The following is a 457,024-nucleotide window of genomic DNA, read 5'->3' as shown; positions in this document are numbered from 1 at the left end:
AGAACGGCAGTTTGCCATGTGGCTTTTGTAAAAGAAAGTAGTTTTACTCAGTGCCTAGCTTTGCAGTAGCGGCGTTTAATTTATCTAAGTTTTCAAACATGGTGTTAGTGTAATCAACCAGTTTATCTATTTCTTGTTGATCTTGATTTAGCCATTGAATGATACCTGATAGCTGACTTTCTAATCCTAGGGTTTGCGCTTTAGAGTAAGCCGATTTTAGATCATCATTAAAAGGGGCAACAGTTTCGGCAATGGCTTTTTCTGATGCTGGCTTAATTTGTTCATACTCTTTAATGGCAGCAACGGTTTTGCTTTGACGTAAGTCCATTGAGAATGCCACCAGCTGTTCATTCCCTAAACTGAGTTCTTGGGCTTGTTCAAATGCTTTATCTAAATCGCCACTGAAAAAGGTTTTACTGACATCTTGTAACTCTGCCATTAAATCATTTATGGCTTGCTGCTCGTCTTCATTAAGCTCACCGTTTACTGACATCAAGAAAGAGAGCTCACGGGATTCAGAAAATTGCGTACTAAATGATTGTGAATCATCTGTTTTTTGATAGCGACTAGATGATTGCGATTGGTAAGCATCTGCAAAGCTAATACTCACCTCATCACCTTCTGCTGTGGTAAATGTATAATCAGCACTATTGCTTAAACTTACATATTGCGCCTGGCTAACAGTAACGCTTGCAGGTTGTGGGTTAAATAAGTTCTGCTCAAATTTATCGAGGCCACTAAAAATACCCTCTTTTGATTTATCAATACCCTCTTCAAGGTCTTGATTGAATACCCCCATGCCTTTTAGTTCATCCACAGCCTCATCAACACCCGTCTGCACTCCTTTACGTGCCTGGCTAAGTATATCTTGTAGTTTCTCATCATTAGCACCATTGGCTTTGGCTTTATTTACCGAGCTTGTTACAAAGTCTAAAACATTTTTAACGACTTCATTAAAATCAAACAGTGGTTTGTCTTTTTTGGTTTCAGCGACCGGCAAACCTAGTTCTTTTGCCATTTTGTCACCTAATACGGCAGCAGCCAGTTCTTTTCCTCGTTGCTGATAACTAGTTGGTGGCGAGTCTATTTTAGGCTGTGGCATTGCTTGATTAGTATTGTATTTATTAGCATTACTGTTTGGAACAAAACTAAAGTTACCTATTTTCATGAGAAGACTCCTATTTAGACTTACTCTTATATCGGCCAAGTAAGCCTATACTGTAGTAAAATGCTCAAAAAAAGCTCACTATATTTGATCAAAACTAGACAAATACGCTTCGCTCCCTACAATAGCGCCGATAAACAGATCTCAACGATAAGGTTATACCGTTAATGGCAGTTATAAATATAGATACCACGCAGTACGATGCACAATTAAATGAAAAAGAGCAGCGTATTACAGAGCAATTTCAACGTTTCGGTGTAAAACAGTTAGAAGTATTTAGCTCTGAGCCCATTAACTACCGCCAACGTGCAGAATTTAGAGTATGGCACGATGGTGACGATCTGTTTCATATTATGTTTGATCAACAAACAAAAGATAAAATACGTGTTGATACCTTTGACCCTGCAGCTCCTTTAGTAGGTGAAATTATGCAGGTGATGATTGATAATTTAAAAGGCTGCGAAGTACTACGTCGTAAATTATTTCAAATAGATTATTTATCAACCCTCAGTGGTGAAATTTTAGTGAGCTTGCTATATCACAAGCCACTTGATGAACACTGGTTAACTGAGATCAATGCCTTAAAGGAAAAGCTAAGTAGCCAGTACAAAATTGACTTTATTGGCCGTGCACGTAAGCAAAAAGAAAAATTGGGCGATGACTTTGTTACTGAGCGCTTAATGGTGAATGGCCAAGAGCTAATCTATCAACAGGTAGAAAATAGCTTTACTCAGCCTAATGCGAAGGTGAATATTAAAATGTTAGAGTGGGCACAAGAGTTATGTAAACCACTAAACAATGATTTACTAGAGCTGTATTGTGGTAATGGAAACTTTTCTATTGCACTTGCTGGTTCATTTAATAAAGTGCTGGCGACGGAAATATCAAAATCGTCGGTGCATTCAGCGCAATATAATATTGCTCAAAACCAAGTAACTAACTTAGATATTATTCGCATGTCGAGCGAAGAGTTTACTCAGGCAATGAAAGGCGAGCGTACTTTCTCTCGCTTAGATGGCATTGACTTGAGTAGTTACAACTGCCAAACCATCTTAGTCGACCCGCCTAGAGCAGGCATGGACACGCTTACGTGTGACTTAGTGGCTAATTATGAAAATATTATTTATATCTCATGTAACCCAGACACATTAGAGCGTGACCTTGAACACTTAACGCAAACCCATGAGGTTAAGCGCTTTGCAATATTTGATCAGTTCCCTTACACACACCATATTGAATCTGGTGTATTTTTACAGAAAAAATAAAATCTAATACTATAATACCAGCGCCTTGATAAGTGCTGGTATTTGCTCTTCACTAAATACTTTAACTTGATTCTTTACCAATAACTTAGCGGTCAGCCCCATGCCTTTTACTTTCACCCCACTATGGCTTCCATCATAAATTGTATTACGGCCACACGAAGGACTAGACTCTTTTAGTAAAGCAAAGCGAATATTATGCTTATTACAAAGGGCTAATGCTTTATTAGCGCCAGCTTCAAATGCACTTGTTACATCCTCAGCAGTATTTGTAATAACTCGATTTTGCTTTATCTCAGCGGGCGCTCTAGGCACGAGTAAACCACCAGCAATCTCAGGACAAAATACAATTAATCTATTTTGCTTTTGCCACAAATTAAGTTGAGGGTGCAATATTGTTTGTCCTTTACCATCATAACGAACTGGCAAACCTAACAAACAACTTGAGATTAAAATTTTTTCCATAATGAATTTTCTTCTCCAAATAAAAAAGCTCCTTTCGGAGCTTTTTTATTTCACTAAACTACTTATTTATTTGCTAAGTAGTTAATAAGTGCGCTTACATCTTCTGGCGATGAAATGCCTGACTCGCCACCTAAGTTAAGCTTGTATTTACCATTAACGATAAACGTAGGAACGCCACGAAGTGCTCCTTTGCCTTTAAAGTAATCTTGGTCGCGTTTCATTTTAGAGCTAAGTGTACGTACCGAGAAGCTTTCAAATAATTTATCAAACTTGTCGCCATCTACGCCTTGCGCTAAAAATACATCTTTTACATCTGCCAACTCATTAAATCGTGCACGCTTTGCATGGATATGATCAAACATCGCTGAAATAATTTTATCTTTTTGAGGTAGTACTTCAGCTGTAGCTAATGCTTGGCTGATCATGGTTTGATGTTCTGGGTCACGTACACCCACAAAATCTACATGGCTTTTCTTAAACTTTACGTTTTTATCTAGCTTAGGTTTGATCTCGGCCAGCAGTGGTTCCATGTTATTACATGCAGGACAGTAAAAAGAGAAAAACTCTTTTACTTCTGGTTTTCTGGTTGCACGATCAGAGACGACATCGTAATGCACGCCCTCTTCGTAAGTGGCAGCAAAACTGGTTGCAGCTAAAGGGAGTAATACAGCAAGTAACCCTGCTTTAACTAATTTGATCATTATTGTGGTGCTCCAAAAATTATAGTTTTAGTAAAAAGCTAATTAACTCATCAAGTTCTTGTTGGCTCTTGATTGTATTAATATTGATTTTGTATTTGTCATTTACGATAAATGTAGGCACGCCAGTTAATGCACCAAGTTCAGAATATTTATTCTGTTTATCTTGCATGGCACGTTCAGCTGCTATGATAGGCAAACTGGCGATGTCGTTATCAAATGTCGTGTTATCAATTGCATTAAGCTCTAATAACTTTTTAACGTCTTTAATTTCAGTTAATGGCGCACGTTGTATATGAATGCTTTTAAAAATTTGCGCTGTTACCGCTTCAGCTTGACCGTGTTTCTTTGCGATTAAGTAAGCAAAGCTTAAATTACTTTGAGCTTGTGGTGAAACGCCTCCCAAAAAGTTGACATGATTTTTTACAAATTCAGCCCCTTCAGGTAAGTTTTCTGCAATCCCTTTGGCTACCGGCTCAAATTTAAAACAATGTGGGCAATAGAAAGAGAAAAACTCGGTTACATTCGGGGTTTTACTTTTTTCAACATCAATTACAGTGTATTGATTACCCGCTTCAAAGTTAGCAGCTAATGCTGCAAAAGGTAAACATAGGATCAGTAAACTTAGTTTTAATTTTTTAAGCATGAATATCTCGTTATACTTCTTTTTAAATAAAAATATTATGGCAATAATTTTAACGGGGCTTCTTGCAAAGCTGCAAACTGCTCTTTAAGCGCTAAAATTTGTTGCTCCCAGTATTTGTCATCTGCAAACCATGAAAAGTTCCGTACAAAAGCAGGATCACTCCAACGTTTTGCAACCCACCCCATGTAATGAATCATACGCATAGCCCGAAGCGGTTCGATCAGCTTAAGTTGTGAGTGATCAAAATCGCAAAACTCTTCATATGCATTCACTAAAGTGTCTAACTGTAACAGCTGTGTTTGTCGATCGCCACTGAGCATCATCCATAAATCTTGAATTGCAGGACCTTGACGGCTATCGTCTAAATCAACAAACATTAATGCATCTCCTGCCCATAGGATATTACCAGCATGGCAGTCACCATGTAAGCGAATGCCTTCTACATTTTTATATTGCTGTTGAGTTTGAGCAATGACTAAATCTAAAATAGTGTAAAAGGAAGTCTCTAATCCCATAGGGACTAACTTACTTTTTTGTAAATGAACTTTAGCTGTATCTAAATATTCATCACAGGTAACGGTCGGTCTTTGGGTAAAGGGTTTCGTTTTGGCTACTTGATGCATACGACCGATTAAACGCCCGAGCACATCGAGTTGATCTAAATTGTCCACCTCAAATAAACGCCCGCCTACACTTGGGAACAAAGTAAACAAATACCCTTGATGTTCAAACAAGCTTTGCCCATTGTGTTTTATTGGCGCCACCACCGGTACTTCAGCGGCGGCTAGTTCAAAAGCAAAGTCATGCTCTTCTTGAATTTGCGCTTTGCTCCAGCGCTCAGGGCGATAAAACTTAACGACGTAACGCTTTGCACCCTCGGCTACAAATTGATATACCCGATTCTCGTAGCTATTTAGCGCTAACAACCCTGACTCAGCATAAATATCCACGCTTTCTATGGCATCCAAAATAAGATCTGGAGTTAAGTCAATAAAGCTAAATTTACTCATATACTTCTTATATAAAAGAAAAGCGGGAATATCCCGCTTTTTTGTTAATAACAGTGCTCGTTTGCCTTTAATAAAGCGACTTATCGTGCCTTAAAAAAGTTGCTTGGCTGCGATATTTTATTATCGGGCTCGTTTATTGGCGACAACACAAAGTTAAACTCGGTCATTGGCGCTTTTAAATCATAAGGATCCATTACCAGTGATAGCGGTACATTATGCGATTCACCAGCGTTTACTGTAAAGGTAGTATCACCTAAGTATTTATAATTATCTAACCCTGTTACATCAATAGAGAATGTTTGCTCGTATTGTGCTTTGTTAATTACTTTTAAGGTGTAGGTGTTTTCAACTAAACCATTAAAATCGACACGATACAACTGATTACGGTCGCGAATAATATCAAAGTCCATGGTTTTACGCATGGCGATATTAGCAACCAGCGCACCGGTAAGTAAGATTAAAATAACACTGTAACCAATCAGCTTTGGACGCAGCGGATGGGTTTTATTCTCCGGTGTTTCTAAATTACGCTCGGTGGTGTAAGAGATAAGGCCTCGAGGGTAATTCATTTTATCCATTACGCCGTCACAGGCATCAATACAAGCGCCACAGTTTATGCACTCATATTGCAAACCATTACGAATATCAATCCCGGTTGGGCAAACCTGCACACACAAGTTACAGTCAATACAGTCACCTAAACCTAACTCTTTAGGGTCTTGTTTACGAGAACGTGGCCCTCGGTTTTCACCACGAGTTTCATCATAGCTTACAGTAAAGGTGTCTTTATCAAACATTGCTGACTGAAAACGTGAATACGGGCATATATGTAAACACATAATTTCTCGCATCCACCCAGCGTTACCATAAGTACAAATAGTAAATACAATGATACTAACTAAGGCATAACCGCCTACATTAAAGGTAACAAATTCAGGCAGTAGTTCGCGAATAGGCGTGAAGTAACCAACAAACGTTAACGCAGTATATAAAGAAAATAATACCCAACTAGTGTGCTTAGCTGTTTTACGCCAGAACTTGTCAAAATCCATCGGCCGTTGATCTAACTTTTTACGTTGGTTAGCGCTGCCCTCAAACTTTTCTTCAAACCAAATAAAAATGAAGGTCCATACTGTTTGCGGACATGTATAGCCACACCACACTCGACCATAAAAAGTGGTAACCAGAAATAAGGCAAACGCTGCTAGCATAAATATAAATGCAAGAATGGTGAAATCTTGTGGCCACAGGGTTAAGCCAAAAATATTAAATTTTTGCTCCATTAGCTCAAATAAAACAGCTTGTTGACCGTTAAAGTTGATCCATGGCAATAACATAAACGCCAGCATGCCTAAAAAGCCAATACGTTGTCTTAGTAATTGATGGAGTCCTGAAACAGCACGCACATAAATACGGTTGCGTGGGTTAAATCTATCTTCTTGACGGCTCAGATCGGGTTTTTGGATCTTAACCTCTGTTGGTATGTTTTTTACTTTAATTTGCTTATCCATTGAAGTTCCTCAACGCCGCTAGGAAATAAAAATTCAGCAATCTTTTTGTACTTTTCGCCTAAGTGTAGCAACTTACATGCTAAACATAATACGCTTTAGGTCGCACTTGTATACTTTCAGATATTTCAGAAATATCTAATTACTCCTCTTATTATACGCATATTGGCTAAAATTACTGACTAGATTGCTAATAATTTATTCAACTTGTGACTTGCTTTTAAGGTGTATTTTATTACACTTGCCGGCTACTAACGTGTTGTTTGGATCAAGGTTTGTGTATTTATGAAGAAATTTTTTATACTAGTGGTTGTGATCCTAGCATTTTTTACCATTGATCACCCCTTGGTAAAAGAGCCTCGTGAGCGCTTACTCGGTGATGGTATAGGCTTGTTAAGCAGCACAACTAAAGTCGATCGTTTTCCTGTCGCAACCATGACAAGAAACAAAATTAATAAACAGTTAGCACTTTCAAGATCCGAAGAAGACTATATTGATAAAACCTTTACCAATGATGAGTCAGTAAAGTTGTTTGAACTACGCTATTGTCGTCAAGGCGATCTAAACCTTTACTTTTATTCAGAACGTTTAACAACGGTATGTCGCATTATCAAAGAGTCATTAGCGCAAGCGAGAGTGAAATAATGGATTTTTCTGGATTAAATAAAAAAGCAAGTAACTCATTTCACAAGCACCGCACTATGCTTAAGCAGTTGGCACAAGGTAAAACACTTAAATGTGAGCATTGCCAGGGTGTATTAACGTTAAATTTAGCCACCAGCGAACCTGGTAAGGGAGTAATACAGTGCAAACAAGGTTGCACTGATATTGAATTAGAGATTGGCGCTTAAGGCTTTACCTACTTATTCATCCCACCCTTCATCGGTATACAAACCACTATTAAGCGCGACAATTTCTATAAGTTCAGCAAAACCTAACGCAAAGTCGCCCATTAATTCATACTGCTGCGCACACAAATGTAATTCATCGATATTATTTTGCTGTGCAATCTTTGCAATCGTTGGTTTATCTAATGCAAAAAAGCTAAGAGTCGCCTGTGCACTTTCAAGCGCTTGCTTGTATTGAATATCTAGTTGCTCACTCTGGAGTAACTTATGAGTATACGTTTGGCTTGCAGTTAAAAAACCTGCAGACCACTGCTGACAAAACTCACGGTCAAACTCAGCGGGTAACTTATAACCAAGTTCAAATACTTGTTCACTTACTTGATGATGTAATGCCATAAACAAAAACAACATGTCTTCATCAAGGTCATTGGCGGTATTAGGTAGAATTTGCTCTAACCATTGATGTACTTCTAATGGCTCAGGTGAACAAATAGTGCCAAATAAATAACCTTGGCTTTGAATAAGGCTCATAGCGCCGGGCTGGGTAGTTAAAAACTCGCTGAGCAGTTTGGCGTGCTGCTCAGTAAACTGAGGTATTTGCATTAAAACTCTTTTTTATAAAATATTAAAATTTAAGTGGATACCGACCTTGGTTATCTGGTCTACCTAAAAACTTCACCGCGTCATGAACTTCTTTCGGTAAAGTGAGATCAGGTTTAACATATCCCGCTACTTTAAAATCAAAATTGGCTTTTAGTGTAGCATCAGCCTCTAACCCTAATCTATTATTTGGCTCAATAAGTATGGCTACATCGCCCGACTTACAACTTAACTTACCGCTTAAATCGCCTATATTAAACCAGCCAGTTAGCCCTTGCACATCAATATCAGGGCTGGCTATTTCACCTTGTAATGATTGGCAATAAGGAGCGCCTGAAACGTATTCATCGAGCTCTAAAATAACGCGTCCTTTAGCAGTAACCGGTAACGGTAAATCAATGCGCTGCATAGCGCGCTCAACCGTTGAACGCACTACAGTATCAGTTATTCTAAGTTCATCATTTGTGAGAGAATAACTAATATCTGCATACCCAGAAATGTCATCACGTTCGCGAGGATTACCAAAACGTAAGTTAGTATTTACTTGAGCTTTAAAGATTGACCAGCCTGATATATCCCAACGTACATTGTTCAACTGTTCACCTTGAAAGCGAAGCTGCATTATTTGACCTTGCCATAGCGTACCAAAAGTTTGCCCTACCTCTAACTGCGCAGGTAAGTAAGGTTTAGCAAAATTTAAAGCCACTGCAGCGGGCAATTTAATAACGCTAAAAACAAGAAAGCTAATTACAAAAACGATGGATAAAATTATTATTTTTTTCATTAACTACTTCTCTAATACTAAACGGCTAACGCGTACATAACCGGATTTATCATCTTGGCTTAAATCTAAATTTTCTACGCTTAAACCATGCTGATTAACCAGCTCGTCAATCCATTGGATTAATTGATTAAACTCCACTGAGTCGAGTGTTAAACGAAGTGAATTATCATTTGGCTGCATTTTACTAATATTAATGCTGTAACGACCGCGCGTATTATTCACTATTTGGCTGAGGTTTTGATTGCTCACCGCTTGCGCTTTACCTGCTGCTTTAAGTTTAACGATACTGTCGTCTACCCATGCTAGCAATTCTTGTTGTTTTATTTGTGATTGTTGCGCATTTTCTATTGCCGTATTTAAGGGTCTAAATATACCCATTACCAAAACAAAAATAATAAATACACCACCCGCAACCATTATTAACTGCTGCTCTTGTTCTTTTAATGAACCCCAATATTTCATGAACTGCTGTTTCATTGTGCACCTCGCAGTCTAATTTCGCCGACGATATAATCACCATCATTATTTAACGACCCCTGCTCAACAGTCACACCTTGCTGCTCAAGAATGGCTTTAACCTTACCAAAGGTTTGAAAGTCTTTTGCACGAGCACGAATACGTAATTCATTACGGCGCTTATCAAAACGTAAGGTTTGCGGTGTAAATTCGCTCACTTGTGAAAATACACTCACCAGCTTGCTGGTTAAATCTAAAAAGCCAGCATCGCTCGTACCTTGCACTTTATCCAGTGCTCCCTGTATTTGATTTTTAATTAAGTGAGGGCGCACCCGCGTGCCTGGAAAGGCTTTTTGAAATCGCTCTACTACTTGTGATTTAGCTACCTCAAGCTGCGAATTAAGCTGATGTAATTCAACCGCTTTAATAGCCACACTCGATAGCAAAGCAATAACACTAATTATGGTGGCACTTTTCCAGTAACCCCACCATAAAGCCGTTTTCTTTTTAATCGTGTAAGGCCCTTGACGCAAATTAAATTTAAGCTGATCTAACTGCTTAGCAAATAATGCTAACGGCAGCTCATAATCACTGGTTTGCGGATGCAAGGTAAGCGTTTCAGGAAATTGCTCTGCAGGGCTGTAATGTTTTATATCAGGGTTACCTAAAGCCGTTAGATATTCCTTTAACCAGCTGCTTTCAACCGCACCGATATGCCAGTCACCTTTTTTAAATAGCCATTGCTTGTTGAGCTCAATTGCCGCTACACAAGGCTCTTCTGCACTGGGCAATAACAAGCCATCCGGCACTATTTTATGAGCAGTGAGCTGGTGTTGCTCAAACACCTCTAACCAGTGCTCAAACCAATCGCGATTCATTAGCGCAACCCTAATTGCATGCTGCGCTTCAACCATTGTCGGCTCCCCTAGCGCTATATAGATATCGTCTATATCACAGGCAATATCCTCTTCGAGCATATAAGGCAGTGCTTGCTCTAGCTTACGGTTCCATTTAGTTGGCAGTATCACCGTTTTTAATTGCACTTGGTCACATGGTAAAAGTACCACGAGCTCTCGGGTTGATGCTTTTTCAGTTAGTTCACTTAACTGGCTGGCATTTTGTAACTCGCCACTGGCTATTATTTCTTGTTCTTGTGGTGAGTATATTAACCAGTTAAGCAAGTCTTGTTCGGTTTGACCCGTGCGGATCAACAGTATCTCTGTCACTGTACGCCTCCAAATTTTCGCGCCAGTATCGTTACCTCGCCATTGCTGGCATACAGTAATGTGGTCATCGAAAAACGCAAATCAACAAATTTTGCCTGCGTTTGTAATTTAAAATATTCACTTTTTAAACTAAAAAGCTTTTCTACTGCTTTGATATTTTTGCCGCCTTGTTGTTTAACAGACTCAAAAAACTCTTCAATATTATCAAAGCCATTTTCAGGTCGCGCTGCAATTACCGCTTGAGCACCCGAAACACTCAGTTCGTCTATTAGGCCACTGAGCAATAAAGCTTGCTCTTCAGTGACTGTATTAACATTAATTGAAAGTAACGTACTACCTGGGATCACACAGACAAAAGGCAGCACTTTTTCCATAACCAAAGGATTAAACCCTTTAATTAAACGCAGTTCAGACACCGATGCAAATAAGCTATTAGCCGTCATATATGGAAACTGACGAGATAAATACTCCCCCTCTTCGGCACCAGAGCGATAGGTTATACTGTTCTCATCAAGCCAATCAAACACACTGTCGGCCATCCCTTCTTCTGATTCATCACTGGGTAAATCATCTATATTTTCTAAAATAGCAAACAACGCTTTATGTGCTGGGTTAGTTTTATTACCGCTATTTGGGTCTGGCTCAACCCCAAGCGCGTTTAAATTTAAACACGCTTGTAAATCAGTCAACTGGCCGCTTAAAGTGCCGTTCTCAACAGGGTACTTTACATCGCCTTGCTTTGCCCAGGGCTGCGCTAATGTGGTTTTTTCAGGATCGTCTTTTTTACTTTGAATTAAACCTTTAATTGCTAGCTCTTCAGCACCATAGGCATACCATTTCGCTTGTTGCTGACTTTGTAAATTGGTACTTCTTTGTACTTGCACCATTAAATTAGCACTCATTTCAACGGCTAAAATAGCTGCAAGCGCTACAATAAATAACACAATAACCAAAGCCGCGCCGCGCGAAGATTGTTGGTTCATCAAGGCGTACCCCGGCCATTAGGTTGCGACGGGTTAGTCCCCTCAGTTACTGGTTTAGGTAGCTCTTTACCGAGTCCTGGCACTAAAAACACACGCCTGATAGGCTCCGCATCCATTTGCTTTATAGTTACCGCAACGGCTTTAGGTAATGCCTTAATTTGCCAGTCTTCTTGCCACTTACCGCTACCATCTAAAAACTCAAATTTAAGCTCTTCGACTGCGGCTAAAATAACTTGGCTACGAGGCTCCATATTATCGAGTTGATCGACATAAATGCGATATACGCGTTCTAACTTGTCATCAATGACGCGATAACCAACAGCTTGTAACTCTGAGCGAGGGAGTAAGTTAATGGGATTCATCCAACCATCACGTACAAAGGCAATACCATCAAGCTGGCTTTCTAAAATGTAGCGTCCAGCAAGTAAGTATCCCTCTTGAAAATCTCCAGCTTCATTACGCACTTGGCGTTTAGTCATTTGGCTAAAGTCTTGATCCATTAGCCTGAAGGCTGTTTGTAACCCATTTAGTTCAGCAATTTTTTCATCTGATGCTTGTTTAGCTCGCGTTGTGGTATCAAGTATTTGGTGGGTGGCCATAATCACAAACGCCAACACACCTAGTGCCACCATCACTTCTAATAATGTAAAACCGCGCTGCTTCACTTAAAGCTTACCTTTATTTAAGTAAGTGCTTAACTCATAAATTGAATTTTCGTACTTATCATCCGTAAACACATTAATAGTGACTTTTACAAAGCTCTTGTCGGCAGTGGGCACAACATCTTGGCGCCAAAACCATTCAATACCCGCCATCATCTCACTGCCGCGGGTACCATTTTTACCTTGCCATTTTTCGCCTTTCGTTCGTTGTTCTACCAATACATTCTCAGCGACCCATGAGCCATACGTTTGTTCTTCAATACTTGATAAGTGATGAATATGCTCACCGGTTGCTTGCATTGCCGCAATACCCGCCATGGCACAAATACTCAGTGCAACTAAGACTTCTAATAATGTAAACCCGTGGTATTTTTTCATTATTGGGGCTCTCGACGAAAATCGACTGGGGCTGCAAATTTACCTTCAATAAAGTACACCGGCTCTGGCTGATCTTTTAATTCAAGCATGAGCTGAAACGCACTTACATCGGCAGAGGATAAAATAAGCACTTGCGGTACTTTTAACTTTTTAAGCTCTAATAAACTGTCTTCATTGTTACCACTCATTAGCTCACGCCAATTTGACTGCTCTAGTAAGTTATCTTGTGCCCAAGGTAGGTCTTCAAGATTAAGTGTTAATTTAAATTGGGGTTCGATCTCAATTGGCTTAAATAAAGCTTCACGATCAAAGCTAATCCATTTTTCGCCATCAAACACTAAAAATTCAAGCGTATTTTGCTCAACTAAAAGGCCTAATTCTATTTGATTAAGCACCGCAAATTCCGATGCGGCATTAATGGTGGTATGCAGCCTATTTGCTTGCTTGTCTAACGCTTCTTCAGCGCCGCCATCTAAGCTGTATACCACCATTTTGGTGGCAAAGGCGATGATCACCAATACCACTAAAATTTCTATTAAACTAAAACCATAATGCTTTGCACTCAGGTGCTTAGGGCTTACCTGCATGGCAAGCCCCAATGTATTATGTTTAAGTGCATGGTAAAGTTATTGGTCATTACTGCTTATCTTCATCCCAATTACCAATGTCATCTTCGGTGGCTGGTTCGCCATCTGGACCCATCGAAAAGATATCAAATTTACCTATTTCTCCAGGGCTGATTAATTGATAATTATTACCCCATGGATCTTCCGGTAACTTGCTAATAAAGCCACCATCAGGAAAACGCTTTGGAATGGGCTCAATACTGGTTTTAGTAACTAATGCCTCTAAACCTTGCTCTGTACTTGGGTAGCTTTTATTTTTAAGCTTGTACAAACTCATAGCATCTTCTAACTGCTGAATATCTAAATGCGCTTTATCAATAGCCGCTTCTTCTTGCTGGCCCATAATATTAGGTGCCACAATCGACATGATCATCCCGATGATAACCAGTACCACCATGACTTCTAATAAAGAAAAACCTGATTGTTTATTCACGTTATTACCTCGTTATTCTAAAAACACTAAGCAAAAATGATTTGTTTAAATCATTAATATAAAAAATACTTAAAGACCTACGGCCTTGTTCATTGCCATAATTGGCTGCAAAATTGCCATTACTATGAAAAGCACAATCACTGCCATAGAGGCAATCATTGCCGGTTCCAATAATTTTAATGACACATTAACCATACTTTCAAACTCGCGATCTTGATTGTTAGCAGCACGCTCTAACATTTGCTCAAGTTCACCGGACTTTTCACCACTGGCTATCATATGTAGCATCATTGGTGGAAACAACTTAGTTTGCTGTAGTGAAGCACGAAGACTCGCCCCTTCACTGACTCTTTCTGCGGCATCTGCCACTGCTTGCTTTATTTTTTCGTTAACCAACACCCCACCTGAAATACGCATTCCTTCAAGTAGCGGCACTGAGCTTGACGATAAAATACTTAATGTACGGGCAAAGCGCGCCGTGTTAATACCTCTAGCAACCTTACCTATGCCTGGCATATGTAATACTTTTGCATCCCACCAAAACCGTACTTTAGGTTTTTTAAGTGCGTATTTAATTCCAATAGCAATCGCCGTGATCGCTAATAAACTAACAAACCAATAATTTTGTACAAAATGACTACCCGCCATGACCCATTCGGTTGTCCAAGGTAATACTTGTTTGGTTTTTTCAAACGTTTTTAGTATTTTAGGCACCACAGTACCTAATAATACTGAAACAATACCAATAGCGAACACGACCAAAATAATGGGATACACCATCGCTTGCGTAATTTGGCTACGCATGTGTTGGCGTTGCTCGGTGTAATCAGCCAATCTGTTAAGTACTTGATCTAAGTGACCTGACTTTTCACCTGCGGCCACCATTGCACGGTATAAATCGTCAAATACATGCGGAAATTCACTCATCCCATCAGCAAGCGTATACCCTTCCACCACTTTAGAGCGCACAGACATTAACATACGTTTTAGCCGTGGTTTTTCACACTGCTCAGCAACCGCCATCACGGCACCCTCAACGGGTAAGGCTGACTGAATTAGGGTCGCAAGTTGACGTGTAATCAAAGCAAGATCTGACGTTGATATTGTCGGCTTAAATAAAGAGCCTAATAATGGCGCTTTTTGACCTCGAACTTGTTTATCATCTTGAGCAGCTGGCACCACCTCGAGGGGGGTTAGCTTTTGATCGCGTAAAAGTTGGCGAACTTGCTTTGCTGTATCCGCTTCTAAAATTCCTTTTTTTCTTTTCCCCGGCCATCTAATGCACGGTATTCAAACGCCGCCATTGTTAGCCTTCCTCACGGGTTACGCGTAATACTTCTTCAAGCGTTGTTTTACCCGCAAGTACGCGGCTGCAGCCATCTTGACGAATACTTGGGCTGCGTTTACGAATATATTTCTCTACGCTTTGCTCACCTTTACCGCTGTGGATCATTTCACGAATAGTTTCATCAACGACTAATAATTCGTGAATACCTGTACGACCACGATAACCGTTAAAGTTACACTCTTCACACCCTACCGCGCGGTAAATCGTCGGAGCATTATCAAACGGTACGCCGAGTAATTCACATTCACGCTCATCTGCAATATGCCCTTCTTTACAGCTATTGCATAAGGTACGTACTAAGCGCTGTGACAATACGCCGAGTAATGATGACGATAATAAGAATGGCTCAACACCCATATCTTCCATACGGGTAATTGCACCTGAGGCGGTATTGGTATGCAATGTAGACATAACTAAGTGACCAGTCAGCGATGCTTGTACACCAATTTGAGCGGTTTCTAAGTCACGTATTTCACCAACCATAACCACATCAGGATCTTGACGTAAAATAGCGCGTAGGCCACGGGCAAAAGTCATATCAACCTTGGTATTAACCTGTGTTTGGCCAATACCTGGGATTTCATACTCAATGGGATCTTCAACCGTTAAAATATTGCGATCCCGCGAGTTAATTTGGCTCATACCGGCATATAAAGTAGTACTTTTACCAGAGCCTGTAGGGCCTGTAACTAAGATTATACCGTGAGGCTTACTAATTAAATCAGCAAATAGCTCTCGGTTTTTCGCGGTCATGCCTAAATCTTCAAGGTTTAAACGCGCATTGTTTTTATCAAGCAAACGCAATACGACTCGCTCACCAAAGCTCGATGGCATAGTCGATACACGCACATCTACTGCACGCCCTGCAATACGTAAACTAATACGGCCATCTTGCGGTATACGTTTTTCTGCAATATCGAGTTTGGCCATTACTTTAATACGCGATACCAGCAAAGAGGCTAATTTACGATTAGGTTTTAAAACTTCTTTGAGTACGCCATCCACTCGAAAACGAATAACCAGTTCTTGTTCAAACGTTTCAATGTGGATATCAGATGCGCCTTCCTTAATGGCCTCACTCAACATGGCATTAATGAGTTTGATAATAGGCGCGTCGTCATCACCAGCAAGTAAATCTTCAGTTTGAGGAAGCTCATCAGCCAGCGAGAATAAATCAACCTCGTTACCAATGTCTTCCATCATTTGCTGAGTTTCTGAGCTGTCACGTTGATACGATGCTTCTAGTAATAACTCAAATTTATCATCTTCTAGTTGCTCAAGTGTGAAGCCATGTCCTGCAATGCGGCGCACTTCTAGCAATACATCAATATCCAACTCGCCACGGTAGTAAACAACTCGGTTATCCTTATGTTTACTAAGTAACGCACCCACCCGCCTTGCATATGAAAACGGCAAACGCTTTGCAGGCAGCTCAATTAAATCCTCTTGTTCAAGCATTTCATTGTTGTTATGTGCAGCTGGATGAACAACGTCTTGATTAATATCTTCTATCGCATTAGTCATTGTTACGCTCTTGTGCATTTTGTTTGCGTAAATGCTCTTCGTACGTAGGTGGTAACACTAATTCGTCATTCCACTCAGGTAAAATAGGCGTATCAGACATTGGCATTAAGTTAATGCCATCTTCACGCTTTTTAAATTGCTCACCGCGAATAAAGTTATATTTACTAAAGCTGAGCTTATTCATACTAATGCCATCGCGAATAATGGTCGGTCTAATAAACACGATTAGATTACGTTTTCGCTTTGTTGTATTAGTTGACTTAAACAAGTGGCCTAAAATAGGAATGTCGCCTAATAGTGGCACTTTTGAAACGCTCTCTTGTACATCTTCATCAATCAAGCCACCCAATACCACCATACCGCCATCATCGGCCATTACAGTAGTTTTAATTGCGCGCTTGTTCACCGAAATATCGACTGCTGTTGCGCCACTAACACTTGAAACTTCTTGCTCTATGGTCAACTGCACCGCTGAACCATCATTAATTTGAGGGGTTACTTTAAGTTTAATACCCACCTCTTGACGCTCAACCGTTTGAAATGGATTTTCGTTGTTACTACCTGTTTGCGAACCAGTAATGATTGGCACTTCTTGACCAACTAAAATAGATGCTTCTTCGTTATCCATTGTAGTAATAGATGGAGTCGCTAGAATATTCGAATTAGTGTCGGTTGAAACAGCTTGAACAATTGCGCCCCAGTCATTTTTAATTACCCCCATGGCTAAGCCATTAATACCACCGAGTAATGATGCTAGTGGGCCGTAGTCACCTTCAGTTGTTTCATCATATTTGGTGACAGTACCTGATTCAGTACCAATGATATTTTTAGTTACCGTTTTATCACGGGCTTGTTCTGCCGCTACGGCTAACGAACCAACAGGTACTGTTGTACCATTATTAAATTGTAGCATCCCACCTTGCTCTGAAATCCATTGCAGGCCAAAGTTAACGCCATCACCTTCCATGACTTCAATAATAATGGCTTCTACTAATACTTGTGCGCGGCGAATATCTAAACGCTCAATAACCGATTCAAGTGAACGCATCGTATCTGGCTGAGCGGTAATGACGAGTGAGTTAGAATCAGGATGTGCTTCAATACTCGTGTCGTTTCTATTACTACTACGCGCATTGTTGGTTGCTCCGCCTTTTGAATCCTCTGCCAGCGATTTACTCACACCTTGAAGTACTTTGACTAAATCTTCTGCCTTTGCGTAGTTTAGGTAAAATACTTTGGTATTACCTTGGCTTTCAAGTTCGCCGTCGAGACGTTTAATAAGATCAATGGCGCGGGTACGAGCTTGACCTTCACCACTCACAATCACGCTATTAGTTCGGCCATCAGCCACAACTTTAGGAATTAAAAACTCAGGAACGCTGCCCTTGCCACTGTCTTTATAAATATTATCAACTACCGATACCACATCATCAGCTGTTGCATATTTAAGTTTTACAATATCAACGCGCTTATCACCCGCTTGGTCAACAGAGCGAATAATTTCTACCAAACGATTAACAGAGGCTGCGTGTCCTGTTAGCATCATCACGTTAGCGGCATTAAAGTTAGCAACATGACCGCCATCTTTTTGGTCACTAAACTGGCGAACCAAAGGGCCTAACTCTTGTACGCTGACATTTTTAACTCGTACAACCCGAGTGATCATCATATCGCCAGCTGCATCGCTGTCCGTTGTAATTAACGGTACATTGGATTTTTTAGCATCTGAACTTTTTTCTATTTTTATAATGTTGTTATCCATTTCAACAGCTGAATAGCCGTAAACTTCTAATACATTTAAAAAGAATTGATAATAAAGTGCCTCATCCATTAACTCATAACTGCGCACATTAACTTTGCCACGCACGTTAGGATCAATAATGATGGTTTTATTAAGGTTTTTGCCCACAATATTAATAAACTCATTAATATCTGTGCCCTTAAAGTTAGCAGCATATTCAACAGCAGCAACCGACATAGAAAGACTTGCCGCTAAAAAAAGTGCCGCATACTTAGCTAACCCTTTTTTAATTTTTTTGAGGTGTAGCACCTGAACCATTATGTTAAAACTCCAAAGCTAAGTTATTGCAGACTAAAAAGCACATCGATTTGCTCACCATCACGCTCTATGGTGATAGTTGCATCGGTACTATTTCGCAGCTCATTCATTGCTGCCATAGCCTGTTTTAAATCAGTTAATTGATAGCCGTTAATTGCCACGGCCAAATCGTTATTTTGTAATCCCATTTGTTTAAATAATTCAGGCTCTTTACCTGGACTCAAACGGTAACCTATAAGTTCCCCATCATTCATAGCTTGGGCAACACGTATGTAATCAAATAATTTACCAGGCTCTTCTAAAAGCTCTTCGCGGGTTTCTATTAATGCTTCTTTTACTTCAAGGTTGGCGGTTGCATCTATCTGCTCTTCACTTTGCGATGAAGGTGCTAACGGCCCCATCTCAGGCTCATCTCGCGCGGCTAGTACCGGCATAGACACCGTTTTGGTAAAGTCGAGCCCATCAAGCATTAAGGTTTCAAAGCGGCCGCTTACATCTAAAATGACACGGTCTGGGAGTATTTGCGATACCTTTGCACGTGTACCTTGAATAACATCTTCAACTAAGTAACTCGCCTGGCGACCTTGCGATTCAATAATGGCCATCCCCGCTTTATCATCATTACTCACAGCAACAATACCGGTTAAATTTATACTTAAGCGCGTTTCAGGGGCATTATTAATAACTTTGGCTTGGGGGGCAGTATTGGTGTTTTTTGTTACATTTACTTTACCAAATAAAAATTGCCCAATAATCGAATCGACAGACTGGTTATTGCCGCCCGTGACTTGACTAGAGTAGCTACTGGGAGCAAGAGGAGTTGTTACTGGGTGCGGCCATAAAAGCCAAACGAGCTTTGATGACAAAAATGCAATATAAACAATAACTAAAACCATAACTAACACGCTTAATTTAGCGTGTGGCAAACGGTTTAATAGCAGTTTAAATTGTTGAACGTGCTGTTCCATAAGTAGTGTTCTTATTTTAATTTATAGCGAAATCACCCAGCCATAGTACCTTTTCATTTTTCATTCAACAAGCACGCTAATATTAAACTTTGTAAACAGATTAATTTATCTTCCTCATTAGTTACAGAATCAAGCTATAACTTCATGGCATACCTATTTCATGGTAATTTAGCTAATAACCGAATTTACTAGAGATGTTCCATGACAAAGAAAGCTAAACTCAACGACAACTCAGAAAACTCGAGCGAACTTAAAGTCAGGTTAGATAAATGGTTATGGGCTGCTCGATTTTATAAGACGCGAGCAATAGCACGCGAAATGGTACAAGGCGGCAAAGTACATTATAATGGTCAACGTAGTAAGGCCAGCAAAATTGTAGAAATTGGCGCAGTTATAAAGCTAGCCCAAGGCGTTGATGAAAAAACTGTCACAGTATTAAATATACTTGAAAAGCGCCAAAGCGCCCCCATTGCACAGACCTTGTATCAAGAATCTGATGCAAGTATCGCTAAGCGTGAAGAAAATACTATCGCACGCAAAAATAACAGCTTCTTTGCACCTCATCCGGTTAAAAAGCCTGATAAAAAGCAAAGACGCGAACTTTTAAAAATGAAATCAAGTTAGGTATAGCCGCTCATGCAACAAGATTTACTTCATCGCTATTTATTCGACAATCTCGATGTTCGTGGCGAACTCGTACAAATAGACAACGCTTACAATGAAATGATTGCTAAACACAATTACCCAGAGCCCGTTAAAGCATTACTAGGTGAGCTGCTTGTTGCAACCTGTTTATTAACAGCAACATTAAAGTTTGAAGGCGAAATTGCCGTTCAACTACAAGGTGATGGGCCGGTAAAATATGCCGTTATTAACGGTGACGACCAACAAAATATGCGTGGCATAGCACGACTTCAAAGTGAAGTGACAGGGTCAACAGTTAGAGAGCTTATAGGCCAAGGTTACATGGTTATCACTATTACTCCGACGCAAGGGGAGCGTTACCAAGGTATAGTGCCTTTAGAGCATGATACCTTAAGTGAATGTATAGAAAGCTATTTTGAGCAATCTGAACAATTAAAAACGCGCCTTTGGTTTGCAACCGACACCACAGAGGGAAGCGCCAAAGCATGTGGGCTATTTTTACAAGTGCTACCTGTTGATAAACAAAAGTCGATTGAAGATTTTGCTCACTTAGAAGCACTCAGCAATACCATTAAAGATGAAGAGCTATTAGAGCTCGATGCCAATACTATTTTAACGCGTCTTTATCATGAAGATAATCCGCGAGTATTTGATCCTCAACCAATTCAATTTAAATGTGGCTGTAACCGCGAAAAAACGATGACGGCTTTAGTTAATGTTGGCCAACAAGCGCTTTTGGACGATGTTGAAAAAAATGGTGAGATTAAAATTAGCTGCCATTACTGTTTAAAAGATTATGTGTTTAACGAGCAAGATATAAAAAGTATATTTAACTAATCTACTTTTATAAAACACAGCACAAAATAGCCATAATTTTTTATGGCTTTTTTGTGCCTAAAAAATGACACCGGTATCACAAGCTGAGCATTTTTCATGACACCGGTATCATTGAAATTATTCATGTTTTTTCCTTAATTTATATGTTTTTACGGCGTTTATAAGCTCGAATATCCTTAATCCATCTGTTACTATAATTGCAGCTTAAAGGTTACTAAGACCCAGAGCTATCCCGTTCAATCTCACACAATTTAGGTATAAACATGACTTCAAGCGCTACCCGTTTTGTCGATCTAACTGCAGCTGAACTTGTCGAACACGCTATCAGCCGTGGCGAAGGGACTTTAGCCGCCAATGGTGCTTTTGTAGCTAACACTGGTCGTCGTACCGGTCGTTCTCCAAAAGATCGTTTTATTGTTCAAGAATCAAGTACTGAAAATGAAATCCAATGGGGTAATGTAAATCGCCCATTCGATGCAGATAAGTTTGACGCGTTATGGGCACGTGTAGAAGCACATGTGCAAAGCAATGACCACTTTATCTCTCACCTTGAAGTTGGCGCTGATCCAGAGCACTATCTTCCAGTGGTTGTAACAACAGAAACTGCTTGGCACCATATCTTCGCTAAAAACATGTTCATCCAACCAGAATCATACAACAAAGCAGACTTCCCTCAGTGGCAAGTAATGAATGTACCTTCGTTTGTATGTGATCCAGAACGCGATGGTACCAATAGCGATGGCACAGTTATTATTAACTTTGCACAACGTAAGGTGTTACTTGCTGGCATGCGCTACGCGGGTGAAATGAAAAAATCGATGTTCTCTGTGCAAAACTTCCTACTACCAGCGAAAGGTGTATTACCAATGCACTGTTCTGCTAACGTAGGCGAAGCAGGCGATACTGCGTTATTCTTTGGTTTATCTGGTACAGGTAAAACAACGTTATCAGCCGATCCAACTCGCTTCTTAATCGGTGATGACGAGCACGGCTGGGCACCAGGTAGTGTATTTAATATCGAAGGTGGTTGTTACGCTAAATGTATTGACCTTTCTCAGAAAAACGAACCTGTTATCTGGGACGCTATTCGATTCGGTACAATTTTAGAAAATGTCGTACTTGATGAAAATCGCGTTCCTGATTTTAATGATACCAGCCTAACTCAAAATAGCCGTGCAGCTTATCCACTGGAGCATGTTGAAAAACGCAAAGTTGAAAACCGTGCAGGCGAGCCTAAAGCGGTTGTATTCTTAACATGTGATGTAAGTGGTGTCCTTCCTCCAGTATCTGTACTAACCGAAGAAGCTGCAGCTTTCCACTTCTTAAGTGGTTACACTGCAAAAGTAGGCTCTACAGAAATTGGCTCTACCAGTGATATCGAATCTACATTTTCAACCTGTTTTGGCGCACCTTTCTTCCCACGTCCTGCAGGTGTCTACGCAGAACTTCTAATGAAGCGTGTACGCGAGTTCGGCGCTAAAGTTTACCTAGTTAATACAGGCTGGACAGGGGGTCCGTACGGTATTGGTAAGCGTTTCGATATTCCAACAACACGTGCTGTTGTTGACGCAATCGTATCTGGAAAATTAGCTGGTGTTGAAACTCAACACATTGACGTGCTAAATCTAGACGTACCAGTTGCAGTACCAGGCGTTGATAGCAAGCTGCTTAACCCAATTAACACATGGGAAGACAAAGCAAAGTATGCTGAATATGCAGCTAAACTAGCCGCTGATTTCACAGAAAACTTCGCAAAATACGACGTATCTGAAGAAATTAAAAATGCAGGCCCTAAGGTTTAATAATCACCTTTAACCTCATAATTGAAACGCCAGCCTTGAGTTGGCGTTTTTGATCCTACTTGGTTTATTCCACAAATATCATTTCTTTAATATATTCTGCAAAATCATCTAATAGCTAAAATAAAGACCATAGTCACTTTTCAGCCCAACTTAAATGAGTTTTTCTATATGCATACAGCGATCTTATAAGGCCTTAAAAAAACCGTAGCTGATTCGTTTAAACATTATATATTTAGGCTAGCAATATATGCGTACATTAGACTTGATAGCGATGTGAAATACACGCTTCCCCTTCTATATTCAAGATCACACACGACTATGACTTCACCAACAAAGTAGATTAGTATTGTACACAGTCCTAAGTAATCACGTTGGGCTTAATCGCTGAACTCCCTTAGCATTATACTCACCACAGGCCTTTAGTGTGTCATTCCTGCGTACGTAAAAAGCCCGACGATTGCTAATCGGGCTTTCTCAGTTTGGAGCAATGGTAATGTCGTAGACTCAACCCACGCTACAAAGTACAGGTTGACACTGTGCAACTGATAGCTGACGGCTGATAGCTAATATTTTAACTTTCCTACAGACGTAAAAAAGCCCGACTATTTCTAGTCGGGCTTTCTTTAATTTGGAGCCTGGTAATGTCCTACTTTCACATAGCAAATGCTACACTATCATCGGCGCTGTTTCGTTTCACTGCTGAGTTCAGCATGGGGTCAGGTGGGTCCAAAACGCTATTGTCACCAAGCAAATTTGGTGTAAGTTCGATTTAATCGAGCTTACTAAAATTTGGAATTTCTGATAATAAAGAGTAATCAAGTAATCTACTTTAGTTCTATTAACTTCTTCGCTTAAACTATCACATAAAACGCGTTTGGCGTTGTATGGTTAAGCCTCACGGGTAATTAGTACAAGTTAGCTTAATGGCTCACACCACTTCCACATCTTGCCTATCAACGTTGTAGTCTTCAACGGCCCTTCAGAGACTTTAAAAGTCTAGTGAGAACTCATCTCGAGGCCTGCTTCGCGCTTAGATGCTTTCAGCGCTTATCAGTTCCGAACGTAGCTACCGGGCAATGCCATTGGCATGACAACCCGAACACCAGCGGTTCGTTCACTCCGGTCCTCTCGTACTAGGAGCAACCCCTCTCAATTCTCAAACGCCCACGGCAGATAGGGACCGAACTGTCTCACGACGTTCTAAACCCAGCTCGCGTACCACTTTAAATGGCGAACAGCCATACCCTTGGGACCGACTTCAGCCCCAGGATGTGATGAGCCGACATCGAGGTGCCAAACACCGCCGTCGATATGAACTCTTGGGCGGTATCAGCCTGTTATCCCCGGAGTACCTTTTATCCGTTGAGCGATGGCCCTTCCATTCAGAACCACCGGATCACTATGACCTACTTTCGTACCTGCTCGACGTGTCTGTCTCGCAGTTAAGCTGGCTTCTACCATTACACTAACCGTACGATGTCCGACCGTACTTAGCCAACCTTCGTGCTCCTCCGTTACTCTTTGGGAGGAGACCGCCCCAGTCAAACTACCCACCAGGCACTGTCCGTAACCCCGATTCAGGGGCCAACGTTAGAACATCAAAACTACAAGGGTGGTATTTCAAGGACGACTCCACAAAAACTAGCGTCTCTGCTTCTAAGTCTCCCACCTATCCTACACATGTAGGTTCAATGTTCAGTGCCAAGCTGTAGTAAAGGTTCACGGGGTCTTTCCGTCTAGCCGCGGGTACACAGCATCTTCACTGCGATTTCAATTTCACTGAGTCTCGGGTGGAGACAGCGTGGCCATGGTTACACCATTCGTGCAGGTCGGAACTTACCCGACAAGGAATTTCGCTACCTTAGGACCGTTATAGTTACGGCCGCCGTTTACCGGGGCTTCGATCAAGAGCTTCTCCGAAGATAACCCCATCAATTAACCTTCCGGCACCGGGCAGGTGTCACACCGTATACGTCATCTTGCGATTTTGCACAGTGCTGTGTTTTTAATAAACAGTCCCAGCCACCTGGTCACTGCGGCTCCAATCAGCTTAAAGAGCAAGTCTCATCACCAATCGGAGCGTACCTTCTCCCGAAGTTACGGTACGATTTTGCCTAGTTCCTTCACCCGAGTTCTCTCAAGCGCCTTAGTATTCTCTACCTGACCACCTGTGTCGGTTTGGGGTACGATTCGGTATAATCTGAAGCTTAGAGGCTTTTCCTGGAAGTATGGCATCAGCAACTTCATCACCTTGGTGACTCGTCTCGTGTCTCAGCCTAACAGCAACCCGGATTTACCTAAGTCACTAGCCTACACACTTTCACATGGACTACCATCGCCATGCTTGCTTAGCCTGCTCCGTCCCCCCATCGCAATTATACCAAGTACGGAAATATTAATCCGTTTCCCATCGACTACGCCTTTCGGCCTCGCCTTAGGGGTCGACTTACCCTACCCTGATTAACATGGGATAGGAACCCTTGGTCTTCCGGCGTGCGGGTTTTTCACCCGCATTATCGTTACTCATGTCAGCATTCGCACTTCTGATACGTCCAGCATACCTCCCGGTACACCTTCAACCGCTTACAGAACGCTCCCCTACCACTCAAAATAAATTTTGAATCCGCAGCTTCGGTGCATAGTTTAGCCCCGTTACATCTTCCGCGCAGACCGACTCGACCAGTGAGCTATTACGCTTTCTTTAAAGGATGGCTGCTTCTAAGCCAACCTCCTGGCTGTCTGGGCCTTTCCACATCGTTTCCCACTTAACTATGACTTTGGGACCTTAGCTGGCGGTCTGGGTTGTTTCCCTCTTCACGACGGACGTTAGCACCCGCCGTGTGTCTCCCGGATATTACTTTACGGTATTCGGAGTTTGCAAAGGGTTGGTAAGTCGGGATGACCCCCTAGCCTTAACAGTGCTCTACCCCCGTAAGTATTCGTCCGAGGCTCTACCTAAATAGATTTCGGGGAGAACCAGCTATCTCCCGGTTTGATTAGCCTTTCACTCCTAACCACAGGTCATCCCCTAACTTTTCAACGTTAGTGGGTTCGGTCCTCCAGTTGATGTTACTCAACCTTCAACCTGCCCATGGCTAGATCACCGGGTTTCGGGTCTATACCTTGCAACTATTCGCCCAGTTAAGACTCGGTTTCCCTACGGCTACCCTAATCGGTTAACCTCGCTACAAAATATAAGTCGCTGACCCATTATACAAAAGGTACGCAGTCACCCAACAAGTGGGCTCCTACTGCTTGTACGTACACGGTTTCAGGTTCTATTTCACTCCCCTCACAGGGGTTCTTTTCGCCTTTCCCTCACGGTACTGGTTCACTATCGGTCAGTTGGGAGTATTTAGCCTTAGATGATGGTCCACCTATATTCAGTCAAAGTTTCACGTGCTCCGACCTACTCGATTTCACTTAAAATGCGTTTTCATGTACGGGACTATCACCCTGTATCGTGGCACTTTCCAGAGCCTTCCATTAACACATAATAAGCTTAAGGGCTGTTCCGATTTCGCTCGCCGCTACTATCGGAATCTCGGTTGATTTCTTTTCCTACGGGTACTTAGATGTTTCAGTTCTCCGCGTTCGCCTCGTTAACCTATGTATTCAGTTAACGATACCTGCAAGCAGGTGGGTTTCCCCATTCGGAAATCCTAGTCTCAAGTGCTTTTTACTAGCTTGACTAGGCTTATCGCAAGTTAATACGTCCTTCATCGCCTCCAACTGCCAAGGCATCCACCGTGTACGCTTAGTCACTTAACCATACAACCCAAACGGGTCTTTGTTTTGTGACAGTTTAACTTCGCCAGAAGTTAATATTGAATACTAAAGTAGATACCAATTAATCCGAAGATTAAATTGGCACTGAATGATACTGCTATCATTCTTTTTTACTTTTGAAAACTCTGTACAAATAACAGTGTTATTCATACGAATTTTATTATCAGCTTTTCCAAATTTTTAAAGAGCATATTAATTAGTCAACTCAAAGAGCAAACTAACTAACAATCATCTGTGTGGACACTACGAACAAATAAGTTCTAAATCGTATAAGGAGGTGATCCAGCCCCAGGTTCCCCTAGGGCTACCTTGTTACGACTTCACCCCAGTCATGAATCACTCCGTGGTAAACGTCCTCCCGAGGGTTAGACTATCTACTTCTGGAGCAACCCACTCCCATGGTGTGACGGGCGGTGTGTACAAGGCCCGGGAACGTATTCACCGCGTCATTCTGATACGCGATTACTAGCGATTCCGACTTCATGGAGTCGAGTTGCAGACTCCAATCCGGACTACGACGCACTTTAAGTGATTCGCTTACTCTCGCGAGTTCGCAGCACTCTGTATGCGCCATTGTAGCACGTGTGTAGCCCTACACGTAAGGGCCATGATGACTTGACGTCGTCCCCACCTTCCTCCGGTTTATCACCGGCAGTCTCCTTAGAGTTCTCAGCATTACCTGCTAGCAACTAAGGATAGGGGTTGCGCTCGTTGCGGGACTTAACCCAACATCTCACAACCACGAGCTGACGACAGCCATGCAGCACCTGTATCAGAGCTCCCGAAGGCACCAAACCATCTCTGGTAAGTTCTCTGTATGTCAAGTGTAGGTAAGGTTCTTCGCGTTGCATCGAATTAAACCACATGCTCCACCGCTTGTGCGGGCCCCCGTCAATTCATTTGAGTTTTAACCTTGCGGCCGTACTCCCCAGGCGGTCTACTTAATGCGTTAGCTTTGAAAAACAGAACCGAGGTTCCGAGCTTCTAGTAGACATCGTTTACGGCGTGGACTACCAGGGTATCTAATCCTGTTTGCTCCCCACGCTTTCGTACATGAGCGTCAGTGTTGACCCAGGTGGCTGCCTTCGCCATCGGTATTCCTTCAGATCTCTACGCATTTCACCGCTACACCTGAAATTCTACCACCCTCTATCACACTCTAGTTTGCCAGTTCGAAATGCAGTTCCCAGGTTGAGCCCGGGGCTTTCACATCTCGCTTAACAAACCGCCTGCGTACGCTTTACGCCCAGTAATTCCGATTAACGCTCGCACCCTCCGTATTACCGCGGCTGCTGGCACGGAGTTAGCCGGTGCTTCTTCTGTCAGTAACGTCACAGCTAGCAGGTATTAACTACTAACCTTTCCTCCTGACTGAAAGTGCTTTACAACCCGAAGGCCTTCTTCACACACGCGGCATGGCTGCATCAGGCTTGCGCCCATTGTGCAATATTCCCCACTGCTGCCTCCCGTAGGAGTCTGGGCCGTGTCTCAGTCCCAGTGTGGCTGATCATCCTCTCAAACCAGCTAGGGATCGTCGCCTTGGTGAGCCATTACCTCACCAACTAGCTAATCCCACTTGGGCCAATCTAAAGGCGAGAGCCGAAGCCCCCTTTGGTCCGTAGACATTATGCGGTATTAGCAGTCGTTTCCAACTGTTGTCCCCCACCTCAAGGCATGTTCCCAAGCATTACTCACCCGTCCGCCGCTCGTCAGCAAAGTAGCAAGCTACTTTCTGTTACCGCTCGACTTGCATGTGTTAGGCCTGCCGCCAGCGTTCAATCTGAGCCATGATCAAACTCTTCAATTAAAAAGTTTTATGTCTTTCGACAGCTCAATGAATTCTGAATTTATTTAATATCTTTCGATATTGAATTGACTGTGCTGAATAATTACCGAAGTAACTATTCTGTTGGTCACTCAGTTCAATTGAGACTCTAAATTTGTTTGCCTCACTACCTAAGTAGCTTGGCTGTTAGAACTCAATCTGTACGAGTGCCCACACAGATGATTGCTTTATATTGTTAAAGAACGTTGCGATTAAAGCGCTTAACTTTATCTCGCTAGGGCTGCGCATATTACGCTTTCCTATTTTTTTGTCAACACTTAATTTTGTTAAACTTGAAAGTTTTCGAAACTAAGTTTTACTCGACTCACTGAGTAGCTCGTGCCTCGCTATGCGTTGGCGTTCCCCGTCTCAGTGGGGTCGCATTATAGGGAGAATCGATTTTAACGCAAGCGTTTTTAAAGGCTTTTTTGCATTTAATTTTTACCCCAAAGATACCCCACCTAGACACACACGTTACCCACAAAACCCTGTGGATAACCCTGCATTTATCCTCTTTTTAAATGTAGAAAACAAAAAAGCATCTTTAGTTAGATGCTTTTATAAAGGTTCTAATTAGCCGTTAATATAAAATACTATAGAGCTTGCGGCGATATTTAGCGGCTAATGCATCGCCGTCAGGTAAAGAGGCGATTATTGCTAAGAAGTTTGGTTTGGCTTCATCATAGTTAAGATCCTTTTTAAGGATAGTAAAGAGTGCTTCTAATGCCTCTTCTTTCCTTCCCGCTTCATTTAAAAGGTTACTTAGCTGCATTTGCAAATCAAGTTCATTTGGATGTTTAGCGACTTTTTCTTGAAGTTCTTTTATCTGCGGTGAATCGGTTGCCTCTAATGCGGCCTCACATTTTGCCTTAATATTATTAAAGTATGCATCTTGCTCTTTTACATCTATTGTTTCTATTAACGCAGCGGCTTCATCGAGTTTGTGGATTTGTATACATATATCTGCCAGTACTAATTTAATCCTCGCATTTCGACTATCAAGTTCATACGCTTGTTTGGCATAAGTAAACGCGGCATTTAAGTCGCTATTAATCAGTGCTTGCTTAGCCTGCTCTAATAATAAGTCTTGTTGAGCTGGTAAATGTTTAGATAATGCATCACGAACTTGGCTTTCTGTTTGTGCACCCGCTAATACATCAACTGGAGCTGAGTCTTTTAATAACACTAAAGTAGGTAAGGTTTGCAATCCAACTTGTTGGGCAAGTTGAGAGGCAAGTGCCTGCTCTGCATCGCAGTCTAAGTTTGCGACTACTATATAGTTGCTGTATTCAGCAGCTAACTTATCTAAAATAGCTGCTTGGCTAATACACTCTGGGCTTTGTGGAGAAAAAAAGTTAAGTAGTACTAACTTTTGTTGTGATGTTTCACCCAATACTTGCTGAAGGTTTTGTGCGTTAAGACTAACTATATTGCTCATTGAATTATTGCCATGTTCATCTATTTAGGTTTTTATATGGTGATGAAGATAATAATTACAAGTCATCTGTTTAAATCATTTAAATACAATAGAAGGTAGTGAGGGAAATATGAAATTAGCGTATGTAAGTGCATTGTGTTTATTAGTCAGCCCATTATTGAATGCGCAAGCACTTAAGTTGGATCTTGATACCAGCATGCCGGCAATAGAAAAACTTTACTTAGACCTACATCAATCACCTGAATTGTCATATAAGGAAAAGCAAACAGGTAAAAAAATCGCTGAACGACTTCAGAAATTAGGGTTTGACGTAACCGATAATGTAGGTGGCTATGGTGTAGTCGGAATTTACAAAAATGGTCAAGGCCCTACCGTCATGATCAGAACTGATACTGATGGCCTGCCTATAACAGAGCAAACAGGCAAAACTTACGCATCAACTATTACCACAATTAATGATCAAGGTAGTGAAGTTGGCGTTATGCATGGCTGTGGTCATGATATTCATATGAGCTCTTTTATTGGTACTGCTGAGCAATTAATTACGCATAAAAATAAGTGGCAAGGTACTTTAATGATGGTTGCTCAACCCGCTGAAGAAGTAGGCGGTGGTGCAAAAGCAATGCTCAAGGAAGGATTATTTAACAAATACGCTAAACCAGATCATATTATTGCTTTGCATGTAAGCGCTAGCGTTGCTGCGGGTAAAGTGGCAATGAAAAATGAATACACTATGGCCAGTGTTGATTCTGTTGATATTAGTATAAAAGGCAAAGGTGGCCATGGTGCTTACCCGCATACAACTATCGACCCTGTGATCATCGCAGCTCGAACGATACTTGCACTACAAACAATTACTAGTCGTGAGCTTTCTCCACTTGAGCCTTCAGTGATAACGGTGGGTTCCATTCATGGTGGCTCTAAACACAATGTTATTTCTGATGAAGTTAAGTTGCAACTTACGCTACGCAGCTACAATCCAGATATACGTAACGCACAAATAGTGGCAATTAAACGTATTACTGCAGGTATAGCACAAAGTGCAGGCCTCGAGGAATCTCTCTACCCTGTAGTGAAAGTTCATGAAGATGAATCAATTCCATCAACTTACAATAACCCAGTACAAACTAACCTTGTTCGAAACGCTATAAAAAGTGCGATAGGTGATGCAAACGTGCTCGAAACAGAAGCGGTAATGGCCGGTGAAGACTTTGGATTATACGGGCGCACCGACGAAAATATTCCTATCACCTTATTTTGGCTAGGTGGCGTTAACCAACAGCAGTACGCCAAGGCAATAAAAAATAACGAAACACTGCCCTCGTTACATTCAAGTAAATTTGCGCCTGATTATAAAGTAGCACTGCCTACAGGAATAAAGGCAATGAGTAACGCCGCTGTGGCACTATTCAATCAGTAACCTTCAACGCTATATGTAAGCCCTGCGATTAATTTACCGCAGGGCTTTTTTTATAACTCGACTTTTTATACGGCGCTTTTTTTGTACGTTTGGCAAAGCGCTTTTTAGGTGACGTTTTAGGTAACAGTGCAAATGCCTGACTATTGCAGTTCGCCGCTTGACTTACAAAATTAGTTAAATCGGCTAATAAAGGTTGTATAAACTGCTGATAACTCATTGCTTGCTGTGCAATATCACCTAAACTCGACTCCCATTTTGCAGTTAAGTCGGGGCTTGATAATCCCTCTGGTAATACACTAATTAATGCCAGACCTGTTTCAGTTGCTTTAATTGCTTTTCCCTCACGTTTTAAAAAGCGACGTTTAAATAACAGCTCAATAATACCTGCACGCGTTGCTTCTGTACCGAGGCCATCTGTTTCTTTTAATATTTTTTTGATTTGCAGGTCTTTTACATAACGGCTAATTCCCGTCATAGCAGCAAGTAAGGTTGCATCGGTAAAATGAGCCGGAGGAGATGTATGCTTTTGCACCACTTCACCTTTAGTACAAGTAAGTGCCATACCTTTTTCTAAATAAGGCAATGTAGCTTCTTCTTTGAGTTCCGACTTACCCATGAGCAATTTAAAACCTAAGCTTACATCTTGCTTTGCACTTGCTTTAAATAAACCTCCGGCTATGGTTACCTCTACTTTGCTTTCGTTGTAAATGTAGTCGGGATAAAACTGAATTAAATAGTGTCGACTTATTAACTGATAAATTTTTGCTTCATCATTGGCTAAACTCACACTTTTTAACTGTTTAGCTGTCGGCACAATGGCGTGATGAGCGGCCACTTTTGCATCATTAAAACATTTACTACGTTGTTTTGCATTTGCCTCATTTACCAGCTCTACTGACTGCCCACCATTTACGGCTATCGCTTTTAAAATAGCAGGTGCATCTTGGTGATGCTCTCTCGGTAAGTAACGGTTATCTGAGCGTGGGTAGGTAATTAATTTATGACGTTCATATAAAACTTGGCAAATATCGAGTACTTTTTGTGCTGGCATCCCAAAAGCTTTAGCAGCATCTATTTGTAAAGCAGATAAGTTATAAGGAAGCGGCGCGGTTTGTTTTTTTTGCTTTTGCTCAAGCGCTGTTACATTTGCGGGCTGATTAGCAATGCGTGAAGTCACATTTTCGGCTAAGGCTTTATTAAGTACTCTGCCCTCTTCATCTTGATATGGTTCGCACGCTTTACTCGGTATCCACTTAGCAGTAAATGATTGCTGCTCAGGTGTAACAAGATGAGCAAGTACTTCATAAAATGGTTTGGATACAAAATTTGCGATTTCATTATCACGATTTACAACTAAACCTAAAATAGGTGTTTGTACTCGCCCAACCGACAACACATTACCAAAGCCCGCTTTTTGCCCAGCTAGCGTATAAGCTCGCGTTAAATTCATACCAAACAACCAATCAGCACGAGACCGCGCTAAAGCAGATACACTTAAAGGGATAAAATCACGGTTAGCCCGCATAGCGTTGAGTGATTTTTTTACCGCAGTTAAGTTTAAATCACTGATCAATAAGCGTTGAATACTTTGCTTTTTGGTTTGACTAATTTTTGTTTGCTCGATTACTTCATCAACCAGTAGCTGACCCTCACGATCAGGATCGCCAGCATGCACGAGTGTTGTAGCCTGCTTAATTAATTTTTTTAAAATGGTAAGCTGCTTACGGGTTTTTGTTTTAGCTTTTAATTGCCAGTGTTCAGGCACAATAGGTAAATGCTCAAATTGCCATTTTTTAAAACGCTCATCATAGTCATCGGGTTCTGCTTGCTCGAGCAAATGACCTATGCACCAAGACACACAATCACCATTCGCCACTTCAATATAACCATCGTGTTTTTTATGAGGTTTTGGAAGCGCATCTGCAATAGCGCGTCCTAATGAAGGTTTTTCAGCAATATAAAGTTTCATAACCACACCCTAACACTGTTCATATAAACAGTAGTTTAGCATATCAGTTTAAAACTGGGGATATTTTTATAGTTTCTAACTTAAAGCTTTATTTCGCTTATTAACAAAAAGATATAAAAGAGGCAGGTAGCAGACAACAACAGTGGCAATATTTATTAAAGGCATAAATGTTTGATACATCACAGTGCTATAAGATAAATCCCAAAGGTGTCGGTCAACTAAGCGAAATAATTGAAGAATGGGTGCACCAATAACAATAAGCTGCCCAAGTACACATTGCCACAAATGCACTTTATCTTTAAGACCCCAATAAGCAATAAGTGCCATCCAAGTAATATCTGTTAATGCCCATACAAGGTAACGGTATATATAAATACCATCATCAAACGCCATTAAACTTGAGTAGGTCACAGTGCCAAATAAGAAAAAAGCGGCAGTAATAACAACGAACCTAAGAGCTAAATAATCTTTGAGGATAAAGAATATAAAAATAGCCGGACTCAAAATAAGAACCCAGCTTTTGCTTAATATACTTACAAAATACAAAAACCATTCAGGCAAACTAAATAACCTTACTTAACTTTTGTATCTTCATCAGTTCCATCGCCGTTACCAGGCATACTACAATACTTAGTTAACATATTCGCCCCATTACATTTGTTAAGAATGTTGCATTCTATGCTAAAAAAGGTACATAGCCAAGTCATTCTATTTTACATCAATTGGCGCTGACTCTTTTGCCTTGCCTTGTAAAATTGATATTTCTACACGGCGGTTACGTCTTCGATCTTCGCGGGAATCGTTCGGCACTAAGGGCCTAGTTTCTGCACGTCCTACCACCATCATTCTGGTTTTATCAAAACCTGGAACTTTTTGTAATTCACTCGCTACCGCAACTGCGCGTTTAGATGATAAATCCCAGTTATTAATGTAAAGCTCGTTGGAAACCTGAAAATCATCCGTATGACCAGACACCGTAATTTCACCGGGTACATCTTTAAGTAATCGGCCAATATCTTGAATGATAGGTTTAAATTGTGGTTGTAAAAATGCACTCCCCGATGGAAACGAGCCATTTTCTCTAATACGAATTATGATTTGCTGCCCTAAAGATTCAAGCTCAATAGCCCCATCAATAATTTGCTTTTCAAGCTGTTGCGCAATTTTTTTAACTAAGTCATTTATTTGCTCTTGATCAGCAGCAGACACTGCCGTAGCTGCAGCAACTTCCTCTGAGGTACTGCTTGATTCACCACCTCGCTTTTCACCACGTTGCTCTTGACGTCCACCTGCGGAGCTTTCATCTCCCGCCTGAAACTCAAGCATTTGTTGGGTCATTTCAACCGTTTGTTGCTGAATGGTTTCTATAGGAGTTGGCTCAGGTTTACCCGGCGTAAACTCCATAGCAATAACAGATGTCCCTTTTGGAATGTCTTTTACTTCTATTTTATTTTGTACACCAAAAGCAAACTTCATTGAGCCTGCAATTTGTTTAAATTTAAGTACATCCATTTCAGAAAATGCGAGTAAAAGTACGAAAAAGCACATTAATAATGACATTAAATCGGCAAACGTTCCCATCCACGCAGGAAGTCCTGGAGGTGGGCATTTGCACTCTTCATCTGACATAATTATTCCTCAGTATTGACTGCGCGTTTTGATTCAGCTAGATAATTTTTCAAGATCCCTTCAATTACTTTAGGATTTTGCCCGTCTTGAATACCTAATACTGCATCTAAAATTAAGCGCTGATTCATGGCCTCTTCGTCTTTACGCAGTTCAAGTTTTACCTGAATAGGAATGGCTACAACGTTTGCTAAAAACGCACCGTATAATGTGGTTAACAACGCAACCGCCATTGCCGGTCCGATAGCTTTGGGGTCATCCATGTTCGAGAGCATAGCCACTAAGCCTATCAACGTACCGATCATCCCCATTGCAGGTGCAATATCACCTAATGATTTAAATAAGGTTGCCCCCATTTCATGGCGAGTGGTGGTTAACGAAATATCTTTTTGTAATGTTGCACGTACCACATCAGCATCATGTCCATCTACTAGCATATCAACGCCTTTGCGCATAAAAGGATTTGGGATTTCGGCTTCTTCTAAGGCTAAAAACCCGCCTTTTCGAGCAGAGTCAGCTAATTCTACCGCTTTTTCGATTAATGCTTCAGGAGGCTCAATTTTAAACATGAACGCTTTTGCACATACTTTACCAATGCCAAGAAATTGCGACATGGTAAAATTAGATAAAACGATAAAAAGGGAACCACCAAATACAATAACCACAGAAGGGGTATTGTAAAACATAGCGACTTCACCGCTACTACTCATAAACATGGACATGACAATTAAGCCAATTGCGCCAAGGATCCCAATAATGGTTGCTAAATCCACATTCCCTCCAAAGGTTTTATATTTTTTCTTCGCAAGCGTTGTTATTAATTGTTTATCGGCAAGATACTGAAATACTTAAGTGATTTTTATGATAAACGGTAAAATTAAGATTAGTTATATTTTAGATCAACATAGGTAATCAATCTAATTAATCAAAATTAATAATTTTAAAAAATAACGTTGAAACGCAATAAAACCCAATCAACAGCATTTATCTATCAAAAAACAATATCATTCTTTGACCTAGTTTAGCATTCCCCCTAAAATTGGCGTCTAAATTTATTATGTAAGTTGAAAATAAAGATGGCGACTAAAAAACCTGAAAATTTAAGTTTCGAACAAGCACTAGAAGAGTTAACAACAATTGTCAGTGAAATGGAACAAGGTGATTTATCGCTTGAACAGTCTTTAAAGCAATTTGAGCGCGGTATTGCACTTGCGAGCGCATCTTCAGGCAAACTTCAACAAGCTGAGCAAAAGGTGTCGATATTAATGGGTAATGACGAAAAAGCACCGCTTACTCAGTTTGATAACGATATGGAATAATCGTGAGCATAAAAGAACAAATAAAACTCGCTCAAGATGATGTAGCTAATACGCTCAACCTTTATTTTGAACAACCTCTTGAAAGCGACAATACTATAAAAGAAGCCACACATTACAGTGTAATGAATGGTGGTAAAAGACTGCGCCCGTTTTTAGTGTACACCACAGGTAAAATACTCGGTGCTGACAAGCGTGATTTAGATGTACTTGCCGCAGCCATTGAATGTATTCATAGTTATTCATTAGTGCATGACGACTTACCTGCTATGGATGATGATGATTTACGCCGTGGTCGCCCTACATGTCATATTGTATACGGTGAAGCACAAGCGATTTTAGCTGGAGATGCACTGCAAACTTTAGCATTTGAACTTATTGCTAAGCACACATTTAAATGTTCGACTGAAGCACAATTAAAAATGATCGCAGCACTAGCGCATGCATCGGGGTTACAAGGTATGGTTGCCGGACAAGGCCGCGATATTGCAGCAACCGATAAGGTTATTACTGTTGATGAGTTAGAACGCATTCATAAACTTAAAACCGGTGCGCTAATAAATTGTGCGATCACTCTTGGCGCACTGTGCGCTCCTAATACAAGCCAACAAACTTTAGATAACTTATCAACTTTTGGATACGCTATAGGGCTTGCATTTCAAGTTCATGACGATATTTTAGATGTTGAGGGCGATACGCTTACTTTAGGCAAGCCACAAGGGTCAGATATTGCAGCGAATAAAGCGACATACCCCGCTTTATTAGGTATGCTAGGCGCTAAGCAAAAAGCACAAAATTTAATACAACAAGCCCATGAGGCATTAGCTAACATTGACGCAGACACAACAGATTTAGCGGCATTGGCTAACTATTTAATTGAACGTGACCATTAAATACAGCTAAAACGTATTAACTCTTAGTATAAAATTATTACTGAATATTAAGTCGCCTTTTAAACCTCGTTTGTTTTGAGGAGGGTTAATATTAGCGAAGGATATATAAAAAACCATGACACTTGATAGCAGCAAGTATCCATTACTTGATTTGGTGAACGAACCAGCCCACTTGCGAGACTTAGCACAAGATAAGCTTCCTGCATTTAGCCATGAATTGCGTGACTATTTACTCAATTCGGTATCGCAAAGTAGCGGTCATTTAGCGTCTGGTTTAGGAACCGTAGAACTTACCGTTGCACTACATTATGTATACAACACACCCGAAGACCGCTTGGTCTGGGATGTGGGTCATCAAGCTTATCCGCATAAAATACTGACTGGCCGTCGTGATCAAATGCATACCATTCGCCAAAAAGACGGATTACATCCTTTCCCTTTTAGAGATGAAAGTGAATACGACACCTTTAGTGTTGGCCATTCAAGTACCTCAATTTCTGCGGCGTTAGGTATGTCTATTGCTGCACAAAAAGAAGGCAAAGGGCGTAAAACAGTCGCGGTAATAGGCGATGGCGCAATTACTGCTGGTATGGCCTTTGAAGCAATGAACCACCTTGGCGATGTTAAATCAGACATGCTGATCATTTTGAACGATAACGAAATGTCGATATCTGAAAATGTCGGTGCGTTAACCAATCATTTTGCGCGTATTTTATCAGGTAGCTTTTATACCAACATCCGCGAAGGCAGTAAAAAGCTGCTCTCTGGTGTACCGCCGGTAAAAGAGCTTGCCAGCCGTATGGAAGAACACATTAAAGGGATGATGATCCCGGGTACTTTTTTTGAAGAATTAGGTCTAAATTACATTGGCCCAATTGATGGACATGATGTGAATATGTTGGTTGATACGCTGCGCAATATGCGTAACTTAAAAGGCCCACAGCTTTTACATATAAAAACCCAGAAAGGCAAAGGTTACAAGCCTGCCGAAGCCGATCCGATTGGTTATCATGGCGTACCAAAATTTGATCCTGCAACATCAAGCTTACCAAAATCTAAGCCAGGTGCGGCGACTTTCTCAAATGTGTTTGGTGATTGGCTTTGTGACATGGCCAAGCAAGACAGTAAGCTCATGGCAATCACGCCAGCTATGCGTGAAGGTTCAGGCATGGTACGTTTTTCTAAAGAGTATCCAGAACAATACTTTGACGTAGCAATAGCAGAACAACACGCTGTTACTCTTGCTGCAGGTTTTGCTTGTGAGGGCTTAAAGCCCGTTGTGGCTATCTATTCTAGCTTTTTACAGCGCGCGTACGATCAACTAATTCACGACGTTGCACTGCAAAACCTACCGGTATTATTTGCTATAGACCGCGCCGGTATTGTTGGAGCCGATGGTGAAACCCATCAAGGCGCCTACGACTTAAGCTTTATGCGCTGTATACCTAATATGGTCATTATGGCCCCAAGTGATACTAACGAATGCCGTCATATGCTTTATACAGGCTATCAAGCTAATTGTCCTGTTGCTGTTCGTTACCCGCGTGGTAGTGCAGGCTCAGCAGACATTCAAAGCACTATGCAACAACTTGAAATGGGTAAAGCGAATGTAATTAAAAAAGGTACTAAAGTGGCTATATTGTCATTTGGTACCTTGCTTGAAAACGCACAACTTGCCACTGATGAGCTCAATGCCACTCTAGTAAACATGCGATTTATTAAGCCACTTGATACGGCATTAATTGATGAGCTGATTAATGATCACGATATTATTGTAACCCTAGAAGATAACGCGATTGCGGGCGGTGCAGGCTCTGCAGTTAATGAATATTTAGCGAGCATTAAAGCCGATGTAAAAGTGCTTAACTTAGGTATTCCTGATGAATTCATTAAACATGGCACACAACAGCAAATGCACGATGAAATGGGGTTAGGTGAACACGGTATTTTAACTTCAATTAAATCATTTATGAGCTAACACTTATCGTGTTTAATAAAAAAGGAGCCATTGGCTCCTTTTTTATTGCTCATCTATAACCTCTAGCGCATCCATACCTTAATATCGGCTAGACCATTGCTTTGTAACAAACCAATTTGCTGTTCAACATTGGGGTTTTGCTCAAACTCAAATGCATCTAATTGCTCGTCAAAGGTAATATTAGCGACGCCATCGCCGCCGCGTTTTTTAACTTGATGTAATGCTATGTCAGCTAGATTAATTGATGTTTCCCAGCTAATAACTTGCCCACCTAAGAGAGGTAACGGATAGAACGACCACCCGACTGACGCTGTTATATTGGTTGTTTCACCGTTAGGAAGCTGAAACGAATAATCTGTAATTGCTTGGCATAATTCATATACATAGCTGTCGATTAAATTACATTTAAAATCGCGCAATAACAGTAAAAACTCATCACCACTCCAACGGGCAACATAATCAGAACCTTGTGTACGCGAGTTAAGTAATGCCGCTACTTGTTGTAAACAGCTATCTCCAGCAATAGGGCCATAGGCATCGTTAATGCGGCTAAAGTTATCTAAATTAATAATTAACAACACCAACGATTTACCTTGAGCCTGCAATGACTGCGAGTTACGCTGAAAATGCTCGATATCTTTTGGTAGTTGATCAAACAAAAAACGGCGACTTCTCAGCCCTGTTAGCTCATCAGAGTGACTAACAAGTTTAAGCTGAGAGTTTACTTGGTTTAATTTATCGTTTGCTTGGCGAAGCTCAAGGGTTCGCTCAGTAATAAGCCCCTCAAGAACCTGCTGCTTACGTCGCTCTTGAATTTTAAATACCCAAAACACCAAATAAAAGAGCAACACAAAACCACTGGTGATCAGTAATCTAAAATATATAGTTTCACCAAATCGTTCAGGCACCACAAAAGCGTATTCGGCCGATTGCGCTTTGCCCCAATCTTCACCTTGACGTTTTGTCTCTAATTCAAATAAAAACATACCTGCTGGTAAGTTAGTGTAAATTGCTTCTCGGCGGGTATTTGCATAGCGCCAATCATTATCAAGTCCATTGAGTTTATACCTAAACTCTATACTTGCAGGTGCATAATAATCGATAGCGGTATAGGTAAGCGTTACATCACGCTCGTCAGTTTTAAGTACTGGCTTTTTACCTAACGCAGCCGCAGCAAGTTTTCGTGATGGCGTGGTTAAAGTTTCTATAGTTGGTTTAAGTGAACGCAGTCCAAATAATTCTACGTCTTTAGGAATTTCTACAACGCCTTGCAAGCTGGGATACCAAATTGAATTATCCATATCAACCACCGCATCATGGCCTAAACCATTACAGCATTGACTTGCTTTACCATCGAGCTGTCGATCAAATGAAGAGATCACTTCCTCCACTTTTAGGCTTTCAATGTTGGCTTTGAATTGCTCAACTGGCATGCGATAAACCCCTTTCATGGTGCTTACCCAAATGCGTTTTGTAGTATCATCGTACTCAAGACTAAATATAGAACCATATGGCAGCCCATTGGCGGCATCTAATTGCTGCCACTGCCCTTGTCCACTGCGATAAAACAAACCATCGTTAAGCGAGCCAATTAAAATCCCCACGCCTTTAATGTGTAAAATGCTAGTAACGTACGCACTTTCCAAAGTGGTTTGGTCGCCTATTTTTTCTATCCCGCGTTCAGTAAAGTAATACGCCCCTTTACTGGTACCAATCACCCCAAAATTTGGTTTATCTAAAACATAGGTTACAAACTTACTGCCTAAAAAAGCATTGTACGCAAAAGGGTTTAACCCGTTGTAATTTAAACGATATAAGCCTCGCCCAGTGCCCACCCAAAAGCCGCCTTTAGTCGACGTACTAATAGCAAATACAGGATTATCACTTAGCGCACGGGCAGGGAAACTATATAAGGTATTCGACTCGTAGAAAAACAAACCTCTACCAGTGGCAACATAAAGACGATTGCCGTCAAACTGTAAGTCATGTACTGAGGCGTTACCATACTTGGTACTGTTGATGACATTGATAAACGTTTTATCGGCATCGAAATAGCCTACGCCGCTTTTGTTGGCAATCCATAACTTACCATCTGGTGATTTACTAATGGCCATAACCGCTTCGGTCATTTTAGAAATGGCTGAATGGCGCTCTATTCGCCCTTCGTGAGCAAGCCAAAGTCCCTCACTAAAACTCGCTAACCATATATTATTTTCATCATCTCTAAATATATCGGCAAACCAAATACTTTGATCTAATTGACTGGGCTCAACCCATTGCCAATCATCCGACTTCCCTCTGAACAATAAGCGCCCATAAGTCGATACCCACAAGCCACCATTGCCATCACTCATAAACTTATAAACGGCTGAGTTGTTAGCGTTAGGCAGCGGAAATGGGCGTAGCTCATCATCTAAATCTAAAAAGTAAGCGCCTAGCTCAGAAGCAAGATATAAATTGCCATTTAAAAAGGATAAGTCGTGAACAATTGTTTGTGCTAAACGATCAGGCAAGGCCACTTTAGCGGTAAGCTCTAAGCGCAATTTAGAAAAATCAGACGCGCTTTGCGTCAGGCGTAATAAATTACGGTCGTTAACCAGCCAAATTCCCTCTGGTGAGAGCGCCATTTTACTGACTGACCCTACTATTTGGGTGATCGCAGTGGCATTTACGATAGGGCTCGGATTGTTTAGCTGGTCGCGCAGCTCTATCTGGCCTCTGTCTATGTAATAAAGCCCATTAGCTGCTATCCAAATACTGCCTTTAGAGTCTTCAAGAATATCTCTAACAGGGCCTTTAATATTAAACTCTTGTGCGGTTAGCTTTTCTGGGTCTATAACAACTAGGCCGTTTTTCGTGCCTATCCATAATAGTCCTTGGCCATCAATCAGTAATTTATTGATGCCATTGCTCGGTAAAAACAGACTATTTTGAGTGTTGTAATTAGTAAAAGTGTTACCATCAAATCGGCTTAATCCGAATTGCGTACCAAGCCACATGTAGCCTTGGTTATCTTGCACCACACTTTTGAGGGATTGTGAGGGAAGTCCGTCTTTAATGTTCCATTGTTTAACTACGTAATCAGTAATTGAAGCCGTACTTGGCATGGCACACATCAAGAGTACACAAACCAATAAAAATCGCATCATAGTGCTGCCACCTAGTTAAACAAATAATAAATTAAAAGGGTAGTAAACCTACTTTTATCAATGCTTGCAAACAAATAAGCGAAAAAATACCTGCAAGTACATCATCGGCCATAATACCAAACCCACCATGAGCACGTTTATCAAGTATACGAATCGGCCCTGGCTTTGCTATATCAAAAAAGCGAAATAGTAAAAAGCCCACTAATAATGTTTGCCAATTCAGTGCTGCACCAATCATCGTTATATAGTAACCAGCGACTTCATCCCAAACAATAGCGGGGTGGTCATGAACTTGGAGGTCATCAGCTGTTTTTCCACATGCCCAAATACCAAATATACTGATCACCACCGCAAATACAATTTGTAACCATAACGGAAAATGCATGGTAATAAAAATAAACGGTAACGCCGCTAAAGTACCAAATGTACCTGGGGCTTTAGGCGCAAGCCCTGTACCAAAACCCAAACCAAAAAATTGATGTGGGCGTTTTAAATTAAATAATCGGTTTTTATTCAAACCTGCTCCTTGGAAAAGTGCTCAAAGCCTTTGTGCTCAAAAACAAACTTTTCACCTTGGTGTAATAATTCTATATTCCCGTCACCACTTTTGATTTGGCCGATACAGGTTGCTTCTACACCGTATTGGCGCAACTTAATATCGAGCATACTCTTATTACTGTCTGGGACGGTATAAAGTAGTTCATAGTCATCGCCATAGTTGAGTATAAAAGGAAGCTGTTGCTCAAAATCAAGACTCGCTTGCATCGCATCAGAAGTAGGTACATTTTCAATATTGATTGTTGCACTGACCTGTGACAAATCCAAAATGTGACCTAAATCAGCAAGTAAACCGTCTGAAATATCAATAGCTGATGACGCTAAGCCACGCAAAGCTTGTCCGGCGGCCACGCGTGGCGTTGGAAAGTTTAAACATTTATTAATATGCTTTAAATGTTCAGGTGCAACTGGCAAACCTTGTTTTTTTGACTCAATTGCCAAACCAGCATCACCTAGCGGTCCGGTTACAAAAATCCAGTCGCCCACTTTTGCGCCACTTCGACGCAGTGCTTTACCTTCAGGAACCGTGCCTTTTGCACAAATAGTAATACTGAGTGGACCTTGAGTCGTATCGCCACCAATAATTTGTACATTAAAGTACTCAGCAATTTCATGCATGCCGTCAGTCAGCTCTGCAATCCATTGTGGATCGATACTTGGCAACGTGAGTGCAACCGATACCCATGTAGGCTCTGCACCCATGGCAGCTAAATCACTTAAATTTACTGCCAGAGCTCGATGCCCTAATGCGCGAGGAGAGATATCATGAAAAAAATGCACCCCAGCAACTAAGGTATCTGTTGTTACAGCAAGCTGACAGTTTGCTGGTACTGTGACAAGCGCACAGTCGTCTCCAATCCCTAAATTAACATCGCGACGAGTGATACCGCGACCTTTAAAGTAGTGATTAATTAATTCAAATTCCTTCATACACAAAAAAGCCGGCCTATGCCGGCTCTCCTTTTTAACGGTTATTTATAACAACTCACTGAATTAATATGCAGCTTAAGTTGTTATGACTTGCGTAACTGTTTTACAGCTTTATCAAGTACACCGTTTACAAATTTATGGCTATCTTCAGCGCCAAACATTTTCGCTAATTCAATGCTTTCATTGATAGCCACTTTGTAAGGAACATCTTCACGAAATTTAAGCTCGTAGCTGCTTAAACGTAAGATTGCACGTTCAACTTCGTCTAATTCATCAAATGGACGAGTTAAATGAGGCGATACAGCTTCGTCTAGTTGCTTATGATTTACGGCAACTCCACGCGCTAAATCTTTAAAATATTCAACATCAATTTTAGTCACATCGTTTTCGATCAACATTTGTTGTTCGATATCGGCAATTGCATTGCCGCTTAATTGCCATGAATACACGGCTTGAAGTGCTAAGATACGTGCTTTACGTCTTGCTGCTGGTTTCACAAAAATTCCTTAAACTTAAATTTTATCTAACACATTAACCATTTCAAGCGCACCTAAAGCAGCTTCGCCGCCTTTGTTACCCATTTTGGTACCTGCGCGCTCAATTGCTTGCTCAATGCTTTCAGTGGTTAATACGCCAAATGCAACCGGGATATCATACTCAAGCGATACTTGTGCAAGCCCTTTATTTGACTCGCCAGCGACGAGATCAAAGTGAGGCGTGCCCCCTCTGATCACTACACCTAAGGCGATAATTGCATCATATTCTTTTTTTGCTGCAACGCGTTTCGCTGCTAAAGGTAATTCAACCGCACCGGGTACGTAAATCACGGTAATATCGTCTTCTGATACTCCACCAGTACGTTTTAGCTCATCAACAGCACCTGCAAGCAAGCTACTACCAATAAAGTCATTAAAACGAGAAATGACAATGGCAAACTTTTTGCCTGGAGCGTATTTATTACCTTCAATAATTTTCATTTGATAACCCTAAAAATAAGTTTAAGCGATTTCGGTTGCGCAAAAATTGATGCGCATTATACCACATAAATAAAATAATAACCTAGCGCGTAATTATTGTGGCTCTACGTAGTCAACCACTTCTAAATGGAACCCTGATAATGCATGGTATTTTTTAGGTAAACTCATCAAACGCATTTTTTGAATACCTAAATCAGCCAGAATTTGCGAACCCACACCTACGGTGCGCGAAGTACCTTGAAATTTACGTGGCGTCACATTTTCACCCGCATCAGCTGCGGCAAACGCTTTTACTGTGGCTTCTAACTCTTCAGTGCTTTCTTGCTTACCTAAAATAACTAAGGCGCCATTATGCTCAGCAATATAAGCCATTGCTTGCGATAAACCCCAACTACGGTCAGCATTGCGATCAGAGAGTAAAATATCGTTAAAGGTACTTTGTAAATGCACACGTACTAAGGTCGGTTCTTGTTGTTTTATTTCACCTTTAAGCAATGCATAGTGTAACTGCCCATCAATGGTGTCTTTGTATGTCACTAAGTCAAACTCACCATGTTCAGTTGGCAATTTACATTTTGCAACTTGCTCAATTGTGGTTTCGTTTAGGTTGCGGTACTCGATTAAATCAGCAATGGTGCCAATTTTAATATCATGTTGCTTAGCAAATACTTCTAAATCAGGACGACGCGCCATGGTGCCATCTTCATTTAGGATTTCTACAATCACTGATGATGGCTCAAGCCCTGCTAAACGCGCTAAGTCACACCCTGCTTCTGTATGCCCGGCACGTGTTAACACGCCGCCTGGTTGCGCCATAATAGGAAAAATATGACCTGGTTGTACAATATCGCTTGGCACAGCGCCTTTCGCGATGGCAGCTTGAACAGTGCGGGCACGATCCGCTGCAGAAATACCTGTGGTAACCCCTTTTGATGCTTCAATCGACATAGTGAAATTAGTTGAGAATGCGGCACCATTATTTTTTACCATTAATGGTAAATCAAGCTGCGAGCAACGCTCTTGAGTCATCGTTAAACAAATTAGTCCACGGCCATGAGTCGCCATAAAGTTAATCGCTTCTGCACTAATGTGTTCAGCAGCAATAATTAAATCGCCTTCATTTTCTCTGTCTTCATCATCCATTAAAATAACCATTTTACCGGCTTTAATGTCATCAATTATTTCTTGTGCGCTGTTTAAATTCATAAGTTGCTCGTATAAGTTGTCAATGTCGTTATTTTATAAAGCCCGCTTTAGCGAGTAAGCTCATCGAAATATCTGAACCCGTAGGTTGCTCAGCCCCTCTGACTAGGCGCTCTAAATAACGTGCTATTTGGTCGACCTCTAAATTAACTTGGGTACCGACTTGAAAATCAGCTATGGTCGTTTGCCCGCTGGTGTGGGGCACAATCGTCAGTTTAAATTTATTACCTTCAACTGCATTAACCGTCAGGCTAATACCATCAATACAAACCGACCCTTTGTAAGGAATGTATTTCATTAAATTTTCATCGGTGGCTAACCAATATTCTGTTGCTCGCGCATTGGCATTAATTGCTGTGATAGTGGCAATGCCATCTACATGGCCAGACACTAAATGACCACCGAGGCGCGAAACAGGTTGCATCGCCTTTTCTAGATTAACGGTTTGCCCTAATGCGTAATGTGCAAACCCTGTTAAGCTAATCGTTTCATTTGATAAGTCAGCACTAAAGCCGTCAATATGCTTATCAACAACCGTCAGGCAGACACCATTGGTTGCAATACTGTCACCTAACTTAACATCACTCATATCAAGGTTTTTACTTTGGATACGAATAGCTAAATCACCTTGTTTTTTTTGTAATAACGCAATTTTACCTGTCGCTTCAACTATTCCAGTAAACATAGTGCTACTCTTTATATAAAATGATTAATGAGCTTTTTTTAGTGCTGTGATACGTAAATCATCACCGATTGGCACACACTCATTAAAAGTTAAATTAATGGTATTTTGCATACTCATTAACTCTGGGAAATTTAGTAAACTTTTAGCATCGCTGCCCATTAATTTAGGAGCAATGTAAAAAACAAACTCATCAATTAAATCAAGTTCTGTCATTTTACCGGCCAGTGTCGCTCCGGCCTCTAGCCACACATTATTAAACTGCAATTGGGCAAGCGTGTGTAACACGGCCAGTAAATCTACTTTATTATTATTTTCAGGTACTTCAATCTGTTTAACAAAATGAGGCCACTGATGCGATTTATCAACCTTGGTGGTAAATATTATCACCTCACTTTGAATTGAAAATAAGGCAAGATCAGGGGTAAGTCTGTTTTGTGAGTCAATAACAACGCGAACCGGTTGGCGCAGTGGTAAATCAGTTGGTAAAGAATACGGTAACTCTTCTGGGCGCACATTTAATTTTGCATCATCCATTAATACCGTATCGGCACCGGTTAAAATTGCACAGCTTTGTGCTCGGTATAGTTGCACATCTTGGCGCGCTGCGGGGCCAGTTATCCATTTACTTTGCCCGTTTTTAAGCGCCGTTTTACCATCTATACTTGCGGCCATTTTGCAAGTCACAAAGGGTAATCCCTGCTCCATGCGCTTAAAAAACCCAAAGTTTAATGCGCGAGCTTGCGCTTCAAGTAACCCGTAAGCGACTTCTATACCAGCATCCGCTAAAATTTTCAGACCTTTGCCTGCAACTTGCGGGTTGCTGTCAACCATTGCGGCAATCACTTTTTTAACACCGGCTGCTTTTAGCCCTTCAGCACATGGCGGTGTTCGACCATAATGACTGCAAGGCTCAAGTGTTACATAAGCGGTTGCACCTTTGGCATTTTCACCAGCCATAGTCAGTGCGTTTACCTCTGCATGACCTTGACCCGCTAACCGATGAAATCCTTCACCTATTATTTTATTATTTTTTACGAGTACGCAGCCAACATTAGGATTAGGAGTGGTGGTAAAGCGCCCTTTTTTTGCCAGTTCAATAGCGCGAGCCATGTAGCGTTTATCATCCTCTGAAAACGAACTTTGCTTGGTCATTACTATTCCCCTAAGCGGGCTATTTCTTCACCAAATTCGCGTATATCTTCAAACGAGCGATATACAGAGGCAAATCTTACATAGGCCACTTTATCTAACTTTTTAAGTGCTTCCATAATGCACTCACCCACCAAATGGCTAGACACTTCGCGTTCGCCAGTGGCTCGCAGCTGCGATTTAATAATATTAACCACTTCGTCAACTTGTTCAGTGCTTACGGGGCGTTTTTCGAGGGCGCGAGTTAAGCCATTTAGTAACTTATCTTCATTAAACGGTTCGCGGCTGCCATCTTGCTTGATGACCCGTGGCATCACTAATTCAGCCCCTTCAAAGGTGGTAAATCGTTCGTGGCATTCATTACATTCACGACGTCTACGTACTTGGTGTCCCCCACCTACAAGGCGAGAATCAATAACTTTAGTATCTTTGGCGGTGCAAAATGGGCAATGCATAACTGTGTGTTTCCGTTTTAAAAACAAAAAATGGCCGCTATTATAGCGGCCATTATCATAACAAAAATGTGTGCAGTTGTGATCTAAATTACTATTTTACTCTTGGATTAAGCGTAAACAGGTAATTTTGCACAAATTGCTTTCACTTTTTCTTTTACTTGCGCTTGTACTGACTCATCTTCGATGTTGTCTAGTACGTCACAGATCCAGCCCGCTAACTCTTTTGATTCAGCTTCTTTAAAGCCACGACGAGTGATTGCTGGTGAACCAATACGCAAACCAGAAGTAACAAATGGTGAACGAGGATCGTTCGGTACTGAGTTTTTGTTAACCGTGATATTCGCGTTACCTAGGGCAGCATCTGCATCTTTACCTGTGATATCTTTGTCGATTAAATCAAGTAAGAATAAGTGGTTGTCAGTTTTACCCGATACTACTTTGTAGCCGCGCTCTTGTAATACGGCAACCATTGCTTGTGCATTTTTAACAACTTGTGCTTGGTATGTTTTAAACTCAGGTTGAAGTGCTTCTTTAAATGCAACCGCTTTAGCAGCAATAACATGACATAAAGGACCACCTTGGCCACCTGGGAAAACAGCGCTGTTTAGCTTTTTGTAAATTTCTTCATCGCCACACGCAGAGATGATTAAACCACCGCGAGGACCCGCTAATGTTTTGTGTGTTGTGGTTGTTACAACGTGAGCAAATGGCACTGGGCTTGGGTAAACACCCGCAGCAATTAAACCTGCAACGTGCGCCATATCAACAAATAAGTAAGCACCTACTTTGTCTGCAATTTCACGGAACTTAGCCCAATCAACAATACCTGAGTATGCAGAAAAACCAGCAATGATCATTTTTGGTTTGTGCTCAAGTGCTAACGCTTCAACTTGTGCGTAATCAATTTCGCCAGTTTCTTCGTTAAGGCCATACTGAATTGCGTTGTATGTTTTACCAGAGAAGTTAACGTGTGAGCCGTGCGTTAAATGACCACCGTGCGCTAGGCTCATGCCTAATACAGTATCAAGTGGGCTTAAAAGAGCTTGGAAAACAGCAGCATTCGCTTGTGAACCGGCATGAGGCTGTACGTTTGCGTAATCTGTACCAAATAATTCATTTGCGCGGTCAATAGCAAGTTGCTCAACCACGTCTACGTGCTCACAGCCACCGTAGTAACGTTTGCCCGGGTAACCTTCAGCGTATTTGTTAGTCAGCTGAGAACCCTGCGCTTCAAGTACGCGTGGGCTACAGTAGTTTTCAGATGCAATTAACTCAATATGCTCTTCCTGACGTGATGTTTCTTTGCTCATCGCGTCAAATAACTCTGGATCAAAGTCCGAAATATTCATGCTACGTTCTAACATTGGGGTCTCCTGGGCAACGTGTATGGGTATTTTTTAGAGGCTTTATTGTACGCTTAAAACGACGTTTTGCCTACGCTCTTAAGTTGAGGATATTTAAACAGGGATTGAAACTATTTCACAGCATTTTGATGATGATATTTTTTTATAAACTAATAACAATTTTAAATGAATTCTATTTACTACATTTATATAGCTTATGCGTTATGTTTAAAGCGATGCATAAACAAACAAAAAAGCGGCCTAAGCCGCTTTTATTATCTGCCTTTTTTAGGCAAGCTTTTTAAACAACTCTGTACGCAAAATATCATAATCGTTGTGCATATCAGTGGCTAAACACGGTTTTGCTAATGCATCAGCTAACGGCTTTGGCATATCTAATTCAACATTAAGGATATCCTCAACGCTGTCTTTAAATTTGGCCGGATGCGCAGTCGCTAAAAAAATCCCCACAGCATCTGCTGCCTTATTTTCTACAAGACCTTGGTAAGCAATTGCGGTGTGAGGCTCTGCAATATAGCCAAGCTGTTGAATTTTTTTCATCACTGTTTGTGTTTGCTGCTCATCAACACTCACCGAATAAAAGTTATCATAACTAAACCAGTTATTATCTAACATTGATTGCACACGTGGCCAGTTATTAGGTTTACTCACATCCATTGCATTTGAAAGCGATTCAATTGTCGCATTAGGCGTCCAATTTTTATCAAGCATAAAGCGCGGTACTGTGTCGTTTTGGTTTGTAGTCGCACTTAGTTTACCAACTGGCATACCAATAACCGCGCCAATCATAGCCGCACACACATTACCAAAGTTACCACTCGGTACTGAAATATGCGCTGTAGCACGCTTTTCTTTTGGCAGCTGTGCAATGGCTTCAAAGTAATAACACACCTGCGCGACTAAACGGCTAATGTTAATTGAATTTGCTGAGTTTAAACCTAACTTCGATTTTAGCTCTTCATCTAAAAATGATTTTTTAACCAATTCTTGGCAATCATCAAAACTACCCTCAATCGCATAACAGTGAATGTTGTCACCAAGCGTTGTAAATAACTTTTGCTGCGCTAATGAAATTTTACCTTTAGGGTATAAAATAACGACATCAATATTTGGTTTGTTATAAAAAGCATGCGCTACGGCAGCCCCGGTATCACCCGATGTTGCAGTTAAAATAGTGACTTTTTCACCTTGATTAAATTGCGCCAAGCACTCGGCCATAAAACGGCCACCAAAATCTTTAAATGCCAGTGTTGGCCCGTGAAATAACTCTAAGCAATAGGTATTATCTTCAACTTCCACCAGCTTAACCGGAAAGTTAAACGCATTCTTAACCATCTGGGCAACAGTATCACTTGGTAGCTCGTCACCAATAAGGTGCGATAAAATTTTGCCGCTGCGAGTAACAAAGTCCATATCTAGTAATGCATCAACATCACTTAATGGCGCTAACGACTCTGGAAAAAACACACCTTGATTACGCCCTAGTCCTGTTTTTACAGCTTCAACAAACGACACTTTTTGTGAATATTCTTTTAAATTATGTAATTGCATGACTCTTTATCCTATAAAACATTTAATTGACGCGTGCCGTCGTTATCTAATTTACAAATATGGCAAAAGCCTTGTTCGTTGATGTAATTTTCCTCTAGCCACTGCGCGCATTGCTCTGCCGCTTCAAGCGTTTTACATACACTAAACAAGGTCGGCCCTGCGCCTGAAATACTCACAACTTCAGCACCCAGTGCTGGTAAGCTTGCTTTGGCATCACTAAAGCCGCTTATAAGTGGCGCACGGTATGGCTCTGCTATTTCGTCTTTCATAATGCTTAATGCATCATCAAAACGCCCTGTTAACAGTAAGCTACTAAACGCCGATAAACGCTGAGCAAACTCAACCCCGGCATGCATACTTAGCTCTTTTGGTAAAACAGAGCGCGCTTTTGCGGTATTGAGCGAAAAACCCGGAAATGCGGCAACGTAATACCAGCTTTCATCAACAGGTAAAGCAATAGATTTATCAGGAATTAAATCACCGGTTAACTGTAAGCCACCTAAATAACACGGTGTGATGTTATCGTAATGGCGCCCCCCACTTACAACTGCTTCAAAATCTGCCATAAGCTCAATGAGCTCTACTTGGCTTAAATTAGTTTTGGCAAATTTATCCAGTGCTGCAAATGTCGCCACCACAGAGCAGGCACTTGAGCCTAATCCCGAACCAATCGGCAAATTTTTCCTAAGTTCGAGCTTTACCGCAGGCATATCAGGCGCAACATGCGCTCTAAAGTGCACTAAACACTGATACGCTAAATTTTCTTGCGCATCACTAGGTAGCTTATGTGCATAGTCGCCTGTACAAATAAATTCATCACTCGATGCGGCACTAACAACCGCCACATCACCTAATAAACCGCCATCAATGGGCGCAAGTGCGGCGCCCAGCGCATCAAAGCCAACGGCAAAATTACCAATAGACGCCGGAGCATATACTTCAATCATGACTGACTCCTAGCGAGATAATGTTTTTAATATGTCTGCAAATACACCCGCAGCCGTTACTGCAGAGCCAGCCCCATAACCACGAATTACAAACGGACGCGGTTGGTAGTATTGGCTTAAAATAGCCAGCGCATTTTCACCATCACGAATAACATTCAATGCATGTGATGAATCCACCGCTTCGATTCCGACCTTACAGTGACCATTTTTAATTGTGCCTACATAGCGAAGTACTTTACCTTCACTTGCTGCACTTTGAACACGGTCGTTAAAACCAGCATCTAAGCTAGGTAATTTCGCCATAAACTGCTCCACATTGTCACCTTGGGCAAAACCTGGCGGTAAAACCGACTCCACTTCAATATCGCTAAGCTCTAATTTCATACCGGCTTCGCGTGCAATGATCAGTAATTTACGTGCTACGTCAGTTCCCGATAAGTCATCGCGCGGATCGGGCTCTGTAAACCCGCTTTCTTTGGCTTTAATTGTTGCTTCAGAAAGTGATAAACCATCTTCTAGTGCTCCAAACATGTATGAAAGCGAGCCTGATAAAATACCACTAAACTCAAGTAACTCATCACCTGCACCAAACAACGATTGCAAGTTATCGATTACAGGTAAACCTGCACCTACGTTAGTTTCGTATAAAAACTTTCGATTATTTTTATGTGTTGCTGCAATTAAATCTTGGTAATACGTATATGAGCTCGTGGTGGCTTTTTTATTGGCAGCCACAACATGAAAACCTGCATTTAAAAAATCTACATATTGTGCAGCTAAGGCATCTGATGAAGTACAGTCAACTAGCACTGGATTAACTAAATGATTTTGCTTAACAAACTGCTCGACCAGTTTTAAATCAAACGCTTGCTCTGACTGCGCCAGTTTTTGCTGCCAATCATCAAACGCAATCCCCTCACCATCAAGGTGTAATTGACGAGAGTTGGCAACACCATATAGGTTTAATTTAATATTACGCTTTTCAAGCCATGCTTGTTGACGCTCAAGTTGGTTAATTAGCTCTTGGCCGACTAAGCCACAGCCCAATAAAAACACATCAATTGAAGGCACATGAGTAAAGAAGTTTTCATGGCAAATTTTAACCGCGTCATTACATAATTCACCGTCAATAACGGCTGAAATAGCACTTTCTGTTGAATCTTGCGCTATGGCAACAATGTTTACTTGCGCTTGTGCAAGCGATGCAAAAAACTTAGCCGCTAACCCCTTATGGGCACGCATGTTATCACCAACTAACGTTACTATTGCTAAATTACGTTGCACATTTACCGGCTCAATGAGCCCCGCTTTTGACTCTAAGTCAAAGGCTACTTGCAACGCACTTAACGCTAGATTTAAATCGCTTTCATGCACACAAAAGCTAATGCTAAATTCACATGATGACTGGGTAATGAGTACAATTGACACGTTATCATGCGCTAATGCATTAAATACTTTCGATGCCATGCCCACTTTGCCCTTCATACCAGGGCCTGAAACGGTCAACATAGCTAAGTTTTGTAGGCTTGAGAGTGCTTTTACTGGTTCATCAGATACCGTATCGTTACTAATTAGTGAGCCTTGCGCATCTGGGTTATGAGTGTTTTTAATTTCGCATGGCACTCCAGCTTTTGCACACGGTAGGATAGTTTTAGGGTGCAACACTTTAGCGCCAAAATAAGAAAGCTCCATCGCCTCTTTGTAAGATAGGAAATCAACCTTAGTGGCTTTTTTGATATAACGCGGATCGGCGCTGTATACACCATCAACGTCAGTCCATATTTGGCACACTTGCGCCTCTAAACACGCCGCAGCAATCGCCGCCGAGTAGTCAGACCCATTACGACCAAGCGTTGTGAGCTCCCCTTCATCATTACTTGCAGTAAAACCAGGCATAATGTAAACCGTCGCAGGGGATTCTTTTAACACAGCTTGAAAACGTGCCTTACTGGCCACTAAATCCGCTTCTGCGTCTATGTATCCGCCGGTTGAAACAATACAATCTGTTGCTTGTAAATAATGCGCGTTATGATCGGCTAATAGACTTTGCATTAGCGATACGCTAACACGCTCACCAAAACTAATAATGAATGCTCTGACCTGATCAGGGCAGCACTTTATCAGTGCAATACCATCAAGCTTATTTTTAAGTTCGTTAAAGTCAGGCCAGTTTTGAACTGCTCCTTGCTTTTCCTCTACCGCTGCTTTAAGCATGTTGCATCGGCTAGCCAGTGAATGCCATTGTTCGCTAAAGTCATGCCCCTGCTCTGCAGTACTAGCTAAATTAACTAACGAGTCAGTCATGCCACCTGGGGCTGACAGTACTAGTAACATTTCATCTTTTAATTGTGCCTTAGCGAGTGCAGCAACTTGCTCTAAACAGGCAAAATCAGCGAGCGATGAGCCGCCAAATTTTAATACGCGCATTTTTTATGTTTCCTCATTCCATAAAACGAAAAAAGGCCTGTGTTCTAAGTGAACACAGGCCTTTAAATTTGTTGCACCGACCTATGCCACTATCCAGTAAGAATGGTGGTTGTAATAATAATGGTCGTTACAAGACTAAATGTTTTCATAAGCTTAAGACTGCCTTAACACAGGCTATTCTGTCAACCCTAAATTAGAAGATAAAACAGTCTTTTTCATCATGAAATTTATTAATAAATGCCAAACTTATGCAAAACGTCGTTAAGTTGTGCTTTATTAATCGGTTTGTGAATAAAATCGATTGCGCCGAGTTGCGCTACGCGATCTCGCATTTTTTGTTGAATATCTGCAGAAATTACCAATACATAAGTTTCTATTTTATTTGCTTTGACCTGCTCAAGCACTGCAATCCCATCCACTTCAGGCATGGTTAAATCAAGACACAGGAGATCGAAATGCCTTTGACGCAATTGCTCCAACGCCTCTTTACCGTTAGTTGCTTGCTGAATATCGGCATCAATACATTCTTTTAAACAGCGCATTACCTGTTTGCGAGCAACGGTGGAATCATCACAGACTAAAATAGAAAAACGCATCATAATGACTCATTAATTAAACTCATACAAAACACCAAAACCCACTGTAAAATTAGTTGGTTGCCCAATCCGCAACAGTCAAAGTTATAACCAAATTAGCAACGAGCAGATTATTTATTGTAACTTTTATTAACGTTATCAATAAAATGCTTAATTGCACAATACAAATTAGTAAATTAACTATTTTCAAGTAAAAAACAGCCTATCCAAACCAACAGTTTTCAAATAGAAACCCCATGGATATAGAACAGAATGATTGCTTATTTAACAACGCTAAATAGCAATATTATAAAATATATGTTTATTTTTAATCATTTATTAACTAATGTTTATAAGCGTACATTAACAGTTGAATAATTTAAGGAAATATAAGCCTCCCATGCCGCAAAAAAGTCTTTCAACAAAGTTACTCACTCGGGTTTTATCAGTTTATTTTATACTGACCTTTGTGGTGACCTGCGGGCAAATTTTCGCAGAGTACGTCAATACTAAAGATTACATACGCGATGAACTTGGCACATTACAAAAGACCTTTGGTAGAAGTTTAACCAGAGCAATTTGGGAGCTAAATATAAAGCAAACCACCACAACCGCCGAAGGATTACTCGATATACCTATGGTTGAGGGGGTTATTATTCGTGACGATAATGGCGCTATTATTTCTCAATTAGGCCGCGCGCTAAATATTCACAATCTTTACAGCCAGCAACTTGTGCAAGAAGATGTCATGGTAGAGGACACCAAAGCCGGTTTATTTGGCTATACATTCCCACTTATTTTTGAGTTTTCAGGACGAGCAACGCAAGTAGGCGATGTTACTTTATTTTCTAGTCGCGATGTAATTTTTAGTCGCATTATGCTCTCTATCTACTTTTTGATTGGTAATGCCATGATTAAAACAACCTTTTTAATCATCTTATTTTTAATTGCATTTAGAAAGTTACTCACTGAGCCCCTTACTCAATTAACCGAGCAAATTGAATACCTTGAGTTAGAAGAGCTTGATGGTCAACAGGTTAAAATAGTCACCGATGAAAATAACGAGCTTAAAGTAATGGAACGCTCTTTTAACAATCTGATTTCGAAGGTTGTTGAGTATAAAAAAGAGTTAAAACAAACTCAGCATGACCTAATTGAAAGCAATCAAAAACTGGATCAACAAAACTTACAACTTGAACAGGATGTTGCGCGTAAAACATCAAATTTAAGCCAAGCAATGATCGATCTACAGCAACAAAAATATGAACTAGAGCGACAAAAAGCAGTTTTAACAGAGGAAGTCGATTTACGAAAGCAAACCGAACAAGAACTGTTAAGCAAACAAACTCAGCTGCAAAGCTCGCTCGATGAATTAAGCTTTGCGCAAGAGCAACTGGTTGGCTCAGAAAAAATGGCGGTATTAGGCGGCTTAGTGGCGGGGATCACTCATGAAATTAATACCCCTATTGGTATTGGCGTTACTGCCACCTCTTTTTTACAAGAGCGATTAACCGAAATAGAAACTGCGTATAAAAATAAATCATTATCGTCTGCGGCGTTAGAAGGCTTTATTAATGATGCAGCACAAAGCGCTCAACTGCTCTCTCACAACTTAGAACGTGCCTCAGATTTAATAACCAGCTTTAAACAAATTGCGGTAGATCAGGCCAGTGAAGCCCTAAGAACAATTAACTTTAAAGACTACATCAACGAAGTTATACGCTCTTTGCACCCACAAATTAAAAAAACATCTCACAGCATTCGCCTACATTGCCCAGATGATTTAATTATTAACTTACCTGCGGGAGTCATTAGCCAAATATTTACGAACCTAATTATGAACTCATTAGTGCATGGTTTTGAAAATATAAACAGCGGCCAAATCACCATAGATGTGAATACTGATGAAAACGACCTCATCATTAATTATCAAGATAACGGTTTAGGTTTAAAACCGGCTCAACTAAAGCGTTTATTTGACCCTTTTTTTACCACCAAGCGTGATGAGGGTGGCAGCGGCTTAGGTGCCCATATTATTTTTAATCTAGTAAAACAAACGCTTAATGGTAAAATTGAAGTAAGTAGTGAGCCTGGGCAAGGGTTACACTACCGTATTTCGTTCCCTAAAAACATGTCATCTCCCCTGCCACTTTTTAAACTCGATTAAGCTAAATCAGCCGTTTCTAGAAGCGGCTTTTATTGCTATGATTGCACAAATTTTTTAAATGGATCATTCCCCTATGTGGTTTAGTAACCTTATATGCTATCGCTTTAAACAAGACGTTTCATACACACAAGAAGACTTTGATAAGGCATTAGAGCAAGATCTATTTCGTCCTTGTACTGGCCAAGAGTTGGCAACATTTGGTTGGACAAAAGCATTTGGTAAACATGGTGAAACTCTTTCTCATTTCTCGCAAAAAAGTATTTTAGTGTGCGCTAAACGTGAAGAAAAAGTATTACCAGCCTCGGTAATAAATGAGCTGGTAGCAGAAAAAGTTGATCAGATTGAAGCCGAAGAAAATCGCCCAGTAAAGAAAAAAGAAAAAGATGAATTAAAAGAAAACATCTTACACACCTTATTGCCACAAGCATTTAAAAAATCGAGCTTGCAGTTTGCTTTTATAGACCAAGAAAATGGGTGGGTGGTAGTTAATAGTGCAAGCTTTAATAAAGCAGAGGAACTACTTGCTCTATTACGTAAATCATTAGGGACATTACCCGTTGTTCCTGCGTTTGCTAATTATGATTTAGACGTATTTTTAACTGACTGGCTTACTAACTTTAGTACTCCAGAGGGCTTTGCAATTGGATCAGACGCTGAACTTGAAGAAGCTGATGACAGTGGCGCCCAGGTAAAACTTAAAGGCCATGACCTATCGTGTGACGAAGTGAAGTCGCACCTTGAAAGTGGTAAGCGCGTTACTAAGCTTGCCCTTGATTGGCAAGAGCGCGTTAAATTTATGCTACAAAACGATGGCTCAATTAAACGTTTAAGCTATTCAGAAACACTTAAAGAAGAAAATGCCGATATTCCTAAAGAAGATATGGCGGTTAAACTAGATGCTGATTTTATTCTTGCATCTGAAGAAATTAAGCAATTGCTAGAAGAGCTTACACAGGGCTTAGGTGATGCTGACGATTTAGCGTAAAAGCTTTATTAAATAGTATTAAAAATATAAGCACGATATTAATCGTGCTTTTTATTGTTCAAAAACAAGTTATACCAATTGCATTAAATTAGTGATTTATTATAGCGACAAAGAAATAAGTCGATAACAAGGCAAAAATTATGATACATAGTTGTTCTATATAAATAATTTTTAACGCAGGTAGCGGATTATTTAATACGCTAGAATAATCATGTTTTTAATAAAATTGGTATTAACTAAACATTTCTTTTACGTCTTCAACCATATGCAAATACTCTTCACTCTCTAACATTTCTAATGAAGGAAATATGCCTTTATCAATATACGTTTGCAGCGCTGCTGACTTATCAGATACTTGTAAGGTTCCCTCAAGGATTGCACCAACACGAATGAAGTCGATATAACTCACCTCAGCAGTACGATGATTCACATCTGCCCAGTGCTGCGCGACCTCAACAAACACATCAGGAAATTCCCACGCTTTCATGATTGAACCACCAATTTTACCACTTAAACGTTGAATCGCATGGGCTAAAAAGCTGGGGCTTGCAAACACTTCAGGGTGACGCTCTGCTTCAGTTAAAATGGGTAACACCCCAATATTATAAACTAATGAAGCTAATGTAATGGCATCGCGATTTAGCGATGTATGGGTATTTCTTTTTAAGTAAAACTCCATTAATGAAATAGAGTGCGAGGCCACATGCAGCGTTTTATGCCACGCCTTTCCCATGTAGCCTTTTATTAACTCGTTGTTAGATACAAATAACTGCTCCATCGCCATGGCTGTGGCAATATTTTTTATTTGCCTAAGCCCAATACGTGTAACGGCTTGGTGCAAGTTAGACACCTTTACAGCTCGGCCCATAATTGCACTATTTGCGACTTTGATCATCCGCGCCGACAATGCAGGATCATGTGCTATCACATCTGACATTTGCATCAAATTAACATCGGGGTTATCTGCGGCTTGGCGAACCTTAATCGCTACCTCAGGTAACGTAGGCAACACCAGTGTGTCGTTGTTAATTCTGTCGACTAAAATAGTGAGTAAGGCATTTTCTGTAGACATAAAATATCCCTTTGCTTAATGACCTACACTTTACAGCAAGTCTTATATTATTAATTATTTCAAAGCTTAGTAGTATTAAACATATACCTAAAATAGAAAGAATTGTAGATAATTATTGATTATTTACCAGCGGCCCCTCATTAGTGCACTCTAACGTCTAATACTTGCTATTTGCTAGTATGTTTTGCTTTAATGCAAGCATGCTAAGGCACACTAATACTCATTCAGTACCTTAACTTACAGTATACAAGTTATAAAATAGACTTTTTAAAGGCAATATAATGATCTTAAATAAAATTAGCCAAGCAATACTGCTCTCTGGCATCGTTTTTCTTAGTGCCTGTTCTGAGCAAGCACCGTCTTCAAACAATACGCCGCAAAGCTCAGCGCCAACGGCTTCTCAAGCGCCTTCAGGGCCAACACTCGTTAATATTGACCGTCAACGCTTAGACATATACACAGACTTCAGCTTACAAAGCGATTTGTCACACTTATCTGAGAACCAAAAAGCCATGGTTGCCAAGCTTATTGATGCTTCAAAAATTATGGACGATTTATTTTGGAAACAAGCATTTGGTGAAGATAAACAAAGCTTTTTAGCACAATTAGATGATGAAAAAGTACGTCAGTTTGCAGATATAAACTACGGCCCATGGGATCGCTTAAATGGCGATGAAGTATTTTTATCTGGCTACAAAGAAAAGCCGCTTGGGGCAGGTTTTTATCCGGCCGACATCACCAAAGAAGAGCTTAATAACGCTGATGTAAAAGATAAAACAGGGCTTTACTCACTTATTAAACGCGATGAACTAGGTAATTTATACAGCACGCCTTATTCAGAAGAATATGCTGTAGAACTTGCCCAAGCAGCTAAGTTACTTAGAGACGCTAGCAAATTAGCTGACGACAAAGAATTTGCCAACTACCTAAACTTACGAGCTGACGCAATACAAAGCGATGATTTCCAAGCCTCTGACTTTGCTTGGATGGATATGAAAAATAATCCTATCGATGTTGTTATTGGCCCAATTGAAAACTACGAAGACCAATTATTTGGTTACCGTGCTGCCTATGAATCGTATGTACTAATTAAAGATTTAAAATGGAGCGAACGCCTGGCTAAATTTGCTGCCTTTTTACCTGAGCTGCAAAAAGGCTTACCTGTTGATAGCAAGTACAAGCAAGAAGTACCAGGCTCAGATGCTGACTTAAATGCCTACGATGTTGTTTATTATGCTGGGCACTCAAATGCCGGCAGTAAAACCATTGCAATTAACTTACCAAATGATGAGCAAGTACAGCTAGAAAAAGGCACACGTCGCTTACAGCTTAAAAATGCAATGCGAGCGAAGTTTGATAAAATTTTAGTCCCTATCGCAGAGCAGTTAATTGTGCCAGAGCAACGTAAACACATTACCTTTGATGCATTTTTTGCTAACACTATGTTCCATGAAGTAGCTCACGGTTTAGGTATTAAAAATACTATTACCGGCAAAGGTACCGTTCGCCAATCTCTACAAGAGCATGCTAGCGCCTTGGAAGAAGGTAAAGCAGATATTCTTGGTCTGTACATGGTTGAACAGTTACTTAAAAAAGGGGAAATCACTGAAGGAACGTTAGAAGATTACTACACCACCTTTATGGCGGGTATTTTCCGCTCTGTGCGTTTCGGTGCATCAAGTGCACATGGTAAAGCAAACATGATCCGCTTTAACTTTTTTGCTCAAGAAGGTGCCTTCTCTAAAAATGAAGACGGCTTGTATAGCATCAACATGGATAAAATGGGCGACGCTATGGCTAAATTATCGCGCCTTATTTTAACCCTGCAAGGTGACGGTGATTACGAAAAAGTTGATCAACTGATTGCAACTCATGGCGATATTAAAGCGGAACTAGCTAAAGATTTAGAAAAGTTAAGCAAAGCGAACATCCCTGTAGATGTAACCTTCAAACAAGGTAAAGATGTACTTGGCCTTAATTAATATGCGCTAAATTAGCTCACATAAAAAAAGCGTTACACTGTAACGCTTTTTTTATCTAGGGTCTGTTGACCTTTGCGGATTAAAATTTGTTCAAACTAGGGGCGGTTTAATCGCGGCGCGAGGTTTGTAACCTAGTGGGCTAAGTAAAAACCGAGCAAAGCTTCCGCGTCCTGCTCACGCCCCTTACCTACATCCATGTAGGCAACAAAGAGTAAATCGCCCCTAGGCAGAACCCTTCGGGCAGCGCCTGTTTGGCATTGATGCTGCGTTATCGCCTATTTATGGGGAATAACACCACATAGGCTCTGCCTTGCCTAAATACCAAACAGACTGCTGCAAATTCAACCTTGAAAGGTCAACAGACCATAATTACTTATCAGTCTAATTATTTATCACTCATCACTTTACGAACAACCGGCTCAAGGCTTGCCATTCCCCACTGCTTGCCAGTTTCAATTGCAGACTCTATATCTGCACCTTGTTGATGAGCTGAAATAGCCATTAGCGCACCAACACGATTACTGCTCGCACAATGAACAACCACTGACTCACCTTTAAGTTCTTCTAAAAGGCTAGCTAATCGTTTTGCATTGTCGATGTTTACATCTTGTGCACCTGCAATAGGAATTGCGTGATAGCTCATTCCTAAAGAATTGACTAACGCGCCTTCATCCCAGTCTTGCTCATCTGCTGCACGTAAATTAATAACATGCTTAACATTAGCTTGTGACAGTTGCTTAAACTGCTCATCAGTCGGTTGCGCTGCTGAAAAAACTAAGTTGTTATGTGCTGCAAAGTTTTTAATATTAGCGTTATTTACCACATCTATAGCTACTGGCTGCTCGCCCGCTATCACTGCTGACACTGCAATGGCTGCAATAAATACACTTGTACAGAGTTGTTTGATTAATTTCATACTATCCCCTCAAAGTAACTCATTTTGATTTTTAAAAATGCGCTTTTAATTGCTCTATCTGCTCATTAGTATAAGGCACACTCGGAAACTTGCCCCATACCGGCGCAGGCCACGCAATATCTGTTTTAAAACGCGCGATATGATGAATATGTAGTTGTGGCACCATATTACCCAATGCGGCTACATTTAACTTATCAGGATTAAACACCTCCATTAACAAATGACTGAGTTTCGCTGACTCGTGTAAATAAGTAATTTGTTGCTGCTCGGTTAAATCAATAATCTCTTTTAAACCCGCTATTCTGGGGACCAATACAAACCAAGGATATTGGCTGTCGTTTAATAGCAACACCTTACAAAGTGGCCAATCAGCCAGTTCAATACAATCTCTTTTCAGTTCAGGTGCTAAGGTAAATGATGTTTTGCTCATGTTAAAGTCCTTAGATTATTTTACCGCACACTTTATAGCATTTAGTTGCAGTTGAACACGCTTGTGCTTTACCATCGAGATAATTTTATGTAAGTAAAGGCAATCCTGTGTTAAAAAAACTAAAACATCTCTCACTGGCAATTCCCCTACTCGCGGGCGCATTAAGCGCAGAAGCTGAGCCGCTAACGCTTGAGCGTATATTTGATGATCCGAGCTTAGCAGGCAAATCTCCGGTACAACTTAAGTTTTCGCCTGATGGTAGCCGGGTTACCTACTTACAAGGTAAAACCGATGACTATAACCGCTACGATTTATGGGAATATAATTTAAAAGATAATACCAACAGGTTGTTAGTTGATTCGGCGCAGTTATTTTCAGGCCCAGAAAATCTCTCCGATGAAGAAAAAGCACGCCGCGAACGCCAACGTATTTTTGGAAAAGGTATCCTTGAATATAAATGGTCAAAAGATGGGAAAGCACTGTTATTCCCTCTTAATGGCGATCTTTATTACTATGACTTAGATGCTAAAAATAGTAAAAAGCTGACTAACACAGACGCATTTGAAACCGATGCGCGTTTCTCTCCAAAAGGAAATTTCGTATCCTTTATCCGAGAGCAAAACCTATATGCACTAGAGCTGGCTTCAGGTAAAGAAATTCAGTTAAGTAAAGATGGCGGTGGCGTAATTAAAAACGGCATGGCCGAATTTGTGGCGCAAGAAGAAATGAGCCGTATGACCGGTTATTGGTGGGCAAATGATGAATCTAAAATCGCCTTTACTCGCGTTGATGAAAGCCCTGTTCAAGAAGCGATTCGTAACGAAATTTATGCTGATGAAGTAAAACTATTTAACCAGCGTTATCCATTTACTGGCACCAATAATGTTGACATTCAACTTGGGGTGGTAAAGCTTAATGATCAAGCAGTTGACTGGATTGACTTAGGCGACGATAAAGATATTTATATTGCCCGCGCTAAGTGGCTAAACGACAGCAATACGCTCTCTTATCAATGGCAAAACCGCTCGCAACATAACTTAGAACTACGTTTTTACAACACTAAAACAAAACAGCAAACCGTTGCTTTAACTGAAAAAAGTGATACCTGGATCAACTTGCATTTTGACCTTGAATTTTTAAAAGATAAAAAGCATTTTGTATGGGCCTCAGAGCGAGATGGATTTAAGCACCTTTATTTATATCGTAATAACGGCCAACTTATCCGCCAGATTACCGCAGGTGATTGGGTCGTAGATAGCCTAAAAGGGATAGATGAAAAAAATGGCGTTGTTTACTTTGCTGCACGTAAAGATACCCCGCTAGAGAGCCATTTATACAGTGCGCCTTTATTTAAAAAAGGGGCTATGAAGCGCATTACTGAAAAAGGCCAATACCATAATGTCGTTCTAGCGAAAGATAATAAAACTTTCATTGATAATAGCTCATCGGTTAATAAGCCAAATTCAGCTGCACTGCGCAAAATTAATGGTGAGTTTATTACGTGGCTTGAAGAGAATAAGCTTGATGACTCTCACCCACTTACCCCGTATCTAACTGATTTAGCCCAGCCCGAATACGGAACAATTACCGCTGAAGACGGCCAAATTATGCATTACCGTTTATTTAAACCAGCAAATATGGCAAAGGGTAAAAAGCATCCGGTTATTGTCAACGTTTACGGTGGTCCTCATGCTCAGCGAGTAACCAATAGCTGGCGCATTAAAAATTTATATTTTCAATACATGGCGCAACAAGGTTATGTAATTTTTCAACTTGATAACCGAGGCTCTTACAATCGCGGTAAAAAGTTTGAAGATGCGATTTATAAGCACTTAGGCGTTGTAGAAGTGGCGGATCAAATCAAAGGCGTTGAGTTTTTACGTACCCTTGATTACGTAGACCCTGCTCGCATTGGTATTTATGGCCACAGCTACGGTGGTTATATGGCGCTGATGACTATGTTTAAAGCAGGCGATTACTTTAGCGCGGGTGTATCTGGTGCTCCGGTTACCGACTGGGCTCTATACGACACCCATTACACCGAGCGCTATTTGGGTCACCCAGATACTAATGCCCAAGGCTATATCGACAGTGCTGTGTTCCCATACGCTGAAGGCTTAAAAGGCCCATTAATGATTTACCATGGTATGGCCGATGACAACGTATTATTTACCCATGCCACTAAATTGTTTAAACAGCTGCAAGATAACAATCAACAGTTTGAAATGATGACTTACCCGGGCTCAAAACATAGCCTTCGCGGTAAACAAGTTCAAACTCATTTACATCAAACTATTACAAACTTCTTTAACCGTAATTTTAATACAAAGTAACTAAAACTGGGTTAATTATTAGACTAAAGGCTGATGCAAGTATCAGCCTTTTTTTATGCAAATAAGATATATTGAAACGTCAACAAACAATAATAAAATTCACTTTAAGCGTCTGTTAAATAAAAGTCCGGCCTTTTCTCTTTATTGTATTCACGCAAACTAGCTAACAAAGTCAGTATTAAAAATACAATATAAGGAAAATAAAACCGTATTAGCCTATATTTTAACTATGCTTATTTAAGAGAAATAATGCTCTGATACGGGAATAAATTTATGCCAAACCTTCGTCGTTTTACTATATTTCAACGTCTAGCCATTTTGGTAGGGATTGTGATTTTTGGTTTAATTGTATTGAGTATTTCGAGTTTGAGTAATCAATATAAATCGCTTAAAAATGAGCAATATCTAAAAACTAAAAATGTGGTGGAAACTGCATATAGCATCATTACACACTACGCAGCGCTTGAACAAAACCAAACACTCACCCGCGCCCAAGCACAATCTCAAGCGATGGCCTCAATACGCTCATTGCGTTACGATGATACTAACTATTTTTGGATCAACAATTACCAGCCAGCCATGGTGATGCACCCAATTAAACCAGCCCTTGAAGGGAAAGATTTAACGAATAATAAAGACCCTGATGGCACCCCTTTGTTTGTTGAAATGGTTGATGTTGTTAAAAAATCCGGCGAAGGCTATGTGCCTTACAAGTGGCCAAAACCCGGCAGCGACGAACCCGTAGATAAAATTGCGTTTGTGAAAGGTTTTGATCAATGGCAATGGATCATCGGCTCGGGCGTTTACCTTGATACCATAGACAACACCTTTTCGCAGCAACGTACCATTATCGTTATCAATGTTGTGATTATGATCGTCGTTGTCGTACTTTTTAGCTACTTTATTGGTCGCAGTATTTTAACGCCAACTCGATTAGCAGCAGAAATGATGAAAGATATATCTCAAGGTGAAGGAGATTTGACCCGCAGTCTAAATGATAGTGGTAATGATGAAATATCTCAGCTGTCGCGGTCATTTAACTTATTTGTATCCAAAATTAGAGAGTCTTTGGTGCTGGTTGCCAAAAGCGCAAACGATGTCAACGAGCATGCCCATGCAGTCGATGATTCTAGCAAAACCAGCCAATCATTCATTGAACTTCAAAACGACAGCTCAACCCAAGTAGCCGCTGCAATGGAGCAAATGACTCATCAAATTCATGATGTTAGCCGTAATGCCGAAGCTGCTGAGCAAGCCGCAAATGATGCTGCTAGTAATGCATCAACGGGTAAAAATGTGGTGTCTAAAACCATTACCGCCATTGAAACCCTCTCTAGTAATATAGAGACCGTGAGCAAAGTAACCGCCGATCTTGCCAACGAAAGTAATAATATTGGCTCGGTACTTGATGTTATTAGAAGCATTGCTGAACAAACCAACCTCTTAGCGCTAAACGCTGCTATTGAAGCTGCAAGAGCAGGTGAACATGGAAGAGGCTTTGCGGTTGTAGCCGATGAAGTAAGAACACTTGCCAGCCGGACAGGTAAAAGCACTGATGAAATTCAAGCGATGATAGCTAAGCTGCAAGAAGGGGCAAAAGCCGCAGTTGAAGCGGTAAAATCTAGCCAAGAGATTTCTATTTCTACGGTTGAACAAGCCTCCTCGGCAAATACATCACTTGATGAAATAGACAGATTAGTATCGGTGATCACCGATATGAACGGCCAAATTGCCCGTGCCACAGAGCAGCAAACATCAGCCGCAGACGAGGTGAATTTAAGAATTAACGATTTATCACAATCTACAGAGCAATCATTGGGTAACACCAAAGATTTAACTCGCGCTAGCGACAAACTCAAACAAAGCAGTGTTGAGTTATCAAGCGTGGTATCGCGCTTTAAGCTTAGTTAACCTGAACTCCGGATAATAAATATCTTCCACCAATTAAAAAGCCCTGATTTTCAGGGCTTTTTAGGATTATTTATAGGGAGTTATAAACAATAGCGGGCAAATAAACTGCTTACTGACGCTGCAGTTGGTTTACCATGTTGCCAGTCGCCGCCTTCAACGCCACTACCAGCAATATCCATATGTACATAAGGAAGTGGTAAAGTAGATTCACTGCCATGCTTATCTAATCCACCTACCACAGCTAAAAATGCCATAGGAAATTGATGGCCGCGCGCTGTAACAGCAGAAGCCGCATTATTACTAGAAAGCACATCGTCAGCTAAAGTGCGTGGTTTTATAAAATCATAATCTTCACGGCGTGAACGCGACACTTCAGCACCGTCAGCCCATAAATCACCACAATCAGCTAATTGGCGTGAAATATTAGCACTACGCGCGGGCCCATTTTCTACATAAGCACCATATGGTCCCATCGCGCGTGCAGCATGCCCTGTTAAAGTAGCCACTGTAAACAACGTTGGATTTATTTCGTTTTTAGCTAAATCTTTCATTTCGCTAAGTAAATCACCCATAGCTAAACGCCCTTCGGCATCGGTATTACCAATACGAACACGGACACCTTCTCGGCTAGTAATTATTTCATCAGGGACAAAACAATCTGAACCAATGGAGTTGCGTACAACCGCTAAAAAGGCAATCACTTTAACCCCTTTAGGCTGATAATCGGCTACTGCTTTCATAAATCCAGCAACCGAGGCCGCACCGCCTTTATCGCGGCTCATGCCCGCCATAAAACCACCGACTTTTAAATCTGCACCGCCCGTATCATAGACTAAACCTTTACCAACAAACATCAGTGTTCGGGTTACTTCGCCCTCAGGCACGTATTCAAGTTTAACAACGCGTGGATGATGACGCTCTACCGCATACGATGCGCGAGCAACGGTACTTAGCATGGGGTAATGCTTATCAATGGCAGCTAAATCATCAATCACATCAACGCTCACCGCACTGTTTTCAAATAACTCAGTACAATAATCAGCAAAACGTGGGGGGGCCATACGCTCAGGCTCGGTGCCACATAAATCACGTGCAGCATATTGCCCGGCAGCTAACGCATTGACTGCTTTAATTGTTTGCTCATTGGCATCAATTAAGCCTATTTGAGTAATAGGCTCAATACCTTGACCATGAAACTCACGCGCTTCTAGGGGTTGCCATAATGCTTGGCATGCGCCTAAGTAAGCCACTTCAAGAGCATGTTGATAACGGCTATCCGTATTTAAAGCGGGTAAATAAATAGCAGGGTTAACACTACCTGATGCTTTTGCCTCATTAATGGCTAATTTGGCTGCATCAAAATAACGACGAACGTCGTCATAATCTCTGTTTAAAGGGCCTGTTGGCGCTAACACGACACGTTTACCGGCAATCACTAACAAGGTGACTTGATTGCCTATGCGAGAGTCTACTTGGGCTTGGTCTAAAATTGTATCACGCAGTGGCGTATTTGGTAAATGAGAAAAGTCGTTGCTGATAATAATAAGTGCATCATGCGATATACAATCTAGGCTTGCACTTACCGGCTTAGCCAGTACTGCTTTTGGATATGCCATAAAAAAGGATCCTGTTAGAAAACGTAGTCCCTATTATTATTTATTTAGCAATTTATAACCAGTGAACTGCGATAACCTGCATATTTACTGGCAACTTGGAGTTACACGTTTTACACATCTAAAATACTGAGCTGAAAATTATGCTCTGGTTGATTTTTAATACCCACGCCAATTCCTAATAAGCGCACCGGTTGTTGTAATCCACGTTGATAGGCTTTGGCGAGTAACTCTTTAAAAATAGCCTTGTTTAATTGATGCGCAGCCTGATCTGCTGAGGTCACTACAAAATTAGCAAATTTAACTTTAACACTTAATTTATTAATTTTATGTTGTAGTTGCTGTTTATTTAATCGAACCACGAGTTCATCTAACAGTTGCGGTAATTGTTCAAGGCATTCATCTAGGCTGTTTTTGTTGTATTCATAAGTATGTTCCACACTCAATGACTTACGTACCCGCTCGGTGGAAACGCGCCCTATATGCTCACCCATGCACTTTTGATATAACGACACACCAAAATTACCCACATGCTGTTGCATCCAATTAGCCCCTTTTTCGCGCACATCTTGCCCCGTGTATAACCCTTTTAAATTAAGCTTTTCTAGAGTTACTTTACCCACCCCTGGAATTTTACCTAATGGCAATTGGGCTAAAAACGAGTCAACCTGCTCAGGCAATACCACAAATTGCCCATTAGGCTTATTTTCATCACTGGCTATTTTGGCAATAAACTTTATTGGGGCAATACCTGCAGATGCAGTCAGTCCTGTGGTATTAAAAATATCGGTACGAATTTGCTCTGCAATTAACGTTGCACTGCCCTTAAAAGCAGTACTGTGAGTTACATCTAAATATGCTTCATCAAGCGAAAGAGGTTCTACAAGGTCAGTATAGCGGTTAAAAATGGCGCGGATCTGTGTTGATACTTGTTTATAAACAGCCATTCTGCCAGGCACAATAACTAAGTCAGGGCAAAGCTGTTTGGCATGATAGTTAGACATAGCAGAGCGCACCCCATACTCTCTAGCAATATAGTTAGCGGTAGAGAGCACTCCACGGCGACTATTTCCGCCAATTGCCAGCGGTACGCTTGCAAGCTTAGGATTGTCGCGCATTTCTACGGCCGCATAAAAGCAGTCCATATCTTATCATAGGTTACATCCAATATAACTCCACCTTGACAAAAGCCATTAAAGTTCTAAGTTAATTATAAAACAAATGAGATTTATATGATTGAAAGTAAATTAGTAGAAAGCATTCCTTATGGTGGAAGAAAGATTTCAACTTATGCTTTAGTTAATAATGACATCCCTTTAGTTCATCCTTCAGCATTTCTATTGCATACCGCAGTCAATAATTTATTTGGCACGGTCACTACCTACATGAAGGCTTTAAAATCTTTTTATAAAGAAATTATAAGTAAAACTAATTTATCTATCGAGAATATCGAAAGATTAACTGATCAAGAAATGAGTGGATATTTAGTCGGAGTATTACAACGACAAAGAAAGCTGAAGCACAGCTCAATTGAAAATCATATTGCCGTATTAAAAGAGTTCTTTAAATATTTATATCAATCGGGCTTTACCACAAAAGAGATGCTCTTTAGTTACGCCTATGAAAATAACGAATACGAACAAAGCTTTCTTTCAGGTGTTAAAACAGATATGCATGAAGCGTATTTTCATAAGAAGAAGTTTCAGGAGTGTTTATTATGCTATGTAGACTCTCAGTCATCATTCATAAAAAAAAGAAATGAACTAGTTTTGCAATTAGGTTACTACGCTGGATTTAGAGCTTTTGAAGTTGTTCTAGCGGAAAACTTAAATATCGAAACTTTCAGACAATTATTGCCTAAAGTTGATTTTTTTATCCCGAAAGCAATTCACATAAACATTTATGGTAAAGGAAATTCCATCAGAACAACCCCTTTTGAACCTAGCCTAGTCAAATCAATCTATGAATTTATTTGGGGGGAAGCTAAACATATAAATTCAGGCAACATGATTTGTCAAGAGAATGGAAAACTTTTAAAGGATAAGACTTTTGCTTCTAAACTTTTTAGAAAATGTGCTGATAAATATTGTGAAAATACTTCGCTAACTTTAGAGGAGGCTCAGTTATGGAAGCACAGAGGATTCCATAAGCTAAGAAAATGTTTTGCTACAAACTCAGTTACTGCCTGCCGTGACAACGGAGATGATCCTTGGATCTATGTTCCACAGTGGCTAGGTCACAAACGAAAATCAACCACATTTGGCTATATCTATTTTGAAGCACTATTAAATAAGCGTGAAGACGTTCTACATGCACTGTCCTTAGAAGAAACTAAGTATGGTAAAGACTTTAAAAGAAAGTCCGAGAAAGCCTAATGGAAAGTACCCACAAAAATACCAAGTCAGAATTAGCTAGTCTAGCACCCGCTGAAGTCGTTCCAATTAATTATTCTGACTCTGAGGCAACTGTTTACGGTAAAGATGGTAATGGTAACAACGCTATTGTTCAGGTAACCATACCTCCTGCACATATATCTAATCCTCTTCTAAAATTATATATCGGCTACCTTCAGTCACCATTGTTTTTGGGGTTACGCCCAAGTACTAGATACACCAAAGCAATTGAGTTTAGAAATTTTTATAAATATATTGCGGAAAACAAACAATATGAATCATCTGGTTTACCTTACAATATTGTTAATCTGTACTTTATCAAGTTAAAGGGAACGTCAGAAAGAACAAGTTTTTACAACGAAGAAATTATTTTAAGGGTGCCATTAAAACTCTTTAATAAGACAATAGTGGACGGTTTCGATAAAGATAAATTTGCTCATGTATCCCTAGCAAATTACTTAGTATTTTTTCCGAACTTTCCTCCACCACATTCGCTTCCAAAAAAATCAATGGCTGAACTTTTTGGTCAAAAAAACACACCATACTCAGATACAGAATTGATGCAAAGTTTGCGCCTAGGTTGCTGCTTTCTACTAAATAAGCTTTCTGAAATCAGAGAGAAGCTAATGTCGAATAAGCACGTTTTAAAACAAATAAACGCTTTAAAAACGGCTGAGTATGACAATAAACCGTTAATTTTGAACTCTCAATCAAACAACTTTACTGTGGATTACGCACCTCCTAAGCAAATAGATAACTTAAGTTGGGAAATCATTAAAAAAGCTAACCTCCAAATTTATGAGACTATTGTTAACAATGCAGATCCACTTACTCTTGAAATTTTTACATTTAGATCATTTCCTAAAGCGAAATTAAATTCACTTGAAGCAAAACTAACAACCTTGCAGTGGGTGCAAGAATTTAAGAACAATTTGCAAACTACAGCGTCAATTTACAAGAAAAGAACTTATGGAAAAAATAGTTACTTATTACGAAGATTGGATAACATCACACCTAAATTTCTAATATGTCCATCAGATTTTGAAATATATTTAATCCAATGCTTGTTAGCATCTGAATCTATTCAGCGAGAAGGGCTAAATATTCATTTGCTGTCAGACTTTTCAATAAATTTTGAATCTACGCAAATTCAATATAACAAAGGGAGACGAGATAAATCATCAGCAACCCCCATATATACTAGGCAGAACTTACCTTACCAATGTTACACACGATATATAGAACAACGGAAAGTAGCCAAAGAATATAGCTTCGCAGATAGCAATAAAACGCTTGATTATAGTACTGTTACAACTGCTAAAGGGCATATCGGATTTACAGCTAAAAGTCTACATCTGTTTGAATTACTCCTATCAAATGAGTCAGAGGTAACCCGTCAGTATAAAGATGAGCTTGGCTCAGAAGGAGATGCTTTTTTGTGGCTTATCAAACGTATGTGGCAGCACAATCAAATAGCCTACAACGAAACATTAACAAACAGCCGAAATAAAAAGAAATTGAATGAGTTAACTGGTGCATCCAAAAGAGAAAGTAGAGTTATAGGCTTAACACCTGATGCCATAACTATGTCAAGAAAACGCATGGACGACACCGTTACAATTTCAAAAAAGGAAGGACCTGAAACTGCACGTAGCCAAAGCGAACCTGCGGTTCAAGCAGAACTTACCTCTCATTCACTTGCAACAAAACATAATGTTTATGGCAACAGAAGTAACTCAAAAGAAGCTATTGAATCCGAAAGGAATTTTGGTGCACAAGTTGGAGACCTAATGGTTGAAGATGCACTCAAGGTAGGCGAATATCTAAAAGATGTGAAACAAATAAACCTAAGTGAAATCAAAGACCTTTTGGGTCTCACCTCAGGGTATGAAGATATAGAGCAGTTACTAGAAAATGTGGATGCCGAGCTGTGGGGAGGCTTTCAACATAATGGTCAGGTGATTATCGTAATTAGTGATGTTACAGCCATGTTATTAACAGGGTATATAAACCACTTACATGATGAAATACCTCGACTGTTCTTAGACAGCCAGCTTAAAGGTCAATATGCTCAAAAAAAGCTAGCTTATCTTTCTACAATCTTTAACAGTTTTCCACCTGACATACAGCGAGAAGGTAAAAAACTATTGGAAGAATTTGATATCCCTTTTCCTTCGCTAATGTGAGGTAATTAATATGGCTATTTTACAAACTAAACAACCTGTTAAATCAAAGTTGGAACAAAACCATCTTATCAATTGCATAACTGATAAAACGTTTTCTATCTCAGATAGCAACAGCGGAGAAACCTTTTCGCTTAATGTTTCGTTCAAAGGAGCAAATTCAAGGTGGAGAAACTGGGGCAGAGAATACCTTATACAGTGGGCTAACGGTTATACCGACAGCAAACTTCAAACGTTAAGCGCGAGAAAATCTTCGATTGAAATGAAGCGCAACCAAATAGCAAAACTCATAACTTGGGCAACCATTAATAAGCCCGATGCATCATTAGCGTCATGGACAGAAGAAGACGTTTTCAATCTACTAAAAGATATTGTTTTTAATAATATCCAAACACCTGAACGAAAGCTTTCAGATTCATCTTTACAATTTGTAGGAAAAGATACTGTGCTTAAAGCAGCATGGCACATCACTAATTCTGGCAATCTATATCGCAAGGGACTTCTTTCTGACGGATACCTAGGGCCTTCAAATTTTGAAAGCATTTTGTCTGAATTTGAACATGATCTGACATTATTAGAATGTGACTTCAAAGAATGGATAAAAGGCGGCAGTTATGACTCAGTTCCACTTGAGGTAGCTTCACTTCTTTTACTAGAGGCAATGAATACTATTCACTCTGATGAAGCAAAAGCAGTCAGAGCATACTTTAGCGTCCAAAGATCGGCCCTAAAACTTTTTCCTGAATCAGTATTTAAAAAAGGCAACACCATTTTTAATCAAGTTGTGTCTGGTGAGGCGATCAATAAACAATTCATTCAAGCAGCTAAGAGGATTGAGAACTTCCTTGAAGCGGTACAAGCTCAATTTAAATCCCTAAAAGGAAGTAAAGATTTTGATCCAGTAGATTTCGTAATCAACCTAGGAGGCCACAAACAGCTAAATAACAAAGTTAAAGAAATTTATGACGCTTGTAAGATTATATTCTTCTGTCTTACTGGTATCCGAGTCCACGAAATGAAACAAACAGATTCACAGGACTATTATAAGGATGATGATGGCGTATGGCGGTTTAAAACTAAAGAAGATAAAACTCAACAGGGAACCAAACAATTAAGAGCAATAGGCGGACTTGCAGCCGAAGCTGCGGATATTTTATGTGATGTTAGCTATATAACGAAACATGATCGAAAAGATGGTCAGAGCACCTACCTTTTTGGATATTACACTGCAATGAAAACACATTTTGGAGCTGATGAAAAAAGAGTCGTTCATGATGGAGCAGGAGTCTCTAGAGAAAACTTTAGAGATAGATTAATTATATTTTTCAACAAAGTCGTGGATAAATTTGGAGACACAGTCTTGGATGAATACCGTGGAATATATCCACATGCATTTCGTCATTCGTTCGTTGATTTTGTGCTAAGGCGTTTTGATGGAAACATTCATGAAGCGATCAGAAATCACTTCCGACATTGTGTCAATGGTGAATTTACAAATACTTATACTGACTCAAAAGCTCAAGATCAGATTGAATTTGCTGCACAACAGAAGTACATGGCAGAATTAGTATTCGAAATGGTAGGAGAGCACTCTCAAGATTTTACAGGGCCGATAGCATTATTTATTCAAAGAGAAGTCTCTAAATTTGAGTTTGTAACCGAAGAGGATATAGGAGCATATATAAACGAACTTAAGACAGATTTACTACACGTAGTTCCTCATGAGTATGGCTACTGCCTAGTATTAAAAAGCCGACAACATCTTGCAAAGTGCTTAGATAAAAAAACAGGGATTGCAAAAGTACTTAACGGATGTTTTGAACTTTGTTCTGGCTGCCCTAATTCACTTCATAACAAAGCTAGTCATAAAGAAAATATTATTAGAAATGTCATCAGCCATGAGAGTTTTCTAGAAAAATTCCCAATAAAAAACACGCCTCAATCTGAAGTTAGTAAAAAAGTAGTCCAAAATGGCAATAAAATTTTAGCAGAGATGGAAAACTAAATGACTAGTAACATGCTTAACAAACTAAAAAAGATACATCAGTCAGAAAATTTGGAGAGTTACCCAAATTGGGTTTTGGATGGGCCACCAGTAACAAAAAAATTGTATGACGCTACTAATAAAATTTATCATGAGCTTTTAATAAAAATCCAATCTAAAGACATAAAAGGATTAGACTTTTATAACGGTCCAATTGTTAAATCACACATTGCTGAAACAGCCAATGTTTCACCCTCAAACATTCGAGTAGACAGACAAGAAAAGTTATTTACCTATTTAAATGATAAAAATACCGAACTGTTAAAAATAATTAAAAAAGTAGAGCAGCCTAAAAAGAAGAAAAAACGAAAAAATAAAGCAGATTTAGAAAAAGAAAATCATATATTGAAAGCAAAGCTCAAACAATTGGAACAAGATAAATACTGTAATTTTTTCAAGCAGCTAATTGCAAATAAAACACTACAAAAACAAAAAGATCTGGCATTACAAAATGAAAAACTTCTCATTGACCAAGCTAATGATGAAGAAGTAATAAAAAACTTAAGAAATCAAGTTAGCCTTCTTTTTCAACAACTTAATAAAAGATCTGATGCTGATAATTAATGATTTTTTCGTAAAATTATAAAATTCAAATTATTGTCCTATAATGCATAAGTGTTATCTTTTACGTTTTTACGTGCAGCTTATTACCGAGGTAAATAATGACAGTTGATACAACCACTATGCTAGATCAAATAAAAAAGGCGCTTAATAGCAAAATTATTACAGATTGTGAGTTTTCTCATGAACTTATTAATGTTTTAGATGATGGTCGGCATCAAGTTAAGATCAACTGTTTTAATGAGTTTTTAAAAGAAGAGTTAAGTGTGATTATTAACGATGATTGCATTGCTTTATTGCCATTTGGCAATGCCCATGTCGCCAAAATAATGGCTAAAAATAATCGTGGAGAAAGTGTAAAGCTGTTTGGTTATTTTCCAGAAGAAAACTTACGAAGTGAAGATGAACTTAACTATATTGATGGTATCTGCAAAACACTCACCACTGGTGCAACAGAGAAAACTTTTGGAGCTTACGACTAACTAAAAACTATCAAGCAAGACCAGAGTAAGATCATACCACGTATTTTATGAATGGAGATTATTCATCCCTACATACTCCGGTGCTAACAGCGTACGACCTCAGCTAAAAATCGCAGTTGTTTATTTCGATTAATCTAGACATCATGTTTCTTTTGGGAACGGATCATGCTGAAGTAAAAACTCAAGATTAGATCCACCCTTTTGATATGTTTTTAATTCAAATTTTTCTATCATAAGTCATCAAACAAAACGCGAGGGTCGGCTTATGAATACAATAGTTAAAAACTGGCACATTGTTTCTGTATTCGATGGTGATGCATTGATAGGAAAAGTTTTATGGGGGATCTGTGTTGATGACATGACATACCGATTCGCAACTGACGATTACATTAGCACATCCAAAATAGTTGAAATTTTGCCTCAGAACCAGCTAATCAAAACGGCTAGTGGTAACCTTTATCAAGTTCTTGGTGAGGGTCAAAAAACTCATATGCAATTAAAAGACTTTGAACTTCTTCGCATCGGCTTTTCGCCAGAACAGATACGGGCGTTCGTCTCTTTTGGCCCATTAGCTTTGGCACCAAGCGGAATTTCATCAATCAACCACAACTAAGTTGGAGCTAATAATGCCGACAAACAATATTGATTTTCATAATGCTGAATGCTCGGCCTGCCATAAAAAGCATATCGATATTAAAACGGAGATAGTTGCACCGTCACTAGATAGGCCAAACGCTATTCGCAAGAAAATTATTTTTCGATGCGAAGATCACATCGATTGCGATGTTGATGAAATTGAAAAGCTTGTGCTAGTCAAAAAGCGTTTTCAAAATCTAGATGAAAACGACCTTGTTGATGTAGAAACATTTTTTAATCAATTAGACTGTGAATAGATATAGTAGCGTCTCCCTGCTTTGCCATAAATCAAAGAAAGCGAAGCGCCAAACCCAAATGCTAGATAAAAGAGAACCAACACACACTGGTTCCCATTTAAGTTTTTGCTTCCAATTGTAATATGACCAAAGTTGTTCAAATTTTTCAGAACCTAGATAATCGCTCCCAAATCTACAATATAAAACAAACCTAGTTAAATTTTATTCACCCTTTTATTTGTCAAATTCGATTTCTTTACTAAAGTTATTTAACTTAATTAAGTTAAATAACTAATTTGGAGTCGTTTATGGGTAGAGTTGCTGAATATTCAGAAGAGCAAATCATAACTGCTGGCAATTATATTGAATCTATCGGTAAACATGTAACTGCATTTTCAATTCGTGAAAAGCTAGGCGGAGGCAGTCCTGAACGAATAAAAGGGGTTTGGGAGCAACACATTCAAAAACTACAAAATGAGTCTGCAACAAATTATGAAGAAGACAAAATAGAACTTCCTGCTGAAATACAAGACAGCTTAGACAAGAATCTAAAAACTTCAGCCAAGCAAATAGAGAGCATAGCCAAAGAGAGCTTTAAAGTGGCTATGGAGGTAGCCGAGAGCCGGGTTAAATCTGTGATTGAAAAACATGAAGGTAAAATTGCTGAATATGAGCTATCGGAAAAAGAAGCCTTTCAAGCACTCAATCAAAGCGACAATGAAATACAATCACTAGAATCTCAAATAGCCACATTAAAACAGCATAATAATCAGCTTGTTGCAAAAAACTCTAATTTGGCAGGCCAGTTAGAGTCACTAAAAGAACGCATAAAGCAGCTCGAATTAAAAGAGACCGATTATACCAAATTAGTCCACGAAAACGGTGAACTCAAAGGCCAGCTAAAAATATTAGCCCCAAATTAATAACTGTCCACCATAAAATGATATTTAAAAAGCCAGAGAAGAGTATGTAAGTGATAACATTGCTTAATCAACAAATTTTACAAAACCTTCAATTAGCAATAATAAGATATTGCTCAATAAATTTATCCATACCTAGTCGATTGTTCTTAATTATAACCTTCACTTTGCAAACTAGCTTTTCATCATGGCAAGTATTTTAAAGGATAGGAAATTACCGTTACTTCCTAACGGTAATTAGTAGTGTGAAATTATTTAATTTTTTATGATTATTTTCGTAAACGCAAATGTAACAACCAGTCTGATAAATCCAAAAAAAATATACACTTAACCCAATCACGTTCATCTTTATCATTACGCAGTGCTCATTGTGTATTATTTACTTTATAAATCAATAGTTTATATAATAGCATAATTGTAAGAATAATAAGGTTGAAAGATGAAAGAAGACCAATTACATGTTGAATCCTTTGAAGAGCTGAATAGAGAACTCAGATCTTTTCCAGAGCCGGACTACTCACTACAAATGCCCAAAAATGCAAAAGGTTATGCCGTAATTGGCAACTGCAATAGAGCTAGAGAACAGCGTTTAATAAATGAAATAATAAATAAGATCCCACCTTTTAAAAAGGTTTTCATTGTCAACGAGCTGCCACTTCAAGCTTCCCCTGAATTTATTGTAGAGCATTTTAGTAGCCCTATTGAACGAGTTATTACTTTAGACGAAATGACTCAGGTAACAGGTGGCATTATTAATTTGGATTGGACAGTACCTTCGAGTCTCAAAATACTGTTGATGCTTATCAATGCTATGCCTGATGAGTGCGTTGTTTTTTTCGCCACGGGAAGTCATGCAGAACAAGTAAAAGAACGAGTAAGTTTAGTGGCTCATCTTTGCGACAAAATAGTCATTTCATTAGACAAGCAAAATCCAAATTCATTTCGTGCAGGTTGGTTTCTCTCTCATGATCAAGTTATGCAACGAGCGAATTTCGCATTGTGGCAAAAAGTAAATTTGGAAGAAGGTTATCAATATAATTTAACTGTATTGTCCTCTGAACAAATGAGGCAATTGAATGTTGTCTGATCTCTGCTACTTTCAGCAACATGTAGTAGCTTATATTTGATCTTACAGCTTAGGAGAATTAGTTTAGACTCACCTGACAAGCAGCTATGAATTTTCAAGAGACGGTCAAGCTAACTAATTTTTGGACAAAAACAATTTAGGTAATTTTTACGTAACAGCAGTACAGCTTGGTGGGTCTTTCTGACATGAGTTTTTTTTTCAGCGAAGATTACAATTACCCCCTCCTACTTTTATTAGTTAACGTTGGTATTTTTGTTAATCTTTTCATACAGAATGAATTGATGTAATCTGTGCAAATAACCAGTGGTATAGTATATGAAGGGATAACTTATTATGTTGAATGTATTGAAACTTGCTTTTCAAGCTGGTTGTGGGTTGGCTGCACTTGGGGCTGGCCTTTTTACTTTTTGTATAAAGAGTGGTTTCAGTTGGGGATTTTTTCCACTTTGACACCAGAACAAACATATAAAGCTTTTATATATAGCTTAGCATTTTCGTTAGTTACTTTAGTGGTATTAGTTATTGCTCATATAGCTCAAGGCAATAAGTCAAGAGCAAAAGTTTCGGCTGATCACAACTCGATCGCTGTAGATAGTTCAGGAAAAAATAGTAATGTAACAATTAGCAAGGGATAGCAATGCCAATTAATGAAACTTCTGTAAAGGCCAGTAACAGTTCAATTTCTGTATTGAGTAATGGTCAAAATAGTCCAGTAACTATTATCCAGCAAATATCTCACCTACCTTCTATTTTGAACCCTTTATTAGAGAAGATCATAGCGGTATACCAACCACAATTTTTAGACTCTGAGGAACTGCTTGCAAGTCCAGAAGTTGAAGAAAAAATAATATTTAACTCTGTCAAAATACACGCAGATGAAATTAGAGAAAACTGTGGATATATGGCATTGATCGAGCAAGTTCTTGATGATATCGATGATGAAAATCCAAATGCAAAGAAAACTTTTTTATGGGCTGTTCATAAAAAATATATCGCTTGTAAAAAAGAGCTTTTTATAGAACATCAAATAGACCCAACTGATAAAGAAAGTGTAAGACAAATTATTAGTGCCAATGCAGATAAAATTATTGCTCAGGTAGCTAAAAGTATTATAACCACAGCAAATGGGAACCTTAATTTCTCAGTTGAACTAATTGAAGCGGCAAAAGAACTTATAATTTGTTACGGTTTTATAAATTGTAAAATATTGGAGAAGCCAGAGTGATAGTTTCAAGCTTCCAATCACCGAATAAAAGCTTATTTGTCATTGGTGGGAATATCCTTAAAACTATTGGTGAATATCAATTTGATACCATAAACCCAAAGATTCTTTTTCGAAAATATAATGATAGTTACAAGGAAATATCATTTTCGTACTTGATGTTTGGACTTGACTGGTTGTTTATAGCCGGTGTTATTACTTTAACTGAATCTGGCGACATAGCGTTATGCAATTAATAAAGTTTTCTGTATCGAACGGAATTGAGTTGATACGAACAATCACCTTCAAAGATGGTATTAATATAATAACAAATGAAGGTGTTGACGGTAATCAAATAGGAAAAAGTACAGCTTTAAGATCGTTGAATTTTTGCTTAGGTTCTGACGGTGAAAGTATCTGGAGGGATCCAGATAGTAAAAACATTAATGACCATATTTATAATTTGGTAACTAATGGAGGTATGGTTTTTGAATTAATCTTAAAAGTTAATGGTATTGATTATAAAATAAAGAGAACGATTGAGAAAAAGCTAACTAAAAGAGGCGTTAATTTAATACGTTATAGCTGGATAAATGATAAACCGTTTACAGGAATAGATAGTTTTAGGAAGGGTATTGCTGATGTTTTTGGCTATGTCGTAGAAAAGCCTAAATATAATTCAATTAAAAACCGGTTTGTTAGATTAGATAAAACCACAGCAAATAAGACATATCGCTTTCAAAATATCTATACAAAAGATGATGATTATATTTTAATTTATTCCCACTTATTTGGCTTTGAGGGACATAAAGAGTTAACAAAAGAAATCGAGTTAGAACAAGAAAATAAAATATCACAAGCAAGAATCACTTCACTTTTAAGTGATAGAAGTGAACAATATTATTTAGATAAACTTAAGTCAATTGATGATGAAATTGAAATACTTAGGCTTAAGGAGGAGTCGTATGATATTACTGGAATTCAAAATCAAACTATTGAGAAATTAAGGCGACACCGAACCAATATAGCTCGCTATTCTTCTGAAATATCCAACATTGAAACTAAAATACTCTACAACACCAGAACTATAGATAATTACAATGCAAAAATTGAAAATGTAGATGTTGATACTATTAAATCAATTTATGAAGAAGCACTTACACTAATTTCTAATGTCACTAAATCTCTTGAAGAAACAATAGATTTTCACAACTCAGTATTCAAGAAAAAAGCTGAGTATGTTTCCAAACAAGTGGTTACTTTAGATGAGGAGTTAAAATTAAAACAAAAGATTCTTAATCAGGAGCTTATAAAGGAAAAGGAATTAATAAAGTCAATTTCAAACGAAAGTCACCTTAGTGGCTTCATATTAATTGAAAAAGCAATACAAGATAAAAAAGAAGAACGGGGAAAAGCCTCCTTTGTTATAGAAGAAATTGCCGATATTAGAGAACAAATAAAAGCTAACAATAGTAAAATAAAAGGGTTAAAGGTAAAGATAGAAGAGTTCTCTGAAGAGCTTGAGAAAAACTTATTTATATTTAATTCATTTTGTAAATCAATCTCTAAAAAAGTGTTCAAAACCTTTAGTCTTCAACTATCTTCAAGAATTGATAGTAATGGCTGTTTAAAATTTTCTGTCGTAAATGAAGATAAAGTAGCGGGAGATGGTGCACCAAGAGCAGCTTCTATGGCTTTTGATTTAGCTATGGTTGAATATGTAAAGGAAAGCAAAGCTAAATTACCTGAATTCACTATTCAAGATTATCTTGAACCCACAGATGAAGATAAACTATTTGAATTGATTCAAGTTGCAAATAAATTTAAAACACAGACCGTTATTTCAGTATTGAATGATAAGTTGCATCTACTTGATAAAAAGACATTGCAGAAGAATACAGTTCTTGAGCTTTCGCCTACTAATAAGTTTTTTAAGATTTAGTTGCTAAATAAATCTGACATACCTCTAACTTTCTAGATATAGGCGAAACTAATGACGTTAGCACTTCTTTTTACGCTCAATCACGTTTGGCAGTTTAAAAAAAGATCCATCTCCTCTACCGCTATGAAAAAAGCCCCAGCGCTTTTCAGGATCTAGCAAATCAATTTTACAGATATGGTGATCACTAGCTTTCACTTCATCAGAAAACAGGCGAAACCTTAGTTCATCGGTATTGATTTCCACAATAAGACCAGAAAAGTCCAAGTTATAACAACTTTCTAAAATTTTGTGCTTATCACTTGGAAAATTATCTTTGTAAATAGCATTATATCGTGGTTGGAAATATCTGATTAGACCGGCTTCTACCAGACAAATTTGCTCATACTCTGAAAGATGATTATCAACAATGTTTCTGAATCTATCCATATCTCTATAGTCAGAGATCACATTACTTGCTCTACTGTCCATTAGATGGATAAATCTATATGGTGCGTATTCAAATGTAAGAATCTGAATTTCTGAATCTGGTGATTCATACTGCGCCTGAGCAAGTATTTTTTGTAGGGTAGAATGACTTTTTAAACGTTCAAAAGCGGTTCGAGTGCCATCTCCATATGCTTGACCGACATACAACACTTCTAAGTCACTTAACTCTCTATTAGTTAGATGCCAGCCCATACCCATACAAATTATGCTGGCAGGGAGATATCTAATTTCATTACCATCAGCATCTAGAGTTAATATTTCACGGTGAGGGTATTTTGATAACCTCACTTCAACTGCGCCATCCAGTAGTGGAAAATCAATTGAAAAATCTTTTTCGCGTAACTCACCATCTACTCGATAATTAATCCTACCGCTAATCTTTCCATTTTCGTACCGGAAATACTCCTTTGAGTAGGAAATTATAGGAGACTTTGAAATTAAATAAATATGTGAATTATTTGATATTTCCGTTTCTTCTGGTCCCATTCTACCACCAGTCATTAACTGACTAGCAGAGGTTAATAACCACCTGCCTGAGCATATATTTACAGCAAACTCTGATAAAAAAACTTTTTTGGGTTGTACCACTGACTCAATCCTTAAATAGAAGTGCTAACGCCCTGTTAACAGCTTGTTAGGGCTGTTTACTCAATCGCCCCGCATAAATAGCAAAGCAAACAATTAATAAAATGAAACCACAAAACACCTCATAAACCGTCAAAAACTGAGGCCACCAGTGACTAGGGCTTATATCGCCATAACCTAGAGTTGTAATTGTTACACCGCTAAAATAGAGAGCCTCTGCTACATTACTTGGAGCATTACCATCTTTCCACACATATTCAGTTTGCGGCAGTAATAGGTATAACATTGCAAAATTAACAATTAACTCTAGGTAACTTTTAAGGGATAGTTTTATTCTTTCACTTGGAGTTAGATCACTTTCTGAGTTATCACCTTTATCCATTTTATCGAATGCGTCTTTAAGGAATGCCCAAAAAATTTCATTACACCTAGAAATTAAAAAATAAGACCAAAGAAATATAACGATATAGCTTAGGTCTGAATTAAGCACAATATCGCCGATTGGTTTTGTGTATTCTTGATAAATAATTAAGCTAATAGAACTTACAATTGCGACCCACAAATAAATAGAGTTCAGCGCTCTTATGACTTTAGTTCGGTCATATCTTTTCTTTAACAGTCGAGCTGCTGCAAATGTAGGTGATAACACCATTAATATTTTCATTAACATCCTTGATATATACACTACCGACTGCCAATAGCCCTAACAATTTCATATCGACCCAATGGGTCGTGACTCTATCGAATCATGTGTTATTATTCTCATTGCACCAGTCTTATCACAATATCTAACTTGTTGCTACAGATATATTTTTCATCATTATGAAAAGGATAAAAACGACCCAGAGGGTCGTTTTCTTGACTATAGGAGAAATACTGTGTCACTGTATATAAACACAGTTTCTTTTTAGAGCTAACTCAATGAGAACTCGTTCACCATTTTTAAACCATATCGTCGAATTTATGCTGACTAAGCAATATTTGCTCAGAACCGTTGATACCCCGTTGAGCAAAGTTTTTAGCTTGTTTTGGGGCAAAGGCGAGTTATATTTATAATCTCTTTCTGGACATAAATGAGTCAGCTCCTAAGAGCTAACTCGGTCAGTTTAGACTTGAAAAAATATGTTAAAACTTATAACGACGAAAGAATCTAGACACATGAGTTTATTTTATATTTACTACTATTCGTTAATCATAGGATTCGCAGCCAATTTATTTATAAACCTTGATGCATTATGATGCTTTTCACTTCCCCAAGGCATCATTCGGTATTGTGGGTAACTGATGTATAACCACCTTTTGGCTCGTGTTACTGCAACAAAAGCATTGTTTTTTTCTTCATTTAAATCTTTTGGGCTTGTTGCTCGGTAATCGGGGAAAACTCCATCACACATACCAATTAGAAAGACGATATCTTTCTCTAAACCTTTCATTGTATGGACTGTACTTAGTGTTAAACCTTTTCCTTGTGTTGCAGAGTCAAGTTTTCCTAATGTCATTGCATTTCTAAATGACTTTAGGCTTACACCTAAACTTCTACGTTTGAAAGTGGTCCATCTTTTTTGAAATTCATCAAGCTCTTGAACACTAATAACCAATTCAATCTGCTCTTTCTCTGTAAGTTCTGCTGAACTATATTCACCTAGCTTATCTTTAAGGGCCATATAAAATTTTCGGATATTTGGCTGTTCATCATCTATCTTATGGATCTCTTGTAAGAGGAAAGCTTGAACTTGTGCTAATGGTAGAGCTGATGATTCAACCGCCTGTGACCATGTAAGCAGAAGATTATTGTCATTCCACTCGTTAGGTTGTTGAACTTTCAATAACGAACACAGCTTCTTTCCATCTATCCAATCTTTGGGGTTTAACTTTAAGCGAATTGCATAATCTAGAATTTTACCAAATAAAGAATCTGGCTCAGTTTGTCGTTCGCCCTTATTAAAGTGATATGTAATGTTATTTTCATCAAGCTTTTCTTTTAACTTGTTAAAAACAAATTTATTTCTTCCAATTACAACCATCTTTTCTAAAGAAATTTCACCCTCAATCTCATAATGTTCTTTTGCTTCTAAAAGACTTTTAATACCTCTAATCAGCCAATTAGCCTCAACTTCTTCATTGAAACACGGTTGTATAATTGCATACCCATTGAATGCCGCCTCATGATTAATCTGAGAATTAGGCTTAATCACATTTGCCAACTTGATTACTTCTTTGCTACTGCGGTAATTTTCTCTCAAAGTGAATGTTTTTGGTTTAAAATCATTTAAGAAATCTTTTTCAAAGTAATCTTTTGAACCATTAAACCCATAAATCATTTGATTAGGATCACCTACCATCAAGATACTTTTAATCCGCTCTCCACAAAAAACCTTTATCAGTTCATATTGAGCTTTATTTAAGTCCTGAGCTTCATCCACACAAACATGTTTGTACATAACCTGATATGTTCTAGCTATATTAGAATGTTTATTGAGGATTTTATAAGCTAAGAACAAAATATCATTAAAGTCTATCCCACCACTGTTTAATAATGCTTCTTGATAGTCTTGATAAATATCATAAAATCGCGGCTCATTCGGGAATCTAACTTCAATTTCATCACGCTCTGTAAGCAACTCTCTCTTGATTTCAGCAAAAGCATCCATATAGTCTTGCATGACCTGATTTCGCTTACGTTTTTCAGCAGGATCATTGATGTTTAGATACTCATCTATATTGATGTTACTATCTCGCAATGACTGTAAAAACAGCTCCATACGATCTTGATCTCGCTCATAGATATGCAAGTCACTGGATAAACCTATAGTATGACCATAACTTTCTATAATACTCTGAGCAACTGAATGAATCGTAGATACCCATGTACGTTCTTCCACTCCAACAAAATCTGCCAAACGTTCTTGCATTTCTTGAGCTGCTTTGTTGGTAAAGGTAAGTGCTAACACCTTATCTTTTTTAGTATTATTCAGAATATATCTAATTCTTTCGGTCAAGACCCTCGTTTTACCCGAACCAGCAGAAGCAAGGATTTGGATTGCTGATTTAATATCAAATTCTACAATCTCTTGCTGAGAAGGGGATAAAGAAATCATAGTTTTACTCCTGCTTTAATTTGCTCAAACAATGCTATAATTTTAGGTGGCAAATCTTCAGGTTCTAGGGTGCTCAAGTGATCAGCAACGACTTTGGCATATTTAGTTTTGTCAGAATCTAAAATTTCCAAAATTGCTTTTTTATAGCCCTCATCACCAGAATAATCGTATAAACCGGGTTCATAAATTGGCTGATTACAAGTCTCACATGGTGGTTTATCCGAAATTACAGCTTTAGTCTGCTTGCCTTGTTTATTTGAAATATACTTAGTAATTCTGTTATCACCGTCATGTGCTTTTATGGCCGCCTCTATCTCTCCTTGAAAACCACTATTTAGCAAATATCCCTCAAAATCAGTTCCTTCCAGTATTGTTACATTGGTGGCTGTCGTTACATCGACTCCACCAAACAAGGAGTTAAATTGTTTTTGTAAACCCTTTATTGGTTTTTCTTCCCCATCTGAAAATATAAAAACAGGTATATTGAAATCTCTAGCAAACGTTAAATATGGCTTGTATTTTGAACCTGAACCACCAACACCAATGAAATTTATTCCTAAGTTGAAAGGTGCTTGAGAAAAGTACCTTTCGAACAATAAAGGAAGAGCCTGTGCTTCAGTTTCTCCTTCTGATAAGATTATTGCAGTAGAGAACAGCAATTCTCCTTTAGAATGAATAACCTCACGATGAATTTTTCTAAGATCTTCTGGTTCTAGAGCTTCGTTCAAAGAAAAAACACGAGTACCTTGATCAATATTTTTAGTTATTACCCTCAAATCTTGCTGATTTGCTAATGCTGCCAAGTACGGAGAATGAGAGCTTATTATCGTTTGCCCCTTAATGTCAGTGAGTTGCTTATAAAGCGTTCGTTGTGCATTTGGGTGTAAGTGTGCTTCAGGTTCTTCTGCTGCAATAAGAGGAAAAAAACACTCTTCCTCTTCTACATGTTTTTTCTCCAAAATATCAATAAACGCTTTAACTGTGAGCATTGAAGCCCAGCTTCTTGTTCCCATTCCATGATATTCCATAGAAAACGAGTTAGAATCGTCTTCACCAAAGTGAATAGAAAATCGCTTTGATAAATCTCTTATCTTTTTGGGAAACGGGGTGATATCAGCTTGACCTTGCCCCTCAAATGACTGACTTAGAGAATCAAGGTGTGTTTTCAATTCACTTAAGACTGAGCTTTTCTCTACTGCACTTTCATTGAGTTCCGCTATCAGCTCTTCAAGAGCATCTTTATCATCACTTTCAAAGCTAATGTCAGATAAAACTTTCCCAATGTAAGAAGTTTTTTCACGTAACTCCTGATGAATATCTCTTTGGGCATCAATTGCCACAAATGGTATCGCATCTATACGTTTTGAAATTTTATTATTTATCTTCGCTGATTCATCAGTCCAGTTCTCAAATCCCGGCCATCGAGACAAAGGGTAGCGACTAACTTTAAAACCACCCTTAATACTATCCTTTTCACAAATCGTCCGTATTGCGACAAAGTCATTTTCTTCTAGATCTGCTTGAATCCAATCGCCAAAAACTTCAACCCATTCGTCTGCGAAAATGTTTGCTCTTTGACTACTCCCATCTACAGGGACAATAGAAATATCAACAATAATTTCTGAACGAACATTATCATAACAATCAATGTAAAAATCTTCATCTGTTAAATGTCTTGAATAATCACCAATAGCAAGCTGTAACGCTTTGATGATAGAGGTTTTACCAGCATTATTTTGACCAATAAGAACTACAACTTTAGGTAAGCTTAACTCTAAATTAGAGATCCCTCTGAAGCCAGAAATTCTTACCGAATTAACTAAAATAGACATTCAACCAAACCTTCTAATACTTTTGCAAAATATGCTTTTCAGCAGTCTACTACGAGTTACGCTGATAATTCAATTTTGGTAGCTAGTCTTGATTCAAATACTTAGAAGTTATCAATATCAATATCAATACTAATTCATTGGTTTTGATATGGAGAGGCGCATGAATAGGTTGTGAGTGAGTATTAATCCTAAGCAGAAAAGGGGCAAAAGCTTCTTAGAGTTATTGTACTAGTCGATAGTGATACTCATTAAAATTAGTAACAAGTTCGACTTTTAATGGCTGTATGAGAATACTTATATCTGTATTAGTCCAAAAAATCGCATGTATAATTAAATTTTTTATACCCATTATACTTATCCACAATAGCTTTTCTTAAGGCTTGATATTTTGTCTGCTTCGAGTTTGGATAAATTTAATTCGTAAGTTTTATAAACTCGTTGAAATCTTAAAATATACTGACATTGATTTTTAGGCGGTAACCACTCGTCAGGTCCCTTATCACCTTTGCTTCTATTTAAACTAGACTCAACACTTAATAAGTTAGCAGGATCATTAGCAAACTTTACACGTTTTTCATTTGTCCATTTATTAGCACCATGTTTCCACGCCCAAGATAAGGGAACAACATGATCGATATCTATTTCTGAGGCTTTAAAAATTGTATTCCCTGAAAAGGGGGATATCCATTTACCTGATTCAACTTTGCACATTCTGTTCGATTTAAACCTAACCTCTACTAATGATTGAGAAATTAAAGCTTCCATTCTAGAGTTTTGACAATCACCATCTTCATCAGCCCAGCCATTACCAAACTTGCTTCTTGAATATTCGGATCTATCTGCTAATTGCTGAGGTATCTTGTCAGGAATCGCTTGTTTATTCCCAGAAGGTTTTCCTTGCCTTTTAGGTAGCCTACCGCCTGATTCAAGGCAGGACTTTATCGAATTAAATGAATGAAAATTTTTAGTACGAGCATAATAAGGAGTATTTTCGTCGTGACAGATACCACTCTTTGATTTTTTGACTATTGATGCATCAATGTCATTTGAAAACAGAAAAGCGAAAAAAAACAACAAATAACGCTTCATATTACTCCCTAATCAAATAATGAAAAATATAAGGTTTAGTATTACTCAAACCCCAGTCCAAGCTGCAAGCTACGCTCTTCGGCTTCTTGTAACCCGATATGAATACCAAGCAATCTCACAGGCTTTCCCTTCCCCCTGACTATTGCTTCCGATAACAGTACGTTCAATAATTCTAAGCTAATTTCACTAGCTTTCTGCTCTTTTGTAGTTTGTTGGAAGTCGCTAAATTTAACCTTTACCCCAAGCTTATTCATAAAACGAGTCTCAAGGTACTTTGATGAACGACGCTTTAACTCAGGTAATAACTTATCAACTATTATCGCTTCAAGTTCACTTTGTGAACTAATATCGAACTCAAAAGTTCTCTCAACCCCAACAGACTTCCTTATACGGGTTACTTCGACTTCTCTATCATCTTTCCCATGACTACGATTCCATAATACGTGACCATATTTCCCAAAATTACTCGCTAAGAAGCTTTCATCAGAGCGCCTTATATCACCACAGGTTTCAAATCCAAGAGCCTTAAGCTTTTCAAAAGTTACTTTGCCAACACCGGGAATCTTTTTTAATGGTAGTGTCTCTAGAAACTCCCATACCTGATCTGGTGTTATTGTACATTGGCCGTTTGGCTTGTTTAGGTCAGAAGCTACTTTAGCGACGAATTTAAGCGGTGCAATCCCTGCGGAAGCAGTTAAGCCTGTAGCTTTTAGTATCTCATCCCTAATCTCTTGAGCAATCAAGGTAGCAGAACCTTGGTGAAGTGAGGAGTCGGATAAATCTAAGTAGGCTTCATCGAGTGACAATGGCTCTATTTTATCTGTGTACTTTTCAAAGATGCCATGAATGATTTGGCTGGTCTCTTTGTACACTTCCATTCTTCCGGGAACTACAACCAGACCGGGACACTTTTTAAGAGCTAACCCAGTTGGCATTGCCGAACTAATACCATACTGCCTTGCAATATAATTACAGGTAGAAAGAACCCCTCGACGATCAGATTTACCTCCAACAGCAACTGGCTTATTAGCTAATGATGGATTGTCTCTGATTTCAATTGAGACATAGTATGCATCCATATCAATGTGAGCGATTTTTCTCATTAGTACTATGCAAAAACTGTCAATATTGACAATGTATTATTTGGAGTATCAGTTTCGATCATATACAAGCCCTTTATTTCCCTTCGATAAACAGGCTGTCATCTAATTTTGTCAAGGTGTTGACAAGTTAGATAAGATGTCTATATGAATAAACTTTTTCATCACACAATAACAACTGTTTATTTATACAGCCATTATTGTGGAATCACTTTTAATTAGCAAGCATGTTATTGCTTAAAAAGAGCGTTTACTTTTCTTTGGCTTATTAAAACAATACATCCAAAATAAAATTTCTAAAGAAAAGCCTAATAAAATCAAAACAATTGCCCCAGCCTCATTACCCATAGCGTAACAAGTAAACGACGCTATAAAAACGGTGCATGCCAATAACCAATTAATTATATTCTGCATAGTTATCTCCTTGTGTGTTAATAGTTACTATAGCCATGAATTTAAAGAGGTACAATTTTTACTCAAGGGTTTTTATTTAGCACTGTCGTTCTTTTAAGGTTAAGGTTAAGGTTAAGGTTTGTTCAATCTGAGGCAGTTTACTCACGGCACGAGGTTTATAGCCTAATTGTTTAAATAAAAAAGGCGCAAAGCTTCCATGTCCTGCTTACGTCCCTTATTTACATCCATGAGGGCAATACAGAGTAGCTCCACCCCTAGTTATAATTCCCTTGAGCTCATCCGACCATATTGCTAATCTAAATGCTTTAAAACTAAGAGCAATAAATACATGGAAACGTTTAAACAACAACACCCTATTCATACCGATATTACTGTGGCATGGGGCGATATGGATGCCCTACAGCATGTTAATAACTGTGTTTACCTGCGTTATTTTGAAATAGCCAGAATCGATTTTTTAAATAAATTAAATTTATTTGAGACTATTAATGCGAAAGCCACTGGCCCTGTGATCAGTGAAAATAATATTCGCTACAAACGCCCTGTAACGTTTCCTGACACATTAAGCGTAGGTATTACCATTAGTGATATAAAATCTGACCGCTTTGTAATGAACTACAGTGTGTTTAGTCATGCACAAAACGCGATAACAACCACCGGCATGTCAAAAGTGGTCATGTTTGACTTTAAAACAGGCCAAAAAGCCACGATCACAGAGCCATTGTTATCGGCTTTAAAAGCAAACTCTCAAACCGAATAATTAGGATTAGCAATGCAATATAGTCAATTAGGCAGTAGTGGTGTTAGCGTTTCAAGAGTGTGTTTAGGTAGCATGACCTGGGGAGTACAAAACACCCAACATGATGCCGACCAACAGATAGCCTATGCGCTTGAGCAGGGTGTGAACTTTATTGATACAGCAGAAATGTATGCTGTTCCTCCCTCTCCCGATACCTACGGTAAAACAGAAGAAATTATAGGCAATTGGATAGCACGTAATTCACAAAAACGAAAAGACATTGTTATTGCAACTAAAATTGCAGGGAATGGACTTTCTTGGGTACGTGATGGCGGCAATATTACTCGCCAAGCTGTTATTGATGCGGTTGATCATTCTCTAAAACGCCTTCAAACCGACTATATTGATTTATACCAGCTACACTGGCCAAATCGCCGTACCCCTCACTTTGCTAGGCAATGGCCTGGTATGCTTAAATTTACCGAGGTAGATGCAAAACAACACACCGCTGATATGCTTGATATTTTAGAGGGGTTAGATGCGTGTGTTAAAGCAGGAAAAATTAAGCATTGTGGGCTTTCTGATGATACGCCTTGGGGAATTAGCCAATTTTTAAATTTAGCAAAAGAGCATAACTTGCCAAAAATGGTGTCTATCCAAAACGAGTTTAGCCTAGCACATGCCAAAGATTGGCCTTATTTAATAGAACAATGTGTACATGAAGATATTGCTTATTTACCTTGGTCACCATTGGCCGCAGGGCTATTAACCGGTAAATACCTAAATGGAGCACGCCCTGAAGGCTCCCGCTGGACATTTATGCAGCGTAACGGTATTTTTCGTGATACGCCACAATCACAACAGGCGACCAAAGAGTATGTTGAACTTGCCCATGCACACGCTATCACCCCAGCTCAATTAGCGCTGGCTTGGTGTAATCAAGTTGATGGAGTGACATCATCTATCATTGGTGCCACTACTATGGCGCAATTAAAGGAAGACATTGATGCGTTTGACCTAACACTGAGCGATGACGTGTTATCAGCGATTGATATCATATTTAGAAATAATCCAATGCCTTACTAATGAAATTAAGCAAAGGGTAAATGTTATTCAATAATGTTGATTCTTTGCTATTCTTTATGTTTATTTTCTAAACATTATCGGTATAATGCGCAGCAAATTTTCAAGGACGATCTATTTGTTATGTTGCCTCTTCGTTTTTTATGCCTGAGCACTTTAGTTATTTTTTCTCTTTATAGTCACACTCTAATAGCAAAACCGGTAGAGGAAATTTTATGGCTACAAAGTAAAACCCCTCCATTTCATTTAGATGCTGATGATTCCCAATCCGGCTTATGTGATAATTTAACTGAGCAACTCATCTCAACCATTAAAGGCGTTAAACATACTCGCTTAGTTTTACCGCAAAAGCGTATTAACAAATATATAAATGAAGGTAAAAACGTCTGTTTCCCATGCGCTATTTATAAGCACAGTGCAAATAAACAGTTTATATATTCAATACCTACGTCTATTTACCCCCCATTTAATATCATTACTACCGCAGCAAAAGCACCTGAATTAACCACAAAACATGGAATCCCTATAAACTTAGTTAGTTTGCTTACTGATGAGAACTTTACTTACGGTCAAGCTGATGCTCGCAGATTTTCTGTGCAGATTAACAATATTATTGAAAATTCACTAACTCACTCCAATGTTTCTATGAGTTGGAGTAGTGATAATGAAAGCGGTGTTGTAATGGAGCGCTTAAAGCATGGGTCTTTAGATTATTCGCTTGATTACCCATTTATAACTAGTTACTTCAATAAAGGTAATCAATCAAATATCGTAAACCTAGCAATTGCACAAAATAAAAATAAATTAGTCCCCATAGCGGTTGGCTGTGCCACCAATGCGCCTAATGACTTTGCATCACAAGCAATTAAAAAAATCAACCACGCACTAAAAAATAGCATTTTAGTCTCTGAGCAATACAAAAAAAACCAAGAATACTGGTTAAATGAACACTTTGAAGACTTTAATAAAACATATTCTCAGCATGTCCTTAACTTTGACTCACAGACCAATGATGCTCCAATAAACACTGCTGACCAGAATAAAGAGCAACGTTGAACTCTCGTCCAGTACTAACCATCCCTACGCCAGCAGGAGTGCCAGTCATAATAATGTCGCCTTCTTCGAGGCTCATAAACTGACTAACCTCAGCCAATATTTGTGCAGGTTGGTGCAACATAAGTTGGCTATCACCATGTTGAACCGGCTTGCCATCAATATGTAATTCAAATATAAACGATGTCATTTCTGGCGTTAATTCAATAAACTCACTAAATAATGCTGAGCCATCGAATGCTTTAGCACGTTCCCACGGCAAGCCCTTTTCTTTTAAACTGCTTTGCAAAGCTCGCTTAGTCAAATCAAGTCCAATCCCTACGCCCACAAGTTGTTTATTTTTAACCACAAAGCATAATTCAGTTTCATAATGTAGCATATCACCGTTATGGGAAGAGAGTAAGGTATTAGTGATCGCGCTATTAGGCTTATTAAAAATTACCATTTGCTCAGGGTGTTCGTTGTTTAATTCAGCAATATGCGCACTGTAATTGCGCCCCACACAGACTATTTTTGAAGGCTGTATGCTCTGCGAAGCCAGCTTTATTTGATTCATTCTCTCACCTGTTAATTACATAACGCGTTTAATATTTCGGCATACTCTCAAATAATTAACGCAAAAGCGAATGCAGTTTTATTATGTTTTTATGATAACTATTGAGCTGAATATAATCAATCACATAGAATGGAATAAAAGTAAGAAGGGACTAATTTGGCAGGTTTTTGTATACGCGGTTTTAAAGCAATAAGCAGGTACATTTAGTACCTGCTTATTGATGTTTGTTAATAGGTTATTGACTACTTACAAGTAACACTACTTTGCTCGACAGCATTTGCTGTAATAGCCAGCTTAGCAATAGATACATGCCAATCACCTTGCGTGCTTAACTGCCAAGGGGTGAACACTTGTGCTAAGTCAACACCTTGCTCTGCAAAACAACTTAAGTTGATGTTTAATGTTTGCCATTGACCTGATTGCTCAAGGTTATCAGTAATATCAAACTTACCCTGACAACTCTCACCACACCCCATACCAACCCATAACGGACTAGCCGCGGCTTTATCTACTTTAATTTGTATTTGCAGCTGACCATTGTTTTCAACGTATGAACGTAAGTCAGATGGAAACGCAGCCGCTAAATTAACGCCAGCCATTGCTTGGCCATTAAAACGAATAGCGCGTGCATCTTCTTGCACCTCTTTATCAAATGTTTGGATGCTCACCGCACCTAATGACTCGCGACTGCTCGCCACCGTTTTTTGTTGCTCGCCACTTTTTAAAACCAGTGACCACGGTGCTTTAATTGCACGCTCAAACAATACTAAATCATCCAATTTTTCAGTCTGTTGAGTTTGCTCCACCAAGTCATCTTTTAAGACATTACTATCGTTGTAAGTTAAACCAAAACCATAAGGAAGTAATGGGCTGTAAGCTTCGTCGTTACGGTTTTCATTATCGATTGGATTATTAGGCCATGAAAAAGATAGCTTGCCTTTAAAGTCATGATTAATAGAGCCGTCTGCATTTTTAAACAAGACATCGCTAATAGCATCGCCTTCACTACCTGGAAGCCAAATAGCAACGAACGCATCACTGGCGTTAAGCTCAGCATTAACCCACATAGGGCGACCGCTTATAAATAATGAAACAACAGGGATTCCCTCATCTTTAAACTTACGCAGTAACGCTAAGTCGCTTTTATTACCGCGCTGGTATTCGAGGTTATCAACATCACCATTACCCTCTGCGTATGGTTGCTCACCAAACACCACAATGGCAACATCAGGGCGTGCAGTATATTCCCCTTCAACGCTCAGCGCTGCACTGCCACCAGCTTGCTCTACAGTATCTTTAATACCTGCATAAATAGAACTGCCACCAGGAAAATCACTGTTTTTATTACCTGTACCTTGCCACGTAACGCTCCAACCACCCGACTGCATACCTATGTTATCAGCCCCTATGCCTGCGACTAATACGTTGGTTTTAGGTGATAATGGCAGTAACTGCTGCTTATTTTTAAGTAATACTAAAGACTCGCGTACAGCCTGTTTAGCCACTGCACGGTGATCGCTACTACCAATAATTTCAGTTTTTCCAGACAGGGGACGCTTCGCAGGGCTTGGTTTATCAAATAACCCTGCACGCATTTTAACGCGTAAAATACGCGTTACTGCATCATTAATTCTACTGAGTGGGATTTCACCGCTATTAGCTTGGTTAACCAAGTTGCTAAATAATGGTTTCCACTCATCCGGTGCCATGTATACGTCTAAGCCCGCATTAGCCGCTTGAGCACAGTTACTATTAGAACAGCCTTTAACCTGCCCGTGGCCATTCCAGTCACCGACAACAAAGCCATCAAAACCCATTTTATCTTTAAGCACATCGGTCAGTAAATATTTACTGCCGTGAATTTTTTCACCATGCCAGCTATTAAACGAGGCCATTACCGTTTGTGCACCTGCACCCAAACCACCAACATAACCTTGAGCATGAAGCGCATATAATTCTTCTTCAGAGGCGATATTATTACCTTGATCATCGCCATTCACAGTACCGCCATCACCTAAAAAATGCTTAACCGTACTGACTACCCGCGTATCTGATAAAAAGTCTTCATCAACAGCGCCTTGTAAGCCTTTAACAATTGAGGCTGAATATGCTTTTACTATTTCAGGGTCTTCAGAATACCCCTCGTAAGTACGACCCCAACGATCATCTCGCACTACGGCAACCGTAGGTGCAAATACCCAGTCAATACCGGTAACCATAACTTCACGCGCCGTTGCTGCGGCAATTTTTTCAATAAGTTCAGGGTTGTTCGCCGCCCCTAAACCAATATTATGCGGAAATAAAGTCGCACCAATCACATTGTTGTGTCCATGTACCGCATCAGTGCCCCACATTGTAGGAATCGTGCTGCCATCGAGGGAATCATCAATAGACGCTTGATACATCTTTTCAGCTAAATCAACCCAGTCTTCGGGGGTTGCATGTTTATTGTTATTTGGAAACGAGCCACCGCCGTTTAAATAGGAGCCAAAGCCATATTTACGCATATCTTCAACCGTAATATGACGAATTTCAGGTTGGATCATTTGCGCTATTTTTTGCTCTAGTGTCATGGTCTTTAGCATATCTGCGATTTTTTGCTCCATTTGAGCATCGCTTTTAATACCGGTTTCTATTGTTGGCCAAATTTCTTTTTGATTTGTCGCATCGCTAGCACTGTTAGAGGGTTGCGAACAACCGCTGCTGGCTATTGCTGCTAGCATCAGTGCAGTGACTGAAAAAGTTCGTTTAATAATCATAGCATTCACCTAAAACTCAAAGACGAGTTGACGTTGTTTTTTTTGCACCAAACAGCGCGAAGTAAGTAATATATAAATAGCAGCCAATAGGCAGTATAAGCGCTAGTTGCACACCGATATTGTCAGCCAGCATACCTTGTAGTAATGGAATAATAGCTCCACCTACAATCGCTAAGCATAAAATACCCGACCCCTGTGAGGTGTATTTACCCAAGCCTTGAAGCGCTAAACTAAAAATAGTAGGGAACATAATAGAGTTACACAGACCAACCAATAAAATAGCCCACATAGCGAGTGACCCTTGACCTGTCATTGCAATTAACACTAACACACCGGCCAAAATACCATGACAAGCTAACACCTTGGCTGCATTTAATTTTTGCATAATCGCAGCGCCAGCAAATCGCCCTATCATTGCACCTGCAAAATAATAGCTAATATAATGTGCAGCTTGTTGCTCTGGTAAACCTGCAATATGGTCAAGGGTTAAAAAGCCGACTAAAAAGCTACCAATCGCAACTTCAGCACCTACATAAACAAAAATACCAATAGCGCCCAAAATAAGATGGCGATATTTCCAAACACTGCCTAAGTCAACAAACTCAGTGTCACCTTGATTTTCAGCTTCACTATCAATCGCTTTACCGAGTTTAGGTAACTTCAAAAAAGCAAAAATAATAGCCAGTGTTAGTAAACTTGCACTGAGCATTAAGTAAGGGAACTTAACTTCTTCGGCTGTAGCTTGACTAATTTCAGACAAAATCAACCAACTACCAAATAATGGCGCAACCGTTGTTCCTAAAGAGTTAAAAGCTTGGGTCATGGTTAAACGCGAAGACGCTGTTTTTGCAGGCCCTAATACGCTTACATAAGGGTTAGCAGAGACTTGTAAAATAGTGATCCCTGAAGCAAGCACAAATAAAGCAAGTAAAAATAGTTCGTAAACATGTGCCTCTGCAGCGGGGTAAAATAATGCACACCCTATCGAAGCAACAACCAAACCAACAACAATACCAAATTGGTAACCTATTTTACTAACGAGTTTTCCTGCAGGAATTGACATAACAAAGTAGGCACCAAAAAAACAAAATTGTACCAACATTGCTTGGGTGTAATTAAGGGAGAACATTCCCTTTAAATACGGAATTAAAATATCGTTCAGGCAGGTAAGAAAACCCCACATAAAAAACAAGGTCGTAAGCGATGTTAACGCAAAGGTGTGTGTAGACCCTGGTTTTTGGCTGTTTTCTGCTGCCGGTAGTGGCTGTGTGATATGTGCCATAGTATAATCTCTAATTATTTATAATTATCAGATTGTTACCTCTATTTAATTGCGTTTAGTAAAACTTAAAAAGCAGATAATAGTTGCAACACCAAATGTAAGCGCTTACATTTATAGCATACAGAGAAAATTTATCAATTTATTTACAAATAATATTGTAAGCGCTTACATTGCTGTATTATACAATTTCTATTGCTTAGCTAATTACGGTAAAGCGCATTATTATTGCAAGCTTAAGGACGTATCTCATTGTGTTTAAAACAATTTCTTTGCCAGGCACGTCAGCCCTTTTAAAATCGCCGTTTATTTTTGGTGTTGCCACGGCCTCTTTTCAAATAGAGGGAAGCCACAACACGCGCCTACCATGTATTTGGGATACTTTTTGTAGCAAACCAAACACCATTGCAGATAACAGTAACGGCAATCACGCCTGTGAGCATGTAAAATATTGGCAACAAGACGTTCAAATGATTGCCGATTTAGCCGTTGATGCCTATCGACTTTCTATTTCTTGGCCCCGCGTTTTACACCAAGATGGAAGTTTAAACATTCAGGGCATGGCGTTCTATAAGTCATTACTACAAGCTCTTAAAGCACGCAATATTAAAACTTATGTCACTTTATATCACTGGGATTTGCCACAACATTTAGAAGACAACGGTGGTTGGCTAAATCGCGATACCGCGTATCAATTTGCTCATTACGCTCATATAGTAACTCAGCAACTAGAGGGCTTAGTGGATTCTTATGCGACCTTAAACGAACCGTTTTGTAGTGCCTACCTAGGCTATGAAATAGGGGTACATGCACCAGGCATAAAAAGTCAAAAAGCAGGACGCCAAGCGGCGCACCACTTATTACTCGCCCATGGACTTGCGATGCAAGTGATACGCAAAAACTGCCCTAAGATAGAGGCCGGTATTGTGCTTAATTTTAGCCCTGCCTATCCATTTACTCCTGACGATGAACGCGCTGCTAAATTAGCTGATGACTATCATAACCAATGGTATATTCAAGCAGTGCTGGAAGGCCGCTACCCTGAAGTGATTAAGGAGCTTGCAAATGATGCAAAACCTGATGTTGCAAATGGCGACATGGCAATTATTAGCCAAAAAATCGATTTTTTAGGGGTTAATTACTATACTCGTATCCATTACAAAAATACGCCAGTTCATTGGTTTAGCGAAGCTCCTTTAGAAAATATTGCCACCACTGATATGGGCTGGGAAATATACCCACAGGGATTGTGTGAACTCCTACTTGCATTAAATGATCGTTACACGCTACCCAAAGTATATATAACTGAGAACGGTGCAGCGATGGCCGATGTATTAATAGATGGAAAAGTAGATGACATACATCGTATCAATTACTACCATACACACCTTAATGCCGTTCATAATGCCGTTGAGCAAGGCGTTAATGTGCAAGGCTACTTTGCATGGAGTTTAATGGATAATTTTGAATGGGCCTATGGCTATGAAAAACGCTTTGGGCTAGTCTATGTTGATTACCAAACTCAACAACGCACCTTAAAACAAAGCGCAATTGCGTATCGTGATTTTCTTAAACAGCGCCAAAAATAATAATGAGTGGCTTTTATGCTGAGTAAAAAAGAAAAAATAGCTTATGGCCTAGGTGACACGGCAAGTAATATTATTTTTCAAACCGTAATGCTATTTTTAACCTTTTTTTACACCGACATTTTTGGTATTTCGCCTGCTGTTGTTGGTACCCTTTTTTTAGTCGTCAGAGTCATTGATGCAGTTACAGACCCAATAATGGGCGCCCTGACCGATGCCACTCATACAAAATACGGTAGCTACCGACCGTACCTACTTTGGCTTGCCATCCCCTTTGCTGTTATAAGCGTGATTACCTTTACTACCCCCGCGATGGATGACGGCAAAAAAATTATTTACGCGTTCGTTACCTACACCTTGCTAATGTTGGTTTATACCGCAATTAACATTCCTTATTCGGCACTTGGCGGCGTACTCAGTAGCAATCCTAACGAACGGGTTTCTATTCAATCATATCGATTTGTGTTTGGCATGCTGGGGGGGTTATTGGTTACGAGCTGCACTTTACCTTTAGTAAAGTGGTTTGGGGAGGGTAATAACGAGTTGGGCTATCAACTCACCATGCTGGTTATGAGTTGCCTTGGTGTAGTGTTATTTCTAATTTGTTTTCGTTACACCAAAGAGCGGGTGATCAATCCACCACATAAATTATCTTTAAAAACACAACTTCACGTTTTATGGCAAAATCAGCCGTTTAAAATATTGTGTATGGCAGCACTGATATTATTGACCAGTATGGTGCTGCGCACGACATTAGCTATTTACTATGTAAAGTATGTTCTTGGAAAAGAAGATTTAATCACCGAATTTGTGACTTTAGGTATGGTCGGTAATATTATAGGCTGTGCGTGTGCGCAACCTTTAAGTAAACGCTTAGATAAAAAAACGGCTTATATTTATCTGCAATATATTTCTGCCATATTGAGCTGTTTTGCTTTTTTTGTCCCTAATGAGCAAGTTTTACTCGCCTTTTTAATGTATTTTTTATGGTGCTTTTTCACTCAAATGGCGACACCTTTATTGTGGGCAAAAATGGCAGATGCTATTGACTACGGAGTTTGGCAAAATGGTCAACGACTCACAGGTTTGGTTTATGCAAGCGTGGTATTTTTTATCAAATTGGGGCTCGCATTAGGCGGCGCTATAGCGGGTTGGTTACTTGCGTATTATCAGTATCAAGCCAATGTAGAATTAAGCGAAGCAACTAAAAGCGGTATTTTAACCTCATTTACACTCTATCCTGCTATTGGCAGTATACTTGTGGCTTTAATAATGACTAAATACAACTTAGATAACAAAACCATAAAAAAAATCACCGCCGATTTAACACAAAAAAGTAATTTGTAACAAGGAATAGTATGGCCACCATTTATGAGGTGTCAAAGCTTGCAGGGGTATCACTTGCCACTGTTTCAAGAGTAATGAACAACAATGCAAACGTAAGTGATGCAACCAGAAAAAAAGTGACTTTAGCGATGGAAGAATTAGGCTACCGCCCAAATTCTATTGCGCAATCACTGGCCTCTAATTGCTCTAATAGTGCTGGCTTATTGGTTTCTGAGTTAAAAGGTCCTTTTTATGGCCCTATGATGAGCGGCATAGAAAACACCCTCAGAAAACAAGGTAAACACGTTATTATTACCGCAGGGCACAGTGACGCAGAGCGAGAACAACAAGGCATAGAGTTTTTAATTAGCCGTAATTGTGATGCACTTATTTTGCATGTTGAAGCGGTTAGCGATGAATATTTAATAAAGCTGAGCAAAGGTAAAACACCATTTGTTTTACTCAATCGCCATATTCCTGAGCTCGCCGATCGCTGTATTATTCTTGATAATATTAAAGGGGGCTATTTAGCGACTAAATACATTCTTGAGTCTGGTCACAAAAACATTGCTTACATTAGCGGTCCTTTATGGAAAAAAGACGCTCAAGAGCGTTTAAACGGACATAAACAAGCACTTGCTGAACATGCCATTGAGTTTGATGAAAACAGTTTGTATGAAGGTGACTTTATAGAGGACAGCGGCTACGAAGGATTTACTGCTCTTTATAAAAAAAATCCCGCCATTACCGCCTTAGTGTGCGCCAATGACGAAATGGCAACGGGTGCAATGGTCAGTGCCAGAGAGCATGGCATTGAACTACCCGCACAACTTTCAACAATAGGCTACGATAACGTGTTCTTTACCCGCCATGTATACCCCCCTTTAAGCACTATTAATTACCCAATAGATGAAATGGGAAAAGTAGCTGCACAGTGGGTACTGAGCCATGTATATCAAAAAAGCGTACAGCCTATTCAAACTTTATTTCAGCCCGAATTAGTCATACGCCAATCAGTCGTTAATATTACCTAGCTAATTATTATATAAATTGGCAAATAGTGGCGTTAAACAAGTTTACTTAATAACGCCAAGTTTATTGGTTTAAGCAAAACTTGCTCTATTTCTAGCTGCCTAATGTGTACGGCATCAGGCTCCATTCCACTAATAATAACTCGTTGAATATCAGGATAGTGTTCTTTAATAAAGCCAGCAAGCTCTAAACCTGAACCATCGGGTAAATGCATATCGAGTAATACTTTGTCGTAATTACTGTTATGCTCAAGCGTCGCCTTACAGTCTTTGACACTTGTTGCTATATCCGTGTCTACATCCAAACTTTCTAATAATAACTGAGTAATTTGTCCAGCATCAGCATCGTCTTCCACTAATAAAAAACGCTTTATATTAGTATTATGTTTTGGCGTTGGCTGTATCGATGAAACACGTTGTGTTTTTTTCCCCAGCACTGACTCTAAGCATTGGTACAGTAAGTTTGAATCCACAGGTTTGGCAATCATATCGTCAAACCCTAGCGCGGTTAGTTCGTTATGAATACCTTTCATGGTGGCCGCGGTTAAAGCAATAATCGCCCCTTTAAATCCTAACTTTCTAAGTTCAATGGCTGCTTCTTTTCCGCCCATCACCGGCATATGAATATCTAAAAATATAATATCGTAAGCGGCGCGCCCCTCTACGAGTTGCTTTTTAACCTTATCAAGCGCTTGTTTGCCATTATCAGCATAATCTACATCTGCACCCGCTGAGCCAATTAAATGGCCAACTAACACGCGTAAATCGCGTAAGTCATCCACCACCAACACTTTGCCACTTACTTCGCATGGCGCTACTTTTTGCTGCATGTTGGGGGTTAAATCAAGTTTTAATAAATTGCGCTCTACCTGTCTGATATCACCAGGGTATAAGGAAATGGTAAACGTTGAGCCCTCACCTACATAAGAATCTAATGAAATAGTACCCTGCATTCGACTAAGTAGCTCAGAACAAATAGCTAATCCCAAGCCCGCACCACCTACTGAGCGCGACTCTACATCGGCAATTTGCTCAAAAGGCTTAAAGATGAGTGCTTGTTTTTCTGGAGCAATACCCAAGCCTGAATCTTTAATGCTAAAAAAGAGCATTTCACGTTCAGCCACCGTCTCTGTCCATGCGTTAACGATAATTTCGCCTTGCTCGGTAAATTTTATCGCATTATTTATCAGGTTAATGAGAATTTGTCGTACCCGAGTAGCGTCTACACGAATAACTAATGGCAAAGGCTCCAGTGATTCAAATTTTAATGATAAGCCTTTATCAAGGGCTGATACACGCATTAACGTAAACACGTCGGCCATTAGGCTATCAAGATTAACATCCCCCAAGCTTAGCTCAAGCTTATCGACTGCAATTTTAGATAAATCTAAAACATCATTCAGTAAGCTCAATAAGTGTTTGCCATTACGATAAATAACGCCCAACTCATTTTCAGCTTGCTTGCTAAAATCACTGAGCATAAGTAGTTCGGTATAGCCTAAAATAGACGACAAGGGAGTTCGCAGTTCGTGGCTTAAATGCGCTAAAAAGCGGTCTTTTGAACGGTTTTCAGCCTCCGCTTTTAAACGCTCCACCCGCTCATCTTCTACATCGCGGCGCGCTAATGCATAACGAATAGAACGGGCAAACCGGCTACCACTCATTTCACTTTTAACTAAGTAATCAACCGCACCAGCATCAAGCGCAGCCGAATCTAGCGCATCGTTAGATTGCCCCGTTAACATGATAATAGGCCCACAAAAGCCATTCTTAATCGCTTGCTTTAAAACACTTAAGCCATCTGAGGCACCTAAGCGATAGTCAAGCAGGCAAATATCATGCTCATTTTTACTTAGTACATGTATTGCCTGCTCAGGAGAGCTTATCCAGTCTATGTCAAACACATGGGAACTGAGCTGCTCTAAATAGTCACGAGTTAAAATATAATCATCTTCATCGTCTTCAACTAATAGCAGTTTCGTTGCCTTTGCTAACATAGCGTCTCCTGTTTTAATAATATGCTTAATCGTTAAACGTGCTTGGTAGCTCTACAAACTCAACCCAGTATTTACCCAGCGTTTTCATCAACTCAACTAACCCGTCAAACGTAACCGGCTTAGTTATGTAAGACGCAGCGCCTAGGTTATAACCTTTAACCATGTCTTCTTCTTGCTTAGAAGTAGTTAAAATAACCACTGGGATGCCCTTTAGGTTTGGATTTGCCTTAATAGCTTCAAGCGCTTCACGACCATCCATTCTCGGCATGTTTAAATCAAGTAAAATTAAGCCTGGTCTTGGCGAGATGCTTTTATCTACAAACTTGCCTTTGCGCTCTAGGTACTCTAAAAGTTCAACACCGTCTTCAACAAAATGTAATTCATTTAAAACGCGGCTTTCAGCAAGCGCATCTTGGGTTAATAAACGATCATCTTCATCATCGTCTGCCATTAAAATGGTAATGGGTTTTACGTTTGTTAATGGCATATTATGCCTCTCCTTGTAATGTGAATAACTCTGCATCCACAGGTAGTTTAATAATGAAGGTTGCGCCTTCGTTAGGGGTGCTTATTGCTGTAATAGTTCCGCCATGTCGCTCTACAATTCTGCGACACACAGATAATCCAATGCCGGTTCCTTTATATTCTGAACGGCCATGTAAACGCTGAAATGGCACAAATATTTTATCCGCGTACTCATCAGAGAAGCCGATACCATTATCTTTTACGGTAATGACATGCCAACTTACTTTACTATTATGGTCTTCACTAAACTCGCTAATTCGTTCAAAGCTAATATCAATAACAGGGTTTACGTTAGGCGCTCTAAACTTCACTGCATTTGAAATTAAGTTTAAAAACAGCTGATGCATTTGACTCGGATCAGCCTGAATGATTGGCATATCAACCGTTATCACTTGCGCATTAGACTCATTAATGGCTATTTCTAAATCGCTTAAAATATCATTAAGTATGCTATTTAGATTGGTGTCGGTAAAATCTTTACCTCGAGTTGTTACTCGAGAGAACTCTAATAAATCATTAATTAAATTAGACATCCTTTGTGCGGCATTTTTCATGCGAGCAATGTAATCTGCGCCTTTTTCGCCCAACTCGTCTTTAAACATGCTTTCAAGCCGATCACTAAATGCTTGGATTTTTCTTAGCGGCTCTTGCAAGTCATGACTGGCAACAAAAGCAAACTCTTCTAACTCTCGGTTACTGCGACTTAACTCATCAGAATATAACGTAAGTTCTTGGGTACGTTCGGTTACTTTACTCGCTAAGGTTTCGTTTTGCATTTCCAGCTCGGCGCGATACACGGCCGCATTTTTTAAATTAAGTCTAGCCAATAAAAACATACCCAAAATCAATAATGCGCTGGTAACTGCAGTAATACCAAAAGTGATCTTTGCTTCTTTTTTAATTTGCGCTAATTTCGAAAAGTGACTGACTTTAAACAGTAGTTCGCGCTCTTGAATATCATTAACTCGCTCACGAATTTCTCTATATAAGTCGCGTCCTTCATGTGAATTAAGTATTAGTAAGGCGCGCTGCTCTTTATCATGTAATGCTAATTTAACCGTTTTTTTAAGCTCAGCTATTTTAGCTTCAACCAAGAGTAACAGCTGTGCAATACGCTCAGCCTGCCCGTCAATTTCAGAATGTAAGGCGCTCACATGGTTCGTTTGAGACTTTATTTGTGCGATAGCATCGTAGTAAGGCACTAAATAATCATCCGTTTGAGTTAATAAATACCCACGCTGCCCCGACTCAGCTTGCACTACCGAAAGGTGCAATTGCTCTATCGCCGTGCTTAACATATTAGTGTTATCTAAACTTTGCTGAGTACGCGTTAAGCCTTGTATGGTATTAACCGCTAAAAATGCATTACCTACAATAATGCATAGTATTATGGAGATAAATAACGCCCATACTACATTTGCTTTGCCTTGCTGTTTGCGTTTAATCATTTATCATCCTGAATTATTTAGGGTCACTTCGACTCTGAAATAAGCTGCAAACTGTCACTGCACGCTTGGCAATTAGCAATTATTTTATCCAGTGCGGCGAGCGCTTTATCTTTTGGCATATCGTTTTCAAGTACTAGCTTAATCAGCTCGGCATTCATCGAAATACGATTTAGCGGCGCACGCGCGTCGTGTACCAGCTCATTCAAAGGTTTTGCCTGTTGTGGTGATGCCATTAAAGTCCTCGTTTTGTTGTGATTAAATTTACATGCTGGTTATTTATACTCGCCAATACCACCATAAGCATTTAAACGGTTATATAAGGTTTTAGTGCTAATACCCAGCATTTGTGCTGCTAATGTTTTATTCCCTTGTACTTTATCGAGCGTGGCATGAATAAGTTCTTTTTCAACTTCTTCAATAGTTTGCCCTGCTGATACCTGCTTGTCCTCAGGTTGAGTATTAACCCTTGAAAAAGGCGACTCTAAGTTATCAGGTAAACTAATTGTGCTGGTTTGCGGGTCGCTCATAATAAAAGCGCGGTGAATGGCATGGCGAAGTTCACGTACGTTGCCCGGCCAGTCGTAGGTTTCAAGCTCTTTAAGCTGCTCATTAGCCCAAGCAAACGCTGTACCGTTTTCATCGTTTAACTGCCCTAAAAACGATTTAGCAAGTAACGCAATATCTTCTTTTCGATCTCGTAGTGGCGGTATATCAATAGGAAAAACAGCGAGCCTAAAGTAAATATCTTCACGTAATATATTGTTCTGCGCTAAATCGGTGAGTGAGCGGTTAGTGGCTGAAATAACACGGCAATTTACTGGTAACTCACGATTTCCACCAACTCGGGTTACTTTTTTAGTTTCGAGTACACGCAGTAAATTAGGCTGCATATCAATCGGCATTTCGGTGACTTCATCAAGAAATAACGTGCCACCGTCGGCTTGTTCAAACACGCCGTCTTTACGGGCAATGGCACCAGTAAATGCGCCTTTTTCATGGCCAAATAATTCACTGCCAATAAGCTCTTTTGAAAGGGCGCCACAGTTGCTAGCAACTAAAGGTCCTTCGCATTGACTGGCATTATGAATAGCTTGCGCTACCACCTCTTTACCTGCTCCGCTTTCACCCATAAGCATAACGTTAGCATTGGTTTTAGCTACGCGCTCTATCATAGTATAGAGCTTTTGCATTGCCTCAGATTCACCAATTAAGGTATCAAAATGATGGGTGATAGCGTTTTTCTTAGCTTTTTTAACAGTTTTTTTAGGACCATTTAAAACCAGTTCTAAATCTTCTCGCTGCAGCGGCTTTAATAAATGCGTTACATTGGGCTCACACATATCGGCTAAAATCCCCTTAACCGATGGGTGCCCTGAAATAAGAGTGACTTTAGGAGATTGACCAATCATTTTTAAATGATCTAATAAATGCAAGCCGCTACCATCGGGTAACATGAAATCCAGTAATACATGATCAAAGGAATTATTCTCAAACCACTGATGCGCTTCTTCTAAACTGGTTGCAGTTTGAATATTATGCCCAAGAAACTCAACAATATGACAAATAACATCACTAAATTCGATGTCGTCATCAACTAAAAGTATATTTAACATGATTAATCCCTATGCTTTTTTATTATTCTACTCACCCCTTTAAACAAATGAAAGGTATTCAGAGCAGGACTAAAACAATGACATTTTATTTTTTAATAGTTCGCCATTATAACTACAGATATATGTATAAACGCTTAAATTAACAATCTTTTCAGTTAATTACTTTTTAACAATGAAGTAATTAATACAACCAACTGATATAATTTACCTTTATTGCTGGAGTCGTTATGCGCCTATTAAAAACCACTATTCACCCCACTATTAATATTACTCAAGGTCGTCAGTTTACTCGCCCTACTGCTCGCGCAATTGTATTTAAACAGCAGTACATTTTATTAATGTACACTCAGCGCTATGACGATTTTAGTTTACCCGGTGGTGGCGTAGACTTACACGAAAGCATTGAACAAGGACTTATCAGAGAACTTAATGAAGAAACTGGCGCGCAAAATATAAAAATCTGCAGTGAGTTTGGCCTCTATGAAGAATATCGTCCTTGGTACAAAGATGACTTTGATATTATTCATATAAAGTCATACTGTTATGTATGCGAAATTAACGAACAACTCGGTCAAGCACAGCTTGAGCACTATGAGCAACAAAATGGTATGCAAGCTAAATGGGTAAATATTTTTGAGGCGATAGCTCACAACGAACGCACATTAGCTAATAGCGATAAACAAGGATTGTCGATTATTCGAGAAACCTTTTTATTAAAAGAAATTGCCAAACAGTTCTTTTAATAAGTTTACATTGCTGCATTTTACGTTCCTACTTGAGGTTCGGCAAGACTTTTTTACTAATATAAAATCGATATAAACCAAATAAGTTACTACTTAAAAATAGGCTTTCCATAATTATTGCCACAGGGGAGCCAGCAAAAATATTATGCGTTATCCAAAAAGAGGTTCCCACCACCATACATAACCTCAAGTGCAAGTCTCTATTTTGAAATGAAGCAATGGTTTGTATTAATGTCGCCACCAGCGCAAAGCCACTAAACCAATCTTGCCATGTTAAATAAACGGCTAAACAACTCACTGCCATAAATCCAAACATGGCCCAAGTATGCTTAAAGTATATGCAGTAAAAATAACGTAACGCGGCAATAAGCATTAAGCAGCCGGCACTGTTATAACCCAAAATAAAAAAGTGGACTGAGGTTAATAACACAGAGGTAAATAAACAACATAAGATAATGCGTCGGGACTTAAACTGAAATGAAGCTAAGTCGAGTAAAGTCGCGACGGCAACCAATGATTGGGCAATTAAAAACATAACACTCCAAGGCACTTAAGGCATAAAAATGAGGAGTGTATAGTGCTTTATATAAACAGCACTTAACTTAAGTTAAGTCGCTTACGAATTCGTGATAACGAAATGGCCGAAATACCTATATACATAGCCACTTGGCTTAAACTTAACTGCGCCAACCAATGCGGTTTATGTTTAAGCAAGTAACAGTAGCGCTGCTCGGGGCTGTTGAGTAATAAAAATGCTTCTTTGGCTTCTTTAAATATTAGTTGCTGCGCAATTAGCTTCTGCTTAATGAGTTGGTACTGTGCTTGCTCAAATAGTGTTAGCGGTACTTTAATTACACTTGCCTCATTAATTACTTTTAATTGATAAAAAGCGGGGCTTGAGGTCATCCAATTGGCAAACAGCAATGCAAACTCATTTTTAAAATAAAACTCTTTGCATTTTTGCCCGCCATCAATATCATCATGAATAGCACCTAAAACCCCCTCCACAATTAAATAGCCATAACGCTGTACATCGCCTTGGGGCAATAACACGGTATTGCGCGCGACAAGCTGTTGAGGGTAAATACCTGCCAATTGTGTTTTAAGCGTATTTATAAGCACTTCGTAACTATCGCCAAGCGATAAAAGTGGGTTATCAGACATTAAACTCTACCATTTTCCCATTAAAATATGCGTAATATCCGCAGCTGATACCCCCACCCGAGGCACATACTTTTGACCACACCATAAAGGCGAAAAATCACTTTGGCCTGCTTTTTCAGCGCATGTTCTTAATGCAGTTATTGCGCTACTAGCGTGAGGAAACGAAGGCACGCCCTCAGGCATAGTACCTAACTCGAGCATGACGCGGTTTTGAATCCCCCGCGCAGCCCGACCTGAAAACAAAGTAGTTAGTGCGGTGCTATCTTGAGCCTGCTCTAAAATAGCTTGCTGATGTAAAGCAGATGTTTTTGCCTCTTTACATAATAAATAAGCGCTACCAACTTGAACTCCACTGGCTCCCAGCGCTTTCATATGCTTTACATCATCTGCCGTTGCAATACCTCCTGCAGCAATAATCGGTAATGATAAATACTCAACACAACGCTTAACTAACTGCTCAGTGGTTTGTTGCAAGCTTAAATCCATTGATAAAAAATGCCCTCGATGCCCTCCAGCTTCTAAACCCTGAGCAATAACAGCATCAGCGCCATTTTCACTGAGCCAAATAGCTTCATCTAAAGTGGTCGCCGTTGAAATTACTTTAGTGCCCCAGCTTTTTATTTGCGCCACAATAGCGTGCTTAGGTAAACCAAAATGAAAACTCACAACTGCCGGTTTATAGGGTGCAATAATATCAACAACGGCTTGGTTTATAGGCTGACGGGATGCCCCTGCGGTTAAACTTTGCGGGTCAATTTCATACTCTGCAAAATAAGGGCTCAGCATATTATGCCATTGCTGCTTTTGTTGGCTGGTGTAATCAGTAACCGAGTGACAAAAAAAGTTTAGATTAAATGGTTTATCTGTTTTTTGAGTAAGTAAGTCGAGCTGTTCAACTAACTGTGCTGGCGATAACATAGCACAAGGCAACGACCCTAGCCCGCCAGCTTCACAAACGCTTGCAGCCAATTCAACGTTTTGTACGCCCGCCATAGGCGCTTGAATAAGAGGTAAATCGATATTAAACAATGACTGTACCATCTAACTACTCCCTGTAACTTTTTCAACAACTTGCAGTATTTACAGAACCATAGCAAAAACAACGAACAAACAAAATCTAGATTTTTGTATAAAGTAATATAAAAACCATTATTAACAAAAAGTTATGAATTTTTATAAACTATCGCCCAACTGGCTTTGGTTTTGCACCTACCCTATTACATAATTTGTTAGGAGGTAAAATGAGTAACACAGTAGATACGATCAATCCCGCAACCGAGCAAGTCATCAATAGCTATACGCTGCTTTCTCAAGCTCAAGCAGAACAAGTGATCGAAAAGTCTCATGAAACATACTTAACATGGCGATTAACCTCGTTTACTGAGCGCGCTAAATACTTGAATAAGCTAGCCTCTTTATTTGAAGAGCAAAAAGAAGCGCTTGCTAAACTGATGACCGAAGAAATGGGTAAAGTGTACGAACAAGGCTTTCAAGAAGTGCAGCTTTGTGCTGACATTTGCCGTTATACCGCAGAACATGGCGCCGATATGCTGAGCGACGAAGAACGCGATATGCAAGGCGGTCGTGCAATTATAAGTTATCGCCCTACTGGCGTGTTGCTAGGTATTCAGCCATGGAACTTCCCACTTTATCAAGTTATTAGATACAGTGCCGCAAATATTATGGCGGGTAATACCACGGTATTAAAACACGCGGGCAATGTATTTGGTATGGCTGAAAAAATAGATACCTTATTTAAACAAGCTGGGTTCCCTGAGCATTGCTTTAGTAACTTACTAATTGACGGAAAAACAGCCAGCGCACTTATTTCTCATGAACACATTAGTGGCGTTACCTTCACAGGAAGTGATGGCACAGGTAAAAAAGTAGCTGAGCAAGCCGGTAAGCACGTTAAAAAAACGGTATTGGAGCTTGGCAGTAACGATGCTTATGTTGTACTTGATGATGCCGACCTCGCACTAGCAGTTAAAACCTGTTTGCAGGGCCGCATTATTAACAATGGGCAAACCTGTGTGGCTGCCAAGCGCTTTGTGGTGGTCGATTCACTCTACAATGACTTTAAAGAAGCGCTGAGCCAGCAATTTAAAGCAATTAAAATGGGCGACCCTATGGATAAAGATACGGAACTGGGTCCTATGGCACGCGAAGATTTACGCGACAAAATTCATCAGCAAGTGCAAGACTCGGTAAATGCAGGCGCAAAAGTAATTGTAGGCGGCGAAATTCCGCAGCAAACAGGCTATTACTACCCGCCTACAGTACTAGAAAATTTATCACCAGGGATGCCTGCATACGATGACGAATTATTTGGCCCTGTGGCATCTTTGATTAAAGCCAAAGATAATGATGACGCTATGCGTATTGCCAACGACTCCCGTTATGGACTAGGCGGTGGTATCTTTTCAAAAGATGAGAAAAAAGCCATTGAGCTGGCTAAAAAGCATTTTGATACCGGTATGATCAACATAAACGGTTACGGACTGGCACAACCGAACTTACCATTTGGCGGTGTTAAAGACAGTGGCTATGGCAGAGAACATGGCGGCTTTGGTATTCGCGAGTTTGTGAATGTTAAAAGCATCATGATTAATAGCTAATATCAGGTATCTGGTTAATAAAACTAAACACCGCGCTTGTAATAAGCGCGGTGTTTTTTTGTCTGATGAATCTAAAAACCTGAATTGGGCTGTTTTAAAAACTCGCGTTCTTCTTCTGTAGACTCCCGCCCCAGTATTTTATTACGATGCGGGTAACGATTAAATTTATCGATAATCGCTTTATGTTGATACTCAAAGTCTAAGTTATTTTGAATACCTAATCCCTTATATAACTTAACCGCTTCCTTATGAATTAACTTCGATTCGCTGTGCATAAAAGGCATATACAAAAATACTCGCTGCTCATCCGTCAACTTCTTATCAAACCCTTTTGTAATGGCCGATTGTGCTAACGCTAAAGCCATTGAATCACAGGCGAATGATGCTGGCTTGTCACGATAAATATTGCGCGAGAACTGATCAAGCACGATAATTTCAGCTAGGCTGCCTAATGCACTCTCACGCCATTGAAATAACTCACTCGCACTCGCTTGCTGGTGTAATTGGCCAAAACGAGCCTGAATCATCAAATCAAACGCCTCATCTTTTTGCCACCACTGCTTAGGCTCAAGCTCTGTAAACCAAAAGTAGATAATTTTATTAAACATAATGAATCTCTTTGCTAATTAACACTCAACTAAATAGCTCGCTATATAAAATCCCGCAAATTTAAAAGCACGCCCCTAATGTATTAATTTTGCCTTTCGCCTAAAGCCTTTAACCTAATACCTGTACTTCATCTAGCCTTTTTCAAACCTAGGCACTTTACGTTTATCGGCTTTGCTCATAGCAAGCTCTTGTATGTCCTGCTGTTTAAGCTCGCTGGGCTTTGTTTCGAGTGATTGCTGATTAGCATCTTCATAAACAAGTTCGGTAAGCAGAGCAAAGTGATCGGAGCCATATTTAGCAAGACGTTTGATACGCTTTACAGTAAAACCTGTAGAGTGAAATAAGTGATCGAGCGGCCAGCGCATAAAAAAGTAACCAGCATGAAAAGTGTTATAAAAGCCCCGTCCTTTACGTGGGTCTAAAAAGCCACTGATTTGCATAAATAAACGGGTGCTGCGTGACCAAGCTACATCATTTAAATCGCCGGCGACTATCGTCGGGCGGCTTGGATTTTTAAGCGCTTTAGCCACCATTATTAGTTCGCTATCGCGCGGACGCGATGAATCTTCTTCGGTTGGGCTCGGTGGGGCAGGATGAATAAAGTGGCCTTGCATTTTTAGCCCTTGATGATTTTCAAACAAAATATGAATAGAGGGAATATTATCTTCTATGAGTTCACAAATTTGTGCATCGAGTATGTTAAATTTACTAAAGACATGCATGCCGTAGCGGTTATCTTTTGGGCACTGTACTTGATAAGGGTAGTTTTTTTTAAGCACAGATAACTTATCTTGCCACCAGCTATCGCTTTCTAGAGTGATGAGTAGGTCGGGTTCATAGGTATTAACAAGGCTAATGAGCTGCTCACTATTGTGGTTCGACATAAGTACATTAGCCGACATAATACGAATGCTGTGGTTGATATTTTCCGGTGCGCTTTGCACCTCTTTTTTAGCAAGCCATGTATAAGGATAAATCCACTTAGCTTGAAGCGCACAAATAATTAAAGCAACAGCCGCTATTAATGAGTATGCAATAAAGTCGATTTGCCACATACCTATTAGTGCAACGATAATTACAGCGCTTGCTAGGTAACACACCTGCAAGCGCACAAAATCGCAGCTACGGACTAAATAGTGCTGACTGTATGACAGCGGCAATAAGGTTATTAACAACAAAAAGCCAGTAATTACCACCAACACTATGAGCATTTATAAGTCCTTATATGGTGCCTAATGGCGCTGTAAAATAGAGAGAATTTCACGAGTGTCGTGCACTAGATGAATAATAGTGCGATCAACTTCTATTCGCACTGTGTCTCTTTCTCGGTCTATTACTCTAGCACGCTTATAAATATCATGCTCGAGGATATCGCCTTGATGATAACGGGTGTGCCATCCTGGTGGAGTCCACCCTTGGCGAATTAAATGCCTTGCTTGTTTTTTAGAGATTCGTTTTTTGTCATGGTATTGGTTATATTTATGCTTTTTCCAGTGATGCTTGTTTGCGTGTTTATTCGCATGTTTGTCTTTGTGTGGTACAGCAAATGCGTTTGTTGCCATTAGCGCAAAAACCATTACTAAAATACTGATTAGTGATTTCATGGCGATTCTCCAGTGTGATCATTACTGAAGAGTATTAACGGTTAAGCCTGAACATTACATGAAATGAGAAAAATTAACGCTGCTTGTACTGTGTTTTACAATGACTGCGCATAATCGCGGGGTCGCGTAACTTTAGGTGTTTAGTTTTACGCCCAGCATGGCGCTTACGCCATACTTTAAATGAGCCGCTAGATATGTGGTCACGCATAAAATTAACTAACTGAGAGTAATTTAGCCCATACAGATTTTCAATGGCTTCAAATGGCGTTCTGTCTTCCCATGCCATTTCTATAATGCGTGATTGCTGTTCTTGGTTAAACATATTAATTCCAAATTTGGTTAATACGCAAAAGTTAAATTTAGCGATCATCACTTGGTTGTGATGTTAAAAATATAATCTCTTTTCATTTATTAACTTTAATTAAGTGTATGATTAATCTACACACTGAAACCGGAGCTAAAAGGATGTTTACAAAACTACCTAAGTGGGTCGAATATGGTGCGTTTACCCTCGCTTTTATTGCCGGTATGGTAAACGCAGTAGGTTTATTAGGGTTTGAACAGCAAGCAATTTCTCACGTTTCAGGGTCGGTGACTTCATTAGCTATTGAACTTACTACCAACATCAAGGCGGCGTTATTTTTAGTTGCGATTGTACTGAGTTTTATACTCGGCTCGGCATTAACAGGCTTAATGCTTTCAGGCGGTTCACTTAAGCTAGGCCGCCATTACGATACGCTCTTATTTATTGAGGGTATTTTACTGCTGTTAAGCGCACAGCTACTTCAATATTCTTACCCTTACGCACTTACACTTGCCTCTGCTGCCTGCGGCTTACAAAATGCTTTGGCCACTAACTACAGCGGCGCTGTAGTGCGTACCACTCATTTAACCGGTATATTTACCGACCTAGGGTTAATGTTTGGAAAAGCCCTAAAAGGACAAACATTCGATACTAGAAAGTGCATTGTTTTTGTATTAATTATTGCCGGTTTTTTAACCGGCGGAGTGGTAGGCGTATTGCTATTTAAACATTACTCAGTGCTGACTTTAGTTGTGCCCGGCATTTTTTGTATTGTTTTATCGATTACTTATCGGGTTTATAGGTTGAGTGTGCTTTAACCAATTCACAAAATCCCCTACCCTAAACTTATCAAATTGCCGATGTGCTGGAATTTATGAAATACTACTATTTACCCCCTTTATTGTTATGCAGTCAGTTAAGTTTAATTAATAGTGCGTGTGCTGAAGATACCGCGCAATCAATTGAACGTATCACAACCACAGCATCACGTAGTGAAGCGCTTTCCACCCCATTACCTTTGGTGATCAGTGTATTAAGCGAATCACAGCTTGAGCTTATTGCCCCTACCCATGTAGAAGAAGCACTGCAACGCGTTGCAGGTGCCAATGTACAACGTGGTAATGGTCAAGAGTATTTACCCGCCCTGCGCTCGCAGGTGCTTTCTGGTACGGGGGCTTGTGGAGGGATTTTAACTGCTGAAGATGGTATTGCACTTCGTGCAGCTGGGTTTTGTAATATTAATGAGCTATTTGAAGCACATAGTGAGATGGCACAGCGTATTGAAGTATTAAAAGGCCCAGGCTCTGCACTGTATGGCTCAAATGCAGTGCATGGCGTAATTAACGTCATTACACCAGACACGACCCAAGGTGGTGGTTTACTGGGTGTTGATTATGGCTCTTACGGTTATGCTCGCTATAAATTGCGTGCAGGCCATGCTATGGATAATTCAGGGTTCGGTATTAATGCCAGCTTTACCGATGATGGCGGTTACCGAGATGATGAAAGCGTTAAACAACAAAAAATAAATGTGCGACATCGATACGCTAACAACAACTTAAGTTTAATATCGGGGTTGACCTATACCGACTTAGACCAACAAACCGCAGGATATATTAGTGGCTTTCAAAGCTATAAAGATGAAGATATTGCACAGCAAAATTTTGATCCTGACGCCTTTAGAAAAGCTCGCTCGCTTAAGGCTTGGAGTAAAGTAAGCTGGCAATTAGGTGAGAACACGCTTGTTGTTACTCCTTATCTTCGTGACCAAAGCATGGACTTTTTCAAACACTTTTTACCCGGTACTCCGCTCGAAAAAAACAGTCAAACAGGGTTTGGCCTACAATCGCTTTATCAACATTATGTGAACGACAATACCAACCTAAAACTTGGTTTTGATGGTGAGTTTACTCAAGCCGATTTTTTACAAACCCAAGATAAACCGACTCAAGGTTCTGCGTTTTTAGTAGCCACAGTGCCGCAAGGTAAACATTACGATTACCAAGTTGACGCCACCTTATATGCTCCATTTGCCGCTATTGATTGGCAACTAAATAATTGGCTTATAACCGCAGGACTGCGTTATGAGCACATGCAATATGACTATCAAAATAATATGCTTGCAGGGCGTACAAAAGAGGATGGCAACGAATGTGGTTTTGGTGGCTGTCGTTATAGCCGCCCCGAAAGCACTAAAAACAGCTTTAGTAATCTTTCGCCAAAACTCGGGGTGAGCTATCAGCTTAATACTAACAATACATTATACGCTAATTTTTCAAGAGGCTATCGAGCCCCCCAAGCGGCTGAGCTCTATCAATTACAACGCGAGCAAAGTACTGCCGACTTAGACGCAGAAATAGCTAATAATGCTGAGATGGGTATTAAAGGGGTGTACAACAATACTCGCTATGGCTTATCGATGTATGCGATGAGCAAGCACAATACCATCTACCGCGACAGTGACTTTTTTACTGTTAATGACGGCCAAACTCGGCATCGCGGTATTGAGCTTGAATTAGCGCATAGCTTTAATCAGCACTTATCTGTTAATTTTGCAGGCACCTATGCCAAGCATACGTACTCGAATGAGCAAGTTATTGGCAGCATTAATATTAAAGGTAACGATATTGATACCGCACCTCGAAAGGTTGCTAATATCGATTTTAACTGGCAAGCCAACGAGAGTATTAGCCTTGCGCTGCAATGGCACTATGTGAGCCGCTACTTTTCCGACCCTGAAAACTTACATGAATATCAAGGCCACGATATTTTAAGCTTGCGCGGCCAGTGGCAAATTAGTCCACAGCTATTACTGAGTGCCCGAATTATAAACTTAACTAACACAGCCTACGCTGAGCGCGCCGATTACACCAGCTTTACTGGGGATCGTTACTTCCCAGGTAAACCACGTAATGCCATGTTGTCTGTAAGTTACCAGTGGTAAAACAAAAAATGCGCTATATAAATTATATAGCGCATTCCTTTTATACGTTTATTTCTACTTATCGAACGGCCAGTACAATTAAACCAGGCACCACAAAGAACGATCCTAGTATATAGCCTAATGCTGCTGATTTATTATTTGTACCAATTTCGGCTAGCTTTTCAGCAAGTTTTAGCGGTATTTCACGCAGCACAGGAACGCCGTAAATAAGTGCAACTGCAAATACATTAAACATAACGTGTACCAATGCAATTGTTAGCGCAACCTCAGCCATAGGCCCTGTAATTGATGTGGCCGCTAATAAAGCAGTAATGGTTGTACCGATGTTAGCTCCCAGTGTGAATGGGTAAATTTGACGCGTAGTAAACACACCACTTCCAGCAAGTGGGATCATCAAACTGGTTGTCGTTGATGATGACTGAACCATAATTGTTACTGCCGCACCTGATGTGATACCCGCGATAGGCCCGCGCCCAATGGCTCCATGCAGTATATCTTTTGCAGTGCCAACCAGCGCTTTTTTAAGTAATTTACCTAATGTAGTTACGGCAAATAAAATCAAACAAATACCTGCAATAACCATCGCTGCACCTAGCATTTTTGTATCTAAAAAACTAAATGCATCTTTTATTACGCCCACAGCTGGTTTTACGAGTGGTTTAATAAAGTTGTAGCTCTTTAATGATAAGTCGGCATCACCAATAAATAAGTGCGATAAAGCAGCAGACATTTTTTGCAGCAAACCAAACATTATTTCTAGCGGTAAAAATATAATAACGGCAAATAAATTAAAGAAATCATGAACAGTTGATGCCGCAAATGCACGTTGGAACTCTTCTTTAGAGCGAATATGGCCAATAGACACTAAGGTGTTAGTAATAGTGGTACCAATATTTGCACCCATCACCATTGGAATAGCAATACTTAACGGTAAACCGCCAGCAACTAGTCCCACTATAACTGAGGTAACCGTTGATGATGATTGCACTAAAGCGGTTGCTAAAGCACCTAATAATAATGCGATAAACGGGTTGGTTGCGAATGCAAAAATCTCTTTCGCTCCCTCAGTACCGCCCGACGCTAATTTAAAACCACCACTGACAGTGCCAACGGCTACAAGGACTAAATAAACTAAAAAGGCGATAGCAGCCCAGTTAAGCGTTTTTATTAATAGCGTATTGCGCTTTGATTCACTCATGTTTAAATCTCAGTTTTGTCTTACCGATTATGGCATTTTGATGACGTTTTTGTTTCAGAGCGCATTAGAACACCTAAATATTACAGAAATATTTCAATTCGATTAACGTGCTTTTTTATTCATAACATAAAAACATAAGGGTGAAAAATTGAGTATAAGGCAAGCCATAACTCTAAAAAAAATCAATTAAAATCAAAAAATTAAACTTAGTATTCAATTACATAACAAAGCGCTAAGTGGCATCAATTAAGGACTAAATTTAAAAAGCTCTGAGTAATAGATTAAGTAGGTACTAAAGGGAAGTTTTATAAGCTTTATCTGATTTTACTAGGGGTATTGCCTAGCCTTAGGCTAGGCAAGGTTAATAAAGCAGCAACCTCGAAGATTGAGTAAAAACAAGCTTTATGATTGATACAAATTAGCTTTTTTTATACTAGCAAAATCGTTAAAACGCACACCGTGCTGGCGCATCACTTCAAGAATTTTTTTGCTAATCATTTGACGTAAATAAAACGGCTGATTCGGCACAAAATGATGAATTGTGTGGGTGTGGCCAAAGTTAAAGCAAAACAAATTAAACGGCATAAACAAACGGCTAGTAATTACGTGAGTTTGCTCAAGCATATTATTAACACCGCCGTAATAATGCATACTGGAGGTAACAAAATTAAGTGAGCTCGAACGTACAATGTTAGGCACTATCAGCACCACCATTAAAAACTCGAACACATTCATTACATCGAGCAATAATGCCGGTGAGTTAGCCGCAATTGGGGTAAATAAATTAATTAAATGAAACCCTATCACACTGTATAAAATAGCAAAATAAGCAGTAGTAATTGGAAAACCTGCGTTAAACACTTTAAAAAAGCTAAACCCTTTAATTTCTTTACTAAAACGTTTTGCGTTAATTAATAAACCAAGCAATCCATCAACAATCACCAATGCACGTAAAAACGGGTTTTTAATACCATTACCTACCAAACGTTCTTCTAGGTCTTGCTCAGTGCCCGACGTTTTGTGGTGATGCAAATGCATCTTGCGACGATACCACGGGCTAATCGTATTAGGGCGCATCAACCACACAGTAAACATCATAAAATTGTGTAAAAAAGGCTGGTTGCTAAAGTACTGCTTATGAATAAGATCGTGCTCAAGCTCGTGCGAAATAGAGGTGGCTATAGCGGCCAATACAATACAAAGCCAAGCAGGGATAATGGCAAAGTAATACAAAGTACCAACCCCAATTAACGCACTTAGCGAGAGCAATAAGATAGCCATTCCCAAGGTGTTTTGATGCATTAACAATGGATGTTTTTGACGAAGCAGCGCTTCTTCCGCCTTAATCGCTTTAACAATGGCTTGAATATTCTGTTTTGCGGTCAATTGAGTCATGATGTTTTATTCGCAACAAGAGGTTGAGGTATATAATATCCGAGTAAAAAACTCAGTACAAAGTAATTTAATACTAATTAATTTACGGGGAAAAAAAGTATAAGATCATAATCAAATTAAATATCTCACTTTCTTAGCGCGTGCTATTGGGGCATTTTAAAGCACTTATAAAGCCACATTATACTTTTTAAGAAGCATTTTTTGTTTATCTCCTTTGATAGATAAACGACCACTGTTCCATATATTTATTAGCGTTTGCCTTCTTTCTGCGGGCATTTTATTTGAAAAAATAGGTATTTCAACCAATTTATTTTCTAAGCCTGGACGCACTATTTTTAATCCATTGTTCCAATCAAATCGATTCAACATGTACTGTAAAACCAGCATATTATCTGCATATAGATCGATTCTTCCCGCTTTAATCATCTGAAAAATCCGTTCTACCACATCGCTAGAGCCCGCGATTACTTCCACTAAATCAGAATTATTTGGATCATCAATATAATTTTGATAATCAACACTTACCGAGCTGTAATCCCACCCAGGCCCTGTTGCAACACGCTTTCCTTGTATGGATTGAATCCCATCATAGCGCCAGGATTCATCCTGCCTAACAACAAAAGCAGTTGGATATGCAAATGTTGCCTCTGAGGCGTACTCGAAACCCACTTCGATGTCTTGCGAAAATAAATATTCTGGCAACATATCGCAAAGACCATCCGCAACCATATCGAGCCCCCTTGCCAAAGGCACTTCGTAATATTCTAATTGATAGCCTTTTGATGTATATATTTGCTCTAGCATATCAATCACAAAGCCGCGGGCAGGAAAACCCTCTGACGGAAATATGGTCATAGGAGGCCATTGGTCGTAGCAAACTTTTAATGTATTGGCATGACTAAAATTACCTATACTCAATGCTAACAATAAGGATATAAGCAGCACTTGAGAGATCTTTTTTTTACCTTTAAACATTTTATTTTTCAACACGATCACGTCCTTTGTCTTTAGCGCAGTAAAGCTTCAAGTCAGCGACTTTGAATAACTCAGTAACTGAGCAGTCTTTTAGCTCGGATGAGGCAACGCCTATGCTTACAGTATAGATTACAGTTTCACCATCAACTTCTAAGGTTGAATCAACCACAGCCTTTCTTATTTTATTAGCGAGTTTGAACGAGTTATCAAGCCCTGTATTTGGAAGAAATAGTGCAAACTCCTCTCCACCCACTCTACCAATAAGGTCAGACTCTCTTATCATGCTCTGAACTGTGTCGGTAAAATGAATAAGCACCTTATCACCAACAAAATGTCCATACGTATCGTTAATGTTTTTAAAGTAGTCTAAGTCAATTAAAATAAAAGATGCGGGTAATTTCTGTCGCTGAGAAAGTTCTAGCAAATGATTTGCTGTATCAAAAAAGCTCCCCCGATTTAAAGTACCCGTTAGAGAGTCTCTTGTTGCAAGCGTTTTAAGTTTTTCATTTAATACTTGTAGATCTTTTGTACGTTTTGTAACGGCCTCTTCCAGCCAATCTCGTTTAGATTTTTCATCCTCGAGTAATCGCTCCCGATCCCTTTCCATACTAAAGAGCATCGTATTCATATGATCTTGGAGCTGGCTGAGCTCGTTGTTTTCAATATGTGAAAGATTGATCCGTTTACGTGTATTTTTACTTGATTGGACCTCATTAACTTGTTGCATCAATTCTTTTAAAGGCCTGGCTAGGTAACGATCGAAAGCCCAAATAAATAACCCAAACAAAATTGATAATTTTATCATTGCCGTAATAGCAATTAAGAAAAAACCAAATAAAACACGATCTAAAACCACCTCAGACGATGAATAGAGCACCAATGTGCCAAGAAAAACCCGTGTACCATTAAGCGTCCAATACAACTCAGATTTAGTTTCAAAAATTGAGAGAGGAAGTGAGGCTTGAGTGTAAGAACGTTTAGAAATCATGCTGTTGCCATGTTTGTCAAAAACATCAACCCCCTCAATAACCGGCATTTTAACAAGCCCATCAACGAGTACACCTAACTGAGTTTGGTCATATTGCCACAAACTCGTCGAAACAGGACCCTGAACAGTTTCTTGCAACTGTTTTAATTCATAGGAGATTGAGTCTTGTGTTTTTAAGTATTCAGTTAAAAACTGCATGCTTGTTATGAGGCAGGTTACAAACAAGTAGATAGAGAAAATAACGCGCATCATTTTTTTAGATAAACTGTTTGGACTACGGTAACTTGCAAACATTAACAATGGCACTTCTTAATAAACTTTATAGTTGAGCTTAGGTTAATTACATTCTTAATGGAAGCAAAGAACAGCATAAGGAATAAGTGTTCTCATTTCTGGCGGCTTTAGGCTATTAAAATTTAAGGCATAAAAAAACCCCAACCAATTTGGTCGGGGCTATAAAAGTGGTACCAGCGGCCGGACTTTTACTTATAACAGCGGCACCTCACGTGCCGCTCAAGTTCAGCCACTCAAATTTAAGGCATAAAAAAACCCCTGCTAAATCTAGCAGGGGCTATAAAAAGTGGTACCAGCGGCCGGACTTGAACCGGCACGCCTTGCGGCAGGGGATTTTGAATCCCCCATGTATACCAATTTCATCACGCTGGCATCATTTTTCTTTAACCTTCTAAACATGAGAAGATAAAGAAAAACCACTTTAGAGTGAAAGATTATGTATCCTCTTCCATCTCATTGTTAAGCATTATACAAACAATAAGCAAAGCGGCAAGCGTTTTATGTATTAAGCATGATCAACCGCTTAACATTTAGGCACCCATTAACATTTGAGCCAATATCGAGTTAAGCACGTAGCGTAATAGGTAGTATTTGACGGCTTATTTGCTAAACTATCGCGCACATTAACAGTGAGAGTATATTTATGTTGGCTGAGTTTCCACGGGCAGGGTTTTGGCGCCGTTTTGCGTCATTGGTGTACGATACATTAGCTATTATCGCTTTTGCGATGCTAACGGTGGTATTGTATTTATTTGCTATTCAAGGGCTTATTTCCCTTGATGTTATTGCTCTTAATGGCGCTGAAGATGTCTCAGCACGTATTCAGGACTCACTGTTACTTTCAGGGGTTCGCAGCTCACTGTTAGTTCTGGTTGGTTTGGTGTTTTTTGGTTATTTTTGGACTAAAAGCGGGCAAACAATTGGTATGCGCGCATGGCGCTTAAAAGTACAAACCAACCAAGGAAGTTTAATTAGCTGGCCACAAGCTATTATCCGCAGTATCAGCGCATTACTTGGTTTAGGAAATTTAGTGGTATTAGTCGACTTTAAAAATAAAAAAGCACTGCAAGATTACTTATCAAAAACCGAAGTGGTTACGCTCACCAAAGAAGAAAATAAACGCGTTTATCGCGAACTAGATTGATATCAATCCGCAATAATACTTAATTAAGCGAATTGGTATAACCTCAAGTTAAAGCATAAAAAAACGCGGCGCTTTTTACAAAGGCCGCGTTTTTTATTTAAGCTTTAAGTCTAGCTACACCCGCTTATTCATTAAATAAGCTGCAAACCCAGTAAATAAAATGCTCGGTAGAACAGCGCCTATAATCGCTGGAATTTGATATACCATTACCACAGGGCCAAATATCTCGTTGGTTAGGTGGAACACAATACCGGTTACCACCCCCATAATAATTCGTGCCCCCATAGTTACAGTTCGCAGCGGACCAAATATAAACGATAAAGCAACCAACAACATTACGGCAATAGAGACGGGCTGCATTAATTTACGCCAGAGCGCTAAATCATAGGTGCTGGTGTCTTGCTCATTTTGTTGTAAGTAAGCTAAATATGACCATAGCCCTGAAAACGACAGTGATTCTGGTTTTACCGATACCACGCCTAGCTTTTCGGCGGTAAGCTGCGACGGGTAAAACTCTTCAGAAACTTGTTCAGTGGTAATTAACTCTTCGCTGATCATCACTTTATTTACATCGCGCAATAGCCAACCACTATCTCGCCCTACGGCTTCTTTTGCTTTGGTGATTTGTGTTAGTGATAACGATTTATCAAAATGATACATGTTAACGCCGCGCAGCATGCCATTTTGGTCAACATCTTCAATGTTAATGAAGTTATTAGCGTCTTTAGCCCACACTCCTTTTTGCGCATTAAACACATCCCCACCATGAATCGCCTGATTACGCATTTCCTTAGCGTGAAGCTGTGCAGCAGGAGCGCCCCACTCGCCTAAAGCCATTACGCACAATGCCATAAAAATAGCTGTTTTCATTACTGAGCCAATAATTTGTAAACGCGACATCCCCGCCGCTTGCATTACTACCAACTCACTATTTGAGGCAAGCGCTCCTAATCCAGTTAAGCCACCAATAAGTGCAGCCATAGGAAAAAACACCACTAAATCATCTGGAATACTGTAAATAGTGTACAGCATGGCAGTCATTATATCGTAGCTCCCGCGCCCTACAGATTTAAGCTGCTCAATAAACTTTATTAATGTACTAATACCCACTAGCACCATTAACGCAAACCCTGTGGTTTGCAAAATGCTACGACCTAAGTACCAATCAAGTGTTTTCATCATAGGTTTTGCTCCCGCTTAGTGACGACAGCTTTAAGCCAAGCACCCAATGGACGACCTCTAATAATTAATAAGCTACCAATAAATAATGCACTTAAATGAATCCACCACAGTCCAATTGATGGCGGAATTTTGCCATCCTCTACTGCAAATTTGGCCGCATTAAGTAAAATAAAATAACCTAAATACAAGCTGATAGCGGGTACCAATTTTGCAAATTTACCTTGGCGAGGGTTTACTACACTCAAAGGCACGGCCAGCAAAGTTAATAACGGAATGGAAAGTGGGATCGCTAAACGCCACTGCCACTGTGCAATTGCTTCGGGAGTATTAATTGACATAAGTTCACGGGTCGGCACAGCTTCTAATTTACGACGTTGATGCTCTATTTCTTGTTCGCGAATTTGTACGCTGTAACCATCAAACTCAGTTAAGTTAAGCGAAGGCGCTTCGCCATCAGTTTCATAGCGTTTACCATCAGTAAGTACTAACTGCTGCTCACCACTTTGTGCTTCAATTACAACGCCTTGCTCAGCGTATACTAAACGCGCTAAATCGCCTTTTTCACTATCTGGCAACTGCGCAACAAATACTTTATTAAGTTCTTTGCCGCCATTTTCAATATTATGAATAAATACCACGGCTTTTTCGTTACCGGTTTGTTGAAAACGCCCAGCTCTAAGCGCCGATAATCCAGCATCCGCCTTTGCTTGCTCTTTTAATTGATATTCTTGCTCGCTAGCCCAAGGTGCAACATACAAGGTAAGTACCGCGGCGAGTAACGCTAAGATGACACTAGAAATAAGCGTAATGCGCACCACATACCACTCACTCACGCCACAAGCTTTAAGTACCGTCATTTCACTGTCAGCGTAAATACGGCTATAAGCTAAAATAATTCCTAAAAATAAACTCAGAGGTAAAATTAATGATGCTAACTGTGGCAACTTAAGCGCAATCATTGCGAACACGAGTTTTGCTGGGATGCTCCCCTCTGAGGCATCACCAAGAATAACAACAAACTTTTGCGACAAAAATATGGTCATTAAAGTTAAAAATACGGCGACCTGCGATTTTAAAACCTCAGTGGTCAAATAACGGAAAATTAGCAACATTCGCCCCTGTTAAACATGGAATTTCAATATAATAATAAAAAACGATGAGTGAACTAGTTAATTCACTCATTTTAAATGAGTATTAAGCACATATTATAAGCCATCAATATTAATTATCCTACCTAACATCACGATATAATGTTGCATTAGTTACCCTTAAGCATATAAAGTTCAAATACACAGTAAGAGTCGAGTAAAATCTACTAATATTAGCGCTAGACCTAAAAATTTAGGTAAAAAGACTAGAAAACACATTTTTAGTCCCAATTTAGCTTCTATAGATGACTCAAAATCAGGAGTGACAATGGAATTCAACGTAAAAAGTGGTAGCCCAGAAAAACAACGCAGTGCGTGTATTGTTGTGGGTGTGTATGAACCACGCAGGTTATCCCCCATTGGTGAACAACTTGATAAAATTAGCGATGGTTATATCTCTAATTTATTACGCCGTGGCGACTTAGAAGGTAAGCCAGGACAAGTACTACTATTGCATCATGTGCCCAATATTTTAAGCGAACGTATTTTACTTGTTGGCTGCGGTAAAGAACGCGAACTTGACGATAAACAATATAAGCAAATTATTTCTAAAACTATCAACACGCTAAACGAAACGGGTTCAATGGAGGCCGTGTGCTTTTTAACTGAACAACATGTTAAAGGGCGTGATACCTATTGGAAAGTACGTCAAGCTGTTGAAACAACACAAGATTGCCTTTACACCTTTAATCAGCTGAAAAGTAAAAAAGTAGACCCTCGCCGCCCACTACGTAAAATGGTGTTTAATGTGCCTACGCGCCGTGAACTTACTATAGGCGAAAGTGCTATTGAGCATGGTTTAGCGATTGCAGCAGGTAGTAAGCTGTGTAAAGACGTTGCTAATATGCCGCCTAATATTTGTAATCCAGCGTACCTTGGCGAGCAAGCCAAAGAACTGGAAGCTAATTTTGATAACATCACTGTTGAGCTAATTGGCGAAGATAAAATGGCCGAACTAGGAATGAACTCATACCTAGCAGTAGGTCGTGGCAGTGATAACGAATCAGTTATGTCGGTAATTAACTACAAAGGCGCAAGCGATGACCAAGCGCCTATCGTTCTCGTTGGTAAAGGCTTAACCTTTGACTCAGGCGGTATTTCATTAAAACCAGGCGAAGGCATGGATGAAATGAAATACGACATGGGGGGCGCAGCTGGTGTTATTGGCGCTATGCGCTCGCTTGCACAAATGCAGCTACCTATAAACGTAATTGGAGTTTTAGCCGGCTGTGAAAACATGCCAAGCTCAAACGCCTATCGCCCAGGAGACATACTAACAACTATGTCTGGGCAAACGGTTGAAGTACTTAACACCGATGCCGAAGGCCGTTTAGTATTATGTGATGCGCTGACCTATGTTGAACGTTTTGAACCAGAAACCGTGATTGATGTTGCAACCTTAACCGGTGCATGTATTGTTGCTTTAGGTGCCCATGCTACGGGTTTATTAGCTAATCATAATCCACTGGCGCATGATTTATTAAAAGCGTCTGAGCAAAGTGGCGATCGTGCATGGCAACTGCCATTATGGGATGATTATCAAGATCAACTTGAAAGCCCGTTTGCCGACTTTACTAATTTAGGTGGGCGCGCAGCAGGTACTATTACCGCGGCCTGTTTCTTATCTAAATTTACTAAAAAGTATAATTGGGCTCATTTAGATATTGCCGGTACTGCATGGCGCAGCGGCGCTAAAAAAGGCGCAACAGGTCGTCCTGTTCCTATGCTGACTCAGTATTTATTAAACCGAGCTGGTATTAGCGAAGCAACTCACGACTAACAAACTAACACAGGGCTTCACAGCTCAATGTAGAGTATAAAATAAGGCGCTTTTAAAGCGCCTTATTTATTGGGTATTAATTGAAGCAAACCCCGTTATATGGCAAAATCCCCTTCTTAATTTGTGTGTATTTAATAACAGCACAATCAATGTCATGGGAAATCCCGATACAATGAACATGAATGCCCAGTTTTTCATTTTAAAGCAACAAGATGAGTCATTAGCTAAAGCCGATGATCACTTTGCTTTAGCAGCTCAAATAGCTGGGCAACAGTATCGGCTTGGTCAACGCGTATTTATTTTTGTAGATAGCGAAGAAACCGCCAACAGCATTGACGAAACTATTTGGACATTTGATGCCGACAGTTTTGTACCTCACAATTTACAAGGCGAAGGCCCAAAAGGCGGCGCACCTGTAGAAATAGGCACAACACCACCCGTTGGTAATCGTAAAGTATTAATTAACTTGGCCAATCACTTACCGGATTTTATTCGTCGGTTTAACCAAGTTTTTGATTTTGTACCCGTAGAGCCCGTAGCCAAACAAGCCGCTCGTGAGCGCTTTAAAAAACTACGCCAACTCGGTGCCAATATCACCACGCAAGATATTAATCGCTAACGCTCACTGCGTACAAAGCTAACTAACTCATTTAAGTACTTATTTAAGGTTCTGTGTAATGGATAAAACCTACAATCCGCAAGATATTGAACAGTCTCTCTATCAAGACTGGGAACAAAAAGGCTACTTTAAGCCATCTGGCCAAGGCACCCCATATTCAATTATGATCCCGCCGCCAAATGTCACGGGTAGCTTACACATGGGCCACGCTTTCCAAGATACTATCATGGATACCTTAACGCGCTTTAAACGTATGCAAGGTAACAATACGTTGTGGCAAGTAGGTACTGACCACGCAGGTATTGCCACACAAATGCTAGTAGAGCGTAAACTTGCGGCAGAAGAAGGTAAAACACGCCACGATTTAGGCCGTGATGCATTCATCGATAAAATTTGGGAATGGAAAAACGAGTCTGGTGGCACGATAACCAAACAATTACGTCGCCTTGGTGCTTCTGTTGATTGGGACCGTGAACGTTTTACTATGGACGATGGCCTATCAGAAGCTGTTAAAGAAGTATTTGTACGCCTTCATAAAGAAAACCTAATTTACCGTGGTAAACGCCTAGTAAACTGGGATCCAAAATTACACACTGCGATTTCTGATCTTGAAGTTGAAAACAAAGACAAACAAGGCCACATGTGGAACCTACGTTACCCACTTGCTGATGGCGTAACTACACAAGACGGTAAAGACTACATTGTTGTTGCAACCACGCGCCCAGAAACCATGTTAGGTGACTCAGGTGTGGCAGTAAACCCCGATGACGAGCGCTATCAAGACCTAATCGGTAAAGAGATTTTACTACCGATTGTTAATCGTCGTATTAAAATTGTTGCCGATGAGCATGCCGATAAAGACAAAGGCACGGGTTGTGTAAAAATAACCCCTGCGCACGACTTTAACGATAACGAAGTAGGTAAACGTCATCAAATGCCGATGATTAATATCTTTGATAAAGACGCGGCTATTTTAACAAAAGGTGAAACATACACCTTTGACGGTAAAGAACTTGAATTTGACGCGCCTATTCCTGAGCGCCTGCATGGCCTTGACCGTTTTGACGCACGAAAAGCTATTGTTACTGAATTTGAAGAGCTAGGCCTACTTGAAAAAATTGAAGACCACGACTTAACCGTTCCTTACGGTGACCGCTCTGGTGTGGTTATTGAACCACTGCTTACTGACCAATGGTATGTGCGTGTTGCACCTCTTGCAGAGCCTGCAAAAGAGGCTGTTAAAAATGGCGACATTCAATTTGTACCTAAGCAATATGAAAACATGTACTTCTCATGGATGAACGACGTACAAGATTGGTGTATTTCACGCCAACTTTGGTGGGGTCACCGTATTCCAGCTTGGTACGACAGCGAAGGCAACGTATACGTTGGTCGTGATGAAGCAGAAGTTCGCCGCGATAACAACATTGCAGATAGCGTAGCACTTAGCCAAGACGAAGACGTTCTTGATACGTGGTTTTCATCTGCACTTTGGACATTCTCAACTCAAGGTTGGCCAGAGAATACTGATGACTTAAAAACCTTCCACCCGTCTGACGTGTTGGTAACCGGTTTTGATATTATTTTCTTCTGGGTCGCGCGTATGATCATGATGACGCTGCATTTTATAAAAGATGAAAATGGTAAATCACAAGTTCCCTTTAAAACAGTTTATGTAACTGGCCTAATACGTGACGATAACGGCGATAAAATGTCGAAGTCAAAAGGTAACGTACTTGACCCACTAGACATGATTGATGGCATTGGCCTTGAAGACTTAGTACAAAAGCGTACTGGCAATATGATGCAGCCTAAACTTGCCGCTAAAATTGAAAAAGATACCCGCAAAGTATTTGCAAACGGTATTGAAGCACACGGTACCGACGCACTACGCTTTACTTTAGCTGCCATGGCATCAACCGGTCGTGATATCAACTGGGATATGAACCGTCTTGAAGGTTACCGTAACTTCTGTAATAAATTATGGAACGCAAGCCGTTACGTATTAATGAACACAGAAGAGCAAGACTGTGGCTTTAACGACAGTGAAAAACAGTACTCGTTAGCTGATCGTTGGATTTTAGGCCAATATGAAGCAACGGTTAAAACCTACACCGAGCATCTTGATAACTACCGTTTTGATTTAGCGGCGAACACGCTTTATGAATTCACCTGGAACCAGTTCTGTGATTGGTACTTAGAGCTGACGAAGCCGGTATTATTTAAAGGCAATGAAGCACAGCAACGCGGTACACGTCATACCCTTATTACCGTACTTGAAAGCTTATTACGCTTAATGCACCCAATGATGCCTTACATCACTGAAACGATTTGGCAACGTGTTGCTCCACTTGCTGGCCTTGAAACAGCGGGTACCAGTATTATGGTTCAGGGCTTCCCTGTTTATAATCAAGCCAATGTTGATGCACAAGCAATGGACGATTTAGAGTGGGTTAAGCAATTCATTTTAGCAATTCGTAATATCCGTGGTGAAATGGATATCAGCCCAAGTAAACCACTTAGCGTTTTACTGGCTAACGCATCAAGCGATGATGTGCGCCGTATAAACGAGAATGAATCATTCCTAGCGTCATTAGCTAAGCTTGAAGCGTTTACCCTGCTTGAAAACAAAGACGATGCTCCAGCGTGTGCGACCTCTTATGTTGGCAATCTTGAGATTATGATCCCAATGGCGGGCTTAATTGACGTTGAAGCCGAGCTTGCACGAATTAACAAGCAACTTGAAAAAGCAGAAAAAGGGCTAGCCCAAGTGCAAAATAAACTCGCTAACGAAAAGTTTGTTAACAACGCACCTGAAGCCGTACTGGCTAAAGAAAACGCTAAGCTAGCTGAATTTACAGATGCTAAAACTAAGCTACTTGAGCAAAAAACGAAGATTGAAAGCTTATAATTAAACCGTTACGGATGGCTTATGCTATTCGTAAACAGTTAATTTATAAGTATAAAAAAAGCCGCTTACTTCATTTGAAGTAAGCGGCTTTTTTGTGTCTAGGCTCTAGGCTCTAGGCTCTAGGCTCTAGGCAGCATTAGAACGTGTAGTTATACTGAGCACCAATAAGTACTGCATGACCTTTTGATTCAAAAGACCATTGCTGAGGTAGCGTTTCGCTTTCTACTTTTTCAGTGAACTTTTGCGTTTTACCACGTAATACACTCACACCTAAATCAACATTTGAGTTTTGATCAATCGCGTAGTTACCACCGAACGAGAACCAGAAACGGTCTGTATCAGGGATAGAAATTGATAAATGCTGTTGTGACACTGGCGACTCATCAAACGCAAAACCAGCGCGAAGCATTAAGTTTTCGCTGTACTGGTAATCAGTACCAATTGAGTAGCGCATTGCATCAGAGAAATCTTCTGTTTTTTCGAAGGCACTGAACTTATCGCCTGTAGGCGCAGTAACTTGTGCTTCTAATGAATCAAAGCTGCTCCAACCTGTCCATAATACGCTGTAGTGAACGCCTAGCTTTTCATCTAACTGGTGAGAACCAGAGAACTCAGCAATTGCTGGCAATGTGATTTCAACAGAGCCTGGTAAAACTTGATTTTGAAGTGGTGATACTGGAAGCTGTGTAAAGTACTCGCCTTCAAAAGTGATGTCTGTTTCTGTGCGGTAATTAAAACCAAAGCGGCTATTTTCATCTAGCTGATACATTAAGCCAACGTTTAAGCCGTAACCCATATCATCACCTTCAAGGTTAACCGCATCAGCACTTGCAGGAATAGATGCAATAACAGGGTTTACAGGAGGTACGAAACCAAACTTACGGATAATCTTCGCTTCTGCATAAATTGCATTCAAACCAATACCAAAGCTAAACTGCTCTGATACTTTATAAGCAACACTTGCGTTCATGTTTACAGTAACAATTTCAGTTTCACCGGCAATTTGGCCAGCTGCGTAATCATCGTTAAATTCAGTCGCTAGGCCAAAGTTAGAAAAAGCACCAAAACCAACCGATACCTTATCGTTTACTGGCATAGTGAAATAACCCGCTGGAATAATCGCACTTGGTGCAATGCTGTCATCATCTAGTGCGCTGTTATCTAAACCGTAGGCATTACCTGTGCCTTTAAGGCTAACATCAGGAATGACAGCCATAGCTGCAACACTAAGTTGCTTCTCTTTAAACAACGTCATTAATGCTGGGTTACGTGAAACCACAGACGCATCGTCTGCTACAGACGCTTCACCTGCGTATGCACGACCTAAACCAGATACGTTTTGCTCAGCAAGCTGAAAAGCCGCTGCAAAAGTATCAGCTGAAACAAATGCCAGCGATGCCGCAATAAGAGTTTTAGTAAATTTCATTGTTGTGTCCTTAGCCAAACTTACTGTTTGGATAGCTATGTGTGTTGTTATTAGAGTTTCAAACCTGCGTACCCTACCTTAATTTTTTATAAAAAACCTTACTAAAACGTTAAAAAAGGCCAAAAAACACGTTTTTTAACGACAATTTAACAACTATTTAAAACTCATCGGACAAGAAGTGTGGTATTAGAGTATATACTCTAATGATATTAATTCTTATTTGCATTGACTTGAAATAGTTTGCAATTTACACTGCAAATAAAATCACAAAGGGAGAAAACTGTGATCATTTTGCTTATTCTTGCTGGGCTTATTTTTTGCGGCATTAGTGTCTATTTCTTTTATAAGGCAAATTATTGCGCGTGTACGCGTGCTGGAAAATGTGACAATCCAGTCAATCAATATTGGCTCGCAGCCATTGCCATGGCGCTTATTGCTTTAGGTTTTTGCTGCTTAGCATTACATGTAGAATTAGGCACACTATTGTGGTTAACGCTGATGGGGAGTTGCTTTTTGGGTGGGTATATTTCTGTTAAAACAAACGAAAAAAGAAGATGCAACGCTAAAGCAGTAAATGCTCTTTTAAAAGCCGAGGCAAATTAATCTTATAATCAGCGGGTTTAACACTTGCCTGTATTTTTATCTCGTTATTATTTAAGCTTAAATCTATATCTTTTGCGGTAACATGATGGTTATGCTTAGCGTTGTAAAAAAGCTTCACTTTAGGTTTGATAGGGTTTGAATGATTGCCCTCTAGCACCAACGCTAATCGCTCATTGGTTAACTTAACAATAGTCCCTACTGGGTGTACACCTAAACACTTAATAAATAACTGTACTAACTCTGCATCAAACAGCTGTTTGTTAGCTAACAAATAGCGAAGCGCATTAATTGGCTCATCACCCTCTTGATGCGGTCTATCTGCTGTCAATGCATCGTATACGTCTACAATAGCAATGATCCGAGCTGGGCGGCTTAATTTGCTTCCATCTACACCTCTTGGATAGCCTGAACCATCAAGACGCTCATGATGATTTACAATCATATCAAGCATTAAAGGCGTAATACCTTTTCCGCCTTTTAACAATCCTAAGCTTTGTGCGACATGCTTTTTTATTGCCGTCATTTCGTTACCTGTGACTTTTCCTGGTTTGGAAAATATCCCTTGCGGTAACTTAGCCTGACCTAAGTCATGCATTAAAGCCCCCATTGCAAGCTCTTGCACAACAGCGCGTTTATAACCTAAGTATTTAGCAAACACCGCTGTAAAAATGGTGCAGTTGATCATATGACGCCAGTTGTAACTGTGCTTATCTTTGATCCGAGTTAAAATAGTCATAGCGTGTTCATTACGAAATACAGAGCTCACTATTTCATTACTTATTTCATTGAGCGCTTCAATATTAAGTGACAAACCTGATGTTAAATCACCAAAAATACTTTGTAGTTTTCTGTTGTGCGCATCATAACTCACACTGGCTTTTGCAAACTCTTGCTCTAAGCTTATAGCAACCTTTGCCTTAACTGGCTTATCTTGCTTAGCTACAGGAGCTTGTGGTTTTTGTTTTTCTTTGTATTTAGCTGGTACGGCGACATCACTTTTTGTAAAGTCGATGAGAAGCTCAAGCACCCCTTCGGTAATTAAACGCTGAATGATTGATTTATCACGAACCAAACCACTGGTTTTAATTTTTATGCCATCCACACTCTCCTGCTGCTTAGTAACGCTATTTACGTACATGCCTGGAACGAGTTCTGATATAGGTAAGGTGATTAGCATAAAAATGAGGGTTTCTATAATTAATGAATATATACTTTAAATAGCATTATTTAGCTATAAAAGTCTAGCTTTTGAGTTCAGGGTAATAATAAATGATTAACATCAATAATTATACGCACCACCAAGAATAAATCATAAGCTCAGCAATGAATATACGCCTAAAGGTATAAAATAGATTGCTACATATTTTATTATCGAAAATTAAATAAGGTAAGGCAGCGGACTGATTTAAATAATTGTAGGTATTTTGAGGAAGAAACAGGAAATGATACTTTAAACGCAAATGGCGCTCTCGGTAGGGATCGAACCTACAACTTAGCCTCCGGAGGGCCACGTGATATCCATTTCACCACGAGAGCACATTTGTTGCCGCCACATCAACTCGCGATATCAATGCTTTAGCATGCGCAATAATAAAGGCATCTTTGTATAAATGCCAGCATGATTCGTTTACATGTCTATAATTTAAACTAATCACTTCACAAAAGGTAAAAAAAGCGCTATTTGTTTATATTCTATAAAAAAACAGTAACGCTTTAGACACATATTATCTATTATTGTCACTGAACGGAAAGATTAAACACGAGGAAGTAATTATGAAGTTAATGTCAACAGAGCAAGTTGCTGAATTTTTAGGTGTAAAAGCAGAGCGCGTTAAACGCCTTGCTCGAGAAAGCCTATTAATCGCTAAATCAGAAGATGATAACGGCGAAATGCAATTTGACGCTGATGAAGTAGCAAAATACAAAGAGCTTGCGGAACGCTTTGGCGGACTTTAACCCTCCATTAAAGCAATAAGCTCATCCAGTTGCGCGCGCAATACAACAACCTGATTGTTTATAGCGCGTTGCTCATACCAACCTATACATAACAGTAAGTAAACTAACTGATAGCAATTGAGTTTATGCATAGATAAATAAAATTGTTCTGATAGGGTGTGCATTTTGTAATTGTTAAGCAGAGCCTGCTTGCCTGAAGCATCTAATTTAAAACTAACCGCTAACGCAGCAAGATCAAAATACACATCATTTGTTTGAGCATACTCAAAATCGATTAAATAAACGCCTTGCGGGTTTACCACGATATTTTCTTTGACTAAGTCGTTATGGCAAAAGCCGCTATCTACGGGCATGTTGGCTATGCTTTTTAATGTTTTGCTTATGAGCTTTTCATACTGTTTAAACACTAATAAATGCTGATAGGCTTGCAATTCCAAAGCTATATTCATTGCCTCATTATTAGTTGTATACGCATGTAGCTTAACAAGTTTAGTCAGTAGCGGCATCGCCAAATAAGACTGCGCGACGTCGCCATCAATATAGTTAAAAGCTGCGCGCTTATTTTGCTTATCAAGCCAGATGGGAGCAGAGCAAACTTGTTGTTTACTGAGCTCATACTGGGCATGTAACCCTACTTGTGGCCAATACGCTTTATAACACTTTAATAAATAAGCTTGGCTGTCAGTACGGATCAAAAAGTTATCGTTGCTTAAACCGTTAACCAAATACTCTGTTGAGGTTATTGTGCTCGGTACTAAAAACGCGCCACAAATATTAACTAACTGAGAATGCGGGTTCATAGATTAAAGTTGCGCCATGGGCTTGGCTTGGCTTTGCTCATATTCTTCGTACCACGTTTTAAATCCCCATGCTGCCATAACGGTATAAAATACAAATAAAACAAGGGTTGGGTAATAGCCTTTTTCATAGTACAAATACATAGAGGCCGCATCAATGACTATCCAATAGAGCCAATTTTCTAGTACTTTTTTAGCTACCAGATACGTAGTAACCACAGCAAAGCAAGTTGTGAAACTATCAAGATACGCAAAATCTGCATGCGTATAGTTTTGCATTACATAGCCAATTGCTAATGACACTAATGTAGTCAGTACAATTAAAATAATATGTCGGTTTACCGGCCAGGATGTAATTAGTCGCTGCGCTTGATTAGCCTTGCCTTTGCGCCACACGACCCAACCAAACACCGCCATATACATATAATAAAAGTTTAGTAACGACTCCATTAGCAGCGCGCCATTCCAATACATAATGGTATAAATAAGCGTACTAAAAAAAGCCGCAGGCCAGCACCATAAGTTCTCTTTAATGGCCAGTAATAAATACGCCATCGACAAAGCAACCGCAATATATTCCCAATGCGACATAGCAGTAAAACCACTGAGTATTTGCGTTACAAAATCCATCATTATAAAACGACCGTGTTTGTTAAGAGGTTATTCGGGAGATAAATCGCCCGAAATAAATTTACACACAAATATAGCTTTACCAAATTGCTCATATGAATGTTTAATTTCTGTGCTGATCACTTGCATAACTAGATCATAATCACCAAATATTTGGGTCGACATCGTATTAGTGATCACTTTGAGTTCTTCGTAGGCATTAACTCTGTCGATAAAGCCTTTAATAAAAGGAATGTAATCTTGGTGGAGCGGGTATTTACTGATCTCTACTGATAACTTCATTTCAAACTCACCTTTTTAATTATTTGATTTCAACTAATCATTCAACGCAACTTAAATACAGTGTAAAATTACACTAACACTCAACTTAAATGAGCTCATTATGGCACGCAGAATTACCTACACTTTTAAAAATCAACCGCGCGAAATTAACTTCGCCAAAGATAAATACCACGATATGTATCAGGCTATTGCGGCTGCCGAAGGTATCGATTTAACTAACTACTTAAACATGGTACGCCAAATTGAAATGACCTCTAAAGGGTCATCGGCTGTGCGTAACTTTCGTGATCAAGAATTTGCTCGCATGGGCTTTAGCGATATTTACTTTATAAAAGAGTAACGATACCGATTAAGTGAGCATCACGATCATTCTAGCAATGCAAACTTAATGGGTATTTTTAAAATAAATATTAGCGCTGGTACTCATAACTTACGCGCGGTGTAATATTACACAATAACTCGTAAGATATAGTATCAGCACATTGTGCAATTTCTTCTACCGGCAACTCAGGGCCCCACATTACTACCTCATCGCCGACTTTGATGCCATCAGCATTTTCACCAATATCAACACTGATCATATCCATAGAGATGTTGCCAGCAATACCATAACGTTTGCCAGCAATCACTACTGGGGTACCATGTTTAGCATGACGCGGATAACCATCACCATAGCCCATAGCAACCACTGCAAGCTTAGTTGGCTGAGCACTTTGCCAACTACCACCATAACCAACACCTTGCGCAGCATCAACATCGCGAATTGCAATGACCTTAGTGGTTAAACGCATCACCGGCTTAAGCTGATGATCTTTGCCTGAAGTGTTAAGCATTGGTGATACACCATACATCATCAAGCCTGGACGCACCCACTCGCCATGACCGGCAGGCCAAGCAATAATACCGGCCGAATTTGCTAAACAATGTGCTTGTTGTTTGCCTTGCACTAATGAATCAAACAAAGCAATTTGCTCAGCTGTTTTGGGATCATTAACATCATCGGCACTGGAAAAGTGCGTCATTAAATTGATTGTATCTTTAGCGTTATCAGTCGCTTGCAAGCGCTGATAAAAATCATTCAATTGCGTTGGTGCAACCCCTAAACGATGCATACCCGTATTGATTTTTAACCAGCAACTGATTGGTGCATCGAGCTTTGCATTTTCAAGTGCTCTGAGCTGGTTTTCATCATGGATTATGGTTTGAAAATTATTGGCTAATAAAATCGGCAAGTCATCTTGATGGAAAAAACCTTCCAACAACACAATAGGCTTGGTCAGCCCGCCTGCTCGCAGTGCGAGCGCTTCATCTATTCGTGCCACTGCAAATGCGTCGGCATCATTAAGGTGCTGCGCTATTTTTACTAAACCATGGCCATAAGCATTGGCTTTTAATACCGCCATAACTTTACTGTTAGGCGCAAACTGTCGCACTTGCGCTAAATTATGAGCAAGTGCTTGTAAGTTAATTTCGGCAATAGCTAAGCGCATTAGTAATCATCATCTACAGCAGGCCCCGCGTAATTATCAAAGCGAGAGAATTGACCTTGGAAGGTTAGGCGCACTTTACCAATCGGACCGTTACGCTGTTTACCGATGATAATTTCTGCAACACCTTTATCAGTACTGTCTTCGTTGTATACTTCGTCACGATAAATAAACATGATTAAATCGGCATCTTGCTCAATAGAGCCCGACTCACGCAAATCTGAGTTAATTGGGCGTTTATCAGCACGTTGCTCTAGGGTACGGTTAAGCTGCGATAGTGCAACAACCGGACACTGTAATTCTTTTGCTAATGCTTTAAGTGAACGTGAAATTTCGGCAATTTCTAAGGTACGATTATCTGACAAGCTAGGTACGCGCATTAATTGTAGGTAATCGACCATGATCATACTAATACCACCATGATCGCGGGCAATACGACGTGCACGTGAACGTACATCAGTGGGTGTTAAGCCTGAGGCGTCATCAACATACATTTTGCCTTTTTCCATGAGTAACCCCATGGTTGATGAAAGGCGCGCCCAGTCATCGTCATCTAGCTGACCAGTACGTACTTTGGTTTGGTTAATTCGGCCAAGGGACGCCAGCATCCTCATCATAATTTGTTCAGAGGGCATCTCTAGTGAGTAGATAAGTACAGGCTTGTCTTGGGTCATTGCTGCATGCTCAGCAAGGTTCATCGCAAAGGTAGTTTTACCCATCGATGGACGTGCTGCTACAATAATTAAATCTGAGGGCTGCAGACCAGTCGTCATTTTATCTAAATCAGCGTAACCTGTGCTTACACCGGTAACACCATCTTGTGGTGACTGATAAAGCTCTTCTATTTTATCAACGGTTTTTTCAAGTATGTTGTGAATGCTTTGCGGGCCATCACTACTTTTTGTACGTTGCTCAGCAATTTTAAATACTTTGCTCTCAGCAAAGTCGAGTAAATCGTGACTTGTGCGCCCTTCTGGGTTAAAGCCTGCCTCAGCAATTTCATTGGCGACACCAATCATTTCACGCACAACTGCACGTTCGCGTACAATGCTAGCGTAAGCATCAATATTAGCAGCACTTGGGGTGTTTTTTGCTATTTCGGCTAAATACGCGAATCCACCAATACCTGACAACTGGTTATTTTTTTCTAAACTCTCAGAAATTGTGATTAAATCAATCGGATCGCCAATTTCAGCTAGAGCTGTCATCGCCTCAAAAATAAGCTTATGGGTACGGGTATAAAAATCCTGCGCCACAACAAGTTCAGCTACGCGATCAAATGCTTGGTTATCAAGCATTAAACCACCTAAAACAGATTGTTCAGCTTCTATTGAATGGGGAGGAACTTTAAGAGTGTCGACTTGCTTATCTGGTTTGGCCATAACTTCACAGTACTAAAATTGAATAGCTCTATTCTATCGACTTGGCGGGGCTGTGCAAATAGCAAAGCAGGAAATCTTTTCCTGCTTTTTGTTACTTAAAATAAAATAGCTAATTATTGACGTTTAAGTTCGATAACACCGCTAATAGTATTCATCTCTACACTAGCATCAGTGCCATTAGTATTAAACTTAATTCCACTTGCTGGGCCATATTTGGCTTTTTGTACTTGATCGTTAGTTAACTGGTTGTCAATTTTACCGCCAGCGTGTGCTTCCACCTCAAATTGTGCTGATAAATCAGCAGGGAAATAAAACGCAGCGTTACCACTAACAGATTCAAAACTCACATCAGCATCACTCAGAAGGCGGTTAATTTGTACCTTAACTTCGCCATTAACGGTGCTTATTTGTAACTCTTTAATTGTATCTAAATTAAAGTTAATATCGCCATTTACGTTTTCTAAGCGAATATCATTGGCCGTCGAGTTTGATGTAATATCGCCATTAACCGCACTAAAACGAACTTCACCGCTAGATTGCTGATCATCAATCGAACCATTAACAGTTTCAAATTGAACTTTACCATTAAGTGCTTTTGCCTTGATGTCACCATTTACAGTAGTCAGCTTAATATCGCCATTAAGATCGTTTACTGTAATAGCCCCATTAACTACATCAATTTCAGTACCTTTTTGTAACTCTTTGGCCGTTATAGATGCATTAACACCCACAAATTCTAGCGCACTACTTTTTGGCATAAAAATAGCGAGCGTTGAGCCATTGTTGTTATTATCCCAATTAGAAAGTTCAGGCATTTTCACAATAAACTGGGTTTTATTACCCTGTGTTTTAAGTGTGTAGCCTTGTGCCTTATCATCAAGTTCACCGGTTACTTTAAATTGATTTTTATCCCAACCTGTCACTTTAATATCACCACGCTGGTTTTCAATGTGGATCACCCCAGCATTGGGTACCTCAATTTGCTGATCTATTTTTTCACCAGCAAATACGGCCATGGGTAATAAAGCGATCCCTAATATTATTGCTTTCATTTATTTCTCCTAGATGTGTTGCCAACGCGGTGCATGCACCTTGTTAATTAAGTCGAGTTGTTGTTGATAAACTTGCGCTAACATAGACAATAGCGCCTTGTTTTTCGGTTCATTTTCAAGAGTTTGCTTTATTGCTTGCTCTGCATCTTCAAGTTCTTGTAACTGTACTTGCCAATTGTCGGTCAATGCTGCTTGGCTTTGATATTGCACTAGTAAACTTTGTTTTTGTTTAGTAAAAAACTCACTCATTGCCACTGCAGTATTTGCCTCTGGTACTTTAAATAACAATACTGTGCTGACCAAAACCGCGGTAAAACATGCAGCAATGGCGGTGAGCTTTGGCCAATATTGGTTAGTATTAATAGTGGGCTGATTATTAGCTATTATTGCGCGCTCAATCCCATTCCACAGTTCTTTTTTTGGTGGAATATTTTTATCTAACTGGGTTAAAGACTCATTTAAGTAGTCATCAAAATTTGTTTTATTCATTTTCATACCACTGCTTTAATAATTGCCTTGCACGATGATATTGCGCCTTACTAGAGCCTACCGCCATACCTAACAGGGTTGCAATTTCCTCATGCCTGTAACCTTCTACTGCATAAAGCACAAATACCATTCTTGCGCGCTCAGGCAGTCTAACAATTAATTTATCTAGCCCATTTAATCCGTTACAGTCATGTGCAGCTTGTTCATCCATTCCGCTTTGCTCAAAGCTAATTACTTTATTAAGCCAATGTTTTTGTCTGCGCACATAACTAATAGCAATATTACTGGCGACACTATAAAGCCAAGTGGAAAACTGCGAACGCCCGTCAAATTGCGCTATTTTGTTCCATACTTGCACAAACACTTCTTGGGTAGCATCTTGTGCATACTCCTCATCGGCTATAAGCCTCAGGCATAAGCCATAAATTTTTGCTTTATGCATGTCATAGAGCGCTTTATAGGCTAACTGGTCGCCGTTTTTAACTTGATCAATAAGCATTTGCTGCACTTGATCAGTTATTGGCTGATTAGCGTCCATTAACATCGCAAATTTTTCCTGTTTATAATTATGTAATTGCAATTTAACTTATTAGACGCGCAGAAGAATAGAAAGGTTTAAATGAAATAGAGAATATTTGTAGAAAATGAAGCTTTATTTTAGAAACATGCTTAATTTTACCCACAACAAACAATTTATTGCTTTGGGTTATAAATTTTAGACACAAAAAAACCGTGCAAAGCACGGTTTTTTTTTAACTTAATTCTAAAAATTAAGCTTCAGCAATAACGATTACTTTAATAGTAGCTGTTACGTCTGAGTGTACTGCGATTGCAACGTCAAATTCGCCAGTCTCACGGATAGTACCTAGAGGTAAACGAACTTCTGATTTAGCAACTTCAACACCAACAGCTGAGATAGCGTCAGCGATGTCACGAGTACCGATTGAACCGAATAATTTACCTTCGTCACCAGCTTTAGATACTAATGTAACTTCAGCTAATGCTTCAAGTTTGTCAGCGCGTGCTTGTGCTGCAGTTAACTGTTCAGCGATTTTTGCTTCTAGTTCTGCGCGACGTGCGTCAAACGTTTCAATGTTTGCTTTAGTTGCAGGAACTGCCTTACCTTGTGGGAAAAGGAAGTTACGTGCGAAGCCAGATTTAACTACAACCTGGTCACCTAGGCCACCTAGGTTAGCGATCTTATCTAGTAGAATAACTTGCATGTTTCTACACCTTTTAAAAACGTGTTAATCCGCTGCTTACTTATGTAAGTCAGTGTATGGAAGAAGGGCTAAGTAGCGAGCACGCTTAATAGCAGTTGCTAGCTGGCGCTGGTATTTAGCGCTAGTACCTGTGATACGGCTAGGTACGATTTTGCCACTTTCTGTAACATAGTTTCTAAGAGTAGCTAGATCTTTGTAATCGATTTGTTGTACGCCTTCCGCTTTAAAGCGGCAGAACTTACGACGTCTGAAATAACGTGCCATGAGATTAATTCCTCAAATAATTCTTTCTATATGCTGAGCATGCAAAACCAATTGGCTAAGGCCGTTACGACCTTCGTGGCGATTTAAAAAACCACTCACTTGCAATGCCTGCCCAACGTGCAAATGTTGAGTCTGTTGTTGCATTTGCTTACCACTGGCAACCACCTGAAGCCTAACATAACTATTACGGTTAAGATCTGCTTCAACTTGCATTGATTTATGTTCTACAACAAAAATACAATGCGGTATGCCCGCGGGGCTTTGGCTAAACTTGGGTGTTTTACAAACAACCCCCGATATAACCAGCTGATTCGTATATGGGCTAACCATTATAGTAACTGCTGACTACGTGCCATGCTAGGACTCAAAACAATTAAGCAGCTGGTGCTTCTTTCTTCTCTTCTCTTACAAGAGGAGACGCTTCAGTTACAGCGTTTTTAGTACGCATAACTAAGTTACGAAGCACTGCATCGTTGTAGCGGAAAGTAGTTTCTAGCTCGCTGATTACTTCAGTTGGTGCTTCAACGTTCATAAGAACATAATGAGCTTTATGAAGCTTGTTGATTGGGTAAGCCAGTTGACGACGGCCCCAGTCTTCAAGACGGTGGATAGTACCACCTGCTTCAGTGATAGAACCAGTATAACGTTCGATCATACCAGATACTTGCTCACTCTGATCAGGGTGAACCATGAATACGATTTCGTAATGACGCATGGATATTCCTTACGGTTAATAGAGCCTTCTACCGTTTCGGCCGGTCGGTTTAAGGCAAGGAATTAATAGTTTAAAAGCCGAAATGAGCGCGCATTTTACGCTTAGTAGGATAATTAAGCAAGCAGGTTTTTTAAGCTTTGATAGATAAGTGAATCGGGTTTCGGGTTTCGGGTTTCGGGTTTCGGGAAGATATTATTGGATGCTCCCTTTATATCAATAAGTAAAATAAAGATAAGTGTTTAATATTTACTAGGTAGGCGCGAGCTTGCTCGCGTGAAAAGCGTAGCCTTAATTACTTAAGCCTTACATTTGCCCCTAAAATATAAACATTTACTCAAATCTAAAGTCGTGCAATTATTAAGCAACACATTATTTAATAAGGATATTTATGAAGCTTTTACTATCGCTTGTGTTAATACTTACTTTTAGTACGCCTTTTTTAAGCTATGCAGACACCGCTACAATCGACATAACCGTGGGTAAAAAGGTCATTCTACAATCAAAAATACTTAATGAAGACAGACCTCTCAGAATCTTCATACCTGAAACCGTAAAAGATGATCAGCCCCTTTATGTTATTTATTTACTTGATGGTGTTGAGCACTTTCATACGGCGTCTGGCGTAATCAAATCCCTTGTTGATTACGAGCAGATACCTAATGCAATGCTTGTTGCTATCGATACAACCAACCGCGTTCGTGATTACTTACCCAAAGTACAAGGGGAGCCTAAAACTGAGTTTCAAACCTTTGTTAAAAGTAAATGGCCTGACGCAGGGCAAACCGATAATTTTTTAAAGTTTGTGTCTGATGAGCTCATGCCCTATATAAATAGCAACTACTCCACTAATGGTTACAACACCTTAATTGGTCATTCTAATGCTGGTACATTAGCGCTTTATACTTTAGTTAATCAGCCGGAATTATTTAACAACTATATAGCCATAAGCCCAAATAGTTGGTGGAGTGATGAAGAGTTAAAAAGTAATATCACTAAATACACTAAAAACCCTAAAGGCGCTCAAGCGCTATTTATTAGTGTAGCAAGCGAAGGCGCACGCTTTTATACAGGTGCATTAAATACTTTAGTAAATTTAGAGCAACAAATGCCCACGCAGCTGAAATGGGAATATAAGCATTACCCCTCTTTTACTCATATGGGCACCATACTTCCAGCACTTAGCGATAGCTTAATTCACTTATTTAGCGACCTAATATTTAAAGTGACTGACGAGCACGGAAAATTTGCGGATGTATCGCTTATTACCGGTTATTACCAAGCACTTAGTGATAAGTACGGATTTGAGCTTAAAATTCCACAAGATGTGTACGTAGAATTTGCCCACCGCCAGCAAAAGTTTGGCAACACTAAAAAAGCGATAACGACGCTTAAACACTTTACTCGCGATTACCCAAATGCAGCTTACTCCCACATGCGATTATCGCAAGGCTACACTGCTGACAAACAGTTTAAAGAAGCCGTTACCAGCATGACACACGCACTAGAACTTGCTAAACAGAACTCGCGTGACCCATTGTTAATCGATGCACTGCAAGATATGGTGAATGAAGCACAAGAAAATTTGTAGCTCATTAACTTAAAGCATTACGAGCTTCGCTTGTCGCGTCAGCAAGCTGTACGCCTACACAAAAGATAGCATTAGCCTATAAACAAAAAAACCGATGTTTAAACTAAAACATCGGCTTTTCTTTAGCTTAAAGCTGATAGCTAAAAACTGACCGCTTGTCTTTATTACTAGCCTATCGCTTCTTTAGCGAATAGATGTTTGATTGGGCCTAAGTTATCAACGAGTGAAAGCCCTAAACCACGAATCAGCTTTTTAACTGGGTTTGCACCTTCAAATAGCTCTTTTAGCCCTTGCATCATGGCGATGTGTTTTTGTGCGTCGAGCTTGCGAGTACGTTCGTAATCACGCAGTGTTCGTGTACTGGCAAATTCTTTGGCGTCTTTACTTAGTAGCTCAATTAAATAAGCGGCATCTTTTAGGCCTAGGTTCATACCGAGCCCTGCTAATGGATGAATGGTATGCGCTGCATCGCCCATTAACACCACCTTGCCATTAACCCATTGTTGGGCGTAACGCATTTTAAGTGGGAATGCGACGCGCTTACTTTGCACTTCACATAAACCACATTGGCCATCTATGGCAGCCATAACTGCTTTATTAAAGGCGGTGTCGTCCATTGCTAACAATTCATCGCAATGATTGGGGCTGGTTGACCACACAATTGAATGAGTATGCTCATCGCTTAGTGGTAAAAACGCTAGTGGCCCGGTTGGTAAAAACACTTGGCGTGCGGTATTTGCATGTGACTCTTTGGTTTTAACTGTCGCTACTAACGCATGGTGATCGTAATCTTTAAAGCTCAGCGCCATATTAAACTGTTTACGAATCGCTGAATTTGCGCCATCAGCCGCCACCAGCAACTTAGCAATAATAGGTTCGCCAGTTTTTAAATTAATAAATACATCAGACTCACTTTGATGTATTTGCTGATACTCGGTATCAAACATGAGTGCGGCATTACTTTGTTGCTCAAGCTCTTTTATTAGCGCAAAGCGAATAATATCGTTTTCAACTATGTGCCCTAAATGCTCAAGCTCAAGTTGCTCGTTATTAAAGGCTATTTTTCCAAAGCTGTCGGCATCACGAACATCCATGTGCGTATAAGCACAAGCACGCTCAGCTATTATGTGTGGCCATACATTTAATTGCTCCAGTAAGGTCTGGCTGGCAATACTTAGTGCACTAACTCGTAAGCCATAATCATCACTCGGTGGAGCTTGAGTTGGCGCAGCATCTAACACAGCCACGCTAATATTCGCTTTAGCAAGCCCGAGCGCCAGCGTTAACCCAACGCAGCCACCACCCACTATACAAACCTGTACTTGTTTCATAAACGTGTACCTTGTTTAACTTGACCCATTAATTGTTTTGCTAATGGGGCTTTTAATGCAGGGAATAAATCCATTGAAAATAGCCCAATACTTCGACCAAGCGCTAACACCCGTGATGAGTTTGAAAAAAGTCTGACCAGAGCATCGGTCAATGTCATTACGGTGTTTATATCATCACGGCGCTTGATTGAATATTGACGAGTAAAAGCATAGCTACCTAAATCATGTTCACTGTTTGCCATTAAGTTACTCAGCACTTGTACGTCGCGCAGCCCTAAATTAAAGCCTTGTCCTGCAATAGGATGAATTGCGTGTGCCGCGTTGCCTATCACCACTGTGCGGTGCGTCGTTAACGATTCTATTTGCCCATAAACTAGAGGGTAGCTAGCGCGCATACCGACTTTTATAAACTGTCCTGCACGATAACCAAAGGCAGTTTGCAGCGCACTTATAAAGTCTGGTTCACTTAGCGACATATACTGCTCAATATGTTCTTGGCGCATACACCATACTAACGAATAGCGGTTATTACTCATGGGTAATAAAGCCATTGGGCCATTTTGGGTAAACCGCTCAAACGCCTGATGATGGTGTCCACCAGCGACTTCTATATTGGCAATAATCGCACCTTGTTCATAAGGCTGGGTATTGAAGCCGAGCCCCAATAAATTACGAGTTGGCGACTGTGCACCGTCGGCAATCACCAACAGCTTAGCACTGAGTTTTTCGCTACTTTGTAATGTAAGTTCATTACTATCGGCATTTTGTTTTATCGCTGTTACGCTATCTGGGCAAAAAAGCGATATGTTTGATTGCATTAAACGCTGATGCAGCGCTCTGCCAAATGGGTTTACCTCTACCACATAACCTAATGAGGGTTTTGCAAACTCATCACACTGTATATGGGTTTTACCAAAGTGCCCTTTGTCTGACACACTCACTTTTTTTATGGCGGCAGCATAGGGAGCGTTCATTTCAAATAAATTGAGGCTTTGTAAATACTCTACCGACTGCTGGGCAAGTGCGATACTTCTGTCATCAAAGCTTGGATGATAATCAGTGGTTACTTGATTTGCTTCAATTACAGCAATATTTAAGCTGGGATTTTTTTTACTTATACTTAGAGCACAACTTGCGCCGACTAAACCACCACCAATTACTACAATATCAAACTGCTTAGCCACTTTTATCTCCAAGCTTATGCGTTTTTAGCGCTTTGCATTAACGCTTCTATTTCACTAATTGTTTTAGGCACGCTAATGGTTAAGTTGTCGTGACCTGAATCAGTTACTAATAAGTTATCTTCAATACGAATACCTATACCTTGGTATTTTTGAGGCGCATTTGAGTCTTTACTAATATACAGCCCAGGCTCAATGGTTAGCACCATACCCGGCTCTAAGACACGCTCTTGGTTATTAACCTTGTAATCGCCCACATCATGAACATCAAGTCCTAACCAGTGACCAAGACCATGCATGTAGTATTCTTTACAGGCACCTTGTGCCATTAACTCATCAAAATCGCCGGTTAAAATACCTAAATCAAGTAACCCTTGGGTTAGTACTTGCATAGCGAGTTTATTTGCCTGAGATAAAAGGCCACCGGGTTTTATTTCGCTAAATGCAATTTCTTGCGCTTTAAGTACAATATTATAAAGCGCAGCTTGCTCAGTGCTAAATTTACCGTTAACGGGGAAGGTACGTGTTATATCGGCGGCGTAGCCTTGTAGCTCACAGCCTGAATCAATCAGTACTAAGTCGCCATTGTTTAATACGTCGCTATTTTGGGTGTAGTGCAAAATATTGGCGTTATCGCCACTGCCGACAATAGTGCCATAAGCAGGATGTGGCGCACCGTTCATTGCATAGTGATGATGAAGCTCTGCCTCTAGTTGAAACTCGGTTGCGCCAACGTGGGAAAAACGCATGGCTCGCATGTGTGCTCGAGCGCTTATTTCACAGCCCTCACGCATAATGTTAATTTCGCCTGGCGATTTAAATAAGCGCATTTCATGCAATAAAGGGCGAATATCTTTAATTGTACTCGGTGCTGTATCCCCTTTTTTAGGGGCACTGCGCAAAGTGTTAAGCATTGAAAATACTTTGCCATCAAAGGCAGGATACGTCCCTTGTGCATAAAATAAAATCTGTTGGCCGTTCACCAAATTCAATAATTGTTCATTTAGCGCACTAAGTGCATAAGTTTTGTCGAATAAGTATTCGCTTTGTGCTTTTTCAAAACCAATGCGTCTGCCGTGCCATACCTCTGCAAGTTTGTCTTTATCTAAACAAAATAATAGTGAGGGTGTATCACTGTTTTTGCAAAGCACCAACACGGCATCGGGTTCGTTAAAACCAGTTAAGTAAAAAAAGTCACTGTCTTGTCGAAACGGATAATGAGTATCACGGCTACGCGTGAGCTCCGTTGCAGCGGGAATTATAGCAATACTGTTATTATCCATTGCCGCCAATAAACGCTCGCGGCGCGCTTTAAACTCTGACTTTTGTATTTCAACCATTAATAACTAACCCATTACTTTTATTGTGTTGCTCAATTAATGCAGTGTTTTTTTGTTGCTTTGTGGATTTTGCTCTTTGCCTAGCTCAGCAAAACACAATAGCGCCGATACACGGACGTACTCAATCACTTCATGGAGTGCTTGGCTATCTTCTTCGGTTTCTTCAAAGGTTGTATCTAGGCGTGTAATCTCGCTAAAGTCGCTGATCACTTCTTTTACATCTGCCGACAGCTTGCCATAATCTTTTTGCTTTAAGCCAAAACCCAACATAAACCCAGCTACCCATGATACGAGCCCGTTAGCCTGATCGATGAGTGTTTCGTCATCACTAGGTAAAAACAAGTCAAATTGAAACTCTTCGTTATTAAAACTTTCAACCACTTGTTGATAAATTTGGCCAAAAAACTGTTTTAAATCGTTGCTAAACGACTCGCCATCATTAAATACATCGCTCAGTAAGCCTAAGTATTCTTTATCGTCAATGCTTAGCCCACAAGCAAGTAAGCCGCTAATAACGCCATGCGCTTCTGCGGGTGATACAAATATTTCATTTTTCTCTAAAAGAAGTTGGGCTTTTTCGTAATCTGGTAAGTTATTCATAATGACGTCTTCGCTTTGCTAATTAAAGCAATGCTACCACTCGATAAAAAGCAACTCCAATGAATTCTATGACTGAGGTCAAAAGCAAGCGATTGAAAAGCTGATTAAGTTCAAAAAGCAATCTTAAAAGTAAATACAAGATTAGGGTCTGTTGACCCTTCTCTGTTTGGTATTTAGGCAAGGCAGAGCCTATGTGGTGTGGTTATTCCCCATAAATAGGCGATAACGTAGCATTAATCCCAAACAGGCGCTGCCCGAAGGGTTCTGCCTAGGGGCGATTAACTCTTTGTTGCTCGGTTTTTACTTAGCCCACTAGGTTACAAACCTCGCGCCGCGATTAAACCGCCCCTAGTTTGAACAAATTTTTAATCCGCAAAGGTCAACAGACCCTAAATTTGCAGGAAAACTGAGCGAACAGTTTAATTTTTTACGATTGGGGTTTAAGGATTGGAATATGTCTTATATACTAAATTTGTTCCCTGGGGTGCAGGAGCTTGGTTAAGTCCCTGAGCCGATAAATTTTATACCAGGATTTTTGTTCGTTTACTATTGTGCAAGCTCGGCATGTACCGAGAAGCCTACGGTAAACCGCAGATTTCCGCCCTGAAACCTCAAGGTTTCAGGACTGACACCGGGCACCGCATTCTCGGGGAACACCTTCCTTTATAGCTTAGGTTCTAGGTTCTCAAGCATTTCTTTTTAACTAAACATTCCCTATCTTTCGTCTTTAAATATATCGAACTGCGCCTCCACAGCCCGATATTAAACTTGTTTCTAACACCTATCCCTTTGTCTTTTTAATGCCTAACACTACTTAAACCAACCTTGAAAGCGCTCCATCAGCATATAGTTAACGGGAACAAGTAATAAGGTTATAAAAGTCGCAAATATAATCCCAAAACCTAGGCTTACTGCCATAGGAATTAAAAACTGCGCCTGAGTCGCCTTTTCAAACAGCAGCGGCATTAAGCCTATAAAGGTGGTTAAACTAGTTAGCATAACCGGGCGAAAACGCGCTACGCCGGCGGTTTTAACAGCTTCCATTAAATCGAGCCCTTCACTGCGTTTTTTATTAATAAAATCAACCAATACTAACGAGTCGTTCACCACGACCCCAATTAACGCGAGCATTCCCAGCAAACTCATAATGGTAAGCTCCATAGTCATGATCCAATGGCCAATTACTGCGCCAATCATGCCAAAAGGAATAATGCTCATCACCACCAGTGGCTGTAAGTACGATTTAAAGGGAATTGCGAGCAACCCATAAATTACAAAAAATACAAATACCATTCCCCACAATAATGAACCAAACGATTCGCGCTGCTCTTTGGCTTCACCTTCTAATGAATGGCTTACACCTGGGTATTGTTGCACAAGTTCATCTAAGTAGGTTTTTAAATCAGCTTGAAGCACGGTCATATTGGTATCGGTTTTTTCTACATCCGCCGACACATTAAGAGTACGGTAACGATCAATACGGGTAATGGTTGATGGGCTTTGACCCGGTACTAAAGTGGCCACGTGTGACAGCGGCACTCGCCCACCATTAGGTGTTTGTATTAATATATCTTTTAAATCAGCAACTGAGCGTCTTTCATCTATAGGTAAGCGCACCATAACGCGCACATCATCACGCCCGCGTTGAATGCGCTGTACTTGTACACCAAAAAACGAGTTACGCACTTGTCTTGATACATCAACTCTATTTAATCCAAGTGCAAGCCCTTGCTCTGTTAGCTCTATTTGTAGCTCTTCTTTACCATCAGACATGCTATCGGCAATATCAAACACGCTTGGATAAGTGGCCAATCGTTGTTTAATTTGCTCAGCCACTGTTTGCAGTGTGGTTATGGAATTACCCGATAATTGAATATCAATTGGGTTTGAGCTTCTACCTATTTCTGCTCTAAATGTGAGACTTTCAGCCCCTGGGATCACCCCTATTAATTGCCGCCACTCTTTTACCAACTCACGCGAACCAATATCAGACTCTCGTTGTTCTGCTGGGGTGATTTCAAAGCGCACACTACCCGAATTAGCCGCACCGCCTCGCCCGCCAGTGCTGGCTAAAATATTAAGGATAATACTTTGCCCTGTTTCTTCATCTTGATACTTACGCTGAAGCTCTCTGGCTTTATCTGACATATCAATAATGTATTTATTCGTGACTTCAAACGGTGTTCCCGCAGGAAAAGTTAAATTAACCCGAACTGTTTCACTGGGAATACGTGGGAAGAAAATAAACTTAGTCCAACCACTGGTGATCATGGTTAAAATAATTAAAAACACGCCCATAAATAAACTGACTGTGGCCAGTTTGTTGCGTAGCGCTAGCCCTAATACGGGTTGGTAATATTTTAAAATGGCATGCTCAAAACCATCAGCAAAACGTTGTTGGAGTTGCTCTAATTTAGAACCTTTGCCTTTTTGCTGGCGCAGTTTGATATATTTTAAATGCGCTGGCAGCACAAATTTAGATTCAATCAATGAAAACAATAATACCGGAATAACCACCACCGGAATTTGCGCAAAAATAGCGCCTCGCGCGCCTTCTATAAAACCTAACGGTAAAAAAGCGGCCACGGTGGTTAACACGCCAAATGTAACTGGCGTGGCTACTTCTTGAGTTCCTTTTATAGCAGCCTCTTCGCCCGATTTGGCGGTTTTTAAATGGGTATACACGTTTTCACCGGTAACAATAGCATCGTCCACCACAATCCCTAGCACCAATATAAAACCAAATAAGCTGATCACATTTATGGTCACGCCAAAGGCGGCCATTGCCATAAACGCGCCCATAAATGAAACCGGAATACCAATAAATACCCAAAACGCGATGGCAGGTCTTAAAAATAAAGTCAGTAACCCCAGTACCAAAATACCGCCCTGTAAAGCATTGCTAGTTAGGGTAGCAATACGGCTTTTTACTACCTCAGAGTCATCATCCCAATAGCTTAAATAAAACCCTTGCGGTAAATTAGCTTGCTCACTGGTAATATAGTTTTTAACTGCATCGGCCACTTCTATCGCACTTTGCGGACCAATGCGGTACACATCGATAAATGCGGCTTGTTTGCCATTAAAGCGGGTGCGCACGGGGGTTTCTTCAAAATCATCGTTAATGGTTGCAATATCACTTAAGCGAATAATAGTGCCATCGGCTTGATTTTTTATCACAATGCTTGCAAATTCATCTTTGCGGTAAGCTTGCCCTTTAGAGCGAATAAGTACATCGCCGCCCTCTGTTTTAAGGTTTCCCGCTGAAATATCAGAACTTGAATTGGCAATGGCACTGGATATTTGCGCCAAGGTTAAATCGTATTGGCGCAGCGTATCTTGGCTTACTTCGATTGCCAGCTCATAATTACGTACGCCACTAAGTTCAACTTGGGTAATCGCCGGAATACGCAGCAATTCATCACGGACTTGCTCTGCATATTCTAGGGTTTCTTTTTCGTTGTAGTCACTTGAAACAGTGACTGCTATTACTTCACGCTTACGCTGGATTAACCCTATTACTGGTTTTTCTGCATCGGCTGGAAAGGTATTAATGGCATCGACACGGCTCTTTATATCCGCTAACAATTCACGCTCGTCATAGCCAGTATCAACCTCAACGCTTACTTGTGATGACCCCTCAGAAGAGCGGCTCGATATTTGTTTAATACCTTCGAGATCTTGTAATGCTTCTTCTATTCGTATGGTGACCCCTTTTTCAGCATCTTCTGGGGTTGAACCACGTAAACTCACACTAATATTTATACGATCAGAAACAAACGAGGGAAACACCTCTAACGGTAACTTAGAAGACAGGCTGAATAGGCCGCCCAACACAATACTAATTAGCAATAAGTTGGCAGCCACATGGTTACGAGTAAACCAAGCGATCATGGCTGCTCTCCTGTTTTTTGTGCTTTAGGAGTCGCATCCATTATCTGCACTGGCGTACCTGAACTCACTTGCCCCAGTGGCGTCAGTACTAATTGACTACCCGCTTCAAGACCTTTACTCACAATGCCTTGCAGCGCATTTTGCCACGCTAAAGCAATATTTTTACGCTGTAGTGTGCCATTTTCAACCACATAAACATAACTGCCTTGATATATCGCACTATTGGGAATAACGAGTACCTGAGAGGCGACTTTGCCATTAATTTTAGCTTTAACGTATTGTCCTATTTTTACTGGGTATTGATTATCACTGGTTGATTTATAAGGGTCATTAATTTTAGCCACCACATACAATTGCTGAGCACTTTCATCTATTGCGCCCTCAGTACGAATAAGTTGGCCTTGCCATTGTTGCTCGCCAATTAAATCTGAAGTGAAATTAACCGCTGAGCCACGCTGATTTTTAGCACCATCTCGATATTGCTCAGGTAAATTAATAAAAGGCAGATCTTTATTCTTTATCGGTAAGCGTATTTCAACACTGTCGGTTGCATAAATTGTCGCTAACTGCATATTGTTAGATACCACCTGACCTAAGTCAACGCTGCGGTTTAATACTCGCCCAGCATAAGGGGCTTTAATTTTAGTACGTTCAAGATTTAGTTGCGCTTTTTCCAATTGTGCTTGTGCTGACAAAACCTGTGCTTGCGCTGCAGCTAGCTGTGGCTTTCTAAGTACTAAAATACTCGGTTCAGACTCATTGCCTAAACGTTGCCAATCAGTAAGCGCTTGTCGGCCTCGTGCTTGCTCTTCTAATAAGTTTTGCTCGGCATTGAGCAAATTAGCTTGTGCTGATTTAACTTCCGCTTTTAAATCGCGATCATCTAGCTGAAGTAACACATCGCCTTTTTCAAAAAAGCCGCCTTCGCGGAACTGCTCATTTATATCAATAATCAGCCCAGAAACCTGAGCCACCAACATACTTTGAGTCCGTGGTTTAACCGTACCAAAGCTATCAATTTCAACGGGGTAGTCAATTAACTGCAATGGTTTTACCGCTACATTAATTTTTGCTTTTGGCGGTGCTGAAAAACGTGATGCTTTAGGCGGGTTTCCCTTAATAAACATCACCAAAAAAATGGTCGCTATAATGATAGCAGCGGGAACAATTATTTTTTGTTTGTTTAGTTTCATAGTGCTTGCTCATCCTGTGCGGATCTTGATTTTGCAAAGTCGCCCCCAAGAGCAACATGTAATTTAATGCGATTTGTGAGTAATTGGTTTTTAATTTCAATCAGTGAACTTTGTGCATCAAACGAGCGTGCTTGTGCATCTAATACGGTGGTGTAGCTCACTAAACCACTTTGATATTGTTCAAACGATAATTGCTCTGCTGCTAAGGCATTTTTTTGTGCCTGCAAGGTGCTTTGGTAGCGTGCCTTTAAAGATTGTTGTTGGGTAATAGCATTTTCAACATCACCAAATGCATCATATAAAGATTGCAGATAGGCTTGCTCTTGCTTTTGCGTTTGTAAACTGGCTATTTCCTCGTTCGCAGCGAGTCGCCCAGCGTCAAAAATAGGCGCTGAAATGCTACCAATAAGTGACCACGCAAGACTTGAAGCAGAAAATAAGTCGCTTACCCTGTTAGTGCTATCGCTTAAACCTGCCGCTAAATTTAAACTCGGAAAACGCTGTTTATGCGCATACGCAAGCGAAGCGTCGCTGGCTAATAACTGATACCAACTAGCACGCAACGCAGGTTTGCGAGTAATAAGCTCCGACGGTAAACCAAGAGGAATGTCGTCATTAATTACAGGTAGGTCGTTATTCGCTGCTATCAATCCTTTTGGATACTCCCCCAATAAACGCTCAAGGCTACGTGCAGCTTGAGTCAAATTTGCTTTTTGGGTTGCTATACGGGAGCGTTCATTGTTTAACTCATTGCGAGCTAAATAAACATCTAACGCTTCATTTAAACCTTGGCGATAACCCGACTCAATAATCTCAAGGTTTTGCTGGGCGTTAGCTTCTCTGCGCTTAAACAAATCAAGTAATTGCTCTGCACTGATTAAGTTAAACCAATTTGTTATAACATCTGCAATAAGCTGTTGTTTAGTTTGCTCATAGCGAGCTTGCTGAGCAAGGTAGTTGAGGTTGTCTCTGCGCTTTGCATCAGAGAGTTTACCCCATAAATCAATTTCATAGCCTAACTCTAACGATACAGAGCTTGAGTTATTATAACTAACCGGACGATTATCTTTGCTCCGTCCTACTCGCGTTGAAATATCTAAACTGGGCCATAAAGCGGCACCGGTGACAATTAATTGCTGTTTTTGTATTTCTACATCAAAACGGTTTTGCAATAGTTGCTGATTGTTTTTTAGCGCTTGAGTAACTAGCTGCTTTACTGTTGGTGAAGCAAGTTTATTAAACCATGTGTCGTTGACAGCAACTACTGATTCAACAGCTGTTTGTTGCCACTGATCTGGGAGTGTATTCGGTGCTTGCTCACGTAGTTGCGGGTTTAAGTTACTCGCACAACCACTTAGCAGCATAATACTTATTGCCAATAAAGATGGCTTATATTGCCACATTATGTTTAAACCTGATTAATGCTATTTATGAATGTTATTCAAGCACTTTAGCAAACGTTGCTCAATTGACTTTACATAACATTACATACTTTGCGATGAAATTATAAGTGCCGTAGATACGCCAAGTATTAACATATTGATCACAAATTAATAAACAACCTAATTTTTAGCCAAAAAAGCTGAATAAAGTTCTCAAAGAGGTACGAAAAGGACAGAGGGACTTACTGTTTATGACGTGCTGGAAAAATAGAGCAGGATAGAAAAAACTTAGAAACAAAAAAGCCCCGCATATGCGAGGCTTTGTATAAATGGTGCCTCGACCCGGAATCGAACCAGGGACACGAGGATTTTCAATCCTCTGCTCTACCAACTGAGCTATCGAGGCACTTAAACAGTGCAAATAGTTAAATTAACTATTTAAATAAATGGTGCCGACTAACCGAGTCGAACGGTTGACCTACTGATTACAAGTCAGTTGCTCTACCAGCTGAGCTAAGTCGGCACACTAAACTGTGTGCTAAGGCACGTGTAATAACGTTTAATCTTATGATTTTAAACACTATTACTTTAATAATGGTGCCTCGACCCGGAATCGAACCAGGGACACGAGGATTTTCAATCCTCTGCTCTACCAACTGAGCTATCGAGGCACTTAAACAGTGCTAATTAAAAATCTTAACGGATTTTTAATGCAATTCCCAGCTAGCTCTACTGACTGGCTATCTGGGCGTGCGGCGTATTAAACGAGTTTTGCCCCTACAAGTCAACTTTTTTTTTATTCTTTATAATCGTTTGAACGGTTTTCAAACAACTCGAGGCTATTTTCGTTAATACAGTGTATTTATCCAACAAAAGAGTTTAAAAAACGTAGTGAATTATTTTTTTTAGGTGTTACGATTGAATAATAACTTTCGGTACAGGCTTACCGTTTTAATAATAAGACCACAGGAAAACTCATGCAGAGCAAGCCCTCTTCAGCAATAAAAGGCCTACTACCTTTATTCTTAGTTAGTAACCTTATAATAACCGCATTATTTGTAGTCGCCTTTGTGCTTTATTCACAAAGTAATGCTGATAACAATGCATCTGCTCCAACCTCTACTTTATCGTTAACAAAACTTGCTGAGCGTCTTGATCAGCCTTTAGCAGAAGCATTAACAATATACGAGCAAGACAAGGTCACGCAATTACTCGATATGACCACCTTACTCAATGATGATTATAAATATACGCTCCACCGTTTTAATGCCAATAATCAAGCCGAGTTAGTTTATAGCAATAACAGTAAAGCAATTGCGCCTTTAGCTGTTAATAAACATATTAAAGAACAAAATACTCTTCATCATTTAATCTCATCAGAGGGGCAGATAATTGGAGAGCTTATTATTAAGCAAACACAGCCCTCAGTTACACCATCAAATCAACACTCACCACTAAATGCCTATGTTGTAGCCTTTGCTGCACTGGTGGTGCTGTTTTTATTAGCATTCATGTTGAATAAATACATTAACAAGCGATTACATAAAAATACAGATTCACTTACTCAAGAACTAAAAGAAATTACGCAAAATGATAACTATCAAAGCACCCTAAATGAGCAACTAGAGGGTGGTTTAGAAACGGTAGCTCAACAAGTTAATTTATTACTCAAAAAGGTGAGTAAGGTTCAAGCTGACGATCAAGCGGCAAAAAAAGAGTTAAAAAAATTACAAACAAGCCTTGAAACAGAAGTACAAAGCAGAACCTTTGAGTTAGAGAAACAAACGCAAAAAGCGCTAAAAGCCAGTGAAACTAAAACCACCTTTTTAGCCACTATGAGTCATGAAATAAGAACACCAATGAATGGTGTAATCGGTACCATTGATTTACTTCGTCAAACAGAACTTGATGGTGCACAGCAACGTTTAAGTACAATTATTCGTGAATCTGCATTTTCGTTACTCAGTATCTTAGATGATATTTTGGATTTTTCTAAAATTGAAGCAGGAAAGCTCAATATAGACCCGACTCCCTTCTCTGTTGCAGATACGCTAGAAGAAGTCGCAAAGGTGTTATCGTCTGTTGCAAAAAACCGTCACCTAGAACTCGATTTATCAATTGCACCGGATATTCCTAATAACCTTATGGGCGACTCAGTCAGGGTTCGCCAAGTACTTTATAACTTATGTAGCAATGCCATTAAATTTACCAGCACTAACGGCTCTACTCAAGGTAGGGTGAAAATATCGGTTGAAGTTGCACACAACACTGCCGATCATTTTACACTCCGTTTTTGTGTAGTTGATAACGGTAAAGGAATGAGTCAGTCTCAATTAAGGAAAATATTCAGCCCGTTTACTCAAGCTGAAAGCTCAATTACCCGAGAATTTGGCGGTACAGGACTTGGGCTTTCAATTTGTAAAAGCTTAACCGAGCTAATGCTTGGTACTATACATGTTACAAGCCATGAGGGGATTGGTAGTGAGTTTACCGTTGAACTGCCTTTTTCAACGGCAGGTAAAACTGAATTTGCTCATAAAAATACACTCAATAATAAACATGTTGTTGTTGTTAGTGACAATGCTGAACGCGGCAAGGTAATTTATCGTTACTTGTCATTCATGGGTGCCAAAATAACCTATGCCCATGAGCAAAAAGATATAGAAGATCATCAAGACACAAAGGATATTATTTGGGTTGTTGATGGTATTGACGACATGAGTAGCATTAGCACTTTGCTAAGAAGTTTACTTTACTCACTAGAAGATAATAATCAGCAAATGGTGGTATTAAGTAAGCTAGATGAAGCCGTTATTAATCATAAAAATATTTTTTATATTAATGCTTCACCACTGTGCAAATCTAACTTTATGCTTTCAATTTTGGTTGCGGCGGGCTTACATAAACCTAAGCAAATAAAAAAAGCTAAAAGCATGAATCATTACTTAAATTCAGAAGAAGCACTCGCTGCGAATAGGCTTGTTTTATTGGTAGAAGATAACTTACTAAACCAAGAGGTACTTACCGAGCAGTTACACATACTAGGGTATAGTGTGGAAGTAGCGAATAATGGTGAGGAAGGCATAGAGATGTGGCGTAAAAACAGCTATTCGCTCATCCTAACCGATTTACATATGCCGAAAATGTCTGGCTACGATATGGTTGAAAAGATTAGAGAAGAAGCAGCACTGTTAGAAGCAATCGACGCCCAACCTTATATTATTGCTGTAACAGCCAATGCCTTAAAAGGCGAAAGAGAACGCTGTTTAGCTGTGGGAATTAATGACTTTATAACTAAACCGATTGAGTTAAATGCGCTTGAGGACATATTAAATCAATGGAGCGATTTAGATAATAAACAGCCAAAACAAATTAGCTCAGCTGAAAAGCCAGCCATGCCTATTAACATGGAGTCTGCCAACAAATATATAAATGGCGATGATGCTAAAAAAATTCGCTTCTTTAAAATGTATTTAGAGCAAAGCCAAGAACAAATTAAATCAATCAACTTTGCGGTACTACAGAAGAGTCAAAGTGAAATTATAGCTGCCTGCCATCAATTGAAATCTATATCAAAAACAGTGGGGGCTAATATTGTGGCTGATTTAGCGCAGTCATTTGAGGATAAGTGTAAGGCTGATGAAGTCAATGCCGATGAGTTAATTGAGATGAGAGATGAGCTCGAAATTGAATATTCAAGAGCAGCACAATTTTTAAAAGAACAAATTAGAAACCACGATCAACAAGATGACTTGATTTAACTAAACTGTTCATAGGTATGCACAACAAAAAAGGGCTTTTATAGCCCTTTTTTAACGATTATTTTTCTACTGGCTTATAGCCTTCAATCTCAACCTCTTTTCCTTCAAATAAAAAGCCAACCATTTGCTCTTCTAAAAAGGTACGATGTTCTGGGTCCATCATATTTAAATGCTTTTCATTGATCAGCATCGTTTGTTTATGCTGCCACTGTCCCCATGCTTCTTTAGATATATTATTAAAAATCTTTTCGCCAATTTCCCCAGGATAAAGTTGAAATCCAAGGCCTTCAGCTTCTTTTTGTAACTTTTGACAAAATACAGTACGTGCCATGATTTATTCTCTCTAACGCTAAATGCTGCTAGTTTAACCTATTGGGCTCATTTGTTTAACCAACTTTTTAGTCGGTGCAGCTAAACCCACCTCTATTGATTGATCAAGTGGATACCATATTAATTGCTTGTCGTTCACCACATCAGGGATTTGCTGAACATTGAGCACATGTGGGTTTATGGTTAGCTCAAAATGTGAGAACACATGGCTAAAAGGCGCTAATATCTCAAGCTCACTTTTTAGCCCTTGCTGTGCTAAAAAAGTATCGAGCTCACTGTGCTCATTAAATTCAAAAAATCCAAATAATCCCCCCCAAATGCCACTACTTGGGCGTTTTTCCATGAGTACTTTGTCGTTATGTTTAATAATTAACTGATGACAACTTTTTTTAGGCACTGCTTTTTTAGGTTTAGAATGTGGGAACTCTTTAACCTTACCCGCATTAAAAGCACCACATTGTGTTTTTAACGGGCATGCTTCACAGTCAAAACGACTTCGTGAACAAAGGCTTGCCCCTAAATCCATCATAGCTTGATTAAACTCAGTCACATTATTTTTAGGGGTGAGTTGTTCACTTAAATGCCACAGCTGATTTTCTACCTTTTTGATGCCATACCAACCTTCAACCATGAAAAATCGTGCAAGCACCCTTTTTACATTACCATCAAGAATAGGATGATGCTGCCCCAAAGATAAAGATAAAACAGCACCGGCAGTGGAGCGTCCTATTCCGGGTAAATCCATTACCTCTTCAATCGTGCTGGGAAACTGGCCTTGATATTTGTCTCGCACTATTTTGGCCGTTTTATGCAAGTTTCGCGCGCGTGCATAGTAACCTAGACCAGTCCAGTGATGCAGAACCTGATCTTCATCAGCATTTGCTAAAGCAATAATATCGGGAAAGCTTTGCATAAACTTTTCGAAATAGGGAATAACAGTCACAACTTGGGTTTGCTGCAACATCACCTCAGACACCCATACTTTATAAGGTGTTTTAGCTAATTGCCATGGCAATGTTTTGCGCCCATGGAGATGATACCAATCAACTACTTGGTTAGAAAACCAATCAGACTGCTGCTTTTTTAAATCCAACATATTTACTTTTTTACTAATGCTTAATGGCGGCTCAGTCTATTGTAGTTGTTGAAAAGATCAAGCTATAACGCCCTAGAGCTTGTCAAGCTTGCGCGGGTCAGGGATAATACGCAACCATTTTTAAACACATTGTTTTGTCAGGCCAATAATATGAGTGAATCAAGTAACAACAACCTTGAGCAAGCTAAGCAAGAAGGTAAGTATATCCGCACTATTCGTAGTTTTGTAAAACGCGAAGGCCGATTAACCAAAGGCCAAGCCGCTGCAATCGAAAAATGCTGGCCAACAATGGGGCTTGAGCATAAAAACGGCCTACTTGATTTAAACGCAGTATTTGGCAATGACAATGATGTAGTGTTAGAAATTGGCTTTGGTATGGGCAAGTCATTGGTTGAAATGGCAAAAAATGCACCACATCTTAACTTTATCGGTATAGAAGTACATCGCCCAGGCGTTGGCGCGTGCTTAATGGATGCCGACGAAGCAGGCGTTACTAATCTTCGTGTATTTGAACACGACGCCGTTGAAGTCCTTGCAGATTGTATAAGTGATGAAAGCTTATCGACCTTACAATTGTTCTTCCCTGATCCATGGCACAAAAAGCGTCACCATAAGCGCCGTATTGTACAAACTGAGTTTGCAGAAAAACTACGTTCTAGATTAAAAATTGGCGGCGTTTTTCATATGGCAACCGATTGGGAAAACTATGCAGAGCATATGCTTGAAGTAATGCAAGCAGCACCTGGTTACAAAAACCAATCAGAGACTAACGACTATGTACCTCGTCCTGATTTACGTCCGCTGACTAAGTTTGAACAACGTGGCCATCGTTTAGGCCATGGCGTATGGGATTTAATGTTCGAACGTACTAAATAACCGTTAATTAAATAATCAAGTAAGGTAAAGCCATTTATGAGCGTATTAACCAATCCGAGCCTATTATTACTTCGCAACAGCGAGGAGCTAAAAGGTAAATCAATATTGGTGGTCAACTTTGTTCAAGATGGCTTTTTAAATGAGCTAAAAACGCTCAACCCACAAAGTAAAATAACGGCTTTTAGCTATAACCATGCAAATGGTGAATTTGCTAAAAACATATCGGGTATAAATGTCGAAGTTAATCACACGATTAACGCCGGTGAATATGATTTAGTAATTCTTTATTACCCCAAGTCTAAGCCCGAGCTATTAATGGCATTAGACAACATACGCGCAGTGATAAGTAAAGAAGCTGAGCTGCTAGTCGTTGGCGAAAACAAAAGCGGTGTAAAATCAATTGAAAAGCAACTCGCCAATAAAACGGCGTTTAGTAATAAAATTGACTCTGCAAAACACTGCGTTTTATATTCATTTTCAGAAATAACCCTGAATTCAACATTTGATATTAGTACTTACCACAAAGAGTTTGTGGTAAACGTAAGTGATATTGAGTTTACTGCTGTAAGTATTCCTGGCGTGTTTAACCATGGCGGCCTTGATGCAGGCACTAAAATGCTATTAGAAAATGCACCAAATATAAAACACGGTAACGTTCTTGATTTTGGTTGTGGCGCGGGGGTTATTGCTACGTTTTTAGGGCTAAAAAATCCGGCTCTTACATTTACATGTAGTGATGTAAGCGCACTGGCTGCCTATGCAACAACACAAACGCTTAAACTTACGTTAATGGTGAAGCCGTACTGAGCGATGGTTTAAACAGCATTGCAGGTAAGTTTGATTTAATTATTAGTAACCCACCATTTCATACCGGTATTGCGACCGACTACACAGTGGCCGAATCGTTTTTAAATAATGCCAAACAGCACCTAACTAAAACAGGTAAGCTCACTATTGTTGCTAATAGCTTTTTAAAATATCCACCTATTTTAGAAGCCCAATTTGATAGTTATCAAACGGTGTTTAAGAATAATAAGTTTGCTGTATACAGTAGCTAAAACTTATTATTAATCCCCTATCAAAACATAAATATGCGGTATATTAGCCGCATATTTACTTTATTACGTAGATTAACTAAGAATAAATAGTGTAATTAAGCTAATCTTTTTGCTTCACTTTTTCCTGTTTTTGCTAAACTAGTATTTATTACACTCACAATTGACACGGATGACCCTCTCGCAATGCCTAAAACTGTAGAGCAAAATAGCATTCGTAGCATATTGTTTAAAACCATCATGCTTATAACAGCCATCTGTTTGCTATTATCTCTTTCTATTTCTACTTACTTAAGTACACAAGAGCAAAAAAAGCAGCTCATTAGTAAACTTGTGCTGGTGTCAGAGATCATTGCCTTTGATGCAATGCCGTCATTACTAAATAAAAATAGACCTGCAGAAGAAAGGCGGTTAAAGCTTCTTCAACAAGTATCATCGGTTACAAACTTACATATTTATGCGCTAGATGAGCAAACAAATAAACCAGTATTTTTTACCAGTTTTAATGCCCGAAAATCGCCACCTGTTCCAATCAAAACAGACAGTATTAACGACTTTATAGAACCCCAAGTAGGTGATGAGTTTATTGAGTACATTACTCCAATACTCAATAATGATCAGTTACTGGGTTATGTGTATATTAGGGGCAGCTTGGATAACTTAAATGAGCTTATCACTAAAAAAATTATAATTGATATTGCCATTATCGCTTTAATACTTATCTTCATCTCTTTGATTATTTTAAGACTACAAAAAAGGATAGCCAGCCCAATAGAAAACTTAAGCTTGTTACTGCAAAACATAGCTAAAAATCATAACTACTACGCCCGGGCGCCTTTAACAAACTTAACTGAAATAACCCGGCTTTCTAACAGCTTAAATGTAATGCTGGCGCGAACACAAAGACAAATAGAGCGCCACGAAGAAGATAAAAAAGAAATTAAGCTACTAAACTCAAATCTTGAAGAAAAAGTAAGCCAACGAACCATCGCGCTCAGAGAAGCAAATAAAGAGTTGCTATCTACACTTGAAAAGATGCACCAATACCAAACTCAAATTGTCGAAAACAAAAAAATGGCTTCATTAGGGCAAATGGTGGCAGGTGTAGCTCATGAGGTAAATACCCCTATAGGGCTTGGGATCACCGGTTCTACTTTACTAAGGGATAAACTCGCGGAGCTACAAATTAACTTTCAAAATAAGTCATTGACTGCTAGTCAATTTGAGCAATTTACTAACGATGGCATTGAAAACTTAGACCTCATCTACAGTAGTTTAAACCGTGTCGCAGAGCTTATTTCTAACTTTAAAAAAGTGGCCGTGATCAAAGATGATGAAATCACTAGCACCGTTCACTTACAGCAGCTCATAAACGATACATTATTGTCTATGGGGCAAGAATTAAGAATAAAAAATCCTAAAGTTCTTATAAATTGTCCAGCAGATTTAACCGTTGAAAGTAAAAAAGGGCCACTGCAGCAAGTTTTCCATCAACTAATTTTAAACTCCCTACTACACGGATTTGTAGCTGGCGGTGACAATGTAGTGCAAATTGATATTGTGGCAACAAACACAAAAACACAAATTACCTACACCGATAACGGCCTAGGTGTAGAGAGCAACATAAGAGCGAAAATTTTTGACCCCTTTGTTACTTCAAAACGTGGTCAAGGGGCCAGTGGTTTAGGCATGCATTTAGTTTACAACTTAGTGACCCAGGCTTTGGCTGGAGAGATTGTGTTAGATACTGAGTATCAATCAGGAGCACGATTTATTATTACGCTATTTTAAAAAGTGAAATAAATCCGTTGTCTGCTCTTGAATTACGACTTTATGACCATACTAAGAGAGCACTCATTGAACAGTTGTACCATTAATGCTGTATTTTCACACAATTAATGAACTTAATTGTGTTTAACATATCACATACATTGATGAAAAATTGTAAAGTGATATAATTTCGTTTTGAATTAGTCTGATTATTTTAAGTATCTTTAGGTGGTTGATGGATGTATCAATTATTAAAGGGAAATGGCTTCGACTTTATAATTCAAATTATACATCCAACGTTAAGTATCAATTAAGCCGCGGTTTTTAATAATACGTCAAAGTAGGTTTGGGCGCGCAGCTGTTTTTATCTAATTTGTTTTTACTTGTTAACATTTAGATATAATCCTATAATTCTAGTAGTCGGTTTTGATGATCACACCGATTTTAAAATAAAACACACTCCAAAAAGGTTAATTAAAAATGCAAACGCCAGTCATTCTGATCGTAGAGGATGAAGACGTAACTAGACTAAACCTCGTTAGTTTATTTGAAGCCGAAGGTTACAAAGTTATTGAAGCCATTGATGGCGATGATATGCATGATAAGCTTACAAATAACGATGACGTCAATCTTGTAGTTATGGACATCAACCTGCCAGGTAAAAACGGGCTTATTTTAGCTCGCGAATTACGCCAAAAACGCAAAGTTGGTCTTATTTTCTTAACAGGCCGTGACAACGATGTAGACCGTATTTTAGGTCTTGAAATTGGTGCTGATGACTATATTACTAAGCCTTTCAACCCGCGTGAATTAACTATTCGTGCTCGTAACTTAATTACGCGTACTGCATTAGGTGGTGAAGAGTCTGCTATTGAAACAAATGGCGTGATCACCTTTAACGGTTGGGAACTTGACGAAAACAGTCGTTGCCTTACTTCTCCAAACGGAGACGCGAAACGTCTACCTAAAGGCGAATACAGAGCACTGCGTTTAATGCTTGACTCTCCGGGTCGTATATTTAGCCGTGAGCAACTAATTAAACACATGACTGGCCGAGAGCTTCGCGCTAACGACCGTACGGTTGACGTAACAATTCGTCGTATCCGCAAACACTTTGAAAGCGACAACTCAACATCTGAGTTAATCAGCACCATCCATGGTGAAGGTTACCGTTTCATTGGTAAAATCGACAGCTAATTAGTTATTACTCTAATTGCTGTAAAAATAAATGAAGGGCCTGTTGTCCTTCATTTATTTTATCTGTTAACTCCTCAAGCCACACAGCTAACACTTCATCACTTTGCTCCAGCGCCCCATGCTCCATTTGCTTTGCATGCAACTGAACATCATTAAGACCCACCGAACCAGCGGCACCTTTTAATTTGTGCGCAACCGATTTGTACTCTTCTCTATCAGCAGCGTTTAACGAAGCTAATAGCTCTTGTTGGTACTGCGGATTTAGCTTTGCGAACAACTGGCTACTGCGTTTAAATACTTCAACGCCCATCGAATTTACAAAGTCTTCAATGGTTTCAACATCCAACAAGTCAGTATTAATTTGATTTAATAACGCTTGATTGACCACTCGTTGAGGAGCCTCGGTTTGCGCTTGCTTAATGCCAAAGAGTTCAGCGAGCATATTATCTAACTTGCTTGTGTTTATTGGTTTAGCTAGTGCGCCTTGAATAGATATACCCTCAAGCTCTTCTTCAGCACTGCGTACATTGGCCGTTAATGCCACTATTGGTAGCTGATCAAAATGACTTTGAGCACGAATTTGTCTTGCCACTTCGTCACCATTAATATCAGGCAACTGCATATCAAGTAATACTAAATCTAAGTCATCTTCAGTTTCGACAAACGATAAAGCATCTTCACCCGTTTCAGCCCACAGCACTTCGTGTCCACGTTGCTCTAGTAAGTTAGTAGCAATTTCAGCATTAAGTGGCACATCCTCCACTAATAAAATATATAAGCTACGCCCAACATAACTATGTTCGGTAGGAGCACTACATAAATTCAGCGGAATTTGTACCGTAAAGCAGCTGCCCTCTCCTGGGGTACTATTAACAGTTATTGTGCCTTTCATTGCGCTTACTAACGCTTTGGTGACAGCTAAGCCAATACCTGAACCAATGGCATTGGTGCCTTTAAGATCTGGCGCTTTATAGTACATGTCAAAAATGCGTGTTAGTTGCTCTTGTGGAATACCTTCACCGGTATCGAGTATTTTAATAATAAGCCAAGGGCCATCTTCACGGTTTTCTCTGGCACAATCTAAGATTACGCTCCCTTGTTGAGTAAACTTAACGGCGTTATTAATTAAGTTCCACACCACTTGGCGTAAACGAGTCGGGTCAAGCAAAGCATATATGTCAAGCATGCCAGAACGCTTCACTTCAAACGAAAGCTCTTTTTGCTCAGCAATAAGGCCTGCAAAGTTAACTACATCGTTGATAAAGTCCGAAACATTAATTTCGTTGGCGGCAATATCTAACTGCTCACGGTCAATTTTATCTAAATCTATAATATCGTTAAATATGTTACCTAGCGTTTCGGCGCTTGAAAACACGGTATTACACCAACTGCGTTGCTGTTTGTTTAATTCGGTATCCAATAGCATGCGCGTTAAGCCCACAATACCATTAAGCGGTGTGCGTAACTCATGGCTTAATGTGGCAATAAATTTCCCTTTATCTTTATAAGCTGTTTCCAGTGCCTGCGCAGCTTCTTTACGACTGGTAATATCACGGCCAAACGCAAGTAAACCAATGTAATCCCCTTGTTCATTAATAAAGGGAAGTTTACGCAATTCAAACCACCTAATTTCACCGTTTACTGAGTACTCCACATCTATAGTTAAACCTTGATGCGTACGCTCAACCTGCTCATCGGTTCTGAGTACTTCTGATAAAAAGTGGCTTGGGAATATTTCTTCTGCGGCTTTACCAATAAGTTCGCCACTGGTTTTGCCCATTACCTCTTCAAACATTTTATTACAACCGGCAAACACCCCGTTGTTATCGCGGTAATAAAATAAATCCGGCGAGGAGTCTACTATTGAGCGCAGTAACATGCCTTGCTGTGCGAGTTCTTGTTGTGTTTTTTTACGCTCTGCAATTTCACGCCTGAGCTCTTCTATTGCTCGATGTTTGGCATGAAAAGCCATTTTACGTTCGTCAATTTCAATATTTAAGCGGTTAATATTGTCTTTGAGGGTTTGATTTAAAAGCTTCTCTTGTTTTGTGGCACTATCTAAATAAGCATAAGAGGCATCAAGTTGCCGAATAGAGTTTAATAATATGCTGATAACTAAAGGAGAAACAACCGAGGTAAAAAATACTACGGCCAGTATATCAACCAAGTTTACTTCGCCTATGGCAACGTAATAAAACATACTTGATAAAACCAGCGATATTGTCAGTAATAATGCATAGCAAATAGCTGCAGTTTTAAACTCACCAAAACGAGTTATTGAACTGGAAAGAACTCGAACCCACGGGTTCAAAGAAGAATCAGTCATATATCAGTTTTTCTCTTAGCTAAATGCTTAGGGTCTGTTGACCTTTCAAGGTTAAAGGCTAATTTTAGCATTTTCTATCAGCTATTTTCATGTTGTGCGACAAAAACAATAAAATTTCATGTTTGGTGTTATTTGCTGCATTTCAGCAAATCTTTATTTAGTGTAAAATGCGGCGTTTTAAATATTGCAAATAACGAGTAACGTATCATGCAAAAAACTATGCCAGATATTGCTAACACGGCTGCCGCATTACGAACAGGTAAATTAGACTGGGTAGGTATGGGCGATATAGAGCTGCCTTTTATTTTTGAATCTCTTGATTTAGCTCCAGTTACCGTTAATGCAAAAGCACGCGCCTTTGTTAATTTACACAAAGAAGATGCTAAAGGCATTCATATGTCGCGACTATTTTTAGCGTTGGATCACCTCTCAACTGAGCAACAGGTCAATCCACAAACCTTAGCACAAGCCTTAGATACCTTTATCACCAGTCATGAAGGCTTAAGTGATAAAGCACACATTGAATTTAAATTTGAATTGCCGCTACGCCGTAAGTCATTACTTAGTGGTAAAGCAGGTTGGAAAAGCTATCCCATTGTACTTACCAGCACTATAAATCAAGGCGTTATTAGTTTTGAGCTCAGCGTTGATGTGACTTATTCATCAACTTGCCCCTGTTCTGCAGCACTGGCTCGCCAATTAATTCAAAACGCATTCAGCGAAAAGTTTTCTCAAGAAACACTCACTCAATCAGAAGTTTTAGAGTGGCTTGGAACAACTCAAGGGATTGTAGCAACCCCGCATTCACAGCGTTCAATTGCTAATGTTAAAGTTAAATTAGCAAATAACATTGAACAGTTTGATGTGGTTAACTTAATAAACTTACTAGAAGATGAGCTAAAAACACCAGTACAAGCTGCGGTAAAACGTGAAGACGAACAAGAGTTTGCTCGCTTAAACGGTCAAAATTTAATGTTTTGTGAAGACGCAGCACGAAAAATTAAAACGACGTTAGAGTCAAAAGAGTTTACCGATTACTTCCTGCAAATTAACCATTATGAGTCTTTACATGCTCATGATGCAGTTGCGATTGCCGTAAAAGGTATTGAAGGCGGCTATAAAGCATAATAGTGCTCATCCCCATTCGTTAATAAAACAACCATAACAACTATTTGGGCACATAAATTGCTTTAGAAAAGCAGTGTCAATTTGTTGTTATGGAGTTACCGTATGGAATTCGCTTTATTATTAATATTAGTGCTAGTTGTTGGGGCATCTGTCGTTGCGTCAAAATTTAATGATGACGGCGGAAACCCTTATCCTTTTACTCGTAAGCAAAGTGTATTTACCCAAGTAGAAGGGGCGTTTCTGAATTTATTAGAGCGCGCTGTTGGCGATCAATATAAAATTGTTAGTCGCGTTAAACTAATCGATGTGATTGACTGTAAACAAGGCCTGTCTGTTAAATCTAAACGTGCGGCAATGGCTAAAGCAAAAAATAAGCAGCTCGACTTTGTTTTAGTAGATAAAGAAAAAATGACCATAGTGGCTGCGGTTGACTTAGTTAATAACGCCAATAAAGATGGCCACAAAGCACAGCGCGACTGGTTTGTTAATGGCGCATTGGAAGCCGCAGGTATTCCACATATTCGTATGAAAGTGAAGGCAGGCTACCGCCCAAGCGAAGTACGCGATGCAATTATGTTTAAATTAGGTAAGCCAGCGGCATCTAAACCTTCACGACCTACGCGTGCTAGAGTTCATAAACCTGCGGTATTGTCTCCTTCTCAAGCAAAGGCACAATCAACAGCCCTTGCTGAAATATAATCAATAAGTTTATAAAGTGCGGGCTTTTTAAGCTCGCATTTTTGTTTGTTTTACCCCACGTTATTTTTTGCAGTATAATCACCGTATTCAAACTCAGGAATTTAACACTATGAATGTTGGTATTATTGGCGCAATGGAGCCAGAAGTTAAAATTTTGCGCGAGGCGATGCAAAATCCACAAGTTTTAACCAAGGCTGGTTTTACTTTTTACACAGGCGAGCTTGCAGGCAATACCGTCACTTTAGTGCAATCAGGTATTGGTAAAGTCGCTTCGACAATCGCAACCACATTACTTATCGATAACTTCAATCCAGATTGTATTATTAACACTGGCTCTGCCGGTGGATTCGACCCATCACTAAACGTTGGCGATGTAGTAATTTCATCTGAAGTACGTCATCACGATGTTGATGTAACAGCGTTTGGTTACGAAATTGGCCAAGTCCCACAAATGCCAGCAGGTTTTACTGCTCACCCTAAACTTGTAGAAGCAGCCGAGCAAACAATTGCACAAATTAGTGAAGTAAAAACCCTTGTTGGTTTAATTTGCACTGGCGACTCGTTTATGTGCGACCCTGTTCGTATTGAAAAAGCACGCAGTGACTTCCCTACAATGCTAGCAGTAGAGATGGAAGGTGCATCAATTGCGCAAACGTGTTTTGCACTTAATACACCATTTGTTGTTATTCGCTCAATGTCTGATATTGCAGGCAAAGAGTCGCCGCAATCATTTGAAGAATACTTAGAAACAGCCTCTATAAATTCATCAAAAATGGTCGTAGCTTTACTTGAGAAATTAACGGCGGTTACGCTGTAAATGCTCAATAATATTGTTCAAAATCATTTGGACTTTATTGTATTTATTTGTGCGCTCCTTGCTGAGCGCTTTTTACCTTTAGTAAGTTGGTATCACCCTAACCACATACTCTCTGCTATTTTTAGCGCTATAAGCCAGCGTATTTATAAAAAAACAGACACCAAGCAATATCATTATTTAGCAGCCTCAATGGCAAGTACGCTTATACTTAGTACTGTGCTTATTATTGTAGTTTTACTGCTTCAGTTTGCCTTTTACCCCGAGCTGTTATCAGGTCTTATTTTATATTTATGCCTAGAAAACAGTAGCCTGAATAAAAAAGCGATACGCATAGCTAGGCTAGTCAAAAAAAATCAAAAATCGACAGCACGCGAATTATTAAAGCCACTAGTAGCCCGTGAAGTTAATGCACTTTCAAGCCCCGGGATCATTAAAGCCATTATGGAAAGTGTCATACTTAGAACGGCGCGCCATTACTTTGTGGTAATTTTCATATCTTTAGTATTGGGCCCCGTCGCCGCTCTCGCCTATCGTTTAATCACTTTAATTCAACAAGCGTGGCGAAGTGATATAGCCCCAAACAGCTCTTTTTTAATGCCGCTTAAACTGGTTCTTTTTATTGTTGAGTACATTCCCATACGTTTACTCGCGCTGACAATTGCCTCACTAAAGGCCAGTAAAAAAAGCATGCATTATATTAAGCATTATGGCCGACACTTCTATCAAACCAATACAGGCTGGTTACTTAGTGTGTGCTCTGCATCTTTGGGGGTACAACTTGGTGGGCCTGCTATTTATAATACACAGCGCTTTAATAAAATGCGTGTCGGTGTAGAGCGTCTTCCCAACGCCGATGACATACCACAACTACTCAATACACTTAACCAAACTCGCTTTTTTTGGCTTCTGATTATTATTAGCGTTGAAATTATTAAGGCTGTTCTCGTTTTTAAGTTCGCATAAAAAAACCAGCCGTAGCTGGTTTTTATAATGTCCGCAGTTTTAAGCTACGGTGATATTTGCAAATTTGCGTTTACCTACTTGGTAAATAGCCGTTGTGCCTTTTACAATTTCCAATTTGGTATCTGTAATTTTGTCTTCGCCGTTAAGCTTTACAGCACCTTGTTTGATCATCCGCATGGCCTCTGAGGTACTCGCCACTAAGCCCGCTTCTTTAAGTAAGTTAGCGATTAAAATTGACTCTTCATCAATATTAACTGTCAGCTCAGGGATTTCATCTGGCAAGGCTTTTTTCTGAAAACGCTGGATGAAGTCATCATGAGCAGCTTGCGCATCAGCTTCACTGTGAAAACGCGCAATTAGCTCTTTAGCTAATTCAATTTTAATATCGCGCGGGTTAGTGCCCTGCTCTACACGCTGTTTTTGCGCTGCAATTTGCTCAATAGAAAGGCTACTTAGCAAATCGTAGTAACGCCACATGAGTACGTCACTAATTGACATGATTTTACCGAACATATCTGAAGGCGTATCAGTAATACCAATATAATTACCGAGTGACTTCGACATTTTCTGAACGCCGTCAGTTCCCTCAAGTAAAGGCATCATTAATACTGTTTGTGGTTTTTGACCTTCATCTTTTTGCAGCTCACGACCCATTAATAGGTTAAAACGCTGATCGGTGCCGCCTAGCTCAACATCTGACTCTAATGCGACTGAATCCCAGCCTTGCACCAGTGGATACAAAAACTCATGAATCGCAATCGATTGACCGCCAGCATAGCGCTTTTTAAAATCATCACGCTCAAGCATACGCGCCACAGTTTGACGCGCGGCTAATTTTATCATCCCCGCAGCGCCTAATTTCTCCATCCATGTAGAGTTAAAAGCGACGGTTGTTTTAGCCGGGTCTAAAATTTTGAACACCTGCTCTTTATAGGTTTCGGCGTTGGCAAGCACGTCATCACGTGTAAGTGGTTTACGGGTCACATTTTTGCCCGTTGGATCACCAATCATACCGGTAAAATCACCAATTAAAAAAATAACCTCATGACCTAAATCTTGAAAGGTTTTCATTTTATTAATGAGTACAGTGTGACCTAGGTGTAAATCTGGAGCCGTAGGATCAAAACCAGCTTTAATTTTTAGCTTTTTCCCCGACTTTAATTTTTCAACCAACTCATCTTCAATTAATATCTCTTCTGCACCGCGTTTTATCTCTGCTAGAGCGGTTTGTAAATCCACTGTGTGTTACTCCAAAAAATTCTGACAACGAAGGGGTGTAATATGCTCACGGTTTATTGCTAGCGCGTTATCACAAAGCAAATAAAACTATTTAGCTAACATAACAAATTTCCACCTAATTAGAACAACTTTTTTAACTAATCGCAGCACCAACTAAAATGCAGGGTGTACGTTCTAAAAGGGGATATAAACGAGCGATTAATAATACGCCAAAAGTGTTTATCACAAACTAAAAACAGTTTACAAATTAATCACTTCTCGTAATTAAACCGTTTTATAAGCTAATTTAACATTATGATGAAAAAGCAAAGTATCCAAGAATATAAAATAGTGTAACAGTTCAACTTTAAACACAAACAGCCTGAATACCCTATGATTTTAGCCTAATTTAACTCGAGTTTAAATCTACAAAATACTAGTATTCACAGATTATTCGTTATATCCTGCAATATAACCTATTTATTATCTTGACAGCAGAAAAAGGCACGTTATGGTTCACGTGGTTAACACGCTCCCCAAAAAACACAAAATGCTTATTCTAGGTTTGGTTTCTGCTATTGTTGCCTTAGCCTTTCTTCCTTCTGAAAAAGCCACTGCATCCAAAGACAATAGTGAAAACACACTAGAAATTGGTAAGCGCTATGAATTACAAATTAAAGTTGGTGAGAACGAAAAACTCACTGACCTAAATTCAGAGCAGGCAGCACAAAAACTTCCAGAATATGATTTTGTCGATCACCAAGTTAAAAATGGTGACAACTTAGCGATTATTTTTAAGCGTGCCGGTTTTTCTGCGCAAACGCTGCATAAACTTGTAAACACCAACGCTGAAACACGTAAGCTAACTAAAATTCACCCAGGTGAAACGTTAAGCTTTGCTACCGCCGAAGACGGTTCATTAGCTCAATTACGCTACGTTATTTCTAAAACGGATACGCTATTCGTCACACTTAATGACGAAGGCCAATACGACACCTCAATTGACAGCAAAGAAATAGAAACACTGAGCAAAACAGCCGGTGGGGAAATTTCAAGTAGCTTTTGGACCTCTGCAATTGCAGCAGGTTTAAGTGAACGCCAAATCATGAACTTTGCCGATATATTTGGTTGGGACGTCGATTTTGCTAACGACATTCGCAAGGGTGATGAATTTGGCTTAATTTATGAGTCTCATTTTGTTGACGGTGAGTTTATTGGCACCGGTAAAATTATAGCCGCTGAATTTATAAACCAAGGTGAGCGTTACACCGCTATTCGTCACACAGACGGTAACTTTTACACCCCTGAAGGCCGTAGTATGAAAAAAGCCTTTTTGCGTGCGCCTGTTAATTTCAAATATATTAGTTCAAGCTTTAACCCTCGCCGCCTACACCCTGTTACAGGACAAGTGAAAGCACATCGCGGCATTGATTACGCTGCACGCACAGGCACGCCAGTTGTATCATCGGGTAATGGTAAAGTAATTAAAGCAGGCTATAGCAAATATAATGGTAATTACGTATTTATTAGCCATGGTACTCAATATGTTACTAAGTACTTACACCTTAACAAGCGCCTAGTCAGAACAGGGCAAAAGGTAAAACAGGGAGAAAAAATAGGTACTGTTGGCTCAACTGGTCGTGTAACCGGTGCGCATTTACATTATGAGTTTTTGGTTAACGGCGTTCACCGTAATCCTAAAACCGTAAAACTACCTAAGTCTGAACCATTACCTCGTTCAGAGCTTGCTAAATTTAAGCCTATTGCTGATAACTTTATCGCACAACTAGAGCGTAATCGTGAGCTACAACTAGCACTTAGATAACCACTTCACTGATTAAATAAAAAAGCCTTTGTTGGGGTTACCCGCAAAGGCTTTTTTGTGTGTGATATTTAAGTTTCAATCTTAATTTACAAGTACATAAATTAGCTGCACAACCAAAGATATCATGACTAATGGCCAAATATACTTGCTGTATTTGGTAGCACCCTCTAGCCCCATTTTACTTTGGTACTTTTCTAGCAAAGGAATAATGATCACCAAAGCAATCACTAAGCTAATTAAAATGACAAATATATTCATATCAACACCTTTGTATTATACCAATTCGTTTAAATAATATTGAAACGGGTATTAACTTACGGCAAAGCGCAGCCTTTCGCGCTAATATATAACTCATACCAATGCTCTCGACTTAAGTTAATATTAATTGCATCACTCGATGCCTTAATACGATCTACATTAGTTGTGCCTATAATTGGCTGAATCGATGCAGGATGGCGAAGTAGCCATGCCAATACAATAGCTTCTGCACTTGTGCCATATAAAACGGCAAGCTTACTAACTAAAATACTCGTGTTTACATCCGCTTGTGACGCTTTTGATAGGTCACCGCCTGAGTATAAACCTTGGCACAAACTGCCCCAACTCTGAATTTGAATGTCATGCTCACGACAATACTCAACACACCCTGGGGTAAAGTTAATATCTTTGCCATCGGCATTACCCACATAAATGCCCTCATCAACCCACTGATGTTTTTGTAAACTGGCCTCTATTTGATTTGCCACAATTGGCATATCTAAAGCGCGCTGCAAAAACCTTATTTGATGTTGAGACATATTAGAAACTGCAAAATGACGCACTTTGCCACTTTCTTTTAAACAGCTAAATATTTGCGCAACTTCCTCCACCTCCATTAATGGATCGGGGCGATGCAACATAAGCACATCTAAGTAGTCGGTATTTAATCGTTTAAGTGAGCCCTCAACAGAATGCTCAATCCAATCAGCAGAAAAATCATAACGCTGCGGGTTTTTCTCATCAGCAAAGCGAATACCGCACTTAGACTGAATATACATTTGTTCTCTGAGCTCAGGACGCTCAGCCAACGCTTTACCAAAAACGTGCTCAGCTTTACCTAAGGTATAAATATCAGCGTGATCAAAAAAGTTAATCCCGCTTTCAAATGCTGCGTCTATGCATGAATGAGCTTGCTTTAAGTGCCCACTGTTGATGGCGTCTTTATTCCAAGCACCTCCTAAACCCATACAACCAAATACAAGCTTACTAACCTTGGGTAAATATTTTGCCAGCGGAGTGTGTAACATTTGACAGCCCTTTTAAAAAATGAAGAGTGATTACTTTAAACAAAAAACCCTATACAAGAAACCGCTTAATCTAAAACATTAAATTTTAGGCAAAAAAAAGCGCAGTAAACTGCGCTAATGGTTGGATTAAATATTACTAGCCAACAAGTGCTAATAAAATACCTGCAGCAACAGCACTTCCCAGTACGCCAGCTACATTAGGCCCCATGGCATGCATCAGTAAAAAGTTGTGCGGGTTATTTTCAAGACCGACTTTATTAACTACACGAGCCGCCATAGGAACAGCCGATACACCCGCTGCACCAATTAATGGATTAATTGGGGTTTTTGATATTTTATTTAAGCCTTTTGCCATAAATACACCTGAGGCCGTACCAATAGCAAACGCCATTGCGCCCAGCACTAAAATACCAATGGTTTCCACTGTTAAGAACTGCTCGGCAGCAAGCTTAGAGCCTACCGCTAGTCCTAGAAATATGGTGGTTATATTAATAATTTCGTTTTGAGCACTGTTACTTAGCCTATCGACCACACCCGACTCACGCATTAAGTTACCTAAACAAAACATACCAACCAGTGGAATGGCGGCTGGTAAAAAGAGCGCAGTTAAAGTGAGTACCATCAGCGGAAAAATAATTTTTTCCTTTTTTGATACTTTACGCAGTTCTGGCATTTGAATTTTACGTTCTTCAGGCGTTGTAAACGCACGCATGATAGGCGGCTGAATAATAGGAACCAACGCCATGTACGAGTACGCAGCCACTGCTATAGCACCTAATAAATCAGGTGCCAGCTTTGACGCTAAAAAGATAGCGGTTGGCCCATCAGCGCCACCAATAATGGCAATTGCTGACGCATCTTGTAAACTAAACTCAAACCCTGGAATAAAGTTAAGTAAAATAGCCCCAAATAAGGTAGCAAAAATACCAAACTGCGCCGCAGCACCTAATAACAACATACGCGGATTTGCAATTAAGGCACTAAAGTCAGTGAGCGCGCCCACTCCCATAAATATTAATAACGGAAAAATTCCGGTATCAATACCTACATAGTAAACATAATAAAGTAAGCCACCAGGGTCAGATAAGCCCGCCACAGGAATATTAGTTAAAATAGCCCCAAAACCAATGGGCAGTAATAGTAGCGGCTCAAAGTTTTTAACTATAGCTAAAAATAATAACAAACAACCAACGGCAATCATGATCAGCCCAGGAAATGTAAAGTTAGCAATGCCTGTGGCATGCCAGAGGTTTAAAATACCATCCATCCTCTATTTACTCCTTAAGCTAATGCAATCATTGCATCGCCGGTTGACACTGAATCACCTTCAGAGACAAGCACGTCTGCAATTTTACCGGTATGCATGGCGCGTACTTCGGTTTCCATTTTCATGGCTTCCATAATAATCACCACATCACCTTCATTTACTACCTGACCTGGCTTTACTTTAATTTTAAAGATATTACCGGCAAGTGGCGCATTAAGAGTTTCACCTGAAGCAACTGATGCCGACTGTGGAATATGCTCAGAGTCTTTTAGCGTCACCTCTTTAAGCTCACCGCCTTTAGCAACCACGACATCGTATACTTTGCCATCTACTTTAACGCTGTATTGCTCAGCCTTAACGCCTTTATTGTTTGCCGCTGATTTTTCAGGTGCTTTATTGGAGCTATCATCAGCGCTAGGAACAGGTTCAAATGCGTCAGGGTTATTGCGGTTTTTAATAAACTTCAAACCAATTTGTGGGAATAAGGCATACGTGAGCACATCATCAATTTGCTCATCAGCAAGCGTTAAGCCTTGCTCTTGCGCAAGTTTACTTAATTCAGCCTCAAGCGTTTCAAGTTCAGGTTTGATCACATCTGCAGGGCGACAGGTAATTGCTTCGCTGCCATCAAGTACACGCTCTTGTAACTCTTTATTCATAGGAGCAGGTGTTGAACCATACTCACCTTTTAATACGCCCGCGGTTTCTTTGGTGATGGTTTTATAGCGCTCGCCAGTAAGCACATTAAGTACTGCCTGAGTACCAACAATTTGCGAGGTCGGTGTAACGAGTGGAATAAAGCCCAAATCCTCACGCACCCGTGGAATTTCAAGTAATACTTCGTTTAGTTTATCAGCAGCGCCTTGCTCTTTAAGCTGATTTTCCATGTTAGTTAACATACCACCTGGCACTTGGGCTAATAAAATTCGGCCATCAACACCTTTTAAACTGCCTTCAAACGCAGCGTACTTTTTACGTACGTCTCTAAAGTAAGCTGCAATTTCTTCAAGGTGGTTTAAATCAAGCCCAGTATCACGCTCAGTACCTTCCACGATTGCAGCAATTGTTTCAGTTGCTGAATGACCATAAGTCATACTCATAGACGATACAGCCGTATCGAGCATATCAATACCGGCATCAATCGCTTTTTGATACGTTGCGGTACTTAAACCCGTTGTTGCATGACATTGCATGGCAATAGGAATTGAAACCGTTTCTTTTAAGCCTTTAATCAGTTTTTCTGCATCGTAAGGCTTAAGCAATCCCGCCATATCTTTAATACAAATTGAATGACAACCTAATTCTTCAAGCTGCTTAGCAAGTGTTAGCCACATATCCAATGTGTGTACTGGGCTTACCGTGTAAGAAATCGTACCTTGGGCATGCGCACCTACTTTAACCGCCGCTTTTATGGCAGTTTCTAAGTTACGTACATCATTCATGGCATCAAAAATACGAAATACGTCTACGCCATTTTTGTGTGCGCGCTCAACAAACTTTTCAACAACGTCATCAGCATAATGGCGATACCCCAATAAGTTTTGACCGCGAAGTAACATTTGCTGGGGTGTATTTGGCATCGCCTTTTTAAGCGCACGAATACGTTCCCAAGGATCTTCGCCTAAATAACGAATACATGAGTCAAAGGTAGCCCCACCCCAAGACTCTATAGACCAATAACCTGCGTCATCAATTTTTTTTGCAATAGGTAACATGTCGTCTAATCGCATGCGGGTAGCTAAAAGCGACTGATGTGCGTCTCGAAGTACGAGCTCTGTTATTTTTAATTTAGCCATTGGTATGCTCCTCTAATTATTATTTGTTTTGTACTGAGCAATGGCAGCACTAATTGCAGCGATGTGCTCATTTGGCACACCTTGAGATTTAAAAGATGGTGTTCTCTGTGATACTTCAAGTTCTGGCTGAGAAAATTTGCTAGCCAGCTTAGACATAACTGTCACTGCACCAATCAATAAAGAAAGAAATACAAACACCCCCACCATACCGGTTAGCATTAAATTGCCTGCAGTTGTGAGCAAAGCCCCTATATCCATAATTCTCCCCTGTTCAAAACTGAACACATAAAAAGTCAGTTTATTTAAATAAATATTCACCAATAGTAACAAAAACTATTCTTTTGTCTACACATTGTAAATTGGTAAAACCAATTAATCTAAAAGTAACATATCACCAATAAGGTTAACACCACCTAAAATAGCTTATTTAACCTATATATATAGATGGTAAAAATGTTCGTTATAAACAAAGAATATATAAAAACCCTAATATTCTGTAAAAACACATAAAAATATACCTAATGAGCTAATCCACTAAAAACTGCCAAAGCAAATGTTAATTGGTCTTACCAAAATAACGACTGTAAAAACTATTTATTATCTCATCAGACACCACTGTGAATAAGTTACAGATAAAACCGTAAAAATTACCAACCTAATATAAAGCCAAACTGAAAAAGATAAGTTAAACCGTTGATTTAAAACAAAATAAAATACTGGCATATTACTCGCTTATATAAAAACAACACTTTAACACTTAGATAAATCAAGGAGATGACAATGTTACGCTGGACAATTACATTTTTGGTGATCGCACTAATCGCAGCCGTTTTAGGATTTGGTGGTATTGCAGGAGCCGCAGCAGGAATTGCTAAGATCATATTTTTTATCTTTTTAGTTTTACTGGTTATTTCACTTGTCTCTGGCGCTTTACGTGGTAAAAGCCCCAGGTAGATAAGAAACAACGAACTTTTTTAAATTTATATACAAGGAATTACATTATGAAATCATCAACACTTAAAGCAGCAGCTATTGGCCTATTCGCAAGTGCATTTATTATGGGTTGTGAAGACAATCATGCAGAAGAAGCCGGTGAACGCATCGACGAAGCCGTGACAGATGTTCAAAATAAAGTAGAAGATGCCTGTGAAGAAGTAAAAGAAGGTGTCAACGCTGAAGAAACAAATTGCTAATTCAGCCCCTTTTTAAAGAGCGACCATTTGGTCGCTTTTTTTTGTGTTTAGTACTAGTCGCCAAGTTGCTACCCATTAATTATAAACTCTGAACTATTAATTCTTTTTAAGCTGCGCATTTACCACATAGCTTGCTAAAATGATAAAAAATAGCTTTTAAGTATAGATGCATGGTATTTACGACAACCTATAAACTCGATAAACCTTACTTTTATGAATGCTTCGACCAATCGCTGCCTTATAGTAAACGCGCGCAACCTAAATATTTTTTATTAGCACTGCTTGTTGTATTGGGATTATTTGGTATTTATGGTTTAGGAGATCATTACCTAGGTACATTTTTGCTGATGCTAGCCCTACTCGAATGCATCGCCTTTTACTATCGCCGCCCATGGTGGGTTACCAGGCAAATGCTAAGCAGAGCGTCTGGTTCTGAAGTCACTCTCACCTTCGACGAAGACGGAATAAAATCAACCAATCATTACAAAAATTACCAGTTAGCTTGGCACGACATTAACGAAATTATTACTACAGATTGTGGACTATTGTTAAAAAGTAAAAGCGGTATGCAATACATTTCTAAGGCAATACTCGACGAAGAAACGATTGATTTTATAAACAAAAAAGCCACTCAATGAGTGGCTTTTACAAATGTCATAGTTATATTAACTAGCACATTTTATACTATGTTGATTAAGCATTGCCCGGATTAGGGTTAGACTTTTCAGCTTGTATGCGCATGTAAATTTCTTCACGATGAACTGATACGTCTTTAGGTGCGTTAACACCGATACGAACTTGATTTCCTTTAACACCTAGAACAGTAACGGTTACTTCGTCACCAATCATAAGGGTCTCGCCTACTCTACGAGTTAGTATTAGCATTCTCTTGCTCCCATGTTCCAATAAAATTATAAGATTCCGCACAAACATTTTAATTAAAATTAGACTAAAAAGTAAGTAAAAACTCTCAATCTATTCATTTTCTGTTAAAAATGTCTTATGTAATGCACGAACAGCCAGCTCTAGGTATTTTTCATCTATTAAAACTGAAATTTTGATCTCTGAGGTGGCAACAAACATCACATCAATGTTTTCTTGTGCTAGCGAATCAAAAAATAAACTCGCTACCCCGGAATGAGATTTCATCCCCATACCCACCGCTGACACTTTCGCCACATTGGTCAATCCGTCAATTGCCTGTGCGTCAAATTGCTGTTGCTCAGCCGTTAACAAATCAAGTGCGTTTAAGTAATCATTTAAATGCACAGTAAAAGCATAGTCGACTTTTTCAACTTTATGATTAATTTGATTAATCATATCTATTTCGATGCCATTATCAGCAAAAAGTTTCAAAACTTTTGCAAGATGTTTGGTGCCTTGCGGCATTCCATGCACCTTAATTAAGCACTCATCTCGATTAAATGCAATACCCGATACGACATTGCTTGTCACGTCGCTCTCCTCAAAACTAATTAACGTGCCTTCATCGGGTTTAAAGCTAGATAACACCCGCAGAGGAACATTGTGTTTACCAGCAGATTCTACAGAGCGAATATGTAACACTTTAGCGCCTAAACTTGCCAGCTCAAGCATTTCAGCAAAGGTGACATGACTTAAACGTCGTGCGTTAGGTTCCACACGCGGGTCTGTAGTATATACGCCATCAACATCGGTATAGATCTGACACTCATCGGCTTTTATTGCACCAGCAATTTCAACCGCTGAGGTATCGGTGCCACCACGGCCAAGCGTGGTCACGTTGCCCTCAATATCGCGCCCCTGAAAGCCGGCAATAATAGCAATACGGTTATGTTCAAGTTCATGTTTTAAACGCGTTGCCGCAACTTCTTCTACACGGGCTTTACCGAACATGTTATCGGTTAATATATTCACTTGATCGGCTAGTAAGCTTACCGCTGAATGGCCGCGTTTAATAATGGCCATCGCTAATAAAGCAATAGAGACTTGTTCACCGGTACTGAGTAATACATCGAGTTCACGACTACTCGGGCGAGAGTCGATTTGTTTGGCAAGATTAATTAAGCGATTGGTTTCTCCCGACATTGCCGAAAGCACCACGACCACTTGGTGGCCTTGTTGCTTAGTTTTAACAACAAGGTCGGCGACCGCTTCAATACGCTCTATTGAGCCTACCGAAGTGCCGCCAAATTTTTGAACTATAAGTGCCACTTAAGCTTAAGTACGCTCAGTTAACCAAGCTGTTACGCTATCAAGTGCTGCTGTTAAATTTTGTGGCTCAGAACCACCCGCTTGCGCCATATCTGGACGACCGCCGCCTTTACCACCTACTTGGCCTGCCATGTGATTAACTAACTCACCCGCTTTTACTTTGCCAGTTAAGTCTTTAGTTACACCCGCAATTAAGCTTACTTTGTCGCCGCTGGCAACACCTAAGGCAATAACACCTGAGCCAATTTTATTTTTAAGGTCATCAACCATACCGCGAAGCGCTTTTGATTCTGTGCCCTCAACGTTGGCCACTAACAGTTTAACCCCGTTAATTTCAACCACTGAATCAAGTAACGATGCACCTGCCGCACTGGCTAGTTTATCGTTAAGCTGGGCAACTTGTTTTTCAAGCCCTTTCGACTTTTCAAGTAAGGCAGTTACTTTTTCAAGCACTGACGCATTGTCACCTTTTACAAGCGCTGCAACATCAGCTAATTGTTGCTCTTGCTCGCTTACATAAGCAATTGCCTCTGCACCTGTTACCGCTTCAATTCGACGAACACCAGCAGCAATACCGCTTTCAGATACAATTTTGAATAAACCAATGTCACCCGCACGCTCTACGTGTGTACCACCACAAAGCTCGATTGAGTAATCACCAATAGTCACAACGCGTACTTCGTCATCGTACTTTTCGCCAAACAGTGCCATTGCACCTTTGGCTTTAGCATCATCAATTGCCATTAGCTCAGTGTTAAGAGCAAAGTTACGACGAATTTCGTCATTCACTACGCGCTCAATTTCGCGCAGTTCTTGTTTGGTCACCGCTTCAAAATGTGAGAAGTCAAAACGCAGACGATCTGGCTGCACAAGTGAGCCTTTTTGCGATACGTGCTCACCTAAAAGCTGACGCAGTGCTTCATGCAAAATATGCGTAGCGGTGTGGTTTTTCTTAATACTGTCACGGCGCGCATCGTCAATAGTCGCATCCACTTTATCGTTAACGCCAATACGCCCTTGAACTGTTCCATGGTGAGCAAAAGCATTACCCAGTTTAGTGGTATTAGTCACCACAAACTCACCGCCGGCTACTGTGATTGTTCCGCTATCACCAATTTGGCCGCCTGATTCAGCGTAAAACGGAGTACGGTCTAAAACAATAATACCTTGTTGACCATCTTCAAGTAATGATACAGCTTCGCCACCGGCAAAAATTTCTACCACTGTGCCGCTGTAATGAGTGCTATCGTAGCCTTTAAAGTCAGTGTGCTTGTCTGATTTTAATTGGTCATTGTAATCAGCCCCAAACTTACCCGCTTGTTGCGCAGTTTTACGTTGTACTGCCATGCATGCTTCAAAACCTTGATGGTCAATCGTCATCTGGCGCTCACGCGCAACATCGGCTGTTAAATCAGCAGGGAAACCATAGGTATCGTAAAGCTTAAATACTAAGTCACCCGGGATCACATCCCCGGTTAAATCACTTAAGCTTTCTTCTAAAATAGCTAAACCACGCTCAAGCGTTTTACCAAACTGCTCTTCTTCAATACGTAGTACTTTTTCAATAATTTCTTGTTGCTTAGCAAGCTCTGGGTACGCTTGACCCATTTGCTCAATAAGTGCAGCAACCAATTTATAGAAAAACGCGCCTTTAGCACCTAACTTATTACCGTGACGTACTGCACGACGAATAATACGACGCAATACATAACCACGGCCTTCATTTGATGGCATAACCCCATCTGAAATTAAAAATGCACACGAACGAATATGATCGGCTACCACGCGAAGTGATTTATCATCCATATCTTGTGCATTGGTAACGCTTGCAGCGGCCGCAATTAAGCCTTGGAATAAGTCGATTTCGTAGTTTGAATGCACACCTTGTAAAATAGCTGAAATACGCTCAAGGCCCATACCTGTATCAACAGATTGCTTAGGAAGTGGCTCCATAGTCCCGTCGCTTTGACGGTTGTATTGCATAAATACTAAGTTCCAAATTTCAATGAAACGGTCACCATCTTCTTCAGGTGTGCCCGGAGGACCGCCCCAAATATGCTCGCCATGATCATAAAATATTTCAGAACATGGACCACAAGGACCCGTATCACCCATAGACCAAAAGTTATCGCTCGTTGCAATACGAATAATACGATCTTCAGGTAAGCCTATATCGTTAGCCCAGTAGCCAAAGGCTTCTTCGTCATCATGGTAAATGGTTACTAACAGCTTTTCTTTTGGTAGTTTTACAACCTCAGTTAAAAACTCCCACGCAAATTTAATTGCATCTTGCTTAAAGTAATCACCAAAGCTGAAATTACCTAGCATTTCAAAAAAGGTATGGTGACGTGCTGTGTAACCTACGTTTTCTAAATCGTTATGTTTACCACCAGCACGCACACAACGCTGCGAACTGGTTGCGCGTGTATAAGGGCGGCTTTCAGCGCCTAAAAATACATCTTTAAATTGCACCATACCGGCATTATTAAATAACAACGTGGCATCGTTACCCGGTATAAGCGAACTAGAAGGAACAACTTGGTGTTGCTTGCTGGCAAAAAAGTCTAAAAACTGTTGCCTAATTTGTGCGGTAGTCATGTGCTGCATGTGAAAGTCTCACCTGTATTTACTGTGCTTGCATTGCAAAATTTATTTGATCATAGCTAAATCCTCGATACATTAAGTAGCGCACGCGCTTAGCTTTTTCTTTGTACTCGAGGTTTGCCGGTGTCGTTGAATATTTTTTGTTGTACGCTTCCTGCGCGAGCTCAAACCAATCTATTTCCAGCTCTTCAACCACTGTTTCAAGCAGTGCTCTATCAATCCCTTTACTCATGGCCTCACTTTGAATTCGCTTTAAGCCATGGCATTTAAATATGTGCTTTCTTACAAACCCTTCACAATAACGCTGCTCGTTAATAAAATTGTGCTTTTCGCACCAATCAAGCAGGTTTTCTATGAACTCGTCGGTTGCTTCTCTTTGCTGTAACTTTTGGGTTAACTCTCGGCGCGAATACTCTTGCCTTCCTAGTAACCAAAGCACATAGTTTTTTAACTTTTGTTTTAACGTATCATCCATTAAGCGTCAAAGCGCCCGCTTTGCTCGCTACTTAAAGGCTTAATGTTACTGTCATCACTTGGTGGCACAACGGGCATAAAAATAGCCTGATAAGAAACAAAGAAACTAATGTAGCAAATTGGCATTAAAATCAACAGCGGTAGTAGCGATAAGAACATCGACACCACAATTAATAATGCGCAAATAATACCATAAACACTCAGTGGTAAAATATTATAATAAAACACCATAAACGAACTTTTTAAGGCATTTAAAATACGTTGTTCTTTATTAAAGTAAACCAGCGGTACCGCATAGGCAAACGAAGTAAAGTATATCGACAGCGCAATTAAAAACAGTGCCACATTGGCAAACGAAATACTCTCAAGCATTTGGCTAATTGCTGTATTAGGATCTAAGTCAGGCTGCGTCATAACCGCCATCGCATCGGCAAATAACCCATTGGCGAGCAGCGCAATTAAAATACCGGCACCCATTTGATAAAGCGCTAAGCGCAATAAGCCTAAGCGATTTCCTTTTGCTGAAAAGGGTTTCAAAATGTCGGCTAACATAATTTTTCCGCCTTGCTGCTTGGTAAGCACGGCTTGATAAAAACCAGCGGTTAAAAATGGTGTAGCCAATGCTGCGACTATTTGTAATAACGGCAAAAATAAAGACAACAAGCCAACAATGCCAATAAACAAGTGCATAAAGATAAAGGTTAATGGCTGAGTTTTGAAAATTAGCCAACCCGCTTTAAACCATTTTAATGCCGCATCCGCTTTAAAAATTCGTAATTGTGTAGACATACTTGCTCTTAATTAAAACAAAACACGCCGAGTATAACTCGGCGTTGGTTGGTATTACAGAGGTGGCGGCGATAAATGCCGTTAATATTAGGGTCTGTTGCCCTTTACGGATTAAAATTTGTTCAAACTAGGGGCGATTTAATCGCGGCGCGAGGTTTGTAACCTAGTGGGCTAAGTCAAAACCGAGCAACAAAGAGTAAATCGCCCCTAGGCAGAACCCTTCGGGCAGCGCCTGTTTGGCATTGATGCTGCGTTATCGCCTATTTATGGGGAATAACCACACCACATAGGCTCTGCCTTGCCTAAATACCAAACAGACTGCTGCAAATTTAACCTTGAAAGGTCAACAGACCCTAAGGTTTTTTAATTTTCTTAATATCTAGCATATGAGAGCCATGCTTAATTTTAGTCTCTAAATACGCCTTGTTACCTGAAAGCCCAGCTTTAATGTGTGCATGAGTGCCCACAACAGAGTCCACCTCTATGCCAGCATCTTTTAATGCGTTAAGCTTTTTAGGATTGTTAGTCATTAATTTTACATGCTTTAAATTGAGCGCATTGAGCATTAATACAGCATCCGAAAAATCACGTAAATCATCAGCAAAGCCCAAATGATTGTTGGCCTCGTAAGTGTTCATACCTTGTGACTGCAGTACATACGCATCAATTTTATTGTATAAACCAATACCACGCCCTTCTTGGCGTAAATAAAGTAAAATACCGCCTTGTTCGTGCATCATTTCAATACACTCATTTAACTGCTCACCGCAATCACAACGTGACGAGTGAAACACATCACCGGTTAAGCATTCAGAATGCATACGAATAAGCGGAACACCTTGTTCGGTATCGGCGTTTTTAAACACTAACGCAACATGCTCTTGGCCATCTTTTAAGCCACTAAAGGAAATAATTTCTGCAGGAATATCACTATTTTTGCCAACATTAAGCTGGACTCTTGCTCTTACTTGCGCCACGACCAATCCAAATATTAAAAAAACTACGACACGATAAAGTGATAATATCACAAAATAGGTTAAATACACCGTAGTACAAGACTGTTTATGGCAAATATATGGCGACGGTAGCGACTATTTTCAATCTTTAACCGCAAATATATTACTAGCGAGCGTTTACCTTGATTTACCTAAAGTGATGACATATACACAAGGATTTGCTAATTTGTTATCGACAAATAATAGGGATCATTATGAAATTAAACAAACTTGCATTACTGATGGGCTTAGGTTTATCTGTATTGAGCACCACGTCATTTGCCGAACAAACAAATAACGCTCAAGCCGTTTTCAACGACGCGTATCAAAATTACTTAAATGCGATTAAAACCAAAGAAAATGTGCAACAAGCCGCGGAGCAGGCTTACACATTAGGTAAAACTGTTTACGGTGAAAATGCTGATAACACCGCAAACTTAGCGATTAACTATGCAAAATCAATTAATCGATACGGTAAACAGTGGATTGAAAAGCGTTTTTCGCTCTATCAACAAGCCTATACTATTTTAGTTAATAACCATGGTAAGCAATCGCCTGAAACCATTGATGCTTTAGTCGGTATGGCTAGTTTTGCCCCTTCTGCTCAAAAAGCGGATTATTATTTAGAGCAAGTGATAGCAATCGCAAACACACAAAACAACCCTAAGTTTGTGGCTGATATGAAACTAGAAGCGGCAACCATACTAGCTAATAAATTCAGCTATGAAAAATACCGAGAAGCTAAAAACTACCTAGAAGAAGCCGATGAGTATTATCTGGCTAACTTACCTAAAAACTCAGTTGAACAAATAAAAGCTGATTTTTTAATGGCGTCATTTGCGGAAGGTCGAAAAAGATACGATCAAGCAATAGAACGACTTAACCGTGTAGTAAATGTGTTTGATGAAAGCTTAAGTTACGATCACAACGCCGAGCTTACCGCACACTCAAGGTTAATTGGCTTGTATGAAAAACAAGGCAAAAGTGATGAAGCCACCAAACACTGCATCGCGATTGCTAAAATGGTGCCGTGGAAAGAAAGCCAAGAACAAACGCCGCTATACCGCGTTAACCCTAAATACCCTAAAAACAAGGCGCGATTTAGTAAAGATGGCAGTGTAGTTATGGAGTTTGAAGTAGATGAGTCTGGCTTTGTAAAAAATCCGCAAGTAATTAGTTCTGAAGGTGGCGTGGCCTTTGAAAAATCGGCAGTAGAAGCATTAGCGCAATGGCGTTATGCACCTAAGTTTGAACATGGAAAAGCGGTTGCAGCAACTTCCAAAGTACAGCTCGATTTTAAAGTAAACCGTTAATAACATACCAAAGGCGCGTTGAGCGCCTTTTTAGTTTATTCTACTTTAACTTAGCTAAAATGTTATCGCTGGCGGCCTCTATTAAATCAAGTACCTTTTCAAAGCCATCATCACCGCCATAGTAAGGATCGGGAATTGCGCTTTGTGTTTGCTCGCCATACTCTAAAAATAACGCCAACTTATATTGCAAATGCTCGGGGCAGCGTGCGGTTAGATCCGTCAGGTTTTGTTTATCGGCTGCTAAAATTAAATCAAACTCGCTAAAATCACTACTGCGCACCTTGCGTGAAAAAATACCTTTAAAACTATAACCACGTTTCTCGCCAGCTTGCATAGAGCGTTTATCTGGCGGATTACCTTCATGATGACCAATAGTCCCAGCCGAGTCCACTAGCAAATCAATGCCTAACTCTTTAGCGCGAGCTTTTAATACCGCCTCAGCCGTCGGTGAGCGACAAATATTACCCAAACAAACAATCAGTACTTTTTTCAATGATAGCTCCTTTATTGTTTAAGATTTTGTAAAATAAGCGACATTCCAGTCACCAACATTAAAAAGCTACTTAAGCGAGGCTAATATTTTTTGCTCGCCTTCAAGCATGCTCTGCATAGCAGTCCCCTGTTTTACACGGCTATGCAATGCTGCAAGATTAGGCCAGCGCGACTCATCAAGTTGCTCACCACCATGCTCCATATTCATTAACTGGCAGCTCACAGCAATGTCGGCAAGGGTTAAGCTCTCGCCAACAAAAAACTCGTTATCCCCTAAATAACCTTCTAAATAATCAAATAAAGGCGGTAGTTTTTCATTTAATGCACTTTGCACTAAGGCTTCATCGGTTGGCTTTTGCATTGTGGGAGCAATAATACGTTGCTGAAACACCGTAAATGTTGCAAAAGGAGCCAGCTCGTAATCTGCGTATTTTTCTAACCAGCGAACGGCTGCACGTTGCTCTATAGTATCACCGAGTAAAGACGCTGAATTAGGGTATTTTTCATCAAGATATTGGCAAATAACGCTAGAATCCGCCAAACTTAACTCGTCGTCTTTTAGCGCCGGAATTCGCCCTAGAGGGTTCAGTTCTAAAAACCAATCAGGTTGATTAAACGGCGAGACTATTTCGAGTTTATAGTCTAGTTGTTTATGCGCTAAACATACACGCACTTTACGTACATAGGGAGAAAGCGGGACACCATAAAGAATTATGCTCATTGTTATTCCTATAAATTAAAACCACTTTAAAACTGCTTTAAAATTGCGTCATCGTAGTCATCGGCATTAAGAGTTAAATTATATTTAGCCGCAACGCTATCTAACTCGGCTTGTTTAATCGCTAAATCATCCATGGTGATGGTGTTATCGTCAAGCTGCCATAACAAGCGTGAACCTGCATAACTATAGTGAATGGCTAATAGCGCATCAGGATTACCTTCACGTCCCGCCGCTTTAAGCTTTGCCATCTTGCGGGTAATTTTATTAAGCGCTTGTTTAAGCTCCCATACATACACCACCTCGGTCATAAAAGGATGTGTACGGTATTTATTTAACAACCAGCCAATACCAATACTAGTAACAATAACGCCTAATAAGTTCCAATGAAAATGACTACCACTTTCATCGGGGAATAATGCAATAAGCGTTTGTGAAATAGCTAAACTACCAATCGCTAAGCTTGCGGCACAACCGACTATAACGCGGTTTAAATGTTTACGATAACGAGCTTTATCTATTTGAATAAGTTGCATAGTTGCCTAAAATTAAAAAACTAAAAAATACACAGCCACCATTGTAGCTAAACCCACCACAGAGTTTCGACTCTTTTTAATAAAATACCCGTAGTTTTTGATTTAACGCCGGTTTTATACTGCTTGCAACATAAAACCAACCAACGATTTTATTTGCACCCACTTATTAGGCATAGGATAGTAGACAACAAATACGACTCAGTTTAGGACCATCATGATAAAAACACTGATTGCTGCAAGCTTAATTTTTTCTTCTTCTAATGCGTTAGCTAATTTAAACACACCGCTAACTTCAGAAGAATTGCGAATTGAAAAAGCCAGCCAAGCGATACCTAGCGTGCTAAGCGCTTTTGCCAGCGAAGTTAATCAATTTGAGCAGCAATTCAAGTCACTCTCAAGCTATGCACAAGCCGTAGATGCCGTTAATGACTACTCAAAACGATTATGGTTTAGTGCAAAAAAACGCATCGCTACAACGCAAAACTTAGATGATCGCGCACTTTACTGGGCTCGCTTACAATCAAGCAAAATTATTCGCACCACAAAGCCTGCATTTTCGCTGAGCGCGGCGCAGCAAACAGTGTTATTAACACTTTTAGAGAATGGCAGCCGGGGTCGCACCGATCTTAGCTACTCACAAAACACCTCTAAAAAAATATTATTGACTGGATTTGACCCGTTTTTACTTGATAGAAATATAAACCAAAGCAACCCATCGGGTGTTGCAGCACTGCTTCTTGATGGCCAAGTCATTAACTATAAAGGTATTAGTGCTGAAATAAACACAGTGATGGTGCCTGTGCGTTATGAAGACTTTGATCACGGTATTATAGAATCCTTACTTGCCCCTTATTACGCACTTAATAATGTTGATATGGTGGTTACCGTTAGTATGGGTAGTAAAGACTTTGACCTTGAGCGCTTTCCAGGTAAGCGCCGCAGTGTAACAGCCCCCGACAACGCCAATATAGTGTATGGAGGTACCAAAACAGCGCCGCTCATTCCAAGTTTAAACGACCGCCCATTACCCGGTACTGAGTTTGTAGAATTTAGCTTACCTGTTAGCGCTATGCTAAAGGCAAAAGGCCCTTTTGCGATTAATGATAATCATCATGTTATTACCCTCAAAAAAGACTTTGAGCCTAGCAGTTTTGACGAATTAAAAGAGGCAACTGCAGTACATGGCGGTGGCGGTGGTTACCTGTCTAACGAAATTTCGTATCGCAGTATTCGGCTGCGTAATCAGCTAAATTCAGATATTCCGACTGGGCATATTCACACTCCTCGAATTGCCCAGTTTGAACCCGAAACCGAAGCTAAAATAGTTAAGCAAATTCAAGCTATGTTAGAGCGCAGTTTAGTCGCGCTCTAACATCGTTTGCTTTTTTAACGTTAGAACATCAATTAAATAGTAAAGCGTAGGAGCACTTAAGTACTTCTACGCTTTATTGCTTTTAAACCGCTAAAAAAGCATGCTGCAATTGCATTAAAATTAAAAGTGCTTAGTATCAGCTTTGGCTATTTTGTAATAAAAACTCATTACTTTAATTATTAACTAGATCTTCACAAATTGTGTTCTATGCTCATTTGAGGTTCAGACCTTATTACAGGGACATAGTAATGCTCACAATTAATCACTTTTTTAATTCTTTAAATTTAACAAAAAAACTTATCTCCGCCTTTTTAGTTGTTGCCCTAGTGCCAATAACAATAATTATTATTGTCGCAATTAATACAGCTTCAAACTCGATGACAGAACAGGTTTATTCGCGTTTAGACGCTGTGAGTAAAGTAAAACAAAGCGCTGTTAAACGCTATTTTAACAACATTGAAAAAAAGCTTAATGCGCTGCAAGCAAATCCAGAAATGGCCAATATTGCGACAAAGTTTATAGATGGATTTAATGATACCTCCCCTTCAACCTCATCAGAGTCTCTAAATCGCTTTTATAAAGAGTCTTTTGCTCCAAAATTTAAACAGCTAAACCCAACTGATACAGTTTCTTCATCTCTATTAAAGCAAATGAATCCAAAAAGTATTGAGCTGCAATCTCGTTATCTAGCTAATAACCCAAACCCAATCGGTGAAAAACAAAAACTAACCACCACAGAGCAATCAGACAGTTACGAGCAAGCGCACCGCCAATATCACCCTTATCTACGCGATATGACTAATATAAATAAGTTCTACGATATTTTCATTATCGACCCAGCAAATGGCAATATTGTTTACTCTGTTTATAAAGAAGTAGACTTTGCAACATCGCTGCAAACAGGCCCCTACGCTAAAAGTAATTTAGCGAACCTATTTAGACAATTAAAAGACAGCAGCAACCCACAAAAAATTGCTTTTGCAGATTATAAACAGTACTCCCCTTCATATAATGCCCCTGCAAGCTTTATAGGAAAGCCTATTGTTGTTGATGGTAAAACGGTTGCTATTTTAGCTGCCCAATTATCGATTGAAGATATTAATTCAATTATGAAAGAACGTGACGGGTTGGGCGAAAGCGGAGAAACCTACCTTGTTGGCCCTGAAGGGTTAATGCGCTCTGACTCTTATATTGATCCGAAAAATCACTCTGTAGAAAGCTCGTTTAGAAACCCAAATAAAGGCACTGTGAATACCTTATCTGTAATCAAAGCACTAAAAAATGAAAAAGGGCAGCATGTTATAAATGACTATAACAATGAAATGGTGCTCTCTGCATTTGCACCTGTAAATGTATTTAATGTTCGCTGGGCACTCATAGCAGAAATGGACGAACAAGAAGCTTTTGAGTCAATAACGACTCTTTCCCAACTACTCATTGTGATACTTTTTGTCACTATTTTTATTGTTACTATTGCCGCATATTGGTTTGCGCGAACACTCACGAAGCCAATACATGCATTGGCTGATACGATGAAAAAAGTGGAGCAACAAGGTGACTTTTCATTACGAGCAACTGTCTATTCAAGCGATGAAATAGGCGTTAGCACTCAAGCATTTAACACTCTTCTTGATGCTCTACAGTTATCTATTAGTGAAACAAATCGCGTTATGAACCAAATGGCTGCGGGTAAATTTGATCAACGTATTGAAGCACCATGTCGAGGAGAGTTAGCTACGTTAAAACAAGCAACCAACGATTGCGCAAGTTCACTAAACGGGGCAATAAACGAATTAAATAACATTGCGATTGCTATGGCTGACGGTCAATTTGATATTCAAATTAATGTCTCAATGTCAGGTGAATTAGGCACCTTAAAAAGTAATATTAACCAATCGCTTTCCTCAATAAACAACACAATGAATAGTATCGTAGATATTATGGCTAACGTAGAGCAAGGTAACTTTAAAGAGCAAATTACCTATCCAGCTAAAGGAAAACTTGCCCAGCTAAAAGACAGCGTGAATAACTCAGTGAATAGCTTAAGTATTGCCATAGATGGTATTAGTGACGTTATGAGTGCATTACGACAGGGCCAGTTTTCAGCGCAATTAGATGCTCCCTTAGCTGGACAGCTTGATATCTTAAAACAAGATATTAATTCCAGTATGGCTAATTTAAATAATGTAATGAATGAAATAGGTGAAGTCATGTCCTTTGTTAGTAAAGGTGACTTTAAAAAAATGATTAAAGGTGAAGCCAGCGGTCAACTTGAGCAGTTAAAAAGTAACATCAATACATCAATTACTGCTATTGATAATGCTCTAACTGAAATTTCATCAGTCATGCTAGCAATTAGTCAGGGGCGCTTTGATCATACTATTTCATCGACTATGACAGGCCAGCTAAATAGTTTAAAAACAGATATAAACCACTCGGTAACAAACCTTGAACATGTCATAAATGATCTTAATCAAGTAATGGCTGCAATGGCAAATGGCGATTTTTCTCATCAATTAAAACAACCATTGCAAGGCCAATTGGAAGATTTAAAAAATAATGTTAATGAGTCTACCTCATTAGTTTCATTAGCTATAAATGAAGTAAGTAGCGTTTTGTCAAACTTAGCTAAAGGTGACCTTACCAAAAATATAGAGGGGCAATATCAAGGCGTATTCAATACCCTTAAAAGCGACACCAACGCGACCATTGAGAAATTAACTAATGTCATTCAAGAAATTCAAGTATCAGCTGGCCAGGTTATGCAAAATGCAGGTGAAATAGCTTCAAGTAATACTGAAATAAGTAAACGCACAGAAGAGCAAGCAGCCAACCTTGAAGAGGCAAGCTCAAGTACTGAGCAAATGCTAGATGAGCTAACTAAAGTATCTGAACAATCAAAAAGTGCCGTGGCATTGGCAAGCAATGCAGAGCAAATTGCTGAAGAAGGAAATCGCTTATCAATACAAACCGTTAGCGCGATTGATGACGTGAATGAAGCCAGTAAAGACATTAACGAAATACTTACGGTTATTGACAACCTCGCTTTTCAAACAAACTTGCTATCACTTAATGCCGCCGTGGAAGCTGCTAGGGCTGGCGACCACGGAAGGGGCTTTGCCGTAGTTGCTAATGAAGTAGGTGATTTAGCGGGGCGTAGTGCTAAATCGGCAAAGCAAATAAAAAGTATTATTGTAAATAGTAATCAAAAAATAGCGCTTGGGACGGAATTAGCAGACACCTCAGGGAAGAAATTAAAACACATAATGCAAGCTGTTAGCGATGTTAATAAAAATATAATACATATAGCGCATTCAACCTCCGCACAAGAGCAAGCGATTAAAGAGGTTAACCTTGTTGTACAACGTTTAACCGGTTTAACCCAGGCAAACTCGGCTATTACAGAAGAAACAATGGCGGCAGCACGTCAAATGGCAGAACAAGCTACCGAGATGAGAGTGCAACTCAATTACTTTAATCTAAAAAAAGAGCAACAATAGACGAAAGGTGCAGCAAGTTATTTTGCTAACACGATGCTTTTTTAACTTAAGTAATTTGATAAGCCATTATTGAATAATGGCTCATCATAACGTTACGTTACTTTACCTGCTAAATTAAAACGTGGCTGAGTATATAGCTGGGTTTTAACCACCTCAGCCAAAATCGTGACCGCATTCCATATATCTTCAAATGAGGTATAAAGAGGTGTAAAACCAAAGCGTAATATATTGGGCGCACGAAAATCAGCAATAACCCCTTTTTCAATTAACGCTTGGCATATAGCGAACGCGTCTGTATGTGAAAATGCCAATTGGCTACCTCTTTGACAGGCATTTTCAGTAGAGCATAAACGCAAATCACTTAAGCATGAATGTGTTTGTAGCAATTTAATAAATACCTCGGCAAGTGCAATCGACTTTTCTCTTATTTGAGAAATATCTACATCTTGCCATACATCAAGGGCGGCATCTAACGCACTCATAGCAATCACACTGGGTGTGCCACACAAATACTGATTTATATTATCAGCGCCCTGATATTCAGCATTAAAAGCAAATGGTTTAGCATGACCCATCCAACCTGATAGTGGCTGCTTTACACTAGTCTGATGACGTTTTGCCACATATAAAAATGCAGGCGAGCCCGGGCCACCGTTTAAGTATTTGTAGCCACAGCCAACAGCAAAATCTGCATTACAGTTATCGAGCTCAATAGGTAAAGCACCCGCGCTGTGGGCTAAATCCCATATCACTAAAATGCCTTTTTCGTGAGCAAGCTTGGTCAGCTTTTGCATATCTAATAGCTGCCCGGTTCTAAAGTTCACCTGCGTTAATAGCAGCACCGCCACTGAATCGCTAAGGCTTTGTTCAATGTGTTGCTCTGCTACTAATTCAAGCTGACATAGGTCAGGACCTAATAAGTGACTTAACCCTTGTACCATATATAAGTCGGTTGGAAAGTTATCTTGCGTGGATAACACCACATTTCGGCCAGGGCTTAACGATAACGCACTACTTAACAGCTTGAACAAGTTAACTGAAATAGAGTCACAACAAATTACTTGGCCTTTTGCAGCACCAATAATCGGCGCTATTTTATCTCCTACCTGAGTGGGTAAATCAATCCATTGGTGATCATTCCAACTTCTAATTAAGTGACTACCCCATTGTTGATTTACCACCTCTGCCACGCGCGACTTAACGGCTTTAGGCAAGGCACCTAGTGAATTACCATCGAGATAAATAGTGTCTGCGGGTAAATCAAATTCATCGCGTTTATTAGCCAGCGGGTCGGCTTTATCAAGCGCTACAATCTCATTAAAATTCATTTTTATATCTCATTTAAATTTTTTATTAGTGTACTAAATGCCTCAGTTCCTGGGTGGATCCAATCAAAATGCCCCACGCCTTCGATCATCACCACCGGGCGTTTAAGCTGCGCTAAATTAAAAGCGGGGACAATGGCATCTTTGTCGCCTTGTAAAATAATGCTCTGGGGATGAAGTGGCTGCTCACTCGGGTTAGCTTGCGTGTAAGCCTTAGGTTTATCAGTTGGCATACCTTGCATAAAATCTTTTGTCACTTTTTGACAGCTGTTATTACCACGTGCATATGCTTTTATATCAGTGATAGGGGCTAAGCCAATAACGCCTTTAAGCTGGCTTATTTCACCACCCGCAAGCAGTGCTAAATGCCCACCAGCAGAGTGCCCTACAGCAACCGAGTCAGCTAATTTAAACTCGCCAATATTGTAAGTACTTGCCGCTAAAATACCGGCTTTTATATCATTAAATGTGACAGGCCAGCCACCACCGCTTGTACCACTTCTTCGATACTCTAATGACCACACGTTAAAACCAGCTTGTGCAAGCCCCGTACTTAACGCATACGTGTGTTTAATATCGTACTCACTAAGCCAACAGCCACCATGGAGTAAAATAACTAACGGCGTTTGCACCAGTGCTTGTTTTGCGCGCCAAAGTAATGCGTACTGTGACTCATCACTGCCGTAGGCTATTTTTTCATCGGCTAAGTTAAATCCCAATGAAGCCACTTTTGCATAAGCTACATTATTTTCAACATCAGGAAATTCAACTGGTTGCTGCGAGGCACTATTTGCTAACAAAGGCCATACACTAAAAAATAAAACCACTAAGCTCTTCAAAATAAACTACTTCCTTTTTACCTAAAAACGGTATAACAAAATAACGCTGGTCAATCGTCTACAAACATTTTGTTGTACGACCTACCAGCGTTGTAACGTCATTCATAATAAAATAAATATAGTGTTTATTGTTGTTTGAAAATTACGCCTTCTTTCATCACAAAATCAACATCCATTAAAGCGCTAATATCGCTAAGTGGGCTGGAATCTAAGGCAATAATATCGGCAAACTTACCAGGCTCTATAGTGCCTAAGCTCTGGCTCATATCAATTAAATCAGCAGCATTGACGGTTGCCGACTTTAAAATATCGGAGGTACTCATACCGGCTTCATACATCAATACGGCTTCTTTTGCGTTAATACCGTGCTTTGATACGCCACTGTCCGTGCCAAAGGCAATTTTAACGCCGGCTTTGTAAGCCTTAGTAAAGTTGTTGAGCATATCGCCCCCCACTCTCGTTGCTTTAGCCTTAATAGGTGCAGACATAAAATCTGAATTTTTTGCCATATTAACCACAGTATCGCCAGCTAATAACGTTGGTACAAGGTAAGCGCCGGTTTCTTTAAAGAGCTTAATGCCCTCTTCATCGGTGTAACTGCCGTGTTCAATGCTATCAACCCCTGCACGAAGTGCGGCATTAATACCTTGTGCAGCATGGGCATGGCTTGCTACTTTTCGCCCTAACCCATGTGCGGTTTTTACAATGGCTTTGAGCTCATCGTCTTCCATTTGTTGACCCGTCCCCGTGGTGGTATCAGAAAGCACACCACCGGTAGAGGCCACTTTAATTAAATCGGCCCCATACTTAATTGCATAACGTGTTTTTTTACGGCACTCAACTGCGCCATCACACACTGTTCGTGGTGTTTTTATGGTGAGTAAATCAGGACTCATACCATCAACATCTAAATGCCCACCAGTAATAGTTACTCCAGCACCGGCAATAATACGCGGGCCATTAACCCAACCATTCGCCACCCCTTTTCGTAATGCGTACATTTGTTCGCTTTGGCTACCTACATCACGTACGGTGGTAAATCCCGCCATCAGGGTTTTATTAGCAAAATGAACACTGCGCATCGCTACATCTGCATCAGACATTTCAACCAGTTCTTTTTTATTATCTGGCCCAAGCTCACCTTGTAAATGCACATGCATATCCATAAGCCCTGGCATAACAAAGCTGGTCGATAAATCGATTAATTGGGCATCATCACCAAATCGAGAGGCCGGTAAAAAACCAGCGGATACAGACACTATTTTGCCATTTTCTATTACTACAGTTTGTTTTTGCTGTGATTTTTCGCCAGGGACGCTTAATAGCTCTCCCGCATAAATCACTTTAGTATTAGCTTGTGCACTGCTGGCGCAAAAATTTGCGGCTAAAAAAATCGAGGTAATAACACTCAATCGAAATATGCTCATGAAAATCTCCAATGATTCGCTTTTCGTTAACAGCAACGAAATAACGTTAAAATATTGTTATGCAACCAATACCTTATCAGGAAAGTCACAAAAACAAACCTGAAATACGTTTTTAGTAAAAATTCTGACCACTATTTACACTGCCTTCAAACTGAAAAAATAAAAAAGATGTCTATACTCAACCATATTGTTGTAATACTTTTCATATGTAGGGAGCTTATGGATATTAAAGACATAAATATTGCACTGCTAGAAAAATGCAACTTTCTTTTAATGGTATTTGATAACCATGATCAGCTCAGTTATCTCTCAGATGGGTGGTCAGAGCTAAATATTACAACCAAAAACATGCCAACTATTGAAAACCTGTATGCCTGTTGTACAACTCAAAGCAAAACACTATTACAACAACAAATTCTCGCACTAAAATCGCAACATAATGAGTTAGACCAATTTGATATTGAGCTCACATTTGCAACCGATTACTCTATTAAACTGAACTGCTGCTTACATAATGTGGATCAAAACCAACACCAATATATGGTTTTAGTTTTTAACCAGCATTTTGCCCAAGTGTCCTCTGTTATTAAAAATAACGAATTACAAACCATCATAGAAAACGCAGGCGAAGTTTTAAAAGTAGGTTATTGGCAGCTCGACTGTAATAGCAACCAATTATTTTGGACCGATGAAATTTACACTATCCATGGTGTTTCCCCTAGTCGCTATTCACCACAGTTAGATACTGCAATAAACTTTTATCATGCAGATGATAAGCCCAAAATAGCCAGCGCTGTCGAAAATGCGCTTTTAACGGGGCAAGAATGGAGTTGTATAAAATTACGTGTTGTAGATGACGACCAACAAGAACGCACGGTAATATCAAGCGGTAATGTATCAAGAAATAAAAATGGTGAAATTACTAAGCTATACGGCATTTTTCAGGATATAACAGGAAGTGAAAAAATAGCCCTTGAACGAGACTTTTTAGTTACCGCACTCAAAGAAACTACGGTAGGAATGGTCATTGCCGATAAAAATAAGCATGTTATTTGGGTTAATGGATCATTCGAAAAAATGACAGGGTATAGCCTTTTTGAAGTCGAAGGCAAAAAACTCGGCTCTATTTTACAAGGTGAAAATACTGATTTAAAAACGATAGCTAAACTTAAAACTCACCTCAAAAAAGGGCTGCCTATAAGCACCCGAATTTTAAACTACACCAAAAGTGGGGAACCCTATTGGAATGAGTTGGCAATATCGCCGATTTATAGAGATGGAAAAATCGCTTATTACTTTGCGGTGCAAAACGATGTAAGCAAAGAAATAAACATAGAACACAAACTCATAGCCCTTAATACCAGTTTAGAGCAAAGAATACAGGCACGCACTCAAGAACTATTTACACTTAACAAAGAGTTAGAAAAACAGGCTAATGTAGACCCACTTACAGGATGTTTAAATAGGCGAACCTTATACAGGTTCCTTACCGATGAGCTATTAAAAACACAAGATGGAAATACCTATATTTCATTATTAATGCTCGATATAGATCACTTTAAAGCCATAAATGATAACTACGGCCACGAAGCTGGAGATAAAGGTTTAAAAGAACTCGCTAATATTTTACATGGCCTCACCAGAAAAAATGACGCTGTATTTCGCCTTGGCGGTGAAGAGTTTTTAATTATAATGCCTAACACAAACAAAGCCGAAGCTAAGCAAGCCGCTGAGCGTATTAAAAACGCAGTGAATGAACATAAAGTTTACTATCGCAATAAAAATATTAGCTTTACTGTTAGTATTGGACTGCTTACCCACGATGGCACAATTAGCCTACAAAGCAGCTTAAAATACGTTGATGACTATTTATACGAGGCAAAAAATAGTGGTCGAAATAAAATTGTTGATTGACTCCCTATAAGACGGATTGTTTTAAATCAATTCGTAAAAATTTAAAAGGTCATATAAGCTAAATACTTAAGCATAATAATTTAATTGCATTTTACGCTAGCGCATCCGTTATTATTTTTATTCTATTACTCATTGTTAAGCATAACAAAAACAAGGTTACATAATGATAAAAGCGTCAACACCTGAGGATGAACTATCACGGCTAAAAGACTTATATGAGTATGACGTTTTAGACACTGAAGCTGAAAAATCCTTTGACGATTTAACCCAGCTTGCATCTGATATTTGCGAAACGCCAATCTCACTAATAAGTCTTGTTGATCCTGACAGGCAATGGTTTAAGTCAAAGCATGGTATTGATGTAGCCGAAACCGCACGAGATATTTCGTTTTGTTCTCACGCAATTCTAGAAAACCAAGTATTCGAAGTTCAAAATGCACTTACTGACACCCGCTTTCACGATAATCCCTTAGTTACAAACGACCCAAATATTCGCTTTTATGCAGGTGCACCTCTCATCACACCAAGAGGAAACGCTATAGGTACGTTATGTGTTATTAGCGATAAACCAAAAAAGCTTTCAAGCAAACAAATAAATGCACTCACGGTTTTGAGCAAAGAGGTCATTGCGCAATTAGAGCTTCGGCTTAATAATAAAAAGCTGTTTATGGCGTTAGAAAAACAAAAAGAACACAATAAAGAGCTAGAAAAGTTAAAAGAAGCCGCGGATATCGCCAATAACACAAAGAGTAAATTTTTGGCAAATATGACTCATGAGCTGAGAACCCCATTACATGGAATTTTAAATTTAGCTGAGTTTGCTATCTCAGAGACCACAACAGAGGAAAAAAACAGCACCTTAAAAAGCATATTAAAGTCAGCACATTACTTATCAAATATTGTTAACGATATTTTAGACTTTTCTAAAATTGAGGCTGGCAAATTAGAAATTGAACATATCAACTTCAGTCTTAATGAGGTTATTAGCGATGTAATAAAACCCCTGTTACAGCAGGCATCTGCTAAAGGCATAAAGCTGATTACATCGATAGACCCAAAAATAGCAGACAATTTAAAAGGCGATCCTCTTCGGATTTCGCAAATTTTAAATAACCTGTGCTCAAATGCGATTAAATTTACCAACTTTGGCCAAGTAGAACTGAAGATAAGTGTTAAAAATAGTACATTGCAAACACAAGTACTCACCTTTGAAGTTATTGATACAGGCCTTGGTGTTAATGAGACTGTTCAAGAGCATTTATTTAAAGAATTTCATCAGGCCGACTCATCAACCTCAAGGAAATATGGAGGCACAGGTTTAGGCTTATCAATTTGCGCTCGTTTAAGTGAGTTAATGCAGGGGCACCTTAGCTTTACCAGCAAAATAGTTAAGGGCTCCACGTTTACCTATGAGCAAAGCTTTGAGATTGCTTTATTGCCACCAACCTCGAAGCAGTGCACTGATATAACAAACCTTCAAGGTAGTACTGTTTTAATTGCCGAAGATAATAAAATAAATCAGCTTATTATTGTTAAAATGCTCAAAGCACATAATGCTAATTTAATTATCGCAGAGGACGGTAAAGAATGCGTTAAGTACTTCAAGGAGCACTCGGTAGACTTAATTTTCATGGATATACAAATGCCTGAAATGGATGGCATAAAAGCTACGCAAGCTATTAGAGCGCTTCCTACAGGTAAAACCGTTCCGATTATAGCTATGACAGCAAATACCCTAAAACAAGACATTGAGCATTATTTAGATATTGGTATGGATGGCTACTTAACTAAACCGTTTGATAAAGCTAAGATCAATAGCTTACTCAATGTTTATAATCCTAAAAACCTCAACCTAAAAAACTTAGCAGTAAAAATTAGCGATCCTAATGTTTCTAGCGACCGGAAGCTAAAGCAAATATGCAAAGAGTTAAAAACGCTTATTCCCAATGCTAATCGAGTGAGCCTTTGGTTATTTAATAAGGAATACAGTACATTAAATTGCTTAATTTGCCTTGATGAAAATAATGACGTGTCAAGTGGAACTGTTCTATACACAGAAAACTCCCCTGCTTATTTCAACTATATTTTAGCTAACCAAGTACTCGACGCTTCTGATGTCAGAAATAACGAAGTAACCAAGCCATTCTCTCACTCTTACTTTGAGCCACTCGATATTTATTCTTTACTTGATTACATTTATACACTTAATAGCAAACCGTTAGGTGTCATTTGTTGTGAAAGTGTGGGCTCAAAGGTAACTTGGAGTCAAGCTGATAAAAAGTCGTTAATCAAAGTCGCAGACGTTACTAACTTGTTTTTATCTAAACAAATAAAGCATGAATAAAACAGGCCTATTTAGTGGCTAAAATTACCACTAAATAGGGATAAAACTATTATCAGCCCTTCGTATTAAGCCTGCTCTAACTCACGCTGGGTTTGTTGTTTATCTGCTTTAACCGGCTTTATTTTAAAGAAAAAAGTATACACAACCGGAACAAACCCTAATGTTAAAATTGTTCCCATTGCAAGACCAAACGCAATAGTGCTTGCTTGGCCATAAAACAAAACATCTTTAGATAAAATGAGCGGCATTAAGCCTATTATTGTTGTACAAGTAGACATTAATATAGGTCGTAAACGTCTTAAAGAAGCGCTGATCACCGCCTCATAATTTTGTTGATTATACTGCTCAGCGGTTTGTTGTTCACTGTGCTCAATTTGTTTACGTTCAATATTAATACGGTCAATTAATATAACCGCATTATTAATGATAATTCCGGCAAGCGCATATAGACCTAAAATAACCATAAACCCAAAGTTTGCCTGCATAATCAACAAACCAAAAGCAGCACCAATGATGATCAATGGCACAGTCAAAAATACAATACTAGTTGCACGGTAAGAGCGAAATTGCGCAATAATAATAAACACCATAATGGCAATACACAGCGGTAAGTTAGCTAAAATTGACGCTTGCGATTCCGCGGAGTCTCCAATTACACCGTCATATTCTATTTCATAACCAGGTGGTAATTTTTCTCTTATTTTATCAAGCTTTCCTTCAATTAATGGCACCATACTTTGCGCCGACATAATCTGGTTTTTAGCTTGTACTGTTACAGTACGAAATAAATTTTCACGCGCAATACGCGCAAATTGCGTTTCATAGCGAATGTCGGCCACTTGCATTAAAGGAACATTAACCCCTCGAGCCGAAGAATAAACATTTACGCTGTTAATACGGTCTAGATCGTAACGTTCACTGTTTTGTGCCCTTAACACAATGGGGAATATGTCATCACCTTCACGAAACTCAGAGATTGTGCGTCCCGAAAAGTAGGTTTCTAATGCTTGGGCAACATCGTTTGAACTAACCCCAGCACGACGAGCATTTTGCTGGTTAACCTCAACTTTAAGTGTAGTAATGCGGTTTTCCCAATCACTTTTAATATCGAATGCGCCGTCTGTATTGCGCAATAAGGTTTTAATTTCCTCGCCAATAGAATAAATATAATTACTATCTGGGCCTTTAATTTGAATCTCTATCAGTGAAGAATCTGAGGGCCCTAAAAACATTTTAGTGGCGCGCCCCATAACTTCAGGAAAGTCTTGAGCAAACATGTCGCGCACGCTATTTATTGTTGGCTCAGCTAGTTTTCGCTCTCCAACATCAATCATAAAGAATGCTTTTGAAGGCTCAGGATCAATCGGTGTGAGTGACAAAACAAACCGTGGCCCGCCAAATCCACCATAAGCAGCATATTTTTTAATATGCGGAAAACGCGCTTTATCATCCAATTTTTTTAAAATGGCTTGTATCGTTGCATCAGTTTTACGCATTGACGTGCCGGCTGGCATATCTAAATACACTAAAATTTGCGCGCGGTCGGAGTCTGGAAAAAACTTAGCAGGCACTAAACTCATAGCCCAACCACCAACAAAAAACAGCCCTAATATAACAACAAAAAAAATTATGCGAGCGCGCATAATTCGTCTTAATACTTTTTCATAAAGCGGACTAAGGCTATCGAAAAATCCATTAATTTTGCGGCGAATAATATTTTGCTTTTGCCTCGTTTCCTTTTTCACAAAGCGATGACACAAGTAAGTAGTAAAGGTTAGGCTCAACGCCCATGAAATAAGCAATGCAATTAACACCACCAGCGAAATAGAGCGTGTATATTCACCCGCACTACTTTGCGCCAACATCAATGGCAAAAACACAAGAATAGTAGTCAACGATGAGGTTAAAGAGGGTATCGCAAGCGTACCCGAGGTATTACGAATAGCTTCGTCACGCGTTTCGCCCTCTTCTATACGCTTTTTAAAATCTTCAGCCATTATTATGCCATCATCAACCAGTAGCCCAAGCGCTATAATTAACGTGGCAAGCGACATACGCTCCAGCGGAATACCCATAAAGTTCATAAATGAAAGCGTGATTAAAATAGCTGCAGGTACAATCGAACCTACAATTAAGCCGGTGCGTAGACCTAAAAACATAATAACCACAATAGAGACAACAACAATGGTTTGTAACACACTAAAGCTCACACCAAATACAGCATCGGCAACCACATCCGCTTGGCGGGTAATATTTTTTAATTGATAGCCCGCAGGTATAGTTTGATTAATTTGAGCTATCATCGCTTCCATTTTAGGAGTGAACTTCAGCACATCCGCTTGTTCATCCTTAGAGATTGCAAAAATAATGGCTTGACGGCCATTGTAGTAACTTGTTCTTGAAGGGGGGTCGATCACTTCACGGCTTATTTTGGCAATATCACGTAATAAGATGGTTTGTGATTGATTGGGAACAGTGATCAGCGTATTGCGTATATCAGCTAGGCTTTGGTAATTCCCAGAAGGCTGGATAATAAAGTTTTCACCATCGGCATCAATAATGCCACTGGGGCGTATAATATTTTGATTTTTTAAAGCCGCAATCAATTGTGTGGGTGCAATCCCCAATTGAGCGAGCTTAGCGTTTTTAGTTTCAATAAAAATACGCTCTTGTTGAATACCCAAAATATCAATTTTTTTTGTGCCTTCGACTTGATGCATCATATCAGCAATATGTTGCGCCACATCTTGGCGATCCCCCATGCTATAAGCGGGATCTGCAATAAGTGCCACTGTTAAAACGGCAACATCACCAAAATCATCATTAATCACATAAGGTAAAGTACCACTGGGTAGCTCGCCTCGAACCGCGTTAATTTGGTCACGCAGTATATCCCACTGCTGATCAAACTCACTTTGCTCAACACTTTGCTTGAGCTCTGCGTGAATAATAGAGCGGCCTGGAATAGATACTGAGCGAATTTCGGCAATACTGGGCATTTCACGTATCGCTTCTTCGAGTGTTTTAGTGATCAACAGCTCTACTTTTTTTGCGCTCATGCCAGGGTAAGCGGTTGTTACAACCGCCTCACGAATTTTTATTTTAGGATCTTCTTGTTTGGGTAGTTGATAATAACTAAATGCGCCAAATAGCATAAGGCCAAAGACGATGGCCAGCATCAAGCGATTATGATCAAGAGCAAGCTCTGAAATAGTAGGGATTTTCATCGTTTAAATCTCCGTCACGGGTTATGGATTAAGGCGCTTGATTTCACCCTCGATAAGCGTCACTTTTTGCCCATCGTGTAAAAAAGCCATTCCCGCATTAACAATTCGCTCCCCTTCTTTTAAATCGCCTTTAATTTGCGCTTTCTGCGCAAAAAACGTTACTACGTCCACGGTTATTTTTTGTAAAACATAACCTGCTTGTTGTGATTCAGCTTGCACTGTAGGTACCAGCTTAAAAACAAAATGCTGATTATTTTCTTGCGCCATAATGGCACTTACAGGTACTACAAAAGCATCTGTGGCTTCCTGCTGTTGTTTAAATTGTACTTCAGCACTCATACCCGTTCTAATATCTGCAACATCATTTGCAGATATCTTTAAAATAACAGGAAACGCATTCGCGCCTTGAGCAGCTGTGCCAATTTCTTTAATTTTGGCATTCAACGTTTTATCTAATGCTGAAATAGTTACCTTAGCAGGCTTATCAATAGCTAATGAGGAGAGAATCGCTTCAGGGGCAAGGGTAGAAACTTCAAAATTTTCTTTACCTTGAATTATAAATGCAGACGTATTTGGGCTTACCTGTTGTGAAGGTTCAATATTACGTTTTGAAATAGTCCCTGCATAGGGCGCAATTAGCGTGGTATCTTGTAACTCTTCTTTTGCCATCGCTAGTCGAACTTTAGCAATATCGACTTTATCTTTGGCACTCTCATATTGCGACTTTGCTACATCGTATTGCGCGCGTGACACAGCGCCATCATCAACCAGTGATGCTTTGCGCTCAAAATCTTGCTTAACATTTAGCAGCATAGCCTTCGCATTAGAGACCTGCCCTTTGGCCTCTTGCACTGCCAATAAATACTTTGTTTGTTCCAGCCTAGCTAACGGCTCACCTTTTTCAAAAGCCTCACCAATTTCAAAAAAAACGTCTTCGACCTTGCCGCTAACCTCAAACATTAAAGTGGCTGTGTTAGCAGGTTGGATAACACCTGATAAAATACGACTATCAAACGATTTAGTTTTATTTAACTCTATGACAGAAACAGGTTTTAATTTTTGCTCAGAAACTTGCTCTTCAGAGCACCCTGACAACATAAAAATAATAACGAAACAAACAGCTATATAATTCATAATTTCCCTTGATAAATAGTGTATTCAAACTGGTTGTACTACCAAACTAACCACAATCAATATTCACAGTGAGCCATCTAATTTAAAGTATGGCTAACATTGTTATCACCCTGAAAGCTTGGGTATAATGCAATATTCCGGCTGTATTTTTAGCCTCTAAATTGGATCTCCACATGAAAAAACTATCTGCTGTGCAAGTAAAACAACAAGCTCTCGTTCTCAATGTTGCTGACAAAATAGAAGAGCAAGGCCGTGCTGAAATCCCAGGTATGCTGCAATGCTGGTTTGATGTGGAATATCATTTATTTCCAGGTTCTTTACTAATGTGTTTTCAATTTGAAAACCAACAAGCACTTACAGCCGCAGAGCCGGAGCTACTAAAGTGGCAAAAACGCTTAAGCGGTGCCATGCTCAAAAAAGGCGTAATTTTAAAAGATATGCGCAAACATTTAGTATTTACCCTAAAAGGACCAGACGACTAAACCACTTATTTTGTAAGCGCACTCTACTTTGGTGCGCTTTCCAAATTAAACTCATTAACGTGCTTAATCAGCTCAGGGAAAAACGCTAAAAAGAGCTCATCTAGCTCACTATAATGGCGGATTATATCTTCAGCGGTGCCTGCAAAATTATTAGTAAAGCGAATACGTTTAGCAATATTATCAAGCGCCCGCCCCACCCCATCAATGCTTTCGTACTCCTTAAACCAATCGTTTTTCGTCATACTGGTTACTACACGCTGCATTTTCTGTGGCATTACAGGTATACGCCTGTCCAAAAGGTCATAACTGGTGTGCTTAAAATCAATTAGTGATTGGTTATTAAACTGCTGCCAATGCGCAATAAGAAAATGATCAAACACCACATCAACTGCCACACCTGCAAAGCGCCTGCGCTTGGCTGAAAAAAGCTGCTTAGCTTCTTTTACTAGAGGATGTGTGTCAGTAAATTTATCCACTAAATAATGGTTATCTAGCGCACTTTTTACAGTTGTAGGTAGATGCGTTACCTGTCGTTGGCCACCAAAATCTCCCAGCAAATTGCCAAAATGAGAATCAGCCGTAGGCTGTGCTAAATAAAGGTGGGCTAAGTAATTCATTGGTTGCCAATATAGATTAATATACCAAACTCAGATAGTTTTAAATTCAAACACGTAAAAAGATGGAACGCAGTTCCACCTTTATACATTTTAGATACTGATAGCGCATTCTAAAATATTACGCTTTTGAAACCTTGCTTGCACCAGCATTATCAAGAATTTCTTCAACACTATTTTTGTTATCGCTGTTATATTTAACACCGACGAGTATTGAACCTTTCTCAATTGCGTCTTCATAATACTTAATTTCATGTTCTGGAATAAATGCGCCGATTGCTGCGCCTAAAGTCCCACCAACGGCAGCACCTGCGCCACCAGCTGCAAGTGCTGAAACCAAAGGACCTGCAACTAATAAGCCGGCACCACCAGAAGCGACTGCTCCAACAGCGGTAAAACCACCAATAATTGCCGCTAACACGCCACCAGATGCAGCGCCCAACAAACCGCCCTCTGCAGCTTTGGTCCCTTCATCTACAGCAAAGTCTTCCTTTGTATAGGAGTCGTTAGCGACAATGCTTATATCCGCCTCACTTACACCTAAAGCTTCTAATCTATAAATTGCTAATGTTGCTTGTGATGCATTATCGAATAACCCAGTAATAACAGTACTCATAATAACTCCTTTATTTGTTTAAGAAAGTACGCTTAGTAATTAGCAACATTCAAACCAAATTTTTAATCCTTTAAAATCAAATAGATAAATAAAAAAGCAGAGTGAAGCTCTACGTTTTAAAGTAAAAGTTGCTAGAAGTTGTAAAAAGTTCACACACATAGGTATCACTCAAGCGATTGAAATATGAGTAGAATTACAAAGAGACTAACGTTATTAGCATTGTTCTTCTAAAAATATCAACAACCCACGTTCATAGCGACTCAGGTACTTAGTCTTACGGGGTAGTTTGTCTAAGTTATTAAAGTCCTTTAGAGCTTCCTTGCCTCCTTTATACAGCTCAATCAACTTTGGATGAATATATGAATTACGAGCTATTGCTGGGGTATTCCCTAAATTACTTGAAACGCTATCTAACATATCTTTAAGCGAAAGCTGGCCGTTTGATTTATGTAAGACTTCAAATGCCAAAACACTGGCCCGCCATGTTCTAAAATGTTTTGCACTAAACTGCTCGCCCATAACACTTTGAATAAACTCATTCACCTCTTTGGAGGTAACATCACAATACTCGCCTTCATCGATATATTGGAATAGGCTCTGCCCAGGCAAATCTTGCAACTGCTGTATGATAGAGCTAAGCACTTTATCTGTTATGTTCACTTCTCTTTGCTTACCGGATTTTGCTTTATACTTTAAGCGAATATTTTTACCAGTTAGTTTTGCATGCCGGCTACGCAATGTTGTAGCACCAAAACTATTATTATGTTTGGCATTTTTTTTAGAGCCAACGCGCAGGGCTCCAAGATCCATTAAACGTACAACGGCTGCAATTGTGCGCTGGTAATCAAGCTCATTACCTCGCAAATATTCCGATAGTTTTGCTCTTAACAAAGGCAGTTTATTTCCAAATAAAGCACATGCTTCAAACTTTTTAAGCTCTTGCTGCTCCCTAAACTCGGGATGATAAAAGTATTGCTTGCGGCCTTTGCTGTCGTAGCCAGTAGCTAAAATATGCCCATTTTCTTCTGGACATAACCATACATCTTTGTATGCGGGGGGAAAAGCGAGGCTGTCTAACCGCTCTACTTCATCTTTATCATGTATTTTCTTTCCTGCAGGATCATAATAAACCCATTGGTTTTCATGCCTCTTACGAGTTATGCCCGGCAAGTTATCATCGACATAAATTAGTTTCATTTTATTCCTTTAAATTTTTGTAATCCTCAAATAAAACGGTGCCATCAATAACAAGGGCTAGTTCTCACTAGCCCTTGTTATACGATTTATCGACTCCAATACCTAAGGTTACGAATTTTTGAGACAAACTCACTTGCGGAAATTTTATTTAAATCCAACCAGCCATCATCAAGTTGTCCATTTAAACCAGTAGCCTCGATTAAAGGAGCTGCTTTATCACTAAAGCCGATATACTTCATATGTGCATAAGCATCACTGACAAAATCTTTCGCCTCCGGTATTTCAGCAAGCTTTTTGGCGCCTTCATTAGTGGTAAGCAGAGCTATTGCGTCGTAAAGCACCGAAGGTCCGCCGTTAATCACCTGATCGGCCTCAACAATCTCGCCCTTACTATTTTTAGCACCACCAACTTGAGCCGCAATAACTTCATGGCTTGCACCTTCCTCTTTAAGGCTTTGTATTAATAAATTAAAGGTTTCAGCATCAAAACCATCACTTACTAATATACCAAGCTTCCTGCCTTTAAATGTATTTGGCGCATTTTTTAAAATGCTTAGCGCATCAGATACTGGTAAATCTTGACGGGTATCAAGCGCCGCTTCTGCCGCATCTGGCATAGTTTGTAAACCTAAACCCAATGCAACTTTCTCAGCAAGCTTGTTATCAATGTTTAACAGATGAGAAACTACGCGTTCTCTGATACGTAAATGCTCTACTTTAGATAACTCAAAAATTAAAGCGTCTTGAATATGCGTTTGCTCAACGTCGGTTTGACTTAAATAAAATTGTCGTGCTTGGCTATAGTGATCACTAAATGTTTCTGAGCGATAGCGTAATTTACCACCGTCAGTTTCAGATTCTGAGCTTTTGAATCCGTGTACAGGGCACTCTCGCGGGGTGTTTTCACCCCCGCTGAATGAATTAGGTTCGTAATTAACCCGGCCTTTAGGGTTCTGCATTGCCATGTGGCCATCTTGAAGAAAATGTCTCATCGGGCATTTTGCTGCATTAATAGGAATTTGTGTGAAATTAGGCCCACCTAGGCGTTTGGTTTGTGTATCTAGGTAAGAAAAATTACGGCCTTGCAATAAAGGATCAGCAGTAAAATCAAGTCCTGGTACTATATTCTGTGTGCAAAATGCAACCTGTTCGGTTTCTGCGAAGAAGTTGTCTACGACTCGATTGAGCACCATTTTACCAATAATTTTAACTGGCACTTGCTCTTCGGGTATCAGTTTAGTGGCATCAAAAACATCAAACTCGAACTCTTCAGCAAATTTTTGATCAAATACTTGAATGCCCAACTCCCATTCCGGATAGTCTCCATTATTAATTGATTCCCACATGTCACGACGATGAAAATCAGGATCAACGCCATTTAATTTCAATGCCTCATTCCAAACCACTGACTGCATACCGCCTTTAGGTTTCCAGTGGAACTTAACAAATTTTTCTTCACCTTGTGCATTAATAAACTTAAAAGTATGAACGCCAAATCCTTCCATAAACCTTAATGAGCGCGGGATAGCTCTATCTGACATTGCCCACATAACCATGTGCATGGATTCTGGCGACAAACTTACAAAATCCCAAAAATTATCGTGGGCTGTTTGCGCTTGTGGAAAACCACGATCTGGTTCTGCTTTTGCGCTATGTATAAGGTCGGGAAACTTCATCGCGTCTTGAATGAAAAAAACTGGGATATTATTGCCTACCAGATCCCAATTACCTTCCTGCGTATAAAACTTAACGGCAAAACCTCGCACATCACGAGCTAAATCAGGCGAGCCCTGATTACCCGCCACTGTTGAAAAGCGTGCAAAAACAGGTGTTTTTTCACCTTTACGTTGAAAAATATCAGCAGAAGTTAAATCATCTAAAGCATCATACGTTTCAAAGTAACCATGTGCTCCATACCCTCTTGCGTGAACAACTCGCTCAGGAATTCGCTCGTGATCAAAGTGAAACAACTTTTCTCGTAACACATGATCTTCCAATAGTCCTGGTCCGCGTTGACCTGCTTTTAATGAATTTTGATTATCACTAATAGGGCAACCTTGTGCGGTTGTCATTACGGGGTGGTCTTCATTAGCTTTTTGATGAAGCTCTCCTGCATGTCCTTTATTATTTGTGTACTTAAATGACTCTGCCATAACTTTTCTTCCTTAAATGATTTTTTGATTGCTATATTTTTAAAGGGTTAAAAAACAACAACCAAGCAAAAAAAAGACCATATCTAAATAGCTTTAAAATCAATAACTAAGAAAGGAATGAAAATATTTTACCAATACAAACTATAAAAATTACACAACTAATGTAAGCTTTCCCCAGAGCATCATTTTATTCTGATTTTCATTATTACTGTATTTTTACAATGATAGATTTAGTGAGGACTTTGTCTTTATTGAGGGCTCAGAAAGGTTTGAACGTAAATGTTACTCGGCTTTATTCTTATTTAAAATAGCGTTCTGCTTTTGTACATGTCAGTTTAGGTAATAAAAATTTACTCGCTTTATCTGGGCATAGTTTCTTTAAACGGCTTACTGCATAACGCCCACACCTTGATAAAGTATATAACTCTTATTTCTCAGTAACACCTAGCGCAGATTGATAACTCAACTGATAAAGCACCTTAAGCAATAACATCTGTCTCTGCGGATGAGTGATAGATTTGACCGAGTAAATTACTATATAAACAATATAAAAGATTTTTAAAAAATGATAAAAACATCTTTATTCCTTTAAAAACGCATCTAATAGTGATTATTTAGTCAATTACCTAACTCAGTTATGCGCTGCGTTGATATTAAAATATTGATGCTAATATACTTCAAAACTATCCAATCAATTACAATTGTATTTTAATAATTCAGTAAAGAGTCAGGCCAATTTTGTTATCACTGTTGTTGCATTTTTTCGGTGCTGCATGAGTCATAAAACGCCTTGCTTAGCCTTTAATACAAAATGCTATTTTCTATTGTAACCAGGGCTACTCACGCATTATGACAACAAGCTTTTTAAGTCAATCACAACAGGTCGCACTGCAACAAGCACTTATCAACAGTAAACTGTTAAACAGCGACGTAGTAACGAGTGATAACCCACCATCACAAGAACAACAAGCCTATGGCTGTATCGCTGTAATGCTCTATCGCTTTAATTTACAAAAAATCAAATGGCCCTCTTTTTTAAAAGCAGCTATAAACACTGCAAGTAATGAGTGCCCGTGGTTAACCCGTGAACTTATCAGATGCCAGCAAAGCTACAAAGCCCAACCCGATGACGCTATAAAAGTTGAACAATCTGCATTCATTAGTGGTATTTTTAGCGAAGAGCTCGCTTATATTGACACTTTACTTGGAACAGGTGCACAGCCTGAATAAAGTGATGGGGCAAGCATCGTTAAGCCTGCCCCAAGGATAAATTAAAAGCTATATTTTAAGCTCAGCTTATAATTAACAGGCTCACCGGGTTGAGTCCAAATTGCAGAGTAAGAGTTTGAGTAATATTCTTTATCAAGCATGTTATTAATGTTCACTTGTACCATCACATCTTCATTAACGTTGTAAGTTGCGAACAAATTCACCAACGTATACGAAGGTAAGTAATACGTAGGGTCTATGGTTTCACCTAAGCGTTCCCCCTCATACTGAACAGCTATACCAACGGTCGCATTTAAATCGATTAAATCATTTAATTCTCTTTTAATACGCGCATTTGCACTGTGTTTAGGAATATTAAGTAAAGGGCTACCTTTTGGTAATTTTACCCACCAATCTGTATTAACCGTGTCGTTTGCTGTTTTTGCATCGGTGTAGGTATAGGCAAAATCAAATGAGGTGCGCTCTGTAATATAACCGTGTAAATCAAACTCAACGCCTTCGCTAGTTACCTCGCCTAACGCCGTCGACACGCCTGCTTGCAAATCTGTGGTCAACATATTGCTTTTTTCGGCGCTAAATACTGTAAAGCTACCATTTAGGGTATCGGTGCTAAATTTAACACCCGCCTCAATAGAGGTTGTCGATTCTGGCTCAAATGCATCACCATTTATATCGTAACCACTGTTTGGCCTAAAACCTTCCGAGTAACTGCTGTAATACTGTATGTCGCCTGAGTAAGCATACACCAAGCCTACTCGTGGGCTAAATGTACTCTGATTGCTTTTAGACTGACTTTGATTAATGTGATTATCTATTTGCTGATCAAACCAATCATAACGACCGCCTACTTGTACTTTCCACTGCTCAGTGATGTCGATTTGATCTTGAATATAAACCCCGTAACTGTGCTGTACTTCAGTGCTGTTAAATAAAAGTGAGCCTTCGGGTGCTGTTTGCCCATACACGGGGTTATACATATTGATTGCATAGCGCGTATCTTCAAGCGTAGGGCGGTATCTGTACCAGAGTTTGTCAAAATCAAACTTGCTGGCATCTGCGCCAATTAATAAGTGATGGGTAAACCCAGCAGCAGTAACGCTACCACTTAGCTCAGTGCGCGCTGAGATGTTTTTAGTTTGAAAATCACGCTCGTTATGTTGCCGACTTAAGGTTTCGCCATCAGTAAAATAAAGCTGCCTGCTAGGGGCGAGTTCAGCATCACTCGATTCGCTTATAAATTTAGAATCGCTATAGCTAAGCCCATTTAAAAGTGACCATTGCCCTATTTGATGCTCAAAGGTCAGTTGATGAGAAATCGCATCAACCTCTGTTGGTTCATCGCTTGGCTCACCTAAAAACGTTTCAATAGGTAATGCGTCTATCTTCCCATCTAGAGCAACTATACCACGGTCAAACGTCACACTCTGATCAACATATTCTAGTTCATAATTTAATTTTGTTGTGTCGGATATTAACCAAAGAACTGAAGGTGTGATCACTGTTTTTTTATTTTCGTGGTAGTCTCTAAAACCCTCACCATCTTCAATTGCACCGTTTATTCTAAAAGCAACTTGATCATTAATTGCATTAGTGTAGTCGCCTTCAGCGCGATAACTTTGCCAGCTCCCTGCAGATATTTTCAAAGAGCCTTGTTCTTCAAACTGTGGCTTTTTAGTGATGATATTAATAGTACCGCCAGGCTCAGAACGGCCATAAAGAGCAGAGCCAGGCCCTTTCATCACTTCTACATAATCAATATTGCTAGTATCGCGGGTACCACTAAAACTTCGACCCGATGAAAAACCATTAATTAAAAAGCCTGAAGGAATATTCTCATCGCCTACTAACCCACGTATTGCAAAGCTTTCCCACAATCCACCAAAATCATTTTGTTCAGAAATACTCGGCGTTAAATCAAATATATCGGTGAGTGTAGTCACTCCTGCGTCATCGAGGTTTTCTGCTGATATAAACTCAATACTTTGTGGTTGCTCGCTTAAAGGCACATCGCCACGAAAAGCTTGTCTAACCCCCGAAACCGCTATTTTCTCAATGTTATCTGATGCTGAAGCTGCGTATACAGAAGGCGCTAAAATGGTACTTATAGCAATTGTTAGGGCTGATATTTGGTATCGATTTATTAAGTTCATTCTATCTCTTAGATATCATACAAGCTTAATCGGTTAAGTTTTCACTAAAAAATTTTTTAACTAGAGCCGATTAAACAAGCACGAAATGCAAATGGTAATAATTGTTATTTGCAATAATATACAAACAGAATAAAAAGAGCTACCCTACAGCAACAAATTTTACAAAGTTATTAGGGGTTGTTTTTATTTTTGATTTAAACGTATTCAACATCGAAAAATAAATACCTCCTAAAATTTAGAGAAAAAAATGAAAATATTACCTTTCGCCTGCATGGCATTAGTCACTTCAATATCAAGCGCATACAGCGAACAAGCACAGGCTCATGCAATATGGTTTGCAGAGCGCTCATCACAGGTAGCTTTTATATATGGCGAAGGCGCACAAGATTTAGATACCGTAAAACGACAAAATAAAATTAAAAGCATTACTGGCTATAGTAAAAACTGGCAACTAAAAAACGTAAAACTTATTGAATCAGGGCCTATGATGCTGCTAAGTGATAAAAGCGTTTATGCGGTTACTGGTATGCTCGATAATGGGTTATGGAGTAAAACAAAAGAAGGTGAATGGTTTGCTAAAGGTCGAGATGAAATCCCCAATGCACTATTAAGCGAACATACTAAAAAGTACGCAGTACATTTGCGTGGCCCGCTTGCCCAAGTACCTGAACTTAAAAATCAGCAATTACAAATCCTACCTGTAGGTAACGAATTTTCAGATCAAAAAGGCGCAATAGTCAGCTACCGCATAACTTTCAATAGCAAAGCGGTTCAAGGCGCTAAAGTAATCAATGATTTAGTAAACGACCCAGATCAAGAGCCAATAGTTAGTAATGATGACGGCTTGGTCACATTGCCATTGCGTAACCAAGGCTTAAACGTAGTAGCCGCAATCTATGACGAAAAAAGCACAAATTTAAATGTATTTGATAAAACAGAGCATTTAGCCACACTCTCATTTGTTTTACCCCATGCTGCAGAATAAAATCAAACCTCGCCGCTCAACATTAAACAGCCATCTAACCAATATGTTTTATGTTGGCTACACAAGAGTAACTTGTTAATTAATTGGCATAAAAAGTTGCAAATTATATTTATATAACTTGCCACTTTCTTTAACGTATCACTGCCCTAATGGTTGGATTTTCTCTTTTAAAACATTCCGTATATAGAGCATCTGCACAGTGACAATAATTGATACTAACAACGGCGTTGAAAGCGCTAAGCCATGAATTCCAAACATAGCGCCCATCAATAATTGCCCACCAAGCATAACTGCTGGCGGCAATGCAACAGCTGTTCTTTGTACAAACGGTGTTATTACATTACTCTCGAGCACTTGTACAACACCGTACACGACTAGTACATACGCAGCTTGGGTTGGGCTATTGAGTAACGCGACTAATACCGCAGGTATCAAAGCGGCAATAGGCCCTATAAATGGCACAAATGATAACAAACCCGCAAGCAATGCCAACGCCATTATCAATTTCATATCAATAAGCCACAAACCTAAGGCGGTTAAAAGCCCGACCACAATCATTGATGTTGCACGGCCCATTAACCATAACTTCAATGCATAATATACACTGTGCATTACTTCATTTATGCGTCTGCGTTTATCACTTGGAAATAAAAATAGTAACCCTTTTTTATAAGGTTCAGGGTGCAGTGCGAGGTAAAAACCAATAAATAAAATAACAAATATATCAGCAAGTGAACCAAATAAAGTAGAAAAGACCCCGGAAACTTCCCCCATCAGCTTTCTTGGTGAAAGTGGTGCTTGTTGCCATTGCCCTTGCGCCCACTGAAGCAGAGCCTCGCCCCACTCTTTACCCTTCAAGTAACCTTCTAACTGTTTTACCCCACCAGTTATTTGCTCTCTAAGCTGTAACAACTGATCCATAATAGCAGGGCCAACCAAGTAGCCAGCAAGTATTAATAACCCCAATACGGTAGCAGTAACAAGCATTACCAGTCCCCATCTGGGTAAAGGTAGCCAACGCTGTAACAGACTCGCAAGCCCTATTAAAAAAACACCAAATAAAATCCCGCCAAATATAAGCAATAACACATACGATAATTGCCACAGCAGCATAAATAAGCCTATTGCTAAAGCTGTAATGCCAATGGTTGCTAATAGTCTGCGAATATAGTTGCTATCAGAGCTCATTGCTTCTCCCTTTGCTTGGTATGGCATGCACTTAATAAAGTTAATGCCTATACATTCAATGCAATTAAAATTTTGCAAAGTACAGTTTTATCAGTTTTAGTGCTTTTTTAACAGTCTCCTATATAAAACGGCTCGTTTTGTTATGAAGGAAAGACACCGCTTACAGGCTCAATTGATATGGCTGAATGCGTGAATGTGGCTAAAAATAATACTGACACTAAACGATGACAGAGCCGATAACCAAAGGCTCAAATTCATAGGGCGTTCTTTACCCAAGCCATAGCGCATATTCTCACCAATCGAGGCCATTACTAGGTCCATAGCCATATTTAAATTGGTTGAAAAAGTAACAATACTTGGTTTTTGAATAAAAACATCAAGAAAACACAGCTGCCTGCTTGAATGGAACTTTCTAATGTCACTTGCAAAACGAGCCTTCCTTGAGAACTCTTGGTAAAGAGATAAAACTTAAATAAGATTTTATCTCTTTTAAATTAAACTTTTAATTAAATTAGCTGCCCAACAAAGTTAACACTATTATGGGCTAAAATAGGGAACACCAAACTCCCTGTGCGCTCTCTTAGCCAAAGCAAAATAAAACCGTAGCCACCTGTTAATAAAATAGCGGGGAAAGAAAAGTGCCACTCTCCACCATTAAACATAACGCCATGAACTAGTCCAAATAACACCACTAAGAGCAACCCTGCAATGTTAATTGACGCACCACCTAAACTGTAGCGTTCAGATATAATTGCCAAAGATATACAAAATAAAAGAATCCCTCTAAACATAGGCTCTTCATCAAAGCCTGGCATTGTTGCTTGATAAAGTAAGGTTTCTAAATCGTAACTAGGTTCACCACTCCAAAAAAGTGATACAACTATCTGTAAAATGATAAACAAGCACATAACTGTAAAAGCGGGTTTTATAGAATTTTCATTTTGCTTAAAAGTAAAACCAGCATCTGCAATACGAAAGTTAGCTTTAAATTTAACTAAAGCTAATAGTACGACTAACCAAAGGATTATTGCCGCTACTTTTCCAGACCAATTCCACGACATATCAGGAAAAAGCATATCCAAGAGAATAACCTTTCCACCTTTAAACAAAGCAAAAAAGTAGCAAACTAAAATACCTAACGAAATCAAAGACCACATTAGATTTAAATCGGTAGTGTTTAGAAATCTGTGTCATTTCAGTATTATTAAGAAAACAGGAGTGACACATGACTCAATCTTTCGACTTCAACAAAGCATTAGCTGAACTTCAAGCTGGTAAAGGCCTTACTGGCGAAGACGGTGTTCTAACACCATTAATTAAACAACTCACCGAAGCGGCTCTTAAAGCTGAATTAGAGCAGCATTTAGAATCTGAGACCGAAGTTAACCGTAAAAATGGTTCAACCAAAAAAACAGTTAAGTCATCCATAGGTCAATTCGAACTTGAAACGCCCAGAGATCGTTCAGGTTCGTTTGAACCTCAGTTTGTTAAAAAGAACCAAACCAAGTTAACGCCTGAAATTGATGAGAAAATCCTATCTATGTTTGCTTTAGGTATGAGCTACCGAGATATTCGAGGCCACATACAGGATATGTATGGCGTTGAGGTATCAGAGGCCACCATCACTGCCGTAACAGACCAACTGATACCAGAGCTTAAAGCATGGCAAGCGCGCAGCTTAGACACGCTTTACCCGTTTATCTGGCTTGATGCCATTCATTATAAGATTAAAGAAAATGGGCGCTACGTGAGTAAGGCTATTTATACCGTACTAGGTGTCAATATCGAGGGCCGCAAAGAGTTACTTGGTTTATATATCTCTGAAAGTGAAGGGGCTAACTATTGGCTATCAGTATTAACAGATTTACATAATCGTGGTGTATCCGATATTTTAATTGCCTGTGTTGATGGACTAAAAGGTTTCCCTGAAGCAATAGCAACAATCTATCCTGACGCCGAAGTGCAGGAGTGCGTTATTCATCAAATTCGTAATTCGATGAAGTATGTTGCTTCAAAGCACCAAAAAGAGTTTATGGCTGACTTGAAACCCGTTTATAAGGCAGCCACTAAAGATGCAGCAGAAGCCGCTCTCGCCGAATTAGATGCCAAATGGGGCAAGTTATACCCTATCGTTATCGAGTCTTGGCGTCGTAAATGGGGCAATCTGTCGGTTTACTTCAAGTATCCAGATTACGTGCGTAAAGCTATTTATACCACAAATGCAATTGAAGCTGTACATCGTCAGTTTAGACGACTCACCAAGACTAAGGGAGCATTCCCTAATGAAAACAGCTTGATGAAATTATTGTATGCAGGCATATTGAATGCCTCGAAGAAATGGACAATGCCAATCCATAATTGGAATCTGACATTGTCGCAATTGGCCATCCACTTCGAAGGTAGGTTAGATGGTGTGCTAGATATTTAGCAACTTAGGCTGACACAGAATTCTGAACGCCCTCTTTAAATCAACTTTTTTAATTGCTTTTAATATCAAAACTAAAAGTAATATAACGCCGACATTTGCAAATAAACTTATAAATAGATCTTCCATGAATACCTCTTTTATAAAAGGCTATTTCTAGCACTTATTTTATTATTGTTTTAAGTAGTACCTAATACTAATCCTAAATTAGGTACTGTTAAACAATTAGTTATAAAAGAGGTAAGCACTCTAGGTACAAACAGGGTGTTTACAGCAATTAATACTTTTATGTGTCTTTAAGATGGGTATATTAAGGCTGGATATGTCGTATTGTATTCAAGGCAAAGACAAACATCCCTGCTTGACCAGAGGTTTTCAATGGCCGCCCTTCGGCTTTTGGTTTTCTACTGAATATTCAGAATATGTTTGGATATTTTAACCTCCTCAATATTATAAGGAGGTATTTAGGTCAAATGGAAAAAGCACTGTTTGACTAAATTAGACCCTGTAACTAAACATGGCGAAGGTACCTTATGCATTCTTTCTCAGAAGACGATGTCCAGCCGCTACCCAGTATCTGAATAAGATAATTTTTCAGAGCTTTATTTAGTGATAGAGCTTGCTTAATAAGAGGATACCTACCTGTTCTAATCAACTCTATATAAGCAATTGCTATGTCATCAACATCTGTAAAATACTTATCATTCAACTGTATAAAAACAGCCATTACCTTATCTAATTCATATGTACACTCAGTAATTAAAGCACTCGCCATTTTATTCTCATTAGTAGAAAAAACATTAGTAAAGCGAGGTATAAAGCTTCTGGCAAACTCCCCATCTGGGCCTGCAAGTTCAATATATACTTGATCAGATATAATAGAACCCAAAACTCCACCAACAACAACACCTACTGCTACACCTATAGGCCCAAACCAGATGCCAGCAGTCGCGCCCCCAGCGGCGCCTCCAGCAAAGCCACCTCCAATGTTAGTTGCTTCACGTCCTGCCGCTTTGAGTTTATTATCTGAACTACTAATATTATAAACTGCGATACATATAGAAAGTACCCATAAGCTTCGCCCTGCTTTGCCTAAGTTGTTTGCTTTGGCGCTAACGTTAGGGTTTGCCTTCCCTGCACTTTGAACTATCTTTTTATAAATAGATGAAGCTTCTGATTCATTTAGCTCGCCAAAACCTTTACCGAACTGGCTTTTTGCATATTTATCTAGTAATACCTCTAAATTCAAACCACTGGCCTTTAACTTAACAACCTTAGCTTTACCAATATCACTAGTTTTACTGCGAGAGACAGCCATGATTTCATTTCGCATTTCATTCGCAGCTACAGCAGCTTGTTTAGGTGTTATGACTCCAGTCTTATAAGCATTAACTAATTCCAAAGACATTTTTTTTGTCTGTTCCATATATAGCGCCCTTACTTTTGAATCATTTATGAAACGACTACCAAAGTTAATTGCTGCTACTTCCATTTGCCTAATACTAGTTTCTACATCTTTGTCAGAAATAAACGAGTCCATGTTTGTAAACCTTAATCTTTTATTGTTAGATAACTTGGTGATAATTTATTTGAGTAACGAAGGCCATTTGAAGGTATTGCATGAGAAATATGCACTTTTTTTTTGTCGGCAATAATTAAATTATTTATCGAATCCCCCCAAAATTTGAATTCAATCGTTTGATCATTTTTAATTATTAAATCTTTCAAAATCCCTGGAGAATACGGCTTCGAGAGTTCAACACTTTCAATAACCTCACCTTTTGAATCAATCAAAGTAATATATAATGTCTCCTCGTATGGAGAATCATCGGAGGTAAAGAATATATACGTGCAATTTTTTCTTTTAAATATTTTTTCTACCTTCTTTCCATATAATACTTGTTGGTTTTGCAGGCCATCAAAATGTACTTGTAATTTTTCTTTAACTTTATTTTCTGAAAAAAATGTAACTTCTTCCATAATTAAATCCGTTTAATATTAGATATTAACAATATTATATATTTCCCCAATTAATGTACACCTTTGAAATAGAGTTACTAAATCTCACTCAAAACTACTTTGTCAAAATACGGAGTTTATTTATATAGACCAAAAGAGACCTAACAAGCTCATCCATTGACCTTTTTTCCTTTTATTTAGTCCTTTGCTCTTTAAAATCTAAGTCTTTATTCAAAGAGTACAGATGAAAACATTAATAGTGCGCAAAGCATAAAAATTACAAAATACACTTTAAATAATCTCGAGACGTGAGCTGGTACCTTGTCTCTATCACTTAATAAATTATACCGTTTTGCATACCAATCAAATAAAAATACACTGCCATAATGAAGTAAACCATGAAGCGCCATAAAAATATTTAGGGAATAGTAGCGATTTCCATGCTCTAAAATATCTTCAACCGTTCTGAGCTTTTTTGCTTTTAAATAAAAAGCTAAAGGTAAAAGAATGATAAAAATAACACTTAAGCCAACACCAAAAAATATCAAATCCATTATTTAATCAACAAAGAAGAAAAGTAGTCAATCTAAACAAAGTAGGCCATTAAGCATGCTAATAAAAACATAAGGCTAAATGTTATAAACAAAATATAATAAAGCTTAAACCACATCTGCAAATTTTTGGGTACTTTCTCCCTCTCCTCTATTACCTTATAACGTCTAGCATACCAATCGAATAGAAATATAGAACCGTAGTGCAATGCTCCGCTACCAGCAGTTATGATATTTAATGAGTAAAAACGATTTCCATCATCTAGAACATCCTCTATCAACCGTGTTTTTTTTATCTTTTATAGCTATTAAAATTGGTAATATTATAAAAAAGAAAAGACCCGCAGATGTAAGAAACAGAGTTAAAAACCACAACTTAATAGGCTCCATTACTTTTCAACAACCTCATATATTAACTCGCCTGCCCCCCCTCCAGAATAACCTCCAGCTTCGCTTGCCTCAACCCTATCAAAACCAAATGGGGTCAAATCTTGACTTCCAAAACCAAATGGGGTCAAATCTTGACTTCAAAACCAAATGGGGTCAAATCTTGACTTCAGACATCAAACAATCTCGAAGTTTTCCGTATTGTAATTTAACCTTTTTATCTTCAACCATTAATGTATTCAACCTACCGACAGCTTTCGATATTGCCGAATAGTGTTCAACATTAAAAACAGCTGCTAAAGCCTGCAAATTTAATCCCGTTAAATCTTGGCATAATTTAATAGCAAACCAGCGTGGTAAGTTTTTCTCTTTTCGCCCCTTTTTAACCGTTATAATCTCATCAACTTCAACATTAAAGTGTTGAGCTAAGTAAGCAATTACATCATCTGCTGAGTGCTTTTTAGTAACAAGCTTTCTTTCGCTATCTGACTTGGCAATATAGTCTTTTATGTTTTCAATAAAGTCCTCACAACCCAAAACCGACAACAACTTTTTAGCACTATAAAAAGCGCTTATTTCTTTATTATTTTCAAATTCAACAAACTGTTTATAAGCAGCATATTTACGCTTTTTGCCTTGCAGTGAAAATATAAAATCTCGAACGAGCCATTTAGGCGTCGCTACCCTTTTAATGAAAGCTGAATAGCTAGACCATTTATACTTAGCAAGGTCTTCTACCAACGGTGTACTCGTTTCAATTGGGTTACGGTGAATGTACCGACTAACATGCAATAAGTAGTTATCAGCATCCACCAACACAGCTTTGTAGCGTCCTCTAAACAGCGCACCATCTGTATTATGTGTTCTATTAAAGTATTGAGTATAAAGGCCATTAATATGCTTCATGGCTCGGCCTAAATTAGCATCGGGAGTTTTTATTAGCAGGTGGTAATGATTGGTCATTAAACAATATGAATGCACTTCAATATTAAATCGAAGGCTTGCTTGCTCAATGCAATATAAAAAATATTTAAAGTCGTCATCACTCAAAAAGGTATTTTCACGCCCTCTTCCGCGATTCATCACATGATAAAATGCGTTCTCGTACTCTATTCGCAGCGGCCTAGACATAGCGATTCACTCAATAAGCTGTAAACTATAAATCTAGACCTTAGATGTCTGAAGTCAAGACTTGACCCCTTTGATTTTTGGCTACATTTAAAGTGAGTTTAAAAAGTAAGAACAATTGGTTTTTGAATAAAAAGATCAAGAAAACACAGCTGCCTGTTTGACCAGAACTTTCTAATGGGAGAGACCTTGGCTTCCAGTGGTTTTTTGAGGTGTATAAATATTTAATTTCCTATGAAGAACTTACTTGGAGCTAAATCAGTCATTATATTAGTACCATATTTATTTGATAACCTACCAATGAACAAAGGTTCAATATTACTCACATGAGATAGTAGCCCTTTAAGTTGAAGTATTTCCTCATCAGACAGCAATTCAAGCGTATATTTATGAACAAGAGAGGATATGAATCTTTTCTTTTTTCGACCAATGGATAATAAGTTATTGTTAGTTAATGTTATTCCAGTAATGTGTCTATTAAATTTCTTCGATGAAAAAACGGTTTTCTTTGTATTTACTCTGATTTTAGAACCATATAGTTTTTTTAGCGTATTTTTAACTAACTTAGGTATCTCAAATAGAATATCTTTAATATTAGTGCTAAATGCGAGGTCATCAGCGTATCTGGTGTAAGTTATGCCCATGACCTTGCATTCTTTTTCTATTAATCTATCAAAGTTATACATAATAACATTCGATATAAATGGTGAGCTTGGGGCACCAATGCTTAATCTTAAAGGGCTATTTCTCCTTAACTTCCAGAATAGAATTCCTGATATAAACTCAATGTTTCGATCATCTAAACCTATACCAAAAGCTAGCATTTGCTCTATTAAAATACTCGGAGTTATGGATAAGAAAAAGTTCTTGAAGTCCATTTTTAATAAATATTGGTTATCTTTATGGGCTAAAGCGTTTGATTTAATACCTTTTTGTTTTACATATGCGTTAGCGCTAGCATGAATGGTTAACTTATCCTCCAAATGTGTTACGAGCAATCGCTGTAAAAATTTAACTTCTTTTGATGGATGTGCAATTAACCTTCTTTCATCGCTATTTCTTTTAGCAATAGTATATTTCTTGTATCGCCTGGGGGCTGTTGAAGAAAAGTTTAGCAACTCTTTTTCTGGCATTAACAAATCTTCACTAATACGTTCGATAATATTCATTGCGCTCCCCCTAGAGCCCTTTTAATATTGCTAATTTGTTTTAAAGCCAACCTTCTCTTTTTAGATGATTCATTTTCATCAAGAATAAATGATCTTCGTATCGACATTTTGATAGAACCTTCATCTCGTTTAGAGTTATCTTTTGCCCTCCCAAATTTTATTCTTCTGTCTTCGTCATTACATGCGTAGTAATAGTTAACATTACTATATGTTGTAAACTTAATTAAGTTGATTTTTTCTAACAGGAATAACAATCGATGAATAAACTTTTCATTTATATCAACATTAATAGAAGCTAATGCTAATTCAATTTCAGTTATTTTTATAGGACTTGAAATTTGTATTATGTCATGTATTAGAAATGCAATATGAGCACTGTTTTTAATATCAAACTTTGAAGTTTTGTTAGTGTTTCTCAGTTTATTTTTAATATCACCAGCAATTAAATCAATATGCTCATATTCTTGAAGTTCATTGTTTGGCCAAGGGTAGATTAGAACTGATGAAGGGTCTCTTTCAACTAAGCTACTTAACGGTCCTAAATAAATGAAAGAATCTTTTGCTTCAACATCTGATTGAGGAGCTATTACCAAAAGGCGTTTAGACAAATAGCTGTTATTACAAAGCAAACCAAGTTCAACCAATGAACCTGGACTTTCTAGACAAATAATAATCAAGGTTGATACTTTTGCAATGTCATCTTCAAATACCATTAAATCTGAGTACGCACCATCTTTAAAGTAGTCCTTGAAGTCTTCAGCCATAACACAAGATTTTGATAATAAGCGATATTCATCATCGTCATCGTTTAACTCAAAATACTGAATTATACGATCTCTCATGCTAGCCGGAACTAGCTTACCAGTATTGTACTCTCCACCACATACAAAAACTCTAGGCGGGTGATACAATACTTGAAAATTGGAGAAGTCGAAACGCTCAAATTCTTCGATAAGCGTATCATCATAGTTCATTTGCTGGCGTTGTCCCTTGAATTAAAAAAAACGGCCATCATGGCCGTTTTAGTTCTCTCTACCTAGAGGATGCGCTGAAGACTTCTCTAACGCTCCTGAGGAACGAAGGATCTTTAGAGAAGTGCTTTAGCGCAACCCTAAATACCTTCAATAAAATAGTGTCTGGCTAATCGCCCGACAAGGATAAACTGTTGTGCGTTATCCCACGCGTAAAGAGTAAAGAAAGTGTACATCAGCAAAAAAGCCTATTCAATGTTTTAGCTTGAAAATATGACAAAAATATATTAACTAAAGAGTATTTAAATCCACTTCATACTCTCTCATACCAGAGTACTAAAGTTCAGCTATTACTTCTTGTCAAACTAAACACCAATTTCACGTTTAACACCCTTCCCCGTCATTACGCCCTGAAAATAAGCAATTGATGAGTAATGTCGCGCATGGATGCGCGATAAGGCGAAACTAGGCCATGGGTGAAAAGCGCAGCTTTGAACGAGAGGCCATGGATGGCTGAACTGGGGAGCGTACAGGGATGTGAAAGATGGCCTATCTTCGCCGTTTACGTTCACATCAGTTAATTATTTGAAGGATTAAGCGTGATGCTCGGGTGCGCTGGGAGGTGACGAATAACCGAAGCGCAGCTTCGCAGTATGAGGAAGTGGAGGCATGGATGCCGACAGTAACCCAGCTTCAAGGATGAATTATTTGCAGCAGAGTAAAATTTGAAAATCTATACCCCTCTTTGGCTGCCGTCGCCAGCGCGACAAAACCTTGAATAAGGTTTCTAATTTAGGTCACGGATTTATCCAGGCAAAAGTTAGCAATAAAAGCAATCAGCCAAGGTGATACAACTTTTGGGCTAAAGCCCAACCTACAAACCACGCACGCCAGCAAGCTCAGCGCCTACGGTGATACCTATTATTCCTGTGTTAAATCACACATGCCTAAAGGACGGCCTACAAACAATGCATATTTACGTGTTTGGGGGATGGTAATGATATTGGAGAATCGTTGGGTTTCGTTTCACTCTACCCAACCTACCCCATATAATTTATGGCGAATCACCACACACAAAAAAGCCGTTGCATTACTGCAACGGCTTTTATAATTTCAATAAATTCCAACTCTACAGTGGAACTTACTACCAATTAAAGTTCAAAAATTAGTCGCGATAAGTCTCAACCGCTGGGCATGAACATACTAAATTACGGTCGCCGTATACGTCATCGATACGCGTAACCGTTGGCCAGAACTTATCTTTAGCAACTGCTGGTACTGGGAAGGCAGCGTAAAAACGGTCATACGCACGATCCCATTCATTACCTAGCACATCGGCTTGCGTGTGTGGTGCAAATACCAGTGGGTTGTTTTCGATAGACCATTCACCTGAAATGATTTTATCGATTTCACCTTTAATCGATACCATCGCTTCGATAAAGCGGTCAATCTCGCCCTTAGACTCAGATTCTGTTGGCTCAATCATTAATGTGCCCGCTACTGGGAACGACATTGTTGGTGAGTGGAAACCATAATCTTGTAAGCGCTTAGCAACGTCCATTTCAGTAATGCCTGAGGCTTCTTTTAATGGGCGTAGGTCAATAATACATTCGTGAGCAACACGATTATTACGGCCACGGTATAAAATTGGGAAGTGCTTGCTGAGCTCATTGCTTAAGTAGTTAGCATTTACAATCGCCATTTCTGTCGCTTGTTTTAAGCCTTCAGAGCCCATCATGGCAATATAAGCCCATGAAATAGGTAAAATAGCTGCAGAGCCGTAAGGCGCTGCCGATACTGCACCATTTCCTTCATTAGTACCTGGTACGTTAATTACGCTGTGGTTTGGCATAAATGGCGCAAGGTGCGATTTAACACCAATTGGGCCAACACCTGGGCCGCCGCCACCGTGTGGAATACAGAAGGTTTTATGTAAGTTTAAGTGCGACACATCTGAGCCAATGAAGCCTGGGCTAGTAACACCTACTTGCGCGTTCATGTTTGCGCCATCCATGTAAACTTGGCCACCATGCTGGTGAACAATTTCACATAATTCACGAATCGTTTCTTCGTATACACCGTGGGTAGATGGGTACGTTACCATGGCACATGATAGGTTTTCAGAGACTTCTTCAGCTTTCGCTTTTAGGTCTTCCATATCGATGTTGCCATTTTTATCACAGTTAACAACCACAATTTTCATGCTGGCCATTTGTGCCGAAGCTGGGTTAGTACCGTGTGCAGAACTTGGGATTAAACATACGTTACGGTGCGCATCCCCTCGTGACTCGTGGTATTTACGAATTGCGATAAGGCCTGCGTATTCACCTTGTGCACCTGAATTTGGTTGCAATGAAACCGCGTCGTAACCGGTAATGTTAACTAGCCAATCGTGTAGCTCGTTAATCATTATTTGGTAACCTTCTGCTTGGTCTAGCGGGCAGAATGGGTGAAGGTTTGCAAATTCAGGCCAGGTAATTGGGATCATTTCAGCGGTCGCGTTTAGTTTCATGGTACATGAACCTAACGAGATCATAGAGTGATTAAGCGCTAAATCTTTGTTTTCAAGTCGCTTAATATAGCGAAGCATGTCTGTTTCGCTGTGGTAGCTGTTAAAGTTTGGATGCGTTAGAATTTCATCATCACGCACTAGGCTTGCAGGAATAGAGTCACTGCCATTTGCTTCAACATCCGCAGCAATTGCATCTACGCTTAGGCCGTGGCCTTCGCCTAAAATAATATCAAATAACTCGGCAATGTCTGCACGTATTGTGGTTTCTGATACTGAAATTGAGTACTCGCCTGCATGGTTAGCAGCAAAGTTAACACCTTTAGCCACAGCACGGGCAATCACGTCAGCTTTGTTTTCATCAACAACAGTTAATGTATCAAACCAGGTAGTGTGCTTAAGTGCCACGCCTTTTGCTTTTAAGCCAGTTGCTAAAATATCAGCAAAACGGTGAATGCGTTGTGCAATGGTTTTTAAGCCTTGCGGGCCATGGTATACCGCGTAAAACGCCGCCATGTTCGCTAGTAATACTTGCGCAGTACAAATGTTTGAGTTGGCTTTGTCGCGACGAATGTGTTGCTCACGGGTTTGCATTGCCATACGCAGTGCATCGTTACCTAAACGGTCTTTTGATACACCAATAATACGCCCTGGTAATGAACGTTTGTATGCATCACGTGTTGCAAAAAATGCAGCATGTGGACCACCGTAACCCATTGGCACACCAAAACGCTGAGCAGAGCCAAGTACTACATCTGCACCTAATTTACCTGGTGCTTTTAACAGTAATAAGCTCATGATATCGGCTGCCACACAGGCAATCGCTTTTTTGCTTTGTACGCCAGCAATTAGGTCAGTTATATCAACAATTTCGCCTGATGTTGACGGGTATTGAAATAACGCACCAAAAATGTCGTGGTTCACGGCATCAGCGGCTTTACCTACAATAATTTCAAAACCAAATTGCTCTGCACGGGTGCTCACTACGCCAATGGTTTGCGTGTGTACGTCGTCGGCAATAAAGAACGCATTGGCTTTTTTAGCTTTAGATACACGTTTTGCAAGGCCCATTGCCTCGGCTGCAGCAGTTGATTCGTCAAGCAGTGAAGCACTTGCTAAATCTAGGCCGGTAATGTCTAAGGTCATAGTCTGGAAATTTAATAGTGACTCTAAACGCCCTTGTGCAATCTCTGGCTGATACGGTGTGTACGCTGTGTACCAACCCGGGTTTTCAAGTACGTTACGTAAAATTACGTGCGGTACGTGAGTTGGGTGGTAGCCTTGGCCAATATACGATTTGAAAACTTTATTTTTGCTTGCTACTGATTTTAAGTAGCTTAGTGTTTCAACTTCGGTACGGCTTTCGCCGATATTAAGACCTTGCTCAAGACGAATACCAGCAGGTACAGTTTGACCGATCAGCTCTTCAACGCTCGATACTTCAAGAGCGCTAAGCATGTCGTTTACTTGCGCTGGGCTTGGCCCAATATGGCGGCGAATAAAATCTTGCTTTTGCTCTAATTGTTCAAGAGATTTGGCGTTTGACATGTGTCCAGATTCCTATGATCCTAAATACTAATGGGTAACTAGTATTGATTAAAATATGTGATGATTTGGCAACTTACTGGGTATGGTAATAAGCTGTAAAATCATAAAAGCCCCAATGTTTTAAATAGAGGGGCTTTTAACTAATTAACGATTACTCTTCGTCAATAGTGTGTGCGTAGCCTTCTGCGTCGAGCAAGTTATCAACTTCAGATTCGTCAGATGCTTTAATGCGGAATAACCAACCGTCGCCGTAAGCGTCGTTGTTTACTGTTTCTGGAGAATCTTCTAGCTCTTCGTTAATAGCAACAACTTCACCGCTAATTGGTGCGTAAATGTCTGACGCCGCTTTTACTGACTCAGCTACTGCACAGTCTTCGCCTGCATCGACTACGTCGCCAACTTCTGGTAATTCAACAAATACCATGTCGCCAAGCAGCTCTTGGGCGTGCTCAGAAATACCAACAGTGTAAGTGCCGTCGCCTTCATTACGAACCCACTCGTGTGAAGGTGCGTATTTTAACTCGCTAGGGATATTGCTCATTTTGTTTCATCCTTTGGTTTAGATTGGGAGAATACCAATAAATGAGGGTGACCTATTTACTGGTATAACCAAATTATTTAGATTATTGATTTACCGTTACGTACAAAGCCCGATTTAACTACTTTTACGTTAACTAATTTTTTACGCATTTCTACTTGAGCTGTGTCGCCGGTTGAACGTGGCACACGTGCTAATGCAACACTATAGCCCAATGTTGGTGAGAATGTGCCAGATGTAATAACACCTTCGCCACCATCAACAATTACTTTAGAACCACTGCGTAGTACGCCTTTTTCTTCAAGAATAAGACCTACTTGCTTGTGAGTACTTTTTTCTGCACGTTGTTTTACCAAAACATCACGACCAATAAAGTCACGATCTTCTGGTTCCCATGCAATAGTCCATGCCATGTTAGCTGCCAGTGGTGATACGCTTTCGTCCATATCTAGGCCGTAAAGGTTCATACCTGCTTCTAAACGTAGTGTGTCGCGCGCGCCTAAGCCCGCAGGCGCTACACCGGCATCAAGCAATTGCTGCCATAAATCGGCTGCTTGCTCGTTTGGTACTACAATTTCGTAACCGTCTTCGCCAGTATAACCTGTTGTAGCAATAAATAAATCACCGGCTTGAACACCAAAAAATGGCTTCATGCCTTCAACTGCAGCTTGCTGGTCTGCGTTTAAAACCTGGGCAGTTTTAGCGCGTGCATTAGGGCCTTGAACCGCAATCATGGCGAATTCTGGGCGCTCAGTAACCGTTACTGCAAAGTCACTCGATACCTTAGCTAAATGTGCTAGGTCTTTTTCACGGGTCGCTGAGTTAACCACTAAGCGATAAAATGTTTCGCTAAAGTAGTAAATAATTAAGTCGTCAATTACACCACCTTGCTCGTTAAGCATGCCGGTGTAGAGTGCTTTACCAGGTACTGTTAATTTAGCAACGTCGTTAGCCACAAGCTTGCGTAAAAATGCTTGTGCTTGCTCGCCTTGTATATCAACAATGGTCATGTGCGATACGTCGAACATGCCCGCATCGTTACGTACGGCGTTGTGTTCTTCTATTTGTGAACCGTAGTTAATTGGCATTTCCCAGCCATGAAAATCAACCATTTTTGCGCCGGCTTCAAGGTGCTTTGCATGTAATACTGTTTTAGAAGTCATAATATTCCTTCACTTTTAAATTAACCCATGTGTGTGGGCGTGGCCTCAATTGAATGAGGGGGAATAACATGGTAGCCATTAATACGCCTACCAAATTGTAATCTTTAACAAAAATATGTTTAACGAATTAAACAGCTTAGGTGTTAGTAACACTAAAGCCTTGTTGCTGCATATACTGCTGCCACTTATCAAGCGTAGGCGTTTTAGCAATCACTATAAACTGCTGCTCGTTGTTTTTATCTACCGCGGTAACAAACACTTCGCCACTTTGCGCGCCATAACAAAGCTGCGCATCAGCAAGGCGTAAGCCAGGGGTTAATTTAAACGCATCAACTAAGGTATCAAAGGCGTTGCTACCGGTTAAGGTAAAGGTTGCTAAATCGGTGCGTACCACAAAGTCGATATCGTACCTAAGCTGTTGCTCGTTAATGAGTGCTTGTAATTGCAAGCTGGCATTTACTGAGAGTACAAATCTAAAGGCGGTTTCGCTAAAGTAGTAAACGGCGTAGCTAAAATCAGAATTTAAATCGCCATCCAATGTGCCTTTAAAACCAAAGCCACTGGCGGTTAGTTTGGTGAGGTCATGACCTAAAATAGCACTTAAAAATACCGATGCTTCACTGCCGCTAAAATCAATAACAACGTGGCTGTTATTAGCTTGTAAGGCATTAATAACCGCGCTGTTAGCGTTGCTATGGCGGGCAAACATTATCGGGTTAAAAGTCATAACAAATACCTATCTATCTTTAATAGCAAAAGTATATTGCGCAAGGCTTACAACAACAAATTGTAATTACTTATCAATTGATAAATAATACTTATATATATAGCCATATAAATAGTAATTTTAAATATGAAAAACATTTCAACCGACAGTTTACGCACATTTGTTATGGTGGTTGAGGTAGGTGGATTTGCCAAAGCAGGCGATTTACTTGGCCTTTCGCAACCGGCGGTAAGCTTACAAGTAAAACGTTTAGAAGACTTATTAGGCTATAAATTATTTAAAAAGCAGGGACAACGCCAAGTACTTAATCAATATGGTGAACTGTTACTGCCTATGGCAAAACAAATGGTGCAACATAACGATGCCATTTTACAGTTGTTCACCTCCGAAAGTGTCACTGGTAAAGTGCGCTTAGGGATCCCTAGCGAATTTGCAGCACGTATTTTACCTTCTATTATTGGCGACTTTGTGGCGCTCTACCCTGATGTATCGTTAGAAGTGAAGTCACGTTTGAGTAAACACTTACTTTCGGATGAGCGCCAAGATCAATTTGATTTAGTATTGGCGCTAAATGAGCAGCTTGATTCAGAAAAATTCCCTATTTTTATTCAAGACCAATTAGTGTGGGTTGGCGATCTTTCACTGGCGCAAAATGAAACCGTTACCTTAGTAACAGCGCCTGAGGGCTGTATTTACCGACGCAGAGCAACCCAAGCGCTTGAAAAAGCAGGTATTAAATACCGTATTGTTTACAGCAACGCCGATTTAACCGGTTTAATTGCGGCATTAAAAGAAGGTTTAGGTATTACTGTATTGGCAAGAAGTACGGTGCCGAACGATTTAACCTATCAATTACACACTAAAAATTTACCTGCGCTCGGTAGCATTGGCATTAGTTTAGTTAAAACTGCCCGCGAACCTGAAAACGCCGTGTTTAAACTCGCTGAGTTTATTAAGCTGCGCTTAGGTTACCCCACGGCTTAAATAACCTGAACTCTGAATAATAAATCTATCTCAAGCAGCGTTCAGGTTAAATTAACCGCCACCAGCCAATACATTATCCCTGTTTTTATAAAACAAAAATAAACACCTAGTTAAAAATGTTATAAAAACAGCCTGTTTTTACGACAGATGTAAATTATAGTAAAACTTAATAATATTGATTCTCATTCGTTAACATGTTTAAATTACGCCAATTTCAGTAGTTGAACTATTTTTAGGGTAATCAATGTCACATAAATTTTTAGTTTCTTCGTTAACTGCAGCTGTTGCGCTGTCTTTGAACACAACAGCAATGGCAAAAGATGCCGACAAAGTTGAGCGTAACTTTGAACAAATTACCGTTATTGGCTCACAAGCCGCTATTAACGATATTCCAGGATCTGCTACGTTTATTTCAGATGCAGAATTGCAAAAATTCGAATTTACCGATATTTCTCGCGTATTAGCATCTGTACCAGGTGTATACGTGCAAGAAGAAGATGGCTACGGCCTGCGCCCTAATATTGGTATGCGCGGTACAGGTACTGGTCGTAACGACAAAATTTCTGTGATGGAAGACGGTGTACTTGTTGCTCCGGCTCCTTACTCTGCGCCATCGGCTTACTACTTCCCAACTATGGGCCGTATGGAATCTATTGAAGTATTAAAAGGTGCTGCCTCAGTTAAATATGGCCCGCGCACTACCGGTGGTGTATTAAATTTACTTTCTCGCAGCCTACCAACTGAAGCAAATAGCTCAACAGGCATGCTAGATGCTGCCCTTGGTAGCGATGGTTACTACAAAGGTCACGCTTACTTCGCAAAAGAAAAAAACAACACTGCAGGCTTAATTGAAGTGTTTTCTTACGGCGCTGATGGCTTTAAAGAATTGCCAGTAGGTGATGACAACACAGGTTTTGAAAAAAACGATGTATTGGTAAAGTTTGGCCATACCTTTGGTGAAAACGATGCGCATAACATTGAGTTCAAATTAAAGTACTCTGAAGAAACATCAGACGAAACTTACATGGGTTTAACCGATGCCGATTACCAACAAAACCCGTACCGTCGTTACGCAGCATCACAAAATGATGAAATGAACACTCGCCATAATGCATACCAAGTAAACTATGCATACCGTTTTGGTGAAGGTTATGAAGTTTTAGCAACCGCTTATCTAAACGACTTCCACCGTAACTGGTACAAAGCAAGCAGTGTTGGTTCAAGCACACTTGAGCAATACAGCGAGTTTGAAGCAAACCCAACAGCTGCGGGTATTGAAAACATCGGTGTTAAAGCCAATAACCGTGACTACCAAGCAAAAGGTGTGCAGTCTGAATTACACATCCCAGCGGGCGCTCACTACATTACGGTTGGCGTACGTTACCACGAAGATGAAATGGATCGTTTCCAGTGGGAAGACAAATACACGCTTAATCAAGATTTAAGCATGACTCTTACCTCACAAGGCGCTCCAGGCTCTAACAGCAACCGTTTAGACAGTGCAAAAGCAAGCACGCTATTTATTCAAGACGAATGGACAATGGATGCATTAATAGTGAGTGCTGGTCTTCGTTATGAAGACATAACTATTACCCGTGAAGAGTGGGCTAAGTCAGATCCAACCCGTAGCCTAGGCTTAACGAAAGATATCTCTAACGATACTGAAATTTTAGTACCGTCTTTAGGTGCTACTTACACACTTAACGACAATGTTACGTTACTTGCTGGTATTCAAAAAGGTTACGCCCCTGCAGCACCGGGTAATGCCGACCAAGACGAAGAAGAGAGCGTCAACATCGAGTTTGGCTCTCGTTTTAATGCGGGCGGTTTTAACGGTGAAGTAATTGCGTTTTACTCTGATTACGACAATATGCATGGTAACTGTACTGCATCAGTAGGTTGTAATGACGATAACATTGGTGACCAATACAACTACGGTGAAGTAGAAGTATCGGGCTTTGAATTTAGCGCAGGTCGAACGTTTAATACTGCATCGGTTGCGTTCCCAGTAAAATTAACTTACACCTACACAGATTCAGAATTTAAAAACACGTTTGATTCAGAAATTTGGGGCTCAGTAGAAAAAGGCGATGCAATGCCTTACGTACCTGAGAACCAGGTTGCTTTATCGTTTGGCGCAGAAGTGAATAACTTTGTGGTAAATAGCCAAATACGTTACGTGTCTGATGCACATGCTGATTTAACTAACTCAGGCTTAAATGCGATTGATAGCCGTGTTGTATGGGATTTAGCTGCTAAGTACTTAATCGACGAAAACCAAAAAGTATACCTAAGCGTAGATAACTTGTTTGATAAAACCTACATTGCTAACCGTGCAAATGGCGGTATTCAACCTGGTAAGCCACGTTCAGTACAAATGGGCTACTCTTACAGTTTTTAATAAAGTGCTAACTTAAAAGTACAAAAAAGCCGAGGTTGATTAAATCAATCTCGGCTTTTTAATGCCTATGTAATTAATAGGCTTAATTTGTTTCTGCGCGCTGGCGTAATACTTCAAATAAACAAATACCGGTTGCAACCGATACATTTAAACTTGAAACCGTACCCGCCATTGGAATTTTAACGAGTACATCACAGTGCTCACGGGTTAAACGGCGCATACCCTCGCCTTCAGCTCCCATCACAATCGCCATTGGGCCTGTTAAGCTGGCATCAAATACATGTGTGTCGGTTTCACCGGCTGTGCCTACAACCCATACACCTGCGTCTTTTATTTCACGTAATGTACGTGCAAGGTTAGTAACCTGAATAAGCGGTACTGTTTCAGCTGCGCCACAGGCCACTTTACGTGCCGTGCCATTAAGCTTTGCTGACTTGTCTTTAGGAACTATCACCGCATGAACACCGGCAGCATCGGCGCTACGTAAGCAGGCACCTAAATTATGCGGATCGGTGATGCCATCAAGTACCAGTAAAAACGGGGTGTCTTCGCGTTCAATGATCTCATCAAGATCTTTTTCGTTAAACACACGTGCCGCTTTCACGTTGGCGATAATGCCTTGATGTTGCTCATCTTTCGCTTTGTTATCAAGCGCTTTTCGTTGCATAAACTGTACTGAAATACCAAACTGACGCGCTTGCTCAATCACCGGCGATAAGCGCTTATCATCACGTCCTTTAAGGGCGTATATTTCTATAAAACGCTCTGGCTCTTTTGCCAAAATTGCTTCAACAGAGTGAAAGCCAAAAATTAATTCATTACTCACGAATTGTTTGCTCCTGGGCTACTACGTTTACGGGCATTTTTACCTGGTCTTTTAGGCTTTTTGACCGCTTTCTTTTTGGTTTTTTTCTTAGCGGTGGTGTCATCCGCTTTTACTTTTGATTTGCTCGCTGATTTGCCTTTTGCAGCAGGCTTTTTACTCGCCTTTGGCTTTTTGTCATCACTTGCTGACTTTTTACCCGGGATTTTACCGGCTTTAAGTTGCGAGCGAACACTGGTTGGAGCATTTTTTTTAGGTGCACGACGACGCGCATAACGATCTTGGGCAACATCGCCTTTAAGCGTTAAGTTTATACGACGATCATCTAAGCTTACCGAGGCAACCTGCACAGTGACTTTGTCGCCTAAACGATAAACCGTATGTGTGTGTTCACCCACCAAGCAATGTTTAGCTGCATCATGCTGGAAATATTCATCACCTAAATTGGTAACATGAATTAATCCATCAATTTGTAAGTCATCTAAACGAATAAATAAACCAAAGTTAGTAACCGATGAAATAACCCCGTTAAACTCCATGCCTACATGATCTTGCATGTATTCACATTTTAACCAATCGGCTACTTCACGGGTGGCATCATCTGCGCGGCGCTCAGTGGTAGAACATTGCTCACCAAGTTGATCGACTTCATCATCGCTATAAGCGTATTCACCAGAGGTTTGCTGCCCTTGTGCTTTTAATACTGCTTTAATTGCACGATGCACCACTAAATCGGGGTAACGGCGAATTGGCGAGGTAAAGTGCGCGTAAGCCGATAATGCTAAACCAAAGTGACCTATGTTATCTGGCTGATAAACCGCTTGTTTCATTGAGCGCAGCAGCATAGTTTGAATAAGCTCAGCCTCTGGACGGTCACCTAAACGAGCCAATACATGAGTAATTTCTTTCGGGGTTGGTTCATCACTTAGCGTGCTTTCAATCCCCAGCTCAGTTAAAAACTGAGTAAAGTTACCCAGCTTTTCGCTATCGGGCTCATCATGTACTCGATACAGTGCGCTGGCTTCGTGTTTTTCAAGTAACTTAGCCGCCGAAACATTGGCTAAAATCATACATTCTTCAATGAGCTTGTGCGCATCGTTACGAATAACCGGCACAATTGATTCTATTTTACGCTGTGCGTTAAATACAAAGCGAGTTTCGAGTGTTTCAAACTCAATGGCGCCACGCTCTTGGCGCGCTGCTTTTAATGCCATGTACATTTGCTGCAAATCAGTTAAATGCGGCACTACAGCTGCGTATTCTTTACGTAACTTTTCATCGTTTTGTAAAATGGCATTTACTTTGGTGTAAGTTAAACGTGCATGTGAGTTCATCACCGCTTCGTAAAACTTATAACCTGAGAGCTTACCCTCTTGCGATACGGTCATTTCTGCAACCATACACAAGCGATCAACCTCAGGGTTAAGCGAGCACAAACCGTTAGATAATACTTTTGGTAGCATTGGAATAACTTGCTCAGGGAAATACACTGAGTTACCGCGCTCTATCGCTTCTTTGTTAAGCGGCGTGTTCATACCTACATAATGTGATACATCGGCAATGGCTACCCATAAGCGCCAGCCACCCGACTTTTTAGGCTCACAGTATACGGCATCATCAAAATCACGAGCGTCTTCGCCATCTATGGTCACAAGCGGTAAGCCGCGTAAATCAACTCGACCTTGTTTATCGGCTTCTTCAACAAATTCACCTAAGTGGGCAACTTGTTGTTCAACCTCTTCAGGCCATACGTGTGGAATATCGTGATTACGCAGCGCAACTTCAATTTCCATACCCGGCGCTAAATGCTCGCCCAGTACGTCGATAACTTTACCTACCGCATTCATATTACGACTTGGATTTTGGGTTATTTGCACTTGCACCATTTGGTTATGACGCGCGCCTTTTTCGTTACCCGGTAGAATAATAATGTCTTGGGTAATGCGCGGATCTTCAGCCACAACAACGGCAATACCATGCTCAACAAAATAACGCCCTACAATGGGTGCGCGCTCGTTAGTGAGTACTTTGATGATGCGTGCGTCGCATTTTGAGCCTGAGCCGCGTTTAGTGCCTTTGGCAAGAACGATGTCACCGTGTAGCACCATATTCATTTGATGCTTGGCAATAAACCAATCTTTGCTCTCGCCTTCAACTTCTAAAAAGCCAAAACCGTCTCTGTGACCGACTACTTTGCCTTTGGTTAAACCGGCTTCGTCAATCAGGGCATAACATTTAAATTTATTAAAATAAAGCTGCCCATCACGCTCCATGGCGCGAAGTCGGCGCTTAAATGCTATTTGTCGTTCTTCATCGTTGACTGCGAGTTCTTCACATAGTTGTGCGTAGTTAGCAGGTTTGGAACGCTCTTGCAGGTGAGTAAGTATAAACTCACGACTAGGGACTGGGTTTTCGTACTTTTCTTGTTCTCGACTGAGATTTGGATCTTGGTTTGACATTCACTATCTTGTTAGTTGGTTATGTAAGTATTTTAACTCATATACTCGCAATGAGACAGGTAAAAGCCATTAAACTTTTAATAAAGCGTTATTACCTTTTGCATTTTGTGAAAATATAACTAAATAACGCTTAACATGTACTTAATTTAAGAGCTTAAAAGTGAGTAAAATAGCAATGCTGATGTTTACTCACTTTTATATAAACAGCTTACTTTTGCTGTAGTTTCTTCCACAATAGCGTGCTGATGTGTTCAATAAAAGCCGCATCTTGTGCAGCCATAACATCGAGTATTGGTTTGTTCATTTGGCTTTTGTTTTGAGAGTATATCCAGCGATTTTTATTAAAGCTTTGCGCAAACTCTAACACACCCGTTTGCAAGGCTTGCTCATCAGCAAAGGTGGCCTCTACTACGTTATGTTGTAATAATTTTTGCGCATCAACACGCTCACCGGTCATGGCTAAACGATTAAAAAATTGCTGATCTATGGCTTTATTAATAATAGGAAACATAGACGGTACAAACGGCACTAATACATCGACTTCGGGGAAACAAAAGAAGCCTTTGTCTGATTTCATAAATCTAAAATCACAGGCACATGCCAACACCGAACCATTACCATAACTGTGGCCGTTTAGCGCGGCAATAATAGGCATAGGAAAAGTAACAATACGTTTAAACAAGGCACCTATCGAGTTCATGAAATCGGCAATTATTTGTGGTGTGTTGTCAGGGTTTGCCATCCACTGTAGATCAATGCCTAACGACCAACTTTTATCGCTACTTGAGGTTAGCACCACCGCTTTAATATGCTCGTTAGCCTCAATCGTATCTAGGTGTTGATTAAACTCGTTTATAAAGGTTGGATTATGGCGGTTTTCTGCTGTATTCATAGTAAGGATAGCCGTGCTTCCTTGCGTGGTAATTTCTATTAATGCTGTCATTAGACCCTCATTTAGTGCTTTTAGCTGCGCTTTTAGCACTTTTCATTACTTTTATAATTATAAATAGAATAGTAATACGTTGTATGAAATTTATAAAGCGTCTATTTTTGTAACCATTAAAGGAGCGAGAGCTTAAGCCATAGCGTTTAAATATTCGCGCAATTACAACCACCCTTTTTGTCGGGCTATACGTGCTGCATCAATTCGGTTTGTGGCATTGAGTTTAGCAATTGCATCGGATAAATAATTACGCGTTGTGCCTTCACTTATATAAAGCTGTTTTGCTATTTCGCTGGTTTTTAATCCATCACTTGCAAGTTTTAACGCTTTGCGTTCTTTATCTGTGAGTGGATCGGTATCGTCTAATGCGTTAATTGCCAGCTCTGGGTCAATCACCTTTTGCCCTTGCATTACTTTTTTAAGCGCATTGATTAGCTCTTCGCTTGGCGCTTCTTTTAAAATAAAACCTTTAACACCCGCACTTAAAGAACGCCTAATATAACCGGCTCGCGAAAAGGTGGTCATAATTACCATGTTAATTGCAGGGTGCTTAGCGGCTATTTGTTCACTAAGCTCAATACCATTCATGCTTGGCATCTCTATGTCGGTTAAAACAATATCTGGGTGTAAGTCTTCACTAAGCGCGTTGATTTCATTTAACGCATCTTGGCCATTACTTGCTTGACCAATCACCTCAATATTGAAATCAAGGCTTAATAAGGCTGCAACTGCGTCGCGAACCAGCGCTTGGTCTTCAACTAAATATACTTTGATCATTTTAAATCCTCAGCACTCAGTGGCAGCACAACAGTTAAAGTAAATGTGTCGCCACAGGTAAATGTTGCATTGCCATTTAATTGCTCAGCCCGCTCTTTAATGCCATTTAAACCATTACCTGCTTTTAATGTAGTGCATGGCGCATTATCAATAACGTTGATAATTAATTGCTGCTTTGTTTGCTCTATATTGATAGAGCCGTTTTTTGTACTGCTATGGCGTAATAAATTAGTAACCGACTCTTTAATAATAAGGCTCGCAATGCCCTCTACTTTAACGGGTAAGGTCGCTAAATTAACGTTAAATTTTATGTTAAAACCTTGCGCTATAAGCGTTTGTTTTAGCTGTGCGATTTGGCTCACTAGATCGAGTTGCTTTAAATCGCTTACCGCGCTTCTTACATCACTAAGCAATTGCCTTGCAAGGTTTGCTACTTGGGCAATTTCGTTATTGGCCTGATCGTATCGCTCGCCTTGATTTAGTTTATTCGCAAGCTCAGCTTTTAAAGCTATTGATGACAGTGAGTGACCTAAAATATCGTGTAAATCTCGGGCTATGCGCTCACGCTCAGCAATGGCTGCTAGTTGCTCTAATTGCTTTGCGCTTTCTTGCTCACGAATTTTATGTAAATGCTCTCTTTTTGCCGCTATACCATAGCTAAATAGGGCCGCACATAAAATTAAAGCCACCGCTAAAAAGTACTCAAGCTTGGCTATGTCACCCACATATGAACTTAGCAAAACAGTTAAAATTATCGCTAATGCGGCATAAACTCTTTGATAATTGCTATATGTATAGCCCGCTACATAAGCTATAAAGCCAAATAAGGTTGGTGTACCAGCGCTATAAAAAGTGGCACTAAAACACACCAGTAACATAGCGATAAATAACTTAGTTACTCCCCTATTTTTGCAATTTATTGCTTTTACATATAACAATATAAACGCAATATAAAAGGCTAAAGACAGAGTGATTTGGTTAGCCGTAAAGTTGGCAAAATCAATGATCATCGGGAGTAAATAAAAACCGGTAAAAACTAAATGACCATATTTCCAAAAATCTTTATCGCTTTGCTGAGAAAACCTGTTAACCGAGCTCATACCAATACCTCTGGCCTATTATTTTTATTTATAGCACTCTTTTTATTAATAAATACAAATAACATAAAAATGCATACGAACATAAAACAATCTACATAAGTGATAGTAAAACTTAGTGTTTCTAAAAAATCGCTAATGCTTAAGCTTGTTAAAATTAAAGAATTCATAACACCCTCCAATATAAGTAAGGTAACTATGCCAGTGGGTAAAATAGATAAGAGTGTGAAGTGTCATTAACTTGGCTGACATTTGTCATGAAATAGAAAAATTCATCTTCTGAGTGTAAAAGCAATGCTAATATAGCCAAAAAAAGTGACCTGGAAAATTTAATGCAGTCCCAACAACAAAGCTTAATTTACTTACACATTGCCGTCCTTTTATTTGGCGGTACCGCCTTATTCGCAAAGCTAATTGGTTTGAATGCATTAGATATTACCGCTTATCGCGCGGCTATCGCTGGGCTGGCAATTTGTGTGCTACTAACTTTGCAAAAAAAACCAATTAAGCTGCATCGCGCTAAAGATTATGTGATTGCCATTTTATTAGGCGTTGCCGTAGGTATTCACTGGGTAACCTATTTTGTAGGCATGCAATTGGCGGGAATTACCGTGGGCATGTTAGCCTTTTTTACCTATCCCGTGATCACGGTATTTTTAGAGCCCCTATTTAATAAAAGTAAGCCCAAAACAAAAGATATAATAAGTGCTGTAGTGGTGATTTTTGGCATTTATTTATTGATCCCTAACGTTAATTTAGGCGATGACATCACTTTAGGTGTTGTGACGGGCGTGGTATCAGCATTATTTTTTGCTCTTCGTAATATTACTCATAAACGCTACTTTAGCGAGTATGGTGGACCGCAAACCATGTTTTACCAAACCTTAGTCGCAAGCCTGATGCTGTGTGCTTTTATTGAAGTGCCCATAACAGAAATTAATGATACTGATTTAATATTGCTGCTTATTGCCGGTGTGGTGTTTACTGCGATGCCGCATTCGTTATTTGCAGCGAGTTTAAAACATTTATCAGCAGCAACCGCTGGATTGATTTCTTGCTTACAGCCCCTTTATGGCACAATACTGGCTATAATTATTCTGCACGAACGCCCCTCAGTGATGACCCTGATTGGTGGCGCACTGATTGTTAGTGCTGCGTGCTTTGAAACTTGGTCAATTTCACGGAAAAAGCAGCCATGAAAATATTTGCACATAGAGGCGCAAGCACACACTTTCCTGAAAATACGCAAAGCGCCATTATAGCGGCGTTAAAAGCGAATGTAGATGGCATTGAGGTTGATGTACAAAGCGCGCTTGATGATTACGTTATTATTCATGATACCTACCTCGATAGAACCACTAATGGCAAAGGCAAAGTGTGCGACTTTAGTGCCCAGCAAATTAAACAGTTTGATGCAGGAAATGGCGAACAAGTCCCTACTTTGCAGCAATTAATAGACTGGAATAATAACCAAACCTTACTCAATTTAGAGCTAAAGCATACCTTTGAACTTGAAAAGTTTGCAACCGTGCTTGAAAGCAACATTGCGAACAAAAAAATAACCGCAGACAATATTTTAGTTTCATCATTTAATCATCATCAACTACACTGGCTAAAGAGCCGTTTATCGTGGCTTAAAATTGGCGCACTTACTGCATCAATTCCATTGCAGTATGCAAAGTTTGCACAAGACTTACAGGCCTACAGCATTCATATTGACAAAAACTTTATGAACAAACCGTTTGTAGACGATGCCAAAATGCGCGGTTTACAAGTATTTGCTTACACCGTAGATGAAGTCGAAGATATTAAACTGATGCTTGCCTGTGGTGTTGATGGTATTTTTACTAACGACCCTGAACGAACTAAGCATTATTTAGCGCAATTAAATGAGCTATAACTAATTATTTAATTGCCATTTATGCTATAAAAACAATAATTTAGTAGGTCACTATTTAATGAGTAGCTACATGCGTATTTATAATTTTTTAGAACAAACACTGTTTTATACTTTAACCCGAAAAATAGTTGGGAATTTAAGTTTTGTTTTTTTATTTCAAGCCATTACTTTGTTTTGGTTGCACAGTAGCTTAACCGAAAACCAGCAAAGCACTGGCTTATTTTGGGCACTTGCGCTACTTATTATTGCAGGCTTTATTTTTACTATTTTTTATATGCGCTTTTTAATTGTGCGCCCGGTAAAAGCAATGCGCGATACGCTCATTAATATTAATCAACAAGATGCCAACTTAGCTGCCAAACTTCCTCATTTTACTTTTGATGAATTTAGAGATTTAAGTGAACAATATAATCAGTTTACTACGCATTTAAACAGCTTATTAAGTACGACCTACAGCAGCGCTCAGGAAAGCGTGCAAAGTAATAGCCAAGTAACGCAATCAATGCAGCACACAGAGCAGCTAAGCGAACAGCAAATTAATTTAAGCCACACCATTATTAATGCCAGTAACCAAATTACCCAAAGCCTGCAGGCTATAGTAAGCAACACTGATAGCGTACATCAGGTCAATAATGAACACCTTAATTTTGTAAAGCTCTCTGCTGGTGAGCTATCAAAACTAGTTGAGCAGGTAAGGCTTATTAATGAAATGCTGGGTAGTTTTTCTAAAACGATTGCGGGCTTGAAAGAGAACAGCGAAAACATTCGCAGTATTTTAAAAATGGTTGAAGAGTTTTCGGATCAAACTAACTTATTAGCACTAAATGCAGCCATAGAAGCGGCACGCGCTGGTGAAGCGGGGCGAGGTTTTGCCGTGGTTGCCGATGAAGTTCGTACCCTATCGGTTAAAGTAAGCGACGCAACACGCCAAATTAGTGATTTTATTACCCAAATGAATGAGCTCGTTAATGAAACGAATAAAGAGTCAGAGCAATTAATAAACCACTCAAATAATGCGCAAACATCAATTAACACCACCTCTGATGGGTTTGGTAAAATGCTCAATGAGTTTGAACTTAATCAACAACAATTGCAGCAAATAGCCAATGCCGTACACTTGCTCGAAGATACCCAAAACCAAACGCATGAATCGGTTGAGCAAATTGTGGCGCTAGGCGAACAAGCCAAGCAACAAATAGATACAGCACTGCATGATTCTGAACAATCACAAAAGCTAAGCCAACAAACCCAACAACAGTTAAAACGCTTTGTAGATTAGGCAATAATAATTTCACCCAAGCCGCGATTATGCTAAATTAAGCGGCTTGTCATTTAACTGTGTGAAGTATGTGAGCGACGTAAAACCAAACTATGAGCAGCTAGCCCAGCAAATAAAATTATGGGGCCAACAACTTGGCTTTAGTGAAGTGGGCATTACTGACATTGATTTAACTAAGCATGAAGCACAGCTTCAGCGTTGGCTTGATGCAGGGTATCATGGTTCAATGGATTACATGGCTGCACATGGAATGAAACGCGCCCGCCCTAGCGAGCTAGTCCCTGGCACGCAACGAGTTATTTCAGTAAAAATGAATTACCTGCCGCCAGATTCAGGCTTTGCCAAAAACCTTAAAAATACCGAGAAAGCCTATATCAGCCGCTATGCGCTTGGCCGTGACTATCACAAATTAATGCGTAATCGGCTCAAGCAATTAGGTAAAAAAATTGAACAGCAGGTAGGTGACTATGGCTTTAGGCCTTTTGTTGATTCAGCGCCAGTGCTTGAGCGTCAATTAGCTGATAAAGCAGGGCTTGGCTGGCGAGGTAAACATTCTTTATTAATCAATAAAGAGGCTGGTTCTTGGTTTTTTTTAGGCGAGTTATTTGTAGATTTACCACTGCCTATTGATGATGAAAACACGTTCGAAGGTTGTGGTAAATGTGTTGCCTGTATAACCCTTTGCCCTACCGGCGCTATTGTAGAACCTTATGTGGTAGATGCACGTAAATGCATATCGTATTTAACCATAGAGCATCAAGGGGCTATTCCAGAGCAATACCGAACCTTAATGGGTAACCGCATTTATGGTTGCGATGATTGCCAGTTAGTGTGCCCATGGAATCGCTATGGACAAATTACCGACGAGCAAGACTTCCACCCCCGTACACAATTAAAAAATAAAGACTTACTCGCATTATTTGCCTGGGATGAAACTACCTTTTTAACAAATACCGAGGGCAGCCCTATTCGGCGTATTGGCCATGAGCGTTGGTTACGAAATATAGCGGTTGGCTTAGGCAACGCAGATTTTAGCCCAGCGATTATTCATGCACTTGAAGATAAACGCAAAACGGTCAGTGACATGGTGAATGAGCACATAGAATGGGCACTTACCCAGCAACATGATAAACAAAGACAAAAGCTGCGCAAAACAGCACGGCTAATACGGATTGTTGAAAAAGGCCTACCCAGAGACGCATAAGCCTATTGCCTAAAAAACGCGACATAATGTCGCTGATACAAGCTATCTGCCTAATCGTAGCAAGGAATTTACCCCGCGCCTCGCAGCCCGTAACCCGCACCTTTAACCTTTCAACAATAAAGCAAGATCTTGCTCTATTTCTGCAAAGGCTTTTTTAACTTGATCTACTGACTCCTGACGTGCAACCGAGTTTTGTATGGTTTCGTCTACTTTTTTATAAATAAAAATTTCTTGGTCTTCATCCAATCCCATAGTTGGGATCCGCTCTTCGAGTTCTTCTTGTAAATGCTTAAATACTTTTTCATTATTAATACGACTGTCGTTCAACATCCCAATTAAACGATGAAACTTACTATGCACAGTACCGGCAACTTTATTTAACCGCTCCTGCTGCGATACCAGCATCTGCTTAGTGGTAATGGCTCGTAATTGTTGCTCGGTTACACTTACAATAAAGCAAATATGATCACGTATGCGTCCGTGCTTTTGCTCGTCATGCTCTGGCATATTTAAAATCAGTAAACTCACAAGCTCGTAGTTAACCAAAATGCGATGAGAAAACTCATGCAGTCGTCCTTTGCTTTTAAGCATTTCAAATAACTCAATTACAATTGGCGAACACACCCCATTGAGCGCAAAGTGCGACTTAGTATCGTTACATCTAAATTCAATATTACTTTGTAGGCCAAATGCCTGTAAGCATTCTACTAATGCTTTGCCAAGCTCTTGTATATCGTTAATAAAACCAATATTTTCAATGTAATTTACTATCTGACCCATTTCGCTGCTATTTGCCATGGCATTAAAGGCGGTAGAGGTCGCTTCTTTTACTTGCTTTTCAAGCTGTTGTTTTTCTATTAAGACTTGATTTAGTTTATTCAGTTTTTGCTTTAATTCGTCGTGCCCAAACGGTTTTACAATATAGTCTTCCGCGCCTACTGAATAACCTTCCATGCGCTCCTCAACCGTACCTCTTGCAGATACAAACATCACGATGATGTCATGGGTATTGGGGTTAGCTTTAAGCTCTTTACATACTTCATAACCATTCATTTTTGGCATACTTACATCAAGTAATATAACTTGAGGCATATACTCTTCAACCATACTTAAGCATTCAGGGCCGCTTGAAGCTAGCTTAAGTTCAAAATCAAGATCCTCTAATATTTCTTCAATTATTTCGAGGTTAAATGGTTCATCGTCGACTGCAAGAATTTTAGTTAAAGCCATAATTTTTCATCCATATAAATTAAAAAAATTCGATTGTTAGCCGCTATTTTTCACTAATTGCTCATCAGCTAGGTATTCATCTAAGTTTATTTCTAAAGGAACTTGAATCGAAATTGTTGTTCCACCAAGGCTGTTATTGCATGCTTTAATACTGCCTTGATGCAATGAAACAAACTCACGACACAAGGTAAGACCCAACCCGGTTCCACCTGCACCACTATTCGTTTTACTGCTTTGCTCAAATTTATTGAAAACCGTTTCAAGTTCCTCTTCAGGTATTCCAATACCGCTATCTATCACTGCAATGTTTGCATTGTCATCGTCTCTTTGCATTACAACTTCAACAGTACTGTGCTCTTCACTAAATTTGAGTGCATTACTCAATACATTTCTCAAAACCTGATTTATTTGCTCTTCATCGCACTGTGCAACAATCGGCGCGTTATCAGAGCTAAAAACAATATTTATATCTTTTTCAATAGCAATACCGGCAACATCATCAATACTGGTTTTAACAATAGTCGCTAAATCATAAGCCCGTGGGTTGAATGGAAATTTACCAACATCTAATTTAGAAAGGTCGAGTAAATTATTAAGTAACGATAGTAGTCTTTGCCCACTTGATTCAATACGAGTTAAATACTTCAAAAGTTTATCTTTGCTAAAATCACCCTCTTGTAACTTGCTAATACCAAAACGTGAAAAGCTCAATATAGAGTGCATAGGGGTTCTTAGCTCATGCGACATATTTGCCAAAAACTCTGATTTACTTAGATTAGCCGCTTCGGCAATATTTTTCGCATGCTCAAGCTGTGAAGTACGTGCCCTTACTTGCTCTTCTAAAAGATCTTTGGCTTCCAACAGTAGATCTTCTTTTTGTTTTAAATGGCTAACATTTTTAAAAATAACCGCTAACGCTATTTCGCCATGGTGGTCTATTTCATTAAATGATCCAACTAGCGGAATTTTACTTCCGTCTTTATTTACAATGTGTAAGTCACAACTAAACTGACGATTACTGTTTAATGTAGAGATTTTATCTTTTATTGCCTGCACCGAGTCATCATCTAAAAAATGAAATAACGAGTGAGCAATGAGCTTTTTAAACTTTAAATTAAATAATTTTAAGCAAGCATCATTGGCCTCGACTATCTTGCCTTTGCGTTCAAATAATAAAATAGGATCGGGGGTATTTTTAAAAATGACCTGCAGTAGGCTGTCTTTTTCAATCAGCACATCAACTGTTTCTTGTAATCTTTCTACTAGCTCAGCATTGTGACGTTTTAGCAGCTCGGTTTGCCATAATTTATGTACAGCTTGTAGTAACACATTGTCATTTAAAGGCTTGATTAAAACATCTTCAACACCTTGGCGAATGGCTTCTAACATAGATTGTTCAGGGCGTGAGGTTACTAACAAGCAACGACTATGCGGTTGTATTTTTTTTAAACTCGAAAATATCTCTAAACCAGAACCCGGTTGTAAGCTAAAGTCACTGATTAAAATATCAATACTCCTGAGCTTGGCAATATTAATTGCTTCATCATGGTTTGTTGCGGTGTATACCTCAATATGAGCGCCATAAAGGCTACTTTTGAGTGACTCTAATCGCTCATTAACATGGTCAACGAGTAAAATTGTCGGTAGTTTAAAAATGTGATCTGGACCTATCTCTAATAAGGCCTCAATTAAAGACGTTATTTCTTTATTAGAAAAGAAGGGGTAGATAATGGTGGCATTGGGTATCAAGTCATTTAATTTGGAAAATGCGCTAAGCAACTCCCCTGATTCTGCTTTTGGCGCTAATAACAAAAATGATTGATAAGTCGCTTTCTCAACAACTATCGATACAACATCGGTTGGCACGCCTTGAGAAAATACCAGTAAGTCATAAATGTCTATGTCTGTATTTTCATCAAACATAGCAAAGTGGACTAATTCAACTTGGCAGCCAATTAGTTCTAACAACACTTTTAAGCGCATAGCAATCATGCTACTGCTATCAATAATAAGTATTTTTCTCGCCATTTAGACACACTTTAAAGAGTTAATTAAACACCTTTTCAGCATAGTCTAGAATTTTTGGTTTAGCATAATCACCTACGTAAAAGTGAATTTTGCTGCCTTTTGTTATGGTACTAGGTTAAATGCTTACCAAAAATAGTCAGGCTGTACAGCTGATTGTCCATTCTTGCTACGTTAGGCAGCTCTCCCCATACTGCAAAATCAAAATGCTTAAATAATTTAATGCTCGGTTCGTTGTGACTAAAAATAAACCCAAGTAATACTTCGATATTAAGCTGCTTGGCTTGTTGTTGTGCAAATTGCATCAGCTTTTTACCCAACCCTTTTCCTTGGGCTGCTGCCGTAATGTAAATGCTTAACTCAACGGTGCCATCGTAAGCTGGGCGACCATAAAACGATTTATAACTAAGCCACGCTAATACTTGGTTGTTCTCACAGTAAACAAAAATAGGGCGTTGAGCAGTATGGCTATCAAACCAAGGTTGTTTATCAGCGACGGTCACCTCTTCGGTATCGGCGGTGACCATTCGACTAGGGATAGTTTCATTGTAAATAGCAACAATGGCAGTTAAATCATCAGGTTTTGCTAAACGTATAGTCATAGAAAATAAAGTAAAATTGATCAATTTAGCCTATAGTAGCGTATGATAAGTTACATAAATACTCTAAAAACGCACTTAAGGTAATAGCATGATAAAAAAAATAATACTTGGTTTAACCCTCGCGTTAAGTTGTGTTTCGCTAAATACATATGCCGCAGACTCGCCCCCCCCTTCATTAGATGCAAACACCTGCAATGACTTCACGAATGTTTCACTTAGAAAGTTGCGCTCAACTGAAACCATTAACTTATGTGATTTTAAGAACCAGCCTCTTTTAATTGTTAACACTGCGAGTAACTGCGGTTTTACGCCGCAATTTGAAGGTTTAGAAGCACTTTATAATAAATACAAAGACGAAGGCTTGGTGGTATTAGGCTTTCCATCAGATGATTTTTTTCAAGAAGAGAACGATGAAAAAGATACCGCAAAAGTGTGTTATGTAAATTATGGTGTTACCTTCCCTATGCTGGCCACCAGCGCAGTACGTGGTAGTGACGCAAACCCTATTTTTAAGCATTTAAACGCCCAAACCAGTTCACCAAACTGGAACTTTTATAAATACGTGGTATCGGCCGATCGCAAAACGATTACGCGCTTTAACAGCCGCGTAGCACCGGATTCAGCAAAACTAGAAAGCGCAATCAAAAGTGCATTTTAACTTTGTGTTTTCAGTTTAACCTTACTAAGATGTTGCTATCAAATTTAAAAAACTAAACTTACAGGTAGGAGAACTTATGGCAGTTGCAAGTGCAAGGCACATACTCGTAGACAGTGAAGCACAATGTTTAGACCTTAAAGATAAAATTGAGCAAGGTGAAGACTTTGCAGAACTCGCTAAACTGCACTCTAATTGTCCATCAGGTCAAGATGGTGGTGCATTAGGTGAGTTTGGCCCAGGTATGATGGTGCCTGAATTTGACAAGGTGGTATTTTCAGCGCCGCTAAATCAAGTACAAGGCCCTGTACAAACACAGTTTGGTTACCATTTATTAGAAATAACCAGCCGCTCAGAGTAAGTAAATCGATTTATTAATAAAGCCGCATCAGCGGCTTTTTATTTATGTGGAGTTGGCAAAAGCCCCATTATGCAACTATTTGGCTCTATTCCTTCCCCTTATGTTCGCCGTATTAGAATCTGGGCACAACAAAACAATTGTGCGCTTGAATTTATTAATCTCGATATTTTTTCTAAAGACGATCGGCCGTTGGTGGTCACAAAAAATCCAGCAGCCAAAATTCCTATATTGGTCGATGACACGCTTACCCTAAGTGATTCAAATACCATACTGCGTTATTTACTTGAAAAAACCCAGCAACCCCCACTTACATGGCCTCAAGAGCACTTTTTAATTAGGGCCTGTTGATCTTTCAAGGTTAAATTTACAGCAGTCTGTTTGGTATTTAGGCAAGGCAGAGCCTATGTGGTGTGGTTATTCCCCATAAATAGGCGATAACGTAGCATTAATGCCAAACAGGCGCTGCCCGAAGGGTTCTGCCTAGGGGCGATTAACTCTTTGTTGCCTACATGGATGTAGGTAAGGGGCGTGAGCAGGACGCGGAAGCTTTGCTCGGTTTTTACTTAGCCCACTAGGTTACAAACCTCGCGCCGCGATTAAATCGCCCCTAGTTTGAAGAAATTTTAATCCGTAAAGGTCAACAGGCCCTAGCATCAATGTCTGCAATGATTCATTCGTTGAATTACTGTTATGCCAACGTTCTGGATTTGATACGCAAGCCGATAAGCTGTTTTTTAATCTGCAAAATGAGCGAGTTGCGCAAACATTACACTATTTAAATGATCATTTATGCGATGATGAATTTAAAAGCTGTGAATGCCTCAACATCAGTTTATACTGCTTACTTGATTGGATATGCTTTCGTGAACTCACTGATTTTAGCGCGCAGCCGCAATTAGTTAAGTTTTATGAAGCGTTTAGTCAGCGTCAAGCGGCTAAAAATACCAACCCTCGACTTAAATTTTAAAAGGTGGATACATGAGCGATATCGAAATTGAATCACAACTAGTTAGCTTTGTAGAAAAAGTACGTGTTAGTGAGCAGATCTGGGCACTGGGTGCCGATGATGGTGGCTTTGTTGTATGTGAGTCAAATCAGTTTGACGACACCGATGTACTTTTACTGTGGGAATCACAAGACGCAGCACAAGCACAATGTAAAGAAGAGTGGCAAGACTACAGCCCTGTAGAAATAAACCTTGATGAGTTTTTAGATGATTGGGTTGAAGACCTAAAATCTGATGATGCATTAGTGGGTTTAAATTGGAATGACGATCAGGTGTGTGTAGAAATTGAACCAGTTGGTTTAGCTCGCGCGCTAAGCGAATAAGTTTTAGGCGTTAGTTCGCTGACATTATCCCAACTAACAGCAACGGTTAGTTGGGGTATAAAAATAATAAAAACTGTCAAGGTAATACGTTGAAAACCCATCTTGGTCGTCGTCCATTTTCAGCTATGGAGCTGCATACGCTCTATAACGGATATATTTATAGTGATACACGGCTTGCCCGCGAACAAGCTAAACACTGGCATTTTTGGCTGCCCTTAATTGCTTATTACAGTGGCGCTTACAGTGATGAAATTGGCTGCTTAACCCTTGATGACCTAATACTTAAAAATAATATTCTCTGTTTTAGTTTTCATACCCACGGTAAAATTAAGCCACGTTTAGTGCCTGTTCATCACGCCCTTATTAGCGCTGGGTTTAATGACTATTTAGCTTATGTAAAAGCACAAAATCACTCCCGTTTAATGTTCGATCTTCCTGCTAAAACAGGGCGCTATAGCGAAAAAGTGCGCATATGGTTTTCGGGAGAAGGTGAACGCGCGGGGTATTTGCAAAAATGTGCAATTCCTTCGGTGGATCAACTCGGTATGAAAACCGCCATTAGTAGCTTACGGCTTAACTTTGAACAGCAAATTCGTATTTATGCCCTGCAAGCAGGCAACAAAGACTGCTTTAATTATTTAATGGGCTTTAATGATTACCCTCATGATAACTTTAACGATATAGCCTTGTTAAATAAGGTACTACAACAGATCCGGGTTATCAATTCCCATATTCATTGGCAGCGGTTTTTAGCCCGAGATAGCCACTGACAAACTTTGTTACTCTTTTCCTTAGCGATCTGCGCTTACTCTAGTAAAAAAAGCTGTTAGGATGAAGTGCCGTCTATATGACTGTTTCTAACAACAAAAAATCTAGGGATAACTATGTTTTTAAAAAGCCTCTTAACCGTGAGCGTTGCGCTTGCGATGAATGCTGCTCACGCTAACGAATTCGTCATTGAAAAACTCGCAAAGCCAAGTTCACAAAAAGTCGCTTTAACGCTCGACCCAAGTCAGGATACCTTTGCAGGAATGACCGAGATCAGCTTAGAAGTGCTCAAACCAACACACTACATTGAGCTCAATGGTGTTGATTATGCAACTAAAATGGTGCAACTCCTAGGTGAGCAAAACTGTGATTTAAACAGCGAAATGCTTAAAACAGGTAAAGTTAAATTTAGCTGTGAAGAGCAAATTCAGCCAGGTAAATACACCTTAAAAATAGATTTTTCAGCGCCTTATAACCGCCAGAGTGTGGGGTTATATAAAACCCTAGATCAAGGCGTTCCGTACTTGTTCACGCAATTTGAAATGAGTGATGCGCGCCGTGCATTTCCGGTGTTTGACGAACCAAGCTATAAAATTCCGTTTCAGTTAACCATTACCGCCCCCACCTCACAAAAAGTGTATTCAAATACACCTGAGCTAAAAACGACGGTGAATGGCGATATGACCACCCATTACTTTGATAAAACGCCACCAATTCCATCTTACTTAGTGGCTATGGCTGTAGGTCCATTTGAAGAGCTAGAAATTAAAGGCATGCCTATTCCTGGGCGTGTGATCACCCCACAAGGTAAAATTCATTTAGCGCAATATGCAAAAGAGAACATGCCTAAAGTCCTGGGCGCACTTGAAGAGTACTTTGGTATTCCTTATGTATATAAAAAGTTAGATTCAGTGGCTGTTCCAGAGTTTCCGTTTGGTGCTATGGAAAACTCAGGTTTAGTGACTTACCGCGAAGATATTCTTCTGGTTGATTTAGAAGCTGCAACGCGTAGTAAAAAGCAACGTAATGTCTCTATTATTGCCCATGAATTAGCTCACCAATGGTACGGTAACTTAGTGACTATGAAGTGGTGGAACGACTTATGGTTAAACGAAGCGTTTGCTAGCTGGATGGCAGCAAAAATTACTAAGCAACTTAACCCTGAGTTTGAATCACACCTAGATTTACCACAAAACAATGTAATGGCGTTAGATGCTCGCTTAAGCACTAAGCCAATTCGTAAACCAATTAAAACTGAAGCCGATATTATGGACGGTTTAGGCCTTGCATACAGCAAAGGCAGCTCAGTACTGGCGATGGTTGAAAATTGGATTGGTGAAGATGCATTTCAAGCCGGTATTCAAAATTACTTAAAAGAGTTCTCATATAAAAATGCCGAAGCCGCCGATTTATGGGAAGCACTCGGTAAGGCTTCAGATAAAGATGTGGCGAGTGTTTTAAAATCGTTTATTGAACAGTCGTCATTCCCGCTAATTAACGTTAAGCAGCAAGGTAAAAGCATTACGATTTCGCAAAGTCGTTTTGCCAATGCCGGTGTTGAAGCCCCTGCTCAACTGTGGAATGTACCGGTTGCGATTAAATATGGTGCTGGCGATAAAGTACAAACAGCCAATGTATTATTAAATAAACAAAGCCAAACGCTAGCATTAGACTTTGAACCAGAGTGGATTTATCCAGATCAAGGCGCGCTAGGTTATTACCGTTGGGTAATGGATGATGCGCAATTTAATGCGTTAATAGATAATGCAGCTAGGGTATTAAACGACCGTGAACGCTTAGCCCTATTATCGGCAACAGATGCCCTACTTGATGCCGGTGTCATTTCAGCGGCTAAATTAATGCAAACGCTTGAAGTATTTGCCAGCGATAGTCATCCGCGTGTTGCTAATACTGCTTTAGGTTATTTAGCGTCACAGCAGCGTACTTTTAAAGACGATAGCAATAAAGATTTATGGCCTACGTTTATTCAAAATGCGGTGATGCCTGCCGCTAAAAAATATGGCCTAGAAGCAAAAATGGGCGAAGATGGCGCAGTAGCTCAACTTCGTGCCGCGGTGGTATCACGCTTAGGGTTTGATGGTGAAGATAAAAATGTGATCAATAAAGCCAAACAGCAAACACAAGCTTACTTAAACGATCCACAAAAGGTAGACCCTTATTTAGCAGGTACTTATTTACGTCTTGCGGCTTTTCATGGGGATAAGGCGTTGCTAGATCAGTTTATGACAACCTTTAAAACCACCAAAGATCCACAAGTGCGTACCAATATGCTGGCAGCAATGGGTTACTTTGGTAAACCTGAACTACAAAAAGCGGTACTGGCGTATAGCTTAACAGACGAAGTAACGGCTTCTGATATGCGTACTATTTTATCGGGTCAAAGTTACACCGATGAACGCCAAGCACTGTTTATTGATTGGATTTATAACAACTACGATAAAGTAACAGCAAGCTTGCCACCATTTTTTGTGCCAAACTTACCTTACTTTACTACCGCCAGCTGTGACGCTGACAGTTTAGCTACAACGCAAAGTTTCTTTGACGCTAAACTGGAAGCTGTACCCGGTTATGCGCGTACATTAAGTAAACTTGCAGAGAGTACCAATGACTGTATTGCACTTAAAAACCGTGAACTGAAATCAGTCAATAGCTTTTTAAATAGCAAATAAGTTAAAGTTTAAAGGATGGCGGGCTGCGGGCGACGAGTAACGGGCCGAAAACCTCAAACTCGGGCTAATGGCTGATGTTTTCTCATTTACTTCTCATTGTCTTCTCTTTGTGTAATAAGATCTTAAAAAATTTATTCACAAAGAGGTTAAGAGGCGCTGCGCTTTTAGAGGTAGTAATTAAAGACATAGGTTAAGGGTTAAGGGTTAAGGGTTAAGGGTTAAGGGTTAAAGATGATACGACCCCGATAAAGTAGACACGGGTTTTTAATTCATTAACTCGTATTGCATGGGACTCACATTTCCTAGCGTGCCATGCATTCTTACTGAGTTGTAGTAGTTTTCGATATAAAAGCGACTTTGTACTGTCATTTCACTACGACTCAGTTCATTTAAATTGTTCATCCATTCTTTTTTATACTGGGCAAAAAAGCTTTCTGAGCAGGCATTATCCCAGCAATTCCCTTTTCTCGACATGCTAATTGTTACCTGTCGGTTGTTCAACCACGATATTGTTTCTTTTGCACGATACTGGCTGCCTTGGTCTGAGTGAAATAATAAGCGACTTCCATCAGGTTTACGTGCATCCCATGTTTTTTTTAACGCTCTAATCACCAAGTCTGCGCTGTTAACTCGACTTGTTGCCCAACCAACGACTTTGCGTGAGTATAAATCTAAAATTACACATAAATACTGCCAACCCTCTCTGCAACGAACTTGCGTTATGTCTGACACCCATACCGTATTGGGTTCATCAACACTAAACTCACGACCCAATAAGTTTTCTGCAGTGATATGCCCCTGCTTTTTTCCGCTACCGGTATATCGGCGTTTACCCGCGGCTGAGCGGTAACCCATACTCTGCAGTAATCGCTGCACACGGCCTTTACTACACTCATACCCATTATCTATAGCGGCTTTCCACAACTTTCTGTAGCCCGGAATACAGTGCTCATCACTACTTACTTTTTTCAAAAACTCAAGCAATGAGTCGTTTTCTGACGCACGTTGACTTAATGATTGCTTTAGCCATTTATAATATCCAGCTTTTGATACTGACAACCATGTGCATAATTTTTTTATCGTTTTCTTAGCTGTCGCAGCTTGGTGAATATACTCAAATCTTATTCTTTTCGGCTGTCCAAGTAGGCCTTCGCCTTTTTTAACACATCGTTCTCCAACTGCGCATCTTCCAATTGCTTTTCAAGCTTACGCACTTGGCGCTCCAAATCTTTATATGACTTATCAGGGCCTTGGTTTTTAATTGGGTTAGATGTACTTTTTGACGTCATTTTTCGTCTCCATTTAGATAATAAGACAGGGTTAATGCCCAGCCGATGAGCTATTACATTAACAGTATCTGGAGAGTCTAACGATTGTTCAACTGCTTTTGTTTTAAATTCAATTGAATGACTACGCCTAGTTTTGATTTTCATAACACTTATTCCTTAAATAAGTGTCCACTTTTATAGAGTCGTATCAAGATTTTATCTTGCACCTTTTGCCTTTAGCCCTGCACCACTCTATTAACCGCCAATAATCATCGTTAGCTTAGCTATAAACTCTTTTGCCGCTTGTTCAGAGTTAATTTTAAAAGCGACACCATAATGAATAGGCTGCGTACTTTTATAAATACGGGTAGGAAAACGGGTCATTTCACTGCTATGAAAATAGCCTTGAGTACGCACAACCCCATCAATATCAGTAAAGTCATCGCTAAACACTTCAAATGCCGGGCGGATCACAATTTTACCTTTACCTGCTTCAGCATGGGTATAAAACGCCTCTTTAGAGTTTACTAGCATATACTCAGCTATGTTTTTTATTTTAAAGTTACTTCTACACTCTAGTTTGATCAGCTGCTCGGTTAACTCGTCTGCACTAAATGCCACGTGACTTTCCTTTTTATTTAATAGGGGGTTAGGATCTGTTGACCTTTCAAAGTTAAATTTGCAGCAGTCTGTTTGGTATTTAGCCAAGGTAAAGCATATGTGATGTGGTTATTCCCCATAAATAGGCGATAACGCAGCATCAATGCCAAACAGGCACTGCCCTTCGGGTTCTGCCTAGGGGCGATTTACTCTTTGTTGCCTACATGGATGTAGGTAAGGGGCGTGAGCAGGACGCGGAAGCTTTGCTCAGTTTTGACTTAGCCCACTAGGTTACAAACCTCGCGCCGCGATTAAACCGCCCCTAGTTTGAACAAATTGTAATCCGCAAAGGTCAACAGACCCTAGACTAACTCATGCATGAGTGAAAGTCCGAAATTTATTTATTCACTACACACAAACGCTAATTGCTGATTTTTATAACTCAACCGGCTTATTTCAGTATCGCAATATTGGCTTAAATCAAGCCACTGCGATATAGCAGAGCCGCGTGTTAATTTACGCTGGTAAACACGGTTTTTAATTGCGTAAGCAATGGTATTTTCATCTTTTAAGATGAAGTCTTGTACTTGGTTTGGCAGTCTAAGTATATCGGTAACTTGCTTAGTTTGTGGATCAAAACGCGCTAAGTGATGCTGCCCGTGTTTACTATGGCTAAATAAAAACTCAGCCTGCGCTTTATTATAAATAAGCGTGCGACCAATATCGCTTGCTACCACCTCACCTTTTGCCGCAGCAACCGAGGTATATTGCAAAGTGTGTGGTTCGCCTAAAATAAACATCACTAAATCGTTGTTACTTCCCCAAGCGTGATAGCCTACAGGTTCAATCCAATCAAAAATACGACTTGCAGCCAACTCGGGTGCCAACGGATATTGCCATAGCTTTTGTTTACCATCGTCTTCAACGACAATCGCCGATAAGTGCTGCCCATCCGGTGTTAAAGTGGGCGAGTATTCACTTTGTGGCGTATTAGTGACCATAGACGTTTGTTTTGATGATAAGCTGTAAAGCGCAATATCTGTTTGACTCTGGTCATTACTGATTATTTCTCGGGTATAGTATAGGCCGGTGTCGGTTAAATGGGGTTGATTGTTATAGCTCGTTTTATCACTAACAATGCTTACACGTATACCATGCGGAGTATTTAAATCGGCGAGCAAAATTTGGCTTTTAGGCATACTTGCCTGAGCAATATCTAGCGTTAAAGCATTTATAGCTATAAGCCCTAACAATGGTTTAATCAGTTTCATGCTTTCTCTCGTTTTAATTTTAAGCACCTCATGATAACGTTATTTACTAATGACGTCACTTGACCTAAGTCAGTCAACTCTTTATAACTAACGGGTCATAAAAAAGAGAACAAACATGTCAGCTAAACACCCTATTATTGCAATCACCGGTTCATCTGGAGCGGGCACAACGACCACCACTAACGCCGTGAAGCATATTTTCCGTAGCCTTGATATCAATGCGGCATTTATCGAAGGTGATAGCTTTCATCGTTATACACGTCCTGAAATGGACAAAAAAATTCGTGAAGCACAGCAAGAAAGTAAACACATTAGCTATTTTGGCCGAGAAGCTAACGACTTTGGCGCCTTAGAAGACTTATTTACTAAATACGGTGAAACAGGCGAAGGAAAACTTCGTCGTTATTTACACACCTTTGATGAAGCCGTGCCTTATAACCAGTTACCTGGGACATTTACCCCATGGCAAGAACTTGAGCAAAATACAGATCTGATGTTTTACGAGGGTCTACATGGCGGTGTAGTTGATGAAGATCATGATGTTGCTAAACATGTTGATTTACTCATAGGCATGGTGCCTATTATTAACCTTGAATGGATCCAAAAGCTCATTCGCGACACCTCAGAACGCGGCCACTCTCGTGAAAAAGTCATGGACTCTATTGTGCGCAGTATGGATGACTACATTAATCATATAACGCCGCAATTTTCTCGTACCCATATTAACTTTCAGCGAGTCCCCACCGTTGATACTTCCAACCCATTTAGCGCTAAAGATATCCCCTCCCTTGATGAAAGCTTTGTTGTGATTCGCTTTAGGGGGATTGATGATGTTGATTTTCCGTATTATTTGCGGATGATTGAAGGCAGTTTTATGTCGCGTATAAACACCTTAGTGGTGCCTGGTGGTAAAATGGGTCTCGCGATGGAACTGGTGCTCAAGCCTCTAATAAAAGATATTATTTTGAAAAAACGCGCCTTAGCAAAGTTAGCCCCGCCTGAAATTCCTATTTAGACTCTTTTTTGTGAACCCTAACTCACGTACACTGCTGATTTTAAGTATGACGAGTTTAATATGTCGCAATCAATTAAAATTATTGTTGGGTCTAAAAACCCAGTAAAAATCAATGCCGCTAAACATATTTTTGCGATGTATTTTCCTGAGCGTGTAATCGAATGTAGTGGTGTTCACGCGCCCTCAGAGGTACCCGATCAACCCTTAGGTGAAGAGCAAACCTGCTTAGGGGCACAAAATCGCGTTAATTGCTGTAAAAACCACTATCAGGCAGACTACTATGTGGCGATGGAAGGTGGTGCAGCGCAATTTAGCTATGGTGCGGCAACCTTTGCCTATGTAGTTATTGATAATGGCGCACAGCAAGTTACAGGCCGAAGCAGTAACTTACCCCTGCCCACTGTGTTTTATAAAGCATTGCTTCAAGGTGAAGAGCTTGGTGACGTGATGGATAAAGCCTTTAATACCACCAATATTAAACAGCAAGGGGGTGCTATTGGCTTGTTAACTGATCATCATGCAACACGAGAAAGTACCTATACTCAAGCGCTGACACTCGCCATGGCGCCTTTTCTTAATCCCACTCTATATAATCAATAACGGATGTTTTAATGAAGTATAACTACGTATTATTTGATGCCGACGAAACCTTATTTAGCTTTAATGCCTTTGCTGGCCTTAAAAACATGCTAGCAACCTATGACATGGATTTTACCGAGGCAGATTATGCCCATTATCAAAACACCAATAAGTCATTATGGATTGCTTATCAAAACAACGAGATCACCTCAAGTCACTTACAAGTAACTCGTTTTAGCGAACTGGCAAATAAACTAGATGTGCCAGCTCAACAGCTCAATGATGATTTTTTATCAGCTATGGCCGAAATTTGTATGCCTTTACCCGGCGCCGTTGAATTATTAAATGCCCTTAAACCCCATGCCAAGCTGGGCATTATTACCAATGGTTTTTCTCAGTTACAAGCACGTCGCCTAGCGCATACAGGGCTGCAAGATATGTTTGACTGGTTGGTTATTTCTGAGCAAGTCGGCATTGCTAAACCTGCAAAAGAGATATTTGAGCACACCTTTAACTTAATGGGTAATCCACCGAAAGAGCAAATTTTAATGGTCGGTGATACCGCCAGCAGTGATATTCTTGGCGGTCAAAATGTGGGAATTGACACTTGTTGGCTGCAACATCCTGGCGTGAACTTGCCTGAGGGAATTAAACCAACATATCAGGTAACCCAGCTTAAACAGTTGCAAACTATATTAGGACTTTGATAATAAAAGCCTGAGTGTAATTTAGCTGTTTAGCTAATTAACAAACAAAAAATGACGCTAATAAGCGTCATTTTTTATAACTGTATATAAGTGATTAACTAATTAGGCGTTAGCTAGCTCAAGGCCGGGGGCAGGCATCGTCACAGGCGTTTCAAAGGTTGCCCACTCCCATGCTGACTCTGTTGCCATAATTTTGCGTAGTAACTTATTATTTAAATCATGGCCTGATTTAAATGCGGTTACTTTGCCTAAAAGGTTGTGACCTGTCATAAACATGTCACCTACACAGTCTAGTATCTTATGCTTGACGAACTCGTCTGCGTAACGCAAACCGTTCGGATTTAAAACTTTAAATTCATCAAGTACCACTGCACTATCCATGCTGCCACCTAGTGCTAGGTTGTTAGCATGCATGTATTCAATGTCTTTCATAAAGCCAAAAGTACGTGCACGGCTTATCTCTTCAGTAAAGCTTTGTGCCGTAATATCTAAACCAACACGTTGGCGGCTTTCATTGATTGCAGGGTGATCGAAGGCAATTTCGAAATCGATGTGGAATCCGTCGTAAGGTTCTACTTCGGCCCATTTATCACCTTCTTCAATACGTACTTTTTCTTTAATACGAATAAAGCGTTTTGCAACATTTTGCTCTTCAATGCCGCCTTTTTGTAATAAATAAATGAATGGCAATGCACTACCATCCATTATTGGTACTTCTGAGCTATCAAGTTCAACAATTAAATTGTCGATTCCCATTGCCGCAACCGCCGCAATTAAGTGCTCAGTAGTCGATAAGCGAACGCCATCTTTGTTAATTAAACAGGTACACAATTGCGTATCACCAACGGCTTCAGGTGTTGTTTCAAAATCAACAACCGGATCAAGGTCGACACGACGAAATACAATCCCAGTATTTGCGCTCGCAGGTCGGAGAGTTATTGTGACCTTCTCACCTTTATGAAGTCCAATTCCTATGGCTTTGACTACTTGTGCAATCGTACGCTGTTTAATCATAGGTTCGCTCACTTTAGTATATATTACAGTTAGACGGCGGAGTGTAGCATAAATACGGTATAACTACAATATTCGTTCACATTTCGCACAAAAGTACTGTTTTTTATTAATCTGCTTGTTTACGTAAAAAAGCAGGGATGTCGAAATAATCGCCACCTTCAGATTTATCTGTTTTCTTAGCACTACTTGACGACGTATTCGCTGAAGAACTTGAAGAGCTCGTCGATGTGCTTTGCTCTTTTGATTCTGTTTGCGATGTCGTGGCAGGCTCTTCAGTCGTGCTTGTGCCTTGGCTTGCAAAGCTAGGTACATACATGCTGCTGCTCGTTTGCGTGCTTGAACTGGCTACATCAGAACCTGATGCTTTTTTAAAGCCGTTATCTACAATACCAAACTGCGGACGACGATCGCCGCCTAAGCCAGTTGCAACAACCGTTACACGTAGCTCGTCTGTCATTTCAGGGTCGATTACCGCACCCACAACCACCGTTGCGTTTTCAGACGCTAGCGCCTTAACGTGATTACCCACGATTTCAAATTCTTCAATCGCGATATCCATGCCGGCAGTAATATTAACCAAGATACCTTTAGCACCGGTTAAATCAACGTCCTCTAATAATGGGCTTGAAATAGCCGCTTCTGCTGCTTCTTGTGCACGATCAGGACCCGAGGCAGATGCAGTCCCCATCATGGCTGTACCCATTGCAGACATAACAGTACGTACGTCGGCGAAATCCACGTTAATTAGACCCGAGCGTGTAATTAGCTCAGCAATACCCTGTACCGCACCAAATAATACGTCATTTGCTTTAGCAAACGCATCCAGTAAAGTTGTCCCTTTACCTAATACTTTTAGTAATTTGTTATTTGGAATAGTAATTAACGAGTCCACGATTTCAGACAATTCGCTAATCCCCTGCTCTGCAGCAGCAGCACGTTTTTTACCTTCAAAATCAAATGGACGCGTTACAACTGCCACGGTTAGAATGCCCAGCTCTTTAGCTATTTTAGCCACGACTGGCGCTGCTCCGGTCCCTGTACCGCCGCCCATACCTGCCGCTATAAATACCATATCGGCGCCTTCAAGGCTGGCACGAATCGTTTCTGCGTCTTCTTCAGCCGACTGACGGCCTACTTCAGGGTTTGCACCCGCACCTAACCCAGAGGTTATTTGCGTACCTAATTGTACCGTTACATCAGCGGCTGAATTACGTAATGCTTGTGCATCCGTATTCGCTGCAATAAAACGAACACCTTCTATTTGTTGTTTTACCATGTGCTCAACTGCGTTACCGCCGCCGCCACCAACACCGATTACTTTTATTACAGCTTCTTCGCTGTGTTGTTCCATTATATCAAACATATTTACTCTCCGACTTGAGTACTAAAACTCGCCTTGAAACCATTTTGTGATGCGGTTCCACCAATTATTATTATCATCCGCTTTCGACTTTTGTGCATTCATCGACTGCATAGTACGCCCGTATTGTAACAAACCTACAGCGGTTGCGTACGATGGATCATCAACATAATCAGTTAAACCTACTACACCAATTGGTTTACCTATTCTTACTGGCATCTGAAAAATATCTTCAGCCACTTCCATTGCGCCAGTCATTTTAGCAGTTCCGCCAGTAATGACGAGACCTGCTGCAATTTGGTCTTCTAATCCTGAACGACGAATTTCTTCCATCGCCAGTTCAAATAATTCTCTAAAACGTGGCTCAACCACTTCTGATAACGTGTGCCTAGACATCAGTCTTGCTGGTCGCCCACCTACGCTTGGCACTTCAATCGTGTCTTCGCTGCTCGCCATTTGGCTACTTGCACAGGCATATTGTACTTTGAGTGACTCAGCATGTGATATAGGTGTACGAAATATTTTTGCAATATCACCGGTTACTTGGTTACCTGCCACCGGAATAACCGCCGAATGACGCAGCGCACCATTAATATAAATAGTGATATCCATAGTACCACCACCAATATCAAGCACCGCAACACCTAACTCTTTTTCGTCATCCGTCAGTACGGAATAACACGAAGCAAGCGCTGTGAATATAAGTTGGTCAACTTCAAGCCCGCAACGTTCAACACATTTTTCTATATTTTTAGCCATGTCGTTGGAGCAGGTAATAATGTGCGCGCGTGCTTCCATGCGCACACCGCTCATGCCGAGTGGGTTTTTAATCCCCTCTTGCATGTCAATGCTGTACTCTTGCGGCAAAGCATGCAACATTTTGCGTTCAGCTGAAATTGGCACTGAACGAGCAATGTGTATTACATTTTCAATGTCTTCATCGGTTACTTCGGTGTTATTAATAGCCACAACACCGCTTTCGTTCTGACACTGAATATGCTTGCCAGAAATACCCAAATAAACCGAGCTAATACGACAATCAGCCATCAATTCGGCTTCATCTATAGCGCGGCGAATAGACTCAGACACTAAATTTAAATCGTTAACACCGCCTTTATCCATTCCATGAGATACTTGGCTCCCCACGCCAACAATGCTGAGCTTGTTATCTGTGGTGATTTCACCTACCGTGGCCACTACTTTAGAAGTGCCAACGTCTAATCCAATCACTAGGTTTCTTTCTGCTGACTTAGTCATGCCTTACTCTTTATTATAATTGCTGTTCTTGCAGTGGCTTATAGCTCACTGCAAGGCCGGTATCGTAGCGTAAATCAATTGCATCTATCTGTGCATCAGCACGTTTTTCTATACGTGAATAAACGTCTATAAAACGTTGTACACGTTTGGCTTTATCTTTGCGTCCTAAATTTAAACGCACACCGTTATCTAACCAAAGTTGCCACGAAAACCGCTCAGATAGCGCAAGGCTAGTGAGCGTTAATGCATTGACTTTGAGCATTTCATCAAACTGTTTAAACGCTACCCATGCTTCTTTTTCACTGCCCTCTGGCCCATATAGTTGGGGTAAAGTGGCACTTAATTTATCACTTTTTGCTTCAAACGCGTCACCGCTTTGATTAATCAGCAAGTCACTATTCCAGTGAGCAACCGCTTGATGTTCTACCACGTAAACTTGAATGGTATCAGGCCATTGCTTTCTTACCGATACCGTTGCAACCCAAGGCAGCTCTTGTACTAAATGCTGAACTTGCTTTACGTTTAGCTCAAAAAAACTGCTTAAATCTGCTTTTTTTATTGCCGCTGTTATTGCTTTTTCATCGGTGTACTTAGGGTTCCCCAGCACCGTTAAATGCTTAATTTGTGCATCTTTATTTTCAACTAACCAGTGCGAAACCCCACTGGTTATTTCAATTAACCCTATCACCACGGCTAGAAAAAAACTCACTCCAAAAATCAGCGACCAGTTAAGTTGCTGTTTTAGTTGCTGCGCTTTCTCTAAAAAGGGATGCATATTAAAGGGTTTGCTCCAAAATGCGAACAACTAATTGCTCAAAACTTGCCCCGTTGGCTTTTGCTGCCATTGGCACCAATGATTTTTCTGTCATGCCTGGTACGGTATTCACTTCTAGTAAGTAAAAATGTCCTTGTTCATCTTGCATCGCATCGACTCGTCCCCAGCCACTTGCACCTACTAAATCAAACGCATCAAGCGCCATCGCTTGTAATTTTTGAGTATCCGATGGTGATAAATCAGCAGGACAATGATATTGCGTACTACTTGACTGATATTTAGCTTGGTAGTCATAAAATCCGTTTGGGGTGCTCATTTCAATCACAGGTTGTACTTCATCACCCAAGACCGTAATGGTAAATTCACGACCCGTGATCCACTGCTCTACCAATACTTGGCTGTCGAACTTAAATGCATTAGTGAGCGCATCTTCAAGTTCTTCTGCAGAGCTTGCTTGCGCCATACCGATACTGGAGCCCTCGTGCGATGGCTTAACCATTACCTTTTTAAATTGCGCCATAATGGCATTGGCATCAAAGCCTTTTTTAGCATCAACCACGGCATAAGGTGCGGTGCTTAAGCCTGCCGATTTAAACAAATGCTTACAACGAATTTTATCCATTGCCAGTGCCGAACCCAGAACATTACTGCCGGTATACGGCAGGTTCATAAATTCTAGAGCACCTTGTACCGTGCCGTCTTCACCACCACGCCCATGTAAAGCAATAAAAACGCGATCAACGTATAACGACTTTAATTCCCATAACGAACGATTTTGTGGATCAAACGCTATCGCATCAATGCCAACGTCTAACAGCGCATTTAATACCGCTTGACCAGATTTTAATGACACGTCACGCTCTGCTGAATTTCCACCTAGCAGCACCGCTACTTTACCAAACTGGGAATTTACCTGTGTCATACTTCACCTTGCTTTAATTTTTCTATCGACATATTCGTGGCTGCTAAATTTTTAACAAGCTGACCTATGTTACCTGCACCTTGTGTGAGCACTAGGTCGTTATTTTGTAGGCAGTTGGCAAGTACGCCCGCAAGCTCTGAGCTTGAGGCTACATGTAATGGCTCTTTGCCACGCTGGCGCAAACTACGGCATAAACTCTTACTATCAGCGCCAACAATCGGCTCTTCGCCAGCACTGTAAACATCGAGTAATAAAAGCTGATCAACATCAGCCAATACCTTAACAAAATCTTCGTATAAATCACGAGTACGCGTATAACGGTGCGGCTGATACACCATCACTAAACGCTTATCAGGCCAGCCTTCTCGTGCTGCAGTGATAGTAGCGGCCACTTCTGATGGGTGATGGCCATAGTCATCAACAAGCATCACGCTGCCGCGTTCATTTTCAAATTCACCGTAGTGCTGAAAACGACGGCCAATACCTTCAAAAGTATCTAAAGCCGCTAAAATTGCATGATTCGCAATATTTTGATCTTTAGCTACGGCAATCGCTGCGGTTGCATTAAGGGCATTATGTTTACCCGGCATATTCAGCTTGGCGGTTAAACTCTCACCTTGTTTATTAGTTACCGTAAATTGGCATGTGTTCGCTGTTTGGCTAAAGTCACTCATTCGATAATCAGCCTCGTGTGACTCACCGTAAGTGATCACCGGACGACCAAAACGGGGGATCAATTCAGCAGCAACGTCTGAATCAATGCACACCACCGCTAACCCGTAAAAAGGCAGGTTATGAATGAATTCAACATAAGTATCTTTCATTTTTTCTAAACTACCGCCGTAGGTTTCCATGTGATCTTCTTCAATATTAGTGATCACCGACACCATAGGCTGTAAATGCAAAAATGAGGCATCGCTTTCATCTGCTTCGGCGATTAAAAAGTCACTTTTACCTACCTTAGCATTGCTGCCAGCACTGTTAAGCAAACCACCAATAATAAAGGTTGGATCGAGCCCGGCTTGTGCATAAATGCTCGCAATTAAGCTGGTTGTGGTCGTTTTACCATGGGTGCCCGCAATGGCTATACCGTGGCGAAAGCGCATCAGTTCAGCTAACATTTCTGCACGACGAACCACCGGAATACGTGCAGCTTGCGCGGCTTGAATTTCAGGGTTTGTTTTATCTATTGCACTTGAAACCACCACCACATTAGCGTCTTTTACATTATTTTCATGATGGCCAATAAATACTTCAGCACCGGCTTTAATTAAACGCTCAGTCATTGCGCTGTGAGCTATATCTGAACCGGTAATACGGTAACCTTCAAAAGCAAGTACTTCTGCAATGCCACCCATGCCTGCACCGCCTATCCCTACAAAGTGAATAGTTTCAATGCGGCGCATCGCTGGGCGTGTATATTTTTCTTTTGCTAATGTCTGTTTCACTTATGTTCTCTTATTTGTTACTTGCTCACAGTGCATCGCTACGCTTGCTGTGGCATCTAAAATAGCTTGCTGTTTTGCTTTGCCTGCCATTTTAGTTATTAATAAAGGTTCGGCTAAATAGGGGCTTAAAAGTTCAACAATACTGCGCTGATTAAATTGCCCTTGTGGCATTAATAACGCCCCCTCTGCCATTACTAAATACTGTGCATTGGCTGTTTGATGATCATCAACCGCGTGTGGAAACGGCACAAATACCGCCATTTTACCCGCTGCGGCAATTTCACTTACCGTAAGCGCACCCGCACGACAAATCACAATATCTGCCCAGCTATAAGCAGTATCCATATCATCAATAAATTCAGCAACGGTCACTTGCTCATTGCCCATTTGTTGCTGCTGGTAACTTTCACTTACACTAGCAAGGTGCCCTTTACCTGTTTGATGCCAAATATTAATGGCACAAGTATCATTCAAGCGCTTAAATGCTTCTGGCAGTGTTTGGTTGAGTACTTGCGCACCTAACGAGCCACCCACAACAAGCATATTGATTGGGCTTGATACTTCCCGCTTAGGTATATCAACCACACTCTGACGCACAGGGTTACCCACCAGCTCTGCCTTTCCACTGGCAAAAGCACTAGGGAAAGCCGCTAACACGCGATTCGCAAATTTCGCTAGCCATTTATTGCTCATGCCTGCTACGGCATTTTGTTCGTGAATCACCAAAGGAATACCCAGGCTTTTTGCCGCAATACCTGTTGGGCCAGTTACATACCCCCCCATTGCTAAAACGACGTCAGGGCGTTGTTGTTTTAATACCTTACGCGCTTGCAATATTGCATTAATAACCATGAATGGCGCTTTAATAAGGCGTTTTAAACCATTCCCTCGCACGCCTTTTACATCAATAAAATCAATTTCTATGTTGTGCTTGGGCACGACACTGGCTTCCATTCTATCTGGGGTGCCTATCCAGCTAACTTGCCAACCTTGCTGTTTGAGATAATCAGCAACGGCAATCCCTGGAAAAATATGTCCACCTGTACCCCCTGCTACAACGACTATTTTTTTACTCATCGCTTAGCTCCACCTGACGTGGCTTGTTTCGTTGCCATCTTGGTCTCAAAATCTACACGTAATAAAATACCGGTTGCTATGGTCATCATTAATAAACTTGAGCCACCATAAGAAATAAACGGCAAGGTTAATCCTTTGGTTGGCAAAATACCGGCACTGGCGCCCACATTAACCATAGTTTGAAACGCAAACCAAATACCAATTGCTAAGGCTAAGTAGCCTTCATATTCTTTGCCGTTTTTAAGCGCGTTTTGGCCAATGAGTAAAGCTCTAAATACTAAAGTACCGAGTACCATTAAAATGCTCAGCACCCCCATAAAACCTAACTCTTCAGCAATAACAGCAAAAATAAAGTCGGTGTGCGCTTCTGGTAAATATTGTAATTTTTGTACGCTGTTTCCTAGGCCTTGGCCAAACCAATCGCCTTGACTATAAGCCATTAGTGATTGCACTAATTGGTAGCCTTTGCCAAAAGGGTCATCCCAAGGTTCTAAAAAGCCAACCACACGGGCCATACGATATGGCTCTAACACAATAAGCCCAACCACTAGCGCAATACCGGTTAAAATAAGTGCAAAAAACTGCCAAAGCTTGGCACCGGCTAAAAACAACAAACCAACCGTAGTAACAAACATCACCACCACAGTCCCTAAATCGGGCTGCATTAAAATAAGTGCTGCATAAACTGCAAATACCGCTATGGGTTTAGCAAAGCCTTTTATGTTTTCTTGAACTTCATTGCGCTTACGTACTAAGTAGCCTGCGATATAACTAAAAAAGAACAACTTAGCTAGCTCCGAGGCTTGAATATTAAACGGTCCTACGGGTATCCAGCGGGTCGAACCATTGACTTCACGTCCTACAATAAGTACCACTAATAACAGTACTAAACCGATTAGTAATAAATAGGGGTTAGCTTTTTTCCACCACGACATAGGTACTTGAGTACTAATGCAAAATAAACAAAACGATAGCCCTAAAAAAATGCCATGGCGGATAGTAAAATGATAAATATTACCAAACAGTCTATCGGCTGTCGGCATTGAGGCACTGGTTACCATCACAAAGCCCACACCAATCAGCATTAGCATGCAATAAAGCAGTGGCACATCATAAAGCTGCGCTGAAGGTTTAGGGGTGAGAGCCTCTTTAATATCCGCAAAAGCAATCATGACTGCCCCTGCAATACAGATTGCACAAAATCATCGCCGCGTTGCATATAATTGTTATACATATCAATGCTGGCACAGGCAGGGGCGAGTAAAACGGTATCGCCCGATTTACTTAATTGCTTTGCAAGCGCCACAGCCTCAGACATATTATTGGTTAAATGACCTTTAGCACTCAGTGCCACTAAATCTTTGGCATCTTTACCAAAACAAATCAGCGCTTTTACATGCTTTTCAATATAAGGCTTTAACACCTCTAAATCCGCGCCTTTTGCATCACCACCAGCAATAACCACTAAGTTTTGTTGTTCACCCGCTAAACTATCAATAGCGGCAATTGTTGCGCCTACATTGGTGGCTTTAGAATCATTAAAATATTTAACGTCATTAAACTCACCCACAAACTGACAACGGTGCGCTAAGCCATTAAATTGAGCTAATGCGGTTTTGTAATGCGCCTTAGTAATTGTAAATGGGCTGAGTAACGCCATCACTGCCAAGGTATTTAAATAGTTATGCTTACCCACAACGGCTAAAGTACTTACTGGTAAATAAGCTTCGTCCTTTACCATAAAGTGCGCTTCGTTATTGTGCTGTGCTAAGTGGTAATCACCTTGTGTTTCACCAAAACTCAGTTGTGGTGCTAACGTGCGACTCACTGGGTGTGTTTGTATGTCATCAACATTAATCACTAAGTGTTCAGCACCGTTATAAATACTTAATTTTGAATCTATATAGGCTTGGTAACTATCATAACGATCGAGATGATCTTCTGAAATATTAAGCACGGTTGCACTAGTCGTTTTTAGGCTGCGTGTGGTATCAAGCTGAAAACTTGATAGCTCCAATACAAATACATCAAAGTCACCGTCAAGCAAATCCAGTACCGCTGTGCCAATGTTGCCACCGAGTGCCACCTTATAACCTGCGGTTTTTAATACTTCGTAGGCAAGTGTTACTACGGTTGATTTACCATTAGAGCCGGTTACAGCAACGACTGGTTTGCTATTAATGCGCGCAAATAACTCAACATCACCAATCACTTCAACGCCTGCGTTAATTGCCTTCGCAACCGCAGGGGTTTTTAAGCCCAGCCCGGGACTAATAATAATCATATCGCAAGCACTGAGCGCCGCATTTTCTAGGTTACCAAAGTGCGTTTTTAATTGAGGTGCGTGCTGATTGAGCCAATCAACACCTGGCGGATTCTCTCTGCTATCGACCACATAAGGCTGTATTGATTGAGATAATAAAAAACGCACAATGCCCAGACCGGTTACACCGAGTCCGAGCACTGTTATGTGTTTATTTTTTATCTCGTTTAAATACTGCATTTATCGGATCTTTAATGTCGCAAGGCCAGCGAGTACCAGCACAATAGAAATTATCCAAAAGCGCACAATAACGCGTGGCTCCGGCCAACCTTTAAGTTCGTAATGGTGATGAATAGGCGCCATTCTAAAAATGCGTTGCCCACGTAATTTGTAAGAGCCAACTTGTAAAATTACAGATAGCGCTTCCATTACAAACACGCCCCCCATAATAATCAGTAACAGCTCTTGGCGAACAAGCACGGCAATAATCCCCAATGCACCACCCAGTGCTAATGAGCCTACATCGCCCATAAATACTTGCGCCGGATACGTGTTAAACCATAAAAAACCTAACCCAGCCCCTACAATAGCGGTACATACCACAACCAACTCACTCGCCAGTGGTAAATGCGGAATATGCAAATAAGCCGAAAAATTAATATTACCCGTTAAGTAAGCAATAATGGCCAGTGCTGCAGCCACTAAAATGGTAGGTACTATGGCCAAACCGTCTAGACCGTCGGTTAAATTAACCGCGTTTGACGTGCCCACCAACGCAAAGTAGGTGATCACGATATAAAACAGCCCCAGCTGTGGCAGTACATCTTTAAAAAATGGCACAACAAGAGATGTTTCTGTCGCTTGTGTGCTGCTCATGTAAAGCGCAGTGGCTACAACCAGTGCAATTACCGATTGCCAAAAGTATTTCCACTTTGCAATAAGTCCTTTTGGATCTTTACGGATCACCTTACGGTAATCATCAATAAAGCCCACAATACCTAATGAGCCAATTACAAATAAAGTGGCCCATACGTATTTATTAGACAAGTCTGCCCATAATAATGTGCTGGTAAAAATAGCCCCTAAAATAAGTAAGCCACCCATGGTCGGTGTACCCGATTTAGATAGGTGCGATTGCGGACCATCATCACGTACTGTTTGCCCTATTTGCATGCGTTGCAGCGCACGAATTAACTTAGGACCAAAATACAACGACATCATCAATGCGGTTAAAATACCTAAAATGGCACGCAGGGTTAAATACGAAAAAACATTAAAGCCACTATAATATTGAGTTAAATACTCAGCCAGCCAAACTAACATGATGATACTCCATTGATGGCTTGTTGCTGGCCATTAACTAAATCGGTTACTAAAAGCTCCATGCGAGAACTGCGTGATCCTTTCACGACAAGGGTAATTTTTTTATCTACTTTGCTAATGCTGTTTTGAATTTGCTGCAGCATTTGCTCACGATTAGAGAAATGGCGATTTGGCAGCCCAAATACATCACTGGCACATTTACTTAATACTCCGAGTGTAAATAACTCATCAATGCCTTGCGCTAATGCGTATTCACCGACTTCTTGATGATATTTACGGGCATCTTCGCCAAGTTCACCCATATCACCGAGTGCCAAAATACGATGACCTTGAATATCACTAAGTAAATCAATCGCAGCTTTCACCGACTTTACGTTGGCATTGTATGTATCATCGATAATGGTGAGTGAATCACTGGCTTCAATTAGGTTAACCCGTCCTTTAACTTCACCCATGGTCGCTAACGCGCTGGCAATGTCCTCAAGTGACACGTCAAACTCACTGGTTAACGCCGCAGCAATAAGCGCGTTACTAATATTATGTTTACCTGGCAGTGCTAACTTAACCGGCACACTGTGTTGCTTGGTGCACAAAGTAAAGCTTGCGCGAGCTTGTGCATCTAGGCTGATGTCCTCAGCCCAAATATCGAGCTTTTCACTACTCGAAAAACATTTAATATTGCGCGTTGCTAACTTATCAAGCCAATATTGACTAAAGTCACTATCGCAATTGACGATGGCGATGCCATCCTCTTTTAATCCGTCGTAAATTTCACCTTTTGCTTGTGCCACACCTTGCAGGCTACCAAAGCCTTCTAAGTGGGCAGCAGCAACATTACATACCACAGCTACATCCGGTTTGGTCATCGCGGTGGTGTACGCAATTTCACCTATGTGGTTAGCGCCTAATTCAATAACCGCAAAGCGATGTTGTGGCTCTAATCTGAGTAAAGTTAACGGTACGCCAATGTCGTTGTTAAAATTACCTTTAGTGGCTAATACATCCCCTTTACTTGATAAAATAGCGGCACACATTTCTTTAACTGTGGTTTTACCTACACTGCCAGTAATAGCGATAGTTTTAGGTGCAACTTGCGCCATCACTGCTGTACCAATTGTGCCTAATGCAATACGGGTATCGGCAACTACAAATTGAGCAATATCGGTATCAACAGCGTGATCGACAATCACGCCTATAGCGCCTTTTTGTTTTGCTTGTTCAATAAATTTATGGCCATCAAAATTTGGGCCCTTAAGCGCCAAAAACACTTCACCATCACATAAAGTACGGGTATCGGTGTTTATATTTATCACCTTGCGATTATCACCTTGATAATCGGTTGCTAGCACATTAGCTAGCCAATCAAAATCCATCGGGATCATGCTTGAGACCCTCTTACTGCTTTTTTTAATTGTTGTTGTACAAATTGGCGGTCACAAAAATCGATGCGTGTATCGCCTATAATTTGATAGTCTTCATGCCCTTTACCGGCAATTAAAATAACCTCACCGGCTTTTGCGTTATCTATAGCAAATTGTATCGCGGCACCGCGATCGGCCTCTAAATGAGCGTTTTCTGGATGCTCTAATCCCGCAGCTACATCATTAATAATGTCATTAGGGTCTTCAGAGCGTGGGTTATCACTGGTAATGATCACTTTGTCTGCAAACTGCTCAGCAGCTTGTGCCATTAGTACACGCTTTCCTTTATCTCTGTCGCCGCCACAACCAAACACACAACTCACTCCACCTGGTACATGTTGCTGCAGCGCTTGTAACGCTAAAGCCAACGCATCTGGTGTATGCGCGTAATCAACAACGCAAGTAGGCATACTTGGCGCTGTAAATGCTTGCATCCTGCCGGCTACCGGCTGTAAATACTCACATCCTGCTACTAACTGTGTTAATGGATAGCCTAGCGCTAATAGCGTTGCTAACGCAGCCGTTAGATTATAAAGGTTAAATTCACCAAACAGCGGTGATTTTATGGCAACATCACCCCAGCTAGTAGTTAATTGCGCCGAAATACCGGTTGCTGAATACTGAACATCTGAAAAATACACAAACTGTGCATTTTTAGGGGCTAAGTTTTTACGGCCATAACAAATAAGACTATTAAAGCTGTATTTTTCAATCCATTGCTCTGCTTGTCCGTCATCCTGATTAAGAATGACATGATCAGCATCAAAATCACGAAACAGCATCAATTTAGCATCACCATAGCTTTGCATATCGCCATGGTAATCTAAGTGATCGCGCGACAAGTTAGTAAACACTGCAGCTTTAAAATAGCATTGATCAACACGGTGCTGTACCAAACCATGCGATGACACTTCCATAGCAACCAATTGGTGTTGCTCATTTTTTAAGTCGCTTAAAATACGCTGTAAATCGACTGCTGAAGGCGTAGTATTTTGCAGTGGTGTTAAGTTATCTGGATGGCCGTAACCTAAGGTACCAATAATAGCGGCTTGGGTATGACAAAATTGCGCTAAATGAGCAATCATTGCTGTGGTAGTCGATTTACCATTGGTGCCCGTTACGCCAACTAAATCTAAGTGCTTGCTCGGTTGTTGATAAAATTGACTCGCCAATACAGGCAGTTTCTTATTCAATTCTGAGACTAAATAAAGCGGCTCAAAATCACTTTCAAATTCACACAGTCTGTCGGCAATAATTGCACTGGCACCATTTTCAATTGCTTTACTAATAAAGTGCCCACCATCTAACTGGTGCCCTTTTATCGCCACAAACACATCACCTGGTTTTACATCGCGGCTATCTAAACGCAGCTCGTTTACCATTAAACGTGCTGCATCTATTTCTAAATGTTTTAAAATTGTGTGTAAATCACGCACCATCATCTTTGCCCTTCACGTATGCCACCGAGTCTTTGTCTGGGGCAACGTTTAAAATTCTTAATGAATTAGAGATTATTTCTGCAAACGCTGGACCTGCTGTTGCGCCGCCATAATAAACATCTCCACCGGGCTCGTTGATTAATACCACAACGGCTAATCGCGGGTTACTCGCAGGGGCAATGCCCGCAAAATAACCTACATATTCGTCACCATAGCCCCCTGCGGCGGCTTTTTTAGAGGTGCCTGTTTTACCAGCAGCGCGGTAACCATCCACTTTAACGCGGCGTGCGGTACCGCCTTCTTCAAATACGCTTTCCATCATATGGACAACGGCTTCAACATCTTCTTGTTGAAAGACACGCTCACCTTCAGGTATAGAATCTTGCTTTAGTACAGTAAGCGGACGATTAACCCCGCCTGCCCCTAACATGGCGTAAAAACGTGCCATTTGCGCGGTACTCACGGCAATATTGTAACCAAACGAGAGCGCTGCAATTTCGTGATCTGACCAACGGCGATTAGGGTAAAATAAGCCACTACTTTCGCCTACCATGCCAGTACCACTATCACTGCCAAAGCCCACTTTTTGATACAGGCCCACAAAGTACTCTTTGGGTACTGTTTGGCTTATTTTGGTTACTCCCATATTACTGGAGTATTTTAAAATTTCGCGCAGCGTCATTTCGCCATGATTACGGGTATCTTGTACTAAGCTGCCCCCTAAGCGCATCCAGCCTGGGTAGGTATCAACTTTGTCATCCGGTTGGATTGTGCCGTAGTCTAATCCAGCTAAAATGGCTAGAGGCTTAACAGTTGAGCCGGGTTCAAACAAATCGGTAATAGCGCGGTTACGACGTTTATGAGGAGCCGCCCCGCTTAAGTTGTTAGGATTAAATGATGGGCTATTGACCATGGCCAAGACTTCACCGGTTTTAACATCTACTACCATGGCAGAACCTGAGGTCGCTTTATAAGTTAATACCGCTGATTTAACTGCTTTATAGGCAATGGCTTGAATTCGCTGATCAATACTTAGCTGAATGCTTTCAGGTTCTACTCGCTCGCGTTCATCAAGCACTTCAACTTCACGCCCTTGCGCATCTTTGCGAATGGTACGGCGACCTTCTTCACCGGTTAACGCGTTTTCATAAAGCTTTTCTATGCCCTCAATGCCTTTACCATCAATATTGGTAAACCCAATAACATGTGCGCTTACTTCACCAGCAGGGTAATAACGTTTTGATTCATCCAATAAATGAATACCAGGTAGGCGTAAATCACCGATGTAATTAGCCACAGCGGGAGTCACTTGGCGTTTTAAATACACAAAGCGACGAGTAGGATCATCAAGTAATCGCGTGTTAATTTTACTAGGCTCAATGCGCAACACATCAGCCAATTCACGCCAGCGTAAATCATTTTTATAATACAGGGCGGTACGCTTATTTAACTCAGCAACATTTTCACGAAGCGTTTGCTGATCTTCACCGTTTTTGCGTGCTTGCCTAAGTACTTTACTAACCAGTGATTTATGCAGGGCTTTAGGATCCGCATACACGCTTACCACAGGCACACTAACGGCAAGCTCTTTACCGTTACGATCGAAAATCATCCCGCGTTGCACATGCAGTTTTTCAATCCGTACCGTACGTTTATCGCTTTCAGAGCGCGCTTTATCAGGTTCAATTACTTGCAAGTACGCAGCACGCGATACCAAGGTCACAAACACTAAAAAAATCACCGCGCACACTAAAATAAAGCGCCATGCTATTAGGTTATTGACTGGTTTTTTGCCTCGCATTCTCATTGTAATATAATTACCTGCTCATCTTGGCTGGTTGGCCGCTTCATTTCGAGTTGTGACGTTGCCACTTCTTCAATGCGCGCATGTTGTGAATAAAACTCTTCTTCCACTAAAAAATAACGCCATTCTAAATCCAATTCGTCACGCTCTTGGAGCAACGAATCTTGCTCAATTAATTGCGCTCGAGAGAGATGAGTTACTTGCACCACACTCAAGCTTGATGCGAATATCACAACCAACAAGGCCAAGGTGATCTTGTTCGCACCTAGGCCTTTAATTATTTCAAGAAATAAATTGGGTTGGCGATAGCTCGCTTTTTTACTCATCCCAACCTCTGTGCGATCCTTAGCACTGAGCTGCGAGAGCGTGGATTACGCGCCACTTCATCAGCACTTGGTTTAATAGCTTTACCCACTGCTTTTAACGTCAGATTTTTATTTATTTGTGCGTCGGTTAAAGGCAGACCTCTGGGTATCGCTTCTCCCTTACTCTGTTTTTTAATAAATTGTTTAACAATGCGATCTTCTAAAGAATGAAACGAAATAACCACTAAGCGACCACCCGGCTTAAGAACTTTAATCGCCGCTTGTAATGCCGTTTGAATTTCCTCTAATTCGCTATTGATATAAATACGAATAGCCTGGAAAGTCCGCGTTGCAGGGTGTTTAAACTTATCTTTCACCGGTACGGCTTCATCGACTAAATCAGCGAGCTGCTTAGTGGTAGTGATTGGCGTGTGTTCACGCACTTCTAAAATTTTGTGCGCAATGCGCTTACCAAATTTTTCTTCACCTAGCTTTTTGATCACATGAGTAATGTCATCTAATTCAGCCTCAGCTAACCACTGCGCTGCGCTGCGACCTGTACTTGGATCCATTCTCATATCGAGCGGACCATCTTTCATAAAGCTAAAGCCACGCGCTGCGTCATCTAGCTGCGGCGACGACACACCAATATCAAGTAAAATGCCATCAACCTGACCAATAAGATCGTTTTGCTCAGCTACCTCGTATAACTTTGAAAAACGAGAATGAGCAATTGAAAAACGTGGATCATCAGCAAACTTTTCAGCAGACTTTATCGCTTGTGGATCTTGGTCAATGGCCTGCAAACGACCGCTTTCACCTAAGCGCGCTAATATTTGCCCTGAATGTCCGCCACGTCCAAAGGTACCATCCATGTATATGCCGTCTGGCTTAATTGCAAGTGCATCTATGGTTTCGTCCATTAATACGGATACGTGTTCAAATTGCGCTGTCATTAGCTGTTATTTGCCTTTTATTTTGCTGCTAGAGGGTGAAGTTATCTAAATCGTCATTCGGTTCAAAATCACCGAGCCTTTCAAGCTCAGTGTCTTGGCGCATCTGCTCGTGCCAACGTGCTTCATCCCAAATTTCAAATTTATTCATTAAACCCACCAGCATAATTTTTTTGCCAAGTTCTGCATGTGAGCGCAATGAAGGCGCCAACAAAATTCGACCGTTTTTATCAAGCTGATATTCTGTCGCATTACCTAACAACATACGTTGCATCCGTCGTGCTCTAGGATTCATATTAGATATTTTTGCTAAACGGCTTTCTATTTCTAGCCATTCAGCAAGAGGGTATAACCAAAGGCAAGGCTCATTGAGTGCAACTGTGCAAATTACCGTTCCCTGATCTTCAGACAATAGCGTATCTCGGTACTTTGTCGGTACCGCAAAACGTCCTTTATCATCCAAACTCAGTGAACTTGCGCCACGAAACATAAAAAGCCTATTGTAAATTTATTTTAATCAACTTTTTGATTAACCCGATCCAGTTTGATCCACTAAACACCACTTTTTACCACAGTGCTCCAGTTTAGGGCTTGACAAGCCTTTTTGTCAAGTAAGTCACCCAGCTTTAGCACCCCGCGAAGCCTGAAAAAATAAGGCTCCGATTAAAGCGGTTGAATTGTTTAATAAAAAATCTGATCAGCCAGTAAAAAATTTTTTATCGTGCTTTTTATTAGCTCGTTGGCATTATTTGCTTAATGAATAAACAGTGAATAATTACAATTTATTTGAGCCCTGCTGACCTTTGTGAATTAGAGTTTGGTCAAACTAGATGCGGTTTAATCGCGTCGCGAGGTTTGTAACTGAGTGGACAAAGAAAAAATCAATCTCGAATGATCAACACGTCCTAGTTTGTAAAAATTACAAACTGTTGTCGCAATAGTTACAGCTATAAACCCACTCAAAATTCGTAAATAAAATACAATTCATATAAAACAACAGGTTAAAGACTGGTTTAATCATTGCATCTAAATAATTACTTTTAAAAAACTATTAAGGATTGATTATGGCTACGGCAACAAAGAGCAAAACTCCTATTGATGCAAAACAAGAGATTGAAGCACCGCTAACAGATAAAGCGACATCAGCAGCGCATGACGCAGTTGATGCATTATCAAGTAAAGCGGCGGTAGCTGAAAATGGTGTTCGTAAAGGCGCAAGCAGCTCAGCTGAAACGCTTAATGAAAAGCAGTTAGCCGCTCGTGAGAAACTAGCAGAGTGTTCGTCTAAAACGCGTCAACTCGCATCAGAAAACCCATTAGCAACGGCGGGTCTGGCGTTTGCTGCTGGTATGTTAGTTACAGCACTGTTTCGTCGTAAGTAATACTAATGCAAAACCAACACTCAACACCAAGTGAATCACAAGGGACAGATTCGCCGTCATCGGCAAAACACGCCGATGACTGGCAAGATCATGTTGCTAAGCTTGCTGACTATGCAGCGCAGCTCAAGGATGATTATCATCAACAAGGAAAGTTGACACATCAGCTGGCAATAGCAGAGTGGAAGCTATCGCTAAGATCCTTAGCACTGATCACCATTCTACTAGGATGTTTTGCCAGTGGCTTGGTGTTACTGTGGGTGGGGTTTTTAGGTATTGTAGGCTTTGCCACCTTTGATCTGTTTAGCTCTATCTGGCTGAGCATTGCAGTGGTGATCAGCCTACAAATTTTATGCTTAGTTTGGCTGTGGCGAAACGCCGTTTATCTAAGCAAAAAAATTGGCTTTACTAAAACGCTAAATAGCCTAAGGCAGCTGCTTAAATTATAAGGCACACACTATTATGTTAATCAATTATTTGATCAACTCACCGAACGCTCGCGTGCAACAGCTAGATAAAGAAGTTGTTATGCGATCAGAGCTAAAACGTCAGCATCTTGCAGCTATAAAATACAGAGCCAAACGCTTTGCAGCAACAAAAGTGGGGCTCGCCAGTGCGTTTGCAGCTGGCGCTGTAGTTGAGTCTGCTAAAGGTGATGCTAACACGATAAAAAAATACACTTGGTTATTAAAGCTACTTGCTTAAAAGTCATTCGCGCATCGATTTATCACGACAATGAGCCAAAAAAACCATTTTGATAATCGCTAACAGCTTGGCGAATTTCAGCCTCGGTGGTCATCACAAAAGGTCCCATGTGCGCAATTGGCTGGTTAAGTGGATCGCCTGCTAAAATAAGGACCCCCGCCGTTTTCTTTGCCTGCAATGCAATGTCACTCAATGGTTCTAATATAAGCAAATTACCCGCATTAAATACGTCACCGGTCTGAGATATTAATGAGCCTGTATGAATATAAATCATCACTTTTTGCTGTTTTAAAGCCGGTAAATTAAGCCCTTCACCCGCAGGCAAAGCTACATCAGCTATAGCACCATTAGCAGCTAAATTTTGTAAGCTTGCAGCCAATTGGTGTGATTCAAATTGCCATGTACCTGCTAAGGCTTTAAGTGAAACACCTTGTTGATTAGTAAAACTCGGTGCTGGATGCTCTGTGGTATCTTGGTATTGAGGCTCACGCATTTTTTGAGCACTTGGCATATTGAGCCAAATTTGAAAACCATGTAAGCCTTGTTCAGCATCGGCAAGGGGCATTTCACTGTGCATAACACCGCTACCGGTACTCATCCATTGTACGTCACCCGCACGAATCGCCTTTTTGTTACCCATTTGGTCTTGATGTTCAAACCCGCCTTTTAAAATATAGGTAAAGGTTTCGATCCCCCTATGAGGATGAGGAGGAAAGCCACCAATATAATCACTTTCATCGTCAGATTTAAGTTCATCTATCATTAAAAATGGATCTAAATATTTACCATCAAATCCTGGAATACGACGAATATTAACACCATCCCCATCTTGGGTAGCATAAGCAGTTAGTACTTTGGTTATTTTCATTTTTGTTGCCTAAAATAGGTTAAGTAAAAGTATAAAATATTAATTTATTATTATGACTCTACCCGAAAATTAATTAATAAATTTCAGTTATATACAATAAAAGTAAATTTAATATTTGCGATATAACCTTAGTACATTAAAGGTTATTTATAGTAGAATTATTGGTCAGAGTTTTACCCTATATTTATTTGGATACGATTATTTTTACTGCATCATTAAAACATCAGCTTTATCGACTACTTATGCTAATTTGCATGCCTGTAGCTGCTGTCATTTTAGTAACCTTGTGGTTTAGTCGTGACGCGGCTATTAAAGAGCACGAGAAAAAAGTGCGCTCTATCACTGAGCACCTAATTATCAAGCAGCAAAGCATGATTAATGATGTAGAGCATATTACTGAGTTTTTAGCAAAAAAGCAGAAAGACATTAAGTCTTTATCTTCTCGCTGCCCTTCGTATTTTTTAGATGTTAAGGCACTCAATGGCAATATCGCGAATATTGGTTTAGTAAACAAAGACGGCGATTTAATTTGTTCCTCAAATAATGGTGCCCCTAATATCAACGTTAGTGATCGTCCCTACTTTAAAAACGCACTCGCCAGTAAAGAGTTTAGTATTGGCCATTTCCAGCACGATCGCAGCCTTGAAGCCCAGAGCATTAACTTTGCTTCCCCTATTCTTAATGAAAACAATGATATTGAAGGCGTGATAGTAACTGTAATTGCTTTAGACTGGTGGAGCTCGGCACTTAATAGCTTGAATTTACCGACAGAAGTTCGAGTCGCCATCACTGACTCTAATAATCTTATTTTAGCCAACTCCCCTTTTTCAGCCGATAGATTAGGTTATAAATTGGAAGAGTTTGATTTAGAACATAATTTACAAGCAGGTGTCATTTTTAAAGGAAAAGATGGTATCCGTAGAGTTTTTCATCAAACGACTCTCTATCGAGATGGCAATGACAATAAGCTCTCTATTTATATTACTCAACCAATAGATAAAACACTTGAGCGGATAGATATTAACTTTGTAAAAATGGTTTTAGGATTTTTAATGACCATTCTTCTTTTAGCTGTATTAGCTAGACGACTGGTCAATAAAAGCATTTTAAATCCGATTAAAAGTTTAACGCAGGCGGTTAACCGCTTAGCGGCCGGTAATATGCCTCATGACGATGAGCAGCCCAATAGTCCTGAGCTAAATAGACTTTACCATCGTTTTAAATACATGGCCGAGACTCGCTTAACGGCTGAAGCATGCCTTAAACATAAGCATGACGAGCTCAATAGCCTGCTTAATGCATTACCCGATGCTTTTTTACGCGTAGATGCCAATGGCAATATTCTTGATACCGGTGGACGTATTAAATCGTTAAATTATAGCCATTCAACACCCCCTAAAAAATTATCGTGTTTATTCTCTGATGCTAATTTAAAACAAGTGCAAGGGTACTTAATACCCCTGAACGCCCCTGTCACTGTTGAGCTTGAACATAAACAAGATAATCATTTTTATGAAGCTAAAATTAGCCCAATGAAAAAAGCCGATGAGTTTATTATCGTTATTAGTAACATCACGCAACGAAAGCAAAATCAAGAATCGTTGCATTTAGCGTCATTAGTTTACAACAACAGCAGTGAAGGCATGGCAATCACGGATGAAAATGGGGTTATTTATGATGTGAATCCTGCGTTTTGTGAAACAACTTTGTATTCTCGAAAAGAAGTACTCAATCAAACTATTGGTATTTTATCATCGGGTAAACACGATAAGCAGTTTTATAATTACATGTGGCAATCGCTCAATAAAACAGGGCGTTGGCAAGGTGAAATAACCAATCGTCGTAAAAATGGCGAGCTGTATGTTGAATGGTTAACCATCGATACTATTTACGATAAAAATAAAGCCCCGACTAGTCGTATTGCTATTTTTACCGACCTAACCGAGAAAAAACAAGCAGATGAATTAATTTGGCGACAAGCGCACTTTGATCATTTAACCGACTTGCCTAATCGATTAGAACTAAAAGAGCGCTTAAACCTACGATTCGCAAACCTTACCAATGCAGATCAAAAACTGGTCATTATGCTATTAGATATTGATCATTTTAAAGATATTAACGACACATTGGGCCACCATTACGGCGATAGATTACTTAAGTTAGTATCTGAGCGAATTGTGCAAACGGCCAAAGAGGCTGACTTTGTAGCACGAATTGGCGGAGACGAGTTTGTTGTTGTATTTAGTGATTTACATGGCAGCGATAATATAAAGCAAATGGCAAAATCACTTTTGCTTAGCCTTGCCTCCACTATTTTTATTGAAGATGAAAAAGTGTATATCAGTGCCAGTATTGGTATTGCCTGCGCGCCAGATGATGGCCAAAATCCAGAGCAATTACTTAAAGCCGCTGACCAAGCTATGTATAAAGCAAAAAATAGCGGTCGCAATGGCTTTGAATTTTTCTCACATGATATGCGTGAAGATGCAAACGCAAGAATGCAACTACTCAAAGAGCTTCGCTCAGCTATAGAGCTAGAACAATTTGAGTTATATTATCAGCCTATTGTATCCCTTAATGATTTACACGTTCATAAAGCTGAGGGACTTATTCGTTGGCAACACCCAGAAAAAGGCCTGATCAGCCCTGCTGACTTTATTCCTCTTGCTGAAGAAACCAGACAAATAAATGCGCTGGGTCAATTTGTATTTGCTGAGGCACTACAAACACTTAATGATATTAAAAAACACATTCAAGATGAATTTCAAATAAGCATTAACGTTTCACCAGTGCAATTGGCAACCGTCGATAGCGGCATAGACGAATGGTACGATATGCTAGCAACGGCAAATATACCAGCCTCAGCGATTGTGGCCGAAATTACTGAAGGCTTAATGGTTAACCCTGAAGAACTTACCCAAAGTCGTTTGAAAGCCTTGGTTAAGTCAGGGATGCAATTGGCCCTTGATGACTTTGGCACCGGTTATTCATCGCTTGCTTACTTGCAAGAAATGGATACCGACTACCTAAAAATAGATAAACGCTTTGTTGATAATATTCAAAAAGGCAGTCAAGAGCTGGCTTTGTGTGAAGCAATTATCATGATGGCTCATCAGCTTGGTTTAAAAGTGATTGCCGAAGGCATAGAAACAAAATTACAAATGGATTTATTACTTGAGGCCGGTTGTGATTATGGCCAAGGCTATTTGTTTTCAAAGCCGCTGCACAAAGCCTCGTTTATGCAGCTGATAACAACAAATCAAGTAATTAGTTTGAAATAAAAGTCATTTAGCCCTAATACTGGTTACTTTGTGTCGAGGTGGTCTGCTACATACGCACCTCGCTGCCCTCTTTTTTTATCTGGTCCAATGGTGCTGTCTTGAGCGGTTTGCTGCTCTAACGCAGCATTGATTGTGGCTCCCAAAATAATGATATAAGCGCTAATAAATAGCCACATAAGCATAATAACCACTCCACCTAAAGAGCCATATGTTTCGTTGTAACTAGCAAAATGAGATACATAAAATGAAAAGCCAAAAGATGCCACAATCCATAATACGGTGGCGGTGAATGAGCCCACGGTAACCCAGCGCCATTTAGCTGCTTTTCTGTGAGGCGCATAACGGTATAAAATTAATAATGCAAAGTTAAAGGTCAATGCCAGCAACGGCCATGATATAAGCATGATTAAAAAATCAATACTCTCTTTAATTCCGAGTAAATTAAGCGCTAGCGGTAATATACCTATAATTACCAGTGCTATTACAGCCACCACAATTGCACCCACTGAAAATAACAAACGCACAAGTTGCGCCTTTAAGAATGAGCGTTTTTCGTATTCGTGATAACTAATATTACATGCTGTGATCAACGCTTGGCTGCCCTTAGAGCTACTCCAGATAGTTAACAGTAAAGTACCCAGCGCACTAAGGCTTAAACTAGTTTGTGACTTTTGCGCAAGACTTGAAACTTGAGATAAAATAATTTCTTGAGTGCTTTGTGGTAATAACGCCATAAACTGACTTAAATACACACTAATATCATTCGGTGATGTAAAATAAGCATACACAGACACCAATGCCGCAATGGCGGGGAAAATAGCCAGTAACGCATAAAATGCCACGCCAGCCGCCACTAAAGATAAATTATCACGGCTCATTTGTTTTACTATTCGCCTTGTAATATCCCACCAGCCACGCAGAGGGATATGGTTAGGCTGCTTGGCTCTTTGGCCACGCTTAAAGTCACTCATAGTTAACTCCCTTTTCCTAATTAAGTAGCAAAATGTTTGCCAAAAAAATACTGCTTGGTATTAGGGTCTGTTGAACTTTCAAGGTTAAATTTGCAGCAGTCTGTTTGGTGTTTAGGCAAGGCAGAGCCTAAGTGGTGTGGTTACTCCCCATAAATAGGCGATAACGTAGCATTAATGCCAAACAGGCACTGCCCGAAGGGTTCTGCCTAGGGGCAATTAACTCTTTGTTGCTCGGCTTTTACTTAGCCCACTAGGTTACAAACCTCGCGCCGCGATTAAATTGCCCCTAGTTTGAACAAATATTAATACGCAAAGGTCAACAAACCCTAGACTTGCTGCTATTGTTTAACACAGACCCTAATTACTTCGACCTAACACGGATGACCTCTATGCTCAATGCTTTAATTGCAACACTCGCTAATAACACATCAATTCCAGCAATCGACACCGTTAAGCCAAACTCAATTTCTTGGAGCTTTTTAAAAGATCAAAGCGTGCAATTACTACACACATTCATGCAATTACTGCCCACTTTATTATTAGGGATTGTTATTTTGGTGATTAGTTATTTAATTGCCACACCATTATCACGCTTGTTAATCAAGCCTGTTACTTACATGACCAAGAGTAAATTAGTACATCTAGTTGCTAGGCGAGGTATTAGCACCTTAATTATTTTACTCGGGTTTTATCTATTTTTACGCTTGGCAGGACTTACCGAATTCGCGGTCGCAATTATGAGTGGCACCGGATTAATTGGGCTTATTTTAGGCTTTGCCTTTCGGGATATTGCTGAGAACTTTATTGCCAGTTTACTTTTAAGTGTACAGCGTCCATTTAAAATAGATGATGTAATAGAAGTTGATGGCAGAATTGGTATTGTTAAAAAAGTAACTGCACGGGCAACCACTTTAGTTGACTACGATGGCAATCATATTCAAATACCCAATGCGACTGTGTATAAAAATACCATTAAAAACTTAACCGCTAATCCAAAAATGCGCGGTCATTTTTCAATCGGTATTGGCTACGATAATGACATTCGCGACGCACAAAGTTTGGCAATTAGTATAATATCGCAGCAAACCTCTGTGCTTAGCGATCCACCTCCCCAAGTATTGATTGATAACTTAGGCTCCGCCACTATTAACTTTACCGTTTACTTTTGGGTCAACGGCGAACAATACAGCACGGTAAAAGTAGCCTCACAGCTTATGCGAGAGTTAATCAATAGTTTTACGCAACATAATATAAGCATGCCTGACAATGCCAGAGAGCGTATATTGCTCAATAGCCAAGGTGAAGATATTTATCCCATAGCAAGCGAAGCTAAAACAGAGACAACAGAAGAAATTAACGAGCAATCACATATTCAAAAACATAAAACCACAGAGCATGAACACAGTATTGATGATGTAAGCAGTGATACGGATGATATTCGCGAGCAAGCCGATGAATCACGCGATCCTGAGCAGGGTAAAAATATTATATAGATAGGTTCGAGGTTCGAGGTTCGAGGTTCGAGGTTCGAGGTTCGAGGTTCGAGAAATTTAAAAGCTTTGCGGTTAACATTACAAGGTTTTTTATGCCTGAAGGCGATAGTTAGTCTCGCGTCGAGTTTAGGTTTTAAGCCCGCAACCTGACAGCTTATTCCAAACACAAAAAAGCCCGCAGCGTTAACTGCGAGCTTTTTTATTGAATGAGTGAGTCAACCGGTAAGCCGGGTTCTGTCCTTTCCGAAGAAAGTGATAATCATTCGTCTAGGCCATAAATCGCTCTATGGCTCAAGCAACCTACCCGGTTCCAACGTGGGCCACGCCATAAGGAACCCTATTTGGTCTTGCTCCGAGTGGAGTTTACCTTGCAACCGACTATTACTAGCGGCCCGGTGCGCTCTTACCGCACCCTTTCACCCTTACCAATCCGAAGATTGGCGGTCTTCTCTCTGCTGCACTTGTCGTGGGCTCACGCCCCCCAGCCGTTAACTGGCACTCTGCCCTGTGGAGCCCGGACTTTCCTCCCCCTGCGCATTTTCGTTGCAGGCAGCGATTATCTTGGCTAACTCGGCGCGCAGTATACATGAGAGCACCACACTACGCAGTAAACATTTACTGTTTTTCTTCAATAATTGTTTTATACAGCGCGTTTTTCTTCATACCAAAGTAATCGGCCACCACGCCACAGGCTTTTTTCATTGGCATTTCGTTTTCAAGTAGCGCTAACATTTTGCGTGCCTCTGGCGGAATATCGTCAACTACCTTAGGTTTACCCGGCAGCATGAGTACTATTTCACCGCGCTGTTTAGTAGGATCGTCAGTTAAAAACTGCTTTAACTCAGTCACTGTGCCATTAAAAAAGGTTTCAAATGTTTTAGTGAGCTCTTTGGCAAATACCACTTGCTGCTCACCACCTAGCGCTGCTTCTAAATCGTCTAAGCTTGCCATAATACGGTGGGTACTTTCATACATAATACTGGTAATACTTGAGTTAACCGCATCAATAAAAAAATCTTGGCGTGCTTTACTTTTAGCGGGCGTAAAGCCAACAAACTGAAAACGGTCGGTTGGAAGCCCTGAACAACATACCGCCGTAATAGCAGCGCATGCACCAGGTACAGGTGTTACAAGTGCGCCCTGCTCACGGCATAAATTAACAACGGCATAACCAGGGTCGCTTATAAGCGGCGTGCCGGCATCGGATACTAATGCAATATTTAACCCTTGATTAAGTTGGTCGATAATTTGCTGCGCTTTTTGCTTTTCATTATGGTCATGTAACGCAAAGGTTTTAGCCTTAATACCAAAGTGGCTGAGTAGCTTGCCAGTATGGCGAGTGTCTTCAGCAGCGATTAAGTCAACCTGCGATAATGTCGCGATTGCACGCTGACTTAAGTCGTCATAATTGCCGATTGGGGTGGCAACAACGTAAAGAGTGCCAATTTTCTGTGAATTCTCCTCATTTAACATTGAGGTCTCCTGCGTCAGTCAGTAATATAAGCAAATCGCGTTAACGTATGGGAAATCATTGTGCGACTTAAACTAGTTAGTCTATTAATTATATTGTCAGGGTTATCGGCGTGTAGCACAACCGAAAAACCAACTAAAACCAGCGATAACTTAAATAGCAGTGCCAATACGCTGAAAAATGAAGCTCTGAACGCGCAATCGATTTATCAATTAGCGCAAAACCGTTTTGGTGCAGATAAAATTCAACTGCTTTATAGTGCCCGTGATAGCGCCATTACGGAAGAAAACTGGCCGCTACTCGAAACAATATGTAGCGAACTTGCACTTACTGCCAGTGTTGATCAAATTCAAAACCGTTTATATATTGCCTTTGCACAAAAAGAGCAGAATAAAAACCAGCAAGCACTTGAAGTATTAAACTCACTTGAGGGACAACTCAAGCAACCCGAACATTTTGCCTGGCACCAATTTTTAACTGCCAGCATTTTTGCTTCTCAAAACTTGCCAAAACGTGCTGCACCCTATTTTTTTGCGGCGTCAGAATCTGCAACTAAAAACACTATTTCAATTCCTCAGCTTAGTGATGCACTTTGGAAAAATTTAAAGCAACTCTCATCTTACGCATTAGAACGATTTAACCGTGGTTCTGTGATCCAACAAGGTTGGGTTAACTTAGCTTTGTATCATCAAGTTTACGCCAACAGCTCGGTTGATTTAGACCAAGCCATTAATAATTGGCGCCGCCGTTACCTGGGGCATCCTGGTAACAATGTACTGCCAAAACAAGAAACGTATGCTAATGAATTAGCGCCAATTAATATTGAGCGTTTGGTTGTTTTACTGCCTCAGTCAGGTGCTAATAAGCGCCTTGGGGATGCCTTAAAAGCCGGTATATTGGCAGCGCTTGATAAAAAAGAGATCAACGAAACACTGTTTATAGATGAAAACACTGAAACAGAAGCGTTGAGCGCACAAATTTCTCAGTTACAGCCTGACTTTGTTATTGGTCCACTATTAAAAGCCAATATAGATAAGCTCGCTAATACCAATACATTACTCGATATACCCACCTTACATTTAAATACCTTTGATGGCGAAAGAACCTCGCTGCAACATTACTTTTTTGCGCTTAATCCTGAACATGAAGTACAGCAAACGCTAGAGCACTTTTTAGCACAGGGTTATCAAAAGCCGATGTTGCTAGCGCCAAATAATACCAATGGCCAGCGCTTAGTTGACTACTTTAATCTGCAGTGGCAACGCTATAGTGAAACAACCACGCAAGTTGGTTTTTACAACGATAACAAAGATATGCCCAATACGATTACTAGCTTGTTAGAAGTTGATAAGTCAAAAGAGCGTATTAAATCTGTTAAAGCACTTTTTAATAAAGAAGTTGAAAGCGAAACACGCTCACGTGGAGATATTGATGCCATTTACATACTCGGCGACGCCATTGAAACCCGATTAATTAAGCCTTACCTTGATGTTAATGTGAGTACCTTTGCCGATAGAATTCCTATTTACGCCAGCTCTAAAAGCCACAGTAAGCAAATAGATACCACTGACAAAGGTGATTTAGACGGACTCTACTTTACTGAACTGCCTTGGATGTTAGACTCACAAATTAAGCAACATAATCTGCGTCAGCAATACAATGATTTATGGCCTGAACAAGCCGATATAAGCCAACGTTTATTTGCGATGGCTTATGATTCCGTCACCATGCTTAACGATATTAGACAATTGAGTGTTACACCCGATAAATACTTTTCAGGGTTGAGCGGTAAATTGTCGATTAATAGTGCCGGTGATATTGAACGTTCACTGCAATGGGCTCAGTACAGCAACCGCCGAATAAAACCGGTGGAGTTAAAAACACAACGCCCTGTACCGCTATTTATGCAATCAGCTAACGATGGCATAACCATAATTAACTAAGGGGTCGACATGTCGTGGTTTAAACAGCTGTGGCAAAATAGTCGTGAAAAAGGCCAGTATTATGAGCGCCAAGCGCAAAAGTATTTAGAAGCACAAGGCTTAAAAGCGATTGAGCGTAATTACTACTGCCCCTATGGCGAACTTGATGTCATTATGAAAGACGGTGACACCTTAGTGTTTGTTGAGGTTAAGTTTCGTAAAAATAATATAAAAGGCGGCGCTAATTATGCTTTAAGCCCGCAAAAGCAAGCAAAATTAAGACGAGCTATTTATCATTACCTCGCGGCTAAAAATTTAAAAAATCAGCCATTACGTATTGATTATGTTGCTATAACAGGCGAGCCATCACTACACATAAACTGGCTAAAAAACGTATTTTAATACCGAGCACATACAAATGAGTGAGCAATTATTACAACAGCTAAATTGCATAATGCGTAGTTAAAAATTAACAAGCTGCTTCTAAAAATCATCATCCTTAATAAAGCGGGTGTGAGCTCACACAGAATTAGATATTAATTGTTGGTAATCCATGCAAGACACAATAAAAGAAATTTTTAAAGAAAGTATTCAAGTTCAAATTGCAGCAGGTGAAGTACTTCCTAGCGCATTGGAGTCAGCGGCATTCACCATTGCACAAAGCCTGATCAATGGTAATAAACTGATATGTTGCGGCACAGCAAACTGCCACATGTTGGCACAACACATGGCTGGCGTATTAGTAAACTTTTACGAAACAGAGCGCCCTTGCTTACCTGCAATTGCCCTTTCGCAAGAAAATATTAACCTAGGTCAAGGCCATCAAATAGATGACCACGATACCTTTGCACGCCAAGTACGTGCCTTTGCTCAGCAAGGTGATTTGCTCCTTGCATTAGCAATTAATGGCAATGAAAAACATATAATTTCTGCAGTAGAAGCGGCACTAACCAAAGATATGAAGGTCATAGTAATGGTAGGTGATGATGGCGGCGAACTCGTTGGCTTACTTGGGCACAACGATGTAGAAATACGTACACCGTCTAAACGCCCTAGTCGCATTATTGAATCGCATTTAGTTAACCTTCACTGTTTAAGTGAATTGGTAGATTTAACTCTTTTCCCGCAGGATGAAAATTATGTTTAAACGCTCCCTGATTATTTTAGGCACCGTTGTGTTATTACAAGGTTGTGCTGCTGCTGTAGTGGCTGGCACAGCCAGTGCTGTTACTGCAGCAAACGATAGACGAACCATTGGCTCGCAAATAGACGACAACAACATTGAAATAAAAGCCAGCATTGCTATTAGTGAAGATGAACGTCTTAATAAGTTTGCTCATATCAGCGTTATAAGCGTTAATGGCGTGGTTTTAATGGTAGGGCAAGTTCCGAACCAAGAAATGAAAAACCAAGCGTTTAAAACCATTGAGAACCTATCTGGCATTCGTAAAATTCACAACCAACTACGCATTGGCTCTAATATTGGTATTACCACGCAAACTCACGACTCATGGTTAACCTCAAAAGTAAAAGCGCAGCTTTTAGCGGCTGAAAACATCAGCAGTAATAATATAAAAGTAGTGACTGAAAATGCCGAAGTATACTTAATGGGGCTAGTATCTGACGCTGAAGCAAACCAAGCCGTTAATATTGCCCGTAATATCTCTGGCGTAGAGCGCGTTATTAAAGTGTTTGAGTATTTGTAAAAAATAAGGTTCGAGGTTCGAGGTTCGAGGTTCGAGGTTCGAGGTTCGAGGTTCAGAAATTTAAAAACCTTGCGGTTAACATCGCAAGGTTTTTTTATACCTGTAGCAGCGGGTTCACCCCGCGTGTATTAGGTTCAAGGTTTTAGGTATGAGGCCCGTCGCTCGTGAACTTAAATCAAACTTGCACGGCGTAAAACATTTTTACCACAGAGTACACAGAGACGCTTCGCGCTACACAGAGAAGACAGGACAAATAAAACATGTCTTTAATCATTTCCTCTGTGTGCTCTGCCACCTCTGTGGTGAATAAAATCTCTTTAAGATCTTTTTGCACAAAGAGAAGTGAATGAGGAGTAAATGAGAAAACAATAACCATGAGCCCGAGTGATTAATTGTTTTTTCACTAGCTCTAAAAGCACAGCGTCTCTTAACCTCTTTGTGAATAAATTTATTACCTAAAACCACATGCGCGGAATAAAGCCCCGCCTACAAAACATTTCTTACCACAGAGAACACCGATGCGCTTCGCGCTACACAGAGAAGACAAAGCAAATAAAACATGTTTTTAATCATTTTCTCTGTGTGCTCTGCACCCTCTGTGGTAAATAGAATCTCTTCAAGATCTTTTTGCACAAAGAGAAGTAAATGAGAAAACAATAACCATGAGCCCGAGTGATTAATTGTTTTTTCACTAGCTCTAAAAGCACAGCGTCTCTTAACCTCTTTGTGAATAAATTTATTACCTAAAACCACATGCGCGGCATAAAGCCCCGCCTACAAAACATTTCTTACCACAGAGAACACCGATGGCGCTTCGCGCTACACAGAGAAGACAAAGCAAATAAAACATGTTTTTAATCATTTTCTCTGTGTGCTCTGCACCCTCTGTGGTAAATAGAATCTCTTCAAGATCTTTTTGCACAAAGAGAAGTGAATGAGCAGTAAATGAGAAAACAATAACCATGAGCCCGAGTGATTAATTGTTTTTTCACTAGCTCTAAAAGCACAGCGTCTCTTAACCTCTTTGTGAATAAATTTATTACCTAAAACCACATGCGCGGAATAAACCCGCAGCTACACCAATCAATCTCAACCCGTTTCTCGCAGCTCGTCGCCCGTGAACTTTCACCTTTTCCCTTTCACCTTTCGCCTACTTTTAATCAGGTATAAAAAAACCGCTTATTAAGCGGTTTTTATCTAACATTTAAGGGTTATTTTATAACGCGTAAATGTGAGCCTTTTTTCTTTTCAGGCTTATGATCAGGTGTTTCATCAACTATTTCAGGTGATGAATCGACACTTTCAAGCTCTGGAGCAAAATCGTCTTCGTCCTCTAAAAACTCATCTGCAGTAAAGACTGTGCCTTCGCCATTTTCGCGTGCATATATTGCAAGTACAGCCCCTAAAGGCACGTACACTTGCATTGGCTGACCGCCAAAGCGTGCGTTAAAGCTAAGCTGAGAATTATCTAACGAAAACTGCGTAACCGCTGAAGGGCTTATGTTCAATACAATTTGGCCGTCTTGGACAAACTGTGTTGGCACTTGCACTGCAGGAAAATCAGCATTAACCACTAAGTGTGGTGTGCATTCGTTATCAACAATCCAATCAAAAAAAGCGCGTAGTAAATAAGGACGATTAGAGGTCATTATAAACGGATCTCACGCTCTGCTTCAGTTAAAGAAGCTTGGAATGATTCACGTTCAAATAAACGGATCATATACTCTTTAAGTTCTTTAGAGCCTGCACCATTTAGCTCAATACCAAACTCAGGTAAACGCCATAATAGTGGAGCTAAGTAACAATCAACCAAGCTAAACTCTTCACTCATAAAGTAAGGCGCTTCACTAAAGATCGGTGCTATTGCAAGCAATGCTTCTGTCAGCTCTTTACGCGCTTGCGCTGCTTCAGACGTGTTGTTAATGATTTTTTCAGCTAGGCTGTACCAATCAGTATCAATACGGTGCATCATTAAACGACTACGACCACGCATGACCGGGTATACAGGCATTAGTGGAGGATGAGGAAAACGTTCATCAAGGTATTCCATGATGATGTTTGCCTGATATAAACCAAGCTCACGGTCAATCAGTGTTGGCACTGTGCCGTAAGGGTTAATTTCGTGAAGTGCTTCTGGCAGATTATCCTTTTCAGCCATATGAATATCTACACTTACACCTTTTTCAGCAAGTACAATGCGTACTTGGTGGCTATACATACAGTTAGCACCAGAAAAAAGGGTCATTACAGGGCGCTTATTGGCAGCTACGGCCATGCCTACCTCCATTAAATAACTAAAACAGCAATAGGGGCTTAAGCCCCTATTGCAAAATTACCTTTAAATATGTTCAAACTTAATGAACATCTCTCCAGTATTCTTTCTTCAGCATAAATGCCAAGATAAATAGAATCACTAAGAATCCAAGTACCTTAATACCTAGCGCTTCCGATTCGAGACGTGTAGGTTCACCTACATACTCTAGGAAATTCGTTAAATCACGAACTGCTTGGTCATATTCATCTACACTTAATTCGCCCGTACCATCTGTTTCTGTACCAGTAATATGAGTGGTTGTTTTACCATTTACTGTTACTTCTTCAGTAATTGCAGTAGGAACACCTTGCAACTCTTGAAGAACATGTGGCATACCCACTGATGGGAATAACGTATTATTTACGCCAAACGGACGAGATTCATCTTTGTAAAACGATTTTAAATAGGTGTAAATCCAATCACTGCCACGCACACGCGCAACATTAGTTAGATCCGGCGGAGCCGCACCAAACCATTTTGCAGCATCTTCTTTCTTCATTGCATTATTGATATGACTACCTACTTTTGAACCATCAAAAATAAGTTGCTCTTGACCAATCTCTGTTGGAATACCAATATCGCGGAAAGTACGTTCATAACGTTGATACTGCATTTGGTGACAACCAAGACAGTAGTTCATGAACAACTTTGCGCCACGTTGCAAAGAAGGTTGATCAGATATATCGTTACCCGCTTCCATTAGAGGAACTGACGGGCCTGCCGCCATTGCTGGTAATACGTTTACTGATAAAGCGAATAAACCAATAAGTAGCTTTTTCATCATTTCGTTAACCTCTCAGGCAATGGCTTAGTTTTTTCATTCTTACTGTAAACAAATAACAGTACGAAGAACATAAAGTAAGTCACAGTACAGATTTGCGAAACAAGCGTTTTAAAGTCAGTTTGAGGTGTAGCACCAACCCAACCTAAAAGAACGAAAGTAACTACAAAGCCTGCAATGTTCCATTTGTGGAAACCACAACGGTAACGAACTGAACGAACCGAACCACGGTCAATCCAAGGCAATAATGCTAGCACGACAATAGATGCACCCATTGCTGCAACACCCATTAGCTTGTCTGGAATCGCACGTAAGATTGCATAAAACGGCGTAAAGTACCAAACAGGGAAAATATGCGCTGGTGTTTTAAGTGGGTTTGCCGGTTCAAAGTTTGGCGCTTCTAGGAAGAAACCACCCATTGCAGGCATAAAGAACACCACCCAACAGAACAAGATTAAGAAGCCAACCACACCCACAATATCTTTTACTGTGTAATAAGGGTGGAACGGTATCGCATCAATAATGTCTTTTTTATCTGTGTAGTATTCATGGAACTTAAATTTAGGCTTGTCTTCTTCAGCCACGGTTCCTTTTTTACGTTTGTTATCAATACCGTCAGGGTTGTTAGAACCCACTTCGTGCAATGCAACAATGTGTAAAAATACTAAGATAACAATAACCAGTGGTAATGCTATTACGTGCAATGCAAAGAAGCGGTTAAGCGTTGCACCCGAAATAACGTAGTCACCACGAATCCACAGTGTTAAGTCATCACCAATTACCGGAATAGCGCCGAACAGTGAAATGATTACCTGTGCACCCCAAAACGACATTTGACCCCATGGTAATAAGTAACCCATGAACGCTTCAGCCATTAGGGCTAGGAAAATAAACATACCGAATAACCACAGTAATTCACGTGGTTTTTGGTAAGAACCGTAGATCATGCCACGGAACATATGCATGTAAACAACGATGAAGAACGCAGATGCACCCGTTGAATGCAAATAACGTAATAACCAACCGTACTCTACATCACGCATGATGTATTCTACTGATGCAAACGCACCTTCAGCAGATGGTACATAGTTCATCGTTAACCAAATACCGGTAAGGATTTGGTTAACTAGTACTAACATAGCGAGTGAGCCAAAGAAGTACCAGAAGTTAAAGTTTTTTGGTGCTGGATACTGTGCAATGTGCATGTTCCAAACACGTGTCATTGGGATACGGTCGTCTATCCACTCAACAATTTTTCCAAACATTAGGCCACCCCTTGTTCTTCGCCCACTAAAATAGTGGTCTCATCAAGAAAAGTATATGGTGGAACTTCTAAATTTAATGGTGCAGGTACCGATTGAAATACACGGCCGGCCATATCAAACTTAGAACCGTGACATGGACAGTAAAAACCGTCATCAGTCCCTTCCACTTTCTCACCAAAGCCACCTTGTAAAAAGCTAGGTGAACAACCCAAATGCGTACAAATACCTACAGCGACAAAAATCTCTGGGCGTAATGAACGGAAATCATTGGTTGATGATTCTAATTGTTGTGGCTCTTGCGATTGCGGATCACGAAGTTGACCTTCATGTTCTTTCATCTGCTCAAGCATTTTTGGGGTCCGTGATACAACCCATACAGGTTTACCACGCCACTCGACACGTATTAATTGTCCTGGCTCAAGTTTGCTGATATCTACTTCTACAGGCGCACCCGCAGATTTAGCTCGCTCACTTGGATTCCAAGACGCAATAAAAGGAACAGCAGCCCCAGCCGCACCAACACCACCAACAACAGAGGTAGCTATGGTTAAAAAGCGACGTCGGCCATTGTCTACAGGCGCATTGCTCATCCACTTATCTCCACTATGATTCTCAACACTTGCTATATTGAGAACATCAGTTACAGCAGGTTAATTTTTCGAATTTTAAAAGAGAAACGATCATAATTAAAACCCTTGTTTAAAACAAGGTTATTCACAGCCTCCTGCTCGAATAATCCTGACTTGCTCAAATAGTTGATTAAGTTAGCTCGAGTATGAAACCAAATGACTATAGTATCGCTTCCGTAAAAACAATTTGTAAACAAGTACAATCTCACCAACTAAGTACAGTAACCACTGAATTTGGCGACATTAAACTCATTCACTTTATTTGCCCGCCAATTGTAGCAAAAAAATTCACCAATTAACTGATGGATTTAAACTAATTGCGATAATTATTTAACTTTTTTTGCGTTAGTCGGTCATTTTTAAGCTTTCGTTCAATAAATACGCATACTTGGCCTATTTTGATCAAGCTAATGTCGACATTAGTCTTAAAGGGAAAATTGAAGATGAAAGGTGAAAGGTGAAAGGTGAAAGGTGAAAGGTGAAAGGTGAAAGGCGAAAGGCGAAAGGCGAAAGGCGAAAGGCGAAAGGCGAAAGGCGAAAGGCGAAAGGCGAAACATACTCATATATTTTTGAATGAATATTAATTTTGAACCTCTTATTTCCAAGCATCGATTGATTTCATCAATGCTGAAATCATACGGGAAAGCTCACGAGTTTCCTCAATCCATTCAGTGGCCTTTGTCGTATCAACCTCTCCTATTTTTAATGCAATGTAAATTTGAGAGCGTAATTCTCCACAGCTCCCCTTAGAATATGATAAAAATCGAGTATAATCTTTAGGTGTTACTCGTTCATAACCCTCAGCTATATTTGAAGAAATTGAAAGTGCAGATCGTGTTATTTGATCTTTTAAACCAAACTCTTTGCTCTGCTTAAAATGTAAATAAATCTCGCAAGCTAAATCGGCTGAACGTTGCCATACCCTTAAATCTTCAAACCTCATAACATAACCAGTCAGCTGAAACATGCTTAACTTATAACTGTAAAATAAGAAAGACACAAAGCTTAGATCAAACTTATAGCTTGAACCTTAAACCTTGAGCCTTGAGCCTTGAGCCTTGAGCCTTGAGCCTTGAACCAAAATCTTATAGCTACAAAACAAAAAACCCAGCATAAGCTGGGTTTTTGAATTCTTGATAACGTAAAAATTAACGTTTTGAGAACTGTGGACGCTTACGCGCTTTCTTAAGACCCACTTTCTTACGTTCAACTTTACGTGCATCACGAGTAACGAAACCTGCTTTACGAAGTTGTGGACGTAATGACTCGTCAAACTCCATAAGTGCACGAGTGATACCGTGACGGATAGCACCAGCTTGACCAGTAGTACCACCACCGGCAACGGTGATGTGAAGGTCAAATTTTTCAGTCATGTCTACAAGCTCAAGAGCTTGACGAACAACCATGCGTGCTGTTTCGCGACCAAAGTACTCTTCTAAAGAGCGCTTGTTGATTACGATGTTACCAGTGCCTGGGCGTAAGAATACGCGAGCACTTGAACTTTTACGACGACCTGTACCGTAGTATTGATTTGCCATGATAGTGCTCCTTAAATGTCTAGAACCTGAGGCTGTTGTGCAGCATGGTTATGCTCAGTACCCGCGTAAACTTTAAGTTTGCGGAACATAGCGCGGCCTAAAGGACCACGTGGCAACATGCCTTTAACAGCTTTTTCGATGATCATTTCAGGCTTTGCAGCTTGAAGTTTATCAAAAGTAGTAGACTTAAGACCACCTGGGAAACCAGAGTGAGCGTAGTACACTTTATCTTTGAATTTGTTACCAGTAACAGTAACTTTCTCAGCGTTGATAACGATGATGTAATCACCAGTATCTACGTGTGGTGTGTACTCAGCTTTGTGCTTACCGCGTAGGCGATGAGCGATTTCAGTAGCGATGCGACCTAAAGTTTTATCTTCAGCGTCAACTACGTACCAGTCACGTTTTACTGTTTCTGGTTTAGCAACAAACGTTTTCATTTATAAAAATCCAATGTTTTTCAATTAAAACCACAGGTAGTTATGTTTAACTACCGCTCTAAGTATGCTACAACCCCTTCGAGTTTTAGACTTTTTCGCCGCTCACAAGTGGCTAAACTATATGAGGACATAGAACGCAACGTGGCAGACGCGGGAGTATACCAGCACTTAAATCACATTGCTACCGGCCGGTTGTTTTTTCCGCAAGAAAAGTTATTACTCAGCGGTCAGCGGTCAGCGGTCAGCGGTCAGCGGTCAGCGGTCAGCGGTCAGCGGTCAGCGGTCAGCGGTCAGCGGTCAGCGGTCAGCGGTCAGCGGTCAGAAAAGCTAATTATAACTTTAGAGTCAACAGAAAATACTTCCTTGCTGAAAATAGATATTTGTAGTTAATAAAATATCAACTAGGATAAAAACTGAGCATAAGGATTTTGTATTATGAACTTTGAAAACTTAGATGTATGGAAGCGTTCAGCCCGCCTTAGCGCTGATATTTACAGAAATACACAACTAATTAAAGACTTTAGCTTTAGAGATCAATTAACACGCTCTGGTTTATCTGTTCCTAGTAATATAGCTGAGGGCATGACAAGAGAGAGTGATAAAGAAAAAACACGCTTTTTAGATATCGCTCGCTCTTCGCTTGCTGAGGCAAGAACCCAAATATATATTGGCATCGATATTAACTATATTGATACCGACATAGGTAAGTCTTGGCTAAATGAAACAGTCCAGCTGTCAAAAATGCTAACAAGTTTGATAGCAAAAATAAAAACAAGTGAGTAACCATTCTTACTGACAGCTGAAAACTTACAGCTGACAGCTATTCTCTACTTCTGACACACCTCACAAAAAACAGTGCTGCGTTGGCCTAAACGAATTTCTGTTAGTGCTGTATCGCAATTTACACAAGGCTGGCCTTTTCGGCCATACACTAATAGCTGTTGCGCAAAGTAGCCTGGCTTACCGTCACTTTGGGCAAAGTCTTTTAACGTCGTGCCGCCTTGGGTAATTGCAGCGGCTAAGGTGTCTTTTATAATTGGGATTAACGCTTGGTAGCGTTTAAGGCTTACCTTTCCGGCTTCTTTACGAGGGTCAATACCCGCTTTAAATAACGACTCGTTAGCATAAATATTACCGACCCCCACCACAACGGCGTTATTCATAATAAACTGCTTAACGGGCACTTTTTTATTACGTGATTGCTCATAAACACGTTTAGCAAAAAAGTCATCAGTGAGTGGTTCAGGGCCTAATTTAGCAAGTAGCTTATGCTCTTCATTGGGTGCTTGCCATAAACAGCAACCAAAGCGACGTGGATCGTTTAAACGCAGCGCCTTATTATTCGCTAAAATAAACTCAACATGGTCATGCTTTTTAAGTGGCTCATTGGCGTTCACAACCCGCAAGTTCCCCGACATACCTAAATGCAATATAGCCGCCCCAAGCTCACATTCTAATAGCAAGTATTTTGCGCGGCGTTCAATACTGCTAACCACCAACCCTTCAAGTTGGTATACCTCATCTGGCACAGGCCAGCGCATACTGGCATTATGAATGTTTACCTTAGTAACGACTTGGTTTAGCACATGGGGGGTAATGCCCATGCGGCTAACTTCTACTTCTGGTAATTCAGGCATTTATAAAACTCACTATGAAAAGGTAAAACTAGGAAATAATTGCTTGGCAGTGCTTAAATCAAGCAACATTAGCCGCTGACTGGTTTTCTCGAGAAGATAATACTCACCATTTGCTTTATATAATAAGTACATCCAAGGTAGGGGCTCACCGGCGAGTTCAAACGTCGCTGCCGATAGTGGCTTATTAATATCAAGCGCATCAGGTGTGGCTGTCGTCATTAACGCTGTATTTTGCCATAAATAAACAAGCTCACTAAGTTGCTGCTCTGAACCTTGCCAACTAAGCGGTACCTCTTTGATCAAAGCAGTAGTACGCCAGCTTGTACCAATGCGCTCAATTTTTTGGTCGCTAAATTCAAGTGTTAACACAAAGCTTTGCACAGGAAGTAGTGGCTGCAGTTGCGCCTGCGTTTCATCGGATCCAATCTTTTTATGAAGACCATTTAAAAAGAAGATCATGATCAACATAGAAAAAATAATAACATTGTTCCAACCTTTGCGGCTTAATCGCATATGCAGTTCCTAATTTATATAAGGTTTTCAAGTTTAGCTAAAACTTAATTGCACTGTCTATATGTTAAAAGCTGGATACTTTGCTAGAATATCGGCAAATTTTAAGGAGTTTAGTCAATGTCAATGTATGTAGTGGGCCATAAAATCCCAGATTCAGATTCAATATGTGGTGCAATTGCACTGGCTTATTTAAAAAACCAAATTGATGAGCCGGCAATTCCAACCCGCCTTGGTGAAGTATCACCAGAAACACAGTTCATTTTAGATAAATTTGGCTTCGAAGCACCTGAGCTTAAACTTAGCTACGCTGGCGAAGACGTTTACATTGTAGACCACACAGAAAAAACCCAAGCACCTGATGATATCGACCAAGCTCGCGTTGTTGGCGTAGTTGATCACCATAAATTAGGTGATTTAACCTCATCAACACCACTTGAGTGTTGGATCCGCCCTGTTGGTTGTTCAAACACCATTATTAAGATGATGTACGATTTTTATAACGTAGAGATCCCTAAAGATATTGCTGGCATTATGCTTTGCGCCATATTAAGCGACACGGTTATTTTTAAATCACCAACCTGTACCACTGCCGACATTAAATGTGTTGAAGCCCTTGCTGAAATTGCAGGCATTGAAGACTTTAAAGAACTAGGCATGGACATGTTCCGCGTTAAATCAGCCGTTGAAGATACGCCTGTACGTGATTTAGTAATGCGTGACTTTAAAGACTTTAACATGAACGGTAACCTTGTTGGCATTGGTCAGTTAGAAGTTATTGACCTTGCAGTATTTGACGAGATTAAAGCTGACCTTGAAGCTGACATTGCCAAGCTTAAAGAAGAAGGCGGTCGTCATTCAGTATTTTTACTACTAACCGACATTATGAAAGAAGGCTCACAAATGCTGATTGCATCAGACGATGCCAGCCTTGTTGAGCAAGCCTATGGTGAAAAGCCAGAAGACGGTAAAGTATGGCTAGATGGCGTATTGAGCCGTAAAAAGCAAGTAGTACCACCACTACAAGACGCTTTTAAGAGCTAGGTTCGAGGTTCGAGGTTCGAGGTTCGAGGTTCGAGGTTCGAGGTTCGAGGTTCGAGGTTCGAGAAATTTAAAAACCTTGCGGTTAATATCGCAAGGTTTTTTATACCTGTAGGCGGGAGTTTACCCCGCGCAGTGGGTAGGTAAGTTCGCAGCCCACTTTTGAACCACAGAGAACACCGAGGCGCTTCGCGCTACACAGAGTAATACCTTACTGAACGCTGACAGCTACCTGTTTTTATTTTTAATCACTTCCTCTGTGCACTCTGTGACCTCGGTGGTAAATAGTGTTTTAATTTTTTGCACAACAGAGAACACTGAGGCGCTTCGCGCTACACCGAGAAGACAGTCAGTTGTAACTTCTTAATCTTGAAGTTATTTAGGAAGTAAAGTAATTAAACTCTGATCCTTTTAATACCGTCAACGAGCTTAACTTCATTAAAATTAACTAGTAGACCTGTTCTTATTCCTGTCAGCTTTAAATACGTCATCAACTGAGCAGAATGAATAGGCCGCAATTTATCAACTGCTTTTAACTCAACAATTAGCTTATCCGGTAACAATATATCAAGTCTATAACCTGTATCGATTGATACATTCTTATATTTTATAGGTAGTTCAGCTTGTGCAATAGCTAGCAGTCCGGATTGATTTAGTTCATACATTAGGCAACTTTCATAACTAGACTCTAATAAACCAGGACCTAAATTTTTATGAACCTCAATGGCGCAACCAATAACTTTATGAGTTAGTAAATCTGTTTCCATTGATATTTTTATCCACTTCCTTGTAATTTATTTTGACAGTATAGTCACTTTCTCGTCTAAAGGATTATTTTGAATCACAGTGAAAATCGAAGCACTAAACCGAGAAATCAATTACTGATATCTGACATAATAACTGCTCTTTACCTTTAATCACTTCCTCTTTGTACTCTGTTACCTCTGTGGTAAAAAATCACCAAAAGATGCGGGATGAACCCAGAGCTACAGCTGAACGGCATAAAGCCCCGCCTTCAAAATATTTGAAAAACTCCCATAGGCTCTAGGTTTTTACTAGCAAATCGCACATCGCACATCGCACATCGCACATCGCAAAAAATTACTCTAAACTGGTAAAAAAACAATAAATAAGGACATAAAATGCACATACTTCACCATGGAGCAGTCAATGGCGTAACAGGCTCATGCCACCAGCTGATAATAAACGACCAAAGCTCTTTTCTAATTGATTGCGGACTATTCCAGGGTGAAGATTCTGTAGATGATCTAAGCATTGAATTTAATATAGACACTGTTCGCGCATTAATAGTTACCCATTGCCATATTGATCATGTTGGCCGAATTCCCTATTTACTGATGGCTGGCTTTAAAGGCCCTATATTTACCTCTGTTGCATCAGCAAGCTTATTGCCTTTAGTCATTGAAGATGCATTAAAAGTGGGCGTTACGCGAGACCAAAAAATAATAGATGCCTGCTTAAGGCTACTTAAACAACAAGTTGTAGCTGTAGACTTTAAAGCCTGGTTTGAGCTTCCTTGCAAAGGTGAACACAAAGCGAAAGCCCGACTACAACGAGCAGGGCATATTTTAGGCTCCGCTTTTGTAGAAATAGACATAAGCACGCCTCATTATAAAGCGATCAAGATTCATAGAGTGGTTTTTTCTGGTGATTTAGGGGCGCCCTATACGCCTTTACTACCCGCACCTAAAGCGCCCTATAAAGCCGATACCTTAGTCATAGAGTCAACTTATGGTGATAAAAATCACCAAGGTCGTAAACAACGTACGCAAACCTTAAAAAACGTGATTGAACGCGCCGTTGCCGATAACGGCGTAGTACTTGTGCCTGCCTTCAGTATTGGCCGCACGCAAGAGCTGTTATACGAACTTGAACAGCTAATTCATGCTTCTGCTAAAAATTCACCTTGGCGCACAATACAAGTAATACTCGACTCGCCTATGGCGGCTAATTTTACTCAGCAGTACCGAAAGTTTAAATGCTTATGGGATGAAGAGGCAAAACAAAAAGTAGCCAAAGGTCGCCACCCACTCGACTTTGAAAACCTCACTACTATAAACACCCATAGCGAGCACTTAGCGTTAATAAATTACTTAGCCAGCCGCCAAACACCTGCAATTATTCTAGCTGCAAGCGGTATGTGCACCGGCGGGCGTATAGTTAATTACTTAGAGCGCTTTTTAACCGACAAAACCACCGATGTACTCTTTGTAGGTTACCAAGGGCGCGGCACGCTGGGTCGCGATATACAAACCTATGGCCCACAAAATGGCTATGTGTTGATAAATAATACTAGGGTGAATATTAACGCCAAAATACACACTATAAGCGGTTATAGTGCTCATGCAGATCAAGCAGGTCTCATCAAATTTGTAACCGGTATGCGCAAAAAGCCCCACCATATAAAAATAGTTCACGGCGATGATGACGCTAAAAATACACTCGCAGCAAAATACAGAGAAATATTGGGAGATGAGGTGACGGTAGAAATTGGCAAGGGATAAATAACAGTAAAATAAGAAGTCAGATATCAGAAGTCTTATTTTAACCTAGGAGATCGTAATGAACTTTGAGCATTTAGATGTATGGAAAAGATCTGTAAAACTAAGTTGTGAAATTTATAAATCTACCGCTAATTTAAAAGATTATGGGTTTAGAGATCAGTTAACTCGGTCTGCGCTATCGGTTCCCAGCAATATAGCTGAGGGGGTTTGCAGAGAAAGCTTTAAAGAAAAAAGCCGCTTTATTGATATTGCACGCGCCTCACTAGGTGAAGCGCGCACCCAAATCTATATTGGGGATGAAATTGGCTATTTACCAAAAGGTATAAGCCAAGTATGGGTTTTAGAAACAAAAGAGTTAGCAGCTATGCTAACTAGCTTAAAAAATAGGTTCGACTCTGCTTGATGTCTGATTTCTACTATCTGCTGTCTGCTATCTGATTTCTAAAACCTGCTCTTTTACTTTAACCATTCGCCTTTAACCTAAAATATTTATTTTTGAACCACAGAGAGCACCGAGGCGCTTCGCGCTACACAGAGTAATACCTTTTTGAACGCTGACAGCTAACTGTTTTTACTTTTAATCACTTCCTCTGTGACCTCTGTGGTGAATAATTTTTTACCTTTGACGCGACATAAAGCTACCAGTGCGCGGCATAAAGCCCCGCCTACGTTCAATCCAAACACCGTGCTTGGCTTAATCTCAACCTTTAACCTTTAATCCAAAACGTAAAATACGCGGTATAAAGCCACGCCTACATTCACACACCCATATTAACTTGCCCGTAGGCGGGAGTTTACCTCGCGCAGGATTTAGGCTTTAGGTTTGAGGTTCGGTGTTTAGCTCTAGGCTCGTAACTCGTAACTCGTAGCTCGCAGCCCATAGCCCGTTGCCCACCGCTCGTCACTCGCAACTCGCTGCCCTTTAAATCCTGTACAAGCAAGTATATTCACGTATCATTTTAAGGCCAGTAATTAAAAGGATACCTCTTGTTTAATCTCCCCCCCACTACAATTGCACTTATTATCGTTTGTAGCGGCTCTATTATTGGACCGCTTGGTATGGCAGGCGTTAATATCGCTATTCCCGACCTTGCTGAAGATTTACACGCAAGCGCAAAAATGATTGCGTGGATGCCCACCTTGTATTTACTCAGTAGCGTTATCTTTATGTTGCCGTGCGGTAAAATAGCAGACAACTATGGTCGCAAACGCGTGTATGCATTTGGTTTAGGCTTAAATGCACTGGCCTCGCTAATGTGTGCGTTAGCAAACTCTATTGAGTGGGTGCTTTTTTGGCGCTTTATACAAGGGGCTGCAGGCGCCATGATTTTTGGTATAGGCGTTGCCATTATCACCTCTGTTACGCCTGATAATAAACGCGGAATGGCATTGGGCATCTCTGCGGCGTGTGTGTACATAGGACTCAGTGCAGCACCTGCGGTTGGTGGCTGGCTCACTGAAATATGGGGATGGCGCGCCGTGTTTTACTCGCAAATTCCCCTGGTACTTATGCTGCTTATTGCCATTAAACTATTTTTACATGGCGAATGGAAAAACGATAAAAAATCGCCGTTTGACTGGTGGGGTATGGTTATTTTCTCGCTCTTTGCACTTTGCTTAGTATTAGGATTAAGTGATTTACCGAATATAGCTGGCTGGCTATTAACCGCACTTTCAATCATTTGTTTAATGCTATTTATTGTTCACCAAAGTCGCAGTCGGCGCCCGTTAATTAGAGTACAAATGTTTTTAGAAAGTCGTGTGTTCAGCCTATCGTTGACTACTTCGTTTCTCATGTATGCCAGTAACTTTTCACTGGCCTTTTTGTTAAGTTTGTACCTGCAATATATAAAAGGATCAAGCCCCGCACATGCAGGACAAATAGTATTACTACAAGCGGTTTCAATGGCTATCATGGCGCCCCTAGCAGGTAAACTTGCCGATAAAATACAACCACGCTTACTTGCCACGCTAGGCTGTGTAATTGTTCTGGTTGGATTTTTTCTGTTATCCCAGTTATCGGTTAGTTCAAGCACCGCTTACATTAGTGGCTCACTGTTATTATTAGGGATTGGGTTTGGCTTATTTTCGACCCCTAACAACAATGCCATTATGGGTGCAGTGGATAAAAGTGAGCTAGGTGTGGCGTCTTCCTCAATGAACTTATCACGCACTATTGGTAATTTATTTGGCATGAGCTTAATCAACTTAATTGTGCATTATTACCTTGGTGACAGCACCTTCTCAGCGCAAAATAGCCACGCATTAATGAGCACCATTTCATTGGCGTTTAAAGTGTCATTAGGGTTTGTCATGCTGGCAAGCTGTATTTCTGCGCTACGAGGCCGGGCTTAAAAGGCTGCTAGGTTCGAGGTTCGAGGTTCAAGGTTCAAGGTTCAAGGTTCAAGGTTCAAGGTTCAAGGTTAAAGGTTAAAGGTTAAAGGTTAAAGGTTAAAGGTTAAAGGTTAAAGGTTAAAGGTTAAAGGTTAAAGGTTAAAGGTTAAAGGTTAAAGGTTAAAGGTTAAAGGTTAAAGGTTAAAGGTTAAAGGTTAAAGGTTAAAGGTTAAAGGTTCCAGATATTTAAAAACCTTGCGGTTAACATCGCAAGGTTTTTTTATACCTGTAGCAGCGGGTTCACCCCACGTCGGTATTAGGATTTAGGATTTAGGGTTTAGGTTCGAGGTTTTAGGCTCGAGGCTCGTAACCCGCCGCCCGAAGCTCATAACCCGACGCTCGCACCTCGCACCTTAAAAAAATGCGCGGCATAAAGCCCCGCCTACAAAACATTCTTACCACAGAGTACACCGAGGCGCTTCGCGCTACACAGAGAAGACAAAGCAAATAAAACATGTTTTTAATCATTTTCTCTGTGTGCTCTGCCCCCTCTGTGGTAAATAAAATCTCTTCAAGATCTTTTTGCACAAAGAGAAGTGAATGAGGAGTAAATGAGAACATAAAACCATTAGCCCAACTGGTTAATTCGAAGCTCTAGGCTCGATTCCCATACCCCGTAGCTCGTAGCTCGTTACCCGATGCCCGTTACCAACTCTTTCATATATTCAGTAAACTCATCGCCTAAGCTTTTATCGCGCATGCTGTATTCTACAATCGCTTTTAAATAACCGAGTTTATCGCCACAGTCGTGTGAGCGGCCACTCATATGAAACGCTTCTACCGTATCAATAGCCAATAATGCATCAATCGCGTCTGTAAGCTGTATTTCACCGCCTGCGCCTACATGAGTTTTAGCGAGTAATGGCCAAATATTTTTACTTAAAACATAACGACCAACAACAGCTAAATTTGAAGGAGCAACATCTGCGGCTGGTTTTTCAACCATTTTTTTAATTGCTGCACTTTCACCAGCAGCAAGCTCTACACCATTAATATCAGCAATGCCGTACTTACTTACATCTTCAATAGCAACGGGCTCTAACATAATTTGGCTGGCATGGGTTTGCTTAAAGCGTGCGATCATCGCCGCTAAGTTTTCAGTTTTTTGATCTGCCGTATAAGCATCTAAAATTACATCGGGTAAAACCACAACAAAGTCACTATCACCAACTATTGGCTTGGCACATAAAATAGCGTGCCCTAAGCCTTTAGCTTCACCTTGGCGAACGTGCATAATAGTAACATCTGCTGGGCAAATAGAGCGCACCTCATCTAGCAAAGTACGTTTTACACGTTTTTCTAGCGTGGCTTCTAACTCAAAACTGGTATCAAAATGGTTTTCAATGGCATTTTTAGAGCTATGTGTTACGAGCACAATTTCTTTAATACCCGCCGCCACACATTCATTTACTATGTATTGAATCAGCGGTTTATCAACCAAGGGGAGCATTTCTTTAGGGATTGCCTTAGTCATTGGCAACATACGGGTGCCTAAACCGGCAACAGGAATTACAGCTTTCACAAATAGTCCTTTAATTTAAAAGGGGTATTATCCATAAATTAACATAAACAGATAGATACAACCTGAATAAATGCACTTGCCTCCAACTTATAATAAGCCAACAGAATATAGCTGTGAAAATAATTTCATTTTTTCTGCTTAAAAAATAAATTATATACAAACTGAAAATAGTTTAGTTAAACTAAACATGAATCTAAAGCATAATACAAAAGTAAATTTCATACCTCAAGAAATGCAGAATGAGTTAACGCCTAAAGGAAATAAATGAATAATCTAGCTATAAAAATCGACAATATTGAATTATCCAATAATGCTCCGTTTGTACTATTTGGTGGAGTCAACGTATTAGAATCTCGTGATTTAGCAATGCGCGTTGCTGAGCATTATGTAGAAATAACAAATAAATTAAATATTCCTTATATATTTAAAGCCTCATTTGATAAAGCAAACCGTTCATCAATCAACTCTTATAGAGGCCCAGGCATGGAAGAAGGTTTAAAAATCTTTGAAGAGATAAAGAAAACTTTTAATATTCCATTGATTACAGATGTACACGAACCATATCAAGCAGCTCCTGTAGCAGAGATAGTTGATGTTATTCAACTACCTGCATTTTTAGCACGCCAAACCGACTTAGTCATTGCAATGGCTAAAACTGGAGCCATCATAAACGTAAAAAAACCACAGTTCCTTGCTCCACACGAAATGCGTCATATAATCACTAAATTTAATGAGGCAGGCAATAACAACATAGCGTTATGTGAACGCGGTTCAAGTTTTGGATATAATAATCTTGTAGTTGATATGCTTGGCATGGATGATATGAAAAGTATGGCACCTGTGATTTTTGATGCAACACATGCATTACAACGCCCCGGAGGACGTATTGACTCTGCCGATGGTCGTCGAGCACAAGCTGCGGAATTAGCTAGAAGTGGTATGGCGTTAGGAATTGCTGGACTATTTATTGAAGCACACCCTAACCCTAATGAAGCAAAGTGCGACGGCCCTTGCGCCCTTGCACTTGATAAGCTAGAAGGTTATTTAACTCAAATGAAAGCAGTGGACGATTTAATAAAAAACCTTGAACCACTTGATACTAGCGCTAACAATTTATAGGTTAACTCATGAAGCCACGCTATTAAGTTGACTGCTAAAGATTAATAGCGTGAGTAAATATATATTTTTTTATTAATTAAGCACTGAAGAGCAAATTTCATCTATTTATGGTACGTAGCCCTTCATCAACAATATAGTATTAGAGCTTTCTAGATCAGCCCACAAAACTATTACAAATAACTAACATAAGCAAGAGTTCGAAATGCTAATATCCTCATCAATTTGTTGAGGAATACTTTTTTTCAGGCAAATCTAATTTACGCCTAAAATAATTCATAACCGTACAATAATTGATTAAAAATATCAGGTACAAAGTAAAAATTGTAATAAACCCATAAAACATAATGTACTCAGGCACTAATAAAATCTCACCGACTATACCAACAGTTGCAAAAATTGTTGCTATAAAACAGATTAGAGTTAATGTTTGTAAAGGTGAAAAACCTAAACGTTGACATATGTGATGTAAATGCTCACGATCTGGCTTAAATGGCGACTTACCTTGTTTAACACGGCGCACCATAATTGCAACCATGTCCATTAACGGTACCGCAATAAGCCATAACGCTGTAACAGGTCGAATCATCGGGTTACCAGCCGTTTGGCTTGCACCTATAAGCAACCAAATAACTGTAAAGCCAATCATCATGCTGCCAGCATCACCCATAAATACTTTTCTTTTACGACCAGCTAAACCCAAATTCATCATTATGTATGGCAACATACATACAACCAGTAGCAAACAAAGATAACTTAGGCTTTGCTCACCAGCAAGCAAGAGTAATATACCAATACTCGCAAAAGTAACTATTGACAAACCACCTAATAGGCCATCAATACCATCAACCATATTAAATGCATTAATACAGCCAATAACAGCAAACACAGTAACTAAACCACCTAGCATACCAAGTTCTATAGCGCCAAAACCGAGTAAATTACCCAGCGTATGTAATTCTGCATTAGCAAAATAAATCATCGCTATAGATATCAATGCCTGAACTAACATACGAATTTTTACACTCAAGTCAAAACGATCATCCAAAGCCCCAACTATTGTTAAACCAAAAATACATAACATGTATAAATTAGCATGGTTAATCATATTTGGATGTGTATAAATATAGTTAACTATTGTTATACAAATTGCTACACCACCTACTAGTGGCACATTACCCGTATGCATTTTTCGCCCTGAAGGCTTGTCAACTAAACCAACCCTACGTGCAACCTTACGCATAAAAAATAACACGGCGAATGCCAAGAAAAAGGTAAATAAAAGGTCGATTATCATATCATCTCGCAACTCTGAATTTTAACTGTATAACTACTTATCTGAACCTAAATGACCATGTTATCTAAAGTCTTATAACTCGAACAAATAAAACTATTTTGTTGAACTAAGTCCAATCAACAATCCAGATTATTATTGATTACTTCATATGATATCTAAAGCTTTTAATTAGAGCTATATAAATATATGATTGAATAAACAACTTAAAAATTGAAACTACTTTTTAATAACGCCAACTAAGTTTTCACCATCCATCACTAAAAGAGTATTAACCTTCTTGGACTCCATGACGCTTATAGCCTCATGAACCCTACTCGATACTAAAACACTTAATGGATTATGAGTTGCTATATCAGATGCTTGTAAATCAAAAGCAGCCTTGTATTTACAATCCATAGTTCTTCTGATGTCGCCATCAGTAATAATTCCAAAATGATTTGAAAATTCAACAATTGCAATACCTAGCTTACCTTTACCTATTGAGTGAACTACTTCAATAAATGAACTATTTGGAGAGATAACAGGAAGGGATTCAGTATACATTTCATCAGCAACCTTACTTAAAAGCCTTCGTCCTAAATTTCCACCAGGATGAAAGCGAGCGAAATTTTCAGGCTTGAAATCTCTAGCATCCATTAAAGCGACGGTCAATGCATCTCCCATCACTAGGGTTGCAGTAGTAGATGAAGTAGGGGCTAATTGAAGAGGACAAGCTTCTTTAGGTACAGATATATCAAGGTGGCAATGTGAATTTTGAGATAACGTTGAATTTACATTTCCTGTTATCGCAATGATAAAGTTCCCATTATCTTTCAAAAAAGGTAGTAATTTTAAAACTTCATCAGTTTCACCTGAATTTGAAATAGCTATAAAAATATCTTTATGTTTAACCATTCCAAGATCACCGTGAAAAGCCTCTCCTGGGTGCATAAAAAAACTAGGTGTCCCTGTGCTTGCAAAGGAAGCAGCAATTTTTTTTCCTATAATGCCTGATTTCCCCATCCCACAAATAATTGTTCGCCCAGAAGTGCTGATAATTTTATTAACGGCTTTAGCAAAGCTATCGTCCAGTAAAGAAGACATATAAACTAAGCCATCAATCTCTGTTTGAATCACTTCTTTAGCTATTTGAATTGACTTGAAATCCATTATTTTTTTCTCGCTCCATTAATTCTTTTATTTCTTGGTAATCTTCTTTAGTATCTATCCCATGAGGGATATCACCATCATAAACAACACTACCTATTGACATTCCATTACTTGTAGCTCTCAGCTGCTCCAACTTTTCGTATTGCTCCAACGGAGATTCTGAATAGCTACAAAATTCCTTTAAAGCAGATACAGAGTATGCATAAATACCCACATGTCGAAAAGCTAAAGATAAGTCAGAAGGCTTTTCTCGGTTATAAGGGGCTGCAGAACGAGTGAAATGTAAAGCCCTATTTTTTTCACCTAAAATAGCTTTGACAACATTTGGATTTAAAAAGTCAGTTTGTTTTGAAATTCGCGTTACTGCAGTTGTTATAGAGAAATTCCTATTTTGTAGTGCAAAGTTAGCAACTTCATTTATTAATTTATGTGGAATTAAAGGCTCATCACCTTGAATGTTTAAAACAACATCACCATCTTTCCAGTTTTCTAATATGGCAATTTCATGAATTCTGTCAGTACCACTTTGGTGTTCAGATGACGTTAGCCGCACAGGTATGTTAAATTCGTTCATCGCATCCACTATACGTCGATCATCAGTTGCAACAATAATAGAATCAAACGAGATGTTTGCTGAGAGACATTGTTGTACAACATGATAGACCATAGGCATACCACAGATTGGCAATAAGGGTTTTCCTGGTAAGCGTGTCGAGCCATACCTAGCTGGTATAACTACTTTAATATTATTCAAAGTAAATCCAATTATTCTTAATATGATTTTTTTACATTATAGATAGTATATTACCTATATTATCAACTTTGGTAACTAAGCATGTAAACTAATTTTTACCCAGAATTCACACTAACCAAATGGGAATTAATAAAAGAGCAAGCTAGACTCTTAGTTTAAGATAGTAAAATCATTCCCAAAATATACTATAATAGTAATTTAAGTTTAATTATCACTTAAATAGAGCTTTTGATATTCGTCAACCATGGTAGCTTGTTGAAAATACTTTTTCACATAAATTGCAGCCTGTTCAGATAGCAGCAACCGATATTCAGTATCATTTACAAGCTTAGTTATAGCCTCTGAAAATACCTCTACATTTTGAGCAGGACACAAAATCCCAGTCTCGTTGTGTTTTATAACTTCGGGTATACCCTCAACATTAGAGGCAACACAAGGTATAGCAAAATAACCAGCTTCAACTAAGTTTAATCCAAAAGCTTCCCATAAAGATGGCTGGCATAAAATATCTATTTTATTAAAGAAATCTGACTTGTTTGATACCCAACCAACATAGGTAATAACTTCATTTAGCTTTAACTTTTTAATAAGCTCTAAACACTGTTCTCGAAGTTCGCCGTCGCCAGCTAAATAAAAGTGAACATTTTGAGTTAGTTGTTTTTGTTCAGTTAAAGCTTTGACTATTTTTATAAATGTAAGAGGATCTTTTTGCTTATCTAAACGAGCAAAAAAGCCAATATTCACACAGTTATCTGACTTACGTTTATTTACTTTCAGTTCTGAGAAATCAACGCCATTATGTATTGCTAGTGATTTACAAATAATACGAGGATAGTATTTAAGGTAATATTTATTAACTGTGATATTTTTATCACCAAACAATGTGGATATGATCTCTAATAAATAATAAATGAACCTTTTAGTAGGCTTCTCATGCTGATGAAAAGCAATGCCGTGGACAGTATGATAAACCTGTTTAACTCTAGCCATTTTTGCAGCTACGCGAGCTATAATTCCGGGTTTTGTTGAGTTTGTATGGACTATGTCAAAATTGTTTTTTTTGAAAAAAGTATATAAATCCCAAAAAGCTTGAAAATCGTTTAATGATATATCGCGAGCTAAGCTCTCAATATAAACCACTTTAATATTGTGTTCTTCAAAATATTGATTGAATGAGTTATCTAAGGGTTTTCCACCAAATAAAATATATTTATCAAAATTATTATCCAAACCCTTTAATATATCTAAAGAAACCTGCTGAACCCCTGATAATTGAGGAATCACTTGTATGTGAACTATCTTTTTCATTGTTACTCTATATAGAAGTTAATATAAGCTTATTGAATGCGTAACCTAAGCTTTTTGATAAACTTATTTCGCTTCACTTTAAGATACAACTGACGAACCGACCATTCACAGTTAAAATTAAAACTAGAGTTCAGCATATTAAACATATTTTGATTAATATGATGCTGTTCGCATTCCTCTGCTCTTGAAATACTTTTTGAGTTACTTAGCTCTTCTAGCAATTCTGTAATGCCTTCTTTCGCTAAATAAGTCCTTAATATATCCATTTGAATACTTAAACGTTGAGGTTCTAATGCTAAGAAGCTCTCTAAATTTTGTTCAAAAACAGCACTCGACGGTATTAACCAACCACTTTGTAAAAGCATAGGCTTATCTCTGTAAACTAATAACCCTACAGCTCTCTTATGATACATGGCTGTAATGGCTATACTACTAGGTGTTGTTACAACACCAGAGTAAGCCTCTAAAGTTTTTTCAAAATCAAATTTAATATCATTCTCAAACTCTATTTTTAAGTTCAACTCTAAAAATGCTAAAAGCCTTTGATCAAAAACTCTAACAGCAAAAAGTACATCTTTTTTTATTAGGACTTTAATTGTATCAAGCATTAAGTTAGATAAGGACTCAAACTCTAAGTCATTAAAATAAGATGTGTTCGCAGTAGTTATCAGTATCTTTTTTGTATTCGGTAAAATCAACATATCACTTTTTGACAAAACTCTTTTGGGCAAATAATTAAAAGAACTTACTTGATTTGAAAAATAAGATTTCTCGGTATTGCCTACACATAAAAAATGAGACTGTATTATAGGATGATACATAGTAACACCATATTTACTTACCATTGGGTTAGTAATAGCATTAGAAAAATCAAATACACCATCAGTGCATAATATCGTCGCTTTATTTAACTCTTTAAATTTTAATGTTAATAACACATTATGTGGCATTGTATAAAAGGCACAAACAAAGCTATCGAATTTATCAAAAAAAATACTCTTTTTTTTGTAAAAACGACAACCACCAAATGTGTAAACTAATCCGGGCTTATCTATTAAGCCTAAATCGCGATAAAAACTTTCATGCTCAGAAAATAATATATGCATTATACTTTATCTTTAAAAAGTTTTAGGACTATATTCTCTATGTCTTTAGCGAACTCTTTCGTCCCCCTAAAAGAGGATGCACTCAGCATACTTGTGCTAGAAACAAAAGAATATATGTCATTGGCATTTGACTTTATATTTTTATAGTTATCAAGTAACAAGCCATTCTCAATATAATTAAATACATCCTTAACACCACAGCGACTATAACCTATAGGCTTTACTCCAAAGTGGGCAGCTTCAAGGTAACTTAAACCATAAGACTCATTCAGCTCAGATAACAGGATGCAATAATCATTAGCTTTATATATTTCTGGTAGTTGGCTCCTGTTAACTGGGCCTAAAATATTTATGTAATTACTAATAGAACTTTGATTAATCATTTGTTTAAGTTCATCCATATACTGTCCATCACCAACAATGTTCCACTTAAACTGCAGACCTAGCTTAGTTAATTGCTCAAAAACATTAAGCATATGCGCAAATCCCTTTCTTTCGTTTAAGCGGCAGACAGTTATGAAATTAGCGCCTCTGGGCTTAACTACACCGCAGATATCATTACCAGCCGAGTAAACTCCGGGGTTTACAATACTTGCATTGACTAACTCCATATCAACTTTGTGCTGTTCTAAATAAAACTCCTGTATATATTTAGAAACAAATATAACCTTATAGGAATTATAAATAGCCCTCAAAAAATTTTTACTGAACCTAATAGCTTTCGTTAATAGGTCTGGATCACCTAAATATTTTTCTTCACCATGAATAAAGCAAATAGTTTTTGATAATAACTCATTACTAAAGTATCTTCCGGCATTATAAATGGCAGCCGGATCGTTACATATAACTACATCTGCACTTTCTAGCTCTCTTTTGTACTCTATATAATAGGAAATAGGCCATAACATTGGCGGCAAAAAAGATGTATACAAATCCCCTTGTTGATACGAAGCAGATTTACTAGATGTTATTACACTAACAGCGTAATCTTGGGAGTCACTGTAAAATTTATATAGTATTTCAGCTATTGTACCTGCCCCACCTAGTGATGGAGGAAACTCATGAGAAAAAACCACTACTTTTTTCATATTAAAAACTTCCAATTACCATTCTTCATTATTTCGAATGAATCTTGGATCTTGTTCTCCAAATAATTGAATAGGGCAAGGTTCTCCGATGAGACAAAAGTTTATCGAATATTGGTAATAAGAATAATCTTTAGCTTGCCTGAAAAAATCGTTCATAAAAAATAAACCTATTAAGAAAATCATAAAAATCAGACGAGAGTCATTTTTTAACTTTCGATAGACGAACTCATAAATAAATAAAGGTAAGAAAACCGTGTAGATCGATCCAACTCTATTAAATACAACAAACTCTAATGAAAGCATCCTAACAATAATCAGGAAAAAGATTATATTGACTAAGAACCTAGAGTTTAAATTAAAATTTGAAACACCATTTCTAATTATAAAAATAAACATAGAACACAAAATGAAGGTATTTATTATAAATACTAACGAAACGGTGCCGCCATCTTCATGATTAAGGTGATTTTTATAAGAAAAACCAATAGCATTCATTACATTAAGCAATATATCCCGAAAAACTGTAGCTCCCAAAAGAAGTGCTATAAATATGCAGAGTAGATATATCACTCTTGAAAATTTAACAGCCTTTAGTAAATAGGAAAATAAAAATAAAATCGCACTGAAGTGAAAAAAGCTGGCCAACAGAACAAACAAAAAATAAGTAAAATATTTATTTTTATAGAGAAACGTAATTGTGGCCCAAAAAACAATTGCGGCAGCTAAAGCTTGCCTCATTATGCTCATACTTGGGAAATAAAAAGTTAAATATACAAATAAAAGGGTTATCGATAAGAAGCTATGCCTTTTTGAAATCCCTCTTAACCCCATGAATATAAATAGCATTGTTAGTACTGAATATAAAACAATAATTGCTTGAAAATTAAACCCTAGAGAACCCAACAACTCTGATAGAAGGGAAAAAGAGGGCTCTACAGGTACGAAGTTACCTACCTTAGCCGTGTCGAATAGTATGACATAATTGGTAAAGTCAGAGCCCACGTAATAGCGAAACGCAGAAAGAGTAGTCAATAATAATAACAAGGCAGAAACAAAAAACTTCCTTATAACTATTTGACCTAAAAAAATCTGCAGACTAACAAAAAACCAGATCATAAAAATGAAATTCCCTAAATACAAACAGCTATCAAAATCATTAGATAAGATTTTTTTTCATTAAGCCTAGTGTTTTCTGCCGTCTATCTTGAATTGAACCGCTTACAGAGCGCTGCTCTTCATAGGATTTTAGTTTATTCGAAATTTCAAAAGTTCTTATATTGCAGCCAGCAACTTCACCTAAAATAAGAGAATGCATTCTTCCTGACAAGACGGTATCAGCCTCAGTTAATTTTTTAAAGTACCCTTTTACTGAAAGAAGCTCGTCTACAAACTCAACCTCAAAATCGAGTTGTCTACTTCGCAAATACTTATAGAAATTTTTAGTTAATATCAAATCTTTATTTGTTGTAGCCATTAAACAAATAGATGAAAACCCCTCACTTGTTATTAACTTGTGCCACAAAGAAAAATACTCATCAATGGTTAATTCTGGGTTACTAGCCTCATTTTTATATAAGTTATAAACTTCAAAATCAGTAATCCCTACGACAGCTTTCTCATTAGTACTTTTAATGTCAACTTTTGTATCAAAGTCATAATTATAAGCAACATCAAATCCTAGCTGAGCGTCAATACTAAAGTTTTCTTTTAAGTTTTTTTGCGAACGCTTGTCTCTAACAGTAACTGAGCTACATTTTTTTAATGCGCTTTTAAACAAAGCAGAGGATAAAAAGCCAAACTTATCACCCACCCCCACTCCGAAAACATGTATTTTTATATTCCTTTTACTCAAAAAATAACACCATAAATAAAAAGAAATTGGAAAGTTTTCATTATCTAAAATTAATTGACCACCACCAATAACACTGCTTGAAAAGTCACTATTGCATGACTTTTTAATTCTACGAAAGTTACTTATAAACCACTTTGCAGTTATTAATATCTTTTTAACTCCCAAGAAGCTGAGTAACAAGATAAGGTAATTGCTAAAAAAGCTAGTCTTGTTTTTTGTACTTACTTTACTAGATGGAGTCGCAGCTTTTGTGCGAGTATAATCAACGTTTGTTATAGCATTATAACCCAACTCATTTAGTATATTGTTTAGGCTCAACGAAATCGCGCGGTCACCAATATTGTCAGAATAACATTCGTTTATTGTTAATATTCTTTTTTTCAAAAAAACTCACCTTCATTAATTAAATTTAGCAGGAGCTTACAGCTTCATGCAGCTCAACATTCTTTTTACATATCTTTTAAAACTCATTGGTATAGCATCAATGAAGTTAATATAAAAAATATGCGCTATATAATTTAACTTTTGAAATACAGTAAACTCCCCACTAGCAAAAGCTAATCGCCTACATTCTTTACAATATGAAGTAAAACTTTTCATTAGCGATTTACTACGAAGAGATTTACTGATGTTAGTTTCATGCCGCCTATAATATGAGTAAGTCAAGCTTGTATACTTTATCCTTCCAATACCTATAACCTTTATGTAATAGAGCCACTCACCATAAAACTTAAAACGCTCATCCCAACCCTTAGCCTGTTTAAATGCACTAACCCTATGCATCATGCCGCAACTTTGGATAAAATTACTTTTAGCTAACTCAAACAATGCATTCGCGCTTTTTTTCTTTTGCAATTCATCATTTCTAGAGAAAGACATTTCCTTTCCCTCTGAATCTATTATGAGGCTATTACAATGCACAGCTACAATATCATCTTCTATAAACTCAGAAATCATTAGCTCAACATGAGCTGGAGGTAAAATGTCATCGTGGCCTAAAAATATAATAAAATCACTCTCGGCATTTTCAACTGCAAGGTTTATATTCTTTGTAATACCCTGATTTTTTTCCAGCTCAATTAAGTGTATCTTATCGCCATAGTCCTTTAATAAAGATACTGTGGAATCCGTAGAGCAGTCATCTATTACAATAACTTTAGTATTACTATAAGTTTGCGCTAGACAAGAGTTAATAGTGTCTTTAATGTAATTTCCACTATTATATGTAGATATAGCTATGCAAGCACTGGGAGTCAAAATCAAACCTTAAATTTAAAAATTAAAAACATTGTAACTGTGTGTAAGAGTGAGTTTATTACAAATGCATAAGCAGCACCTATAACCCCAAACTCAGGAGTAAGTAAAATAGTTAAAACACACCAACTGATAGCAAATATTACTTCTGAAATAACAATCAGTTTTACCAAACCTTTTGCAACTAAAACATACCCAAATAACCAACCACAAACCTTAATACAACAACCAATTAGTTGCGGCAAAAATAGAACTTTCATTGCCATAAACGCATTTGTATATAAGATCAAAATAATAAAATCTTTCAATAAATATATACCTGCACTTATCATTATAGTTAAGGGAAGTATCAATCTTAAAGCAGCGTATATTTCACGCTTTACAGCATTGGATTCCAAGTTAGATGAAAGCTGAGGAAGTAGATAAGTTGACAAGCTCGTTGTTATTAATGAAAGTGCAACTTGTGATAAGCTCCACATTGCTTGCCAGTTCCCCGCATCAACATCTGATAACGTTTCGATTAAATGCGTACGTATAAACATTAAGGAACTATTAGACACCAAAATAGAAGTAAAAGTTATTAGAGCAAACGACATTAATTTAGTTAAAGCCTCTACTTTAACTTTACTTTTGAAGTTTTTTAGCACACACCACTGTTCTTTTCGAATAATGTAGAAGGTTATAAAAAAAACAATCGATTGGTTTGTAACATAAGATATTAAAGTCCACTTCATGCCGCCAAAATAGCTAAATAGCGCAACTAACAACAATGAAATAATACTTGTACATATATTTAAAAGTATAAATTGCTTAATTAATCTCCGCCCGTTTAATACTGACATCAAAAAACTATTTAAAATATAAAATGGTAGACTAATAGAAAAGATTTTAAATAAATAACCGTAACCAGAATCAGACAAAAAATAGTTAGCTATCTGCTCGCTAAAGGTAAAAACAGCTATAAACCAAAGTATATTTAAACTACAAATAATAAATAAAGATGCTGACCAGATTTCATTTGTTTTACCTGAATCATCATGATATTGGGCAGTAAACTTTGTTATCGCTGTTTTTAAAAAGTCGCCAGCAAACAGCATTAATAAATTAACTATATTTTGAAGCTGCCCTATTAAAGCAACACCAGCTGGACCTGCTACAAATGCTACAATTTTAGTTACTAACAATCCTGTTGCTATTCGAATAACTGTTGCGACACCCGATAACATTGACGTTTTTATTAAATTCATAATAGCTTTAATACTTTAGCTGGATTACCGCCAATAATAGCTTTTTCATTAATAGGTTTAGTGACTACTGAACCGTTAGCAACAACGCTATCAGATGGGATATAAACGCCCTTGAGAACTGAAACATTATTACCTATAAATACATTATCACCTATTTTTACATCTGAGACTTTAATCTCACAACTTTCATGCCTATTTATTGCATGAAAATCGGAATTTATTACATGAAAGTTAGTGCCAATAATACATTTATTCCCAATAGTAATACTTCCTGCATCAGCAATAATAGAAGCATTATTATTAAAAACGGTGCCTTCCCCTATCTCTATTTTACTGCTTTTTTTTCTTGCTTCTATATACGAATAAGAATTATAAAAACTAGGGGAGGTTTTTACACCAAACTTAACAGACTTATGAATACTAAATACGCCAGCCCCTGAGGCAATAACAGGCTGGCAACGATTAATATTAACTTTTCTATCTGAAATTAAAGTATAAAAAAATACACGTAACTTTTGAAATACGTACTTCACTGATTTTTTTAGAAGATACTTCACACTTTGAACTCATTGATAATCTTTATAACAGCTGAAACATTATCATTAGAAAGAGTTGGATCTATAGGTAATGAAATGACTTCATTATGGATTGAGCTAGTAATAGCTAAATCTTGGGCTGCAAACTCAGTATAAGCAGCCTGTTTATGTGGAGGTATCGGGTAATGGACAAGAGTGGCAACATCATTTGCAAGCATATAATCACGCAATTGATTACGATATCTACTTCTAACGACAAACAAATGCCATACATGAGACATTTCTTCATGATTAGAAGGCAATGAAATATGCGGGTTACTTATCTCATTAAGGTAGCGTTTGGCAATTTTTTGCCTAACTTCAGTATCTTTATCTAAATATTTAAGTTTAACACTCAACATAGCAGCTTGAATTTCATCAAGCCTGCTATTTACACCTTTATATAAATTTTCATATTTTTTATGGGAGCCATAATTACGAAGTGCTCTTAATGTATTAGCTAATTCTAGATCATTTGTTGTTACGGCTCCAGCATCGCCTAATGCACCTAGGTTTTTTCCAGGGTAAAAACTAAAACCTGCAGCATGCCCCCAATTACCGCATTTTTTACCATTTATTTGCGCACCATGAGATTGTGCACAATCCTCTAATACTAATAGATCAAATTCATCAGCAATAGCCATCAGTTCGGGCATTGGTGAAATCAAGCCATATAAATGAACTGGTAATATAGCTTTTGTTCTATCCGTAATGGCTGACCTTACAATTTTAGGGCATAGGTTGTACGTGTCGTTATTAGGCTCAACAAATACAGGTACTAAACCATTTTCTGTAATCGCTAAAATACTAGCTATGTAAGTATTTGCTGGCACGATTACTTCATCGCCAGCTTTTAGTTTACCTAGCTCTTTCCATGCTCTCAGTGTTAATGTAAGCGCATCTAACCCGTTAGCAACACCTATAGCAAACTTTGTTCCGCAATATTCTGCAAACTCGGCTTCAAAAGCTTCTAATTCCTTACCCATGATATACCAACCAGAATCAATAACTCGTGAACAAGCATCTTTAAGTTCTTGTTGATACTGCGTATTAATTGCTTTTAAATCTAAAAACGGAATCATATTTTTTCGGCTACCATAATTATTTACTTTCACTCAACCATTGTTGAATATCATCTTCGCTATATCCACGATGAAATCGTTTTCTCCAAGGATAAGCCTTTATCTTAGGGTTATCTGCGCACCTTAAAATACTTGCATTACAAACAACCTTCCCAGGATTACCTGAAAATAACTTCCCTTCTGGGACGTCAGTTTTAACAACTGAAGCTGCTGCAATAACAGCATCTTTTTGTATTTTAACACCAGGAAGAACAAGCACTTTAGCAGCTAAAACTGCAAAGTCACCAATTGTAACACCTTGCAAGTTCTCACTTGGTGGAGTTGGATCATTAGTTAAAAGTACTTCAGGAAATAGCCACACATAACTACCTATATTTGAAAATTTGCCAACATGGACATCGGCATGCATTTTCGTGTAGTCACCTATACAGCAATCACCTTGAATATCACCTCGTGATCCTAATTGTACATTTTTTCCAATTAAACTATTTTCGCGAACAGTGACATGGTGACCAGTTGAAAACCCTTCTCCAATGATTGAACCATTATAAATTACAGAATGGCTGCGTATAATGCTTCCTTCGCCAATAATGAGCTGATTTACATTCGCCAAAGGAGTTATTAAACCCAATTCACTGTAACTTCCAACAACGCAGTTATCTGCTAACTCCACGTTGTCATGTATTATACAAAAAGCTCCAATAGTAACATTATGCCCAATTTTTGCATTTGAAGAGATGATTGCTGTTTGATGTATCATAATTACGCCGTACTACCTGCATCTACCGTTAAAGTTGTTCCAGTTACACCTGCAGCATTAGGAGAAAGTAAATACAACGCTGCAGCTGCCGCATCATCGACACTTGCTAATCTTCCTATACAGCTTCTTCTTTTTATTTTATCTAACTTCTCGCCTTTAAGGTCACCAGTCATATTTGTTTCCATATAACCTGGGGCTAAAGTATTAACAGTTATATTAGCTTTACCAAGCTCGCGCGCGAGCGACTTAGTAAACCCACCTAGCGCAGATTTTGTGGCCCCATATACACTTAAGCCATTAAAACCTGTAGACCCAATAATTGAACCTACATTTATAATTCTTCCATCTCTGTTTAACAACATTGAACGTGAAACATATTTAGTAAATAAAATAGGTGCTTCTATATTAACTTTAATGATTTGGGATATATCACTTTCATGCATTGTAGCTAAAACACCATCATTACCTATTGCGGCATTATTTATTAATCCATACGGGCGGCCATGAGCACTAGTTATTTCCTTTACAAGCTTAGAAATATTAGCAGTATCCGAGAAATCGTATTTATAAAAACAAAAGTCATCCGAATAGCTCTCAACTAACTTTTTAATCTCTTCAGTTAGTGTTCTACTTACAGCAATTACTTTATAGTTGCTATTTAGTAGTTGGTGGCATAGAGCTAACCCTAAGCCTTTACCTGCACCTGTAACTATAACTATTTTTTTCATACTAAAACCTTATTAACTTACCCGTTGAATTAATTGCAATTGAATCAACAAATTTCAGCAATACGGGTACCTCATGCGTATCTAATTCATTTTTACACTGTTTTATGATTGTCTTTTTCACTTCTTTTGCATCTAAGCTTTTTCCGGCTGTTGTTAAAACAATTTCCGCACATACAATAGCGCCAAGCATTGAATTAGATTTACCAAATACTCTGGAATAATTAACACTTTCAATTTTATTTAACACAGCTTCAATTTTTTCAGGCATTACTTTATTACCACCAATATTGATGGCTCCACTACTTCTGCCTAAAAAAACAACTCTATCTTTAATACACTCTACAAGATCACCGGTATTGACATAGCCTTGATCGTCGATTTCTACATCACCTGCTAAAAGCTGATTATTAGAACGTGTACTTTTAACCCACAATTCTTTTTCTATTATTTTAAGACTAATATCCAAGCTATTGTCTTTATCAAGGTAATTAACAGGAAAGCCTGCTTGTTTATCTTTAACCGCAAAACCGACACCTGCCTCAGTAGAGGCGTATATATGCGTTATAGTTGCCCCTTTATATTGATAAGCAAGTGCGTCAAGTATACTTTGGCTACTTATTTCCCCGCCTAAAGTAATCTTGTTTAATTGTAACTGTAAACTATTTTCAGACATTAAGACTTTTTGCCAAAAAGAAGGTGTAGCAGATATTGCGTTTACCTTATTTAAGCTAAAAATGTTAACCATATCGTGAACAGAGTGGTCGTTTTCACTAATAGTCAGCGTTGAACCAGCTACTACAACTTGCAAATAAACTTGCAAACCTGCAAATCTGTTTAAGTCGTAGCATAGCCCCCAATTGTAATCAGCCCCACGCTTTATATTTTTTTGAGCCGTACTGATTAGCTTATCTAATGAGTAAGATACTAACTTGGGCGTCCCTGTAGTTCCGGAGGTAGCTAAAAGCCATCCATTAGCAGCATAGCCACTTTTTGGAGAGTTAATGGTTTTAATATCAATTTGATTGTGTTTACTTATAGTGATTATGAATTCGATTTCAGCTTTTTTATAAAAACTATTAACGACCGAATCATCTAAATCATTCGCCTGTAAAAAAACACTACCAGCTAAATAATCAACAGCTGGCAAATATAAAGCTAGCGAAAATCTATCGTAAGCAATCAGCGCGCAATTTTTGCCTTTCAAATAACTGTATTTGCCAACAAAATCTGATGTAAGTTTATCTAGCTGCTTATAAGTAACTAACTTCTCGCCAGTTTTTAAAAAACATCTATCTGAAGGTATTAAATTTATATACTCTAAAAGCTTGCTAGCCATTTGCTCGCTCATAAATTGCAACAAATTCACCAAAAGTTCTTGGGTATACCGGCTCATCCATTATCTGGAAGGGGTCAATATCTAACTCTTCTTCCAGTAATGCAACTAAAATAGCAAAGCCTAATGAATCGAGTTCTGTTTCAAGTAAAACTTGGTCATCTTTTATATCAGTATATGTTTTTTCTTTATCTGTTTGCTCTAATGCTTCATTAAATTTTTCTAGTATAACTGCTCTCATAATTCACCTTTTTGTTTTAAAAAATCATCATAGTTTCGGATGTAATCTGATTCATCATAATGTGCACTTGCCAACACCAATAAAACGCAATCATCGCTAAAATCATGCATTTCGTGCCACACCATATCCTCAATTAAAACTCCTTTTGTAGCAGAGTCCATCCATACATTATCTTTTGTATTACCATTATCTAGAAGCATACGGCATTTACCCGTAATACAAACAGCCACTTGATTTAATTCTTTGTGGGCATGAAAGCCACGAGCAATATTTTTATGAGTACCAAAAATGTAGTAAACCCTTTTTATATCAAAAGGAATATTTTTATTACCTTCAATAGCAACTAATGAGCCACGCTCGTCACCTAAAGAAGGAAAATCAATTAATTTGATTAAACTCACTATTAACCCTTAATAATTTCTAATAAATATTGGCCATAGCTATTTTTTATAAATGGCTGAGCTAGGTTTTTAATTTGTTGCTTTGATAGCCAACCATTATTGAAGGCAATTTCTTCTAAGCAAGCAATTTTATAACCTTGTCGTTTTTCAATTGTTTCAACAAATTGCGCTGCCTCAAGCAAACTTTCATGAGTACCTGTATCTAACCAAGCAAAACCGCGGCCAAGCATTTCTACACTCAGCTTGCGCTGTTTTAAATACATCTCATTTAAGCAGGTAATTTCAAGCTCACCACGGTGCGATGGTTGGACTTGTTTGGCCATTTCAACTACTGAGTTATCATAGAAATATAATCCTGTTACAGCAAAGTGTGACTTTGGATTGCTTGGCTTTTCTTCAATCGAAATTGCTTTTTGATTTTCATCAAACTCCACTACGCCAAAACGCTCAGGGTCTTTTACTTGGTAGCCAAAAACAGTAGCGCCTTGGCCGTTTTTAGCATTCTCTACAGCCTGTTTTAATTTAGGTGTAAAGCCTTGTCCATAAAAAATATTATCACCAAGTATCAGGCAGACATCATCTGAACCTATAAATTCTTCGCCTAAAATAAAAGCTTGTGCCAAGCCATCAGGGCTTGGTTGTGATGTATAATTAAGCTCAATTCCAAACTGTGATCCATCTCCCAATAAACGCTTAAATGAGTCGCTATCTTCTGGGGTAGTAATAATAAGCACCTCGCGAATGCCCGCTAACATTAATACTGACAACGGATAATAAATCATTGGTTTATCATAAATTGGTAATAACTGCTTTGATACCCCCATTGTAATAGGGTAAAGACGAGTGCCCGAGCCGCCCGCGAGGATAATCCCTTTCATACTACTCTCCTTCTACTCGTGTGTTTAGTTCACCTAAGCGCTCGCGCTTGTATGAACCATCTTGCACGTTTTTACACCATGTTTGGTTATCTAAATACCACTGAACCGTTTTGCGAAGCCCTGTTTCGAAAGTTTCAACAGGCTGCCAGTTAAGCTCTTCACTCATCTTTGATGCATCTATAGCGTATCGGCGATCGTGCCCTGGTCTATCATTAACAAATGTTATTTGCTCGGCATAACTCGACTTTTTTGGCACCAACTCATTTAGAATACTGCAAATGGTTTTTACTACTTCAATATTTTGCTTCTCGTTATGTCCGCCAATATTGTATGTTTCGCCAACTTTACCTTCAGTTACTACTTTATATAGTGCACGTGCATGATCTTCTACATAAAGCCAATCACGAATTTGGTCGCCTTTACCATAAATTGGCAGCTCTTTCCCCTCAAGTGCATTAAGAATAACTAGAGGAATTAGTTTTTCAGGGAAATGGTAAGGGCCATAATTATTTGAGCAATTTGTAATTATAATAGGTAAACCATAAGTACGCAGCCAAGCACGCACTAAATGATCGCTTGACGCTTTGCTCGCGGAATATGGGCTACTCGGTGCGTAAGCTGTTTTTTCGGTAAACAATAACAGTTCTTTACCTAAAGTATTTTCATCTTGCTCATCTGGATGAGGTAAATCACCATACACTTCATCGGTAGATATATGGTGGAACCTAAATGCTTTTTTAGCTGTATCAGTTAACGTATTCCAGTATTCCCGAGCTGCTTCTAATAAGTTATACGTACCTACTATATTAGTTTGAATAAATTCAGCTGGACCGGTGATTGAGCGGTCAACATGGCTTTCGGCAGCCAAGTGCATAATTGCATCAGGTTCAAATTGCTTTAACACTCTATCCAGTTCAGCGCGGTTACAAATATCAACCTGTTCAAAAGTATAGCGTTCATTGTTATCTATGAGTTTAAGTGATTCTAAATTACCTGCATAAGTAAGTTTATCTAGGTTAATAACTGAATCGTTTGTATTTTCAATTATATTGCGTATTAGCGCGGAGCCAATAAACCCTGCGCCGCCAGTAACAATGATTCTCACAATTTATCCTTGAACTAGTAATTAAATTTAACTGTAATGGCACAAATAATAGTGCATGGTGCAAATAATTAAGCATCTGTAAAAAGTGTTACATTAACCTTTTTTTATATAATACCTAACTAGAACCAACAATACGCTTAACATTCCTCCAGCCAAAACACCAAAAATGCAAATTAAAGCTCGCTTCGGTTTAAACTTTTGCTCTGGTACTATCGCAGGATCAATTGTTTTAAATACATATTCATCACGCACATTGGCAAACATAATAGTTTTTGTTTGCTCTTCTACTAATTTATATAAAACAGCGCGTATATCCGCTATTTTTGTTTGTTTAATTTGTTTAGTTAGAAAATCAGTACTATTATTTGCCTCTTTTACATCGCGAGCTTTCATTACTTGGTTTAAGTCTGCAACCAACCAATTTACCCATTGTTGTGCAACAAAAGGTGATACATGCTCGACTGAAATAGTTACCATTCCTATTTCTTTATCAACACTCGTGGATACTATGTCTTTAAATTTATTATAAGCCTCTTGCATTGAGGGCTCAGGATTTAAGGAGGGCTTGACTTCTCGAACCCATTTATTTTCAACTTTACTATAAACTTCTGGATTATAGATGATCGCATTAGTTTCTTGATTCCATGATTTAGCCGCCATTAAATCGGGCAAAATATTATGTTTTTTAATAAATTCGCTGGTAAATTTGCGAGACTTTAGTACCTCAAGCGCCATTTGTGTTTTATCAATCCCACCACCTGAACCTAAGTTAACTCCAGCTAAACTTGCAAGCCCACCAAACTGGCCCGAAAGAACGCCTAAGCCACCAGCTTTGTCTTGCTCAGCAGGGGCTAGTAACGCCTCTGATTTATAAATATTAGGCTGGTTTATGGCGTAAAAAACAGATGCCACAGCAAATAAGGTAGTTATAGCAATAATCATCCATTTGCCTTGCCAAATAGCGGTAAATAGTTCGCGAAGGTCTATTTCGTCATCGGCAATGTTGTTTTGCATTGGCATGTTTGCTTGGTTTAGATGGTTTGAGTTGTTTTCCATTTAAATCTCATAAGTTCTAGGTTATGGCTTCGGGCTACGAGCTATTGGCTAAGAGCTATTTTTAATGACCGTTATCAATCTGCTTAGCATCTTTGCAATTACCTCACATTCCTCAAGGATATAACCTGCTTTTAAGCTATTTATATATCCTAATTCTGAAGCAATCATTACTTGTGTTTTTAATTCGCCTATGGAGCCTTTAGCTATCCATAAAAAACGAGCTTTTTCTTTTTCAAAGCCTCTTTCCATCCCCTCTGCAATATTGCTAGGTACAGAAACAGAGCATCTGCACATTTGATCTTTTAGACCATAATCCTGGAGCTGCTGAAAGTTTTTATAAATCAATAAACTTAGCTTAAAAGCTCTTTGCCAAACTTCTAGGTTTTCATATTTCATTTTTAACTCTAAAGTAATACTTTAAAGTTAAAATGTAGCAGGTTTTAACACCTTTACTGTTAGCTAAGCTCCAGTTAGTAGCTATATACAGCATCGGCCGTGAGCTTCGAGCTCTAGGCCCATAGCCCATAGCCATGTGCTCCAAGCTTTCCTCGCACCTACATTATATTAAATACCGCTTATGGCTGCTACTGCTACACCTAGTTGATATAGAATCTGTGTTGCGGTGCTCCAAAGCGTTAGCTTATCCATATGGCCTGCATCTAGTGGGACAACAATGGTATCGCCTGGTTCAAGTTGGTTTGAGTTATTAACTGCAAACCAGTTGCCGGTATTTGGTATTTTTACCGAGCCATTTGCTTTAATTATATAAATACGATCATCCGCTGCGCGCTCTTTTAAGCCACCGCTTAGGTCTATGTATTCGTCTACACCTATACCTTCTTTGTAAAGGTGCGAGGTAGAGTAATTAACCTCACCTATTACGCTAATTGAGTCGCGTTCACTCGGTACATAAAGTACATCGCCATCTTGCAGTACTAAGTTTTGTTGATTGTTAACAATAAGCGGTAAATCTATAACTAAACGGCCTACAGCATCTACATTTGCTAAATCTGCGAGAAGTTTATTCATTTCATCGTAAGTAAGTGTGTTGCTACTTACTGAGCTTTGGAAGCTTTTTGATGCTATATCACGGCGAAGCTCGGTAGATAAACGCGCTAGCTGTTGTTGCTCTTGCTTTTTAATCGATTGGCGAGTAAATACAGCGGCATTGGTTGCAGCAAACTCAGAAAAGCCACCGGCGCGCTCAAGTAAGTTACTTAAGGTTTCGCCACGACGAATAGTATAAGTACCCGGAAATTTAAGCTCACCCTTTAGCTCTACTTTTAAGTTTTCTTGCCAATTTGGTATAGCAAATATATTTACGCTGTCTTTACTTTGTAATGAAATATTAGATGCCGCTTTACCTTGCATAGCACTTTTTAAATCAAACTTAATATGCTCAATGTTTGATACATTGTTATTGGCAATTCTTGTTACTTCTGCTTGTTGTGTATAAGCCGACTCCAACAAGCCGCCCGCAGCAGTAATTAGGTCTTTTACTTCACCGCCTTCCATTAACGGGTAAATGCCTGGGTACATTACACTGCCGCTAATTTCCACTATTTGCATCGCCTGCATTACACCAGCCTGCTGCTCTAACTTGGCAATTACCGGTTTAAGTAAATTATGGCGGCTGAACAAGGCATAGCTTTTTGCATCTTCTTCTTGTTCTTTTAGCTTTTTCTCAAGCATTTGCGACATGCTTAAGTTTGGGTTTACCTCTTCAAACTCTGACTTTTTAGTCGCCACACCAACATACTTTTCAAACTCTTTTTGTTGGTATTCATGCCAAAGCTCTGCTTTGCGTTGTTGATCTTGCTGCTCTTTAGTTAACGCTAAATTTGCAAGCGCTATATCTTCTAATGCTTTTTCTTCAAAACGACTGAATACAATAATTTTATCGTTAGGGTTAAGTGGTAAGTTGTTCTCAGTATTTTTTGTAATGGCTTTTGCTAAATCGAACTGATGAATTTCAATATCACCATTTACGTTGGTTTCGCGCACCACTAGTGCATAATCTAAATCGGCCTGTGGTAGTAAGTCACCACGTACTGAGCCTAATATGTCTGAAATACGTTTACCCTTGTACCACTGGTAATTACCTGGGCGTACTACAGCACCAATTAAACTAATTGAAGTTTGGTATTGCTCACCAATGGCACTAAAACGAATACGATCGCCATCTTTTGGAATGTAGTTAACTTGCTCTTTGCTAAAATCTACCGAAAGCACTTCTTTATGTTGGTTATTAAAACGTTCAACTATCACGCTTTTAGCGTAAGCATTTGGCTTGATGCCGCCCGCCATTTTTAATAACTGCTCTGCCGTTTCGCCTTTCTTAAGCTCAAAAATAGCAGGGCGTTTTACTAAACCATCAACGGTTACTTGCTCGCCAACCGACGGTATAAATACCACGTCACCCGGTTTTAAAATAATATCGTTACTGCTATCACCGCGAATAAGTAAGTCGTATAAATCAAAGTTAGTAACAACCTTACCACCGCGCTTTACTTGAATATTACGCAGTGAGGCTATATCCGACACGCCACCACTTACAAATAATGCATGCGACACTGTAGTCAATGACGACACACTATAACTACCTGGCTTGTATGCTTCACCCAATACTAAAATACGAATACTGCGAAGTTTACCAAGCGAGACAAACGCTTTAACACCTATAATCTCTTGTTCAACTTTTACTTTTATTAACTCTTTAACTTCAGTAAAGGTTAAACCAGCTACCTGAACAGGACTTAAGTCGGGAATGTTAATACGTCCTTCACGGTCAACGATGACTTCGTAGCTTGCGCTTTCTTTACCGTAAAAGTTGATTAATAGCTGATCGCCACGCCCTACTAAATACGTATCGGGTACTGCGGCGTTTTCGTTGGGCATAAATGTGGTGGGTTCGCCGGCAAATAAGTCGTAACCAAATGGTTTTACCGTGTTATCTTCTGGCTTAAAGCGTTCTTCATCTGTAAAAGCTTGTTCGTCGGCGGTATTACGCTCACCTACTGTGGGTTTATCTTGTTCGTTATTTTTGCCACTGGCATTGCCTGCACCTCCAAGGCTTGAAATATCTACGCCATATTGCTTTGCAAGTGCCTGCTGTTGAGACTTAGGCAACTTTTGAAACTGCTCAAGTTGAGCGGCTGTTGGCGCAAATGCTAATGTGCTAAAGCTACATATAAGTACAAAAGCACTTAATAAATGTTTAATAACGTTCACGAGTAGGTATTTCCCTAGGTCTACAACCAAAATTGGTGGGTATCATACATTATTTATGGGCAAATAAAAAAGGGACTTTAGCCCCTTTCATAGTTTTATTACAATTAATTTACTACTTGATGTTAAAAGCTGTAAACCAATGTTAATGAGGTCTCTGTATCAGTTGCTTCTTTGTCATCAGCCACATCTGAGTTATTGGTGATATTGTAGGCTACTTTCATTTGTAATGAGCCATTAATTTTAGTAAGTAGCGCAGTTTCTGAGCGAGTTTTGGTATTGGTATCACCATATTCTACCGATACTAACTGGGTAAAACGCGCGTTGTCTGAAATTTTCCAGCTAAAGTCTAATTTACCTAAAGCAATTACTTCGCCTTCGTATTCACCCGCTAGTGAGTTGCCGTTTTCATCAACCTCTTCGCTTACATCTGGGTATTTAAAGTACTTATAACCTGGACCAATTTCAGCATTTAGTTTCATGTTTGACTCGTTTAGTAAACGTAAACCATAACCCGCTGAAATAACCGACTCACTTCGGTATGCACCAAAGTAGTCAGATACGTGTGACCCATAAATAAATAAGTGGGCGTGCTTTTCATTTAACTTGTAATTACCTTGTGCTGAAATAGAGTACTTTTCGTTAGTACGCTGTTTTTCTTTTATGCCGTTTTCGTTCTCTACTTCATCTTCTTTGTAGATGCCGTCTAACTTATACTCGTTATTCCAGCTTTCTAAGTTATGTAATACTTTAATACCGCCTTTTAAGGTCGTTGTTTCGGTATTACCGCTGGTAATAATAGCGCCTACTTCGCTGGTAACTTCCCAGGTTTTTTGTTCATCTTCTGATGCAAATGCATTGGTTGTAGCTGAGGCTGCTACTAATATTGATAAAAGCTTAAGTTTCATTAAAAAATAACCCTGTAAAAAATGTATTAATACCTATTAAAAAAAGCAGCGCGCATACTAATAAATCAAATTTGAGCGCTGCCTTAATAAATAAGTATTTTAAAAAATTAGTCTTGCTTGTGTAAATGTACATCCATTTGCGGGAATGGAATGGTAATGTCTGCGTCGTCTAACGCTATTTTAATGTTTTCCATTAACGACCAATATGTTGGCCAGTAATCTTCTGAGTTAACCCACGGGCGCACTATAAAGTTAACGCTTGAATCGGCAAGTTCAGAAACTGATACATTGTATGCAGGATCTTTTAAAATACGCGATTCGTTATCAAGCACTGATTTAAGTACTTCTTTTGCTTTTCGTAAGTCGGCGTCGTAGCCAACACCAATCACAAGATCAACGCGGCGTGTTGATTCGCGCGAGTAATTAATGATCGCATCTGACATTATTTTTGAATTAGGCATTACAATAACTTTGTTATCGGGTGTGCGCATTTCAGTTGAGAATATTTCGATTTTTTTAATCGTACCGGCTTTACCGCCCGCTTCAACGTAGTCACCTGATTTAAATGGGCGAAGTAGAATAATTAATACGCCTGACGCAAAGTTAGATAACGACCCTTGCAGTGCTAAGCCAACGGCTAAACCTGCCGCACCTAAAATAGCAATGAATGACGTAGTTTCGATACCAATTTGTGACAGCGCCATTAAAATAGTGGCTGCAAATACAATGGCATATACAATACTAGAGACAAACGATGAAACCGCTTTATCTACTTTTTTCTTGTCGAATGCTTTTTCGGTTAACTTTGCACAAAATTTAGCAATTCGTCCACCCAGTAAAAATATAACAAGCGCTATGACTGCTTGAATACCGTAGTGTAAGATTAAGCCTGAATTTTCATTCAGCCAATTGAGTATCGAATCCATATTAACTCCTGATAGTGTTATTAAGCAGTTTAGCGGTGTTGTTTATTGTATTGTAAATCTTTAATAGGTGTTTGCAACAGCGTTTTACAAGGTTCGAGGTTCGAGGGGAGTTTACCTCGCGCAGGGTTTAATAAAATGCGCCGGATAACCACCGCTCACGTTCAATACAAACATCATGCTTGGCTTAATCTCTACCTAAAACCTAAAATCTTTGTCTTTAATCTCTTCCTCTGTGACCTCTGTGGTAAATAGTGTTTTAATTTTTTGCACCACAGAGTACACCGAGGCGCTACGCGCTTAACAGAGAAGACAAAACAAATAAAATATGTCTTTAATCATTTCTTCTGTGTGCTCTGCCCCCTCTGTGGTGAATAAAATCTCTTTAAGATCTTTTTGCACAAAGAGAAGTGAATGAGGAGTAAATGAGAAAACAATACCATGAGCCCGAGTGATTAATTGTTTTTCACTAGCTCTAAAAGCGCAGCGTCTCTTAACCTCTTTGTGAATAAGTTTATTGCCTAAAACCACCTGCGCGTGATAACCCCCGCCTAAAAAACCATTTTGAACCACAGAGTACACCGAGGCACTTCGCGCTACACAGAGAAGAAAATCTTGCGCGGAATTAGGGATTCGAGCTGCCCGTTACCCGTTGCCAATAGCTTAAATATAGAATACTTAAAATAAGTTTAATTTTTTTGATTTTTTGCTTCACAAGCATGGGGATATTATGTATTATGCGCGCCACACCAAACAAGGTGTATGTAGTGGCGGTTGTAGCTCAGTTGGTAGAGCCCCGGATTGTGATTCCGGTTGTCGCGGGTTCGAGCCCCGTCAATCGCCCCACTATTTTCTAAGTTTCCTCAGTAATATCTAAAGCTAATCTCTAAATTATATTTACCCGATACGAAGCCAAGTCAGAAATAAAGAAACTACGCCAACTTGTCTGTAGGCATGAGTTTACCTTACGCATTTATTAGATCTTAAACCTGACGCGACATAACGTCGCTGCTACCATAGATTTAAAAACTACACACGTAGCAGTGGATTTACCCCGCGTCTCGAAGCCCGATGCCCGCATTTGAAGCTTTGAACATATAAACTTAATAAACGCAAAATAAAGTCGCTGCTACATATTATTTAAGGCGTTCTTTCCACTGTGCAATAGGCAGTGGCTTTGAAAATAAATAGCCTTGAAATAAGTTGCAACCGCGCTGCTTTAAATAATTAAATTGCGCAGGTTCCTCAACGCCTTCAGCAACGCTATTTACGCCTAAAGCACTGGCCATGTCGATGATCATATTCACAATAGTTTTACTTGAATTATCGTCAGTATCCATAATGCCATCGACAAAGTATTTATCTATTTTAAGCTCAGAAATTGGCAACTCTTTCAAATAACTCAGGCTTGAATAACCCGTTCCAAAGTCATCAATTGAAAACCTAAAGCCCTTTTTATTAAGTTCAAGCATAGTCTCTTTTACTAGTTCGATGTCTGACACTAAAGTCGTTTCGGTCAGCTCTATCACTAAGTTACGTGGTGACACTTGCCACTTATGAACACTGGCGAGCAATTTTTCCTTAAAATCGGGGGCTACAATTTGTTTAGCGCTAATGTTAACGGCAATACAGGTGTTTTTTCCTGCTCGGCTGACTTCATGCAGCAACTTACATACTTGATCAACCACCCAATCGCCAATTTTAATAATGGCTTCACTCTCTTCTGCTAGGGGTATAAATTCCCCAGGGCTTATTACGCCTAATTCCTCAGAATCCCAACGTAATAATGCTTCGGCTGAATTAAAGGTATTTTCATTAATAAATTGTGGCTGTAGTACCAGTGTTAATTCATCACTTTTATCAACATTTATTAGTAAGTAACGAATTTTATTGGTACGTTCGTAACGTTTTAATGCATCTAAATCTGCAAAGTAATAACCAAAAGGAGACAACTTTTTGGCTTGTTTTAGTGCGTATTCCAACTTATCAAACATAGAGCTATAGGAGTCTCTACTCGCATTAATAATTGTACTGCCCAACGAGGCGCTTAGTACCACATCAAGATCACTGATCTTATGTGAGAAGTTATCTAGCGCTAATATTTTAGAGTCTATACTTGGTTGTTGTTGCTCTAGGTAGGATAAGTCATTACTTATATTGGCGCTTATAATTAAAAAAGAATCGACTCCGCTTTTGTATAGCTTGTACTCGCCCTGTACCGCATTTGATAGTTTTTTAGCCGTTAAAATGAGTGCTTCGTTGCCCGCCTCAATACCGTACTTAAAGTTAAATTGCGCTAACTTATCCATATCTAATAATGCAGCATATATATAGCCATTATTAATGCTGGCACTTTGAAGTAAACTTCTGCATTCGCGCTCAAACCACCGCTTATTTTTTAATCCTGTTATGGGATCTGAATAAGCTAAATTATAAATGGTATCTTGCGCTTTGAGTTTTTCACTAATATCTCTAACTACACCAATATATTCAACACTTTGCTCATTAACTGCTTTGGTAAGTGACAATTCTATTTGAAAAATAGTGCCGTCTTTTTTTCTTGCAGGTAGTTGCCTACCAACACCAATAATTTTAGCCTCACCTGTTCGCTCATAATTTCGCATATACGAGTGATGCTTAGATGCATAAGGCTCAGGCATTAAGTTGTTAATCGACAAGCCAAGCATTTCATTTTGCTTATAGCCAAACATAGTTAATGCGGTTGAGTTACAGTGAACAATAACGCCTTGCTGATTAATAGTGATCACTGCATCATTTAAGTTATTTAAAATAGCTTCAAGGCGATTATTTTTATCATCAACCTTGGCCTTTAATTCATACTCTAAAGTGACATCTTCAAAAGCACCATGCACTTTAATAACCTGATGATCATCATTAAAAACAGGGTGACCACTCGTCCGTACCCACTTTTTATTGCCATGAGCATCTACAAACTCAAAGTCTTCACAATAAGGAAGACCATGTGTTTGCAAACGATTAAAAAAATCACGAATACGCGCTTGCTCTTTTTCACCAGCATAATGCGCAATCGCTTGTGTGGTCGTGAGCGGTTTGTGCTTATCAAGGCCATAAATATTATAAACCTCGGGTGAATAATTTAGCTCGCCGGTTGAAATTGTGTATTCCCACGTGCCTACCTTCGACATAGCTTCAACAGCACTAAATAGTGATTGCTGTGAGCTTGATTTATCTTCTAAAAAACACTTTTGCAGGAACACTGCTGTATAACTCGCAAAGCTAATTAGCCTTGGTAGGTAGCGTTCGATTGTTGGATCACTATTTAAATAAAGACCAACCAGTACGCCGCTTAATTGGCCTTCATCATTGCTTATAGAGACGCCAATGTAAGCTTGCGCATTTATAGTTTTTAGTAGCTTATTTTCAGGATAGTGTTGTTGTAATTCATCCGTTATAAAACACGCACTTTTTGAAGGCAGCTGTTCACAAGGCGAGCCTTCTAGCGAATAAGAAAAGTTATCAACGACCTCTGCGTTATGTAAAACCAACTGCGTAGTTGCTAATTTATCTTCATTTACAGAGGCAATAAATAAGTAATCGGCTTTAATTTCGTGCTGCAGTACTCTCAATTGTGCACTTAAATTTGCACATTGAGAATACGATACATCATAGGCTGCACCTATATCTAACTGCTTGCTATCCTTGCTCACTTTACTAACCTACTTTGAAAGAAAGACCTAATGACGCTAATGCTTTAGAGTGCTTTTCAATCGCATCAGACTCTGCTCCTACACAATGCGCTTGGGCTAAGTTTTCTGAAGACGCACTACTAATATTGGAAATATTGCGGCTAATTTCTTGCGATACCATACTTTGCTCTTCCGCAGCGGTTGATATTTGCGTTGCTAAATCGGAAATATCTGTAATTGCCGCATAGACTTTTGAGACGATATCTTGGCTATTACGGGTTTCTTTAACACATGTTTCAGCAGCGTGTTTACCCGCTTCCATTGTTTTTGACCAGTTGAGTAGCGTAGATTGCATTTCAGATATTGAGACTTGAATTTGCTCTGTGGCGGTATGCGTTCTGCTTGAGAGTGCACGTACCTCATCAGCAACAACCGAGAAGCCTCTACCATGTTCACCAGCACGCGCGGCCTCAATAGCGGCATTGAGTGCAAGTAAATTTGTTTGATCGGCAATCCCTTGTATCTCTTGCATTATACCACCAATTTTTTCAGCCTCTGTTGCTAACTCACTCGCAGAGCTTGCTGAGTTATCAACTTCAGTTGCAAGTAACGACACCTCTCGCATTGTCCCTGACATGGCTTGCGTTGCTGACTCACAATCTTGGTGAGCTTGTTGCACTCGTTGATTAGTGACTAAGGTATTTTTTGCTACCTCGTCAATTGAATGCACCATTTCTTCGACCGCAGACGATACCTGATGTAATTCAGATGCTTCTTTTTCAACGCCAGCCTGCGCAGCTTCAGCACAAACTTTAAGCGAATCAGCTCCTTTGCTAAGGCTTAAAGTGCCATCAATAATACGCCCAACAATGGTCGTTACTTTACCCTCAAGTAATTTAATCTGAAAATCACTATAGCTGAGGCTATCGCTACCAGAATAAATATGCCGAGATACGCTATCTGGGCCTGCTTTGGTTTTTTTGATTTTGCTTTGCGAGCGAATTAACTCTTCATAAAAAATAACAAAAGGCAGAGGAACAAACAGCACACATAACCAGAACATGTAACTTGTTAACCAAGCAATTAAAGCGGCACACCCAAAAAATAGAGGCAATTTAAATGCAGCTAATTTTTCACTTAAAGGCGTAATTGATTGACCGTTGTTTAAACGTTGGTAAAGTTTTTCTGCGCGGTGTTTATATTCTGGAAGGAGTTGTTGACGAACTGATTGATAACCTACTTTTTTACCGTTTTCGTAAATAGGGGTAACAAATGCATCAACCCAGTAATAACGCCCATCTTTACATCTATTTTTTACAGCTCCTCGCCATGCGGTATCGCTTTTTAAATTAGACCACATATCACCAAATGCCGCAGGTGGCATATCTGGGTGACGAACCATATTATGATTTTTCCCTTTTAACTCATTGATGGTATACCCTGAAACTTTACAAAAGCTATCATTTGCATAGGTGATAACCCCTCGTAAATCTGTTGTAGAAACTAATTCTTCGTCAATGCCAAACGAAACTTCCTGGTCTACCGTTGCTTGATTTCTTCTACTCATAGTGGGTGCTTCATTATTTTTTAATGGGTGAATTTGCGGGATGTTAATTTATAAATGTATAAAACACAATTATACATTATTACTATATTCTAACAGTTCAAAAGAGCCTGAAACTTCATATTACACCTCAGCTTAGTAAAAATATACATTTAAAAACATGAGGTTACAAAAAATCACAAAAACAAACGAGAATAGTTATTACTTTATTTTAAGCTTATATACAAAGTTTAAACACCAATCACTGCTTATAGAGTAATTTTAGACCGAAGCGATAAGGTTCGCCAAAAAAGTGGCTAAAAAAAATGCCACCAAATGGTGGCATTTACACACGGGGGTATTTCTACTTATAGAAATTTTTTTACTATTTTGTTACGAAAAATATATATTAAAAAGGTAACATTTAGCCCATTATCTAGCAACATTTAACCGAGTTTTATCTTACAACCATTAACTCATCGGAACAGTCTTAATCATTACAGCTTAATACATACGTATTTTTCTTCTAAGTACTCATCTAAACCCTGATGCCCGCCTTCACGACCAAGACCTGATTGCTTTACACCACCAAACGGCGCAACTGGGTTTGATATAACTCCCTCATTTACACCTACCATGCCAAACTCTAGCCCTTCGCTTATACGATAGATTTGTTTAATGTTTTGGCTATAAAAGTACGCAGCTAACCCATAAGGGACGTCATTAGCGAGCGCAAGTACTTCGCTTTCTTCATCAAATGGGATCACCGTTAATACAGGACCAAACACTTCTTCGTGATAAATATCCATTTGTGTAGTGACATTGGTGACTATTAATGGGTTTTGAAAACTGCCACCTAAATTGCTGTTATCTCCAATTAGCGTAGCGCCTTTATCAAGAGCGTCTTTAATCAGTTGTTGCACTTTCTCTTTTGCTTTGGGGTAAATAAGCGGCCCTATGTCGGCATTTTCATCAAAACCGTTCGCAACTTTGAGCGCAGCGACTTTGGGTGTAATTTTTTCAAGCACGTCATTTAATATATTACGCTGAATAAAAATACGATTTGCTGCAACACAAGCTTGTCCTGAGTTTCTAAATTTGGCCGCCATTAATCCATCAATCGCATCGTCAATATCAGCATTATCAAATATTATAAACGGGGCATTTCCCCCCAATTCCATTGAAGTACGCTTTATTGTAGATGCACATTGAGAGAGTAACTGCTTACCTACACCTGTAGAGCCAGTAAAAGTAAACTTACGTACCACCTCTGAGTCTGTCAGCATTTTGCCAACCTTTTTGGCATCTTGTGACACAAGCACATTAAATGCACCTTTAACAAAGCCAGCCTGATCAGCTAAATAAGCTAAAGCGATAGCACATAATGGTGTGTGCTCAGAAGGCTTGAGTATAAAACTACAGCCCGCGGCATAAGCCGGCGCGACTTTTCGAGTCACCATAGCAACAGGAAAATTCCATGGCGTAATACCTGCTACCACGCCAATAGGTTGCTTGAAGCTAGTTAAACGATGACTGTTATCGGTGGCAGGGATCACATCACCGTAGCTGCGTTTAGCTTCCTCTGCAAACCATTTAATAAAACCGGCGCCATAATCTATTTCACCAAGCGATTCTTTAAGCGGTTTTCCCTGCTCTTTAGTCATAAGTGTAGCTAGCGTTTTTTTGTGCTTTATTACTAGATCATACCAACGCATCAGGGTTTCGCTTCGCTCGGTCGCATTGGTGGCTTTTAATTTTACAAAAGCGCCTTGTGCTGCTGTTATGGCATTTTTTACGCCTTGCTCGTCAATATCACTTACATCAACAATACTTTGTTCGGTGGCCGGATCATCAACGCTAAAGCGTGAGTTGGTTTGATAAAATTCACCGTTAATAAACGAGTCTGAAAAAATAAGATCACTCAAAATATACCTCCAAAATGGGTTTTGGGTTTTGGGCTTCGGGTTTTGGGCTTCGGGCTTCGATAAATTAAAAAAGCCTTGTGGTTAACGCTACAAGACTTATTCATTTTAATTTACCCGCCGCCCGTAACCCTTTACCTTCAACCTTTGTATTTATTCACTTCCTCTGCGCACTCTGTAATCTCTGTGGTAAATAAAATTACTAACAAACGCGGGATAAAACCGCTTTAAAAAGCATATGCACAAAGAGAAGTGAATGAGAAGAAAATGAGAAAACACTAACCATTAGCCTGAGTAATTAATTGTTTTGTCACTTCCTCAAAAAGCGCAGCGTCTCTTAACCTCTTTGTGCATAATTTTATTACCTTTAACCACATTTGCGCGGCGTAAATCCCCGCCTACAGGCTATTTTAATTTACCCGCGTCTCGCAGCCCGCCGCTCGTAACCCTTTACCTTTCGCCTTTAACCTTTAAAAAGACGCGGGATAAACCCGCTGCTACCAAATACAAACAAAAAAGCCGCTGTATCAAACAGCGGCTTTTAATATGATAGTCATTAATTAAAAACTAGTGTTCTTCATTAACGATATTGAGATTGTACTTAGGTATTTCAACCACTAAGTCTTCATCTCTAATAATTGCCTGGCAACCTAAGCGCGATTCAGGCTCTAAACCCCATGCTTTATCTAGCATGTCATCTTCTAGGTCATCACTTTCATCTAATGAGTCAAAACCTTCACGGATCACTAAATGACACGTTGTACATGCACATGATTTTTCACAGGCATGAGGAATGCTAATGCCATTTTTAAGCGCGATATCAAGTACCGTTTCGCCAGCGGGCGCTTCTATTGCTGCACCGTCAGGACACAACTCCGGATGGGGAAGAAAAACAATTTGTGGCATTCTAATCTCTCTTATATATTGTCTACTGACTGACCCGTTAAGGCTTTTTTAATTGACGCGTCCATTCTGCGCGCGGCAAAATCACTGCTCGCATTATCCATTTTTTCAATGGCCGCTTTTATTTCGCTTGGCTCTTGCGCACTCTCGCGTACTTTTGCAAGTTCGTTTATTTCCACTTTTAGTGCCGCTAATTGCTCAGGCTCAAGTAAATCGCCATCAGCAGCTAAAGAGGCTTCCATTGCTTCTATTACACGAAGCGCTTCAACTTGTTGCTCTTTAAGCATACGCGCTTGCATATCGCCTTTAGCGTTACTCATCGACTCTTTAAGCATATTAGCAACTTGGTCGTCAGACAAACCAAACGACGGTTTTACTTGTATTTCTGCTTGAACACCCGTTGATTTCTCCATGGCCGACACGCTTAATAAACCATCAGCGTCTACTTTAAAGGTAACGCGAATATGCGCCGCCCCCGCCGCCATAGGAGGAATACCTTTTAAGCTAAACTTTGCCAGCGATCGACAATCGTCAACCAGTTCACGTTCACCTTGTAATACATGCAACGACATGGCCGTTTGACCATCTTTAAACGTAGTAAATTCTTGCGCACGCGCAACCGGAATCGTGGTATTGCGTGGAATGATTTTTTCAACCAAGCCACCCATTGTTTCAAGGCCTAGCGACAACGGTAACACATCAAGTAATAACATGTCGGAATCTGGCTTGTTACCAATTAATACGTCAGCTTGTAATGCAGCACCCAGTGCAACAACACGATCAGGGTCAATTGAAGTTAGTGGCTGTTTATCAAAAAATTCGCCAACTTGAGTACGAACCAACGGCATGCGGGTTGAACCGCCAACCATTACAACTTGTAATACTTCTTGGTTTTCAATACCGGCATCTTTTACTGCACGACGACATGAGCGGAGCGTTTTTTTAACCAGTGGCATAGCGAGCTCATTAAATTTTTCTCGCGTTACTTCAACCATGTATTTTTCATCGTCAAACTCAAGGCCAACATTCACTTTTTCGTATTGGCTGAGTGCTTCTTTACAGGCTTTGGCTTTATTAATGAATAAGCGTAATACCGAAGGAGATAAGCTTGTCACGCCGGTTTCTTGTTTTAGGTAATCAACTAATAATGAGTCAAAGTCGTCGCCGCCTAGGCTAGAATCGCCACCGGTGGCCAGCACTTCAAACACGCCTTTATTAAGACGCAGAATAGAGATATCAAAAGTACCGCCCCCTAAATCATAAACGGCGATAATACCTTCTTGCCCTGAATCTAAACCGTAAGCAACGGCAGCGGCAGTAGGCTCGTTTAGTAAGCGCAGTACATTAATACCGGCAAGCTCAGCCGCATCTTTGGTGCTTTGACGCTGTGCATCATCAAAATAAGCTGGTACCGTAATCACTGCCCCTAAAATATCTTGATTACCAAAGCTTTGCTCAGCGCGTACTTTTAAAGCATTTAAAATATGACTTGAGGCTTTAACTGGGCTGATTTTTCCCGCAGCCGTTTCGATAGCCAATGCACCATCATCATCGCAAAACTGATAAGGCAGTTGGCCATAGCTTTGTTCTATTTCGGTTTGCGTTTTACCTAAAAAGCGCTTCACTGAAATAAGCGTATTAACCGGATCGAGTGTAGCTGCTTGCATTGCATCATTACCCACGGTAATGCCGCCAGCTTGATAACGAACCACTGAGGGTAACATCGCTTCGCCTGACTCATCAGTAATAGTGCGTGCTTCGCCGCTTTGTACGGTTGCCACTAATGAATTTGTAGTGCCTAAATCAATTCCAATGGCTAATTTGTGTTCATGTGGTGCCGCGCTCTGCCCCGGCTCAGCAATTTGCAATAATGCCATAATGCTCTTTAAACTCGTGTTGCTCGCTTTGCAGCAAGTAATTAATCGTCAAATAAACTGTCTTCAATGCGTTCAAGTTCGTCTTGTAACTTATATACAAATTTTAATTTGCGAATGTTGTCAGCAGCGTGTTGATATTGTTGCTCATCGTTGCTTGCAAGTTGCTCAGCCAATTCGTTGCTATACTGGGCTTTTAATTGCTTTATTTGCGACTCAAAATTAGCAATAGCGATATCTGGATCACTTGCAGAGGGAAGTTCTTCAAGCTCTTCGCGCAGTTCCATTTGTTGCATCAAGAACATGGGATCTTGCAGTGTTTGCTGCTCAGCGCGAATATCAACGCCCAGCTCACTCAACATATATTCAGCACGTTTAACCGGATGCTTAAGTGTTTGTAATGCGTCGTTAATTTCAGCGGTACTTTGTACGGCCATTAATTTATCACGACTGCTGGCATTAGCATGACGATCAGGGTGTACAGCACGTTGAAGTTCTAAGTAGTGCTTGTTGATCATTGCTAAGTCAATATTGTAGTCAACCGGTATTGCAAATAACTCAAAATAACGCATAACTTCTCACAAATGACAAAGCCCTACATTAACTGGCAGGGCTTATTTATATCTTAAAACAAGTTTGAGCTTAAACTGTAAAGCTTTCGCCACAGCCACACTCATCAGCTTGGTTAGGGTTATTAAATTTAAACCCTTCATTTAAACCTTCTTTAGTGTAGTCGAGCTCGGTGCCGTCGATATAAACTAAGCTTTTAGCGTCAACAATTAAGGTAACGCCTTTGGCCGCAAATGTTTCATCGTCATCGTTTAGCTCATCAACAAACTCTAGAACATAAGCAAGACCTGAACAGCCCGTCGTTTTAATGCCAACTCGCAGGCCAATGCCTTTACCACGGTTTGCTAAAAATGATTGTACACGGTTTGCTGCCGCATCTGTCAATGTCACTGCCATGAATATCTCTTAGTTTGTATGTTTGCTTTTGTAATCTGCAATTGCTGCTTGAATTGCATCTTCGGCTAAAATTGAGCAGTGAATTTTCACTGGTGGTAATTCTAGCTCTGCGCTGATATCGGTATTTTTGATAGTCGCAGCTTCGTCTAATGTTTTGCCTTTAACCCACTCTGTTACCAGCGAAGATGAAGCAATTGCGCTACCACAGCCGTACGTTTTGAATTTTGCATCTTCAATAACGCCTTCCGCCGATACTTTAATTTGCAATTTCATTACGTCACCACATGCTGGTGCGCCTACCATACCCGTTGCCACTGACGGATCATTTTTGTCTAGAGCACCTACGTTACGTGGGTTTTCTACGTGGTCGATTACTTTATCACTGTAAGCCATAATTCTATCCTCACTACCTGCTAGGTATGGGCTCCACTAATTAGTGGTGCGCCCATTCAACTGAATCTAAATCAACACCTTCTTGGTGCATTTCCCAAAGAGGAGACATTTCACGTAAACGGCCAATCGAGTTTTTCATTAACTCAACGGTGTAATCAATCTCTTCTTCGGTGGTAAAACGGCCAATACTAAAACGAATCGAGCTGTGCGCTAGCTCGTCGTTGCGACCTAATGCACGTAATACGTAAGAAGGCTCTAAACTTGCAGATGTACAGGCTGAACCTGACGATACCGCAATATCTTTAACAGCCATTAATAACGACTCACCTTCAACAAAGTTAAAGCTAATGTTGACAATACCAGGTACTGATTGGTCTTGCGTGCCGTTAAAGTACACTTCGTCCATATCCGTTAAAATGCCGTCGATTAGGCGTTTACGCAACGCACTGATGTGTGCGTGATCTTTTTCAAAATCTTGTTTTGCAATTCTAAATGCTGCACCCATACCCACTAATTGATGAGTTGCTAATGTACCAGAACGCATGCCACGCTCATGGCCGCCACCGTGCATTTGTGCTTCTAAACGTGCACGTGGTTTACGACGAACATACAAAGCACCTACGCCTTTAGGGCCGTATACTTTGTGCGCCGAGAATGACATAAAATCTACTTTGGTTTGTTGCACATCGATTAAAACTTTACCCGCGCTTTGTGCCGCATCTACGTGGAACATAATTTTACGTTCGCGACACATTTCACCAATAGTATTGATGTCTTGGATTACACCTAGCTCGTTATTTACATGCATGATACTTACAAGCACGGTGTCGTCACGCATGGTGTCTGCTAATTTTTGCAGATCAAGTAGGCCGTTTTCTTCAACGTCCATGTAGGTTACTTCAAACCCTTGACGCTCAAGTTCACGACATGTGTCGATAACCGCTTTGTGTTCAGTTTTAGCGGTAATAACATGCTTACCTTTTTTCTTGTAAAACTGAGCTGCACCTTTAATAGCAAGGTTATTTGATTCTGTTGCACCCGATGTGAATACAATTTCACGTGGGTCTGCATTAATTAAATCAGCAATGTCAGTACGTGCTTGGTCAACGACTTCTTCAGCTTGCCAACCAAAACGGTGTGAACGCGATGCTGGATTACCAAAATTACCGTCCATAGTCAGGCACTGCATCATTTCTTTGGCAACTCGTTCGTCAACAGGCGTAGTTGCTGCGTAATCTAAATAAATCGGTAACTTCATTTCTCTCTCCGCTGCAGGTCAACCTTAAAGTTGACAGCTTACTTGAATATTTTCCAACTGCTTAATTGCATCATTAACGCTGTTTTCTTGGCGAAGAGCGACCGCTTTAACGTCCGACTTTTCAACCAGTTCAGCTAAGGTAATATTATTTAAAAATTCTTCAATTCGTGCGCTTAAGTCTGACCACAATGTATGGGTTAAACAACGCATACCACTTTGACAACCAGTATTGCTTCGCTGACACCGTGTAGCGTCAACAGATTCATCTACCGCATTGATAACATCGCCAACTGAAATTACGTCAGCCTCACGTCCTAGTAAATAGCCCCCACCAGGACCTCGAACAGAACTCACTAGCCCATTTTTACGTAAACGGGCAAATAATTGCTCAAGATAAGACAAAGAAATTTCTTGGCGCTGCGAAATATCTGCAAGCGCTACAGGGCCTATATTTGCATGTAGTGCAACATCCAGCATGGCTGTAACGGCGTATCTGCCTTTTGATGTTAACTTCATAACGCCCCCCGCACAAAAGAGTGCAAATTTTAATTACCAGAGTAGATTAGTCAAGTATTATCCTGATTGGCTAGCCTCGGATGCCAGCCGATAAACTTGCAATACCCGACTGTTTTGGTCAAGTATTGGGTCTATTGTAATTACCTGAGTAATTTAGTCAAGTATTAGTAGAGCAATAAAGGGCGCTATTTATAACTAATTGCTATTTTATAGACTTATTAATTGAGGTAAGAATACCTCGTAATATGTTCATTTCTGCATCTTCAGGGCGAGCACGATTAAACAAACGACGTAGCTTAGTCATTACCATGCCTGGGTGCTGCTTAATAATGAAGCCTGTTTTAAACAAAGTGTCTTCAAGATGTTCGTAAAACAATTCTGTTTGTTTAGACGATGGATATAGGGTGTCGTCTTCTTCTTGAACAGCCTTAGGTTGCTGATTTAAAAACGCCATACGCGTTTCATAACATAAGGTTTGCACAGCCATGGCTAAATTAAGTGAGCTGTATTCTGGGTTAGCAGGAATACACACATGGTAATTACACAGTTGTAATTCTTCATTAGTTAAGCCACTGTTTTCACGGCCAAACACAAGCGCTACAGGGCCGTTTACGGCTTCGCCAACAAGCTTTTCACCACATTCTCTCGGCTCTACCATAGGCCACGACAATGTACGCGAGCGGGCGCTAGTACCAATCGTTAATGCACAATCAGCAATCGCATCTGCAACGCTATCAACAATAACAGCATTACCTAGTACATCAGTCGCACCTGCAGCAAGCGCACTTGCATGACTGTCTATTTCACAGGCTGGATCAACAAGGTATAACTTTGATAATCCCATGGTTTTCATGGCGCGCGCCGCTGAACCAATGTTACCAGAGTGTGATGTGTTTACTAAAACGATGCGAATATCATCTAAGATCATTACAGTGCTACTTATCGAGTACAAAAAAATTGCGCAAATTCTAGCATGAAAACGCGCTGAGATCCTATATTCAATAGTCGAGATCTAAAAGATCAGTTCGCGGTCAGCGGTCAGCGGTCAGCGGTCAGCGGTCAGCGGTCAGCGGTCAGCGGTCAGCGGTCAGCGGTCAGGTAGTAAAATAAAACACCGAGCCTTATGCAAGCCCAGTTTTTATATTATAGGCGAGAGTTTACCTCGCGCACTTTGACAACATGTCAAACTACCTGCGCGGCGTAAAGCCCCGTCTACGTTTAACCCAAACACCGTACTTGGCTTAATCTTTTGCTGACAACTGACAGCTGAAGACTAAAAACTGTTCTTTAACCTAAATCATTGCGGCTTTTACATATACATCAAAGCGGTTCTTCTTGGTTTTGATTTGCATGCTTGGGGTTTTATCATTTAAAAATGGTGCGTAATCGGGGCGTTTAACTACAACACGTTTGCTGGCAAGGGGGTAGGCAAACTCGAGTAAATCATCGGCGTCGGTATCGCCACCTACTAATTCTTGGAATACGCGCATTTCTTTTTTAACCAGTGCTGATTTTTCACGGTGCGGAAACATAGGATCTAAATACACTACATCGGGCACGCTGTCACATTGAGCAAGTAAGGTATGGCTTGAGCCAAATATTAAGCTCATATTTTGCTGCATCCATGGGCCAATTTCACTATCGTTATAAGCACGTTGTAAACCGTCATATAACAGCGCGGCAACCACGGGGTGGCGCTCATGCAAAATCACTTTACAGCCTAGCGAGGCTAAAACAAAACCATCACGTCCAAGCCCTGCGGTTGCATCGAGTACCACTGGCGTTGCGCCCTTATTAAGACCAACGGCTTTAGCAATTGATTGCCCTTTACCACCACCAAATTTACGCCTATGTGCAACAGCACCAGTTACAAAGTCTACGTTAATTGCACCTAGTTTAGGCTCATCAGTTTTATATAGGCTTAGTCCTTTATCATCGTAATGCAAACTAAAGCCACGGCTTTGCTCCGCCCATTGAGCAAGCCCAAAGCGTGTTTCTAACTCATTCAAATATGGCCGACACTCTTTAAACGCACACTGTATAACCACTTCACACTCCGATGATAAATTTCACCGCTATTATACCCAAACAGCAGCAATATACGAAGTTCGCAAGGTGTATAGTTTAAAACAACTCAATATCGTTATTTTCACTCTCAGATTCTGGCTGCGCTTGTTGTTTACTTAGTTGTGTTTGAGTAATTAAGTCATCACGCTGTTGAGTAGTTGTTTTTAGTTGGTGCTTAATAAACGCTAAATCATTAGTGGTTGCAACCAGCTGCTGTGATGTATGGCTAAGCTGAGTTATTTGCTCATTAAGCTGCGAAGCTGGTAAGTCATTTTGTGTTTGCATTAACGATTGGAGTTGCTCGAGCTGCTCTGTAAGCTGGCTAATCGCATTCGTTTGCATGGCGTTTTGATTTTTAAGCTGGGCAACAATATCTTTAAAAGCAAGGGTTAGCTCATTGTCGCGCATTAGTCGATATTGGTGCTGCTGTATAGTAACTACTTTTTCGTTAGTTACTTCTAAAATATGCGGAAATAAATCTTTATAGCGACCATACAGTGATGGCGTATCTATTGGCATATTTTTAATTAACAGTGAAATATTAGGGTAATTAATAATAGTACTATGACCAATATCAACAAAGCGCTCTGCATTTTTATGCTGCATGAGTAGCTCTTGCTCTAATGGGCATACGCCCGTCTCTTGGCTATAAAACACTCCCTGGTTATTTTGCCAAAAAACAACCACGACATTGAGGTGTAATGGCGTAAAAAAGCCTAAAAAGTATTCACTTAATAGTTCTAAGTTATCAGCATGGTAGCTTTGACAAACAAAGCGCATAATGCGCCCCATGTCACCGGTTTCAATCATCGCCATTTCAGCTGTTTTATTGGCCTTTGCTATATCATACTGCAGTGCTGCGCATTGCTTGCGGTACTGGTAAAGAATTTTAATACGTGCCATCAGCTCCTGTGCGTTAAAAGGCTTTAAAATGTAGTCTGCCCCGCCAACACTGAAGCCTTTAATACGTTCAGCCTGCCCTACTTTGGATGATAAAAACATCACGGGGATATCTGTTGTGGCTTTATTTTGTTTAATACTTTGGCAGACTTCATAACCAGACATTCCTGGCATTTCAACATCAAGCAAAATAATATCAGGGTTATATTTATTTGCTTGTCTTATGCCATCTTCACCATTTTTGGCATGGAGCACTTTACAAAACCCAGCTAAAGACTCTTCAATAATATGGTGCATTAATTTATCGTCATCAATTGCCAGTATTAACTTTGCCATGCGTTAGTCCCTTTTAGTACTTTGTTCAAAGCATAGTACGCTATGTTGAAACTACTAAAATTTATTCAAAATATTCTTTAACAACACTGTGTTTTAGGCAATAAAAAAGCGCCACTGGGGCGCTTTTGTAATTATATTTTAATCCGCAAAGGTCAATAGACCCTAAGCGGCAATGCCACTGTGGCGCAGTAGTGCATCTACACTTGGCTCGCGACCACGGAAGTTTTTAAACAGTGCCATTGGCTCTTCGCTGCCGCCTTTTTCAAGAATGTGCTGCATAAACGCTTGGCCAGTTTGTGGATTAAAAATTCCTTCCTCTTCAAATTTAGAATAGGCGTCTGCCGAAAGTACTTCAGCCCATTTGTACGAGTAATAACCTGCACTATAACCGCCCGCAAAAATATGACTAAAGCCATGCTGAAAACGATTAAACGCTGGCGGCTTAATGACTGAAGTACGACTGCGTACATCATCAAGCACAGCTTGAATGTTACATGGTTTGTCTGCCACGTAATCGTGGTGGATTTTAAAATCAAATAACGAGAACTCAAGTTGTCTTAACATTTGCATACCTGAGTTATAATTTTTAGCCGCAAGTAGTTTATCAAGCAACTCTTTAGGTAGTGGCTCACCGGTTTCGAAGTGACCTGAGATAAAGCTAAGCGCTTCTTCCTCGTAACACCAGTTTTCTAAAAACTGGCTTGGCAACTCAACAGCATCCCACGCTACCCCATTAATACCGGCAACGGGGGCTGCATCTACTTGGGTAAGCATATGATGAATACCGTGACCAAACTCATGAAACAGTGTGGTTACTTCATTATGGGTAAATAACGCCGGCTTATCGCCAATCGCTTTATTAAAATTACACACCAGGTAAGCAACTGGTGTTTGAAGTTCACCATTAGCGCGCACTTTACGACCCATACAGTCATCCATCCACGCACCACCACGCTTGTGATCACGCGCATACAAATCTAAGTAAAAACGACCACGTAAAGTGTTATTGCTATCGTAAATTTCAAAAAAGCGTACATCTTTATGGTAGCTATCAAAATCAGCGACTTCTTTTACAGTAATACCAAATAGGCGATTAACCGTTTCAAATAAGCCACTGAGTACTTTATTTGCTGGGAAGTACGGGCGAAGAACTTCATCTGAAATCGCGTACTTTTCTTGCTTTAGTTTTTCACTATAATAACCAAAATCCCACGCCTGCAGTTCACTAATACCATGCTTTTGCTCTGCATATTGTTGCAGCTCTTTAAGTTCTTGCTCTGCTTGTGGTTTAGACTTAGCGGCTAAGTCTTCTAAAAATGAGAATACCTGCGCGGGTGATTCTGCCATTTTTGTAGCCAACGATTTTTCAGCGTAGTTATTAAAGCCAAGTAATTGTGCTAACTCATGACGCAGTGCCAACTCTTCACTCATGATCGCAGAGTTATCAAACTCTCCCGCATTAGGGCCTTGATCGGATGCACGGGTAGAAAACGCGGTGTATGTTTCTTTGCGAAGTTCACGATTATCTGCATAGGTCATAATCGGCAAATATGAAGGGAAATCTAGGGTAAATACCCAGCCGTCTAAGTCTTTACTTTTTGCCGTATCGGCCGCTAATGCAAGCGCTGATTCTGGTAAACCAGCCAATTGGCTTTCATCGGTAATATGCTTATGCCATGCAAGCGTGGCATCCATCACATTATTACCAAATTTTGAGGCAAGCTCTGATAAACGCGCACTAATTTCACCGTAGCGTTTTTGTTGCTCAGGATTTAACGCAATACCTGAAAGCTTAAAGTCACGTAATGCGTTAGTAATGGTTTTTTGCTGGGCAGTAGTGAGTGTTTTAAATTCGTCACTGTTATAAAGTGCGTTGTAAGCCTCATACAAACCTTGGTGCTGACCAACAAAAGTAGAGTATTCAGAAATAAGCGGTAAACATTGCTCGTAGGCTTCGCGAAGTTCATCATTGTTCATTACTGAGTTCAAATGCGATACCGGTGAAAACAATCGCGATAGTTTATCGTCAGCTTCTTCAAGGGGTAATACTAAATCTTCCCATGTGTATGATTGCTTTGCTAATACATCATTAATTGCACTGCGACAGTGCTCAATACCTTTTTTTAGTGCCGGGACAACATGCTCTGGCTTTATTTTTGAAAAAGGCGGTAAACCTTCAAGCCCGATTAGGGGATTAGTATGTGCATTGGTCATAGTGATTCTCGGTTTATGCAAAATATAAAAATTTAAGTTGGGGCAAAATACGTAAATACAAGGGCAAACCTGCTTTACTAGTTAACGAGTGCGTATCTGTAAATGATCACCTAGCAGCTTGATCTGAAATAGCATATCTTTCGTTTGATGAAGGATGTTTGATAGATTTTAGCAGCCCCGAACAAGTGACTTGCTCATCGCATATGCTATCATCGGCACAGAAAAGTTAAATTAATATTTAGAGGATTAAACATGGCTCAGCATTTTGATTACATTGCAATTGGTGGCGGTAGTGGTGGTATTGCATCAGCTAACCGTGCAGCAATGCGTGGCGCAAAAGTAGCATTAATTGAAGCTAAACACATGGGTGGCACCTGCGTAAACGTAGGGTGTGTTCCTAAAAAAGTAATGTGGCATGGCGCTCAAGTTGCTGAAGCAATTAATCTTTATGCTCCTGATTACGGTTTTGATGTTGAAGTTAAAGGCTTTGACTGGTCAAAGCTAGTAGAAAGCCGTGAAGCCTATATTGGCCGCATTCACAAAGGCTATGATAATGGTTTAGCTAAAAATGGCGTAACTGTGATCAAAGGCTTTGCAAAATTTGTGGATAGTAAAACCGTTGAAGTAAATGGTGAGCATTACACTGCTGATCACATTTTAGTTGCTGTAGGCGGACGCCCTACTATTCCTAACATTCCAGGTGCTGAACACGGTATTGATTCAAACGGCTTTTTTGAGCTGAACGAACAACCTAAGCGTGTTGCCGTTGTTGGTGCCGGTTACATTGCCGTAGAAATTGCAGGTGTGCTACACAGCCTAGGGACACAAACCCATTTATTTGTTCGTAAGAGCAAGCCGCTGCGCACCTTTGACCCATACATTATCGACACACTGGTTGATATTATGGCAAAAGAAGGCCCTACTCTGCACACTGAGTGTTCGCCAAAAGAGGTGGTAAAAGAGGCTGATGGCAGCTTAACTATTCATTTTGAAAACGGTTACAGCGAAAATGTTGATCAGGTTATTTGGGCGATTGGTCGTACACCTACAACCGATAAAATTAACCTTGCTGCAGCAGGCGTAGAAGTAAACGAAAGCGGCTATGTAAAAGTAGATGAATACCAAAACACCACGGCTAAAAATGTATACGCTGTGGGTGATATTATCGAAAATGGTATTGAGCTTACACCAGTTGCTGTAAAAGCGGGTCGTACTCTATCGGAGCGTTTATTTAATAAAGAATTGCCGAACGATTTAAAAATGGACTACAGCCTAGTACCAACCGTGGTATTTAGCCATCCACCTATCGGCACCATTGGCTTAACTGAACAAGAGGCGATTTCTCAGTACGGCGAAGAAAATGTAAAAGTATATAAATCAAGCTTTGCGGCTATGTACACCGCAGTTACTCAGCATCGCCAAGCATGTAACATGATGCTTGTGTGTGCAGGCGATGATGAAAAAGTTGTGGGCTTACACGGTATCGGTTTCACCGTTGATGAAATGATTCAGGGCTTTGCTGTCGCCATGAAAATGGGCGCGACTAAAGCCGATTTTGATGCGGTTGTAGCACTTCACCCGACGGGTTCGGAAGAGTTTGTTACCATGAGATAAGCTCGAGGTTCGAGAAAATAAAAAAACCTTGCGGTTAACATCGCAAGGTTTTTTTATTTTAAATGACCAACTTTACGCGGGGTAAACCCGCTGCTAGGTAATTTCAACTCGTAGCCCGTAGCCCGTTGCTCGTAGCCCGTCGCCCGCTAACCTTCGTATTTTAAGCTAAATGCTCTCGGGCTAAATATTCTAACGATTGCATTTCTTGCAGGCGACTAATACAGCGTTTAAATTCAAAGTTTAAATTGCCTTGTGTGTACAGCTCAGTAATGGGTTTTTCTGCAGAGATAATTAAGGTAACGTTACGCTCATAAAACTCATCTACCAACGCAATAAAACGCCTTGCTGCATCATCATTATTTTGTCCAAGCTGTTTTACGTTTGATAAAATCACCGTGTTATATAATCGGCTTATTTCCATGTAATCCACTTGGCTACGCGCGGTTTCACACAGTTCGCTAAATTCAAACATAACGATGCAATCAGACACCTTGCGGGTTTTGATCATCCGCCCTTCTATTTCAATTGGGGTGTCTACTTTACCGGCCTCAGGGGAGAGCTTATCAAAGTATTCAAATAGGTTTTTATCAGCTTGATCATCAAGCGGGCTGTGAAAAATTTCTGCTTGTTCCAGTGTACGTAACCGGTAATCAACACCGGAATCTACATTAACTATTTCAGTATGCTTATTCACTAAGGCAATAGCCGGTAAAAAACGAGCGCGTTGTAAGCCATTACGGTATAAATCATCAGGTATAATATTAGAGGTTGCAACTAACACAATACCACGTGCAAATAGCGCTTCCATTAAACCACCGAGCAGCATGGCATCGGTAATGTCTTGTACAAAAAACTCATCAAAACAAATTATGTCTGTTTCTGCTTTAAAAATATCGGCAACTGTTTCTAATGGGTTTGCTGTGTTGTTTAACTTTTTAAGCTCGTCGTGTACTCGGTGCATAAAACGGTGAAAATGCACTCGCATTTTTCTATCGCCCGGCAAAGCTTCGTAAAAAGTATCAACTAGGTAAGTTTTACCTCGGCCTACGCCACCCCAAAAGTACAATCCTTTTATAGGTGCGGGTTCAGCTTTATTAAAAAGCTTTGCAAAAAAGCCTTTAGATTGTGGTTTTGCTTGTGTTAAATCGTCGTATAAACGCTGTAAATGACGAACTGCATTTTCTTGTGCTGCGTCATGTACAAAGTCATCGCGTTGAAGGTCTTGCTGGTATGTTTGCCAAGGAGTCATATCTATTTACAGTTAAAACACAGTTTAATTTGTAAAGCATATTAACACGCATCAATACTCAGGGTATATTAGACTTAGTATGAATTATTATTGAACTAAATTTTTTTAGTTATTTTCGCATAGAGGTGAATTTATGGGTACATTTACATGGGTAGGTTTAGTGATAGTGGTTGCTATTGCTGCATTTTTCGTTGGTGCCTTTGTCACTAAAAAACAATTTAAACAAGATGAGTTAGAGCAACAAGCAGAGCAAGCTAAGCATTCGCTTGAGCAGTATCGTCAAGATGTTGCCGACCATTTAGCGAACACTGGTAAGTTAGTAAACAAAATGAAAGAAAACTACGACCAGTTATTAAGCCATGTTGAAGAAACCAATCAACTATTACTTGAAGACAGAAATAAAGCCCCTGCTGAACCGTTTTTCTCTAAAGAAACCACAGAGCAATTACAAGCGTCATTAAAAGAGCGTAGTTCGGATCGCTCAAACGCCGATGCTCAACCAGCTGATTATGTGTCGGGTAAATCAGGATTATTTGCTGGTGATGTGAATACTTCTAAAGCATCTTGATGAACTTTTTTTTGACCCCATAGTCTTTAGATATAACAGCTTTGTTGTTTTATCTTATTGATATACTTTTTTGAGGCTGCTTATTGCAGCCTTTTGCTTTTTAAGTGGAGTAAACCCTGACTATGAAAATGAAATTATCACTTATCAGTGCTGCTATTTTATCTACTAGCTTATTACTAAGTCCAACCGCCTCGTTTGCTAAATTGCCGGTTGCCGTTAATGGTCAACAATTACCAACACTTGCCCCTATGCTTGAGCAAATTACCCCAGGTGTAGTGAGTATTCAGGTTTCAGGCTCTAAAGAGGTTCGCCGACGCGGTGACCCGCTCGATTTCTTTTTTGGCAACCCGCAGCCACGTAGCCAAAAGCGCCAGTTTAGTGGTTTAGGCTCAGGAGTTATTATTGATGCTGACAAAGGTTATGTCGTTACTAACAACCATGTAGTGCAAGACGCCGAAAAAATGGTGGTCACTCTTGAGGATGGCCGCGAATATGAAGCAACAAAAATTGGTAGCGATAAAGAGTCTGATATTGCGCTACTACAAATAGACGCAGATGAATTAACCGCAGTAAAGCTAGCTAACTCAGATGACTTACGTGTCGGTGATTTTGCCGTCGCAATTGGTAACCCTTTTGGTTTAAGCCACACGGTTACCTCAGGTATTGTTAGCGCATTAGGCCGCAGTGGCTTAAATATTGAGGGTTACGAAGATTTCATTCAAACCGATGCCGCGATAAACCAAGGTAACTCAGGTGGGGCTTTAGTTAATTTAAACGGTGAGCTGATTGGTATTAATACCGCTATTTTAGGTGCATCAGGCGGAAATGTGGGGATTGGCTTTGCTATTCCGTCAAATATGATGAAAAACCTAGTTGATCAAATTGTAGAGCATGGTGAAGTACGCCGTGGTTCGTTAGGTATTTCAGGCCGCCCTCTTGATGCAGGTCTTGCTAAAGCACAGCAGCTTGATGTTAAACAAGGGGCTTATGTTATGCAGGTAATGGATGACACCGCAGCCAGCAAAGCGGGAATTAAAGCAGGCGATGTAATTATTAGTATAAATGGTAGTGAAATTAGTGGCTTCCATGAACTACGCAGTAAAATTGCCACCTTAGGTGAGGGTCGTGAAGTACAGTTGGGGATTTACCGTGACGGTAAAGTTAAAAATGTGGAAGTAACCCTAGATGGTGCATCAGGCATTACCGCTGCGGGCGAAGAGTTACACCCAGCATTCCAAGGTGCAACACTGGAAAACGTGAAGAAGAACAAAATGAAAGGGATTGAGGTGACCTCTGTAGACCCTCGTTCGCCATCAGCACGGGTTGGCCTTGAAGAAGGCGATGTTATTGTGCAAGTAAACCGTCAACGAGTAGAAAGCATTCGCGACATGAACAAAATTATCGAAGATATTCAAGGTAATATTGTGTTAGGTGTGAAACGCGGACGTGAATCTATTTTTGTATTAATTCAGTAATAATACAATAAAAGTAACAGCGGCACTTGCCGCTGTTATTTTTTTTGTGCCATCATAAAGGGATTGCTCACTAACAATAAGAATACCGTGCTAAAACTTCTAAAATTTGTACTTCCTCCTCTATTTGCCGGTTTAGGCATTGCTTTTTTAGTGGTTTTTTTTAGCCCTAACATGCGCACTGCATTGCTACCTAACGTGCCGCTACCCAGTGCAATGACTGCAAGTCATTTGAGCTTTTCTGACGCAGTTAAGCGCGCAGCGCCATCGGTTGTCACCATTTTTTCAGAAAGCATTTCTAAAGAGCCACGCTATAAACGCCAAAATACGGTGCAAGAGCTTGGTTCTGGGGTGATCATGTCACCTGACGGTTATATTTTGACTAATTACCATGTGATCAATAATGCCGATCAAATACTGGTTATTCTTACTGACGGCAGACGTTTTTTTGATGTGCAACTCATTGGCTTTGATACTATTACCGACTTAGCATTATTAAAAATAAATGCCAATCACCTGCCTGTTATACCCGTTAACGATAACTACAGTTCGAGTGTAGGCGATTTAGTATTAGCCATCGGAAACCCACTTAACTTAGGGCAAACCATTACTCAGGGGATTATTAGCGCCACCGGTAAGCAAAAAATTACCGACAGTCCTTACAATAACTTACTGCAAATGGACGCTGCTATTAACGTAGGTAACTCTGGTGGTGCACTGGTAAATTCTAATGGCGATTTAGTAGGGATCACCTCTGCCCAGTTTAAAACCCGTGAAAACTTAAATATACAAGGGATCTTTTTTGCGGTGCCTTACACCTTGGCAAAAGAGGTAATGGGTAAGCTTATACGCCATGGTCGTGTTGTACGCGGCTATTTGGGCTTTGAAGGCACAGCGGTAGACAGTACAGGCAAAGAGGTCAATGATAGCTTAACGCCTGTTGCAGGCATGCGTATTACCAACCTAGACCCTTTAGGTCCTGCATGGCAGGCGGGTATAGAAGAGCAAGATATTGTGATTAAAATTGCTGGGCTTTCAGTGGCTAATCCACAAAATGTATTGAAAAAAATAGGCAGTACCGAACCGGGGAAAGAAATTGAATTTGAGCTTTACCGTAACGGTGAAATACAAAAAATAATGGTAAAAGTAGCAGAGCTTGAAACCAAGCTATAAAGCGCTTATTTATACTTTGGCATTAGACATAAAAAAACGCGATAGATCATCGCGTTTTTTATGGATTAGAATAATAATTGTATTAGTATAACTAATTGCTTTTGCGTTTGATGTTAGCACCTAGCGCACTGAGTTTATCTTCAATACGCTGATAACCTCTATCTACATGATAAATACGATCAACAACCGTTTCACCTTGAGCCACAATCCCCGTTAGAATAAGACTCGCTGATGCACGAAGGTCAGTTGCCATTACTTGCGCACCCGATAAGCTTTTTGTTTCACCACAAAAGGCCGTATTGCCTTCTAAGCGAATATTAGCGCCCATACGTTGTAGCTCAGGCACATGCATAAAACGATTTTCAAAAATAGTTTCGGTAATCGTCGCACTACCATTAGCCACCACATTTAATGCGGTAAACTGCGCTTGCATATCGGTCGGAAAACCAGGATGAGGCATAGTTTTAATATTCACCGCTTTAAGCTCTCGGCCTCGCATGTCTAGGTAAATACTGTCATCGTGCACTTCTAATAATGCATTGGTTGCACGTAATTTTTCTATTACTGGCTCTAACGAATGGAAGTCGGTCATTTTACACAGAACTTCACCGCCAGCCATCGCTGCAGCCACTAAAAAGGTACCCGTTTCAATGCGATCCGGTAATATGCGGTGTTCACAACCTGATAAACGCTCAACCCCTTCAATCTCAATACGGCTTGAGCCCGCACCAGTGATTTTAGCACCCATAGCAATTAAGCAATTGGCTAAATCGATAATTTCGGGCTCGCGCGCAGCATTTTCTAATACTGTTTTACCATCGGCGAGCGTTGCCGCCATGAGTAAGTTTTCAGTGGCACCTACGCTGATCATTTCCATGAAAACTTCAGCGCCTTTTAAGCGACCATCTACTTTGGCATTAATATAACCGTTTTCAACGGTTATTTGAGCGCCCATACGCTCTAAGCCTTGAATATGAATATCAACCGGGCGCGCACCAATAGCACAGCCACCAGGTAAGGATACTTGTGCCTCACCAAATCGAGCGACTAAAGGGCCAAGTGCAAGCACTGACGCACGCATTTGCTTTACTAAGTCATAAGGCGCTAACGTGCTATTTACCGTTGCACCATCAATAATGAGTGAATCGCCCTGCCACTGAACATCAGCGCCTAACGTTTTTAATAAGGCTTCGGTCGTAATGATATCGCGAAGATGTGGTACGTTAGTAAAAGTACTTTTGCCATCAGCTAATAAAGCTGCAAATAGAATCGGAAGAGCTGCGTTTTTAGCGCCAGAAATAGTTACTTCACCAGCGAGTGAAGTGCCACCTTGAATTACAAATTGATCCATCTAAGGGGCCTTATTTATTGCGGTAAAATGAATTTTTGCTCACGTTTCCACTCTGTCGGAGTAAAAGCGCGGATAGAAACAGCATGAATGGTACCGTCTGAAATAGTGTTCATTAATGGCCCATATACTAGCTGTTGCTTTTTAACACGACTTAATCCGTCAAAGCATTCACCGACAGCGATTACTTCATAATGACTGCCATTGGCTTTTACATGTACTTCAGCTAACTGAAGTTCGTCGCGTAATAATGTTTCGACTTGACTCGTTTCCATAACTCTCACTCAAATAGGGTTGTAACCTGGCCTAACTGCATAAGGTTTTGCAGTTGTTCAGGTGGGTTTTGCAATTCAAGGCGAATGCCTTGTTGCTTAAATTCTGTAAAAGAGTGAATTAACCAAGCTAAGCCGGCTGTGTCAACCCTTGTCACCTCACTTAGGTCAAAATAAAGGGTTTTATGCTCAGTTTGTCGCTTGGTATTCAGAAGCCGTTCATTGCCAATTGAATTATGAGTCAATTCACCACTGACTCGTAGATGCTGTTCATCGACTTGGCTGATTGCCAATTTAGTCATTTGTGTCACTGCCTCTAAACTGAACCGGTAACTTACTTTTTTGCTCTAACAGGTCGCTAACATGGTCAATACCTTGTTGGCGTAAAATGCCCTGAAGCTCACTTTGTTTTGCATCAAGTAAGCTAATGCCTTCAGCAATCATATCGTAAGCGCGCCATTCGCCACTTCTATCTTCACGTACTTTAAAATCAATTTTAATATCAGGCTTACCGGCTTCTACAATTTTGGTTTTTACCACCACCACATCTTTGCCTTTAAAAGGCTGCTCGGCAGCAAATTCAACTTGTTGATTAGTATACTGGGTAAAAACGCCAGCATAAGTGGCAACAAGGTACTCTCTAAACGCGCCAATAAAACGCTGAATATCTTCAATTGCTTTTGCTTTTTCTGCTTTGTTGGTAATGGCGCGTACCTTAGACACTTCGCTACCTAACACTCTCAGTGCAGCATATTTGTAGTCAATGTAGGGCATCAGTTCTTCTTCAACGATGACCCGTAAATGCTCTTTGTTAGTGGTTATTAACGGCTGGTCTTTGGTAATACGCTCAAAGGTATTATCAGCAACCTGACGTACCATTTTATTAGGATCAGTCAATTTCACTTCACCGGCATGTACACTTTGTACTAGCGTGACAGTTACTAATGCGATACTTGCTAAAAATGTTTTCAACATAATAATTACTCACTACCTTGGTTGAATAAAAACTGGCCTATTAATTCTTCTAGTACCAATGCTGACTTGGTATCTGTAATAGAATCGCCGTTGGCTAATGCTTTACTTTGAACACCAAATAAATCGTCAATGGCTTGATCTTGTTCGCTGTTCGCTACATCTTCGCCTAAGCATCGCTGTTTAGCTGAATCTGATGCGATCACAGGGTTAATACCTAAGTATTGCTCACCTAAAATACCCGAGGTTAAAATTGAGATAGAACTGGTATCTGAAAAACGACATAAATACTGCGCATCAATACTCATATTTACTACTGGTAAAAACTCTTGTGGGTGTACATAAATTGACTCTACACGACCAATAACAACGCCGCCCACCTTAATGGGTGCACGTGTTTTTAATGATCCTATATTTTCAAATTTGGCGTTCAATGTGTAGGTTTCACCTGAGCCGCTAATACCCGAATTAGCCACTTTGAGCGCCAGCATTGAAAATGCCAAAATGCCCAATGCTACAAAAAAACCAACTAAAATTTCTAATTTCCGTGAATTCATTATTTAATACCCTATTAGCTGGTAAACATTACCGCTGTCAAAATAAAGTCAAAACCTAATACCGCTAGTGATGAGTGCACCACTGTCTCTGTTGTTGCCTTGCTGATCCCCTCTGATGTGGGAACACAGTCATACCCTTTGTAAAGCGCAATCCAGGTAACAACAATCGCAAATACGATACTTTTAATTAAACCGTTTAGTATGTCTTTTTCAAACGACACCTGAGATTGCATAATTGACCAGAAACTTCCCGTATCAACGCCTAGCCAATCAACCCCCACTAAATGAGCACCAATAATAGCTACAGCAGAAAAAATAAGTGCCAACATTGGCATACTAATCAAACCAGCCCAAAACCGCGGCGCTATAATTCGTCTAAGCGGGTCAATGGCCATCATCTCAAGCGACGATAATTGCTCGGTGGCTTTCATTAAGCCGATTTCAGCAGTCAACGCACTACCAGCCCTGCCTGCAAATAATAACGCAGTAACTACCGGTCCAAGCTCACGTAACAAGCTAAGTGCCACTAAAGGGCCTAGGCTGTCTTCAGCGCCATAATCAACTAAAACGGTATAACCTTGCAGCGCTAGAACCATGCCGATAAATAATCCCGACACAACAATAATCAACAGCGATTGTGAACCAACCATGTAAAGTTGGCGCACGAGTAAAGGTGTGCCTTTTTTAAAATTGGGTACATGCCATAACGCACTTGCCAGCATTTGGGTTGAACGCCCCAGTGCAGCAAATCGGCCCAGCGTTTTGTGGCCTATTTTTTGTAGTAAATCCAACATTACTGCTGCTCTCCTAACAGTTCATCTGCATAGGTTTGTGCTGGATAATGAAATGGCACTGGACCATCTGATAACCCTTTTAAAAACTGTTGAACAAGTGGTGATTCGTGCTCTCGCATCTGCTCTGGTGTACCACTGCCAATAACGCCTTGATCAGCAATAATAATAACGTGGTCGGCAATACTCATTACTTCAGTCACATCGTGCGTGACAATTAAAGAAGATAAGCCAAGTACTTCGTTTAAAGATTTGATCAGCTTAACTAAAACCCCCATTGAAATAGGGTCTTGTCCTGCAAAAGGCTCATCATACATAATAAGTTCAGGATCAAGCGCTATAGAGCGAGCCAAAGCTGCACGACGTGCCATACCGCCAGATAACTCTGAAGGCATTAAATCTTTAGCACCACGTAAGCCAACAGCTTGTAATTTCATTAATACCACTAAACGGATTAAATCTTCACTGAGTTGCGTGTGCTCTCGAATGGGGAATGCAATGTTATCGAACACCGACATATCAGTAAATAAGGCACCGCTTTGAAATAACATACTCATGCGTTTACGTGCCGCGTAGAGTTCTTTGCGCGACATAGCGACAATGCTGTCGTTTTTAAATAAAATATCACCGGAGTCTGGTTTAAGCTGGCCACCTATTAGGCGTAGCATCGTGGTTTTGCCAATTCCGCTTGGCCCCATAATGGCAGTAATTTTACCCTCAGGTACGTCAAAGCTCATATTTTTATATATGACCCTATCGCCTCTAGAAAAGGTAACATCCTTGACTTCTACTATTGATTGCGACAAGTCGCTCTCCATAACAATACTCTCTCATATTTCTATTTTAAGGGTTTTTTAACCAATATGGAAAAAACAATTCGTAAGATTTTGTAATAGTGTCGCAAAAACAGTTATAAGATTGATTCAAGCAGCCTTAACTTTGGCTTAAAATTTCATATAAAAAGCGCCATAGAATACTTAAAATAACCGCCTAATGTATTACACCTTATTCTTTTATTTATACTTTTATGGTGGCTTTTGTTACTATTCGCGCTATCTGAATTTACATTAATTGGCTTATCACAATGGTTACCTCGTTTGTCATTTTAATTCTTGGTTTTGCGGCTCTCGTATGGAGTGCAGACAGGTTTGTTTATGGTGCAGCAGCACTGGCTAAAAACTTTGGCGTGCCAACGCTAATTGTAGGTTTAACCGTGGTAGCTATGGGCTCTTCAGCGCCTGAAATGATGGTATCGGCTTCAGCAGCTTTGGCAAATAAAACCGATACTGCCGTGGGTAATGCAGTTGGTTCAAACATCACTAACATCTTATTAGTTTTAGGTATTACCGCCCTTTTAAGACCCTTATCAGTATCTTCAAGTACGTTAAAACGTGAAATTCCACTGGTACTACTGGTCTCCATTGCAACTTGGTATATTTTTTCAGATAACTATTTTTCATTTTTTGAAGGTGCAGCCTTATTATCTGGCTTTGTTGTTTTTATTGGCGGACTTATTTTTGTCTCACTGCGAGCTAAAAACCAAGACGATCCGTTTGTGAGCGAAGCCTGTGACGAAGTACCTGACAACGTACCAACCAAAAAAGCTGTTTTTTGGCTGGTAGTGGGTATGATTTTACTGCCGGTTAGTTCACACTTTTTAGTTGGCTCAGCCGTTGATATCGCAAAATATTTTGGCTTAAGTGACTTAGTGATTGGTTTGACCATTATTGCTATAGGCACCAGCTTACCTGAACTTGCAGCTTCAATTGCAGGTGTACTTAAAAATGAAGATGACTTAGCGCTGGGTAACATAGTTGGTTCGAATATTTTTAATATTTTAGCGGTATTACCGCTGGCAGGATTAATTAATCCATCGGTTATCGATACTTCGGTTGCTAACCGTGATGTTATTATTATGATTGGCGCAACCTTGGCGCTAATTGCTATGTCATTGAACTTTAGAGGTCAAAGACGTATCAATAGAATAGAAGGTGGCTTGCTCATCGTCGCATTTATGATTTACCAAGGTTATATTTTTAGTCAAGTAGGATAGCCCATGTCAACGCTAAACTTTATTCAACAAGGGTTACGTGTTCTAGAGATTGAACGCCAAGCACTCAGCGATATTACACAATACGTTAATGAAAGCTTTAACCAAGCCTGTCAATTAATGTTTGACTGCTCAGGTCGTATTATTGTTATTGGCATGGGTAAATCAGGCCATATTGGTAACAAAATAGCCGCCACTCTTGCCAGTACCGGCAGCCCCGCATTTTTTGTTCACCCGGGTGAAGCAAGCCATGGTGATTTAGGAATGATCACAGCAAATGACGTGGTTATCCTCATTTCAAACTCTGGTGAAACCAGCGAAGTACTTAATATTATTCCAGTATTAAAGCGCATTGGTGCCAAAATGATTGCCATGACAGGCAACCAAGGCTCAACCATGGCAACATTGGCAAATGTGCATGTGTGTATTAAAGTTGAACAAGAAGCCTGCTCATTGGGCTTAGCACCTACTGCAAGTACCACTGCCACACTCGCTATGGGTGATGCCATGGCGGTGGCATTATTAGAAGCACGCGGCTTTACTGCTGATGATTTTGCACTATCGCACCCTGGTGGTAGCTTAGGCAAGCGATTACTCTTAACTCTTAAAGATGTTATGCACAGTGGTGCTGATACACCTATCATTAACGAGACGCAAACGATTAAAGATGCCTTAATTGAAATGTCGGCCAAAGGACTCGGCATGACCGCTATTGTTGATAGTGACCAGCAATTATCAGGCCTGTTTACCGATGGCGATTTACGCCGTATTTTAGAGCAACGTATTGACATTCATAGCACTGAAATTAATGTTGTGATGACCAAGTCGTGTACTACAGCCACCCAAGAGATGCTCGCGGCTGAAGCGTTAAATATTATGGAACAAAAACGTATTAATGGTTTAATTGTAATTAATGAGCATAATCAACCGATTGGCGCACTAAATATGCAAGACTTACTTAAAGCGGGAGTGCTATAAATGCAATTTGAAGATCTCTATCAACCGCTAAGTGATGATGCAAAGGCGCGCGCAAAAAAAGTAAAGCTATTAATTTGTGATATTGATGGTGTATTTTCTGATGGCCGTATTTACCTTGGAAACCAAGGTGAAGAACTCAAAGCATTTAACACCAAAGACGGATTTGGTATCAAAGCCCTGATTAACAGCGGTTTTGAAGTCGCCGTAATCACTGGGCGCCATTCTCATATAGTGCAGCAACGTATGAGCAGTTTAACCGTACAACATATATATCAAGGCCAAGAAGACAAGCTTATAGCCTATCAAGAATTAAAACAAAAATTAGCGCTTAGCGATGAGCAAATTGCTTATATAGGTGATGATGGCCCAGACATGCCAGTAATGGAGCAAGTCGGTTTTGCGGTTGCCGTAAACGATGCTCATCCACTTATTAAACGTTTATCACATTATGTAACCCAACTGCCCGGCGGTTTTGGTGCGGTAAGAGAGCTGACAGACTTACTTATGCTCGAAAATAACAAGCCACTAACTAGCCAAGGAACGAGTTCATGAATGTAGCGCGCATTATACTGAGCGTTTTATTCATAAGCTGTATGGTTTGGCTCTGGTATCCTTATTTTACTAAGGTTGATATTACTGCAAGCGAAGAAACACAAGTTATTGCTAAGCCTGATTATACCGCTATTGAGCTAAAACAAACGGCTTATAATGAACAAGGTAAAGTGAGCCATAAGGTAACTGCGGTAAAAATGGAGTTGTATCAACAACTCGGTTTTACCTTTTTTGAAAAGCCTATATTCACTTTATACAACGAGCAGCAAACATGGCGTATTAACGCCGATGAAGCCACCCTCTACGACGACCGTCAACTGGTGTTAGAGGGTAATGTAACCGCTCAAAACTTAGTAGATAACGCCATGATCGATACGATCAACGCCCAGACCATCAATGTTGATATAAAACTATTAACCATGCAATCACAGCAGCCTGTCGTTATTACAGGACCTAATTTAAAAATCACAGGTAAAGGCCTTGAGGCCGATTTAAAAACCGAGGTGATTAAACTTATTAACCATACGCGAACCCTATATTATGACCAATAACCTATTTAAAATTTTAATTTTTCCCTCACTATTAATTGCTTTTAACAGTAATGGCGCTGAACCTGCTGAAGCCCCCGCTGCTAATCAAATTTCAATTAGTGCAGATAAGCAAGAAGGTCAATTAAAAGAAAACGTAGGCATTTTTGAGAAAAATGTTGAAATTATTCATGGTAATCGCCGTATCACAGCTGACCGTTTAGAAGTGCATAAACGCGATGAGCTAGGCGATAACAAACAGTTATTAATTGCCACAGGCAGCCCTGCATATTTTGAAGAAACCCAAGCTGATGGCACCATAATGAGCGCCAGTGCTAATGAAGTGCGTTACGATGTGTCGCTGCGTTTTTTAACCTTAATCGGCGATGCAAGCATTGCTCAAGCAGGTCAACAAATAACAGCTAAAAGTATCACTTACGATATCGAGCAGCAGTTAATTAGCGCAGAAAAAGACGAAAACTCAACAGACCGTGTACACACTATTTTAGTGCCTGTTGAAAATAAAAAAGAAGATGATAAAGGCCAACCATGAGCACATTAAAAGCAGAGCTATTAGCTAAAAGCTATAAAGGTCGTGAAGTTGTAAAAAACGTTGGCCTAGAGGTTGAAGCTGGCAGTATTGTGGGGTTACTTGGCCCTAATGGTGCAGGTAAAACCACCACCTTTTATATGATTGTAGGCCTTGTCCCTAGCGATAAAGGCAAAATATCAATTGATGATAAAGATATTACTTTATTACCGATGCACAGCCGAGCGCGTTTAGGGATTGGTTATTTACCGCAAGAGTCGTCTATTTTTAGAAAGCTGACTGTTTATCAAAACTTAATGGCTATCTTAGAAACACGTAAAGAATTAAATAAACAACAACGCGAAGATACCTTAAATAATTTACTTGATGAATTTAGCATTCAGCATATCCGCGATAGTCAAGGTATGGCTTTATCAGGTGGTGAACGTCGCCGCGTTGAAATTGCTCGCGCGTTAGCAGCAAACCCTAAATTTATCCTTTTAGACGAACCCTTTGCGGGGGTTGATCCTATCTCAGTATTAGATATTAAAAAGATTATAGAGCATCTTAAAAACCGAGGAATTGGCGTACTTATCACAGATCACAACGTACGCGAAACTCTTGATGTTTGTGAAAAAGCCTACATAGTTTCTCATGGAGAGTTAATTGCATCAGGCACTCCAGAATATGTATTAAACGATAAAACAGTACGCGATGTTTATTTAGGCGAGCAGTTCAAGCTCTAATATGTGTGTTATTCCACTAAGCATCTGCTAAGATTAATCATACTTAGGTCTGTTGACCTTTCAAGGTTGAATTTGCAGCAGTCTGTTTGGTATTTAGGCAAGCCAGAGCCTATGTGGTGTGGTATTCCCCATAAATAGGCGATAACGCAGCATCAATGCCAAACAGGCGCTGCCCTTCGGGTTCTGCCTAGGGACGATTTACTCTTTGTTGCTCGGTTTTGACTTAGCCCACTAGGTTACAAACCTCGCGCCGCAATTAAACCGCCCCTAGTTTGAACAAATTTTAATCCGTAAAGGTCAACAGACCGTAATTTAAAAGGATTGTTAGAGATACATGAGGCAATCATTACAGCTGCGCATGGGCCAGCAACTTACAATGACTCCACAGTTGCAACAAGCAATTCGCTTATTGCAACTCAGTACATTGGATCTCCAGCAAGAAATTCAAGAAGCGCTCGATAGCAACCCCTTGCTTGAAGTTGAAGAACACGATTACAGCGAAGACACTGCAGGTAAAAACGAACAAAAAGCCGATAACGATGACATAACGCTAAGTGCCTCAGCTGACGATAAACCTAGCGAGTATGAGCAAGATAGCGGCGAAGCAATGACCAAAGACACTATTAGCGATGATATGGCTATGGATGTTACTTGGGATGAATATATGAGCGCTGCGCCTGCCTCTTCATCGGGCCCAATGCCAGAAGATGAATCTATTTATCAAGGCTCTTCGACTGAAACGCTGCATGAGTATTTAATGTGGCAACTTCAACTGACGCCGTTTAGTCCTACCGATGAAGCGATAGCTATTGCAATTGTAGAAGCTGTAGACGACTCAGGGATTCTAACCCTTAGCTGTGAAGAAATATTAGAAAGCTTTAACCAAGAAAACGACGGCGAAGATGAAGTTGAACTTGACGAAATAGAAGCGGTACTAAAGCGTATTCAACTATTTGATCCAGTGGGAATAGCCGCGCGTAGTTTACAAGAGTGCTTGTGTATTCAGCTAAATCAATTTGATAAAGACACACCTTTTTTAAACGAAACAAAAATGATCTTAACCGATCATATTGATTTACTTGCTGCACGTGACTATCGCACGTTAATGAAAAAAACAAAGCTTAAAGAAGATGAGCTTAAAGAAATCATGACGTTGATTCATACGCTCAGCCCAAAACCGGCAGACACTATTGTCAGAGAAGAGTCTGAATACGTTATTCCTGATGTGTCGGTTAAAAAAGTTAAAGGTCGTTGGGTAGTTGAATTAAACCCAGATAGCATGCCTAAGATCAGAGTAAATAGCCAATATGCAGCTATGTCGCGTACGGTTAAATCAAGTGGTGATAGCCAGTTTATTCGCTCGCACTTACAAGAGGCTAAATGGTTTATAAAAAGCTTAGAAAGTAGAAATGACACGCTACTTAAAGTAACCAACTGTATTGTGCAGCAGCAACAGGCCTTTTTTGAACACGGTCCTGAGGCTATGAAGCCTATGGTGCTTAACGATGTGGCTGAAATGGTGGAAATGCATGAGTCGACTATATCGCGTGTTACTACGCAAAAATACATGCATACACCACGTGGCATTTTTGAGCTTAAATATTTCTTTTCAAGCCATGTAAGTACTGAAAATGGTGGCGAATGTTCATCAACAGCAATACGTGCATTAATTAAAAAATTAATCGCTGCAGAAAACTCAGCTAAACCATTGAGTGATAGTAAAATTGCAGATATATTGGCAGAGCAAGGAATTAAAGTAGCGAGGAGAACCATTGCAAAATATCGCGAATCTCTAGCTATTCCCCCGTCTAATCAACGTAAAAGTTTGATTTAAGGCGTACAACAAAGAGGAAAATGTTTATGCAACTGAATTTAACTGGTCGCCATGTAGATATTACCGACTCGCTTAGAGACTACGTAAATAGTAAATTTTCGAAGTTACAGAGGCACACTGATCACATAACGAATGTGCACGTTATTCTCGATGTAGAAAAACTAAACCAAAAAGCTGAAGCAACCGTTCATGTTAGTGGCGCTGAGATTTTTGCCTCTACTGAGCATCAAGATATGTATGCCGCTATAGACTCGCTCATTGACAAGCTAGATCGTCAAGTAATTAAACACAAAGAGAAACTTGCTCGACACTAACACTATGAAACTAAGCTCACTTATCTGTCAGGACTGCAGTAAAGCTGCGGTCCTTTTTAATAGTAAAAAAAGAATTTTAGAATTTATCAGTGAATTGGCTCACAATAAGCTGCCCTATTTAACACAACAAGATATTCTTAATGCATTAACTGCAAGAGAAAAGCTAGGAAGTACAGGCATTGGTCGAGGCATTGCTATTCCACATGGTCGCATGAGTGGTGCTCAAGAGCCCCTAGCTTTGATTTTAGTGAGCGAAACAGCTATTAATTTTGATGCGATTGATAACCGACCGGTTGACATTTTTGTCGCGTTAATTGTTCCCGATGGCGATAATCAGCAGCATTTGAAGACGCTAGCCACGATTGCTGATAAGCTCAATGATAAAGAATTTTGTAAACAGTTACGCGCCGCCAAATCGGATAGCGAACTGTATCAGGTTATCGTCAGTCAATCGTAGTAATAAAGAAAGGTGATAAATGGAATTAATAATTATAAGCGGTCGTTCAGGGTCAGGTAAATCTGTGGCGTTACGCGTTGTGGAAGACTTAGGTTATTATTGTGTAGACAATATTCCTCTTAATTTATTACCATCATTAGTGCGCAGTGTTTCCGACAGTTATAATAAAATTGCCGTGAGTGTTGATGTACGTAACCTACCTAAAGAGCAACAGCAGTTTAATGAAATCATTGAATATTTACCTGGTTTTACTAAACCAACGGTATTTTATTTAGACAGTGACGATCAAACATTAATAAAACGTTTTTCAGAAACGCGACGTCTCCACCCTTTATCTATTGATTCTTTGCCGCTTGATTTAGCCATAAAAAAAGAAAAACAACTACTTGATGTATTGATTAACCGTGCTGATTATATGATTGATACCACAGATTTAAGTGTGCATCAGCTTGCTGAGTCTATTCGTGAAAAAATACTCGGAAAAAAAGATAAACAACTGATCATTACCTTTGAGTCATTTGGTTTTAAACACGGCATCCCTAAAGAAGCAGATTACGTATTTGATGCCCGCTTTTTACCAAACCCGCATTGGGAGCCTGAACTTAAGCCACTTACAGGGCTGGACCAACCAGTAAAAGACTACCTAGCAAGTCACAGTATAGTGCAAAAATTTACATGGCAAATTCAAACATTTGTGCAAACATGGCTGCCGCATTTAGAACGAAATAACCGCAGCTACTTAACCATTGCAATTGGCTGTACCGGTGGGCAACACCGCTCTGTTTATTTAGCGCAAACCATTGGCGAAAGCTTTGCAATGAGCCATCCTAATGTAAAAATTCGCCACCGAGAACAAGAATAATACCGAGTGAGAACATGCAATGCGCTTAGAAAATACATTTTTAATAAAAAACAAATTAGGATTACACGCTAGAGCGGCGACAGTATTAGCTCAGCTTTCTGTGCAATTTGATGCCACAATCACTTTATTTCAAGATGACAAACAAGCCGCTGGCGATAGCGTGCTGGCACTTATGTTACTCGAAAGCAGCCAAGGCAAAGAAGTTAAGGTGGTATGCGAAGGCCCCGACGCTGAGCCTGCACTTAGCGCAATAGGTGAGCTCATCGACCAACGATTTAATGAGCAAGAATAAAAAAGTTCATTATTAACTCATCATCCTAAGCTTAGGTTAATAGTGGTTGAGGTAGTTTGCTCACATAAAGTAAGATAAACTAAAATTGAATAGCATTTATACCCTTCCAGCATGTAATACAATTTAATTAAGGACGCCAATGCCTGAAGCTTTAGAACAAGATATTCCACTACAACAACTAAAACAGGTGACTAAGTCACTAAATAGTGGTCAATTTGTTCAAGTTAGACGCATGCTGGCAAAGACGGCGCCTTGTGATACCGCACTTCTTTTAGAATCATCCCCGCATAAAATTCGCCGTATGCTCTGGCAGCTTGTTGATCCTGATGTACAAGGTGATGTGCTTGAAGAGCTGTCTGAAGATGTACGTTTGGGCATTATTGCGCAAATGGCACCCGAGCACATTGCTGCCGCAACCGAAGACATGGGCCATGATGACTTAGGGGAAGTACTACGTAGCCTACCTGACACCGTTTATAAAGACGTTGTTAGCGCTATGGATATTCAAGATAGAGAACGTGCAACGCAGGCTTTATCGTATCAAGAGCGCTCTGCTGGCGCATTGATGAATATAGATACCGTTACTATTCGCCCCGATGTGACTCTAGATGTGGTACTGCGTTATATTCGCTTACGCGGCGAATTACCTGAGGGTACAGATGACTTATATGTGGTTGATGAAAATAACTGCTTTTTAGGCGCCCTATCGCTGAGTACTTTATTAACTAATCCCCCTGAAAAAATTGTTCATGAGTTAATGGATGAAGACTGTGAGTCTATTCCTATTTCAATGGATGAGAGCGAAGTTGCACAATTGTTTGAGCGTCATAACTGGATATCGGCACCGGTTGTTGATGACAACGCACACTTGCTTGGGCGGATCACCATTGATGATATCGTTGATGTTATTCGTGAAGACGCTGAGCACAGTTTACTGGGTTTAGCGGGTTTAGATGATGAAGAAGATACCTTTGCACCTGTGTTGAAAAGCTCTAAAAAGCGCTCAATTTGGCTGGGTGTAAACTTACTAACTGCATTGCTGGCTGCAATTGTGGCGAGCTTTTTTGAAAACACCTTAGCTATATTACCAATTCTTGCTGTGCTCAATGGCATTGTCCCGTCAATGGGTGGGGTTGCAGGCAGCCAAACCTTAACTTTGGTTATTCGCGGTATCGCGGTGGGTCATATCAACCAAACTAACCAACGTTTTTTATTATTAAAAGAACTCGCTATCGGTGCGATTAACGGTATGGTTTGGTCTATCCTAATTGCCGGTGTTGTTGCGCTTTGGCAATGGGATTTCAAACTCGGTGGTGTTTTAGCGTTTGCTATGTTTATGAATTTAGTTGCAGCAGGTATTGCGGGTGCTAGTATCCCACTATTGCTTAAAAAAATGAAAATAGATCCAGCACTTGCAGGCAGTGTGGTACTAACCACGGTAACTGATATTGTTGGTATATTTGCCTTCTTAGGTACTGCGACTTGGTTATTGATTTAATCTTTTTATAAACGTTTTTAAACAAAAACACCGCATCAATACGCGGTGTTTTTGTTTAAGCCGATAGTTACTTTACATAAGTTAAGGCTACTTAGCGCGCTGGCGATTACCACCTACCTTAGGTTTAGTGTTGGCTTTTTTAAACTGGCTAAAGCCAGTATGACGAGTAAGCGCAGGACGACCGCCCTTGTTACCTTTTCCGCCTTTGGTTTGTCTTTCATCTCGTCCTTCTTCAGGGACTAAACAGTTAGGTCCTTTACCAATAAGCTTGGCTTTGCCCATGTTACGCAGGGCTTCGCGGACCATTGGCCAACCGGCAGGATCGTGATAGCGTAAAATTGCTTTATGCAAACGACGTTGACGCGCTCCCTTAGGCACAGCAACTTGCTCAGTATTATTTTTAATATTACGAAGCGAGTTCATTTCTGTGTGGTAAATGGTGGTTGCGTTGGCCATCGGTGATGGATAAAAATTTTGTACCTGATCAAGCTTAAAATCATTCGATTTCAACCATAAAGCCATGTTTACCATGTCTTCATCTTTAGTCCCCGGGTGAGCAGAAATAAAGTATGGAATTAAATACTGCTTTTTACCCGCTTCTTTTGAGTACTTATCAAATAACGCTTTAAATTCATCATAGGCGCCCATACCTGGTTTCATCATTTTTGATAATGGGCCATCTTCTGTGTGTTCAGGTGCTATTTTTAAATATCCACCAACATGATGGGTTACTAGCTCTTTAACGTAACGAGGATCACGTACTGCAAGGTCATAACGCACGCCCGAAGCAATTAAGATCTTTTTGATCCCTTTAACCTCACGCGCCTTTTTATATAAGTCGATAGTGGGTGTGTGATCGGTATCCATATGCTTACAAATATCAGGATACACACACGACAAGCGACGGCACGTACTCTCTGCTTTTTTACTGGTACAACGCAGTTTGTACATATTTGCAGTTGGCCCACCTAAATCAGAGATAACCCCAGTAAAGCCCGGCACTTTATCTCTAATTTGTTCAATTTCTTCGATAATCGATTCTTGAGAACGGCTTTGTATTATGCGCCCCTCATGCTCGGTAATAGAACAAAACGAACAGCCGCCAAAACAGCCGCGCATAATATTTACCGACGTTTTAATCATATCGTAAGCAGGGATTTTATTATCGCCATAACTTGGATGTGGAATACGCTGGTAAGGTAAACCAAACACGTCATCCATTTCCTGAGTTTCAAGCGGATAAGCCGGCGGATTCACCCAAATAGAACGATCGCCATGACGCTGAAATAACGCCCTTGCACAACCTGGGTTGGTTTCTTGATGTAAAATACGTGATGCATGGGCATACAAAGGCTTATTAACGCTAACCTGCTCAAATGCCGGCAGTTTAACGTAAGTTTTTTCCCACGGCTTAGGACGAGCAGGCTGGATGGTAATTGGTTTTGCAGCTTCTGCTTGTAAATCGATGCCGGCTTGCTTAAATTCTGATTTAGCACAGCCCACATCATCCGCGCCATAAGGATTAGGAATAGGGTCTATTTTACCAATTTTATCAATGGCTGTTGAGTCACTGCCACGCCAACCAGGTAAAGGCTCTTTACGAATAACTGCCGTGCCTCTAACATCCTGTATGGTATCCATGGTTTCACCGGCAGCGATACGATGCGCTACTTCAACTAACGGGCGTTCGGCATTACCATAAATTAAAATATCGCCTTTAGCGTCAAATAATACGCTACGACGTACTTTTTCTTGCCAGTAATCATAATGAGCAATACGGCGCAGGCTAGCTTCAATGCCCCCTAACACTAATGGCACATCTTTGTAGGCTTCACGACAGCGTTGTGAATAAATGATCACTGCGCGATCTGGGCGTTTACCGCCGACATTTCCTGGTGTGTATGCGTCATCATGGCGCATTCGTTTTTCAGCGGTGTAACGATTGATCATCGAGTCCATATTACCGGCTGTAATACCAAAAAATAAGTTAGGCTTACCCAATGCCATAAACGCATCTTTAGAGTTCCAATCTGGTTGAGCAATAATGCCCACTCTAAAACCTTGCGCTTCTAGCACTCGGCCAATTACGGCCATCCCAAAACTAGGATGGTCTACATAAGCATCACCGCTAATAATAATAATATCGCAGCTATCCCAGCCAAGCGCGTCCATTTCTTCGCGTGTTGTTGGTAAAAATGGAGCTGTGCCATAACACTCAGCCCAATACTTGGGGTATGAGAATAAGGCGCGTTCAGCTTTTAATGTGCTCATAAAATTGGCCGTTCAATAACAAAAGGCGCGAATTATACCCTATCGACATCCCCGTTGATATAGCACAAAATGAAAGCGCTGATTAAAAATTGTTTACCTTTATTGCATTACTAAAACTAATAAATCATCTAAACTTATTACGGCTAATGTCTGCTTTTGGAATAATACAAGGTAGATAAAATAGATCAAAAGCAACCGCGACTTCGTTAAACTATTAAATAATTAATAATTGATAGACGCTGTAAATTAAAATAGATGAGGAATACCTATTAAACTACTTAAAAAAATAATGCAGTTTTCAATCATTTTACTCCTGGTTTTTGTTGTCGTTGGATTATTGTTACCACAAAATTATCATGTGCAAAAAAGTATAAAGATTAACGCACGCGCTCCCGTAATAAAGTCATTAGTTGAGGACTTTACCCAGTGGTATAAATGGTCACCCTGGCAACAAATAGACCCTAATATTAAGTTTAATATTGGAGAACCGAGCTCTGGCGCAGGAGCCTACCAATCTTGGGAAGGTAAATGGGGCAAAGGCGAAATGACAATATCGTCATTAAGCGATAATGAAGTTGTATTTAGTGTGTTATTTAATCAAGAGCATATTATCACTAGCAAATTGCTATTTAGCCCGCACACAAAAACCGTCACGTGGCATATAGAAGGACAAGCAACGATGCCGCTTATTTCTGGGTACGTTGCTATATTTGCTGAAAATATATTAGGTAATATAGTGACCCTAGGGCTAAATAACTTAAAAACGGTCGCTCAACTCAGTGATGCACAAGCAATAATGGAAAGCCATGACAGTCAAAACCGCACAAGCCAGGATTAAACTTGCCAATATTATTGAGTCACTGCTAGGTTACTCGGTCACAAAAGTGAGTAATACGCCTGCCATTGATGAAAAAACCTATAATCCTCAAGGTAAAGCCAAATCGCTTTATAGTATTAATAGCGAGCATTCAATTTTAGCGCGTGCTCAAAAAAGACAAGACTTACTACTGATTAAACAGCAACAAAATATTGAGACTATTTTAGCCTTAGCAATGGAGTTTTGTCCTGATGTTGCTTGCGCCAAACAGCCCGATGCTGATTGGGTAGAGCACTTTATAGCCTTATGTGAAGATACCTCAAATCAATCTATGCAAGTGTTGTGGGCAAAAATTTTTACTGGCGAAACCATTAGCCCAGGTACTTTTTCTATTAAAAGTTTACAAACACTCAAGCACATGACCCAGCGCGAAGCCGATTCATTAAGAAAGTGCGTGTCTATTTCTGGGTATAACGAAAAGGATAGCAGCCACCTAATATTCTTGGGGTATTACAAAAAACCCTCGTTATTTGATTTACTAGGTAAAGGCAATAAAGTGTCATTAAGCATAGGTAAAAGCGGCGTGAGCTTTCCAGACGTACTAACTTTAATGGATTTAAACTTGCTGTATCGTAAAGAAATAGAGTCAGCGGCATTAAAAGTAGGACAAGAGTTCACCCTATCCTTTTTATCACAAAAACTAACCTTAAAAGCAAAAAGTAACGATTTGGTGCTTAGCTATTATAAGTTTACTCAAACAGGTGATGAACTATTTAGATTAATGAACTACCCAATTAACAAGGTGTACAAACAGTTAATTGGTTCAGCATTTGAAGGGGAGTTTGAATTAGTTTGGCATTCTTTAAAATAGCAAACAGAGATGACTAATAATAAAAGCGTGTGTTAGCTTTTAAAAATAAGAGCCACACAAGGTGGCTCAAAATAAAACTTTAATTAAAAGTGAACCTGAATACCGGCAAACGGCCCCGATGCATCAATATCAGTATTAATATCATCGACATCATCAAGTTCTAAAACCATAGAGCGGTAGCCCGCTTTAACCGCAACATCAACTGCTAGGTTATCAATAAATTCCCAAGCAATACCCATTTGGTAATCTTGTACTTTACTGTCATCGATGGCTAAAAAGCTGCCTTCAGCAAAAACACTTAAACCACTAAATGGTAAACCCGCTTCAAAACGTCCATATACTAACGGCACAACACCAGAGAACTCTTCGATTTCAGTAAAGTTAGCGCCACCTTGTTGTGATGTACCTGTTACAACAAGCTCACCATCAAACTGCTTAGCATTAAGACCTAAATCAATTGAGATTAAATCGTTATCAAAAATCTCGTAGTAAAGAATATAATCAATGTGCGATAAGTCAGTCACTGAATTAACATCAGTGCCAACAATATAATCAGTACCGTTAAAACTAAATGTGTCTTCAAGCACTGTTGAGCCGTTTAATTCAAGCTCAGTGTATTTTAACTTTAAGTTTGGCACTAATGGCACTGGGTGCTCAAGCGCAGCGTAATAACTTACAAAAGTTTCATCTTCAAAGTTGAAGTTTTGCAGGGCGTTATTGTTATCAGAAAAGCTACCGTCATTATCTGCTTTCCAACCATCAACCCCTACATATAAACCCAATACAGTGTCGGCTTGTGCTACAGGGGCTAAACATGCCATTGATAAGGCTGCTGCTATACAATACTTTTTCATTTTTTATCCTTGCGCTAATAATTCGCTAAGTTCAATTAGTGCCGCATTGGCTCTAGAAATATAATTTGCCATAACAAGTGAATGGTTGGCGACATAACCAAATCCATTACCGTTTAAAATCATTGGGCTCCATACCGTTTCTTGGGTTGCTTCAAGCTCGCGAATAATTTGTTGCAAGCTGACACGGGCGTTCTTTTTATCAAGCACATCGGCAAAATCATATTCAACCGCCTGTAAAAAGTGCAGTAAAGCCCAAGTGGCCCCACGTGACTCATAAAATACATCATCAATTTCCCACCATGATGTTTTTATTTGTTGTTGTAAAGGCGTATAGGTGGCCTGTGTATTTGAAGAGTTACCGGCGAGGTCAGTGTTAACCTTATCTTGACCCACGCTTGCACTTAAACGCTGACTTAAGCTGCCTAAACGCTTTTCAGCTTCTTTTAACCAACTGCGTAGGTTATCTGCACGAGAGTAAAATTGGCTATCGCGCTCATGCTGATTGGCTATTTGAGAACGATATACCATTAAATAATCAATTCCTTTTTGGTATTCACCCTCAGCACTTGGCCATGCCCATGCTTCAGAGCTGATATTAAATTGTGGCTGAGCTTTTTTGAGCGCTTCGTGTTCAGTTGATTGCGATTGTGAGCGGCTAAAATCTTTTCGCATAGACAACGCTAAATCACGCACCATTTCCAGCGCACCATACTCCCAGGCCGGCATATTGTCCATTATTACGCTCGGTGGTAGCACATCATTTGATAAGTAACCGCCTGATTTAGTTAAAAGCGTATCAGCTACAGTGATGAGTGTTGAAGTTGTTACATAACCTGTGACTAGTTTTTCACTGCGTTGCTGCGCTTGTTGCTTAGCATTTTGCACAACATCAAAACGTGAAGGCTCTATACTCCAGTACACTGCAATGGCGTAAAACACGACAAATAACAGTACCAGTGCCGTTATTATTTTTCCTTTATGCTGTGACATTTATCCTCCTAATGATGACTATGATCTTTCGATGCTTTTACCGGCTCTGCTTGTGAGGCTAACGAAACGACTTTTGCATTGGTAAATACTCGGTTCCCGTCTTCAAAATATAGCGTGAGTTTACGTTCTTGACCTACTTTTAACGGTTCTTGTGGTTCAAACACCATTAAATGATAGCTGCCTGGCTTAAAATCGAGTTGTTGGTGAGCTTTAATAAGCAATGATTCGACTTTTTGCATTTTCATCATACCGTCAGCGTGAACGTGCTCATGAATTTCAACACGCCCTAGGCCATCAATTGTCGCTTTAGTCAACGTTGCTGGTACATTGCTGTGGTTTTTAATACTAAAGTAAGCCACACTGGCTTTGGTTGCCGGCAAAAACTCTCTTACTTGCGCATGTGTTACTTGTAGCTGCGCAACAACACTATCGTGTTCATGTCCTTCGTGCGCCATTAACGAAGACGAAAAAACACCCACCATTAATGCACTTGCTATCAAAATACATTGTTTAATCATCAGTAAAATCCTTGTTAAAACAAAAAAATATAGTTTAAATTTATCATAATTCCCCTATGTTAGGCAGCTAATTTAAGCTCAAGAGACGACTTTTTTGTTATCTGCGATTAACCAACACAGCCCTGCTACAAACAATAACGGCCAAGCAATCATCAATGATCCGAATAAAAAAGCTAAAATAGTACCAGCCAGTGCCACCATCGCCGCGCCAACTAACCCCATCGTCACTAAAGCAACAATCGCAATAACAACGATAATAGCAACTAATGCACCAATGAGCTCTATACCTGTCCAGCTAATATCTGAGATCCATAGCGGAAACTGCCACACATCAAAGTGAATAATTGAACCGCTATTAATTAAAAACAACGCAAGAATAACTAGGCACACGGCGAATGTTTTCATGCTGCTCTCCTTACACTGCTTTTTCTTCAAGGCAACAGTGAGCAATTAAATAACCTAGCGCCACTGCAAACGGAAAACTTAAAAATAATAAAACAGTCACTAAGCGAGTAGACCATACCGGAAAGTCTAGTCGGTAAGCTAACCCACTACAGACGCCTGATATTTTTTTGTTAAGCGTATTTTTGTACCAACGACGGTGTGTATTAAAACTATTCATAACAATCTCCTTAAGCTGTTTGTTTATTAGCAGTATTTAAACTTGCTTTTAAACTAGCCAGTTCTGCATCAATTTTTTCATTTTTAACCAGTGACTCAATTTGCATAGCTGTATTGCTCGCAGTATCTGTGAGCTCATACGCTGCAACTTGCGACTCTACACTTTCAACGCGGCGCTCTATTTGCTCAAATCGTGATAAGGCAAAAGCCACTTTATCGCTTTGTAGTTGCGTATTTATTTTTGCCCTTGCCTCAACTACGTTTTCACGCTTTGCAAGTTGTGCTTGCTTTGCTTTTGCCTGCGTCATTTTTTGCTGTAAGCGCTCGCAGTCTTCAGTGATTTTAGTAATCGATTGTTGTAATGCCTCAAGCTGCGTTTGCAAGCACCCTATGCTTTGTTCAACTGTGTGTTTTTCGGCTAATGCTGATTTAGCTAAATCGTCACGATTTTTTGTCACAGCATGCTCAGCTTTTAATTGCCAATTTGCGAGCGCTTGCTGTTTATTACTTATTTGACGTTTAATGCTCTTTTCTTCACATAAAAGTGCAGCTGCCGTACTACGACACTCATTAAGCGCTTCTTGCATTTCAGTAAGCATTAAATTGAGTAACTTTTCTGAGTCTTCTGCTTTATCAAGCATAGCTACAATATTTGCTTGAATGACGTCGTTTACGCGGTTAAATATGCCCATGTTATTCTCCTGATGATTTTTATTTATACATCAACAGGATTCCAAGAGTTATGCCAACAACTTAAAATGGTTTTATTTTCATTAAATATCATGTAGTTAAGTTATTTTAAGTAGGTAAATTAATGACTCGCCACTGAATGAAATTAAGTCGAATTGGCTAATAAATTAAACTTTTGACCAAAATTTGGGATCAAAAAAAGCCACCTGAGGTGGCTTTTTTCTATACAGAGGATCTATTATTCGGGTACGTAACTTAGTGCTTTATCCATAACACTCAAATCAGCTTGCTTGCCATGGCCATTTTCAGATAAATGGCGTCTAAAACCACGCGCACCGGGTTGTCCCTGAAAAATACCTAACATATGGCGAGCAACATGCCAAAAGTTAGCGCCTAAACGCATCTCTTCTTCAATGTAATCATACATAGAGCGCACAACATCATGACGTGTCTGAGTATTAGCAGCATCACCATATATTTTTTCATCAACTTCATTTAGCATAAATGGATTGCTGTAAGCCTCTCGCCCAACCATCACTCCATCTATGTACTGTAAATGCTCAAGGCTTTGCTCAATGGTTTTAACACCGCCATTAATACTTAAATCAAGTTGTGGATAATCTTTTTTAAGCTGGTAAACGCGGGGGTAGTTAAGCTCAGGAACTTCGCGATTTTCTTTTGGACTCAATCCTTTTAGCCATGCCTTACGGGCATGAATAATAAAATCATCACAGCCTACTTTATGCGATGCTTCAATAAGCGCACATAAAAATTCATAGGAATCTTGCTCATCAATACCAATGCGCGTTTTTACCGTAACAGGAATACTGACTTCACTTTTCATTGCAGCAACACACTCTGCCACAAGCTCGGGCTCTGCCATTAAACAGGCACCAAAACGCCCATTTTGCACACGATCTGATGGGCAACCTACGTTAAGGTTTATTTCATCATAACCGCGCTCACCTGCAAGCTTGGCACACTGTGCTAGCGCTTGCGGATCTGAGCCCCCCAGCTGCAGCGCTACTGGGCCTTCATGTTGATTAAAGTGCAAATAGTCACCACGGCCAAACAAAATAGCACCTGTGGTGATCATTTCAGTGTAGAGGACGGTGTGCTTTGTCATTTTACGATGAAACGTACGACAATGGCGATCAGTCCAATCGAGCATGGGGGCAACAGAAAAGCGTCGATTTAAAGTACGTTTATCCAAAATGTAGTCCTCAAAAATTTATAATTTAAGCACAGCTTAAAAGGCGCTGCATTTTACACAAAAGCCCCATGCGCAGCAATATTAAGCAAACACCTGCAAGCCAAAGTATTGTGCGATACCATTTAAAATATTCGTTACTGCGACTGAGCTTAAAATTAACCCCATAATTCGGCTAATAATACTTGCCCCACTATCACCTATTATTTTATGTACATGCGTAGCAAGTAATAACAAAATAAGTACCACCACTAAAACGGCCAGCATCATTGATGAGGTAATCATTTGTTCAACCCAAGTATATTCTTCATTACGCGTCATTAATACCGCACCTAACATAGCGCCTGGGCTTGCAATTGAGGGTATAGCCAGCGGAAAAATAGCGGTTTCAGTGCTATCGCGAACACTTTTAATTTCAGCTTCGGGTTTACTTTCACCAAACGTCATGGAGAGTGCAAAAATTAATAAGATCAACCCACCGGCTATTTGAAATGCCGATAGTGGAATCTCAATCACATTGAGTAATTGCTCACCGGCAACCACAAAAAATAACAGTACTAAAGCAGATACACCCACTGCTTTAAAAATTACTTTACGCTTAAACTTGTCGTCATCACCCCGAGTTACGGCGATAAAAACCGGAATTGTGCCGATTGGATCGATAACTGCAAAAAAGAAAATAAATATGGCTAATAGTTCATGCATTAATGAATACCTTTTCACAAAAGCGGTTAATAAAACGCTGCAACTACAATACAGTATGTTAGTATATCACGGCAAAGTAAGGATGAGAGAAGATGAATATAGAATCACTCGTAAGTAAAGCAAAACAAGTATGCGACAACCGTGGTGCGCGATTCACACCTATTCGCGAAAAGGTATTTCGTTTATTAGCAAGCGCTCAAGGTGGTGTGGGTGCATACGATTTGCTAGAGCAATTAAAAGTCACTGAAACAGGCGCAAAACCTGCGACAATTTATCGTGCTTTAGACTTTTTAGCAGAACTCGGTTTTATTCATAAAATTGAAAGCACTAATGCATTCATGTTGTGTCATCACTTTGATCATATTCATCCTGTTCAATTACTAATTTGCGATACATGTGGGTTTGTTAAAGAGCTGCATTCAACAGTAATTTCACATGAGCTCAATAACTTAGCAGCCGAAAGTGGCTTTGTAGTTTCTGGGCAAACCATAGAAGCACACGGTAAATGTGACGCTTGTCGAGCATAGCTGAGCGACTATAGCTATACTTTACGTATACCCTCTATCAGTACCAATTTAAGGATATATAATATGAATGTAGAGTTCATTAATCCCTTTTTATCTTCTTTGATGAATGTATTGAGCACCATGGCTCAAACTCAGTTAAAACCAGGTAAACCTCGCATTAAAACCGATGAAGTAGCCTGTGGTGATGTATCGGGATTAATTGGTATGGTTGGCCCCCAAACTCGCGGTTCATTTTCAATAACCTTCGACGAAAGTTTAGCGCTGACTATAATGGAACGTATGTTAGGTGAGCGACCTGACAGCGTAAATGAAGAAGTCACTGACATGGTCGGCGAAATAACCAATATGGTCACCGGTGGTGCTAAAAACCTATTAGGTGAAAAAGGCTATGACTTTGCCATGGCAACCCCCATTGTTGTGTCTGGTAAAAACCATACTATTACGCATAAAAGTGACGGCAAAAAAATTATTATGCCATTTACCAGTGATGCAGGTAATGCAAACATTGAAGTGAGCTTCGATAAGCTATGAGCTGGTCGCAAACCACGATTACATTAAAGCCTCGCTCGCGGGGCTTTCACTTAATTGATAACGACATACTGACTAAACTCCCACAGCTGAGCCAACTAAAAATAGGGTTATTACACTTATTTATTCAACACACCTCTGCCAGCTTAACCATTAATGAAAATGCCGATCCGACCGTGCGTATGGATATGGAAAGCCACTTCAATCAGTTTGTACCTGAGCGCCAGCCTTATTATCGTCATGACTATGAGGGCGATGATGATATGCCTGCTCATATTAAAACCAGCACTTTAGGTTGCGAGTTAACGATACCTATTAATAATGGTCAATTAGCGCTGGGGACTTGGCAAGGAATATACTTAGGCGAACATCGCGACCATGGCGGGGCTAGGCGAATTATTGCCACTTTGCAAGGCGAAACGTTTTAGAGCTAGGTTTTAGGTTTTAGGTTTTAGGTTTTAGGTTTTAGGTTTTAGGTTGATACGACCCCGATAAAGTAGACACGGGTTTTTAATTCATTAACTCGTATTGCATGGGACTCACATTTCCTAGCGTGCCATGCATTCTTACTGAGTTGTAGTAGTTTTCGATATAAAAGCGACTTTGTACTGTCATTTCACTACGACTCAGTTCATTTAAATTGTTCATCCATTCTTTTTTATACTGGGCAAAAAAGCTTTCTGAGCAGGCATTATCCCAGCAATTCCCTTTTCTCGACATGCTAATTGTTACCTGTCGGTTGTTCAACCACGATATTGTTTCTTTTGCACGATACTGGCTGCCTTGGTCTGAGTGAAATAATAAGCGACTTCCATCAGGTTTACGTGCATCCCATGTTTTTTTTAACGCTCTAATCACCAAGTCTGCGCTGTTAACTCGACTTGTTGCCCAACCAACGACTTTGCGTGAGTATAAATCTAAAATTACACATAAATACTGCCAACCCTCTCTGCAACGAACTTGCGTTATGTCTGACACCCATACCGTATTGGGTTCATCAACACTAAACTCACGACCCAATAAGTTTTCTGCAGTGATATGCCCCTGCTTTTTTCCGCTACCGGTATATCGGCGTTTACCCGCGGCTGAGCGGTAACCCATACTCTGCAGTAATCGCTGCACACGGCCTTTACTACACTCATACCCATTATCTATAGCGGCTTTCCACAACTTTCTGTAGCCCGGAATACAGTGCTCATCACTACTTACTTTTTTCAAAAACTCAAGCAATGAGTCGTTTTCTGACGCACGTTGACTTAATGATTGCTTTAGCCATTTATAATATCCAGCTTTTGATACTGACAACCATGTGCATAATTTTTTTATCGTTTTCTTAGCTGTCGCAGCTTGGTGAATATACTCAAATCTTATTCTTTTCGGCTGTCCAAGTAGGCCTTCGCCTTTTTTAACACATCGTTCTCCAACTGCGCATCTTCCAATTGCTTTTCAAGCTTACGCACTTGGCGCTCCAAATCTTTATATGACTTATCAGGGCCTTGGTTTTTAATTGGGTTAGATGTACTTTTTGACGTCATTTTTCGTCTCCATTTAGATAATAAGACAGGGTTAATGCCCAGCCGATGAGCTATTACATTAACAGTATCTGGAGAGTCTAACGATTGTTCAACTGCTTTTGTTTTAAATTCAATTGAATGACTACGCCTAGTTTTGATTTTCATAACACTTATTCCTTAAATAAGTGTCCACTTTTATAGAGTCGTATCAGGTTTTAGGTTTTAGGTTTTACAACACAGATCGTTCGCATCCATTGAGTACTTCAAATCTAATAAAAATTATATAAATTAAATTTATAATGATTCACATGTGGATTATTGTTTGCTATTTAAAAATGAATATCTGGAAAGTAAATAAGATTGGAGCGGTACACGAGGCTCGAACTCGTGACCTCGACCTTGGCAAGGTCGCGCTCTACCAACTGAGCTAGTACCGCATTATATGAAGATTCTAGGTCCTAGGTTCTAGGTTCTAAGTTCTAGGTTCTGTCAAAATTAAACCTTGTTCCTTTCGCCTTTCATCTTGAATCTTTATTTCTACTACAATTTCTTTTGGTGAGAAATTGGAGCGGCACACGAGGCTCGAACTCGTGACCTCGACCTTGGCAAGGTCGCGCTCTACCAACTGAGCTAGTGCCGCATTCAAAATAGTCAGTAATTCGTCCGTTAGTGCGCGACGGGTCGCGTCCTACATTCTGGCAACTGAGCTAGTGCCGCATTCAAAATAGTCAGTAATTTGTCCGTTGGTGCGCGACAGGTCGCGTCCTACATTCTGGCAACTGAGCTAGTGCCGCATTATATCAATTTTAACTTTTCATCTTGAACTACAATTTCTTTGGTGAGAAATTGGAGCGGCACACGAGGCTCGAACTCGTGACCTCGACCTTGGCAAGGTCGCGCTCTACCAACTGAGCTAGTGCCGCATTCAAAATAGTCAGTAATTCGTCCATTGGTGCGCGACAGGGCGCGTTCAACATTCTGGCAACTGAGCTAGTGCCGCATTCAAAAGTCAAAGCTCAAACACACTAACCCCGCGGGGGTTATCGTCTTGAGCGGGGCAGGATTCTACAATAATTAGGGTGCTTTGCAAGTATTTTTTATAAATTAAAAAACTTTTCTCGGTAAACCTTTAATTCCATAATCGAATCTTTAATGTCGTCTAACGCTAAATGTGACCCTTTTTTATTCACTTGAGCCAATACATCTGGTTTCCAACGACGAGCAAGTTCTTTAATGGTACTTACATCTAAATTACGGTAATGAAAAAAGTCTTCAAGCTCACGCATATACTTATTCATAAAACGACGATCTTGGCCAATCGAGTTACCACACATGGGTGAAGCACCCGCTGGCACCCATTGCTTTAAAAACGCGAGGGTTTGCTCAACGGCATAAGCTTCATCGAAAGTACTTGCCTTACAACGCGCTGTAAGCCCTGATTTGCCATGCTGAGTTGTACACCACTCATCCATACCATCAAGTAGTTCATCACTTTGATGAATGGCAATGGTTGGGCCTTCGGCTAATATATTCAGATCAGCGTCAGTGACAACAGTTGCAATTTCAAGTATTTTGTCAGTCTCTGGTTCAAGTCCGGTCATTTCCAGATCGAGCCAAATTAAATTTGATTTATTAATAGTCATAATTACCTTAAACGGTGCTTTTCTTTAGATCCAACGCATTTCGATATATCATATTAGCATCAACCGTCGAGCTAAAGCTTTTTTTGGCAAACTCGGCATTTAACTCAGGTTATAGGCCTCAAGTGGCAAAACAGAAAAAATTAAGTAAAGGCCAATCCCGTAGGATCAAGGCCAATCATCAAAAGCGCTTATCGAATGCCGATACAAAACCGGCAAAAGTCGGCGCGCAAGAATGGCAAACAGATAATTTAGGTCAAGTGGAAAATGCGATTGTTATTAGCCGCTTTGGACAACATGCCGATGTAGAAACACAAAACGGTGATGTATTACGTTGTAATATTCGTCGTACCGTATCGAACTTGGTTTGCGGCGATGAAGTATTGTTTCGCCGTGCAAAAGTAAGTGAAGGTGATTTAGCGGGTGTTATTGAAGCAACTCAAGAGCGCCGTTCACAACTCACGCGCCCCGATTTTTATGATGGGGTTAAAGTGATTGCCGCTAACATTGATCAAATTTTAATGGTTTCAGCGGTACTGCCAGAGTTTACCCCGAGCATTATTGACCGCTATTTAATTGCCTGTGAAGACATGGGTATCGAACCCATTTTAGTACTGAATAAAATTGATTTAATTGATGAAGCTGGTTTAAACGAAATACAACAAATCCTCGACATTTACCGTAAGCTTAATTATCAGGTGCTGCTAGTTAGTAATATAACTGGCGAAGGCATTAATGAGTTAAAAGAAGTACTTGCGGGCAAAAACAATATTTTTGTTGGTCAAAGTGGCGTGGGTAAATCTACCTTAGTTAACACTGTACTGCCGGATGCTGAAATTTTGACTAAAGAAGTGTCTGAAAACAGCGGGCTTGGCCAGCACACCACCACGGTATCACGCCTTCATCATTTACCGAGCGGGGGTAATTTAATTGACTCACCGGGAATTCGTGAATTTGGCCTATGGCATTTAGATGTTGAACGCGTCACTTGGTGCTTTAAAGAATTTAGAGAATTTATAGGCGGATGCCGGTTTAGAGATTGTAAACATTTAAACGATCCGGGCTGTATAATTAAACAAGCGGTAGCCGATGGCGATATTTCAAAATTACGCTTTGAAAGCTACCACCGTATTTTAGAAACCATGGCCGATGGCCGTGCAGGCGCTCGTGCGCCCCGCGTATAATAAGGGAATAACCTGTGAGTTTAGATAAATTTAAAATCGCCATGCAGTATGCCATGCCAAAACACTTTATTTCTCGTGTGGTAGGTAAACTTGCTGCAGCAAAAGCCGGTGCGTTAACAACCACATTAATTAAATTATTTATTAAACAATATAAAATAGATATGAGCGAAGCTAAATATTCAGATCCGGCTCATTACAAAAGCTTTAATGAATTTTTTACCCGTCCGTTAAAAGACGGTGTGCGTCCTATGGTTGAAGATGACGATATTATTATTCATCCAGTAGACGGCGCAATTAGCCAACTAGGCGACATTGTTGATGGTCAACTTATTCAAGCTAAAGGCCACGATTACAGCTTACAAGCATTGTTAGGTGGATCACAAGACGACACAACCCCGTTTTTAGGCGGTAAATTTGCAACTATTTACTTAGCCCCAAAAGATTACCACCGTATTCATATGCCAATTGATGGCACGCTAAGCAAAATGATTTATGTACCGGGCGATTTATTTTCAGTAAACCCACTTACCGCTCAAAACGTACCAAATTTATTTGCCCGTAACGAGCGTGTAGTGGCTATTTTTGAAACTGAAATTGGCCCGCTAGCTATGGTTTTAGTAGGCGCAACCATTGTTGCCAGCATAGAAACTATTTGGGCTGGCACAGTGACTCCACCAGCTGGCAGTGATGTGTTTAGCTGGAACTACCCAACTAAAGGCGAAAACGCGATCACCCTTAAGAAAGGGGAAGAAATGGGTCGCTTTAAATTAGGCTCAACGGTTGTGCTCGCATGGGGTGCGAACAAAGCAGAAATATTAGACGATCAACTCCCAGAGGTAGTTACTCGTTTAGGCACTGCCTTTGCAAAAATTGATGATTAATAGGTAGTGTCAGTTCGAGCTTAAAAAAACACCGCGTTTATTTTCAATAACCGCGGTGTTTTCTTGTAAACGTAGAGCTTACTCACGTTAAAAGCCAAGCTTTTCATTACTCATACCCGCCACACTCTTTACACGCTAAATCCTTAGTCATCTTAAAATGCTGTTGCTTTAAGCTTAATGCGTCAAACGTTATAAACATATTCCCCTTAAAATGACCTAACAACATATTGAGGGTTAATTGTGCCTGCATTGACCCAACAATCCCAAGTAAAGGGCTAATTACCCCGGCATTACTACAATTTATAACCGGTGCATCGCTACTTTGAGGGAAAACACAGCCGTAACATGGACTGTCACTTTGTCTAAAATCAAACCCCATTAATTGCCCTTGAGTTGCCAGCGCAGCCCCTGTAATTAAGCGAGTGTTATTAGCAATGCAATAGCGATTTACCGTGTATCGAGTCGCAAAGTTGTCAGAGCAATCAAGTACTATGTCGGCGTTTTTTAAGAGCAACGCACTGTTGGTATCATCCAGCTTTTGAGTGTGGGTTATTATATTTATTTGATTGTTAAGGCTCGCAAGCACTTTTCCAGCCGCGCGAACTTTGTTTTGCCCCAAATGATTTACTTTATAAAGCACTTGGCGCTGCAAGTTAGACAGTTCAACTACATCGTCATCAATTAAAATAAGCGACCCAATGCCAGCTGCCACTAAATACAGCAGCGCAGGACTACCTAAGCCACCTGCACCAACTACGGCAACCGTTGAGCGTTTCAGCGTTAACTGCCCTTCAAGCCCCACTTCATCAAGTAATATGTGGCGGCTATAACGCAAGATTTCTTTGTCGCTGAGCTGCTGCGTTTGCATGTTAGCAGGCATTCTCATTTATCACCGATTTTAAAGTATTGATTGCCTCTACATAATCATCAGCCTCGGTAATAGCACGCACCACGGCTACACTGCCCACGCCCGTTTTAGCAACCTCTTGCGCCCTATTTAAATCAATTCCGCCAATAGCCACTGTAGGATAGCTTTGCATTAATGGCACAAACCGAGTTAGCTTTTCAAGCCCCTGTATCTGGCCAGTCATGTCTTTGGTGGTGGTAGGATAAATCGCGCCAAAGGCCATGTAGCTTGGGCGGTAATTATGCGCCCGAAGCATTTCATAAAAGCCATGGGTAGAAAGACCAAGTCGCAGGCCTGCTTCTTTTATAGCAACTAAGTTTGCACTCTCTAAGTCTTCTTGCCCTAAATGCACCCCATAGGCGCCATGTTTGATGGCAAGTTGCCAGTAATCATTTATAAATACCTGCGCATTATACTGCTCACCCAAGGTGACCGCTTTGGCAATCAGTTCATCTAGCTCATTCTGCGTTTTATTTTTAACACGAAGCTGAGCTGTTTTAATTCCTTGCTGTAAGCACTTTTCTAGCCATTCAATACTATCAACCACACCATAGAGGCCAAGCTTTTTACTTTCACAGGCTGCAAAATCAGCAGCCATATTAAAATCAAGCGGCACATCAAAATCCAACTCATCACCTAACCAGCTACCCGGTTCAATCACCTGAGGGTAATGCGCTAAATTGGTAGGAAACTGCGTTTGTGCAACCGGCCCTATGCCCTCGCCATAGCGAACTGATTGCTTTAAACCTTGGTTTATATAGGCTTTAGCTAAAATAAACGCATCTTTTAACGGATAGTCTTTTGCAAGACACGCAGCAATTACTGACGCCATACTGCACCCTGTACCATGGCTATGAGGAACTTGAATTTTTTCATTACCTAGCCAATAGTCTTCACCGTTTTGTGTGCAGTAATCAATGCAATACCCGCTTGGGTAATCCCAATGTCCGCCTTTAATCACCACCGCTTTTGCGCCCCACGCCATCAGCTTACTCGCCGCTTCTTTAATCGCTGCAGGGCCAATTAAATACACACCCGTTAATAACTGGGTTTCGTGGGTATTTGGGGTAATTACATCCACCAGCGGTAGTAAACATTCTTTTATCGCACTTACGGTGTCTTCTTCTGTTAGTAAGTCACCGCTTGAGGCAATAGCCACAGGGTCATACACAATAACCGGCGGGGTTGGCCATTTGGCTTTGTAATGGCTTATGTGCTCACTAATTAACTGAATTTGCTGCACATTGGCAAGCATACCAATTTTTATCACTTTGGCTTTCATGTCTTTTTCAAGTGCAAGCAACTGGGACTCAATAATATCGGTAGACACTGCATTAATGGCCTCTACACCTAAGCTATTTTGAGCGGTAAGCGCGGTGATTGCTGTACAACCATGCACACCAAAACTTTGCATTGCCTTAATATCGGCTTGAATACCCGCGCCGCCGCCAGAATCAGAGCCAGCAATTGTCCACACTACGTTTGTCATATTTTTCTTTCCTTACTGCTGATGCCAAAATGGCATACCCATTGTTGGGGTTGAGGGGGTTGCAACGTCTTTTTCGGGCATTGCTTTGGCATTGTATGCAAAGCGCCCTGCCTCTACCGCAGCTTTAAATGCACGGCTCATAGTCACTGGGCAACCCGCCCCTGCAATGGCTGAATTTAATAATACAGCATCATACCCTAATTCAAGTGCTTGGCAGGCATGCGATGGTAAACCTAACCCGGCATCAACAATTAATGTTGTATTAGGCAGGCGTTCTCTAATGGTTTTTAAATTATAACTATTTAACAATCCTTTACCGGTGCCAATAGGCGCGCCCCACGGCATTAGCACCTCACAGCCTAATCCATTCAAGCGCTGACACAGCACTAAATCATCAGTGCAATAAGGCAGTACTTTAAACCCATCATCAATCAATATTTTTGTGGCTTCAAGTAATGCAAAGGGATCGGGCTGTAAATTATAGTCATCGCCTATTAATTCAAGTTTTATCCAATCGGTAGCAAATACTTCTCGGCACATTTTAGCTAGGTTAATAGCCTCTTTGACGCTGTGGCATCCGGCAGTATTAGGCAGTATTTTTAAACCGGTGTTTTTAATTAATTGCCAAAAATCATTCCCTGCCGCCGCGTTTTGTTGTCGTCTAAGTGACACGGTGACTATCTCAGCACCTGAGGCTTTAATCGATTGCGTCATGATATCTGGTGACGGATATAACGCAGATCCAATTAACAAGCGACTATTGATTGGTTCACCATAAATTGTTAAACAGTCTTTGCTTTGCATAGCACTATCCACCTTGGATAGGTGACAATAACTCAATACTGTCACCTTCATTTATAACAACGTGGCTATGGCGACTCTGAGGAATAAACTCTCCATTTACAGCCACGGCATAAGGCGCCATCGCACCCACGTTTTTTACTATTTCCAGCAGCGCATGGCTAGTCACATTTAAAGGCTCACCATTAATTGTAATGTTCATTTAATACTCACTCTATTTGCGATAATGCTTGTGCCACAAGCGCGGGTGCCAACATATAGCCGTGGCGATATAAGCCATTGATACTGATAACCTTGCTCGTTTTTTTTACCTGTGGGCGATTATCGCTAAACGCTGGGCGTAAGCCTGTTTGAATATTTAATAATCGCGCTTCGGCAAAGCCACTATGAACAGTGTAGGCCGCTGATAATAGTTCAAGGGTTGAGCGCACAGTTGCAGGACCTGTATCTTGCGATTCGATCTCCGTTGCCCCTATGACATATTCATGATTAGGTTTAGGTGCAATATAAATAGGGTAACGCGGATGCATTAAACGCACAGGCCGCGTTAAGTTAACCTCAGGGGCGTATAACCTTGCCACTTCCCCGCGCACGCCTCGAAGTGGCTGATCTTGTTTGGCTCCAAGCCCTCTGCAATCAATAATGTAATCAAACTCTCGATTATTCACTTTATTATCAAAGATGCTGGCGCGTTGATTAAACACAAACTTTACTTTGCGCTTATTTAGCAACCTAAAGCTGGCTTTATAAAAGGCTTGGTTATCTATTTGCGCTTCACCGGATAAAAATAGCCCTTGATTAAAACGCCCTGTAAGCTCAGGTTCTAAATCCGCTATTTGCTGCGTATTAACCGCTTTGGCACTAAAATTTAGTAACGGCTTTATTCGCTGTGCAAAACTTTGTAAGTCGCCTTTATCCTGCGGGTGAGCAACCACTAAGGTGCCCTGCTGTTGAAAGAACACCTCACTGTTTAACTCATCTAAAATAGCAGGCCAGCGAGCAATAGAATCTACTCCCAATAGTGCTAAATCATGTTCACACATAACCGACTCAGCTAGTGGTGCCAGCATAGCCGCCGCCACTTTACCCGCACTATTTTGAGTATGCTCGTCATCAGCTTCAAATACAGTAATACGGTGCTGCTTACTTAACTCAAGCGCCGCCAACCGCCCCGCTAAACCAAAGCCCACCACAGCAATGTCATAAAACATAAACACTCCTACATTTAGCTGCGAGCTGCGGGTCTCTGGCTTCGAGCAACAAGATGTTAAGATAAACATTTCGCTACTCGATGCTCGCAACTCGCAACCTATTTTATATTGCTTTATGGTAAATCTCTGAGCCTGTTTGTTTAAACTCTTCAGATTTAGCTTTCATCTCGGCCTCTACATCAACCATTTTGATTTCAATGGCATCACCCACGTTATTAGGATCAATACCGCGCGCTTCTAGATCTTTGGCGTAGTCACGTACTTCTTGGGTTATTTTCATCGAACAAAATTTAGGACCACACATGGAGCAAAAGTGGGCTACTTTTCCTGATTCTTGCGGCAGTGTTTCATCATGGTATTCACGAGCGCGAACAGGGTCTAAACCAATGTTGAATTGGTCGTGCCACCTAAATTCAAAGCGTGCTTTTGATAAAGCATTGTCTCGCTCTTGTGCACCGGGGTGACCTTTGGCTAAATCGGCGGCATGAGCAGCAATTTTATAGGTGATAAGGCCTTCTTTAACGTCTTCTTTATTTGGCAAACCTAAATGTTCTTTCGGTGTTACATAACACAGCATGGCACAGCCATACCAAGCTATTTGCGCAGCCCCAATCCCTGAGGTTATATGGTCATACCCTGGTGCAATATCTGTGGTGAGTGGGCCTAAGGTATAAAAGGGCGCTTCGTCACAATGTTTAAGTTGCTCTTCCATATTGGCTTTGATCATATGCATAGGCACATGCCCAGGGCCTTCTATGAACACTTGTACATCATGCTTCCAAGCTATTTTAGTCAGTTCGCCTAAGGTACGAAGCTCACTAAATTGCGCTTCATCGTTAGCATCAGCAATAGAGCCTGGGCGAAGGCCATCGCCTAATGAAAAACACACATCGTATTGTTTTAAAATTTCACAAATATCTTCAAAATGCGTGTATAAAAAGTTTTCTTTGTGATGAGCTAGGCACCATTTAGCCATAATAGAGCCACCGCGCGATACAATGCCTGTTACGCGTTTTGCTGTCATAGGCACATAGCGCAGCAGTACACCAGCATGAATAGTAAAGTAATCAACACCTTGCTCGGCTTGCTCAATCAGCGTGTCACGAAATATTTCCCACGTTAAGTCTTCAGCTACGCCATTTACTTTTTCAAGGGCCTGATAAATGGGTACAGTACCAATAGGGACTGGCGAATTACGCACTAGCCATTCGCGGGTTTCGTGAATGTAGCGCCCAGTTGATAAATCCATTACGGTGTCGGCACCCCAACGGGTTGACCACACCATTTTTTCAACTTCTTCCTCAATGGATGAACCCACTGATGAATTACCTATATTGGCGTTAACTTTAACTAAAAAGTTGCGACCAACAATCATAGGTTCGGTTTCTGGATGATTAATATTGTTAGGTAAAATAGCGCGACCACGCGCTATTTCAGCACGCACAAATTCAGGAGTAATAAACTCAGGAATACTCGCGCCAAACGATTCCCCTTTATGTTGTGCCGCGAGAAGCTCTTCACGTATTTGCGCACGCCCCATGTTTTCACGTATCGCTACATATTCCATTTCTGGGGTAACTATCCCTTGGCGGGCATAGTGCATTTGCGTTACGTTTTTACCCGCTTTTGCACGGCGAATTTTTGGTAAATGCTCAAAGCGAATATGATCAAGCCCATCGTCAGCCATACGCTGCTGCGCAAACTGTGAGGTAACTGACTCAAGTACTTCAGTATCACCACGGCTTTCAATCCACTGCTCACGGTATTTATCAAGCCCTTTACGTACATCTAATTCAAAATTAGGATCGGTATACGGGCCAGATGTATCGTAAACACGCAGCGGCTCATTTGACTCATACACAGGGTTTTCATCTGTGCCACCTATGAATGTATCGCTTAATGTTATTTCGCGCATACCCACACGCACGCCTTGCTGGGTTCCTTCAACATACACTTTATGAGAGCTTGGAAATGGTTGACCCGTTAGGTTATAAATATAGTCAGATGCAGCAGCACGAGTTTCTCGGCGCGACGATTTGTTTGTAGTGTTTGACATGACTTACCTCATTGCTTAAGGGTTGTCTTGCCAGATATTCCAATGGAATAGAGAAAGATCGTAAAGTAGCTTTATGCCACTTTGCAGCCTAAATTGACGGGTTTGATTTTGTTGTACGCATAAAAAAAGACGCACAAGCGTCCCGTTTAGGCAGCTTGTTCCCTACGCAGGTATTAACCTGATCAGGTTCACGGATCCCGCTTTCGCGATCTCAGCCTAAATAAAACTTAGGCACTCCGACAAGTAGTTAAATTGTTCGTTGATTTGATAATGTTTTAATCAAATCTGCTATGAGTGTACGCCAGTTGAAAATTCCCTGCAAGGGGCTGTTTTTCAAAATGTGTAAAATTTACTTAGGGATAAACACAAATTTTTGCTCGCCTTGCATCACCAATTTTTGGTCTTGCAGGTTAAGCTCGGCACCTTGCTTAAGCGCTTGTAAAAACTGCTGTTCAAACTCATCCAGTTCAGGGCCGCATGATTTGCGTGTCATACCTAATTTACTTACGCTCAAGCTGCTATCTTCAAGCGAACCTTCACCAAAAAACTTATTGCATCCGGCAAAGCCATTTATTTGTAGCGCTTCTATAAAGCTCATTGATGCTTTAAAAGATGCGGGAATAGCCAAACCATCAACCTTTGATAATTGCCATTGTGTATATTTTAGCTGCTCAGTGGTAACTGTCCCTGTTGATGCGCAACCAACACATAAACCGATTACGAGCATCGGTATTGCTGCTAATTTCATGTTACTACTAACTTATTGTCTAATTAATGTAATAGTATCAATATTTGTCAGGTTTATCCGTTAAAAATGCATATTTTAAATGTAAATTTTTGTTTAAAATTCATGCTATTTAAAACTATGCAACGGCTTGGAATAAGTTATCTATCTGTGGTGGTAAAAATGGCCGACCATTCTCATTAACCGATGTACCAATAACTAAGGCATTGAGCATCATTTTTTCATCTTCTTTGCGCACTACCGTTTGTTTAAATGCAAACTTAAGACGACTAATACGCACAGGCTCTACCGCCACATAAAACTCATCTCCAGGCAATAGGGAATGTTTGTAATCCATTTCACTGCGTATCACCACTAAGTTAATTTTATCTTTCGCAAGTTGTGCAAAATCAACGCCGTGTGCGTATAAAAACTCGTGGCGAGCGTGCTCAAGATAATTAAAATAAACACTGTTATTCACAATACCTTGTAGGTCACATTCGTAGTCGCGTACCTTAAAGTCTACTTTAAAGGTCATATTAGTAATCCAAATTATTTAACGTATAATTGCCGCGTTTATAGCACAAGTGTTGAAATAATTGCTACCATACAAGTCCCTAAAATGGAGTTAAGTAACCTAATGAACTTACGTTTGTCTTTAATTACAGCCACGTTATTACCCCTGCTCGCAGCACCTATATATGCTAACGCAGATGACACCGAACTAGAGAAAATCATTGTTACCGGTGACTTTCAGCAAGAAAGCATTCAAACATTAAGCGCCAGTGCCAGCTTATTTTCTGAAAATGAAATGAATCAACGTGGTGCAACGTATTTAGACGAAATGTTAGCCAGTGCAGCCAATGTAAACTTTGCTGCTGGTGCGTCTCGCGGTCGTTATATTCAAATTCGCGGTGTCGGTTTACGCTCGCAGTTTGTTGACCCGATAAACCCATCTGTGGGCTTAGTAATTGACGGTATTAATTATTCAGGCTTAGGTGGTAGTTCATTATTGTTTGATATTGACCAAGTAGAAATTTACCGTGGTCCACAAGGTACGCGTTTTGGTGCAGATGGCATGGCGGGCATGATCCAAATGCAATCAGCTAATGCAACCAGCGATCCTAGCTTAAAATTACATTTAGGTGCTGGCACTTATAACAGCCACGAAGCAGGCCTTGCCGCTAGTACAGGCTTAACAGATGACACCAGTGCCCGCGTTAGCTACTTTCGCAGAAAGTCTGACGGCTACGTAGACAACCTTTATTTAGATAAACCCACTCAAGATCAAGATGAGCAAGTTGCACGCTTTAAATTAAACAGCCAACTCACAGCTCATTTAAATTCAGAACTTAACCTGCATTATATTGATATTAATAACGGCTACGATGCATTTACTCTTGATAATTCTCGCAACAGCCTTGCTGATCAACCAGGCGAAGATAATCAACAAAGTTATGCTATTGGCCTGAATAATACTTACACTGGTTTTGATGCCTTTGATGTCAACTTAAACCTTTCAGCCATTGATACAGAACTTTTTTATAGCTTTGATGAAGACTGGGTGTGTAACGATACTAATAAGCCGCAATTATGTGCCGCCGGTTTGCATCCTGATGGTTATAGTTCAACAGATATTTATAGCCGCGATCGTGATGATCAAGCGCTCGATCTGCAATTTACTGGTAAAGCAGGTAACTGGGTTGCGGGTATTTATTATCAAAACCGTGATGTGGATTTAGAGCGTCAATATACGTGGTTAGCCAACCCGTTTGCTTCAACCTATGAAACTAATAACATTGCAGCTTATGGCCAATTAGCCACAGCAATTGGCCCAAAAACTACGCTTATTACTGGTTTACGAGTTGAGCAATATCAAGGAGATTACACCGATAGTAACGGTTTTATTGAAGAAACTGACGATATTATGCTCGGTGGTAAAATTGCACTTGAATACCAAGTTATTGACCGTACCATGATTTACACCAGTATCACCCGCGGTTACAAAGCTGGTGGTATTAATTCAGAAGCGCTAGCAAAAGCAAAAGATGAAGGTTTAAGCTTAGATGCTGATTTTTTCAAACAGCATACCAGCTTTGATCCAGAATACTTGTGGAGTGGTGAGTTTGGCGTTAAAGGTTCATCGCTAGATGACAAGTTTACCCTGCGCTTAGCGGCATTTTATATGCACCGCGATAATATTCAATTAAAGTCGTGGCAAGTATCAGATCAACAATTTACCGGTTATGTCGCCAATGCCAGCTCTGGCAGCAACTACGGTCTTGAAATTGAAGGCAGCTACTTACTTACTGATAATTTACTCATTAGCGGTAGCGCTGGCTATTTAGATACGAAAATAAACGACTTTGTCACTAAGTCGGGCTTAAACCAAGATGGCCGCGAGCAAGCACAAGCGCCTAAATACCAATACGCATTTAGTGCACGCTACAATGTTACTGATGAGCTATATGCAATGTTAGGCGTTGAAGGAAAAGACGATTATTACTTCTCAGACAGCCATAATGCACAAGCTCCAAATACAAACTTAGTAAATGCGAGCCTTGGTTACGAAGCAGAAAACTGGGCTGTTCGTGCATGGGCACGTAATGTGTTTGATGAAACCGTTCCAACTCGCGGTTTTGAATTTGGTAACAACCCGTTAGATGGTTATACAAGTCAAACTTACATTCAACTAGGTGAGCCACGTGTGGCCGGCGTTACGTTTACGCTTAATCTGTAATACAGCGAACCAGTTGTCAGTTCGAGAATAGAAAACACCGCGTTTAATGCAAACGCGGTGTTTTTTATCTGATAGCTGACCGCTAAAAGCAATTAGCTGCTTTAAGCTCTGGTCACATCAAACGCAATCACTTCTTTTATTTTTTGTTTATTGGTTGCTAGCATCACGAGTCTATCAATCCCTAATGCAACCCCCGCACATTGCTCTAAACCATGTTCCAATGCCGCAATTAAACGCGTATCCATAGGAACTTGCTTTAAGCCGTTAGCAGCACGATAGGTGTTGTCTTCGTTAAACCTTTTTGCTTGTTCTTTAGCATTAGTGAGCTCATTAAAGCCGTTAGCCAGTTCCATATTTTTATAATACAACTCAAAGCGCCCTGCTACTCGCTCATCGTGCTCACAAATTTGTGCCAGTGCCGCTTGTGATGCCGGAAAGTGATACACAAAACATGGCTTATCTTGTCCTATTGTTGGCTCTACTTTCATACAAAATAATAATTGCAGCAAGGTATCTTTATGAGTCTCGTTTTTAGCAATATCAGCAAAGCCATGTTCGCATGCGAGTTGTTGTAACTGCGTGATAGATACAGTTAATGGATCGACCCCTAACGCGCGTTCAAATGCCTGTTGGTAGGTAACGCGCTCTGCAGGCGCAACCTCAAGAATGAGCTGCATTAGCTCATCTATTTCGTCCATTAAAGCAAATTCGTCAAACCCAGGCCGATACCATTCAAGCATAGTAAATTCAGGATTATGATGACTGCCCGCTTCTTCATTTCGAAATGCCTTACAAAGCTGAAAAATAGCGCCTGAGCCGGCCGCTAACAAGCGTTTCATCGCAAACTCTGGAGATGTTTGCAAAAACAGGGGTAGCCCACCAGCATGGCCTGGGCCCACAAATGTAGTATTAAAGCTGGCTAAATGCACATCGGTTACACTGGCAGCACTTAAACTCGGTGTTTCGACTTCCATTACATTACGCTCATAAAAGAATTCCCGAATGCTGCGCATAATTGCTGCGCGTTGCTTAAGTATTTCTATGCTGGCACTCGGCTTCCAAAGATCTGCTGACATATTTTCTCCAAAAAAAATCCCAGCTTAAGCCGGGATTTAATTAATAAGACGCGTTGCTGCTTACTTAACACGGCTCACGTATTCACCATTACGAGTGTCTACTTTAATTACTTCGCCAATTTGTACGAATAATGGAACACGTACTACAGCACCTGTGCTAAGCGTTGCTGGTTTACCACCTGTGCCCGCTGTATCACCTTTAAGGCCCGGATCAGTTTCAGTAATCTCAAGCTCAACAAAGTTTGGTGGAGTTACAGCAATTGGGCTGCCGTTCCATAATGTAATAGTACATACATCGTTTTCAACTAACCATTTTCCAGCATCGCCCAGTGCTTTTTCGTCAGCAGCGATTTGTTCAAATGTTTCATTGTTCATGAAATGCCAAAATTCACCGTCTGTATATAGGTACGCTAAATCGGTATCCATTACATCAGCACCTTCAACCGATTCACCCGATTTAAAGGTTTTTTCAAGTACCTTGCCAGAGATAAGCTTACGGATACGAACACGGTTAAACGCTTGGCCTTTACCCGGTTTTACCATTTCATTTTCTAAGATACTGCAAGGTTCGCCGTCCATCATAATTTTTAGGCCGCCCTTGAACTCGTTGGTGCTATAATTCGCCATCGTTTCCTCTATTTATATTTTTCGAGTAATCTACGTGCCAATGATACAAAGAAATGAAGCAAATTTGCATAAAAACTGGCAAAAAGAATTAGCAAATGTAGTTACCTGCCCAAAAGTGTTGTTAGAAATGGTTGGTTTATCGAGCCAAGTCCATGAAAACGACATAAAAGCTCGTAGCTTGTTTCCTGTTCGTGTGCCATTGCCTTTTATAAAAAAAATTCGTCATGGCGATGCAAATGATCCTTTATTGCTGCAAGTTATGCCTCGCCATCAAGAATTTTTAACTAAGTCGGGGTTTAATAAAGATCCGCTACTTGAGCAAGATAACAATCAACCAGGTCTGTTACATAAATATAAATCACGTGTTTTAGTCATGTTTAAAACTGGTTGTGCGGTAAATTGCCGCTACTGCTTTAGACGCCATTTTCCTTATCAAGAAAACCAGTTAAATAAACGCAGCCTTATTGATGCATTGAGCTATATACAAGCTGATAAAAATATTAACGAAGTGATTTTAAGTGGTGGCGATCCACTAATGGCCAAAGACGATGCTATTAGTTGGTTTTTAGATGAGCTTGAGCAAATACCACAAATAAAACGGATGCGCATACACAGCCGCTTACCCGTTGTGATCCCTGCACGCATTACTGAACAATTATGTGAAAGATTAGCAAAGTCACCACTAAAAGTTATATTCGTGAATCATATTAACCATGCTAACGAAATAGATAGTGACTTTAAAAACGCCATGAACATGCTAAAACAAGCCAATGTACTGTTATTAAATCAGGCGGTTATTTTAAAAGATGTTAACGATACAGTTGATGCGCAAATAAACTTAAGTGAAGCCTTGTTTGATACAGACGTAATGCCTTATTACTTACACTTACTGGATAAGGTAGAAGGCGCAAGTCATTTTGATATAGATGAGGCACAAGCCATAAAAATAATGGCAGAGCTTTTAGAAGCCCTGCCAGGATTTTTAGTGCCTAAACTAGTAAGAGAAATAGGGGGCCAAAAAAGTAAAACCCCTATTGACCTCAAATTGGTTTAAACATAAACGTTTACATTATTCCCAAGTGTTGCAGTAACCGACTTAGCCGGTGTTTGTGCACTTGAGGTTTGTGTAGCACCTTCAATAAGCGCAAGTGCAGCGGCGCCATCAGCTTGCTGTTGCTTTTTAGATAAAGCAGCAGTTAAAACCTCTGCGCCTTGGCCTGCACCAGGGATTGTAGGTAGATTTCCACCTGATATATTCATAACTCACACCTGACATTTAAATGTAATACACGTATTATAGTCGCTGAATTGGTAAATTACTTTACCAACCCACTTAAGTATTTATCGGCAACATTGCACTAAGCTTTAGGAAAACCATGGATTCTATAATTGAACAACTCAACGCCAACTTAAAAATTGTTTACCGTCAGGCACTTGACGCTGACAAAAAACTCGATGAGTTACAACAGCAAGGTCACGGAAAATTTAAAGCCTTATTTGCCGAGGACGCTGGATTTAGTTTCGAAGCTAAACGTTTTAAGCCTTACGTGTTAGACGTTGCCGCTGATGTAGAAAGCTTATCGAGCGACGGTTTGGATGAAGAAAAACTAAAAAAAGCGGTTATTAAACTACAAAATTTACTAACGCTGTTAGCGACCTTTAAATAAAAATGAGCGACTTCTTTGCAAAGCATCTACCAAAGTAGATGCTTTGCATTATTAGCTAGATACGCGGTAAAATTTGCTCACCAAACCACTCTGTTAATAAGCGTTTTTCATAGTAAAATGCTTCGTCTCGACCTATTTTAATTTTATCCATAAAGCCCATATCTTTTAAGCTCACGTTGTCTTCTTGTGCAACAACACCACTTTCATTACTAAGCACATAGTTAAATTCAATCCGTGGAAAGTGAATGGGTTTAACCACCCGAATTTCGTTAACACCGCCATAGCGCACGTCACCAGCTAAATCTAAATCGGTTACTTCAATTTTTAAACTATAATTTTTAGGAAGCTGCTCACTGAGCTTTGCAAAGTGCTCATCAATATTTTTGGCAATTTGCTTGTGGTATGAGCCTTTAGTTTGGTTTGATGGGCGTACATCGCGATAATCATTAAAGTCATGCCATTTCACTTGTGCCTCACCCGCGCAAACAACACTCGGTAGTGCAATAAATATCAACATTGCTATTTTTTTAACTGAGTTCATACGTTTCTCCAACGAGTATGCTGATCATTATAATCAACTAAATATTTTACAAATTGCTATACCTTACTTTAGCAATTACATATGAACTATAACTTAATCTTTCTACTGCGGTGTTATTAAAATTGCACAAAATGTAATCAAAAGTACAGCTTGCGATGTTACGATTGCAAAACAAACAAAATAATACATGTAAAAGCTCAGTATTTATGGTGAAATTAACTTAATTGAACAGAGGTTTCCAAGGAGCATTCATGGCAATTTTAGTAACCGGTGGCGCAGGCTATATTGGCTCACACACCGTTTTAGAACTTTTACAGCAAGGCAGCGACGTTATCGTGATTGATAACTTAAGTAACTCCTCTGAAGAGTCACTTGAAAGAGTGAAAAAAATAACTGACAAAGCAATTACTTTTTATCAAGGTGATATTTTAGATAAACCCTTTTTAGACTCGGTATTTGCCAAGCATACCATTGAAAGTGTTATTCATTTTGCTGGCCTAAAAGCCGTGGGAGAATCGGTCGTAAAACCCATTGAGTATTATCAAAATAATGTACAAGGTACACTAACACTGGTTGATGCTATGCGTGATGCAGGTGTATTCAAACTGGTATTTAGCTCATCCGCCACTGTATACGGCGACCCAGCAAGCTTACCAATACGCGAAGACTTCCCCGTTGGCGGTACAACCAATCCATATGGTACGTCTAAACTAATGGTTGAAATGATGTTGCAAGATATCGCTAAATCAGATGAGCGCTTCGCGTTTGCTATTTTGCGCTACTTTAATCCTGTTGGTGCACATGAGTCAGGTTTGATTGGTGAAGACCCTAATGGTATTCCTAATAATTTATTGCCTTTCATTTCACAAGTTGCGGTTGGCAAATTAAAACAACTTGCTGTATTTGGCGACGATTATGATACGGTTGATGGTACTGGCGTTCGTGATTACATTCACGTTGTAGATTTAGCCCTAGGGCATTTAAAAGCACTTGATAAAATAGCCGCAGAAACCGGTGCGCTTGTTTATAACCTTGGTACAGGTAACGGCTATTCAGTATTACAAATGGTCAATGCGTTTATTAAGGCTAGCGACCAAGCAATCCCTTATGCGGTGTCACCTCGTCGCCCAGGTGATATTGCAGCCTGTTATGCTGCGCCAGAAAAAGCCCTTAGTGAACTAGGTTGGCAAGCAGAGCGTGGTATTGATGTCATGATGCAAGATACTTGGCGCTGGCAATCAAATAATCCAAATGGATATAAGTCATAAAGGCTTCTTTAAGTTATCAGCTTAAAATTAAAACACCGCATTTAAATTAAATACGGTGTTTTAATGTTGTACTTACCAATTTTGCATTTCTACAATCCGTGACTGGGTTCGCGCATATTCAAAACATAACTTTTTACCTTGGTATAACTCGTTTATGTCGGCCTGGGCATTAATTACTAGTAATTTGTGGCAATCGTAAAACTCATCGACTAAGGCAATAAAACGCCGTGCTTCATCATCGAGCGTATGCTCATCCAATTGCTGCTTTTCTCGCTGATAGCTATCTTCTATACCATGCACAATAACCTTACCGGTTGCTTCTTTGCCCATTATTGGCACATTCGCGATATATACTACCGAAAACTGTTCTGCTAAAAACATATAGTCATTGGCGCTGCGAGGACCTGCGCACAGTGCCATAAAATCAATCAGTAGTGCATCGTTAGTTTTTAATAAATAGGGAAGTGCTCGACCATGCACAGTCATTGTATTATCACGCGTTGCTTGAGGGTATGCGGATAAAAACCCAGCCTCAAATTCCGCGTGGGGCAAGTTAATAAAATAATGACGACTGCTTCTACCGTACCTGAAGCGGTGGTCTTCCTCCCCCGCTACGTTAATTACATGACAATGCGCATTTATTAAATCGATAGTTGGTAAAAATCGCGCGCGTTGCAAACCGTTGTAATAAAGTTGCTCGGGTTTTGCGTTAGAGGTTGCGACTAGTACCACGCCTTGTTCAAACAAAGCGTTAAATAACCGAGCCATGATCATGGCATCACCAATATCACTAACAAAAAACTCATCAAAGCACAGTACCTTTATCTCTTTGGCCCACTGTTTAGCTATTATTTGTAGCGGATTTTTATCCCCTTGTAACTTGGCCAATTGAGCATGAATTTTTTCAATAAAGTGATGAAAATGCAGGCGCTGCTTTTTTTCTGTGGGTAAGTTTTTATAAAATAAATCCATTAGCATAGATTTACCTCGGCCAACAGGACCGTATAAATATACCCCTTTGATTAACCGTGCTTTTTGCCACCAGCTTGTTGGCTGATTTAATTGCTCACTCAAAGACTGTAACGCACTCACGGCTTGGTGCTGCGCCGCATCAAAAACAAGCTCTCCTGATGAAACTTTGCGGTGGTACAGGCTTAAAATTTCTGTGCTGGGCTCTGTCATGGTATTTCACTATCCGCTATACTCGCGGCCATTGTAGCCGACTAAAAATGTGAACAACATGAAATTTCCTTGCCGTTTAGATAAATTTATTAGCCATTTAGCAGAATTACCGCGCTCAAAAGCCCGTGCGGCAATAAAAAGTCAGGCGGCAACCGTAAATGGTGAGGTGATCACTGCATTCGACTTTCAAGTTAGCCAACAAGATGACGTGCTGTTTTATGACGAGCCATTAGTTTTTTTAGGTAAACGCTACTTTATGCTCAATAAGCCGGTAGGTTATGTGTGCGCTAATTCGGATGAGTTACACAAAACCGTATTTGACTTACTCGATGAGCCAAATTTGAGCGATTTCCATGTTGCTGGGCGTTTAGACATAGACACGACAGGCCTAGTGCTTATTACTAACGATGGCGACTGGTCACACAAAATTACCTCGCCTAAAAAGAATAAATTTAAAACCTACTTGGTTGAAACTCAAGAGCCGATTACCGATGCTGCACTGCAGCAATTACGCGACGGTGTGCAGCTTCACAATGAAAAAGATTTAACTCGCCCGGCTATTGCTGAGCGCTTAGGGAATTATGGTTTACGCTTGTCTATTTCTGAGGGTAAGTATCACCAAGTAAAACGTATGCTAGCAGCGGTAGATAACAAGGTAGTTGAATTACATCGTGAACAAATTGCGGGTATAAAGTTAGGTGAAGATCTGGCTGCAGGTGAATACCGCCCACTAACCGCCGCAGAGATAAAACTGTAAGGCTGTTTAGGTATTAGGAAAACAGCTTCAAACTGACCGCAGCCCTTTCTGAAACCTGGCGTCTAAAACCTGCTCTTACGATTTAATTTGTACTAAATCAAAGTCTGTCATTCCGGGTACAATCGCTTGCAGACGAGACTCAGTAATATCTAGAGAATTTAAGCATTCACAGTATTCAGAAGCTTTAAGTTCTAATTGGTGGGCTTTTTTCTGCAACGACTTATCGATTTCTTTGGTAATGATATCCATGCGTTGCCCCATGTCGTTCATGCGGTCTTCTATATTGCCTTCTCGAGATTTAAACGCATCCCCGAGCGACATTAAAATAGCACCCAAAGAGCCATGTACTGCAGAGTGTATTTTTTGGCTAATTTCTTTAGTAAAAAAATCATCAATTTGGGAAAGCGATTGAGGGGCTATAAAAAAGAAGTCGTCGCCACGCTTAAACTTATCCATAAGTGCACGCTCTACATATTGTAATTGCGTTTTTAGTACTTCGGGCTCTTTATCTGACATGCCCTCAACAACATGCTCAATAGCACTGAGTCCCAGGTTTACACCATCAGTCGCTAAATCGACTAGCTCAGGAACCGTTTGACGAATACCATTGCTAAATTGTTCTAGCACTTTACTTTCGTCGGTACTTAAATCGACCCAGTAGCCTCGAATAAACAGTTGATTATTATTGTTAATTTGCACCCTAGTTTGGCCTTTATCAACAATACGGATCACATCATCGGTAATAATTAAACCATGACGAAGTTCAACATCACATTGCTTTTGTGCGATTGCATTGCAGCTTAAAAGTGCCATTGATAACGCCAATATCGAACGAGATAAAAACGCCATAAACACCTCAAAAAGACTAAAATAGGGGGTGGCTAGATTAACAAAAAACCAACTTTATGCAAGCAAAAGTAACACCCTAAAAACAAGGCACCATGAAACGTAACGTTTATACAGCGCCTTTATCCTCTGGCTTGTACTATTAAATAGGTGAGCCTGGTGGTATGGGTAACGCTTTAAAGTTATCAGGCCACTGGCCTGTTGTTAAAAACTGATTAATTTGCGCCGCTAAATAGTCTTTAAATGCGCTGTCACCTACTTCAGGATGGCTCAGTAAAGAGTGTTGATTAAACTCATCCGCTAGTTTATTTAGGTAAAAATGCAGTTGCGCTTGCACCTCTGGACTTAGTGTTTGGCTAGCGACAAGATCAGCCATAGTTTTTGCCGTTAAGTACTGTACTCGTTGCGTTACTTTTCCTGTCATAGTGGCAGGCGCTGATACATTAAACACCTGCTTATATAATTGTTTAAGCAGCTCATCTAAGCCATAAAAGCGGTTATCACGTGCTTGTTGCTGTGCTAAACGATTTAATCGTTGAGCATTAAGTAATAGCGATAAGCTATGCTGCGCAGCGACTTCAGGTAATGCAAGTGCATCCATAGTTAAGCCGGTACGCCCCACTATACTTTCTCGTGATTTAGACTCGCCATACGCTTTAGGTACGATTAAGGAAAGTATCGACTCTGGAAGCGTTAAGTTGCTTGCTTTTAGGGTCACTAAAATGGCATTAACCGCTTGTTGTTGAGCCTCTTTAGTTACAACTTGGGCGCCTTTAACGGGTGCATCACTGCGTATCTCATAGTCATAATCAACGCCCGCGATAAGCTTAGCAACCGCTTCAACTTGATAACGGTGGAACAAATAAAGTGGTACTAGCTTTTCTTCCAATTGCGATAGCGCAACCCCAGTTTTTATATTATTAATACCAAACTGCCCAAGCGCCTGCTTTCGTACATCAAGCACTCTAAGTAATTCTTCACTTGGATTACTGCCGTTATCCCAAAGGTGCGCTGTAGGGTGCGCCCCACCTTTGGCACGGGCATCACTGTCAGAAATAAACGCCAAACCTTGCGCTTTATTTTGCTGTAAAATAGCAGCGAGTGCTGCGCTTTCATCTTGTCCGGTAAAATCACTGTAGCCATATTTGACCACTTGGGTATCCCATGCGCCCATACCTTTAGCATAACCTTGAGATACGTCTAACTGACCATTATCTGCAAAGCTCAATAACGGATGTGGATAATCCATCACCGAAGCTCGATTATTTACTGACGCAGCAAAGTTGTGCGCAATACCCAGTGTATGACCAATTTCGTGAGCACTGAGTTGACGAATACGATCAAGTGCCATTGCATGTAAAGTGCTTGCCACTTCATTGCCTTTTAAATAAGGCGCTGCCAGTGATTCAGCAATTAAAATATCTTGGCGTACTCGTAGCGATCCTAGTGTGACATGGCCTTTAATAATTTCGCCTGTACGTGGGTCTATAATTGAACTGCCATAAGACCAACCACGAGTTGCGCGATGCACCCATTGAATAACGTTGTAGCGCACATCCATAGGATCAGCATTATCTGGTAGCACTTTAACTTCAAATGCATTTTTATATCCTGCTGCATTAAAGGCATCATTCCACCATTGCCCGCCTTCTAATAAAGCCGTTTTTACTGGTTCAGGTACGCCAGGGTCTAAGTAATACACAATGGGTTCGACCGGTTCACTTACAGCCAGACTCGGATCTTTTTTTATTAACCGATGGCGTGGAATGTAACGCACATACATAGACTCATCGAGCCCTGCTGCATAATTTTTATGCTCCACACTCCAATAACCCGATTGCGGGCTGAATTTACGTGGCGTGTAATTGTCATCAGGCAATTTGATTAATGAATGGTGCATATGCACGGTTAGCGCGTATGGATCAGCACTCACTTGGCGCACATATTCACCTGGTTTAGACCCTTTAAAGGTGAGAATGGCTTCAAGTTCAGTATTTTTTACAAATGCTTTTGAGCGATTCATAAATACCGCACTGCGTGACTCATCAAGGCTAAACTGCCCTTGCTTGCGCGCAGCTAAAGTACGGCTTACGCCATGTACATCGCTTAGTAAATAGGGGGTGTAATCAATTAATGCAGCATTATCATCTTGCGCGACAACTTTAAAACCCGCCAAAATACTGGATGCAAACGCTTCTTTAACGCTTTGCTGCTCTGCTAGATTACTTGTGTTTGCACGGTAGTAAGTATTTACAGCGCGCAACATAACCTTATTGCCAAAGCGCTCAAACTGTACCAAATAAGTACCGCCTAATTGGCCTCTATCTAAACCAATATCGTTAGACCCTACTCCATAAGGTAAGCTGTGTTGTAATAAAAATTGTTGTTCAAGTTTATCAACCTTTAAATACACATTGCCGTTTTGCGTATCGTAAAAGAAAGAAAAATAACCCGGGAAATGGTTCATTTTTTCAGTAAATTCGTCAATAGACTTAATTGCTGCGTGCGCTTGGGTTATCATACAGAGCAGCACAGTAAAGAGTATGTAACTTAATCGTGATATTTTTTGCATAATCTTATCTTTGTTATTAGCGTTTTAAATGCGATGTAGGTATCCCATTATAGGGGGTTATTTATACAATACAGTTATTTAAGACGAATTTCAGCGCTCTAAACTAATCTCTCTCACATTATGATTAGTTTTAACACGTTATCAGGAAAAAAGAATGCGTAGACTCCCACCAGTATTACTAGAAGATGGCTGTTCAAGAGAACTTTTGTCGTTAATTCGTACTATTTTAGCGGCATGTAAAGAAATTTCATTTCGCGTCGGTCAAGGTGAATTATCGGGCGTATTAGGCTCAACCCTCGATGAAAACATTCAAGGCGAAACACAAAAGAAACTCGATGTACTGTCTAATCAGTTATTAAAAGATATATTGCTGGAGTCAGGCACAGTTAAAGCAATCGCCTCTGAAGAAGAAGATTATACCGTTGCCGGTAACCCAGATGCTGAGTACATTGTTGCATTTGACCCACTTGATGGCTCGTCAAACACCGATATTAACTCGCTAGTAGGCACTATATTTTCTATTATGAAAGCGCCGGTGGGCTCAGATGCTGCTGATGAAAAGATTTTTATGCAACCTGGGCATCAACAAGTAGCTGCAGGTTACGTACTGTATGGCCCATCAACTATGCTTGCGCTAACAACGGGTAAAGGTACACGCATGTTTACCTTAGATAAAACCCAAGGTAGCTTTTTACTTACCCAAGATTTTGCCGCTATTCCTGCTAAAACCAATGAGTTTGCAATTAATGCCTCAAACCAGCGCCACTGGGAACCGGCGATGCAAAACTACATTAATGATTTACTTGCCGGAGATACAGGCCCTCGTGCTCAAAACTTCAATATGCGTTGGATTGCTGCAATGGTTGGCGATGTACACCGTGTACTTAGCCGTGGTGGCTTATTTACTTACCCAACTGATACTAAAGATCCTAATAAGCCTAATAAACTGCGTTTACTTTATGAAGCAAACCCAATGGCAATGCTAGTAGAGCAAGCAGGTGGTATTGCTTCAACAGGCACTGAGCGTATTATGGATATTCAGCCTGATGCCATCCATCAGCGTGTTGCGGTTATTTTAGGCTCTAAAGACGAAGTAGAAACTTGCTTGAGCTATCATAAGTAAACAAGTTGTCAGTTGTCAGTTGTCAGTTGTCAGAAAATACTAAGCCGGATTTAACTTAAATGCGGCTTAGTATTATTTATCCGTTACATAAAACCGCAGTAAGCTCGCATCTAAAAGAGTTGAGTTAGCCTAAATCTAGTCCTTTAATAATGCTAATAATTGTTCAAGCTTTTTGTGGCTAAACTCGCCCATTTGCTCGCTATTACTCAGCGCATAAATAACCCCTTCATGCTCAGCGCTATCTATATCTGCTCTTGATTCAATGACGTTGGCCCAAAGCGCGAGATCATCGAGATCTATTTCATTACTTACACAGCGCTTAAGCACATCAATCAATACGGGTGTCGTTAACTTATAAAGTGGCTTAGCATTGTGCGCAGAGCTTGACACTATTACTGAGATTGCTTCGTCTCTATGCTCACCAAAAGTAATAAATTCAGCCAATGCTTTTTGTATATTCATAATGTTTGTTATTCTTGCTGCTCTACTGTTAATAAGACCTAAAATGACCCAGATAAACTGCAGCCAATGTAATACAACGCTTAACTGTAATGTTAATGATATAACCACATGTTGGTGTTATCAGTTACCCGCTATTTTACCACTCGATGATACAGCAACCAGCTGCTTATGCCGATCATGTACTCTTGCTAAAATTAATTACTATTTAGAAACTATATATACCCAGCCAATTAAAACCCAAATAGCTTTCGCTAAACAATTTAGAAGTAATGATAATTTAATTGAAGGGTTAGATTACACCATGCAGAACAATTACATGGTGTTTAGTAAGTGGTATTTTTTAAAGCGTGGTACTTGCTGCAAAAATGGTTGTAAAAATTGCCCTTATAGTTAAATTAGCCACCCACAGCAATAGGCAGTGAGTTATCAGCGCCCCATTCACTCCACGAGCCATCGTACACACTTAAATTACTATAGCCGCATTCATCGGCAAACAGCGCAAGCGCACAGGCAGTAACGCCAGAGCCACAGCTAAATTGTAAGTGGGTTGCATTACCAACTAATTCATTAAACTTTGCCTTTATAAAGTCGAGTGATTTTGCCTCGCCATTTTCTAATAGACTAGTTAAAGGTAGCGAATAGCTATTAATAATATGGCCGCTGCGCATTCCGGCTCTTGGCTCACTACTTTTGCCGGTAAAGCGCTCATAAGCGCGTGCATCTAAAATAACTGTATTGGCATCCTCAGTAGCACTTAGCACCTGTTTTTTGTCAATAAAGTAATCAGGCCGGTATTGAGCGATAAAATCGCCTTTTAATGATGCTTGTGTATAGTTTGATTCAATCGGAAGCCCGAGTTCAACCCACTTGGCTAAACCGCCACTGAGGACTTTTACGTTATCAAACCCCATAGCTTTAAACATCCACCAAGCTCTAGCTGCACTGAATAACCCTGCATCTTCATAAATCACCACAAGTGAATCGTGATTCACTCCCGCTTTTTGCATCACTTGAGTAAATTGTTCTGCACTACACAAGGTATTAGGCAATGGGTTTGAGGTATCTGCGAGTTCTTTTTTGATATCAAACCGTTGTGCTTTAGGAAGCATGGCAACGGGTGAGTACTCCCCCGCAGCTGAGGGACGTAACATACCCGCATCAAAAATAACCAGGTTAGCTTGCTCTAAGCGAGCATGTAACCATTGTGCACTGACCATGTTTTTCATCGTCTTTCCAAATTTGAGGAAATGAAATAGCTATATATTATTACAGCCTGTTTATAAACAGAATTTAGACTGGTTACAAATTATAATAATGCTAAAATAGCTGCTTTGAGGTTTCTAAATAAAATAAAATTATGCCAATCCCTTTTTACATTATCAATATGCAAGGCTGCGAAGACCGTTGGGAAACAACCCTGAAGCGACTTACCAGTCTACACTTAAATGCTGAACGTTTTGAAGCGACCATTGGCAAAAACCTTAGTGAAGAAGAAACCCTCAAGTGGTATTGCCCGAAAAAAAATAAAAACGTTACAATCGCAATCTATCTGCAGGTGAAATTGGTTGCTATGTAAGTCATATGCGCCTTTGGCAAAAAATGGTTAATGAAAACATGCCTTTTTGTGTTGTATTAGAGGATGACCTTTTCATTGAGGCTTCGCTTAAAGATGTTGTTGATGCGGCAATTAAATTGAAAAACTGGGATTTAATAAAATTATCTGACAACAGAAATTTTCCATTTATTGACAGTGCCCCATTAGAAAATAATCTAACAGTCGGTAATTATAAAAAAGCACCAAATGGCACTCAAGGCTACATCATTTCATTAAGTGGGGCTAAAAAACTACTGCAAAGAAAACCATTTTTTAGACCCGTAGATGTCGATATGCAATTTCACACAGAAGTAGGGCTAAGTATGATTGGCATAAAACCCTACCCGATTGCCGAAGATCGAAGCTTTATTAGTGAAATAACAAGCGCTAATGCAGGTTCGCACTCAAACCGCAGTACATTTATCAGAAATTTAATTCATAGATCGAGTATTCATATGCAAAGACGATATAAAACTGCGGATCTTGCCAAAATTACAAGTGAGTAATACCAAGCATATTTTTAAATGTATGCATTTGATTATAAAATTAAATCTTAATAATTTCGCCACGCAATGGCGCCATTTTAGCTAAAATTTTATTTTGCACTGTATGTGGGATATTTTGCTCGTTCATTGCATTTATTAATAAATCGACAACGTGATTGAAGTCTTTTTCGTTTATATTCATGCCAGTATGAATAGCAACCATAGAGTCACCTTTATATTCACAAGGGCCCTCCACCAGCGAACATAAATGGCTAATAAACCCTTGTCGAAAATGACTGATATTACTGTGCTCAAAGTAATGAAACACTTGTTTGTCATTACCTATTTGTGTAATAAAACTATCAGTTAGTTTCTCAAGCCCAGCTTGTTCGCCAAGCTGGTGATACAAAGAGGTGTTGGGTTGGGTTGTACACCCTGCAAGTAAGTTTAAACAACAAAAAATAAATACACTCAGTTTCATTACCAATACCCCGTAACCGATAAATACCAGCCAGTTTGATTATCAACACCAGCAATCTGCCCTAAATCTAAATAGGCCGCAGTCACACTCATATGCTTATTTGGTATCCACGCTATAAATAAATCACGCCAATCTTGTTCGCCTAACCCCAAGTTGTTGGCTTTTTGTCGATATTCAACACCAATGGCAAGTTCACGACTTACAAAAACTGCACTACTTGCTTCTACTAAAATATGGCTGCCCTCATTAGCCCCGCCATATCCTAACAGTCCTAGCTGATTGGCTTTACTGTAGCGAGTAGTCACATTCCAAAACCAGTTGTACCCAGCAAGTGCGCCCAAATGTAATTTACTGGCGGCTAGGTACACATCTGTACCACTGGTATTTTTTGCGCCAACTAACTTTGCTACTGTGCCATCCTCTAGTGATTTATGCTGTACGCCCACACTTAGCTGTGGCCACTGACTATAAACTACATCACCATATAAACGAATTTTAGCCCCAGAAATTGACTGCTCTATTTCGGTATTGAGTGCAGGCACATCAAACTGCTGCACTGCATAACTGAGCTCAACACGATTGAATAGGTTTAGTTGCATGCCGCAGGCATCAAGACGATAGTCAGTAACATCAGCACGACTACAAAAACCATTAACAGCCCATTCGTTTTCACTGGCATACCCTGCTAATTGTGCCCAAGGAACTAATCCGCCCCCTGCACTGCCTTCAATTTGAGACACCCCAGGTGTTGCTAATAATTTCCCCGTAGCAGCCATACTTAACGCACTACAAAATGAGAGTACCAAGGCGAATAATAACTTAATGTACACGCTGATATTCCTCTAACCATTGTTCTAATTGCTGCGCTTTTAAAGGGCGACTTAAATAGTAACCTTGCGCATGATCGCATTGCATTTCGTGAAGCATTGATAAAGACTCAGCGGTTTCTACCCCTTCAGCCACAACAGAAAACCCCAATTGGTGACCCAGTGTGATTGAAGAGCGCACTATGTATTGATCTTTTTGTGATTCGTGCAGAGTTAAAATAAAGCATTTATCTAACTTAAGCTCATCAATAGGTAACATTTTTAACCGTCCTAGTGATGTTTGCCCTACGCCATAATCGTCCAATGAAATTTTAACGCCAATAGTTTTTAAATCTTCTAACGCTTTAATACCTTGGGCTTCATTTTCAATCATATCGCGCTCCGTCAGTTCAATAGTGACAGAGCTTGGGTTTACTTGGTATTTATTTAAGGTGGCTACCAACGAAGCGTGAAAACCTGAATGAGCAATATCTTGGGCAGAAACATTAATAGCGGCTTGTAAATGAATATCCTTTTTTGACCAATCGGCTATTTGTGCAATCACAGTCTCGACAACCCAAGCGGTCAGCTCTACTATTAACCCTGACTGCTCGGCTAAATCAATAAAGACCTCAGGCGAGACCCAGCCACCATCTTTTCGTTGCCAACGAATAAGAGACTCTACCTTATCAATTTTCTGACTTTTAATATTCAATTTAGGCTGATAGGTCATAAATAATTGTCCATTATCATCATCAATTGCTTGTTTGAGTTCATCAAGCATAATTAAACGGTCTAAATGCGCCTCATCTTCACCGTCTTGATAATAATGTAAGCTTTGCTGACTCGTTGTAGCTGCATCTACAGCAATGAGTACACGTCGCATTAAATCGTCTGCTTTAGTCCCTTGCTCTGGGTATTGCACAATACCGGCATTAAAACGTAAGCTTATTTTTAAATTTTTAACCTTGTAAGCTAGCTGTAATTGCTTGAGTAAATCAGCCACTGCACATTTTACCTGCTCAATCTCTGCACAAGGGTAAACCGTTAAGAATTCATCGCCACCAATTCGAGCATGAAAACCACCTAGCTCATCAGAAAATTGACGAATACGGTTTGCCACTGCAATTAAACATCCATCCCCTACTTGTGGACCAAGCTTATCGTTTATATGCCTTAAGCCTTTTATATCAATAGCAACAAGCGTGTACCGCGCATCATTAGTGAGCCGCTTAGCTAATAAATCTAACATAGCAGAACGGTTATAAAATCCTGTTAAAGTATCGTGATGTGCTTGAAAACTTATTTGCTGCTCACGCTTATTAATATCATTACCCATGTTATTAAAAGCATTCACGAGCGTTTCTATTTCACTGCTTTGCTTTTTACCTTCAAATTTAAAGCGGTAGTCGCCTTTTGCAAACTGTCTGGCAATAACCGCTAACTGTGAAAGTCCTGTCGTTAAATTATTTGCTAACAAACTACTGGTGATCACACCAAATAACATTGTTAAAACAGCGAGTGTGATCAGCGTTAATAATAATTGCTCAATATCGCGATAACTCGAGCTTAAATCTGCGCTAAGCAGTAAGGTTATCGGGTGCGATTGTAAAGAGGGTAAAGCTATTTGTTCGTTTTCATAGGCCAAATATTCGGCAAAAAAACGAGCCGTAGTTTTATTGGTAAAGTACGCTATTGGTTGAAAGTTATCTGGTTGGGATACTAGCGAGCTTGTTGCAAAGTCATCTAATTGCGCAACAAAACTAACCTCCATTCCGGTCAAGCTTTTTAGCTCAGTAGCCACTGCAGATGTTATTTTAAATCCGACCAAACTGTAAGCTATGGTTCTGGGAGTTTTAACGGGCAATAAAATCACTTGGTACAGCTGGTTATTTAACACCACAAAGCTCGATTGCTCAGAATTATTTAATAACTCATCCATTAAAGGCTGTAGGTTATCGGCAAAATTTTGTGCATTAACATTAGCTGATACTAACCGCCCTGATAAATCGAGCAACAGCATAAGATCCGCATTGATCCGTTGACTGTGGTTGTATAACACACTGCTAATAGTGGCGGCATCACGAGTTGCAACCGCTTGCTTAAAACCAAAATCAGCGGTTAACACCTTTGCGGCTGTTAATAATAAGCTCTCTTTTGATTTTAAATATTGTTTATAAACGCTTTGCGCAACCGTTATATTTTGTTGCACTTTTTCTGCCTGAAATTTACTGGTAGACCACCAAAAGCTCAGTAAACTAACCAAGGTAGTGAGTAATACCAAGCCAACGCAAAGCGTTGTAATGCGACTGCGTAAATTATTGGCCATTGCCTTCCCTAAATTGACTGCCAAAGGTATTACGTGGTGCAGGGGTAGATGTATTTATAGTTATTGATAACGGGCTGGTTGATTCTATATTAAACTGTTTTTTATTATCCAAGGGAGCTGTTTGCAGTGAATGCCAAACACTGGCTTGCACAGGAAAAGTGTCTACTTGCAGCTTTATCTGGCCTTGCTCGTTACTGGTATACACATGACTACTGTTAGCGACATATATATAGCCCACCATGGAGTCATGAATATTGCAGCCTAGAACAACAACACCTTGATTATCAAACTTAATAGGTTCTTCTGGCTGGCCAGAATAGAGCTTTAATTGAAAAGGTTTAGCTTTTGAAAAAGAATAAACATGGTGGCGAATATTATCGCTATTTGGAAAGTCGACGTACTGACCTTGGTGCACAATAAGCAACTCTGGAGAAAACTGTTTATCAACTTGATCCATTACCGCTGTGGGTAAATTGCCCGAAGTTTTTGAAGAAGGTAAATGATTTATTTCTACGACAGCATTAGGCAATACTTGGTCATGCTGATCTTTAATAACCAAATTAATGGTATTACCAAAAGCCGATACACTAAACAATACACCCAGTACTAATAAATAACGACGTTTTGCAATAACTTGCCATGCTCGCTCTAACATAACCACACCCAAAAATTCACCATAGGTTAAGTTAATTAGAGACGAGCACTAATTGCAAGAATTATAGCTCAGTTACTTAAAATAAATACTTTTTCATTAGTTAAAATGAGCTTTGCTATATCTATCTACTTACTACGTTATTTAACGATTAAACCGTAATCAGCATCTAAAATAGCAATCACTTCTTGGCGCGGATCATTAGGTATAATAATCTCTTTACCAATAATTTTGCTCGCGATGCCCACATAAGTGTCAGACACTTCAAGCATTACTGACTCAGGTAAAATATAATCTTTTGCTAACTGCTCACGCTCAGCCATACGGTCTTTATTTAATAACACATCACTCTCTGGTACGTTATTAATTAACAGCTGACGGAAACCTTCTTTTGAGTTTTCAACAATCTTGCCATCTCTATAAGATGCTTCATCCCAAATACGCGATGAATCGGGTGTCCCTACTTCATCAATATAAATAAGTTGCTGCGCACCACTTACATCTTCTACGTAGCCAAATTCAAATTTGGTATCAACGAAAATTTGTCCAAGTTTAGCCAACTCATTACTGATAAGTTCAAACCCTTCTACTAATAATTTTTCGTATTTTGTGACATCTTCTGCCGATTTAAAGTTAAATACGTCTAAGTTGTTTGTAATATTTTCACGAGTGATGTTTACATCATCAACGGCAGGAATATCAGCAACCCCTTCTATAATACCCTTAGTAGAGGGAGTTATGAGTACTTGCTCAAGCTTTTGATTCGCTTTTAAGCCCTCTGGAAGTTGCAAACCACAAAAGTGTCTTTCGCCTTTGGCGTAGTCGCGCCACATACTGCCGGTAATATATTGACGAGCAATCGCTTCAACTTTAACTGTACTGGCTTTACGAACAATCCATACGTATGGATGAGGTATATCAACAATGTGATTACCCGCCAAACCGGCTTCATTAAACATGTTAAACCAATGAGCAGCCACTGAGTTTAACGCAATCCCTTTACCAGGTACGCCATTTAGGCCATTTTCACCTTGCCATATGCAATCAAAAGCAGAAATTCTGTCTGAAATAACCATGATGGCCAGTTCAGTATCGGCAGGTACGTTATAGCCTTTTTCATTTATTAAGCGTTTACTATCTGCATCGGTTAACCAATAAACTGAACGCACTTTGCCACTGTGTACTTTACCTTTGGTACGAATGGGTAAGTCATCGTTTACGTCTAAAACTTTATAGCTAGTCATGCTATCTCCGGGGTTTGGCATGCTCAAAGAGCAAAGTATGGAATTGGGGTTAGGCGCCCTATAATAATCTAGCCAACCACAAAGCTCAATCTTAGGCTAAAAACAAATCATCTCAGTATATTTATCTAGCTGGCGCATTGGGGTAAACTTGCATGATTACTTGCCTTAAGGAGCTAGCTTGAACTATTTAACTGCCACTAAGAATAAGAAATATTTAATGTATATTTCTCAAAATTATTCCTATGCTATTTTAAGGCCTTTGCAAGCAGAAATATTAGCTCAAGGAGGGGAAGTTAAATGGTTTTTAGAAGGTGATAATGTTAATCCTGACTTTCTAAAAAGTGATGAAAAAACACTAAATTCTATTCATGAAATAAATCAATGGGCGCCTGACGCAACCTTTGCACCAGCGAACTCTATCCCTACATTTTTTCCCGGAAAGAAAGTGGCTGTTTTTCACGGCTTTGATGCTGGAAAGCTAAATAAAAAAGGCCAAAACGATCACTTTAAAGTGCGGGGCTGCTTTGATTTATATTGTACACAAGGCCCAAATACAACGGCTCCATTTACGGCGTTACAAAAAAAATTGGGTTATTTTAAGGTAGTAGAAACAGGTTGGCCTCCCCTAGATCAATTTTTTAACGGTAACTCAAAGCCTAGCCACATTGATGAAACAGACTCTCGCCCAACAGTATTGATCTGCTCTACATTCTCAAAACGCTTATCTCTTGCACCTAAACTTTATGAACAAATAAAACACTTTAGTGAAAGCGGTAAATGGCGACTCTTAGTTCAGTTTCATCCTAAAATGGCACAAGAGTGGGTTGATAAATACAAAGCGTTAAGTAATGACAATCTAACCTTTGTTGAAACAGACAATGTTATTCCTTTATTACAATCTGCTGATGTAATGCTGTGCGACACTTCATCCATATTACTGATGTTTTTGGTACAACGAAAACCAGTTGTAACGTTTTGCAATAAAGCACCTGAAAAACACTTACTTGATATTACGGATAAAAATAACGTTGAAGCCGCAATAGACTACGCACTAACTTACCCAAAAGAACTTGTAGATAATATTGAAGCTTTTTGCCAAGAGTTACACCCATACACAGATGGTAAATCAAGCCAACGAGTACTTTGCGCAACCAATGAACTGTTGCATAGTGATGAAAAGCTCAAAGCAAAACCGCTTAATTTTATTAGACAATTTAAAATGCGCAAAAGACTTAACTATTGGAGTTGGTAAGCCGTTATGATCAACCTTGAGAATGTCTCTTTCAAATGGCAAAAAAGCGCAGTCACCCCGACTCTCGCTATTAAGCAGCTTACGATTAATGCTGGGGAACATGTTTTTTTACATGGTCCAAGCGGTAGTGGTAAATCTACCTTACTAGCGCTACTGGCAGGCATTAATGTAACCACTAGCGGCCAACTTTGTGTTTTAAACCAAAACCTAAGTGCGCTCACCAACGCACAGCGCGATGCATTTAGAGCGGATCATATTGGCTATATTTTCCAAAACTTTAATTTACTACCTTATTTAACCCCATTAGAAAACGTGTGTTTAGGGTGCCAATTTTCGAAAAAGCGTCAGCAACACATGCTCAGCCAAGCCGATAATTTAGAGAGTGAAGCAGCCAGATTACTCAATGCACTGGGGTTAGAGGCGCACTTTCATAATCAAAATGTTGCCACTTTAAGTATTGGGCAACAACAGCGTGTTGCTGCAGCACGCGCATTTATAGGCAGCCCTGAACTTATTATTGCCGATGAGCCTACTTCAGCACTTGATACCCAAAATCGTGAAAGCTTTATTAAGCTGCTATTTGAACAAGCAAAAAAAAGTAACAGCACGCTTGTTTTTGTCAGTCACGATGAAACATTAAAGCCACTCTTTAGCCGCACAATCGACTTAGTAAATTTACAAGGTGATGTATGATTTTATTTAAACTTGCCTATAAAAGTTTGCTCAATAGACGTGCCAGCGTATTACTGACATTGCTCACTATTGCGATTAGCGTCATGTTATTACTCAGTATTGAGCGAGTTCGCGTAGATGCTAAAAGTAGTTTTAGTAATACCATTTCGGGTACCGATTTAATTGTTGGCGCACGCACTGGCGATATTCAATTACTCCTCTCCTCGGTGTTTAGAATTGGCCATACCAACAATGGGGTGAGTTGGCAAAGCTATCAATACATAACAAAACAGCGCGGGATTAAATGGAGCATTCCTATCAGTCTTGGAGATAGCCATAAAGGTCAAGCTGTCTTAGGCACCACACCCGATTATTTTAAGCACTACCGATTTGCTAAAAAACAACCCTTAGCATTTGAACAAGGACAGGCTTTTTCTAGCATCAATGAAGTTGTTCTAGGTAGTGAGGTTGCAAGTAAACTGGCCTATAAAATTGGTGATGAAATTGTGATTTCTCATGGCATGGGCAATACTAGCTTTCATCATCATGATGATAACCCTTTTAAAGTGGTTGGTATCTTAAAGCCTACCGGTACCCCGGTGGATAAAACCTTGCATGTGCCACTGGCGGCAATTGAGCTGATCCATGGTGGCGGCCATCATGATCATGACGATCATCATGATCACTCGAGCCATGCATTAATTGGGCACCCAAAACAAATTACCGCCTTTTTAATGGGCTTCGACTCACCGCTTTATACGCTACAAATTAGGCGCAACATTAACCAATATAAACAAGAGCCTCTATTAGCGATTATGCCCACAGTCACTTTAAAAGAGCTCTGGGAAATGCTGGCAATAATAGAAAAAATACTGCTGTTATTTTCATTTGTGGTGGTCATTATTAGCTTGCTCGGTATGTTAACCACATTACTTGCTAACCTTAATCAACGCCGCAGAGAACTGGCAATACTGCGTTCTGTGGGTGCCCGCCCTTGGCAATTATTTTCGCTGATCAGTATGGAATCACTGCTTACCACCTTTTTAGGTTGCTTGGTAGGCTGTATTTTATTTTATGCGCTTATGGGTACGACCGCGGGTTACTTACAAAGCCAAGCTGGAGTGAGTATTAATATCAGCATGCTCTCTGACTATGAACTCACTTTGATTGGCGTTATTATGGCTGCGGGATTTATTATTGGCTTGATCCCCGCTACACGCGCTTACTTTTATTCTCTCAGTGATGGTATGAGTATAAAAATATAAACTTTAGGATGATCATGACGTTGTTTAAAGTAACTACACTCTCTTTAATGCTATTAAGCGCAGTGGTAATTAGCTTTGCTAGCATTGCAAATCCACCCAAGGAAATTTTTTGGGAAGACCTCATACCCGAGGGCCATGTACAAATAGATACTCAAGCACAAGCTAATCACGAAGGCAGTGAACAAAACTGGGTGCAACCTGATTTAGACGCGCCAGTTGTTAAAGCACTTGATGGGCAGTCTGTTAGCTTACCTGGTTTTGTTGTACCTCTTGAAGGCGATAGCGAACTTATCACCGAGTTTTTATTAGTCCCTTACTTTGGTGCCTGTATTCATGTGCCCCCGCCGCCGCCAAATCAGCTGGTTCATGTGACCATTAAAGGCGGTGTCCCTATCGGTAGCTTATACGATGCGATTGTTGTAACGGGTATTATTAAAACGCAAACTTGGTCTGGCGAAATCGCCCAAGTAGGTTACACAATGCAAGCTGTCGGTGTCGCTCCTTTTGAGCTTTAATTCTTAAAATACAGAGCCCACTCTATAGTGGGTTTTTATTTTGTTCTATCAACCACCCGTTCTTATATCTCGTTCAAGTTCAGACTGCGTCACTGGATGACAAGTCGACTTCACCGTGCTCTTATTGCTTTCATCTTCGTCAGAACTAAAAATTGTGTAGCTATAGTCTGTTTCAACTTCACCACCTAAGCACTCATGCTCTGCAAATACTTCATCTCCATAACCCTCTGGCATTTCTTTTGACGCACACCCACTGAGGATCAGAAATGTTATTAAAATTGACATTACTTTCATATTAATCACATTAAAAGAACACGTTATAAATTATAGTTCGTACTCAAAATGCCATGATGGAAGCTTGTTGAGTAATGGCAGAAGTGCTTTTTCTTTTCTTAAATCACGACGCTCTCTCTCCAACTGTTCTCGCTCTCGGCGTAACTCTTTACTTTGGCTACTTAACGGTTTATCACTCGTTAATTCATCACTAATAGATTGCAGCCGCCAATTAATATTATTAAGTCGATCATCTATCTCGGCTTTCCTTGCTTCAAATTGATAACGCTCATTACCTTCTTGCCATGCTTTTCTAAACTGTGTGTCATTACAAATCCCGTTATACGCATCGCCTCGTAAACCTAGGGTAAAGCCATTTTCAGGCTCACAAAAGGCTGCGAGCCCCTGTTTGTAACCAGCTTGATAATCATCTAATTTTGCAGTGATGCCAAATTCACTACAAGCAGATATGATTTCTCTGCCATGTTCAAATGTATACCCTTGCTCACCATGACTAAAGCCTAAATTTGTCCAATTGGCCTGTATACATTCATCCTGAGACAAAGAAGAGCATCCTGATAGCAATATGAAAAACAGTAAAAACAAGTAACGACTAGACATTATTTTTCCTAAGATAGCCAAACTCAACTAAGTACCTATTCTAGGGCGAGATAAAGGTAAAGTGAATAATAAAAATGTAACAAGCTATTCTAATAAACCTGAAATTTAGAATAAAAAACCTTGAAAGCATGCACTTCCAAGGTTTTATTTGTTGTATTTGGCAGTAATAAAATTAAGCCGTGCCACCCACTGTTAGGTTATCTATTTTCAGGCTTGGCTGGCCTACGCCTACTGGTACACTTTGACCGTCTTTACCACAAACACCTACACCTTTATCAAGCGCTAAATCATTACCTACCATAGAAATTTGTTGCATAACCTCAGGGCCATTACCAATTAAGGTAGCCCCTTTAATTGGCTGGGTGATTTTACCATTTTCAATTAAATACGCTTCTGAGGCACTAAATACAAACTTACCCGAGGTGATATCCACTTGGCCGCCACCAAAATTGGGAGCAAACACGCCTTTTTTAACCGTGCTGATAATATCAGCTTGGCTATGCTCACCGCCTAACATGTAAGTGTTGGTCATACGTGGCATAGGTAAATGCGCGTATGATTCACGACGAGCATTACCTGTTGGGTTTACCCCCATTAAACGCGCGTTCATTTTATCTTGCATATAGCCTTTTAAAATACCGTTTTCGATAAGTACGTTATAGGCTGCAGGCGTACCTTCATCATCGACATTAAGTGAACCACGGCGATCGGCCATAGTACCATCATCAACCACAGTACATAGCTCTGAAGCAACTTTTTGACCTACTTTACCGCTAAACGCAGACGCGCCTTTACGGTTAAAGTCTCCCTCTAGGCCATGACCTACGGCCTCGTGCAACAACACGCCTGGCCAGCCATTACCTAATACCACTTCCATAGTACCCGCTGGGGCATCAATAGCTTCTAAGTTTACTTTAGCTTGACGAACGGCTTCTTCTGCAAAACCCATCCAACGCGGCTTACCATCTACCAGCTCTTTAAAGTAACCATAATCTAGGCGCGCACCGCCACCAGCACCGCCACGTTCACGACGACCATTTTTTTCAAGTAATACAGAGCAGTTTAAACGGATCAGTGGGCGAATATCGGTAGCAAAGGTGCCATCGCTGGCTGCAATTAATACTTCTTCGTATACCGCAGACATTGAGCTAATAACTTGCTCAGCATCAGGGGCTAATTCGCGAATATAATTTTCAAGCTCACGTAACAAATTAACTTTATCGGTATCGCTCATACTAGAAATTGGTTGATGCGGCGCAAACTGCTGCTTTGCAGCCACGTCACTAAATACTTTAACCGCTTTATCTTCACCGGCATCGGCAATACTACGAGCAGCGGTGGCTGCTTTGTTTAACGCTTCAAGATTAATTGCGTCTGAATATGAAAAACCGGTTTTTTCACCGCTTACAGCCCGCACCCCCACGCCACGCTCAACGTTATAAGAGCCTTCTTTCACTAAGCCGTCTTCTAATACCCAAGACTCATGATGGCTCGATTGAAAATAAAGATCGGCATAATCAACTTTGTGCTGGTGAATATAAGCTAATGTTTTTTCGAGTTCTTCTCGATTTAGCTGGCTGTCGTGTAATAAATGCTGTTCAACCGAATTCATAATAATGGCTCTCTAAATCGTTGGTGAGATTGCAGCGGCATATCTCGTCTAATTTTGTGTAACTGGTTTAAATCTACGGTGCAACTAATAAAACCAAGCCCTGTTGATTTTTCACTTAATGTTTCATCCCAAAGCGATAACATGAGGCTGTGACCATAAGTTTGCCTACTGTTTTCATGCACTCCATATTGCGCTGCAGCAATAACATAGCACTGCGTTTCTATTGCACGTGCTGCAAGTAGCGGCTGCCAATGCGCTTTACCTGTTGGAACAGTAAACGCACTGGGTACTAATATAATTTCGGCGCCTTTGCGAACTAAGGCATTAAATAAACCAGCAAAACGCAAATCATAACATACTGTTAAACCAATTTTACCAAAGGGCGAATCAACAACCACAACCTCATCGCCGGCTTGAGTAAAATCGGATTCTCGGTAGCTGCCGGTCTGGTCATCTACCTCAACATCAAACAAGTGTATTTTGTTATAGCTTGCAACAATATCGCCTTGGTTATTAAACAAGTGTGAGGCAGCGTAATACTTATGTTGGTTATAGGGCTCTGGCATGGTGCCAGCATTTAACCAAATGTTGTGTTTACGGCACAATTCACTGAGTTGCTGTTTGTACTGTTCAATACGCTGTGACACTAACAACGTATCACCAGCGTGTTTACTAAACACTAAAAACGCTTCTGGTAGACACACTAGCAGCGGGCGAGCTGTCGGTAAGTTTTGCAATGCCTGTTTTAATTTTGCAATATTCTCATCAGGATTTAAGCCTGAGCACATTTGCAATGCAATAATCTTAGGAGCTGAATTTATACCTTGTTTATTCATTGTGTGGCGCTAACCTCGGCATCTTTAAGTTTTAACTCTGAGGATGCTTGTGGCTGACTTTGTGCTGCTTGCGGTAAAGTCACCTCTCGACTCTTACGATCTAACTCTTGTACCTGAGGATCGTTCATTTTGCCTGTTACTTTAAAGTTGATCTCTGAGATCACTCGGGCAGAATGAATCACTTTATCAATTGCTAAAGCTGCAAGCCCCGTTACTGGATTAACCATCCAAGCCACAATCACCGGAATGCTCGAGGTTACTTGTGGTGCCACGGCTAAGTCGTAGTCAATTTCGAGAGTATTTAAATTTGCATACCCTTTTATAGAGAGATCGGCAGGTACCCCATCCATTTTAGTATCTTGGGTATAGGCAATGCCTTTATCTATCTGCATGGTGCCTTGCATGCTGTTATAAAAAAAACCTTTAGAAAATACATCTCTAAAATCAAGCTTTAGCTTACGCACTAATGAATCAAGGCTCAGTAATGAGAATACGCGTGCACCTCCATCACTGATTTCAGTTAAATGGCCTTCGCCTAAATCCCAGCTAATTTCGCCATCCAAACTGGCAATGTCTAAATCATAAGGTGCCGCTTGCCAATTTAGCTGATAATTTAGATTGGCGTTTGAGTCTTTAATAGTGGTGGTAATATCAAACTCATTAAATAAGGCGCCAATATCATCACTTTTAAGTTCACCGCTCATCGCCGTTAGGCCATTCTGCCATTGCCCTTTAGTCCGTAATATATGGTCGCCCTTATCAACCACTAGCTCAGAAATAAGCAGCTTTTTACCATCGCCTAACAATGAGGCGCTTACCTTATCAAGCTGATAATGACTTACTTTACAATCGGCACATTCAAATTCAATAGCCGGTAATTTTGTAAGCCATGCAAGTTGTTCAGGGGTTGATTTTTCGCTCGGTTGCTCTGATTCTGTATCTAAAAAATTAAGCCTTAAATAATCGCTATTAATTCGAATCGGCTGACTTGATTGCCCGCTAGGTATAAATACTTCGGCTCTTAACTCTTTGGCATTGAGCTTTAATTGCAAATTATTATTTAGGGGCGATAAACGCATATCAAAATCATTAAACTGCATGCCACTCACGTTAAAAGAGTTAATATTCGCAACCACTTCATGTAAAGGCGGCATCACGCCCGGCGAGGCACTGTCAGGCTGCGCTTTAGCCACATTAATAATTTGATCAATTAAATCAATCCAAGGTAATAACTCACTCTGCGCTAAATTAATACTCACTGCTAAATCTTGTGAGTTAAGCCCTAAGTCTTTTTCACCGATGATAAAATGAGCGTTGGTAAACTGCGATTGAGTATTGTCTAGAATGGCATTGAAATAAAATAACTCATTAATATTTGCAGTGATCAGATTAGAGATATCATCACCTTGAATAACCGCACTCAGAGGCCAAATTTGCTCACTGCTTTTTGTATATACTCCTGGCAAGGAACTATTTAAGCCAATAAGTGGCGATTCAACTTCGGCACGATAGTTAAACCCTTGCTCGGTAAAATTAAGCTCTAAAGCAATATCAACGTCACTTTGCCCGCTTAAGTAACCATCTAAGATACCTTGACCATGGTTTATGAGTGTTTGTGCATCAAGCTGAGCATTTATATTTATATTAGCGCGATAATCCTCTGCGTTTGCGTCACTAGTGTAGTTAATCGTTAATGGCATACCAAGCCATGTAGCCGTAGCATCGGTGAGGTTTATTTGTTGATTATTAAAGCTAAGTTCACCCTTTAAATGCTCAAGCGAAATACCGGGAGCAGAAATATAAAGAGGTGAGTCGAGTAAATTAACCTTACCAGTTACACTCGCTCCGCCCTTAAATTGTGAACCGATTAGCAATTCAATGTTTGCGCTGGCAAGCCCCTGTCCTTGCACAACATTAAAAATATCAGCTAATGGATTTGCTAAAGGCGTGGCGACAAAAAAATCGTGCATTTTTTCAAGCTCAGCTTGCTTATCAATACTAACCACCAATGGCGCATCGCCCATTAAGTCATCAATACTCACATGCACACTACTGCCAACGTCAAGGTTTACCAGTTGGCCTTGCTGGCTATAAATATCCATTCGCTGATTTGCAAAATGCAGCTTTACACTGGCATTTGTGACTGCTGGCCAAGCTGGATCGAATTGATAGGTAGCATTATCTATTTGCGCTAAAACATCAAACTGCCCAGAACCATCGTCAAATGGAAAGCCTGATAATGGACCAGAAAATAACACCTGAGCATTTGTTACTTCACCTGATTTTATTGCGCCATTTAAATAACTAACTAACTCAGGGCTCATTAACGTTAAGGGAAAATAATGACCGGCAATACTGGCATCGGGGGCAAATGCTTCGGCATATAAATCTAAGCGAGGCGTTTTACCTAAACTTAATTGCATCTGTGCGCTTAAGGTCACTTCATTGTTATCAAGCCACAGGTTATCACTGCTAATATGCCAATCGCCTGAGCGCTTAGCTAAATCTAATTCGATGTTTAGCTGGTTATAGTCAATATTATTACTAAAACTAGCACCTGTAATTAAATGGCTGTTTTCACCAAAAATAGTGATCCGCCCATATTGCTGATTAACTAATCCATCAACCCTTAAAGATTGAGCGGCGGGTACGGCGTTTTTCTCTTGCCAGCTAATTTCATCGGCTTCAAACCATAGTTGCCATTGCTTTGCATCGGCAAACTCTAGGTACGCGTTTTTTATTTCACCACTGGGTTGGCGAGCTAAGAAAGGGGTTAAGTCAGTAAAATTAGTTAATTCTGCTAAATCATTTAATAGGGCTAAATCGAGTTGTTGTAGCCATATTTTATTCTGCTTGCCTAATAAAGCTTCAAATTCGAGGCTAGGCCACGTTATCTCGTTGGTACTAAACGCTAGGCCGGTACTTTTTAACCGCCAGCTATTTTGCTCAGGGTATAAATGAAATCCCCCTTCACTTAGGCTGACTTTTTGTGTTTGCTCATTGAGTTGCCAATTTACCGCACTCGGTAACCACTGTACTTTTACGTCACTTACTAAGCCTTGCTCTAGCCTAAGCCATGCTTGCAAATTTAAATCACTATGTAGTTGCTGCTTTTGAGTATTAATGTACTGGGCTAACCAATTTGACACATCAACCTGATTAGCCTGCACATATAAATCGCCCACCATTTGCTCTAAGGTTTCACCTTTGAGCGCAATACGGGCATCAAAATTACCCACAGAAATACCCGGTAGCGCTAGACTACCACTACCAAGATGCTGTTTATCCTGGTTTTGCCATACAATGTTTTCTAATAACAATTTACGTTCTTTGTTATCTTCTAGTACAAAGCTGATGCTGGAGTTTTCTATTGCAAAGTGACCGGTTTCGCCTAAAAACAGTCCTTCTATTAATTCTTTTTGCTCAAATGAAACTTCATCTTGATTACCAGCAAATAAATTGGCGACATTAACCTTGGTATGAAACCCATTGATCACAAAGTAATTTGATTTAAACTGCAGCGACTTTAAACTTTCCCAAAGGTTTAGCTCTAAACTGGTTTTAGCTATGGTTAAAGAGATAGGGGCTGTTTGGTTGTCTTTAAATGATAATTCTTCGAGTACTAAAGCGGGACCACTGCCTTGCCAACTTGCTGATATAGCACCTATAGATAAACTAATATCAAACTTATCATCAAGGTAGCTTTCTATATCTCCTTTATAATCGTTCGCGTAGGGTAAGGTGTATTTTAAAATAGAAACAATCACGGCCAGTAGTACTAAAATTACAGCACTTATTTGCCATAATTTTCGCACACAATAAAAACAGGCCGCTTTAAATTTCATTACATCATTACCACATCAAACTGCTCTTGGCTGTATAAACTTTCAGTTTGAATATTGACCTGCTTTCCAATAAATAGTTCTAATTCGGCGAGGTTATGATACTCATCATTTAATAGCGCTTCACAAACTGCAGGCGAAGCATACACTACAAACTTATCTGCATCGTAAGCGCGATTAACACGTACTATTTCACGAAGAATTTCATAGCAGACTGTCTCAACTGTTTTTTGTGAGCCTCGCCCTGAACATGCTGGGCATACATCACACAATACATGTTCTAGGCTTTCGCGGGTACGTTTGCGGGTCATTTCAACTAAGCCTAATGCCGACAAACCATTGATATTAGATTTGGCACGATCTTTATCGAGTGCAGATTCTAATGAGTGCATTACACGGCGTTTATGCTCATCGCTTACCATATCAATAAAGTCGATAATAATAATACCGCCCAAATTGCGCAGCCTTAGTTGACGAGCAATAGCAGAGGTTGCTTCTACGTTGGTATTAAAAATAGTTTCTTCAAGGTTACGGTGACCAACAAAAGCGCCTGTATTTACATCAACAGTGGTCATCGCTTCAGTTTGATCTATGATCAAATAACCACCCGATTTTAAAGTAACTTTACGATGCAGTGCTTTTTGAATTTCACTTTCTACATCAAATAAATCAAAAATGGGGCGCTCACCTGGGTAATACTCAAGCACTTGTGATAACAAAGGCACAAACTCTTCAGTAAACAGCTTAAGCTCTTGGTAGGTAAGCTTAGAGTCAACACGGATGCGCTCCATATCTTCACCAACGTAATCACGTAACGTTCTAAAGGCAAGTGTAAGATCTTCATGCAAGATACTGGCTTTGCTTGTTTTTCTGCGTCTAGAGACAATTTTATCCCAGAGCTTTTTTAAAAAAGCTGCATCGTGTCTCAGCTCCGCTTCACTTGCGCCTTCAGCAGCTGTTCTGACAATAAAACTACCGTTTTCATCGCCGTATTCGGCTACAATTTTTTTCAGCCTTGCACGCTCTTCTTCCGTTTCGATACGCTGACTCACCCCAACATGTGTCGCATCAGGCATAAACACTAAATACCGTGAAGGTATCGTGATATCAGTGGTTAAACGTGCCCCTTTGCTACCCAAAGGGTCTTTAACCACTTGCACCATAATGTACTGACCTTGGCGAACCAGTTCACGAATATCTTGGACTTTTTTAATCGGCTCGTCGTCAACGCCCTCAACAATAGAGGCACTATTAACGATATCTGAAGCGTGTAAAAAGGCGGCTTTCTCTAGGCCTATATCAACAAAAGCGGCTTGCATACCTGGTAACACGCGGCTTATTTTACCTAAGTAAATATTACCCACGATACCTAAGTTACCAATACGTTCTAGCTGAATTTCTTGTAATACACCGTTTTCGATTAGGGCAACGCGACTTTCACTTGGCGTGACATTGATCAGTAGTTCTGTACTCATGCTACCCTCTTAAGAATGTATTTAATAATTGTTCTGTCTCATATAAAGGTAAGCCGACAACGGCAAAATAGCTACCCGAAATATGCGTTACAAAGCGCCCACCTACCCCTTGGATACCGTAACCACCGGCTTTATCTTGAGGCTCGCCCGTTTGCCAATAAGCATGTATTTCTTCATCACTGAGCGTTTTAAAGGTGACATCTGTACTGACCACACAACTGAGTACTTTATCTGATGTAGCAAAAGCGATGGCAGTTAACACTTGGTGCGTGTTCCCTGATAAGCGCTTTAAGGTTTGAGTAAAATCGTCTTTATCTCGAGGCTTACATAATGATTGGTTATCCATCACCACCACAGTATCACTACCTAGCACTGGCCGGTCAGTATAACCTTGCTCTACGCCCATTTGCGCCTTTAAACGCGCTAAACGCTCTACATAGTCATGCGGGCGCTCATTAACAAACTGGCTTTCATCGGCATCAACACTAAACTGTGAAAATTCAATACCCAATTGGGTTAGAAGCTCTTTACGACGGGGAGACGCGGAGGCTAAATATACTGCGCAAGTCATTATCTGATCCTAAAATGTCTACGGTATTTTCGAAGTAATAAAAATACCCATATCCAGCTCAACATGCCTGTTAATACAGGCCATAAGTAATGTGGGCTAAAATAAACGCCAAGTAAAAAGTGATTTAACCAAAACTGCATTAAGTGGTAAAGCGTTAAGAACAAGCCTATAAGTAGGCTTTGTTGCCACAATGAAAAATTGCGAATTTTTTGGAAGTTACTTGCAGTAACAAAAATACACACTGAATAAGTTAAGGAATTAACACCCAATGAGGAGCCTGTTGCTAAGTCAATTAATAACCCAACAACCCAAGCAGTCCCTATATTTAGTCGATGCGGTAAAGCCAAAGACCAGTACATAAGCACCAACAGCACCCAATCAGGACGAAATGGTTCAAGTGAAAAAGGTAACGGCATTAGCGCCATTACTAATGCAAAGAAAATACTTAATGCGATTAAGAGCATATGACGGTTAATCATCACCCATCAACTCCTGCTGATTTAGCCATAACACCACTAATAACCGAATTCGATCTAATTGAGCTATCGGCTCAGCAAATACTTGCGCAAAAGGTTGGCCTTCATCACGAGTTATTTCGGTGATCACAGCAACCGGATAACCTTCAGGAAAGGTACCACCTAGGCCAGAGGTCACCAGCACATCACCAATACGAACATCTAAGCTATGCGGCACATGTGATAGCTTTAGCACGTTAATTTTACCGATACCTTCAACCACTGTGCGCACATCGTTTCGTAATATACGCACCGGTGTTGCATGGGTGGTATCTGTAATTAACAGCACCCGCGAGGTTGTTGAACCAACTTTAGTCAACTGCCCGACTAACCCCATATCATCAATCACCGCTTGGCTTTCGCTTAAACCATCGGTGGTTCCCCGATTTATCACCACTTGGTGACTATAAGGATTTGAATGAACAGAAAGTACTTGAGCAATAATTTTACGATTGGTGTGTTTAGAGGAAGAGCCAAGTAATGCACGAAGTTTTTGATTCTCTTTTGCTAAAAACTCATACTGCTGGATTTGCTCACTTTGCAATACTTGCTTCTTTTTGAGTGCTTCGTTTTCGGTTAGTAACTGCTCACGGGTATGCAAACTTTTGGCGCTAAAGCTAAATACTTCGTAAGGTAGGTTAGCAACATAAATAAGTGGACTGACCAACGTATTCAAACTAGTACGAATGTTCTCGCCACCTTGCGTGTACTTGTCTCCAAGGATCAATACGATACTCAAAAGCACTGCGACAAAAAGTCGCAGTTGCAAAGAAACCGTTTTTTCAAACATTGATTTCATTAATCGTAACTAAAAACGTCACCACCGTGCACATCAATCATCTCAAGTGCCTTGCCGCCGCCACGTGCAACACACGTAAGTGGATCATCAGCAACAACCACTGGAATGCCCGTTTCTTCCATTAGCAGGCGATCTAAATCCTTAAGTAATGCGCCGCCGCCAGTTAACACCATACCATGCGCTGAAATATCAGATGCCAGCTCAGGTGGAGACTGCTCAAGCGCCACCATGACAGCGCTTACAATTCCCATTAGTGGCTCTTGTAATGCTTCTAAGATTTCATGCGAGTTAAGCGTAAACGAACGAGGAACGCCTTCTGCAAGGTTACGACCACGCACTTCTATCTCTACTGGTTCGTCTGTTTTAAATGCCGATCCAATTTGGTGTTTAATATTCTCAGCGGTGGCTTCACCGATTAAGCTACCAAAGTTACGACGCACATAATTAATAATGGCTTCATCGAACTTATCACCACCAATGCGTACTGAAGATGAATACACAACACCATTAAGTGAAATAATAGCGACTTCTGTTGTACCGCCACCAATATCAACCACCATAGAACCCGTTGCTTCAGACACCGGTAAACCGGCACCAATTGCAGCTGCCATTGGCTCTTCGATTAAGTAGACTTCGCGAGCACCTGCACCCATCGCTGATTCACGAATTGCACGCTTTTCAACTTGGGTGGCTCCACAAGGAACACAAATAAGCACGCGTGGGCTTGGGCGCATAAAATTATTATTGTGCACTTGTTTGATGAAGTGCTGTAACATTTTTTCAGTAACATAAAAATCAGCAATCACACCGTCTTTCATTGGACGTATAGCTTTAATATTACCAGGCGTACGGCCCAACATTTGCTTAGCTTCTGTACCTACAGATGCAACACTTTTAGGTCCACCAGCACGCTCTTGACGAATAGCAACAACTGAAGGTTCGTTTAATACAATACCTTCTTCTTTTACATAAATTAGTGTGTTGGCTGTACCTAAATCGATCGATAGATCGTTTGAAAAAATACCACGGAGTTTTTTAAACATGAGGCTGGATGACCTTTGAAATTCGTTCTTATTGTAGTTGCGCTTACTTTAACATTCTCAACACAATGAGCAATGTAAAGCGCAGCCGTCTTTGTAATCATTAAAAAGAGGAAGCACCGCTTCCCCATTAAATATTATCGTTCGCTCATTAAGCGAAAGCCAATATAATTAGCTCTAAAATCTGGCGCTAAAATTAAACGCGTTGATGCACGAGCAAGGCTAGGGGCAAAATTCCATGCACCTCCGCGAACAACGGCATCTTTTTTATTCCCTGTGCTACTAGTCCATTCCCATACATTGCCTACAGTATCGTATAAGCCAAATGCATTTGCAGAAAAAGATCCAACGGGAGCCGTGCGTTTATTCGACCACTCGCTACCACACCAACCACAGTTAGCTAGGTTTTTACCAATTTCGTTACCCCATGGGTACTCTGTCTCAGTGCCTGCACGCGCCGCATATTCCCACTCAACCTCAGTAGGTAAACGATACGTTTGCGCTGTTTTATCAGAAAACCATTCAGCGTAAGCAATAGCATCATTTTTTGTCAAACACACAGCAGGAAACTCATTGGTTTGCTCAAATCCTGGAGCACGCCAATTTAAGCTTGCTTCCCAAACAGGTTCGCCGTTGAGGTAATATGCGCAACCTTTGCCTTTTTCAGCTTCGGTTTTATATTGCGTTTCGTTTACAAACGCTTCAAATGCGCCAACAGTCACTTCTTTGCTCTGCATAGCAAAAGATTCACTAATCGTTTTTTCAACCACGGGGCGTTCATTTTCAAGCCCATTGCCGTTTATATCACCCATTTTAAATTTGCCAACGGGGATCATCACTGCTGATGGGTCCACCATAGGTGGGCGTGTATCAACTTCCATTCCTTTTGGGCAATCTGCTTGTATTATTTGCTCTCGCTTTTTAGTCGGTGCAGCAATCGACTCTGACTTTTTTTCCAACTGAGCAAAAAGCGTTCGCGTTTTCTTTAAGTCAATTCGCGCTTTATAAGGGATGTAACCCTCTTTGCGTATTTCTAATTTATGCAAACCACGTGGTAAGTTCGTCACCAAACGAGTAGAACCTACTCGAATATCATTAATAAATACTTCATCGCCGTGTACATTAGAGCGTAAGGTTAACTGAACTAATTGATCTTTCTTGTTCTCAGCGACCACTTTAGGCTTTTTATTAACTGTTTTAGCGACAACGGCAGCGGCTTTATTATCCCCATTATCGCTGAATGTTAACTGACTATCAGAGAAAGTAGTGCTATAAGCTGGCTGATAAGTATTTGCCAGCGGGGTACCATACTCTAAACAAAAACTATTATTCACACTAAGTAAGTGACATAAACGACTGCTGTTTACATCTCCGCGCATAGTAACGCTTAAATTGACGTTGTAATCACCTTGCCCGCTAAATGCGCTCTTAATCACGTGACTACTTAAAATTTGTACTTGTGCCCCAGCCATGTCTCGCTTAGGTTCAACAAGACGTTTTTCTGTAAGATTTTCAAATATTTGATCTAAAAAACGTTTAGTTGCCTTTTTCAGCCCTATTTGCTGACCGCTCTGCTCACATGCCGCCAGTGTTTCAGTGCGCTTACAGTTAATGGTATGGTCAACTTCAAGCGTACCCTCTCGGGTAAATTCATTGCGTAATCGCTCTACACGCGCCGTAGTATATTGCACTTTTAAGCTTTCAATCGTGTTTTGAAGTGCATGTTTATCAGCGCGAATTTGCTCAATATCTTTTAGATGGGATGCAATTGCCGCCAATTGCATAGAAATATCATTTTTATTTTGTTCTTGATCAACAACGGCTTTTTGATAACGCGATTGTGCAGAGGTAATGTCTAGCGACGGATTATCAATTAAACGCCGATACATATCATTCATCGCCTCCAACGCTTGGTTTTTTTCTTTATCAAGCTGTGTGGAACGCGTTCTCAGCAATTCAAGTTGTGTTTGAAGTTGGTTCTCTTCTTTTAAATATTTGTCGAGCATCGTCGTTGAACGAGTGTATTCTGTTTGTTTCGTATTAATCTCTGATTCAATTCTGTTTACAGTAGTTGTATCTTGTGCAAATACTGTGCTTGCAAAAAAGCTAGCAGAAATTAACAGAGATAAAGGAGCAATTCGCATATATTCCAGTCCCAAAAAAGCGGCAATTATTTGGTTATTATTATTTTTTATAATAAAACCTTATGCTATGTACTTGAAGCACAAAACACAAGCTTTGTTCATTTATTATCTCAGTTTACAACTATTATCCCGTTTCATGCCAGTAAATAACCGTTTCATTTGTACTAAATAGCTAATTTATTTAACAACACCGAGATTTATCTGCATTTTACGCTATTAAGATGCCAATTTAGCCGCGTATTCATATTTTTTAGTTTGCTTAAGTAATAAAAACTGAGTCAAAATAACGCTATTACACAGCACATTCATCATGTAACTAATGAAAAAGAGCGATAATGCCAATACCATTCAGTATTAATGAACATAGCTATTTACAAACAATTACCAGTGAATTACTAACAGACAAGAAAATAACTTTAACTATTAAGCGCGATGATTTATTGCATCCACTTATCAGCGGTAATAAATGGCGAAAGCTCAAATACAATTTAGTTCGTATGCAACAACTGGGTAAATCTGAATTACTTACATTTGGTGGTGCTTTTTCAAATCACATTCATGCGTGCGCCGCTGCTGGTAAAGAGTTTAACTTAACAACCCACGCAATTGTGCGCGGCCCACAGCTTGATCTAAATAATCCTACTCTAAAATTTGCACAGCAATGTGGTATGCAGTTACATGCAGTCAATCGTATAGAGTACAAACAACGACATGATGAAGCCTATTTAGCCGCATTACAGGCACGCTTTCCAAACGCATACATTCTACCTGAAGGAGGCACTAACGAGTTTGCTATAGAGGGATGTAAAGAGCTTGCTCAGAGTTTACCTGAGCACGACTACTTAGTCTGTCCAACTGGCAGTGGCGGCACCTTGGCTGGATTGATAGAGGGCAGCTCAAATAAAATCAACCTACTAGGGATTGCTGTTTTAAAGCAAGCCGACTACCTGCGGGACGAAATACGCGCTCTTAGCCCTAAAGCAAAATCACAAAATAACTGGCAACTACTTACGCAATTTCACGGTGGTGGATATGGTCGTTTTACAGCTGAGTTATGGCAGTTTTGCCAACACATGCAGCATCAACATCAATTACCCTTGGAGCCTATTTACAGTGGTAAAATGATGTACGCACTTTGGCAGCTCATCAATAATGATTACTTTGCCCCTAACAGCAAAATTATTGCAATACATACTGGTGGGTTGCAAGGTTTAGAAGGGCTAAAATATCGCAAATTAGTGTAGAGTATATTTAACTTGTTAATTGCTTAGCATTAGTGAAATGCGACTTGAGTATAATTGGGGAGTAATTTAGAAAAATATCCTCCTTGCGCGCCGCTAATGCCTATTACTTTTAAAAGTTGTAGCTCCTGAGGCGTCTCTACATCAAGTGCAAAGACTGACAAGCTCAATAATCTACTTATATGCACAATCCCCCTAACGTATTTTTGTTGTGAATTACTGCGCTCTATCCCATGGACAAGTTCAGAAGCTAAGTTAAGCCCTGATATTTGTTTATTAAGCGTAAACTTAAAAATATTTTTACTGTTTCTCACATCATTAATTACAATATTGCAGTTTAGTGCCGCTATTGCTGCAAAAGCGCCTTGCAAACGTAATTGATTATTTAAGAATTCTGATTCATTTATAGAAAATTGCAGTGTATGTTGGTTTTTTAAGTCATTGATATAAGCAGTTAACCAGCTCCAAAACTCGTTATTAAACCAGTTTTTAGGATGTAACTTAATACTAATAACTGACGATGATTTATCTATAAGCAATAGTTTTTTAACTTGCATAACTACCGCTTGATCGTGCAACAGCGCCTCACCTTCGCTATAAAATTGACTGATACTTTCTTGATTAAGTAATTGTTTATTTCCCCTGTCATTACTTTTAATTGATACGTAATGCTTAATAATAGCGCCGCTATCGAGCTCGTATACTGGTTGAAATAAAATAGCTAATTTTTGCTTTTTAATTCGTTGTGATATTGAGTGTCTATCGAGCTTTTGGACATGACCATAATTTAACGCTAATTGGTGATAATGCTTAACTCGATTTTGCTGCGAGAGAGTAAGTGCCGACTTTGCCAACTGATACACCATAACCTGATCAGCCTCGGAATAATAAGTACATAAACCTACTTTTACATGCCTCTGTGCAGTTCTTGGCGCCAATACATGAGCGGCACTTACAATGCATTGATGTAAATATTTAGCGCAATTGAGTTTATCAATTGCATCAATCCCTTTGAGAGTAAAAGCGAAATTGCCTGCAGTTAATAACTTAACGGATATTTCAGTCGTATTAATAAAGTCTTTTGCCAATAAGACTTTAAGAGTCGCTTGTAAGTCAGTGTTTGCATCAAAATGGCATTCACACTGAATAAGTGCAAATACATTATATTTAATTGCTTCCTGCACATTAGTTGTCGCTATGGGAGCGAGCTGTAAAGAACTCACTTTGGGTGCATAACGTACTTTCTTATTATTAAAGTGCTGCTGACGTTTAGAGGTCATTGTGCTGTTTTTTATTGTTTTAGGCTTTTTAAAACGTCGAATACAAAGCATAGCGAGCAAAAGAACCGCGTTTATTATTAAAAACAAATAGCTATAGCTATACCAAACTGGCCATGAGTAGAGCAAAATTCCTTTTGAGTTAGCGCTAAAATAATGTTTTTGTTTTTCTATATAAATAGAGTTTTTATTAGGCGCGAGCGTAAAAGGCGTATTTGCAATAAGTTGTTTTTCATTGGCCAATGGCTGTTGCAATTGCTTCGCTAGCTTTAAACCAACTTGCTCGTTTTGATGCTGTAAAACCAAACTTAAACCGCTATTAATAATCACTAGCAAGGCGATACACAGAGCATAAAACAAAGCATTTGAATAATTGGTAAAGTGAAATTTACTGACTTTCATAACCCACCGGCACATCAAATAAGTTATTAAAGTGTTGTCTACTATTTGCAATTGTACAAGCCAACAATAAAAGTTTAGCGAAGGTTTAAAAGTTAGTACTTAATGTTTATAAACATTATATTTAGCCTTCAATTAGTTAACTAAACAGCTGTCATTATTTATATATTAGTTTGAACAAAGGAGGGCTTGGCTTAAAAAATAAAAACACCAGTATCACAGTGCTTTTTACACATTCATATGTTTACTTTAGGAAGTGTTTATTCAGATTTAAAAACTGTAGAAATGGAATACGGTCATTTTTTTAATAAAAAAGCCGCTTAATAGCGGCTTTCTAGAAAACTTTTAAACATTTTGCTTTTTGTCTTTGATCAAAATGGGATATCGTCATCAAAGTCGATTGTTGGTTCCATAGGGTTTGATGCGCCACCTTGCGGTGCATTTTGTGGCTTAGGTGCAAACCCGCCTTGCTGTTGTGGTGCATTATTTTGCTGAGGTGCAAAGCCACCTTGTTGCTGTGGTTGGTACTGGTTATTTTGTTGTGGAGCCGGCTGCTGGGCAGGTGCAGATTGTTGCTGTGGAGCATAATTGCCTTGCTGACTATTCTGGCCTTGGTTATTTTGACCATAGCTACCGCTTTGCTGTCCGCCTTGGTTACCTTGATAACCGCCACTTTGTTGACCACCTTGGTTACCTTGATAGCCACCGCTTTGTTGGTCGCCACCGCGTGCACCTAACATTTGCATTTGACCTGTAAAACCATCAACAACAATTTCTGTGGTGTATTTTTCTTGGCCTTGTTGATCAGTCCATTTACGGGTTTGAAGTTTACCTTCTACGTAAATTTGTGATCCCTTGCGGCAGTATTCACCCACAATTTCAGCTAACTTGCCAAAAAATACCACACGGTGCCACTCAGTTTTATCAACCATTTGGCCAGTGTTTTTATCTTTATAGCTATCTGAAGTTGCTAAGGTAATATTTGCTACACCATTACCATTAGGCATGTAACGAACTTCAGGATCTTGCCCTAAATTACCAACCAAAATTACTTTGTTCACACCGCGTGCCATGGAACCATCTCCTATAAACGTTAGATTAAACCAGCCACTCTTCGGGCTTGGTCTAGGTCAAATTCTTTATCATTAATCTTTAAGTAGCTACGACTTTCATCGCGAACTACGGTTGCTTCTATTACGCCGGGTAAAGCAACTAACTGAGAAGCCAGTGTTTGTGCCTGCTCTTCAGAATCTAATTGGGTCATTAAACTAATAACTTTGCTTTTCGGTGGGACTTGCATTTTCCACGCAATAATAAGCCATATTACCCCAACAAGTGCCGCCGCCGCAAACACAGCTTGCGTACTGGTGGTTTGTGCTACATACCCGCCAAGCATGCCGCCTAAAAAAGCGCCTAAAAACTGGCTCGATGAATACCCCCCCATGGCTGAGCCTTTTTGGCTTGCTGGAGCAATACGCGACACAAGAGCCGGCATAGTGGCTTCTAAAAAGTTAAACGCAACAAAATATAACAGCATACAAACCGCAATACCAACAACGCTGTTTGCCCACATAGACATACTTAACATGCTGACTATTAAAACCATCACTGAACCAATAAAGGCTTGTTTTTCTTTCTCTTTTTTAATCGCCACTATCATTACTGGCACCATTAAAAAAAACGCCAAAAATAAAACCGGAATATAAAGCTGCCAATGGTTTTCAGCCACAAGTCCATCTTTAATTAGTTGACTTGGCAATACTACAAAAATAGTCGTCAATGTTAAATGCAGCAATAATACACCTGCATTTAGACGCGCAAGCTGCGGATGTTTAATTAGCTTTTTAATGTCACTAAAGCTGGCAAGTGTATCGCCTTTAGGGGCTTTATTTATTGCACTGGGAACGAGCATAGTGACTATAAAAATACCACACACAGCCAAAATAGCCGTTAGCCAAAATACGCCTGTAATGCCCCACGAAGCTGCCACTATCGGCCCTAATAACATCGCAATCGCAAAACTCATGCCGATGCTCATGCCAATCACCGCCATGACTTTGGGGCGCTGTTCATCTCGGCTTAAATCTGATGCAAACGCTAATAATGCGCTGGCTATAGCTCCCATGCCTTGTAACGCACGCCCTACCGTCACCATTTGAATAGACTCTGCCAAAGCGGCAATTACCGAACCTAAAGCAAACACCGCCAAACCACCGACTATGACTTTTTTACGACCTATTTTATCGGAAAGTCTCCCCATTGGGATTTGTAATACGGCCTGAGTTAAACCATACGCACCAATTGCAAAACCAATCCAGATAGGTGAAAAGCCTTCAAGCTCTTGACCATAAATAGCTAAAACAGGCATCAGCATAAACAAGCCGAGCATTCTAAATGCAAACACACTCGCTAACGATACGGCGGCGCGTTTTTCTCGTGAATTAAGTGAAGATGCGGTCATTATTTGCGTGATCTTACTGTGTTAAAAAATTAGGCAAGGATTCTATCACAAGCTTGGCAATAATTAATCGTCTATAACTAAGGATTTTTTCGATGATCAAGGATTAATATTGCAGCGTATTATGCGATACTGAACAAATAATTTTGGCAATAAACGAGATAGCATGGAAAACATTGAAGTCCGAGGCGCCCGCACGCACAATTTAAAAGACATCAGCCTAACCATCCCACGTGATAAACTAATTGTTATTACTGGCTTATCTGGTTCAGGAAAGTCATCACTTGCATTTGATACGCTGTATGCAGAAGGGCAACGCCGGTATGTTGAGTCACTCTCTGCTTATGCAAGGCAGTTTTTGTCATTAATGGAAAAGCCCGATGTAGATCATATTGAAGGCCTTTCTCCTGCTATTTCCATAGAACAAAAATCAACCTCGCATAACCCACGTTCAACCGTGGGAACTATTACTGAAATCTACGATTATTTACGCTTGATGTTTGCACGAGTCGGTGAGCCTCGCTGCCCGACTCATGATTTACCGCTCGCGGCGCAAACAATCAGCCAAATGGTCGATACCGCACTGGCGCTGCCTGAAGGCACAAAGTTAATGCTCTTGGCGCCTGTTGTTAAAGACCGTAAAGGCGAACATGTAAAGCTATTAGAGCAGCTTGCAAGCCAAGGCTACATTCGCGCACGTATTGATGGCGAAGTGTGCGACCTATCTGATCCACCACCACTAGATCTACATAAAAAGCACACAATTGAAGTCGTGGTTGATCGCTTTAAAGTCAAAGACGGCCAGCAACAACGTCTCGCGGAATCATTCGAAACAGCACTTGAAATGTCAGGCGGCGTTGCCAACATTGCGTTTATGGACGATAGCAATGCTGAAGAAATGCTGTTTTCAGCAAATTTTGCCTGTCCAACCTGTGGCTATGCGATGACAGAGCTTGAACCGCGTCTATTTTCGTTCAACAACCCAGCCGGGGCTTGTCAAAGCTGTGACGGTTTAGGTGTAAGGCAATACTTTGACCCTAATCGCGTGGTTCATAACCCTGAAATAAGTTTAGCTGGCGGTGCAATTAAAGGCTGGGATAAACGCAGCTTTTACTATTATCAAATGTTGCAAGCAGTTGCACAGCATTACGAGTTTGATTTAGATGTTCCTTATCAAGAGCTTGCAAAAGAACATAAGAAAATTATTCTAGATGGCTCGGGTGATACTAAAATTGCATTTAATTACCGTAATGACCGCGGTGATTTAATTACACGTAATCATGTATTTGAGGGCGTGTTAAACAATATGAACCGCCGCTACCGCGAAACTGAATCAAACTCAGTGCGTGAAGAACTAGCCAAATATCAAACCAGCCAAGCATGCCCTAGTTGTAAAGGCTCACGTTTGCGCCAAGAAGCACGCAATGTATTTATTGGTCAAACTAACTTGCCAACCATTACGCATATGAGTATTGGTGAGGCGATGAGCTTTTTTGAAGGCTTGCATCTGACTGGGCAAAAAGGCCAAATCGCCGAGAAAATACTAAAAGAAATTCGCGACCGGTTATCGTTCTTAATAAATGTTGGCCTAAATTACTTATCACTTGAGCGCAGCGCCGACACGCTCTCTGGCGGTGAAGCACAGCGTATTCGTTTAGCGAGTCAAATTGGCGCTGGATTAGTGGGTGTTATGTATGTACTGGATGAACCTTCAATTGGTTTACACCAACGTGATAACGACCGTTTATTAAAAACCTTAGTGCATTTACGTGATTTAGGTAACACCGTTATTGTTGTAGAGCATGATGAAGACGCGATCCGCGCGGCAGATCATATTATTGATATTGGTCCGGGTGCTGGCGTACATGGCGGACATGTTATTGCTCAAGGTACACGCGATGATATTTTAGCGAGCAAAGACTCGGTTACCGGTCAGTTTTTATCGGGGGTGCGTAAAATTGAAGTACCTCAAGAGCGCCATGCTACTAACGATAAATGGTTAGAGCTGTTTGGCGCTACCGGTAATAATTTAAAAAATGTTGATTTAAAAATACCCTTTGGCTTAATGACCTGTATTACCGGTGTATCGGGCTCAGGTAAATCTACACTCATTAACGATACCTTGTTTAAACTTGCACACACTGAACTCAACGGTGCAACTACTGCAGAAGCAGCTCCTTATGGGTCAATTGCAGGACTTGAGCACTTTGATAAAGTAATTGATATTGACCAAAGTCCTATTGGCCGCACACCGCGTTCAAACCCTGCCACTTATACTGGTATTTTCACCGGTATTCGTGAGCTGTTTGCAGGTACTCAAGAAGCCCGTTCACGTGGTTACAAAGTGGGTCGCTTTAGCTTTAATGTTAAAGGTGGGCGTTGTGAGGCATGCCAAGGTGATGGCGTTATTAAAGTAGAAATGCACTTTTTACCTGACGTTTATGTACCGTGTGATGTGTGTAAAGGTAAACGTTATAATCGCGAAACCTTAGAAGTACAATATAAAGGCAAAAACATCAACCAAGTGCTCGATATGACCGTTGAAGATGCCCATGACTACTTTGATAAAATACCGGCCATAGCACGCAAACTTAAAACCCTAATGGATGTTGGACTTTCTTATATCCGCTTAGGCCAAGCCGCTACAACACTTTCTGGTGGTGAAGCACAGCGAATTAAGTTAGCACGTGAGCTTTCTAAGCGTGATACCGGTAAAACGCTATACATATTAGATGAGCCAACAACAGGCCTGCACTTTGCAGATATAGAGCAGTTATTAGTAGTACTGCATCGTCTGCGCGATCATGGCAATACCATTGTAGTGATTGAGCACAATTTAGATGTCATCAAAACAGCCGACTGGATCGTTGATTTAGGCCCTGAAGGTGGTGCTGGCGGCGGTGAAATACTGATTGCAGGTACACCAGAAGAAGTAGCTGAATGCCAGCGCTCACATACTGGGCACTACTTAAAACCGCTATTAAATAAATAACGGTAATACGCTTTAGATAAGGAAAGTCGGTGTTAAGGTATTTAAAAATTGCAAAATGGCGTGCTAATAAGCAGTTTAAGCAACAGCAAAAAAGCTGGCAACCACACCAAGTTAAACTGCTTAGCCATATAAAAAGCATATGGTTTAACCTTAACACCGCGCAAAAACTTTATCTGCTTGCGTTTATAACTCTAGCCATTTTTAAGTTAACGTGGCTATGTGCCACTATTACTATTATTGCGCTGATCATAGAATTTTGGCCTAAGTTTAATCAACTATGGAATTCACTCGCCGGTAAAGCACTTATTTTGGTATTTTATGCCAGTATTGCTAACTTTGTTTTAGCAAGTGCTAGTGGCATTGTAAATGAAGTCACTCAGGTATCAGCTAATCACTTTAATTACACTCATAACTTTGCCACTTTATTATATTTACCGCCTTGGACACTAGGAATAACTCTGGCAACACTGCTCGGCTTACAACTTATTTTGCCTTTTTACATCATAGTGTTATTACTAATCAAGCCATTTGGATCTGATCGCATAAAGTTTATTAGCCAAAGCTACTCACCACTTCTAACTGCATTAACCCGCTTTTTTTTAGCGACGGTAGTGTTTGTAAGTCTGATTGCATTTATTGATGAAAAACCGCCTGAAAAAGTATTAAACGATATAGTAAATAGCTTTGAAAATAGCCAATCGCTCGCAAATAAATCCCCCGCTGAGCAAGAGCAAGCCATAGAAAAATTGAGTGAGCAAATAGAGAAAAAACTCCCCTCTTCAGACAATGACGGCGCTCAGACAAAAACATTTGGTATTCGCTTAGAAGGCGAAGATGAGAACACTCAAACGGTTAGGCAGTTTTTAGATACTAAAGGCTACTTTGAACGTAGTAAGCGCTTAATTGCCATATTTGCCTATAGTTATGAAGCAGACAGTTATTCACGCTGTAAGAAATCAACAGAGAGTAAGTCAATCGAACTCAATGATTACGAAATTATTGAAATAACGCCTGATCAAAGCATGCCTTACGGTTATAAATTTATAGTTAGAGCCTGTGAGTCTGCCGGTATTTCTGCTACAAAACATTAAAATACAAAAAATGCCGCTAAATTAGCGGCATTTTTGTATCTGCAAATAAACCCGCTTATGGGCGTGGAATAAACCCAACCGCATCATAAACTGCTTTTAATGTAGTTTCTGCACGCGCGCTGGCTTTCTCGGCATAATGAATAGCGCTATTCGCTCCAACTAATTTGTACTATTTGCATATCTTTATACTTAGATCCCGTAAACAATATTTCATTGCTTTCGTTTACCTCAAAACCAATAGGTCGAAAGTCCACGTGTGTATCCTGTATGGTTTGATCTTGTAAATTTAGCCTAGCGATTCTAGAAATAGAATCTGAATAATAGAAATAGTTTTTGCTAATGCCATATGCAACTGACTTTTTGGCATTTTTAGGTAATTCCCAGCTTTGCCTATCTGAAAGGCGAATTAATTGATTATCATTGGTTACGTATCCGTTACCTTTACTATCTGAAATGAGTTTACTCGCTTTTATTCCTTCTATCACGCGTGTATCGCGGGTGAGTAAATTAAATTCTGCCAATATATTTTTTGAACCAAGTCGCTTAATATAAATAATGCTTTCGTTATTTTTTGACCAAATATAGCTTATTATTTTATGCTTATTAAATTCTTCTAACGGATAAAATCTTTGAGCGTTTACGTCATAAAGTGAATAGCTTTTATTTTTTATGAACATTATGCGCTGCTTATTGGAAGAAGCTCTGAGCATTCCTAATGCAAAAGTCGAAGGGGCATCATCATAATTAAAAAAGCTAAGTTGCTTTGTAAAACCATTTTGAGAGAGCCATAATTGACTGCTGCCAGAACGCTCAGATACGAAAACATGCGCAGGCCCTTCTTTATTAACTATTTCAATAATGTTGTAGTCGTCTTTATCACTTTTATAGAGCGTTTCATACTTAGGTGTATCGCCAAAAGGGTCTGTTGCTTTAATTAGCGAGTATGATTGGGTTTTATTCTCTGAATAAAAAAGACTATTGGCAGAGTGAACCGCTATATAATAAGGATTTATCTTTGGGGTTACTGTTAGCGTATGTTTAACAATGTTTTTTTCATCAAACATAATGGTTGAAAGCTCAGAACCTTCAAATACAATCACGCCTTTATCGTCAGCAAGCCAATCAAATGCAAAGCTAATCGTGCTTTTTTCTGCTTTAAATAACCGCTTGGTTTCATGGGTCTCAAAGTTATAACTAAATACAGAAAAAGGCTTACCCTTTTGACTAAGTATATATGCTATTTTATTACCAGAATGAGATAAACGCGGCATGATTACGCCATACATTACCCCTGGTGGTGGGATCACTATGAATTCTTTTTTAAGTTCTAAATCAAATTTATATAAACCTGAACCTTCATGCTCATTTTTATATTCGGTGTAATAAATATGTTCACCACTTTCGTCTACTTGCGCATAACCTGTATATCTAAGGTCACACTTTTTAATAGAGGTAGCCTCCCCAATAACAGGAAACTGGCTTAAATCAACAAGTACCATTTCGCACTTTTGCTGCTTTAAATTGGTAGCTTGTAATAGCACTGAGTGCTGGTTTAACTGCCATGATAAAATAGACACCTGAAAGCCTGGATAGGTAATTTCAATCTCTCGCTGATCTGAAAGACGCTTAACAAATGCATGCATTACGTCATTTTCAGGTTCTATATTAGTGTAAGCTAAAAACTGTTTATCAGAAGATACCTCGGGGTGAACCTCGCTGCCAATATTCCACGTGCTTGCTACCTTATTTACCGTGATCTGTTTAATCTTTTCGCTAGAAGGTGCATTAATAAAAAACAACCCAAACCATACTAAAAAGCATATAAAAATAATGACGACTAAAGAATAGATCAAAAACTTTTTACTATTCGTTCTTTGAACCGGTTGAGAAGTAGTTGCAGTCACTACCTCTTCATTTTTGGCAAAAACATCCGGTGAGTCAGGCAAAAAGTTTGCAGGCTCTTCAAAAACGCTTGCTTGCGTTAAGCGCTCTGGTATGACGGTTAGACTGTACCCTTTACGGTAATGCGTTTTCAAAAGCGGCGCTTTTTCAATGGGGTGAGCAAGCAGCTTTCTTAACTCTGAAATAGCACGATTAATCGCATTGTCGTCTACAAAGCTTTGCTGCCACACACTCTCTATTAGCGCTTGACGGGAAACGATTTGTTGAGGCTTATCTATAAAATACAGTAATAGCTTTACTAAAAGTGGGTCTAATTCCCTTTCCATGTTGTTTGAAGTAATCACACATCGATTACTAATAAATTGCCAAGGTCCGATTTGATAATTCATAGTGTTTACGTATTTTTATTTTTCACTAACCCTATCACAGGTACACTTTTTAATATAGTTAGGTGAATTAGAAACCTTATTTCTGCAGATAAGGTTTAAGGCTAACACTTTAATTTAAAACAATAAAAACAATAAAAATTCTTATAAATAAATCACTCACAACTAGATAAGCGACTCTCGGTAAATTCAGCGATATTCTTTAAAACGTCATCAACAAGCAGCTTACTGAACACGACTTTTAAATGTTAATTAAGCTGACTTTTAAACATAAAAAAGGTTTCATTATGAATAACGCAACTAAAAAAGTATTACCCGTAATTATATTAGCAACAGTATTTAGTACAGCCTCTGCAGTCGCTACAGAAAGCAAAAGCAACACGCTATTAGCTAATTCAGGGCAATGTGCAGCCGGTGAAATAGTCATCAATAGCAATCAAATAATTTATGCTACAAACACCGATTCACTCATTAAGCATGAAGTAAACACTGAAACATTATTTACTAGTATAGAGAATCAAATAACGGCCGACTTTGAATCTTCTATAAACAAGATGAACGCAAAAATTGATAGCAACCTTTCGAAAATAACGTCATCACTAACAACTTATATAAGCACTATTTTAACCAATCAATAATAAATAAAATTTCATTAAGGAAGTGTTATGAACGCATTTACTAAAAAAGTATTTTCAGCAACTGTATTATTGAGCAGCTGTTTATTAGCAACGACTGTGCAAGCACAAAGCTCAGTGTGGCAGGTAAGCAAAGGAAATGACTCATTATTTATTGGCGGCACAGTACACATTTTACCGAAATCAGAAATGCCTCTACCAGTGGAGTTTAACCACGCCTATAAACAAGCAGATACTATTGTATTAGAAGCACCAATACCTGATCCTAGCGATGCACAAGCACAAATGAAAATGTTGAGCGCACTATCCTATAAAAATAATGAAACATTGAGCCAAAAGCTAACTCCAGAGGTAAAGCTCGCATTAGAAAACAAGCTGGCTGAATTTGGTGCAAATCTGAATAAATTAGATAACTTTCGCCCAGCAATGGTTAGTATTGTGCTGATGTCGATGGAGTTGCAAAAACAAAATTTAATGGGTGAAGGCGTTGACGCTTACTTTACTAAAAAAGCGACATTAGATAATAAAGAACAACAATACTTAGAGACGATGGCATTTCAGTTAGAGTTATTTAAGACTATGGGTGAACATAACGAAAATGACTTTATCAAAAATAATTTAGCTGGGTTTGACAATTACGGTGTGATGTTTAAAAAATTACTCTCAGCTTGGCGTGAGGGTGATACACAATCGCTCTATACAGTAGCACTTGAACCGATGCAAAAAAATGATCCTGCAACTTATAAACAATTAATGACCGATAGAAACAATAACTGGCTAGTTAAACTAGAACAAATGTTTAAAAACGATAAAAGTGAATTTGTACTTGTGGGCGCAGGACACCTCGCCGGAGAAGATAGCTTACTGACATTACTTGAGAATAAAGGCTACCAAGTATCTTTAGTTGATATTAACAATACAACTTCCAAAACAACTGCTAAGGCCGATTGATGGATAAAACAGACAAGCAAGCAATGTCACTTCTATTTATATTTGGCTTTTTAATGTTAATCAGCGTGATATAAAAAATGCCGCTAAATTAGCGGCATTTTTGTATCTGCAAATAAACGCGCTTATGGGCGTGGAATAAACCCAACCGCATCATAAACTGCTTTTAATGTAGTTTCTGCACGCGCGCTTGCTTTTTCAGCCCCTGTTCTCATGATGTCATTAAGAAGTGTTTGATCTTCACGAATTTCTTTAAAACGTGTTTGAATTGGCTCAATCATGCTGACAACAGCTGCTGCGGTGTCTTTTTTCAAATGGCCATACATTTTGTCTTCGTATTCAGGGACTAACTCTTCAATTGAGCGCTTAGTTGCCACACTTAGTAGCGTAAGTAAATTAGATACACCTGGCTTTTCTTTGCGATCAAAGTAAATACGCGCTTGCTCGTCAGAATCGGTAACTGCTTTTTTAAGCTTTTTCTCAATCTTTTTCGGCTCGTCTAACATCATAATAAAGCCATTTGGATTTTCATCTGACTTAGACATTTTCTTCAGTGGATCTTGCAGGCTCATGACTCGCGCACCAAATTCTGGAATATACGGTTCTGGCAGCGTAAAAATATCGCCGTAAACATTATTAAAGCGAGTTGCAATATCACGCGTTAGTTCAAGGTGCTGTTTTTGATCTTCACCTACAGGTACTTTGTCTGCTTGGTACAGTAAAATATCAGCCGCTTGCAAAGCCGGATAAGCAAATAACCCCACATTAATATTATTAGCATGCGTTGCCGACTTATCTTTAAACTGGGTCATGCGATTAAGCTCACCCATTTGCGCATAACAGTTTAATACCCAGCCAAGTTGCGCATGCTCAGGTACCTGAGATTGTACAAATAACGCCGCTTTTTCTGGGTTAATACCGCATGCCGTATATAACGCAACGCCATCGAGTACACGAGCACGCAATAATTCAGGGTCTTGGCGTACGGTAATTGCATGCAAGTCTGCAAGCATAAAGTAGCTATCATATTCTTCCTGTAGCTTAACCCACTGGTTAATAGCGCCAACATAGTTGCCTATTGTCATACCACCGGTTGGCTGCATGCCACTTAATACTACTGGTTTACTCATGATTTTCCTTTATTTTTACTTAATTAAAAATGCTTAACGCTGTGTTAGTGTCGGTATTATAGCTAAGAAGTTATCGCATAGGTACTGCGGATTATAATCCGCTAACTGCTCTCCCTGATGATACCCATAAGTAAGCGCTATCACGTCAATGTTTGCGGCTTGCGCTGCGAGTATGTCACTCTTTGAATCACCAATCATAATCGCTTTATCAGGCGTTATATTTAATGCATCGCAAGCAAATAATAGCGGCTCAGGTGACGGTTTTTTTGCCATGTCGTCACCGCAAACAATCACTTCAAAATGACTGCGAATAGCGAGCTTATCTAAAAGCATTTCAGTAAAGCGGCGTGCTTTATTAGTAATAAGTGCTTTAGGCATACCACTGAGAGCAGCAAGACCAGTTTCAACATGCTGATATAACACACTGTATTCACCGACCTGCTCACTGTAATGTTGATAAAACAGATTGATAGCTCGTTCGCTTAAAGCCTCATCGAGATGCTCACTAATTTGCATATCGCCGCAAAGGGCTCGTTTCACTAACACCTCAATGCCATTACCTACCCAACTTTCAACTAATCGCTGACTGACAATTGGAAACGCTAAATCGCTAAGTGTTAAATTTAAAGCCATATACAAGTCGTACACGCTATCAACTAGGGTGCCGTCTAAGTCAAAAAACGCTGCATCATATTTCATTATTTAACACTTTCTAATTGCTGACGCATCTCATCAATCACTGTTTTATAATCAGCCTGATTAAAAATAGCTGAGCCTGCAACAAACATATCGGCACCCGCTTCAGCCGCCGCGGCTATGTTATCTACTTTAATACCACCATCTACTTCTAAACGAATATCACGTCCAGATTCAACAATGCGTTGTTTTGCCTCTCGCAGTTTCTCGAGTGTTTGTGGAATAAAACTTTGCCCACCAAACCCAGGATTTACTGACATTAATAAGATCACATCTACTTTATCCATTACGTGATCGAGGTAACTTAAACTCGTTGCAGGGTTGAACACTAAGCCTGCTTGGCAACCTTCATCTTTTATCAATTGCAAAGTACGGTCAATATGCTCGCTCGCCTCTGGATGGAAGGTAATAATTGATGCACCCGCCTCGGCAAATTGTGGGATTAAACTATCTACCGGTTTTACCATTAAATGCACATCAATCGGGGCTTTAATCCCGTAGTCGCGAAGTGCTTTACATACCATTGGGCCAATCGTTAAGTTAGGTACATAATGGTTATCCATTACATCAAAATGAACAACATCAGCACCTGCGGCTAACACTTTGTCGACATCTTCGCCTAATCGTGCAAAGTCTGCAGATAATATTGAGGGCGCTATTAAGTATTTTTGTTTACAGTTGAGCATCGCTAATCCGTTAATGAATAATTTATGCCGTTAATGTAACTTAATTAGCGAAGTTACCCAAGTAGCACCTTTAAAAATAGCGTCAAATAAGTAATGTTAAAGCCTTATTGTGGCTATTCATGAAAAAGAATAACCTGCTGAGGATGTAGGCTTCATAATTAAAAAAAGAATCAGTTTTTAAGCGGGGGCCACTCAGTATTTAAAACACAATACAAATAAACAATAACAAAAATAAAGTGTATTATTTAAGCAGTTTTTGTTATGCTGGGCAAAGAACTAAATTATTAGGTTTATATTATGCGTGCTTTTAAAATTGGATTATTAATCACGTCGGTAAGTGTTATTATTGGAGCAACATCGCTTTGCTCAAATACTGAGCAAGATTTAGGCTCAGCCAACATTTGTCTTCATAAAGAGCAAACCAACGCTATTAATAATAGCGCAACCCGTTGCATTCAAATTGAAGAGGATTCGTCTTGGGCCTCTTGGTTAACAGGTGATAGCCGTAGCGCTCAGTTTCATTACTTAGACTTGCTAGAGTTGTTAACGGGTACTGATGACAAACACAAGCCCTCTTCAATCAAGCCATTATTTTAATTAAATGCAGCACTTTTTTAGCGCGTTACAAAGCGTACTGGCTGCATTTTTTGGTGTTCAATCTGAAGATAAGCGCAAAACAGACTTTAAGCACCACTCTCCAATTACGCTAATAGCTATTGCCGTAGTACTGTTTGTATTATTTGTACTGGCTATTTATGCAACCGTGACTTCGGTGCTAAATACATAGCCATTAGCTCATCCACTTTATTTCGTGAACCGCCCTTTGGACTAATCGTACGTTTAACCTGAATTTTATCCAGTGATGCTTGACTGTAAATTTTGCGTGTCCACACGGTATCGTGGTTTGAAATAAGGACTGGCGTGTTATTCTCAAATGCCGCTTGCTCAGCCAAGTTAGCTAAATTAGCCTGATCATCTAAGTTAAATCCGCCTTTAGCGTAAGAGGTAAACGATGCGGTTTTACTTAATGGCACATAGGGCGGATCGCAGTATATCACCGCATTTTTAGGGACCAGTTTAAATACATCATCGTAGCCTAAGCAGGTAAATGTTGCTTTTTGTGCTTTGTTGGCAAAAAAGTACATTTCTTTTTCAGGAAAATAAGGCTTTTTATATTTACCAAAAGGCACATTAAAAATGCCCTTTAAGTTATAGCGACATAATCCGTTATAACCATGGCGGTTCATATATAAAAATAAAATAGCTCGCTCATACACATCGCTGCTTTGGTTAAACTGCACACGATAATCGTAATACGCATCTGGATGGTTATTTAAATCAACAAATAGTTTTTTTGCATCGCTAATAAACTCATCCGGCGAACGTTTAAGCTCTTTATATAAATTGATTAAATCAGCATTTATATCGTTAAGTACGTAGTGTTTAAAATTACTATTTAAAAACACTGAGCCCGCACCAACAAAAGGTTCAACCAAGGTATCTGCATGTTTACTTGCTTGATTTAGTCGCGCGTTAATATCTTCAACGAGGCTGTATTTTCCGCCAGCCCATTTAAGGAAGGCTCTACTCTTTTGCTGCATTGGCTCTTTACTTCAATTCGGTGTTGCGCGATTTTACACTAAAGTCACTGAGTTTACTGATCAACTCGTGCAATTTCTTGTTTTATTTTGCTAATTTTTTTATAGAAAGGTTTATTTTTTCTTACTCCAGCGGGGAGTGCTTGCAGTGCTTGTTTTGCCTCATTTAAGTTAGCAAAACTGCCTGTTGTTACCACCCACCATATTTTACCATTTCGCTTAGTTTGATATGTATTGGTAATACTTTCTAGCTTATGTTCAGCAATAAACTCATTGCCTACCTGCTGCTGAGTTACGGCTAATAGCTGAATAACAAAATTATCTTCAGGTTGTTCTAGGTACCAGTTACTGGGTATTTTTACTATTTGGCTTTGCTGCTTTACCACCTCAGGTACGCTAATGGCTTCTTCAACCGGCGGCGGTGCTGGCTTTTCTTGTTCAGTTAAAGTCGATGGCTCCGTTAAACTTCCTACAATTGCTGGCACGTCATTGTGGGCACTCTCATCTGTAGTTGGCTCTTTAGTTATAGGCTGTGGCGAAGTAAACAGGGTTGATGATTTAACCGGTTGTTGTTTATTTTGAATAGCTTGCTCGGTTGTAATAGCGGTTGTGAGGACTTGCTCATCGCTTTGACTATTAGCATTTTTCCACCATTGGGTCATATCAGCTTTGTATACGACGCCAATAATCAATAACATAATTATGAGTAATAGTGTGAGCAACTGTAAGCGCCAAGATACTTTGTCTTTTACGATAATATCAGCAACTTGTTCGCTAGGCTGCCAGGCTAATAAAAGACTTGGGTTACCTTGGGCTTCAACTAAAAAGGTTTTAAATACAGGGTCTTCATCATAAGGTAGCGCCGTGAAGTACCATCCCATTAGCTGCTTACTTTCAACCAAGTTTAATGGCTCTAAATGAATATTAACTACCTCTTTAAACGGCAATTTAGATTGCGATGCAATCATAATGTAAAGCACATTGGGCGCACTTTTTGATAACAGCTCGAGCTCTGCAATTAGTTCTTCAGATAGGTGCCTGCCGCCATCGATAACCCATAAACACGCGCCGCATTGTTGTTGCTTCGCTAATTGATAATAGTTTTGTGATAAGCTCAGGTTGTGATCAATTAAAGGGGCATTAAAGCTTTGCTCTAATAATTGAGTCATCAATTGCACATCAGTCATTTGAGCGCCAACTTGCACAAACACTTTATTAAAATCGTTATATTTATCAGTGATGAAGGTTTCAAGCAAATAGCTTTTACCTAAACCAGAAGTGCCCAACAAAACAATTAGGTTTTGACCATATTCAAATTGCAATGCGATTCTATCCACCAAAGCCGCACGGCTCGGTAAAATTTGTGACTGCATTTATTGCTCGATCAATGCTCTGACTTGATCATCAGACACATCATCAACTAATGCACATTGACCAAATTCGGTGGGTAAAATGAATCGGATAGTCCCTTTTTTATTCTTTTTATCTTTTCGCATATGCAGTAAAAAGTGCTCACTGGTCATATCGCTAGGTATCTCGATTGGTAAGCTATATTGCGCTATTAATGCAGCAATACGCTCTACATCTTCTCGTG

415 protein-coding genes, 9 tRNA genes, 3 rRNA genes, 2 other RNA genes, 4 pseudogenes and 1 riboswitch (1 of these 434 running past the window's edge) are annotated in these 457,024 nt (G+C 39.9%); of the genes and pseudogenes, 144 read left to right on the top strand and 289 right to left on the bottom strand.

What is annotated here, in order from left to right; all coding sequences use genetic code 11:
* Positions 1-43: 43 nt before the first annotated feature.
* Positions 44-1,168 carry a DUF5610 domain-containing protein gene (locus PSM_RS03695; protein WP_013464266.1) on the bottom strand — a complete coding sequence of 375 codons (1,125 nt, stop codon included), beginning with the start codon at positions 1,166-1,168 and terminating at the stop codon, positions 44-46.
* A gap of 164 nt (positions 1,169-1,332) precedes the next feature.
* On the opposite strand from PSM_RS03695, the gene trmA reads away from it, so the two are divergent.
* Entirely contained in the window at positions 1,333-2,430 is a 1,098-nt protein-coding gene (trmA, locus tag PSM_RS03690) for a tRNA (uridine(54)-C5)-methyltransferase TrmA (protein WP_013464265.1), read from the top strand.
* A 9-nt stretch (positions 2,431-2,439) separates the two neighbouring features.
* On the opposite strand, the gene PSM_RS03685 is transcribed toward trmA, so the two are convergent.
* From PSM_RS03685 to ccoG, 5 genes are all read right to left on the bottom strand, one after another.
* On the bottom strand, positions 2,440-2,892 hold the full coding sequence (locus PSM_RS03685; protein ID WP_008113397.1) for a DUF523 domain-containing protein: 453 nt from the start codon (positions 2,890-2,892) through the stop codon (positions 2,440-2,442).
* A 62-nt stretch (positions 2,893-2,954) separates the two neighbouring features.
* On the bottom strand, positions 2,955-3,593 hold the full coding sequence (locus PSM_RS03680) for a thiol:disulfide interchange protein DsbA/DsbL (RefSeq protein ID WP_008113400.1): 639 nt from the start codon (positions 3,591-3,593) through the stop codon (positions 2,955-2,957).
* Between the two features lie 19 nt (positions 3,594-3,612).
* The gene (locus PSM_RS03675; RefSeq protein WP_013464264.1) at positions 3,613-4,236 is read right to left on the bottom strand and encodes a thiol:disulfide interchange protein DsbA/DsbL; all 624 of its coding nucleotides are present in this window, start codon (positions 4,234-4,236) and stop codon (positions 3,613-3,615) included.
* Between the two features lie 35 nt (positions 4,237-4,271).
* Complete coding sequence (locus PSM_RS03670) at positions 4,272-5,246, bottom strand: serine/threonine protein kinase (RefSeq protein ID WP_013464263.1); 975 nt, start codon at positions 5,244-5,246, stop codon at positions 4,272-4,274.
* A gap of 80 nt (positions 5,247-5,326) precedes the next feature.
* A complete protein-coding gene (gene ccoG / locus PSM_RS03665) occupies positions 5,327-6,757 on the bottom strand; it encodes a cytochrome c oxidase accessory protein CcoG (RefSeq protein WP_013464262.1) in 1,431 nt (476 codons plus the stop codon).
* 282 nt (positions 6,758-7,039) lie between these two features.
* Between ccoG and PSM_RS03660 the strand changes: the two genes are divergently transcribed.
* Both PSM_RS03660 and PSM_RS03655 read left to right on the top strand, forming a co-directional pair.
* Positions 7,040-7,399: a hypothetical protein gene (locus PSM_RS03660; protein WP_013464261.1), complete on the top strand. Its 360-nt coding sequence runs from the start codon at positions 7,040-7,042 to the stop codon at positions 7,397-7,399.
* Positions 7,399-7,605 carry a hypothetical protein gene (locus tag PSM_RS03655; protein WP_013464260.1) on the top strand — a complete coding sequence of 69 codons (207 nt, stop codon included), beginning with the start codon at positions 7,399-7,401 and terminating at the stop codon, positions 7,603-7,605. Before PSM_RS03660 ends, PSM_RS03655 begins: the two co-directional genes overlap by 1 nt.
* A 12-nt stretch (positions 7,606-7,617) precedes the next feature.
* Here PSM_RS03655 and PSM_RS03650 read toward each other — a convergent pair whose 3' ends face one another.
* The 13 genes and pseudogenes from PSM_RS03650 to gspC form a co-directional block, all read right to left on the bottom strand.
* Complete coding sequence (locus PSM_RS03650) at positions 7,618-8,205, bottom strand: UPF0149 family protein (protein WP_013464259.1); 588 nt, start codon at positions 8,203-8,205, stop codon at positions 7,618-7,620.
* Positions 8,206-8,227: 22 nt separating this feature from the next.
* Positions 8,228-8,986 (bottom strand): type II secretion system protein N, encoded by a 759-nt coding sequence (locus PSM_RS03645; protein ID WP_013464258.1) that lies wholly within the window; start codon positions 8,984-8,986, stop codon positions 8,228-8,230.
* Between the two features lie 3 nt (positions 8,987-8,989).
* Entirely contained in the window at positions 8,990-9,463 is a 474-nt protein-coding gene (gene gspM / locus PSM_RS03640) for a type II secretion system protein GspM (protein WP_013464257.1), read from the bottom strand.
* Positions 9,460-10,668: a type II secretion system protein GspL gene (gene gspL, locus PSM_RS03635; RefSeq protein ID WP_013464256.1), complete on the bottom strand. Its 1,209-nt coding sequence runs from the start codon at positions 10,666-10,668 to the stop codon at positions 9,460-9,462. The genes gspM and gspL overlap by 4 nt, the downstream gene beginning before the upstream one ends.
* The gene (gspK, locus tag PSM_RS03630) at positions 10,665-11,651 is read right to left on the bottom strand and encodes a type II secretion system minor pseudopilin GspK (protein WP_013464255.1); all 987 of its coding nucleotides are present in this window, start codon (positions 11,649-11,651) and stop codon (positions 10,665-10,667) included. The genes gspL and gspK overlap by 4 nt, the downstream gene beginning before the upstream one ends.
* Positions 11,651-12,316 (bottom strand): type II secretion system minor pseudopilin GspJ, encoded by a 666-nt coding sequence (gene gspJ, locus PSM_RS03625; protein WP_013464254.1) that lies wholly within the window; start codon positions 12,314-12,316, stop codon positions 11,651-11,653. Before gspJ ends, gspK begins: the two co-directional genes overlap by 1 nt.
* The gene (gene gspI / locus PSM_RS03620) at positions 12,317-12,691 is read right to left on the bottom strand and encodes a type II secretion system minor pseudopilin GspI (protein ID WP_013464253.1); all 375 of its coding nucleotides are present in this window, start codon (positions 12,689-12,691) and stop codon (positions 12,317-12,319) included.
* The gene (locus PSM_RS03615) at positions 12,691-13,278 is read right to left on the bottom strand and encodes a prepilin-type N-terminal cleavage/methylation domain-containing protein (RefSeq protein WP_013464252.1); all 588 of its coding nucleotides are present in this window, start codon (positions 13,276-13,278) and stop codon (positions 12,691-12,693) included. Before PSM_RS03615 ends, gspI begins: the two co-directional genes overlap by 1 nt.
* 49 nt (positions 13,279-13,327) lie before the next feature.
* Positions 13,328-13,750 carry a type II secretion system major pseudopilin GspG gene (gene gspG / locus PSM_RS03610; RefSeq protein ID WP_016900325.1) on the bottom strand — a complete coding sequence of 141 codons (423 nt, stop codon included), beginning with the start codon at positions 13,748-13,750 and terminating at the stop codon, positions 13,328-13,330.
* Positions 13,751-13,819: 69 nt separating this feature from the next.
* Positions 13,820-15,054: pseudogene (gspF, locus tag PSM_RS03605) on the bottom strand (type II secretion system inner membrane protein GspF).
* A 2-nt stretch (positions 15,055-15,056) separates the two neighbouring features.
* Positions 15,057-16,622 (bottom strand): type II secretion system ATPase GspE, encoded by a 1,566-nt coding sequence (gene gspE / locus PSM_RS03600; RefSeq protein ID WP_013464249.1) that lies wholly within the window; start codon positions 16,620-16,622, stop codon positions 15,057-15,059.
* The gene (gspD, locus tag PSM_RS03595) at positions 16,615-18,681 is read right to left on the bottom strand and encodes a type II secretion system secretin GspD (RefSeq protein WP_013464248.1); all 2,067 of its coding nucleotides are present in this window, start codon (positions 18,679-18,681) and stop codon (positions 16,615-16,617) included. The genes gspE and gspD overlap by 8 nt, the downstream gene beginning before the upstream one ends.
* Before the next feature lie 23 nt (positions 18,682-18,704).
* Complete coding sequence (gspC, locus tag PSM_RS03590; RefSeq protein ID WP_013464247.1) at positions 18,705-19,649, bottom strand: type II secretion system protein GspC; 945 nt, start codon at positions 19,647-19,649, stop codon at positions 18,705-18,707.
* 201 nt (positions 19,650-19,850) lie between these two features.
* On the opposite strand from gspC, the gene hslR reads away from it, so the two are divergent.
* On the top strand, positions 19,851-20,273 hold the full coding sequence (gene hslR, locus PSM_RS03585; protein ID WP_013464246.1) for a ribosome-associated heat shock protein Hsp15: 423 nt from the start codon (positions 19,851-19,853) through the stop codon (positions 20,271-20,273).
* A 12-nt stretch (positions 20,274-20,285) separates the two neighbouring features.
* Complete coding sequence (hslO, locus tag PSM_RS03580) at positions 20,286-21,131, top strand: Hsp33 family molecular chaperone HslO (RefSeq protein WP_013464245.1); 846 nt, start codon at positions 20,286-20,288, stop codon at positions 21,129-21,131.
* On the opposite strand, the gene PSM_RS18815 is transcribed toward hslO, so the two are convergent.
* A complete protein-coding gene (locus PSM_RS18815; protein WP_013464244.1) occupies positions 21,128-21,256 on the bottom strand; it encodes a hypothetical protein in 129 nt (42 codons plus the stop codon). The genes hslO and PSM_RS18815 overlap by 4 nt on opposite strands.
* A gap of 138 nt (positions 21,257-21,394) precedes the next feature.
* Here PSM_RS18815 and PSM_RS03575 point away from each other — a divergent pair, with 138 nt between their 5' ends.
* Positions 21,395-22,933, top strand: a complete 1,539-nt coding sequence (locus PSM_RS03575) for a phosphoenolpyruvate carboxykinase (RefSeq protein ID WP_013464243.1) — start codon at positions 21,395-21,397, stop codon at positions 22,931-22,933.
* A 633-nt stretch (positions 22,934-23,566) separates the two neighbouring features.
* Here the strand turns inward: PSM_RS03575 and rrf are convergent.
* From rrf to PSM_RS03550, 4 genes are all read right to left on the bottom strand, one after another.
* Positions 23,567-23,681 (bottom strand): 5S ribosomal RNA (rrf, locus tag PSM_RS03570).
* 136 nt (positions 23,682-23,817) lie between these two features.
* Positions 23,818-26,704 (bottom strand): 23S ribosomal RNA (locus tag PSM_RS03565).
* A gap of 288 nt (positions 26,705-26,992) precedes the next feature.
* Positions 26,993-28,529 (bottom strand): 16S ribosomal RNA (locus PSM_RS03560).
* Together the 16S, 23S and 5S rRNA genes form the textbook arrangement of a ribosomal RNA operon.
* A gap of 598 nt (positions 28,530-29,127) precedes the next feature.
* A complete protein-coding gene (locus tag PSM_RS03550; protein ID WP_013464241.1) occupies positions 29,128-29,985 on the bottom strand; it encodes a tetratricopeptide repeat protein in 858 nt (285 codons plus the stop codon).
* A gap of 109 nt (positions 29,986-30,094) precedes the next feature.
* Between PSM_RS03550 and PSM_RS03545 the strand changes: the two genes are divergently transcribed.
* A complete protein-coding gene (locus PSM_RS03545) occupies positions 30,095-31,405 on the top strand; it encodes a M20 metallopeptidase family protein (RefSeq protein ID WP_013464240.1) in 1,311 nt (436 codons plus the stop codon).
* 28 nt (positions 31,406-31,433) lie between these two features.
* On the opposite strand, the gene PSM_RS03540 is transcribed toward PSM_RS03545, so the two are convergent.
* The 4 genes from PSM_RS03540 to pomA form a co-directional block, all read right to left on the bottom strand.
* Entirely contained in the window at positions 31,434-33,374 is a 1,941-nt protein-coding gene (locus tag PSM_RS03540; RefSeq protein ID WP_013464239.1) for a DNA topoisomerase III, read from the bottom strand.
* A gap of 75 nt (positions 33,375-33,449) precedes the next feature.
* Positions 33,450-33,935: a hypothetical protein gene (locus tag PSM_RS03535; protein WP_013464238.1), complete on the bottom strand. Its 486-nt coding sequence runs from the start codon at positions 33,933-33,935 to the stop codon at positions 33,450-33,452.
* Between the two features lie 147 nt (positions 33,936-34,082).
* Entirely contained in the window at positions 34,083-35,003 is a 921-nt protein-coding gene (locus PSM_RS03530; RefSeq protein WP_013464237.1) for a flagellar motor protein MotB, read from the bottom strand.
* 2 nt (positions 35,004-35,005) lie between these two features.
* Positions 35,006-35,773: a flagellar motor protein PomA gene (pomA, locus tag PSM_RS03525; RefSeq protein ID WP_016900636.1), complete on the bottom strand. Its 768-nt coding sequence runs from the start codon at positions 35,771-35,773 to the stop codon at positions 35,006-35,008.
* Between the two features lie 303 nt (positions 35,774-36,076).
* Between pomA and xseB the strand changes: the two genes are divergently transcribed.
* The 3 genes from xseB (at position 36,077) to dxs (ending at position 39,187) form a co-directional block, all read left to right on the top strand.
* A complete protein-coding gene (xseB, locus tag PSM_RS03520) occupies positions 36,077-36,319 on the top strand; it encodes an exodeoxyribonuclease VII small subunit (protein ID WP_008110204.1) in 243 nt (80 codons plus the stop codon).
* 2 nt (positions 36,320-36,321) lie between these two features.
* Positions 36,322-37,209 carry a (2E,6E)-farnesyl diphosphate synthase gene (gene ispA / locus PSM_RS03515; protein ID WP_013464235.1) on the top strand — a complete coding sequence of 296 codons (888 nt, stop codon included), beginning with the start codon at positions 36,322-36,324 and terminating at the stop codon, positions 37,207-37,209.
* Between the two features lie 115 nt (positions 37,210-37,324).
* A complete protein-coding gene (gene dxs / locus PSM_RS03510; protein WP_013464234.1) occupies positions 37,325-39,187 on the top strand; it encodes a 1-deoxy-D-xylulose-5-phosphate synthase in 1,863 nt (620 codons plus the stop codon).
* A gap of 62 nt (positions 39,188-39,249) precedes the next feature.
* Here the strand turns inward: dxs and PSM_RS03505 are convergent, their stop codons facing one another.
* The 14 genes from PSM_RS03505 to PSM_RS03440 all read right to left on the bottom strand — a co-directional run bounded on the left by PSM_RS03505 (position 39,250) and on the right by PSM_RS03440 (position 55,181).
* Positions 39,250-42,336, bottom strand: a complete 3,087-nt coding sequence (locus PSM_RS03505; RefSeq protein WP_013464233.1) for a ligand-binding sensor domain-containing diguanylate cyclase — start codon at positions 42,334-42,336, stop codon at positions 39,250-39,252.
* Between the two features lie 31 nt (positions 42,337-42,367).
* Positions 42,368-42,853: a phosphatidylglycerophosphatase A family protein gene (locus tag PSM_RS03500; RefSeq protein WP_008110211.1), complete on the bottom strand. Its 486-nt coding sequence runs from the start codon at positions 42,851-42,853 to the stop codon at positions 42,368-42,370.
* The gene (gene thiL / locus PSM_RS03495) at positions 42,850-43,824 is read right to left on the bottom strand and encodes a thiamine-phosphate kinase (RefSeq protein ID WP_008110214.1); all 975 of its coding nucleotides are present in this window, start codon (positions 43,822-43,824) and stop codon (positions 42,850-42,852) included. Before thiL ends, PSM_RS03500 begins: the two co-directional genes overlap by 4 nt.
* An 83-nt stretch (positions 43,825-43,907) precedes the next feature.
* The gene (gene nusB / locus PSM_RS03490; RefSeq protein ID WP_008110215.1) at positions 43,908-44,321 is read right to left on the bottom strand and encodes a transcription antitermination factor NusB; all 414 of its coding nucleotides are present in this window, start codon (positions 44,319-44,321) and stop codon (positions 43,908-43,910) included.
* Positions 44,322-44,336: 15 nt separating this feature from the next.
* Positions 44,337-44,801 carry a 6,7-dimethyl-8-ribityllumazine synthase gene (gene ribH, locus PSM_RS03485; protein WP_008110216.1) on the bottom strand — a complete coding sequence of 155 codons (465 nt, stop codon included), beginning with the start codon at positions 44,799-44,801 and terminating at the stop codon, positions 44,337-44,339.
* Positions 44,802-44,894: 93 nt separating this feature from the next.
* Positions 44,895-46,007, bottom strand: a complete 1,113-nt coding sequence (gene ribBA, locus PSM_RS03480; protein WP_013464232.1) for a bifunctional 3,4-dihydroxy-2-butanone-4-phosphate synthase/GTP cyclohydrolase II — start codon at positions 46,005-46,007, stop codon at positions 44,895-44,897.
* Between the two features lie 28 nt (positions 46,008-46,035).
* Positions 46,036-46,689 carry a riboflavin synthase gene (locus PSM_RS03475; RefSeq protein ID WP_013464231.1) on the bottom strand — a complete coding sequence of 218 codons (654 nt, stop codon included), beginning with the start codon at positions 46,687-46,689 and terminating at the stop codon, positions 46,036-46,038.
* 24 nt (positions 46,690-46,713) lie between these two features.
* The gene (gene ribD, locus PSM_RS03470; protein ID WP_013464230.1) at positions 46,714-47,841 is read right to left on the bottom strand and encodes a bifunctional diaminohydroxyphosphoribosylaminopyrimidine deaminase/5-amino-6-(5-phosphoribosylamino)uracil reductase RibD; all 1,128 of its coding nucleotides are present in this window, start codon (positions 47,839-47,841) and stop codon (positions 46,714-46,716) included.
* A gap of 2 nt (positions 47,842-47,843) precedes the next feature.
* Positions 47,844-48,293 carry a transcriptional regulator NrdR gene (gene nrdR / locus PSM_RS03465; RefSeq protein ID WP_010390928.1) on the bottom strand — a complete coding sequence of 150 codons (450 nt, stop codon included), beginning with the start codon at positions 48,291-48,293 and terminating at the stop codon, positions 47,844-47,846.
* Positions 48,294-48,400: 107 nt separating this feature from the next.
* Positions 48,401-49,657 carry a serine hydroxymethyltransferase gene (gene glyA / locus PSM_RS03460; protein ID WP_013464229.1) on the bottom strand — a complete coding sequence of 419 codons (1,257 nt, stop codon included), beginning with the start codon at positions 49,655-49,657 and terminating at the stop codon, positions 48,401-48,403.
* A 267-nt stretch (positions 49,658-49,924) separates the two neighbouring features.
* Positions 49,925-51,208, bottom strand: coding sequence for a threonine synthase (thrC, locus tag PSM_RS03455; protein WP_013464228.1), 1,284 nt, complete (start codon positions 51,206-51,208; stop codon positions 49,925-49,927).
* A gap of 11 nt (positions 51,209-51,219) precedes the next feature.
* The gene (gene thrB / locus PSM_RS03450; RefSeq protein WP_013464227.1) at positions 51,220-52,155 is read right to left on the bottom strand and encodes a homoserine kinase; all 936 of its coding nucleotides are present in this window, start codon (positions 52,153-52,155) and stop codon (positions 51,220-51,222) included.
* A gap of 9 nt (positions 52,156-52,164) precedes the next feature.
* Entirely contained in the window at positions 52,165-54,582 is a 2,418-nt protein-coding gene (gene thrA / locus PSM_RS03445; protein ID WP_013464226.1) for a bifunctional aspartate kinase/homoserine dehydrogenase I, read from the bottom strand.
* A 230-nt stretch (positions 54,583-54,812) separates the two neighbouring features.
* Complete coding sequence (locus tag PSM_RS03440) at positions 54,813-55,181, bottom strand: response regulator (protein ID WP_013464225.1); 369 nt, start codon at positions 55,179-55,181, stop codon at positions 54,813-54,815.
* 376 nt (positions 55,182-55,557) lie between these two features.
* Here PSM_RS03440 and PSM_RS03435 point away from each other — a divergent pair, with 376 nt between their 5' ends.
* Together PSM_RS03435 and rdgC are read left to right on the top strand one after the other, a co-directional pair.
* Positions 55,558-57,324, top strand: a complete 1,767-nt coding sequence (locus tag PSM_RS03435; protein ID WP_013464224.1) for an ATP-binding protein — start codon at positions 55,558-55,560, stop codon at positions 57,322-57,324.
* A gap of 73 nt (positions 57,325-57,397) precedes the next feature.
* Positions 57,398-58,309 carry a recombination-associated protein RdgC gene (gene rdgC / locus PSM_RS03430; RefSeq protein ID WP_008111993.1) on the top strand — a complete coding sequence of 304 codons (912 nt, stop codon included), beginning with the start codon at positions 57,398-57,400 and terminating at the stop codon, positions 58,307-58,309.
* 232 nt (positions 58,310-58,541) lie between these two features.
* Here rdgC and PSM_RS03425 read toward each other — a convergent pair whose 3' ends face one another.
* Positions 58,542-59,381, bottom strand: a complete 840-nt coding sequence (locus PSM_RS03425; protein WP_013464223.1) for an HDOD domain-containing protein — start codon at positions 59,379-59,381, stop codon at positions 58,542-58,544.
* A 281-nt stretch (positions 59,382-59,662) separates the two neighbouring features.
* Here PSM_RS03425 and PSM_RS03420 point away from each other — a divergent pair, with 281 nt between their 5' ends.
* Positions 59,663-61,363 carry a dipeptidyl-peptidase 3 family protein gene (locus tag PSM_RS03420; protein WP_013464222.1) on the top strand — a complete coding sequence of 567 codons (1,701 nt, stop codon included), beginning with the start codon at positions 59,663-59,665 and terminating at the stop codon, positions 61,361-61,363.
* Positions 61,364-61,748: 385 nt separating this feature from the next.
* Here the strand turns inward: PSM_RS03420 and PSM_RS03415 are convergent, their stop codons facing one another.
* Entirely contained in the window at positions 61,749-62,279 is a 531-nt protein-coding gene (locus tag PSM_RS03415; protein ID WP_013464221.1) for a phosphatase domain-containing putative toxin, read from the bottom strand.
* A gap of 31 nt (positions 62,280-62,310) precedes the next feature.
* Entirely contained in the window at positions 62,311-62,709 is a 399-nt protein-coding gene (locus PSM_RS03410; RefSeq protein WP_013464220.1) for an HIT domain-containing protein, read from the bottom strand.
* Positions 62,710-62,816: 107 nt separating this feature from the next.
* Here PSM_RS03410 and PSM_RS03405 point away from each other — a divergent pair, with 107 nt between their 5' ends.
* Both PSM_RS03405 and PSM_RS03400 read left to right on the top strand, forming a co-directional pair.
* Positions 62,817-65,042 carry a S9 family peptidase gene (locus PSM_RS03405; protein ID WP_013464219.1) on the top strand — a complete coding sequence of 742 codons (2,226 nt, stop codon included), beginning with the start codon at positions 62,817-62,819 and terminating at the stop codon, positions 65,040-65,042.
* 273 nt (positions 65,043-65,315) lie between these two features.
* Positions 65,316-66,953, top strand: a complete 1,638-nt coding sequence (locus tag PSM_RS03400; RefSeq protein ID WP_013464218.1) for a methyl-accepting chemotaxis protein — start codon at positions 65,316-65,318, stop codon at positions 66,951-66,953.
* 80 nt (positions 66,954-67,033) lie between these two features.
* Here PSM_RS03400 and PSM_RS03395 read toward each other — a convergent pair whose 3' ends face one another.
* Both PSM_RS03395 and dinB (PSM_RS03390) read right to left on the bottom strand, forming a co-directional pair.
* Positions 67,034-68,569: a M17 family metallopeptidase gene (locus tag PSM_RS03395; protein ID WP_013464217.1), complete on the bottom strand. Its 1,536-nt coding sequence runs from the start codon at positions 68,567-68,569 to the stop codon at positions 67,034-67,036.
* A gap of 110 nt (positions 68,570-68,679) precedes the next feature.
* Positions 68,680-69,711: a DNA polymerase IV gene (gene dinB / locus PSM_RS03390; RefSeq protein ID WP_013464216.1), complete on the bottom strand. Its 1,032-nt coding sequence runs from the start codon at positions 69,709-69,711 to the stop codon at positions 68,680-68,682.
* Positions 69,712-69,798: 87 nt separating this feature from the next.
* Here dinB (PSM_RS03390) and PSM_RS03385 point away from each other — a divergent pair, with 87 nt between their 5' ends.
* The 13 genes from PSM_RS03385 (at position 69,799) to PSM_RS03325 (ending at position 82,251) form a co-directional block, all read left to right on the top strand.
* Positions 69,799-70,941 (top strand): tyrosine-type recombinase/integrase, encoded by a 1,143-nt coding sequence (locus PSM_RS03385; RefSeq protein ID WP_013464215.1) that lies wholly within the window; start codon positions 69,799-69,801, stop codon positions 70,939-70,941.
* The gene (locus PSM_RS03380) at positions 70,941-73,145 is read left to right on the top strand and encodes a hypothetical protein (protein ID WP_013464214.1); all 2,205 of its coding nucleotides are present in this window, start codon (positions 70,941-70,943) and stop codon (positions 73,143-73,145) included. The genes PSM_RS03385 and PSM_RS03380 overlap by 1 nt, the downstream gene beginning before the upstream one ends.
* Before the next feature lie 10 nt (positions 73,146-73,155).
* On the top strand, positions 73,156-75,147 hold the full coding sequence (locus tag PSM_RS03375) for a site-specific integrase (protein WP_013464213.1): 1,992 nt from the start codon (positions 73,156-73,158) through the stop codon (positions 75,145-75,147).
* Entirely contained in the window at positions 75,148-75,750 is a 603-nt protein-coding gene (locus PSM_RS03370; protein ID WP_013464212.1) for a hypothetical protein, read from the top strand.
* 98 nt (positions 75,751-75,848) lie between these two features.
* On the top strand, positions 75,849-76,229 hold the full coding sequence (locus tag PSM_RS03365; RefSeq protein ID WP_013464211.1) for a hypothetical protein: 381 nt from the start codon (positions 75,849-75,851) through the stop codon (positions 76,227-76,229).
* A 265-nt stretch (positions 76,230-76,494) separates the two neighbouring features.
* Positions 76,495-76,842, top strand: coding sequence for a hypothetical protein (locus PSM_RS03360; RefSeq protein WP_041695649.1), 348 nt, complete (start codon positions 76,495-76,497; stop codon positions 76,840-76,842).
* Positions 76,843-76,855: 13 nt separating this feature from the next.
* Complete coding sequence (locus tag PSM_RS03355; RefSeq protein WP_013464209.1) at positions 76,856-77,122, top strand: hypothetical protein; 267 nt, start codon at positions 76,856-76,858, stop codon at positions 77,120-77,122.
* A 287-nt stretch (positions 77,123-77,409) separates the two neighbouring features.
* Complete coding sequence (locus tag PSM_RS03350; protein WP_013464208.1) at positions 77,410-78,024, top strand: DNA-binding protein; 615 nt, start codon at positions 77,410-77,412, stop codon at positions 78,022-78,024.
* A 436-nt stretch (positions 78,025-78,460) separates the two neighbouring features.
* Positions 78,461-79,108, top strand: a complete 648-nt coding sequence (locus PSM_RS03345; protein WP_013464207.1) for a hypothetical protein — start codon at positions 78,461-78,463, stop codon at positions 79,106-79,108.
* A 290-nt stretch (positions 79,109-79,398) separates the two neighbouring features.
* The gene (locus PSM_RS03340; RefSeq protein WP_041695647.1) at positions 79,399-79,743 is read left to right on the top strand and encodes a hypothetical protein; all 345 of its coding nucleotides are present in this window, start codon (positions 79,399-79,401) and stop codon (positions 79,741-79,743) included.
* 2 nt (positions 79,744-79,745) lie between these two features.
* The gene (locus tag PSM_RS03335) at positions 79,746-80,333 is read left to right on the top strand and encodes an ABC-three component system protein (protein WP_013464205.1); all 588 of its coding nucleotides are present in this window, start codon (positions 79,746-79,748) and stop codon (positions 80,331-80,333) included.
* Positions 80,330-80,566 carry an ABC-three component system middle component 6 gene (locus PSM_RS18840; protein WP_041695645.1) on the top strand — a complete coding sequence of 79 codons (237 nt, stop codon included), beginning with the start codon at positions 80,330-80,332 and terminating at the stop codon, positions 80,564-80,566. The genes PSM_RS03335 and PSM_RS18840 overlap by 4 nt, the downstream gene beginning before the upstream one ends.
* Entirely contained in the window at positions 80,557-82,251 is a 1,695-nt protein-coding gene (locus PSM_RS03325; RefSeq protein WP_013464204.1) for a DUF2326 domain-containing protein, read from the top strand. Before PSM_RS18840 ends, PSM_RS03325 begins: the two co-directional genes overlap by 10 nt.
* A gap of 57 nt (positions 82,252-82,308) precedes the next feature.
* Here PSM_RS03325 and PSM_RS03320 read toward each other — a convergent pair whose 3' ends face one another.
* The 7 genes from PSM_RS03320 to PSM_RS18575 form a co-directional block, all read right to left on the bottom strand.
* The gene (locus tag PSM_RS03320; RefSeq protein WP_013464203.1) at positions 82,309-83,325 is read right to left on the bottom strand and encodes a hypothetical protein; all 1,017 of its coding nucleotides are present in this window, start codon (positions 83,323-83,325) and stop codon (positions 82,309-82,311) included.
* 46 nt (positions 83,326-83,371) lie between these two features.
* Positions 83,372-83,986, bottom strand: coding sequence for a potassium channel family protein (locus PSM_RS03315; RefSeq protein WP_013464202.1), 615 nt, complete (start codon positions 83,984-83,986; stop codon positions 83,372-83,374).
* A gap of 517 nt (positions 83,987-84,503) precedes the next feature.
* Entirely contained in the window at positions 84,504-86,420 is a 1,917-nt protein-coding gene (locus PSM_RS03310; RefSeq protein WP_013464200.1) for an ATP-dependent helicase, read from the bottom strand.
* The gene (locus PSM_RS03305; RefSeq protein ID WP_013464199.1) at positions 86,417-88,252 is read right to left on the bottom strand and encodes an ATP-dependent nuclease; all 1,836 of its coding nucleotides are present in this window, start codon (positions 88,250-88,252) and stop codon (positions 86,417-86,419) included. The genes PSM_RS03310 and PSM_RS03305 overlap by 4 nt, the downstream gene beginning before the upstream one ends.
* 354 nt (positions 88,253-88,606) lie before the next feature.
* Entirely contained in the window at positions 88,607-89,341 is a 735-nt protein-coding gene (locus tag PSM_RS03300; RefSeq protein WP_013464198.1) for an HNH endonuclease family protein, read from the bottom strand.
* Positions 89,342-89,382: 41 nt separating this feature from the next.
* The gene (gene dinB, locus PSM_RS03295) at positions 89,383-90,444 is read right to left on the bottom strand and encodes a DNA polymerase IV (protein WP_013464197.1); all 1,062 of its coding nucleotides are present in this window, start codon (positions 90,442-90,444) and stop codon (positions 89,383-89,385) included.
* A gap of 234 nt (positions 90,445-90,678) precedes the next feature.
* The gene (locus tag PSM_RS18575) at positions 90,679-90,855 is read right to left on the bottom strand and encodes a hypothetical protein (protein WP_013464196.1); all 177 of its coding nucleotides are present in this window, start codon (positions 90,853-90,855) and stop codon (positions 90,679-90,681) included.
* Positions 90,856-91,183: 328 nt separating this feature from the next.
* Here PSM_RS18575 and PSM_RS03290 point away from each other — a divergent pair, with 328 nt between their 5' ends.
* From PSM_RS03290 to PSM_RS03280, 3 genes are all read left to right on the top strand, one after another.
* Positions 91,184-91,615, top strand: coding sequence for an acyl-CoA thioesterase (locus tag PSM_RS03290; RefSeq protein WP_013464195.1), 432 nt, complete (start codon positions 91,184-91,186; stop codon positions 91,613-91,615).
* 12 nt (positions 91,616-91,627) lie between these two features.
* Positions 91,628-92,680, top strand: a complete 1,053-nt coding sequence (locus PSM_RS03285) for an aldo/keto reductase (protein ID WP_013464194.1) — start codon at positions 91,628-91,630, stop codon at positions 92,678-92,680.
* A 120-nt stretch (positions 92,681-92,800) separates the two neighbouring features.
* A complete protein-coding gene (locus tag PSM_RS03280; RefSeq protein ID WP_016900154.1) occupies positions 92,801-93,733 on the top strand; it encodes a hypothetical protein in 933 nt (310 codons plus the stop codon).
* Here PSM_RS03280 and PSM_RS03275 read toward each other — a convergent pair.
* From PSM_RS03275 to PSM_RS03265, 3 genes are all read right to left on the bottom strand, one after another.
* Complete coding sequence (locus tag PSM_RS03275; RefSeq protein WP_013464193.1) at positions 93,666-94,286, bottom strand: fumarylacetoacetate hydrolase family protein; 621 nt, start codon at positions 94,284-94,286, stop codon at positions 93,666-93,668. The two genes, PSM_RS03280 and PSM_RS03275, sit on opposite strands and share 68 nt — an antisense overlap.
* Before the next feature lie 242 nt (positions 94,287-94,528).
* The gene (locus PSM_RS03270; protein WP_013464192.1) at positions 94,529-97,045 is read right to left on the bottom strand and encodes a glycoside hydrolase family 3 protein; all 2,517 of its coding nucleotides are present in this window, start codon (positions 97,043-97,045) and stop codon (positions 94,529-94,531) included.
* Between the two features lie 16 nt (positions 97,046-97,061).
* Positions 97,062-98,327, bottom strand: coding sequence for a sugar MFS transporter (locus PSM_RS03265; RefSeq protein WP_013464191.1), 1,266 nt, complete (start codon positions 98,325-98,327; stop codon positions 97,062-97,064).
* Between the two features lie 251 nt (positions 98,328-98,578).
* Here PSM_RS03265 and PSM_RS03260 point away from each other — a divergent pair, with 251 nt between their 5' ends.
* The 3 genes from PSM_RS03260 to PSM_RS03250 are packed head-to-tail and all read left to right on the top strand — an operon-like array spanning position 98,579 to position 102,270.
* A complete protein-coding gene (locus tag PSM_RS03260) occupies positions 98,579-99,913 on the top strand; it encodes a GH1 family beta-glucosidase (protein WP_013464190.1) in 1,335 nt (444 codons plus the stop codon).
* A 15-nt stretch (positions 99,914-99,928) separates the two neighbouring features.
* Positions 99,929-101,257 (top strand): glycoside-pentoside-hexuronide (GPH):cation symporter, encoded by a 1,329-nt coding sequence (locus PSM_RS03255; protein ID WP_013464189.1) that lies wholly within the window; start codon positions 99,929-99,931, stop codon positions 101,255-101,257.
* Positions 101,258-101,268: 11 nt separating this feature from the next.
* Positions 101,269-102,270: a LacI family DNA-binding transcriptional regulator gene (locus PSM_RS03250; protein WP_013464188.1), complete on the top strand. Its 1,002-nt coding sequence runs from the start codon at positions 101,269-101,271 to the stop codon at positions 102,268-102,270.
* A 32-nt stretch (positions 102,271-102,302) separates the two neighbouring features.
* Here the strand turns inward: PSM_RS03250 and PSM_RS03245 are convergent, their stop codons facing one another.
* Genes PSM_RS03245 through PSM_RS03225 form a run of 5 tightly spaced genes read right to left on the bottom strand, consistent with a single transcriptional unit; the run spans position 102,303 to position 107,850 of the window.
* The gene (locus PSM_RS03245; protein ID WP_013464187.1) at positions 102,303-104,264 is read right to left on the bottom strand and encodes a response regulator; all 1,962 of its coding nucleotides are present in this window, start codon (positions 104,262-104,264) and stop codon (positions 102,303-102,305) included.
* A gap of 25 nt (positions 104,265-104,289) precedes the next feature.
* Entirely contained in the window at positions 104,290-104,751 is a 462-nt protein-coding gene (locus PSM_RS03240) for a response regulator (protein WP_010390893.1), read from the bottom strand.
* A gap of 1 nt (position 104,752) precedes the next feature.
* The gene (locus PSM_RS03235) at positions 104,753-106,237 is read right to left on the bottom strand and encodes a sensor histidine kinase (RefSeq protein WP_013464186.1); all 1,485 of its coding nucleotides are present in this window, start codon (positions 106,235-106,237) and stop codon (positions 104,753-104,755) included.
* A 23-nt stretch (positions 106,238-106,260) separates the two neighbouring features.
* The gene (locus PSM_RS03230) at positions 106,261-106,470 is read right to left on the bottom strand and encodes a hypothetical protein (RefSeq protein WP_008111968.1); all 210 of its coding nucleotides are present in this window, start codon (positions 106,468-106,470) and stop codon (positions 106,261-106,263) included.
* Between the two features lie 39 nt (positions 106,471-106,509).
* Entirely contained in the window at positions 106,510-107,850 is a 1,341-nt protein-coding gene (locus PSM_RS03225; RefSeq protein WP_013464185.1) for a sigma-54-dependent transcriptional regulator, read from the bottom strand.
* A gap of 227 nt (positions 107,851-108,077) precedes the next feature.
* Here PSM_RS03225 and PSM_RS03220 point away from each other — a divergent pair, with 227 nt between their 5' ends.
* Entirely contained in the window at positions 108,078-108,593 is a 516-nt protein-coding gene (locus PSM_RS03220) for an NUDIX hydrolase (RefSeq protein WP_013464184.1), read from the top strand.
* Positions 108,594-108,621: 28 nt separating this feature from the next.
* Here the strand turns inward: PSM_RS03220 and PSM_RS03215 are convergent, their stop codons facing one another.
* The 3 genes from PSM_RS03215 to PSM_RS03205 form a co-directional block, all read right to left on the bottom strand.
* On the bottom strand, positions 108,622-109,128 hold the full coding sequence (locus tag PSM_RS03215) for a YgjV family protein (RefSeq protein ID WP_013464183.1): 507 nt from the start codon (positions 109,126-109,128) through the stop codon (positions 108,622-108,624).
* Between the two features lie 62 nt (positions 109,129-109,190).
* Entirely contained in the window at positions 109,191-109,757 is a 567-nt protein-coding gene (locus tag PSM_RS03210; RefSeq protein ID WP_013464182.1) for a Crp/Fnr family transcriptional regulator, read from the bottom strand.
* Positions 109,758-109,763: 6 nt separating this feature from the next.
* Positions 109,764-110,798 carry an NAD(P)H-dependent flavin oxidoreductase gene (locus PSM_RS03205; RefSeq protein ID WP_013464181.1) on the bottom strand — a complete coding sequence of 345 codons (1,035 nt, stop codon included), beginning with the start codon at positions 110,796-110,798 and terminating at the stop codon, positions 109,764-109,766.
* A 200-nt stretch (positions 110,799-110,998) separates the two neighbouring features.
* On the opposite strand from PSM_RS03205, the gene PSM_RS03200 reads away from it, so the two are divergent.
* Positions 110,999-112,375, top strand: coding sequence for an NAD-dependent succinate-semialdehyde dehydrogenase (locus tag PSM_RS03200; protein ID WP_013464180.1), 1,377 nt, complete (start codon positions 110,999-111,001; stop codon positions 112,373-112,375).
* 71 nt (positions 112,376-112,446) lie between these two features.
* Here the strand turns inward: PSM_RS03200 and PSM_RS03195 are convergent, their stop codons facing one another.
* From PSM_RS03195 to PSM_RS03180, 4 genes are all read right to left on the bottom strand, one after another.
* Entirely contained in the window at positions 112,447-112,983 is a 537-nt protein-coding gene (locus PSM_RS03195; RefSeq protein ID WP_013464179.1) for a DUF924 family protein, read from the bottom strand.
* A 132-nt stretch (positions 112,984-113,115) separates the two neighbouring features.
* The gene (locus PSM_RS03190) at positions 113,116-114,195 is read right to left on the bottom strand and encodes an endonuclease/exonuclease/phosphatase family protein (RefSeq protein WP_013464178.1); all 1,080 of its coding nucleotides are present in this window, start codon (positions 114,193-114,195) and stop codon (positions 113,116-113,118) included.
* A 21-nt stretch (positions 114,196-114,216) separates the two neighbouring features.
* The gene (locus tag PSM_RS03185) at positions 114,217-114,588 is read right to left on the bottom strand and encodes a hypothetical protein (RefSeq protein WP_013464177.1); all 372 of its coding nucleotides are present in this window, start codon (positions 114,586-114,588) and stop codon (positions 114,217-114,219) included.
* Between the two features lie 73 nt (positions 114,589-114,661).
* Entirely contained in the window at positions 114,662-114,910 is a 249-nt protein-coding gene (locus tag PSM_RS03180; RefSeq protein WP_013464176.1) for a TIGR03643 family protein, read from the bottom strand.
* Between the two features lie 143 nt (positions 114,911-115,053).
* Here PSM_RS03180 and PSM_RS03175 point away from each other — a divergent pair, with 143 nt between their 5' ends.
* Positions 115,054-115,710, top strand: a complete 657-nt coding sequence (locus PSM_RS03175; RefSeq protein WP_013464175.1) for a YoaK family protein — start codon at positions 115,054-115,056, stop codon at positions 115,708-115,710.
* Between the two features lie 56 nt (positions 115,711-115,766).
* The gene (locus PSM_RS03170; RefSeq protein WP_013464174.1) at positions 115,767-117,836 is read left to right on the top strand and encodes a TonB-dependent receptor; all 2,070 of its coding nucleotides are present in this window, start codon (positions 115,767-115,769) and stop codon (positions 117,834-117,836) included.
* A gap of 58 nt (positions 117,837-117,894) precedes the next feature.
* On the opposite strand, the gene PSM_RS03165 is transcribed toward PSM_RS03170, so the two are convergent.
* The 5 genes from PSM_RS03165 to PSM_RS03145 all read right to left on the bottom strand — a co-directional run bounded on the left by PSM_RS03165 (position 117,895) and on the right by PSM_RS03145 (position 123,058).
* Positions 117,895-119,034, bottom strand: a complete 1,140-nt coding sequence (locus PSM_RS03165; RefSeq protein ID WP_013464173.1) for a Na/Pi symporter — start codon at positions 119,032-119,034, stop codon at positions 117,895-117,897.
* 402 nt (positions 119,035-119,436) lie between these two features.
* Positions 119,437-120,429, bottom strand: coding sequence for a fatty acid desaturase (locus tag PSM_RS03160; protein ID WP_013464172.1), 993 nt, complete (start codon positions 120,427-120,429; stop codon positions 119,437-119,439).
* Between the two features lie 165 nt (positions 120,430-120,594).
* Positions 120,595-121,404, bottom strand: coding sequence for a substrate-binding periplasmic protein (locus PSM_RS03155; RefSeq protein WP_041695842.1), 810 nt, complete (start codon positions 121,402-121,404; stop codon positions 120,595-120,597).
* A gap of 1 nt (position 121,405) precedes the next feature.
* Positions 121,406-122,686: a diguanylate cyclase gene (locus PSM_RS03150; RefSeq protein ID WP_013464170.1), complete on the bottom strand. Its 1,281-nt coding sequence runs from the start codon at positions 122,684-122,686 to the stop codon at positions 121,406-121,408.
* A 287-nt stretch (positions 122,687-122,973) separates the two neighbouring features.
* A tRNA-Leu gene (locus tag PSM_RS03145) sits at positions 122,974-123,058 on the bottom strand.
* A gap of 271 nt (positions 123,059-123,329) precedes the next feature.
* Between PSM_RS03145 and PSM_RS03140 the strand changes: the two genes are divergently transcribed.
* Positions 123,330-123,830: an RDD family protein gene (locus tag PSM_RS03140; protein ID WP_013464169.1), complete on the top strand. Its 501-nt coding sequence runs from the start codon at positions 123,330-123,332 to the stop codon at positions 123,828-123,830.
* A 114-nt stretch (positions 123,831-123,944) separates the two neighbouring features.
* On the opposite strand, the gene lptG is transcribed toward PSM_RS03140, so the two are convergent.
* Together lptG and lptF are read right to left on the bottom strand one after the other, a co-directional pair.
* Positions 123,945-125,012: an LPS export ABC transporter permease LptG gene (gene lptG, locus PSM_RS03135; protein WP_013464168.1), complete on the bottom strand. Its 1,068-nt coding sequence runs from the start codon at positions 125,010-125,012 to the stop codon at positions 123,945-123,947.
* Positions 125,009-126,121 carry an LPS export ABC transporter permease LptF gene (gene lptF / locus PSM_RS03130; RefSeq protein ID WP_041695840.1) on the bottom strand — a complete coding sequence of 371 codons (1,113 nt, stop codon included), beginning with the start codon at positions 126,119-126,121 and terminating at the stop codon, positions 125,009-125,011. Before lptF ends, lptG begins: the two co-directional genes overlap by 4 nt.
* Before the next feature lie 307 nt (positions 126,122-126,428).
* Between lptF and pepA the strand changes: the two genes are divergently transcribed.
* The 3 genes from pepA to PSM_RS03115 all read left to right on the top strand — a co-directional run bounded on the left by pepA (position 126,429) and on the right by PSM_RS03115 (position 131,470).
* A complete protein-coding gene (gene pepA / locus PSM_RS03125) occupies positions 126,429-127,940 on the top strand; it encodes a leucyl aminopeptidase (RefSeq protein WP_013464166.1) in 1,512 nt (503 codons plus the stop codon).
* Positions 127,941-128,112: 172 nt separating this feature from the next.
* Positions 128,113-128,559: a DNA polymerase III subunit chi gene (locus tag PSM_RS03120; protein WP_013464165.1), complete on the top strand. Its 447-nt coding sequence runs from the start codon at positions 128,113-128,115 to the stop codon at positions 128,557-128,559.
* A gap of 58 nt (positions 128,560-128,617) precedes the next feature.
* Positions 128,618-131,470, top strand: a complete 2,853-nt coding sequence (locus PSM_RS03115; protein ID WP_013464164.1) for a valine--tRNA ligase — start codon at positions 128,618-128,620, stop codon at positions 131,468-131,470.
* 136 nt (positions 131,471-131,606) lie between these two features.
* On the opposite strand, the gene PSM_RS03110 is transcribed toward PSM_RS03115, so the two are convergent.
* The gene (locus PSM_RS03110; protein ID WP_013464163.1) at positions 131,607-132,896 is read right to left on the bottom strand and encodes an outer membrane protein transport protein; all 1,290 of its coding nucleotides are present in this window, start codon (positions 132,894-132,896) and stop codon (positions 131,607-131,609) included.
* A 282-nt stretch (positions 132,897-133,178) separates the two neighbouring features.
* On the opposite strand from PSM_RS03110, the gene PSM_RS18570 reads away from it, so the two are divergent.
* Entirely contained in the window at positions 133,179-133,499 is a 321-nt protein-coding gene (locus PSM_RS18570; protein WP_076916059.1) for a hypothetical protein, read from the top strand.
* On the opposite strand, the gene PSM_RS03105 is transcribed toward PSM_RS18570, so the two are convergent.
* Both PSM_RS03105 and PSM_RS03100 read right to left on the bottom strand, forming a co-directional pair.
* Entirely contained in the window at positions 133,459-134,676 is a 1,218-nt protein-coding gene (locus PSM_RS03105) for an HD-GYP domain-containing protein (protein WP_013464161.1), read from the bottom strand. The two genes, PSM_RS18570 and PSM_RS03105, sit on opposite strands and share 41 nt — an antisense overlap.
* A 284-nt stretch (positions 134,677-134,960) precedes the next feature.
* Positions 134,961-135,035: transfer RNA gene (locus PSM_RS03100), tRNA-Arg, on the bottom strand.
* A gap of 237 nt (positions 135,036-135,272) precedes the next feature.
* On the opposite strand from PSM_RS03100, the gene PSM_RS03095 reads away from it, so the two are divergent.
* Positions 135,273-135,455 (top strand): hypothetical protein, encoded by a 183-nt coding sequence (locus PSM_RS03095; protein WP_008110377.1) that lies wholly within the window; start codon positions 135,273-135,275, stop codon positions 135,453-135,455.
* Here PSM_RS03095 and PSM_RS03090 read toward each other — a convergent pair.
* From PSM_RS03090 to PSM_RS03080, 3 genes are read right to left on the bottom strand one after another with little or no spacing between them, the layout of a single operon-like run.
* Positions 135,452-136,255: a phosphotransferase family protein gene (locus PSM_RS03090; protein WP_013464159.1), complete on the bottom strand. Its 804-nt coding sequence runs from the start codon at positions 136,253-136,255 to the stop codon at positions 135,452-135,454. The two genes, PSM_RS03095 and PSM_RS03090, sit on opposite strands and share 4 nt — an antisense overlap.
* Before the next feature lie 3 nt (positions 136,256-136,258).
* Positions 136,259-136,882, bottom strand: a complete 624-nt coding sequence (pnuC, locus tag PSM_RS03085; protein WP_013464158.1) for a nicotinamide riboside transporter PnuC — start codon at positions 136,880-136,882, stop codon at positions 136,259-136,261.
* A gap of 30 nt (positions 136,883-136,912) precedes the next feature.
* Positions 136,913-137,164 (bottom strand): hypothetical protein, encoded by a 252-nt coding sequence (locus PSM_RS03080; RefSeq protein WP_008110382.1) that lies wholly within the window; start codon positions 137,162-137,164, stop codon positions 136,913-136,915.
* Between the two features lie 100 nt (positions 137,165-137,264).
* Here PSM_RS03080 and PSM_RS03075 point away from each other — a divergent pair, with 100 nt between their 5' ends.
* Positions 137,265-137,504, top strand: coding sequence for a DUF2960 domain-containing protein (locus PSM_RS03075; protein WP_004588463.1), 240 nt, complete (start codon positions 137,265-137,267; stop codon positions 137,502-137,504).
* A gap of 70 nt (positions 137,505-137,574) precedes the next feature.
* On the opposite strand, the gene alr is transcribed toward PSM_RS03075, so the two are convergent.
* From alr to rpsF, 9 genes are all read right to left on the bottom strand, one after another.
* The gene (gene alr, locus PSM_RS03070; protein ID WP_013464157.1) at positions 137,575-138,654 is read right to left on the bottom strand and encodes an alanine racemase; all 1,080 of its coding nucleotides are present in this window, start codon (positions 138,652-138,654) and stop codon (positions 137,575-137,577) included.
* On the bottom strand, positions 138,654-140,033 hold the full coding sequence (gene dnaB / locus PSM_RS03065; protein ID WP_041695638.1) for a replicative DNA helicase: 1,380 nt from the start codon (positions 140,031-140,033) through the stop codon (positions 138,654-138,656). The genes alr and dnaB overlap by 1 nt, the downstream gene beginning before the upstream one ends.
* 113 nt (positions 140,034-140,146) lie before the next feature.
* Positions 140,147-141,085, bottom strand: coding sequence for a DUF4097 family beta strand repeat-containing protein (locus PSM_RS03060; RefSeq protein ID WP_013464155.1), 939 nt, complete (start codon positions 141,083-141,085; stop codon positions 140,147-140,149).
* Positions 141,086-141,094: 9 nt separating this feature from the next.
* Positions 141,095-141,580, bottom strand: coding sequence for a hypothetical protein (locus PSM_RS03055; protein WP_013464154.1), 486 nt, complete (start codon positions 141,578-141,580; stop codon positions 141,095-141,097).
* On the bottom strand, positions 141,567-142,118 hold the full coding sequence (locus tag PSM_RS03050; RefSeq protein WP_013464153.1) for an RNA polymerase sigma factor: 552 nt from the start codon (positions 142,116-142,118) through the stop codon (positions 141,567-141,569). Before PSM_RS03050 ends, PSM_RS03055 begins: the two co-directional genes overlap by 14 nt.
* 226 nt (positions 142,119-142,344) lie before the next feature.
* Positions 142,345-142,797: a 50S ribosomal protein L9 gene (rplI, locus tag PSM_RS03045; protein ID WP_008110407.1), complete on the bottom strand. Its 453-nt coding sequence runs from the start codon at positions 142,795-142,797 to the stop codon at positions 142,345-142,347.
* Between the two features lie 36 nt (positions 142,798-142,833).
* Complete coding sequence (gene rpsR / locus PSM_RS03040) at positions 142,834-143,061, bottom strand: 30S ribosomal protein S18 (RefSeq protein ID WP_002962753.1); 228 nt, start codon at positions 143,059-143,061, stop codon at positions 142,834-142,836.
* A gap of 12 nt (positions 143,062-143,073) precedes the next feature.
* Entirely contained in the window at positions 143,074-143,391 is a 318-nt protein-coding gene (gene priB / locus PSM_RS03035; protein WP_008466122.1) for a primosomal replication protein N, read from the bottom strand.
* 43 nt (positions 143,392-143,434) lie between these two features.
* On the bottom strand, positions 143,435-143,776 hold the full coding sequence (gene rpsF / locus PSM_RS03030; RefSeq protein ID WP_008110420.1) for a 30S ribosomal protein S6: 342 nt from the start codon (positions 143,774-143,776) through the stop codon (positions 143,435-143,437).
* 388 nt (positions 143,777-144,164) lie between these two features.
* On the opposite strand from rpsF, the gene PSM_RS03025 reads away from it, so the two are divergent.
* Positions 144,165-145,364 (top strand): alpha/beta hydrolase-fold protein, encoded by a 1,200-nt coding sequence (locus PSM_RS03025; protein ID WP_013464152.1) that lies wholly within the window; start codon positions 144,165-144,167, stop codon positions 145,362-145,364.
* A gap of 167 nt (positions 145,365-145,531) precedes the next feature.
* Here PSM_RS03025 and PSM_RS03020 read toward each other — a convergent pair whose 3' ends face one another.
* The 4 genes from PSM_RS03020 to PSM_RS03005 are packed head-to-tail and all read right to left on the bottom strand — an operon-like array spanning position 145,532 to position 149,816.
* Positions 145,532-146,695: an FAD-dependent monooxygenase gene (locus tag PSM_RS03020; protein WP_013464151.1), complete on the bottom strand. Its 1,164-nt coding sequence runs from the start codon at positions 146,693-146,695 to the stop codon at positions 145,532-145,534.
* Complete coding sequence (gene ubiH, locus PSM_RS03015; protein ID WP_013464150.1) at positions 146,692-147,879, bottom strand: 2-octaprenyl-6-methoxyphenyl hydroxylase; 1,188 nt, start codon at positions 147,877-147,879, stop codon at positions 146,692-146,694. Before ubiH ends, PSM_RS03020 begins: the two co-directional genes overlap by 4 nt.
* Before the next feature lie 14 nt (positions 147,880-147,893).
* Entirely contained in the window at positions 147,894-149,216 is a 1,323-nt protein-coding gene (gene pepP, locus PSM_RS03010) for a Xaa-Pro aminopeptidase (protein ID WP_013464149.1), read from the bottom strand.
* A 36-nt stretch (positions 149,217-149,252) separates the two neighbouring features.
* The gene (locus tag PSM_RS03005) at positions 149,253-149,816 is read right to left on the bottom strand and encodes a UPF0149 family protein (RefSeq protein WP_008110427.1); all 564 of its coding nucleotides are present in this window, start codon (positions 149,814-149,816) and stop codon (positions 149,253-149,255) included.
* Between the two features lie 473 nt (positions 149,817-150,289).
* Here PSM_RS03005 and ssrS point away from each other — a divergent pair.
* Positions 150,290-150,473: non-coding RNA, 6S RNA (ssrS, locus tag PSM_RS18330), on the top strand.
* A 153-nt stretch (positions 150,474-150,626) separates the two neighbouring features.
* Here the strand turns inward: ssrS and PSM_RS03000 are convergent.
* From PSM_RS03000 to PSM_RS02975, 6 genes are all read right to left on the bottom strand, one after another.
* Positions 150,627-153,710, bottom strand: coding sequence for an efflux RND transporter permease subunit (locus PSM_RS03000; protein ID WP_013464148.1), 3,084 nt, complete (start codon positions 153,708-153,710; stop codon positions 150,627-150,629).
* Complete coding sequence (locus PSM_RS02995; protein WP_013464147.1) at positions 153,707-154,903, bottom strand: efflux RND transporter periplasmic adaptor subunit; 1,197 nt, start codon at positions 154,901-154,903, stop codon at positions 153,707-153,709. The genes PSM_RS03000 and PSM_RS02995 overlap by 4 nt, the downstream gene beginning before the upstream one ends.
* On the bottom strand, positions 154,900-156,306 hold the full coding sequence (locus PSM_RS02990; protein ID WP_013464145.1) for a TolC family protein: 1,407 nt from the start codon (positions 156,304-156,306) through the stop codon (positions 154,900-154,902). Before PSM_RS02990 ends, PSM_RS02995 begins: the two co-directional genes overlap by 4 nt.
* Positions 156,307-156,615: 309 nt before the next feature.
* A tRNA-Phe gene (locus PSM_RS02985) sits at positions 156,616-156,691 on the bottom strand.
* A 41-nt stretch (positions 156,692-156,732) separates the two neighbouring features.
* A tRNA-Thr gene (locus PSM_RS02980) sits at positions 156,733-156,808 on the bottom strand.
* Positions 156,809-156,880: 72 nt separating this feature from the next.
* Positions 156,881-156,956, bottom strand: a tRNA-Phe gene (locus tag PSM_RS02975).
* Positions 156,957-157,262: 306 nt separating this feature from the next.
* Between PSM_RS02975 and PSM_RS02970 the strand changes: the two genes are divergently transcribed.
* On the top strand, positions 157,263-160,046 hold the full coding sequence (locus PSM_RS02970; RefSeq protein WP_013464144.1) for an ATP-binding protein: 2,784 nt from the start codon (positions 157,263-157,265) through the stop codon (positions 160,044-160,046).
* A 58-nt stretch (positions 160,047-160,104) separates the two neighbouring features.
* Here the strand turns inward: PSM_RS02970 and PSM_RS02965 are convergent, their stop codons facing one another.
* Together PSM_RS02965 and mutY are read right to left on the bottom strand one after the other, a co-directional pair.
* Positions 160,105-160,377 carry an oxidative damage protection protein gene (locus PSM_RS02965; RefSeq protein ID WP_013464143.1) on the bottom strand — a complete coding sequence of 91 codons (273 nt, stop codon included), beginning with the start codon at positions 160,375-160,377 and terminating at the stop codon, positions 160,105-160,107.
* A gap of 33 nt (positions 160,378-160,410) precedes the next feature.
* Positions 160,411-161,472 carry an A/G-specific adenine glycosylase gene (gene mutY, locus PSM_RS02960; RefSeq protein ID WP_041695635.1) on the bottom strand — a complete coding sequence of 354 codons (1,062 nt, stop codon included), beginning with the start codon at positions 161,470-161,472 and terminating at the stop codon, positions 160,411-160,413.
* Between the two features lie 150 nt (positions 161,473-161,622).
* Between mutY and trmB the strand changes: the two genes are divergently transcribed.
* The 4 genes and pseudogenes from trmB to arcA all read left to right on the top strand — a co-directional run bounded on the left by trmB (position 161,623) and on the right by arcA (position 166,370).
* A complete protein-coding gene (trmB, locus tag PSM_RS02955) occupies positions 161,623-162,348 on the top strand; it encodes a tRNA (guanosine(46)-N7)-methyltransferase TrmB (protein ID WP_013464141.1) in 726 nt (241 codons plus the stop codon).
* 36 nt (positions 162,349-162,384) lie between these two features.
* Positions 162,385-163,406, top strand: a pseudogene (locus PSM_RS02950) (methyltransferase).
* Positions 163,407-163,589: 183 nt separating this feature from the next.
* Entirely contained in the window at positions 163,590-165,194 is a 1,605-nt protein-coding gene (locus PSM_RS02945; protein ID WP_013464140.1) for an ATP-binding protein, read from the top strand.
* Between the two features lie 459 nt (positions 165,195-165,653).
* Positions 165,654-166,370, top strand: coding sequence for a two-component system response regulator ArcA (arcA, locus tag PSM_RS02940; protein ID WP_008110444.1), 717 nt, complete (start codon positions 165,654-165,656; stop codon positions 166,368-166,370).
* Positions 166,371-166,377: 7 nt separating this feature from the next.
* Here arcA and arcB read toward each other — a convergent pair whose 3' ends face one another.
* Complete coding sequence (arcB, locus tag PSM_RS02935) at positions 166,378-168,696, bottom strand: aerobic respiration two-component sensor histidine kinase ArcB (RefSeq protein WP_013464139.1); 2,319 nt, start codon at positions 168,694-168,696, stop codon at positions 166,378-166,380.
* Between the two features lie 207 nt (positions 168,697-168,903).
* On the opposite strand from arcB, the gene folE2 reads away from it, so the two are divergent.
* From folE2 to PSM_RS02915, 4 genes are all read left to right on the top strand, one after another.
* A complete protein-coding gene (folE2, locus tag PSM_RS02930; RefSeq protein ID WP_013464138.1) occupies positions 168,904-169,824 on the top strand; it encodes a GTP cyclohydrolase FolE2 in 921 nt (306 codons plus the stop codon).
* A 102-nt stretch (positions 169,825-169,926) separates the two neighbouring features.
* A complete protein-coding gene (locus tag PSM_RS02925) occupies positions 169,927-170,523 on the top strand; it encodes a DUF2726 domain-containing protein (protein WP_013464137.1) in 597 nt (198 codons plus the stop codon).
* A gap of 109 nt (positions 170,524-170,632) precedes the next feature.
* Positions 170,633-171,340, top strand: a complete 708-nt coding sequence (gene mtnN / locus PSM_RS02920; protein ID WP_013464136.1) for a 5'-methylthioadenosine/S-adenosylhomocysteine nucleosidase — start codon at positions 170,633-170,635, stop codon at positions 171,338-171,340.
* Entirely contained in the window at positions 171,341-172,303 is a 963-nt protein-coding gene (locus PSM_RS02915; protein WP_013464135.1) for a cobalamin biosynthesis protein CobD/CbiB, read from the top strand.
* A gap of 39 nt (positions 172,304-172,342) precedes the next feature.
* Here PSM_RS02915 and tyrS read toward each other — a convergent pair whose 3' ends face one another.
* Positions 172,343-173,542, bottom strand: coding sequence for a tyrosine--tRNA ligase (gene tyrS, locus PSM_RS02910; protein WP_013464134.1), 1,200 nt, complete (start codon positions 173,540-173,542; stop codon positions 172,343-172,345).
* Positions 173,543-174,032: 490 nt separating this feature from the next.
* Between tyrS and PSM_RS02905 the strand changes: the two genes are divergently transcribed.
* Entirely contained in the window at positions 174,033-175,346 is a 1,314-nt protein-coding gene (locus PSM_RS02905; RefSeq protein WP_013464133.1) for a peptidoglycan DD-metalloendopeptidase family protein, read from the top strand.
* 81 nt (positions 175,347-175,427) lie between these two features.
* Here PSM_RS02905 and PSM_RS18565 read toward each other — a convergent pair whose 3' ends face one another.
* From PSM_RS18565 to PSM_RS02885, 5 genes are all read right to left on the bottom strand, one after another.
* The gene (locus tag PSM_RS18565) at positions 175,428-175,604 is read right to left on the bottom strand and encodes a hypothetical protein (protein WP_013464132.1); all 177 of its coding nucleotides are present in this window, start codon (positions 175,602-175,604) and stop codon (positions 175,428-175,430) included.
* Positions 175,605-175,660: 56 nt separating this feature from the next.
* On the bottom strand, positions 175,661-176,632 hold the full coding sequence (locus PSM_RS02900) for an aldo/keto reductase (RefSeq protein ID WP_013464131.1): 972 nt from the start codon (positions 176,630-176,632) through the stop codon (positions 175,661-175,663).
* A gap of 136 nt (positions 176,633-176,768) precedes the next feature.
* Positions 176,769-177,899 carry a sodium ion-translocating decarboxylase subunit beta gene (locus tag PSM_RS02895; protein ID WP_013464130.1) on the bottom strand — a complete coding sequence of 377 codons (1,131 nt, stop codon included), beginning with the start codon at positions 177,897-177,899 and terminating at the stop codon, positions 176,769-176,771.
* A 14-nt stretch (positions 177,900-177,913) separates the two neighbouring features.
* Positions 177,914-179,695 (bottom strand): sodium-extruding oxaloacetate decarboxylase subunit alpha, encoded by a 1,782-nt coding sequence (oadA, locus tag PSM_RS02890; protein ID WP_013464129.1) that lies wholly within the window; start codon positions 179,693-179,695, stop codon positions 177,914-177,916.
* Between the two features lie 12 nt (positions 179,696-179,707).
* A complete protein-coding gene (locus PSM_RS02885; protein ID WP_013464128.1) occupies positions 179,708-179,953 on the bottom strand; it encodes an OadG family protein in 246 nt (81 codons plus the stop codon).
* A gap of 522 nt (positions 179,954-180,475) precedes the next feature.
* On the opposite strand from PSM_RS02885, the gene PSM_RS18325 reads away from it, so the two are divergent.
* The 3 genes from PSM_RS18325 (at position 180,476) to PSM_RS02870 (ending at position 181,526) form a co-directional block, all read left to right on the top strand.
* Positions 180,476-180,649, top strand: a complete 174-nt coding sequence (locus PSM_RS18325; protein WP_002961939.1) for a DUF1328 domain-containing protein — start codon at positions 180,476-180,478, stop codon at positions 180,647-180,649.
* Positions 180,650-180,696: 47 nt separating this feature from the next.
* Entirely contained in the window at positions 180,697-180,888 is a 192-nt protein-coding gene (locus PSM_RS02875; protein ID WP_013464127.1) for a hypothetical protein, read from the top strand.
* Between the two features lie 170 nt (positions 180,889-181,058).
* The gene (locus PSM_RS02870; protein ID WP_008115132.1) at positions 181,059-181,526 is read left to right on the top strand and encodes a YcxB family protein; all 468 of its coding nucleotides are present in this window, start codon (positions 181,059-181,061) and stop codon (positions 181,524-181,526) included.
* 55 nt (positions 181,527-181,581) lie between these two features.
* Here PSM_RS02870 and csrA read toward each other — a convergent pair whose 3' ends face one another.
* From csrA to PSM_RS02840, 6 genes are all read right to left on the bottom strand, one after another.
* A complete protein-coding gene (gene csrA, locus PSM_RS02865) occupies positions 181,582-181,773 on the bottom strand; it encodes a carbon storage regulator CsrA (RefSeq protein ID WP_004587515.1) in 192 nt (63 codons plus the stop codon).
* A gap of 90 nt (positions 181,774-181,863) precedes the next feature.
* On the bottom strand, positions 181,864-183,081 hold the full coding sequence (locus PSM_RS02860) for an aspartate kinase (RefSeq protein WP_013464126.1): 1,218 nt from the start codon (positions 183,079-183,081) through the stop codon (positions 181,864-181,866).
* A gap of 6 nt (positions 183,082-183,087) precedes the next feature.
* Positions 183,088-185,688: an alanine--tRNA ligase gene (gene alaS / locus PSM_RS02855; protein ID WP_013464125.1), complete on the bottom strand. Its 2,601-nt coding sequence runs from the start codon at positions 185,686-185,688 to the stop codon at positions 183,088-183,090.
* A 19-nt stretch (positions 185,689-185,707) separates the two neighbouring features.
* Positions 185,708-186,160 carry a regulatory protein RecX gene (locus PSM_RS02850; RefSeq protein WP_008115122.1) on the bottom strand — a complete coding sequence of 151 codons (453 nt, stop codon included), beginning with the start codon at positions 186,158-186,160 and terminating at the stop codon, positions 185,708-185,710.
* Positions 186,160-186,948: a BPSS1780 family membrane protein gene (locus PSM_RS02845; RefSeq protein WP_013464124.1), complete on the bottom strand. Its 789-nt coding sequence runs from the start codon at positions 186,946-186,948 to the stop codon at positions 186,160-186,162. Before PSM_RS02845 ends, PSM_RS02850 begins: the two co-directional genes overlap by 1 nt.
* 353 nt (positions 186,949-187,301) lie before the next feature.
* Entirely contained in the window at positions 187,302-187,925 is a 624-nt protein-coding gene (locus PSM_RS02840; RefSeq protein ID WP_013464123.1) for a GTP cyclohydrolase II, read from the bottom strand.
* A 233-nt stretch (positions 187,926-188,158) separates the two neighbouring features.
* Here PSM_RS02840 and PSM_RS02835 point away from each other — a divergent pair, with 233 nt between their 5' ends.
* Complete coding sequence (locus PSM_RS02835; RefSeq protein WP_013464122.1) at positions 188,159-189,256, top strand: TonB family protein; 1,098 nt, start codon at positions 188,159-188,161, stop codon at positions 189,254-189,256.
* A 40-nt stretch (positions 189,257-189,296) separates the two neighbouring features.
* Here the strand turns inward: PSM_RS02835 and PSM_RS02830 are convergent, their stop codons facing one another.
* From PSM_RS02830 to PSM_RS02820, 3 genes are all read right to left on the bottom strand, one after another.
* Positions 189,297-189,749: a low molecular weight protein-tyrosine-phosphatase gene (locus tag PSM_RS02830; protein WP_013464121.1), complete on the bottom strand. Its 453-nt coding sequence runs from the start codon at positions 189,747-189,749 to the stop codon at positions 189,297-189,299.
* Between the two features lie 66 nt (positions 189,750-189,815).
* Positions 189,816-190,469 carry a glutathione S-transferase family protein gene (locus PSM_RS02825; protein ID WP_013464120.1) on the bottom strand — a complete coding sequence of 218 codons (654 nt, stop codon included), beginning with the start codon at positions 190,467-190,469 and terminating at the stop codon, positions 189,816-189,818.
* A 26-nt stretch (positions 190,470-190,495) separates the two neighbouring features.
* Positions 190,496-191,002, bottom strand: coding sequence for a DUF3087 domain-containing protein (locus tag PSM_RS02820; RefSeq protein WP_008115114.1), 507 nt, complete (start codon positions 191,000-191,002; stop codon positions 190,496-190,498).
* Between the two features lie 214 nt (positions 191,003-191,216).
* On the opposite strand from PSM_RS02820, the gene PSM_RS02815 reads away from it, so the two are divergent.
* Both PSM_RS02815 and PSM_RS02810 read left to right on the top strand, forming a co-directional pair.
* Positions 191,217-192,374 carry a hypothetical protein gene (locus PSM_RS02815; RefSeq protein WP_013464119.1) on the top strand — a complete coding sequence of 386 codons (1,158 nt, stop codon included), beginning with the start codon at positions 191,217-191,219 and terminating at the stop codon, positions 192,372-192,374.
* Between the two features lie 248 nt (positions 192,375-192,622).
* A complete protein-coding gene (locus PSM_RS02810; protein WP_013464118.1) occupies positions 192,623-195,874 on the top strand; it encodes a methyl-accepting chemotaxis protein in 3,252 nt (1,083 codons plus the stop codon).
* Between the two features lie 92 nt (positions 195,875-195,966).
* Here PSM_RS02810 and kynU read toward each other — a convergent pair whose 3' ends face one another.
* The 3 genes from kynU to PSM_RS02795 all read right to left on the bottom strand — a co-directional run bounded on the left by kynU (position 195,967) and on the right by PSM_RS02795 (position 199,465).
* Complete coding sequence (gene kynU / locus PSM_RS02805; RefSeq protein WP_013464117.1) at positions 195,967-197,202, bottom strand: kynureninase; 1,236 nt, start codon at positions 197,200-197,202, stop codon at positions 195,967-195,969.
* Between the two features lie 2 nt (positions 197,203-197,204).
* Entirely contained in the window at positions 197,205-198,038 is an 834-nt protein-coding gene (locus PSM_RS02800) for an alpha/beta hydrolase family protein (protein ID WP_013464116.1), read from the bottom strand.
* A 125-nt stretch (positions 198,039-198,163) separates the two neighbouring features.
* Entirely contained in the window at positions 198,164-199,465 is a 1,302-nt protein-coding gene (locus tag PSM_RS02795; RefSeq protein WP_013464115.1) for a metal-dependent hydrolase family protein, read from the bottom strand.
* A 219-nt stretch (positions 199,466-199,684) separates the two neighbouring features.
* Here PSM_RS02795 and PSM_RS02790 point away from each other — a divergent pair, with 219 nt between their 5' ends.
* Positions 199,685-201,379, top strand: a complete 1,695-nt coding sequence (locus tag PSM_RS02790) for a GGDEF domain-containing protein (RefSeq protein WP_013464114.1) — start codon at positions 199,685-199,687, stop codon at positions 201,377-201,379.
* A gap of 163 nt (positions 201,380-201,542) precedes the next feature.
* The gene (locus PSM_RS02785) at positions 201,543-203,723 is read left to right on the top strand and encodes a GAF domain-containing hybrid sensor histidine kinase/response regulator (RefSeq protein WP_013464113.1); all 2,181 of its coding nucleotides are present in this window, start codon (positions 201,543-201,545) and stop codon (positions 203,721-203,723) included.
* A 65-nt stretch (positions 203,724-203,788) separates the two neighbouring features.
* Here PSM_RS02785 and PSM_RS02780 read toward each other — a convergent pair whose 3' ends face one another.
* Both PSM_RS02780 and PSM_RS02775 read right to left on the bottom strand, forming a co-directional pair.
* On the bottom strand, positions 203,789-206,950 hold the full coding sequence (locus PSM_RS02780) for an efflux RND transporter permease subunit (protein WP_013464112.1): 3,162 nt from the start codon (positions 206,948-206,950) through the stop codon (positions 203,789-203,791).
* Between the two features lie 21 nt (positions 206,951-206,971).
* Positions 206,972-208,084 carry an efflux RND transporter periplasmic adaptor subunit gene (locus tag PSM_RS02775; RefSeq protein ID WP_013464111.1) on the bottom strand — a complete coding sequence of 371 codons (1,113 nt, stop codon included), beginning with the start codon at positions 208,082-208,084 and terminating at the stop codon, positions 206,972-206,974.
* 173 nt (positions 208,085-208,257) lie between these two features.
* Here PSM_RS02775 and PSM_RS02770 point away from each other — a divergent pair, with 173 nt between their 5' ends.
* Positions 208,258-208,566, top strand: a complete 309-nt coding sequence (locus PSM_RS02770; RefSeq protein ID WP_010390782.1) for a hypothetical protein — start codon at positions 208,258-208,260, stop codon at positions 208,564-208,566.
* Positions 208,567-208,589: 23 nt separating this feature from the next.
* On the opposite strand, the gene PSM_RS02765 is transcribed toward PSM_RS02770, so the two are convergent.
* The 4 genes from PSM_RS02765 to PSM_RS02750 all read right to left on the bottom strand — a co-directional run bounded on the left by PSM_RS02765 (position 208,590) and on the right by PSM_RS02750 (position 213,146).
* On the bottom strand, positions 208,590-209,183 hold the full coding sequence (locus tag PSM_RS02765) for an acyl carrier protein phosphodiesterase (RefSeq protein ID WP_013464110.1): 594 nt from the start codon (positions 209,181-209,183) through the stop codon (positions 208,590-208,592).
* A gap of 118 nt (positions 209,184-209,301) precedes the next feature.
* A complete protein-coding gene (locus tag PSM_RS02760) occupies positions 209,302-209,796 on the bottom strand; it encodes a general stress protein (RefSeq protein WP_013464109.1) in 495 nt (164 codons plus the stop codon).
* Positions 209,797-210,009: 213 nt separating this feature from the next.
* Positions 210,010-210,993, bottom strand: coding sequence for a DNA topoisomerase IB (locus PSM_RS02755; RefSeq protein WP_013464108.1), 984 nt, complete (start codon positions 210,991-210,993; stop codon positions 210,010-210,012).
* Between the two features lie 86 nt (positions 210,994-211,079).
* The gene (locus PSM_RS02750; protein WP_013464107.1) at positions 211,080-213,146 is read right to left on the bottom strand and encodes a catalase; all 2,067 of its coding nucleotides are present in this window, start codon (positions 213,144-213,146) and stop codon (positions 211,080-211,082) included.
* A gap of 849 nt (positions 213,147-213,995) precedes the next feature.
* Between PSM_RS02750 and PSM_RS02745 the strand changes: the two genes are divergently transcribed.
* A complete protein-coding gene (locus PSM_RS02745) occupies positions 213,996-214,376 on the top strand; it encodes a hypothetical protein (protein WP_013464106.1) in 381 nt (126 codons plus the stop codon).
* 41 nt (positions 214,377-214,417) lie between these two features.
* Here the strand turns inward: PSM_RS02745 and PSM_RS02740 are convergent, their stop codons facing one another.
* On the bottom strand, positions 214,418-216,526 hold the full coding sequence (locus PSM_RS02740; protein WP_013464105.1) for a TonB-dependent siderophore receptor: 2,109 nt from the start codon (positions 216,524-216,526) through the stop codon (positions 214,418-214,420).
* Between the two features lie 247 nt (positions 216,527-216,773).
* Between PSM_RS02740 and PSM_RS02735 the strand changes: the two genes are divergently transcribed.
* Positions 216,774-217,511 (top strand): DUF4198 domain-containing protein, encoded by a 738-nt coding sequence (locus tag PSM_RS02735; RefSeq protein ID WP_013464103.1) that lies wholly within the window; start codon positions 216,774-216,776, stop codon positions 217,509-217,511.
* Between the two features lie 138 nt (positions 217,512-217,649).
* Here PSM_RS02735 and PSM_RS02730 read toward each other — a convergent pair whose 3' ends face one another.
* From PSM_RS02730 to PSM_RS02725, 3 genes are all read right to left on the bottom strand, one after another.
* Positions 217,650-218,699, bottom strand: a complete 1,050-nt coding sequence (locus PSM_RS02730; RefSeq protein WP_013464102.1) for an AI-2E family transporter — start codon at positions 218,697-218,699, stop codon at positions 217,650-217,652.
* 168 nt (positions 218,700-218,867) lie between these two features.
* Positions 218,868-219,008, bottom strand: a complete 141-nt coding sequence (locus PSM_RS18560; protein ID WP_013464101.1) for a hypothetical protein — start codon at positions 219,006-219,008, stop codon at positions 218,868-218,870.
* A gap of 197 nt (positions 219,009-219,205) precedes the next feature.
* Positions 219,206-219,775: a CPBP family glutamic-type intramembrane protease gene (locus tag PSM_RS02725; protein WP_013464100.1), complete on the bottom strand. Its 570-nt coding sequence runs from the start codon at positions 219,773-219,775 to the stop codon at positions 219,206-219,208.
* 149 nt (positions 219,776-219,924) lie between these two features.
* Between PSM_RS02725 and PSM_RS02720 the strand changes: the two genes are divergently transcribed.
* A complete protein-coding gene (locus PSM_RS02720; RefSeq protein ID WP_013463204.1) occupies positions 219,925-221,127 on the top strand; it encodes an IS256 family transposase in 1,203 nt (400 codons plus the stop codon).
* A gap of 508 nt (positions 221,128-221,635) precedes the next feature.
* Here the strand turns inward: PSM_RS02720 and PSM_RS02715 are convergent.
* The 10 genes from PSM_RS02715 to PSM_RS02670 form a co-directional block, all read right to left on the bottom strand.
* Positions 221,636-222,664 (bottom strand): hypothetical protein, encoded by a 1,029-nt coding sequence (locus PSM_RS02715; RefSeq protein WP_013464099.1) that lies wholly within the window; start codon positions 222,662-222,664, stop codon positions 221,636-221,638.
* 11 nt (positions 222,665-222,675) lie between these two features.
* Entirely contained in the window at positions 222,676-223,104 is a 429-nt protein-coding gene (locus tag PSM_RS02710; RefSeq protein ID WP_013464098.1) for a hypothetical protein, read from the bottom strand.
* A gap of 206 nt (positions 223,105-223,310) precedes the next feature.
* Entirely contained in the window at positions 223,311-223,637 is a 327-nt protein-coding gene (locus PSM_RS02705; protein WP_013464097.1) for a hypothetical protein, read from the bottom strand.
* A gap of 540 nt (positions 223,638-224,177) precedes the next feature.
* Complete coding sequence (locus PSM_RS02700; protein WP_013464095.1) at positions 224,178-225,152, bottom strand: transposase; 975 nt, start codon at positions 225,150-225,152, stop codon at positions 224,178-224,180.
* Positions 225,153-225,373: 221 nt separating this feature from the next.
* Positions 225,374-226,318 (bottom strand): retron St85 family RNA-directed DNA polymerase, encoded by a 945-nt coding sequence (locus PSM_RS02695; RefSeq protein ID WP_013464094.1) that lies wholly within the window; start codon positions 226,316-226,318, stop codon positions 225,374-225,376.
* Positions 226,315-227,292 carry a retron St85 family effector protein gene (locus PSM_RS02690; protein WP_013464093.1) on the bottom strand — a complete coding sequence of 326 codons (978 nt, stop codon included), beginning with the start codon at positions 227,290-227,292 and terminating at the stop codon, positions 226,315-226,317. Before PSM_RS02690 ends, PSM_RS02695 begins: the two co-directional genes overlap by 4 nt.
* A gap of 1,162 nt (positions 227,293-228,454) precedes the next feature.
* Positions 228,455-231,346, bottom strand: a complete 2,892-nt coding sequence (gene gcvP / locus PSM_RS02685; RefSeq protein ID WP_013464092.1) for an aminomethyl-transferring glycine dehydrogenase — start codon at positions 231,344-231,346, stop codon at positions 228,455-228,457.
* Positions 231,347-231,497: 151 nt separating this feature from the next.
* Entirely contained in the window at positions 231,498-231,887 is a 390-nt protein-coding gene (gene gcvH, locus PSM_RS02680) for a glycine cleavage system protein GcvH (protein WP_013464091.1), read from the bottom strand.
* 77 nt (positions 231,888-231,964) lie between these two features.
* The gene (gene gcvT, locus PSM_RS02675; protein WP_013464090.1) at positions 231,965-233,047 is read right to left on the bottom strand and encodes a glycine cleavage system aminomethyltransferase GcvT; all 1,083 of its coding nucleotides are present in this window, start codon (positions 233,045-233,047) and stop codon (positions 231,965-231,967) included.
* A 136-nt stretch (positions 233,048-233,183) separates the two neighbouring features.
* Positions 233,184-233,774 carry a hypothetical protein gene (locus PSM_RS02670; protein WP_013464089.1) on the bottom strand — a complete coding sequence of 197 codons (591 nt, stop codon included), beginning with the start codon at positions 233,772-233,774 and terminating at the stop codon, positions 233,184-233,186.
* A gap of 126 nt (positions 233,775-233,900) precedes the next feature.
* On the opposite strand from PSM_RS02670, the gene PSM_RS02665 reads away from it, so the two are divergent.
* On the top strand, positions 233,901-234,758 hold the full coding sequence (locus PSM_RS02665) for a LysR family transcriptional regulator (RefSeq protein WP_013464088.1): 858 nt from the start codon (positions 233,901-233,903) through the stop codon (positions 234,756-234,758).
* A gap of 244 nt (positions 234,759-235,002) precedes the next feature.
* A complete protein-coding gene (locus PSM_RS02660; protein ID WP_013464087.1) occupies positions 235,003-237,159 on the top strand; it encodes a TonB-dependent receptor family protein in 2,157 nt (718 codons plus the stop codon).
* An 82-nt stretch (positions 237,160-237,241) separates the two neighbouring features.
* Here the strand turns inward: PSM_RS02660 and rlmB are convergent, their stop codons facing one another.
* The 5 genes from rlmB to PSM_RS02635 form a co-directional block, all read right to left on the bottom strand.
* On the bottom strand, positions 237,242-237,985 hold the full coding sequence (gene rlmB / locus PSM_RS02655) for a 23S rRNA (guanosine(2251)-2'-O)-methyltransferase RlmB (protein WP_008112440.1): 744 nt from the start codon (positions 237,983-237,985) through the stop codon (positions 237,242-237,244).
* Complete coding sequence (gene rnr, locus PSM_RS02650) at positions 237,982-240,441, bottom strand: ribonuclease R (RefSeq protein ID WP_013464086.1); 2,460 nt, start codon at positions 240,439-240,441, stop codon at positions 237,982-237,984. The genes rlmB and rnr overlap by 4 nt, the downstream gene beginning before the upstream one ends.
* A 208-nt stretch (positions 240,442-240,649) precedes the next feature.
* Complete coding sequence (locus PSM_RS02645) at positions 240,650-241,384, bottom strand: enoyl-CoA hydratase/isomerase family protein (protein WP_029609929.1); 735 nt, start codon at positions 241,382-241,384, stop codon at positions 240,650-240,652.
* 162 nt (positions 241,385-241,546) lie between these two features.
* A complete protein-coding gene (locus PSM_RS02640; protein WP_013464084.1) occupies positions 241,547-242,161 on the bottom strand; it encodes a response regulator transcription factor in 615 nt (204 codons plus the stop codon).
* Positions 242,158-243,261 (bottom strand): sensor histidine kinase, encoded by a 1,104-nt coding sequence (locus PSM_RS02635; RefSeq protein WP_013464083.1) that lies wholly within the window; start codon positions 243,259-243,261, stop codon positions 242,158-242,160. Before PSM_RS02635 ends, PSM_RS02640 begins: the two co-directional genes overlap by 4 nt.
* 329 nt (positions 243,262-243,590) lie before the next feature.
* Between PSM_RS02635 and PSM_RS02630 the strand changes: the two genes are divergently transcribed.
* From PSM_RS02630 to queG, 4 genes are all read left to right on the top strand, one after another.
* A complete protein-coding gene (locus PSM_RS02630; RefSeq protein ID WP_013464081.1) occupies positions 243,591-244,457 on the top strand; it encodes a DMT family transporter in 867 nt (288 codons plus the stop codon).
* Positions 244,454-245,158 carry a glycerophosphodiester phosphodiesterase gene (locus tag PSM_RS02625; RefSeq protein WP_013464080.1) on the top strand — a complete coding sequence of 235 codons (705 nt, stop codon included), beginning with the start codon at positions 244,454-244,456 and terminating at the stop codon, positions 245,156-245,158. The genes PSM_RS02630 and PSM_RS02625 overlap by 4 nt, the downstream gene beginning before the upstream one ends.
* A 58-nt stretch (positions 245,159-245,216) precedes the next feature.
* Positions 245,217-246,437 carry a methyl-accepting chemotaxis protein gene (locus PSM_RS02620; protein ID WP_013464079.1) on the top strand — a complete coding sequence of 407 codons (1,221 nt, stop codon included), beginning with the start codon at positions 245,217-245,219 and terminating at the stop codon, positions 246,435-246,437.
* Positions 246,438-246,507: 70 nt separating this feature from the next.
* On the top strand, positions 246,508-247,641 hold the full coding sequence (gene queG, locus PSM_RS02615) for a tRNA epoxyqueuosine(34) reductase QueG (protein ID WP_013464078.1): 1,134 nt from the start codon (positions 246,508-246,510) through the stop codon (positions 247,639-247,641).
* Positions 247,642-247,743: 102 nt separating this feature from the next.
* Here queG and PSM_RS02610 read toward each other — a convergent pair whose 3' ends face one another.
* The 3 genes from PSM_RS02610 to PSM_RS02600 form a co-directional block, all read right to left on the bottom strand.
* Positions 247,744-248,871 (bottom strand): response regulator, encoded by a 1,128-nt coding sequence (locus PSM_RS02610; RefSeq protein WP_013464077.1) that lies wholly within the window; start codon positions 248,869-248,871, stop codon positions 247,744-247,746.
* A 36-nt stretch (positions 248,872-248,907) separates the two neighbouring features.
* Positions 248,908-250,899, bottom strand: coding sequence for an ATP-binding protein (locus PSM_RS02605; RefSeq protein ID WP_013464076.1), 1,992 nt, complete (start codon positions 250,897-250,899; stop codon positions 248,908-248,910).
* Positions 250,900-251,009: 110 nt separating this feature from the next.
* Positions 251,010-251,498 carry a GNAT family N-acetyltransferase gene (locus PSM_RS02600; RefSeq protein ID WP_013464075.1) on the bottom strand — a complete coding sequence of 163 codons (489 nt, stop codon included), beginning with the start codon at positions 251,496-251,498 and terminating at the stop codon, positions 251,010-251,012.
* Between the two features lie 88 nt (positions 251,499-251,586).
* On the opposite strand from PSM_RS02600, the gene PSM_RS02595 reads away from it, so the two are divergent.
* The 7 genes and pseudogenes from PSM_RS02595 to PSM_RS02570 all read left to right on the top strand — a co-directional run bounded on the left by PSM_RS02595 (position 251,587) and on the right by PSM_RS02570 (position 257,301).
* Positions 251,587-252,156 carry a glutathione peroxidase gene (locus PSM_RS02595; RefSeq protein WP_013464074.1) on the top strand — a complete coding sequence of 190 codons (570 nt, stop codon included), beginning with the start codon at positions 251,587-251,589 and terminating at the stop codon, positions 252,154-252,156.
* A gap of 76 nt (positions 252,157-252,232) precedes the next feature.
* On the top strand, positions 252,233-252,514 hold the full coding sequence (locus PSM_RS02590; RefSeq protein WP_013464073.1) for a peptidylprolyl isomerase: 282 nt from the start codon (positions 252,233-252,235) through the stop codon (positions 252,512-252,514).
* Positions 252,515-252,583: 69 nt separating this feature from the next.
* Positions 252,584-252,862 carry a glutathione S-transferase family protein gene (locus PSM_RS02585; protein ID WP_013464072.1) on the top strand — a complete coding sequence of 93 codons (279 nt, stop codon included), beginning with the start codon at positions 252,584-252,586 and terminating at the stop codon, positions 252,860-252,862.
* Positions 252,863-253,163: 301 nt separating this feature from the next.
* Positions 253,164-253,481 (top strand): annotated as a pseudogene (locus PSM_RS18700) (glutathione S-transferase family protein); the annotation flags it as partial.
* Between the two features lie 11 nt (positions 253,482-253,492).
* A complete protein-coding gene (locus PSM_RS02580; protein WP_013464070.1) occupies positions 253,493-253,843 on the top strand; it encodes a DUF2750 domain-containing protein in 351 nt (116 codons plus the stop codon).
* Between the two features lie 89 nt (positions 253,844-253,932).
* Entirely contained in the window at positions 253,933-254,613 is a 681-nt protein-coding gene (locus tag PSM_RS02575; RefSeq protein WP_013464069.1) for a hypothetical protein, read from the top strand.
* Between the two features lie 114 nt (positions 254,614-254,727).
* Entirely contained in the window at positions 254,728-257,301 is a 2,574-nt protein-coding gene (locus tag PSM_RS02570; protein WP_013464068.1) for a M1 family metallopeptidase, read from the top strand.
* 264 nt (positions 257,302-257,565) lie between these two features.
* On the opposite strand, the gene PSM_RS02565 is transcribed toward PSM_RS02570, so the two are convergent.
* The 3 genes from PSM_RS02565 to PSM_RS02550 all read right to left on the bottom strand — a co-directional run bounded on the left by PSM_RS02565 (position 257,566) and on the right by PSM_RS02550 (position 260,440).
* Positions 257,566-258,734 (bottom strand): IS3 family transposase gene (locus PSM_RS02565; protein ID WP_128860809.1). Its coding sequence is split into 2 segments (ribosomal slippage): positions 257,566-258,464 and positions 258,464-258,734, totalling 1,170 coding nucleotides; the frame shifts between segments, so codons are not numbered across the junction.
* Positions 258,735-258,824: 90 nt separating this feature from the next.
* Complete coding sequence (locus PSM_RS02555; RefSeq protein WP_013464067.1) at positions 258,825-259,190, bottom strand: hypothetical protein; 366 nt, start codon at positions 259,188-259,190, stop codon at positions 258,825-258,827.
* A 380-nt stretch (positions 259,191-259,570) separates the two neighbouring features.
* A complete protein-coding gene (locus tag PSM_RS02550) occupies positions 259,571-260,440 on the bottom strand; it encodes a hypothetical protein (protein WP_013464066.1) in 870 nt (289 codons plus the stop codon).
* A 115-nt stretch (positions 260,441-260,555) separates the two neighbouring features.
* Between PSM_RS02550 and PSM_RS02545 the strand changes: the two genes are divergently transcribed.
* From PSM_RS02545 to yjjG, 3 genes are read left to right on the top strand one after another with little or no spacing between them, the layout of a single operon-like run.
* Positions 260,556-261,455: a phosphoribulokinase gene (locus tag PSM_RS02545; RefSeq protein WP_013464065.1), complete on the top strand. Its 900-nt coding sequence runs from the start codon at positions 260,556-260,558 to the stop codon at positions 261,453-261,455.
* Positions 261,456-261,515: 60 nt separating this feature from the next.
* Positions 261,516-262,055, top strand: coding sequence for an inosine/xanthosine triphosphatase (gene yjjX, locus PSM_RS02540; protein WP_013464064.1), 540 nt, complete (start codon positions 261,516-261,518; stop codon positions 262,053-262,055).
* 11 nt (positions 262,056-262,066) lie between these two features.
* Complete coding sequence (gene yjjG, locus PSM_RS02535) at positions 262,067-262,741, top strand: pyrimidine 5'-nucleotidase (protein ID WP_013464063.1); 675 nt, start codon at positions 262,067-262,069, stop codon at positions 262,739-262,741.
* 102 nt (positions 262,742-262,843) lie between these two features.
* Here the strand turns inward: yjjG and lpxC are convergent, their stop codons facing one another.
* The 16 genes from lpxC to mraZ form a co-directional block, all read right to left on the bottom strand.
* Positions 262,844-263,755, bottom strand: a complete 912-nt coding sequence (gene lpxC / locus PSM_RS02530; RefSeq protein ID WP_013464062.1) for a UDP-3-O-acyl-N-acetylglucosamine deacetylase — start codon at positions 263,753-263,755, stop codon at positions 262,844-262,846.
* A gap of 106 nt (positions 263,756-263,861) precedes the next feature.
* A complete protein-coding gene (ftsZ, locus tag PSM_RS02525; RefSeq protein ID WP_013464061.1) occupies positions 263,862-265,118 on the bottom strand; it encodes a cell division protein FtsZ in 1,257 nt (418 codons plus the stop codon).
* 21 nt (positions 265,119-265,139) lie between these two features.
* Positions 265,140-266,372 carry a cell division protein FtsA gene (gene ftsA, locus PSM_RS02520; protein ID WP_013464060.1) on the bottom strand — a complete coding sequence of 411 codons (1,233 nt, stop codon included), beginning with the start codon at positions 266,370-266,372 and terminating at the stop codon, positions 265,140-265,142.
* A 13-nt stretch (positions 266,373-266,385) separates the two neighbouring features.
* Positions 266,386-267,147, bottom strand: a complete 762-nt coding sequence (locus PSM_RS02515) for a cell division protein FtsQ/DivIB (protein ID WP_013464059.1) — start codon at positions 267,145-267,147, stop codon at positions 266,386-266,388.
* A gap of 1 nt (position 267,148) precedes the next feature.
* A complete protein-coding gene (locus tag PSM_RS02510; protein WP_013464058.1) occupies positions 267,149-268,069 on the bottom strand; it encodes a D-alanine--D-alanine ligase in 921 nt (306 codons plus the stop codon).
* Complete coding sequence (gene murC / locus PSM_RS02505; RefSeq protein ID WP_013464057.1) at positions 268,066-269,475, bottom strand: UDP-N-acetylmuramate--L-alanine ligase; 1,410 nt, start codon at positions 269,473-269,475, stop codon at positions 268,066-268,068. The genes PSM_RS02510 and murC overlap by 4 nt, the downstream gene beginning before the upstream one ends.
* Before the next feature lie 42 nt (positions 269,476-269,517).
* Positions 269,518-270,594 (bottom strand): undecaprenyldiphospho-muramoylpentapeptide beta-N-acetylglucosaminyltransferase, encoded by a 1,077-nt coding sequence (gene murG / locus PSM_RS02500; RefSeq protein ID WP_013464056.1) that lies wholly within the window; start codon positions 270,592-270,594, stop codon positions 269,518-269,520.
* The gene (ftsW, locus tag PSM_RS02495; RefSeq protein WP_008465286.1) at positions 270,591-271,766 is read right to left on the bottom strand and encodes a cell division protein FtsW; all 1,176 of its coding nucleotides are present in this window, start codon (positions 271,764-271,766) and stop codon (positions 270,591-270,593) included. The genes murG and ftsW overlap by 4 nt, the downstream gene beginning before the upstream one ends.
* Positions 271,763-273,097 carry a UDP-N-acetylmuramoyl-L-alanine--D-glutamate ligase gene (murD, locus tag PSM_RS02490; protein WP_013464055.1) on the bottom strand — a complete coding sequence of 445 codons (1,335 nt, stop codon included), beginning with the start codon at positions 273,095-273,097 and terminating at the stop codon, positions 271,763-271,765. Before murD ends, ftsW begins: the two co-directional genes overlap by 4 nt.
* On the bottom strand, positions 273,098-274,180 hold the full coding sequence (mraY, locus tag PSM_RS02485) for a phospho-N-acetylmuramoyl-pentapeptide-transferase (protein ID WP_008110692.1): 1,083 nt from the start codon (positions 274,178-274,180) through the stop codon (positions 273,098-273,100).
* A complete protein-coding gene (locus tag PSM_RS02480) occupies positions 274,174-275,562 on the bottom strand; it encodes a UDP-N-acetylmuramoyl-tripeptide--D-alanyl-D-alanine ligase (protein WP_008110694.1) in 1,389 nt (462 codons plus the stop codon). The genes mraY and PSM_RS02480 overlap by 7 nt, the downstream gene beginning before the upstream one ends.
* Positions 275,559-277,037, bottom strand: a complete 1,479-nt coding sequence (murE, locus tag PSM_RS02475) for a UDP-N-acetylmuramoyl-L-alanyl-D-glutamate--2,6-diaminopimelate ligase (RefSeq protein ID WP_013464054.1) — start codon at positions 277,035-277,037, stop codon at positions 275,559-275,561. The genes PSM_RS02480 and murE overlap by 4 nt, the downstream gene beginning before the upstream one ends.
* Positions 277,030-278,847 (bottom strand): peptidoglycan glycosyltransferase FtsI, encoded by a 1,818-nt coding sequence (locus PSM_RS02470; RefSeq protein WP_013464053.1) that lies wholly within the window; start codon positions 278,845-278,847, stop codon positions 277,030-277,032. The genes murE and PSM_RS02470 overlap by 8 nt, the downstream gene beginning before the upstream one ends.
* A complete protein-coding gene (ftsL, locus tag PSM_RS02465) occupies positions 278,844-279,170 on the bottom strand; it encodes a cell division protein FtsL (protein WP_008110697.1) in 327 nt (108 codons plus the stop codon). The genes PSM_RS02470 and ftsL overlap by 4 nt, the downstream gene beginning before the upstream one ends.
* Positions 279,167-280,105, bottom strand: coding sequence for a 16S rRNA (cytosine(1402)-N(4))-methyltransferase RsmH (rsmH, locus tag PSM_RS02460; RefSeq protein ID WP_008110698.1), 939 nt, complete (start codon positions 280,103-280,105; stop codon positions 279,167-279,169). The genes ftsL and rsmH overlap by 4 nt, the downstream gene beginning before the upstream one ends.
* Before the next feature lie 28 nt (positions 280,106-280,133).
* Complete coding sequence (gene mraZ / locus PSM_RS02455) at positions 280,134-280,592, bottom strand: division/cell wall cluster transcriptional repressor MraZ (protein ID WP_008110699.1); 459 nt, start codon at positions 280,590-280,592, stop codon at positions 280,134-280,136.
* Positions 280,593-281,166: 574 nt separating this feature from the next.
* Here mraZ and PSM_RS02450 point away from each other — a divergent pair.
* Genes PSM_RS02450 through PSM_RS02440 form a run of 3 tightly spaced genes read left to right on the top strand, consistent with a single transcriptional unit; the run spans position 281,167 to position 282,186 of the window.
* Positions 281,167-281,484, top strand: coding sequence for a hypothetical protein (locus tag PSM_RS02450; protein ID WP_013464052.1), 318 nt, complete (start codon positions 281,167-281,169; stop codon positions 281,482-281,484).
* 5 nt (positions 281,485-281,489) lie between these two features.
* Positions 281,490-281,930, top strand: coding sequence for a hypothetical protein (locus PSM_RS02445; RefSeq protein ID WP_013464051.1), 441 nt, complete (start codon positions 281,490-281,492; stop codon positions 281,928-281,930).
* A gap of 13 nt (positions 281,931-281,943) precedes the next feature.
* A complete protein-coding gene (locus tag PSM_RS02440) occupies positions 281,944-282,186 on the top strand; it encodes a hypothetical protein (protein ID WP_008110702.1) in 243 nt (80 codons plus the stop codon).
* A 22-nt stretch (positions 282,187-282,208) separates the two neighbouring features.
* Here the strand turns inward: PSM_RS02440 and PSM_RS02435 are convergent, their stop codons facing one another.
* Positions 282,209-283,054: a pirin family protein gene (locus tag PSM_RS02435; protein ID WP_013464050.1), complete on the bottom strand. Its 846-nt coding sequence runs from the start codon at positions 283,052-283,054 to the stop codon at positions 282,209-282,211.
* Between the two features lie 254 nt (positions 283,055-283,308).
* On the opposite strand from PSM_RS02435, the gene PSM_RS02430 reads away from it, so the two are divergent.
* On the top strand, positions 283,309-286,335 hold the full coding sequence (locus PSM_RS02430) for a bifunctional diguanylate cyclase/phosphodiesterase (RefSeq protein ID WP_013464049.1): 3,027 nt from the start codon (positions 283,309-283,311) through the stop codon (positions 286,333-286,335).
* A 23-nt stretch (positions 286,336-286,358) separates the two neighbouring features.
* Here PSM_RS02430 and PSM_RS02425 read toward each other — a convergent pair whose 3' ends face one another.
* The gene (locus PSM_RS02425; RefSeq protein WP_013464048.1) at positions 286,359-287,306 is read right to left on the bottom strand and encodes a YihY/virulence factor BrkB family protein; all 948 of its coding nucleotides are present in this window, start codon (positions 287,304-287,306) and stop codon (positions 286,359-286,361) included.
* Between the two features lie 389 nt (positions 287,307-287,695).
* Here PSM_RS02425 and PSM_RS02420 point away from each other — a divergent pair, with 389 nt between their 5' ends.
* Positions 287,696-288,799 (top strand): mechanosensitive ion channel family protein, encoded by a 1,104-nt coding sequence (locus tag PSM_RS02420; RefSeq protein WP_013464047.1) that lies wholly within the window; start codon positions 287,696-287,698, stop codon positions 288,797-288,799.
* A gap of 207 nt (positions 288,800-289,006) precedes the next feature.
* Here the strand turns inward: PSM_RS02420 and rnpB are convergent.
* An RNA gene (gene rnpB / locus PSM_RS18310) (RNase P RNA component class A) lies at positions 289,007-289,372 on the bottom strand.
* Positions 289,373-289,414: 42 nt separating this feature from the next.
* On the bottom strand, positions 289,415-290,272 hold the full coding sequence (gene rsmI / locus PSM_RS02415; RefSeq protein WP_008468384.1) for a 16S rRNA (cytidine(1402)-2'-O)-methyltransferase: 858 nt from the start codon (positions 290,270-290,272) through the stop codon (positions 289,415-289,417).
* Between the two features lie 60 nt (positions 290,273-290,332).
* On the opposite strand from rsmI, the gene PSM_RS02410 reads away from it, so the two are divergent.
* The 4 genes from PSM_RS02410 to dolP all read left to right on the top strand — a co-directional run bounded on the left by PSM_RS02410 (position 290,333) and on the right by dolP (position 293,898).
* Positions 290,333-292,213 carry a penicillin-binding protein activator gene (locus PSM_RS02410; RefSeq protein ID WP_013464046.1) on the top strand — a complete coding sequence of 627 codons (1,881 nt, stop codon included), beginning with the start codon at positions 290,333-290,335 and terminating at the stop codon, positions 292,211-292,213.
* Positions 292,214-292,222: 9 nt separating this feature from the next.
* Positions 292,223-292,594: a YraN family protein gene (locus PSM_RS02405; protein ID WP_013464045.1), complete on the top strand. Its 372-nt coding sequence runs from the start codon at positions 292,223-292,225 to the stop codon at positions 292,592-292,594.
* A gap of 151 nt (positions 292,595-292,745) precedes the next feature.
* Positions 292,746-293,339, top strand: coding sequence for an SIS domain-containing protein (locus PSM_RS02400; RefSeq protein WP_013464044.1), 594 nt, complete (start codon positions 292,746-292,748; stop codon positions 293,337-293,339).
* A complete protein-coding gene (gene dolP / locus PSM_RS02395; protein ID WP_013464043.1) occupies positions 293,332-293,898 on the top strand; it encodes a division/outer membrane stress-associated lipid-binding lipoprotein in 567 nt (188 codons plus the stop codon). Before PSM_RS02400 ends, dolP begins: the two co-directional genes overlap by 8 nt.
* Before the next feature lie 1,211 nt (positions 293,899-295,109).
* Here dolP and PSM_RS02380 read toward each other — a convergent pair.
* From PSM_RS02380 to rplM, 8 genes are all read right to left on the bottom strand, one after another.
* Positions 295,110-295,547, bottom strand: a complete 438-nt coding sequence (locus tag PSM_RS02380) for a ClpXP protease specificity-enhancing factor (RefSeq protein WP_013464042.1) — start codon at positions 295,545-295,547, stop codon at positions 295,110-295,112.
* On the bottom strand, positions 295,547-296,173 hold the full coding sequence (sspA, locus tag PSM_RS02375; protein ID WP_013464041.1) for a stringent starvation protein SspA: 627 nt from the start codon (positions 296,171-296,173) through the stop codon (positions 295,547-295,549). The genes PSM_RS02380 and sspA overlap by 1 nt, the downstream gene beginning before the upstream one ends.
* A gap of 79 nt (positions 296,174-296,252) precedes the next feature.
* Positions 296,253-296,996 carry a cytochrome c1 gene (locus tag PSM_RS02370; protein WP_008110862.1) on the bottom strand — a complete coding sequence of 248 codons (744 nt, stop codon included), beginning with the start codon at positions 296,994-296,996 and terminating at the stop codon, positions 296,253-296,255.
* Positions 296,993-298,258 (bottom strand): cytochrome b, encoded by a 1,266-nt coding sequence (locus PSM_RS02365; protein ID WP_008110864.1) that lies wholly within the window; start codon positions 298,256-298,258, stop codon positions 296,993-296,995. The genes PSM_RS02370 and PSM_RS02365 overlap by 4 nt, the downstream gene beginning before the upstream one ends.
* A complete protein-coding gene (gene petA, locus PSM_RS02360) occupies positions 298,258-298,848 on the bottom strand; it encodes a ubiquinol-cytochrome c reductase iron-sulfur subunit (protein ID WP_008110867.1) in 591 nt (196 codons plus the stop codon). Before petA ends, PSM_RS02365 begins: the two co-directional genes overlap by 1 nt.
* A 634-nt stretch (positions 298,849-299,482) precedes the next feature.
* On the bottom strand, positions 299,483-299,830 hold the full coding sequence (locus PSM_RS02355; protein WP_041695837.1) for a four helix bundle protein: 348 nt from the start codon (positions 299,828-299,830) through the stop codon (positions 299,483-299,485).
* A 205-nt stretch (positions 299,831-300,035) separates the two neighbouring features.
* Complete coding sequence (rpsI, locus tag PSM_RS02350) at positions 300,036-300,428, bottom strand: 30S ribosomal protein S9 (RefSeq protein WP_024600778.1); 393 nt, start codon at positions 300,426-300,428, stop codon at positions 300,036-300,038.
* Between the two features lie 8 nt (positions 300,429-300,436).
* Entirely contained in the window at positions 300,437-300,865 is a 429-nt protein-coding gene (gene rplM, locus PSM_RS02345) for a 50S ribosomal protein L13 (protein ID WP_008110876.1), read from the bottom strand.
* 435 nt (positions 300,866-301,300) lie between these two features.
* Between rplM and PSM_RS02335 the strand changes: the two genes are divergently transcribed.
* Positions 301,301-301,648 carry a four helix bundle protein gene (locus PSM_RS02335; RefSeq protein WP_013464039.1) on the top strand — a complete coding sequence of 116 codons (348 nt, stop codon included), beginning with the start codon at positions 301,301-301,303 and terminating at the stop codon, positions 301,646-301,648.
* Positions 301,649-301,692: 44 nt separating this feature from the next.
* Here PSM_RS02335 and mutM read toward each other — a convergent pair whose 3' ends face one another.
* Positions 301,693-302,502, bottom strand: coding sequence for a bifunctional DNA-formamidopyrimidine glycosylase/DNA-(apurinic or apyrimidinic site) lyase (mutM, locus tag PSM_RS02330; RefSeq protein WP_041695614.1), 810 nt, complete (start codon positions 302,500-302,502; stop codon positions 301,693-301,695).
* Positions 302,503-302,514: 12 nt separating this feature from the next.
* Positions 302,515-303,015: a hypothetical protein gene (locus tag PSM_RS02325; protein WP_013464037.1), complete on the bottom strand. Its 501-nt coding sequence runs from the start codon at positions 303,013-303,015 to the stop codon at positions 302,515-302,517.
* Positions 303,016-303,132: 117 nt separating this feature from the next.
* On the opposite strand from PSM_RS02325, the gene PSM_RS02320 reads away from it, so the two are divergent.
* The gene (locus tag PSM_RS02320; RefSeq protein ID WP_013464036.1) at positions 303,133-304,056 is read left to right on the top strand and encodes a manganese-dependent inorganic pyrophosphatase; all 924 of its coding nucleotides are present in this window, start codon (positions 303,133-303,135) and stop codon (positions 304,054-304,056) included.
* 392 nt (positions 304,057-304,448) lie between these two features.
* On the opposite strand, the gene PSM_RS02315 is transcribed toward PSM_RS02320, so the two are convergent.
* Complete coding sequence (locus PSM_RS02315; protein ID WP_013464035.1) at positions 304,449-304,820, bottom strand: GxxExxY protein; 372 nt, start codon at positions 304,818-304,820, stop codon at positions 304,449-304,451.
* 375 nt (positions 304,821-305,195) lie between these two features.
* Here PSM_RS02315 and PSM_RS02310 point away from each other — a divergent pair, with 375 nt between their 5' ends.
* From PSM_RS02310 to PSM_RS02300, 3 genes are all read left to right on the top strand, one after another.
* Positions 305,196-306,578, top strand: coding sequence for an MBL fold metallo-hydrolase RNA specificity domain-containing protein (locus PSM_RS02310; RefSeq protein ID WP_013464034.1), 1,383 nt, complete (start codon positions 305,196-305,198; stop codon positions 306,576-306,578).
* A gap of 58 nt (positions 306,579-306,636) precedes the next feature.
* Positions 306,637-306,981, top strand: a complete 345-nt coding sequence (locus tag PSM_RS02305; RefSeq protein ID WP_013464033.1) for a four helix bundle protein — start codon at positions 306,637-306,639, stop codon at positions 306,979-306,981.
* 584 nt (positions 306,982-307,565) lie between these two features.
* Entirely contained in the window at positions 307,566-308,933 is a 1,368-nt protein-coding gene (locus PSM_RS02300; protein ID WP_041695612.1) for an MFS transporter, read from the top strand.
* 670 nt (positions 308,934-309,603) lie between these two features.
* Here the strand turns inward: PSM_RS02300 and galU are convergent.
* Positions 309,604-310,494, bottom strand: coding sequence for a UTP--glucose-1-phosphate uridylyltransferase GalU (gene galU / locus PSM_RS02295; RefSeq protein ID WP_013464030.1), 891 nt, complete (start codon positions 310,492-310,494; stop codon positions 309,604-309,606).
* A gap of 264 nt (positions 310,495-310,758) precedes the next feature.
* Here galU and kdsA point away from each other — a divergent pair, with 264 nt between their 5' ends.
* On the top strand, positions 310,759-311,613 hold the full coding sequence (kdsA, locus tag PSM_RS02290) for a 3-deoxy-8-phosphooctulonate synthase (RefSeq protein ID WP_013464029.1): 855 nt from the start codon (positions 310,759-310,761) through the stop codon (positions 311,611-311,613).
* A 217-nt stretch (positions 311,614-311,830) separates the two neighbouring features.
* On the opposite strand, the gene wecA is transcribed toward kdsA, so the two are convergent.
* From wecA to PSM_RS02165, 25 genes and pseudogenes are all read right to left on the bottom strand, one after another.
* On the bottom strand, positions 311,831-312,907 hold the full coding sequence (gene wecA, locus PSM_RS02285) for a UDP-N-acetylglucosamine--undecaprenyl-phosphate N-acetylglucosaminephosphotransferase (protein ID WP_041695835.1): 1,077 nt from the start codon (positions 312,905-312,907) through the stop codon (positions 311,831-311,833).
* A gap of 216 nt (positions 312,908-313,123) precedes the next feature.
* Positions 313,124-314,056 (bottom strand): KpsF/GutQ family sugar-phosphate isomerase, encoded by a 933-nt coding sequence (locus tag PSM_RS02280; protein ID WP_013464027.1) that lies wholly within the window; start codon positions 314,054-314,056, stop codon positions 313,124-313,126.
* Positions 314,028-314,810: a 3-deoxy-manno-octulosonate cytidylyltransferase gene (gene kdsB, locus PSM_RS02275; protein WP_041695610.1), complete on the bottom strand. Its 783-nt coding sequence runs from the start codon at positions 314,808-314,810 to the stop codon at positions 314,028-314,030. The genes PSM_RS02280 and kdsB overlap by 29 nt, the downstream gene beginning before the upstream one ends.
* Positions 314,811-315,014: 204 nt before the next feature.
* Positions 315,015-316,118: a glycosyltransferase family 4 protein gene (locus PSM_RS02270; RefSeq protein WP_013464025.1), complete on the bottom strand. Its 1,104-nt coding sequence runs from the start codon at positions 316,116-316,118 to the stop codon at positions 315,015-315,017.
* Positions 316,119-316,147: 29 nt separating this feature from the next.
* Complete coding sequence (locus PSM_RS02265) at positions 316,148-317,224, bottom strand: hypothetical protein (protein ID WP_013464024.1); 1,077 nt, start codon at positions 317,222-317,224, stop codon at positions 316,148-316,150.
* A complete protein-coding gene (locus PSM_RS02260) occupies positions 317,224-318,312 on the bottom strand; it encodes a glycosyltransferase family 4 protein (protein WP_013464023.1) in 1,089 nt (362 codons plus the stop codon). Before PSM_RS02260 ends, PSM_RS02265 begins: the two co-directional genes overlap by 1 nt.
* 15 nt (positions 318,313-318,327) lie before the next feature.
* A complete protein-coding gene (locus PSM_RS02255; protein WP_013464022.1) occupies positions 318,328-319,428 on the bottom strand; it encodes an EpsG family protein in 1,101 nt (366 codons plus the stop codon).
* A 40-nt stretch (positions 319,429-319,468) separates the two neighbouring features.
* Positions 319,469-320,548 (bottom strand): polysaccharide pyruvyl transferase family protein, encoded by a 1,080-nt coding sequence (locus PSM_RS02250; protein WP_013464021.1) that lies wholly within the window; start codon positions 320,546-320,548, stop codon positions 319,469-319,471.
* Between the two features lie 36 nt (positions 320,549-320,584).
* Entirely contained in the window at positions 320,585-321,421 is an 837-nt protein-coding gene (locus PSM_RS18285) for a glycosyltransferase (protein WP_013464020.1), read from the bottom strand.
* Positions 321,422-321,423: 2 nt separating this feature from the next.
* Entirely contained in the window at positions 321,424-322,665 is a 1,242-nt protein-coding gene (locus PSM_RS02240) for an O-antigen translocase (RefSeq protein WP_013464019.1), read from the bottom strand.
* The gene (locus tag PSM_RS02235) at positions 322,662-323,222 is read right to left on the bottom strand and encodes an acyltransferase (RefSeq protein ID WP_013464018.1); all 561 of its coding nucleotides are present in this window, start codon (positions 323,220-323,222) and stop codon (positions 322,662-322,664) included. Before PSM_RS02235 ends, PSM_RS02240 begins: the two co-directional genes overlap by 4 nt.
* The gene (locus PSM_RS02230; RefSeq protein ID WP_013464017.1) at positions 323,219-324,322 is read right to left on the bottom strand and encodes a DegT/DnrJ/EryC1/StrS family aminotransferase; all 1,104 of its coding nucleotides are present in this window, start codon (positions 324,320-324,322) and stop codon (positions 323,219-323,221) included. The genes PSM_RS02235 and PSM_RS02230 overlap by 4 nt, the downstream gene beginning before the upstream one ends.
* A 19-nt stretch (positions 324,323-324,341) precedes the next feature.
* Entirely contained in the window at positions 324,342-325,082 is a 741-nt protein-coding gene (locus tag PSM_RS02225; protein ID WP_013464016.1) for an N-acetyltransferase, read from the bottom strand.
* 2 nt (positions 325,083-325,084) lie between these two features.
* Positions 325,085-325,810 carry an SDR family NAD(P)-dependent oxidoreductase gene (locus PSM_RS02220; protein ID WP_013464015.1) on the bottom strand — a complete coding sequence of 242 codons (726 nt, stop codon included), beginning with the start codon at positions 325,808-325,810 and terminating at the stop codon, positions 325,085-325,087.
* 1 nt (position 325,811) lies between these two features.
* Positions 325,812-327,158, bottom strand: a complete 1,347-nt coding sequence (locus PSM_RS02215) for an AMP-binding protein (RefSeq protein ID WP_041695606.1) — start codon at positions 327,156-327,158, stop codon at positions 325,812-325,814.
* On the bottom strand, positions 327,139-327,384 hold the full coding sequence (locus PSM_RS02210) for a hypothetical protein (RefSeq protein ID WP_013464013.1): 246 nt from the start codon (positions 327,382-327,384) through the stop codon (positions 327,139-327,141). The genes PSM_RS02215 and PSM_RS02210 overlap by 20 nt, the downstream gene beginning before the upstream one ends.
* The gene (locus tag PSM_RS02205; RefSeq protein ID WP_013464012.1) at positions 327,381-327,785 is read right to left on the bottom strand and encodes a sugar 3,4-ketoisomerase; all 405 of its coding nucleotides are present in this window, start codon (positions 327,783-327,785) and stop codon (positions 327,381-327,383) included. Before PSM_RS02205 ends, PSM_RS02210 begins: the two co-directional genes overlap by 4 nt.
* Before the next feature lie 2 nt (positions 327,786-327,787).
* Positions 327,788-328,663 carry a glucose-1-phosphate thymidylyltransferase RfbA gene (rfbA, locus tag PSM_RS02200; protein WP_013464011.1) on the bottom strand — a complete coding sequence of 292 codons (876 nt, stop codon included), beginning with the start codon at positions 328,661-328,663 and terminating at the stop codon, positions 327,788-327,790.
* Between the two features lies 1 nt (position 328,664).
* Positions 328,665-329,768: a dTDP-glucose 4,6-dehydratase gene (gene rfbB, locus PSM_RS02195; RefSeq protein WP_013464010.1), complete on the bottom strand. Its 1,104-nt coding sequence runs from the start codon at positions 329,766-329,768 to the stop codon at positions 328,665-328,667.
* A 93-nt stretch (positions 329,769-329,861) separates the two neighbouring features.
* Positions 329,862-330,824 (bottom strand): Wzz/FepE/Etk N-terminal domain-containing protein, encoded by a 963-nt coding sequence (locus PSM_RS02190; protein ID WP_013464009.1) that lies wholly within the window; start codon positions 330,822-330,824, stop codon positions 329,862-329,864.
* A gap of 48 nt (positions 330,825-330,872) precedes the next feature.
* Positions 330,873-331,220 carry a four helix bundle protein gene (locus tag PSM_RS02185; protein WP_016899555.1) on the bottom strand — a complete coding sequence of 116 codons (348 nt, stop codon included), beginning with the start codon at positions 331,218-331,220 and terminating at the stop codon, positions 330,873-330,875.
* Positions 331,221-331,388: 168 nt separating this feature from the next.
* Positions 331,389-333,809, bottom strand: a pseudogene (locus PSM_RS02180) (SLBB domain-containing protein); the annotation flags it as partial.
* 368 nt (positions 333,810-334,177) lie between these two features.
* Positions 334,178-334,960 carry a DUF481 domain-containing protein gene (locus tag PSM_RS02175; protein WP_013464005.1) on the bottom strand — a complete coding sequence of 261 codons (783 nt, stop codon included), beginning with the start codon at positions 334,958-334,960 and terminating at the stop codon, positions 334,178-334,180.
* A 107-nt stretch (positions 334,961-335,067) separates the two neighbouring features.
* Positions 335,068-335,886: a mechanosensitive ion channel family protein gene (locus tag PSM_RS02170; RefSeq protein ID WP_013464003.1), complete on the bottom strand. Its 819-nt coding sequence runs from the start codon at positions 335,884-335,886 to the stop codon at positions 335,068-335,070.
* A 297-nt stretch (positions 335,887-336,183) separates the two neighbouring features.
* Positions 336,184-336,456 carry a hypothetical protein gene (locus PSM_RS02165; RefSeq protein ID WP_041695604.1) on the bottom strand — a complete coding sequence of 91 codons (273 nt, stop codon included), beginning with the start codon at positions 336,454-336,456 and terminating at the stop codon, positions 336,184-336,186.
* A gap of 197 nt (positions 336,457-336,653) precedes the next feature.
* Here PSM_RS02165 and PSM_RS02160 point away from each other — a divergent pair.
* Positions 336,654-336,729 (top strand) — tRNA-His (locus PSM_RS02160).
* 290 nt (positions 336,730-337,019) lie between these two features.
* On the opposite strand, the gene PSM_RS02155 is transcribed toward PSM_RS02160, so the two are convergent.
* The 14 genes from PSM_RS02155 to prlC form a co-directional block, all read right to left on the bottom strand.
* Positions 337,020-339,572: a sensor domain-containing protein gene (locus PSM_RS02155; protein ID WP_013464002.1), complete on the bottom strand. Its 2,553-nt coding sequence runs from the start codon at positions 339,570-339,572 to the stop codon at positions 337,020-337,022.
* Positions 339,573-339,576: 4 nt separating this feature from the next.
* Positions 339,577-341,118, bottom strand: a complete 1,542-nt coding sequence (locus PSM_RS02150; protein WP_036955871.1) for a methyl-accepting chemotaxis protein — start codon at positions 341,116-341,118, stop codon at positions 339,577-339,579.
* 473 nt (positions 341,119-341,591) lie between these two features.
* A complete protein-coding gene (locus tag PSM_RS02145; protein ID WP_013464000.1) occupies positions 341,592-343,019 on the bottom strand; it encodes an NAD-dependent succinate-semialdehyde dehydrogenase in 1,428 nt (475 codons plus the stop codon).
* 564 nt (positions 343,020-343,583) lie between these two features.
* Complete coding sequence (gene fdx, locus PSM_RS02140) at positions 343,584-343,922, bottom strand: ISC system 2Fe-2S type ferredoxin (RefSeq protein ID WP_008113929.1); 339 nt, start codon at positions 343,920-343,922, stop codon at positions 343,584-343,586.
* 11 nt (positions 343,923-343,933) lie between these two features.
* Entirely contained in the window at positions 343,934-345,796 is a 1,863-nt protein-coding gene (gene hscA / locus PSM_RS02135) for a Fe-S protein assembly chaperone HscA (RefSeq protein WP_008467671.1), read from the bottom strand.
* A 41-nt stretch (positions 345,797-345,837) separates the two neighbouring features.
* Positions 345,838-346,365, bottom strand: coding sequence for a co-chaperone HscB (gene hscB / locus PSM_RS02130; protein ID WP_008113925.1), 528 nt, complete (start codon positions 346,363-346,365; stop codon positions 345,838-345,840).
* Between the two features lie 70 nt (positions 346,366-346,435).
* A complete protein-coding gene (iscA, locus tag PSM_RS02125) occupies positions 346,436-346,759 on the bottom strand; it encodes an iron-sulfur cluster assembly protein IscA (RefSeq protein ID WP_008113924.1) in 324 nt (107 codons plus the stop codon).
* 9 nt (positions 346,760-346,768) lie between these two features.
* Positions 346,769-347,152: a Fe-S cluster assembly scaffold IscU gene (gene iscU, locus PSM_RS02120; RefSeq protein ID WP_008113923.1), complete on the bottom strand. Its 384-nt coding sequence runs from the start codon at positions 347,150-347,152 to the stop codon at positions 346,769-346,771.
* Between the two features lie 40 nt (positions 347,153-347,192).
* Complete coding sequence (locus PSM_RS02115; protein ID WP_008113922.1) at positions 347,193-348,410, bottom strand: IscS subfamily cysteine desulfurase; 1,218 nt, start codon at positions 348,408-348,410, stop codon at positions 347,193-347,195.
* Between the two features lie 24 nt (positions 348,411-348,434).
* Positions 348,435-348,926: a Fe-S cluster assembly transcriptional regulator IscR gene (gene iscR, locus PSM_RS02110; protein WP_008113921.1), complete on the bottom strand. Its 492-nt coding sequence runs from the start codon at positions 348,924-348,926 to the stop codon at positions 348,435-348,437.
* Positions 348,927-349,128: 202 nt separating this feature from the next.
* Complete coding sequence (trmJ, locus tag PSM_RS02105; RefSeq protein WP_013463999.1) at positions 349,129-349,854, bottom strand: tRNA (cytosine(32)/uridine(32)-2'-O)-methyltransferase TrmJ; 726 nt, start codon at positions 349,852-349,854, stop codon at positions 349,129-349,131.
* 364 nt (positions 349,855-350,218) lie between these two features.
* Complete coding sequence (locus tag PSM_RS02100) at positions 350,219-350,974, bottom strand: class I SAM-dependent methyltransferase (RefSeq protein WP_013463998.1); 756 nt, start codon at positions 350,972-350,974, stop codon at positions 350,219-350,221.
* A gap of 76 nt (positions 350,975-351,050) precedes the next feature.
* Positions 351,051-352,229: a response regulator gene (locus PSM_RS02095; protein ID WP_013463997.1), complete on the bottom strand. Its 1,179-nt coding sequence runs from the start codon at positions 352,227-352,229 to the stop codon at positions 351,051-351,053.
* A 162-nt stretch (positions 352,230-352,391) separates the two neighbouring features.
* Positions 352,392-354,443: an oligopeptidase A gene (gene prlC, locus PSM_RS02090; RefSeq protein WP_013463996.1), complete on the bottom strand. Its 2,052-nt coding sequence runs from the start codon at positions 354,441-354,443 to the stop codon at positions 352,392-352,394.
* Positions 354,444-354,695: 252 nt separating this feature from the next.
* Here prlC and gorA point away from each other — a divergent pair, with 252 nt between their 5' ends.
* On the top strand, positions 354,696-356,057 hold the full coding sequence (gene gorA, locus PSM_RS02085) for a glutathione-disulfide reductase (protein WP_013463995.1): 1,362 nt from the start codon (positions 354,696-354,698) through the stop codon (positions 356,055-356,057).
* Positions 356,058-356,217: 160 nt separating this feature from the next.
* Here gorA and zapE (PSM_RS02080) read toward each other — a convergent pair whose 3' ends face one another.
* On the bottom strand, positions 356,218-357,306 hold the full coding sequence (gene zapE / locus PSM_RS02080) for a cell division protein ZapE (protein WP_013463994.1): 1,089 nt from the start codon (positions 357,304-357,306) through the stop codon (positions 356,218-356,220).
* Between the two features lie 133 nt (positions 357,307-357,439).
* Between zapE (PSM_RS02080) and PSM_RS02075 the strand changes: the two genes are divergently transcribed.
* The 3 genes from PSM_RS02075 (at position 357,440) to PSM_RS02065 (ending at position 360,519) form a co-directional block, all read left to right on the top strand.
* Positions 357,440-357,874: a YhcB family protein gene (locus tag PSM_RS02075; RefSeq protein ID WP_008115546.1), complete on the top strand. Its 435-nt coding sequence runs from the start codon at positions 357,440-357,442 to the stop codon at positions 357,872-357,874.
* A 122-nt stretch (positions 357,875-357,996) separates the two neighbouring features.
* Positions 357,997-359,349, top strand: coding sequence for a Do family serine endopeptidase (locus PSM_RS02070; RefSeq protein WP_008465125.1), 1,353 nt, complete (start codon positions 357,997-357,999; stop codon positions 359,347-359,349).
* An 87-nt stretch (positions 359,350-359,436) separates the two neighbouring features.
* Positions 359,437-360,519: a trypsin-like peptidase domain-containing protein gene (locus PSM_RS02065; RefSeq protein WP_013463993.1), complete on the top strand. Its 1,083-nt coding sequence runs from the start codon at positions 359,437-359,439 to the stop codon at positions 360,517-360,519.
* Positions 360,520-360,610: 91 nt separating this feature from the next.
* Here the strand turns inward: PSM_RS02065 and murA are convergent, their stop codons facing one another.
* The 7 genes from murA to PSM_RS02030 are packed head-to-tail and all read right to left on the bottom strand — an operon-like array spanning position 360,611 to position 365,277.
* Entirely contained in the window at positions 360,611-361,870 is a 1,260-nt protein-coding gene (murA, locus tag PSM_RS02060; RefSeq protein ID WP_013463992.1) for a UDP-N-acetylglucosamine 1-carboxyvinyltransferase, read from the bottom strand.
* A gap of 14 nt (positions 361,871-361,884) precedes the next feature.
* A complete protein-coding gene (locus tag PSM_RS02055) occupies positions 361,885-362,142 on the bottom strand; it encodes a BolA family protein (protein WP_007378312.1) in 258 nt (85 codons plus the stop codon).
* A 5-nt stretch (positions 362,143-362,147) separates the two neighbouring features.
* Entirely contained in the window at positions 362,148-362,441 is a 294-nt protein-coding gene (locus PSM_RS02050; protein ID WP_008465119.1) for an STAS domain-containing protein, read from the bottom strand.
* The gene (locus PSM_RS02045; RefSeq protein WP_013463991.1) at positions 362,434-363,114 is read right to left on the bottom strand and encodes an MlaC/ttg2D family ABC transporter substrate-binding protein; all 681 of its coding nucleotides are present in this window, start codon (positions 363,112-363,114) and stop codon (positions 362,434-362,436) included. The genes PSM_RS02050 and PSM_RS02045 overlap by 8 nt, the downstream gene beginning before the upstream one ends.
* 5 nt (positions 363,115-363,119) lie before the next feature.
* Positions 363,120-363,668, bottom strand: a complete 549-nt coding sequence (gene mlaD, locus PSM_RS02040; protein WP_013463990.1) for an outer membrane lipid asymmetry maintenance protein MlaD — start codon at positions 363,666-363,668, stop codon at positions 363,120-363,122.
* A 14-nt stretch (positions 363,669-363,682) separates the two neighbouring features.
* A complete protein-coding gene (gene mlaE, locus PSM_RS02035; RefSeq protein ID WP_013463989.1) occupies positions 363,683-364,462 on the bottom strand; it encodes a lipid asymmetry maintenance ABC transporter permease subunit MlaE in 780 nt (259 codons plus the stop codon).
* Entirely contained in the window at positions 364,462-365,277 is an 816-nt protein-coding gene (locus tag PSM_RS02030; RefSeq protein ID WP_013463988.1) for an ATP-binding cassette domain-containing protein, read from the bottom strand. The genes mlaE and PSM_RS02030 overlap by 1 nt, the downstream gene beginning before the upstream one ends.
* 266 nt (positions 365,278-365,543) lie before the next feature.
* Between PSM_RS02030 and PSM_RS02025 the strand changes: the two genes are divergently transcribed.
* From PSM_RS02025 to mgtE, 12 genes are all read left to right on the top strand, one after another.
* Positions 365,544-366,512 (top strand): calcium/sodium antiporter, encoded by a 969-nt coding sequence (locus PSM_RS02025; RefSeq protein WP_013463987.1) that lies wholly within the window; start codon positions 365,544-365,546, stop codon positions 366,510-366,512.
* A 3-nt stretch (positions 366,513-366,515) separates the two neighbouring features.
* Positions 366,516-367,487 carry a KpsF/GutQ family sugar-phosphate isomerase gene (locus tag PSM_RS02020; RefSeq protein WP_013463986.1) on the top strand — a complete coding sequence of 324 codons (972 nt, stop codon included), beginning with the start codon at positions 366,516-366,518 and terminating at the stop codon, positions 367,485-367,487.
* Positions 367,488-368,039, top strand: a complete 552-nt coding sequence (gene kdsC, locus PSM_RS02015; RefSeq protein WP_013463985.1) for a 3-deoxy-manno-octulosonate-8-phosphatase KdsC — start codon at positions 367,488-367,490, stop codon at positions 368,037-368,039.
* The gene (gene lptC, locus PSM_RS02010) at positions 368,036-368,590 is read left to right on the top strand and encodes an LPS export ABC transporter periplasmic protein LptC (protein WP_013463984.1); all 555 of its coding nucleotides are present in this window, start codon (positions 368,036-368,038) and stop codon (positions 368,588-368,590) included. Before kdsC ends, lptC begins: the two co-directional genes overlap by 4 nt.
* The gene (gene lptA / locus PSM_RS02005; RefSeq protein ID WP_013463983.1) at positions 368,580-369,119 is read left to right on the top strand and encodes a lipopolysaccharide transport periplasmic protein LptA; all 540 of its coding nucleotides are present in this window, start codon (positions 368,580-368,582) and stop codon (positions 369,117-369,119) included. Before lptC ends, lptA begins: the two co-directional genes overlap by 11 nt.
* Positions 369,116-369,841 (top strand): LPS export ABC transporter ATP-binding protein, encoded by a 726-nt coding sequence (gene lptB, locus PSM_RS02000; RefSeq protein WP_013463982.1) that lies wholly within the window; start codon positions 369,116-369,118, stop codon positions 369,839-369,841. The genes lptA and lptB overlap by 4 nt, the downstream gene beginning before the upstream one ends.
* 334 nt (positions 369,842-370,175) lie before the next feature.
* Positions 370,176-371,675 (top strand): RNA polymerase factor sigma-54, encoded by a 1,500-nt coding sequence (locus PSM_RS01995; protein WP_036955840.1) that lies wholly within the window; start codon positions 370,176-370,178, stop codon positions 371,673-371,675.
* A 26-nt stretch (positions 371,676-371,701) separates the two neighbouring features.
* Positions 371,702-371,989: a ribosome hibernation promoting factor gene (gene hpf / locus PSM_RS01990; RefSeq protein ID WP_010390562.1), complete on the top strand. Its 288-nt coding sequence runs from the start codon at positions 371,702-371,704 to the stop codon at positions 371,987-371,989.
* A gap of 4 nt (positions 371,990-371,993) precedes the next feature.
* Positions 371,994-372,446 carry a PTS IIA-like nitrogen regulatory protein PtsN gene (gene ptsN, locus PSM_RS01985; RefSeq protein ID WP_013463980.1) on the top strand — a complete coding sequence of 151 codons (453 nt, stop codon included), beginning with the start codon at positions 371,994-371,996 and terminating at the stop codon, positions 372,444-372,446.
* 19 nt (positions 372,447-372,465) lie between these two features.
* Positions 372,466-373,308, top strand: a complete 843-nt coding sequence (rapZ, locus tag PSM_RS01980) for an RNase adapter RapZ (protein ID WP_010390558.1) — start codon at positions 372,466-372,468, stop codon at positions 373,306-373,308.
* A 19-nt stretch (positions 373,309-373,327) separates the two neighbouring features.
* On the top strand, positions 373,328-373,600 hold the full coding sequence (locus PSM_RS01975) for an HPr family phosphocarrier protein (RefSeq protein WP_013463979.1): 273 nt from the start codon (positions 373,328-373,330) through the stop codon (positions 373,598-373,600).
* 139 nt (positions 373,601-373,739) lie between these two features.
* The gene (gene mgtE, locus PSM_RS01970; protein ID WP_013463978.1) at positions 373,740-375,098 is read left to right on the top strand and encodes a magnesium transporter; all 1,359 of its coding nucleotides are present in this window, start codon (positions 373,740-373,742) and stop codon (positions 375,096-375,098) included.
* An 87-nt stretch (positions 375,099-375,185) separates the two neighbouring features.
* Here mgtE and PSM_RS01965 read toward each other — a convergent pair whose 3' ends face one another.
* Positions 375,186-377,369: a YgiQ family radical SAM protein gene (locus PSM_RS01965; RefSeq protein ID WP_013463977.1), complete on the bottom strand. Its 2,184-nt coding sequence runs from the start codon at positions 377,367-377,369 to the stop codon at positions 375,186-375,188.
* A gap of 289 nt (positions 377,370-377,658) precedes the next feature.
* On the opposite strand from PSM_RS01965, the gene PSM_RS01960 reads away from it, so the two are divergent.
* Entirely contained in the window at positions 377,659-378,207 is a 549-nt protein-coding gene (locus PSM_RS01960; RefSeq protein ID WP_028834533.1) for an SRPBCC family protein, read from the top strand.
* Positions 378,176-379,057 (top strand): TIGR03899 family protein, encoded by an 882-nt coding sequence (locus PSM_RS01955; protein WP_013463975.1) that lies wholly within the window; start codon positions 378,176-378,178, stop codon positions 379,055-379,057. Before PSM_RS01960 ends, PSM_RS01955 begins: the two co-directional genes overlap by 32 nt.
* An 83-nt stretch (positions 379,058-379,140) precedes the next feature.
* Here PSM_RS01955 and PSM_RS01950 read toward each other — a convergent pair whose 3' ends face one another.
* From PSM_RS01950 to PSM_RS01915, 8 genes are all read right to left on the bottom strand, one after another.
* The gene (locus tag PSM_RS01950; protein ID WP_013463974.1) at positions 379,141-379,911 is read right to left on the bottom strand and encodes a TIGR04219 family outer membrane beta-barrel protein; all 771 of its coding nucleotides are present in this window, start codon (positions 379,909-379,911) and stop codon (positions 379,141-379,143) included.
* 3 nt (positions 379,912-379,914) lie between these two features.
* A complete protein-coding gene (locus tag PSM_RS01945) occupies positions 379,915-380,901 on the bottom strand; it encodes a DUF2333 family protein (protein WP_013463973.1) in 987 nt (328 codons plus the stop codon).
* Positions 380,902-380,909: 8 nt separating this feature from the next.
* On the bottom strand, positions 380,910-381,419 hold the full coding sequence (locus PSM_RS01940; RefSeq protein WP_013463972.1) for a copper chaperone PCu(A)C: 510 nt from the start codon (positions 381,417-381,419) through the stop codon (positions 380,910-380,912).
* Between the two features lie 78 nt (positions 381,420-381,497).
* Positions 381,498-381,824, bottom strand: coding sequence for a hypothetical protein (locus PSM_RS01935; RefSeq protein WP_013463971.1), 327 nt, complete (start codon positions 381,822-381,824; stop codon positions 381,498-381,500).
* 10 nt (positions 381,825-381,834) lie between these two features.
* Positions 381,835-382,041: a PspC domain-containing protein gene (locus tag PSM_RS01930; protein WP_013463970.1), complete on the bottom strand. Its 207-nt coding sequence runs from the start codon at positions 382,039-382,041 to the stop codon at positions 381,835-381,837.
* A 10-nt stretch (positions 382,042-382,051) separates the two neighbouring features.
* Positions 382,052-382,732 carry a PspA/IM30 family protein gene (locus PSM_RS01925; protein ID WP_013463969.1) on the bottom strand — a complete coding sequence of 227 codons (681 nt, stop codon included), beginning with the start codon at positions 382,730-382,732 and terminating at the stop codon, positions 382,052-382,054.
* Between the two features lie 236 nt (positions 382,733-382,968).
* Entirely contained in the window at positions 382,969-383,901 is a 933-nt protein-coding gene (dusA, locus tag PSM_RS01920) for a tRNA dihydrouridine(20/20a) synthase DusA (protein WP_013463968.1), read from the bottom strand.
* Positions 383,902-384,024: 123 nt separating this feature from the next.
* A complete protein-coding gene (locus PSM_RS01915; protein ID WP_008115498.1) occupies positions 384,025-384,645 on the bottom strand; it encodes a MarC family protein in 621 nt (206 codons plus the stop codon).
* A gap of 92 nt (positions 384,646-384,737) precedes the next feature.
* Here PSM_RS01915 and PSM_RS01910 point away from each other — a divergent pair, with 92 nt between their 5' ends.
* The 3 genes from PSM_RS01910 to PSM_RS01900 all read left to right on the top strand — a co-directional run bounded on the left by PSM_RS01910 (position 384,738) and on the right by PSM_RS01900 (position 386,128).
* Positions 384,738-385,172 carry a transcriptional repressor gene (locus PSM_RS01910; protein ID WP_013463967.1) on the top strand — a complete coding sequence of 145 codons (435 nt, stop codon included), beginning with the start codon at positions 384,738-384,740 and terminating at the stop codon, positions 385,170-385,172.
* A gap of 63 nt (positions 385,173-385,235) precedes the next feature.
* Entirely contained in the window at positions 385,236-385,703 is a 468-nt protein-coding gene (locus PSM_RS01905; RefSeq protein ID WP_013463966.1) for a chemotaxis protein CheX, read from the top strand.
* On the top strand, positions 385,700-386,128 hold the full coding sequence (locus tag PSM_RS01900; protein WP_013463965.1) for a secondary thiamine-phosphate synthase enzyme YjbQ: 429 nt from the start codon (positions 385,700-385,702) through the stop codon (positions 386,126-386,128). The genes PSM_RS01905 and PSM_RS01900 overlap by 4 nt, the downstream gene beginning before the upstream one ends.
* Before the next feature lie 82 nt (positions 386,129-386,210).
* Here PSM_RS01900 and PSM_RS01895 read toward each other — a convergent pair.
* The 5 genes from PSM_RS01895 to orn all read right to left on the bottom strand — a co-directional run bounded on the left by PSM_RS01895 (position 386,211) and on the right by orn (position 388,857).
* A protein-coding gene (locus PSM_RS01895) for an IS3 family transposase (protein WP_128860809.1) occupies positions 386,211-387,379 on the bottom strand; the annotation gives its coding sequence in 2 pieces (ribosomal slippage) (positions 386,211-387,109 and positions 387,109-387,379; 1,170 coding nt in all).
* A 196-nt stretch (positions 387,380-387,575) separates the two neighbouring features.
* Positions 387,576-387,651 (bottom strand) — tRNA-Gly (locus tag PSM_RS01885).
* Between the two features lie 127 nt (positions 387,652-387,778).
* Positions 387,779-387,854 (bottom strand) — tRNA-Gly (locus PSM_RS01880).
* Positions 387,855-388,061: 207 nt separating this feature from the next.
* Positions 388,062-388,137: transfer RNA gene (locus tag PSM_RS01875), tRNA-Gly, on the bottom strand.
* Positions 388,138-388,311: 174 nt separating this feature from the next.
* Complete coding sequence (gene orn, locus PSM_RS01870) at positions 388,312-388,857, bottom strand: oligoribonuclease (RefSeq protein ID WP_008115490.1); 546 nt, start codon at positions 388,855-388,857, stop codon at positions 388,312-388,314.
* 122 nt (positions 388,858-388,979) lie between these two features.
* Between orn and rsgA the strand changes: the two genes are divergently transcribed.
* Both rsgA and asd read left to right on the top strand, forming a co-directional pair.
* Positions 388,980-390,038, top strand: a complete 1,059-nt coding sequence (rsgA, locus tag PSM_RS01865; RefSeq protein WP_013463964.1) for a small ribosomal subunit biogenesis GTPase RsgA — start codon at positions 388,980-388,982, stop codon at positions 390,036-390,038.
* A gap of 14 nt (positions 390,039-390,052) precedes the next feature.
* The gene (asd, locus tag PSM_RS01860) at positions 390,053-390,919 is read left to right on the top strand and encodes an archaetidylserine decarboxylase (protein WP_016900290.1); all 867 of its coding nucleotides are present in this window, start codon (positions 390,053-390,055) and stop codon (positions 390,917-390,919) included.
* 106 nt (positions 390,920-391,025) lie between these two features.
* On the opposite strand, the gene PSM_RS01855 is transcribed toward asd, so the two are convergent.
* The 8 genes from PSM_RS01855 to PSM_RS01820 all read right to left on the bottom strand — a co-directional run bounded on the left by PSM_RS01855 (position 391,026) and on the right by PSM_RS01820 (position 398,645).
* Entirely contained in the window at positions 391,026-391,805 is a 780-nt protein-coding gene (locus PSM_RS01855) for a HesA/MoeB/ThiF family protein (RefSeq protein WP_013463962.1), read from the bottom strand.
* The gene (thiE, locus tag PSM_RS01850) at positions 391,789-393,315 is read right to left on the bottom strand and encodes a thiamine phosphate synthase (RefSeq protein ID WP_013463961.1); all 1,527 of its coding nucleotides are present in this window, start codon (positions 393,313-393,315) and stop codon (positions 391,789-391,791) included. The genes PSM_RS01855 and thiE overlap by 17 nt, the downstream gene beginning before the upstream one ends.
* A 12-nt stretch (positions 393,316-393,327) precedes the next feature.
* The gene (locus tag PSM_RS01845) at positions 393,328-394,119 is read right to left on the bottom strand and encodes a thiazole synthase (protein WP_013463960.1); all 792 of its coding nucleotides are present in this window, start codon (positions 394,117-394,119) and stop codon (positions 393,328-393,330) included.
* A gap of 4 nt (positions 394,120-394,123) precedes the next feature.
* Entirely contained in the window at positions 394,124-394,318 is a 195-nt protein-coding gene (thiS, locus tag PSM_RS01840) for a sulfur carrier protein ThiS (RefSeq protein WP_013463959.1), read from the bottom strand.
* 7 nt (positions 394,319-394,325) lie between these two features.
* On the bottom strand, positions 394,326-395,327 hold the full coding sequence (locus PSM_RS01835; RefSeq protein WP_013463958.1) for an FAD-dependent oxidoreductase: 1,002 nt from the start codon (positions 395,325-395,327) through the stop codon (positions 394,326-394,328).
* A 103-nt stretch (positions 395,328-395,430) separates the two neighbouring features.
* Positions 395,431-397,383: a phosphomethylpyrimidine synthase ThiC gene (thiC, locus tag PSM_RS01830; protein ID WP_013463957.1), complete on the bottom strand. Its 1,953-nt coding sequence runs from the start codon at positions 397,381-397,383 to the stop codon at positions 395,431-395,433.
* A 142-nt stretch (positions 397,384-397,525) separates the two neighbouring features.
* Positions 397,526-397,632: riboswitch (TPP riboswitch) on the bottom strand.
* 100 nt (positions 397,633-397,732) lie between these two features.
* Entirely contained in the window at positions 397,733-398,131 is a 399-nt protein-coding gene (locus tag PSM_RS01825; RefSeq protein ID WP_013463956.1) for an META domain-containing protein, read from the bottom strand.
* A 115-nt stretch (positions 398,132-398,246) separates the two neighbouring features.
* Positions 398,247-398,645, bottom strand: coding sequence for an acyl-CoA thioesterase (locus tag PSM_RS01820; RefSeq protein ID WP_013463955.1), 399 nt, complete (start codon positions 398,643-398,645; stop codon positions 398,247-398,249).
* 102 nt (positions 398,646-398,747) lie between these two features.
* On the opposite strand from PSM_RS01820, the gene PSM_RS01815 reads away from it, so the two are divergent.
* Positions 398,748-400,847 (top strand): TonB-dependent receptor, encoded by a 2,100-nt coding sequence (locus PSM_RS01815; protein ID WP_013463954.1) that lies wholly within the window; start codon positions 398,748-398,750, stop codon positions 400,845-400,847.
* Between the two features lie 101 nt (positions 400,848-400,948).
* Here the strand turns inward: PSM_RS01815 and epmA are convergent, their stop codons facing one another.
* Together epmA and efp are read right to left on the bottom strand one after the other, a co-directional pair.
* Positions 400,949-401,923, bottom strand: coding sequence for an elongation factor P--(R)-beta-lysine ligase (gene epmA, locus PSM_RS01810; protein ID WP_013463953.1), 975 nt, complete (start codon positions 401,921-401,923; stop codon positions 400,949-400,951).
* A 60-nt stretch (positions 401,924-401,983) separates the two neighbouring features.
* Positions 401,984-402,550, bottom strand: coding sequence for an elongation factor P (gene efp / locus PSM_RS01805; RefSeq protein ID WP_010390517.1), 567 nt, complete (start codon positions 402,548-402,550; stop codon positions 401,984-401,986).
* A 40-nt stretch (positions 402,551-402,590) separates the two neighbouring features.
* On the opposite strand from efp, the gene epmB reads away from it, so the two are divergent.
* Complete coding sequence (epmB, locus tag PSM_RS01800; protein WP_041695590.1) at positions 402,591-403,604, top strand: EF-P beta-lysylation protein EpmB; 1,014 nt, start codon at positions 402,591-402,593, stop codon at positions 403,602-403,604.
* On the opposite strand, the gene PSM_RS01795 is transcribed toward epmB, so the two are convergent.
* The gene (locus PSM_RS01795) at positions 403,601-403,810 is read right to left on the bottom strand and encodes a hypothetical protein (protein ID WP_013463951.1); all 210 of its coding nucleotides are present in this window, start codon (positions 403,808-403,810) and stop codon (positions 403,601-403,603) included. The genes epmB and PSM_RS01795 overlap by 4 nt on opposite strands.
* Positions 403,811-403,926: 116 nt before the next feature.
* On the opposite strand from PSM_RS01795, the gene PSM_RS01790 reads away from it, so the two are divergent.
* The gene (locus PSM_RS01790; RefSeq protein WP_013463950.1) at positions 403,927-404,217 is read left to right on the top strand and encodes a hypothetical protein; all 291 of its coding nucleotides are present in this window, start codon (positions 403,927-403,929) and stop codon (positions 404,215-404,217) included.
* A gap of 55 nt (positions 404,218-404,272) precedes the next feature.
* Here PSM_RS01790 and PSM_RS01785 read toward each other — a convergent pair whose 3' ends face one another.
* Positions 404,273-404,758: a DUF3016 domain-containing protein gene (locus tag PSM_RS01785; RefSeq protein WP_013463949.1), complete on the bottom strand. Its 486-nt coding sequence runs from the start codon at positions 404,756-404,758 to the stop codon at positions 404,273-404,275.
* 251 nt (positions 404,759-405,009) lie between these two features.
* Here PSM_RS01785 and galE point away from each other — a divergent pair, with 251 nt between their 5' ends.
* Positions 405,010-406,026 (top strand): UDP-glucose 4-epimerase GalE, encoded by a 1,017-nt coding sequence (gene galE, locus PSM_RS01780; RefSeq protein ID WP_013463948.1) that lies wholly within the window; start codon positions 405,010-405,012, stop codon positions 406,024-406,026.
* Between the two features lie 72 nt (positions 406,027-406,098).
* Here the strand turns inward: galE and zapE (PSM_RS01775) are convergent, their stop codons facing one another.
* Positions 406,099-407,208, bottom strand: a complete 1,110-nt coding sequence (gene zapE / locus PSM_RS01775; protein ID WP_013463947.1) for a cell division protein ZapE — start codon at positions 407,206-407,208, stop codon at positions 406,099-406,101.
* Between the two features lie 58 nt (positions 407,209-407,266).
* Between zapE (PSM_RS01775) and rsuA the strand changes: the two genes are divergently transcribed.
* Positions 407,267-407,965, top strand: a complete 699-nt coding sequence (gene rsuA / locus PSM_RS01770) for a 16S rRNA pseudouridine(516) synthase RsuA (protein ID WP_013463946.1) — start codon at positions 407,267-407,269, stop codon at positions 407,963-407,965.
* 75 nt (positions 407,966-408,040) lie between these two features.
* Here the strand turns inward: rsuA and PSM_RS01765 are convergent, their stop codons facing one another.
* Positions 408,041-408,814, bottom strand: a complete 774-nt coding sequence (locus PSM_RS01765; RefSeq protein ID WP_008115461.1) for a YggN family protein — start codon at positions 408,812-408,814, stop codon at positions 408,041-408,043.
* Between the two features lie 139 nt (positions 408,815-408,953).
* A complete protein-coding gene (locus tag PSM_RS01760) occupies positions 408,954-411,383 on the bottom strand; it encodes a zinc-dependent metalloprotease (RefSeq protein WP_013463945.1) in 2,430 nt (809 codons plus the stop codon).
* 154 nt (positions 411,384-411,537) lie between these two features.
* On the opposite strand from PSM_RS01760, the gene PSM_RS01755 reads away from it, so the two are divergent.
* Positions 411,538-412,506, top strand: coding sequence for a class 1 fructose-bisphosphatase (locus tag PSM_RS01755; protein ID WP_008115459.1), 969 nt, complete (start codon positions 411,538-411,540; stop codon positions 412,504-412,506).
* 135 nt (positions 412,507-412,641) lie between these two features.
* Here the strand turns inward: PSM_RS01755 and PSM_RS01750 are convergent, their stop codons facing one another.
* Entirely contained in the window at positions 412,642-412,968 is a 327-nt protein-coding gene (locus PSM_RS01750) for a hypothetical protein (protein WP_013463944.1), read from the bottom strand.
* A 43-nt stretch (positions 412,969-413,011) separates the two neighbouring features.
* Between PSM_RS01750 and PSM_RS01745 the strand changes: the two genes are divergently transcribed.
* Complete coding sequence (locus tag PSM_RS01745) at positions 413,012-413,362, top strand: DUF5522 domain-containing protein (protein WP_013463943.1); 351 nt, start codon at positions 413,012-413,014, stop codon at positions 413,360-413,362.
* A 1-nt stretch (position 413,363) separates the two neighbouring features.
* Here the strand turns inward: PSM_RS01745 and PSM_RS01740 are convergent, their stop codons facing one another.
* On the bottom strand, positions 413,364-414,194 hold the full coding sequence (locus PSM_RS01740) for a sulfurtransferase (protein WP_013463942.1): 831 nt from the start codon (positions 414,192-414,194) through the stop codon (positions 413,364-413,366).
* Positions 414,195-414,325: 131 nt separating this feature from the next.
* Here PSM_RS01740 and PSM_RS18695 point away from each other — a divergent pair, with 131 nt between their 5' ends.
* Entirely contained in the window at positions 414,326-414,544 is a 219-nt protein-coding gene (locus PSM_RS18695) for a hypothetical protein (RefSeq protein WP_236613525.1), read from the top strand.
* A gap of 5 nt (positions 414,545-414,549) precedes the next feature.
* Positions 414,550-415,068 carry a glycosyltransferase family 25 protein gene (locus PSM_RS01735; protein ID WP_013463940.1) on the top strand — a complete coding sequence of 173 codons (519 nt, stop codon included), beginning with the start codon at positions 414,550-414,552 and terminating at the stop codon, positions 415,066-415,068.
* 40 nt (positions 415,069-415,108) lie between these two features.
* Here the strand turns inward: PSM_RS01735 and PSM_RS01730 are convergent, their stop codons facing one another.
* The 5 genes from PSM_RS01730 to PSM_RS01710 all read right to left on the bottom strand — a co-directional run bounded on the left by PSM_RS01730 (position 415,109) and on the right by PSM_RS01710 (position 420,559).
* On the bottom strand, positions 415,109-415,528 hold the full coding sequence (locus tag PSM_RS01730) for a group I truncated hemoglobin (protein ID WP_013463939.1): 420 nt from the start codon (positions 415,526-415,528) through the stop codon (positions 415,109-415,111).
* Complete coding sequence (locus PSM_RS01725) at positions 415,528-416,358, bottom strand: DUF3034 family protein (RefSeq protein WP_013463938.1); 831 nt, start codon at positions 416,356-416,358, stop codon at positions 415,528-415,530. The genes PSM_RS01730 and PSM_RS01725 overlap by 1 nt, the downstream gene beginning before the upstream one ends.
* The gene (locus PSM_RS01720; RefSeq protein WP_013463937.1) at positions 416,348-418,663 is read right to left on the bottom strand and encodes a bifunctional diguanylate cyclase/phosphodiesterase; all 2,316 of its coding nucleotides are present in this window, start codon (positions 418,661-418,663) and stop codon (positions 416,348-416,350) included. The genes PSM_RS01725 and PSM_RS01720 overlap by 11 nt, the downstream gene beginning before the upstream one ends.
* Positions 418,653-419,318 carry a methylamine utilization protein gene (locus PSM_RS01715; protein WP_013463936.1) on the bottom strand — a complete coding sequence of 222 codons (666 nt, stop codon included), beginning with the start codon at positions 419,316-419,318 and terminating at the stop codon, positions 418,653-418,655. Before PSM_RS01715 ends, PSM_RS01720 begins: the two co-directional genes overlap by 11 nt.
* Before the next feature lie 137 nt (positions 419,319-419,455).
* Positions 419,456-420,559: a phosphoribosylaminoimidazolesuccinocarboxamide synthase gene (locus tag PSM_RS01710; RefSeq protein WP_013463935.1), complete on the bottom strand. Its 1,104-nt coding sequence runs from the start codon at positions 420,557-420,559 to the stop codon at positions 419,456-419,458.
* 217 nt (positions 420,560-420,776) lie between these two features.
* Between PSM_RS01710 and PSM_RS01705 the strand changes: the two genes are divergently transcribed.
* Genes PSM_RS01705 through PSM_RS01690 form a run of 4 tightly spaced genes read left to right on the top strand, consistent with a single transcriptional unit; the run spans position 420,777 to position 424,263 of the window.
* On the top strand, positions 420,777-421,811 hold the full coding sequence (locus tag PSM_RS01705) for a CDP-glycerol--glycerophosphate glycerophosphotransferase (protein WP_013463934.1): 1,035 nt from the start codon (positions 420,777-420,779) through the stop codon (positions 421,809-421,811).
* 6 nt (positions 421,812-421,817) lie between these two features.
* Complete coding sequence (locus tag PSM_RS01700; protein ID WP_013463933.1) at positions 421,818-422,504, top strand: ABC transporter ATP-binding protein; 687 nt, start codon at positions 421,818-421,820, stop codon at positions 422,502-422,504.
* Positions 422,501-423,748, top strand: a complete 1,248-nt coding sequence (locus tag PSM_RS01695; protein WP_013463932.1) for an ABC transporter permease — start codon at positions 422,501-422,503, stop codon at positions 423,746-423,748. The genes PSM_RS01700 and PSM_RS01695 overlap by 4 nt, the downstream gene beginning before the upstream one ends.
* 14 nt (positions 423,749-423,762) lie before the next feature.
* Positions 423,763-424,263, top strand: a complete 501-nt coding sequence (locus PSM_RS01690; RefSeq protein ID WP_013463931.1) for a DUF3299 domain-containing protein — start codon at positions 423,763-423,765, stop codon at positions 424,261-424,263.
* A gap of 48 nt (positions 424,264-424,311) precedes the next feature.
* On the opposite strand, the gene PSM_RS01685 is transcribed toward PSM_RS01690, so the two are convergent.
* From PSM_RS01685 to PSM_RS01635, 11 genes are all read right to left on the bottom strand, one after another.
* Positions 424,312-424,548 (bottom strand): hypothetical protein, encoded by a 237-nt coding sequence (locus PSM_RS01685; protein ID WP_236613524.1) that lies wholly within the window; start codon positions 424,546-424,548, stop codon positions 424,312-424,314.
* Between the two features lie 39 nt (positions 424,549-424,587).
* A complete protein-coding gene (locus PSM_RS01680) occupies positions 424,588-425,157 on the bottom strand; it encodes a DUF2799 domain-containing protein (RefSeq protein WP_013463929.1) in 570 nt (189 codons plus the stop codon).
* A gap of 172 nt (positions 425,158-425,329) precedes the next feature.
* Entirely contained in the window at positions 425,330-426,769 is a 1,440-nt protein-coding gene (gene tldD / locus PSM_RS01675; RefSeq protein WP_013463928.1) for a metalloprotease TldD, read from the bottom strand.
* Positions 426,766-427,605, bottom strand: coding sequence for a carbon-nitrogen hydrolase family protein (locus tag PSM_RS01670; RefSeq protein ID WP_013463927.1), 840 nt, complete (start codon positions 427,603-427,605; stop codon positions 426,766-426,768). The genes tldD and PSM_RS01670 overlap by 4 nt, the downstream gene beginning before the upstream one ends.
* Positions 427,602-431,450, bottom strand: coding sequence for a YhdP family protein (locus tag PSM_RS01665; RefSeq protein WP_013463926.1), 3,849 nt, complete (start codon positions 431,448-431,450; stop codon positions 427,602-427,604). The genes PSM_RS01670 and PSM_RS01665 overlap by 4 nt, the downstream gene beginning before the upstream one ends.
* Entirely contained in the window at positions 431,450-432,922 is a 1,473-nt protein-coding gene (gene rng, locus PSM_RS01660; protein WP_013463925.1) for a ribonuclease G, read from the bottom strand. Before rng ends, PSM_RS01665 begins: the two co-directional genes overlap by 1 nt.
* 1 nt (position 432,923) lies before the next feature.
* Entirely contained in the window at positions 432,924-433,493 is a 570-nt protein-coding gene (locus PSM_RS01655) for a Maf family protein (protein ID WP_013463924.1), read from the bottom strand.
* Positions 433,493-433,972, bottom strand: a complete 480-nt coding sequence (mreD, locus tag PSM_RS01650) for a rod shape-determining protein MreD (RefSeq protein WP_016900308.1) — start codon at positions 433,970-433,972, stop codon at positions 433,493-433,495. The genes PSM_RS01655 and mreD overlap by 1 nt, the downstream gene beginning before the upstream one ends.
* Entirely contained in the window at positions 433,965-434,807 is an 843-nt protein-coding gene (gene mreC / locus PSM_RS01645; RefSeq protein ID WP_016900309.1) for a rod shape-determining protein MreC, read from the bottom strand. The genes mreD and mreC overlap by 8 nt, the downstream gene beginning before the upstream one ends.
* Entirely contained in the window at positions 434,807-435,850 is a 1,044-nt protein-coding gene (locus PSM_RS01640; protein ID WP_013463921.1) for a rod shape-determining protein, read from the bottom strand. Before PSM_RS01640 ends, mreC begins: the two co-directional genes overlap by 1 nt.
* 134 nt (positions 435,851-435,984) lie before the next feature.
* On the bottom strand, positions 435,985-437,991 hold the full coding sequence (locus PSM_RS01635) for a formylglycine-generating enzyme family protein (protein WP_013463920.1): 2,007 nt from the start codon (positions 437,989-437,991) through the stop codon (positions 435,985-435,987).
* A gap of 335 nt (positions 437,992-438,326) precedes the next feature.
* On the opposite strand from PSM_RS01635, the gene PSM_RS01630 reads away from it, so the two are divergent.
* A complete protein-coding gene (locus PSM_RS01630; protein WP_013463919.1) occupies positions 438,327-439,235 on the top strand; it encodes a 1-aminocyclopropane-1-carboxylate deaminase/D-cysteine desulfhydrase in 909 nt (302 codons plus the stop codon).
* 29 nt (positions 439,236-439,264) lie between these two features.
* Here PSM_RS01630 and PSM_RS01625 read toward each other — a convergent pair whose 3' ends face one another.
* The 3 genes from PSM_RS01625 to PSM_RS01615 all read right to left on the bottom strand — a co-directional run bounded on the left by PSM_RS01625 (position 439,265) and on the right by PSM_RS01615 (position 443,369).
* A complete protein-coding gene (locus PSM_RS01625; RefSeq protein ID WP_013463918.1) occupies positions 439,265-440,911 on the bottom strand; it encodes an EAL domain-containing protein in 1,647 nt (548 codons plus the stop codon).
* A gap of 368 nt (positions 440,912-441,279) precedes the next feature.
* Positions 441,280-441,981: a single-stranded DNA-binding protein gene (ssb, locus tag PSM_RS01620; RefSeq protein ID WP_013463917.1), complete on the bottom strand. Its 702-nt coding sequence runs from the start codon at positions 441,979-441,981 to the stop codon at positions 441,280-441,282.
* 20 nt (positions 441,982-442,001) lie between these two features.
* Positions 442,002-443,369: an MFS transporter gene (locus PSM_RS01615; protein ID WP_013463916.1), complete on the bottom strand. Its 1,368-nt coding sequence runs from the start codon at positions 443,367-443,369 to the stop codon at positions 442,002-442,004.
* A 163-nt stretch (positions 443,370-443,532) separates the two neighbouring features.
* On the opposite strand from PSM_RS01615, the gene uvrA reads away from it, so the two are divergent.
* Both uvrA and PSM_RS01605 read left to right on the top strand, forming a co-directional pair.
* Complete coding sequence (gene uvrA, locus PSM_RS01610) at positions 443,533-446,358, top strand: excinuclease ABC subunit UvrA (protein WP_013463915.1); 2,826 nt, start codon at positions 443,533-443,535, stop codon at positions 446,356-446,358.
* 29 nt (positions 446,359-446,387) lie between these two features.
* A complete protein-coding gene (locus PSM_RS01605) occupies positions 446,388-447,449 on the top strand; it encodes a hypothetical protein (RefSeq protein WP_013463914.1) in 1,062 nt (353 codons plus the stop codon).
* A 146-nt stretch (positions 447,450-447,595) separates the two neighbouring features.
* Here the strand turns inward: PSM_RS01605 and PSM_RS01600 are convergent, their stop codons facing one another.
* Entirely contained in the window at positions 447,596-449,740 is a 2,145-nt protein-coding gene (locus PSM_RS01600; protein ID WP_024602148.1) for a winged helix-turn-helix domain-containing protein, read from the bottom strand.
* 284 nt (positions 449,741-450,024) lie between these two features.
* On the opposite strand from PSM_RS01600, the gene PSM_RS01595 reads away from it, so the two are divergent.
* A complete protein-coding gene (locus PSM_RS01595; RefSeq protein ID WP_013463912.1) occupies positions 450,025-450,375 on the top strand; it encodes a hypothetical protein in 351 nt (116 codons plus the stop codon).
* A 27-nt stretch (positions 450,376-450,402) separates the two neighbouring features.
* Positions 450,403-451,323 (top strand): TraB/GumN family protein, encoded by a 921-nt coding sequence (locus PSM_RS01590; protein ID WP_013463911.1) that lies wholly within the window; start codon positions 450,403-450,405, stop codon positions 451,321-451,323.
* Between the two features lie 122 nt (positions 451,324-451,445).
* Here the strand turns inward: PSM_RS01590 and trpS are convergent, their stop codons facing one another.
* The 3 genes from trpS to rpe are packed head-to-tail and all read right to left on the bottom strand — an operon-like array spanning position 451,446 to position 453,832.
* Complete coding sequence (gene trpS / locus PSM_RS01585) at positions 451,446-452,450, bottom strand: tryptophan--tRNA ligase (protein ID WP_008115060.1); 1,005 nt, start codon at positions 452,448-452,450, stop codon at positions 451,446-451,448.
* 33 nt (positions 452,451-452,483) lie between these two features.
* Positions 452,484-453,149, bottom strand: coding sequence for a phosphoglycolate phosphatase (locus tag PSM_RS01580; RefSeq protein ID WP_008115059.1), 666 nt, complete (start codon positions 453,147-453,149; stop codon positions 452,484-452,486).
* A complete protein-coding gene (gene rpe, locus PSM_RS01575) occupies positions 453,149-453,832 on the bottom strand; it encodes a ribulose-phosphate 3-epimerase (RefSeq protein ID WP_013463910.1) in 684 nt (227 codons plus the stop codon). Before rpe ends, PSM_RS01580 begins: the two co-directional genes overlap by 1 nt.
* Positions 453,833-454,129: 297 nt before the next feature.
* On the opposite strand from rpe, the gene PSM_RS01570 reads away from it, so the two are divergent.
* Together PSM_RS01570 and PSM_RS01565 are read left to right on the top strand one after the other, a co-directional pair.
* A complete protein-coding gene (locus PSM_RS01570; protein ID WP_008115055.1) occupies positions 454,130-454,429 on the top strand; it encodes a hypothetical protein in 300 nt (99 codons plus the stop codon).
* 4 nt (positions 454,430-454,433) lie between these two features.
* Complete coding sequence (locus PSM_RS01565) at positions 454,434-454,619, top strand: DUF2970 domain-containing protein (protein WP_013463909.1); 186 nt, start codon at positions 454,434-454,436, stop codon at positions 454,617-454,619.
* Here the strand turns inward: PSM_RS01565 and PSM_RS01560 are convergent.
* The 3 genes in view from PSM_RS01560 to aroB are tightly spaced (at most 53 nt apart) and all read right to left on the bottom strand, a layout consistent with a single transcriptional unit that may run on beyond the window.
* Complete coding sequence (locus PSM_RS01560) at positions 454,582-455,433, bottom strand: Dam family site-specific DNA-(adenine-N6)-methyltransferase (RefSeq protein WP_008115051.1); 852 nt, start codon at positions 455,431-455,433, stop codon at positions 454,582-454,584. The two genes, PSM_RS01565 and PSM_RS01560, sit on opposite strands and share 38 nt — an antisense overlap.
* Before the next feature lie 53 nt (positions 455,434-455,486).
* Positions 455,487-456,803, bottom strand: a complete 1,317-nt coding sequence (locus PSM_RS01555) for an SPOR domain-containing protein (protein WP_013463908.1) — start codon at positions 456,801-456,803, stop codon at positions 455,487-455,489.
* Positions 456,804-457,024: the final stretch of a 3-dehydroquinate synthase gene (gene aroB / locus PSM_RS01550; RefSeq protein ID WP_008115047.1), read on the bottom strand. 850 nt of this gene lie beyond the right edge of the window; the window shows 221 of its 1,071 coding nt (coding positions 851-1,071); the start codon falls outside the window, past its right edge; its stop codon occupies positions 456,804-456,806. It abuts the gene before it with no gap.

The organism is Pseudoalteromonas sp. SM9913 (assembly GCF_000184065.1).
GTDB classification, from domain to species: Bacteria; Pseudomonadota; Gammaproteobacteria; order Enterobacterales; family Alteromonadaceae; genus Pseudoalteromonas; species Pseudoalteromonas tetraodonis.
The sequence above is the reverse complement of the archived record's forward strand: the minus strand, read 5'-3'. Positions and strand labels throughout refer to the sequence as shown.

Coding starts and splice junctions, on each gene's coding strand:
- PSM_RS02355 (WP_041695837.1), bottom strand. CDS start 299,830: ATGAGGTTTGAAGATTTAAGGGTATGGCAACGTTCAGCCGATTTAGCT.
- PSM_RS01730 (WP_013463939.1), bottom strand. CDS start 415,528: ATGAAACTGAGTGTATTTATTTTTTGTTGTTTAAACTTACTTGCAGGG.
- PSM_RS01935 (WP_013463971.1), bottom strand. CDS start 381,824: ATGAAAACATTCGCCGTGTGCCTAGTTATTCTTGCGTTGTTTTTAATT.
- PSM_RS03225 (WP_013464185.1), bottom strand. CDS start 107,850: ATGTTAAATATACTTTTAGTTGATGACGACATCGAATTTAGTGATGTT.
- PSM_RS02515 (WP_013464059.1), bottom strand. CDS start 267,147: ATGCATCCCTTTTTAGAGAAAGCGCAGCAACTAAAACAGCAACTTAAC.
- pnuC (WP_013464158.1), bottom strand. CDS start 136,882: ATGGATTTTGTAACGCAAATACTCAGTGGTTTTACTGCTATGTCGCAT.
- PSM_RS02695 (WP_013464094.1), bottom strand. CDS start 226,318: ATGAATATTATCGAACGTATTAGTGAAGATTTGTTAATGCCAGAAAAA.
- PSM_RS03205 (WP_013464181.1), bottom strand. CDS start 110,798: ATGGTACAGTCATTGTTTAATATCGATTTACCTCTTATTCAAGCGCCT.
- PSM_RS01695 (WP_013463932.1), top strand. CDS start 422,501: ATGATTTTATTTAAACTTGCCTATAAAAGTTTGCTCAATAGACGTGCC.
- gcvT (WP_013464090.1), bottom strand. CDS start 233,047: ATGACTTCTAAAACAGTATTACATGCAAAGCACCTTGAAGCCGGCGCA.
- PSM_RS03160 (WP_013464172.1), bottom strand. CDS start 120,429: ATGACTCAATTGACCGCAAAACAGAATATTCAAGCCATTGTTAAAGCG.
- dolP (WP_013464043.1), top strand. CDS start 293,332: ATGTTTAAACGCTCCCTGATTATTTTAGGCACCGTTGTGTTATTACAA.
- PSM_RS02215 (WP_041695606.1), bottom strand. CDS start 327,158: ATGAGCGAGCAAATGGCTAGCAAGCTTTTAGAGTATATAAATTTAATA.
- PSM_RS02660 (WP_013464087.1), top strand. CDS start 235,003: ATGTCACATAAATTTTTAGTTTCTTCGTTAACTGCAGCTGTTGCGCTG.
- mutY (WP_041695635.1), bottom strand. CDS start 161,472: ATGTTGGATTTAAAAAAGCAGCAGTCTGATTGGTTTTCTAACCAAGTA.
- ccoG (WP_013464262.1), bottom strand. CDS start 6,757: ATGGATAAGCAAATTAAAGTAAAAAACATACCAACAGAGGTTAAGATC.
- PSM_RS02260 (WP_013464023.1), bottom strand. CDS start 318,312: ATGAAAAAAGTAGTGGTTTTTTCTCATGAGTTTCCTCCATCACTAGGT.
- ssb (WP_013463917.1), bottom strand. CDS start 441,981: ATGGCACGCGGTGTGAACAAAGTAATTTTGGTTGGTAATTTAGGGCAA.
- PSM_RS02510 (WP_013464058.1), bottom strand. CDS start 268,069: ATGACACAGGTAAATTCCCAGTTTGGTAAAGTAGCGGTGCTGCTAGGT.
- PSM_RS03080 (WP_008110382.1), bottom strand. CDS start 137,164: ATGAAGTTATCAGTAGAGATCAGTAAATACCCGCTCCACCAAGATTAC.
- PSM_RS03215 (WP_013464183.1), bottom strand. CDS start 109,128: ATGTTTTTAATTGCCCAATCATTGGTTGCCGTCGCGACTTTACTCGAC.
- PSM_RS03280 (WP_016900154.1), top strand. CDS start 92,801: ATGTTGCCTCTTCGTTTTTTATGCCTGAGCACTTTAGTTATTTTTTCT.
- PSM_RS02635 (WP_013464083.1), bottom strand. CDS start 243,261: ATGAGCTCGGTTAACAGGTTTTCTCAGCAAAGCGATAAAGATTTTTGG.
- PSM_RS03050 (WP_013464153.1), bottom strand. CDS start 142,118: ATGTTAATGGACGCTAATCAGCCAATAACTGATCAAGTGCAGCAAATG.
- PSM_RS01630 (WP_013463919.1), top strand. CDS start 438,327: ATGCCAATACCATTCAGTATTAATGAACATAGCTATTTACAAACAATT.
- PSM_RS02225 (WP_013464016.1), bottom strand. CDS start 325,082: ATGATACATCAAACAGCAATCATCTCTTCAAATGCAAAAATTGGGCAT.
- PSM_RS02335 (WP_013464039.1), top strand. CDS start 301,301: ATGAACTTTGAAAACTTAGATGTATGGAAGCGTTCAGCCCGCCTTAGC.
- kynU (WP_013464117.1), bottom strand. CDS start 197,202: ATGAATTTTAATGAGATTGTAGCGCTTGATAAAGCCGACCCGCTGGCT.
- PSM_RS02810 (WP_013464118.1), top strand. CDS start 192,623: ATGCTCACAATTAATCACTTTTTTAATTCTTTAAATTTAACAAAAAAA.
- PSM_RS02240 (WP_013464019.1), bottom strand. CDS start 322,665: ATGAATTTAATAAAAACGTCAATGTTATCGGGTGTCGCAACAGTTATT.
- PSM_RS03265 (WP_013464191.1), bottom strand. CDS start 98,327: ATGGCACATATCACACAGCCACTACCGGCAGCAGAAAACAGCCAAAAA.
- PSM_RS01845 (WP_013463960.1), bottom strand. CDS start 394,119: ATGCAAAGCAAAGACTGTTTAACAATTTATGGTGAACCAATCAATAGT.
- PSM_RS03185 (WP_013464177.1), bottom strand. CDS start 114,588: ATGAAATCACTAATCAGTATTTTAGTAATGGTTTTTGCGCTAATGGCA.
- PSM_RS03110 (WP_013464163.1), bottom strand. CDS start 132,896: ATGAAATTTACTAAAACTCTTATTGCGGCATCGCTGGCATTTGTTTCA.
- PSM_RS02990 (WP_013464145.1), bottom strand. CDS start 156,306: ATGTGGCAATATAAGCCATCTTTATTGGCAATAAGTATTATGCTGCTA.
- PSM_RS02420 (WP_013464047.1), top strand. CDS start 287,696: ATGCTCAATGCTTTAATTGCAACACTCGCTAATAACACATCAATTCCA.
- PSM_RS03400 (WP_013464218.1), top strand. CDS start 65,316: ATGCCAAACCTTCGTCGTTTTACTATATTTCAACGTCTAGCCATTTTG.
- PSM_RS03550 (WP_013464241.1), bottom strand. CDS start 29,985: ATGAGCAATATAGTTAGTCTTAACGCACAAAACCTTCAGCAAGTATTG.
- PSM_RS03150 (WP_013464170.1), bottom strand. CDS start 122,686: ATGTTTGCAAGTTACCGTAGTCCAAACAGTTTATCTAAAAAAATGATG.
- PSM_RS03370 (WP_013464212.1), top strand. CDS start 75,148: ATGACTAGTAACATGCTTAACAAACTAAAAAAGATACATCAGTCAGAA.
- PSM_RS02365 (WP_008110864.1), bottom strand. CDS start 298,258: ATGTTTGGAAAAATTGTTGAGTGGATAGACGACCGTATCCCAATGACA.
- PSM_RS02995 (WP_013464147.1), bottom strand. CDS start 154,903: ATGAAACTAAACAAACAAAAAATAATTGTTCCCGCTGCTATCATTATA.
- PSM_RS03275 (WP_013464193.1), bottom strand. CDS start 94,286: ATGAATCAAATAAAGCTGGCTTCGCAGAGCATACAGCCTTCAAAAATA.
- PSM_RS03235 (WP_013464186.1), bottom strand. CDS start 106,237: ATGATTAAACGCAAACAGCAAGGCAAAGCAAATGTAGTATGGGCGTTA.
- PSM_RS02895 (WP_013464130.1), bottom strand. CDS start 177,899: ATGGATGGTATTTTAAACCTCTGGCATGCCACAGGCATTGCTAACTTT.
- PSM_RS02400 (WP_013464044.1), top strand. CDS start 292,746: ATGCAAGACACAATAAAAGAAATTTTTAAAGAAAGTATTCAAGTTCAA.
- PSM_RS02425 (WP_013464048.1), bottom strand. CDS start 287,306: ATGAGTGACTTTAAGCGTGGCCAAAGAGCCAAGCAGCCTAACCATATC.
- PSM_RS01615 (WP_013463916.1), bottom strand. CDS start 443,369: ATGACCGCATCTTCACTTAATTCACGAGAAAAACGCGCCGCCGTATCG.
- PSM_RS03325 (WP_013464204.1), top strand. CDS start 80,557: ATGCAATTAATAAAGTTTTCTGTATCGAACGGAATTGAGTTGATACGA.
- PSM_RS03365 (WP_013464211.1), top strand. CDS start 75,849: ATGACAGTTGATACAACCACTATGCTAGATCAAATAAAAAAGGCGCTT.
- PSM_RS03075 (WP_004588463.1), top strand. CDS start 137,265: ATGGCACGCAGAATTACCTACACTTTTAAAAATCAACCGCGCGAAATT.
- rplI (WP_008110407.1), bottom strand. CDS start 142,797: ATGCAAGTTATTCTACTAGATAAGATCGCTAACCTAGGTGGCCTAGGT.
- PSM_RS03060 (WP_013464155.1), bottom strand. CDS start 141,085: ATGAAAGCAATAATATTAGGGATCGCTTTATTACCCATGGCCGTATTT.
- PSM_RS02255 (WP_013464022.1), bottom strand. CDS start 319,428: ATGATCTGGTTTTTTGTTAGTCTGCAGATTTTTTTAGGTCAAATAGTT.
- ftsZ (WP_013464061.1), bottom strand. CDS start 265,118: ATGTTTGATATAATGGAACAACACAGCGAAGAAGCTGTAATAAAAGTA.
- PSM_RS02470 (WP_013464053.1), bottom strand. CDS start 278,847: ATGAGAATGCGAGGCAAAAAACCAGTCAATAACCTAATAGCATGGCGC.
- mlaE (WP_013463989.1), bottom strand. CDS start 364,462: ATGTTGGATTTACTACAAAAAATAGGCCACAAAACGCTGGGCCGATTT.
- PSM_RS02845 (WP_013464124.1), bottom strand. CDS start 186,948: ATGTCTACACAATTACGAATTTTTAAAGCGGATGCGGCATTAAAATGG.
- PSM_RS03300 (WP_013464198.1), bottom strand. CDS start 89,341: ATGAAGCGTTATTTGTTGTTTTTTTTCGCTTTTCTGTTTTCAAATGAC.
- ftsA (WP_013464060.1), bottom strand. CDS start 266,372: ATGACTAAGTCAGCAGAAAGAAACCTAGTGATTGGATTAGACGTTGGC.
- PSM_RS02265 (WP_013464024.1), bottom strand. CDS start 317,224: ATGCATATATTATTTTCTGAGCATGAAAGTTTTTATCGCGATTTAGGC.
- ptsN (WP_013463980.1), top strand. CDS start 371,994: ATGAAACTAAGCTCACTTATCTGTCAGGACTGCAGTAAAGCTGCGGTC.
- PSM_RS02725 (WP_013464100.1), bottom strand. CDS start 219,775: ATGCTTTTTCCTGATATGTCGTGGAATTGGTCTGGAAAAGTAGCGGCA.
- gspE (WP_013464249.1), bottom strand. CDS start 16,622: ATGACTAATGCGATAGAAGATATTAATCAAGACGTTGTTCATCCAGCT.
- PSM_RS02735 (WP_013464103.1), top strand. CDS start 216,774: ATGAAAATATTACCTTTCGCCTGCATGGCATTAGTCACTTCAATATCA.
- PSM_RS18565 (WP_013464132.1), bottom strand. CDS start 175,604: ATGAATATATTTGTCATTTTAATTAGCTTAGTGATTGCTTTGGTGATC.
- hslR (WP_013464246.1), top strand. CDS start 19,851: ATGACAAAGAAAGCTAAACTCAACGACAACTCAGAAAACTCGAGCGAA.
- PSM_RS01975 (WP_013463979.1), top strand. CDS start 373,328: ATGCGCTTAGAAAATACATTTTTAATAAAAAACAAATTAGGATTACAC.
- PSM_RS01565 (WP_013463909.1), top strand. CDS start 454,434: ATGCAGCACTTTTTTAGCGCGTTACAAAGCGTACTGGCTGCATTTTTT.
- rpe (WP_013463910.1), bottom strand. CDS start 453,832: ATGCTCAACTGTAAACAAAAATACTTAATAGCGCCCTCAATATTATCT.
- PSM_RS03660 (WP_013464261.1), top strand. CDS start 7,040: ATGAAGAAATTTTTTATACTAGTGGTTGTGATCCTAGCATTTTTTACC.
- PSM_RS18325 (WP_002961939.1), top strand. CDS start 180,476: ATGTTACGCTGGACAATTACATTTTTGGTGATCGCACTAATCGCAGCC.
- PSM_RS03685 (WP_008113397.1), bottom strand. CDS start 2,892: ATGGAAAAAATTTTAATCTCAAGTTGTTTGTTAGGTTTGCCAGTTCGT.
- ftsL (WP_008110697.1), bottom strand. CDS start 279,170: ATGAGTAAAAAAGCGAGCTATCGCCAACCCAATTTATTTCTTGAAATA.
- PSM_RS03410 (WP_013464220.1), bottom strand. CDS start 62,709: ATGAGCAAAACATCATTTACCTTAGCACCTGAACTGAAAAGAGATTGT.
- trpS (WP_008115060.1), bottom strand. CDS start 452,450: ATGAGTAAACCAGTAGTATTAAGTGGCATGCAGCCAACCGGTGGTATG.
- PSM_RS02325 (WP_013464037.1), bottom strand. CDS start 303,015: ATGCGATTAAGCCGCAAAGGTTGGAACAATGTTATTATTTTTTCTATG.
- rsmH (WP_008110698.1), bottom strand. CDS start 280,105: ATGACAGCGCAATTTGAACACGTATCCGTATTAATGGACGAAACCATA.
- thiC (WP_013463957.1), bottom strand. CDS start 397,383: ATGTCAAACACTACAAACAAATCGTCGCGCCGAGAAACTCGTGCTGCT.
- PSM_RS02885 (WP_013464128.1), bottom strand. CDS start 179,953: ATGGATATAGGGGCTTTGCTCACAACTGCAGGCAATTTAATGCTAACC.
- PSM_RS03190 (WP_013464178.1), bottom strand. CDS start 114,195: ATGCTCATAGTGTTGGTGGTAATTACTGGCTTTTTGTTGTTAATAACC.
- kdsC (WP_013463985.1), top strand. CDS start 367,488: ATGCAATTTGAAGATCTCTATCAACCGCTAAGTGATGATGCAAAGGCG.
- arcA (WP_008110444.1), top strand. CDS start 165,654: ATGCAAACGCCAGTCATTCTGATCGTAGAGGATGAAGACGTAACTAGA.
- PSM_RS02705 (WP_013464097.1), bottom strand. CDS start 223,637: ATGGATTTGATATTTTTTGGTGTTGGCTTAAGTGTTATTTTTATCATT.
- PSM_RS02380 (WP_013464042.1), bottom strand. CDS start 295,547: ATGACCTCTAATCGTCCTTATTTACTACGCGCTTTTTTTGATTGGATT.
- PSM_RS02925 (WP_013464137.1), top strand. CDS start 169,927: ATGGAATTCGCTTTATTATTAATATTAGTGCTAGTTGTTGGGGCATCT.
- epmA (WP_013463953.1), bottom strand. CDS start 401,923: ATGTCAGCAGATCTTTGGAAGCCGAGTGCCAGCATAGAAATACTTAAG.
- PSM_RS02620 (WP_013464079.1), top strand. CDS start 245,217: ATGAGTAGCTACATGCGTATTTATAATTTTTTAGAACAAACACTGTTT.
- mreD (WP_016900308.1), bottom strand. CDS start 433,972: ATGATTAACCGTCATATGCTCTTAATCGCATTAAGTATTTTCTTTGCA.
- PSM_RS02570 (WP_013464068.1), top strand. CDS start 254,728: ATGTTTTTAAAAAGCCTCTTAACCGTGAGCGTTGCGCTTGCGATGAAT.
- PSM_RS03220 (WP_013464184.1), top strand. CDS start 108,078: ATGCGCCTATTAAAAACCACTATTCACCCCACTATTAATATTACTCAA.
- PSM_RS01825 (WP_013463956.1), bottom strand. CDS start 398,131: ATGAAATTAGCAGCAATACCGATGCTCGTAATCGGTTTATGTGTTGGT.
- PSM_RS01815 (WP_013463954.1), top strand. CDS start 398,748: ATGAACTTACGTTTGTCTTTAATTACAGCCACGTTATTACCCCTGCTC.
- yjjG (WP_013464063.1), top strand. CDS start 262,067: ATGAAGTATAACTACGTATTATTTGATGCCGACGAAACCTTATTTAGC.
- PSM_RS03375 (WP_013464213.1), top strand. CDS start 73,156: ATGGCTATTTTACAAACTAAACAACCTGTTAAATCAAAGTTGGAACAA.
- PSM_RS01835 (WP_013463958.1), bottom strand. CDS start 395,327: ATGTTTTATGACATTGCTGTGGTGGGCTTTGGTTTAGCGGGGCGGTTG.
- PSM_RS03675 (WP_013464264.1), bottom strand. CDS start 4,236: ATGCTTAAAAAATTAAAACTAAGTTTACTGATCCTATGTTTACCTTTT.
- PSM_RS02595 (WP_013464074.1), top strand. CDS start 251,587: ATGATAAAAAAAATAATACTTGGTTTAACCCTCGCGTTAAGTTGTGTT.
- galE (WP_013463948.1), top strand. CDS start 405,010: ATGGCAATTTTAGTAACCGGTGGCGCAGGCTATATTGGCTCACACACC.
- PSM_RS02670 (WP_013464089.1), bottom strand. CDS start 233,774: ATGACTTTTAACCCGATAATGTTTGCCCGCCATAGCAACGCTAACAGC.
- PSM_RS03025 (WP_013464152.1), top strand. CDS start 144,165: ATGAAGCTTTTACTATCGCTTGTGTTAATACTTACTTTTAGTACGCCT.
- PSM_RS02320 (WP_013464036.1), top strand. CDS start 303,133: ATGTCAATGTATGTAGTGGGCCATAAAATCCCAGATTCAGATTCAATA.
- fdx (WP_008113929.1), bottom strand. CDS start 343,922: ATGCCACAAATTGTTTTTCTTCCCCATCCGGAGTTGTGTCCTGACGGT.
- PSM_RS02480 (WP_008110694.1), bottom strand. CDS start 275,562: ATGATCCCGATGGATTTTGATTGGCTAGCTAATGTGCTAGCAACCGAT.
- dinB (WP_013464216.1), bottom strand. CDS start 69,711: ATGGACTGCTTTTATGCGGCCGTAGAAATGCGCGACAATCCTAAGCTT.
- PSM_RS03440 (WP_013464225.1), bottom strand. CDS start 55,181: ATGATGCGTTTTTCTATTTTAGTCTGTGATGATTCCACCGTTGCTCGC.
- PSM_RS02915 (WP_013464135.1), top strand. CDS start 171,341: ATGCTCAATAATATTGTTCAAAATCATTTGGACTTTATTGTATTTATT.
- PSM_RS03350 (WP_013464208.1), top strand. CDS start 77,410: ATGGGTAGAGTTGCTGAATATTCAGAAGAGCAAATCATAACTGCTGGC.
- PSM_RS03310 (WP_013464200.1), bottom strand. CDS start 86,420: ATGATTTCTTTATCCCCTTCTCAGCAAGAGATTGTAGAATTTGATATT.
- PSM_RS02750 (WP_013464107.1), bottom strand. CDS start 213,146: ATGGCAGAGTCATTTAAGTACACAAATAATAAAGGACATGCAGGAGAG.
- PSM_RS02580 (WP_013464070.1), top strand. CDS start 253,493: ATGAGCGATATCGAAATTGAATCACAACTAGTTAGCTTTGTAGAAAAA.
- PSM_RS02280 (WP_013464027.1), bottom strand. CDS start 314,056: ATGGATTTCAAGTCAATTCAAATAGCTAAAGAAGTGATTCAAACAGAG.
- gorA (WP_013463995.1), top strand. CDS start 354,696: ATGGCTCAGCATTTTGATTACATTGCAATTGGTGGCGGTAGTGGTGGT.
- PSM_RS02745 (WP_013464106.1), top strand. CDS start 213,996: ATGACAACAAGCTTTTTAAGTCAATCACAACAGGTCGCACTGCAACAA.
- PSM_RS01760 (WP_013463945.1), bottom strand. CDS start 411,383: ATGCAAAAAATATCACGATTAAGTTACATACTCTTTACTGTGCTGCTC.
- lptC (WP_013463984.1), top strand. CDS start 368,036: ATGAATGTAGCGCGCATTATACTGAGCGTTTTATTCATAAGCTGTATG.
- PSM_RS01995 (WP_036955840.1), top strand. CDS start 370,176: ATGAGGCAATCATTACAGCTGCGCATGGGCCAGCAACTTACAATGACT.
- PSM_RS03385 (WP_013464215.1), top strand. CDS start 69,799: ATGATTGAAAGTAAATTAGTAGAAAGCATTCCTTATGGTGGAAGAAAG.
- wecA (WP_041695835.1), bottom strand. CDS start 312,907: ATGATAATCGACCTTTTATTTACCTTTTTCTTGGCATTCGCCGTGTTA.
- PSM_RS02220 (WP_013464015.1), bottom strand. CDS start 325,810: ATGAAAAAAATAGTTATAGTTACAGGTGCAGGTAAAGGCTTAGGGTTA.
- iscA (WP_008113924.1), bottom strand. CDS start 346,759: ATGGCAGTGACATTGACAGATGCGGCAGCAAACCGTGTACAATCATTT.
- PSM_RS01905 (WP_013463966.1), top strand. CDS start 385,236: ATGAATGTAGAGTTCATTAATCCCTTTTTATCTTCTTTGATGAATGTA.
- PSM_RS03020 (WP_013464151.1), bottom strand. CDS start 146,695: ATGAAACAAGTACAGGTTTGTATAGTGGGTGGTGGCTGCGTTGGGTTA.
- PSM_RS18695 (WP_236613525.1), top strand. CDS start 414,326: ATGCCAATCCCTTTTTACATTATCAATATGCAAGGCTGCGAAGACCGT.
- PSM_RS01625 (WP_013463918.1), bottom strand. CDS start 440,911: ATGAAAGTCAGTAAATTTCACTTTACCAATTATTCAAATGCTTTGTTT.
- PSM_RS02970 (WP_013464144.1), top strand. CDS start 157,263: ATGCAGAGCAAGCCCTCTTCAGCAATAAAAGGCCTACTACCTTTATTC.
- priB (WP_008466122.1), bottom strand. CDS start 143,391: ATGGTTAGCCCATATACGAATCAGCTGGTTATATCGGGGGTTGTTTGT.
- PSM_RS01915 (WP_008115498.1), bottom strand. CDS start 384,645: ATGCATGAACTATTAGCCATATTTATTTTCTTTTTTGCAGTTATCGAT.
- PSM_RS02630 (WP_013464081.1), top strand. CDS start 243,591: ATGCAGTCCCAACAACAAAGCTTAATTTACTTACACATTGCCGTCCTT.
- PSM_RS01820 (WP_013463955.1), bottom strand. CDS start 398,645: ATGACCTTTAAAGTAGACTTTAAGGTACGCGACTACGAATGTGACCTA.
- rnr (WP_013464086.1), bottom strand. CDS start 240,441: ATGTCAAACCAAGATCCAAATCTCAGTCGAGAACAAGAAAAGTACGAA.
- PSM_RS03195 (WP_013464179.1), bottom strand. CDS start 112,983: ATGTTTAATAAAATTATCTACTTTTGGTTTACAGAGCTTGAGCCTAAG.
- PSM_RS02765 (WP_013464110.1), bottom strand. CDS start 209,183: ATGAATTACTTAGCCCACCTTTATTTAGCACAGCCTACGGCTGATTCT.
- yjjX (WP_013464064.1), top strand. CDS start 261,516: ATGTCGCAATCAATTAAAATTATTGTTGGGTCTAAAAACCCAGTAAAA.
- ribH (WP_008110216.1), bottom strand. CDS start 44,801: ATGAAAATTATTGAAGGTAATAAATACGCTCCAGGCAAAAAGTTTGCC.
- PSM_RS02030 (WP_013463988.1), bottom strand. CDS start 365,277: ATGGAGAGCGACTTGTCGCAATCAATAGTAGAAGTCAAGGATGTTACC.
- PSM_RS03425 (WP_013464223.1), bottom strand. CDS start 59,381: ATGTCTACAGAAAATGCCTTACTCACTATTTTAGTCGACAGAATTAAC.
- iscU (WP_008113923.1), bottom strand. CDS start 347,152: ATGGCTTACAGTGATAAAGTAATCGACCACGTAGAAAACCCACGTAAC.
- rsuA (WP_013463946.1), top strand. CDS start 407,267: ATGAAATTTCCTTGCCGTTTAGATAAATTTATTAGCCATTTAGCAGAA.
- pepA (WP_013464166.1), top strand. CDS start 126,429: ATGGAATTCAACGTAAAAAGTGGTAGCCCAGAAAAACAACGCAGTGCG.
- dusA (WP_013463968.1), bottom strand. CDS start 383,901: ATGCTCGATTGGACTGATCGCCATTGTCGTACGTTTCATCGTAAAATG.
- PSM_RS03345 (WP_013464207.1), top strand. CDS start 78,461: ATGAAAGAAGACCAATTACATGTTGAATCCTTTGAAGAGCTGAATAGA.
- rplM (WP_008110876.1), bottom strand. CDS start 300,865: ATGAAAACGTTTGTTGCTAAACCAGAAACAGTAAAACGTGACTGGTAC.
- PSM_RS02600 (WP_013464075.1), bottom strand. CDS start 251,498: ATGACTATACGTTTAGCAAAACCTGATGATTTAACTGCCATTGTTGCT.
- PSM_RS02190 (WP_013464009.1), bottom strand. CDS start 330,824: ATGGAAAACAACTCAAACCATCTAAACCAAGCAAACATGCCAATGCAA.
- iscR (WP_008113921.1), bottom strand. CDS start 348,926: ATGAAGTTAACATCAAAAGGCAGATACGCCGTTACAGCCATGCTGGAT.
- murG (WP_013464056.1), bottom strand. CDS start 270,594: ATGAGTAAAAAAATAGTCGTTGTAGCAGGGGGTACAGGTGGACATATT.
- PSM_RS01570 (WP_008115055.1), top strand. CDS start 454,130: ATGCGTGCTTTTAAAATTGGATTATTAATCACGTCGGTAAGTGTTATT.
- PSM_RS01795 (WP_013463951.1), bottom strand. CDS start 403,810: ATGAATATATCAGGTGGAAATCTACCTACAATCCCTGGTGCAGGCCAA.
- PSM_RS02605 (WP_013464076.1), bottom strand. CDS start 250,899: ATGGCGAGAAAAATACTTATTATTGATAGCAGTAGCATGATTGCTATG.
- PSM_RS03545 (WP_013464240.1), top strand. CDS start 30,095: ATGAAATTAGCGTATGTAAGTGCATTGTGTTTATTAGTCAGCCCATTA.
- nrdR (WP_010390928.1), bottom strand. CDS start 48,293: ATGCATTGCCCATTTTGCACCGCCAAAGATACTAAAGTTATTGATTCT.
- rpsF (WP_008110420.1), bottom strand. CDS start 143,776: ATGCGTCATTACGAAATCGTATTCATGGTTCACCCTGATCAGAGTGAG.
- PSM_RS02025 (WP_013463987.1), top strand. CDS start 365,544: ATGGTTACCTCGTTTGTCATTTTAATTCTTGGTTTTGCGGCTCTCGTA.
- PSM_RS02310 (WP_013464034.1), top strand. CDS start 305,196: ATGCACATACTTCACCATGGAGCAGTCAATGGCGTAACAGGCTCATGC.
- gspI (WP_013464253.1), bottom strand. CDS start 12,691: ATGAAAAAATACCACGGGTTTACATTATTAGAAGTCTTAGTTGCACTG.
- petA (WP_008110867.1), bottom strand. CDS start 298,848: ATGAGCAATGCGCCTGTAGACAATGGCCGACGTCGCTTTTTAACCATA.
- PSM_RS02795 (WP_013464115.1), bottom strand. CDS start 199,465: ATGAGCATATTTCGATTGAGTGTTATTACCTCGATTTTTTTAGCCGCA.
- PSM_RS02115 (WP_008113922.1), bottom strand. CDS start 348,410: ATGAAGTTACCGATTTATTTAGATTACGCAGCAACTACGCCTGTTGAC.
- PSM_RS03255 (WP_013464189.1), top strand. CDS start 99,929: ATGCTGAGTAAAAAAGAAAAAATAGCTTATGGCCTAGGTGACACGGCA.
- gspC (WP_013464247.1), bottom strand. CDS start 19,649: ATGGAACAGCACGTTCAACAATTTAAACTGCTATTAAACCGTTTGCCA.
- murD (WP_013464055.1), bottom strand. CDS start 273,097: ATGCAGTATTTAAACGAGATAAAAAATAAACACATAACAGTGCTCGGA.
- PSM_RS03655 (WP_013464260.1), top strand. CDS start 7,399: ATGGATTTTTCTGGATTAAATAAAAAAGCAAGTAACTCATTTCACAAG.
- ftsW (WP_008465286.1), bottom strand. CDS start 271,766: ATGATTGCTTTTGCGGATATTAAAGAGGCTCTCACCCCTAAACCTTCA.
- hpf (WP_010390562.1), top strand. CDS start 371,702: ATGCAACTGAATTTAACTGGTCGCCATGTAGATATTACCGACTCGCTT.
- PSM_RS03435 (WP_013464224.1), top strand. CDS start 55,558: ATGCCGCAAAAAAGTCTTTCAACAAAGTTACTCACTCGGGTTTTATCA.
- PSM_RS02790 (WP_013464114.1), top strand. CDS start 199,685: ATGGATATTAAAGACATAAATATTGCACTGCTAGAAAAATGCAACTTT.
- PSM_RS02760 (WP_013464109.1), bottom strand. CDS start 209,796: ATGAGTACTGTTATTACTGGGTTATTCGATAATGCATCACAAGCAACA.
- epmB (WP_041695590.1), top strand. CDS start 402,591: ATGATACAAAGAAATGAAGCAAATTTGCATAAAAACTGGCAAAAAGAA.
- PSM_RS02055 (WP_007378312.1), bottom strand. CDS start 362,142: ATGGAAACGAGTCAAGTCGAAACATTATTACGCGACGAACTTCAGTTA.
- PSM_RS02370 (WP_008110862.1), bottom strand. CDS start 296,996: ATGATGAAAAAGCTACTTATTGGTTTATTCGCTTTATCAGTAAACGTA.
- alaS (WP_013464125.1), bottom strand. CDS start 185,688: ATGCAGCACATGACTACCGCACAAATTAGGCAACAGTTTTTAGACTTT.
- trmA (WP_013464265.1), top strand. CDS start 1,333: ATGGCAGTTATAAATATAGATACCACGCAGTACGATGCACAATTAAAT.
- hscA (WP_008467671.1), bottom strand. CDS start 345,796: ATGGCATTATTGCAAATTGCTGAGCCGGGGCAGAGCGCGGCACCACAT.
- PSM_RS02820 (WP_008115114.1), bottom strand. CDS start 191,002: ATGCAACTTATTCAAATAGATAAAGCTCGTTATCGTAAACATTTAAAC.
- PSM_RS03270 (WP_013464192.1), bottom strand. CDS start 97,045: ATGATTATTAAACGAACTTTTTCAGTCACTGCACTGATGCTAGCAGCA.
- folE2 (WP_013464138.1), top strand. CDS start 168,904: ATGCAAAAAACTATGCCAGATATTGCTAACACGGCTGCCGCATTACGA.
- PSM_RS02730 (WP_013464102.1), bottom strand. CDS start 218,699: ATGAGCTCTGATAGCAACTATATTCGCAGACTATTAGCAACCATTGGC.
- PSM_RS02780 (WP_013464112.1), bottom strand. CDS start 206,950: ATGAAAATCCCTACTATTTCAGAGCTTGCTCTTGATCATAATCGCTTG.
- PSM_RS02625 (WP_013464080.1), top strand. CDS start 244,454: ATGAAAATATTTGCACATAGAGGCGCAAGCACACACTTTCCTGAAAAT.
- PSM_RS02690 (WP_013464093.1), bottom strand. CDS start 227,292: ATGAACTATGATGATACGCTTATCGAAGAATTTGAGCGTTTCGACTTC.
- PSM_RS03005 (WP_008110427.1), bottom strand. CDS start 149,816: ATGAATAACTTACCAGATTACGAAAAAGCCCAACTTCTTTTAGAGAAA.
- PSM_RS02720 (WP_013463204.1), top strand. CDS start 219,925: ATGACTCAATCTTTCGACTTCAACAAAGCATTAGCTGAACTTCAAGCT.
- lptB (WP_013463982.1), top strand. CDS start 369,116: ATGAGCACATTAAAAGCAGAGCTATTAGCTAAAAGCTATAAAGGTCGT.
- mraZ (WP_008110699.1), bottom strand. CDS start 280,592: ATGTTTCGTGGCGCAAGTTCACTGAGTTTGGATGATAAAGGACGTTTT.
- PSM_RS02700 (WP_013464095.1), bottom strand. CDS start 225,152: ATGTCTAGGCCGCTGCGAATAGAGTACGAGAACGCATTTTATCATGTG.
- PSM_RS01750 (WP_013463944.1), bottom strand. CDS start 412,968: ATGAATATACAAAAAGCATTGGCTGAATTTATTACTTTTGGTGAGCAT.
- mtnN (WP_013464136.1), top strand. CDS start 170,633: ATGAATGTTGGTATTATTGGCGCAATGGAGCCAGAAGTTAAAATTTTG.
- trmJ (WP_013463999.1), bottom strand. CDS start 349,854: ATGATCTTAGATGATATTCGCATCGTTTTAGTAAACACATCACACTCT.
- gcvH (WP_013464091.1), bottom strand. CDS start 231,887: ATGAGCAATATCCCTAGCGAGTTAAAATACGCACCTTCACACGAGTGG.
- PSM_RS02550 (WP_013464066.1), bottom strand. CDS start 260,440: ATGAAACTGATTAAACCATTGTTAGGGCTTATAGCTATAAATGCTTTA.
- PSM_RS01640 (WP_013463921.1), bottom strand. CDS start 435,850: ATGTTTAAAAAACTCCGTGGTATTTTTTCAAACGATCTATCGATCGAT.
- PSM_RS02585 (WP_013464072.1), top strand. CDS start 252,584: ATGCAACTATTTGGCTCTATTCCTTCCCCTTATGTTCGCCGTATTAGA.
- PSM_RS02905 (WP_013464133.1), top strand. CDS start 174,033: ATGGTTCACGTGGTTAACACGCTCCCCAAAAAACACAAAATGCTTATT.
- lptA (WP_013463983.1), top strand. CDS start 368,580: ATGACCAATAACCTATTTAAAATTTTAATTTTTCCCTCACTATTAATT.
- PSM_RS03000 (WP_013464148.1), bottom strand. CDS start 153,710: ATGATCGCTTGGTTTACTCGTAACCATGTGGCTGCCAACTTATTGCTA.
- PSM_RS02715 (WP_013464099.1), bottom strand. CDS start 222,664: ATGGACTCGTTTATTTCTGACAAAGATGTAGAAACTAGTATTAGGCAA.
- PSM_RS18575 (WP_013464196.1), bottom strand. CDS start 90,855: ATGCAGAATATAATTAATTGGTTATTGGCATGCACCGTTTTTATAGCG.
- PSM_RS02965 (WP_013464143.1), bottom strand. CDS start 160,377: ATGGCACGTACTGTATTTTGTCAAAAGTTACAAAAAGAAGCTGAAGGC.
- mreC (WP_016900309.1), bottom strand. CDS start 434,807: ATGAAATCAATGTTTGAAAAAACGGTTTCTTTGCAACTGCGACTTTTT.
- murC (WP_013464057.1), bottom strand. CDS start 269,475: ATGCGCCGCATTGAAACTATTCACTTTGTAGGGATAGGCGGTGCAGGC.
- PSM_RS03355 (WP_013464209.1), top strand. CDS start 76,856: ATGCCGACAAACAATATTGATTTTCATAATGCTGAATGCTCGGCCTGC.
- arcB (WP_013464139.1), bottom strand. CDS start 168,696: ATGACTGATTCTTCTTTGAACCCGTGGGTTCGAGTTCTTTCCAGTTCA.
- PSM_RS01855 (WP_013463962.1), bottom strand. CDS start 391,805: ATGAGAATGCCTGCTAACATGCAAACGCAGCAGCTCAGCGACAAAGAA.
- PSM_RS03650 (WP_013464259.1), bottom strand. CDS start 8,205: ATGCAAATACCTCAGTTTACTGAGCAGCACGCCAAACTGCTCAGCGAG.
- PSM_RS01955 (WP_013463975.1), top strand. CDS start 378,176: ATGACAGTCAAAACCGCACAAGCCAGGATTAAACTTGCCAATATTATT.
- PSM_RS03395 (WP_013464217.1), bottom strand. CDS start 68,569: ATGGCATATCCAAAAGCAGTACTGGCTAAGCCGGTAAGTGCAAGCCTA.
- thrA (WP_013464226.1), bottom strand. CDS start 54,582: ATGCGCGTATTAAAATTTGGCGGCTCATCGCTCGCTGATTTTGCCTGT.
- PSM_RS01755 (WP_008115459.1), top strand. CDS start 411,538: ATGCGTAGACTCCCACCAGTATTACTAGAAGATGGCTGTTCAAGAGAA.
- PSM_RS02870 (WP_008115132.1), top strand. CDS start 181,059: ATGGTATTTACGACAACCTATAAACTCGATAAACCTTACTTTTATGAA.
- PSM_RS01950 (WP_013463974.1), bottom strand. CDS start 379,911: ATGAAAAAGTATTGTATAGCAGCAGCCTTATCAATGGCATGTTTAGCC.
- kdsA (WP_013464029.1), top strand. CDS start 310,759: ATGAATAATCTAGCTATAAAAATCGACAATATTGAATTATCCAATAAT.
- PSM_RS03505 (WP_013464233.1), bottom strand. CDS start 42,336: ATGATGCGATTTTTATTGGTTTGTGTACTCTTGATGTGTGCCATGCCA.
- PSM_RS01685 (WP_236613524.1), bottom strand. CDS start 424,548: ATGTCAATTTTAATAACATTTCTGATCCTCAGTGGGTGTGCGTCAAAA.
- PSM_RS01965 (WP_013463977.1), bottom strand. CDS start 377,369: ATGAGCACATTAAAAGCTGAACGCGCCTTATTCTCATACCCCAAGTAT.
- PSM_RS03670 (WP_013464263.1), bottom strand. CDS start 5,246: ATGAGTAAATTTAGCTTTATTGACTTAACTCCAGATCTTATTTTGGAT.
- PSM_RS03540 (WP_013464239.1), bottom strand. CDS start 33,374: ATGAAACTTTATATTGCTGAAAAACCTTCATTAGGACGCGCTATTGCA.
- PSM_RS03055 (WP_013464154.1), bottom strand. CDS start 141,580: ATGAAAATGAATAAAACAAATTTTGATGACTACTTAAATGAGTCTTTA.
- PSM_RS02640 (WP_013464084.1), bottom strand. CDS start 242,161: ATGATCAAAGTATATTTAGTTGAAGACCAAGCGCTGGTTCGCGACGCA.
- PSM_RS01580 (WP_008115059.1), bottom strand. CDS start 453,149: ATGAAATATGATGCAGCGTTTTTTGACTTAGACGGCACCCTAGTTGAT.
- rdgC (WP_008111993.1), top strand. CDS start 57,398: ATGTGGTTTAGTAACCTTATATGCTATCGCTTTAAACAAGACGTTTCA.
- PSM_RS03645 (WP_013464258.1), bottom strand. CDS start 8,986: ATGAAAAAAATAATAATTTTATCCATCGTTTTTGTAATTAGCTTTCTT.
- mgtE (WP_013463978.1), top strand. CDS start 373,740: ATGCCTGAAGCTTTAGAACAAGATATTCCACTACAACAACTAAAACAG.
- thiL (WP_008110214.1), bottom strand. CDS start 43,824: ATGAAGGAATTTGAATTAATTAATCACTACTTTAAAGGTCGCGGTATC.
- PSM_RS02075 (WP_008115546.1), top strand. CDS start 357,440: ATGGGTACATTTACATGGGTAGGTTTAGTGATAGTGGTTGCTATTGCT.
- PSM_RS01765 (WP_008115461.1), bottom strand. CDS start 408,814: ATGGCGTTTTTATCTCGTTCGATATTGGCGTTATCAATGGCACTTTTA.
- PSM_RS02590 (WP_013464073.1), top strand. CDS start 252,233: ATGGCAGTTGCAAGTGCAAGGCACATACTCGTAGACAGTGAAGCACAA.
- PSM_RS02210 (WP_013464013.1), bottom strand. CDS start 327,384: ATGAGAGCAGTTATACTAGAAAAATTTAATGAAGCATTAGAGCAAACA.
- PSM_RS01595 (WP_013463912.1), top strand. CDS start 450,025: ATGAATAACGCAACTAAAAAAGTATTACCCGTAATTATATTAGCAACA.
- PSM_RS03105 (WP_013464161.1), bottom strand. CDS start 134,676: ATGCTAATCACCTTACCTATATCAGAACTCGTTCCAGGCATGTACGTA.
- csrA (WP_004587515.1), bottom strand. CDS start 181,773: ATGCTAATACTAACTCGTAGAGTAGGCGAGACCCTTATGATTGGTGAC.
- PSM_RS01635 (WP_013463920.1), bottom strand. CDS start 437,991: ATGCGAATTGCTCCTTTATCTCTGTTAATTTCTGCTAGCTTTTTTGCA.
- alr (WP_013464157.1), bottom strand. CDS start 138,654: ATGCGCTTAGCTATTGCCGAAATTAACTTACAAGCACTTGCTCATAAT.
- PSM_RS02665 (WP_013464088.1), top strand. CDS start 233,901: ATGAAAAACATTTCAACCGACAGTTTACGCACATTTGTTATGGTGGTT.
- PSM_RS02770 (WP_010390782.1), top strand. CDS start 208,258: ATGAAAAAACTATCTGCTGTGCAAGTAAAACAACAAGCTCTCGTTCTC.
- thrB (WP_013464227.1), bottom strand. CDS start 52,155: ATGATTGAAGTATATGCTCCGGCGTCTATTGGTAATTTTGCCGTTGGC.
- PSM_RS02450 (WP_013464052.1), top strand. CDS start 281,167: ATGGCTACGGCAACAAAGAGCAAAACTCCTATTGATGCAAAACAAGAG.
- PSM_RS01680 (WP_013463929.1), bottom strand. CDS start 425,157: ATGTCTAGTCGTTACTTGTTTTTACTGTTTTTCATATTGCTATCAGGA.
- tldD (WP_013463928.1), bottom strand. CDS start 426,769: ATGAATTCGGTTGAACAGCATTTATTACACGACAGCCAGCTAAATCGA.
- PSM_RS03575 (WP_013464243.1), top strand. CDS start 21,395: ATGACTTCAAGCGCTACCCGTTTTGTCGATCTAACTGCAGCTGAACTT.
- PSM_RS02875 (WP_013464127.1), top strand. CDS start 180,697: ATGAAATCATCAACACTTAAAGCAGCAGCTATTGGCCTATTCGCAAGT.
- PSM_RS02430 (WP_013464049.1), top strand. CDS start 283,309: ATGCCTGTAGCTGCTGTCATTTTAGTAACCTTGTGGTTTAGTCGTGAC.
- gspK (WP_013464255.1), bottom strand. CDS start 11,651: ATGAACCAACAATCTTCGCGCGGCGCGGCTTTGGTTATTGTGTTATTT.
- PSM_RS03530 (WP_013464237.1), bottom strand. CDS start 35,003: ATGTCAGATGAAGAGTGCAAATGCCCACCTCCAGGACTTCCTGCGTGG.
- PSM_RS18815 (WP_013464244.1), bottom strand. CDS start 21,256: ATGAATAATTTCAATGATACCGGTGTCATGAAAAATGCTCAGCTTGTG.
- mlaD (WP_013463990.1), bottom strand. CDS start 363,668: ATGAATTCACGGAAATTAGAAATTTTAGTTGGTTTTTTTGTAGCATTG.
- PSM_RS02815 (WP_013464119.1), top strand. CDS start 191,217: ATGATAAAAACACTGATTGCTGCAAGCTTAATTTTTTCTTCTTCTAAT.
- PSM_RS03305 (WP_013464199.1), bottom strand. CDS start 88,252: ATGTCTATTTTAGTTAATTCGGTAAGAATTTCTGGCTTCAGAGGGATC.
- dxs (WP_013464234.1), top strand. CDS start 37,325: ATGACACTTGATAGCAGCAAGTATCCATTACTTGATTTGGTGAACGAA.
- PSM_RS02945 (WP_013464140.1), top strand. CDS start 163,590: ATGCCTAAAACTGTAGAGCAAAATAGCATTCGTAGCATATTGTTTAAA.
- PSM_RS03175 (WP_013464175.1), top strand. CDS start 115,054: ATGTTTACAAAACTACCTAAGTGGGTCGAATATGGTGCGTTTACCCTC.
- PSM_RS02545 (WP_013464065.1), top strand. CDS start 260,556: ATGTCAGCTAAACACCCTATTATTGCAATCACCGGTTCATCTGGAGCG.
- gspD (WP_013464248.1), bottom strand. CDS start 18,681: ATGGTTCAGGTGCTACACCTCAAAAAAATTAAAAAAGGGTTAGCTAAG.
- zapE (WP_013463947.1), bottom strand. CDS start 407,208: ATGACAGAGCCCAGCACAGAAATTTTAAGCCTGTACCACCGCAAAGTT.
- PSM_RS03115 (WP_013464164.1), top strand. CDS start 128,618: ATGGATAAAACCTACAATCCGCAAGATATTGAACAGTCTCTCTATCAA.
- PSM_RS01740 (WP_013463942.1), bottom strand. CDS start 414,194: ATGAAAAACATGGTCAGTGCACAATGGTTACATGCTCGCTTAGAGCAA.
- PSM_RS03680 (WP_008113400.1), bottom strand. CDS start 3,593: ATGATCAAATTAGTTAAAGCAGGGTTACTTGCTGTATTACTCCCTTTA.
- PSM_RS03250 (WP_013464188.1), top strand. CDS start 101,269: ATGGCCACCATTTATGAGGTGTCAAAGCTTGCAGGGGTATCACTTGCC.
- PSM_RS01960 (WP_028834533.1), top strand. CDS start 377,659: ATGCAGTTTTCAATCATTTTACTCCTGGTTTTTGTTGTCGTTGGATTA.
- xseB (WP_008110204.1), top strand. CDS start 36,077: ATGGCGACTAAAAAACCTGAAAATTTAAGTTTCGAACAAGCACTAGAA.
- PSM_RS02610 (WP_013464077.1), bottom strand. CDS start 248,871: ATGGCTTTAACTAAAATTCTTGCAGTCGACGATGAACCATTTAACCTC.
- hslO (WP_013464245.1), top strand. CDS start 20,286: ATGCAACAAGATTTACTTCATCGCTATTTATTCGACAATCTCGATGTT.
- PSM_RS03140 (WP_013464169.1), top strand. CDS start 123,330: ATGTTGGCTGAGTTTCCACGGGCAGGGTTTTGGCGCCGTTTTGCGTCA.
- PSM_RS03615 (WP_013464252.1), bottom strand. CDS start 13,278: ATGCAGGTAAGCCCTAAGCACCTGAGTGCAAAGCATTATGGTTTTAGT.
- pepP (WP_013464149.1), bottom strand. CDS start 149,216: ATGGTTGAAATACAAAAGTCAGAGTTTAAAGCGCGCCGCGAGCGTTTA.
- PSM_RS03335 (WP_013464205.1), top strand. CDS start 79,746: ATGCCAATTAATGAAACTTCTGTAAAGGCCAGTAACAGTTCAATTTCT.
- PSM_RS01715 (WP_013463936.1), bottom strand. CDS start 419,318: ATGTTAGAGCGAGCATGGCAAGTTATTGCAAAACGTCGTTATTTATTA.
- mraY (WP_008110692.1), bottom strand. CDS start 274,180: ATGTTAGTTTGGCTGGCTGAGTATTTAACTCAATATTATAGTGGCTTT.
- PSM_RS03695 (WP_013464266.1), bottom strand. CDS start 1,168: ATGAAAATAGGTAACTTTAGTTTTGTTCCAAACAGTAATGCTAATAAA.
- PSM_RS02070 (WP_008465125.1), top strand. CDS start 357,997: ATGAAAATGAAATTATCACTTATCAGTGCTGCTATTTTATCTACTAGC.
- PSM_RS02170 (WP_013464003.1), bottom strand. CDS start 335,886: ATGGATTCGATACTCAATTGGCTGAATGAAAATTCAGGCTTAATCTTA.
- PSM_RS01790 (WP_013463950.1), top strand. CDS start 403,927: ATGGATTCTATAATTGAACAACTCAACGCCAACTTAAAAATTGTTTAC.
- rfbA (WP_013464011.1), bottom strand. CDS start 328,663: ATGAAAGGGATTATCCTCGCGGGCGGCTCGGGCACTCGTCTTTACCCT.
- PSM_RS02740 (WP_013464105.1), bottom strand. CDS start 216,526: ATGAACTTAATAAATCGATACCAAATATCAGCCCTAACAATTGCTATA.
- PSM_RS03360 (WP_041695649.1), top strand. CDS start 76,495: ATGAATACAATAGTTAAAAACTGGCACATTGTTTCTGTATTCGATGGT.
- thiS (WP_013463959.1), bottom strand. CDS start 394,318: ATGAACATTACAATTAATGGTGAGCCTTTAAATGTGACTAGCCATGCG.
- uvrA (WP_013463915.1), top strand. CDS start 443,533: ATGGAAAACATTGAAGTCCGAGGCGCCCGCACGCACAATTTAAAAGAC.
- PSM_RS02185 (WP_016899555.1), bottom strand. CDS start 331,220: ATGAAATATGAAAACCTAGAAGTTTGGCAAAGAGCTTTTAAGCTAAGT.
- zapE (WP_013463994.1), bottom strand. CDS start 357,306: ATGACTCCTTGGCAAACATACCAGCAAGACCTTCAACGCGATGACTTT.
- PSM_RS02150 (WP_036955871.1), bottom strand. CDS start 341,118: ATGAGTAGAAGAAATCAAGCAACGGTAGACCAGGAAGTTTCGTTTGGC.
- PSM_RS01900 (WP_013463965.1), top strand. CDS start 385,700: ATGAGCTGGTCGCAAACCACGATTACATTAAAGCCTCGCTCGCGGGGC.
- PSM_RS03165 (WP_013464173.1), bottom strand. CDS start 119,034: ATGAGTGAATCAAAGCGCAATACGCTATTAATAAAAACGCTTAACTGG.
- PSM_RS02440 (WP_008110702.1), top strand. CDS start 281,944: ATGTTAATCAATTATTTGATCAACTCACCGAACGCTCGCGTGCAACAG.
- PSM_RS03290 (WP_013464195.1), top strand. CDS start 91,184: ATGGAAACGTTTAAACAACAACACCCTATTCATACCGATATTACTGTG.
- gcvP (WP_013464092.1), bottom strand. CDS start 231,346: ATGTCAAACGCCAAATCTCTTGAACAATTAGAGCAAAAGCAAGATTTT.
- PSM_RS01930 (WP_013463970.1), bottom strand. CDS start 382,041: ATGAATAGTTTTAATACACACCGTCGTTGGTACAAAAATACGCTTAAC.
- PSM_RS01735 (WP_013463940.1), top strand. CDS start 414,550: ATGCGCCTTTGGCAAAAAATGGTTAATGAAAACATGCCTTTTTGTGTT.
- PSM_RS02435 (WP_013464050.1), bottom strand. CDS start 283,054: ATGAAAATAACCAAAGTACTAACTGCTTATGCTACCCAAGATGGGGAT.
- PSM_RS02405 (WP_013464045.1), top strand. CDS start 292,223: ATGTCGTGGTTTAAACAGCTGTGGCAAAATAGTCGTGAAAAAGGCCAG.
- rpsR (WP_002962753.1), bottom strand. CDS start 143,061: ATGGCACGTTATTTCAGACGTCGTAAGTTCTGCCGCTTTAAAGCGGAA.
- PSM_RS01560 (WP_008115051.1), bottom strand. CDS start 455,433: ATGCAGCAAAAGAGTAGAGCCTTCCTTAAATGGGCTGGCGGAAAATAC.
- PSM_RS03200 (WP_013464180.1), top strand. CDS start 110,999: ATGAGTAACACAGTAGATACGATCAATCCCGCAACCGAGCAAGTCATC.
- PSM_RS03285 (WP_013464194.1), top strand. CDS start 91,628: ATGCAATATAGTCAATTAGGCAGTAGTGGTGTTAGCGTTTCAAGAGTG.
- rng (WP_013463925.1), bottom strand. CDS start 432,922: ATGAGTACAGAACTACTGATCAATGTCACGCCAAGTGAAAGTCGCGTT.
- PSM_RS02445 (WP_013464051.1), top strand. CDS start 281,490: ATGCAAAACCAACACTCAACACCAAGTGAATCACAAGGGACAGATTCG.
- PSM_RS02710 (WP_013464098.1), bottom strand. CDS start 223,104: ATGGAAGAAGTTACATTTTTTTCAGAAAATAAAGTTAAAGAAAAATTA.
- PSM_RS01665 (WP_013463926.1), bottom strand. CDS start 431,450: ATGAAATTTAAAGCGGCCTGTTTTTATTGTGTGCGAAAATTATGGCAA.
- PSM_RS02900 (WP_013464131.1), bottom strand. CDS start 176,632: ATGTTACACACTCCGCTGGCAAAATATTTACCCAAGGTTAGTAAGCTT.
- PSM_RS02020 (WP_013463986.1), top strand. CDS start 366,516: ATGTCAACGCTAAACTTTATTCAACAAGGGTTACGTGTTCTAGAGATT.
- hscB (WP_008113925.1), bottom strand. CDS start 346,365: ATGCGTTATTTTGAGTTATTTGCAATACCGGTTGACTACAATATTGAC.
- PSM_RS02050 (WP_008465119.1), bottom strand. CDS start 362,441: ATGACTAAATTGGCAATCAGCCAAGTCGATGAACAGCATCTACGAGTC.
- PSM_RS03155 (WP_041695842.1), bottom strand. CDS start 121,404: ATGTTTAAAGGTAAAAAAAAGATCTCTCAAGTGCTGCTTATATCCTTA.
- dinB (WP_013464197.1), bottom strand. CDS start 90,444: ATGAGAAAAATCGCTCACATTGATATGGATGCATACTATGTCTCAATT.
- PSM_RS03380 (WP_013464214.1), top strand. CDS start 70,941: ATGGAAAGTACCCACAAAAATACCAAGTCAGAATTAGCTAGTCTAGCA.
- PSM_RS03240 (WP_010390893.1), bottom strand. CDS start 104,751: ATGCCATTAACAAACGTAAAACCCATTACCATTTTAATGGCAGACGAT.
- rapZ (WP_010390558.1), top strand. CDS start 372,466: ATGGAATTAATAATTATAAGCGGTCGTTCAGGGTCAGGTAAATCTGTG.
- PSM_RS02775 (WP_013464111.1), bottom strand. CDS start 208,084: ATGAATTATATAGCTGTTTGTTTCGTTATTATTTTTATGTTGTCAGGG.
- PSM_RS03245 (WP_013464187.1), bottom strand. CDS start 104,264: ATGTTAGCAAAGGCAACGAAACTGCTATTAGTTGAAGACGATGAAGAT.
- trmB (WP_013464141.1), top strand. CDS start 161,623: ATGAGTGAATCAAGTAACAACAACCTTGAGCAAGCTAAGCAAGAAGGT.
- PSM_RS02835 (WP_013464122.1), top strand. CDS start 188,159: ATGAAATTAAACAAACTTGCATTACTGATGGGCTTAGGTTTATCTGTA.
- PSM_RS01655 (WP_013463924.1), bottom strand. CDS start 433,493: ATGACTTGCGCAGTATATTTAGCCTCCGCGTCTCCCCGTCGTAAAGAG.
- oadA (WP_013464129.1), bottom strand. CDS start 179,695: ATGGCTAAATTAAAAATAACAGAGCTCGTACTTCGAGACGCACATCAG.
- prlC (WP_013463996.1), bottom strand. CDS start 354,443: ATGACCAATGCACATACTAATCCCCTAATCGGGCTTGAAGGTTTACCG.
- thiE (WP_013463961.1), bottom strand. CDS start 393,315: ATGACAAACGTAGTGTGGACAATTGCTGGCTCTGATTCTGGCGGCGGC.
- PSM_RS01940 (WP_013463972.1), bottom strand. CDS start 381,419: ATGATTAAACAATGTATTTTGATAGCAAGTGCATTAATGGTGGGTGTT.
- PSM_RS01945 (WP_013463973.1), bottom strand. CDS start 380,901: ATGTCACAGCATAAAGGAAAAATAATAACGGCACTGGTACTGTTATTT.
- PSM_RS02175 (WP_013464005.1), bottom strand. CDS start 334,960: ATGAAACTTAAGCTTTTATCAATATTAGTAGCAGCCTCAGCTACAACC.
- PSM_RS02785 (WP_013464113.1), top strand. CDS start 201,543: ATGATAAAAGCGTCAACACCTGAGGATGAACTATCACGGCTAAAAGAC.
- PSM_RS03420 (WP_013464222.1), top strand. CDS start 59,663: ATGATCTTAAATAAAATTAGCCAAGCAATACTGCTCTCTGGCATCGTT.
- PSM_RS02645 (WP_029609929.1), bottom strand. CDS start 241,384: ATGACAGCATTAATAGAAATTACCACGCAAGGAAGCACGGCTATCCTT.
- ribD (WP_013464230.1), bottom strand. CDS start 47,841: ATGACCAAGCAAAGTTCGTTTTCAGAGGATGATAAACGCTACATGGCT.
- PSM_RS03170 (WP_013464174.1), top strand. CDS start 115,767: ATGAAATACTACTATTTACCCCCTTTATTGTTATGCAGTCAGTTAAGT.
- PSM_RS03120 (WP_013464165.1), top strand. CDS start 128,113: ATGAACATGAATGCCCAGTTTTTCATTTTAAAGCAACAAGATGAGTCA.
- PSM_RS02230 (WP_013464017.1), bottom strand. CDS start 324,322: ATGATTCCGTTTTTAGATTTAAAAGCAATTAATACGCAGTATCAACAA.
- murA (WP_013463992.1), bottom strand. CDS start 361,870: ATGGATCAATTTGTAATTCAAGGTGGCACTTCACTCGCTGGTGAAGTA.
- orn (WP_008115490.1), bottom strand. CDS start 388,857: ATGACTATTAATAAATCAAATTTAATTTGGCTCGATCTGGAAATGACC.
- PSM_RS02045 (WP_013463991.1), bottom strand. CDS start 363,114: ATGTTGAAAACATTTTTAGCAAGTATCGCATTAGTAACTGTCACGCTA.
- PSM_RS01590 (WP_013463911.1), top strand. CDS start 450,403: ATGAACGCATTTACTAAAAAAGTATTTTCAGCAACTGTATTATTGAGC.
- PSM_RS03180 (WP_013464176.1), bottom strand. CDS start 114,910: ATGTTTAACCAAGAACAGCAATCACGCATTATAGAAATGGCATGGGAA.
- PSM_RS03315 (WP_013464202.1), bottom strand. CDS start 83,986: ATGAAAATATTAATGGTGTTATCACCTACATTTGCAGCAGCTCGACTG.
- PSM_RS01690 (WP_013463931.1), top strand. CDS start 423,763: ATGACGTTGTTTAAAGTAACTACACTCTCTTTAATGCTATTAAGCGCA.
- PSM_RS02850 (WP_008115122.1), bottom strand. CDS start 186,160: ATGGATGATACGTTAAAACAAAAGTTAAAAAACTATGTGCTTTGGTTA.
- PSM_RS02825 (WP_013464120.1), bottom strand. CDS start 190,469: ATGAGCATAATTCTTTATGGTGTCCCGCTTTCTCCCTATGTACGTAAA.
- PSM_RS03095 (WP_008110377.1), top strand. CDS start 135,273: ATGAAGTTAATGTCAACAGAGCAAGTTGCTGAATTTTTAGGTGTAAAA.
- PSM_RS01910 (WP_013463967.1), top strand. CDS start 384,738: ATGAATATAGAATCACTCGTAAGTAAAGCAAAACAAGTATGCGACAAC.
- PSM_RS01745 (WP_013463943.1), top strand. CDS start 413,012: ATGACCCAGATAAACTGCAGCCAATGTAATACAACGCTTAACTGTAAT.
- dnaB (WP_041695638.1), bottom strand. CDS start 140,033: ATGGCCAAACCAGATAAGCAAGTCGACACTCTTAAAGTTCCTCCCCAT.
- ribBA (WP_013464232.1), bottom strand. CDS start 46,007: ATGAATTTAAACAGCGCACAAGAAATAATTGATGACATTAAAGCCGGT.
- PSM_RS18560 (WP_013464101.1), bottom strand. CDS start 219,008: ATGGCCTCGATTGGTGAGAATATGCGCTATGGCTTGGGTAAAGAACGC.
- efp (WP_010390517.1), bottom strand. CDS start 402,550: ATGGCGAATTATAGCACCAACGAGTTCAAGGGCGGCCTAAAAATTATG.
- PSM_RS01720 (WP_013463937.1), bottom strand. CDS start 418,663: ATGGCCAATAATTTACGCAGTCGCATTACAACGCTTTGCGTTGGCTTG.
- PSM_RS01670 (WP_013463927.1), bottom strand. CDS start 427,605: ATGAATAAACAAGGTATAAATTCAGCTCCTAAGATTATTGCATTGCAA.
- lpxC (WP_013464062.1), bottom strand. CDS start 263,755: ATGATTAAACAGCGTACGATTGCACAAGTAGTCAAAGCCATAGGAATT.
- PSM_RS02315 (WP_013464035.1), bottom strand. CDS start 304,820: ATGGAAACAGATTTACTAACTCATAAAGTTATTGGTTGCGCCATTGAG.
- rsmI (WP_008468384.1), bottom strand. CDS start 290,272: ATGTTAAATGAGGAGAATTCACAGAAAATTGGCACTCTTTACGTTGTT.
- PSM_RS01600 (WP_024602148.1), bottom strand. CDS start 449,740: ATGAATTATCAAATCGGACCTTGGCAATTTATTAGTAATCGATGTGTG.
- PSM_RS02755 (WP_013464108.1), bottom strand. CDS start 210,993: ATGAAACTAATTTATGTCGATGATAACTTGCCGGGCATAACTCGTAAG.
- PSM_RS01925 (WP_013463969.1), bottom strand. CDS start 382,732: ATGGGCATATTTAACCGCGTAAACGACGTCATTCAAGCAAATATTGTA.
- glyA (WP_013464229.1), bottom strand. CDS start 49,657: ATGTTAGAACGTAGCATGAATATTTCGGACTTTGATCCAGAGTTATTT.
- PSM_RS03475 (WP_013464231.1), bottom strand. CDS start 46,689: ATGTTTACTGGAATAGTTGAAGCGACAGGTAAAATTGCGTTATTACAA.
- PSM_RS03210 (WP_013464182.1), bottom strand. CDS start 109,757: ATGTCTGATAACCCACTTTTATCGCTTGGCGATAGTTACGAAGTGCTT.
- sspA (WP_013464041.1), bottom strand. CDS start 296,173: ATGGCCGTAGCTGCCAATAAGCGCCCTGTAATGACCCTTTTTTCTGGT.
- gspM (WP_013464257.1), bottom strand. CDS start 9,463: ATGAAACAGCAGTTCATGAAATATTGGGGTTCATTAAAAGAACAAGAG.
- PSM_RS02270 (WP_013464025.1), bottom strand. CDS start 316,118: ATGAAAAAGATAGTTCACATACAAGTGATTCCTCAATTATCAGGGGTT.
- PSM_RS01705 (WP_013463934.1), top strand. CDS start 420,777: ATGTATATTTCTCAAAATTATTCCTATGCTATTTTAAGGCCTTTGCAA.
- mutM (WP_041695614.1), bottom strand. CDS start 302,502: ATGCCTGAATTACCAGAAGTAGAAGTTAGCCGCATGGGCATTACCCCC.
- PSM_RS03230 (WP_008111968.1), bottom strand. CDS start 106,470: ATGGCATCACCACAACAGGCAAAACCTTTGAATGAGCTGGTACACGAC.
- lptG (WP_013464168.1), bottom strand. CDS start 125,012: ATGATGAAAACACTTGATTGGTACTTAGGTCGTAGCATTTTGCAAACC.
- PSM_RS02095 (WP_013463997.1), bottom strand. CDS start 352,229: ATGGCAAAGTTAATACTGGCAATTGATGACGATAAATTAATGCACCAT.
- PSM_RS01555 (WP_013463908.1), bottom strand. CDS start 456,803: ATGCAGTCACAAATTTTACCGAGCCGTGCGGCTTTGGTGGATAGAATC.
- PSM_RS03415 (WP_013464221.1), bottom strand. CDS start 62,279: ATGAAATTAATCAAACAACTCTGTACAAGTGTATTTATTGCAGCCATT.
- PSM_RS01785 (WP_013463949.1), bottom strand. CDS start 404,758: ATGAACTCAGTTAAAAAAATAGCAATGTTGATATTTATTGCACTACCG.
- thrC (WP_013464228.1), bottom strand. CDS start 51,208: ATGCAATTACATAATTTAAAAGAATATTCACAAAAAGTGTCGTTTGTT.
- PSM_RS03090 (WP_013464159.1), bottom strand. CDS start 136,255: ATGAACCCGCATTCTCAGTTAGTTAATATTTGTGGCGCGTTTTTAGTA.
- PSM_RS02305 (WP_013464033.1), top strand. CDS start 306,637: ATGAACTTTGAGCATTTAGATGTATGGAAAAGATCTGTAAAACTAAGT.
- PSM_RS01710 (WP_013463935.1), bottom strand. CDS start 420,559: ATGACTAGCTATAAAGTTTTAGACGTAAACGATGACTTACCCATTCGT.
- PSM_RS01700 (WP_013463933.1), top strand. CDS start 421,818: ATGATCAACCTTGAGAATGTCTCTTTCAAATGGCAAAAAAGCGCAGTC.